General features: G+C 72.4%; 395 protein-coding genes, 1 tRNA gene, 16 pseudogenes and 4 CRISPR repeat arrays. Of the genes and pseudogenes, 198 read left to right on the forward strand and 214 right to left on the reverse strand.

The genetic code is table 11. The features are described 5' to 3' along the window. Window positions 1-1,201: 1,201 nt before the first annotated feature. A complete protein-coding gene (locus BX285_RS36945) occupies window positions 1,202-1,510 on the reverse strand; it encodes a hypothetical protein (protein WP_147465257.1) in 309 nt (102 codons plus the stop codon). Between the two features lie 339 nt (window positions 1,511-1,849). On the opposite strand from BX285_RS36945, the gene BX285_RS31380 reads away from it, so the two are divergent. The 3 genes from BX285_RS31380 to BX285_RS31390 all read left to right on the forward strand — a co-directional run bounded on the left by BX285_RS31380 (window position 1,850) and on the right by BX285_RS31390 (window position 7,699). Further along, window positions 1,850-2,338 carry a helicase associated domain-containing protein gene (locus tag BX285_RS31380; RefSeq protein WP_183107289.1) on the forward strand — a complete coding sequence of 163 codons (489 nt, stop codon included), beginning with the start codon at window positions 1,850-1,852 and terminating at the stop codon, window positions 2,336-2,338. A 318-nt stretch (window positions 2,339-2,656) separates the two neighbouring features. Continuing rightward, the gene (locus tag BX285_RS31385) at window positions 2,657-3,037 is read left to right on the forward strand and encodes an effector-associated constant component EACC1 (RefSeq protein WP_183107290.1); all 381 of its coding nucleotides are present in this window, start codon (window positions 2,657-2,659) and stop codon (window positions 3,035-3,037) included. 6 nt (window positions 3,038-3,043) lie between these two features. After that, window positions 3,044-7,699, forward strand: a complete 4,656-nt coding sequence (locus tag BX285_RS31390) for a caspase, EACC1-associated type (RefSeq protein ID WP_121179107.1) — start codon at window positions 3,044-3,046, stop codon at window positions 7,697-7,699. 985 nt (window positions 7,700-8,684) lie between these two features. Here the strand turns inward: BX285_RS31390 and BX285_RS31395 are convergent. Then, window positions 8,685-10,220, reverse strand: coding sequence for a ricin-type beta-trefoil lectin domain protein (locus BX285_RS31395; protein WP_121179108.1), 1,536 nt, complete (start codon window positions 10,218-10,220; stop codon window positions 8,685-8,687). Between the two features lie 174 nt (window positions 10,221-10,394). Between BX285_RS31395 and BX285_RS37585 the strand changes: the two genes are divergently transcribed. The 3 genes from BX285_RS37585 to BX285_RS31415 all read left to right on the forward strand — a co-directional run bounded on the left by BX285_RS37585 (window position 10,395) and on the right by BX285_RS31415 (window position 13,741). Beyond that, window positions 10,395-11,678 (forward strand): RICIN domain-containing protein, encoded by a 1,284-nt coding sequence (locus BX285_RS37585; RefSeq protein WP_183107291.1) that lies wholly within the window; start codon window positions 10,395-10,397, stop codon window positions 11,676-11,678. A gap of 73 nt (window positions 11,679-11,751) precedes the next feature. After that, window positions 11,752-13,326, forward strand: a complete 1,575-nt coding sequence (locus tag BX285_RS31410) for a phospholipase A2 (RefSeq protein ID WP_121179111.1) — start codon at window positions 11,752-11,754, stop codon at window positions 13,324-13,326. Window positions 13,327-13,462: 136 nt separating this feature from the next. Beyond that, a complete protein-coding gene (locus BX285_RS31415; RefSeq protein ID WP_121179112.1) occupies window positions 13,463-13,741 on the forward strand; it encodes a helicase associated domain-containing protein in 279 nt (92 codons plus the stop codon). A 263-nt stretch (window positions 13,742-14,004) separates the two neighbouring features. Here the strand turns inward: BX285_RS31415 and BX285_RS38800 are convergent, their stop codons facing one another. Both BX285_RS38800 and BX285_RS39595 read right to left on the reverse strand, forming a co-directional pair. Beyond that, entirely contained in the window at window positions 14,005-14,589 is a 585-nt protein-coding gene (locus BX285_RS38800) for a hypothetical protein (protein ID WP_259470905.1), read from the reverse strand. Between the two features lie 319 nt (window positions 14,590-14,908). Beyond that, a pseudogene (locus tag BX285_RS39595) lies at window positions 14,909-15,445 on the reverse strand (replication-relaxation family protein); the annotation flags it as partial. A 648-nt stretch (window positions 15,446-16,093) separates the two neighbouring features. Between BX285_RS39595 and BX285_RS38805 the strand changes: the two are divergent. Then, window positions 16,094-16,219: a hypothetical protein gene (locus tag BX285_RS38805; protein ID WP_259470906.1), complete on the forward strand. Its 126-nt coding sequence runs from the start codon at window positions 16,094-16,096 to the stop codon at window positions 16,217-16,219. Window positions 16,220-16,295: 76 nt separating this feature from the next. Beyond that, window positions 16,296-16,619, forward strand: coding sequence for a hypothetical protein (locus tag BX285_RS31430; protein WP_121179114.1), 324 nt, complete (start codon window positions 16,296-16,298; stop codon window positions 16,617-16,619). A gap of 354 nt (window positions 16,620-16,973) precedes the next feature. Here BX285_RS31430 and BX285_RS31440 read toward each other — a convergent pair whose 3' ends face one another. From BX285_RS31440 to BX285_RS31455, 4 genes are all read right to left on the reverse strand, one after another. After that, entirely contained in the window at window positions 16,974-17,246 is a 273-nt protein-coding gene (locus BX285_RS31440) for a transposase (RefSeq protein ID WP_183107292.1), read from the reverse strand. A gap of 156 nt (window positions 17,247-17,402) precedes the next feature. Further along, window positions 17,403-18,689 carry a PP2C family protein-serine/threonine phosphatase gene (locus BX285_RS31445; RefSeq protein WP_259470908.1) on the reverse strand — a complete coding sequence of 429 codons (1,287 nt, stop codon included), beginning with the start codon at window positions 18,687-18,689 and terminating at the stop codon, window positions 17,403-17,405. Between the two features lie 745 nt (window positions 18,690-19,434). After that, the gene (locus BX285_RS31450) at window positions 19,435-19,716 is read right to left on the reverse strand and encodes a hypothetical protein (RefSeq protein WP_147465259.1); all 282 of its coding nucleotides are present in this window, start codon (window positions 19,714-19,716) and stop codon (window positions 19,435-19,437) included. 1,364 nt (window positions 19,717-21,080) lie between these two features. Next, window positions 21,081-21,563 (reverse strand): ATP-binding protein, encoded by a 483-nt coding sequence (locus tag BX285_RS31455; RefSeq protein ID WP_121179118.1) that lies wholly within the window; start codon window positions 21,561-21,563, stop codon window positions 21,081-21,083. 205 nt (window positions 21,564-21,768) lie between these two features. Between BX285_RS31455 and BX285_RS31460 the strand changes: the two genes are divergently transcribed. The 6 genes from BX285_RS31460 to BX285_RS31485 all read left to right on the forward strand — a co-directional run bounded on the left by BX285_RS31460 (window position 21,769) and on the right by BX285_RS31485 (window position 29,016). Further along, complete coding sequence (locus tag BX285_RS31460; RefSeq protein ID WP_220784002.1) at window positions 21,769-22,956, forward strand: integrase core domain-containing protein; 1,188 nt, start codon at window positions 21,769-21,771, stop codon at window positions 22,954-22,956. A gap of 652 nt (window positions 22,957-23,608) precedes the next feature. Then, entirely contained in the window at window positions 23,609-24,496 is an 888-nt protein-coding gene (locus BX285_RS31465; protein ID WP_121179120.1) for a replication-relaxation family protein, read from the forward strand. Between the two features lie 283 nt (window positions 24,497-24,779). Next, on the forward strand, window positions 24,780-25,736 hold the full coding sequence (locus BX285_RS31470) for a replication-relaxation family protein (RefSeq protein WP_121179121.1): 957 nt from the start codon (window positions 24,780-24,782) through the stop codon (window positions 25,734-25,736). 867 nt (window positions 25,737-26,603) lie between these two features. Continuing rightward, window positions 26,604-27,299, forward strand: a complete 696-nt coding sequence (locus BX285_RS31475) for a DedA family protein (protein ID WP_046386424.1) — start codon at window positions 26,604-26,606, stop codon at window positions 27,297-27,299. After that, complete coding sequence (locus BX285_RS31480; RefSeq protein WP_259470909.1) at window positions 27,296-28,381, forward strand: sensor histidine kinase; 1,086 nt, start codon at window positions 27,296-27,298, stop codon at window positions 28,379-28,381. The genes BX285_RS31475 and BX285_RS31480 overlap by 4 nt, the downstream gene beginning before the upstream one ends. Continuing rightward, window positions 28,381-29,016, forward strand: a complete 636-nt coding sequence (locus BX285_RS31485; protein ID WP_220784024.1) for a response regulator transcription factor — start codon at window positions 28,381-28,383, stop codon at window positions 29,014-29,016. The genes BX285_RS31480 and BX285_RS31485 overlap by 1 nt, the downstream gene beginning before the upstream one ends. 407 nt (window positions 29,017-29,423) lie before the next feature. Here BX285_RS31485 and BX285_RS31490 read toward each other — a convergent pair whose 3' ends face one another. From BX285_RS31490 to BX285_RS31510, 5 genes are all read right to left on the reverse strand, one after another. Next, window positions 29,424-30,278 carry an SLATT domain-containing protein gene (locus tag BX285_RS31490; RefSeq protein WP_259470910.1) on the reverse strand — a complete coding sequence of 285 codons (855 nt, stop codon included), beginning with the start codon at window positions 30,276-30,278 and terminating at the stop codon, window positions 29,424-29,426. 170 nt (window positions 30,279-30,448) lie between these two features. Further along, window positions 30,449-30,889: a hypothetical protein gene (locus BX285_RS31495; RefSeq protein WP_147465260.1), complete on the reverse strand. Its 441-nt coding sequence runs from the start codon at window positions 30,887-30,889 to the stop codon at window positions 30,449-30,451. Window positions 30,890-31,187: 298 nt separating this feature from the next. Continuing rightward, complete coding sequence (locus tag BX285_RS31500; protein WP_121179125.1) at window positions 31,188-31,907, reverse strand: hypothetical protein; 720 nt, start codon at window positions 31,905-31,907, stop codon at window positions 31,188-31,190. Next, window positions 31,904-33,070, reverse strand: a complete 1,167-nt coding sequence (locus tag BX285_RS31505; RefSeq protein WP_121179126.1) for an NAD(P)/FAD-dependent oxidoreductase — start codon at window positions 33,068-33,070, stop codon at window positions 31,904-31,906. The genes BX285_RS31500 and BX285_RS31505 overlap by 4 nt, the downstream gene beginning before the upstream one ends. Continuing rightward, on the reverse strand, window positions 33,070-35,010 hold the full coding sequence (locus BX285_RS31510) for a LodA/GoxA family CTQ-dependent oxidase (protein WP_121179127.1): 1,941 nt from the start codon (window positions 35,008-35,010) through the stop codon (window positions 33,070-33,072). Before BX285_RS31510 ends, BX285_RS31505 begins: the two co-directional genes overlap by 1 nt. Window positions 35,011-35,272: 262 nt before the next feature. Between BX285_RS31510 and BX285_RS38815 the strand changes: the two are divergent. Next, window positions 35,273-35,705: pseudogene (locus BX285_RS38815) on the forward strand (transposase); the annotation flags it as partial. A 114-nt stretch (window positions 35,706-35,819) separates the two neighbouring features. Here BX285_RS38815 and BX285_RS38820 read toward each other — a convergent pair. Both BX285_RS38820 and BX285_RS31520 read right to left on the reverse strand, forming a co-directional pair. Beyond that, the gene (locus BX285_RS38820) at window positions 35,820-36,197 is read right to left on the reverse strand and encodes a hypothetical protein (RefSeq protein ID WP_101948343.1); all 378 of its coding nucleotides are present in this window, start codon (window positions 36,195-36,197) and stop codon (window positions 35,820-35,822) included. 28 nt (window positions 36,198-36,225) lie between these two features. After that, the gene (locus BX285_RS31520) at window positions 36,226-36,621 is read right to left on the reverse strand and encodes a copper chaperone PCu(A)C (protein WP_183107294.1); all 396 of its coding nucleotides are present in this window, start codon (window positions 36,619-36,621) and stop codon (window positions 36,226-36,228) included. 342 nt (window positions 36,622-36,963) lie between these two features. Between BX285_RS31520 and BX285_RS31525 the strand changes: the two genes are divergently transcribed. Further along, window positions 36,964-37,383 (forward strand): hypothetical protein, encoded by a 420-nt coding sequence (locus BX285_RS31525; protein ID WP_097240855.1) that lies wholly within the window; start codon window positions 36,964-36,966, stop codon window positions 37,381-37,383. A gap of 156 nt (window positions 37,384-37,539) precedes the next feature. Here the strand turns inward: BX285_RS31525 and BX285_RS31530 are convergent, their stop codons facing one another. Then, on the reverse strand, window positions 37,540-38,250 hold the full coding sequence (locus tag BX285_RS31530) for a hypothetical protein (protein WP_147465261.1): 711 nt from the start codon (window positions 38,248-38,250) through the stop codon (window positions 37,540-37,542). A gap of 341 nt (window positions 38,251-38,591) precedes the next feature. Here BX285_RS31530 and BX285_RS31540 point away from each other — a divergent pair, with 341 nt between their 5' ends. The 6 genes from BX285_RS31540 (at window position 38,592) to BX285_RS31565 (ending at window position 46,066) form a co-directional block, all read left to right on the forward strand. Beyond that, a complete protein-coding gene (locus BX285_RS31540; protein WP_220784003.1) occupies window positions 38,592-41,297 on the forward strand; it encodes a LuxR family transcriptional regulator in 2,706 nt (901 codons plus the stop codon). A gap of 243 nt (window positions 41,298-41,540) precedes the next feature. Continuing rightward, window positions 41,541-41,996, forward strand: a complete 456-nt coding sequence (locus tag BX285_RS31545) for an SRPBCC family protein (RefSeq protein WP_097240853.1) — start codon at window positions 41,541-41,543, stop codon at window positions 41,994-41,996. A 50-nt stretch (window positions 41,997-42,046) separates the two neighbouring features. Continuing rightward, window positions 42,047-43,507 (forward strand): MFS transporter, encoded by a 1,461-nt coding sequence (locus BX285_RS31550; protein WP_121179132.1) that lies wholly within the window; start codon window positions 42,047-42,049, stop codon window positions 43,505-43,507. A 71-nt stretch (window positions 43,508-43,578) separates the two neighbouring features. After that, the gene (locus BX285_RS31555) at window positions 43,579-44,019 is read left to right on the forward strand and encodes an SRPBCC family protein (RefSeq protein WP_121179133.1); all 441 of its coding nucleotides are present in this window, start codon (window positions 43,579-43,581) and stop codon (window positions 44,017-44,019) included. A 64-nt stretch (window positions 44,020-44,083) separates the two neighbouring features. Further along, window positions 44,084-45,430 carry a carotenoid oxygenase family protein gene (locus BX285_RS31560; protein ID WP_121179134.1) on the forward strand — a complete coding sequence of 449 codons (1,347 nt, stop codon included), beginning with the start codon at window positions 44,084-44,086 and terminating at the stop codon, window positions 45,428-45,430. Window positions 45,431-45,499: 69 nt separating this feature from the next. Next, window positions 45,500-46,066 (forward strand): SRPBCC family protein, encoded by a 567-nt coding sequence (locus tag BX285_RS31565; RefSeq protein ID WP_257033204.1) that lies wholly within the window; start codon window positions 45,500-45,502, stop codon window positions 46,064-46,066. A gap of 202 nt (window positions 46,067-46,268) precedes the next feature. On the opposite strand, the gene BX285_RS31570 is transcribed toward BX285_RS31565, so the two are convergent. The 5 genes from BX285_RS31570 to BX285_RS31590 all read right to left on the reverse strand — a co-directional run bounded on the left by BX285_RS31570 (window position 46,269) and on the right by BX285_RS31590 (window position 50,345). Further along, on the reverse strand, window positions 46,269-46,670 hold the full coding sequence (locus BX285_RS31570) for a DUF3592 domain-containing protein (protein ID WP_121179135.1): 402 nt from the start codon (window positions 46,668-46,670) through the stop codon (window positions 46,269-46,271). Window positions 46,671-46,806: 136 nt separating this feature from the next. Further along, window positions 46,807-46,989: a hypothetical protein gene (locus BX285_RS31575; RefSeq protein ID WP_121179136.1), complete on the reverse strand. Its 183-nt coding sequence runs from the start codon at window positions 46,987-46,989 to the stop codon at window positions 46,807-46,809. A 169-nt stretch (window positions 46,990-47,158) separates the two neighbouring features. After that, window positions 47,159-47,572 carry a hypothetical protein gene (locus BX285_RS31580; protein WP_143685911.1) on the reverse strand — a complete coding sequence of 138 codons (414 nt, stop codon included), beginning with the start codon at window positions 47,570-47,572 and terminating at the stop codon, window positions 47,159-47,161. Window positions 47,573-47,800: 228 nt separating this feature from the next. Beyond that, a complete protein-coding gene (locus tag BX285_RS31585) occupies window positions 47,801-48,973 on the reverse strand; it encodes a hypothetical protein (protein ID WP_121179137.1) in 1,173 nt (390 codons plus the stop codon). A 511-nt stretch (window positions 48,974-49,484) separates the two neighbouring features. Further along, window positions 49,485-50,345, reverse strand: a complete 861-nt coding sequence (locus BX285_RS31590; protein ID WP_121179138.1) for a LysR family transcriptional regulator — start codon at window positions 50,343-50,345, stop codon at window positions 49,485-49,487. Between the two features lie 198 nt (window positions 50,346-50,543). Between BX285_RS31590 and BX285_RS31595 the strand changes: the two genes are divergently transcribed. The 3 genes from BX285_RS31595 (at window position 50,544) to BX285_RS31605 (ending at window position 53,613) form a co-directional block, all read left to right on the forward strand. Next, a complete protein-coding gene (locus BX285_RS31595) occupies window positions 50,544-51,230 on the forward strand; it encodes an isochorismatase family protein (protein ID WP_097240845.1) in 687 nt (228 codons plus the stop codon). A gap of 145 nt (window positions 51,231-51,375) precedes the next feature. After that, window positions 51,376-52,629, forward strand: coding sequence for an MFS transporter (locus tag BX285_RS31600; protein WP_097240844.1), 1,254 nt, complete (start codon window positions 51,376-51,378; stop codon window positions 52,627-52,629). 117 nt (window positions 52,630-52,746) lie between these two features. After that, complete coding sequence (locus tag BX285_RS31605; protein ID WP_121179139.1) at window positions 52,747-53,613, forward strand: Cof-type HAD-IIB family hydrolase; 867 nt, start codon at window positions 52,747-52,749, stop codon at window positions 53,611-53,613. 243 nt (window positions 53,614-53,856) lie between these two features. On the opposite strand, the gene BX285_RS37990 is transcribed toward BX285_RS31605, so the two are convergent. The 3 genes from BX285_RS37990 to BX285_RS31620 form a co-directional block, all read right to left on the reverse strand. Beyond that, window positions 53,857-54,234, reverse strand: coding sequence for a hypothetical protein (locus BX285_RS37990; RefSeq protein WP_218893213.1), 378 nt, complete (start codon window positions 54,232-54,234; stop codon window positions 53,857-53,859). Further along, entirely contained in the window at window positions 54,231-55,001 is a 771-nt protein-coding gene (locus tag BX285_RS37995) for a serine hydrolase (RefSeq protein WP_220784004.1), read from the reverse strand. Before BX285_RS37995 ends, BX285_RS37990 begins: the two co-directional genes overlap by 4 nt. 364 nt (window positions 55,002-55,365) lie before the next feature. Then, the gene (locus BX285_RS31620; protein ID WP_257033203.1) at window positions 55,366-55,680 is read right to left on the reverse strand and encodes a hypothetical protein; all 315 of its coding nucleotides are present in this window, start codon (window positions 55,678-55,680) and stop codon (window positions 55,366-55,368) included. A 377-nt stretch (window positions 55,681-56,057) separates the two neighbouring features. On the opposite strand from BX285_RS31620, the gene BX285_RS31625 reads away from it, so the two are divergent. Then, a complete protein-coding gene (locus BX285_RS31625) occupies window positions 56,058-56,606 on the forward strand; it encodes a 2'-5' RNA ligase family protein (RefSeq protein ID WP_121179140.1) in 549 nt (182 codons plus the stop codon). Between the two features lie 51 nt (window positions 56,607-56,657). Here BX285_RS31625 and BX285_RS39600 read toward each other — a convergent pair whose 3' ends face one another. The 8 genes and pseudogenes from BX285_RS39600 to BX285_RS39610 all read right to left on the reverse strand — a co-directional run bounded on the left by BX285_RS39600 (window position 56,658) and on the right by BX285_RS39610 (window position 62,840). After that, window positions 56,658-57,164 carry an ATP-binding protein gene (locus BX285_RS39600; RefSeq protein ID WP_398901609.1) on the reverse strand — a complete coding sequence of 169 codons (507 nt, stop codon included), beginning with the start codon at window positions 57,162-57,164 and terminating at the stop codon, window positions 56,658-56,660. 58 nt (window positions 57,165-57,222) lie between these two features. After that, window positions 57,223-57,462: pseudogene (locus BX285_RS39605) on the reverse strand (ATP-binding protein); the annotation flags it as partial. Further along, window positions 57,459-57,974 carry a hypothetical protein gene (locus BX285_RS31635; protein ID WP_259470911.1) on the reverse strand — a complete coding sequence of 172 codons (516 nt, stop codon included), beginning with the start codon at window positions 57,972-57,974 and terminating at the stop codon, window positions 57,459-57,461. The pseudogene BX285_RS39605 and the gene BX285_RS31635, both read right to left, overlap by 4 nt. Next, window positions 57,902-58,990 carry a MerR family transcriptional regulator gene (locus BX285_RS31640; protein ID WP_218893218.1) on the reverse strand — a complete coding sequence of 363 codons (1,089 nt, stop codon included), beginning with the start codon at window positions 58,988-58,990 and terminating at the stop codon, window positions 57,902-57,904. Before BX285_RS31640 ends, BX285_RS31635 begins: the two co-directional genes overlap by 73 nt. 331 nt (window positions 58,991-59,321) lie before the next feature. Further along, window positions 59,322-60,011, reverse strand: coding sequence for a nucleoside monophosphate kinase (locus BX285_RS31645; RefSeq protein WP_097240840.1), 690 nt, complete (start codon window positions 60,009-60,011; stop codon window positions 59,322-59,324). Window positions 60,012-60,803: 792 nt separating this feature from the next. Further along, window positions 60,804-61,148 (reverse strand): nuclear transport factor 2 family protein, encoded by a 345-nt coding sequence (locus BX285_RS31655; RefSeq protein WP_121179539.1) that lies wholly within the window; start codon window positions 61,146-61,148, stop codon window positions 60,804-60,806. Window positions 61,149-61,217: 69 nt separating this feature from the next. Then, window positions 61,218-61,484: pseudogene (locus tag BX285_RS31660) on the reverse strand (muconolactone Delta-isomerase family protein); the annotation flags it as partial. Between the two features lie 382 nt (window positions 61,485-61,866). Further along, window positions 61,867-62,840, reverse strand: a pseudogene (locus BX285_RS39610) (phosphotriesterase). A 1,463-nt stretch (window positions 62,841-64,303) separates the two neighbouring features. On the opposite strand from BX285_RS39610, the gene BX285_RS31680 reads away from it, so the two are divergent. The 5 genes from BX285_RS31680 to BX285_RS39615 all read left to right on the forward strand — a co-directional run bounded on the left by BX285_RS31680 (window position 64,304) and on the right by BX285_RS39615 (window position 67,915). Continuing rightward, complete coding sequence (locus BX285_RS31680) at window positions 64,304-64,822, forward strand: MarR family winged helix-turn-helix transcriptional regulator (protein WP_097240834.1); 519 nt, start codon at window positions 64,304-64,306, stop codon at window positions 64,820-64,822. 159 nt (window positions 64,823-64,981) lie between these two features. After that, window positions 64,982-65,446 carry a hypothetical protein gene (locus tag BX285_RS31685; RefSeq protein ID WP_121179142.1) on the forward strand — a complete coding sequence of 155 codons (465 nt, stop codon included), beginning with the start codon at window positions 64,982-64,984 and terminating at the stop codon, window positions 65,444-65,446. 73 nt (window positions 65,447-65,519) lie between these two features. Then, window positions 65,520-66,371, forward strand: coding sequence for an NmrA family NAD(P)-binding protein (locus tag BX285_RS31690; protein WP_310794268.1), 852 nt, complete (start codon window positions 65,520-65,522; stop codon window positions 66,369-66,371). A gap of 169 nt (window positions 66,372-66,540) precedes the next feature. Next, complete coding sequence (locus tag BX285_RS31695) at window positions 66,541-67,065, forward strand: MepB family protein (RefSeq protein ID WP_121179144.1); 525 nt, start codon at window positions 66,541-66,543, stop codon at window positions 67,063-67,065. A 277-nt stretch (window positions 67,066-67,342) separates the two neighbouring features. Beyond that, on the forward strand, window positions 67,343-67,915 hold the full coding sequence (locus tag BX285_RS39615) for a hypothetical protein (protein ID WP_398901614.1): 573 nt from the start codon (window positions 67,343-67,345) through the stop codon (window positions 67,913-67,915). A 575-nt stretch (window positions 67,916-68,490) separates the two neighbouring features. On the opposite strand, the gene BX285_RS36950 is transcribed toward BX285_RS39615, so the two are convergent. After that, window positions 68,491-68,832, reverse strand: coding sequence for a hypothetical protein (locus BX285_RS36950; protein WP_183107295.1), 342 nt, complete (start codon window positions 68,830-68,832; stop codon window positions 68,491-68,493). Between the two features lie 402 nt (window positions 68,833-69,234). Here BX285_RS36950 and BX285_RS31715 point away from each other — a divergent pair, with 402 nt between their 5' ends. After that, window positions 69,235-70,152: a hypothetical protein gene (locus BX285_RS31715; protein ID WP_097240810.1), complete on the forward strand. Its 918-nt coding sequence runs from the start codon at window positions 69,235-69,237 to the stop codon at window positions 70,150-70,152. Window positions 70,153-70,376: 224 nt separating this feature from the next. Here BX285_RS31715 and BX285_RS38000 read toward each other — a convergent pair whose 3' ends face one another. Next, window positions 70,377-72,017: a DUF4157 domain-containing protein gene (locus BX285_RS38000; protein ID WP_220784005.1), complete on the reverse strand. Its 1,641-nt coding sequence runs from the start codon at window positions 72,015-72,017 to the stop codon at window positions 70,377-70,379. Between the two features lie 189 nt (window positions 72,018-72,206). Continuing rightward, the gene (locus tag BX285_RS31725) at window positions 72,207-73,208 is read right to left on the reverse strand and encodes a YafY family protein (RefSeq protein WP_121179147.1); all 1,002 of its coding nucleotides are present in this window, start codon (window positions 73,206-73,208) and stop codon (window positions 72,207-72,209) included. Between the two features lie 269 nt (window positions 73,209-73,477). Here BX285_RS31725 and BX285_RS31730 point away from each other — a divergent pair, with 269 nt between their 5' ends. From BX285_RS31730 to BX285_RS39620, 3 genes and pseudogenes are all read left to right on the forward strand, one after another. After that, a complete protein-coding gene (locus tag BX285_RS31730; RefSeq protein WP_179852681.1) occupies window positions 73,478-74,728 on the forward strand; it encodes an IS701 family transposase in 1,251 nt (416 codons plus the stop codon). A gap of 195 nt (window positions 74,729-74,923) precedes the next feature. Continuing rightward, window positions 74,924-75,322 carry a VOC family protein gene (locus tag BX285_RS31735; RefSeq protein WP_121179148.1) on the forward strand — a complete coding sequence of 133 codons (399 nt, stop codon included), beginning with the start codon at window positions 74,924-74,926 and terminating at the stop codon, window positions 75,320-75,322. Beyond that, window positions 75,323-75,493 (forward strand): annotated as a pseudogene (locus BX285_RS39620) (MBL fold metallo-hydrolase); the annotation flags it as partial. Window positions 75,494-75,909: 416 nt separating this feature from the next. On the opposite strand, the gene BX285_RS31745 reads toward BX285_RS39620, so the two are convergent. Continuing rightward, window positions 75,910-76,593 (reverse strand): TetR/AcrR family transcriptional regulator, encoded by a 684-nt coding sequence (locus BX285_RS31745; protein ID WP_121179149.1) that lies wholly within the window; start codon window positions 76,591-76,593, stop codon window positions 75,910-75,912. Window positions 76,594-76,715: 122 nt separating this feature from the next. On the opposite strand from BX285_RS31745, the gene BX285_RS31750 reads away from it, so the two are divergent. The 4 genes from BX285_RS31750 (at window position 76,716) to BX285_RS31765 (ending at window position 83,992) form a co-directional block, all read left to right on the forward strand. Next, a complete protein-coding gene (locus tag BX285_RS31750) occupies window positions 76,716-77,297 on the forward strand; it encodes an NADPH-dependent FMN reductase (protein WP_121179150.1) in 582 nt (193 codons plus the stop codon). A 28-nt stretch (window positions 77,298-77,325) separates the two neighbouring features. Beyond that, window positions 77,326-78,858: a DHA2 family efflux MFS transporter permease subunit gene (locus BX285_RS31755; protein ID WP_121179151.1), complete on the forward strand. Its 1,533-nt coding sequence runs from the start codon at window positions 77,326-77,328 to the stop codon at window positions 78,856-78,858. 194 nt (window positions 78,859-79,052) lie between these two features. Beyond that, entirely contained in the window at window positions 79,053-82,079 is a 3,027-nt protein-coding gene (locus tag BX285_RS31760; protein WP_121179152.1) for a glycoside hydrolase family 2 TIM barrel-domain containing protein, read from the forward strand. Between the two features lie 389 nt (window positions 82,080-82,468). Beyond that, window positions 82,469-83,992, forward strand: a complete 1,524-nt coding sequence (locus BX285_RS31765; RefSeq protein WP_121179153.1) for an amino acid permease — start codon at window positions 82,469-82,471, stop codon at window positions 83,990-83,992. Here the strand turns inward: BX285_RS31765 and BX285_RS31770 are convergent. The 3 genes from BX285_RS31770 to BX285_RS31780 form a co-directional block, all read right to left on the reverse strand. Continuing rightward, entirely contained in the window at window positions 83,943-84,617 is a 675-nt protein-coding gene (locus BX285_RS31770) for a TetR/AcrR family transcriptional regulator (protein WP_097240802.1), read from the reverse strand. The genes BX285_RS31765 and BX285_RS31770 overlap by 50 nt on opposite strands. 143 nt (window positions 84,618-84,760) lie before the next feature. Then, window positions 84,761-85,912 carry an MFS transporter gene (locus BX285_RS31775; protein WP_121179154.1) on the reverse strand — a complete coding sequence of 384 codons (1,152 nt, stop codon included), beginning with the start codon at window positions 85,910-85,912 and terminating at the stop codon, window positions 84,761-84,763. Beyond that, window positions 85,909-86,838: a pirin family protein gene (locus BX285_RS31780; RefSeq protein ID WP_121179155.1), complete on the reverse strand. Its 930-nt coding sequence runs from the start codon at window positions 86,836-86,838 to the stop codon at window positions 85,909-85,911. The genes BX285_RS31775 and BX285_RS31780 overlap by 4 nt, the downstream gene beginning before the upstream one ends. 196 nt (window positions 86,839-87,034) lie before the next feature. Between BX285_RS31780 and BX285_RS31785 the strand changes: the two genes are divergently transcribed. From BX285_RS31785 to BX285_RS31795, 3 genes are all read left to right on the forward strand, one after another. Continuing rightward, on the forward strand, window positions 87,035-87,604 hold the full coding sequence (locus tag BX285_RS31785; protein WP_097240799.1) for an NADPH-dependent FMN reductase: 570 nt from the start codon (window positions 87,035-87,037) through the stop codon (window positions 87,602-87,604). 169 nt (window positions 87,605-87,773) lie between these two features. Next, entirely contained in the window at window positions 87,774-88,265 is a 492-nt protein-coding gene (locus BX285_RS31790) for a DUF2975 domain-containing protein (protein ID WP_121179156.1), read from the forward strand. Beyond that, a complete protein-coding gene (locus tag BX285_RS31795) occupies window positions 88,265-88,486 on the forward strand; it encodes a helix-turn-helix transcriptional regulator (RefSeq protein ID WP_097240797.1) in 222 nt (73 codons plus the stop codon). The genes BX285_RS31790 and BX285_RS31795 overlap by 1 nt, the downstream gene beginning before the upstream one ends. 95 nt (window positions 88,487-88,581) lie before the next feature. On the opposite strand, the gene BX285_RS31800 is transcribed toward BX285_RS31795, so the two are convergent. From BX285_RS31800 to BX285_RS31810, 3 genes are all read right to left on the reverse strand, one after another. After that, window positions 88,582-89,184 (reverse strand): hypothetical protein, encoded by a 603-nt coding sequence (locus BX285_RS31800; protein WP_097240796.1) that lies wholly within the window; start codon window positions 89,182-89,184, stop codon window positions 88,582-88,584. Window positions 89,185-89,404: 220 nt separating this feature from the next. Continuing rightward, the gene (locus tag BX285_RS31805) at window positions 89,405-90,058 is read right to left on the reverse strand and encodes a hypothetical protein (protein ID WP_121179157.1); all 654 of its coding nucleotides are present in this window, start codon (window positions 90,056-90,058) and stop codon (window positions 89,405-89,407) included. A 108-nt stretch (window positions 90,059-90,166) separates the two neighbouring features. Then, window positions 90,167-90,856: a GntR family transcriptional regulator gene (locus BX285_RS31810; protein WP_097240794.1), complete on the reverse strand. Its 690-nt coding sequence runs from the start codon at window positions 90,854-90,856 to the stop codon at window positions 90,167-90,169. A 188-nt stretch (window positions 90,857-91,044) separates the two neighbouring features. Here BX285_RS31810 and BX285_RS31815 point away from each other — a divergent pair, with 188 nt between their 5' ends. The 5 genes from BX285_RS31815 (at window position 91,045) to BX285_RS31835 (ending at window position 96,190) form a co-directional block, all read left to right on the forward strand. After that, window positions 91,045-91,764 (forward strand): DUF969 domain-containing protein, encoded by a 720-nt coding sequence (locus tag BX285_RS31815; RefSeq protein ID WP_097240793.1) that lies wholly within the window; start codon window positions 91,045-91,047, stop codon window positions 91,762-91,764. Beyond that, the gene (locus BX285_RS31820) at window positions 91,761-92,729 is read left to right on the forward strand and encodes a DUF979 domain-containing protein (RefSeq protein ID WP_121179158.1); all 969 of its coding nucleotides are present in this window, start codon (window positions 91,761-91,763) and stop codon (window positions 92,727-92,729) included. The genes BX285_RS31815 and BX285_RS31820 overlap by 4 nt, the downstream gene beginning before the upstream one ends. A gap of 68 nt (window positions 92,730-92,797) precedes the next feature. Beyond that, complete coding sequence (pcp, locus tag BX285_RS31825) at window positions 92,798-93,439, forward strand: pyroglutamyl-peptidase I (protein WP_121179159.1); 642 nt, start codon at window positions 92,798-92,800, stop codon at window positions 93,437-93,439. A 390-nt stretch (window positions 93,440-93,829) separates the two neighbouring features. Further along, window positions 93,830-94,966, forward strand: a complete 1,137-nt coding sequence (locus BX285_RS31830; protein ID WP_183107296.1) for a nucleotide disphospho-sugar-binding domain-containing protein — start codon at window positions 93,830-93,832, stop codon at window positions 94,964-94,966. 234 nt (window positions 94,967-95,200) lie between these two features. Then, on the forward strand, window positions 95,201-96,190 hold the full coding sequence (locus tag BX285_RS31835) for an aldo/keto reductase (RefSeq protein WP_097240789.1): 990 nt from the start codon (window positions 95,201-95,203) through the stop codon (window positions 96,188-96,190). Window positions 96,191-96,294: 104 nt separating this feature from the next. On the opposite strand, the gene BX285_RS31840 is transcribed toward BX285_RS31835, so the two are convergent. Beyond that, window positions 96,295-99,018 (reverse strand): beta-L-arabinofuranosidase domain-containing protein, encoded by a 2,724-nt coding sequence (locus tag BX285_RS31840; RefSeq protein ID WP_121179161.1) that lies wholly within the window; start codon window positions 99,016-99,018, stop codon window positions 96,295-96,297. Window positions 99,019-99,562: 544 nt separating this feature from the next. On the opposite strand from BX285_RS31840, the gene BX285_RS31845 reads away from it, so the two are divergent. The 6 genes from BX285_RS31845 (at window position 99,563) to rbsD (ending at window position 106,484) form a co-directional block, all read left to right on the forward strand. Further along, window positions 99,563-100,333, forward strand: a complete 771-nt coding sequence (locus BX285_RS31845) for a hypothetical protein (protein ID WP_121179162.1) — start codon at window positions 99,563-99,565, stop codon at window positions 100,331-100,333. 214 nt (window positions 100,334-100,547) lie between these two features. Continuing rightward, window positions 100,548-101,582, forward strand: a complete 1,035-nt coding sequence (locus tag BX285_RS31850; RefSeq protein ID WP_097240786.1) for a LacI family DNA-binding transcriptional regulator — start codon at window positions 100,548-100,550, stop codon at window positions 101,580-101,582. Then, the gene (locus BX285_RS31855) at window positions 101,579-103,099 is read left to right on the forward strand and encodes a sugar ABC transporter ATP-binding protein (RefSeq protein WP_121179163.1); all 1,521 of its coding nucleotides are present in this window, start codon (window positions 101,579-101,581) and stop codon (window positions 103,097-103,099) included. Before BX285_RS31850 ends, BX285_RS31855 begins: the two co-directional genes overlap by 4 nt. Beyond that, complete coding sequence (locus BX285_RS31860) at window positions 103,089-105,035, forward strand: substrate-binding domain-containing protein (RefSeq protein WP_121179164.1); 1,947 nt, start codon at window positions 103,089-103,091, stop codon at window positions 105,033-105,035. The genes BX285_RS31855 and BX285_RS31860 overlap by 11 nt, the downstream gene beginning before the upstream one ends. 97 nt (window positions 105,036-105,132) lie before the next feature. Next, window positions 105,133-106,098 (forward strand): ribokinase, encoded by a 966-nt coding sequence (locus BX285_RS31865; RefSeq protein WP_121179165.1) that lies wholly within the window; start codon window positions 105,133-105,135, stop codon window positions 106,096-106,098. Continuing rightward, on the forward strand, window positions 106,095-106,484 hold the full coding sequence (gene rbsD, locus BX285_RS31870; RefSeq protein WP_121179166.1) for a D-ribose pyranase: 390 nt from the start codon (window positions 106,095-106,097) through the stop codon (window positions 106,482-106,484). Before BX285_RS31865 ends, rbsD begins: the two co-directional genes overlap by 4 nt. Before the next feature lie 265 nt (window positions 106,485-106,749). Here rbsD and BX285_RS31875 read toward each other — a convergent pair whose 3' ends face one another. Together BX285_RS31875 and BX285_RS31880 are read right to left on the reverse strand one after the other, a co-directional pair. Further along, on the reverse strand, window positions 106,750-107,172 hold the full coding sequence (locus BX285_RS31875) for a hypothetical protein (protein ID WP_183107297.1): 423 nt from the start codon (window positions 107,170-107,172) through the stop codon (window positions 106,750-106,752). Beyond that, window positions 107,142-108,059, reverse strand: coding sequence for a protein kinase domain-containing protein (locus tag BX285_RS31880; protein WP_183107298.1), 918 nt, complete (start codon window positions 108,057-108,059; stop codon window positions 107,142-107,144). Before BX285_RS31880 ends, BX285_RS31875 begins: the two co-directional genes overlap by 31 nt. 229 nt (window positions 108,060-108,288) lie before the next feature. Here BX285_RS31880 and BX285_RS31885 point away from each other — a divergent pair, with 229 nt between their 5' ends. Further along, window positions 108,289-108,987 (forward strand): hypothetical protein, encoded by a 699-nt coding sequence (locus BX285_RS31885; RefSeq protein WP_121179169.1) that lies wholly within the window; start codon window positions 108,289-108,291, stop codon window positions 108,985-108,987. 35 nt (window positions 108,988-109,022) lie between these two features. Here the strand turns inward: BX285_RS31885 and BX285_RS31890 are convergent, their stop codons facing one another. Together BX285_RS31890 and BX285_RS31895 are read right to left on the reverse strand one after the other, a co-directional pair. After that, window positions 109,023-109,718 (reverse strand): alpha/beta fold hydrolase, encoded by a 696-nt coding sequence (locus BX285_RS31890; protein ID WP_121179540.1) that lies wholly within the window; start codon window positions 109,716-109,718, stop codon window positions 109,023-109,025. Window positions 109,719-109,849: 131 nt separating this feature from the next. After that, window positions 109,850-110,431: a TetR/AcrR family transcriptional regulator gene (locus BX285_RS31895; protein WP_097240779.1), complete on the reverse strand. Its 582-nt coding sequence runs from the start codon at window positions 110,429-110,431 to the stop codon at window positions 109,850-109,852. 136 nt (window positions 110,432-110,567) lie between these two features. Here BX285_RS31895 and BX285_RS31900 point away from each other — a divergent pair, with 136 nt between their 5' ends. Next, window positions 110,568-111,674, forward strand: a complete 1,107-nt coding sequence (locus tag BX285_RS31900) for an NAD(P)/FAD-dependent oxidoreductase (RefSeq protein ID WP_121179170.1) — start codon at window positions 110,568-110,570, stop codon at window positions 111,672-111,674. Here BX285_RS31900 and BX285_RS31905 read toward each other — a convergent pair. The 3 genes from BX285_RS31905 to BX285_RS39625 all read right to left on the reverse strand — a co-directional run bounded on the left by BX285_RS31905 (window position 111,587) and on the right by BX285_RS39625 (window position 115,629). Beyond that, window positions 111,587-114,103, reverse strand: coding sequence for a helicase C-terminal domain-containing protein (locus BX285_RS31905; RefSeq protein WP_310794270.1), 2,517 nt, complete (start codon window positions 114,101-114,103; stop codon window positions 111,587-111,589). The two genes, BX285_RS31900 and BX285_RS31905, sit on opposite strands and share 88 nt — an antisense overlap. Before the next feature lie 279 nt (window positions 114,104-114,382). Continuing rightward, window positions 114,383-114,940, reverse strand: a complete 558-nt coding sequence (locus BX285_RS31910; RefSeq protein ID WP_259470914.1) for a hypothetical protein — start codon at window positions 114,938-114,940, stop codon at window positions 114,383-114,385. Between the two features lie 173 nt (window positions 114,941-115,113). Then, window positions 115,114-115,629, reverse strand: a complete 516-nt coding sequence (locus BX285_RS39625) for a very short patch repair endonuclease (protein WP_121179173.1) — start codon at window positions 115,627-115,629, stop codon at window positions 115,114-115,116. Window positions 115,630-115,745: 116 nt separating this feature from the next. Between BX285_RS39625 and BX285_RS31920 the strand changes: the two genes are divergently transcribed. Continuing rightward, the gene (locus BX285_RS31920) at window positions 115,746-116,891 is read left to right on the forward strand and encodes a hypothetical protein (protein WP_259470915.1); all 1,146 of its coding nucleotides are present in this window, start codon (window positions 115,746-115,748) and stop codon (window positions 116,889-116,891) included. 50 nt (window positions 116,892-116,941) lie between these two features. Here BX285_RS31920 and BX285_RS31925 read toward each other — a convergent pair. From BX285_RS31925 to BX285_RS31930, 3 genes and pseudogenes are all read right to left on the reverse strand, one after another. Continuing rightward, a pseudogene (locus tag BX285_RS31925) lies at window positions 116,942-117,225 on the reverse strand (NUDIX hydrolase); the annotation flags it as partial. A 146-nt stretch (window positions 117,226-117,371) separates the two neighbouring features. Beyond that, window positions 117,372-117,453 (reverse strand) — tRNA-Ser (locus BX285_RS37595). Between the two features lie 70 nt (window positions 117,454-117,523). After that, window positions 117,524-119,011 (reverse strand): S53 family peptidase, encoded by a 1,488-nt coding sequence (locus BX285_RS31930; protein ID WP_121179175.1) that lies wholly within the window; start codon window positions 119,009-119,011, stop codon window positions 117,524-117,526. Between the two features lie 414 nt (window positions 119,012-119,425). Here BX285_RS31930 and BX285_RS31935 point away from each other — a divergent pair, with 414 nt between their 5' ends. Next, window positions 119,426-119,920, forward strand: a complete 495-nt coding sequence (locus tag BX285_RS31935; protein ID WP_097240766.1) for a hypothetical protein — start codon at window positions 119,426-119,428, stop codon at window positions 119,918-119,920. 77 nt (window positions 119,921-119,997) lie between these two features. On the opposite strand, the gene BX285_RS31940 is transcribed toward BX285_RS31935, so the two are convergent. The 3 genes from BX285_RS31940 to BX285_RS31950 form a co-directional block, all read right to left on the reverse strand. Next, window positions 119,998-120,864, reverse strand: a complete 867-nt coding sequence (locus BX285_RS31940) for an SDR family NAD(P)-dependent oxidoreductase (protein ID WP_121179176.1) — start codon at window positions 120,862-120,864, stop codon at window positions 119,998-120,000. Between the two features lie 116 nt (window positions 120,865-120,980). Beyond that, the gene (locus BX285_RS31945; RefSeq protein WP_147465265.1) at window positions 120,981-121,736 is read right to left on the reverse strand and encodes a hypothetical protein; all 756 of its coding nucleotides are present in this window, start codon (window positions 121,734-121,736) and stop codon (window positions 120,981-120,983) included. Between the two features lie 353 nt (window positions 121,737-122,089). Beyond that, a complete protein-coding gene (locus tag BX285_RS31950) occupies window positions 122,090-122,473 on the reverse strand; it encodes a nuclear transport factor 2 family protein (protein ID WP_097240763.1) in 384 nt (127 codons plus the stop codon). Window positions 122,474-122,577: 104 nt separating this feature from the next. On the opposite strand from BX285_RS31950, the gene BX285_RS31955 reads away from it, so the two are divergent. Further along, the gene (locus tag BX285_RS31955; protein WP_121179178.1) at window positions 122,578-123,525 is read left to right on the forward strand and encodes a helix-turn-helix transcriptional regulator; all 948 of its coding nucleotides are present in this window, start codon (window positions 122,578-122,580) and stop codon (window positions 123,523-123,525) included. A gap of 40 nt (window positions 123,526-123,565) precedes the next feature. On the opposite strand, the gene BX285_RS31960 is transcribed toward BX285_RS31955, so the two are convergent. Continuing rightward, complete coding sequence (locus BX285_RS31960) at window positions 123,566-124,330, reverse strand: trans-aconitate 2-methyltransferase (protein WP_121179179.1); 765 nt, start codon at window positions 124,328-124,330, stop codon at window positions 123,566-123,568. Between the two features lie 240 nt (window positions 124,331-124,570). Between BX285_RS31960 and BX285_RS31965 the strand changes: the two genes are divergently transcribed. Beyond that, window positions 124,571-125,350, forward strand: a complete 780-nt coding sequence (locus BX285_RS31965; protein ID WP_121179541.1) for an SDR family NAD(P)-dependent oxidoreductase — start codon at window positions 124,571-124,573, stop codon at window positions 125,348-125,350. Window positions 125,351-125,437: 87 nt separating this feature from the next. On the opposite strand, the gene BX285_RS31970 is transcribed toward BX285_RS31965, so the two are convergent. Then, window positions 125,438-125,884: a nitroreductase family deazaflavin-dependent oxidoreductase gene (locus BX285_RS31970; RefSeq protein ID WP_121179180.1), complete on the reverse strand. Its 447-nt coding sequence runs from the start codon at window positions 125,882-125,884 to the stop codon at window positions 125,438-125,440. 276 nt (window positions 125,885-126,160) lie between these two features. On the opposite strand from BX285_RS31970, the gene BX285_RS31975 reads away from it, so the two are divergent. Then, a complete protein-coding gene (locus BX285_RS31975) occupies window positions 126,161-126,607 on the forward strand; it encodes a DUF1772 domain-containing protein (RefSeq protein WP_121179181.1) in 447 nt (148 codons plus the stop codon). Between the two features lie 16 nt (window positions 126,608-126,623). Here the strand turns inward: BX285_RS31975 and BX285_RS31980 are convergent, their stop codons facing one another. Further along, the gene (locus tag BX285_RS31980) at window positions 126,624-127,550 is read right to left on the reverse strand and encodes a LysR family transcriptional regulator (protein ID WP_121179182.1); all 927 of its coding nucleotides are present in this window, start codon (window positions 127,548-127,550) and stop codon (window positions 126,624-126,626) included. Window positions 127,551-127,789: 239 nt separating this feature from the next. Between BX285_RS31980 and BX285_RS31985 the strand changes: the two genes are divergently transcribed. Both BX285_RS31985 and BX285_RS31990 read left to right on the forward strand, forming a co-directional pair. Then, the gene (locus tag BX285_RS31985) at window positions 127,790-128,485 is read left to right on the forward strand and encodes a type 1 glutamine amidotransferase domain-containing protein (protein WP_121179183.1); all 696 of its coding nucleotides are present in this window, start codon (window positions 127,790-127,792) and stop codon (window positions 128,483-128,485) included. 5 nt (window positions 128,486-128,490) lie between these two features. Then, window positions 128,491-129,066 (forward strand): TetR/AcrR family transcriptional regulator, encoded by a 576-nt coding sequence (locus tag BX285_RS31990; RefSeq protein ID WP_097240757.1) that lies wholly within the window; start codon window positions 128,491-128,493, stop codon window positions 129,064-129,066. 42 nt (window positions 129,067-129,108) lie between these two features. Here BX285_RS31990 and BX285_RS31995 read toward each other — a convergent pair whose 3' ends face one another. Then, window positions 129,109-129,774 carry a LysE family translocator gene (locus BX285_RS31995; RefSeq protein WP_121179184.1) on the reverse strand — a complete coding sequence of 222 codons (666 nt, stop codon included), beginning with the start codon at window positions 129,772-129,774 and terminating at the stop codon, window positions 129,109-129,111. Window positions 129,775-130,045: 271 nt separating this feature from the next. On the opposite strand from BX285_RS31995, the gene BX285_RS32000 reads away from it, so the two are divergent. Next, entirely contained in the window at window positions 130,046-132,622 is a 2,577-nt protein-coding gene (locus BX285_RS32000) for a tetratricopeptide repeat protein (RefSeq protein ID WP_183107300.1), read from the forward strand. Here BX285_RS32000 and BX285_RS32005 read toward each other — a convergent pair. Further along, window positions 132,619-133,467 (reverse strand): LysR family transcriptional regulator, encoded by an 849-nt coding sequence (locus BX285_RS32005; RefSeq protein ID WP_121179186.1) that lies wholly within the window; start codon window positions 133,465-133,467, stop codon window positions 132,619-132,621. The two genes, BX285_RS32000 and BX285_RS32005, sit on opposite strands and share 4 nt — an antisense overlap. Before the next feature lie 69 nt (window positions 133,468-133,536). Here BX285_RS32005 and BX285_RS32010 point away from each other — a divergent pair, with 69 nt between their 5' ends. Next, window positions 133,537-134,265 carry an SDR family NAD(P)-dependent oxidoreductase gene (locus BX285_RS32010; RefSeq protein ID WP_121179187.1) on the forward strand — a complete coding sequence of 243 codons (729 nt, stop codon included), beginning with the start codon at window positions 133,537-133,539 and terminating at the stop codon, window positions 134,263-134,265. 61 nt (window positions 134,266-134,326) lie between these two features. Here BX285_RS32010 and BX285_RS32015 read toward each other — a convergent pair whose 3' ends face one another. From BX285_RS32015 to BX285_RS32045, 7 genes are read right to left on the reverse strand one after another with little or no spacing between them, the layout of a single operon-like run. After that, window positions 134,327-136,150 carry a hypothetical protein gene (locus BX285_RS32015; RefSeq protein WP_121179188.1) on the reverse strand — a complete coding sequence of 608 codons (1,824 nt, stop codon included), beginning with the start codon at window positions 136,148-136,150 and terminating at the stop codon, window positions 134,327-134,329. After that, on the reverse strand, window positions 136,143-141,404 hold the full coding sequence (locus tag BX285_RS32020) for a hypothetical protein (RefSeq protein ID WP_259470918.1): 5,262 nt from the start codon (window positions 141,402-141,404) through the stop codon (window positions 136,143-136,145). The genes BX285_RS32015 and BX285_RS32020 overlap by 8 nt, the downstream gene beginning before the upstream one ends. Next, entirely contained in the window at window positions 141,401-144,601 is a 3,201-nt protein-coding gene (locus tag BX285_RS32025) for a hypothetical protein (RefSeq protein WP_121179189.1), read from the reverse strand. The genes BX285_RS32020 and BX285_RS32025 overlap by 4 nt, the downstream gene beginning before the upstream one ends. Further along, window positions 144,598-145,773 carry a kelch repeat-containing protein gene (locus tag BX285_RS32030; protein WP_121179190.1) on the reverse strand — a complete coding sequence of 392 codons (1,176 nt, stop codon included), beginning with the start codon at window positions 145,771-145,773 and terminating at the stop codon, window positions 144,598-144,600. The genes BX285_RS32025 and BX285_RS32030 overlap by 4 nt, the downstream gene beginning before the upstream one ends. A gap of 43 nt (window positions 145,774-145,816) precedes the next feature. Next, window positions 145,817-150,400 (reverse strand): DUF6603 domain-containing protein, encoded by a 4,584-nt coding sequence (locus BX285_RS38825; protein WP_259470920.1) that lies wholly within the window; start codon window positions 150,398-150,400, stop codon window positions 145,817-145,819. Further along, window positions 150,397-151,836 (reverse strand): hypothetical protein, encoded by a 1,440-nt coding sequence (locus BX285_RS32040; protein WP_097240749.1) that lies wholly within the window; start codon window positions 151,834-151,836, stop codon window positions 150,397-150,399. The genes BX285_RS38825 and BX285_RS32040 overlap by 4 nt, the downstream gene beginning before the upstream one ends. Further along, the gene (locus BX285_RS32045) at window positions 151,833-153,938 is read right to left on the reverse strand and encodes a hypothetical protein (protein ID WP_121179191.1); all 2,106 of its coding nucleotides are present in this window, start codon (window positions 153,936-153,938) and stop codon (window positions 151,833-151,835) included. Before BX285_RS32045 ends, BX285_RS32040 begins: the two co-directional genes overlap by 4 nt. A 285-nt stretch (window positions 153,939-154,223) precedes the next feature. Between BX285_RS32045 and BX285_RS32050 the strand changes: the two genes are divergently transcribed. The 3 genes from BX285_RS32050 to BX285_RS32060 are packed head-to-tail and all read left to right on the forward strand — an operon-like array spanning window position 154,224 to window position 157,071. After that, on the forward strand, window positions 154,224-154,943 hold the full coding sequence (locus BX285_RS32050) for a (Fe-S)-binding protein (RefSeq protein ID WP_121179192.1): 720 nt from the start codon (window positions 154,224-154,226) through the stop codon (window positions 154,941-154,943). After that, a complete protein-coding gene (locus BX285_RS32055) occupies window positions 154,940-156,388 on the forward strand; it encodes a LutB/LldF family L-lactate oxidation iron-sulfur protein (RefSeq protein WP_121179193.1) in 1,449 nt (482 codons plus the stop codon). Before BX285_RS32050 ends, BX285_RS32055 begins: the two co-directional genes overlap by 4 nt. Next, window positions 156,385-157,071 carry an LUD domain-containing protein gene (locus BX285_RS32060; protein ID WP_121179194.1) on the forward strand — a complete coding sequence of 229 codons (687 nt, stop codon included), beginning with the start codon at window positions 156,385-156,387 and terminating at the stop codon, window positions 157,069-157,071. The genes BX285_RS32055 and BX285_RS32060 overlap by 4 nt, the downstream gene beginning before the upstream one ends. Before the next feature lie 58 nt (window positions 157,072-157,129). Here the strand turns inward: BX285_RS32060 and BX285_RS32065 are convergent, their stop codons facing one another. The 8 genes from BX285_RS32065 to BX285_RS32095 form a co-directional block, all read right to left on the reverse strand. Next, entirely contained in the window at window positions 157,130-157,753 is a 624-nt protein-coding gene (locus BX285_RS32065) for a hypothetical protein (RefSeq protein ID WP_097240744.1), read from the reverse strand. A 219-nt stretch (window positions 157,754-157,972) separates the two neighbouring features. Next, complete coding sequence (locus BX285_RS32070) at window positions 157,973-160,762, reverse strand: Ig-like domain-containing protein (RefSeq protein WP_121179195.1); 2,790 nt, start codon at window positions 160,760-160,762, stop codon at window positions 157,973-157,975. Between the two features lie 159 nt (window positions 160,763-160,921). Then, window positions 160,922-161,638, reverse strand: coding sequence for a hypothetical protein (locus tag BX285_RS37600; RefSeq protein WP_097240742.1), 717 nt, complete (start codon window positions 161,636-161,638; stop codon window positions 160,922-160,924). Then, on the reverse strand, window positions 161,638-162,306 hold the full coding sequence (locus BX285_RS32075) for a SigE family RNA polymerase sigma factor (RefSeq protein WP_121179196.1): 669 nt from the start codon (window positions 162,304-162,306) through the stop codon (window positions 161,638-161,640). Before BX285_RS32075 ends, BX285_RS37600 begins: the two co-directional genes overlap by 1 nt. A 189-nt stretch (window positions 162,307-162,495) precedes the next feature. Then, window positions 162,496-164,403, reverse strand: coding sequence for a DUF5107 domain-containing protein (locus tag BX285_RS32080; RefSeq protein ID WP_121179197.1), 1,908 nt, complete (start codon window positions 164,401-164,403; stop codon window positions 162,496-162,498). Continuing rightward, the gene (locus BX285_RS32085; protein WP_097240739.1) at window positions 164,400-165,245 is read right to left on the reverse strand and encodes a carbohydrate ABC transporter permease; all 846 of its coding nucleotides are present in this window, start codon (window positions 165,243-165,245) and stop codon (window positions 164,400-164,402) included. Before BX285_RS32085 ends, BX285_RS32080 begins: the two co-directional genes overlap by 4 nt. Window positions 165,246-165,260: 15 nt before the next feature. Further along, complete coding sequence (locus tag BX285_RS32090) at window positions 165,261-166,244, reverse strand: carbohydrate ABC transporter permease (protein WP_259470922.1); 984 nt, start codon at window positions 166,242-166,244, stop codon at window positions 165,261-165,263. Between the two features lie 4 nt (window positions 166,245-166,248). Next, on the reverse strand, window positions 166,249-167,568 hold the full coding sequence (locus BX285_RS32095; protein ID WP_143685899.1) for an ABC transporter substrate-binding protein: 1,320 nt from the start codon (window positions 167,566-167,568) through the stop codon (window positions 166,249-166,251). Window positions 167,569-167,849: 281 nt separating this feature from the next. On the opposite strand from BX285_RS32095, the gene BX285_RS32100 reads away from it, so the two are divergent. Further along, the gene (locus BX285_RS32100) at window positions 167,850-168,848 is read left to right on the forward strand and encodes a LacI family DNA-binding transcriptional regulator (RefSeq protein WP_121179198.1); all 999 of its coding nucleotides are present in this window, start codon (window positions 167,850-167,852) and stop codon (window positions 168,846-168,848) included. A gap of 91 nt (window positions 168,849-168,939) precedes the next feature. Here BX285_RS32100 and BX285_RS32105 read toward each other — a convergent pair whose 3' ends face one another. Further along, window positions 168,940-171,681 (reverse strand): glycosyl hydrolase, encoded by a 2,742-nt coding sequence (locus BX285_RS32105; RefSeq protein ID WP_121179199.1) that lies wholly within the window; start codon window positions 171,679-171,681, stop codon window positions 168,940-168,942. A gap of 280 nt (window positions 171,682-171,961) precedes the next feature. Between BX285_RS32105 and BX285_RS36955 the strand changes: the two genes are divergently transcribed. Then, window positions 171,962-172,372, forward strand: a complete 411-nt coding sequence (locus tag BX285_RS36955; protein WP_147465266.1) for a hypothetical protein — start codon at window positions 171,962-171,964, stop codon at window positions 172,370-172,372. A 119-nt stretch (window positions 172,373-172,491) separates the two neighbouring features. On the opposite strand, the gene BX285_RS32110 is transcribed toward BX285_RS36955, so the two are convergent. From BX285_RS32110 to BX285_RS32140, 8 genes are all read right to left on the reverse strand, one after another. After that, entirely contained in the window at window positions 172,492-173,211 is a 720-nt protein-coding gene (locus BX285_RS32110) for a G1 family glutamic endopeptidase (RefSeq protein WP_097240734.1), read from the reverse strand. A gap of 253 nt (window positions 173,212-173,464) precedes the next feature. Beyond that, window positions 173,465-174,493 (reverse strand): alpha/beta fold hydrolase, encoded by a 1,029-nt coding sequence (locus BX285_RS32115; RefSeq protein ID WP_121179200.1) that lies wholly within the window; start codon window positions 174,491-174,493, stop codon window positions 173,465-173,467. Window positions 174,494-174,503: 10 nt separating this feature from the next. Further along, entirely contained in the window at window positions 174,504-175,784 is a 1,281-nt protein-coding gene (locus tag BX285_RS32120; protein ID WP_121179201.1) for a triacylglycerol lipase, read from the reverse strand. A 374-nt stretch (window positions 175,785-176,158) separates the two neighbouring features. Beyond that, on the reverse strand, window positions 176,159-177,712 hold the full coding sequence (locus tag BX285_RS32125; RefSeq protein WP_121179202.1) for a Na+/H+ antiporter: 1,554 nt from the start codon (window positions 177,710-177,712) through the stop codon (window positions 176,159-176,161). 165 nt (window positions 177,713-177,877) lie between these two features. Then, a complete protein-coding gene (locus tag BX285_RS32130; protein ID WP_121179203.1) occupies window positions 177,878-179,245 on the reverse strand; it encodes a hypothetical protein in 1,368 nt (455 codons plus the stop codon). 548 nt (window positions 179,246-179,793) lie between these two features. Next, window positions 179,794-181,623, reverse strand: a complete 1,830-nt coding sequence (locus BX285_RS32135) for an APC family permease (protein ID WP_121179204.1) — start codon at window positions 181,621-181,623, stop codon at window positions 179,794-179,796. A gap of 231 nt (window positions 181,624-181,854) precedes the next feature. Beyond that, on the reverse strand, window positions 181,855-181,929 hold the full coding sequence (locus BX285_RS39630) for a 50S ribosomal protein bL37 (RefSeq protein ID WP_380419867.1): 75 nt from the start codon (window positions 181,927-181,929) through the stop codon (window positions 181,855-181,857). Between the two features lie 39 nt (window positions 181,930-181,968). Then, complete coding sequence (locus tag BX285_RS32140) at window positions 181,969-182,790, reverse strand: SDR family NAD(P)-dependent oxidoreductase (RefSeq protein ID WP_121179205.1); 822 nt, start codon at window positions 182,788-182,790, stop codon at window positions 181,969-181,971. 584 nt (window positions 182,791-183,374) lie between these two features. Between BX285_RS32140 and kdpB the strand changes: the two genes are divergently transcribed. The 3 genes from kdpB to BX285_RS32155 all read left to right on the forward strand — a co-directional run bounded on the left by kdpB (window position 183,375) and on the right by BX285_RS32155 (window position 188,287). Further along, window positions 183,375-185,558: a potassium-transporting ATPase subunit KdpB gene (kdpB, locus tag BX285_RS32145; RefSeq protein WP_097240727.1), complete on the forward strand. Its 2,184-nt coding sequence runs from the start codon at window positions 183,375-183,377 to the stop codon at window positions 185,556-185,558. A 510-nt stretch (window positions 185,559-186,068) separates the two neighbouring features. After that, complete coding sequence (locus BX285_RS32150) at window positions 186,069-187,010, forward strand: RimK family alpha-L-glutamate ligase (RefSeq protein ID WP_179853122.1); 942 nt, start codon at window positions 186,069-186,071, stop codon at window positions 187,008-187,010. Window positions 187,011-187,012: 2 nt separating this feature from the next. Then, a complete protein-coding gene (locus BX285_RS32155; protein WP_097240725.1) occupies window positions 187,013-188,287 on the forward strand; it encodes an MFS transporter in 1,275 nt (424 codons plus the stop codon). 59 nt (window positions 188,288-188,346) lie between these two features. Here BX285_RS32155 and BX285_RS32160 read toward each other — a convergent pair whose 3' ends face one another. Then, the gene (locus BX285_RS32160) at window positions 188,347-188,754 is read right to left on the reverse strand and encodes a hypothetical protein (RefSeq protein ID WP_147465267.1); all 408 of its coding nucleotides are present in this window, start codon (window positions 188,752-188,754) and stop codon (window positions 188,347-188,349) included. Between the two features lie 375 nt (window positions 188,755-189,129). Next, window positions 189,130-189,945 (reverse strand): oxidoreductase, encoded by an 816-nt coding sequence (locus BX285_RS32165; RefSeq protein ID WP_097240723.1) that lies wholly within the window; start codon window positions 189,943-189,945, stop codon window positions 189,130-189,132. Window positions 189,946-190,050: 105 nt separating this feature from the next. Here BX285_RS32165 and BX285_RS32170 point away from each other — a divergent pair, with 105 nt between their 5' ends. Further along, complete coding sequence (locus tag BX285_RS32170; RefSeq protein WP_097240722.1) at window positions 190,051-190,638, forward strand: TetR/AcrR family transcriptional regulator; 588 nt, start codon at window positions 190,051-190,053, stop codon at window positions 190,636-190,638. A gap of 81 nt (window positions 190,639-190,719) precedes the next feature. Here BX285_RS32170 and BX285_RS32175 read toward each other — a convergent pair whose 3' ends face one another. Together BX285_RS32175 and BX285_RS32180 are read right to left on the reverse strand one after the other, a co-directional pair. After that, a complete protein-coding gene (locus BX285_RS32175; protein WP_179853121.1) occupies window positions 190,720-191,370 on the reverse strand; it encodes a pyridoxamine 5'-phosphate oxidase family protein in 651 nt (216 codons plus the stop codon). 27 nt (window positions 191,371-191,397) lie between these two features. Beyond that, on the reverse strand, window positions 191,398-192,441 hold the full coding sequence (locus BX285_RS32180; protein ID WP_121179206.1) for a zinc-dependent alcohol dehydrogenase family protein: 1,044 nt from the start codon (window positions 192,439-192,441) through the stop codon (window positions 191,398-191,400). Window positions 192,442-192,640: 199 nt separating this feature from the next. On the opposite strand from BX285_RS32180, the gene BX285_RS32185 reads away from it, so the two are divergent. Then, window positions 192,641-194,356: a GAF domain-containing protein gene (locus tag BX285_RS32185; protein ID WP_121179207.1), complete on the forward strand. Its 1,716-nt coding sequence runs from the start codon at window positions 192,641-192,643 to the stop codon at window positions 194,354-194,356. Here BX285_RS32185 and BX285_RS32190 read toward each other — a convergent pair. The 7 genes and pseudogenes from BX285_RS32190 to BX285_RS32220 all read right to left on the reverse strand — a co-directional run bounded on the left by BX285_RS32190 (window position 194,353) and on the right by BX285_RS32220 (window position 198,906). Continuing rightward, entirely contained in the window at window positions 194,353-195,327 is a 975-nt protein-coding gene (locus BX285_RS32190; RefSeq protein ID WP_097240718.1) for an Acg family FMN-binding oxidoreductase, read from the reverse strand. The genes BX285_RS32185 and BX285_RS32190 overlap by 4 nt on opposite strands. Before the next feature lie 31 nt (window positions 195,328-195,358). Next, window positions 195,359-195,652, reverse strand: coding sequence for an SHOCT domain-containing protein (locus tag BX285_RS32195; RefSeq protein ID WP_121179208.1), 294 nt, complete (start codon window positions 195,650-195,652; stop codon window positions 195,359-195,361). 514 nt (window positions 195,653-196,166) lie between these two features. Then, window positions 196,167-196,409, reverse strand: a complete 243-nt coding sequence (locus BX285_RS32200) for an acetate--CoA ligase family protein (RefSeq protein ID WP_121179209.1) — start codon at window positions 196,407-196,409, stop codon at window positions 196,167-196,169. Next, window positions 196,355-196,561: pseudogene (locus tag BX285_RS32205) on the reverse strand (hypothetical protein); the annotation flags it as partial. The pseudogene BX285_RS32205 and the gene BX285_RS32200, both read right to left, overlap by 55 nt. Window positions 196,562-196,634: 73 nt before the next feature. Then, window positions 196,635-198,278: a SulP family inorganic anion transporter gene (locus BX285_RS32210; protein ID WP_121179545.1), complete on the reverse strand. Its 1,644-nt coding sequence runs from the start codon at window positions 198,276-198,278 to the stop codon at window positions 196,635-196,637. A gap of 80 nt (window positions 198,279-198,358) precedes the next feature. After that, entirely contained in the window at window positions 198,359-198,715 is a 357-nt protein-coding gene (locus BX285_RS32215) for a helix-turn-helix transcriptional regulator (protein ID WP_121179210.1), read from the reverse strand. Window positions 198,716-198,717: 2 nt separating this feature from the next. Beyond that, complete coding sequence (locus tag BX285_RS32220; protein ID WP_147465268.1) at window positions 198,718-198,906, reverse strand: hypothetical protein; 189 nt, start codon at window positions 198,904-198,906, stop codon at window positions 198,718-198,720. A 354-nt stretch (window positions 198,907-199,260) separates the two neighbouring features. Between BX285_RS32220 and BX285_RS32225 the strand changes: the two genes are divergently transcribed. Next, on the forward strand, window positions 199,261-200,028 hold the full coding sequence (locus tag BX285_RS32225) for a glycosyl hydrolase family 65 protein (protein WP_121179212.1): 768 nt from the start codon (window positions 199,261-199,263) through the stop codon (window positions 200,026-200,028). A gap of 8 nt (window positions 200,029-200,036) precedes the next feature. On the opposite strand, the gene BX285_RS32230 is transcribed toward BX285_RS32225, so the two are convergent. Beyond that, window positions 200,037-200,654 (reverse strand): hypothetical protein, encoded by a 618-nt coding sequence (locus tag BX285_RS32230; RefSeq protein ID WP_121179213.1) that lies wholly within the window; start codon window positions 200,652-200,654, stop codon window positions 200,037-200,039. Window positions 200,655-200,846: 192 nt separating this feature from the next. Here BX285_RS32230 and BX285_RS32235 point away from each other — a divergent pair, with 192 nt between their 5' ends. From BX285_RS32235 to BX285_RS39635, 6 genes and pseudogenes are all read left to right on the forward strand, one after another. Further along, window positions 200,847-201,080, forward strand: coding sequence for a DUF1918 domain-containing protein (locus BX285_RS32235; RefSeq protein ID WP_121179214.1), 234 nt, complete (start codon window positions 200,847-200,849; stop codon window positions 201,078-201,080). A gap of 12 nt (window positions 201,081-201,092) precedes the next feature. Continuing rightward, the gene (locus tag BX285_RS32240) at window positions 201,093-201,605 is read left to right on the forward strand and encodes an NAD(P)/FAD-dependent oxidoreductase (RefSeq protein WP_398901651.1); all 513 of its coding nucleotides are present in this window, start codon (window positions 201,093-201,095) and stop codon (window positions 201,603-201,605) included. A 394-nt stretch (window positions 201,606-201,999) separates the two neighbouring features. Then, window positions 202,000-202,170: pseudogene (locus tag BX285_RS32245) on the forward strand (universal stress protein); the annotation flags it as partial. A gap of 51 nt (window positions 202,171-202,221) precedes the next feature. Further along, the gene (locus tag BX285_RS32250) at window positions 202,222-202,407 is read left to right on the forward strand and encodes a universal stress protein (protein WP_183107302.1); all 186 of its coding nucleotides are present in this window, start codon (window positions 202,222-202,224) and stop codon (window positions 202,405-202,407) included. A gap of 91 nt (window positions 202,408-202,498) precedes the next feature. Continuing rightward, window positions 202,499-203,032 (forward strand): flavodoxin domain-containing protein, encoded by a 534-nt coding sequence (locus BX285_RS32255; protein WP_147465269.1) that lies wholly within the window; start codon window positions 202,499-202,501, stop codon window positions 203,030-203,032. Beyond that, window positions 203,029-203,610 (forward strand): annotated as a pseudogene (locus BX285_RS39635) (cation-transporting P-type ATPase); the annotation flags it as partial. The gene BX285_RS32255 and the pseudogene BX285_RS39635, both read left to right, overlap by 4 nt. 297 nt (window positions 203,611-203,907) lie before the next feature. On the opposite strand, the gene BX285_RS32265 reads toward BX285_RS39635, so the two are convergent. Both BX285_RS32265 and BX285_RS32270 read right to left on the reverse strand, forming a co-directional pair. Further along, window positions 203,908-204,597: a response regulator transcription factor gene (locus tag BX285_RS32265; RefSeq protein ID WP_121179217.1), complete on the reverse strand. Its 690-nt coding sequence runs from the start codon at window positions 204,595-204,597 to the stop codon at window positions 203,908-203,910. Window positions 204,598-204,668: 71 nt separating this feature from the next. Then, window positions 204,669-204,764, reverse strand: a pseudogene (locus tag BX285_RS32270) (hypothetical protein); the annotation flags it as partial. Between the two features lie 274 nt (window positions 204,765-205,038). Here BX285_RS32270 and BX285_RS39360 point away from each other — a divergent pair. Further along, window positions 205,039-205,146: a hypothetical protein gene (locus tag BX285_RS39360; protein ID WP_310794271.1), complete on the forward strand. Its 108-nt coding sequence runs from the start codon at window positions 205,039-205,041 to the stop codon at window positions 205,144-205,146. 10 nt (window positions 205,147-205,156) lie between these two features. Here BX285_RS39360 and BX285_RS32280 read toward each other — a convergent pair whose 3' ends face one another. Then, window positions 205,157-205,552, reverse strand: a complete 396-nt coding sequence (locus BX285_RS32280; RefSeq protein ID WP_121179218.1) for a DUF202 domain-containing protein — start codon at window positions 205,550-205,552, stop codon at window positions 205,157-205,159. 68 nt (window positions 205,553-205,620) lie between these two features. Between BX285_RS32280 and BX285_RS37605 the strand changes: the two genes are divergently transcribed. Further along, window positions 205,621-205,860, forward strand: a complete 240-nt coding sequence (locus BX285_RS37605; protein ID WP_183107303.1) for a hypothetical protein — start codon at window positions 205,621-205,623, stop codon at window positions 205,858-205,860. 76 nt (window positions 205,861-205,936) lie between these two features. On the opposite strand, the gene BX285_RS32290 is transcribed toward BX285_RS37605, so the two are convergent. The 4 genes from BX285_RS32290 to BX285_RS39640 form a co-directional block, all read right to left on the reverse strand. Beyond that, window positions 205,937-207,562 (reverse strand): sulfatase-like hydrolase/transferase, encoded by a 1,626-nt coding sequence (locus BX285_RS32290; protein ID WP_121179219.1) that lies wholly within the window; start codon window positions 207,560-207,562, stop codon window positions 205,937-205,939. A 121-nt stretch (window positions 207,563-207,683) separates the two neighbouring features. Beyond that, window positions 207,684-208,994 (reverse strand): cation:proton antiporter, encoded by a 1,311-nt coding sequence (locus BX285_RS32295; protein ID WP_121179220.1) that lies wholly within the window; start codon window positions 208,992-208,994, stop codon window positions 207,684-207,686. Then, entirely contained in the window at window positions 208,987-209,388 is a 402-nt protein-coding gene (locus tag BX285_RS32300; RefSeq protein ID WP_259470928.1) for a hypothetical protein, read from the reverse strand. The genes BX285_RS32295 and BX285_RS32300 overlap by 8 nt, the downstream gene beginning before the upstream one ends. Before the next feature lie 344 nt (window positions 209,389-209,732). Then, entirely contained in the window at window positions 209,733-210,401 is a 669-nt protein-coding gene (locus BX285_RS39640; protein ID WP_398901657.1) for an STAS domain-containing protein, read from the reverse strand. Here BX285_RS39640 and BX285_RS37615 point away from each other — a divergent pair. Both BX285_RS37615 and BX285_RS32310 read left to right on the forward strand, forming a co-directional pair. Continuing rightward, on the forward strand, window positions 210,391-210,738 hold the full coding sequence (locus BX285_RS37615; protein WP_179853119.1) for a hypothetical protein: 348 nt from the start codon (window positions 210,391-210,393) through the stop codon (window positions 210,736-210,738). The two genes, BX285_RS39640 and BX285_RS37615, sit on opposite strands and share 11 nt — an antisense overlap. Window positions 210,739-210,788: 50 nt before the next feature. After that, on the forward strand, window positions 210,789-212,126 hold the full coding sequence (locus BX285_RS32310) for a DUF2252 domain-containing protein (RefSeq protein WP_121179548.1): 1,338 nt from the start codon (window positions 210,789-210,791) through the stop codon (window positions 212,124-212,126). Between the two features lie 149 nt (window positions 212,127-212,275). Here the strand turns inward: BX285_RS32310 and BX285_RS37620 are convergent, their stop codons facing one another. The 5 genes from BX285_RS37620 to BX285_RS32330 all read right to left on the reverse strand — a co-directional run bounded on the left by BX285_RS37620 (window position 212,276) and on the right by BX285_RS32330 (window position 215,867). Further along, a complete protein-coding gene (locus tag BX285_RS37620; RefSeq protein WP_183107305.1) occupies window positions 212,276-212,485 on the reverse strand; it encodes a hypothetical protein in 210 nt (69 codons plus the stop codon). A gap of 66 nt (window positions 212,486-212,551) precedes the next feature. Next, a complete protein-coding gene (locus BX285_RS32315) occupies window positions 212,552-213,925 on the reverse strand; it encodes a chloride channel protein (protein ID WP_121179222.1) in 1,374 nt (457 codons plus the stop codon). 64 nt (window positions 213,926-213,989) lie between these two features. Further along, window positions 213,990-214,409 (reverse strand): hypothetical protein, encoded by a 420-nt coding sequence (locus tag BX285_RS39645; RefSeq protein WP_398901659.1) that lies wholly within the window; start codon window positions 214,407-214,409, stop codon window positions 213,990-213,992. A 117-nt stretch (window positions 214,410-214,526) separates the two neighbouring features. Continuing rightward, window positions 214,527-215,240, reverse strand: coding sequence for a flavodoxin family protein (locus BX285_RS32325; RefSeq protein ID WP_097240712.1), 714 nt, complete (start codon window positions 215,238-215,240; stop codon window positions 214,527-214,529). Between the two features lie 171 nt (window positions 215,241-215,411). Next, window positions 215,412-215,867: a MarR family winged helix-turn-helix transcriptional regulator gene (locus BX285_RS32330; RefSeq protein WP_121179223.1), complete on the reverse strand. Its 456-nt coding sequence runs from the start codon at window positions 215,865-215,867 to the stop codon at window positions 215,412-215,414. Between the two features lie 115 nt (window positions 215,868-215,982). Here BX285_RS32330 and BX285_RS32335 point away from each other — a divergent pair, with 115 nt between their 5' ends. After that, window positions 215,983-216,375: a nuclear transport factor 2 family protein gene (locus BX285_RS32335; RefSeq protein ID WP_097240710.1), complete on the forward strand. Its 393-nt coding sequence runs from the start codon at window positions 215,983-215,985 to the stop codon at window positions 216,373-216,375. Window positions 216,376-216,563: 188 nt separating this feature from the next. Here the strand turns inward: BX285_RS32335 and BX285_RS32340 are convergent. Further along, window positions 216,564-217,466 (reverse strand): annotated as a pseudogene (locus BX285_RS32340) (alpha/beta fold hydrolase); the annotation flags it as partial. Window positions 217,467-217,588: 122 nt separating this feature from the next. Here BX285_RS32340 and BX285_RS32345 point away from each other — a divergent pair. Further along, window positions 217,589-219,706, forward strand: coding sequence for a BTAD domain-containing putative transcriptional regulator (locus BX285_RS32345; RefSeq protein WP_121179225.1), 2,118 nt, complete (start codon window positions 217,589-217,591; stop codon window positions 219,704-219,706). A gap of 199 nt (window positions 219,707-219,905) precedes the next feature. Here BX285_RS32345 and BX285_RS32350 read toward each other — a convergent pair whose 3' ends face one another. Then, window positions 219,906-222,680: a DUF6493 family protein gene (locus BX285_RS32350; RefSeq protein WP_121179226.1), complete on the reverse strand. Its 2,775-nt coding sequence runs from the start codon at window positions 222,678-222,680 to the stop codon at window positions 219,906-219,908. 253 nt (window positions 222,681-222,933) lie between these two features. Between BX285_RS32350 and BX285_RS32355 the strand changes: the two genes are divergently transcribed. Then, window positions 222,934-223,554, forward strand: a complete 621-nt coding sequence (locus BX285_RS32355) for an L-threonylcarbamoyladenylate synthase (protein WP_097240705.1) — start codon at window positions 222,934-222,936, stop codon at window positions 223,552-223,554. Between the two features lie 191 nt (window positions 223,555-223,745). Continuing rightward, window positions 223,746-224,882 (forward strand): NADH:flavin oxidoreductase, encoded by a 1,137-nt coding sequence (locus tag BX285_RS32360; protein ID WP_097240704.1) that lies wholly within the window; start codon window positions 223,746-223,748, stop codon window positions 224,880-224,882. A gap of 54 nt (window positions 224,883-224,936) precedes the next feature. Here the strand turns inward: BX285_RS32360 and BX285_RS32365 are convergent, their stop codons facing one another. Next, window positions 224,937-226,745, reverse strand: a complete 1,809-nt coding sequence (locus BX285_RS32365; RefSeq protein ID WP_121179227.1) for a sialidase family protein — start codon at window positions 226,743-226,745, stop codon at window positions 224,937-224,939. A 400-nt stretch (window positions 226,746-227,145) separates the two neighbouring features. Here BX285_RS32365 and BX285_RS32370 point away from each other — a divergent pair, with 400 nt between their 5' ends. Further along, window positions 227,146-228,192 (forward strand): alpha/beta hydrolase, encoded by a 1,047-nt coding sequence (locus tag BX285_RS32370; protein WP_259470977.1) that lies wholly within the window; start codon window positions 227,146-227,148, stop codon window positions 228,190-228,192. A gap of 13 nt (window positions 228,193-228,205) precedes the next feature. On the opposite strand, the gene BX285_RS32375 is transcribed toward BX285_RS32370, so the two are convergent. Beyond that, the gene (locus BX285_RS32375; protein ID WP_097240701.1) at window positions 228,206-228,592 is read right to left on the reverse strand and encodes a hypothetical protein; all 387 of its coding nucleotides are present in this window, start codon (window positions 228,590-228,592) and stop codon (window positions 228,206-228,208) included. Window positions 228,593-228,904: 312 nt separating this feature from the next. Here BX285_RS32375 and BX285_RS32380 point away from each other — a divergent pair, with 312 nt between their 5' ends. Together BX285_RS32380 and BX285_RS32385 are read left to right on the forward strand one after the other, a co-directional pair. Beyond that, window positions 228,905-229,702: an NAD(P)-dependent oxidoreductase gene (locus tag BX285_RS32380; protein ID WP_097240883.1), complete on the forward strand. Its 798-nt coding sequence runs from the start codon at window positions 228,905-228,907 to the stop codon at window positions 229,700-229,702. A 91-nt stretch (window positions 229,703-229,793) separates the two neighbouring features. Then, window positions 229,794-231,569, forward strand: a complete 1,776-nt coding sequence (locus tag BX285_RS32385) for a PQQ-binding-like beta-propeller repeat protein (protein WP_121179228.1) — start codon at window positions 229,794-229,796, stop codon at window positions 231,567-231,569. A gap of 23 nt (window positions 231,570-231,592) precedes the next feature. Here BX285_RS32385 and BX285_RS32390 read toward each other — a convergent pair whose 3' ends face one another. The 6 genes from BX285_RS32390 to BX285_RS32415 form a co-directional block, all read right to left on the reverse strand. Next, entirely contained in the window at window positions 231,593-231,964 is a 372-nt protein-coding gene (locus tag BX285_RS32390; RefSeq protein ID WP_121179229.1) for an ASCH domain-containing protein, read from the reverse strand. 151 nt (window positions 231,965-232,115) lie between these two features. Beyond that, a complete protein-coding gene (locus BX285_RS32395; RefSeq protein WP_097240698.1) occupies window positions 232,116-232,577 on the reverse strand; it encodes a hypothetical protein in 462 nt (153 codons plus the stop codon). Window positions 232,578-232,598: 21 nt separating this feature from the next. Further along, a complete protein-coding gene (locus tag BX285_RS32400) occupies window positions 232,599-233,417 on the reverse strand; it encodes a DUF4389 domain-containing protein (RefSeq protein ID WP_097240697.1) in 819 nt (272 codons plus the stop codon). Between the two features lie 132 nt (window positions 233,418-233,549). Further along, window positions 233,550-234,557 (reverse strand): DUF4190 domain-containing protein, encoded by a 1,008-nt coding sequence (locus tag BX285_RS38835; RefSeq protein WP_097240696.1) that lies wholly within the window; start codon window positions 234,555-234,557, stop codon window positions 233,550-233,552. Between the two features lie 247 nt (window positions 234,558-234,804). Then, entirely contained in the window at window positions 234,805-235,575 is a 771-nt protein-coding gene (locus tag BX285_RS32410) for an alpha-ketoglutarate-dependent dioxygenase AlkB (protein WP_097240695.1), read from the reverse strand. After that, on the reverse strand, window positions 235,559-236,824 hold the full coding sequence (locus BX285_RS32415) for a hypothetical protein (protein ID WP_097240694.1): 1,266 nt from the start codon (window positions 236,822-236,824) through the stop codon (window positions 235,559-235,561). The genes BX285_RS32410 and BX285_RS32415 overlap by 17 nt, the downstream gene beginning before the upstream one ends. 435 nt (window positions 236,825-237,259) lie before the next feature. Between BX285_RS32415 and BX285_RS32420 the strand changes: the two genes are divergently transcribed. Then, window positions 237,260-237,853, forward strand: coding sequence for a DUF6461 domain-containing protein (locus BX285_RS32420; protein WP_097240693.1), 594 nt, complete (start codon window positions 237,260-237,262; stop codon window positions 237,851-237,853). Between the two features lie 47 nt (window positions 237,854-237,900). Here the strand turns inward: BX285_RS32420 and BX285_RS32425 are convergent, their stop codons facing one another. Continuing rightward, window positions 237,901-238,827 (reverse strand): phosphotransferase family protein, encoded by a 927-nt coding sequence (locus tag BX285_RS32425; RefSeq protein ID WP_097240692.1) that lies wholly within the window; start codon window positions 238,825-238,827, stop codon window positions 237,901-237,903. A 324-nt stretch (window positions 238,828-239,151) separates the two neighbouring features. On the opposite strand from BX285_RS32425, the gene BX285_RS32430 reads away from it, so the two are divergent. The 3 genes from BX285_RS32430 (at window position 239,152) to BX285_RS32440 (ending at window position 242,136) form a co-directional block, all read left to right on the forward strand. Beyond that, the gene (locus BX285_RS32430; RefSeq protein WP_097240691.1) at window positions 239,152-240,045 is read left to right on the forward strand and encodes a S1 family peptidase; all 894 of its coding nucleotides are present in this window, start codon (window positions 239,152-239,154) and stop codon (window positions 240,043-240,045) included. Between the two features lie 160 nt (window positions 240,046-240,205). Next, the gene (locus tag BX285_RS32435; RefSeq protein ID WP_097240690.1) at window positions 240,206-241,231 is read left to right on the forward strand and encodes an SPFH domain-containing protein; all 1,026 of its coding nucleotides are present in this window, start codon (window positions 240,206-240,208) and stop codon (window positions 241,229-241,231) included. Continuing rightward, window positions 241,228-242,136, forward strand: a complete 909-nt coding sequence (locus BX285_RS32440; RefSeq protein ID WP_097240689.1) for an NAD(+)/NADH kinase — start codon at window positions 241,228-241,230, stop codon at window positions 242,134-242,136. The genes BX285_RS32435 and BX285_RS32440 overlap by 4 nt, the downstream gene beginning before the upstream one ends. 21 nt (window positions 242,137-242,157) lie before the next feature. On the opposite strand, the gene BX285_RS32445 is transcribed toward BX285_RS32440, so the two are convergent. Further along, complete coding sequence (locus tag BX285_RS32445) at window positions 242,158-242,688, reverse strand: EF-hand domain-containing protein (protein ID WP_107474921.1); 531 nt, start codon at window positions 242,686-242,688, stop codon at window positions 242,158-242,160. A gap of 211 nt (window positions 242,689-242,899) precedes the next feature. Between BX285_RS32445 and BX285_RS32450 the strand changes: the two are divergent. After that, a pseudogene (locus BX285_RS32450) lies at window positions 242,900-242,986 on the forward strand (MaoC family dehydratase); the annotation flags it as partial. A 71-nt stretch (window positions 242,987-243,057) separates the two neighbouring features. On the opposite strand, the gene BX285_RS32455 reads toward BX285_RS32450, so the two are convergent. The 7 genes from BX285_RS32455 to BX285_RS32485 all read right to left on the reverse strand — a co-directional run bounded on the left by BX285_RS32455 (window position 243,058) and on the right by BX285_RS32485 (window position 250,254). Further along, complete coding sequence (locus BX285_RS32455; RefSeq protein WP_097240688.1) at window positions 243,058-244,023, reverse strand: Gfo/Idh/MocA family oxidoreductase; 966 nt, start codon at window positions 244,021-244,023, stop codon at window positions 243,058-243,060. 1 nt (window position 244,024) lies between these two features. Continuing rightward, window positions 244,025-245,332, reverse strand: coding sequence for a protocatechuate 4,5-dioxygenase subunit alpha (gene ligA / locus BX285_RS32460; RefSeq protein ID WP_097240687.1), 1,308 nt, complete (start codon window positions 245,330-245,332; stop codon window positions 244,025-244,027). Between the two features lie 45 nt (window positions 245,333-245,377). Continuing rightward, the gene (locus BX285_RS32465; RefSeq protein ID WP_097240686.1) at window positions 245,378-246,310 is read right to left on the reverse strand and encodes an amidohydrolase family protein; all 933 of its coding nucleotides are present in this window, start codon (window positions 246,308-246,310) and stop codon (window positions 245,378-245,380) included. Window positions 246,311-246,313: 3 nt separating this feature from the next. After that, window positions 246,314-247,003, reverse strand: coding sequence for a 4-carboxy-4-hydroxy-2-oxoadipate aldolase/oxaloacetate decarboxylase (ligK, locus tag BX285_RS32470; RefSeq protein ID WP_121179230.1), 690 nt, complete (start codon window positions 247,001-247,003; stop codon window positions 246,314-246,316). Between the two features lie 28 nt (window positions 247,004-247,031). Continuing rightward, window positions 247,032-248,057 (reverse strand): amidohydrolase family protein, encoded by a 1,026-nt coding sequence (locus BX285_RS32475; RefSeq protein ID WP_121179231.1) that lies wholly within the window; start codon window positions 248,055-248,057, stop codon window positions 247,032-247,034. A gap of 120 nt (window positions 248,058-248,177) precedes the next feature. After that, window positions 248,178-249,386 carry a 4-hydroxybenzoate 3-monooxygenase gene (locus BX285_RS32480; RefSeq protein ID WP_097240683.1) on the reverse strand — a complete coding sequence of 403 codons (1,209 nt, stop codon included), beginning with the start codon at window positions 249,384-249,386 and terminating at the stop codon, window positions 248,178-248,180. Between the two features lie 100 nt (window positions 249,387-249,486). After that, window positions 249,487-250,254: an IclR family transcriptional regulator gene (locus BX285_RS32485; RefSeq protein WP_121179232.1), complete on the reverse strand. Its 768-nt coding sequence runs from the start codon at window positions 250,252-250,254 to the stop codon at window positions 249,487-249,489. An 85-nt stretch (window positions 250,255-250,339) separates the two neighbouring features. On the opposite strand from BX285_RS32485, the gene BX285_RS32490 reads away from it, so the two are divergent. After that, window positions 250,340-251,041 carry a substrate-binding domain-containing protein gene (locus BX285_RS32490; protein ID WP_259470935.1) on the forward strand — a complete coding sequence of 234 codons (702 nt, stop codon included), beginning with the start codon at window positions 250,340-250,342 and terminating at the stop codon, window positions 251,039-251,041. A 238-nt stretch (window positions 251,042-251,279) separates the two neighbouring features. Next, the gene (locus BX285_RS32495; protein ID WP_220784007.1) at window positions 251,280-252,728 is read left to right on the forward strand and encodes a condensation domain-containing protein; all 1,449 of its coding nucleotides are present in this window, start codon (window positions 251,280-251,282) and stop codon (window positions 252,726-252,728) included. Here BX285_RS32495 and BX285_RS32500 read toward each other — a convergent pair. Next, window positions 252,656-255,109, reverse strand: coding sequence for a DEAD/DEAH box helicase (locus BX285_RS32500; RefSeq protein WP_121179235.1), 2,454 nt, complete (start codon window positions 255,107-255,109; stop codon window positions 252,656-252,658). The genes BX285_RS32495 and BX285_RS32500 overlap by 73 nt on opposite strands. A 147-nt stretch (window positions 255,110-255,256) precedes the next feature. Between BX285_RS32500 and BX285_RS32505 the strand changes: the two genes are divergently transcribed. Beyond that, entirely contained in the window at window positions 255,257-255,421 is a 165-nt protein-coding gene (locus tag BX285_RS32505; RefSeq protein WP_121179236.1) for a hydrophobic protein, read from the forward strand. An 88-nt stretch (window positions 255,422-255,509) separates the two neighbouring features. On the opposite strand, the gene BX285_RS32510 is transcribed toward BX285_RS32505, so the two are convergent. The 4 genes from BX285_RS32510 to BX285_RS37625 form a co-directional block, all read right to left on the reverse strand. Continuing rightward, window positions 255,510-255,803 (reverse strand): helix-turn-helix domain-containing protein, encoded by a 294-nt coding sequence (locus BX285_RS32510; protein ID WP_097240677.1) that lies wholly within the window; start codon window positions 255,801-255,803, stop codon window positions 255,510-255,512. Window positions 255,804-255,881: 78 nt separating this feature from the next. Further along, a complete protein-coding gene (locus BX285_RS32515) occupies window positions 255,882-256,394 on the reverse strand; it encodes a hemerythrin domain-containing protein (RefSeq protein WP_121179237.1) in 513 nt (170 codons plus the stop codon). Between the two features lie 229 nt (window positions 256,395-256,623). Next, on the reverse strand, window positions 256,624-257,082 hold the full coding sequence (locus tag BX285_RS32520) for an SRPBCC family protein (protein WP_121179238.1): 459 nt from the start codon (window positions 257,080-257,082) through the stop codon (window positions 256,624-256,626). 112 nt (window positions 257,083-257,194) lie between these two features. After that, window positions 257,195-257,371 (reverse strand): hypothetical protein, encoded by a 177-nt coding sequence (locus BX285_RS37625; protein WP_183107306.1) that lies wholly within the window; start codon window positions 257,369-257,371, stop codon window positions 257,195-257,197. A gap of 180 nt (window positions 257,372-257,551) precedes the next feature. Here BX285_RS37625 and BX285_RS32525 point away from each other — a divergent pair, with 180 nt between their 5' ends. Together BX285_RS32525 and BX285_RS32530 are read left to right on the forward strand one after the other, a co-directional pair. Further along, window positions 257,552-258,505, forward strand: a complete 954-nt coding sequence (locus tag BX285_RS32525; RefSeq protein WP_097240673.1) for a TIGR03557 family F420-dependent LLM class oxidoreductase — start codon at window positions 257,552-257,554, stop codon at window positions 258,503-258,505. Between the two features lie 17 nt (window positions 258,506-258,522). Further along, window positions 258,523-260,289: a glycoside hydrolase family 15 protein gene (locus tag BX285_RS32530; RefSeq protein ID WP_121179239.1), complete on the forward strand. Its 1,767-nt coding sequence runs from the start codon at window positions 258,523-258,525 to the stop codon at window positions 260,287-260,289. Window positions 260,290-260,301: 12 nt separating this feature from the next. Here the strand turns inward: BX285_RS32530 and BX285_RS37630 are convergent, their stop codons facing one another. From BX285_RS37630 to BX285_RS32585, 11 genes are all read right to left on the reverse strand, one after another. Beyond that, entirely contained in the window at window positions 260,302-260,742 is a 441-nt protein-coding gene (locus BX285_RS37630) for an ATP-binding protein (protein ID WP_179853115.1), read from the reverse strand. A gap of 97 nt (window positions 260,743-260,839) precedes the next feature. Beyond that, window positions 260,840-261,241: a hypothetical protein gene (locus tag BX285_RS37635; RefSeq protein WP_183107307.1), complete on the reverse strand. Its 402-nt coding sequence runs from the start codon at window positions 261,239-261,241 to the stop codon at window positions 260,840-260,842. Window positions 261,242-261,346: 105 nt separating this feature from the next. Further along, complete coding sequence (locus tag BX285_RS32545; RefSeq protein ID WP_097240670.1) at window positions 261,347-263,680, reverse strand: SpoIIE family protein phosphatase; 2,334 nt, start codon at window positions 263,678-263,680, stop codon at window positions 261,347-261,349. Further along, a complete protein-coding gene (locus BX285_RS32550; RefSeq protein ID WP_121179241.1) occupies window positions 263,677-267,540 on the reverse strand; it encodes a HAMP domain-containing protein in 3,864 nt (1,287 codons plus the stop codon). The genes BX285_RS32545 and BX285_RS32550 overlap by 4 nt, the downstream gene beginning before the upstream one ends. 164 nt (window positions 267,541-267,704) lie before the next feature. Further along, window positions 267,705-268,070 carry an STAS domain-containing protein gene (locus tag BX285_RS32555; protein WP_121179242.1) on the reverse strand — a complete coding sequence of 122 codons (366 nt, stop codon included), beginning with the start codon at window positions 268,068-268,070 and terminating at the stop codon, window positions 267,705-267,707. Between the two features lie 67 nt (window positions 268,071-268,137). Then, window positions 268,138-269,007 carry a ribonuclease BN gene (locus tag BX285_RS32560; protein ID WP_257033187.1) on the reverse strand — a complete coding sequence of 290 codons (870 nt, stop codon included), beginning with the start codon at window positions 269,005-269,007 and terminating at the stop codon, window positions 268,138-268,140. Window positions 269,008-269,160: 153 nt separating this feature from the next. Next, a complete protein-coding gene (locus tag BX285_RS32565; protein ID WP_121179243.1) occupies window positions 269,161-270,288 on the reverse strand; it encodes an enolase C-terminal domain-like protein in 1,128 nt (375 codons plus the stop codon). Further along, window positions 270,285-272,627 (reverse strand): GMC family oxidoreductase, encoded by a 2,343-nt coding sequence (locus BX285_RS32570; protein WP_121179244.1) that lies wholly within the window; start codon window positions 272,625-272,627, stop codon window positions 270,285-270,287. Before BX285_RS32570 ends, BX285_RS32565 begins: the two co-directional genes overlap by 4 nt. Beyond that, window positions 272,620-273,126, reverse strand: a complete 507-nt coding sequence (locus BX285_RS32575; RefSeq protein WP_259470936.1) for a hypothetical protein — start codon at window positions 273,124-273,126, stop codon at window positions 272,620-272,622. The genes BX285_RS32570 and BX285_RS32575 overlap by 8 nt, the downstream gene beginning before the upstream one ends. Continuing rightward, entirely contained in the window at window positions 273,113-274,918 is a 1,806-nt protein-coding gene (locus BX285_RS32580; RefSeq protein WP_121179245.1) for a thiamine pyrophosphate-requiring protein, read from the reverse strand. The genes BX285_RS32575 and BX285_RS32580 overlap by 14 nt, the downstream gene beginning before the upstream one ends. 81 nt (window positions 274,919-274,999) lie before the next feature. After that, window positions 275,000-275,944 carry a SigB/SigF/SigG family RNA polymerase sigma factor gene (locus BX285_RS32585; RefSeq protein ID WP_257033186.1) on the reverse strand — a complete coding sequence of 315 codons (945 nt, stop codon included), beginning with the start codon at window positions 275,942-275,944 and terminating at the stop codon, window positions 275,000-275,002. A 231-nt stretch (window positions 275,945-276,175) separates the two neighbouring features. Between BX285_RS32585 and BX285_RS32590 the strand changes: the two genes are divergently transcribed. Beyond that, window positions 276,176-276,499, forward strand: a complete 324-nt coding sequence (locus BX285_RS32590; protein WP_121179246.1) for a plasmid stabilization protein — start codon at window positions 276,176-276,178, stop codon at window positions 276,497-276,499. 178 nt (window positions 276,500-276,677) lie between these two features. Next, complete coding sequence (locus BX285_RS32595; RefSeq protein WP_121179247.1) at window positions 276,678-278,309, forward strand: ubiquinol-cytochrome c reductase cytochrome b subunit; 1,632 nt, start codon at window positions 276,678-276,680, stop codon at window positions 278,307-278,309. A 10-nt stretch (window positions 278,310-278,319) separates the two neighbouring features. On the opposite strand, the gene BX285_RS32600 is transcribed toward BX285_RS32595, so the two are convergent. After that, window positions 278,320-278,709 carry a cytochrome c oxidase subunit 4 gene (locus tag BX285_RS32600; RefSeq protein WP_097240660.1) on the reverse strand — a complete coding sequence of 130 codons (390 nt, stop codon included), beginning with the start codon at window positions 278,707-278,709 and terminating at the stop codon, window positions 278,320-278,322. After that, complete coding sequence (gene ctaD / locus BX285_RS32605; RefSeq protein ID WP_121179248.1) at window positions 278,706-280,418, reverse strand: cytochrome c oxidase subunit I; 1,713 nt, start codon at window positions 280,416-280,418, stop codon at window positions 278,706-278,708. Before ctaD ends, BX285_RS32600 begins: the two co-directional genes overlap by 4 nt. 223 nt (window positions 280,419-280,641) lie before the next feature. On the opposite strand from ctaD, the gene BX285_RS37640 reads away from it, so the two are divergent. Beyond that, window positions 280,642-280,797 (forward strand): DUF6131 family protein, encoded by a 156-nt coding sequence (locus tag BX285_RS37640; protein WP_097240658.1) that lies wholly within the window; start codon window positions 280,642-280,644, stop codon window positions 280,795-280,797. Between the two features lie 62 nt (window positions 280,798-280,859). After that, on the forward strand, window positions 280,860-281,033 hold the full coding sequence (locus BX285_RS32610; protein ID WP_097240657.1) for a CsbD family protein: 174 nt from the start codon (window positions 280,860-280,862) through the stop codon (window positions 281,031-281,033). Window positions 281,034-281,369: 336 nt separating this feature from the next. Here BX285_RS32610 and BX285_RS32615 read toward each other — a convergent pair whose 3' ends face one another. Both BX285_RS32615 and BX285_RS32620 read right to left on the reverse strand, forming a co-directional pair. After that, window positions 281,370-281,828: an ATP-binding protein gene (locus tag BX285_RS32615; RefSeq protein ID WP_259470937.1), complete on the reverse strand. Its 459-nt coding sequence runs from the start codon at window positions 281,826-281,828 to the stop codon at window positions 281,370-281,372. Between the two features lie 16 nt (window positions 281,829-281,844). Further along, window positions 281,845-282,303 (reverse strand): STAS domain-containing protein, encoded by a 459-nt coding sequence (locus tag BX285_RS32620; protein WP_121179250.1) that lies wholly within the window; start codon window positions 282,301-282,303, stop codon window positions 281,845-281,847. A gap of 198 nt (window positions 282,304-282,501) precedes the next feature. Between BX285_RS32620 and BX285_RS38010 the strand changes: the two genes are divergently transcribed. The 10 genes from BX285_RS38010 to BX285_RS32670 all read left to right on the forward strand — a co-directional run bounded on the left by BX285_RS38010 (window position 282,502) and on the right by BX285_RS32670 (window position 289,024). Further along, window positions 282,502-283,224 carry a DUF6328 family protein gene (locus tag BX285_RS38010; RefSeq protein ID WP_220784008.1) on the forward strand — a complete coding sequence of 241 codons (723 nt, stop codon included), beginning with the start codon at window positions 282,502-282,504 and terminating at the stop codon, window positions 283,222-283,224. 2 nt (window positions 283,225-283,226) lie between these two features. Further along, window positions 283,227-284,288: an SDR family oxidoreductase gene (locus BX285_RS32630; RefSeq protein WP_121179251.1), complete on the forward strand. Its 1,062-nt coding sequence runs from the start codon at window positions 283,227-283,229 to the stop codon at window positions 284,286-284,288. Window positions 284,289-284,401: 113 nt separating this feature from the next. Continuing rightward, window positions 284,402-284,551 (forward strand): hypothetical protein, encoded by a 150-nt coding sequence (locus BX285_RS37645; protein WP_179853112.1) that lies wholly within the window; start codon window positions 284,402-284,404, stop codon window positions 284,549-284,551. A gap of 200 nt (window positions 284,552-284,751) precedes the next feature. Continuing rightward, on the forward strand, window positions 284,752-285,231 hold the full coding sequence (locus tag BX285_RS32640) for a Na+/H+ antiporter subunit E (RefSeq protein ID WP_121179252.1): 480 nt from the start codon (window positions 284,752-284,754) through the stop codon (window positions 285,229-285,231). Next, the gene (locus BX285_RS32645; RefSeq protein ID WP_101948336.1) at window positions 285,228-285,485 is read left to right on the forward strand and encodes a monovalent cation/H+ antiporter complex subunit F; all 258 of its coding nucleotides are present in this window, start codon (window positions 285,228-285,230) and stop codon (window positions 285,483-285,485) included. The genes BX285_RS32640 and BX285_RS32645 overlap by 4 nt, the downstream gene beginning before the upstream one ends. Beyond that, on the forward strand, window positions 285,485-285,784 hold the full coding sequence (locus tag BX285_RS32650; RefSeq protein ID WP_101948334.1) for a monovalent cation/H(+) antiporter subunit G: 300 nt from the start codon (window positions 285,485-285,487) through the stop codon (window positions 285,782-285,784). Before BX285_RS32645 ends, BX285_RS32650 begins: the two co-directional genes overlap by 1 nt. Beyond that, the gene (locus tag BX285_RS32655; protein WP_121179253.1) at window positions 285,781-286,068 is read left to right on the forward strand and encodes a DUF4040 domain-containing protein; all 288 of its coding nucleotides are present in this window, start codon (window positions 285,781-285,783) and stop codon (window positions 286,066-286,068) included. Before BX285_RS32650 ends, BX285_RS32655 begins: the two co-directional genes overlap by 4 nt. Then, window positions 286,065-286,805 (forward strand): MnhB domain-containing protein, encoded by a 741-nt coding sequence (locus BX285_RS32660; RefSeq protein ID WP_097240651.1) that lies wholly within the window; start codon window positions 286,065-286,067, stop codon window positions 286,803-286,805. The genes BX285_RS32655 and BX285_RS32660 overlap by 4 nt, the downstream gene beginning before the upstream one ends. Continuing rightward, window positions 286,802-287,146, forward strand: a complete 345-nt coding sequence (locus BX285_RS32665) for a sodium:proton antiporter (protein ID WP_097240650.1) — start codon at window positions 286,802-286,804, stop codon at window positions 287,144-287,146. The genes BX285_RS32660 and BX285_RS32665 overlap by 4 nt, the downstream gene beginning before the upstream one ends. Window positions 287,147-287,152: 6 nt before the next feature. Continuing rightward, on the forward strand, window positions 287,153-289,024 hold the full coding sequence (locus tag BX285_RS32670; RefSeq protein WP_259470938.1) for a complex I subunit 5 family protein: 1,872 nt from the start codon (window positions 287,153-287,155) through the stop codon (window positions 289,022-289,024). On the opposite strand, the gene BX285_RS37650 is transcribed toward BX285_RS32670, so the two are convergent. From BX285_RS37650 to BX285_RS37655, 3 genes are all read right to left on the reverse strand, one after another. After that, window positions 289,008-289,157: a hypothetical protein gene (locus BX285_RS37650; protein WP_183107357.1), complete on the reverse strand. Its 150-nt coding sequence runs from the start codon at window positions 289,155-289,157 to the stop codon at window positions 289,008-289,010. The two genes, BX285_RS32670 and BX285_RS37650, sit on opposite strands and share 17 nt — an antisense overlap. 163 nt (window positions 289,158-289,320) lie before the next feature. Further along, entirely contained in the window at window positions 289,321-289,587 is a 267-nt protein-coding gene (locus tag BX285_RS32675) for a hypothetical protein (RefSeq protein ID WP_097240649.1), read from the reverse strand. A gap of 76 nt (window positions 289,588-289,663) precedes the next feature. Continuing rightward, window positions 289,664-290,083 carry an SsgA family sporulation/cell division regulator gene (locus BX285_RS37655; protein ID WP_179853111.1) on the reverse strand — a complete coding sequence of 140 codons (420 nt, stop codon included), beginning with the start codon at window positions 290,081-290,083 and terminating at the stop codon, window positions 289,664-289,666. 253 nt (window positions 290,084-290,336) lie between these two features. On the opposite strand from BX285_RS37655, the gene BX285_RS32685 reads away from it, so the two are divergent. From BX285_RS32685 to BX285_RS32715, 7 genes are all read left to right on the forward strand, one after another. After that, window positions 290,337-291,011, forward strand: a complete 675-nt coding sequence (locus tag BX285_RS32685) for a TMEM175 family protein (protein WP_121179254.1) — start codon at window positions 290,337-290,339, stop codon at window positions 291,009-291,011. Between the two features lie 217 nt (window positions 291,012-291,228). Then, window positions 291,229-291,522, forward strand: coding sequence for a hypothetical protein (locus tag BX285_RS32690; protein ID WP_121179255.1), 294 nt, complete (start codon window positions 291,229-291,231; stop codon window positions 291,520-291,522). A gap of 145 nt (window positions 291,523-291,667) precedes the next feature. Continuing rightward, window positions 291,668-292,735, forward strand: a complete 1,068-nt coding sequence (locus tag BX285_RS32695; RefSeq protein ID WP_121179256.1) for a zinc-binding alcohol dehydrogenase family protein — start codon at window positions 291,668-291,670, stop codon at window positions 292,733-292,735. Between the two features lie 79 nt (window positions 292,736-292,814). Further along, the gene (locus tag BX285_RS32700; RefSeq protein ID WP_183107308.1) at window positions 292,815-293,855 is read left to right on the forward strand and encodes a YihY/virulence factor BrkB family protein; all 1,041 of its coding nucleotides are present in this window, start codon (window positions 292,815-292,817) and stop codon (window positions 293,853-293,855) included. A 49-nt stretch (window positions 293,856-293,904) separates the two neighbouring features. Then, window positions 293,905-294,792, forward strand: a complete 888-nt coding sequence (locus BX285_RS32705) for a Rieske (2Fe-2S) protein (protein ID WP_097240643.1) — start codon at window positions 293,905-293,907, stop codon at window positions 294,790-294,792. Window positions 294,793-294,883: 91 nt separating this feature from the next. After that, the gene (locus BX285_RS32710) at window positions 294,884-295,066 is read left to right on the forward strand and encodes a hypothetical protein (protein ID WP_121179258.1); all 183 of its coding nucleotides are present in this window, start codon (window positions 294,884-294,886) and stop codon (window positions 295,064-295,066) included. A 5-nt stretch (window positions 295,067-295,071) separates the two neighbouring features. Then, window positions 295,072-295,794 (forward strand): methyltransferase, encoded by a 723-nt coding sequence (locus BX285_RS32715; protein WP_121179259.1) that lies wholly within the window; start codon window positions 295,072-295,074, stop codon window positions 295,792-295,794. A 110-nt stretch (window positions 295,795-295,904) separates the two neighbouring features. Here the strand turns inward: BX285_RS32715 and BX285_RS32720 are convergent, their stop codons facing one another. Together BX285_RS32720 and BX285_RS32725 are read right to left on the reverse strand one after the other, a co-directional pair. After that, window positions 295,905-296,117 (reverse strand): CDGSH iron-sulfur domain-containing protein, encoded by a 213-nt coding sequence (locus tag BX285_RS32720; protein WP_097240640.1) that lies wholly within the window; start codon window positions 296,115-296,117, stop codon window positions 295,905-295,907. A gap of 170 nt (window positions 296,118-296,287) precedes the next feature. Then, entirely contained in the window at window positions 296,288-297,427 is a 1,140-nt protein-coding gene (locus BX285_RS32725; RefSeq protein WP_121179260.1) for an iron-containing redox enzyme family protein, read from the reverse strand. A gap of 226 nt (window positions 297,428-297,653) precedes the next feature. Here BX285_RS32725 and BX285_RS32730 point away from each other — a divergent pair, with 226 nt between their 5' ends. Beyond that, window positions 297,654-298,994 (forward strand): NADH-quinone oxidoreductase subunit D, encoded by a 1,341-nt coding sequence (locus tag BX285_RS32730; protein WP_097240638.1) that lies wholly within the window; start codon window positions 297,654-297,656, stop codon window positions 298,992-298,994. A gap of 109 nt (window positions 298,995-299,103) precedes the next feature. Here the strand turns inward: BX285_RS32730 and BX285_RS32735 are convergent, their stop codons facing one another. Continuing rightward, window positions 299,104-299,781, reverse strand: coding sequence for an HAD family hydrolase (locus BX285_RS32735; protein WP_097240637.1), 678 nt, complete (start codon window positions 299,779-299,781; stop codon window positions 299,104-299,106). 190 nt (window positions 299,782-299,971) lie between these two features. Here BX285_RS32735 and BX285_RS32740 point away from each other — a divergent pair, with 190 nt between their 5' ends. The 3 genes from BX285_RS32740 to BX285_RS32750 all read left to right on the forward strand — a co-directional run bounded on the left by BX285_RS32740 (window position 299,972) and on the right by BX285_RS32750 (window position 303,032). Next, complete coding sequence (locus BX285_RS32740; RefSeq protein ID WP_121179553.1) at window positions 299,972-300,982, forward strand: PHP domain-containing protein; 1,011 nt, start codon at window positions 299,972-299,974, stop codon at window positions 300,980-300,982. A 170-nt stretch (window positions 300,983-301,152) separates the two neighbouring features. Next, entirely contained in the window at window positions 301,153-301,395 is a 243-nt protein-coding gene (locus tag BX285_RS32745; RefSeq protein WP_097240636.1) for a hypothetical protein, read from the forward strand. A gap of 257 nt (window positions 301,396-301,652) precedes the next feature. Continuing rightward, complete coding sequence (locus BX285_RS32750) at window positions 301,653-303,032, forward strand: FAD-binding oxidoreductase (protein WP_220784009.1); 1,380 nt, start codon at window positions 301,653-301,655, stop codon at window positions 303,030-303,032. Between the two features lie 133 nt (window positions 303,033-303,165). Here the strand turns inward: BX285_RS32750 and BX285_RS32755 are convergent, their stop codons facing one another. Beyond that, window positions 303,166-303,843 carry a TetR/AcrR family transcriptional regulator C-terminal domain-containing protein gene (locus tag BX285_RS32755; RefSeq protein WP_121179554.1) on the reverse strand — a complete coding sequence of 226 codons (678 nt, stop codon included), beginning with the start codon at window positions 303,841-303,843 and terminating at the stop codon, window positions 303,166-303,168. A gap of 196 nt (window positions 303,844-304,039) precedes the next feature. On the opposite strand from BX285_RS32755, the gene BX285_RS32760 reads away from it, so the two are divergent. Then, window positions 304,040-305,116 (forward strand): threonine/serine dehydratase, encoded by a 1,077-nt coding sequence (locus tag BX285_RS32760; protein ID WP_121179262.1) that lies wholly within the window; start codon window positions 304,040-304,042, stop codon window positions 305,114-305,116. A gap of 1,249 nt (window positions 305,117-306,365) precedes the next feature. Here the strand turns inward: BX285_RS32760 and BX285_RS32765 are convergent. Both BX285_RS32765 and BX285_RS32770 read right to left on the reverse strand, forming a co-directional pair. Continuing rightward, entirely contained in the window at window positions 306,366-306,794 is a 429-nt protein-coding gene (locus tag BX285_RS32765; protein WP_121179263.1) for a hypothetical protein, read from the reverse strand. A gap of 65 nt (window positions 306,795-306,859) precedes the next feature. Then, entirely contained in the window at window positions 306,860-308,386 is a 1,527-nt protein-coding gene (locus BX285_RS32770) for an MFS transporter (RefSeq protein WP_121179264.1), read from the reverse strand. A gap of 228 nt (window positions 308,387-308,614) precedes the next feature. On the opposite strand from BX285_RS32770, the gene BX285_RS38840 reads away from it, so the two are divergent. Beyond that, window positions 308,615-309,553 (forward strand): MarR family winged helix-turn-helix transcriptional regulator, encoded by a 939-nt coding sequence (locus BX285_RS38840; protein ID WP_259470939.1) that lies wholly within the window; start codon window positions 308,615-308,617, stop codon window positions 309,551-309,553. A 648-nt stretch (window positions 309,554-310,201) separates the two neighbouring features. On the opposite strand, the gene BX285_RS32790 is transcribed toward BX285_RS38840, so the two are convergent. Beyond that, complete coding sequence (locus tag BX285_RS32790; protein ID WP_121179556.1) at window positions 310,202-311,167, reverse strand: SDR family NAD(P)-dependent oxidoreductase; 966 nt, start codon at window positions 311,165-311,167, stop codon at window positions 310,202-310,204. Between the two features lie 234 nt (window positions 311,168-311,401). Between BX285_RS32790 and BX285_RS32795 the strand changes: the two genes are divergently transcribed. Then, window positions 311,402-311,917, forward strand: coding sequence for a hypothetical protein (locus BX285_RS32795; RefSeq protein WP_259470978.1), 516 nt, complete (start codon window positions 311,402-311,404; stop codon window positions 311,915-311,917). Window positions 311,918-312,168: 251 nt separating this feature from the next. Here the strand turns inward: BX285_RS32795 and BX285_RS32800 are convergent, their stop codons facing one another. The 5 genes from BX285_RS32800 to BX285_RS32820 all read right to left on the reverse strand — a co-directional run bounded on the left by BX285_RS32800 (window position 312,169) and on the right by BX285_RS32820 (window position 317,238). Continuing rightward, window positions 312,169-312,822, reverse strand: coding sequence for a DUF6000 family protein (locus tag BX285_RS32800; protein ID WP_121179267.1), 654 nt, complete (start codon window positions 312,820-312,822; stop codon window positions 312,169-312,171). A gap of 200 nt (window positions 312,823-313,022) precedes the next feature. Beyond that, window positions 313,023-313,724, reverse strand: a complete 702-nt coding sequence (locus BX285_RS32805) for a helix-turn-helix domain containing protein (RefSeq protein WP_121179268.1) — start codon at window positions 313,722-313,724, stop codon at window positions 313,023-313,025. Next, window positions 313,721-315,958, reverse strand: a complete 2,238-nt coding sequence (locus BX285_RS32810; RefSeq protein WP_121179269.1) for a hypothetical protein — start codon at window positions 315,956-315,958, stop codon at window positions 313,721-313,723. The genes BX285_RS32805 and BX285_RS32810 overlap by 4 nt, the downstream gene beginning before the upstream one ends. Before the next feature lie 7 nt (window positions 315,959-315,965). Beyond that, window positions 315,966-316,583, reverse strand: a complete 618-nt coding sequence (locus BX285_RS38845; protein ID WP_257033181.1) for a DNA-binding protein — start codon at window positions 316,581-316,583, stop codon at window positions 315,966-315,968. A gap of 88 nt (window positions 316,584-316,671) precedes the next feature. After that, on the reverse strand, window positions 316,672-317,238 hold the full coding sequence (locus BX285_RS32820; RefSeq protein WP_097240625.1) for a Uma2 family endonuclease: 567 nt from the start codon (window positions 317,236-317,238) through the stop codon (window positions 316,672-316,674). Between the two features lie 347 nt (window positions 317,239-317,585). Between BX285_RS32820 and BX285_RS32825 the strand changes: the two genes are divergently transcribed. After that, window positions 317,586-317,897: a cytoplasmic protein gene (locus BX285_RS32825; protein ID WP_121179270.1), complete on the forward strand. Its 312-nt coding sequence runs from the start codon at window positions 317,586-317,588 to the stop codon at window positions 317,895-317,897. Window positions 317,898-317,930: 33 nt separating this feature from the next. On the opposite strand, the gene BX285_RS32830 is transcribed toward BX285_RS32825, so the two are convergent. Continuing rightward, window positions 317,931-318,893: an AraC family transcriptional regulator gene (locus BX285_RS32830; RefSeq protein WP_121179271.1), complete on the reverse strand. Its 963-nt coding sequence runs from the start codon at window positions 318,891-318,893 to the stop codon at window positions 317,931-317,933. Between the two features lie 93 nt (window positions 318,894-318,986). On the opposite strand from BX285_RS32830, the gene BX285_RS32835 reads away from it, so the two are divergent. Together BX285_RS32835 and BX285_RS32840 are read left to right on the forward strand one after the other, a co-directional pair. Further along, a complete protein-coding gene (locus tag BX285_RS32835; RefSeq protein WP_121179272.1) occupies window positions 318,987-319,772 on the forward strand; it encodes an MBL fold metallo-hydrolase in 786 nt (261 codons plus the stop codon). 138 nt (window positions 319,773-319,910) lie between these two features. After that, the gene (locus tag BX285_RS32840) at window positions 319,911-321,068 is read left to right on the forward strand and encodes an MFS transporter (RefSeq protein WP_259470940.1); all 1,158 of its coding nucleotides are present in this window, start codon (window positions 319,911-319,913) and stop codon (window positions 321,066-321,068) included. Window positions 321,069-321,242: 174 nt separating this feature from the next. On the opposite strand, the gene BX285_RS32845 is transcribed toward BX285_RS32840, so the two are convergent. After that, window positions 321,243-321,845 carry a TetR/AcrR family transcriptional regulator gene (locus tag BX285_RS32845; protein WP_220784010.1) on the reverse strand — a complete coding sequence of 201 codons (603 nt, stop codon included), beginning with the start codon at window positions 321,843-321,845 and terminating at the stop codon, window positions 321,243-321,245. Between the two features lie 80 nt (window positions 321,846-321,925). On the opposite strand from BX285_RS32845, the gene BX285_RS32850 reads away from it, so the two are divergent. From BX285_RS32850 to BX285_RS32865, 4 genes are all read left to right on the forward strand, one after another. After that, window positions 321,926-323,068 (forward strand): acyl-CoA dehydrogenase family protein, encoded by a 1,143-nt coding sequence (locus BX285_RS32850; RefSeq protein WP_121179274.1) that lies wholly within the window; start codon window positions 321,926-321,928, stop codon window positions 323,066-323,068. Between the two features lie 65 nt (window positions 323,069-323,133). Then, complete coding sequence (locus tag BX285_RS32855; RefSeq protein WP_121179275.1) at window positions 323,134-323,895, forward strand: SDR family NAD(P)-dependent oxidoreductase; 762 nt, start codon at window positions 323,134-323,136, stop codon at window positions 323,893-323,895. 188 nt (window positions 323,896-324,083) lie between these two features. Beyond that, window positions 324,084-325,583 carry an MFS transporter gene (locus BX285_RS32860; RefSeq protein ID WP_121179276.1) on the forward strand — a complete coding sequence of 500 codons (1,500 nt, stop codon included), beginning with the start codon at window positions 324,084-324,086 and terminating at the stop codon, window positions 325,581-325,583. Beyond that, window positions 325,580-326,203, forward strand: coding sequence for a TetR/AcrR family transcriptional regulator (locus BX285_RS32865; protein WP_121179277.1), 624 nt, complete (start codon window positions 325,580-325,582; stop codon window positions 326,201-326,203). Before BX285_RS32860 ends, BX285_RS32865 begins: the two co-directional genes overlap by 4 nt. A 72-nt stretch (window positions 326,204-326,275) precedes the next feature. Here BX285_RS32865 and cas3 read toward each other — a convergent pair whose 3' ends face one another. Then, entirely contained in the window at window positions 326,276-329,290 is a 3,015-nt protein-coding gene (cas3, locus tag BX285_RS32870; RefSeq protein ID WP_121179278.1) for a CRISPR-associated helicase Cas3', read from the reverse strand. Between the two features lie 209 nt (window positions 329,291-329,499). Here cas3 and BX285_RS32875 point away from each other — a divergent pair, with 209 nt between their 5' ends. The 5 genes from BX285_RS32875 to cas6e are packed head-to-tail and all read left to right on the forward strand — an operon-like array spanning window position 329,500 to window position 334,533. Continuing rightward, on the forward strand, window positions 329,500-330,981 hold the full coding sequence (locus tag BX285_RS32875; protein ID WP_259470941.1) for a type I-E CRISPR-associated protein Cse1/CasA: 1,482 nt from the start codon (window positions 329,500-329,502) through the stop codon (window positions 330,979-330,981). After that, window positions 330,974-331,570 carry a type I-E CRISPR-associated protein Cse2/CasB gene (gene casB / locus BX285_RS32880; RefSeq protein ID WP_259470942.1) on the forward strand — a complete coding sequence of 199 codons (597 nt, stop codon included), beginning with the start codon at window positions 330,974-330,976 and terminating at the stop codon, window positions 331,568-331,570. The genes BX285_RS32875 and casB overlap by 8 nt, the downstream gene beginning before the upstream one ends. A 4-nt stretch (window positions 331,571-331,574) precedes the next feature. Continuing rightward, window positions 331,575-332,936: a type I-E CRISPR-associated protein Cas7/Cse4/CasC gene (locus tag BX285_RS32885; protein WP_121179279.1), complete on the forward strand. Its 1,362-nt coding sequence runs from the start codon at window positions 331,575-331,577 to the stop codon at window positions 332,934-332,936. After that, the gene (gene cas5e, locus BX285_RS32890; protein ID WP_121179280.1) at window positions 332,933-333,802 is read left to right on the forward strand and encodes a type I-E CRISPR-associated protein Cas5/CasD; all 870 of its coding nucleotides are present in this window, start codon (window positions 332,933-332,935) and stop codon (window positions 333,800-333,802) included. Before BX285_RS32885 ends, cas5e begins: the two co-directional genes overlap by 4 nt. Continuing rightward, the gene (cas6e, locus tag BX285_RS32895; RefSeq protein ID WP_259470943.1) at window positions 333,799-334,533 is read left to right on the forward strand and encodes a type I-E CRISPR-associated protein Cas6/Cse3/CasE; all 735 of its coding nucleotides are present in this window, start codon (window positions 333,799-333,801) and stop codon (window positions 334,531-334,533) included. The genes cas5e and cas6e overlap by 4 nt, the downstream gene beginning before the upstream one ends. A gap of 351 nt (window positions 334,534-334,884) precedes the next feature. Here the strand turns inward: cas6e and BX285_RS32900 are convergent, their stop codons facing one another. Further along, on the reverse strand, window positions 334,885-335,850 hold the full coding sequence (locus BX285_RS32900) for a DUF5937 family protein (RefSeq protein ID WP_121179282.1): 966 nt from the start codon (window positions 335,848-335,850) through the stop codon (window positions 334,885-334,887). A gap of 77 nt (window positions 335,851-335,927) precedes the next feature. On the opposite strand from BX285_RS32900, the gene BX285_RS32905 reads away from it, so the two are divergent. Beyond that, complete coding sequence (locus BX285_RS32905; protein WP_121179283.1) at window positions 335,928-336,782, forward strand: alpha/beta fold hydrolase; 855 nt, start codon at window positions 335,928-335,930, stop codon at window positions 336,780-336,782. A 211-nt stretch (window positions 336,783-336,993) separates the two neighbouring features. Further along, entirely contained in the window at window positions 336,994-337,506 is a 513-nt protein-coding gene (locus tag BX285_RS32910; RefSeq protein WP_183107309.1) for a peptidase inhibitor family I36 protein, read from the forward strand. Between the two features lie 428 nt (window positions 337,507-337,934). On the opposite strand, the gene BX285_RS37660 is transcribed toward BX285_RS32910, so the two are convergent. Next, window positions 337,935-338,213, reverse strand: coding sequence for a hypothetical protein (locus tag BX285_RS37660; protein WP_183107310.1), 279 nt, complete (start codon window positions 338,211-338,213; stop codon window positions 337,935-337,937). Between the two features lie 282 nt (window positions 338,214-338,495). Here BX285_RS37660 and BX285_RS32920 point away from each other — a divergent pair, with 282 nt between their 5' ends. Next, window positions 338,496-338,732, forward strand: a complete 237-nt coding sequence (locus tag BX285_RS32920) for a hypothetical protein (RefSeq protein ID WP_147465270.1) — start codon at window positions 338,496-338,498, stop codon at window positions 338,730-338,732. A 1,030-nt stretch (window positions 338,733-339,762) separates the two neighbouring features. Further along, on the forward strand, window positions 339,763-340,134 hold the full coding sequence (locus tag BX285_RS32930) for a hypothetical protein (RefSeq protein WP_147465271.1): 372 nt from the start codon (window positions 339,763-339,765) through the stop codon (window positions 340,132-340,134). 367 nt (window positions 340,135-340,501) lie between these two features. Here the strand turns inward: BX285_RS32930 and BX285_RS32935 are convergent, their stop codons facing one another. From BX285_RS32935 to BX285_RS37665, 3 genes are all read right to left on the reverse strand, one after another. Continuing rightward, window positions 340,502-341,089 carry a DUF6939 family protein gene (locus BX285_RS32935; RefSeq protein ID WP_097240604.1) on the reverse strand — a complete coding sequence of 196 codons (588 nt, stop codon included), beginning with the start codon at window positions 341,087-341,089 and terminating at the stop codon, window positions 340,502-340,504. Between the two features lie 361 nt (window positions 341,090-341,450). Continuing rightward, complete coding sequence (locus BX285_RS32940; RefSeq protein WP_147465272.1) at window positions 341,451-341,885, reverse strand: hypothetical protein; 435 nt, start codon at window positions 341,883-341,885, stop codon at window positions 341,451-341,453. Between the two features lie 486 nt (window positions 341,886-342,371). Further along, on the reverse strand, window positions 342,372-342,533 hold the full coding sequence (locus BX285_RS37665) for a hypothetical protein (RefSeq protein ID WP_183107311.1): 162 nt from the start codon (window positions 342,531-342,533) through the stop codon (window positions 342,372-342,374). Between the two features lie 1,468 nt (window positions 342,534-344,001). On the opposite strand from BX285_RS37665, the pseudogene BX285_RS32955 reads away from it, so the two are divergent. Continuing rightward, window positions 344,002-344,549: pseudogene (locus tag BX285_RS32955) on the forward strand (hypothetical protein). 35 nt (window positions 344,550-344,584) lie between these two features. Here the strand turns inward: BX285_RS32955 and BX285_RS32960 are convergent. Both BX285_RS32960 and BX285_RS32965 read right to left on the reverse strand, forming a co-directional pair. Continuing rightward, window positions 344,585-345,121 (reverse strand): hypothetical protein, encoded by a 537-nt coding sequence (locus BX285_RS32960; protein WP_121179290.1) that lies wholly within the window; start codon window positions 345,119-345,121, stop codon window positions 344,585-344,587. A gap of 7 nt (window positions 345,122-345,128) precedes the next feature. Next, window positions 345,129-346,274 (reverse strand): toll/interleukin-1 receptor domain-containing protein, encoded by a 1,146-nt coding sequence (locus BX285_RS32965; RefSeq protein WP_183107312.1) that lies wholly within the window; start codon window positions 346,272-346,274, stop codon window positions 345,129-345,131. A gap of 287 nt (window positions 346,275-346,561) precedes the next feature. Between BX285_RS32965 and BX285_RS32970 the strand changes: the two genes are divergently transcribed. Then, window positions 346,562-347,185, forward strand: a complete 624-nt coding sequence (locus tag BX285_RS32970; protein ID WP_147465273.1) for a hypothetical protein — start codon at window positions 346,562-346,564, stop codon at window positions 347,183-347,185. A 122-nt stretch (window positions 347,186-347,307) separates the two neighbouring features. Here the strand turns inward: BX285_RS32970 and BX285_RS32975 are convergent, their stop codons facing one another. The 3 genes from BX285_RS32975 to BX285_RS32985 are packed head-to-tail and all read right to left on the reverse strand — an operon-like array spanning window position 347,308 to window position 350,602. Then, window positions 347,308-347,712, reverse strand: coding sequence for a DUF6009 family protein (locus BX285_RS32975; protein WP_097240598.1), 405 nt, complete (start codon window positions 347,710-347,712; stop codon window positions 347,308-347,310). Then, window positions 347,709-349,502 (reverse strand): phage/plasmid primase, P4 family, encoded by a 1,794-nt coding sequence (locus tag BX285_RS32980; RefSeq protein ID WP_121179293.1) that lies wholly within the window; start codon window positions 349,500-349,502, stop codon window positions 347,709-347,711. The genes BX285_RS32975 and BX285_RS32980 overlap by 4 nt, the downstream gene beginning before the upstream one ends. Beyond that, window positions 349,499-350,602, reverse strand: a complete 1,104-nt coding sequence (locus BX285_RS32985) for a bifunctional DNA primase/polymerase (protein WP_259470944.1) — start codon at window positions 350,600-350,602, stop codon at window positions 349,499-349,501. Before BX285_RS32985 ends, BX285_RS32980 begins: the two co-directional genes overlap by 4 nt. 1,262 nt (window positions 350,603-351,864) lie before the next feature. Here BX285_RS32985 and BX285_RS32990 point away from each other — a divergent pair. Next, on the forward strand, window positions 351,865-354,543 hold the full coding sequence (locus BX285_RS32990; protein WP_121179295.1) for a hypothetical protein: 2,679 nt from the start codon (window positions 351,865-351,867) through the stop codon (window positions 354,541-354,543). A gap of 152 nt (window positions 354,544-354,695) precedes the next feature. Here BX285_RS32990 and BX285_RS37670 read toward each other — a convergent pair whose 3' ends face one another. Together BX285_RS37670 and BX285_RS33000 are read right to left on the reverse strand one after the other, a co-directional pair. Beyond that, window positions 354,696-354,854, reverse strand: coding sequence for a hypothetical protein (locus tag BX285_RS37670; protein ID WP_179853105.1), 159 nt, complete (start codon window positions 354,852-354,854; stop codon window positions 354,696-354,698). A gap of 89 nt (window positions 354,855-354,943) precedes the next feature. Beyond that, window positions 354,944-355,609 carry a CHAP domain-containing protein gene (locus BX285_RS33000; protein WP_121179296.1) on the reverse strand — a complete coding sequence of 222 codons (666 nt, stop codon included), beginning with the start codon at window positions 355,607-355,609 and terminating at the stop codon, window positions 354,944-354,946. A 285-nt stretch (window positions 355,610-355,894) separates the two neighbouring features. Here BX285_RS33000 and BX285_RS37675 point away from each other — a divergent pair, with 285 nt between their 5' ends. The 3 genes from BX285_RS37675 to BX285_RS33025 all read left to right on the forward strand — a co-directional run bounded on the left by BX285_RS37675 (window position 355,895) and on the right by BX285_RS33025 (window position 361,800). Next, window positions 355,895-357,058 (forward strand): helix-turn-helix transcriptional regulator, encoded by a 1,164-nt coding sequence (locus BX285_RS37675; RefSeq protein ID WP_183107313.1) that lies wholly within the window; start codon window positions 355,895-355,897, stop codon window positions 357,056-357,058. Between the two features lie 246 nt (window positions 357,059-357,304). Further along, on the forward strand, window positions 357,305-358,444 hold the full coding sequence (locus tag BX285_RS33020; protein ID WP_183107314.1) for an alpha/beta fold hydrolase: 1,140 nt from the start codon (window positions 357,305-357,307) through the stop codon (window positions 358,442-358,444). 155 nt (window positions 358,445-358,599) lie between these two features. After that, complete coding sequence (locus tag BX285_RS33025; RefSeq protein WP_121179299.1) at window positions 358,600-361,800, forward strand: BTAD domain-containing putative transcriptional regulator; 3,201 nt, start codon at window positions 358,600-358,602, stop codon at window positions 361,798-361,800. A gap of 559 nt (window positions 361,801-362,359) precedes the next feature. Here BX285_RS33025 and BX285_RS33030 read toward each other — a convergent pair. Further along, window positions 362,360-363,382, reverse strand: a complete 1,023-nt coding sequence (locus tag BX285_RS33030; RefSeq protein ID WP_121179561.1) for a LysR family transcriptional regulator — start codon at window positions 363,380-363,382, stop codon at window positions 362,360-362,362. An 89-nt stretch (window positions 363,383-363,471) separates the two neighbouring features. Here BX285_RS33030 and BX285_RS33035 point away from each other — a divergent pair, with 89 nt between their 5' ends. From BX285_RS33035 to BX285_RS33055, 5 genes and pseudogenes are all read left to right on the forward strand, one after another. Next, complete coding sequence (locus BX285_RS33035; protein ID WP_121179300.1) at window positions 363,472-364,392, forward strand: zinc-binding dehydrogenase; 921 nt, start codon at window positions 363,472-363,474, stop codon at window positions 364,390-364,392. Continuing rightward, window positions 364,389-365,050, forward strand: a pseudogene (locus BX285_RS39650) (alpha/beta hydrolase); the annotation flags it as partial. The gene BX285_RS33035 and the pseudogene BX285_RS39650, both read left to right, overlap by 4 nt. Before the next feature lie 276 nt (window positions 365,051-365,326). After that, complete coding sequence (locus tag BX285_RS33045) at window positions 365,327-366,706, forward strand: M14 family metallopeptidase (protein WP_121179301.1); 1,380 nt, start codon at window positions 365,327-365,329, stop codon at window positions 366,704-366,706. A 211-nt stretch (window positions 366,707-366,917) separates the two neighbouring features. Beyond that, on the forward strand, window positions 366,918-367,928 hold the full coding sequence (locus BX285_RS33050; RefSeq protein ID WP_121179302.1) for a quinone oxidoreductase: 1,011 nt from the start codon (window positions 366,918-366,920) through the stop codon (window positions 367,926-367,928). 210 nt (window positions 367,929-368,138) lie between these two features. After that, complete coding sequence (locus tag BX285_RS33055) at window positions 368,139-370,175, forward strand: HEAT repeat domain-containing protein (protein ID WP_121179303.1); 2,037 nt, start codon at window positions 368,139-368,141, stop codon at window positions 370,173-370,175. 38 nt (window positions 370,176-370,213) lie between these two features. On the opposite strand, the gene BX285_RS33060 is transcribed toward BX285_RS33055, so the two are convergent. After that, window positions 370,214-371,203, reverse strand: a complete 990-nt coding sequence (locus BX285_RS33060; RefSeq protein ID WP_121179304.1) for an alpha/beta fold hydrolase — start codon at window positions 371,201-371,203, stop codon at window positions 370,214-370,216. A gap of 187 nt (window positions 371,204-371,390) precedes the next feature. On the opposite strand from BX285_RS33060, the gene BX285_RS33065 reads away from it, so the two are divergent. Then, window positions 371,391-372,023 carry a helix-turn-helix transcriptional regulator gene (locus BX285_RS33065; protein WP_121179562.1) on the forward strand — a complete coding sequence of 211 codons (633 nt, stop codon included), beginning with the start codon at window positions 371,391-371,393 and terminating at the stop codon, window positions 372,021-372,023. 77 nt (window positions 372,024-372,100) lie between these two features. Here BX285_RS33065 and BX285_RS33070 read toward each other — a convergent pair whose 3' ends face one another. Beyond that, a complete protein-coding gene (locus tag BX285_RS33070) occupies window positions 372,101-372,733 on the reverse strand; it encodes a TetR/AcrR family transcriptional regulator (protein ID WP_097240586.1) in 633 nt (210 codons plus the stop codon). Window positions 372,734-372,819: 86 nt separating this feature from the next. On the opposite strand from BX285_RS33070, the gene BX285_RS33075 reads away from it, so the two are divergent. Together BX285_RS33075 and BX285_RS33080 are read left to right on the forward strand one after the other, a co-directional pair. Continuing rightward, on the forward strand, window positions 372,820-373,701 hold the full coding sequence (locus BX285_RS33075; RefSeq protein WP_121179305.1) for an SDR family oxidoreductase: 882 nt from the start codon (window positions 372,820-372,822) through the stop codon (window positions 373,699-373,701). Window positions 373,702-373,750: 49 nt separating this feature from the next. Beyond that, window positions 373,751-374,626, forward strand: coding sequence for an SDR family oxidoreductase (locus BX285_RS33080; RefSeq protein WP_097240584.1), 876 nt, complete (start codon window positions 373,751-373,753; stop codon window positions 374,624-374,626). 2 nt (window positions 374,627-374,628) lie between these two features. Here the strand turns inward: BX285_RS33080 and BX285_RS33085 are convergent, their stop codons facing one another. Continuing rightward, window positions 374,629-375,237 carry a hypothetical protein gene (locus BX285_RS33085; protein WP_121179306.1) on the reverse strand — a complete coding sequence of 203 codons (609 nt, stop codon included), beginning with the start codon at window positions 375,235-375,237 and terminating at the stop codon, window positions 374,629-374,631. Window positions 375,238-375,395: 158 nt separating this feature from the next. Between BX285_RS33085 and BX285_RS33090 the strand changes: the two genes are divergently transcribed. The 3 genes from BX285_RS33090 to BX285_RS33095 all read left to right on the forward strand — a co-directional run bounded on the left by BX285_RS33090 (window position 375,396) and on the right by BX285_RS33095 (window position 377,452). Beyond that, window positions 375,396-375,935 (forward strand): hypothetical protein, encoded by a 540-nt coding sequence (locus BX285_RS33090; protein ID WP_121179307.1) that lies wholly within the window; start codon window positions 375,396-375,398, stop codon window positions 375,933-375,935. A 480-nt stretch (window positions 375,936-376,415) separates the two neighbouring features. After that, on the forward strand, window positions 376,416-376,574 hold the full coding sequence (locus BX285_RS37680) for a hypothetical protein (protein WP_183107315.1): 159 nt from the start codon (window positions 376,416-376,418) through the stop codon (window positions 376,572-376,574). 146 nt (window positions 376,575-376,720) lie between these two features. After that, window positions 376,721-377,452, forward strand: coding sequence for a hypothetical protein (locus BX285_RS33095; RefSeq protein ID WP_097240581.1), 732 nt, complete (start codon window positions 376,721-376,723; stop codon window positions 377,450-377,452). 471 nt (window positions 377,453-377,923) lie between these two features. On the opposite strand, the gene BX285_RS33100 is transcribed toward BX285_RS33095, so the two are convergent. After that, window positions 377,924-378,496, reverse strand: coding sequence for a hypothetical protein (locus BX285_RS33100; protein WP_121179308.1), 573 nt, complete (start codon window positions 378,494-378,496; stop codon window positions 377,924-377,926). A 96-nt stretch (window positions 378,497-378,592) separates the two neighbouring features. Between BX285_RS33100 and BX285_RS33105 the strand changes: the two genes are divergently transcribed. Genes BX285_RS33105 through BX285_RS33115 form a run of 3 tightly spaced genes read left to right on the forward strand, consistent with a single transcriptional unit; the run spans window position 378,593 to window position 381,562 of the window. Further along, the gene (locus BX285_RS33105) at window positions 378,593-379,483 is read left to right on the forward strand and encodes an alpha/beta fold hydrolase (protein ID WP_121179309.1); all 891 of its coding nucleotides are present in this window, start codon (window positions 378,593-378,595) and stop codon (window positions 379,481-379,483) included. A gap of 4 nt (window positions 379,484-379,487) precedes the next feature. Continuing rightward, the gene (locus tag BX285_RS33110; RefSeq protein WP_121179310.1) at window positions 379,488-380,735 is read left to right on the forward strand and encodes a hypothetical protein; all 1,248 of its coding nucleotides are present in this window, start codon (window positions 379,488-379,490) and stop codon (window positions 380,733-380,735) included. Further along, window positions 380,732-381,562 (forward strand): hypothetical protein, encoded by an 831-nt coding sequence (locus tag BX285_RS33115; RefSeq protein ID WP_121179311.1) that lies wholly within the window; start codon window positions 380,732-380,734, stop codon window positions 381,560-381,562. The genes BX285_RS33110 and BX285_RS33115 overlap by 4 nt, the downstream gene beginning before the upstream one ends. A gap of 38 nt (window positions 381,563-381,600) precedes the next feature. Here the strand turns inward: BX285_RS33115 and BX285_RS33120 are convergent, their stop codons facing one another. Next, window positions 381,601-382,176, reverse strand: a complete 576-nt coding sequence (locus BX285_RS33120; RefSeq protein ID WP_121179312.1) for a TetR/AcrR family transcriptional regulator — start codon at window positions 382,174-382,176, stop codon at window positions 381,601-381,603. 63 nt (window positions 382,177-382,239) lie between these two features. Between BX285_RS33120 and BX285_RS33125 the strand changes: the two genes are divergently transcribed. Further along, window positions 382,240-382,878 (forward strand): GNAT family N-acetyltransferase, encoded by a 639-nt coding sequence (locus BX285_RS33125; RefSeq protein ID WP_121179313.1) that lies wholly within the window; start codon window positions 382,240-382,242, stop codon window positions 382,876-382,878. Window positions 382,879-382,925: 47 nt separating this feature from the next. Here the strand turns inward: BX285_RS33125 and BX285_RS33130 are convergent, their stop codons facing one another. Continuing rightward, complete coding sequence (locus BX285_RS33130) at window positions 382,926-383,645, reverse strand: TetR/AcrR family transcriptional regulator (RefSeq protein ID WP_121179314.1); 720 nt, start codon at window positions 383,643-383,645, stop codon at window positions 382,926-382,928. Between the two features lie 110 nt (window positions 383,646-383,755). On the opposite strand from BX285_RS33130, the gene BX285_RS33135 reads away from it, so the two are divergent. The 6 genes from BX285_RS33135 to BX285_RS33160 all read left to right on the forward strand — a co-directional run bounded on the left by BX285_RS33135 (window position 383,756) and on the right by BX285_RS33160 (window position 388,996). Next, window positions 383,756-384,817 (forward strand): medium chain dehydrogenase/reductase family protein, encoded by a 1,062-nt coding sequence (locus tag BX285_RS33135; RefSeq protein WP_097240573.1) that lies wholly within the window; start codon window positions 383,756-383,758, stop codon window positions 384,815-384,817. A gap of 100 nt (window positions 384,818-384,917) precedes the next feature. After that, complete coding sequence (locus BX285_RS33140) at window positions 384,918-385,391, forward strand: hypothetical protein (RefSeq protein ID WP_121179315.1); 474 nt, start codon at window positions 384,918-384,920, stop codon at window positions 385,389-385,391. Window positions 385,392-385,672: 281 nt separating this feature from the next. Next, a complete protein-coding gene (locus BX285_RS37685; RefSeq protein ID WP_183107316.1) occupies window positions 385,673-386,068 on the forward strand; it encodes a hypothetical protein in 396 nt (131 codons plus the stop codon). Then, the gene (locus BX285_RS33150) at window positions 386,068-387,834 is read left to right on the forward strand and encodes an alpha/beta hydrolase (protein WP_183107317.1); all 1,767 of its coding nucleotides are present in this window, start codon (window positions 386,068-386,070) and stop codon (window positions 387,832-387,834) included. Before BX285_RS37685 ends, BX285_RS33150 begins: the two co-directional genes overlap by 1 nt. Further along, a complete protein-coding gene (locus BX285_RS33155; RefSeq protein WP_121179318.1) occupies window positions 387,831-388,463 on the forward strand; it encodes a hypothetical protein in 633 nt (210 codons plus the stop codon). The genes BX285_RS33150 and BX285_RS33155 overlap by 4 nt, the downstream gene beginning before the upstream one ends. 53 nt (window positions 388,464-388,516) lie before the next feature. Next, window positions 388,517-388,996: a hypothetical protein gene (locus BX285_RS33160; protein WP_097240569.1), complete on the forward strand. Its 480-nt coding sequence runs from the start codon at window positions 388,517-388,519 to the stop codon at window positions 388,994-388,996. 305 nt (window positions 388,997-389,301) lie between these two features. Here BX285_RS33160 and BX285_RS33165 read toward each other — a convergent pair whose 3' ends face one another. After that, the gene (locus BX285_RS33165; RefSeq protein ID WP_121179563.1) at window positions 389,302-389,832 is read right to left on the reverse strand and encodes a CbrC family protein; all 531 of its coding nucleotides are present in this window, start codon (window positions 389,830-389,832) and stop codon (window positions 389,302-389,304) included. Between the two features lie 117 nt (window positions 389,833-389,949). Here BX285_RS33165 and BX285_RS33170 point away from each other — a divergent pair, with 117 nt between their 5' ends. Continuing rightward, the gene (locus BX285_RS33170; protein ID WP_121179319.1) at window positions 389,950-391,248 is read left to right on the forward strand and encodes a PQQ-binding-like beta-propeller repeat protein; all 1,299 of its coding nucleotides are present in this window, start codon (window positions 389,950-389,952) and stop codon (window positions 391,246-391,248) included. 36 nt (window positions 391,249-391,284) lie between these two features. On the opposite strand, the gene BX285_RS33175 is transcribed toward BX285_RS33170, so the two are convergent. Further along, window positions 391,285-393,684 carry an ATP-binding SpoIIE family protein phosphatase gene (locus tag BX285_RS33175; RefSeq protein ID WP_259470946.1) on the reverse strand — a complete coding sequence of 800 codons (2,400 nt, stop codon included), beginning with the start codon at window positions 393,682-393,684 and terminating at the stop codon, window positions 391,285-391,287. A 137-nt stretch (window positions 393,685-393,821) separates the two neighbouring features. Between BX285_RS33175 and BX285_RS33180 the strand changes: the two genes are divergently transcribed. After that, window positions 393,822-394,028 (forward strand): hypothetical protein, encoded by a 207-nt coding sequence (locus BX285_RS33180; protein WP_121179320.1) that lies wholly within the window; start codon window positions 393,822-393,824, stop codon window positions 394,026-394,028. 19 nt (window positions 394,029-394,047) lie between these two features. Beyond that, window positions 394,048-396,816: direct repeats of the CRISPR family, unit length 24 nt; unit sequence GGCTGACCCCCGCTGGCGCGGGGA. A 379-nt stretch (window positions 396,817-397,195) separates the two neighbouring features. After that, window positions 397,196-397,858, forward strand: coding sequence for an HAD family hydrolase (locus BX285_RS33185; RefSeq protein ID WP_121179321.1), 663 nt, complete (start codon window positions 397,196-397,198; stop codon window positions 397,856-397,858). 928 nt (window positions 397,859-398,786) lie between these two features. On the opposite strand, the gene BX285_RS33195 is transcribed toward BX285_RS33185, so the two are convergent. Continuing rightward, window positions 398,787-399,548, reverse strand: a complete 762-nt coding sequence (locus tag BX285_RS33195) for a DUF4239 domain-containing protein (RefSeq protein WP_143685894.1) — start codon at window positions 399,546-399,548, stop codon at window positions 398,787-398,789. 307 nt (window positions 399,549-399,855) lie between these two features. On the opposite strand from BX285_RS33195, the gene BX285_RS39365 reads away from it, so the two are divergent. Further along, a complete protein-coding gene (locus tag BX285_RS39365) occupies window positions 399,856-400,533 on the forward strand; it encodes a hypothetical protein (RefSeq protein WP_147465276.1) in 678 nt (225 codons plus the stop codon). A 584-nt stretch (window positions 400,534-401,117) separates the two neighbouring features. Here the strand turns inward: BX285_RS39365 and BX285_RS33220 are convergent. Then, on the reverse strand, window positions 401,118-401,660 hold the full coding sequence (locus BX285_RS33220) for a hypothetical protein (RefSeq protein WP_121179327.1): 543 nt from the start codon (window positions 401,658-401,660) through the stop codon (window positions 401,118-401,120). Between the two features lie 245 nt (window positions 401,661-401,905). On the opposite strand from BX285_RS33220, the gene BX285_RS33225 reads away from it, so the two are divergent. Continuing rightward, complete coding sequence (locus tag BX285_RS33225; protein WP_259470947.1) at window positions 401,906-402,922, forward strand: asparaginase; 1,017 nt, start codon at window positions 401,906-401,908, stop codon at window positions 402,920-402,922. An 84-nt stretch (window positions 402,923-403,006) separates the two neighbouring features. On the opposite strand, the gene BX285_RS33230 is transcribed toward BX285_RS33225, so the two are convergent. From BX285_RS33230 to BX285_RS33240, 3 genes are read right to left on the reverse strand one after another with little or no spacing between them, the layout of a single operon-like run. Then, window positions 403,007-403,540: a hypothetical protein gene (locus BX285_RS33230; RefSeq protein ID WP_121179329.1), complete on the reverse strand. Its 534-nt coding sequence runs from the start codon at window positions 403,538-403,540 to the stop codon at window positions 403,007-403,009. Further along, entirely contained in the window at window positions 403,537-405,240 is a 1,704-nt protein-coding gene (locus BX285_RS33235) for an alpha/beta hydrolase (protein ID WP_097240557.1), read from the reverse strand. Before BX285_RS33235 ends, BX285_RS33230 begins: the two co-directional genes overlap by 4 nt. Before the next feature lie 3 nt (window positions 405,241-405,243). After that, window positions 405,244-405,651 carry a hypothetical protein gene (locus BX285_RS33240; RefSeq protein ID WP_121179330.1) on the reverse strand — a complete coding sequence of 136 codons (408 nt, stop codon included), beginning with the start codon at window positions 405,649-405,651 and terminating at the stop codon, window positions 405,244-405,246. A gap of 492 nt (window positions 405,652-406,143) precedes the next feature. Between BX285_RS33240 and BX285_RS33245 the strand changes: the two genes are divergently transcribed. Further along, on the forward strand, window positions 406,144-407,280 hold the full coding sequence (locus BX285_RS33245; protein ID WP_121179331.1) for a DUF4185 domain-containing protein: 1,137 nt from the start codon (window positions 406,144-406,146) through the stop codon (window positions 407,278-407,280). A 41-nt stretch (window positions 407,281-407,321) separates the two neighbouring features. Here the strand turns inward: BX285_RS33245 and BX285_RS33250 are convergent, their stop codons facing one another. The 3 genes from BX285_RS33250 to BX285_RS33260 form a co-directional block, all read right to left on the reverse strand. Then, window positions 407,322-408,023 (reverse strand): DUF4328 domain-containing protein, encoded by a 702-nt coding sequence (locus BX285_RS33250; protein ID WP_121179332.1) that lies wholly within the window; start codon window positions 408,021-408,023, stop codon window positions 407,322-407,324. A 106-nt stretch (window positions 408,024-408,129) separates the two neighbouring features. Beyond that, a complete protein-coding gene (locus BX285_RS33255; protein WP_220784011.1) occupies window positions 408,130-409,404 on the reverse strand; it encodes a damage-control phosphatase ARMT1 family protein in 1,275 nt (424 codons plus the stop codon). A gap of 114 nt (window positions 409,405-409,518) precedes the next feature. Further along, window positions 409,519-410,091, reverse strand: a complete 573-nt coding sequence (locus tag BX285_RS33260; protein WP_183107318.1) for a TetR/AcrR family transcriptional regulator — start codon at window positions 410,089-410,091, stop codon at window positions 409,519-409,521. A 127-nt stretch (window positions 410,092-410,218) separates the two neighbouring features. On the opposite strand from BX285_RS33260, the gene BX285_RS33265 reads away from it, so the two are divergent. After that, entirely contained in the window at window positions 410,219-410,659 is a 441-nt protein-coding gene (locus BX285_RS33265) for a nuclear transport factor 2 family protein (protein WP_121179335.1), read from the forward strand. A 217-nt stretch (window positions 410,660-410,876) separates the two neighbouring features. Here BX285_RS33265 and BX285_RS33270 read toward each other — a convergent pair whose 3' ends face one another. Beyond that, the gene (locus BX285_RS33270) at window positions 410,877-411,272 is read right to left on the reverse strand and encodes a hypothetical protein (RefSeq protein ID WP_121179336.1); all 396 of its coding nucleotides are present in this window, start codon (window positions 411,270-411,272) and stop codon (window positions 410,877-410,879) included. A gap of 180 nt (window positions 411,273-411,452) precedes the next feature. Between BX285_RS33270 and BX285_RS33275 the strand changes: the two genes are divergently transcribed. Then, a complete protein-coding gene (locus BX285_RS33275; RefSeq protein ID WP_143685891.1) occupies window positions 411,453-412,448 on the forward strand; it encodes a winged helix-turn-helix domain-containing protein in 996 nt (331 codons plus the stop codon). A 526-nt stretch (window positions 412,449-412,974) separates the two neighbouring features. Here BX285_RS33275 and BX285_RS37690 read toward each other — a convergent pair. Further along, window positions 412,975-413,988, reverse strand: coding sequence for a hypothetical protein (locus BX285_RS37690; RefSeq protein WP_183107319.1), 1,014 nt, complete (start codon window positions 413,986-413,988; stop codon window positions 412,975-412,977). A 655-nt stretch (window positions 413,989-414,643) separates the two neighbouring features. Continuing rightward, window positions 414,644-415,822 (reverse strand): hypothetical protein, encoded by a 1,179-nt coding sequence (locus BX285_RS39370; protein WP_183107320.1) that lies wholly within the window; start codon window positions 415,820-415,822, stop codon window positions 414,644-414,646. A gap of 130 nt (window positions 415,823-415,952) precedes the next feature. Here BX285_RS39370 and BX285_RS33295 point away from each other — a divergent pair, with 130 nt between their 5' ends. After that, window positions 415,953-416,678, forward strand: coding sequence for a uridine kinase (locus BX285_RS33295; protein ID WP_097240546.1), 726 nt, complete (start codon window positions 415,953-415,955; stop codon window positions 416,676-416,678). Between the two features lie 442 nt (window positions 416,679-417,120). Next, window positions 417,121-419,570: direct repeats of the CRISPR family, unit length 28 nt; unit sequence GGCTGACCCCCGCTGGCGCGGGGAGAAC. A 799-nt stretch (window positions 419,571-420,369) separates the two neighbouring features. Here the strand turns inward: BX285_RS33295 and BX285_RS33300 are convergent. Further along, on the reverse strand, window positions 420,370-421,134 hold the full coding sequence (locus BX285_RS33300; protein WP_121179339.1) for a D-Ala-D-Ala carboxypeptidase family metallohydrolase: 765 nt from the start codon (window positions 421,132-421,134) through the stop codon (window positions 420,370-420,372). A 94-nt stretch (window positions 421,135-421,228) separates the two neighbouring features. On the opposite strand from BX285_RS33300, the gene BX285_RS33305 reads away from it, so the two are divergent. Next, a complete protein-coding gene (locus tag BX285_RS33305) occupies window positions 421,229-421,438 on the forward strand; it encodes a DUF4265 domain-containing protein (protein WP_121179340.1) in 210 nt (69 codons plus the stop codon). Window positions 421,439-422,010: 572 nt separating this feature from the next. On the opposite strand, the gene BX285_RS33310 is transcribed toward BX285_RS33305, so the two are convergent. Beyond that, window positions 422,011-422,355 (reverse strand): hypothetical protein, encoded by a 345-nt coding sequence (locus tag BX285_RS33310; RefSeq protein ID WP_121179341.1) that lies wholly within the window; start codon window positions 422,353-422,355, stop codon window positions 422,011-422,013. Window positions 422,356-422,376: 21 nt separating this feature from the next. After that, window positions 422,377-423,989: a CRISPR direct-repeat array (repeat unit 29 nt; unit sequence CGGCTGACCCCCGCTGGCGCGGGGAGGAC). 559 nt (window positions 423,990-424,548) lie between these two features. On the opposite strand from BX285_RS33310, the gene BX285_RS39375 reads away from it, so the two are divergent. From BX285_RS39375 to BX285_RS39385, 3 genes and pseudogenes are all read left to right on the forward strand, one after another. Next, on the forward strand, window positions 424,549-424,683 hold the full coding sequence (locus BX285_RS39375; RefSeq protein ID WP_310794273.1) for a hypothetical protein: 135 nt from the start codon (window positions 424,549-424,551) through the stop codon (window positions 424,681-424,683). Window positions 424,684-424,738: 55 nt separating this feature from the next. Continuing rightward, a complete protein-coding gene (locus BX285_RS39380; RefSeq protein WP_310794274.1) occupies window positions 424,739-424,840 on the forward strand; it encodes a hypothetical protein in 102 nt (33 codons plus the stop codon). Further along, window positions 424,821-424,934, forward strand: a pseudogene (locus BX285_RS39385) (YbhB/YbcL family Raf kinase inhibitor-like protein); the annotation flags it as partial. The gene BX285_RS39380 and the pseudogene BX285_RS39385, both read left to right, overlap by 20 nt. Before the next feature lie 272 nt (window positions 424,935-425,206). Here BX285_RS39385 and BX285_RS33320 read toward each other — a convergent pair. The 3 genes from BX285_RS33320 to BX285_RS33330 all read right to left on the reverse strand — a co-directional run bounded on the left by BX285_RS33320 (window position 425,207) and on the right by BX285_RS33330 (window position 427,192). Beyond that, window positions 425,207-425,701, reverse strand: coding sequence for a hypothetical protein (locus tag BX285_RS33320; protein ID WP_121179342.1), 495 nt, complete (start codon window positions 425,699-425,701; stop codon window positions 425,207-425,209). Between the two features lie 288 nt (window positions 425,702-425,989). Beyond that, on the reverse strand, window positions 425,990-426,472 hold the full coding sequence (locus BX285_RS33325; protein WP_097240541.1) for a RidA family protein: 483 nt from the start codon (window positions 426,470-426,472) through the stop codon (window positions 425,990-425,992). Between the two features lie 159 nt (window positions 426,473-426,631). Beyond that, a complete protein-coding gene (locus BX285_RS33330; RefSeq protein ID WP_121179343.1) occupies window positions 426,632-427,192 on the reverse strand; it encodes an NUDIX hydrolase in 561 nt (186 codons plus the stop codon). Between the two features lie 371 nt (window positions 427,193-427,563). Between BX285_RS33330 and BX285_RS33335 the strand changes: the two genes are divergently transcribed. Further along, window positions 427,564-428,001, forward strand: a complete 438-nt coding sequence (locus BX285_RS33335; RefSeq protein ID WP_121179344.1) for a hypothetical protein — start codon at window positions 427,564-427,566, stop codon at window positions 427,999-428,001. Window positions 428,002-428,273: 272 nt separating this feature from the next. Here BX285_RS33335 and BX285_RS33340 read toward each other — a convergent pair whose 3' ends face one another. Next, window positions 428,274-428,879, reverse strand: coding sequence for a TetR/AcrR family transcriptional regulator (locus BX285_RS33340; RefSeq protein WP_121179345.1), 606 nt, complete (start codon window positions 428,877-428,879; stop codon window positions 428,274-428,276). A gap of 73 nt (window positions 428,880-428,952) precedes the next feature. On the opposite strand from BX285_RS33340, the gene BX285_RS33345 reads away from it, so the two are divergent. From BX285_RS33345 to BX285_RS33355, 3 genes are all read left to right on the forward strand, one after another. Then, window positions 428,953-429,858 (forward strand): alpha/beta fold hydrolase, encoded by a 906-nt coding sequence (locus tag BX285_RS33345; RefSeq protein WP_259470948.1) that lies wholly within the window; start codon window positions 428,953-428,955, stop codon window positions 429,856-429,858. Window positions 429,859-430,165: 307 nt separating this feature from the next. After that, window positions 430,166-430,585 carry a CPCC family cysteine-rich protein gene (locus BX285_RS33350; RefSeq protein ID WP_121179566.1) on the forward strand — a complete coding sequence of 140 codons (420 nt, stop codon included), beginning with the start codon at window positions 430,166-430,168 and terminating at the stop codon, window positions 430,583-430,585. Window positions 430,586-430,951: 366 nt separating this feature from the next. After that, window positions 430,952-432,643, forward strand: coding sequence for a rhamnogalacturonan lyase B N-terminal domain-containing protein (locus tag BX285_RS33355; protein WP_121179346.1), 1,692 nt, complete (start codon window positions 430,952-430,954; stop codon window positions 432,641-432,643). A 435-nt stretch (window positions 432,644-433,078) separates the two neighbouring features. Here the strand turns inward: BX285_RS33355 and BX285_RS33360 are convergent, their stop codons facing one another. Both BX285_RS33360 and BX285_RS33365 read right to left on the reverse strand, forming a co-directional pair. Next, on the reverse strand, window positions 433,079-433,777 hold the full coding sequence (locus BX285_RS33360) for a hypothetical protein (protein ID WP_147465277.1): 699 nt from the start codon (window positions 433,775-433,777) through the stop codon (window positions 433,079-433,081). A 133-nt stretch (window positions 433,778-433,910) separates the two neighbouring features. Next, a complete protein-coding gene (locus tag BX285_RS33365) occupies window positions 433,911-438,047 on the reverse strand; it encodes a polymorphic toxin-type HINT domain-containing protein (protein ID WP_183107321.1) in 4,137 nt (1,378 codons plus the stop codon). Between the two features lie 481 nt (window positions 438,048-438,528). On the opposite strand from BX285_RS33365, the gene BX285_RS33370 reads away from it, so the two are divergent. The 4 genes from BX285_RS33370 (at window position 438,529) to BX285_RS33385 (ending at window position 442,071) form a co-directional block, all read left to right on the forward strand. Further along, on the forward strand, window positions 438,529-439,023 hold the full coding sequence (locus BX285_RS33370; protein ID WP_097240532.1) for a hypothetical protein: 495 nt from the start codon (window positions 438,529-438,531) through the stop codon (window positions 439,021-439,023). A 40-nt stretch (window positions 439,024-439,063) separates the two neighbouring features. Then, window positions 439,064-439,582 carry a hypothetical protein gene (locus BX285_RS37700; RefSeq protein WP_183107322.1) on the forward strand — a complete coding sequence of 173 codons (519 nt, stop codon included), beginning with the start codon at window positions 439,064-439,066 and terminating at the stop codon, window positions 439,580-439,582. 43 nt (window positions 439,583-439,625) lie between these two features. Continuing rightward, complete coding sequence (locus tag BX285_RS33380) at window positions 439,626-441,269, forward strand: trypsin-like serine protease (protein ID WP_121179349.1); 1,644 nt, start codon at window positions 439,626-439,628, stop codon at window positions 441,267-441,269. 163 nt (window positions 441,270-441,432) lie between these two features. After that, entirely contained in the window at window positions 441,433-442,071 is a 639-nt protein-coding gene (locus BX285_RS33385; protein WP_121179350.1) for a GPP34 family phosphoprotein, read from the forward strand. 209 nt (window positions 442,072-442,280) lie between these two features. On the opposite strand, the gene BX285_RS33390 is transcribed toward BX285_RS33385, so the two are convergent. Beyond that, on the reverse strand, window positions 442,281-443,786 hold the full coding sequence (locus BX285_RS33390) for an alpha/beta hydrolase family protein (RefSeq protein ID WP_398901848.1): 1,506 nt from the start codon (window positions 443,784-443,786) through the stop codon (window positions 442,281-442,283). 318 nt (window positions 443,787-444,104) lie between these two features. Between BX285_RS33390 and BX285_RS33395 the strand changes: the two genes are divergently transcribed. Both BX285_RS33395 and BX285_RS33400 read left to right on the forward strand, forming a co-directional pair. Then, window positions 444,105-445,319: a sensor histidine kinase gene (locus tag BX285_RS33395; protein ID WP_121179567.1), complete on the forward strand. Its 1,215-nt coding sequence runs from the start codon at window positions 444,105-444,107 to the stop codon at window positions 445,317-445,319. Then, window positions 445,316-445,981: a response regulator transcription factor gene (locus tag BX285_RS33400; RefSeq protein WP_097241154.1), complete on the forward strand. Its 666-nt coding sequence runs from the start codon at window positions 445,316-445,318 to the stop codon at window positions 445,979-445,981. The genes BX285_RS33395 and BX285_RS33400 overlap by 4 nt, the downstream gene beginning before the upstream one ends. 82 nt (window positions 445,982-446,063) lie before the next feature. Continuing rightward, window positions 446,064-446,458: direct repeats of the CRISPR family, unit length 29 nt; unit sequence CGGCTGACCCCCGCGGGTGCGGGGAGGAC. 206 nt (window positions 446,459-446,664) lie between these two features. Here the strand turns inward: BX285_RS33400 and BX285_RS36965 are convergent. From BX285_RS36965 to BX285_RS33425, 4 genes are all read right to left on the reverse strand, one after another. Continuing rightward, window positions 446,665-447,849, reverse strand: coding sequence for a hypothetical protein (locus BX285_RS36965; protein ID WP_147465278.1), 1,185 nt, complete (start codon window positions 447,847-447,849; stop codon window positions 446,665-446,667). Beyond that, window positions 447,849-448,487 carry a ParA family protein gene (locus BX285_RS33415; RefSeq protein WP_218893225.1) on the reverse strand — a complete coding sequence of 213 codons (639 nt, stop codon included), beginning with the start codon at window positions 448,485-448,487 and terminating at the stop codon, window positions 447,849-447,851. The genes BX285_RS36965 and BX285_RS33415 overlap by 1 nt, the downstream gene beginning before the upstream one ends. Window positions 448,488-448,976: 489 nt before the next feature. Next, window positions 448,977-449,417, reverse strand: coding sequence for a hypothetical protein (locus tag BX285_RS33420; RefSeq protein WP_257033242.1), 441 nt, complete (start codon window positions 449,415-449,417; stop codon window positions 448,977-448,979). Window positions 449,418-449,644: 227 nt separating this feature from the next. Beyond that, window positions 449,645-450,064 (reverse strand): MarR family winged helix-turn-helix transcriptional regulator, encoded by a 420-nt coding sequence (locus BX285_RS33425; RefSeq protein WP_097241200.1) that lies wholly within the window; start codon window positions 450,062-450,064, stop codon window positions 449,645-449,647. Window positions 450,065-450,163: 99 nt separating this feature from the next. On the opposite strand from BX285_RS33425, the gene BX285_RS33430 reads away from it, so the two are divergent. After that, the gene (locus BX285_RS33430) at window positions 450,164-450,994 is read left to right on the forward strand and encodes an SDR family oxidoreductase (protein ID WP_097241152.1); all 831 of its coding nucleotides are present in this window, start codon (window positions 450,164-450,166) and stop codon (window positions 450,992-450,994) included. A 104-nt stretch (window positions 450,995-451,098) separates the two neighbouring features. On the opposite strand, the gene BX285_RS33435 is transcribed toward BX285_RS33430, so the two are convergent. Continuing rightward, window positions 451,099-452,145: a polyprenyl synthetase family protein gene (locus tag BX285_RS33435; RefSeq protein ID WP_183107323.1), complete on the reverse strand. Its 1,047-nt coding sequence runs from the start codon at window positions 452,143-452,145 to the stop codon at window positions 451,099-451,101. Between the two features lie 303 nt (window positions 452,146-452,448). Between BX285_RS33435 and BX285_RS33440 the strand changes: the two genes are divergently transcribed. Beyond that, the gene (locus BX285_RS33440; RefSeq protein WP_121179355.1) at window positions 452,449-453,081 is read left to right on the forward strand and encodes an HAD family acid phosphatase; all 633 of its coding nucleotides are present in this window, start codon (window positions 452,449-452,451) and stop codon (window positions 453,079-453,081) included. A gap of 295 nt (window positions 453,082-453,376) precedes the next feature. Here BX285_RS33440 and BX285_RS33445 read toward each other — a convergent pair whose 3' ends face one another. After that, complete coding sequence (locus tag BX285_RS33445) at window positions 453,377-453,802, reverse strand: hypothetical protein (RefSeq protein ID WP_121179356.1); 426 nt, start codon at window positions 453,800-453,802, stop codon at window positions 453,377-453,379. Window positions 453,803-453,902: 100 nt separating this feature from the next. After that, complete coding sequence (locus tag BX285_RS33450) at window positions 453,903-454,406, reverse strand: hypothetical protein (protein ID WP_143685936.1); 504 nt, start codon at window positions 454,404-454,406, stop codon at window positions 453,903-453,905. Between the last annotated feature and the right edge of the window lie 67 nt (window positions 454,407-454,473).

Here is a 454,473-nt window from a genome sequence, read left to right on the forward strand (position 1 = left end):
CCGGAGCCGGCCGGGCAGCCCCAGGGGGCCGGGACAGCCGGGACGGCGGCCAGGACCGGCCACCAGGGCCTCCAGGGCACGGGCTTGGACGGCGCGGCACAGCCCGGCGCAGCGGGACGGCCTGGCGGCCGACCAAGGGGGCGCAGCAGCATGGCGCGGCACAGCACGGGCAGCACGGGCAGCGTGAACCGCCGAGGCCTGCCAACCGGCGCAGCCCGGTGCAACACGCCCACCCGCCCCCGGCCGCATAACGCCTGGTCAGACCCGCAACACGGCCCCGTGTTGCACCTCGGTGCAACACCGCGTTGCACCCCGCGTTGCACCTCGCACCCGCCGCCCGGCCGCCGAGCGCCACCATCAGGACCAGGCCGTCGGGAAGGCCGGCCTTCCCGACGGCCACCGCCGAGCAGCAGCCGCGGCCCCGCCCCGGCACCCTGTCGCACCCACCCTGTCGCGCCCAGACCACACACAGGGGCACAGGGGTATCCGCCCACGTCACACCACACGACAGCACCCCCCGCGACAGGCAACGCGACAGCAGGCGCGACAACCCGCCGACTACTCCCGAGCCGCCACCAAAGCGGCCTCCACGGCGGCCTGACGGCCACCCAGCCGTCCAGCCGGAACGGCGGTGCCCAGCAGCATCCGGACCGACCCGGACGGCGGGACGGCGCGGCCGAGCCGGGCGCAGCGGGACGGCCTGGCGGCCGACCAGGACGACGGCCAAGCCCAGCAGCGGCCGGGCAGGCAGGCGCCGGGGAGGCGGGGAGCCGCCAAGGCCGGCGACCCGCACGGCGGCCACCGAGAAGCACACAGCCCGCCCCCCACCAAACCGAACACCGGTCCCCGCCATCACCCCGGCCACCGCAATTCCGACCCGAAATCACACCACCACCCAGCGGCCAATCCGCCAAAACAACCAGGCGGAATATCCGGCAGAATTCACCCCCGAAAACAGCCCACACCACCGAACCCACCCCCCGACCAGCCCCACCCCACCCCGCCACCACACACAGTCACCAAACCCGGACCATAGCCACCCCGACCCACACCGCCAACAGGTCCGACCAAAGGTCCAGACAATATGGCATCCAAGGCCAAAACACGCCCACCACAACCAACAGGTCACACCCCACGGTGAGGATGAGCTACTTCTCTCCGTGGCTCGCCCGTGCGGCCCGGCGCCGGGCGTCCGCGGCTTCTACGCGGGGCTCTTAACCTGGACCACGGCCGCACGCCGGCCCGCGATCAGGATCCGGTCGCCCAACTCACGCCTGCCGGAAACCTTCTGAGCAAGGGCGGGCACGAACACGAAGTCCGGCAGCCCCCAGGTAGCGGCGGCGTGCGTGGCCATTTCGGCCCCAGGGCCCTGCTCGACATCGGCTGGCAGTGGCAGGGCATCAGGTATTCGACGCATGAACGGACCGCGAGGCGTGTCAACGATCAACGTGAGTTCGGCTCTCCCGTTGACAGGACGCCAGCTGACCTGCGACGACTTCGTCTCTTCCACCCCGGCTATTAGACGCCCTCTGACCGCGAAGATCACCCCCGGTTCAACGAGATCTCAGCCGCCACCTGCCCACAGCCCACACCCGCCAGCAAGCCGCCCGCCTATGGGGCTACCGCCGAACCCGCCACAAGCAAGAAAGCCCTCAAAGGAACAGCACCACTGTCACCACACCCGCGAAACCCACAGCTCACAGACCCGCTAGCCCCACGCCAACGCGATCACACCACCGCCAGACCAGCCCTACCCCACCCGAACACGAGAACCTCTCAACTAACCAGCAAAACCCCAGCCCCGTCACCACCCTGAACCGCCCACCCACCGCTGCCCCATAGCCGGGCAGTGGAAGAGATCGACCCGTGGTGGTGCCCCACCTGGCCCATCACCTGGCAGCGCACCTACGCCGTGGCGAGGTTGTGGTGGCTGGAGGCCGACGGCCAGGTCGACTGGACGCGGCTGCCCGAGGACACCGTGTTCGAGGGCGAGCAGCTCGGCCGGTGGGTGAAGGCGCAGCGCGGCGGCTGGCCCGGCCTGGAGGCCGACCAGCAGGACCTGCTCGCGGCGATCGGCATCGCCGAGGACCCCGAGCTGGTGGCCGCCAAGGCCGCCACGGAGGCGAAGCCGAAGGTCTCGAGGGTGGAGCGGTTCCAGCAGGGCCTGGCCGCGTTCGCAGCGTTCGTCGAGCGGGAGGGGCATACTCGGGTGCCGAGGTCCCACCGCGAGGACGGGACGGCTCTGGGCGCCTGGGTCAACAACCAGAAGGCCCGCCAGGACAAGCTCACCGACGAGCAGCGCGGGCAGCTCGCCGCCCTGGGCGTGGAGTGGGCATAGCGGGCCGCCCCGGCCGGGTTGGTGTCGTTGGCCGGCGGTAGGTTGCCGGGGCCCTGAGAAAGCACTGGGAGGCCGTCACCTGCGGGTGGCGGCCTTCCTGTGTTGGGGGCGTGTGGGGATCCCGGGGCCGCTGAGGGTCAGCGCCGGACGAAGTTCCATCCGCTGTCCCACCCACCCCTGCCTCCCCGTGCGCCACCGCGACGCAGCCTCCCTACCCCGGCCGCTTGACCGGAGCCCTTTACGCCCTGACTCTGGGTCAACGTGCGTCTAAGAGAGGCGACTTGGGGGGGGATGTTGGACGAGAAGGTGCTCATCCGCGTGGACGACGCCGACACCACCGCTGTCGGCTCCCTGCTGGCCTGGCTGCGGGCCGAGCCTGCCCTGCGCGGGCGCGTCGAACCGGTCGGAACGGCTCCGCGTCCCGGGTCGCTGGGCACCCTCGCGGACGTGCTCACTGTCGCCCTCGGTGCCGGTGGGGTCGCTTCCGGCCTGACCAGCGCTCTGATCGCGTGGATCCGCCGGCGAAGCGGCGACATGGTCGTCCACGTGACGCGCTCGGACGGCAGCTCGATCGAGCTGCGGGCGACGGCCGTCCACGGCCTTGATCCGGACGGCCTCGCCGCCCTCGCCCGCGAGGTCGGAGCCTCGCTCGCCGGCCCATCAGAGTCGGCCGCCGCCCCATCGCCCGGCGACGAGTAACGCCCGGTGCCGACGAGTGACACCGGAGGCCCCCGGGCGACGCCGGCCGGCCCCGGCAACCTACCCCTGAGCCTCCCCGGCGCACGGGCCCTGATCATCGGAACCGGCACCCACGTCCCCAGATCCGTCCTGCCCGACGTCCCCGCGGTCGCCGAGACCGTCCGCGCGATCAGCGAGGAGCTCGTCGCCCGCTGCGGCCTCGCCCCCGACCACGTGCGCACCGTGATCGACCCCAAGGACCCGCTCGTCCTCGGCAACGCGCTGACGGCCACCGCCGAAGCAGCCGAATCGGTGCTTCTCGTGTACTACGTCGGCCACGGCCTGGTCGGGCTGGACGGCGAACTCCACCTGGCGACCCGCACTTCCGACCACCTGACCCGCGGCCTGGCCTTCCGGGCCCTGCGGTACTCCGCGCTGCGCGAGGCCCTGTTCTCCTCCCGGGCCCGCTCGATCGTCCTCGTCCTCGACTGCTGCTACTCCGGCCGGGCTGCCCCCGTTGCCGGCGCGGCCGGCCTGTTCGAGGCCTCGTACCCCGGCGGCGGGTTCCTGCTGGCCTCGGCCGCCCCGGAGGAACTCGCACTGGCCCCAGTCGGCTCCCGCTACACCGCCTTCAGCGGCGAACTGCTACGTCTGCTGCGGGAGGGCGACCCGGCCGGCCCGCCGCAGCTGACGCTGGGCCACATCCACCGGCACCTGGCCCGGGCGCTGCCCGGTCGGGGCTTCCCCGAGCCGTACTGCCGCTCCGAAGGCCGGGCTGGCGACCTGGTGCTGACCGCCAACCCGGCCTACACCTCCCCGCCGGAGCCGTCACCGCCGGCCGGACCGGACGAGGAGCCCGGCGCCGCTCCCGAGCTGGACACCTGTCCGTACCGGGGCCTGGCACCGTTCGGCCCGGAGGACGCCCGGTTCTTCTTCGGCCGGGAACGGCTGACCGCCGAACTCGTCGCTCGGGTGTCCGCCAAGCTGTCGCTCGACGGCCCGATCGTGCTCGTCGGCCCCTCCGGCGCCGGCAAGTCCTCCCTGCTGCGCGCCGGCCTGCTGCCCACCCTCGACCGCGGGCTGCCCGGCGCCGAGGATGCCTGGCGCTGGCCCCGCGCGGTAATCACCCCGGGCGAGCACCCGCTCTCCCGGCTCGCCGCCGTCCTCGCCGACCTGCTCCCCGGCGCACCGGGCACTCACCGCGAAGCACTCCTCGACGCCCTGACCGTGCACCCGGAGTCGATCGCCGACCCGCCCGCGGACGGGTCCCGCCTGCTCCTGGTGGTGGACCAGTTCGAGGAACTCTTCACCGCCTGCAAGGACGAGCAGGAACGGGAGGCGTTCATCCGCGCGCTGTCCGCGCTCTGCTCGCGCACCGAGCGGGGCCGCCCCCCGCGGGCCGTGGTCCTGCTCGGGCTGCGCGCCGACTTCTACGGGCACTGCGCGGCCTACCCGGCCCTGCACGCCGCGCTGAAGGCGAGCCAGGTCCTGGTCGGCCCGATGCTCCCGGAGGAACTGCGCGACGCCGTCGAGAAGCCCGCCCGTCTCGCCGGACTGCGCGTGGAACAGGGCCTGGTCGCTCTCCTCCTCCAGGACCTCCGCACCAGGAACGACGAGCGGCGCGACACCGTGACCGCGCTCCCCCTGCTGTCGCACGCCCTGCTGGCTACCTGGCAGAAACGCACCGGCCGAGTCCTCACCCTGGCCGGTTACCAGGCATCGGGCGGCATCTGGCACGCCGTCCGGCAGACCGCCGAGGACACCTACCAAGCCCTCGCTCCCGAGGAGCAGCGGGCCGCCCAGCAGATCCTGCTGCAACTGGTGCACGTCGTCGACGGTGCCGAGGACACCCGTCGACGCGCCCCGCTGGTCGACCTCGGTCTCGACACCGCCCCGGCCGCCCACGCAGCCCTCGACGCGCTCGTCCGGGCCCGGCTGGTCGTCGTGGACGACGGCCATGCCGAACTCGTTCACGAGGCCGTGCTGCGCGCTTGGAAACGGCTGGCCGACTGGATCCGAGAGGATCGCGCCGGCCTGGTGGTCCGCCAACGCCTCCACGACGCCGCGAAGGCATGGGAGCAGGACGGTCGCGACGAGGGAGCGCTCTACCGGGGGGTGCGGCTCGCCGCCGCCCGCCAGTGGATCGAGGAGTCCGCCGAACGGCACGGCACCGTCCCGGTGGCCCGGGAGTTCGTGACGGCGAGCCTGGCCCGGCAGGCCGCCGAACAGCGCGCAGCGCGCCGCCGCACCACCCGCCTGCGCGTGCTGGCCGCCACTCTCGCCGTGCTGCTCATGGTCGCCGTCACCGGCGTGGGCGCGGCCGTCTGGCAGAACCAGGTCGCCGGCGAACAGCGTGACCTCCTGGCCTCCAAAGTCGCTGCCGAGGCGGCCGACCGCCTCCGGATGACCGATCCCACCCTCGCCCTCCAACTCGCCCTCTCCGCACGCCACATCGCCGACACACCGGAGGCGCGCAGCAGCGTCTATAACGCGGCGCTCGCCCCGTACTACACGCCGATCAAGGGACACACCGATACCGTCCGGAAGCTCGCCGTCAACGCCGAACGGCACCTGCTGGTCAGCGCTGGTCGCGATCACACCGTTCGGCTCTGGGACCTCTCGGATTCCCGCCAGCCCCGGCCCGTGGGTCTGATCGACACCCACGACGCCGGGCTCGCGCTGAGCAGCGACGGTCGGCTCCTGGCCACCGTGAACACCGGTGACTCCGTCCAACTGTGGGACGTCTCCGACCCCGCAAACCCCGTTGCCGTCGCCACCTTGGCGAACACCCACGGCTCCTTGGCCTTCAGCCCGGACGGCCACGCGCTGGCAGCCGTCGACCAGGACCGGTCCGAGCTGTGGAACCTCACCGACCCCCGACAGCCGGTCCGGGCGGGTGCCATCCCCCCAGGTACCGGACAGGTCCAGTGCGTCGCGTTCAGCTCGGACGGGCGCCTTCTCGCCTTCGCCGTCAACGCGGCCGACGGCAGCTACGCGGCCGAGCTGTGGAACGTCGCCGACCTCGCCAACCCCGCGCGCACCGCGGTGCTCGGCGACAGCCACGCCCTCTCACTGACCTTCAGCCCGCGCGGGCCGCTGCTCGCGGTCGGTAGCACCAGCCAGGGCGTGCGGCTGTGGGACACCACCGACCCGGCCCGGCCCGACCCGGTCACCACACCGAACTACACCGCGGATCCGCCCTACTCGACCTACCCCGTGGAGATCGCGACCGGTCAGCTCGTGGGGACGGTCGTGTTCTCCCCGGACGGCCGGACCCTGGCCCTCGGGGCCTCTAACGACGACGGCTACCAGCTGGGCCGTGCCGAGACCGTCGATATCGCCGACCCGCACCAGCCGGCCGTCCTGGCCGACTTCCCCACCCCCGGGATGCTCTCCTCGGTCCAGATCGGCGACCGCGGGTCCCTGTTCAGCGCAGGCGCCGAACCGGACATCCGGCACTGGTACCCCCCGATCGACTCCACCCTGCCCAACACCCGCACGGCCGGCGGCTTCTCCCCGGAGGGCCGCGTCCTGGCCTGGGCCACCGACGCCCACATCCACGACGACCATGCGCAGACGTACCGGCTGTGGCGGACCAACGGGCCCTACGAGGTCAGCCCGGCCGGCACGCTGAAGGCTCCGAACGTCCTGATGGTCAACGAGCGCACCCTGCTCTCGTACAACATGGGCGGTCCGGCACAGCTTTGGGACATCACCGACCCCGACCACCCAGTGCCGGGGAGCACGCTCAACGGGATCGCCGAGTACGTCCTCCACAGCGAGGCCCGTGAGGACGCCCACGTCGCCGTGGCGGACGGACTCCTTGCTCTCGACGGAAGCGACGGGCTGATCCACCTGTGGGACGTCGGCGACCCGAACGCCGCGAAGTCGCTGTCCGCCGTGCAGTCCCCGCAGCCGCCCGGCCGTCTCCTCCTCGACAAGCGGAAACTGGTGTCCATCGACCAACGGCTGGACCGCCGGACCATCGACGTCTGGGACCTCAGCGATCCCAGCCGACCCGTCGCCTCGCCCTCACTCCCGATCGGTGACGGCGTCGCGTTCGAGAGCAGCACATCGGACCTGCTCGCCGTCGCCACCGGCAGCACGTCCCGGAACCCGAAGTCCATCGAGCTGTGGAACCTCGACGATCCCGCTCATCCCGACCACGCCGAACTTCTCAACGGCATCGTGAACGACCTGACGCTCAGTCCCAACGGACGGACCCTGGCGGTGACGACCGACAAGACCATCGACCTGTGGGACGTCTCCGACATCCACCACCCCACCAAGACCAACGCACTCACCGTCGAACGGCCGGGCGCGATCGGGTTCAGCCCCGACGGACGTGTGCTCGTCAGCTTCGCCAAGGCGCTGCGGCGCACCGATCCCCTCGTCGGCCAGTTCCACCTGTGGCGGGTGGAGGATCCGCGCACCGCCACCGAGATAGGCGCGCTGACCCTTCCCAGTGTCATCGAAACCGCCGAGTTCAGCCCCGACGGGCAGACTCTCCTCATCGGCAAGGCCAATGACGTCTACAGCGGGGAGAAGGGCCGGGCTTACCTCATCGACCCCGACATCGACCGGGTCACCGCCCGCCTCTGCGACCTGGCCGGCGGCACCATCACCGCCGACCAGTGGCACCGCTACTTCCCCGGCACGCCGTACCGCCCGCCGTGTAGGTGAGCGGTCGGCCCACGGCCTGCGGCTACGCCACCGCGCGACTGGGCGTCGAGGTGGGCGACGGTGCGCGCGCTAGCCGAGCAGGTGCCCCAGCAGCGTCACCAGGAGCGCGCCCGCTCCTTGGACCGCGCCCCCGGCGAAACGACGGCTGAGCCACCGTCGGCGCCCGCGGGTGCGGCGCCACCAGGTCCTGGTCCGCTCGGCCCTGTACCACTGGGGTTTGTTCCCTCTACGATCACGCACGCGCGTGAGCTCCTCCCTCTCTCGGTGTGAGGCCCGCGTGGAGGGGCGATCGCGGTCGGCAGACGCTGGCAGGCATAACAACCGACCGTGATCGTTCCACTCCATTCGGACTTGGCGGGCCGTAGGGTATCTGATGTAACGATCGGACGTTAGGGGCTTCTGATCCGCCGCCAGGTGCCCGCCAGACGCGATCGATCGCGGCGATCCGACGGGGCACTCCACTGTCCTGAGAGGCCGCCCCGTTCCTGCTAGACCCGTTTCCTTCGCTTGCCCTCGGTCTCGGCTTCCTCGGGCTTGCGCTGACCGAACAGACGGAGCTGGTGAGCTCCGACGACGCCCAGGGCCAGGGGCAATCGCCCGCCAGCGGCTCTGCGTCGGCCGCACCTACGCCGGCGAGCTCGTCACCGTCCACGTCGAGGACACTTACGTCCGCGTCACCCTCGACGGCGCCGACCTTGTAGTGCACCTCCGCAAGAACCGAGCACCCCGGTCACCCACTTCAGAGCCAAGATCCATGCACCGAAACTCTGACGCGCTGTCGCCCATCACCTGAGACCGTCAACGATGTCCCGAGGCCAAGCTGTCAACAAAGTCCCGAGACCTCACACGACAACATCCTGGCCGGCCTGCTCGCACGGGTCGGTGGCGGTGCCGTCGGCTGCCACGGTGAGGCGGACCATGGCCGCTGGTCGTCGGTTGGCAGCCGCACGTGTCGGCGCCGCCGATATGTGCGGCTGGCCGATTCTCAGGTGAAGGTCCACCACTGGTCGTCGCCGGGGTCCGGGTGGCAGGGGTAGACGCCCAGGCGCAGGCCGGGGGTGGGGTCGGCGTGTCCGGGGACGTCCAGGCACATCGGCGTGGGTGTGCCGTCGGACTTGACGTTGACGAGCAGGAAGCCGTTGGTGTCGTTCCACTGCAGGCGCCACAGGTGGTTGTCGCCGTCGGTGAGATCGCAGGGGTAGAGGCCGACCTGTGAGGGAGCCGGGGCTCCGTGCTCGGGCGGGTCCACGCACAGCGTGGAGCCCGCCGGGCGGAGCGCGAACCGGCCCGCATTGCCGACGGCGGGCACGAGGTCGAAGTACTGCAGGTGTTCTCCGCCCGCGCCGCACCGCTCCTGGACCACCGGGTGTCCCATGTTCGGTGCGCCGCCCGTCGGGACGTCGACGCACAGGCCCGTCGCCAGGTTGCGGAGCGAGCGGCGGGCCGGTCCGTCGGGCGCCCCCGGGGCAGGGGCAGGCGCGGGCGGTAGAGGTGTGGCGGCTGGCTGGGTGGGGGTGGCGGCCGGGCGGGAGGGAGAGGAGCTGGTGGTCGCGGGGATGCCGGCTGTGGCCGAGGGGGAGGTGGCGGGGGTGGACGCGGCGGGCGCCGGCGGCTCGGGTGCCGGGCTGGTGGGCGGCTGCTCCGGGGTGCTGCTGGGGGCCGCGGAGTCGGGCGGCACGTTCGCAGGTTGGGTTCCCCCGCTGTCGGCGGTGCTGGGCGCCGACGGTTCGGCGGCGGGCTGGCCGCCGGGGCGCTGGGCCTGGTTGGCGATGATGACCGCGGCGAGCAGGGCGGCCAGCAGAGCCCACTGGATCGGGGCGCGCCAGCGGGTCCACCACGATCCGGCGCTGGCGGTTCGCTCGGCGCCGGTTCGCTTGCGGGCGGTGGCGGGGGCCGGGGCCGGGGCCGGGGCCGGAGGCCCGTCGGCGGGGAGGGAGGCCGTGGCCACGGGGTCGGTGCTGAAGGACGGCGGTATCGGGGGCCGCATCGGGGGCTCGGCGGGCTCGGGAGCTCCGGCGTCTTCCGGCCTGGGCGGGACGGCATCAGGAAGCGCTGCGGTCGGTTCGCCCGGGCGCTCCGGGGCGGACGCGACGTCAAAGTTCGAGGTGGTGTCCGTGCTGGTGGGGGGATTGTCCGCCGCTTGTTCGGCGCAGCCTGCCTCGGTCGCCGCAGGTCGCTCGGTCGGGGTGGGGGCGGCGGGTATCGGGGCGGAAGGTGGCGGAGTAAGAAGGGGCTGGGCGGAGGTGGCGGCGGCATGCAGGCGCCGGGCTTTGTTGGTGGCGAGCTGCCGGGCGCGCGGGTCGTGGGCGAAGCGGTGCTCGACCACTTTAGTGAGTCGGTCCCATGGGATGATCTTCTGGCCGGAGCGGTACTCGCTCCACGTGCTCCTGGCCAGGCTGTAGCGCTTCTCCAGGTCGCTGACGGTGCTCTCGGCGGTCAGCTCGCGCAGGAACTGCGCGAGGGCGTTGGCCTGCTCGGTGCGGCCACGCAGCGGACCAGGCGGACGGCCGGCCTTCCCCATCTCTCCCCCTCGGATATCCGGCATGTTCGCCGGTGTTCGCAACCTGCGGCGCGCTGACCTGCGGTCCGGCTGATGCGGTCCGACGGACAATCAGATCAGGTTCCAGCGTGGTGTTCCACCGCTTCCGGCAAGCCCGGCAAGCGGGTTCACCGACGACGGACGGGACCCCACACAATGACCAGACCATGGCACGGCGCGGCGATCGCCGTTCTGGCGCTCGCCGCCGGCCTGAGCGTGCTGCCCGCCCACGCGGACAGCAGCGACCACTCTCAGTGGCCCACCAGCACCGGCACCCTCGGCAAGGGCGCCGCCCCGGGCGGCCCGGTCACCCGCGACCAGGTCCTGGCCCGCGCCCGGCACTGGGCCGAGCAGCGGGTGGGCTACAGCTGGGTGCGCTGGTGGAGCGACAGCGCGACCGGCGGCGGGTACCGGCAGGACTGCTCCGGATTCGTCTCGATGGCCTGGCAGCTGAAGGAGAGCTACGACACCACGGGCCTGTTCTCGGTCGCCGACAGGATCACCTGGGAGCAGCTGCAACCCGGAGACGCGCTCGACATCGGCGGCGTGAAGGGGCACGCGATCCTGTTCGCCGGGTGGACGGACAAGGCCAAGGACACGTTTCGGTACTACTCCGAGAGCAACAGCCGCACGCCGACCTCTGCGGCGACGGCGCGGCGCGGCGACCCGGAGATCGGCGGCCATCCCACGAGCTCGTACGTCCCCCTCAGGTACCGGAAGATCACCGACACCCCCGTTCCCCCGCCGCCCGTACCTCCCGCGCCGTCGGCGCCCGTACCGGTCCCGGTCACACCCGCGCCGGCCCCGGTACCGTCCCTGCCGGCCCCGGCTCAGTCGTCCGCGCCGGCCTCCTCACCCGCACCCGCATCGCCCTCCGCGCCGACGGCCGAACCGGCACCGTCCACCGCCCCTGCGGCACGCGACAACGCCCGCCCCTCCCCCTCCGCCACCGAGCCCGCCCCGGCTCCGGCCGCGCCGCCGCGCCGGACGCTGCGGAACGTGGCGACGGGTCTGTGCGTCGACGTGCCGACGGGCGGTGTGCCGAACATGGGGCACCCGGTGGTCCAGGAGCACTGCGACGCGGGCACCGGGCATCTGCAGCAGGTCGACCTCGTGCCCGGCACCGGCGGCGCGAGCGGGTTCGCCCTCCGTCCGGCCGGCTCCACGCTGTGCGTGGACCCGCCGAACTACGGGGCCCCGGCCAACGCGCAGGTCGGCCTCTACCCCTGCGACTACAGCAGCGCCGACAACCACCTGTGGCTCCAGCGCTGGAACTCCGAACGCACCGCGTTCCTGCTCGTCAACGCCAAGTCCGCCGACACGCCCACGCCGATGTGCCTGGACGTTCCCGGACACGCCGACTCCGCCCCGGGTCTTCGCCTGGGCGTCTACCCCTGCCACCCGGAGCCCGGCGACGACCACTGGTGGACCCTCGCCTGACCCGCCGTCGACACGCCTTCGCCGCAACCCGGCTGACCCGTCCTGCCCGCAACCACGCACCGAGGAGCACAACATGACCCACCCCGACCCCGACTTCACGACTGGTACCGACGGCTCCCTGCCCCGCCCCGGGCGGGGCAGGGCCGTGCGCCTGCTGAGGATGATCGCGCTGATCGTCGCCGCCGTCCTCGCCATCAGCGTGAGCGCCAACGCCGCCACCCGCGGCAAGCCCGCCCGGAAGGACACGGCCACGACCGTGATCATGGGCAAGGCCGTCGCGAGCAGCGACGGCGTCTACGTCCTCCCCAAGGACGGTTCGGGGGTGTACCAGTGGAGCGCGGACCGGGACGGCTGGCGGAAGATCGGCCAGCCCGCGAAGACCATCTACGCCGGCGTGGACACCGTGTACGCCACGAACCCGGCCAGCGGCGACGTGTGGCGCTACAACGGCAAGCCCGATGACTGGACCCGCATCAGCGGCCCCGTCGCCGACCTCGCCGCCACGGACAAGCACCTCTACAAGATTCCGGCGGACCGCTCCGGCGTGTGGCAATACACCGGAAAGAAGGACGAGTGGCGCAAGGTCGGCGGCCCCGCCGCCCACCTCTACACCTACACCGGCAAGACCAAGGCCCTGAAGAACGCCGAGAAGCAGCGGGGCGGCGCACAGGGCCTGCTGACCGACAGCCCGCTGTTCGCCACTGACCGCGACTCCGGCACCATCGCCCACTACCTCGGCAGCCCGAACGAGTGGAGCGTCATCGGCCAGCCCGGTGCCGAGTTCGCCGTGACCGACGAGTCCCTCTTCGGTCTGTCCCCCGACCGCTCCGGTATCTGGAGGTGGAACGGCAGGGACGGCAAGGCCAGTGAGTGGACCAACGTCCGCAACCAGCGAACCGAGTACATCATCGCCGCCGACACCCTCTTCGCCGTCAACCCCGGCACCGGTGACATCGTCAAGCACGACGGCAACGGCAGGTGGAACTGGATCGGCCATCCCGGGACCGGCTTCGCCACCTCCGGAGGCCAGCTCTACGGCATCTCTCCCGACGGAACCGGCCTGTACCGCTACACCTGGGACAGCAAGAACACGTGGAAGCTTCTCGGCGCTCCGGTCGCGGTACCGGCTAACCGTGCGGAGAAGATCGCCCGACTGGACAGTCTCACCCAACTCGGCCCGGAGGCGACCGCAGACTGGAACCGGACACTCGACGCACAGCACAACGTCTTGCCGGACCGGTACGAGTTCCGTTGGACGACCAACGCATGCAACTTCCCCGCCAGGAACACCGTCGACGGCTACGACTTCACAGCCGCATGCATCCGGCACGACTTCGGGTACCGCAACTACCGGGACCTGCACGGTGAGAAGGAGTTCCGCTCCAACCCGAACGGAAAGGCACGCATCGACGAGATCCTTCTCCAGGACGCGAACAACGTCTGCGTTGAGCAGGGACGCCAGCCCACCCTCCGGACGCCCTTCGACTTCACCGCCTGCAAGGCAGCCGCTCAGACCTTCTACTACGGGGTCAAGGTCGGGGAGCCCATCGTCGAGACGATCACCAACCCCGCCAACCCCGCCGATCTCCTCCCCAACCCCAAGGAAGTGGCCAAGGGAATCCTGGGGTGGCCCGGCATTCGCCGCTGAGCTGACCCGCAGCCCCGGCGACGGGCTTCCACCACCCCACGCCCCACCGGTTGGCCGCCACCCCCTTGGGGCTGGCGGCCAACCGCCGTACGCTCCCGGCATCCGCCGCCCACCAAGCCCGGAGAACCCCGAATGAGTGGCCTTCCGCTCGGCGGTCAGCGCCCCTGCAGCGGCCGGCCCCGAGGTGAGCCACGCGGAGAAGGAGCAGCGGAACCTCGCCACCGCCGCCCAGTTCCGGGCACGGGAGGGGCACCTGAACGTCCCCCGCAAGCACAAGGAGACGCTGGCTCTGCCGGACGGCACCACCGTGGAGGTCGGCCTGGGCCTGTTCATCACCAACAGTCGCAGCCACTGCGGCGACATCCCCGCCGCCCGCGCCGCGCGACTCACCGAGCTCGGGATGCGCTGGGCGTAGGGCGGGCGCCGGACCGGCGGTGCCACGCGCCCGCTGCAACGCGGCCCGGCCGCTGCCTGGGTGAGGTGAAGGCCCAGTTCAGGGGTGCAACGCGGAATCTCGCGTTGCACCCCGCGTTGCGCTCGGAGCCTCTCGCGCGCAGCTGTCGCGCCCAGACCACACATGGGGGTAAGCACCCATCCGCGCAGGTCACAGCACACGACAGCACCCCGCGCGACAGGGGGTCGCGACAACCCCCGCGACAGCCTCCGGGGCATCAGCGCTCACGCGGCGCGGTTCTTCACCGGGTAAAGCTCAGCGTGTCGCACCCGATCCTTCCACCACGGATCGGCCGGAGCGGAGACGCGGGCGGCCAACAGCTCGCGCCTGGTCGGGGCGGGCAGCACCAGCGGCCCCAGCTCCTTGTCCTCCCGGTCGCTTTCGCAGTGCGGGCACTCCAACCGGTCCGGCCGGGCCTTCTCCCGCAGCTCCAGCTTCGATCCTTCCTTCCCCCCCCGATCGAGCCCCGGCACGTCCAGCACGGGCGCAGCGCGGCGTTGGCCGTGCGGGCCGGCCTCCAGTTGTTCTTCGGCCTCTCGTTCCAGGCGTTCCTCGCGGTCCTGGTGGCAGGTCCAGCAGCGGCCGCCGGGACGGCGGGTCCACTGGCGGCTGCCGTACACCCAGGTGGTCTCCTCCTCGGGAACGTCGCCGCAGTCGATGCAGACCAGGGAGTCCATCGGCTCCTGGTGTGCCTTGTGCTCCTCGTCCTCGCGGGCGGCTTGGCGCAGGTCGTAGGCGGCCCGGTTGTTCGGGTTCTCCAGCGCCTCGATGAGGGAGTGCCGGCCCGAGCGGCCGAAGCGCCACCGCACCGGGCCGAGCGGCCCGTGGATGGCCAGTAGCTCCAGGGTGGTCGCGACGATGGGCAGCGCGTCGTCGTATTCGCGCCAGCCGTCGCCGTCGTTGTCGTCGCGGACCTCCCTGCACCACCGGCCTCGCCAGCAGTCGGCGGACAGGTCCGCGACGGCCTGCTGCCGGCCTGCCAGCGCGGAGGGGTCCGGTGTCGGTGACGATCAGCGCGACGGGCGGGTACCCGGCGCGGGTTTGGTCGGGCCAGGTGCGGCGCCACCAGTGCACCGTCCGATCGGCCGGCTCCCGGTCGACCAGCGCCAAGTCGTTGTCGCGGACCTTGGTGCGGAACAGCTCGCGGTACCGGGGGAACTTCGCGGCGACGTCGGCCAGGGCCATGGTCGAGCGGTCGGCCTCGACCATCAGGACCGGCACCCCGATCTGAGGGGCCTGCCACACACCGTCCGGGCGCACCTTGCGCCGGCCGCCCGGCAGCCCGAACTCCACCTCGGTCGCCCAGGAGCGCACCGTGCCGACCCCGCCCGCGGCCCCGGGCGCGCTGCCACCCAGAACGAACGCGGTGATCGTCTCGTTCACCGCCATCGCGTGCTGGGCGCCGGAGCGGCCCGCACCCCGGGCCGTCGAGCCTGAACGGCGACACCGGGACGGCGAGACGGCGCAGCGTGGCCGCGAGGCCGCGAGGGCGCGCCGTTCGGCGCCGGTGAAGCCGGTGCCGACGGAGCCGACGAACTGCAGGCGGCCGGTTCGGCTTCGGCGCCGGCCAGGACGGCCCGCAGGGTGTCGCCGCGGGGGCCGCCGGGCAGCCGGCCGCCGACCACGAGGTCGGCGGTGCGGAGGGAGGCCTGTGGGCCTCCGCATTCAGCGGCATGGATCAGACCTTGGAAACGATCCAAGGCAGGTCCCTGGTGACGACCAAGCCGCCGAGGCCAGTTGCTGCACCAGGCACCACCCGCCAGACCACCTGCTCGGCCCGGCGGCGGCTCCGAGCGAACCCCACGGAGGTAACCGGCAACTCCTGCCGCCCCTTACGGTGACTCGGCTGCACCAGGGCCACCGCTCTTCCCTTCAGCGTTCAACTCCAGGCTGGAGCGGTGGCTTTCATGGTGAGGCTATACCTCGATCCCAGTGATTCTTAAGGCTGAGTATCGATTGGCCATGCCATCTTCAGACAGGAACGCCTTTTACCTTGGCGCCAAGGCTCTCTGGGGCTGTCGGCGATGCACGCTCAAGACAGGTGCCCATGAAATCTCCCGAAGAAAAATCCCGACCACCGACCAGGCGGCCACGTCCAGGGGGAAGTTCGATGCCGACCGGGAGCTTCGGGAAGACCCGGTCAACGGGCACTGATTTCCGCGGTCGGGGTGCCGTCAACGAGCGTGTCATGAGCCCCAACTGCGGGTGGTCTTTGGTCTGTTGTGCGCGTTGGTCTGGGTTTGTCCTGCCGTGCGGGGCCATGGGCGCAGCCGGTGGGCGTGGACGAGCTGGTGGAGCACTGGACGGTGCTCGATGATGAGGCGGGACTGCGAGAGCATCCCGTTCAACAACGCCGCGTCGATCCTGGTCGCCGTCGAGGTCTCGGCCCGCGCCCGCGCCGTCACCGCCGAGGGCAGCCGTATCCGCGCCGGCCGCTGACCGATCAACAGCCGGCCGTGCCGACAACCCATGCGGGCGTCGGCACGGCCGTACACCCACGCCCCGAAGGAACACCTTGCGACCCACCACCCGCATAGCCGCCACCCTGGCCATGCTCGCCGCTCTCACCGCCTGTGCCGGCACCGCCACACCCACCACGACGGCCACGGACGACAGCCCCGCCCTGCGGTGGGCCCGCACCCAATTCCTTCTCGCCGACCACGCCACCGGCAACACCCTGTGCCATGCACGCGACATTGACGGCATCGAATCCGCCATCGGCTACGCGATGATCGACGCCCCCAACGACAACATCCCTGACCAGGACCGACGCGACGCGATGCGCCAGGTCATCACCGTCATGTGCCAGTCCCCCACCGCCCCGAAGACGCACCGGTGACCGACAACACCCCGCGCCCTGATCGCGACACACGTCCCGGCATTCCGCCATAGCAGCAGCCACAGCAGTGGGTCTGTCAGAGGTCTGGCCAAGGTGAGGCTGGTAGCCGCCTCACCTTGGCCGGACCCCCATCACGGCCGCTGACAGGCCGTGAGCTCGTTTGGAGCCGGTGCACACGGTCGTTACTGACGTCGGCTCGTCAGGGTGAGGTTGAGGTGTCGAGATTCAGGCCTGTGCCGGCCATGAAGCCGTCGAGGGCGTCGGGTCGGAACTGCAGGCGCTTGAGCCGGTGACGGACGAGGGCTTCGAGCCGGTGACGGACGAGGGCTTCGAGTCGGTCGAGGGCCCAGGTGATCAGACCTCTCGCGTCGGCCCCGGCCTGCAGCTGGGTGAGGCTCCGGCTCCAGGTGCCGTCGCGCTGCCGCGCCGGAAGAGGCCGTAGACGGTCTCCCACTCGCCGTGGTGTGCAGGATCGTCCCGCCAGGGCGCGCCGGTGCGCGTTCGCCGGCGTATGCCGTTGATCAGCCGGCGCTTCGACCGGACTGGAGGCCGCCGCGGCTTCTTGCCCACCGGCAACAACGGCTCCGGCCTGGCCCATTGCTCGCTCGTCAGATCTTCACACGCCACGAGTGGATCATGATAGACCTTGATCCACTGATAAGACAGGCCCAACCCGCAGACGCACCCGGCGAGCCTGGGCTCCTGGACGATGGGACGGTCCTGTGGCCGCTGAGGGACCCGTCGCGCGCGGCTGTGGAATCCGGCAGACGTCGGCTCGGGTCCTCACCTGCCTGCCGGCGGCCGCGGCTGCGGGTGCCACTCGGTGAGCAGGATCGTGGCGTCGTCGCGCAGCTGCTGGTCCTGGTGGCGCAGGATCTGCTGGATGAGGCGGCGTAGGGCTTCCGGCGCGGGCAGCCCGTCGGTCATGGCGCGGACGACGGTGTCGGCCAGGCGGTGCTCGCCGAAGAGTTCGCCGCCGGGCGAGCGGGCCTCGGTGACGCCGTCGGTGAACATCAGCACCCGGTCGCCGGGCTGCAGGCGGGCGGTGTGGACCTGCGGCGGGGGAGCGGCGCTGTCGAGTCCCAGCGGCAGGTGCGGGGGCCGGTCGAGTGCGCCGGTCACGATGCGGCCCTCGCGCAGCAGTAGCGGTGCCGGGTGGCCGCAGTTGATCCAGTCCAGCCGGCCGGTGGCGGTGTCCAGGTCGGCGATCAGGCAGGTCAGCAGCCGGTCGGGGATCCACCGGGCCAGGGTGCGGTCGATTTGCTCGGCGATGTCGACGAGGCTGCCGCCGGCACGGCGGGTGGAGCGGCAGGCGGCGAGAGCCACGGCGCTGCAGCCGCCGGAGGCGAGGTCGTGGCCCATGGCGTCCAGCAGGGTCAGGTGCAGGAGTGTGCCGGCCAGGCTGTGGTCGAAGGCGTCACCGCCGATCTCGTACGCGGGTTCCAGGACGGCGGAGGACGTCACCGCCGTGGTGCCGATCGTCCGCGGCGGCACGAACGCCCAGAGCAGCTCCGCCTGCAGCGTCATCGGCCGGGTGCGTACCGTCTGGATCAGGACGTCGCTGCAGTACTGCTTGGTCGCGAGGATCATGGCCGTCAGGGATGCCAGGGCCTTGCACCGCACCAGCATCGCCGCATCCAGGACCGGGGCGGCCACCTTCAGGACGCCGATGCGTTCAATGCCGTCCACCAGCGGCAGCCAGCCCCGCCCGGTGTCCCTGTCCGCAGCGGTCTGTACGGACTCGGTGCGGTAGGCGCGGCCGGCCAGCGAGGTGTCGACCGCGATGGTCTCCAGCTGGACCGGCCTCCCCTGGACGAGGAGTTCGGCCTGGTCCGGGCCGGGCAGGGCGACCAGTTCGTGTTGCTGCACGTCCGCCACGTAGACACTCGCCTGGGACAGCCCCAGCCGCACAGCGGTTTCCTGGACCAGCCCCGCGATCTCCGACGGAGCGATGCGGTGGGCCGCGGCCAGCACGTCCGCGAGAACCTCGCCCAGAACGGAGTCCTCGACAGCCACCCGTCCGCCCTCGCCGTAGATCGCGCCAGCCGCCGCGGCACTCGTCCTCATCATCGCGCTGCGTTGCCCGGCAGCCCGGTACCGACGCACGGCCCGGCCGGGTGAACGGCGGCCGCGCTGCGCGTCGGCCGGGTGTGACACGGCGCGGCCACGACGGCGAGAACAGCACAGCACCAAACCGTCTCGCTGGACAACGACGACGACGGCCGGCGCCAGTACGACGACGAGCCTTCCTCGCCCACCTGCGCTCCCCGCCGGTGCGCGTGCGCGAGGGCGCCGTCGAGCCGATGGCCGCCCTGTCCGAGGCCGGCCACACCCAGTCACTGCTGTCGCTGTGCCCGCACGACACGCTCGTGCGCGAGGCCCGAGAGGCCGGCATCGGGCACTTCTCCACCCGGATCGAGGGCCGCACCGGGTCCGGCGGCACCAAGGCCGCCCCGCTCGCCGCCCACCTCCACGCCACGGCCTCACCGGCCAGGGCCACCGGGTGCTGCCGGTCGGCGACGCCGTCGACGACACGGATGCCGCCCACGCCAACGACGCTCACGCGGTGCTGCACACCGGCGGGCTGCACCATCCCGGAGGACCGACAACCGGGCGGCGAAGCTGTCCGATGGCACGGTGGCGACCTTCCGGGAGCACGGCGGTGCGCGCGGGCCGTGGACCGCACGCGGCGGCTCCCCGGGGGCAGCGAGCCAACCGACAAGGCCAACCGACAAGGCCGACCGGCCGGAGGGAGCGGCACGGTCCCGTCGTGGTCCGGCCCCGAGCGGGACCACGACGGGACCGGCCTGGCCTGTCAGTACGAGGCACTGGTGGCGCAGCGGCCGGTGTTCCCGTTGCACACGACGACGTACGACGTGCTTCCGGCGTCCAGGAGTTCTGCGGTCCACTGCGTGGCACCCCGGGTCGACGCGCCCGAGTGCCCGCCGTTCGATTGCCGGAGCTCCACGCGGCAGTAGTCGCCCATGGTGGAGGTCACGTAGCCCTGCACGTGGTCGTGCCCGCTGTAGAACGAGACCACCATGCCCCCGGCACAGCCGGGGACGTCGGCCGTGTAGGCGGTGCTGGCCGACGCCATCCCGACGCTGAGGCCCAGACCGGCGGCGGTGGCGGCGACGAGAGCGCCGAGGCGGACGGCGGTGCGCTTCCTGATCCGGGGCCGTGGGGCAGTGTGGCGGCCGGGTGGGTCCTTCGGCGACAGCGGCGCCGCGGCGCACACCGGGCGCCGGGCCCCCACCCGCCGGGCCGCAACCCGCCGGGCCCCAACGCGCGCGCCCCGGGAAGCACCCGGCGGCGGAGGCCGGGCGTGACCGCCGTCCGGACAACGGCGTTCGCGCTGGTGCCGGCGGTGGTGCGCAGCCGCGCGAAGGCGGGGCGCCCGGCGGCGGCCGGTGGTCACCCCGGGTGACTGCCGACGGCGGAACGGGCGCCGGGGGCGGGCGTTCCCCCGCCGGAGCGGATTCCTGCCCCGGAGCTCCGGGGCAGGGATCCGCTCCGGCTCAGTCCGGCGGTTCCGGTGTGCGGGGCTCGCCCGGTTCCGGCGCCGCCGGCTCGGGACGGGGCAGGGCGGGAGCGGGGTGCTCCGGTTCCGGCGGCGGCACGGGCACGCCTGGCGGAGCCGGGGGATCCGGCACCAGCGGGGGGCCGGACGGGTCGGCTGGGGCCGGCGGACGGGGTGTGGCCCCGAAGGGCGGGGCAGGGTCGGTCACCGCGTGCTCCGTATCGTCGTCGGGCCGGACTCTCGGACGAGCCGACCGCTGTGTGCATCCGGGTGCCCCCGATCTGCGGATTCATGCCTTCCGCCCGGGCGTGCTGCCGCTGCCGGAACCACCGATACCCCGGAGGCGCTCGCCGCTCACGTGGTCGAAACCCCCCTCGACGACCCCGGCCCCACGGAAACACCGGCAGGGCCGAAACACCGGGGGCCGCCCGGGATGCCCCGCCTCCCCCGGCTCAGCCCCGTCGCTGACCTGCTAGTATTCCTCTCATCGCGGGAGAGGGTGATCTCCCGTCAGGCGTCAGCGGTGCTACCAGAGCACGCCCTACTTTCAGTAGGGAGAGTCCGTGCGACCCGGGCCTGGCGCTCCACCATCGGATGAGGTCCGGTGCCCGAATCGGGCACCGGACCTCATCCGTGTTCGCTTGCCGGTACCGGCACGTGGTACGTCAACTCGTCGGGCAGTCCGACTCGAGGCCAGTTACGCCGACACTGCAGAGCAACGCAAACCAACCCCGCAGACCAGCAAGAGCCCCGAAGGGGGGATGAGCCAGCCCCGGACCTGACATCACGTCACCCGCACCGGCATCAGCGGCGCCGGCGCTGCCCATCCCGCGGGGCGCATCACGTCGGCAGGCCGGTCGCCTCACGCGACCGGCCTGCTCTTCTGTCTGTTCGAATCCTTGGAGGGAGCCTTTCGAGGGGACTGCCAGCGTGCGGCGTGCTCAGCGGCCCGGGACCAGGCGGTCGACGTCAACCTCGGCCCAGACGGTCTTGCCCTGGCCGTGCCGCTCGGCGCCCCAGCGGTCGGCAACGCGCTCGACGATGAACAGCCCATGACCACCGGGAAGCCCCGGGTGGTGCGGGCGGCGGGGAACGGGCAGGACGGTGGTAGCGTCGCTGACCTCGATCCGCAGCCGCGCCCCAAAGGCATGAAGGACGAGCTCCAGCGGGCCGTCGGCGTGCATCATCGCGTTGGCGATGAGTTCGGCCACGAGCAGCAACACGTCGTCCACGACATCCGGGTCGACACCGGACACGGGTGCAGCCCACGACCAGTCGGCGAGCGTCTGACCGGTGAACTCACGGGCACGGGCGACGGGCCGGGGCAGACCGGCCAGATACAGCCGCCGCCGCTGGCCACCGGGCAGCAGCAACGTGCCAGCGTCGCACCGGCCGCCGTCGAGGGTGCCCCGGCTCGTCGTCATCTGCGGGTACCCCTTCCCTCTCTGCAGTGACGGATCACCCGGACGGCTTCCCACCGGTCCTCGGATTATGTCTCTCCCGCCCGGATCGGTCGCCCCTCCCAGCCGGATCGGTCGCCCTCCCGGCACCCACAGCCATACCAGGCACCGGACACCGAGAGGACGTCATCCCGCAAGAGCAGCACGAACCGACGCGTTCGTGCGGGCCATGCGTGTCCACGGGATTCCGGCCGAGGTCCTCACCGACAACGGCAAGCAGTTCACGGGCCGATACACCAGGCCGAGGCCGGCAGAGGTGCTGTTCGAGCGGGTCTACCGAGAAAACGGCATCAGCACCAAGCTGACCAAGCCCTACTCGCCGACCACCACCGGCAAGATCGAGCGCTGGCACCGGACCCTGCGAAGCGAACTACTTGACGGCTGCGGACCGTTCGCGTCGCTGGCAGCCGCCCAGGCCGCGATCAGCGAGTGGGTCAACACCTACAACCACATTCGTCCGCACCAGGCCCTCGACATGGCCACACCGGCCAGCCTCTTCCGGCCGAACCCGCAGCCCGAACCGATCAAGGTCCTCCCCACCCAGCGTTCGAAGGCCACGCCCGAGGCCACCTCGACCGCCTCGCCCGAGCTCGTACTCGCACCGTCGGCTGGCGCTGTCGAGTTCGACACCGTGATCCCCGCCGGTGGCCAGCTCAGCATCTTCCCGTCCGTCCAGCGCGTCAGCCTCGGAGCCGAACGATCCGGCTGGCTGGCCCGCGTCTGGGCAGACGAACACACCATCCACGTCCTCGTCGACGGCGAGCGGGTGAAGACCGCTCCGTCCAACCTGGACGCCGAGCATCTGCACCAGCTCCGACTCCGGGGCGCTCGTCCTGCCGGACCACCGCCGGCGATGCGCTCCGTCGCGCGGGTGGGCGACATTCCTGCCCACCAGGCACTCGAAGTCGAACGCACCGTCGACCCGAACGGCTGGATCAACCTGGCCGGACGCCGCGTGAGGATCGGCTCGGAGCTCGCCAGCCGGCCAATCACCGTTCGGCTCGACGGGCATCTGCTTCACGCGGTGCACGAGGGCCAGCTCGCCAAGACGCTGCCCTCGCCCTTCGCGGTCGGCGAGCGCCCGCGTCTGCGCGGAGCACGGGTGGCGGCCACCCAACTACCGCCCGCCCCGGCCGCCGTCAGCGTCGAGCGCAAGGTCCCCCGGGACGGCGTCGTCATGGTCGCCCGGCAGCGACTCCGCGTCGGACGCACCTACGCCGGCCGGATCGTCACGATCTACGTCGAGGACACCCACTTCCGCGTCACCTACGAAGGCGCCGAGGTCTCGCTCCATGCCCGCAAGGATCAGCACCCAGTGACACGCTGGAAGGCGAAGATCCACACACCCAGGATCTGAGCCGCCATGTCCAACAACTCCTGAGACTGTCCACGATCTGGTGAGTCGAAAGTGTCAACCAAGTCCAGAGACCTCACACCACACGGCGGGGCGGGTCAGCCGGCGACGGTCTCGGCGTGCCGTGTGAGCGCGTCCAGGAGCGCGGCCTGGTGGTCGGTCAGCTTGCCCTCGCTGCGGGCCTTGTCCTGCTTGCGCAGCCAGGTGCCGGGCCGGAACGCCGGGCCTCCGCGCCCCAGCCCGCCCCGCCCCCGCGAGCGGCCAGCACCAGCCGGACGCGAGAGAAGAAGAGGCCCGCCGCAGGCGCACAAACCCTCAACGCCACCGCCCCACTCAACCAACCAACCACCACCCACAAAGCCAAGGACAGGAAGGGGAAGGAGAGGGTTGTCGGGGTGGTGAGTTTCCCCTTGACGGCCACTCACCACGGCATCTGACCTGCGCATTCGCCCGGAAACCGGGCGCTGCTGGCGGGAGAGGCAGCGACCGGTTGGTGCACCGGTTCTCACCACCGGTTGTCGCACTGGTTGGCGCACCTGTTGTCGGATCGTGACTGTACGGGCCGGTCTTGGAAAGGAATGTGGGGAGAACCGCGGGCTTCCATACGGTGCTCGCCGCCACCGGGGCGGCGGGCACCCGATGTGAGGAGCCCGTGATGGCGATGCCACCCGAGATCGACCACCAGGTCGTGGCCGCGCTGTACCAGTTCCGGATGGCCACGGCCGAGCAGCTGCGCGTCCTGCACACACCCGACAGCCAGCCGGAGCTGATGCGCCGGCGCCTTCGCCGGCTGAAGGACGAGGGCCTGGTCGAGGACGTCATCCTCCCGCAGGCCGGACGCCTGCATGTCTGGTACCTGACGGAGCAGGGCGCGCGGATCGCCGCCCGCTTCCCGGAACTGCGCGGCGTTGCCTCCCCGCCACTGCCGGAGGACAAGACGGAGGCCAGGCTGCAGGTCGGGCACATCCTGGCCGTCACCCGCACCCAGGCCGCCTTCGTGGCCGGCGCCCGCAAGGCGGGGGATGAGTGCGCGCCGCTGGACTTCCTGCCGGAGGTCTACCACCGGAACGGCGAAGGCCGCGATGGCGCCGTCATCCCCGACGGCCTGCTGCACTACACCACGGGCGGGGCCCGCCGGTCGCTCAACCGGGCGTTCGTCGAGGTCGACCGCGGCACCATGGGCAGCGAGAAGCTGGCCTCGAAGCTGATCGGCTACGCCCGCTTCCACGAGCACCACCCCGTCCCGGTGCATCTGCGGCGCACCGTCGGCGCGCAGAGCGTGGGGCCGGCCTGGCAGCAGCACTACACGCGGTTCCCCCGGCTACTGTTCGTCCTGGCCGACACCGGCGAGCAAGCCGCCCAGCACCGGATCCGCGACCTCCAGGCCCTCGCCGGCCTACACCCGATGGTGGAGCAGATGCTGACGACCGTTCGGGCCGGGGCGGCCCGGCTGGACGACCTGGAACGACACGGGCCCGGCGGGGCGGTGTGGCACACCCTCACCGACCCCCAGCGGCCCCTGTGCGGAGTCTGGGAGCTGTAGGACGCAGCGGCCGGTCCGGGGGCATCGAGGTGTTCTGCCCGGCCATCAGGGGATCCCGGTGCCGTCATCAAGGTGTCCGGGGCTCACCAAGGTTGCGGGGGCGGTCCATCAAGGAATCCACCAAGGTTGGTGGCCCATTGCGCGCCAACGTTGGTGGCGGCCGTTACGTGATCGTTGCGGCGGAGGGGTCTGTTCACCAAGAAATCCGCCACGGTTCGCGGGGTTCCCTTCGGCGACCGCGCGGAGCACCCGGCTCCGCGCCCAGTTGAAGGGGAACCCCGCGATGACGAAGGACGACAGCGCCAGGACGAAGGCCAGGGCGACGACCGGGGCGGAGCCGGACAGCGAAGCGCGGGAGGTGGAGATCACCTGGGCCGTCATGGCCGCGCTGTTCCAGTTCCGGATCGCCACCGCCGAGCAGCTGCGCCGGCTGACCGCCCCGGACGCGGGAATCGGGAAGATGCGCGGCCGGCTGCGGCGGCTGCGTGACGAGGGCCTGGCCGAGGAACTGGTGCTGCCCCAGTCCGGGCGGGCCAGGGGCTGGTTCCTGACCGAGCACGGGGCGAGGGTCGCCAGCGCCTTCCCCGAGCTGGCGGACATCCCCGCCCCGAGGACGCCCGGCGACAAGAGCGCCTTCAAGTACACGCTGTGGCACCAGCTCGCCGTCGTGCGGACCCACCTGGTGTTCCTGGCCGACGCCCGGCGCCGGGGTGACTCCTACGGGCCGTTCGACTTCATCCCGGAGATCACCCACCGCTTCGCCGAAGGCCGCGAGGGCACCGTGCGCCCGGACGGCCTGCTCTACTACAGCCGCACCGGCGCGGACGGCGCCCGCGTCACCAACCTGGCGTTCGTCGAAGTCGACCGCGGCACCATGGGCGGGCCCCGACTGGCCGCCAAACTCAACGCCTACGCCCGCTACTGGGCCACCGCACCACTGCCAGCCGGAGTACGGCCCGGCACCATCGAGGCCGAGGGCGGCGGCGTGCCTCTGTGGGAACGCCGCTACGTCCGCTTCCCCAGGCTGCTGTTCGTCCTCACCGGCACCGGCCAGGCCGGCTTCGCCCACCGCGCCGACGACCTGGAACTCATCGCCCGCACCCGCTACGTCGCCAAAATGCTGCGCACCGTCCCGGCCATGGTCGCCAAGCTGGAAGACCTGGAGGACGAAGGGCCCAGCTCCGATGTGTGGCGGTCGATCGCCGACCTCGAGGCCGGGCCGGGCCCCTGGTGGAGCTGACCGCCACCACGTCCTGACCGGCACCGACGCCCATACCTTGTGCCCGTCCCCGAAGTCCTGGGGCGGGCATCAAGGTGTCCATCCCGCTCTCACCAATGCTCTGACCTCAACCCGGTTCCCGCGATCAGCCCTCGGATGCGGTGCCAGGGCTCCGTGAGGTGCTCGCCGACACGCGCCCGGCCTGCCCTCCACGCGCCCGGGCTGCTTGCGGGTCCGTGCTGCTCGGTGCCGGGCTGCTCGCCACCGTTCCGACCGGCTTGGGCGAGGCCTTCGCCGCCGTCCGGTTCCGGGCCTTTGCTCGCCCTCGGCGGCCCGCTACTTGGTCCTCGGTGTCCGGTCTGGGCGCGTGGGGCGATTCGTTCCAGAAATCTGGAACGTGGGGGTGAGGCCCCCCGGGCCGCCGGTCGTCCTGGTCGCGCTGGCCGATGTCCTGGGTTCGCCCGCCGACCTTTCGCCGCCTGCTGCTCGCGGCTGCGTCGACGTCGCCCGGGGATGGCTCGCGCGAGTCATCATGCTGACGTCCGGGCGGCCGCGGTCCTCGCCGGCTGTGCGGGTCGCTTGGGTCGCTGCTCCTGGTCGTGGTCGTCGGCCAGGAGGCGGCCGTCCTCGTGTCCTGCTCGGCGTTCGCCGCGCCGCCGTCCGTGCGCCGTCCGGGTCCCGCCGCCGTCCTCTGACAGCGGCGCGTCCGGCTTGGCAGTCCTCGCAGTCGAGGCGTCGGCGGATGCTGGGACGATCGGCCTGTCGTCCTGCACGCCGACCTCGCCGATAGCCCCGCCCCCGAGCCCACGGTGTCCTGCGGAAAACCGCAGGACGGCCGGGTGGACGACCGCATGGCGGGCCGCACACCCGCTGCCTAGCGTGAACCGCATGATCGCAACGCCGCCCCAAGCCCCGCTGCTCGCCGCCGCCTTCACCGTCTCGGACACCAACACCGCCGAGCCCGCCGGCGGCATCGCCGGATGGGCTGTCGACACCATGGACGCCCTCGGCGCCGCCGGCGCCGGGCTGACCAACCTCGTCGACACCGTCCTGCCGTTCGTCCCCAGCGAGATCGTCCTGCCCGTGGCCGGATTCGCCGCAGGCCAGGGCCGATTGAACCTGGCGGCCGTCATCGTCTGGACCACGGTCGGCTCCGTCGCCGGATCCTGGATCGTCTACGCCGCCGGCGCCCTCCTGGGCCGCGAGCGCACCCGCGCCCTCGCCGCTCGCATCCCCCTCGTAAGCGCGCACGAGATCGACCGCGCCGAGGCGTGGTTCGCCCGCCGCGGGCGCACCGCCGTGCTGCTTGCCCGCATGGTGCCGGTGGTGCGCAGCCTCATCTCGATCCCCGCCGGGATCCAGCGCATGCCCTTCGCCGCCTTCACAGCCCTGACCGCCCTGGGCAGCCTGATCTGGAACACCGCCTTCGTCCTGCTGGGATACTGGCTCGGCGACAACTGGCAGATGGTGGAGGAGTACGGGGGATGGGTGTCCAAGGCGGTCGTGGCGCTCGCACTCCTGGCCGCCGCCCGGTGGTTCGCGGTACGCCTGCGCCGCCGCCCGGGCGCTCGGCACCGGGCGTGAGGGCCGCCCGCGCCGCGGCCGGCATCGCCCTGGGCGCCCTCACAGCGCTCGCCACCCCCGCCCTCCTGGCCACGGCCGCCCTCACCCGCTGCGCCCGCCTGCCGCTGCGCCTGGCCGCACTGGAGCAGCGGCGCGTGTCCGCCCTGCTCGGCGGCCCCGAGCCTGTCCCCGAGGGCGTCGAAGCTCGCCGGGCCGCCGCCTACCTGTGGTGCCGCGTGCCCGTGGGCCTGGCCGGCGGCGGCGCACTGTTCCTGCTCGCGGCGGGCGCCTGGACGGCCGCCTCCGGTCTGGCGCGCTGGCTGGCCGGGCACGACGCCGACGGGATGGGCCCCAGCTGGCCCGTCGCCGGATACCTGCTCACCGCCGGACTGCTGCTGCTCTTCCTCGACCTGGCCGGGCTGGCCGCCGTCGCCGATCTGGAGCGGCGCCTGGCCCACCGCTTCCTCGGCCCCGACGAACTGGCCCTGATGCGCCGCCGGATCGACGAACTCGCCGCCTCCCGCTCGGGGATCGTCGAGGCCGTGGACGCCGAGCGGCGCCGCATCGAACGTGACCTGCACGACGGGCTGCAGCAGCGCCTCATCGTCGTGGCGATGCTCCTGGGCCGCGGACGCCGCAAGAACTCCGAGGAGCTCTACCGCCAGGCGCAGGCCGAGGCGGAACAGGCCCTGGAGGAACTGCGGCAAGTCGCCTGGCGGGCCTACCCCGCCTCGCTGGACCAGCTGGGACTGCGCGAGGCCCTGGCCGTGGACGCCGAACGCTCGCCCATCCCCGTGCACATCAGCGGCGATCTGGCCCGGCGCCCCGCCCCCGCCGTCGAGACCGCCGCCTACTTCGCGGTGCGCGAGGCCCTCACCAACGCGGCCAAGCACGCCGGCGCCACCCGGATCGAGGTGGCGATCGGCCAGGACACCAGCCTGGTACGGGTGTCGGTGCACGACGACGGACGCGGCGGAGCCGACCCCACCGGCCCCGGACTGTCCGGCCTGCAACGCCGCATCGCCGCCCTCGACGGACGCCTGCGCGTGGACAGCCCGCCCGGCGGCCCCACCCACGTCGTCGCGGAGCTGCCGTGCGCCTGATGATCGCCGAGGACTCCGCCCTGCTGCGCGTGGGCCTGGAGCGCCTGCTGCTCGACGAGGGCCACGAGGTCAGCGCCGCGGTCGGCGACGCCGACGCCCTGCTGGCCGCGGTCGCCGCCGGGCCCCCCGACGTCGTTGTCATCGACGTGCGGATGCCGCCGAGCCACACCGACGAAGGCCTGCGGGCCGCGCTGCGGCTGCGCCACGAGCACCCGGCCGTGGGGGTACTGGTGCTGTCCCAGCACGTCGAACAGCGCTACGCCGCCGAACTGCTGGCCGCCGACACCCGCGGCGTGGGGTACCTGCTGAAGGACCGGGTCGCCCGGGTGGAGGAGTTCCTGTCCGCGCTGGAGCGGGTGCACGGCGGCGACACGGTCTTCGACCCGGAGGTGGTGCGCCGCCTGCTGGCCCGCACCCGCCATACCGACGACCTCGAACTGCTGACGGAGCGCGAGCGCACCGTGCTGACCCTGATGGCCCAGGGATGCACCAACGCGGCCATCGCCCAGCAGCTGTTCGTCTCGCGCAGCGCGGTGGAGAAGCACGTCAACGCGGTGTTCGACAAGCTTCGGCTGCCCCGCGACGAAGGCAGCAACCGGAGGGTACTGGCAGTGCTGCGCTTCCTGGGCAGCTGACGCTCAGGCGGCGTAGGCGTGCCGGAACACCTTCACCGCACCGTGTCCGACAACCCCCTGTGTCTGTTCCTCTCCCTGGTGCTGGGTTGGGTGGGTGTGGTTGTGGGTGACAGTCCGGACGGCGCGGGTTTTCACCCTGCGGGGCTGTTGTTCTTGGTGGCGGCCGGCTCCCATCGCACAGTCGGCCACCCGGGGCAAGCAAACTCACCAACTCCCCTGGGCGGAATTCACCACCCGCCTGTGAAACTCCCCACCGCAGGTCAGGGGGTGCAACGCGGAGCGCAACACGCTGTTGCACCCCGGTTTCCCCGGTGGTTCGCGCAGGTCAGGGGTGCAACGCGAAGCCTGCCAGGGCCCGCGCGTTGCATGTGTTGCGACCCCGGAGGCGGTTCGTGGTTCGCCTGCGGCTATGGCAGCGCTGTGGCCGCCTCGTGGTTCTCGGTGGGCTGGTCCAGTTGCTGCTGGCGACGACGCTGTTCCCCGCGCAAGGCCTCCACACGGTCGGTGAGCCTGGACAGGACCTCGGCCTCGCTGCCCAGACCTGCGTAATCGCCCACGTGAAGGACGGCGGCGTTGAGTTCCTGTTCGATGGCGTCGGCCGTCAACTGCAGATAGAAGGAACGCTCGCGGAACTTGAAGTAACCGGTGAAGCCAGCCGCCAGGCCGACCGTGAAACTCACGGCCACTGTGGTCCACCGGTGTGCGGGCAGCGCGTTCGCGAGGGCGGCGATCGTGGTGGTCAGGAGCGAACCAATGATGATCGTGGACTGAGGCCAGTTGTGGCCTCGCCGGTACTTGAGGCTCTCCGCTTGGTATAGCCCGATGAACTCGGAGACGTCCTCGCGGTAGTAGCGGTGGCGAACACTGACCTCTGGGTAGGTGGTCGCGGCGAAGTGACGCAGAGACTCGCGCGCCCGTTCCAGACGGCCTTCCAATACGGACCTGCTCGAGAAGGCCGTGCGGTTGACCCGGACCCGCACGCGCCAGTTCAGGATCCCGCAGACTGCGGCCAGCACGGCACAGGATCCGTCCAGACGCGCCAAGTCGGACCAGCCGACGCGTCCGGCCAAGAAGATGGTCAGACAGAGCGCAGCCGTGCCGGCAAGGACTCCAGCGCTTCCGGTCATCCAAAAAGCGAGGTTGATGAACCGCCGAATCCGTAACTGATCCTCGCCGGTGCGGATCTCTTCCTTCAGCAACAGCAACTGATCCAGCTCTACCGACCGGGAGGTTCCGACAAGCGGCCGCTCTCCGTCCGACACGGTTCCCCCCGGCCCGAATTCCTCTGGGAATTCAGCTGCCCGACAGCTCATGACTTCACGGAGTATGGCACCGCGCCGGTCGGCACGCGGGCGAATCCCACGCATCGCCCCAGCAGACCTCGGACCGGCCGCACGAGACACATCGGCCGCAACAACTGATCGCCCGACTGTTAGAGGTTCTGTAGGTAGGCGGTGTGGACGGTGCGGGCGGCCTGTTCCGGGGTGTCGTGGAGCATCGCTTCCTGGGTGTTGATGTCGCCGATGAAGTAGCCCTCGCGCATCGCCACCCACCGGTCTCCGATGCCGGCCAGGCCGCGCACGACCCAGCCGACCTGGTGGCCCTCGCCCGTCACGAGATAGACGTCCGGGTTGACCGTCCAGCCGGCCAACGCCCAATAGTCACCGAACAGCCGCGCGTCGAGGGCCGCGTGCACGTCGCTCGGCGGAAGGCAGCGGTGCATCGGGTCGGTGGGGACGGGCACCCCGGCGGGCCGGGGCAGCGTGGCCGGAGCGGGCTGAGCAGGTGCGGGCCGGGGTGCGGTCTGCTGCTGGGCGAGGCACTGGTCGACGAGCCCGCGCAGCCGCTCGCCCCCCGGGCGACGGGGTTTCACCCCGGGGAGCAACGGGCGCCGAAGCGGCGGGCTGCGGTACAGGGCCGTGTCCCCCCGGGTCGACGCCGGCTTCACCGCCGTCAAGGTGAACGGCTCCGCGCAGCTGCGCCCAGTTCTGGGGACCGCTTCGAGACATGGCTGCGGATCGGCCAGTTCTCGCGCTGGTCCCGGCCTTCCGGATCGGGTGGTGGTGCCCGATCCGGAAGGCCGGTAGTTCCCACTGTGGAGTAGCCGGTCAGGAGTGGGTGAGCACGTCGAGGAAGCGGGACAGCGGATCGGTGTGCATGGCCCTGCCTCGTCAGGCGTTGAGTGTGGTGATGTTCCACCAGCGTTCGTCACCGAGGTCGAGTGTGATCGGCGTGGGGGCTGCCTTGCCGCGGTGGAGCATGGCCGGGTAGCTGCCGTCGGGCAGCGGCCTGGTGGTCCACGGCTGGCCGTCGTGCCCGTTGTCGGGCACCGAGGGGATGGTGATCTCGACGGCGTTCGCCAGATCGTCGGCCTTGACGCCGTCGGGCACCTGCCGGAGGGTGAAGATCTGCTCGAAGTGGGGGCGCTGGACCAGGCGGTGGGCGATGTGAGCCTCCTTGCCCTGGCCGTAGAGCAGGTAGGTGAGGTGCGCGGGGAAGGGCTCCTCGCTGAACCGGCGGAAGTTCAGCACCCGCTCGACCCGCGCGGTGAAGCCGCCCGAGATGGGCTCCCAGATCCGGTCCTCGCCATTGCCGGTCTGGGTGACCCGGTCGAGGCGGGCCGGGTACTCGGTGACCGAGCCGTCGCCGATCGGGGGCAGCACCATGTCCTCGGTGTTGCGCACCGCGTGCCAGCTGGCCGGGCGGTCCGCCTGGTCCTTGAGGTAGATGTCGACGATGTCGGTGGGCAGGTCGTACTCGACCACGACCTGGTAGCGGTGCTCGGCCATGCCGAACATGGCCAGGTGGTAGCCGAAGACCGTGTCCCGGCCGGACAGGATGAAGGAGTGGACCGAAGGGTCCTCGTGCTCGTGGTCGTGACGGGTGGTCATGCGAACTCCTTTTGGACGCTGCGCTGTGGTGCGGAGGGATGCGGTAGGGACGTGTGCCGGCGCTGCCAGAAGATCCGGTCGCTCCAACGGCTTTCCAGGCTGTACACCGTGTGGTGGTTGCGCCGGTAGGCGGTGAGGATCGCGGCGACCTGGGCGCGGTAGGACTCCAGCGCCTGGCCGTCGCCGTCGAGGTGGGCGGCCAGGGCCGAGGCTCCGGCCATACCGGTGTGCAGGGCGGTGAGGATGCCCTGGGAGGAGATCGGGTCGAAGGCGGTGGCGGCGTCACCGACGGCGATCCAGCCGTCGCCGGTGGGAGTGTCGAGGTGCGAGGAGTGGGCGGGGGCCCGCCGCGGAGTCGCGTCGGTGGGCAGCGGGTGGGCGCCGGCCCGGGCCGCGACGTGCCGGGTCTGCCGCAGCAGCCGGGCGAAGTCCGAGCGGGTGCGCGGTGCGGGCGGGGCGAGGTCGGCGTCGGTGAAGTAGGCCACCAGGCGGCGGCCGGTGGGCAGCAGCGCGGTGTACCACCAGCCGTCCTGGGCGGATTCGACCAGCGAGCAGGTCTCGCCCGCTCGGCCCGTGGGGTCGGGTGCCAGGTCCATACAGGTGGCGACCAGGCCGTCCGTGCGCTGAGCGGCGGCCCGGCCGACGGAGGCTACCGCCCGCCGGCGGCCGCTGGCGTCCACCAGCCAGTTGCACCGGACCATCCGCTGCTCGGCTGGTCCGCGCAGTGCGACTGACCAACATCCGTCTGTGGAGCGAGACTTCGGACGTGCTGTGGTGTGCTCCGCCACTTCGGTGCCGGCCGAGCGGGCCGCTTCGCGCAGGCACCGGTCGAATCGAGCCCGGTCCAGGTGCCAGCCGGGCCCGTTCGGGTCGTTGATGAAGTCCGTGTGACGCAGGGCGGTCGATCCCCAGGCGGAGAGGTTGGCGTAGCAGGTCAGGTGGCCGGCCACGACGGGCCGTTGACCGGCGCCCAGGTCGGCGAGCAGGACCTTGGCCACCGAGGGCAGGGCCTCGCCGAGCTTGGGCGGGCCGTTCCCGGCGTCCGTGAGCAGGACGGTCCGGCCCGCGCGCGCCAGGGTCAGGGCCGCGGCGGCGCCCGCCGGTCCGCCGCCGGCGACCACCACGTCGTAGTGGCGGCCGGCGGCGGTGCGCCGACCGGTCATCAGGCGTTGTCGCGGAAGGGCGCGACCTTGTCGATGAAGCCGGCCGTCACCTCTTCGGCGGTGTAACCGCTGACCGAGATCGCCTGGTTGACCGCCACCGATGCGAGGGCCGGGTCTGCGGCCTGGGGCACGTGCAGCGTCACCAGGTTCTGGGTGAGCGGAACGCCTTCGAGGTCGATGGAGGGCCTGGACTCCACCTGGATCCGGTCGGGGAAGTCCTTGGCGCCCTCGCGCACTTCGACGATGCCGAGCCGGTACCAGTCGTCGATCATCTGGTTGAGCTGGTCGGTGTTCTGCCCGCGCAGTCCGCGCAGCCACACGGCCCGCCGCTCGAACGCCTCGGTGCGTTCGGCCAGCGGCCGGGTCTCGTCCACGACCACCTGGTAGTCGTCCTCGGTGAGGACGTGGTTGGGGACCCGGGCCGGCCAGAACGTCGGCAGGTACGGGTCGTGGCGCGGACCCAGGGACAGCTCGTAGCCGGAACGGCAGCTGGCGGTGTCGCTCTGCCACGGGACGGCCATCCACCGGGAGAGGTCACCCGGCGCCTGGGCGTACAGCGGTCCGTTCACCGACAGCGCGGTCTCGGGGGTGAGGACCGTGCCGTACGAGGGCTCGGGCCGGTCGGCCGGGCGGTGGCGGATCCGGAACGGCGCCATGTACATCGAGGGGTGCCGGATCGGCCAGGTGACTTCGCAGCCGGGGTGGAAGGCGTCGGCGAGGCAGAAGTCCAGTGCGGCTCGGTCGAGCGCGGCCGGCTGCTCGGCGAGGCGCACCTCGGCAAGTGTCCGGGGCGGCGGGGTGGCCCCGAGGGTGCCCCAGTCGTCCTCGAAGTCGCCGTCGGCCCAGTACTGGAACATCCGGTACTGGGTCGGGGAGAACGCCATGTGGTGCAGCGGCGAGCGCGGCGGGATAGCCATCGCATCCCCGTACAGCCAGGGCCAGGGGACGGGCGAGGCGCCGTCGCGCCCGAAGTCGCGCAGCGCGTTGAACACCTGCCGGCGCAGCGCGCGGCGGGTGGGGGCGTTGCTGCTGAGCCGTGCCAGCATCTGCGGGGTGGTGGCCTGGCCGAGGCCGTCGTGTCCGTAGTACCCGGCGAAGCCGTGGTTGACCCACTGATGATCGGTGAAGCGCTGGAGCACCGGTGCGATGTGGCGGGTGAAGGAGACCCTGTCCGGGAACGGCAGCGATCCGTCGCAGACGAACACGTCGTACAGCAGGTCGTAGAGGGTGCGGATGCCCTTCAGCGCGGGGGCGTAGTTGGGCGGGGCGACCAGGACCCAGGCGGGGTCGACCGGCAGAGCGCGGCCGGCGACGGTGACGGTCGCCGTGACCGGGCCGTCGCCGATGTCGTCGTGCCAGCCGTCGTTGTTGGCGTAGGTGGTGATCGGCTTGCCGTTGTAGGAGGCCGACTGGCCGAAGCCGCCGAGCACCAGCAGGTGCCCGTCCTCGTCGGTGCGCAGTTCCCCGAGATAGACCTCCTTCCCCATGAACTTGCCGTCGCGGAAGTGGAAGTCGGGGCCTGAGAGATTTCTCCCGCTGATGCTGATCGGGCCCGGGTCGATGATCAGGTCTTTTCGGAGATCGCCGGTGATCTCCTTGTTACGCAGCTCGGACGCCTTGGCGCCCGCCGCGTCGGGAATGTCGAGAGCGAGCTGGAACTGGTACCAGGCAGCCTTCTTGTTCGCCAGGTGCGCGCTCCAGCGGATATCGGCGTTGTCCGCCGTCAGCTCGGCCACCACCTCGCCCAGGGCGTTGTACCCGTAGACCCGAAAGCGCGCCGCCTCGCGTTTGATCGCGCCGGCGGAGTCCTTGTAGAAGCCCGGGTCCTGCGGCGCGGGGTCGGGCACCTCGGGTGCGGTGTAATACTCCTCCAGTGAGTTTCCGACTCTGGCGATTCCGATGGCGGGGTGGATCGCAGCACGGACGATCTCGTCGGTCATCTGGCTCGGTGCCTCCAATTCCGGGGATCCGGCTACGAGCCGAAGGTTCGTTCGCAAACACTATGGGAGGAGGCTCTGATCCGATTGGAGGGACACGCATGACCACTCGGGAGAGTGAGGCGGGAATCCTGTGCCCTTCGGAAACCGGTCGCTGCTGGTCAGGCCGCGTATCCGTCCTCATTGATGACGCCGCCGAGCACTTGGGTGCGGAGGAGCCGGTGAGCGGTAAGACCGTGCTCACCGTGAGCCGTGTTGGGGCGGGTTTCCGTCGGACCTGACGGATGAACAGTGGGCGCTGGTGGAGCCGTTGCTCTCGCCGCCGCGGGTGGGTCCGGAGGGCGGGCGGCGGGGAGAAGCATCCGCGGCGGCGGATCGTGGACGCGATCTTCTACGTGGTGCGGACCGGGTGCGCCTGGCGACAGCTTCCGAAGGACTTCGCCCCGTGGCCGACGGTGTACTGGCACTTCACGTGGTGGCACCGTGAAGCCGATGGCCGCGACGCAGAGCCGAGTGCGGGCCTGATCGACTCGCAGTCGGTCCGCACCGCCGACACCGTCCCCGCTGCCTGGAGGGGCTTCGACGCGGGCAAGAAGGTCAAGGGCTGCAAGAGGTTCATCGTCACCGACACCCTCGGCCTGCTCCCGGCCGTCCACGTCGTTGCGGCGAGCATCCAGGGCCGCGGCGGCGCGAGACGACCCTGGCGGCAAGCAGGCCAGGCGGGGGCGCAGCGAGGCGGGCAGCCCTTCGCTGACGCGGGCGGGCCCATGGCCTGTGACGGGCCCGCCCTGCGTTGCTGGTGGGGGGGTGGGTTACTTCTCTACGGTGATGTCGGCGAAGGTGATGGCGAAGGCGTCGGGGTCGTCGTCCTCGTCGAGGTGGTAGGTGGCGCTGGCCCAGGCGTCGGCGAGGCGGACGCGGCGGGAGGTGGGGTCGGCGGGGTCGCCGGCGATGAGGACGACGTCCTGGTGGGTGGCGGTGTTCTCGACGTCCTCGACCCATTGAGTGGTGGCGGCGTGGCGGTCGTCGCCGCGGGTGAGGACCACGCTGCCCCACAGCGGCACGGGGGCCCGGTAGTCACCGGAGAGGTAGGTGTCGAGGTCGACGGGGGTGTTGATGAGTTCGAGCTGGGCGACGGAGTCCAGCGGTTCGGTCCGGTTGTCGCCGAGGTCGAGGTGGAAGACGGTCATGTCCGGCTCTCCTGGGTGCGTGGGCGGGTCAGTACAGCTCGGGGGAGGTGCGCACGGGGATGCGGGCCTTGAAGACCTTGCCGTCGCTCAGGAAGAAGACGATCTTGGCGTTGTCGCCGGGCTTGATCAGGCGGGTCGGCTTCTCCAGCATGAGGTGGTGCTCGCCCGGCGTGAAGGCGAAGCCGCCCTTGGCGGACAGGGTGACCTTGTCCAGTTTGACCATCTTCGAGGTCTCGCTCTCGGCGGTGGTCTGGTAGATCGTGATCTTCTGGTAATCGGGGCTCGTGATCTTGGTGATGTCGAGGCGCTGGTCCGAGGAGTTGTCCAGCGTGATGTAGCCGGCCGCCGGCAGGGCGTTGGGCAGCCAGCGGACCCAGGCGGACTTGTCCCGGACCGTGACGTCAGTGCTCACAGGGATCTTCATGAAGTGCAGCTCCTCTTCGGAGGGCGGACAAACCTCGCTGAGACTGATCAACATCCGGTGAGATGGGTCACCGGGACGGATGGCGGTTTGTGCCAGCAAAGGTGGCCACCGCAGGTCAGCAGCATGAGGTAGCGGCAGCCGGAGCGGACGCAGGGTCAGGCGGAGGTCGGCAGGCCCGGGAGGACCTGGCCGCCGATGATCCGCGCGCGAGCGGCGATGGCACAACCAAAGATCCAGACAGCCCGGCCTGCAGGGCCGAACCACCCCCACGCACGCCAACGGGTCACACCCCGGCGGGCTGATCCCATTTCTCCCGAACAGCCCCGCCGATAGGGTCACGCCATGGGCATGTTGAAAGCGGTCGACCGCGTCGTCGACGAGGCGGAACTCCAGCTCACCGACGGAACATGGCAGCTCACCGCCACCGACGCGGCCTTGGCCCGGGAGACGGCCGCAGCTCTCGCGGGCGCCGTCGGCCCCGCGGGCACCCACGAAGCGCTGCCGCGGATCGAGCGGCTCGCCGCGCTGCGCGAGGCCCTCGCCGCCCTCGCCCTGACCGTCGCCCGCACCCACGGCCACCTCGCCTGGTTCCTCGCCGACGCCAGCAGCCACCTCGCACCCGTCCTCCACTGGCGCGCCCTGGACGCCCCCGGCGGCCGCTCCTTCGGGGCCGTCCTGCCCACCGACGCCGAACTCGCCGACGCCGAAGCCGCCATCCGCCTCCTCACCCACGCGCTCACCCGCACCAGCCAACCCGCCTGACCACACCCGCCGGCCCCTCGCCGGACAGAGTTCGGCACTGTTGCCCCCCGCGTTGTACTCGGCGATCAGGACCCACGGAGCAGCGACGGCGGCGCGCAAGAACGATCGTTGGCGCTCTGGGGGGACCTCGGAGATGGAGGACCGGAGCGCGCGGCGTCAGCCGCCGGCGGAACGGTACGACTTCACGGCGGCGGCGAGGACCTCTTGGGTGTCCGTGGACGGCTCATGGCTGGAGGAGTGCTGCACCACGAGGATCACGTCGCCCTGGCGGGCGAAACCGGTGACCTTCTCGAAGGGTTTCGAGGCCCCGGGGAAGGTCGAGGTGAAGTGGATCAGGAGGCTGTCGTCGGCCGGCACCCCGGCCGGCGTGACGGACGCGGTCTCCCGGATCTTCGTGCCGTCCGTGAGTGTGGTGGTGAAGGAGGCGCAGCGCTTCGCGGCACCGCGGATGGCGTCCATGACCTCGGCCGCTCGGCCTGGCGCGTAGCGGTCGAGCAGCTCCCGGCCGAACCAGCCGTCGCCCTCGCCGCCGGTCGGCGTCCGTTCCAGGTCCGCCGCCACGTTCTCCAAGGGTGGGGCGTGCCTCGTCATGAAGGAGTCGACCTCGAGTTCGTCACACCGAAGCGAGGCGATGGGGACGGGCGTGGTCGAAGCGGCGGTCGACGTCGGGTCGGCCTCCACCTTGGTCAGCCGGAACCCCTTGGGCAGCCGCTCCTGGGTCAGCAGGCCCTCGCGCAGGTTCTTGGGCACAGCCACCGGGCCGGAAGTCGCGGCTGCCTCCGGCCCGGCCTTCCGGTCGGCCGCGCAGGCCGACACCCCGAGAACCGCCAGAACGATCCCCACCACCGCGCAGTGACGTGTGCGCACTGATCCCACCCCCCAGGATTCGTGATCGCCACGTACTCTCCCACATAGGCCCTTCCGCGCTCTCACGCCGCCTCCCTCCAGCCGGTGCACGAGGGGCGGTCGATGGAGGCCACCGGCCCGACGTGGGGACGGGCAGTTCGGCGGCCGCGGTCGCCAGTGCCGAGCAGCCGTGGCCGGAGCGAGCCTCCTTCGGCAACGATCCTGTCGCGAAGGCACCACGCCTCCATGAAGGTGGGGCCCTGACGTCCTCGGCCGTCGACCGGTCGGCGGTCGGACGGAAGGCGCGGTTGTCCACGACTCGGCGTATCCGCCGAGTTCAGAGGGCATGACATGATTCCGACGTGGCTCTTGTGACCGGCTCCGAGTACTTCCCGCCCACCGACCGCGTCGCTCTCGCTGAACTGGTCGCCGCCGCACGAGCGGGGCGGGGCGGGGCGGCCGTCGTTCGCGGGGAAGCCGGTATCGGCAAGACCACGTTGCTGCGTCATGTCACCGAAGGGGTCGAGGGCGTACGGCTGCTGTGGGTGAACGGGGCTGAGTTCGAAGCGGAGTTCGCCTACGCGGCGGTGCACCAGCTCACCCACGCGTTGCACGACCGGATCGAGCGGCTGCCCTCCGCGCACCGGGAGGACCTGGCCGTGGCCATGGGGCTGCGGGACGGCGGCACACCGAGCCGCTTCACCGTCGGCCTCGGCCTGCTGGGCCTGCTGTCCGATGCCGCGGCCGAGGCGCCGGTGGTGTGCGTCGTGGACGACGCGCAGTGGTTGGACCGGGCGTCGGCTCAGGTGCTGGCGTTCGTGGCCCGGCGGATCGCGGACGAGCCGGTGGCGATCGTGTTCGGAGTGCGTGACCCGCACACCGTCGCGGAACTCGAAGGGCTGACGGCGCTGACGCTGTCCAGGCTGCCCGACCAGGCGGCCCGGGCCCTGCTGTCCTCCCGCCTCCCGGGCCCGCTGGACGAGCGGGTGCGCGAACGGATCCTCGCGGAGGCCCGCGGAAACCCGCTCGCCCTGTTGGAGCTGCCGCGCCGCCTGGGCCCCGCAGGTCTGGCCGGAGGGTACGGGCTGCCCGCTCCGGTCTCGCCCGCCAACCGCATCGAGCGCAGCTACCAGGAACGCATCTCCCAACTTTCCGACGGCGCGCGCACGCTGCTCCTCGTCGCGGCCGCGGAGCCGACCGGGGATCCGGGCCTGCTGTGGCGGGCCGCCGACGTGCTGGGCGTGGCGCCGGAAGCCGGATCGGAGGCCGAAGCCACGGACCTGATCGAGCTGGGCGGCCAGTCCCGGTTCCGGCACCCGCTGGTGCGCTCCGCGGTGTACACGTCCGCGTCGCCGGCCGAGCGCCGCCGCGTCCACGCGGCACTCGCCGATGCCACCGACCCGCTGACCGCGCCCGACCGGCGGTCCTGGCACCGGGCCCAGGCCGCGCCCCGCCCCGACGAGGACGTCGCGGCCGAGCTGCTGCGCTGCGCGCAGCGCGCGCGGGGCAGGGGCGGTGCCGCCGCCGAGGCGGCCTTCCTCGGACAGGCCGCGGCCCTCACGGCCGATCCGCGCCTGCGTGCCGGACGAAGCCTCGATGCGGCGCGGGCCGCGCTGGAGGCCGGCTCCTTCGAGAACGCGATCACGCTGGTCGAGGCGGCCGAAAGCGGCCCGATCGACGGCACGGGCCGGGTGGAGGCCGAACTCCTGCGCGGCCGGGCGGCGTTCTTCCGCGACGGCGCGGCCGACGCGGTCGGCCACCTCATCAGGGCCGCCGCTCTCGATCCCGCCCGGGGCCGGCTCCACCTGCTCGACGCCCTGCAGGCGGGGCTCGTCGTCGGCCGCGCCTCCGCCGCCGCGCGCCACGCCCTGGAAGCAGCCCGGCGCGCCCCTGCCGCGACGGGGGACCGCACCACGGCCGACGAACTGCTGGACGCGCTCGTCGCCTACCTCGACGACGACCTCGCAGCGGTCCCGAGGCTGCTGCGCTTGCTGTCGGACGTCACCGATCCGCTGTGGACGCGCCGCCTGTCGCTCGCCGCTCTGCTGGCCATCGAGCTGTGGGACGTCGCCCTGGAGGACGAACTCGCCACCCGTGCCGTCGACAGCGCCCGGACCGACGGAACGCTGATGATCCTCCCGGTCGGGCTCTGGATGCAGGCCATGGCAGCCGTCCAGCGCGGCGACCTGCTCACGGCCTCCGCTCTGAACAGCGAAGCCGACGCGATAGCCGACGTGACCGGAGTCCCGCGGCACTGGTACGGCCGACTGTTCGCTGCCGCGCTGCGCGGCGGCGCCGCCGAGGCGGAACCCCTGATCGCCCGGGTCCTGGCCGAGTCCCACGCGCGGCGCAAAGGCATGCTGACGGCGACCGCCCACGCGGCGGCGGCCCTCCACGCCAACGGGACCGCCGACCACCGCACGGCGCTGGCCTCGGCCCGGCTGGCCCTGACCGACGGTGACCTCGGGACCTCCAGCCTCGCCCTGCCCGAACTGGTCGAAGCGGCACTGCGCTGCGGTGAGGACGATACGGCCCGCGAGGCGTTCGCCCGGCTGTCGGACCACGCCCGTGCCGCGAACACCGACTGGGCGCTCGGCGTGCGCGCGCACCTCGCCGCCCTGCTGTCCGACGACCCCGAGCCGCTCCACGCCGAGGCCGTGGCACGGCTGGACGCCGCCGGCCTGCGCCTGTGGCACGGCCGGGCCCTGCTGCAGCAAGGGGCGTGGCTGCGCCGGGACGGCCGTCGCCTGGAGGCGCGCCACGCGCTGCGCGCGGCCCACGGGCTGTTCACCGCGACGGGTGCGGAGGGGTTCGCCGAACGGGCCCGGGTCGAGCTGGTCGCCGCCGGCGAGCAGGTCAGGTCCGCCACGCTCGGGGGGATGGAGGCGTTGACCGGTCAAGAGTTGAACATCGCCAGGCTGGTAGCGACCGGCGCGACCTCCCGGGAGGTCGCCGACCGTTTGTTCCTCAGCCCCCGGACCATCGACGCCCACCTCCGGAGCGTCTTCAAGAAGCTCGATATCACCTCCCGCCGCCAGCTCGCCGCCCTTGTCGGGCAGACGACCTAGGAAGCCCGTCCTGCCGGCCAGGTGACGGCCTGCTGTCCGGGACGCGGCCGTCCCTCGACGCCGCCCCGGGGGGAGCGCGGACGACGTCGGCCGCGCGAGGTTCCGTGCTGTGCCGTCAGCCCGTCGGGTCGTACGGGGCGATACCGCTGCGCGTCTCGGTATCGGTGTCCGGGCGACTTAGGCAGTCGCCTAGGCGACTTTCGCCGATGAGGGCGTGGGGCCTGCCGGACGAGACTCGAGCCCATGAAGAACACGCCCTCGGGCATCGACCGGGCCGCTGCGGTCCTCGCCCGTCGTGAACTGCCGATCAGCGCCCCGGCCCCCGCCGTCTGGGATCTGCTGGCCTCCGTGCCCGACTGGCCGTCGTGGCAGCCGGACATCACCGAGGCCCGGGCGCTGACCCCGTTGACGCCGGGCGCGGTGTTCCACTGGCGGACCGCCGGACTGGACATCACCTCCACCGTGTACGCGGTCGAGGCGCCCCGCCTGATCCTGTGGGGCGGGCAGTCCCAGGGCATCACCGCGATCCATCAGTGGAGGCTCACGCCCTCGGCGGGAGCGACCCTCGTCGCCACGGAGGAGTCCTGGGACGGCGCGCCCGTGCGAGCCGATCCCGCAGGCATCGGGCAGGCGCTCGACCAGTCCCTGCTCCAGTGGCTCCTCCATCTGAGGTCCGCTGCCGAACGCGCCCCGCGCTGAACGCCGCCGGCCGCCCCAGTCCCCCACCCACCGGCCCGTCAGGAGCCCCCATGCGCAAACCGCCTCCCGGCGCCGTCCTCGCGGTACTGGCCGCGGGCCAGTTCACCGTCATGCTCGCCACCTCGATCGTCAACGTCGCGCTGCCGCAGATCCGGGACGGCGTGGGGCTCTCCGACGCCGCCACCACGTGGGTGGTCAACGCCTACGGCCTGGCCTTCGGCGCGCTGCTGCCGGCCGGCGGGCGCGCCGCCGACCTCCTGGGCCGGCGCCGGGTGCTGCTCGTCGGCCTGGGCGCGTTCGGGGCTGCCTCGGCCACCGCCGCACTGGCCGCCTCACCCGGTGTCCTCATCGCCGCCCGCGCCGCGCAGGGCGTCGGCGCGGCGGCGATCGCCCCCGCCGCACTCGCCCTGGCCATGGACCTCCATCCGCCGGGCCCCGGCCGGACCAGGGCGCTCGCGGTCTGGGGCGCGGTGTCCGGTGCGGGAGGTGCGGCGGGAGTGGTACTCGGAGGGGTGCTCACCCGGGCGTGGGGATGGCCGTGGATCTTCCATGCGGTGACGATCGGAACGTTCGCGGTCCTGGTGGCGACGCTCACGTTCGTCCCGTCCACCCCTCCCGCCGACCGAGCCGGCTTCGACCTCGCCGGCACCGCGGCCAGCGCCATGTCCGTGACCGCCCTGGTGTGGGGCCTGACCACGGCCCGCCGCGACGGCTGGACCGACATCCGGGTCCTCGCCGCGTTCGGTGCCGCCACCGCACTCGCGCTGGTCTTCCTCCGGATCGAGCGCCGCGCCGCGGCCCCGCTGGTTCCGCCGCGTCTGTTCGCGGGCGGGAGGGTGGCGGCCGGGAACCTGCTGATGGGCCTGTTCGGCTCGACCTGGATCGCCCTGTTCTACTTCCTCCCGCTCTACCAGCAACAGGTCCTCGGCGAAGACCCGTTGACCACGGGCCTCGGCCAACTCCCGCTCGCCGGTGCCAACATGGCCGGTGCCGCACTCGCCCCCGCCCTCGCCCGCCGGGTCGGCACCCGGGCCGCGCTGGTCGGGGCCCTGCTGGCCGAGGCGGCCGGGATGCTGTGGCTGTCCCGGATCAGTGCCGACGGCGGCTTCCCGACCGACGTCCTCGGCCCCAGCCTCCTCGTCGGAGTCGGTCTGAGCATCGCCTTCGTGCAGCTGACCGCCCTGTCCGTCGAAGGGGTCACCGGCGCGGACGCAGGACTGGCGGGCGGGCTGGTCAACACCACCCGCCAGGTGGGCGGCGCCGTCGGGCTCGCCGTCCTCGCGACCGTCGCGGGAACCGTCACCGCCCACGCCGGCGGCCACCGGCCCGACCCGGAGGCGCTGACCTCCGGCTACCGCAGCGCCTTCGCCGCCTCCGCCGCCGTCCTGGCCGCCACCGCCCTGCTCGCGGCCCGCCTGACCCGGCGCACTCCCACCGGCCCCACCGACTTCACCGACCCCACCGACGCCCCGAACCCCGCTGCCCGGCCCACCGTTCACGGCCCGCACTGACCACCCCCTCCCCCGGCGATTCCCGCCAGCCCCCGGCAATCCGCCACACACCGACCGAGAGGAACCCCGCCATGACCACCATCGACGAGACCGCACCCGTCATCGTCCGCCTGTCCACCGTGATCGACGCCCCGCTGGAGCGGGTGTGGGCCCTGCACACCGGCATCGGCGACTGGCCGGTGTGGAACACCGACATCGACCAGGCCCGCCTGGACGGCCCGCTCGCCGAGGGCAGCTCGTTCACCTGGCGCACCCACGGGCTGGACATCACCTCCACCGTCCACGAGCTGGTGCCCGGCGCCCGGATCGTGTGGGGCGGGCCCGCGCACGGCATCGACGGCGTCCACGTGTGGACCTTCGAGCGCGCCGGCGACCGGGTGCTCGTCCGCACCGAGGAGTCCTGGAGCGGCGCCCCCGTGGAGGCCGCCGCCGACCAGCTAGGCGCCGCCCTGCGCACGTCCCTGGAGGACTGGCTCACCTGCCTGAAGAACCGCTCCGAGCGCCGCTCCTGACGATCCGCCACCGCCACGCTCCGTGACGCCGGTACCACCGCGCCGACCCCCTGAGGAACCGACCATGACCGACAAGCCCTTCCTGACCGGCCACTACACCCCCGCCGCCGACGAACTGACCGCCACCGAACTGACCGTCGAGGGCTCCCTGCCGCCCGAGCTGACCGGCCGCCTGGTCCGCAACAGCCACAACCCGAAGCCCGGTGTCACCCCCACCCACTGGTTCAAGGGCAGCGGCATGGTGCACGGCATCCGGCTGCGCGAGGGCCGCGCCGAGTGGTACCGCAACCGCTGGGTGCGCACACCCGCGCTGGACGGCGCCCCGTACATCACGGAGAACGGCCCGGACCTGACCGCCTCCACCGCCGGCACCCACGTGATCGAGCACGGCGGCCGGCTGCTCGCCCTGTGCGAGGCCAACTTCCCGTTCGAGCTCACCACGGACCTGGAGACGGTCGGCCCGTTCGACTTCGCCGGCAAGCTGCGCAGCGCGATGACCGCCCACCCCAAGAGCGACCCGGTCACCGGCGAACTGCACTTCTTCGGCTCCTCGCCCTTCCCGCCGTTCCTCCTCTACTACGTCGCCGACTCCGACGGGCACATCACCCACAGCGCCGAGATCCCCGGCGCCACCGCCTCGCTGAAGCACGACTTCGCCGTCACCCGCAACCACGTGGTCTTCGTCGAGGGCACCGTCACCTTCGACCCCGCCGAGCACTCGGGCATCCCGTACTCCTGGCAGGACACGCAGCCCGCCCGGATCGGTGTCATGCCGCGCGGGCCGCAGGGCGCCGCCGCGGTCCGCTGGTTCCCGATCGAGCCGGGGAACATGCTGCACGTCGCCAACGCCTACGAGGACGCCGACGGGCGCATCGTGCTGGAGGGCCCGACCGTCGACCGCGAGGGCTTCCGGCTGTCCTGGAACTGGTGGGTCGGCGCCCCCGGCCGCGGCAGCGAGCCCAACGCCCGCTCCTACAACCGGCGCTGGGTCGTCGACCTGGCTGCGGGCCGGGTGGACGAGCGCGTGATCGACGACCTCGCCATCGAGTTCCCCACCCTCAACGAGGACTACCTCGGCCTGGAGAACCGCTACCAGTACGCGGTCTCCTTCCCCGACCAGGACGGCTTCGGCGGGTACGGCGTCGTCAAGTACGACCGTGCCACCGGCGAGCGGCGCATCCACCAGGCCGGCGATGCCCGGCTGCCCAGCGAGGCGGTGTTCGTCCCCGCGGCCGGCGGCACCCGGGAGGACGACGGCTACCTGCTGACCGTGGTCTCCGACCTCAAGCAGGACGCCTCCCGGCTGCTCGTCCTGGACGCCGCCGGCCTCGACCGGATCGCCACCGTCCACCTCCCGCGCCGGGTGACCGCCGGCATCCACGGCTCCTGGATCCCCGACAGCACCCGGTGACGAACGCCCGGGGACGAGCACCGCCCCGGGACGCCCGGTACCCCCCTCTCTCCACGAAAGAGCACAGCCTTGCGCACACTCACCGCAGCCACGACCGCGGCCGTCACGGTGGCACTCCTGCTCACCACCTCCACCGCCGCCTCCGCCCTCACCACCGACCGCCCCACCGCAGCGGCCGAGGCGAACGTGCAGATCGACCAGCAGGCCCCGGTCATCACCCGCACCGACATCCTCATCCACGCCCCGCTGCACACCGTCTGGAAGATCCAGACCGATGTTGAGAACTGGCCCACCTGGCAGCCGAACGTCGAGAGGATGACCAAGGACACGCCCGGACGCCTGCGCCCCGGCTCGGTGTTCCGTTGGAGCACCGAGGGCCTCGACATCACCTCCACCGTCAAGCAGGTCATCCCCTGCAAGCGCCTCGTCTGGGGCGGCCCCGCCCAGGGCATCACCGCCGTCCACGTCTGGACCTTCACCCCCACCCGCGACGGCGTCCTCGTCCACACCGAGGAGTCCTGGACAGGCGAGCCGGTCACCGCCAACCAAGCCGTGCTCCAGGCCGCCCTCGACACCTCCCTCCACCACTGGGTCACCAACCTCAAGCACGAGGCCGAGGCACAGGCCACCCGGTAACCCGGCCCACCTTCCTCGGCCCGGAACCGGCAGCCGCCCGGTCCGGGCCGAGGCGGTGCGGGCGACTCCCGCACTCCGTTGATCCTCGCCGCGAACGGCGTCCGGGCCGATGACCAGCACCACCCGGCAACCCACGACGGCAGCCGGCACAGGGCCCCTGCCCGGCAAGCCGGCACGCTGCAGCCGGCGCTTCTACGGCCTCTCAGCGCCCCTGCAGCACGGGGGGCAGGCCGCCGGAGCCGAGCAGCGATGCGGACACCCAGAGGAACACGCCGCCCACCGCCGTGGCCATGATCGGCAATCCCCAGGGGGCGAGGCCGCCGACCCTGCGGGCGCGCTGCGGCTTCCCGGCCGGATACCCGACCCGGACCGTCTCTCCGACCTGGCCGCGGACGTTCGTCTCGAAGCGTCGGGGAGTACCGGACTCGTCCATGAACTGAACCGTGCAGGAGCTGCCGCCGCGCCCAGCGGCGCTGATGCGCGTGATCATGCCGCTGGTACGGCGCCCCGCGCCGGCCTGCCACTGACGCGCCGCCTGATAGGCGGCGGCCCCCCAGGCAGCGGTCCCGACTGCGCCGGTGAAGAGGGCTCCGGTGTCGACCATGGTTCCGCCTGCTCGGTGCTCGGTGGCCGCAGGCAGGGGTCGCCAACGGCTGGGCGTGCAGCATACGCGGCGCGCTCGGCTTCCTCGGGCCGCGGGTGTGCCACCGGCGCAGGCCCAACGACATCGTGGCCGTGGCTCAGTGCTGCTGGAAGCGGATCAGCGACGGGTGCTCCACGGTCTCGGGGTCCGTCCGCGGGTCGTACCGGTCCGGGCCACCGAGCACCGACCCCTTGACCAAGGCGATGCAGTGGGCCTGCTTGCCGTCGACGGGGAAGCGGGCGGGCGCGCTCTTCCGTTGCCGTGGCCAGGGCTTCGACACCTCATGAGCACCCGGAGGCCCTGTTTGCCTCCGTTCAGCCTTCTGCCGCGAACGGTGAAGCGGCGTTCGTCCGCCTCGGCAGCGCATGCCCGACTCCGACCGGAAACCCGGCGGGGCTCGATGACACCGTTTGACGCTGCCTCGGCCGTCAGCGGGCGTGGGCTCCTCATCAGGGGCGGGGCGGTCGGCGGATGATCCGCAGGCGCGGTGCGGGCAGCAGGAAGGCGGCGCAGCCGATCTGGAACAGCATGCCGATCAGCGCCCACCCGCTGACGAACAGCACGAACATCGGCGGCCCGCACCACAGGACGGTGACGACGGGCCGATGGAGTTCGCTCTCCCGCTTCGACGCGAAGAGGAGGAGCAGCAGCAGCGACGGCACGCCGAACCACCCGAACAGGACCAGCCCCAGCTCGATGAAGCCGGTCAGGAACTCCGGTCCGGAGAACTCACCGGTATGTGCCAGCCAGAGCGCGAAACCACCGGCCGCGGCACTCCATCCACAGCCGAGGGCGAACAGATAGCGGACGGTGGCCCGAACGAACCACGCCAGGGCGCTCTCGGTTCTCAGCACGGCATCCATGGCCACTCGACCTCTTCGGCAGCTCCAGCAGGAGCATCATCCTCGCAGCATATTTGAACGCGTTCAATAGCTTCCCTGGGTCGGCCTCTGTCCGAGTGACGGGGTTGACACATGAGCCACCCCGGCCTTCTGAACCGGCATCAACCCGGACAGGTCCTCCGAACGACGCCGCCCTGGCTTCAGCCCGGGGTCCGGTACCGGCGGCACCGCGGCGACCGGGCGGCGTGATCAGCGGTCGTGGAGGAGGACGACCGCTTCGGCGAAGTCGGCACGCGCGGGTTCGAAGGATCGTGCCGCGACGAAGAACATCGACCGGTCGGTGAGGGCGCGGGCGAGGCGTGCGGGATCGTCGGGAAGGCGGCGGGCGAGCGTCACCCCCTCGTCGAAGTACGGTGTGAACCGCTCCTGGAACAGGTAGGGACGGTCGCCTTCGCGGACGGCCGCGCGGATGCTGATCCTGCGTTGGACGTCGACCAGCTCGGGCAGCCGGTCGGTCTCGCGCAGCCTCGCCGCCTCTGCTTCGAGGCCCGGCAGCATACCGAGGAAACCGTCCCGCACGTCGCGCGACCATCCGAGCCCCGTGCCGAACGGCGGCATCGGGGACTCGGGGCTCGCGGCGGGTTCGGCTGCCCGCCCCGACAGGACGAAGAGCGTCCTCCACCACCCCAGGATGCAACTCCAGTTCTTCGGCTCGCCTGTGGTCGCAAGCTCCTCCAGGACACTCAGGGCCTCTCGCCGAGCGACCGCAGCACCCGCCCCATCCCCGACGGTCTCCCGCATCCGGGAGAAGTGAACCGACTCCCAGGTGAGTATCGCCAGAGCGGTGCGCTGTTCAGTCGCCTCGCGCCGGGTCTCCTCAAGGAGCCTGCGGAAGACGGTCGATGCGGCGTCGTGCAGGCCGGCGCCCTCCAGGTTCGCCGCCCACCGCACCATGTTCCAGAAGGAGTGCTCCGGGATTCCGTTCCGGGCGGCCTCTTCGTCGAGCTCCGCAGCCTCCCTGAAGCACCCCTCCTCGGCCAGAACACTCGCCAGAGGCTTGCTTCGTCCGGCCCTGGCCAGCTCCGCACAGATCGCGCGTCCTTCCACCCTGCGCCCGAGGGCGAACAAGGAAGCCTGGTAGGCGTCCAAGGCCCGGCACAACAGCTCCGCCCGGTCCGGCGCCCCGGCCTCCATCCTGCGAGCGGCCTGGGAAGCCTCGGCGGCCAGCGCGACGTCCACCGTCGGATCCCGGCTCTCGTACCACAACGCGAGCAGGGCATCGACCAACTTCGGCACGTACGCCTTCGGACTCACCTCGGCCAGAACCCGGTACGCGCCGACCAGTTCGGCCCGACTCCGCCGGCCGGAGCCAAGCAGCAGCACGCGGGCCCGAAGCACCGCGTCGTGATCGATCGTCACCATTCCCCCTGTCTCCGGATGACGCACGAAGGAGATTCTGAGAGGCGGGGGACGGACCGGACAAGCCTCGCGAACTGTGGGTTCCGTCCTACGAAAAACGGCGCTGACCTGCCATGATGGACATGCTTTCGTCCTGAATCCACGAGCGGGGAGCCGCACCGAACGCCTCCCGCCCCGCGCACGGCACCCCGGAGGGATCGGGGTTCCTGGTCCTCGTCGGATGCTGTAGCCGACCTTCCGGTCGACGTATGGACGTCAGCGCGCCGGACAGCATCGGCTCGGACGCCGCCTTCACCCCCGGGGTGAATCGCGGCGCCGCGGGCGGGTGCGGCAGGTCGTCACGTCACAGCGTCACAGCGCCGGTTGCGCGGCTTGCGCAAGGATGGTCATCCCGCGCTGCCGGCCGGTCCGTTCCGCGATCACGGGCGCGGGCAACGTCGGCGTCTCCCGAGGAAGCTCGCGGATCCACGGAGACGGGCCCGACGTGTCGGCCTGCCGGGTGCCGTGCCGGCGCCTACTTGATGTGACGCAGCAGGGCGGTGACGGCTGGATGCACCTGCCCTCGGGGGTGTACCACCATCACCTTCCAGGTGGGTGCGTGTGGGGTGAAGTGGTGGGGCGTGAGGTCGGGGAAGCGGGCGGCCAGGGATGCGGGCATGATGCACACGCCGAGGTCCTGGCGGACCAGGTCGGTGGCGGCCAGGATGTCGTTGACCTCGAAGGTGGCGGTGCGGTCGACGAGGGCCGCGCGGAAGGCCCGGTCGACCGAGTGCCGGATGGCCCAGCCGGCGGGGAACTCCACCAGTGGCAGGGCGGCGGCCTCGGCGAGGGTGACCGGTCGCTCGCCTTCCATGGCGCGGCCCGGTGCCGTGATCAGGACCATCTCCTCCTCCTTCAGCACGCGTGTGGCCAGTCCTCGTTGCTGGGGGCGGTCCAGTGCCGCGACGGCCACGTCCGTGGTGCCGTCGCGCAGTGCCTGCAGGATGTCGTCGGCCGGTGCCTGGCGAAGCCTGAGCGTGACCTGTGGGTGCTGGTGGCGGAAGGCGGCCAGCGCCTGGGCGAGGCCCGTGTGGAGGCCCTGCATGACGCCGATCGTGATCTCTCCCGTCAGCTCTCCTTTGACGAGGTCGACGGCGGCGCGGGCCTCCTCGGTTGCCCGCAGTGCGGCGCGGGCGGCCGGGAGGAACGCCTGGCCGGCCGGGGTGAGGGATACCCGGTGGGTGGTCCGGTGGAAGAGCGGTGCGCCCAGCTCGCGCTCAAGGGTGCGCACCGTGGTGGAGACCGCGGACTGCACCACGTGCAGGCGTCGTGCCGCCGCGCTGAAGCCGCCCTCCTCGGCGACCGCGACGACGACCTCCATCTGTCGAAGATCCATTTCGCCTCCGTACCCCCTCCGGGCCCGCTGACTACAGGTTATCTCCGACAGAGATTACCGTCATCTCAAGCCATCTCCTCGACATGGGAAGCGGTGGCGGTGGCACGAGGTTGAAGAGGTCGTCGGCAGCGAGGGAGCTGCCGGTGAACCAAGGCCTCCGGCCCGTTGCCGGATGCCCGCCCCAAGCAAGGAGACGTCATGTCGAACAACGGCCTCATCGACCCCGCCGACGCAGCGGTTCTGCTGGTGGACCACCAGAGCGGTCTGCTGCAGATCGTCAACCACACCAACATCCACGAGCTGCGCAACAACGTGGCTGTTCTGGCCAAGGCCGCCACCCTGGCCGGCGCCCCGGTGATCGCCACCGCGTCCGTCCCCGAGGGCCCGAACGGCCCGCTGATCCCCGAGGTCTTCGACAACGCCCCCCAGGCGACCTACGTCCAGCGTCACGGTGAGATCAACGCCTGGGACGTGGAGGGCTTCCGCAGCGCCGTCGCGCGGACCGGCCGCCGCACCCTCCTCATCGCCGGCATCATGACCAGCGTCTGCGTCGTCGAGCCCGCGCTGGCCGCCCTCGCCGAGGGGTACGACGTGTACGCCGTCATCGACGCCTCCGGCACCTACTCCGACGAGGCACAGCGGATCTCGATCGAGCGCCTGAGCCGTGCGGGCGTCAAGGTCATCGACGTCCTGGGTGTGGCGGCCGAGCTGCAGAAGACCTGGGCCCGCGAGGACTGGGCCGCCTGGGGCGGCATCTACGCGAGCGTCAGCCCCGGCTACGCCGCCGTCATGGAGTCCGTGGCCCGCGCCCAGGCGGAGGCCACCGGGTCCGAGGGCGCCGGCGCCGAGGTCAAGTGGGCCGAGGCCCGCGGCCGGCTGGCCTGAACCCCTTCGCCCGCCCCGGGCCGTCCGGCCCGGGCTGGGCGAACCCGTCCTTCAGCGACTTGAGTTTCACGGCCGGCGTCGGTCCCAGGCGGCGCCGGCCGGCCACCGTCACCACTCGGAGCACTCACGAAAACGGAGCACCCCCATGTCGTCGTCCGCCCCCCGGCTCGTTCGCCGGACACCCGGCCGGCAGATCGCCGCCCGGCACTCGGCCCGCAGACACGGGGCCGGGTTCTGGCTGATCGCCTCGGCGTTCGTCACGGCCATGGCGTTCTCCACCGTCCCGACGCCGCTGTACCCCCTCTACCAGGCACGCGACGGCTTCTCCACCTTCACCGTCACCGTGGTGTTCGCCGTCTACGCCCTCGGCGTCCTGGCCAGCCTGCTGCTGGCCGGGCACATCTCGGACTGGCTCGGCCGACGCAAGGTCCTGATCACGGCACTGACCCTCGAACTGGCCGCCGCCGCACTGTTCCTCACCCAGCCAGCCCTGCCGCTCCTTCTCCTCGCACGGCTGGTCACCGGCCTCGGGGTCGGCATGCTCACCGCGACCGCCACCGCGCACCTGCACGAACTGCACACCGCCCACCGCCCCGACGCCTCGCCGCAGCGCTTCGAGATCGTCTCCACCGCGGCCAACATCGGCGGCCTCGGCTTCGGCCCGCTCATCGCCGGCCTTCTCGCCCAGTACCTCGGCGCCCCCCTGCGCCTGCCCTACCTCGTCTTCGGCGCCCTGCTGCTGATCAGCATCGCCGCGGTCGCGCTCACCCCCGAAACGGTCCAGGCGCAGTCCGTCAGGCCCGCCTACCGGCCGCAGCGCATCAGCACCGACCACGGTGACCCCGCCGGATACCTGGCCGCCGCGGCCGCGGGCTTCGCGTCCTTCGCGGTCTTCGGCCTGTTCACCTCGCTGGCTCCCGGATTCGTCGGCCACACCCTGCACCACCCCTCCCGCGCACTGGCCGGACTGACCGTGTTCGCCGTGTTCGGCGCCTCCGCCGCGGCCCAGACCCTCACCAGCCGCCTCGACGCCGCACTGCGCAGGAACCTCGGCCTGTACGCCCAGGCCGCCGGGACGACCGCGCTCGCCGTCGGCATGCACACCGCCAGCCTCACCCTGTTCCTGGTGGCCGGCATCACGGCCGGCATCGGCGCCGGGGTCCTGTTCAAATCCGCCGTCGGCACCGTCGTCGCCATGGCCACCCCGGCCAAACGCGGCGAAGCCCTCGCCGGCCTCTTCCTCATCTCCTACCTCGGCCTCGCCCTGCCCGCCATCGCCATCGGCATCGCCACCCGCTACACCACCATGACCACCGCGATGACCTGGTTCACCGCGGCCCTGCTCGCCCTGCTCACCACGGCCGGCCTCCTCGCCCGCCGCCCCCGCCACACCGACTGAGCGCATCCTGCGCCACCAGGCCCGAAGACCCATGCGGCGCCCCGTCCAGCCCCGTGCGGCCCGGCGCCCGGCGCCCGGCCCACTCGACCAGCCCTCCCCCGGTCCGGAAGGTGCACCATGACAACGACGCCAACGCCGACTCCAGCCTCCCCGCCGCATCCCCGGCCGAAGCTGGTGGCGACCGACCTCGACGGCACACTCCTGCACAGCGACGGCAGCCTGTCCCAGCGCACCCGGGCCGCCCTGACCGCGGCGAGCAAGGCCGGCATCCGCATCGTCCTCGTCACCGGCCGCCCACCACGGTGCGTTCCCGCCCTGCTGGAGACCATCGGACGGCACTACGTCATCGCCGCCAACGGCGCCGCACTGTACGCGCCGGACGCAACCCCGATCCGCATCTCCCCGATACGGTCCGACCCGGCGACCGAACTCGTGACGCGACTGCGCGCTGCCGTGCCCGGCGTCTCCTTCGCCGTGGAGTACGAGACGGCATACGGCCACGAACCCGACTACCCGCACTGGTCGTACGGCGAAGAGGCCGTCGAGCCGATCGCTCCCGCCGAGGACCTGCTCACGCCGGCGCCGGGCCGCCATGTACTCAAGCTCCTCGCCCACCACCCCACACTGCCCCTCGACGTCTTCCACGAGCAGGCGCGGCGCAGTGCCGGCGGCAGTGCCGAGACGACCCACTCCACGGGTTTGTCACTGGTGGAGTTCAGCGCGCCCGGCGTCACCAAGGCCGCCACGCTCCTCGCGTGGAGCAGCCGGCTCGGCATCACCGCCGACGAGATCGTCGCCTTCGGCGACATGCCCAACGACCTCCCCATGCTCAAGGCGGTCGGCGCGCCCTACGCCATGACCAACGCCCACCCGGAGGTCCTCCGGACCGCGCGCTGTCGTACCGCCTCCAACGACGAGGACGGCGTCGCCCAGGCCCTCGAACGGTTCGTCGCCGCGCCGGCGCACGCCCACCGAGCGCGCTGAACCGCCTCGTGCGGGCCACCGCCGCACTCGCGCGCTGCCCGGTCTGCACCGCGGTCGGCGTTCGGCGTGGGACAAGAACCGGTGCACTGACCGGTGCACTCTTCGTCAGCGCATGCGGAACGGATCGTTCTGGATTCTCCGGCGAGCCGGGAAGCAGGGAGGATTCCACGGGGCCCGGCCGGCGGGAGGCCGGCAGCGCCGAGCCGCGGCGCGGCCGCTCGGAACCGCCCCGACTCGGCTCGATCAGGGTGCGTGCACGACCCGGTTGAAGAGCCGGCCGGCGAGATCGACGCCTATGACCGCGCCGTTGTCGTCGCGGGAGAAGTAGCCGCGTTGCCCCTCGCGACCGCCTTCGGTGACGATGTACTCATCGCGGTCGCCGAGAAGGAAGCCGATGGCTGCGGCCGGGTAGCCGGGCGGCATCTCCTCGTCCGATGCCTCACGGATCTCCGGCTTGATATCGACGGCCAGGGTGAGACGGGTGCCGTCGGTGGCGATGTCGAGGCTCATGGCGTCGATCTCGTAGTGGCCGACGACCTGCCGGGCCCGCTCCTCGTCGTACGGGAGCGGCTCCGCTGCCTGCTCGACGACGCCTAGGTAGTGCTCCAGCGCCCACTTCACGACGGACTGGTTGAAGGGCCGTTCGGCCCGGCGTTGGCCAGGCAGACCACCGCGAAGTTGCGTTCCGGCACGATGAGCAGCTCGGCGAACTGGCCGTTACCCGAGCCGCCGTGCCCGATCCCGAGAATGCCGTCCAGGTCGTTCAGGAACCAGCAGATGCCCAAGCCGTCGCCGAGCGTGCTGGCGCGCAGCGTGACTGTCTGCTCCCGCATGCGATGCAACGCCGAGGCGGGCAACACGCCGTCACCATCGCCGAGTTGGAATCGCGCCCAGCGCAGCAGATCGCTCACCGAGGAGGCGAGGCCGCCACCGGGGTTGTCGGCGCGCGCGCCCTCCTTGAAGGCCCCCCACGGGCGGGCGGGGCGCAGTTCGCCGTCCTCGCCTCGGTTGTAGCCCACCGCGAACTTGCGGACCATCACCTCGGCCAGACCGTACACGGTGTCCGACAGGCCTACCGGCTCCAGGACGAGTGAGGCCATGGCCTGCTCGAAGGGCAGGCCTGTGACCTTCTCGATGACCCGTCCGGCCAGGTCGTATCCGGCCTGGCTGTACGACGCGCGGGCACCGGGCGGTGCGACCAGCGGCAGCTGGGGCAGCTTCGCCACGAGCCCGGCCAGGGAGCGGTCGCCCTTGCCGTCGTCGACCAGGTTCCAGTCCATGCCTGCGGTGTGGTTGAGCAGGTTCAGGACGGTGATCTGCGCTGCGGCCCGCTCATCGGCGAGCTTCAGCTCGGGGACGTAGCGCCGCACCGGGGCATCCAGGTCCACCCTTCCCTCCGCGACCAGGCGCATCAGCGCGGTAGTCGATCTCGCCGGCCTCGGCGCGGCGGATCTGGTCGGCGAGCTGACGCACGTGCAGGGCGTCGCCGGCCCACCCGCAGGACGGCAGGTCCGCGTGGGTCAGGTCGCGGACCGACGGCTGCAGCCTGATCTCGGTCATCGGCGCATCCCTTCGACTCCAACAGCGGCCGTCTCCCATTTCAGCAAGGCAGTCCCCGTGCCGTCCAAGGGGTTTCGGAGCGGCCCCGACGTCAGCTGGAAGGGCTTGCGCTCGCGCTTGGGGCTGGGCGCGGCGAGGTTCGGGGCGGCCGGGGAAGCACGGTGACGCCCGTGGGCGGGGCGCCAGCCCGATTCAACGGTCGGCCCTGGTCAGGTGGGCTGGTGGTGCGGAGTTGCTCGGGCAGTGCAGGGCGAACAAGCCGGCTTCGGGCTCGGCGAGGACGCCGAGGCTGACCAGGCGCTTGAGCTTGTGCCGGGTACTCTCGATGTTCTTCGGCATGATGGCGAGGTCGAGGCGCTCGCATAGGTCGCGGGCGCGCATCGGCCCGGCGGCGTCGGCGAAGACGGTGAGGATCTGCTGGTAGGCCGGGTGGTCCGGCAGGACGGGCGGCTCCTCGGCCGGCTCCGGAGCAATCGGCGGTAGGGCGAGAAGCGTCTTGCGGGTCACCGCCAGGTCTCCATCTCCTCGTCGAGTTCACGCAGGCGCGCGGTGAGCTCGTCGTCTGCGTGCGGAGCTGGTCCACAGTGGTAGCGAGCTCCCGCGCGCGTGCGTCGATCCGCTCGAGGAACGGTGTGATCTGAGCGTCCATGCGATCACCCGCGCCAGGTGGGCGTGGTCTGACTGGCTTCGTTCACTTCAACCGACAGCGTTTGTTCATGGGTTCCGGCAGCGTTCAGTGATCATCTGCACCCTGGATGTTCACGGGAAATGACGGCACCGTTGCCTCCGCGATGGTCTCCTGCTGGCCGGAGCGGAGCCGGCCGTGATCGTTCACTGAAAAAGGAGCCGTGCCGCGTGCGGCAGAGGTGACACCATGCGGTGTCATGGCAGATGACAGCACCAGCACGTTTAAGACGGGCCAAACGGGACTTATCGTTCGGATCCCGGAGGCAGAGCCGTTCGTCGGCGGGTGGCGTGAGCGGTTCGACCCCTCAGCCCAGGCCGGGGTTCCAGCACATGTCACCGTGCTCTTCCCGTTCCTTGACGAGAGTCGAATAGATGCGCTCGTCCATTCTGCGCTCGCAGACGTGCTGGGAAGCCACCCGGCCTTCGACCTGCGGTTCGAGAGATGTGGGCGGTTCCCGGAAGCGCTGTATCTCGTTCCGGACCCCGACACGCCGTTGCGGCAGCTCACGGAGGCGATCACTGATCGTTGGCCTGAGGCTCCGCCATACGAGGGTCGATTCACCGAGATCCTGCCGCACCTGACCATCGCTCAAGGTCAGGAGGAAGCCGTCATAGAGGAGATCGAGGCTGACCTCGCCGGCAAGCTCCAGTTCACTTCTCGCATCTCGTCGGTCGAGCTCATCGTGCACGACGGCACGAAGTGGCAGGAACGTGCGTCGTTCGCACTCGGAATCAACAGGTCATGAGGCTTGCTGGTCCACTGCCCTGTGGGCAGCGGACCAGCGCAGGGGCTCCGGTCAGCCTGTCTTGGCGGGTGCTTCGGCTCGGGCACGGGTGCTGGCGAGGCGGTAGGAGTCGGTGCCGGTCTCGATGATGATGCCGTTGAAGGTGAGGCGGTCGACGATGGCCGCGCAGAGGCGGGGGTCGGTGAAGGTCTTGGTCCAGCCGCCGAACGACTCGTTGGAGGCGATGGCGACGCTGTTCTTCTCCTCGCGTTCGGTGAGGACCTGGAAGAGCAGTTCGGCGCCGCGGCGGTCGAGTTCCATGTAGCCGAGTTCGTCGATGCAGAGCAGGTCGACGCGGCCGTAGCGGGCGATGGTCTTGTTCAGCTGCTTCTCGTCGGCGGCCTCCACCAGCTCGTTCACCAGCTTCGTGGCGAGCGTGTAGCGAACGCGGTAGCCCTGCATGGCGGCCTCGGTGCCCAGGGCGATGAGCATGTGGGACTTGCCGGTGCCGGAGTCGCCGATCAGGCAGAGCGGCTGGCTCTTCTTGATCCACTCGCAGCTGGCGAGGGTGTTGATCACGGCGGGGTCGATGTTGGGGTTGGCGTCGAAGTCGAAGGTCCGCAGCGACTTGTCGCGGGGGGAACCCGGCGGCCTTGATCCACCGCTCCGAACGGCGCCGGCCCCGGTCGTCGCACTCGGCCATCAGCAGCTCGGCGAGGAAGCCGCGGTAGGTCATCTGGTCCTTGACCGCCCGGTCGGCGATCTCGGCGAACTCGCCTCGGATCGATGGCAGCCGCAGCAGCCGGCAGGCCGTGTCGATGGCCGTGGTCGCGGCCTGTTCGGTCAGGTTCCGCTGGCGGGGCAGCATGGCGGTCATGGGGCTTCTCCCTCTCGCAGGTCACCGCCGCCGGCGCGGCGGTGTCGGAGCAACTGGTCGTAGTGGCTGACCGAGGGCAGCGGCCTGGTGTCCTGCGGAAGGTGGTTGAGCCTCCACTCGTGCAGGAACGTCACCGTCCCGGCCCCCGGCCCGGCAACCGGCCTCGGGGCCGGGACCTCGACGGCGGGCTCGTCCTCGACCTGGGCGGCCTTGCGGGCCTCCAGAGCGACCGCGTCCGCGGTCAGTGCCCCCGCCCGCAGTGCGGTGGCCAGGCCAGCAACGATGTGCTCGTGCGTGAGGTGGCGGCCCAGCAGCAGCACCTCGATCAGCGCCCGGGTGCCCTCGGCGTCGCCGTGGGCCCTGACCGCCGCGGCCCACCAGGCGTCGTGGACCGGGGTGAACTTCCCGGCGGAGCGGGCCTGGTCGAGGGCGGTCGCGCTCAGGCGACGAGCAGGCGAAGGCCGAGCTCGGCCGCGTCGAGGGCGACGAGGTCGCGGTTGCGCTCGGCCCACCGGCCCGAGGCGAGGTCGGCGCGGAGCATGTTCACCGCCCGCTGCTCGGCCTCCGGGCCGACTCGGGTCCACACCGACACCGCGCGGCGCACGTGTTCGTCCAGGTACGCCTCGGGCCGACGCCAGTGGGCCTCGAAGAAGCCGTCGGCGCAGTCCCATGGTACGAGCACCGGCTCCGCGCGGCCCCCGATCGCGCGGGTCATGTCGGCCAGTGAGGGCCAGTTGGCGAGAAGGTCAGCGAATTCGGGCAGGTAGTCGCGGGTGAGCCAGAACCGTTGAAGCCAGCCGGTCGTACTGGCGTCGTACGTGAACACCACCACGCGCCGGGCCACCCGCCGCATCTCGCGCAGCCCGGCGATCGGGTCCGGCCAGTGGTGAACGGTGCTGACCGCCATCGCGGCGTCGAAAGACTGGTCAGCGAACGGCAGGCGCTCCGCACTGGCGGCCACGCACGGCGCCGCGCCCGCGGGACGTTGCGCCCGCATCACCGCCGACGGTTCCACCGCCGTGACCTCACGGTCCGGGGGCTCGTAGGAGCCGGTGCCGGCCCCGATGTTCAGTACCGTCCGCGCGTCGCCGAGCGCCTCCCAGATCCTCGCGGCGATCCGCGGCTCGGTGCGCCGGGTCGCCGGGTAGGCGGTCCCGATTGCTTCGTACAACTGCGCGCCGAACACCTTCAGTTGGTCCTCCGGCGTCGCCCTGATCCCCATGGCCCGTTCCTCCAGTTCCTTGTCAATGGCCGCCACGATGACGGCAGTGCGGTCCTGCTGTTCCACCAGCAGGCCGCGCAGCCGGTGCAGGCGCGCAACCGCGTTGGTGGCCGGGTCGTCCACCAGATCCGCGATCTCGCGCAACCCGAAGCCGAGCCGCCGGAAAGCGAGCACCTCCCGCAGGCGCTCCACGTCGCCCGCCGAGTAGGCCCGGTACCCGGCGCTGGTCCGCGCGGACGGCTGGACGAGGCCGATCTCGTCATAGTGGTGCAGGGTGCGAACGCTCACGGCGGCCAACTCGGCCACACGTCCAACGGTCAGGTGCTCGTGCTCTTCCACGTCGGCGACTATGCGGCATCACGCCACGTGAGGGTCAAGCGCTTCGCTCCTGGTACCGCGCGTGGCCGGCCATGAGACCAGGCTCCGCATCCCCCACGCCGCACGCCCCGCGCTGAGGCCTTGAACCGGCCCATCCGGCGCCGACAACGCCAGGCCGTCGGCCGCCACTGCCGCTACCAACGCCGACTGCACACGATCGAGGGGCGACCCATGAAGACCGCCCCTGATGAAGCATCAGCCCACCACACTGCACCACGCAGCCTCTGACCAGGCAAAACGTCGAAGTCCTGCTGGAGTACTAGGACGTCGCCGGCCCCGAGTAGGGCCGGGGGCCGTGCTTCCGGAGCGCTGTGAGCCCGCTCCTGGTTATCTCGTCGAACGTGCCGACAGCCTCGACCGTGACGAGGAGATGCTGCCTGGCGTAGTGCTGGGTGATGGGTTCCAGCATCGCCTCGTGGGACCTGAACCGACCGCGGATGCTGTTTTCGTTGTCGTTCCCGCGTTGATAGAGCTCACCGCCGCAGACGTTGCAGACGTCCTCGACGAGGGGATGATCCAGCGATGGCTCGAAGACGTGGGTCTGGTCGTTGCGGCAGAGGCGGCGGCCCGCCAGGCGACGGACGTGGCGCTCCTTCTCCTCCCCGGGAAGATGCAGGTGCAGAACGTTGTCTAGGGGCTTGTCGAGCTCGCGGAGCAACTCATCCAGTGCGAGCGCCAAGGCGACGCTGTGCGGGTATCCAACGAGGAGGAAACCCGCATCGGTCACCCGGAGCAGGTGGTCCCGGATGATCGCGGTGATGATCTCGTCGGGAAACAGCCTGCCGGAGTTGATGATCTCGGCAGCTCGGATTCCCAGCTCGGTGCCCTGGGAGAGGTGAGCGCGCATGAGATCGCCGAAGTGGACCTGCGGCACTTCCAGGGCCTCAGCCAGCGAAGCGGCCGGAGTCTCCCGCCTGAACACTGGAGGCTGGAAGAGAACGACGCGCATCAGTCCATCACTCCTTGGCTTGGCTCTGATCGCAGATCCACTGGGAAGCCCGCAACTTGGACATGCAGACGCGGACGCCCCTCCCGACCAGGTCGCTAAATCACGTCAGGTTTCGCGAGTTGCGATCCTGCCATGCCGCAACCGCAGCCTGCCAACGTCTTTGACGGGCCGAACCTGAACTCCAACACCGAGGTTCGGCCCGGGCATGGGCGCACCGCCCCAGGCGCCGTCGGCGTCACCCGGGCCGACCTGTGCACCGTCGAACACGAGCGCCGGATCCACCGCCGGGCCCAGCCGTGCCGATGTGGCGCAGCGGCTCGGTATCACCGAGGAGACCTACCGGGTGGTGGAGACCACGGGGTGCCGCGGCACCCGCGTCCGCTACGACCAGGCACGCGACGAGTCGATCGCATGGGAGCGCGGCTTCCAGGTCCAGCCCAAGCGGTGGGCGGTGGAGCGCACTTCTCGTGGCTCACCGCCCTCCGCCGGCGGGTCCACCCTGTACGAGGCGATGACGGACGCCGGCACGTGGCGGGACCCCGTTCGCCGCGGAGGACCTGCCCACCTTCCACGCCGAGCTGCCGCCTGCCGGTGCAACGGCGTACCGGGTCGACTGTCTGCTCGTCCACGTGACCCAGATCGCTGGCCGGTCATCGGAACCGACCGCATCTTCACTGAGCCGGTTGCGATGCCGTCGGGCGGCACGACCTTCCTCTCGGACCACGTGGCGCAGGTGGCCGGGATCGGAATCCCCTGAGAGGGCGAGCGTGGCGGCGGCCTGCCGGGTCACCGTCAACCGAGCTTGGACACCTGGTAGTGGCTGATGTACCAGCGGTCGGCCGCCCGCTTGACCACCAGGCTCAGGTTCACCGTGAGCGTCGGCCGGTCGGTGAACGAGAAGTCGACACTCGTGTAGCCGAGCACCACGCCGTCGACCAGCTGCCTGGTTTCGAGGATCCGGTAGTCGGCGGTCATCCCGAGCGGCTGGGAGCCGTAGTAGTCGGCGATGCCGCGGCGACCGACGGTGTACGGATGGAGGCCCTGGAAGATCGCGTCCTCGGCGAAGCAGGAGGCGGCCCGCTCGGGCTGGTGCGCGTCGACGGCCGCCTTCCACTCGTCGAGGATGCCACGAAGGATCTTCTCGTTGTCCGCTGTGCTGCTCGTCGCAGTCGTGGCGCCGCCGACGTGGCCGGGGTCGCTCGGGTGGGGCGAGAGCGGCGTGACCTCGTCGGTGCGCCAGATGCGCAGCGGCATGGAGGCCAGGACCTCCTCCAGTCGGCCGCCGTCGGGGGCAGCGAAGAGCCCGAGGGTGCGCCACTCGCCCGGTCGAAGGGGAGGGCGCCACAGGCGGAGCAGGTGTCCCTGCGTCGCGAGCTCTCGCGCCCGTGCGGCCTCGCGGGCGCGGATGTCCTCGACAGCCTGCTCCGGGGTCCCGTCCGGGACGTGGGTGGTCATCGTGACGAGGAATTCCATGATCACCTCTTTCGGGTAGCCGGCCGTACGGGAACCCGCCCTGCGGTTGGCCGGCGCGCCTCTTCCCAGTCTGCATCAGCCAGATCGGGCGGTCCTGATGAGCAAGCCCCAGACGGCCTCGTCAGCTCGTCACCCTGCTTCGCGAGTTAATCCCCACCAAACTCAGACCAACACCAGCAACCAACGCGCCAAAACAGCCGAACGGAACACCCGGCAGAATTCACACCCGGAAACCGGCCCCCGAGGGGCCCACCACCCCACCACCACACACAGTCACCAAAAGCGCATTCGGCCTGAGCTGAGCCGATCACCGGAACCGCTCAACTGGCCTGTCCAGATGAGCGGTTCCGGATCGGTGTCGCCGGAGAGGTGGTCGTGTGGGTCAGGCGTGCGGCATGCGGCGGTTGGTCAGTGCCGCGCGCGGGTTGTCGACGAGGATGGTGTCGATCTCCGCGCTGCTGACGCCGGCCGCCATGAGCCGCGGCAGGAGGTCGAACTGGACCCAGCAGCCGCGGCGGGCCAGGGCGTCGTGGTACTCGGTGTCGGCGTAGTGCCCGCAGTGGCCGATGACGACGCGGCCGGGGTCCACGCCCTCCTCCTCCAGCAGGTCGAGCTGGGCGGTGCCGACCCTGCGCTGGGAGGCGTGAGTGGTGATGGTCAGGCCGGTGCGCAGGTGGGCTCGGGCGGCGGCCCGGAAGGACTTCTCCTCCACCGGTGAGACGTAGTGCCGGTCGGTGCCGATCTCCCCGATGATGCCGGACCGTACCCGGTGTTCGCCGACGCCCTCGCGGATCTCGCGCACGATGTCGTCGGCGAGTTCCCGGGCCGTGCGGGTCCACAACTCCTGGTCGTAGTAGGGCTCGCGATACCAGCCGCAGCCCATCACGATGTTGACCCCCTGCGCCGCGCCACCTCGACCAGGCCGTCGGGATCGCGCGCCAGGTTGTGGTTGGTCACCTCCACGACGGTCGCACCGCCGGCCTGCACGAAGGAGGAGAGTTCTCGGACGGCCAGCGGCATTTCGTGCAGGTGGTAGTCGTCGTCGCGCAGGATCCTGGCCCGGTCGATGAAGAGGTGCTCGTGCATGAGTGTCAGTCCAAGCTCGCGGGCATCCACCGGCCCCAGCACCGTCATCACGGCTCTCTCGACACCCTCGTCCACCATGCCTCGCCCTTGTCCCGGCGGCTTTGCGCGAAGGATGCCCAGCGAGGCCGGAAGAGGCCGGTCACGGTGCGACGGACTCGCCGTGTCCCGCGCGATGAGGTGGGTCGGGCAGGAGTGGCGGTACTCGTGCAGCTCCCAGCCGGTGCCCGGCCCGGCGCTGAGGGCCGACTGCCGCGGGCCGGCCGCCGGCATGGGGACGAACCCGGAGCGCCGGCGGCCGACATTGCGGGCGGTCAGTCGCCGGTCTTCAGATAGCCGACCTTGGTGCGACCGTTGAGGTCGGACCAGGCGTAGGCGTTCCGGATTCGGCCCAGCCGGATCTGGACGCTGACCTCGGCGCGGATCACGGTCGGGGCGGTGACCTCGATGACGGCGAGGGTGGTGCCGGTGGGGCCGATGGCGGGGTTTTGATGGTGTCGCGGCGGGGTTGATGGTGTCGCGGCGGTAGATCACCAGCACCTCGGTGTCGCTGACCGGGGCGCCGGCGGTGACGTTGAAGAGGCGTCCGACCATCCACGCGTCGGTCTCCACGCCGGGCGGGATGTCGAACTGTCCGCGGATCGCCCCCGAGCAGCAGGTAGCGGCCGGGGCCGGGCAGAGTGACTTCGGCTCCCTGTACCGACGTCCACCGGTCGGCGGGGACGCCGCTCACGTCGGTGCCCGGCCCCGGCGGGGTCGCCTCGCCGCAGGGGGCGGCCAGGCGGGCGCCGATGGTGACGGCGTTCGGGCAGCCGGGGGCCTCGGTGACGGTGATGTCGACGGCGCGGCCGGTGCCGATGGTGGGGCTGGGGGCGCGGCCGGTGTAGGTGGTGGCGGGGACGAGGAATCCCTGGGGGGTACGGGTCAGGGCGTTGCACGCGCTGGGGTCGATGGCGGGCAGGCAGGGCTCGCAGGGGCCGCAGCCGCCGGAGGTCGGCGGGCACGGCGGGCAGGTGGGAGCCGGCTCGACGCAGACGGTGACGGAGTCGGCGTTGTTGCCCGGGTGCAGGTCGGTCTCGTTGCTGTGGGCGGTGGCGGTGTTTGGTGACCGGCCCGGTCGTGGTGGCCTTGGCCTGGAGTGTGAGCGTCGCGCTGGTCTCCGAGCCGCAGGCACGCTCGCTGATCAACACCAGCCACCAGGTCATCATGATCGGCCCCAGCTACCGGCCCAACAAGCGCCGTCCGGACCGTCGGCCGACTCGCAACCCAGGACCCCGGACCAGAACCGCGCCAGGCCCGACGGCCGGGTCGCATTGAAGCAGATCGCGAACAGTTGACGGCCATGCCCCGTGCATCTCCGATCCACCGACGGTCGATACGGCGCCCCGCCCTCCGTGGCCGGAGCCCAGGGGTGCCGTGCGGCACTCGCATCCGGGTTTGTGCAGGGTGGCAGGCGTCCGGGGTCGACCTGGTCAGCCAGGTACACGAGAGTGTGGCCTCGGGGTCCATGCCGAAGGCGACGGCAACGAGCTCGGGATCCATGGTGTTCACCGGTCACCATCGTCGCCCTGCCGGCCACCCCCGAAGCCGCCCGCCCACCATCCCTCGGATCCCCGGCGACGTTCGCGCGCCCGAAGGCGCTGGGTCGGCCGATCGCTCCAGTGCCTGGGCCAGGTCCCGATTCGCCTGATGATCGTGCCTTGACACTCCAAGTTGTTAGCTGCCATATTACTTGCATGACGAACGGCGGGGTCGACAGCGAGCAGCCCACGCTGGAGCAGGCCGAATGGCAGCTGCGGCACTACGACTTGGACACGGACCCACAGGCGGTACTGGTCGCGGTGCGGCTCATCTCCGCAGGCGCGAGGGTCGGCCGGGCGGCCGAGGCCCACTTCGCCAGGTTCGGACTGTCGACGGGCCGTTACCGCCTGCTCTCGGACCTCGAAGGCACCGGGGGAGAGAAGTCCCCCTCGCAACTGGCGGCCGACCTCGATGTCTCCAGAGCCACGGTCACCGGCCTGCTGGACGGGCTGGAGCGCGAGGGCCTGATCGCCAGGCGTCCGTCCGCCGAGGACGGGCGCGGCACGGTCGCGGTCCTGACCGCGCGCGGCGCGCAGCGCTTGCGCGACATGGCGCCCGAGCATTTCGGGCGACTGGAGGCGATGGTGGGAGGACTCACCGTCGAGGAGCGCACGGTGTTCCTGGACCTGCTCGCCCGCGTCGTGCGCGGCAGTTCGGCCCTGACCGCCGACTGACCCGGCCACAAAGGGAATCCGGGCTCTCATCGCGTGGATGAGAGCCCCTCTTTGCGAAGCAATAATTAGCCAGCTAATTATCTGGTGAGGGCAGGCCGATCGACAGCCCGGCCGAACCCCCTCAGCCTTTCGGAACCCGAACGAGATGAAGAGGCCGAGATGCCTGCAACGAAGGACAGAACCCGCCCGAGCCGAACGGCCGCCCGGCCGTTCGCGCTGTGGCGCGAGGTGCTGACCGCCTACGCCGCCCCCGCGTTGACGGCGGGCACCGCAGGAGTCGTCACCGGACAGGCGGACCTGACAGTGGCGGCCTGCACCTCCATCGCCGGCACCTCCGCCGCGGTGGCGTTCCTGATCGGCACCTGGCTGCAGCACGGCGGGCAGCCGCGGGGCTGGACCACGACCCTGCCGCGCGTCGTCCTGACCGTGCTGCTCGTCATCGCGACCGCCGGCCTGGCGGCGGCGCTGGGATGGTTCGCTGCCGAATGGCTGCTGGCCCGCACCCCCGTCCACGCCGCCCCCTGGCTGCAGCGGCTGCGCATCGACCTGCCGGTCTCCGCCGTCCTCGCCACCACCATCGTCACCCTGCGCTGGCGCAGCACCATCGCCAAGCTCCGGCCGTAACCGAACCCGCCCCGGCGCCACCGGCTGCCGCGGACGACACCAAGCACTGAGGACACATTCGATGATCGTTGTCATGGGAGCCACCGGAACCACCGGGACCGCCCTGCTCCACAGCCTGCGCGCACTCGACGTACCCGTGCGCGCACTCACCCGCAGCCCGCACCGGCCGCTGCCCGCCACCGCCGACCCGCACGAGCGGCCCATCGAGGTCCGCTACGCCGACGCCGGCGACCCCGACTCGCTGCGCACCGCCTTCGAGGGCGCCGACCAGCTCTTCCTCGCCATGGCCAACAGCCCCGCACAGGTCGAACTCGAAACCCGCGTCATCGACATCGCCGCCCACAGCGGCATCGCACACATCGTCAAGCTCTCCGCCCCCGCCGCCGAGCCTGCTGCACCCGTCGCGATATCCCGCGGACACCACGCCGTCGAAGAACACCTGCACGCCAGCGGACTCACCAGCACCGTCCTGCGCCCCTACGCGTTCATGCAGAACCTGCTGCGCCTCGCGCCCACCGTGGCAAAGGGTTTCTTCCTCGGCGCCATGAGGGACGCGCCCTGCAACTACATCGACTGCCGCGACATCAGCGACGTCGCGGCCGCCGTGCTCACCCGGCGCCACCTCGCGGGCGGCACCTACACGCTGACCGGACCGGAACCCGTCTCCCACCCCGACCTCGCCGCCCGGCTGACCGAACTGACCGGCCGCCGGATCCAGTACATCGACCTCGCCCCGGACGAGCTGCGCGACAACCTCATCCACCAGGCCGGCATGCCCGTCTGGCTCGCCGACCACGTCGTGGAGATCCAGCAACTCGCCATCGCCCGGCCCGAATTCCCCACCACCACCGTCACCGGGATCCTCGGCCGCCCGCCCCGCACCCTCGACGCCTTCCTTCACGAACACCGCACCCACTTCGAGTGATCCAGGGAGCTCTGCTGTCCCTGGGCACGCCGGCGAAAGCACGGGGCGCGGCACAAGGCGTCGCCCGTCGAGGTACTCGCTGCGCTTGGGTGCCCAGTCGGACACCTCGCGGCGGGGCCTCGATCTCCTGCCGAAGCAGCGCGAACGGGTGCGATGGCAGGATGACAGCATGGTGACGAATCAGCCGTGGACGAGCCTTCACGGTGACCTGCTGGCAGCAAAGGCATCGGTGTACGACCCGAGCGGTTTCGCCTGCTCGCTGCCCGTGCCCGAACCGGAGAGTGCCGAGTACGCGGCTTGCGCGTTCACGCTCGATGACCGGCCGGTTCGGTTCCGCGTGGCCAAGACCACCCCGACGAAGGTGGGCCAGTTCGTCACCGTGTGGCAGCGGTCGCCGGAGGGGCCGATCCGGCCCTTCGACGCCGACGACGGAGTGGACCTCTTCGTCATCAGCAGCCACGACGACGACGGCTTCGGACAGTTCGTGTTCCCGCGCGAGGTGTTGTGCGAGCGCAACATCGTCTCCCGCAACGGCTCCGGCGGGAAGCGCGGATTCCGCGTCTACCCGCCGTGGGTGACCACGACCAACCGGCAGGCCCGCGGCACGCAGGCATGGCAGGTGCACTACTTCCTCAACCTTGGCCTGGACGGGCTTGCCGACCTGACTCTCGCCCACGCCCTCTACCACCCGTAGGTGCGCGCTGCGCCACGGCGTTCGGCAACCTGGAACAGCACGGCGGCCGCACCGATGATGGCGATCCCTGAAAAACCGGTTCTGGCTGAGATTCCGTGAGAGGTCAATTCACCCGGGCCGCATGCCGGATCTGCGGTGCGGCCATGGCGTCGTGCGCCGCCCCTGGCGAAGCTCCGCGAGGGGCGGTCGAGCCGGTCCGGGTGATCCCGGTGCCCGATTCTCGGCGGCGGAGGAACTGACGGTGGACGCTGTGCAAGCAGTTGGCCGATGCGTTGTGATGACCGTCGCCTGGTTCACCATCGAGGACCTCGGCGCGCTGGTCCGTCGCCACCACGTCGACGACTCCGTCTCGAAGGCGATCACCCGGATCACCCGCACCGATCTGATCATCGTCGATCTATGCCGAGACCGCGACTATGCCGAGAAGGCTGTAGGCAAGCCTGATTGTGGGCTGTGCGGCGGCTGTTCTGCTCGGCATAGTCGACGGCAGGAGGATCTATCCTGCCCAGGGATTCGGACCCTGCTTGAGGACGACGAGCCCGCATGGCTGGTCGGCGGGCCAGAGGTCGATCCGATAGAGGAAGTGATCGCCGGGGCCGCCGTTGGTGTCGACGACCGGTGGGCCAGACGGGATGAAGGAGACCCGGGCTCGCAACAGCCCAGCGGGAACGGTCATGCTCGGCCCGTCCTCCGGGTGGACTCCCGGGCTGGAGAGGGCGAGTTGGCCAGTTGGGGCAGCCAGGTCCACCTCCACGATGTGCTCAGCTGCCGACTCGATCATTGGCGCGGACGTGTGGACGGTGATCAGCGATTCGACCATGTCATCCCGTGCGGTGCCGACGGAGATTGAGTGCGGTTCCACCCCGATGCGGTGAACGTGAACCGCTTCGTCGGTCCAGCCAGCCGGCGGTAGGTCCGGGTCCGTCGCGTGCTCGGCCATCCACGCGTTAGTTCAAAGCGCCCGAGGAGGCGGAACTGCGCCTGTTCACTGCTTCCCCATTGTGCGTGCACAGCACCTCCGCTTGTAGCGTGATCCGATCCGACGACAGGCGGGATTCCGGGCCGGACGTGCACCACGGCCCCTCCACGGCCACGCGCACCCCCCATGCCATGACTTCCGAGACTGCCGAGACTTCCGAGGCGTCAGAGGCGGAAACGCCCGCCGTGCAAGTCCAGGGCTCGTAAGGCCCGGGAGTGACCATGCACACCTCATGTTAAAGAGGCAGTCCGGTGATGGGAGTATGCACTGAGTCTCCGACTCTGTGCTCGGCGTCTCCTCCACCGCCGGCCCCGGCCTCGGCCGGCAGCGGTGTTCGCGCCGGCAGAGGCCGCCGGCGACTTCGAGAAGCCGTTGCCGTACCGATCAAGAGACGTGTCGACCTCCTGGCAGCCGGCCAGCAGCTCCAGGGTGGTCGCGACGGCCGACTACGCCGCGGGCTCGGACGTCGCCGTCGCCGCACGCCAGGTGGCGATGACGTCGGCCGCCTTGGTCTCGAAGTCCGGGTCGCGCCAGGCGCCCGGCATGCCGATCACCGCCGGCAGCTTGAAGTCACCGTGCTCCCGGTGGGTGACCCGCACGACGTCCCCGGAATCGGGGCGGTTGCGGTTCTTCCCGACCTCGACGTTGGTGATGTCCGCCCAGGCGAACCGCTTGCCGGCGCCCAACGCGCCGGTCCACCAGATCTCGCGCTCGTCGAAGCTCACGCTGCTGAAAGCGCCCCTCACCTGGAGGAGTCCACTGATGACCAGGAGAACGCCGACAGCCATGACGGCCGCACTCCGGGCGTTCATCGGGAGGAGCGAACCGCGGTACAGGAGGTAGGCACCACCGGCCAGGAAGAGCGTCGAGAAGATCCACTGGCGGCGTATCTGTGCCGGATGGAGACGATGAGTGACGTGTTTCACCAGCGGATCTTGGCAGGTCGGGCGCATCTGAGGAAGCGTCACGTCGCTCGGTCGGCGGGTAGCGGCCGCCGCGGTCGAGGGCGGTGGAGAGGGACTGGGCTGCGGTGCCGGGCGAGGTGGCGGTAGGCGGCGTCGGTGCTCTGGCGGGCCATCGGGTACGGTCACGGTTTCACGCCGCTCAGTTCCGGTGACGGGCCGTCCGGACCGCCACCGGGGAGCGGTGAGTCCCACACGAACCGTGTGCAACCCCTAGGGAGCTTCCTCGTGCACCAACTCCTGCGCCGGAGCCTTTCGACCCTCGCCGCCCTCGGCATAGCCGTCGGCACTCCGCTGCTCACCGCCGGCACCGCCCAGGCCCAGGCCCAGCATGAGTGCGGCGCCGTCGGCGTCCAGTTCTCCGTCGACGGCGGCAAGAGCTGGATCTCCGACGGCCGGATGTCCCAGCCGCACGGCGTCATCCAGGTGCGCCTGGTCGGCGACGTCGTGGACGGCTGCGACTACCGCGTCTCGCTGGCCTCCTACGACACCGAGGGGCCGACCTGGGCCACCTCGGGCAAGCAGACCTTCCTCGGCTGGGCGACCACGACGCTGCGCAGCGGGAACCGCCAGGCGACCCTGGACGTCTCCGCCCACCTGCCGAAGTGCTACGGCCAGATCGACCTGTACAACGGCGACAAGAAGTTCGACGGCGTCGCCAACCCCGCACCGAGGTACCCGGACGGCGTCTTCCCGGACAACCTGATCTCGGCCTGGAACGGCGGCAAGGCCTGCGTGCCGACCCCGACCGGCACGCCGACCTCCTCGGCGTCGCCCACGGCCACCGCGACCCCGCACCCGACCGGGACTCCCACCGCCACGACGACGCCTTCGGCCACCGCCACCGCGACGGCCACCGCCTCGCCCTCCACCACCGCCAAGCCGTCGGCGCCGGCCACCACCGGGACGCCGTCCAGCGGCCCGTCGACCGCCCCGGCCGTGCCGGCGCCGTCCGCCCCGGCGGACACGACCGGCCCGGTCGGCAAGCCGACCGCCAATCCGGTCTCGACCACGCCGGCCAGCACCCTGGCCAGCACGGGTGGCAACAGCAGCCAGATGATCGTCTACGGCGCCGGCGGGGCCGCGCTGCTCGCCGTCGGCGGGGGCGCGCTGGTGATCGCCCGCCGTCGGGGCGCCCGCCGCTGACGCGGCACCGCTGAGGTACCCAGGACGCCCGCGGTCCCCGGACCGCGGGCGTCCGTCGTCCGTTCACGACCGGTCGGATCGGCCGCCAAGCATCCCCCGTACCACTGACGTCCCGCGTACGCGTCCTGACTGCCCGGCGGTTGCAGCGGCGCGCGGCAGCAGGTGGCCGGGATCTCGCGGGACCGCGTCCGCCGCCCACGAGGGGGCATGGCCGGTCGGGTCGGTCACTCGCCCGCCAGGATGTCGGCGAAGACGATCACGGCCGCGCTCTCGCCGTACTTCGTCGACTTCTCCTGCCGGAAGTCGCCACTGCGCACGAGGATCCGGGTGATGTGGATCTTGGTGCCGATGGGGAAGGTCATCTCCGCCTCGGACTGGTTGTTCCTGCCGAGCGCCCTCCCCCGGTGGCCCTCCGGGAGGCCGAACTCCCAGACGATCTCCTTGCCCGCCACGTACGTGTGGGTCAACGGATCGCCGTACGTCGTCGACAGGATCGCCGGCCACTCGATCGTCTGGTCCACCGAGACGTAACCGCCCTCCGGGTGGCTCTCCTGCTGCTTGAGGATGCCGCCGAACGAGTCGTACATGTGCTTGCTGTCGCCGCGCACCACGTTGCCGTCCGCGTTCGCGGGGGGCGTCGTGAAGTCGTCCCACACGCCGTTGATCCGGGCGAAGATGTCGAAGGTGTCCGCGAGGTGCTTCTCGTCCCACGCCGCCGTGCTCTGCTCGTCCGCGTAACCGCGCGCCATGGCGACACTGCGCCAGGTGTCGAGCACCTCCCTCTCCTTGGACTTGTAGGAGAAGCCGGGGGTGGCGATCTCGCTGGGGGTGAAGCCGACCTGCCCGAGGGCCGCGAGGAGCGGGTTGATCCGGCGGTAGTCGGCACTGAGGTAGTTCTCGCCGAGGTCGAGGTCCTTCTGCTTCTGCTTGGCCGCGAGGACCGCCGGGTCCAACTCCAGGGCGCGAGCCGCCTCGTACTCCGCGCGGGACGTCTCCCGGTCCGCGACCGTCCCCCACGACTTGTCCTTGAGGGACGCCCGGGGCTTCTTGCCGTCCGCGCCCTCGGAGATCAGGTAGGACCCGAAGCCGAAACTGAGGATCGTCTGCCCCTCGACGTCCCCCTCGTCCGTGTGCTTGACGACCTGGGTCCCCTTCGCGAGGCCTGCCGCGAGGGTGCGCTGCAGGGGCGCCTGCGCCACACCGGCCGTCCCGTTCCCGGGGCCGGGCGCACGCTGTACGTCGGAGGACGCCTGCGGGGCCGGGCGGCTCATCACCGCGCGGGCGTTGGCCTCGGCCTCGCGCTCGAAGCGGTCGGTGGGGTCCGAGACCGACAGCCCGTTGCCGTTGTCGGTGCCGCTGACCGGCCCTCGGCGCTGCTGGATGACATGAGTGAGCTCGTGGGCGAGGGTGTGCGCGTCACCCCCTCCCTCGCCGATGACGACGTGGTTGCCGGAGGTGTAGGCACGCGCGCCGACCTCGGCGGCGGAGGCCCTGGCGGCGGCGCCGGTGTGGATGCGCACGTCGGAGAAGTCGGCGCCGAGGCGGGACTCCATGTCCGTACGGATGGCCTGGTCCAGAGGCCGGCCGGGGCCGCGCAGGACCTGGTGGACGGAGGAGCGCTGAACGGCCGGGGCCGCCGCACGCCGGACGGCGGGGCCCTCGTGGCCGCAGCCGTCCCCGTGCCGGTGTCCCTTCTCGTCCGGGCCGTGGCCGGCCCGGCGGAGCATCTGGACGACCGCCGCGTTGCCCACGGTGGCCTGGAGGCCGAGCAGTCCTGACCGTGGATGCCCGGCCTGGGCGGCCGCGTGCCTCGCCTCCCGGCCGGCCTCGGCCCTGGTGGCTTCCTCGTTCTCCCGCTTGCGCATCGGGCTCCGCCCTCCTGGGATCGTCGGCAACCTCCCACTCAACCCGACGGCCACGGCGCTGCGGAAGGTACTTCAGGGCAGAGTCGGGGTCTCCGCGACCGTCTCCCGCGGCACTTCCGTACAGGCGACAGGCACACCGGCAGCAGGAGAAGGAGGCGGTCGGCGGTGCCGGGCGGGGTGGCAGCGGTGTCAGGTCCGGCGGGCGGAGGCGGTGAGCCGGTCGGCGAACGCGATGACGAGGTCTCGCAGTTCGTCCGGTCGCTCGATGACGAACGGCCGGTCGAGCGAGGCGAGGACGGGGGGCAGCCAGTCCAGCCGTTCGGCCCGCACGCCGACGCGGATCCAGCGCTCGGCATGCGGATCCGTGCCGTCCTCCGGCGCGGGCTCCTCCAGGGTCGCGATGCCGGCGGGAAGCCGGGCGCGGATCTGTTCGACCGTCCCGTGGATCCGCAGGGCCACGTCGTGCCGGTAGGCCGCCTCGGCGAGCCCGGACAGGACGCGCTGTGCCGGATCGGAGCCGGCGGGCGGCTCGAACGAGCCGGGCAGGGCCCTCGCGTCCGCGATGCGATCGAGGCGGAAGGTCCGGTCCTGGCCGATCCCCGGATCGGTGCCCGTGACGTACCACCGGCCGGCATGGGTGACGATCCCGTACGGGTGCAGCGTGCGTTCGCTGCGCCGGCCGTCCCGGGTGGTGTACCTGAGGGAGATCGGGCGGCGGTGGCGCACCGCATCGGCCAGGGCGAGCAGGACTCCGGTGGCCGGGGTGGCCCACTCGCCGGGCGGGGCCGTGAAGGCGAGGGATTGCATGACGGCGTCGAGCCGGCGGGCCAGGCGCTCGGGCAGAGCCCGGCGGATCTTGGCCGCTGCCGTCTCACCCGCGGTCACGGTCCCGGTCCCGGCCGCCGTCAGCAGCCCCGTCCTCGGGCCGGCGAGGAGCCCGAGCAGCACGGCGAGCGCCTCGTCGTCGTCGAGCATGAGCGGAGGCAGGCGGTACCCCGGGGCGAGCCGGTAGCCGCCGTAGCGGCCGCGGACCGCCTCGACGGGGATGTCGAGATCGACCAGGTGGTCCACGTACCGGCGCACGGTGCGCCCGTCGACGCCGAGCCGGTCGGCGAGTTCGGCCGCTGTTCTGATGCCGCCCGACTGCAGGAGTTCCAGGAGGGCGAGCACGCGGCCGGTGGGTCGAACCATGCCCAGGAGCCTAGGGCCCGTCTTCAAACCCCCGCCTGCGGGGCGACGCCGGGGCACGCACCTCGCCGCGTTGTCGTCGGTCGCCAATGCGCTGCATTGGGCTCCCTCCTCCGCCTTGCGATGCACGCACCCCAACGCCGCCCCGCCCGCCCTCCGGGCGAACGACGGAGGTTTGAAGACGGGCCCTAGTAGAGCTTGGTCAGGTCGGTGCCGTGGTGGCGTGTCCTGGGGAGTAGGTGGCGCGTTGTTGGTGTGTGACACCTGGGGAGATGGCCGAGGTCCGGGAGGACCTGGAGGCGTTCACGGCGGGGTTGTTCGAAGCGTTCACGCGCGCTGACCAGCGGCGTTGGGGGCAGGCGTACGTGCGTGGGCTGCTCCTGGACGGCAAGCGGAAGTCGGTGGAGCCGATGGCCGCGCGGCTCGGGGAGGACGGAAACCGGCAGGCTCTCGCGCACTTCGTCACGACAAGCCCCTGGGATCCGGCACATGTCCGGGCCCGTTTGTCCTGGAGGATGCAGGACGCCATCGATCCGACCGCGCTGATCATCGACGACACGGGGTTCCTCAAGGACGGCGACGCGTCGGCGTGTGTGTCGCGGCAGTACACCGGAACCGCGGGCAAGGTCACCAACTGCCAAGTGGGCGTCTCGCTCCACTTGGCCCGTGACCACGCCTCGGCGCCGGTCAACTGGCGGCTGTTCCTCCCCGCGTCCTGGGACCCCGAATCGACGAAGGCCGACCCGGACAAGGTCGCCCGGCGAGACCGGTGCGGCATCCCCGCAGGCCTGGGCCACGTGGAGAAGTGGCAGCTGGCCCTGGACATGATCGACGAGACCCGGTGCTGGGGTGTCCACGTCCCGCTCGCCATCGCCGACGCCGGATACGGCGACGCCGCGGCCTTCCGCCTCGGCCTCCAGCAACGCGGCCTGCACTACGTGCTGGGGATCTCCACCACGCCGACCGCGCACCCTGCCGAAGCCCGGCCCGTCACGCCCGCCTACAGCGGCACCGGCCGGCCGCCGGTGGCGAAGTACCCGGACAAGGCCCGCAGTGTGAAGGACCTGGCCATCGCTGCCGGGCCGAAAGCGGCCAGGCCGGTGTCGTGGCGGGAGGGGTCGCGCCCAGGCAAGGCGAAGAGCGGCTTCAAGCGGATGTATTCGCGCTTCGTGGCGCTGCGGATCCGCCCGGCCGGACGCGAGATCCGCGACGCCACCGAGGGCGTGGAGCTGGCCGAGTGCTGGCTGCTGGCCGAATGGCCCGCCAAGGAAGCCGAGCCGGTCCAGTTCTGGCTCTCGAACCTGCCCGCCGACACCCCGCTGACCACTCTGGTGCGAATGGCCAAGCTCCGCTGGCGGATCGAGCACGACTACCGGGAGATGAAACAGGCCCTCGGCCTGGCCCACTTCGAGGGCCGCACGTTCACCGGCTGGCATCACCACGTCACGCTCGTCTCTCTCGCCCACGCGTTCTGCACCCTGCGCAGACTGGCCACCGCCCCAAAAGACGCGGGGCCGGCCTGAGCCTCTACCAAGTCGTCCGCGAGCTCCAGATCCTTCTGGCGACCTGGGCCGGCGCCTGCCCCACCTGCCACCGCGACATACCCACACGAAAACAGACCTGACCAAGCCCTAATAGCACCGATACCGGACCGGTTCTGTCCACTATTTGCTCTAGCGTTCCACGGGCAACAGCGCCACCACCCTGAGGAGAGCACCATGGAATTCGTTTCGATCCGGATCATCACGGGCGACGTCGCGCGCCTGGTCGACTTCTACGAGCGGGCCACCGGCGTGCAAGCCCACTGGTCCACCGAGGACTTCGCCGAACTGCGGACCGCCGGCGCCACCCTCGCCATCGGCCACACCCGCACCGTCGCACTGTTCGCACCCGGCTCCGCCCGTCCGGCCGACAACAACACCGTGATCACCGAATTCCTCGTCACCGACGTGGACGGCGTGCACCGCAACCTGGCCGACTCCGTCACCGACTTCGTGGCCGGGCCCACCACGATGCCCTGGGGCAACCGCTCGCTCCTGCTGCGTGACCCCGACGGCAACCTCGTCAACTTCTTCACCCCCGTCACACCGGCGGCCATCGCGAAGTTCACCCGCTGACCGCTCCCCCTGGACCGGGTCCACCTTCTCGATCCCGGCGAGTCACTCGACGTCGGCGACCGCACGCTCACCGCGTTCCGGCCGCCCCTGTTCGACGATCCCACCGCCGTCGGCTTCTTCGACGACCTCACCGGCGGCTGCTTCAGCTCGGACTGCTTCGGCCCGATGCCCGGCACGGCACGGGTACGTCGGCACCTTCATCCGCCGCGAGGTAGCGCTGAGTAGAGATGACATGTACGCTGCGTGTCGCCGGTTGAACAGCAATCGGGCCCGGCCGCCGCTCCGTGGGGGGAGTCACGCCCAGGCCCGCTCACCGGTCGGGGCTCGGTCGCACTCGTGGGGGAGTCGCGGCCGGGCCCGTAACCGGATGCTGTTCCTATGCCCGCCCGGCAGTTCCGCCAGACATGACAACCGTCCAGCCGGAGAGCCGTTCCAGGCACGTCCGTCCACAACGCCCGGTCAGGGGTGTTCCGTTCAGGCGGGCTGCTCGACGCGGGACCGGCAGCAGTACCACCTCGGCCTCCTTCAGCCCGTAACGGGCGTGCAGGCGACCCTCGGGCGCGGGACGGGCGGGGTGGTGGGTGAGGTCACCGCTTGGAGGGTGCGTAGGCGCGCAGGAAGGCCTGGACGCCGGCGGTGACGATCTCCTCGGTCTCGGCCGCATCCAGGGGGTAGGCGCCCCAGTAGGAGCGCTGGGTGACGTCGGTGGCGGTCAGGAGCACGAAATGGGTGGCCGCGCGCCCCGGGTCGGGCGCCTGCAGCCAGCCCTCCTCGGCCAGTTCCGCGAAGCGCCGGGCCAGGGCGGCGAAGACCCGGCGCGGACCGGCCTCCTGCCAGGCGTCCAGAGCGGCCTTGGGCAGGTGCCGGGCCTCGGCGTTGATCTGGCGCACCAGGCCGAAGTGGTCGGCGAACTCCGTCAGTGGAGCCACCCAGGCCAGCGCGAACGCGGTCAGGTCCGCCTCCAGGTCGGTGACCTTCCCCAGGCGGCGGTCGATGATGTCCAGCTGGGCGTCGCCGACCTGCGTGGCGCTTTCCTGGACGACGGTCTGGAAGAGCAGTTCCTTGCCCGCGAAGTGGTTGTAGATCGTGCGGGTCGACACCCCGGCCTCGGTCGCGATGGCATCGATGCTGGCACGGGTGTAGCCGTCGCGGCCGAACACGGTGCGGGCGGCGCGGGTGATGGCCTGTCGTTTCTCGGCCAGCCCGCGGCGCGGCCGCCCGGCTGTGTCCTGCCGGTCGCCCGTCGTGGGGGTCGTGGGGGTCTGGTGCATTGTCGCCGCCTCCAAGAAAGTTGCAGTCACCGTTGTACTTGTTGCCATACACGTTGTACTTTACCTGACGTGCCGTCCGAACGGGCGGCGCACCAGACCACACCCCACCCCTGGAGACAGCCGTGACCCGGACCCCGCTGCGCCTCGCCGTCATCATCGCCAGCACCCGCCAGGGCCGCTTCGCGCCCACCGTCGCCCACTGGTTCACCCGCACCGCAGAACAGCGCGCCGACCTCGACATCGACGTCATCGACCTGGCCGAGCACCCGCTGGCCCACCTCGGCGAGGAAGCCACCCCCGAACAGGCCCGCCACCACGCCGCCCTGACCCCCCGCCTGGCCGCCGCCGACGCCTTCGTGGTGATCACCCCCGAGTACAACCACAGCTTCCCCGCCGCCCTCAAGAACGCCATCGACCTGCACCGCACCGAATGGCACGCCAAGCCCGTCGGCTTCGTCTCCTACGGCGGCCTCGGCGGCGGACTGCGCGCCGTCGAACAACTGCGGCTGGTCTTCGCCGAACTGCACGCCGCGACCGTCCGCGACACCGTCAGCTTCCACAACGTCTGGAGCCTGTTCGACCAGGACGGCGAACCACTGGACGCGACCATCCAGAACGGCGCCGCCAAGGGCATGCTCGACCAGCTCACCTGGTGGGCCCACGCCCTCAGGAACGCTCGCACCACCCACCCCTACAACGCCTGAAACCACGACACAAAGGGGGGAAACAACCATGACCACGGCCACAACCACCACCGGCACGAAGACGGGCAGCGGGACGGGCGCTGCGGGCCCGCCCGGTCCGCGCACCGCGGCCCTCGCCGCCGTCGTGGTCCTCGGCTCGCTGCTGACCGTCCTCGACACCACGATCGTCAACGTCGCCCTCAACCGCCTCGCCGGGGACTTCGCCGCCCCACTGGCCACCATCCAGTGGGTCACCACCGGCTACACCCTGGCCCTGGCCACCGTCACCCCCGCCACCGCCTGGGCGATCGCACGCTTCGGCACCCGCCGCCTCTACCTGGGCGCGCTCACCCTGTTCGTGCTCGGCTCCGCCCTGGCCGGTGCCGCCTGGGACGCCCCCTCACTGATCGCCTTCCGCGTCCTGCAAGGCCTGGGCGCCGGCATGGTGATGCCCGTCGGCATGACCATCCTGCTGCGCGCCGGCGACCCCGCCCGCACCGGCCGCACCATGAGCACGCTCGGCCTGCCCGTCCTCATCGGCCCCCTCGCCGGCCCCGTCCTCGGCGGCCGCCTCGTCGACGAAGCCTCCTGGCGCTGGCTCTTCCTCCTCAACCTGCCCCTCGGCGCCCTCGCCCTCGTCCTCGCCGCCCACCTGCTGCCCCGCGACGCCCGCACCGCCGCCGCCCGCCCACCCGTGGACCTGCCCGGCCTGCTCATGCTCTCCCCCGGCCTGGCCGCACTCATCTACGGCCTGGGCGCCGAACACGGACACCCCACCGCACCCGCCGCCCTCCTGCCCACCCTGACCGGAGCCGCCCTCGTCACCGCCTTCACCGTCCGGGCACTGACCACACACCGGCCACTGATCGACCTACGCCTGCTGACCCGCCCCGCCTTCGCCGCACCCGCCGCCACCATCGCCCTGTTCGGCCTCGGCTACTTCGGCTCCATGCTCCTGCTCCCCCTCTACTACCAGCTCGTCCGCGGCCAAAGCCCCACCCACGTGGGTCTGCTCGCCATCCCCCAAGCCCTCGCCACCGGCCTCACCATCCAACTCGCCGGCCGCCTGTCCGACCGCTTCTCCTCCCGCCGGATCATGGCCACCGGCACCGCCCTCGCCGCCGCCGGCTTCCTCGCCTTCACCCTCCAACTCACCGCCGACACCCCCTTCCCCCACCTCGTCGCCACCCTCGCCGTCACCGGCACGGGCATCGGCATGACCCTGATGCCGGCCATGGCCGCCGCCACCCGCAGCGTCACCCCCAGCGACGTCCCCGCCGCCACCACCCTCATCACCATCGTCCAACAGGTCTGCGGCGCGGCCGGCACCGCCCTGATGTCCACCCTGCTCACCACCGCCATGACCGACCAACTGCCCACCGCCGCCACCACCACACAAACCGGCGACGCACTCACCGCCGTACAGTCCCTGGACGACGCCGCGCGCACGGCACTCGCCCCCCACCTCGCCCACGCCTTCCAACACACCTACACCTGGGTCACCGCCCTCATCGCCCTCGCCCTGATCCCCGCACTGCTGCCCACCGCCGGCGAACGGGCACGCGTCGAAATCCGGCGCTGATCCCGCGGGCCGGACCCGTTTCCGACACGCAGCGAAGTTGCCGGCCACAGACCGGCGTTCCACCCAGGCCGGAGCTCGCATTCGCATGGCAGGCGCGCCCGTCGAGGCCGCAGCGGCGGGAGCGTCTTCCCGCAACAAGCCTTCGATAGTACGGTCGCGCGCATCACCCCCGAGACCGCCCGGAGGGCTTAGGCATGCCTGCACGCTACTTCGAGGACTTCGTGCCCGGCCGCGGAAGGCCGGCGCCGCGCGCGGTCCTGGACTCCGATGCTCCCCGGATCGACCTCAACGGGCCGTGGGCGTTCCGGTTCTCCCCGGCGCTGCGGGCCGAACCGGACGGGTTCCAGGACCCGGAGTTCGACGACGGCTCCTGGGACGCCCTGCCGGTCCCCTCGCACTGGCAGCTGCGCGGCTACGGCCGGCCCGTCTACCTGAACATCGCCTACCCCATCCCGCTCGACCCGCCGTTCGTCCCGGACGAGAACGAGACCGGTGACTACCGCCGCGTCTTCGACCTGCCGGAGTCCTGGCAGGGCGTGCCCGCGGTGGTGCGTTTCGAGGGGGTGGACTCCTGCGCCCGGGTCTGGCTCAACGGCCGGGAGCTGGGTGTCACCTACGGCAGCCGGCTGGCGGCCGAGTTCGACGTGACCGAGGCGCTGAGGCCCGGCCGCAACGTGCTCGCCGTGCGGGTGCACCAGTTCTCCGCCGGCACCTACCTGGAGGACCAGGACACCTGGCGCCTGTCGGGCATCTTCCGCGACGTGGCACTGCTGGCCCGCCCCGCCGGTGGCATCCGGGACGTCTTCGTCCGCGCCGACTACGACGACGCCACCGGCGAGGGCCGGTTGCGCGTGGACGCGGACGCGGACGCACCCGTGCGGATCAGCGTCCCCGCCCTCGGCGTCCACGACCAGCCGGCCGACGGCGAGCTCCGGTTCCCGGCGGTGCGGCCCTGGAGCGCGGAGGACCCGCACCTGTACGAGGCCCGGCTGGCCACCGGCAGCGAACGCGTGCGCGTCCGCTTCGGCTTCCGCACCGTCGCCGTCGACGGGGACGGCGTCCTGCGGGTCAACGGGCGCCGCGTGGTGCTGCGGGGCGTCAACCGGCACGAGTTCGACCCCGACCACGGCCGCGCCCTCTCCGTGGAGGCCATGCGCCGCGACGTGGAGCTGATGAAGCGTCACAACATCAACGCCGTCCGCACCTCCCACTACCCGCCGCACCCCGCCTTCCTCGACCTGTGCGACGAACTCGGCCTGTACGTCACCCTCGAATGCGACCTGGAGACCCACGGCTTCGAGTACGCCGACGCCACCACGTGGGAGCGCAATCCCTCCGACGACCCGCGCTGGCAGGCCGCCTACCTGGACCGCATCGAGCGCACGATCGAGCGGGACAAGAACCACCCCAGCATCGTCCTGTGGTCCCTGGGCAACGAGGCGGGCGACGGCCGGAACCTGCGCGCGATGGCCGACTGGGCGCGCCGGCGCGACCCCTCCCGTCCGATCCACTACGAGGCCGACCGGCTCGGCGAGTACACCGACGTCCACGGCCAGATGTACCGCCCGCCCGCGGCCGTCGCCCGCATCGGCCGCGGACAGCTGCTCCCGGGCGAGATCCACTACCCCGCGAGAGCCGGCTCCGGCGACCCGGCCGACGATCCGCGCAACCGCATGCCCTTCCTCCTCACCGAGTTCGCCCACGCGATGGGCAACGGACCCGGCGCCCTGGCCGAGTACGCGCGGCTCTTCGACGAGTACCCGCGGGTGCAGGGCGGCTGGGTGTGGGAGTGGATGGACCAGGGGCTGCGCACGCACGACGCAGAGGGCCGCGAATTCTTCGGCTACGGCGGCGACTTCGGCGAGGACCTGCACGACGGCAACTTCATCTGCGACGGCCTGGTCTTCCCCGACGGCACTCCCTCGCCCGGCCTGCTGGAGTACGCCAAGGTCATCGCCCCCGTCCGCATCGGCCCGGGCCCCGAGCCCGGAACGCTGAGCGTCGAGAACCACTACGAAGTCCTGGACCTGTCCCACCTGCGGTTCACCTGGTCGCTCGCGCGCGAGGGCGTCGAAATCGCCGCCGGCACACTGCCCACGCCGCAGCTGCCGGCCGGGGACCACGGTCGACTGCTGCTGCCCGCGCCGGCCTGGCAGGCCGCTGACGAGGACGGCGGTGAACTGTGGCTGACTGTCCGGGCGGAGCTGGCCAAGCCCGCCGACTGGGCGCCCGAGGGCCACGTCATCGCCTGGGGACAACTCCCGCTTTCCGCACCGCGCCGCGACCGCTCGGACGCACCGCTGATGTCCCCGCACGCCGCGGACGGATTCGTCACGCTCGGGCCCGGCCGGTTCGACCCCGCCACCGGCAGCCTCCTCGACCTCGGCGGACTGCCCCTGCAGGGCCCCACCCTGGGCCTGTGGCGCGCACCCACCGACAACGACCGCGGCTGGTCCCAGCGCGACGCCGCCTACTGGAAGGAGCGCGGCCTGGACCGGCTGCGCCACCGCACCGTCTCCGTCACGCCCGACGCCCAGGGCCTGACCGTCGTGGTCCGCAGCGCCGCCGCCGCCGTTGCCTGCGGCTACCTGACGACCTATCGCTGGACCAGCGACGGGACCGGCCTGCGGCTCCACGTGCACGCCGAACCGGTGGGCCACTGGCCCGAGCGGACGGACGACTTCGCCGACACCATGGTCGACCCCGCCCTGCCGCCGGAAGAGCGCCGGGAACTGGTCCGCCGCAACACCTCCCGCTCACTGGCCCGGATCGGCCTCGACTGGCAGCTCCCCGCCGACTGGTCACAGGTCGAGTGGTTCGGCGCCGGCCCCGGCGAGGCCTACCCGGACTCCCGGCAGGCGGTCCGCGTCGGACGCTTCCGCGCCACGGTCGACCGGCTGCAGACGCCCTACGTGCGCCCGCAGGAGAACGGCAACCGGATGGACGTGCGGTGGGCGCGGATCAGCGACGGCTCCGACGCCATCCACGTCCGGGGCGAGGAACCCTTCCACCTGTCCGCCCGTGCCTGGACCGACCGGCAGCTCGCCGCCGCCCGGCACCAGACCGAGCTGACCCCCGGCCCGCTCGTCCACCTGCACACCGACCACGCCGTCCAGGGCCTCGGAAGCGCCGCTTGCGGACCCGGTGTCCTGCCACAGCACCGGCTCGAACTCGGCACCGCCGACTTCACCCTCAGCCTCACACCCTTCCACCGCCCGTGACGTCGGAACCGGTCCGCCCGCGCGGGCGGACCGGTGAAGCGGGCCCCGGACATCCGATCCGGTCGGAACAGGCGCACCTGCTCGCGTGGTCCGGATCTTGAACAGCTCCCAGGGGGTGCGCCTGCCGGCCCGGATCGTACGCACAGTCGCCTGACGATCCTTCACCTCTGGTGCAGCGCACGGGCTTACGTCGGCGGCGCCGTCGTGCCAAGGGCCCCCCGCGTGGCAACGCCGCGGGGCAGGAGACCGGTCCGGAGGTGGCCCGCGGGGCGTCCCGCGCTGTGGTCGGCGGGTGTCCACGCCTCGGTCGGGGCGGCCGGAGGACTTGATCACGACGGGCGGTCGGGGCCAGGATCTCCCCCGGTTGGATCACAACGGGGGGAGTCGTGATGTCCGAGGACCGGTCGGTCAGTCGTGGGCTGAGACAGCGCCACATCGCCATGATCGCGCTGGGCGGTGCGATCGGAGCCGGGCTGTTCGTCGGCTCCGGTGTCGGGATCGCCGCGGCGGGGCCCGGGATCGTGGTGTCGTACGTGGTGGCCGGGGCGCTCACCGTGGTGGTCATGCGGATGCTCGGCGAGATGTCCGCCGCCCACCCCGACTCCGGGTCGTTCGCCGCGCACGCCGCCCGCGCCTGGGGGCCGTGGGCCGGGCTGCTGGCCGGCTGGATGTACTGGGCGCTGCTGGTGGTGAGCGTGGCCGCGGAGGCGATCGGCGCGTCCAGGATCGTGGCGGGATGGCTGCCGCAGGTACCGGCCTGGGTGTGGGTGGCGGCGTTCATGGCGCTGTTCACCGGGACGAACCTGGCGGGTGTGCGGCGCTTCGGCGAGCTGGAGTTCTGGTTCGCCGGGGTGAAGGCGGCCTCGATCTGCGCGTTCATCCTGCTCGGCGCCGCCGCCGTGCTCACCGGCCGGACTCCGGCCGCGGAGAACCTGACCGCGCACGGCGGCCTGCTGCCGCACGGCTGGCACGGGGTCGCGGTGGGCACCATCGCGGCGGTGTTCGCGTACGGCGGGCTGGAGACGGTGACCATCGCCGCCGCCGAGTGCGAGGACCCGGTGGCGGCGGTGCGCCGGGCGGTGCGCACGGTGCTGTGGCGGGTGGCGCTGTTCTACATCGGCTCGATGGCGGTGATCGTCGCCGTGGTGCCGTGGGACGATCCGGCGGTCGCCGGCGGCCCGTACGCGGCCGCGATCGGACGGATCGGGGTGCCGGGCGCGGCGCAGCTGATGGACGCCGTCGTACTGGTGGCCCTGCTGTCGGCGATGAACGCCAACATCTACGGCTCCTCGCGGATGCTGCACGCCCTCGCGGCCCGCGGCGACGCGCCGCGCCTGCTGACCCGGCGCGGCCGGTCGGCGGGCCGCGGCGACGGCGCGGCCGGTACCGGGCGCGCCGTGCTCGCCTCGGCCGCGTTCGGCTTCGTGTCGGTGGTGCTCAGCCTGCGGTGGCCGCGCAGCGTCTTCCCGTTCCTGCTGAACTCCATCGGGACGGCGATCCTGGTGGTCTGGATCCTGATCGCCGCCTCCCACCTGCGGCTGCACGGCCGGCGGCAGCGTCCGGACGGGCCGGGGCAGCAGGGGCGGGAGCAGGAGCGCGGGTCGCGGCAGGCGGGCCCGGTGCGGGGGTTGCCGTACCTGGGCTACGCGGCGCTGGCGGCGATGGCCGGGGTGCTGGTGTTCATGCTGGTGGACCCGGGCAGCCGCAGCCAGGTGCTCTGCACCGGTGCGTGGACGGCGGTGCTGCTGCTGGTGGCCGGGGTGCGGCGGCGCCGTCGCCGGCCGGACGACGCTCCGGCCGCGGCACCCACGGACCCTGCGGAACCCGCGGCGGACCCGGAAGCCGAGCCCGCCGTGGCTGCGCTCACTGCTGCCGCGCGTACCGTGCCAGGAACAGGTCGACCCCGGAGCTGATCATCCGGTGCATCTCGGCCTCGTCCAGTTCGGCTTCCGGACGGAACGTGCGCACCAGCTGCGGCACGCCCACCGTGCAGGCCACCAGCTGCTGCACGGCCAGCACCGGGTCCTCGACGGTGAGCTGGCCTCGGCGGTCCAGCTCGGTGAAGGCCTCGATCAGCGGGCCGTTGTTCATGTCGTAGCTGACCCGGTACCAGAGCTGGCCCAGCTGCGGGAAGCGGTCGATCTCGCCGATCACCAGGCGGCGCAGCGACATGATGTCGGGGCGCAGCAGGATGCGGGTCCAGTCGAGGGTGAGCGTGATCAGTGCGGAGCGCAGGTCGTCGGCCTCGGCGATGGTGGAGTTCCACGGCTTGAGGTCCTCGTAGGTGGTGGGCAGTATGCCGCCGATCACCGCGAGGAAGAGGCGTTCCTTGTTCCCGAAGTGCTTGTAGATGGTCGCCTTGGAGACGCCGGAGCGTGCGGTGATGGCGTCCATCGAGGCGGCGGAGTAGCCCTCCTTGAGGAACTCGACCAGGGCCGCGTCGATGATCGCCTGCCGGCGCCGCTGGGCGGCGTCGACCGGGCTCGGGATGATCGGGATGCCGAACTCGTCGACCGGCTGGGGGCTGTCGGCGGCCATCGGGGTTCTCCTCGGGGTGCTCAGGGGGGAGATGGTACGGGCCAGTATAGGAAACTGAACGGTTCGGTCGGCACGGCTGGCGGGGTGGACCAGGGACGGAGGACCTGGCGTCGCGGGCCCGGCAAGGCTCCGTCCGACACTCCTTACGGGCCCAGCCCGGCGATCCGCCCGCCGAACGCCGCCAGCTGCGGGCCGAGTGCCGCGCCGAGCAGGAACACCAGGTTGAACAGCCCGATCGCCTCCGGCTGGCGCTGCGGGGCCACGGCCCGGGCGGCGGCGCCGGTCAGGACGCCCTGGCCGGCGGCGTTGACGCAGGCGCTGGCCCCGGCGCCCAGCAGCACCAGCGGTGCCCAGGGGGCGAAGGCGGCGAGCGCGAGTGCGGTGCACGAGACGCCGAGCAGCAGGCCGGCGGTCCGCTGCAGGCCCAGCCGGGACGCGGCGCGCACCAGCAGCCAGGAGAGCAGCGCGCCGGACAGGGTGGCGAGCGAGGCGACGGCGCCGGTCTGGACGGCGCTCCAGCCGGTCAGCGCGGCGGCTCGCCGCGGTGCGCCGTAGACCAGGCTGAAGTTGACGGTCGCCAGGACGAGCATCACCGCCGCGACGGTGCGAAAGCGCGGCACCGCCAGGGAGTCCAGGCCGAGGAAGGAGCGGCGCGCCGCCGGGCGATCGCCCGTGCCCTGCGCCGTTTGCGCTGCGGCGCACCCGCGCAGTGCGGCCGGCAGCGCCGCCAGGGCCGGCACCGGCAGCATCAGGCAGGCCCGCCAGCCCAGCCCGGCCGCCACCGCCGCGCCGATGAACAGTCCGGCGGTGCCGCCCGCCGCGCTGCCGATCGCGACGAGGCCCGAGGCGCGTGCGTCCGGTTGACGTGCCGCCAGCTGGAAGGCGGCCACGTTGAAACCGGCCGCACCGACCGCCAGCACAGCGCGCCCGGCCACCAGCGGGCCCAGGGCCGTCCCGGCGGCGAGCGTGACCAGCACGCCGATCAGCAGCGCGCCCGCGGAGGCGAGCAGCAGAGCCCGGGGGCCGCGCCGCCCGGCCGTACCGGTGAGCAGCGGGGTGCCGAGCATCATGCCGAGCCCGTAGCCGCTCATCAGCCAGGCGGCCGGGCCGGGACCGGTGTGCAGGTCCCGTGCGATGGCGGGCAGGACGAGGCTCGGAGCGGAGAGTCCGGCTGCTCCCGGGGCGGCGAGCGCCGCGAGCAGCAGGCCGGCGCGCAGCGTCCCTCCTGCCCCACGGCTGGCGGGCGCCGAGCGCGCGCCCGCGCCCGCCGCCGTGTTCCGCGTTCCCGTGCTCATTCCGGGATCGTTCCGAACTTGCCGTTCGCGAAGTCGAGTTGGGCCTGGCGGAGCTCGGCCGCGGTGTTCATCACGAACGGGCCGCCGCGGGCCACCGGCTCACCGATCGGCTCACCGGCCAGGACCAGCACCTCGGCCTCGCCGTGCGGCGCGGCGACGGCGATCCGCTCGCCGTCGTGCGCCAGCACCGCGAGCCGGCCGTCCGCCAGCTGCGCGTCGGGCAGTTCGACGGCGCCGGAGAGCACGTAGACGGCGGCGTTGTGGCCGGTCGGCACCGTGAACTCGGCCTGTCCTCCGGCGGGCAGCACGGCGTGCGCGAGCAGGACCGGCAGGTGCGTCTCGAACGGCCCGGCCACGCCGTGGCTGCGGCCCGCGATCACCTTGACCCGGCTGCCGTCCTCGGTGTGCACCACCGGGATGGTCTCGGGCCCCTGGTTCTGGCTGCGGGCCGGGAGGTCCTTCAGCCGGGCGGGCAGGTTCACCCAGATCTGGAGCATGTGCTGGCGGCCGCCGCGGGCGAGGAGTTCGGCGGTCGGCTCGTTGGAGTGGACGATGCCCGCACCGGCGGTGAGCCACTCCACCTCGCCCGCGACGCTGGTGCCGCGCCGCCCGGTCGAGTCGGCCCAGTCCATCGAGCCTTCGATGAGGTAGGAGACCGCCTCGAAACCGCGGTGCGGATGGGCAGGAGCGCCCTTGGCCTCGCCGGGGGCGAGCAGCAGCGGACCGGTCTGGTCGACCATCAGGAACGGATCGAGCATCGGGAGCTCGGCCACCGGGAACGGGCGGCGGACGGGGAAGCCCGCACCCTCGAAGGTGTGCACGGGATCGATGACGGTAGCCGTCGATCGGACCGGGGCGGACGCGTGGACGGGAGCGGACGGGCTTACGGGGGCGGCCTGGGCCGCGGCGAGCTGAGTCGTCGTCATGCCGAAAACTGAACTACACCTCCCAGTTCAGAGTCAAGACTGAACTGTCTGGTTGACGCATTGAACTGAACGGTTTAGATTTCTCGGCGTCGGAACGACCGCCGGCCGGAACCGACCTGACGTCGGAACGGCCGCCGCCCCACCCCCGCCCCGCACCGGGCAGACCCGCCCGCACCACACCGCAAGGAGCACCGTCATGAGCGCGTCCAAGGTCTTCGCCATCTCCGGTTCGCTGCGCGCCGACTCGCACAACACCGCCCTGCTGCGCGCCGCCCGGACGCACAACCCCACCGGCATGGACATCGAGATCTACGACGGCCTGCGCGACATCCCGCCGTACGACTACGACCTCGACCACCCCGGCGTGCGCCCGGCCGTCGTCGAGGAGCTGCGCCGCAAGGTGCTCGCCGCGGACGGCCTGCTCATCGCCACCCCCGAGTTCAACTACTCGATCCCCGGCGTGCTCAAGAACGCCCTGGACTGGCTGAGCACCGACTGGACCAAGAACGAGGGCCTGCCGCTGCACCGCAAGCCCACCGCGATCATGGGCGCCGCGCCCACCAACTTCGGCTCCGTCCGCGCCCAGCTGGCGCTGCGCCAGGTCTTCGTCTGGACCGACAGCGACGTGGTGGTCAAGCCCGAGCTGGTCGCCTTCCGCTCGCACGAGCGCTTCGACGGCGAGGGCGAGCTCGCCGACGAGGTCACCATCGGCATCCTGAAGGACCTGCTCACCGCCCTCCAGGGCAAGATCGACGCCCGCGCCTGACCCGCCCCACAGCACACCCGCCCCAACCCGGAACCCACCGCCCCCACGCGGTACCGAGCCCCGCCGAGCACCCGCCCGGCGGGGCTCCGCCGCATCCGCCGACTCCTTCCCTTGCCTAACCTATCGAGATTCGATAGATTCCCATCGCAACTCGATGGGAGGACAGGTCTTGGGAAAGCTGACAGTGCGCGCGCTGCGCGCCGTGCTCGTGGTGGTGCTCACCGGCAGCGTGCTCGTCCAGGTCTTGATGGTGTGGGCGCTGGTCAGCGGGAAGGACCAGGAGGGCGGTTCGCTCCCGTTGACCGCACTGCGCGTGATCACGATCCTGGGCATCGGCACGGCCCAGGTCGCCATGGGCTGCGTCTGGCGGCTGGTGACGATGGTGCGACACGGAACCGTCTTCTCCCACGCCGCCTTCCGCTACGTGGACGGCATCATCGGGGCCATCGTCGCGGCCGCGCTCGCGTGGTTCGCGATCACCGCCGTGAACGCACCCGGCCAGCGCGACGACCCGGGCGTCACCGGCATCATGGCCGGGATCGGCGTGGCCGTCCTCGGCGTCGCCCTCATCGTCCTCGTGCTGCGCAAGCTGCTCGCCCAGGCCGTCGCCCGCGACGTCGAAGCGGCCCGGATGCAGGCCGAGTTGGACGAGGTGATCTGATGCCGATCGCCGTCGACATCGACGTGATGCTGGCCAGACGGAAGATGTCCGTCGGCGAACTCGCGGACCGCGTGGGGATCACGCCCGCCAACCTGGCGGTCCTCAAGAACGGCCGCGCCAAGGCGGTGCGCTTCGCCACCCTCGCCGCGCTCTGCGAGGTGCTCGAATGCCAGCCGGGCGACCTGCTCCGCTGGGAGGCCGACGGCACCGGGAGCGGATGAATCACGGCATACGTGGTCGGATCCGCTCCCGGTCGCCGGCCGGTCCGCCGGGGTGGCACACGTCGTGCGGTGCCCCGGCGGACCGGCCGGTGGGATCAGGCGCGGGAGAGGAAGTAGCCGCCGTGGCCGGTGCAGCCGGCCGCCCAGTAGGCGCCCGCGAGGAAGCCCGGCGGGATCGGCGAGTTGGGGCAGACGAGCAGGCCGGGCTTCGCGATCTGGTGGTACCAGGCGCCGACGTTGTGGCAGCCGGGGACCTGGTAGCCGGTCACCACGTACCCCGGAACGATCGGGGAACCGCCGCAGGTCCAGATCCCGTCCTTGACGAGGCTGTGCTGCCAGGAGCCCATCCCGTTGCAGCCGAAGCTCAGGTAGTCGGTGAGGACGTAGCCCGAGTAGATCGGGGAGCCGCCGCAGCTGTAGAGCCCGTCCGCGTCCGGCTGCTGGAACCACGAGCCCCAGCCGCTGCAGCCGTCCTTGTTGAAGGCGGTGAGGACGTATCCGTTCGGGATGGCGGCGCCGGAGCAGGCCCACTGGCCGCCGCTGCTGACGCCGGCCGGCTGGGCGGCCGCGTTCGACGTGCCGGCGGCGGTGCCCGCGAGGACGAACGAGGCGATGAGCGCGAGCGCGCCCATGGTGGCGCCGAGGCCGCGGCGGACGACCGCGCCGGTGAGGCGCTTCCACAGGTGGCGAGGATGCATGATCGGTTCACTCCAGTCCTGGCGGCGGGCATGCGTGATGCCCGCTGGTCGGGGGGATGGACGAGCGGTGGATCGGGCCTCACCCTAGTGAGGAGATCATGCGTATGTCTGATGTTCGGACTGTGAAGAGCTCAACTTGGCCGGAACACGTTCGAGCGGAACGAAGAGCGGTGGGGCACCTGCGGTGCCCCGCCTGGCCGTTCGGGATGGAGCCCGTGGGTCAGTGGTCGAAGGTGAGCAGGGTCGCCACCGTTTTGCCGTCGGCGTCCAGGCACGCGGTCGTGTTGCACCCGTCCGGGCTGACCAGGATGCCCAGGACGGTGCCGGTGCCGGCTTCGTCCGGGATCATCAGCCAGTCGTTCGCGAAGTCGCCCTCGATCGGGTCCACCGGCCAGTCGGACGGGTCCACCGAGGCGTCCCGGAGGCTCTCGCGGAAGTTCTCCAGCAGCCAGCCGCTGCCTTCGGCGGCGCGCGCGTGCAGCGTGGCCCAGGTGCGTTCGAGCATCCGGGCGGCCGGTTCGATCCGGGTGGTGCTGGGGTCGGCGTGCAGCACGACGAGTCCGGAGGGGGTCGCCAAGCCGTCGCCGCAGTCGTCCATCCGGACCGGGAGGGTCTCGGTGGGGTGCACCAGAGCGGCCACCGGGACCGCGGGTGCGTCCTCGCGGGAGACCAGGTAGACGGGCGTGCCGCCGGGCCGCATCCGGACGTTCATGCCCTCCCACCCCAGCGGGTCGTGGATCGTGCAGTGGTCGGCAGCCCCCTGGATCGGACCGACCCGCTCGATCCGCCAGCCGTCGACGGTCCGCTTCACCTCGGACGGGTCGGCCACGGCCGTGAACAGGGCGGGCAGGTAGTCGTAATCGTCGTAGAACATCCGGTCTCCCCCGAGCTCGTAGGTGATCCGGAGCGTAGACCGTGGCTCTGACACACCGTCCCGCGGCCGGCGCTGCTCGGGCCGGTGACCGTCACGGGCCGGTAACCGTCACGGGCCGGCTTCCGTCATGGCCTGGACGATCACCGTGCGGGCGTCGTCCAGATAGCGCGTCAGCTCGACTTCGGCGTCGTCGATCTCGCCGGATTCCAGCAGGCCGGCGATCGTCTGGTTGCGGCGCAGGAACGGCTCGTGGAATCCGTGGGCCGAGGGGACCGCCGCGAAGGCCAGGCGCAGTTCCGCGACCAGCCTGGCCATGCACTCGTCGATCCGGTCGCTGCCGGCCAGTCCGGCGACGGCCTGGTGGAAGTGCAGGTCGGCGGTGCCCACGGCGACCCAGTCGTCCAGTGCCTCGGCGGACTCCGCGCGCGCGAGCGCGGCCCGCAGCGCGGACAGGTGTTCCGGTTTCGCGCTGCGCAGCGCCCGTACGCCGGCCATCTCCAGGGCGAGACGCAGCGTGTAGATGTCGGCGACGTCCCGGGGGGTGAGGATCCGGACGAAGACGCCGCGGTTCAGCTCGTGGACGACGAGGCGCTGGTCGGCCAGGAGGCGGAAGGCCTCGCGGAGCGTGTTGCGTGAGACGGCGAGTGCTCCGCCCAGGGCTTCCTCCGACAGGCGGGTGCCCGGGGTGAGCCGGCCTTCGGTGATGTGCTCGCGCAGGATGTCGGCCACCCGTTGGGCGATGCCGGTGCGTTCGAGCCGGTTCCGGTCGGCGGCGAGTGTGTCGAAGGTCCCGGTCATGGTCCGGCTCCTCCCCTGGTGTCGTGTCGGCGTCGGAAGGGGATACCGCCCGAAGTCTTGTCGGATTGTTCCACAATCCCCTAGCCTCGCGGCAACCCCCGTACGGTCGCGGCCCGTTGGGCCGTGGCCTTCATCCGCCGGGTGCGGACCGTGTCCGGCGGAGACCCCTCCGAAAGGCGGCCAGGAACATGATCGTTCTTGTCGGCATCCTCGTCGTGGTGGCGGGCTTCGCCACCCGGCGCAATCCGCTCCTCGTCGTCGGTGCGGCCGGCGTCCTCACCGGCCTGCTGGGCGGACTGAGCCCGGTCAAGGTCCTGGAGGCGTTCGGGACGGGCTTCGCCTCCAGCCGCTCGGTGACCCTCTTCGTCGTCACCCTGCCGGTCATCGGCCTCCTGGAGCGCCACGGACTCCAGGAGCAGGCCCGCACCCTGATGAACCGGCTGGCGAAGGTCAGCGCCGGCCGCCTCCTCGCGGTCTACCTGGTGGTCCGCCAACTCGCCGCCGCACTCGGCCTGACCGCACTCGGCGGCCCGGCCCAGGCGGTGCGGCCGATGATCGCGCCGATGGCGGAGGCCGCCGCCGAACGCAGGCACGGCCCGCTGACCGACCGGGCCCGCGAGCGCCTGCGCTCCTTCGCCTCCAGCGCGGACACCGTGGGCCTCTTCTTCGGCGAGGACTGCTTCCTCGCCGTCGGCTCGATCCTCCTGATCACCGGCTTCGTCAACGCGACCTATCACACCGGCCTGGAACCGGTGCAGCTCGCGCTCTGGGCGATTCCCACCGCGATCTGCGCGACCCTCGTCCACGGCGGGCGCCTGCTGCGCCTGGACCGCACCCTCACGCGTGACCTGACCGCCGCCGGTACCACTGCCCCCGCCCCCGCCCGTGTCCGGGAGGGGTCCAAGTGATCAAGGTCGAATGGCTCTACTGGCTCGTCGGGGCCGTCTTCGTCGCGATGGCCGCGCAGATGGCGGTCGACCGCACCAACCCCAAGCGCCTTGGCAGCGCCGCGTTCTGGGGCCTGCTCGGCGTGAGCTTCGGCTACGGCACGTGGGTCGCGGAGAAGAAGGCACCCGCCGCGCCGCTGGGCGTCGCCGTCCTGGCCGTGATCTGCCTGGCCGGCTTCGGGCTCACCGGACGCGGCACCCCGGCGACCACCACCCCCGAGCAGCGCGGCGCCTCCGCCGCCCGGCTCGGCAGCCGGCTCTTCGTCCCCGCGCTCACCCTGCCCCTCGTCGCGCTGCTGTGCGCCACCCTCCTCAAGGGCGTGCACCTCGGCCGCGGCACGCTCCTCCAGCCCGGCAGCGAGACGCTCCTCGGACTGGGCATCGGAGCGCTCGTCGCCCTGGCCGTCGCCCTCCTCCTCACCCGCGAGCGCAACCCCGCCGTCGCCCTGCACTCCGGCCGCGGGCTGCTGGAGGCCATGGGCTGGTCCCTGCTGCTGCCCCAGCTCCTCGCCGTCCTCGGCTCGATCTTCCAGACCGCCGGCGTCGGCACCCAGGTCGGCAAGCTCACCACCCATCTCCTGCCGGACGGCAGCAAGTACACCGCGGTGGCGCTCTACTGCGTCGGCATGGCCGTGTTCACCGTCGTCATGGGCAACGCCTTCGCCGCGTTCCCCGTCATGACCGCCGCCATCGGCTGGCCGGTCCTGGTCGCCCAACTGCACGGCGATCCCGCCGTCGTCCTGGCCGTCGGGATGCTGGCCGGCTTCTGCGGCACCCTGACGACCCCGATGGCCGCGAACTTCAACCTGGTCCCGGCCGCACTGCTCGAACTCAAGGACCAGTACGGCCCGATCAAGGCCCAACTGCCCACGGCAGGCGCCCTGTTGGTGTGCAACATCGCCATCATGTCGCTCTTCGCGTTCTGAGCCGGCCGGCCCTGCGTCCGGATCCCCCGACCGAACCGCGCGATCGACAGGAAAGGCCCTGACCGCCCATGACCCGGGTCCTGCTCACCGGCTTCGAGCCGTTCGACGGCGCCGCCCTCAACCCCGCCTGGGAGGTCGCCCGTCTCGTCGCCGACAACCCGCCCGCGGGACTGCACGTCACCCCCGCCCGGCTCAGCTGCGTCTTCGGACAGGCGGCCGACGAACTGCACACCGCCGTCCGGGAAGCCGAGCCGGACGTGGTGGTCTGCCTCGGCCAGGCCACCGGCAGGCCCGACATCACCGTCGAGCGGATAGCCGTCAACGTCGACGACGCGCGCATCCCCGACAACGCGGGCCGCCGACCCGTCGACCGGCCCGTCGTCCCCGGCGGACCCGCCGCCTACTTCGCCACCCTGCCCGTCAAGGCCTGCGTGGCCGCCGTCCGGGAGGCAGGCCTGCCCGCTTCCCTGTCCCACACCGCCGGGACCTTCGTCTGCAACCACGTCTTCTACGCCCTCATGCACTTCCTCGCCGCCGAGCGCCCCGGCACCCGCGGAGGCTTCGTCCACGTCCCCGCCCTGCCCGAGCAGGTCCTCGACTCCGCCACCCCGTCCCTCCCCGCCGCCACCACCGCCCGCGCCGTGCGCGCGCTGCTGGCCGCCTCGACCCGCCCCACCGACATCCACACCCACGAGGGCACCGTCCACTGAACCCGTCCGCCGGCCTCTCGGAGCGGGCGCGCGGACACGGCGGGCGCGAAGACGCGGCCGTTCAGGACGCGGCCGTTCAGGACACAGACGCGACGGCATGGCAAGGGGAGCGGCCCGATGTCAAGCCCAAGGAAAGCCGGCCGCACCTGAGGTGAACATCTGTCAGAAGATACGAGTGCCTGGTCGGAACGGGCCGTGCCAGGATCGTCCGCACAGTGACCGCCGGGGGGCGGTCACCGGCTCACCAGGGGCGACGTGGCCACAGCCGACATCAAGGCGGACCCGGATGTCCCGGGCGGACGGGCCCTGCCGGCCGGCCGCGGACGGTCCCACTCCCAGCACCGCGAGCACGTCCGACCACGAGCACCCGTCTGCATCAGGAGAACCACCGTGCGAGTCCTGTTCACCGCCCCCGGGGCGGTCGGCCACATCTTCCCCGTGATCCCCACCGCACTGGCCCTGCGGGCGGCCGGCCACGACGTCCTGTTCGCCGGCCAGCCGCCGGTCGCGATCCTGCGCAACACCGGACTGCCCGTCGTCGAGATCGGCGACGGCACCACCCTCAGGGAGGCCTTCGCCCGCGCCCTCCCGAAGGACGTCCGGTTCGCCGACGCGGAGCGGACGGAGGACGAGACGAACGAACTGAGCGCCCTCGGCTTCGCCGAGTTCGGCCGCTCGACCATCGACGACCTGCTGAAAGTCGCGGAGGACTGGCGGCCTGACGTCATCGTGCACGAGTCCTTCCAGGGCGCCGCACCGCTGGTGGCCGCCAGGTTCGGCATCCCCGCGGTGCGGCACAACTTCGGGGTCACCTCGGGCGGGGCGGCGGCCCGCCTGCGCCGACTGCTCGCCGACGACTACCGCGCGCGGGGGGTCGAGGCGAGCGCTGCGTCCACCGTCCTGGACGTCGTGCCGGCCTCGCTCGGCGGCGACGGCGGGGGCTGGCGCGTGCGGTACGTGCCGTACAACGGCGGCGGGACGATCCCCGCCGACCTGATCGGGCGCGGCACCAGGCCGCGGATCGCGGTGACGCTGGGCACGGTGTTCACCGACTGGGAGGGCATCGCGCCCGTCTCCCGCCTGATCGAGCAGGCGGGGGCGCTCGACGCCGAGATCCTGCTCGCCGCCGGCGACGCGGACCTCACGCCGCTCGGCACGCTGCCCGGCAACGTCCGGCCGCTGCCGTGGGTGCCGCTGAGCCAGCTGCTCCAGGCCAGCGACGGCGTCGTCCACCACGGCGGCTCGGGCAGCATGATGACCGCCGCCGCGCTGGGCGTCCCCCAGCTGGTCCTCCCCCAGGGTGCCGACAACTTCGCCAACGCCGCCGCCGGGCAGGCCAACGGCTTCGCGCTGTCCTCCAGCCTGGACGCCGTCGACACCGCCCTGCTCGACCGGCTGCTCACCGACGACGGCCTGCGGAAGTCGGCCGCGGCCATGAAGGCGGAGATCGACGCCCTCCCCTCCCCCGCCGACCTGGTGGCGGAATTCGAAGCCCTGGGCTCCGCCGGGGCGGCACGGGTCGGGTGACGGCCTGATCGCAGGAGGGGAGAGCGAGGCGCCCCGGCGGTCGGGTGGGCGGTCCCAGACCTCAACCGGCGGGCCGGGGAGCCTCGTTGGCCCCCCGGCCGTGCCGTTCCGCCTCCGGACGGCCCCGACACCGTAAGGTCCTCCCCGAGGGGACGAGGCCGGCCGGTCGCCCGGACCGGGGCGTCGGAAGGCGTCGGCCCATGGGAAGAACGAGACGAAGGGCCGGCACGCCACATGCAACAGCGCAGTCTGCGGGACCTCCAGGTGTCCGCCATCGGCCTCGGCTGCATGGGGATGTCCGCCTTCTACGGCACGGCCGACCAGGACGAGGGCGTCGCGACCATCCGCCGCGCCCTGGACCTCGGCATCACGTTCCTCGACACCGCGCAGGTCTACGGACCGCTCACCAACGAGTCCTTGGTCGGCGAAGCCGTCCGCGGGCACCGGGACGAGTACGTGATCGCCACGAAGTTCAACTACCGCATGGACAACGCCGTTCCGGGCGACATGTCGACCGTGGGCCGCCAGGACGGCTCCGCCGAGCACGTGCGCAGCTCCGTCCACGGTTCGCTCGCGCGGCTCGGCACCGACCGCATCGACCTGTACTACCAGCACCGGGTCGACCCGACCGTGCCCATCGAGGAGACCGTCGGCGCGCTCGGCGAACTGGTCGCCGAGGGAAAGGTGCGGTACATCGGGCTGAGCGAGGCGAGCGGCGAGACCATCCGCCGCGCCCACGCCGTCCACCCGGTCACCGCCGTCCAGAGCGAGTACTCGCTCTGGACGCGGGACGTGGAAGCCGAGGTGCTCCCCACCTGCCGGGAGCTCGGAATCGGCTTCGTGCCGTACTCCCCGCTGGGCCGCGGCTTCCTCGCGGGCCGCTTCAGCTCCCCGGACGAGCTCGACAAGGACGACTTCCGCCGCACCAACCCCCGCTTCACCGAGGCCAACCTGGCCGCCAACCTGCGGCTCGCGGAGAAGGTGAAGGAGATCGCCGCGGAGAAGAGCGTCACTCCGGCCCAGTTGGCGATCGCCTGGGTCCTCGCCCGCGGCGAGGACCTCGTGCCGATCCCCGGTACCAAGCGCCGCACCTATCTGGAGCAGAACGCGGGCGCGGTCGACGTCGAGTTGACCGAGGACGACCTGGCCCGGATCGACGCCGAGCTGCCCGAGGTGGCGGGCGAGCGCTACGACGAGGACGGGATGCGGGCGGTGAACCGCTGAACGACCACCGCTGAGCGACCGCCGCTGATCGCAGCCGGATCCGGGCAGCGTCGCTGCGGGATCCGGCTGCGATCACCCCGCGGCGACCGTGATCCGGCGCCGGATCAGATGAACCGCCACAGGTGGTCGCCGGTGCCGTTGTCGTCCCAGAGCACGGCCTGCGCTCCCGAGGCGGTGGAGGCACCGGAGATGCCGAGGACGCGGCCGCTGTCGGCGCACTGGATCCGGAAGGTGTCGCCGCCACCGTGGCGCAGGCGCCACCGGTGGTCGGCGGCGCCGTTGTCGGCCCACTGGACGATCCGGGTGCCGTTGGCGGTGCCGCCGTTCTCCGTGGCGAGGACCTTGCCGCTGTTGGCGTTGCGCAGGCGCAGGTAGCCGCCGGTGTCGAGGGCGGCCGTCCAGAGGTGGTCGGCGGTGCCGTTGTCGTCCCACTGGATGGCCAGGCCGCCGTCGGCGGTGGACATGTCCCGGATGCCGAGCAGCCGCCCGCTGGCGACGTTCTGGATCCGCCGGGCGCCGACGGGGGCGAACTGCCACTGGCCGGCGGCGGAACCGCTGTCGGGCAGCTGGACGGCTGCGGCGCCCTGGGCGGTGGAGCCGCCGGCGATGCCGAGCAGCTTGCCGCTGTTGACGTTCTGGAGCTTGTAGTAGCCGTTGCCGGCGTCGACGACGGTCCACCGGTGGTCGGCGGTGCCCGAGTCGGCCCACTGGAGGATCGGGGCGTTGTCGGCGGTGGACATGTCCTTCACGCCGAGGACCTTGCCGCTGTTGGCGTTGCGCAGCCGCAGTGCGGCGCCGTCGACGACGAGGGCCCAGTTGTGGTCGGCGGTGCCGGTGTCGGGCCACTGCAGGGCGAGGCCGCCGTCGGCGGTGGACATGTTCTGGATGCCGAGGACGAGGCCGCTGGCCGCGTTGACCAGACGGAAGCTCGCGCTGTCGGTCCGCCAGTAGACGGTGTAGTTGAAGCCCTGGGCGTCGTGGAACGGGCCGAGGTCGACCTTCGCTCCGTCGGCGGTGGCCGTGAAGGCGAGGGCGGTGCTGCTGGTCCGGGTGATCGTGGCGGCGTCCAGGGCCGGGAGGGCGGACAGCGCGGTGCTGCCGTAGTTGCCGGCCAGGACGGCGGGGCCGTAGGTGACCGCCGCGACGCCCGGGCTGTCGTTGGCGGCTTGGAGGGCCACCCGCATCGGGAGCTTCACGGTGACGGTGTCGCCGGAGGCCCAGGACCGGGTGAGGGTGGCGTACGTGCCCGGGGTGGCCGCGACGCTCTGCGCGACGCCGTTGACGCTGACGACGGCGCCCGAGGTCCACCCGGGGATGCGGACGCGCAGGGACCACGTCCCGCCGACGCTGCCGGTGACCTTGAGCGTCGTGGTGTCCTCGGCCGGGAACGCGGTGGTCTGGGTGACGGTGATGCCCCGCTGGGTCCAGTCCAGGACGGACGGCAGGAACAGGTTCACCGTGAGGGTGGTGCCGTCGTGGAAGTAGACGGAGTCCATCAGCTTGGTGTTGGACTCGACACCCGTTCCCTGGCAGCACCAGAAGGTGCCGTAGTCGGTGCTCCAGGTGCCGCCGCCCCAGGCCGGGCCCTTGCCCCGGCGGCCACCCGGGTTGAGGGAGCTGAAGTAGGTGATGTGGCCGTGCGGGTCGGCCGGGTTCTGGGCGCCGAGGACGTGGTTGAGCAGCGTCTTCTCGTAGAAGTCGAAGTACGAGGCCTGGTCCGGGTTCAGCTGCCACAGTTCCCGGGTCAGCTTGAGCATGTTGTAGGAGTTGCAGAGTTCGCAGGTGTCGTCGGTGAGGTAGCCGGAGACGGCGTTCGCGGCCCGGAAGTGCTCCGCCTGGCTGTTGCCGCCGATGGCGTAGGTGTGCGAGCCGGTGGTGATCGCCCAGGCGTTGGCGGCGATGTCGCGGTAGCGGGTCGTCCCGGTGGCCTTGTACGCGCGGACGGCTCCGATCCACTTGGGCACCTGCGTGTTGGCGTGCAGGCCGTTGAGCCGGTCCAGGTTCGCGGCGAGCGGGTCGAGGACGGCGGCGTGGTCGAAGCGCTGAGCGGTGGTCAGCCAGCGGGTGTCACCGGTCTGTTGGCACAGATCGGCCAGCACCTCGCTCATTCCGCCGAACTCGGTGCCCAGCACCGACTGCATCGTGCTGTAGCCGAGCGCGGCGGTGCGGCGGTCGACCCAGTCGGCGAGCGCGAGGAGCACGTCGCGGGCCTGGGTGTTGTCCAGGAGGCGCCACACGTCGAGCAGACCGGCCATGGTCTTGTGGACGCAGTAGTACGGGACGTTGCCGTTGCTCAGCCTGCCCGCTTCGAGGCTGGCGAAGTCGGCCTCGGGGAAGCCCGACAGGTAGCCGGCGGAGAAGCCCGCGGCAGCGTTGTTGGCCTGGCACTTGGCGAGTTCGGCCACCATCCGGTCGGCCTTGTCGCGGCAGGTGGTGTCGCCGAGCGCGACGGCGGCCTGGGCCCACGCCGAGAGGAAGTGGCCCTGCACGTGGGTGCGGAAGGGGAACCCCGGGTCGTCCCAACCACCGTTCGCGGCAGCGGCGTTGGTGGAGAGCCGGTGGTTGGCGCGGAAGTTGTACAGCAGGCGGTCGACGTCGACGAAGCGGAGGTAGGCCAGGGTGCGGTTCTGGTTGTCGAGCCATCGGCTGCTGGTGAGCCGGACCTGGCCCAGCTCGAACGGGACCGTCGACACTCCGACGTCGGACCTGACCGGGGGCGTATCCGCCGCGGCGGTGACCGGACCGAGGACGGGGCCGGCGGCTGCGGCCACGGCCGCGGCGCCGGTCGCCTTGAACACGGCACGGCGGCTGAAGGGGTGAGCCGGCATGGCGAACTCCATCGTGCGTAAGAGGAGAAAACGGGGAGTACAGCGGCCGCAGTCCTTCGCATGAGCGCGCGTCGCCGCCCAGGGGGCTTGGTGCGGCGCCCGCCTGTTGCAAGAGTGTTAACGCTCACAATTAGCGTGTCAATACTCTCGCCGGCAGTGCGGGCCAAGCCGTCCCTCGCCCCGTGCGCTCCTGCAGCCGTTGCCGTTCGGAAGCGGTTCGACAGTCCTTCGAGGGCGGTTCGACAGTCGACAGGTGAAAGAGCTGTGTCCTCCTGCGCACGGCCTTGCTGTGCTGAGGCTCCGTCATTACTACTGTCCACGGGCGCAAGCGCTTCGACCCTTCGCACCTGCGTCCGGCAAGCCCGGTGCTCGAAGGTCAGGGGACCGGGCGCCGTTCCCGCAGTTCTTGAGCGCGCCACCTCCGACGGGGCCGAGCCGCGCCGTCCCGAACCCGGATTCGCCGGCGGGCGACACCTGACGGCCGTCAGGTCCCGCCACCGGACCGGGAGTCCGGAACAACCCATCGCCGTCCTTGGAGGGACACATGAGATGGCACACCCGTGAATCCATCCGCGGCAAGAAGTCGGCCGGCTTCGGTCGGCCGGCCCTGATCGCCACCCTGATCGCAGCGTTCCTGAGCATCGCGTCTCCGGCACAGGCCCAGGTGTACTCCACCTGCGACCAGTGGGGTCAGTACACCCAGGGCACCTGGACGGTCTACAACGACGTCTGGGGCCAGAACCACGGACCGCAGTGCCTGACCGTCAACAGCATCAGGTCCTGGTACGTCGACGCCGACCACTCCGGCGGCGGGGTCAAGTCCTACCCGAACACCGGGGTCCGGCCCCGGACGCCGCTGTCGCAGCTGAACTCGGCGGGCTTCTGGTACAACACGTCGTCGGCTCCCGTCGCCGGCGGTGACTGGTGGGACTGGACGAGCGACCTCTGGTCGACCGGCAACCAGGACGAGATCATGGTCTTCACCAGCTGGTCCGGCACGTCGGCAGGCGGCTGGGGACGGCAGATCGCGTCCAACGTGACCATCGGCGGCATCCGGTACGCGTCGGTCTGGCAGGCCGATCCCGGCTGGAACGTCCTGCAGCTCATCCCCGCCCAGCAGACCGACACCGGCACCATCGACGCCTCGGCGGTCTGGCGCTGGGCCGCGTCGCAGAACCTCCTGCGCAACACCACCTTCGACACGATGCAGTTCGGCATCGAGATCACCTCGACCGGCGGCGTGCAGAAGCGGTACTCGCTGAACGCCTACAGCGCCTGGTGGAACAACACCTCCGGCGGCGGATCGAGCATCTAGGGCGGTCCGGCGGTTGACGGGCAAGCCCCGGGCCGGCGGCCCGGGGCTTGCCTCTTGCGCGCCCGATTCCCGCCGCAGGTGGCTGCTTGAGCGGCCGGCGTTCATCACGATCAGGTTTCAGCCATCGGCTCAAGGCTTGCCCTACGGGCATGTAATCGATTCCAATCGGGGGAACGCGTTGATGTAATCGATTCCACGAGGAGGTGGGGCGGCTGTGACGAGCATCAAGGACGTCGCCGCCGAGGCAGGCGTGTCCGTCGCCACTGTCTCGCGTGTCCTGAATGAGCACCCGTCGGTGAGCGAGGGCGCGCGGGCGCGGGTGCTGGCCGCCGTCGCATCGCTCGGGTACCGGCCCAACGCCGTGGCGCGGTCGCTGCGTACCGACCAGACCCACACGCTCGGCCTCGTGATCAGCGACGTGCTGAACCCGTACTTCACCGAGCTCGCACGGTCCGTGGAGGAAGCGGCGCGGGCGCTGGGGTACAGCGTGATCATCGGTAACGCCGACGAGCGGCCGGAACTGCAGGACCACCACGTACGGACGCTGCTGGACCGCCGTATCGACGGGCTGCTGGTCTCGCCCACCGACGGCGGGTCGCCGCTCATGCTGGACGCCGCCCGGGCCGGGACACCGATGGTGTTCGTGGACCGGTGGATCCCCGGCGTCGACGTGCCGGTGGTGCGGGCGGACGGGCGGGGTGCCGTACGGGATCTCGTCGTGCACCTGCACCGGCTGGGGCACCGGCGGCTGGCGATCATCGCCGGGCCGGCGGCCACCACGACCGGGCAGGAGCGCGTGGAGGCGTTCCGCGAGGCGCTGGCGGAGTGCGGCCTCGACCTGCCGGACCAGTACATCGGCCAGGGTGACTTCCAGGCAGCCAGCGGCCGGCGGGAGACCGAGCGGTTCCTCGACCTCGCCGAGCCCCCGCAGGTCGTGTTCGCGGCGGACAACCTGATGGCGCTGGGCGCGCTGGACGCCGTACGCGCCCGTGGCCTGCGGGTGCCGGAGGACATCGCGCTCGCCGCGTTCGACGACATCCCCTGGTTCGTGCACACGGACCCGCCGATCACCGCGATCGCCCAGCCCACGGGCGAGCTGGGCCGGGCCGCCGTGCGCGCGCTCGTGGACCGCATCGAGGGGCGGCCGCCGCGCTCGGTGACGCTCCCCGCCCGTCTCGTCGTTCGCCGCTCGTGCGGCGAGAACCCCGTGACGAACGAGAACCCCGCAACGAACAGGAGCCAGTCGTGAGCAACGCGGACGAGTTGCTGCGCATCGAGGGCATACGGAAGACCTTCCCCGGGGTGGTCGCGCTGGACCGCGTCGACTTCGACCTGCGGCGGGGCGAGGTCCATGTGCTGCTCGGTGAGAACGGCGCGGGGAAGAGCACCCTGATCAAGATGCTCTCCGGTGCCCACACCCCCGACGAGGGCCGCATCCTGGTCGGCGGTGAGGAGGTCCGCATCCATGGTGCGCAGGACTCCGAGCGACTCGGGATCGCCACCATCTACCAGGAGTTCAACCTCGTCCCCGATCTGACGGTCGCCGAGAACATCTTCCTGGGGCGCCAGCCGCGCCGGTTCGGGGTGATCGACCGGAAGAGGATGGAGGCGGACGCCTCGGAGCTGCTGGATCGCGTCGGCGTCAGCGTGTCGCCCCGCGCGCGGGTGCGCGAACTCGGCATCGCACGCCTGCAGATGGTCGAGATCGCCAAGGCGCTGAGCCTGGACGCGCGGGTTCTGATCATGGACGAGCCGACCGCCGTGCTGACCTCCGAGGAGGTCGAGAAGCTGTTCGTGATCGTGCGCAGGCTGCGCGAGGACGGCGTCGGGATCGTCTTCATCACGCACCACCTGGAGGAGATCGCCGCCCTCGGGGACCGGGTCACGGTCATCCGGGACGGCAGGTCGGTCGGGCAGGTGCCCGCCTCCACGCCGGAGGAGGAGCTCGTCCGGCTGATGGTGGGCCGGTCCATCGAGCAGCAGTACCCGCGCGAGCGGGCCGTCCCGGGCACCGCGCTGCTGTCCGTGGAGGGACTGTCCCGGGACGGTGCCTTCCACGACGTCAGCTTCGAGGTGCGGGCCGGCGAGGTCGTCGGCGTCGCGGGGCTGGTCGGGGCGGGGCGCACCGAGGTGGTCCGGGCCGTGTTCGGGGCCGACCCGTACGACCGCGGTACGGTCCGCGTCGCCGGGGCCGACCTGAAGCGGCACGACATCGGCGCCGCCATGACCGCGGGGATCGGGCTGGTGCCCGAGGACCGCAAGGGTCAGGGGCTGGTGCTCGACCAGTCGGTCGAGGAGAACCTCGGACTCGTCACCCTCAAGGCCGCCACCAGGGCCGGAATCGTCGACCTCAGGGGTCAGCACGACGCCGCCGAGCGGATCGCCGGGCAACTCGGCGTACGGATGGCCGGGCTCGGTCAGCAGGTGCGCACGCTGTCCGGCGGCAACCAGCAGAAGGTCGTCATCGGCAAGTGGCTCCTGGCCGACACCAAGGTGCTGATCCTCGACGAGCCCACGCGCGGCATCGACGTCGGCGCCAAGGTCGAGATCTACCAGCTCATCAACGAACTGACGGCGACCGGGGCCGCCGTCCTCATGATCTCCAGCGATCTGCCCGAGGTGCTCGGGATGAGCGACCGGGTGCTGGTGATGGCCCAGGGCCGGATCGCGGGCGAGTTGTCCGCCGACGAGGCCACGCAGGACGCGGTCATGTCGCTGGCCGTGAGCAATCCCACTACCGAACTGGAGGCCCCCCGTGGCCGCTGAAACGCTCAAGGGCGGTACGGGCGCCGGTGGCGCCGCGGCGTTGCGCCGTCTGCTGCTCGACAACGGCGCGCTGACCGCGCTGATCGCCCTCGTCATCGCCATGTCGGCGCTGTCGGGCGACTTCCTCACCACCGACAACCTGCTCAACGTCGGCGTCCAGGCGGCCGTGACCGCCGTCCTCGCCTTCGGCGTCACCTTCGTGATCGTCTCGGCGGGCATCGACCTGTCGGTCGGTTCGGTGGCCGCGCTGTCGGCGACCGTGCTGGCGTGGAGCGCCACGGCGCACGGAGTGCCGGTGGCCGTCGCGGTGCTGCTGGCGCTGGCGACGGGCGTGGCCGCCGGCCTGGTGAACGGCTTCCTGATCTCGTACGGCAAGCTGCCGCCGTTCATCGCGACGCTCGCGATGCTGTCGGTGGGGCGTGGCCTGGCACTGGTGATCTCGGACGGATCGCCGATCGCGTTCCCGGCCTCCGTCTCCCACCTGGGTGACACGCTCGGCGGGTGGCTGCCGGTGCCGGTACTGGTCATGGTGGCCATGGGGCTCGTCACGGCGTTCGTCCTCGGCCGTACGTACATCGGCCGCTCGATGTACGCCATCGGCGGCAACGAGGAGGCGGCCCGGCTCTCGGGTCTGCGGGTGCCCCGGCAGAAGCTCGCGATCTACGCGCTGTCCGGTGTGTTCGCCGCGGTCGCCGGTGTCGTCCTGGCCTCCCGGCTCTCCTCCGCGCAGCCGCAGGCGGCCACCGGGTACGAGCTGGACGCCATCGCCTCCGTCGTCATCGGCGGCGCCTCCCTCGCCGGGGGTACCGGCAAGGCGTCGGGGACGCTGATCGGCGCGCTCATCCTCGCGGTGCTGCGCAACGGGCTGAACCTGCTGAACGTCTCCGCGTTCTGGCAGCAGGTCGTCATCGGTGTCGTCATCGCCCTGGCGGTGCTGCTCGACACGGTGCGGCGCAAGGCCGGGGTCTCTCCCACGGCGATCGGGGCGCCAGGCGGCGGAAGGGGCAGGCAGGCCGCCACGTACGGGATCGCGGCTGTCGTGGCGGTGGCGATCGTGGGTGCGACGTCGTTCCTGCACGGCGATCCGAAGGCCGGCACCCGGAAGATCGGCCTCTCGCTCTCCACGCTCAACAACCCGTTCTTCGTGCAGATCCGGTCGGGTGCGCAGGCCGAGGCGAAGCTGCTGGGGGTGGACCTGACCGTCACCGACGCGCAGAACGACGCCTCGCAGCAGGCCAACCAGCTGCAGAACTTCACCAGTTCGAAGCTCGCGGCGATCGTCGTCAATCCGGTGGACTCCGACGCGGCGAGCAACTCCGTGCAGGCCGCGGGCAAGGCGAGGATCCCGGTCATCGCCGTCGACCGCGGCGTCAACAACGCCGAGGTGAACGCACTGGTCGCCTCCGACAACGTCGCCGGCGGCGAGCAGGCGGCGAAGGCCATCGCCGACAAGCTCGGTGGCAGCGGGAAGATCGTGATCCTCCAGGGGCTGGCCGGTACCTCCGCCGCGCGCGAGCGGGCCGAGGGCTTCGCCAAGGGACTGGAGGCATACCCGGGGATCGAGGTCGTCGCGCAGCAGCCGGCCGACTTCGACCGGACCAAGGGGCTCGACGTCATGTCGAACCTGCTGCAGGCGCACCCGGACGTCCAGGGTGTCATCGCCGCGAACGACGAGATGGCGCTCGGCGCGGTGAAGGCGCTCGGGTCCAAGGCCGGCGAATCCGTGCAGGTCGTCGGTTTCGACGGGACTCCCGACGGGCTGAAGGCGGTCGAGCAGGGGGCGCTGTACGCGTCGGTGGCCCAGCAGCCGTCGCAGCTCGGGAAGATCGCCGTGGACAACACGGTCAAGGCGATCAAGGGGGAGAAGGTCGAGGAGACCATCAAGGTGCCGGTGAAGGTGGTCACGAAGGAGACCGTGGCCGGGTTCAGCGGCTGAGACGGGGAAAGGGGTGGCCGGGGTGCCCGCGGAAGCGGGGCTCCGGCCGCCTCGTTTCGGATTTCCTGCTTTTCGGATTTCCTGATTGGGGAGTTTCATGGGTTTCACGTACGACTACGACGTGCTGGTCGTGGGGTCGGCCAACGTCGATCTCGTGATCGGTGTCGAGCGCAGGCCCGGGGCCGGGGAGACGGTGCTCGGGTCGGACCTCGCCGTCCATCCCGGCGGCAAGGGGGCCAACCAGGCGGTCGCCGCCGCGCGGCTCGGGGCGCGCACGGCGCTGCTCGCGCGGGTCGGGGACGATGCGAACGGGCGACTGCTGCTGGAGTCGCAGCGCAGCGCGGGGGTCCACACGGAGGGCGTCCTGGTGGGCGGGGCCCCGACCGGCGTCGCACTGATCACCGTCGACCCCTCGGGGGACAACAGCATCGTGGTGTCGCCCGGTGCGAACGGGCGGCTCACGCCGGAGGACGTCCGGGCCGCCGGGCCGCTGTTCCGCGCCTCGCGGGTGGTCTCGACGCAGTTGGAGATCCCGTTGGAGTCGGTCGTGGAGGTCGTGCGGCAACTGCCGTCCGGCACGAGGTTCGTGTTGAACCCCTCTCCGCCGCAGGCGCTGCCGGCCGAGGTGCTGGCGGCCTGCGACCCGCTGATCGTCAACGAGCACGAGGCCCGGGTGATCCTGGGCGGCGAGGCCGTCGACGACTCCCGCCCGGCCGGCGACTCCCGCGCCGACGACGACTCCCGCTCGGCCGACGATCCCGCCGCATGGGTGCGGGAGTTGCTTGCGAGCGGGCCCCGGTCGGTCGTGGTCACGCTCGGCTCGGAGGGCGCGTTGGTCGCGTCCGCCGGGGAGGAGGTCGTACGGGTCGCGTCGGTGAAGGTCGACGCCGTCGACACGACGGGTGCCGGCGACTCCTTCACGGCTGCCCTGGCCTGGAAGCTGGGCGCGGGGGCCTCGCTCGCGGAGGCCGCCGGGTACGCCGCCCGGGTGGGCGCCGTCGCCGTGACGCGGCGGGGGGCCCAGGAGTCGTTCCCCACCGCCGAAGAGGTCGAGGCGCTGTGAAGAAGGGCGGGATTCTGAATCGCCATCTCGCCGGAGCCGTCGCCGCGTTGGGGCACGGTGACCAGGTGCTCGTGTGCGACGCGGGGATGCCGGTTCCGGACGGGCCCCGGGTGGTCGACCTCGCCTTCCGGGCGGGGATCCCGTCGTTCGAGGACGTACTGGCCGGGCTCCTCGACGAGTTGGTGATCGAGGGCGCACTCGCGGCGCAGGAGGTACGGGAGGCGAACCCCGCCGCGGACGGGCTGCTGACCGGCTCCTTCGCCGAACTGGCCTACGTGCCGCACGAAACGCTGAAGGAGCTGAGTGCGGGGGCACGCCTGGTGGTGCGGACCGGGGAAGCCCGGCCGTACGCGAACGTGCTGCTGCGGTGCGGGGTGTTCTTCTGATCGACCTTCGAACTTTCGAACTTTCGAACTTTCACCGATGGGCTGCTGACCTGCTAGTATTCCTCTCGTTGCGAGGGAGATGATTCCTCGCCAGGCGTCAGCGGTGCTACCAGAGCACGTCCTACTTTCAGTAGGAAGAGTCCGTGCAACCCGGGCCTGGCGCTCCACTGTCGGGCGGGGTCCGGCACCCACACGGGTGCCGGACCCCGCCCGCTTTGCGGCAGCTCCGTCCGCCCTGCCACGCGAGCCGAACGCGCCCGGAGCCTCAACGTGGCAGAGGGCCACGCCGTTGCACCGACACGGTGCCGTGCAGGACGCGGCCCGCCCTGAGCTCCCGTTCGAACCTCCGGGTGAAGACGTCCAGACGTTCCTCGGGCTCCAGTTCGAGCAGGTCGGGCGGCCAGGTGTCGGGCGGCACGAGGATCAGCACCGCGGTGCCCCGGCCCTCGGCTGCCGCCAGCCAGCCGGGCGACGCCTCGACCCGCGTGTCCGGCTCCCACGTCTGGCGCCCGCCGACCAGCGCCAGGCGCTTCACCCGGCCCTCGCCCACCTCGACGGCTCCGCTCGTGTCCGGGGGCTCACCCGCTGCGAGCGTGAATCCGCTGTCGAGCGCGGCCTCCATCAGGTCCGGGTAGAGGTCCGACCCGACTTCCACGATCAGTTCCGCGAACGAGCGCCCCTGATCCACCTGGTGCACCGCCAGCGCCCACACCATCGGTGCCCGCGCCCCGCCGTTGTCCGTTTCGTCAGCCACACCCGCTCAACGAGCCAGGGCACCGGCCGTACCCGGGTCCGCCCGTACTTCCGACGGACAGTGCGGCGCCGGCCGACCGTAGGGTCCGAGGACGTGGCCGGTACGCCGACCAGGACCCGCCCCGCCGGCAGCCGCTCCGGGCGCTGGTAGACCCAGAACGACTGTGCCCCGACCGGGCCCCGGGGCTGCCGCGCCGGCTCCCGGTCCTCCAGCTCCTCCAGGTCCTGCGCGAGCCGGCGCAGCCGGGCGGCGAACTGCCCGGTCAGGTGTGGGTCCTGCTCGGCCGGTGAGTCGAGCAACTCCGCTACTATCACGCCGAGTTCGCCCAGCGAGCCGGGCAGCACCGGGTGTCCGAGCAGCGCATGCATCGTGGTACCGAGCGCGGACAGGTCGGAGCTCGGCGCCGGGGGGAGCGTGCCGAAGCCGAGGATCTTCACGACTCCGGTCGGGGTGAGCAGCAGCCGGGCGGGCTCGATCCCGCCGTGCGCCATCCCGGCCCGGTGCGCGACCGCCAGGGCCTCCGCGACCTGGGCCCCGAAGTCGGCGACCTCGGCCGCCCGGTACCAGCCGTCCAGCAGGTGGTCCTCCAGCGTGTACCCGTCGAGCCGCTCCATGGCGAGGAACGGCCTGCCCTCGTGCTCGCCCGCCTCCAGCACCGTGACGATCCCCGGGTGCCGCAGCCGGACGGCCGGCCCCGGCGCCTCGGCCGGCACCTTCACCACCACCGGCTGCCCCGACCCGGTGTCCCGCGCGAACCGGACCTTCCCCACCCCGCCGGCCTCGATCCGGTACCGCCCGCCGACCACACTGCCGATCTCCATGCCGCTTTCCATGCCCGCCCCCCGTCGGCCTCTGCCGCCGGGGGATCCGGGCGGGGCCGTGGTGATCAGTGTGCCGCAGCCGGGTGGTCCCGCAGCGGGCGGCCCCGCGGGGTGGTGAGCCGGCTGCGTGTGTCTGAGAATCGGATGATCCGTGAGACGGCCGGCGAACTCCGGTGGGATGCTGTGGCCTTGGTCCGGCCCACCGCATCGACCCCCGGGAGAACCGCCCATGCCGCTGTTCGGCAGTCGCAAGAACGTACCGAAGCCGCTGTGCGACGAGCACGGCCCGTGCAAGGCGCTGGCCGGGATCTCGGTCTTCGAGGTCCGGGACCGGCTGCGGCTCCTGGTCACCCCGACCCGCGGGCTGGGCCCCGACCCGATGGCCCGGCAGATCGACGACGAGCTGTCGGTCGTCCTGTGCGTCAACGGCGGGAAGCGGGGTGGGACGACCGAGGCCCTGTCGATAGCCGAGCACGCCGCCGACCAGTGGAGCGTCAGCCGGGCCGAGCTCTGGGAGCGGGCCTTCGCCAACCTGGCCACCGAGCAACTCAACCGGCAGTCCTTCAATGCGACGAACGGCGACGTCCTCTACGCCGTCAACGGGACGGGGGTGTGGCCCGGCGCGGCCCAGGCCCTGCGGCTGGAGAACGCCCTGGGCGGGGTCGAACTCCCCCACGGCGCCCTGGTCACCCTGCCGACGAGCAACGCGTTCTGCGCGGCGCCGATCCGCAGCAGCTCGTCGCTGAACGCGATCCGCTTCATGATCGACCTGTCGAAGCAGCTCCAGGCCAACGATCCGGCCCCGCTGACCTCGTCGATCTTCTGGTACCGGGACGGCTGGCTGGAGAACCTGAACGTCGGCGACAACGGCATGATGCGACCCTCCGCCCGCTTCCGGGAGCTGGCGAACCGCCTCCCCGCCACCTGACCTCCCGGTCCCGCCGCCCGGCCTTGTCGCTGCCGTCAAAGGCTCAACAGCAGGTCCCGGACCGTGTCCGGCTGGGACAGGAACGGGTGGTGGCCGGAGTCGAGTTCGACCATGCTGCCGGCTCGGCGGGCGAAGTCCCGCTGCAGGTGTGGCGGGGTGCCGCGGTCCCGGGCACAGACGAGGTAGGTCGAGGGCACCTGCTGCCATGCGGCCGCCCCGACCGGCTGCCCGGTCACCCGCACGCTCTGCCGGGCGAGGTGGTGTGCCGCCTGCGTCTGGATCTCGGGGGCGCAGTCCTGCAGGAAGACGTCCACGAGTAGCTCGGGGCGGACCCCGAAGGTTCCGGCGTCGGAGTCGATGTCGAGGAACGGGGCGGGGCTGCTGCCGCCGAAGTCGGACAGACTCTGCCCGACCTCGGGCAGGTAGCTGGAGATCATCACCAGGTGGCGGACCGACCCGACACCCGCGGCGGCTTCCGCGGTGACGACGCCGCCGTAGCTGTGGGCGACCACGACAGTGGGTTCATCGCTGTCGAGCAGCGCCTGCCGCACTGCCGCGACGTCCTCGGAGAGCCCCGGACCGTCGCGGCCCCCGGGACGGCCCGCCTCGCCGCAGCTCGGCAGCGCCGGCGCCACGCTCAGCACCCCTCGCTCCCGCAGTGACTCCGCAGTGCGGTGCCACCACCACGACCCGTCCCGCACACACGCCCCGTGCACGAACACGATCCTCATCGCCGCCTCCACGTCCGCCTCGGCTGCCTCTCGACCAACGATAGGTAGAGAGGTGGCGCCGGCCGTCAAGGATCGGTCTCCGTGCCCTTTGGCACCGCATGCGCGCGTGTCGAGACTCGTCGTTGACCGGGTCAGTTACCCGGATGGGAGGCTGCCCAGCCTTGTTCGAGCAGGGCGAATGCCTCGTCGGCAGCCCGGCGCGGTTCGGGGTGCTGCAGGATCAGGCTGCGGGCCGCCAGGGCGAACCGGGCCAGGGCGGCGCAGCTGACGTCGTCCTCGGGTGCGCCCACGGCCTGCGCGATGGCCTGCGCCAGGGCCGTTTCGTGGCGGGTCCACATCCGTTGGGAGTAGTCGCGCAGCGCGGGGGTGTCCTGTACCAGGCGGGTGAAGTCGGCGAACCGCGGGTCGGCGGCGTGGACGGCGAACCGGGTCTGGTGCAGCAGCAGGTGCTCGCGCAGGGCCTGCGGGATCGACCGGCCCGGGGGCCGCTCGCGCACGGCCGCGACGAGGGCCGCTTCCAGGTCGTCGTCCTGGTCGAAGACCAGTGCCTCCTTGCTGGTGAAGTGCTTGAACAGGGTGGTCACCGAGACGTCTGCGGCGTCGGCGACGTCCTTGACGCCGACCTGGTCGTAGCCGCGTTCGAGGAAGAGTTCGAGTGCGGCGTCGGCCAGGGATTGGCGGGTCTGGGCCTTCTTGCGCTCGCGGCGCCCCATCGCTTCGGTCACTCGACCACCATAGCCCGACGTGCATCCACTCCGAAAGTGTAGTCATTGCACTTATTTAGCGAGTGTGCTTTCTTGGAGATGCCGGGCCGCCCGGCGACCCACCCACCCTCGGAAGGACACACCCATGCCCTCTGCCCGCGACCCTCGCATCGCGATCGTCGGCGCCGGCCTCGGCGGCTTGACCTGCGCCCGGGTCCTGCAGCAACACGGCCGCGCCGTCACGGTGTTCGAACGCGAAGCCGACGCCGACGCCCGCCCGCAGGGCGGCTCCCTCGACATGCACGCCGACACCGGCCAGGCCGCCTTGCGGTCGGCGGGACTGCTCGACCGGTTCCATGCCCTCGCCCGCCCCGAGGGCGACGAGTGGCGGGTGCTCGACCCTGCCACCGGTGCCCTCCTCACGCAGCGAGGGCCGACCGCTGGCGGGGGCCGCCCGGAGATCGACCGCGGCCAACTGCGCGGCCTGCTGCTGGACTCGCTCACCCCGGGCACGGTGCGGTGGGACCGTGCCGTCACCGGGGTCACCCCGCTGGCGGGCGGCACCTGCCGGCTGGTCCTGGGTGACGGTACGGCCGAGGAGTTCGACCTGGTGGTCGGTGCCGACGGTGCCTGGTCACGGGTCCGCCCGGCCCTGTCGCCCGCCGTACCCCACTACACCGGTGTCACCTTCGTCGAGACCGGCTTCGACCAGTGCGATACCCGCCACCCCGAACTCGCCCGGCTGGTCGGCAACGGATCGCTGCTGGCGAAGGGCGTCGGCCGGACCATGGTCGCCCAGCGCAACAGCAACGGTCACATCCGCGGCTACCTCGCGCTGCGCGAGCCGCAGGACTGGCACGCGGCCGCCGGACTCGACCTCGACGACCAAGGGGCCCTGCAGGAGCACCTGTTGGAGATGTTCGACGGCTGGGACGAGGGCCTGCTGCGGATCCTGCGCGACAGCGACCACGGCTTCGTCAACCGGCCCCTGCACGTGCTGCCCGCCCCGCACACCTGGGCGCACGTGCCCGGCGTGACGCTGCTCGGCGATGCCGCGCACCTGATGCCGCCGGTCGGGCTGGGCGCCAACCTCGCCATGCTCGACGGCGCCGACCTCGCCCACGCCCTCGTCACCGAATCCGGCGTCGGCAACGCCGTCCGCGCCTACGAGCGCGTCATGCTGCCGCGCTCGACCGAGGCCGCGACGGGCAGCGCACAGGGCCTCGACCACCTGGTTCCCGCAGCCTGCTGAGCACTCACTCCTTGCGTCGCGGGCCATGAGGGCATCACCCCGTGGATGCGGGAGATGGTGAACACCCGCTCGTCGTTGCGCAGGTGGCACCAGGCGTGGAGGAAGGGGGCATCCAGTTCGAGCCGGCTGAGCGTGCGGACGGTCGTGTTGCCCGAGGTGGCCACGTACTCGATCGTGACGGCCTGACCGCTGTTGACGGCATGGGTCAACTGGCGGACATCGGAGAAGGAGAGGTTGCGCGCGTACCCGGCGATGATCTCCTCGGTGTCGCTGTCGTAGGGGCGGCCGTCGTACGGGTCGGGCTCCGGAAGCTCCGGTGGGGCGCCCAGCAGACGGGTGGCGAGGGCAGGCAGGTCGACGGCGGCCCTGACGGCTTCGGTGCGGTCACCCGTCCGCTGCGGGCGGAACGTGCCACCGGGCAGGCGCGGGGGCGGGACCGGGCTCGCCGCGCGGGGGCGTTGGGCCCGCTCCATCCGGACGGACCCGTCGGGTTTCTCGGCGACGGGCGCGTAGCCCGCGTCGCGCAATGCCACGAGCGTCTTGTCCGGCGGGGTTCGGCTGATAAGCACCGTTGGTGCCAGCTGCCGCAGCCCGAGCCGGGAGAGCTTGCGGTGCGCGGCGAGTTCGGCCAGGAGGGCCGGCTCCTCTCCGTGGATCACACAGGCCGCGGAGACGACGCGCACCCGGCCGTGGCTGCGCGAGGTGTCGTGGATCAGGTAGGAGAGCGGCTGGGGTAGCGGTTCGACGGCGACGTCGGACAGATCGGCCGTCAGGGTGTCCGGGGTCAGGCCCGCGTCGAGGGCACGGCGGACGCTGGCCGGGGTGAACCGCCAGACGGACGCCGTACCGGAGGTCTCCCGGTCCGCCGCGGAGTCCAGCAGCGTGACCAGGGCTGCCGACGGCGTCCCGGTGACCACGGCCGTGAGATCGCTGCCGAAGCGGGCGGTCCCGCTGGCGGCGGGCAGCAGTCGCCGGCAGGCGTCGGTCAGGGCTCCGGAGTCGCCCGAGACCAGGGCGGCCCCGATCGGGGACACGGCCCCGAGAGCGAGTACGCCGAGCAGTTCCGCCTCCCGGATCAAGGTGGCGAACGGCGTGACGTCCTGGGCGAGTTCGTCGGCGAGCGGGCGGAGCCACACCAGCAGCGCCCCCAGGTCCGCGGAGTTCGCCGCGCCTTCGCCGGCCGGGAGCTGCGAGGCGGCCGCGAGCAGCCCGTGCCGGGCCTGCAGGCAGCCTCCGCAGGGCGGTGCTCCGGCGAGCACCGGCAGAGCCTTTCCGTCCTCGTCACGGCTCCCGCCGGGGGTCAGCGGGAGCACCCACCATGCCTGGAGCAGCACGGCGAGTTGGTCGGCCGGTTCCTGCTCGGCCCAGGTGTCGTAGACGGCGGTCGCCGCGACCCGGTCGCCGTCCCGGGCCAGTAGCCCGGCCGCGCTCGCAGTCTCCAGCACGAGGCGTACCAGGATCTCGTCGCACTGCGCCGCCTTGCCGATCCGGGACAGTTCGCGGGCACCGACCCCGCCGGCCTTCAGCCGAGCCAGAGGAGCGGCGGCGCACACCCCCAGGACGGACACGGCATGGGCGGCGAACGCCATCGAGGCGGCCGTGGCTTCCCGTGCGACGTCGGAGACGGTGACGGGCGCCGACCGGACATCGGGCGGGACGGGAGTGAACGGGGCGTGCCAGTCGAAGCCACGCAGTGCGAGTGCCACCTCCGCAGGCATGCGGGCCGACCCCGACCAGAGGCGGTCCCGGACCAGCAGCCCCCGTTCCAGCGCCCATTGTTCGCCGGGCTCGGAGCCGGCTTGCGGAGCCCCGAGCATGATGAAGCCCGGTCGCTCCGGAGTCTCGTGCGCCCGCCGCTCAAGGAGCTTCCGGGTCGCTGCGGGCGCTTTGGCCACCAGCGCGGCGACCCGAGCCGGATCGCTGTGATGCTCGACCAACGCCGCCAGCCGCATCTCCTTCCTGTTCGCGGCCGGTTTGACGTCGAGTTTCGTAAGTACGCGCCCCAGCTCGGCGGAGTTCGAGCTCGCGAGCAGGTGCACGAGCGGCGCGTCGAGCCCCAGGGGCGAACTCCAGGCGTTCCGCAGCGGCGCCGCCACGTGCAGCAGCCCGTCGCCCACCGGCCACACCAGGGCGCGATCGGCCAGCGTCTTCAGGACGGCATCCAGGGCGTGGGCGCGGACACCGCTGGTCGCGTCCAGGATGTCCGCCAAACCGTCCCGCGACACGGCCGCCAGCGCGGCGACGGCCTCCCCCACCTGCAGGCACGGCAGCGCGAGCCGGGGCAGGGCCAGCGCCACCGAAGCCGGGCGCTGGAGCCGGTCCGCCAGTTCCCCGACCGAGCGCGGCTCCGGAGCCGCCACCGCGTCCGGTCGCGCCGCCAGGACCCGCTCCAACCCGGCCACGTCCAGGCCGCCCAGCCAGGTGACCAATGCCGATCCGCTCTTCCTGCTGATGGGGCACCTCACCACGTAGGAGGACATCCATGCCCTGCCGCAGTCGGCCGGGAGCACAAGGATGGCGTACCAACGGGGGCAGGCGCGACGAAGGCCCGGGCCGCGTGACGCAGTCCGGGCCTTCAACTGCTCTACCGGGCAATGGCGGAGGACACGAGAACCCAACTCATGAGGGGTTGCCCCCAACACGCTTTGAGACCAGAACTGAGACCAGTGCGAGTCCTGTCGAAACGACGACGGCGGGTTCGCCGCCGATCAGGCTCCCAGGCTCTTGCGGCGGGCTCGCATGTAGGTTCCGGAGGTGGAACTCCCTCCCCAGCCGCCCGTGGTGGCGATGTCCCACCCCCGCTGCTTGCGCGTCTGGCCGGCGAAGGTGCCGAGGTCCTGGATGGAGCAGCCGCAGTCCAAGTGGACCCGGATCGTGATGTACGAGCCAAGCGGCTTCGTCTCGCTCGGGTCCAGCGTCCAGCGAACGGTGTGCTCGTGATCGGCGAGCCCCGTGCGCTTCTCGTCGTTGACGAGCCCGTGGGCACGGGCGTACTCGTCCAGATCGTCGATGACGAACAGGTGACTGCTCCACTCGCCCGGCCAGACCGCGTAGAGGGTGGACTTCCCCCTCCGTGCCCGCTCGTAGGTTCCGGAGTCGGTGCCGTGAGAGACCGTGCCGTCTTCGGATATCTCGATGTAGCAGGTGGTCCGGCTGGTGTAAGGGAAGTCTGTGCCAGCGGCAGCGGCACTTCTCGGCTGCATCGGTGTTTTCTCCTGTGGGCCGGTTGGAGCAGAAGGCTGGGCGCCGTAGATCGTCAGCCTCATAGGCTCACCAACCAATGCGAGCTGCGCTGAGGTTACGGCCCATTCCCCTGTCGCTTCTACCGGCCCCTCTCGTGGAGCAGGTGGATCGGCCGTCCCCCACAAGCTCAGGCCAGTGTCTTCGCTGCGGCTGCTGGGCTCTCTCTCCTCGCCCGCCGTAGCGCCCTGGAACCACATCAGGCACTCCCCGCTCTTCCGGCCGGCTGCGGGGAGAGGGGCCTGCGGTTCCGTTCCTGGACCTCCTGCGCCCGTGGGTGCCCTTGGTGAGCGAGGCCCTCAACCACCTTGGTCACCGCAGTCTCCACGGCTTCGTGCTCCCATACCCTCAGCGGAAGCCAGCCCAGCCGGACGAGGTACGCGTCGGTGTCCTCGTCTCGGCGGACGTTGTGCTGGAGCTTGTTCCACCACCACTCGGCATTGTGCTTCGGTGCGTGCAGGTGCTGGGGACAGGCGTGCCAGAAGCAGCCCTGGACGAAGACCGCAGTGCTCCAGCGCGTGAACGTGAGGTCCGCGCGGCGTCGTCTCAATCCCGGCAGTGGGAGGTTCACTCGGTACCGGAACCCCAGCGAGTGCAGCGCGCACCGCAGTGCGAGTTCGGGGCGGGTGTTGACACTGCGCTGTGCGATCATCACGCGACGGGCGGCGGCATCGCGGGGCGGCGGCACGTCGGGGCGGTTGGCTCTATCTCCCATGCGCTGAACAACCGGTGCTCAGCGTCCTGGTCACTCCCAGTTGGCGTTCTCCACGGGCTGGCCGTCCAGGAAAACCGTGTGGGACCCGCCAGATCTGCGGCATACAATCCCTTGCCATGGCCGTGTATGACAACCGGAGACGGACGGATCCTGCGCCGAAGCGCGAAACGGAGTCGAGTGCCGAGTTCTTCAACAGGATTGCCGGTCCATTTTGGGATCAAATTCGCGACGTGGTCAACGAGTGGTGGGCGCACTTTCCCGACCATGTGCGGCCCGGCCTGCTGAGTCGACTGGTGGACCGAAACTCGGATTCCAATGTACATTCCGCGCTCTGGGAGCTGTATCTGCATGAGATGCTGATCGGATCCGGTTGCACTGTGCAGATCGAGCAACAGGTAGGCGCACGGGGGAAATATCCCGACTTCTTGGTAACGCGCGGTGAGGTGCAGTTCGTGCTTGAGGCGATCTGGACGGCTCAGCGAGCGGGAGGTGGGGGGCCCGGCCTAATGCCGCCTCAGTTGGTCGATGCCATCGATCGCGTCCCCAGCCCGAACTTCTTCGTCGCCTACCAGCTCATCGCGGCAGGGCCAGCCACACCTCCGCAGAGGAGGCTGAAGGCGGAGCTCGCGAAGTGGCTCGGTGGGTTGGACCCGGACCGGGTCGTCGCTGCGCAGGAGCCAGGGGTTCCACTGCCCCGGCACGTATGGCAAGAGGCCGGTTGGCGCGTCACGTTCGATGCGATTCCTCGCAGTCCTGATCGACGAGGTGATCCAACAGCCAGGGCCATCGGCGTTCACACCTCGGTGTGGCTCGACGAGGATTTGAACCTGGTGCTGGAGGCGGTCAGGAGGAAGGGCGGAAAATATGGGGAAATGAACCTTCCGTTCATCGTCGCGGTCGGAAATGAGGCCGTCTTCCCGGAAGATTCAGAAACCGAGGCTGCGTTGTACGGAACCTTGAATGGAAGGGTTCCCGGTCGCGCTTCAGGAGGCTATTGGAACGTTAGGGAAGGGCACCCTCATAGTCGCGTCAGCGGCGTTCTCGTAGTCGATAACCCGGGGCCTTGGAATTGGGCCAGAAGGACCCCTGTCCTTTGGCGAAGCCCCCACCAGGAATCGATGCTGGCACCTGTCCTTCCGATTTGGGAGGCTGCATCGCTGGTCGGGACGGAGGTCGCCCGCGTGCCTGCGGAGCATCCCGTCAACTCGGCTCTCGGGCTACCCGACCACTGGCCGGTCGGGGCGCCGTTCCCGCGCAGTTAGCCGACTTTCCACGACTGACGAGGCGGTGCATGCGGCGCGGGGCGATTCCGTCAGGACGAGAGTCCGGCGTCCAGGTATGCCTGCACGGGTTCGAACGGGCCGTAGGCAACGAACCGGGGGATCCCGTCGTGCGTCACCCACGCGAGTTCCGCCAGTTCTTCGGTGTCGACCACGGTCGCAGTGCCGCTCACCACTTCGCGGGCGGTGTGCGACATCTGTCGGCCGGTCTTCGGGTACACACCCTCGCCCAAAGCCGTACGGCTTTCGCTACCAGGCCAACCTCCTCGGCGATCTCGCGGACGGCAGCTGCTTCGGGCGTCTCACCTGCCTCAACTCGCGACCTGGCGGACCAGGTGACCTGGAGATCTGGTCTGTCTGTTGCGTTCGGCTACGAGGCACTGCAACCAAAAGTGCAATCACAAGGCAAACGAAGGCCCGGACGGATAAGCGGTCCGGGCCTTCGTTTGCCTGGTTGGGCAACGGCGGAGGACACGAGATTCGAACTCGTGAGGGGTTGCCCCCAACACGCTTTCCAAGCCTGCGCGTACCACCTCGCCCCGTCGGGCCGCGGCTCGACGGGGCGAGGTGGTCAGGCGCCCGGGAGGGTCGGGGTCACCCGGTGTTGGTCGGGGTCATCCGGTGTGGGCGGCGCGGACCAGGTCGGGCAGGAGCTTCGCCGCGTCGGGGGTGCCGAGACCGGTGATCGGGTCCCAGCCGGCGGTGGCGGGGTAGCCGGGTACCGCCGGGTCGGCGGTGTTGTTGCCGAGCGTGACGTCGTGGAAGTCGGCCGCGTACTTCGCCGGGTCGGTGCCCAGCTTGTACAGGGCCGGGTTGATCTGGCCGAGGCCGCCGCCGTTGATCTGGTCCGCGATCGAGACCAGGCCGGCCCACTGCGGGCAGGACAGCGAGGTGCCGCCGATGTCGTACCAGCCCGCGCTGCACGGAGTGCCACCGCAGTTGAGGCCGGCGGAGCCGTCCGGAGGCAGGGAGAGGTAGACCAGCGCGCCGGTGGCGGAGGCGGCCTGCAGGGACACGTCCGGCACGCCGCGCTTGGCGCCGATCGGGGTGGAGCCGGCGGGCAGCGCCGACTGGTAGGCGGGCTTGTCGAAGACCTGGCTGAAGCCGCCGCCCGCGAAGGTCCAACCGACCTCGGCCGCACCGGGGTTGGCCTGACACTTGGACGGGTTGTCGGTGCTGTCCGCGGTCCGGCTGCCGGTCGCGGTGGGGTCGGTGCACAGGTACGTGCCGCCGACGCCGGTCACCAGCGGGTCGGAGGCCGGCCACTCGACCGCCGGGTCCGGGAGGGTGGTACCGCCCTGCTTCACCGGCGTCTTCTTCGAGCCGGTCGAGCCGTCGTCGCCGGAGGAGCCGAGCACCGTGACGCCGTTCAGCGCCGCCGACTTGAAGGCGTGCCGCAGGGGCTCGATCGACTGGGCGCTGCCGAACGCGCCCTCGGCGGAGGCGAAGGACTGCGAGATGACGTTCGCCAGGTGGTGGTCGACCACGTACTGCTCGGCGTCCATCATGACGGGGAAGCCCTGGACGCCGAGCGTCTCCGCGGTGGGAGTGGCGACCAGCAGGATGTTGGCGCCGGGCGCGATCGCGTGCGCGGTCTCGACGTCGAGCGCGACCTCCAGCGCCCAGGCGGCCTTGTCCTCCTGGCCGGTGCCATGGCTGGTGGACGGCGGCGCGGTGGTGCCCGGCGCGCCCTGGACGTGCAGGGTGCTGAAGGTCGGCATGCCCGGCTGGCAGGTCACGCCCTCCTCGCCGCACATCGCCTGGATGCCGAAGGCCTGGTCGAAGACGTGCAGGTCGTGCGCCATGGTGTCGCTGCCGTACGAGTCGACGATGGCGATCGTCTGTCCGCGGCCGTCATGGCCGTCGGCGTACAGCGGGCCGAGGTTGTAGGCGGCCCGGATCGCCTGCGGGGTGAAGCAGCGGCGTCCCGCCGTCGCGCACTGTGCCTGGGTGGGGGGCGTCGTGCCGGTCGACACCTGGGTGTAGTCGGCCACCGCGGGGTGCACCACCGGGTATCCGGCGGCCACGGCACTGCCGACGGTGGGGACGGCGAACGCGCCGGAGGCCGCGAGGGCCAGGGTGCTCACGCCGGTCAGGAGCATCCGGCGTATGGATGGTGCCTTCAAATCGTCCTCCATGAGGGTTGGTTGGGGGACATCGGCCGGTAGCCCGGGTCGGATCGGACGACACCGGGCACGTGGGGCCACCGGGACACGCGGTCACGGACGGGCGCGAGTGTAGGGGCGCGAGCAGCCCGCCCTCAATGGCCCGTCGGGCAAAAGTTCCCCCACCCGTCCCCTTCCCTCCCCCGCGCGATCCGGCGCCCGTTCCGGCGCTCGGTCCGGCGCTGTCGACCGTGCCGACCGTGGAGGTCAAGGCCAGGCAAAGTGCGGGAATTGTGCGGGGATCCTCCGTTGTGCCGATCCGCGGATCGAGGGGGTTCGTCGCCTGACTATTCTTCGGTGATCACCGTTCAGGTGGTCATTCGCATTCGCCAGCCACGGGGGTCACCGCTCATGTCCGCACCGCCGCCCTACCCGCACCAGCCCTACGGTCAGCCGCCGGCCCCGCAGCCCTACGCCGGCCAGCCACCCGCGCCCGGGCCGCGCCCGCCGGCCGGGCCGTCGGGACCGCGGCGGCGCAGTCCGCTGCACTCGCTGCTGTCCGTCGGCATCGTGCTGGCGGTCTTCGGTGGCGGCGCCTGGTACGTGTGGGACTACAACACCAGCCCCACCGGCGGCAAGGCCAAGGCGGAGGCGACGCGGTCCGCGCAGGCCGCGGAGGCCAAGACGCACGACCCGAACATCGGTGACTGCGTCAAGATCGCCGACCCGGAGGGGGATCCGCAGCCGACCATCGTGGACTGCACCTCCCCCGAGGCCCAGTACAAGACGGCGGACCGGCTGATCGGCGCGGACAAGCACTGCGGCAAGGAGTTCGACTACGGCATCCGGTACTCCTCCCGCCGCAGCACCGACTTCACGCTCTGCTTCACCAAGGTCCGCCGCTGAGCCTGCTCCTGAGGGTCGACCGGGTGGCGTACCCGGCCGCCGGCGGGTGCCGACGGCCGGGAGCAGGGGCCGTGGGGTCAGCCCGCGGAGTCACGCGGGTCGATGCGGTAGGCGAAGGGCAGGGTTCCCGGGTCCAGGGCGGTGGCGCCGCCGTCGACGGTGAGGGTCGCGCCGTTGACGAAGGAGGCGGCCGGGGACAGCAGCCAGGCGATGGCCTCGGCGACCTCGCGCGGGTCGGCGGGGCGGCCCGCCGGGATCAGCCGGGTGGCTTCGGCGTAAGCCGCGTCCGTACCGCTGCCCGTGCCGCCGTCGCGGCCACCGTCGCCGTCGCCGTCGCCGTCGCCGCCGCCCAGCTGCGCCTCCTCGGCGAAGCGGGCCATCCGGCGGTCGGCCATCTCGGTGCGCACCCAGCTGGGGCACACCGTGTTGGCCCGCAGCCCGCTCGCGCCGTAGTCGACCGCGAGTGAGCTGCACAGCTGCAGCAGGGCCGCCTTGGACGCGGCGTAGGCGGCGTTGCGCATGCCGTTGCGCAACGCCGAGACGGAGGCGACGGCGACGACGGCTCCGCGGGCCCGCAGCAGGTGCGGCAGGGCCGCTCGCATCGTGAGGAACGGGCCGGTGAGATTGGTGCGCAGCACCAGGTCCCAGTCCTCGTCGGAGGTCTCGCCGACGCCGCCGCCGCGGCCGACCCCCGCGTTGACCACCAGTCCGTCGATGCGCCCGTAGCGGGCGACGGTGCTCTGCACGAGGTCGCGTACGGCGTCGGGGTCGGTCGTGTCGGCCGGGTGCGCCACTGCGCCGGTCTGCCGGGCGATGCGCTCCAGCGGCTCGCTCCGCCGCCCGGAGACGACGACCTGGTGGCCGCTCTCCCGCAACAACCCGGCGGTGGCCGCGCCGATGCCCGTGCCACCCCCGGTCACGATCACAACTCGCTGCCCCGTCATGCGACTTCCCCTCCGATCGACCACCAACTGTCCGTGCTGCCCCAGCTGTACCACAGGCGGTACGACGGCGGGCGAGCGGCCCGTGCGGGTGATCGTGAAATCGGCCTGCCAGCGGGCTACTGCGGACGGTGGCCGGTGAGCTGTTCCCACCTGTCGAATGCCGCGTCCAGTTCCTGACGGGCACGAGGGATGCGCTTGTCCGACTTCTGACCGGCCTCCACCTCGGCCATCCGGTCCCGTGCCCGGTCCTGGCCGGCCGTGTCGGCTTCCGCCGCACGCAGCTCGGCCTCGGCCTGCGGCACGCGCGCCTGCCGCTCGGCCCTGGCGATCTTCTCGTCGGCGGAGGCGTTGAACACCTCGACGACGAACCTGCGCACCTCGGCCTCCGGCACCTCCTCCAGGGAGACGGACACCATCTCCCGGCGGCCGTCCGGAAGCGCCACATACACGTGACCGATTCCGTCCGAGTACTCGTCACGGACCGAGACCTCGGGCAGCGGGCACTCGATCTCGCGGCCGTCCACCTCCACCACCAGCACGTGCTCGTACAGCCACAGCACACGTCCGACCGACGACCGAAGCATGCCCCGTCCGGGTGACCGGAGCCGGGCCAGGTGCGTCTCGGCCTGGGCGATACGGCTCCGGCGGGCGCGCTCGGCGGCGTCGACTCCTGCGCGGGCCGCAGCGAGGGCGCGTTCCGCTTCGCGGCGCAGCTCCCGCAGTCTGCCTCGGGCCGCGTCCAGGTCGCGCCGCTGCCCGGCGTACTCCGTGCTCAGGGCGTAGCGCCAGCCGCCGGGGTAGCGCTGCCGCAGCCAGAGCGCCACGCCGCCGACCACCAACACGGCCAGCACCATCCAGCCCACGGACGCCATCAGCCCGCCCCCTTGCTCCAGTGGCCGGCCGTTCGGCCGGTCCCGGACCGGATCGTACGAACCGTCGCCGGCCCGCACACGAGAATCCGCGAATCAGGCCCAGGACCAGCGCGGATACCCGCACAGTCGTACGAACGCGCCACTCGGATTCGGCGAGCCGTCGTGGTGGAGACGGCAGGGATGGTGTCAGTGGTGCCCGTGGTGCCTGTGGTGCCCGTGGTGCCCGTGGTGTCAGTCGAGGTCCGGCGGCCCGCCGGGTGGTCGGCAAACCGGCCGCCTGTGCCCACCCGCCCCGGCGCGGGTGGGCACTGGCGGGGCCCTGGGGCCCGGCGGGGCCGGGGGGGTGTGGCCGGTCAGGCGGTGCCGAGGGGGTTCAGGAGGGCGAAGTGCCAGTGGCCGTCGGTGTTCTGGCGGGCGATGTTGGCGGTGGTGCCGGTCGGGGCGATCCGGTCGCCGGACGGGGTGTCGATCTCCAGGGTCCAGTCGGTGACCAGCAGTGCGGTGCCCGCGCCGACGAGGGTGTGCCGCTGGACGTTCGTCAGCCTGCCGCGCGCGGCGACGGTGCCGCCGATCTCCGCGCGCAGCGCCTCGGTGCCGGTGATGTGCTCGCCGGTCACCGTGCGCATGGCCGCGCCCGGCGCGAACAGGGCCAGGACGGCGTCGACGTCGCCGGCGTTCAGGGCCTCCTCGAAAGCCTTGGGCAGCTGCACGGGGTCGGTGATGACGGGGGACGACATGGTGGAAGGTCCTCGCTTCTCGATGGGGTCGGCGGCCCTCGGCTGCCGTGCCTCCACGATCCCGCCCAGGCTGCCCGGGCGGCGAGGTAGGGTCGGGACTCACCATGGTCGAAAATGGACAGCGCGACGTCGTCGACATCGCCTACGACAACCCGGACCGACGGCACACCGGCATCGAGGTCCTGAGCTTCGATGCGCTGAAGGCGCGTCTGAAAAGCTCGGTGGCCCGGCGGCCCAGCCGTCTCGACTTCCACCAGCTCGTGCTCGTGCGCGACGGCGAGGGCACGGCGATGGTCGATTTCGTCCGGTACCCGTGCGCCCGCGGCACGCTGCTGCACCTGCGCCCGGGCCAGGTGCAGCGCCTGCCGTCCGACGCGAGCGGCCGACCGGCGGACCTCGACGCCTCGCTGCTCCTGTTCACACCGGACTTCCCGCCGCCCCTGCCCGCGGCCCACCGGGTGCTCGACGGCTTCGGGCCCGTCGCGTGGCAGCTGCCGCCCACCGACTTCGGCGCGTTCGACCGGGCCACGGCCGAGCTGGAAGCGGAGTACGCCGCGCTACAGGCCGCGCAGGCCACGGAGGCCGCTCAGGCCACGGAGGTCGCTCAGGCCACGGAGGCCGCGGAGGCCGCCACCGACCTGACGGGTGCTCTCCTGCGCCAGCTCCTCGGCGCGTTCCTCATCCGCATCGCACGGATCCCGGGCCCGGACCCGGCCGCAGGCCCGGCAGCCGGCCCCGACGTCCATCTCGCCTTCCGGCGCGAGCTGGAACGATCCTTCGCCGCCACCCGCTCCGTCGAGGACTACGCCGCCCGTCTCGGCTACTCCCCCCGCACCCTCACCCGCGCCTGTCTGGCCGCCACCGGCCGCACCGCCAAGCAGCTCGCCGACGGCCGCGTGGCCCTCCAGGCGCAGCGCCTCCTCGCCCACACCGATCTGCCGGTCGCCGCGATCGGCCGCACCCTCGGCTTCAGCGAGCCGACCAACTTCGGCAAGTTCTTCCTCCGCGAAACCGGCCTCACCCCGGGCGACTTCCGCCGCGCCCAGCGCTGACTGCGCGCCTCGCGCGTCCCGACACGCGGGAATGCCACCCCTATGCGGGGCGCCGGCGTGCGAGGTGGACGGTGATGTCGGCGGCGATCTCGACCGTCCCCGGCAGGACGCGGGTGATCGCTTCGAACGCCTGCAGGCGTGTCGGTAGGGGCAGTTGGAGGTACGCGGAGATGGTCGACAGGTGGCCGACGTAGTCGGGGGCGCTCATCGTCAGGCGCCGCTCGATGACGTGCTGCCGGACGTCGTGGAACAGCGGGGACCGTTGCAGTTCCGTACCCGGCCACTGCATCTGCTCGTCCGGTGCCGTCCCGTCGGGGGACGGGATCTCGTCGCTGTCCAGGAACGGCGCCCGCGCGGCGCGTACGGACTCCTCGACGGCCGGGTCTGCGAGCTGCACCGGGCCGCCGAACGAGGCGAACACGCCCTCCGGCTCCAGCAGCGCTGCCACCTTCGACCACCGGCCCTCGGGGCGTGTCCAGTGCAGGGCCGCCGCCGCGTAGACCAATCCGTGGGTTCCGCCCGGCCGCAGGTCCTCGAAGGAGGCCCGCACGGGCGTCACGTTCGCGGGCACGGCCCGGTTCAGCTCGGCGAGCATGGCGGCGTCGGGCTCCGTCGCCGTGACCGCGACCCCGTGCCCGGCGAACAGGCGGGTCGCCTTGCCCGTCCCCGCGCCGATCTCCAGGGCCGTCCGAACCGGCCGACCCGCGTACGTCATCACCACCTCGAAGAGCTCCTCGGGATACCCCGGCCGGAACCTTTCGTAGGCTTCCGCGACCGCGCCGAAGCTCAGAGCACGAGCAGACATGCCGAGCATCCTGGCACGAACGGACGGACGGCGCGGGGCCTTTTTTCGGCAGCCCGAAGGGGCGGCGACCTTGGCTTCACCGTTCCTCGGGGCGGCGGTGGTTCCGCGCTTCGTCTCCGGGCATGGATGAGTGGGTGCCCGGCATCGGGCCGTGACGGGAATCGGATCCGGATCCGCTTCGGCAAAGGCAAAGGCAGAGGCCGAGGCCGAGGCCGGGACGACGGGAGGGGAGCGGTGATCGTGGGGGAACTGGACGGCAGGACGGCGCTGGTGACCGGCGGCTCGCGCGGGATCGGGCGGGCGATCGCGCTGCGGCTGGCCGCCGACGGGGTGCTGGTCGCGGTGCACTACGGCAGCAACGAGGGATCGGCCGCGGAGACCGTGGAGCTGATCGCGAAGGCTGGCGGCCGGGCGTTCGCGGTGCGGGCGCGGTTCGGCGAGAACGGCGCGCTGGACGAGTTGTCGGAGGGGCTGACGGCCGGGCTGGCCGAACACGGCGAGGACGGCCTGGACGTCCTGGTCAACAACGCCGGCATCCACCTGACCGGTTCGATCGGGCAGATCACCGAGGAGGAGTTCGACCGGGTGATGGCGATCAACGTGCGCACGCCCGTCTTCGTGATCCAGCGGGTGCTGCCGTTGCTGCGCGACGGCGGGCGGATCGTGAACGTGGCCTCGGCGGCGACCCGGATCGGCTCGCCCCTCCAGGTCGGCTACACCGTGAGCAAGGCCGCGCTGGCGGCTCTCGCCGCACCGCTCGCCAACGACCTCGGCCGGCGCGGGATCACCGTGAACACCGTCAACCCGGGCGTGGTCCTCACCGACATGACGTCCTCGTGGACGAGCGCCCCCGCGGCGATGGCCGGGCTGGAGTCGATCACAGCTCTGGGCCGGATCGGCCGGACCGAGGACGTCGCGGACGTCGTGGGCTTCCTGGCGGGACCGCAGGGCCGCTGGGTGACCGGCCAGACCATCGACGCCTCCGGCGGCACGTACCTCGGGCCGATCCCGCCGGCGTGACGGCGTGACGGCGTGACGGCATGACGGCATGACGGCATGACAGGAACGCCGGGGGGTGCCCGCCGATGGCGGGCACCCTTCACCGCCCTACCCGCGCACGGGCTCCAGCACGAAGACGGGGATCACCCGGTCCGTCTTCTCCTGGTACTCGGCGTACGGCGGGTACGCGGCGACCGCGCGCTCCCACCACTCGGCCTTCTCGTCCCCGGTGACCTCACGGGCCGTCATGTCCCGCCGTACGGGCCCGTCCTGGAGCTCCACGTGCGGGTCGGACGTGACGTTGAAGTACCAGACCGGGTGGCGCGGGAAGCCGCCCTTCGAGGCCACGGCCGCGTACCGCCCCTCGTGCTCCACGCGCATCAACGGGGTCTTGCGGATCTTGCCGCTCTTCGCGCCGCGCGTCGTGAGGATGATGACCGGCAGGCCCGTGTCCCGGAGCGTCGTTCCCCGGGTGCCGCCCGAACTCTCGTACAGCTCGACCTGATCGCGCACCCACTGTGCCGGACTCGGCTCGTACTCGCCCTCAAGAGGCATCGCATGCACCCCATCGTCGCGTCATGAAGTGTGGTGTCCGACAGATGTCCGAGCCCGCTTCGGCCGGAAGCACCTCCCAGGCGGGGAAGCATATCGGGTGCCGCCTTCGTGTTCCCGGCAAACGCGGTGGCCGTTCGACGGGCACAAGGCAGGCATCGGGCATCAGCCGGACACGATTCGACCCTAGCGCCGCTAGACAATCAAGCGGCAGCAGTACTAGCGTTGCCTCATCGCCTAGCGGCACTAGATTCACACTGGATTCCAGGAGGGACAGCCATGCTCGACGCACTCGAAATCCTCACCACCGTGCTCGTCGGCCTGATGGTGGGCGTGGAGTTCTCCGTCGCCTTCGTCATGAACCCGATCTTCAACGCCCTCCCCGACGACAGCAACCAGCGCGCCCGCAGCCACGGCGGCCGGATGCTCGGCGCCGTCATGCCGGTCTGGTACATCGGCTCACTCCTCCTCGTCGTGATCTGGGCCGTCGCCGGCTGGCACCACCCCGGCGCCGGACTCGTCGTCACCTCCGGCGCGCTGCTGGTCCTCAGCGTGGTCATGTCGCTCCTGCTGCTCGTCCCGATCAACAACCGGGGCAAGACGTGGACCGCCGAGAACCGGCCCGACGACTGGAAGGAGCAGATGAACCGCTGGGACCGCTACCACTACGCCCGCGTCGCCGTCATCGTCGCCGCCTTCACCCTGATCGTCACCGCCCTCACCTGAGACTGCGGGCCCACGATCACCGGTGTGATGACCCCTGGACGGAGCGCAGCAGGTGGTCGCGCACCACCGCGACATGGGGATTCGTGGACGACCCCGGGCGCTGGACCAGGAAGCCGGTGTTGATCGGCGGGTCGTCCGGATCATTGAGGAGGGCCAGGGCGCCTGAGGCCAGGTCGTCGGCGCACAGGTAGCGCGGCAGCACGCTGAACCCGGCGCCGCCGACGACGGCTTCTCTGACGGCCCTCAGGTCGGGCACGGTGACGGTCGGACTGCAGGTCAACCGCCTGCCGAAGACATGGCGCCAGTAGCGGCGGACGATCGGCAGGTCCTCGGCGTACGACACGAGCGGCACTCCGTGCAGCGCTGCCGGTCCCTCGGTGGCAAGGCGCGAGCCGATCCGTTCGGCCCATGAAGGTGCGGCGACCAGGACGAATTCCTCGTCGGCCAGCGGTACGGAGGCGAGCGCGCGGCCGCGTGGGCGCAGGGTGGCCACCACCAGGTCGTGCCGGCCGGCGCGCAGTCCGTCGAGCAGATCGTCGGTGAGGCCGAAGGCGACGCGCAGGCGCACCCCCTTGTCGACGAGCGGGGCGAGCGTCGGCATGACGCAGTGCGTGAGGTACTCGGCGGGCCCCGCCAGGTGCACGGGCTCCGCGTCGCTCTCGCCGAAGAGGGCGCCGCCGCCGACCGGGCCGAGGGCGTCCAGCGGCTCCATGACCCGCGCGGCCAGCTCGTCGGCGAACGGGGTCGGGGCGACACCGCGGGACAGCCGCTCGAACAGCTCCCGGCCCAGCTGGCTCTCCAGCGAGCGGATCTGCGTCGTCACCGTCGGTTGTGAAAGGCCCAGCACGCGGGCGCCCGCGGTGAAGGTGCCGGCGCGGTACACGGCGAGGAACGTGCGCAGCAGGTTCAGATCGAGAAGGCCGCTGCCTTGCGGCGACGGCATTCCCGACTGTCCATTGGAATCCCTATCTCTCACATGCACGAGCCTATTGGATTCCGATGGGGTAGACGTTCTACCTTCGAGGACGTCGCCACACTGACGAACCGAGTGCGAAGTGTCAGTGCTTCGGAAACGTCAGCAGCGGCGGCGACGCGCCGTCCCCGATCCCTACGGATCGGCGACGCACCGCGTTCCCGATCCCTACGGCCCGTACGGGCTCCGCACCCTCGGAGAACCACCTCATGTCGAAGATCCTCTTCGTCGTCACCGGCGCCGACCACTGGACGCTGGCCGATGGCACCAAGTACCCCACCGGCTTCTGGGCCGAGGAGGCCGTCGCTCCGTACGAGGCCTTCAAGGCGGCCGGTCACGAGATCGTGGTCGCCACGCCCGGCGGTGTCGTTCCCGCCGTCGACAAGGGCAGCCTCGCCCCTGAGGTCAACGGTGGCCAGGAGAACGCCGACCGCATCGCCGACGCCCTGGCCGGCTTCGACGAGCTGCAGTCGCCGATCAAGGTCGCGGACGTGGACCTCGACGACTACGCGGCCGTCTTCTACCCCGGTGGCCACGGCCCCATGGAGGACCTTGCGGTCAACGCCGACTCCGGCCGCCTCCTCACCCTCGCCCTGGAGTCCGGCAAGCCGCTCGGGGTGGTCTGCCACGCCCCGGCCGCGTTGCTGGCGGCCGTCAGGGCCGACGGCACCAACGTCTTCGCCGGCTACGACGTCGCCGCCTTCACCAACGCCGAGGAGACCCAGGCGGGCTTCGCGGACAAGGCGAAGTGGCTGCTCCAGGACCGCCTCACCGAGGCCGGCGTGAACGTCCGGGTCGGCGAGCCGTGGGCGCCGAACGTGATCGTCGACCGCAACCTGGTCACCGGCCAGAACCCGGCCTCCTCCGCCCCGCTCGCTGCCGAGCTGCTCAAGAAGCTGGCCTGACCCCGATGGGCACCGACCGGCTCGACGAGGTCCTCGACGCCACGTACGACTGCCTGACCAGGTACGGCGTGCGGCGCACCACGATGGACGACATCGCCACCACCATGGGCGTGTCCCGGTCCGCGGTCTACCAGTACGTCCGCAGCAAGGACGACGCCTTCCGGCGGCTCGCCGAGCGCCTGCACGCGCAGGCGCTCGCGCGGGCCCGCCGGGCAGCGGCCGACAGCGCGGTACCGTACGCCGCCCGCGTCCGGGGCGTCCTCGCCGCCAAGCTCGAACTCGTCCTCGCCCTGTCCGAGGACTCCCCGCACACGGCCGAACTCCTCGACGACAAGGCCCGCCTCTTCGGCGGGATATGTTCCGCCTTCACCGCCGAGCTGCGCCACCTGCTCACCGGCCTCTTCGCCGTGGCGGGCACCGTCGAAGGGGTCGGGCCCGCCGAGGCGGCGGACGTCTGCATCGCGCTCGTGGTCGGCCTGGAGAACGCGACGGACGCGCACCGCCTGCTGCCCGTGGGATCCGATGCCCTCGTGGCCGGCCTGCTGGGCCAGCCCGTCTCCACCGTGACCGCGGGCAGCTGAGGCTCGGCCGGAGGATCGTACGGTGGCCGCAGGCCGTTGTGGTCAGTCCGCCGCGAGAGCCAGCTTGATGCCGAAGGCGACGAGGACCGTGCCGGTGATCGCGTCGATGGCGCGCTGGACCGAGGCGCGGTTGAGCCAGCGGCGGACGAGGTGGGTGCCGAAGATCAGGGCGCTGAACCAGACCAGCCCCTCCAGGTCGTGGACGGCCGCCAGGACGACGCCCATCGGCAGGTGCGGGGCGCCGCTGGGGATGAACTGGGGCAGCATCGCCATGTAGAAGACGCCGTTCTTGGGGTTCAGCAGGCTGGTGCCCAGGCCGCGTGCCCAGGACCGCGCCCAGGTCGCCTCCGCGGTCGTGGCCTCCTGCGCTCCGTCCGCCGTGCCGGCCGTCTCCCCCGACACGGGGCGGCCGCGCTGCTTGAGCGTCCGGCGGAGCATGCCGATGCCCAGCCACGCCAGGTACCCGGCGCCGGCCACGCGCAGCGCGTCGTACAGCAGGTGGGAGGCGGTGAGCACCGCGGTGGCGCCGACCGCGGCGGCCACGCCCCAGACGAGGACGCCGCAGAGGATCCCCAGCGCCGTCGCGAAGGCCCGGCGCCGGCCCAGGGTGATGGCGGAGCGCAGCACCAGGGCGGTGTCGAGTCCCGGCATGATGGTCAGCATGCCGGCGACCACGGCGAAGGAGGCGATGGCAGAGGAAACGGTCATTCGGCCATCCTGGCGCCGCGGTCGCGATCCCGTCCAACGCGCTCTGCTTCAGCGCGCATCAGAAGGGCTGATGCCGCCGCTCGCGGTCCGGCATGATGGGGCGGTCCCTGGGGTGTTTCGTCCTCGGGGAGTTCCGGGAGGGCTTGTGGCCGGCGTCGACGGTCGGGTGACCAATGTGATCAACGGTGGCACGTTCACCGGGCCCGTGGTCCAGGGGGGTCGGGTCACGGTGTCCGCGGCGGAGCCGCCCTGGCCGTTACAGGTCGGAGTGATGCCCGCCATCGCGGATGCGTTCCAGGACCGGGGCCTGACGGAGACGGTGGCGGACGCCGCGGGTGGCGGTGGGCCGGTGGTGCTGTGCCAGGTGCTCGCGGGGATGGGCGGGGTGGGGAAGACGCAGCTGGCCGCCCATCATGCGCACTCCCTGCTGGAGGCCGGCTCGCTGGATCTGCTGCTGTGGGTGACCGCGAGCAGCCGCCAGGCGGTGCGGCAGGCGTACACGCAGGCGGCGGCGCAGGTGGCCGGCGGCGATCCGGCGGACTTCGACGCGGCGCCGGAGCTGTTCCTGGCCTGGTTGAGCACCACGTCGAAGCGATGGCTGGTCGTGTTGGACGACGTCCAGGACGCCGGCGACCTGGCCCGGCTGTGGCCGCCGAGACGGGCGTCGGGGCAGGTGGTCGTGACGACCCGGCGGCGGGATCCGCTGTGGTTCGCCGACGGGAGGACCCAGATCGAGGTCGGGCTGTTCAGCCCGGCCGAGACCCTGGCGTACCTGCGGCGGCGCCTCCGACGGTGGTGCCCGGCCGAGGGGGACGACGAGCTGGCGGCGTTGGGGGAGGACCTCGGCCGGCTGCCGCTGGCTCTCGCCCAGGCCGCGTCGTACCTGATCGACTCGGCCCGTTCCGGGATGACGAGCAGCCACTACCGGGAGATGGTGCGCTCCCGGCGGCCGCTCGCCGAGCTGGCGCCGAACCAGCTGCCGGACGACCAGACGTCGACGCTCGCCGCCGTCCTCGCGCTGAGCCTGGAGCGCGCGGACCTGCACTCGCTCGGCCAGGCGACGCCGGTCCTGCAGTTGGCGTCGTGGCTCGACCCGCACGGCATACCGGACAGGATTCTCACGGCTCCCTCCGCTCGGGCCTTCATCGCACGGCAGGCCCGGCGGGCGGAGGCCGCGGAGGCTGCCGACGCCGCGGGGGCGTCCGCGCCCGGGGCTACCGGGAGGCGACTCCTCCGGTTCCGCAAAGCCCGTAAAACCCGCGGTGCCCACAGCGCCCGCAGCGCCCGCAAAGCCCCTCCCCTGCCGACCCCGGACGTCAGCGCCCACCGGGTGGCGCTCGTGCTGGAGATCCTCCACCGGCTCAGCCTCGCCGATCACCTCCCGGCCGGCCCGGACCGGTCGTTCGGGCTGCTGCGCGTCCACGCCCTGGTCCAGCACGCAGCCCATGACACGCTCGGCACGGGCCTGCTCACCTCCCTCGCACGCACCACCGCCTTCGCCGTCCGGGAGGCGTGGCCTGCCGTCGAAACCAGCCAGGCGCTCGCCCAGGCCCTGCGCGCCTGCACGGCCGCACTGCACCGCAAGGCGGGCCCGCACCTGTGGGCGGACCCCACCGGCAAGGCCGCCGGTGCGCTTCTGCGCGCCGGTGTCAGTCTCGCCGACAGCGGCCAGAGCGCAGCCGCCCTCCAGTACTTCGAACAGCTGGGCTCGGAGGCCGGTACGCACATCGGCTTCCAGCACCCCACGCTGCTGACCATCCGCCTGGAACTGGCCCGCTGCCTCGGTTCGATGGGCGACGACCCGGCGGCGATCCGGGGCCTCGAAGACGTCCTGACGGACATGCGCCGGGTCCACGGGCCGGACCACCCTTCCACCCTGGCCGCGCAGGCGGCCCTGGCGGAGCAGTACGGCAAGGCCGGGGACTTCGCCACGGCGACCCGGGTCTACGACGTCGTGGCGAGCCACCTGTCCCACACCAGCCCGAGTGGGCACGACACCATCACCTCGCTGGCGAAGCTGGCGCACTGGCAGGGCGAGTCGGGACGGCCCGAGGCAGCCGCGCGGGCGCTGCGCAGGCTGGCCGGGTTCAGTACGGCCGCCCTCGGCGAGGACGCTCCGCAGACCCTCGCCGTCTCCGCGCGGGCAGCCCACTGGCTGGGCCACGCCGGCAACCCGCTGTCCGCCGTGCACACCTTGGGCTCGCTGCTCGTCACCAGCCGCCTGAGACTGGGCGAGCAGCACCCGTACACCCTGGCCCTCCGCCTCGACCATGCGCACTGGATGGGGGTCGTCGGTGAGGTCGGCTGGGCGATCGCGGAGCTTGAGGCCCTGCTCCCGGACATGCGGCGGGTGCTGGGAGACGATCACCCCGACACCGTCCGCGTCCAGTTCGAGCACGCGCACTGGCTGCTGGGTTCGGGCCATGACGCCGACGGAGCGCGGATGCTCAGCGTGCTCGCGACCGAGCTGACCGCCGCGCTGGGTGCGCGGCATCCGCATGCCTTCGAGGCTCGCCGGCACAGCGCGCACGCCGTCGGCGTGAGCGGTGACCCGCGCGGTGCTGCCGCCGCGTTCCGGGAGCTCCACCTGGAGTGGTCGACCGCGCTGGGTGAGGACCATCCGCGGGCACTCGCCCTGTGGCAGCAGTTCCTGAGGTGGCAGGGAGAGGAGAGCGGCCTGGTCGATGCGGTCGCCGACCACCTGGCGCACTACGCGAGGGTCCGCCGAGTGCTCGGCATGGGCCACCCTCTGACTACGGCCGCGCACACGGCGCTGAGGGACTGCCAGGCCCGGCTCAACGACGAGACGAAGTTCGTCGTCCTCGTCGTCGGCCGGAAGGCGGACTAACGTGCCGGTCCCGGTGCCCGTCCCGGTCCCGGTGCCGGGCTGCGCAGGGCCGTCGTGGCGGTGGCGAGGAACTGCCGTACGGGGTCGGCGCATTCGCCCTCGGGGACGGCCAGGCAGGTCTCGACGGGCCGGGAGTCGGTGACGGGCAGGTAGCGCAGGTCGGGGCGGGAGTAGGAGCGGGTGATGCTCAGCGGGACCAGGGCGATGCCCTGGCCGGAGGCGACGAGTTCGAACTTCTCGTCGAGCGAGGAGGTTCGCCGTGCGCGGGCGGCGTCGAGGACCGGCTCGCCGTCGAGGTCGGCGGTGGTGAGGCTGGGGCGGTCGGCCAGCGGGTGGGTCACCGGCAGGCAGGCGACCTTGGTCTCGCGGCCGATGGGCACGGTGCGCAGGCCCGTGGTGTCGAAGGGGTGGCGCAGGTAGCCGACGTGGGCGCGGCCGTCGCGCAGTGGTGCGTCCTGTTCCCACCAGCGCAGCGGGAGGACGTCGATGGCGACGTCCGGGCGGTCGGCGCTGAACGCCCGGATCGCGTGGGACACGTGCAGGCCCGGGGAGAAGGCGACGACGAGCCGCTGTTCGCCCCGTGCGGCCTCCCGGACGCGGTCCAGGACACTGTCCACGACCGCGGTGATGCGCCGGGCCTCCTCGTACAACTTCCGGCCCGCTGCGGTGAGTTCGACACTGCGGGTGGTACGGGTGAACAGCTCGCAGCCCAACTCCTGCTCGAAAGCCCGGATCTGTCGGCTGAGGACCGGCTGGGTGATGAACAACTCCTGTGCCGCCCGGCCGAATTGCCCGTGCTCGGCCACCGCGGTGAAGTACCGGAGTTTGCGCAGGTCCAGATCCATGCCCGCACGGTATCAATGCGGCCGCAAGAGCATTGGACCGCCGCCGTCGCCGCCCCGCAGACTCGGGCCATGACCGACAACCGCAACACCGCCCTCGTCATCGGCGCCTCCCGCACCCTGGGCCTCGGGCTCGCCACCGAGCTCCTGCGCCGCGGCTGGGACGTCATCGGCACCGTCCGCGGACACCGGCGCACCGGCCTGCACGAGCTGGCCGAGCTGGCCGACGCACACCCGGGGCGGCTGACCGTCGAGTCCCTGGAGATGACCGACCCGGAGCAGCTGACGGCGCTGCGCGACCGGCTGGCCGGCACAGGCAACGGGAACGGGAACGGCCGCACCCTCGACCTGCTCTTCGTCAACGCCGCGATCACCCGTGGCGACCTTCCCATCGGGGAGGTCCCGACGGACATGTTCACCGAGGTCATGGTGACCAACGCGCTCAGCCCGATGCGCGCCGTGGAGACCCTCGGCCCGCTGGTCGCCCCGGCCGGGACGATCGGCGTGATGTCCTCCTCCCAGGGCAGCATCACCCTCAACACCTTCGGCGGCCAGGACCTGTACCGGGCCAGCAAGTCCGCCCTCAACCAGCTGATGCGCTGCTACGCGGCCCGCGACACCGCCGGAGACCGGACCCTGCTCCTGCTGGACCCGGGCTGGGTCCGTACCGAACTCGGCGGCCCCGGTGCCGAGTTGAGCGTCGAGGAGAGCGTCCCCGGCGTTGCCGACACGATCGAGCGCCACCGGGGCAAGCCGGGCCTGCACTTCGTCGACCACCAGGGGCAGGTCGTGCCCTGGTAGCCGCCCGGGCAGCCGCCCGCTCGCAGGACGGTCCACCCCGGGGTCGACGCCGACCGACGTCTCAGGGGTGGGCGGTGTCGACCAGGGTGTCGAAGACCAGCCCGCTGGAGCCCTCGCCCCGGCCGACACCGCGCTGGGCGCCGAGCCAGACGGAGACGCGCCCGTTGTACCAGCGGGTGCGACGGTAGGCGAGGGCGAGGGTGGTTCCGGTCGGAGGCACTTCCTCCTCGTTGACGAAGTAGGGGTTTCCGGCGTCGATGCCCTCCCTGAGCAGGCTCGTGTGCGGCCGGACCGGTTTGCCGTCGATCACGCTGAGCATAGCGGCGCGCTGCAACCGGATGGCCCGGTCACTGTCGGGGACGTGGACCGCGACGAAGGGCACCCAGTTCTCCGGGACGACGCTCATCGCCTGGTACGCGATCGGCGCGCGGGGAGCGTCGGGTGCCGGGGTGGGCACGAAGCGCCGGCGGTGCGCGAGGATCTCCGCCACGACCTCGCTGCCCCGTCGGCCCTCGCCGGTGGGCAGCGGGACGGTCTTCTCCACGCCCCAGACCATGTTGGCGTTCTCGTCGCGGATCAGCGCGATCTCCTCCAGCGGCGCGCCCTCGGCCACCTTCGGCACGGTCGGGGGGAGGAAGAAGCTCAGGTCGGCGGGGACGTCGGCGGTGCCGATCGTGTCCAGGGTGTACATCGACCAGCGCTGCCAGTCCTCGTCCTGGCCGGACCCCGCCGGGCTGATCCACTGCCGCTGCCCGAACACGTCGGTGACCGCGAGTCCCTGGATCGACGCGAGCACTCCGGCCGGAAGATCACAGGGCAGCTGGTACCAGTCGTTGCTGTAGACGAGCGCGAATTCGAGGAAGACGAGCTTCGCCAGGTCGGTGCTGTCCGGTCGGACCCCGGCGAAGTTGGTGCGTCCGTCCTCCACCGCCCACCAACGGGGCAGGGGCATGCCCGAGTACCGCACCGGTGCCGGGAACACGGTCCGGTTGAGGGGCGCGGGAGGCGGAGTGGTCCCGCCGAGCGGGGTGCCCGGGTCGACGGAGAACGCGTGCCAGTCCAGGTGGCCTCCGGGGAACTCCTGTGCGGTCAGGACCTTCTCGGTACCGGTCGGGGCGGCGGCGATCGAGAACCGGTGTTCGAGCCGGGTGGCGTCCCAGGTCGCGTCCCCGCCGGGCTGGTCGAACAGGTCGTCGAACCAGGCGACGAGACGGGCACCCAGGCCGTCGAGCTGCGCACGCGCCGGCCCCGAGACGGAGATGCCGTCCGAGGCCTTGCCGTTGTCCGCCTTGATGTGCCGGTAGAGCGCGTACCCGTCCATCCGGCGGTCGGCGAACGCCTGCAGGGTGGACCAGACCTGCTGGTCGGCCGTGCGCGGGGTGTCGGCGTCCACGGCCGGCTCGGGCAGGGCGATCCGGTACTTTTCGATGAACGTCGGGCGCAGGTGCTTCAGGCCGAGTTGCGGGCCGAGGAGCTTCAGCCACCGCCGTCCGATGATCAGCCGCAGGTCGTAGGAGACCGGATCCGGGCCGAACGCGAACGGCAGGGCCCGTCGCTCGGCCACCGCCTCCAGCGGCCTGTCGGCCGGCAGGGCTTCGGTCGGCAGGGTTCCGGCCGCACCGGATCCCGGCCGGAACCTGGACGGCACGGAGGTGGCCACCGAGTAGGTCGCGGTGACGGGCGAACCCGCGTCGGTGCCCCGGAACTCGCCGAGCTGCCACTGGCGGGTGAGCATCCAGAGCGGGTCGCGGACCTCGGCACGCAGCGCACGCTCGAACGACGTGGTGCGCGGGCGGCCCTCCAGCCGGTTCCAGAGTCCCACGGTGGGGAACAGCCGCTGGTCGAGCGCGGCACGGAGGTCCTCGATACGGGTCGGCTCAGGCATCGGCTTTTCCTCGCAGGTTGGCGGTTGCGAGATCGGTGCTGATGGTGATCGGGCGCCGGGTCGCCGACATCACCGTCGCGGGCAGGAGTTGGGCGTAGGGGGTGGTGTCCAGGTGCGCGGGCTCGACGGCGCGGATCTTCGCCAGATCGAGCGTTTCGCCGACGGCGTGGAGCAGGTCGTCGGCGCTCCAGTTGCCGGTCTGCTGCGGCGGGACGACGAGGAGCATGGCCTGCGGCGGCTCCGCGTCCGGGCCGTTGTAGTGGAACGCGATCCCGGTGGTCTCCTGCCGTGCGGGGACGACTTCCGTCCATTCGTCGAGCAGGAGCCCGCAGTGCCGGTTGACGCCCAGCATCGGCTCGGGAGCGTAGTGCGCCGTGAAGAGCACCCGGTCCTCCTTGATCTCGGTGCCCGCCGCGAACTCCATGCCCAGCCAGTGGTCGTTCGGGCGGTACGGCAGTTGGACGGGCACCAGCTCCGGCTCCTCCCATCCGGGGAGGTCGCCGAGCAGGCCGCCCGGACCGCGCAGGGCGTCGGCGACGAGGACGGCCTGTTCCCACAGCCGTGGCTTCTCGCGCACGCGGGCGATGCCGTGCACCCAGTCGTCGACCGGGAAGTCGCGGTGGAAGTCGTGGACCAGATGGCTCAGCAGCTGGTCCTTGTCGATACGGGCCTTCTTCCAGTCCGTCTGGAGCTGGTCCGGCACGGTGAATTCGGGCACGACGAGGAAGTCGGGGCCGAGCATCGCCTGCAGCGCGTCGGTCGCGGCCTGCACCTGGTCGGCGGCGGTCAGGGCCTGGTCGTACGCGGCCAGGGCCTTGTCGGCGGCGGCGAGCCGTCCGGTCACCTCGGTGAGCAGGGAGCGGGCCCGGTCGAGCAGGTCGCGGGCGAAGGCGACGACCCGGTCCCGGAAGGGGGTCAGGTCGAGCCCGGCCGGGTCGAAGGTGCTCAGCGGCAGGAGCGCGGCCACGTCCGCGAGCAGCGCGCTGAGCGTCGTGTCCGCGGTTCTGGCGATGGCGCGCAGGGCCAGCAGACGCGTGTTGAAGGCCGAGCGCTCCGAGCCGACGATCGTGCGCAGCTGCGCGGGCTGGGCCGGGCGGGGGCTGGTGGGTTTGGTGGTGAGCCGCCATTCCGCCTGTTGGAGCAGCCGGAACCGATCGTCCGCCGTGGCCGAGGAGGGAAGCCGGTCGTAGGCGGCGATCAGGGCGTCGGCGGCCGAGAGCGATGCGGCCATCCGGTCGGCGGTGGCGGCGACGGCCGTCAGCACGTCGCCGAAGACGGCTCCGCGCCACAGGGCCGCCTCGCCCCAGCCGCTGCGCGCCATGCCGAAGCCTCCTGCCGTCCGGGCCAGGTCGGCGTAGCCGGCCAGGAAGGTGTCGATGCCGGTGACGAGGGCGGCCCGGTCGGGCTGGGCGGGCGGGTCGGGGAGGAGGGGCGCCAGCGAGGCGAGGTAGGCGGCGGTGTCCTGGCGCAGTCGGTCGAGGGAGGTGCGGACCGCCGCCGGCCGGCGGCGGTCCACGGTGACGGCGTCGTCCATGGTCCGGTCGACCGGCTGGCCGCTGCCGCCCGGGACCAGGTCCGTCGGTCGCAGCGGACGTGAGCGGATCAGGAGCGAGCGCAGCGCGCGGACGAGGGGCAGCGTCTCGAAGAAGGTCAGCTTGTCGTGAATCCTCAGGGTGTGCCTGATCGTCAGTTTCGTGTCGGGCCGCGGTTTCTCCTGGGCGACGACGAAGGCGACGATCCGGTCGTCCAGGTCGGTGAGCGTCGCGTCGTCCGACGGTACGCCCCACAGCATGTCGAGGGGTTGGAGCTGGAGATCGGCCTGGGTGACCACCCGGCTCCGAGGGGCCCCGGTGACCGGGTCCTGCCACTCCACGGTGGTGGCCACGTTCGCCGGGGGCGGCAGCAGCGTGGGCAGCCAGGCGTTGACCGCCGGCTCTCCCTGGGCTCGTGGACCGCTGCCGGGGTTCGTCGCCGCACCGAACCCGGGGCCCAGGCCGGGGGTGAACATCAGACCCAGCCGGTGGGTGAGCGTGACCCCGCTGCGGGGGGTGCGGACCACGTCCGGATCGGGCGGGAAGCCCTCCTTGGCGTACGCGTCGAGGGTCGCCGACGCCCGTTCGGGGTTCCCGCGCAGGGTCTGGTGGGTGGCTTCGGCGACGGCGAGGTCGGACAGCGCGTCATGGAGGGCGAGCAGGTGCTGCACCTCGGCGTTCATCGCCTTCTGCTCGGCGTCGGTCGCGGTGGGCAGGTCGGCGACGCCGAAGGGGTATTCGGGGTGGGCGGGTTCCCGGGTCGCCTTGCGGACGAGTGCCAGTCCGTCGACGACGTTGCGGGCCTCGACCAGTTCGACCGGGGTGCCCGGTGCGGCGTTGGAGAGCTTTCCGGAGCGCAGCGGGAACGCCCCGCGCAGCGCCGGCAGGAACTTGTCCAGTTCGACCCCGGGGTGCCCCTCGTGCAGGCCGCGTTCGAACCGGTAGCCCAGCATGGCGCCCAGCGACTGGCCCTGCCGGAGTCCGTCCAGCAGGGTGAGGGCGGTCCGGACGCGGTCGGAGCTGAGGTTGACGGCGAAGCTGCCGGGGTTCTCGCGGGAGCCGTTGGCGAGGTATCCGGCCCTCAGGACGGCCGCGGTGGTGGCCTGGGCGGGCGACGGGGCGTGGATGTAGCCGCCGTTCCCGGGGTCCTTCAGCAGCGGCTGGGAACCGCTCGGGGTGAACAGCGCACCGAGGCTGCCCGTCAGGTGGACGGGGGTGTGTGTTCCGGGGCCGGGCCTGACGTCCTCCAGCCATCCGTAGGCGCCGAGGTGCAGCCCGCGGCGGGCCGGGGACGTGCCGTCGGCGCCGTAGCGCAGGCCGGCCAGGCGTTCGTTGGCCAGGCCGAGCCGCCAGGCGTCCAGGCGGTAGGTCGCGCAGTCCAGGTGCTCGGCCAGGACGCGTTCCAGCCGGGCGGTGGGCAGGTCGGCGAGCAGCCGGAGGGCGGCGATCTGCTCGGCGAGTTGCCGGGCGGCGGGATGGGTGGACAGCACGTCCGGGATGAAGTCGACGACGAGCCGCGACGGGTCGTGGGTGATGGCGGGGTCGGGGGCGTAGAGCTTCCGGTACCGGCTCTCGCTGGGCAGCGGCGGCTGGGTGGTGCGGATGTGGATGAACAGCGGGTCCGCGGCCGATACCGTCTCGCCCGCCGCGGCGGCCAGTGCGCGCGCGGTCTGCTCCCAGCCGAGCAGCACCGCGTGCCGCAGGAGCAGGTAGAGCACGGCCGCGGGGGGACGGTCGTCGGTGAAGCCCTTCTCCAGACGGACGCTCTCCAGGTCGCGGGCCGCGTTGTCGGCGAGCCACTGCAGGTAGTTGCGTCCGTCGGGGAGGTAGGACCGGACCTTCCTGCTCTCCGAGAGCGGTTGGTCGTCGACGAGGGGGCCGAGCAGCGGGTACTGCTCCTCGGTGAACAGACGGCGGATGATGGCCGGGTCGACGGCGGGCTGTCCTGGCGGGGCGAGCCGGTGCAGCAGGGCGCGGATCGGCTGCGGCATGCCGAGCAGGTCCTCCAGCGCCGGCAGCACCTTCGGGCCGTTGCTGCTGAAGTTCTCGCGGTTGTAGATGTCCTCGACGCTCTGTGCGTAGCGCTGGTGGTACTCGGCCGAGGTGGGGTGCAGGGCGAGGATGTCCAGCAGCTGCTGGTGCGGATCGGCCGGCGCCGTCCCGGACGGGGTGGGCTTGCCCAGGTACGTCACCTGGCCGGCGGCGGTCCTCCAGTCCTCGGCGGCTGCCGACAGCAGGGCCCCCAGGGCCCGCCGGCGGGTGGAGGTGTCGGGCCAGGTGAGGCGGGAGAAGGCCGTCGTCGGCAGGATGCCGTACGGCTGACGTCCGATCCTGACCGCGGGGACCGGGCCGCGTCCGGAGACGTACCGGACGAAGAAGTCCCGGGTGTCGCTGACGGTCCCGTCCGGGACCGTCGGGTGCAGCATGGTCTGCAGGTAGGAACCCCAGGTGGCGGGCCACAGCGCGAGGTTCGCGGCCCGGGCCTCGCGCTGGTCGGTGCCGTCGGCGCCCGCCACCCCCGTCATGGTGGCGGGGTCGATGCCGAGGAGGTCGGCGAACCACTGGCCGTCCGTCCTGGTCGTCCAGTCGTCGGCCGCCGCCGTGGCCGTGGGGGCGGACGCGGACCGCAGCACCGCGGCGGACACGGCGCGCTGGTCCTGTCCTGCGGGTGTCTCCTCGCTGTTGTTGGTGGGGGTGCCCTGCGGCAGCAGGGTGAGGCCGGCCTGGCTGCGCAGCTGGCGGGTGAGCAGGTCGGCGAGGTCGGCGGCCGTCCGGTCGGCGGTGCTGCTCTGCCGCAGGCCGAGGACGACGATCCGGTCGACGCCGCCCCGGAAGCTGTCCTGCAGCGGTACCCGCACCGCCATGCCGACCGAGATCGCCGCTTCGAAGTCGGTCAGCCAGCGCAGCGCGGCGGGGACGAACAGCTCCCCGGTCTGCTCGTTGACCTTGGGCTTCTCGGCGGAGCCGGGGTCCGGTCCGACGTCCAGCGCGGCCGGCACGGGCGCACCGGGGACGGAGAACACCTGGGCGGTGCCGACGTACCCGGTCACGGTGAACCGGTCGGGCAGTAGCCGGGCCCGGGGTGCCTGTGTCCAGGACCGCGACGACACGTCCGTGGCAGCGGGCGGCGGAAGCACGAGGAACGCCACCAGGACGTTGTTCCCGGTCACCGTCGCCGCACTGTCGATCCCGACCGGTCGGCTCCTGCGGATGGCGTCGGCTCGGGCGGCTCCCACCGCCGCCAGCAGGGCCGCGTCGGCCGCGGCGAGTTTCGCCCGGTCTCCGTGGGTCTGCCACACGGCGGTCCAGTACGTGACGGTGGGCTGGCGGTCGGCCGCTGCCACGGCCTGCGGGGTGACGACCACGAGGACGGTGGTTCCGGGGTCCACGCCGGAGGGCTGGTCCGTCGGGTCGGCGGGGCGCCGGTTCTGCACCAGCCAGCTCGCCCGCCCCGCCGGCACCCTCGCCGTCAGCTCCTGCCACGCGGACTGTTCGGCGGGCGCGTTGCCCCCGGCTCGCCACAGCGCGGTCCAGTAGGCGTCGACCGCGCCGATCTCCGCCTGGCTGGGAAGGGGCTCGAACGACTCCACCGACCATTCGTCGGGGAAGATCCGCACGAGCAGTTCGTCGGCGGTGAAGCGGGTCTCGACGCGGACCGGTCCGAGCAGGACCGGGAAGTCGTCGCTGAGCGGCAGGGCCGCGGTCGAGTGAGGGGTGGTCACGGCAGCATCTCCTGTGCGTGGACGGCCATCAGCACCGGTGCCCGGAAGAGGATGTAGGCGACGTCGGCGGAGCTCAGTCCCGCGTGCCACAGCGGCAGGGACAGGTCCTCGATGTGCTGGTCGTGTTTCTCGACGTCGTCCTCCGGCTGGTCGAACTCGCGCAGGACGACGGGTGTGGTGTTCTCGTCGAGCTTGACGAACCCGGTCTTTGCGGGGTCGATGTCCGGCCAGGAGAGGTCGTTCCAGACCTCGACCCGGGGCGGGTTCGCGTCGGGTTCGACGTCCGCGCCGAACCGGGGCTCCCCCGGTCGTTCCTTGATGACGAAGAACCAGCCCGCGCTGCCCGGCGGTTCCGTTCCCTTGGCCTCCGGGGATGTGAGGTCGAAGCCGAGCAGGTAGATGTCCGGCTCGACCTTCGCCTCGTAGAGCGGAAGCCGGATCTCGTCGTGCGAGGGGTTCGCCTCGTCGACGAGGTCGACGGGTACGCGTTCCTTGTCGGGGTCGGGCTGTCCGTCGGTGAGCTGCCAGGCGGCCCGGTGGGCGTAGATCGCCGCGTTGGGGTACTTCTTCAGCAGCTCGCCGCGGATGACCAGCACCAGCTCGTTCTTCTGGACGCTCTCGCGGTTGTTGTGCCCTCCCAGCTTGGACTGCCGGGTCCAGGTGGCGATCGGCGGGATGTCGTACAGCCGTTCGCGCCGTTCCCCGGCGCTCTCGCCGGGCAGGGCGGGCACCGAGCGGACGTCCCAGAACTGGCGGAAGGGGGTGCCCCGCTGGTCGGTGGGGTATTCGCGCCACAGCAGCTCACAGGCCATCTCGTGGTTGAGCCCGACCAGGTACGCCTCGATGAACTCCTGGTCCGTCTCCAGCAGGCTGATCGAGTTGGGCGGGACGCGGTTGATGTTCGGCATGAACAGGTCCACCGACAGGTCGAGCAGCGCCTGGTACACGGGCAGGTCCAGGACCGGGTAGGCCATGGCTTCGAGGAACTGCTCGGCGAAGGGTGCCAGTCGCTCGGGCAGCCGCAGGGAGCTGAGCAGGCTCCGGGGCACGGTGCCGTCCGGTCGCAGTCCGGCCAGCGTCGCCGCCGTGGTGCCGGGGACGTCCAGGGGGCGGCGTCCGTCGCTGCGGCCGCCCAGTGCGGCGTCCGCGTAGCCCTGGTAGATCTCGTGCAGCGCCTGCTTGAAGGACTGCGCCTCGGGGCTGTCCGCACCGCCCGGAGAGGGGACGAAGGTGTCCCCGGGGAGCGTCAGGACGAAGTCGTGGCTGGTGGGCAGCTGGTCGACCGGGTCGGTCCCGGTGGCCGTGGCGGTGGCGGTGGCGGCCGGAGTCGGGTGGAGCACCTGGTCGAGCCGGGTGGGCGTGATCACGGAAGCCGGTCGCACCTTGGGGGGTGCGGCCGTGACCCCTGCGGTGTCCGCGTCCATCTTGGGGATCAGGGCCTCCGGCGGCTGGTCCGCGGTGAACTTCAGTCCGCGCATGAGCCGTGAACCGGGCCGGGTGAGGCGGCGCATCGGCGCGGACGCCGGGGCGGCGGCGACCCTGCTCCCCGACAGGTGGAAGCCGACGGCGACCTGTTCGGCGCTTCCCGCCGACCGTCCGTTCGCCGTTCCCGGGTCCTGCGTGGTCGTGACGACGCGGGAATGGGACGGCGCGGTCAGGGTGAGCGCCCGCCCCGACGCGGGGGTCCGCGCCAGGGCCGCGGCCGGCGGTTCCAGATGCTTGTTCTGCAGGACGGTGCTCACTTCGCGGGCCAGCTGCGCGGCCCGGATGCGCGCGTTGGCGGCCAGCACCTCGCCGACCTGGGCCCAGGCGGCCTGCATGAACTCCTCCTGCCGCTTCTGCACCACCTGGGCCCCGAGGCCGGCCGCCACCCGGAACCTCGGGTCGAGGTTGAGCCGGTGCACCCAGTTGCGCTGGTCGGCGACGGGGCTGCCGTCGCGTTCGGTCAGCAGGCGCGAGGCCGGTGCGTGCCAGCGTCCGTACAGCGGCGGGCTGATCACCGGGTCGCCGGCGCCGACGCTTGCGGCGGCGAGCGTGGTCGCCAGGTTGTGGTGGGCGGTGGCCGGAGTCTGGGTGAGGTAGTCGTCGGCCAGGTTGATCAGACCGGCCAGAGCCTGCTGGAACGGGTGCGGGTAGTGGAATCCGAGCCGCTGGAGGTCGTCCCAGTTGTCGTAGTCGTCGCTCGGACGCTCCGGCTGCTGCAGCGCCCCACCGAGCTTGAGGATGCCTGCGAGCGCCGTGGGCACGGTGATGCCGGGCAGTCCGGGCCCCGCCTGCCGGTGCACGTCGAGGTCCCGTCGGCCGACGCTGGGGTCCAGTTTGGGCACCGGGTCCAGCAGCCGGACCAGGTACTCGAAGTCGCCCGCACTGCCGGTGGAGAAGAACCAGCGGTGGTAGTACGGCAGTTGCCCCACGGCCTGCTGACCGTTGTACGCCTTCCCCCAGCTGGGGTGGAGGGCGCCCGGCGCGGCGGCCGGGTCCAGCCCAAGGCCGGCGAGGCGTCCGGTCTCGAAGGCGGGTACGAGGAAGGCGTGGTAGGCGGTGTCCGGGTTCAGTCGACGCGGGCACAGCAGCCGGGCGCACGCGTGGTCGGCGTTGCTGCGCAGCACCTGGGCGAGTGCGGGCAGCACGCTGCCCATGTCCTCGGAGACCACGGGTGAGTCGAGCGCTCCGTTGACGTGGACGTGTGACCAGGCGCCCAGCTGCTCGGGCGGCGGCAGCACGCTCTGGTTGCTCACGGCGATGTACGGCAGTGGCCGGCCGGCGGCCCTGCCGTCGGTGAACTCGGCGCCGTCGGTGGAGCGGGAGTCGGGCCCTGCCGCGAGCACGACCAGTGCCAGCCAGGGCTTGAGCCGCCGGGTGGTGGCGTCGGGGGCGGCGGGGCTGTAGCGCCAGGGGAAGTCCTCGTCCTGGAACTCGATGTGGGCGAGGTAGTTGGGTTCCATGTTGGTGATCCAGGACCGCGGCTCGGTGCGCGAGACGGCGCGCGGATCGATGCCGATGACGTCGCCGGGGCCGTAGATCTGCACGGTGCGTTGCACGTCGCGGCTGAGCGGCCCCGCACCGGCGCCGTCCTCCGCGGTGACCCGCAGCGCGACCGGGACGCTCGCCCGTACAGCGGTCCCCGGGTCGGTGGTGATCCTGGTGGCGATGCCCGACCGGAGCCAGGGCAGGAACGTGTAGCCGTTGGCCGTCACGCGGTGGCCGCCGCGGCCAGGTCGAAGAACTCCGCCTTGACGGTCAGTTCCTGGGGGTCGGGGCCGGCCGCGGCCTGACCGGAGCGTACGACGCCGCCGGCGACCAGCACCAGTTTGTCCGTCAGGGGTGCGGCGGCGAACGCGAACCGGCCGATGGTGAGCCCTGCCGCCGTGCTCCAGCTGCGCGTCGTGGCGTCGAAGAGGGCCGCGCTCGCGAAGCCGACGTCGTCTCCCCCGCCGTCGCCGCCTCCCACGACCAGGACCTGCGTCGCACCGAGGGGGACGGCGCGGTGCAGGGCGCGACCGCCGGGCATGTCCGGTACGGCCGTCCACGTCCCGGTGTCCTGGCTGTACAGCTCCGCCCCGGCCCGGCTGAACGGGTCGAAGGTGCCGTCGCCGGGGCCGCCCGGCGCTCGTCCGCCGGTGACGAGCACCGCGGCTCCGGCGGAGAGCGCGGTGGCCTGGTGGTCGGCGCGGGGGGCGAGGAGGGCGCCGGTCGGGCTCCAGGTGCCGGCGGTGGGGTCGAAGAGTTCGCAGTACGCCAGTGCGGTGTCCTCGTCGCGGGCCGTGGGCAGGGTGCCGCCGACGACCAGCACCCGGCCGTTGGCCAGCACGACCGCCGGGTGCCCGCTGCGGGCGTCGGTCATCGGTGCCGCGTCCGTCCAGGTGCCGGTGGCCGGGTCGAACAGCTCGGCGGAGTTCAGGGCCTTGACCGACTGGGCGGACCGGATCGTCGTCCCGCCCGCGACGAGGACCTTGGTGCCGACGAGGACGGCGCTGTGTCCCCACCGCGCGGTGCGCATGCTCCCGGTGCTGGTCCAGGTGCCCGTCGTCGGGTCGTAGATCTCCGCCGCGGCCAGGCCGGGGGCCGGGAACTGGGCGGTTCCGCTGATGCCGCCGGCGACCAGGACCCTGCCGTCGGACAGCCGGGTCGCGCTGTGCAGCCGGCGGGGTGTCTGCAGGCTGCCGGTGGCGGTCCAGGCCTTGGTGGTGTGGTCGTAGACGGCGGCGCGGGCGAGGGCTGCGGCCGATCCGTCGGAGCCGCCCACGACGAGGACCTTGGTGCCGGTCAGCACGATCGCGTTGTCGTGCCGGCCGTACCAGCCGGCGCCTGCGGGCAGGTCGCCGGTTGCCGTCCACTTCCCGGTCGCCGCCACGAGGGTACTGGTCATGGGCGCGAAACCCTTCGTCGTCGATGCATACCTGTCGATGCGTTCACGGGGTGAAGATCTCGGCGGTGTCCGTCAGGACGTCCACGCCTGCGGGTGCCGCCGTGCCGGCCGTGACGCGGCCGCCGGTGGCAATGACCCGTCCGTCGGAGAGCACCAGGGCGGTGAAGTCCCAGCGGCCGGTGGCCAGTCCACCGCTCGGGGACCAGGTGTCCGCGGCGGGGTCGTAGGCGACCGTGCTGCGGTACCCCGCGTGGTCGCCCGGTGCGCCGGTCCCTCCGAGGACGAGGACCCTGCCGGTGGACAGCAGCACGGCCCGGTGCCGGCTGCGCCCGCCGGGCAGCGCGGCGGCCGGGGTCCACTGACCGGTGGTGGGGTCGTAGAGTTCGGCGGTGGCCAGGCTGCCGGCGCGGTACCTGCCGCGGGGACGGCCGGTGGCAGCGTCACCGCCGGTGACCAGGACGCGGCCGTCGGGCAGGAGGGTCGCCTGGTGGCCGGCGCGTGCCGTGGTGAGACTGCCGGTGGGCGTCCAGGTGTCGGTGCCGGGGTCGTACAGCTCGCAGTAGGCGAGGGCCGCGGGGCCGCGGCCGGTGGACACCGTGCCTCCGACGACCAGGACGGAGCCGTTCTTCAGCGCCACCGCCTGGTGCCCCGTGCGGGCGTCCGTCATCGGCCTGGCGGCGCTCCAGGTGCCGGTGGCGGGGTCGAACAGCTCGGCGGAGGCCAGGGCGACGGGGTCCTGTCCGCGGGTGCCGGTGCCGCCCGCGACGAGGACGTGCCGGGAGGCGAGGAGCGTGACGGAGTGCCCGTACCGGGCGGTCTTCATGGCCCCGGGGAGCGTCGACCAGGTCCCGGCGACGGGGTCGTAGGTCTCGGCGGACTTCAGGGCCGTGCCGTCCGCGCCGAGCCCGCCGACGGCCAGGACGGCGCCGCTGCCGAGCCTGACCAGGCCGTGCCGGGTGCGGCCGGTGCGCAGCCGGTCCGCCTGGGTCCAGGTGCCGGTGACCGGGTCGAACAGGAGGCTGTCGGTCCGTGCGCCTCCGGTCCCGTCGGTGCCGCCGGCCAGCAGGACCCGGCCCGTGGTCAGCAGGACGGCGGTGTCGGTGGCCGTGTCGGCCGCGAGGGCTGCCGGGAGGTTCGCCGCGCCCGTCCATCCGCCGGAAGCGGCCGGTGTGCCCACCGTCTCCGACTCGGGGATGACGTGCAGGGTGCCCTGCCGGCGCGGGTCGGCGTCCTCCATCGCGGCGAGCGCGTCGGCCGCGGCGGCCTGGCTGAGGTACCCGGCCGGGGCGTCGGCGAAGGCGAGTGTGCCGGAGGAGAACGCCCTCCGGTTGTTGCGCCGGTACGCGACGACGTAGCGCGGCCCGGTCACCCGCAGGGTGTCGTCGGCGAACGGCCGGCGCAGGGTCGCCTCGTGCTGGGAGAGCGAGGACCGGCCGGTGCTGCTGCCGCCGAGCAGCTGCTGGAACACGGCCGGGCTGACGGCGTACAGCCGCTTGGCCGCCGCCGGCGCGGGCGGGCCCGGGATGCGTGCCCGGCCTTCGGCCCTGAGGGTTGCGGGGCGGCGCCTGCTGTCGATCACGATCATCTCGTACCGGGCGCTGCGCCGGGCGGCGCGGGCGGAGGCGAGCGCCCCCTGGACGGGGGCCAGCTCCAGCCCGGCGTCCTGGTCCTCGTAGGCGGGGCGGCTCAGTTTCGCCGCGTCGTCCATGTCCTGGAACTGGGCCATGGCGAACCGCTCGGTGGTGAGCGAGGCCTGCACCAGGCCGCTGTCCGGGGCCGGGGCGACGGCGAAGCGGTGTCCGGCGAGCGGCCGCTGGGCGCCGACCCGGTCCAGGCGCACGTTCAGCGGGATCACCCGCTGGCGGATGAACAGCGTGCCGAGCGGGTGCAGGACCAGGGTGTCCGTGGCGGGCAGGGTGCGCAGGTTGACCAGGGCCTGGGTGCCGCCGGTGGGCAGCTCGGTCCGCCAGCCCTCCACCTTGCCGAGCTCGTCGCCGAGCAGGGCGAGGGCATCGACCGGAGGCAGCGTGGGGTTGTGGCTGTCGCCCCAGGTCAGGTCGAAGTTCGCGGAGATCTCGAAGAAGAGCAGCGAGATCGATCCGCGGCCGTGGGCCCGCCAGGGCGCGGGGCCCTCCAGCTGGAGCTGGAGGTGGACGCCGAAGACGCCGACGCCGAAGGCCTTCAGGGTGAAGTCGGCGGCGATGGCGATGGTGAAGGCGAACGGGGAGAACCGGAACAGGGCGTCGAAGGCCAGGTGTCCCTGGAGGCCGAAGTCGTCGAAGCCCAGGACGAGTTCGGCCTGGGCGCCGAACTGCACGGTGTTGCTGGTGACCGCGAAGTAGCCGCTGACCCGGATGCGGGCGAAGGGCTGGTTGATGATGTCGACCGAGATCCGCGGCGGGACCGGGAAGGGCAGCGGCGGCGGGCGGAACGACGGATGGAAGCCGCCGACGGACAGGACGAGGTCTCCCCCGCCCCAGCCGACGAGCAGGCCCATCCCGCCCTCGATGGTCATCATCAGGATCCGCGACTCGAACAACTGGGCGTAGAACCAGAGCCGTTGCTTGTCGAACTCGATCGCGCCGACGAACTCGACCTGGAGGACCAGCAGGGGCAGCTCCTCGGCGGGCAGGACGCACCGCAGGACGCCGAGGATGGCGATGTTCCCGGGGATCTCGACGATGACGCCGAGGGAGACGCTGATCAGGGTGGGGGTGCCCCAGCCGATCTTCGCCATCGGACCGACCAGGAACGTCCCCTCGCGCGGGGGGAAGAAGGCGCGCAGGTCGCTGAGGATGCGCGGCGCGTTGGCCACCACGTCCTTGGGGAACATCACCGACTCGATGGCGCCGGTGCGGACGCCTTCCGTCAGGGCGGTCAGGTTCATGGCCCGGTTGAGGCCGAGCAGCCCGCCGACCGCGAGCAGGGTGAACCCGTATCCGAGTTGCAGGCCGATCCCGCCGAACTCGGCCGTCAGCACCAGTAGCAGGGAGAAGCCCGTGGTTCCGTCGGGCATCCGGGTCGAGATGAGTCCGATCGCCTTGACGTCGATGAATCCGGCCAGGCGCAGGGCCAGGGCCCCGGCGTACTCGCCGCGGGCCGGGTCGTAGCTCAGGAAGCCGCCGCCGCTGACGAACTGGAGGTCGAGGGCGAGGCCGGCGCCGGTCGGGGGCCGGAAGTCCGGGCGGACGTCGACCGGCCCGAGATTGCCCTTGCCCAGCGGGGCGAGGACGAGGGGGATGTCGGTGCCCAGGCCCTGGACGACCGCCGTGACGGGGCCGAGGCTCCCCTTGACGTCGGCGGTCAGGCCGAGGGCGAAGGTGCTGTCCTTGATGCCCACGGTCAGGGTGAGCGCGCTGAGGTCGACGGGGCCCAGCCCGACGTGGGAGGCCAGTTGCACCTCCAGGCCGCCGCTGCCCTCGAAGCGCAGGCCGTCGGCCACCGTGAACCGGGCGCCCAGCTCGAAGCCGCTCTCGATGCGCACGTCCTTCAGCAGGGTCGCGAGGAAGCCGTCGCTGTCGCCGCCGAGGGTGATGAGGACCTTGCCGCGCTGGAGCCGGAGGCCGAGTCCGATGTCGAGGCTGCCGTCCGGCCGGGCCTGCAGGCGCACGGTGGAGTCGACCTGCTCGACCGACACCCTGCTGCCGCCGGGGAGCGACAGCAGCAGCAGCGGGTCGTCCGGTGTGCGGCGGTAGCTGTGGGCGACCTCCGCCGTCGCCGAGACGGTCGCCCCCGGCGGGGGCTCGACCTTGGACGAACCGGGCCGCAGGACGAGCGTGGTTCCGGCCGGCACGTCCGCGTCCAGGCTCACCGTGAGCGTCCAGGCCGCGTCGGACTGCTCCTGCGTGCCCTTGGCCAGACCCGTCGGCAGTGCGAGGGCGATGCCGTGCGCCGGGAGGTCGGTGCGCGGTGCGAGGACCGCGAACACCAGGTCGAGGGTGGGGGGCGTGGTGGTGGTGTCCAGGAGTGAGGGCAGCCCGGCGTGGGCGGCCAGCCGGTCGAGCACGGTGAGGATCTTCAGGCCGTCGAAGCCCGGTGTGCCCCAGTCGTACAGGGCGCCCAGCTGCGCCGGCGGATTCTGCAGCCACCCGCCGATGCGCTCCAGGTGCAGGGTGTTCTCGGTGAAGAACGGCTTCTGCGGGTCGAACAGGCCGGTGTTGTGGTCCGTGCGCACCAGGACACCGGAGAATTCGAGGAGTTCGTCGACGCCCTGGTCACCGCCGAGGTGTTTGACGAGCAGCAGGTTGAACAGTCGTTCCGGCAGGTTCGGGAGGATCTGGTCGGCGCCCGGCAGGTTCAGCGCGGCCAGCGCGGTCCTGAGCCCGTCGAATCCGGAGACGACCGTGTTGATCTGCCCGCCGATCTGCACGAGCTGCCGCAGGACGTCGCCCCACTGTTCCGCGGTGATCGCGGCTTGCAGGGTGTCGAGCAGTTCGGTCAGGAATCCGACGGCGCCGGTGGTGGTGCTCAGGGTCGGAGCGAGCGTCGCCGCCTGGGCGTCGGTCAGCGGCAGACCGACCTCGGCGAGGAACTGCCGGGCGCCCTGCTGGCTCAGGCCGGTCAGCGGGGACAGCAGCGTGCAGAGCTGGCCGGCCAGGGCCTCCAGCGTGCCGCGCCGGCTCGTCATGACCCGCTCCGCCGGCCGGCGAGTGCCCCGGGCACGTCGTGCAGGGTGTCCACCGACAGCAGCGCGTCGATGATCCGCCGTCCGTAGCGTTCCAGGTCCCGGCGCAGCGGCGGGCTGGCGTGCTGGATGATCAACGACAGTATTCCGTCGGCCAGTTGGGCACGGCTGACGCCGTTGATGCGGTCCGGGATCGGATGCCCGGGCAGCTCGGCGCCCCGCACGCAGTGGTGAAAGAAGGCCGGCCCCTGCAGGGCGTGCCAGGTCGCGGTCACCTGGCGAACGGAGGTCAACAGCCGCCGCACCTCCTTCTGGTGCTGCGGGATCTTGCCCAGCAGGAGTCGGCCGAGCACGCTGGTGCGCAGGTGCGTCCGCAGGTCCTCCGCGGTGCGCCGCCGGGCCTGGTCGGCAACTGCCCCGGGCCCCCGCAGCAGGACGGGGGACGGACTTCCGGCGCTGGGGACGGTGCCCGACCAGCCCTGGTCGGCCGCGGGGATCGACAGCTTGAGGTGGCTGAGCACCTTGGCGATGGGGGTGGCGATCGCGATGTTTCCGATGCTGGCGAACTCGATGGCGCTGCGGTCGATCTTGACGAACAGGTCGATCGGGGCGACGCGGATGATCATGGCGATGATCATGTTGTCCTGGTTGATCACCATGCTGCCCGAGTCGCCTTCCTCGAAGGCCAGTTCCTCGCCGTTGCGATAACTGTCGTTCAGCGACTGGCCGGGGACGGGGCTCGGCCTGGGCAGGATCATGAACTGGTTCACGTTCGGCTTGATCCCTGCCTTGTGGTCGGTCTTGGGATCGAAGATCGTGTTCGTGAAGATGAGCGGACTGGCGCCGGTGGCGTCCGGGTTTCTGACCATCGTGCCGAACCTCAGCCGGCCGTTGACGGCGTTGTAGGTCCGGACGTACTGCTGGCTGCTCGGCAGCGTGCCCAGTGGGGGCCCCGGGACGATGCCGTCCCCTTGGGTGACGGCTCCCTTGAGGGGGATGGTGGTCGTCGAGCCGCCGAGGTCGACCTGCCAGGCGTTGTGGAACTTCACTCCGGGGTTCAGTCTCGCCATGGCACAGTCGACCTCGCTGGCCTGCACCGCCGGAATCCAGTTGAAGCCGCCGGTCCACGTGCCGTCGTGGTAGCCGCCCACCCACTCGTTGTTGCCTGTGGATTGGGCCTTGACGGTCCGGTCGAAGACGGGCGTGCCGATCCGCACGCCGTTGGAACAGCATCTGCTGAATTTCGGTGTGTAGACGGTGAGGTCGTCGATGATCCGGAAGGCCGGGAACAGGACGTGGGAGCAGCTCAGCAGGACGGTCCTGCCGCTGCTGTCCTGCGCGAAGCAGCCGAGGGAGCCCTCGCCTTTGTTGTGGTTGGTCTCGATGCTGGCGCCGGCCATGACGAAGGGCGCGTCGGCGGTCTGGGGCGCGGACGTCATACGGACTCCTCCGGTCGCGGTGCGTCCTGGGCGGCGGCGCCGGTTCGCAACGCCCCCACGGCATCGACGCCGAGGTGGTGCAGCAGGGGCTCCGCCGGGCAGGCGACGCCGTCACCAGCCGCAGTGGCGCCCCACAGCAGGCCGAGCAGGTGCCCCCGGTCGTCCAGGAGCGGGGCGCCCGAGTCGCCCGGCGCCGAGAAGGCCCGGCCCGGGTCCCGGGACGCGACCAGCAGCTGACCCGGGGCGGTCCATTCGCGCCCGTCGATGAAGGGCCGGTCCGGGTAGGCGACATCGAGCACGGTGCCCTGCGTCAGGCCGGTGGCTGCGCCCCTCTTGTGCACCGCGGTGCCGGGCTCAGCCCGCCCGGCCGCGGTGGGCCAGGCGCCCGCGAGCGTGTCGCGCAACCATGCGGGCTGCTCCGCGACGAGGTCCAGTTCGATGAGCGCGCCGTCCACGAAGCAGTCCCGCCCGGCGGACTCCACCAGTCCCAGGTGCCCGCGCCGGGCGCGGCCGAGCAGGGCCGGCTCGGCGCGGTCGACAGGGTCGACGAGGTCGGCCGAGGGAGGCAGGGCCCACACCGGGTCGCCCTCCTCCGCTCCGGCTCCGAAGACGACGTGATGGCTTGCCAGGAGGTACGTGACGCCCCGTGGGTCGCGGACCAGAGCGCCGGCCACGCCGGGCACCCCGCGCGAGTTCACGATGCGTACGGCCGCCGGGGGCGTGGCCGGCGCCGGTTCCAGGAGGAGGTCGAGGATGGACGTGGTGCGTCCGGCGAGGTCGAGCACCCGCTCCTGGTGTTCGGCGATGTCGGCGCGCAGGGAGGCGCTGCCCTCGGCGAGGAGCACGTCCCTCATCGCGTGCAGCGCCTGGAGCGGAGTGACGCCGTCGACCTCGGCGGGCAGCGGCCACCGCGGCTGGTCGGCGGTGTTCAGGGCGATGTTGACGAAGGCGGGCCCCTTGCAGCGGTGCCAGGTCACCATCACCCGGCGGTTGTGGTGCACCAGGTGGCGCACCTCGTGCATGTGGCGGCGGACCAGCGCTCCCAGCCGGGCGCCGAGTTCGCTGCCCTCCACCGCCGCCCAGGCGGTCCTGACGGCCGACCAGTCCACGGGCCGGGTACGGGTGATGGGCATGCCGGGTACCGCGACGGGGCGGCCCGCGGAACTCAGCGCGGGCGGCAGCAGTTCCACCTGCAGGAACCTGAACACCGGGTCGAGGAAGAGGACGTGGGACTGGCCGGTCAGGATTTCGACGGCGTCGTGCTGCCCGACCACGAAGATGTCCTGCCGGACACCGCTGGTGAGGATGCCGACGACCTTGCCGTCGCCGTCGACGACCGGTGCGCCCGAGTCGCCCGGCTGGGAGAACTGCGCGCCCTTGACCACGAGCGTGGGACTGTCGGCGGAACCCCCGAGCGTGACGGTCAGTCCCGAACCGGCGAACCGCGCGGCGATGCTGTTCGGGGTGCTGGTGGGGTCCTCGGCCAGATGCCGCGCCATGTCCAGCATGTACTCGTGGACCGACTGTTGGCCCGCCGACGCCACCACCTGGACCTCGAACAGCCACGCCTGCCCGGTGATCTGGCCGTTGCCGGACTCCTCCTTGATCGGCACCTCCCGCAGCGCCATGATCTTGCCCGTGGTGAGGCCGGTCTTCGCGCCGTACTTCCGCACCGCGATCTGGCGTTCCGGCGGCAGGTCCCCCGCGGTCGGTTGGGCGCTGGAGAGTGACCACTCGGAGATGAGGTCGCGCACACGGGAGATCCTCCCGATCTTCGGCACATCGTTCGTCGCCTCGGTCTTGGGGTCCAGCTCGACGAGCGCGGCGTCCACGGCGAAGTTGACCTGGCCGATCTTGATCATGTTCTGGATGGAATCGCTCTTGACTTTCGGCAGCGTCCCGGGCACGACGCTCCCGATCGGGTTGCTGCACTCGTAGCCACAGCATTTGCTCAACTCGGGCGAGTACACCAGGTTGAACTCCGCCGACGTACCGTCCGGCGGTGACTTGCCGAGGACGTGGCCGCAGGTGAGGACGTACCGGCCCTGGCCCCCGGTCTTGCGGACGATCAGCCCGGCGGAGCCCGTGCCGAATCGGCCCACCTTGCCCCGTGTCAGCTGCTCGCCCGCATGAACGTCGGGTTTGCTGGAATGCGGCACGACGCGTTCGCCCGTCCGGCCGTCCAGGGGGGTGCACCTGGACGGGGGCGCCCATGGGATCATCAACGCCCTCGCAGAGTGCCGGATCGATCACAGTTGGTAACCGCACCATTTCACGGCCAACCGCTTCGGCACACAAGCCCCTGTCCGAGTGAAGACGCCCGCAGAGCGCGGTGACCATCGTATGGTCAGACCAAGCTACGACCCTGGGTGGAAGGGACAGCCGCCGTGCGGATCGCACTCTTCGTCACGTGCGTCAACGACGCCGTGTACCCGGACACCGGCCGGGCGGTGGTGCGGCTGCTGGAACGGCTCGGTGTCGAGGTCGACTTCCCGCAGGCCCAGACCTGTTGCGGGCAGCCCCAGTTCAACACCGGCTACCGGCGCGAGGCCGAGCCCTTGGCCCGCCGCACCGCCGCCGCCTTCGCCGGCTACGACCACGTCGTCACCCCGTCCGGCTCCTGCGCGGCGATGATCCGGGACAACTACCCCAAGCTCGGCCTGCCCGAGACCGAGTCGCTGCCCGGCCGGGTGTACGAGCTGACCGAGTTCCTGGTCGACGTGCTCGGCGTCACCGACGTCGGCGCGTACTACCCGCACACCGTCACCTACCACCCCTCCTGCCACGGCCTGCGGATGCTCGGCCTGGGCGACCGGCCGCTACGGCTGCTGCGAGCGGTCCGCGGGCTCACGCTGGTGGAGCTGCCGGGCGCCGAGGAGTGCTGCGGCTTCGGCGGCACCTTCGCGGTCAAGAACCCGGCCGTGTCCGCCGCGATGGGCGCGGACAAGATCCGCAACGCCCTCGGCACCGGCGCCGACGTGCTCTGCGGCGCCGACAACTCCTGCCTGATGCACCTCGGCGCCACCCTGCGCCGCCAGGACGCGCCGCTGCGCACCGTCCACCTCGCCGAGATCCTCGCCTCCACCGAGACGGAGCCCCTGGCATGACCGGCACCTACCTCGGCATGCCCGCCTTCCCGAAGGCCGCCGCCGTCTCGACCCGCAACGCGCAGCTGCGCGCCAACCTCACCCACGCCACCCACACCATCCGCGACAAGCGCGCCAGGGCGGTCAGCGAACTCGCCGACTGGGCACAACTGCGCCAAGCCGGCAAGGAGATCAAGGACCGTACGCTGCACCGGCTCGACCACTACCTGCTGCAGGCGGAGGCCGCCGTCACCGCCGCCGGCGGCACCGTCCACTGGGCGGCGGACGCGGCCGAGGCCAACCGGATCGTCGCCGAGCTGGTCAAGGCCACCGGCGAGCGCGAGGTGGTCAAGGTCAAGTCGATGGCGACCCAGGAGATCGGCCTGAACGAGGCGCTGGCCGCCGAGGGCATCACCGCGTACGAGACCGACCTGGCCGAGCTGATCGTGCAGTTGGGCGACGACCTGCCCTCGCACATCCTGGTCCCCGCGATCCACCGCAACCGCGGCGAGATCCGCGACATCTTCCGGGAGGCGATGGGCCGTTGGGGCCGGCCCGCGCCCGAAGGCCTGACCGACTCGCCCGCCGAACTGGCCGAGGCCGCCCGGCTGCACCTGCGCGAGAAGTTCCTGCGCGCGAAGGTCGCCGTCTCCGGCGCCAACTTCATCGTCGCGGAGACCGGCAGCCTGGTGGTGGTGGAGTCCGAGGGCAACGGGCGGATGTGCCTGACCCTGCCCGAGACGCTGATCTCCGTCGTCGGCATCGAGAAGGTGATCCCCACCTGGCAGGACCTGGAGGTCTTCCTCCAACTGCTGCCCCGCTCCTCCACCGCCGAGCGGATGAACCCGTACACCTCGATCTGGACCGGCACCACGGACGGCGACGGGCCGCGCGACTTCCACCTCGTCCTGCTCGACAACGGCCGCACCGACACCCTCGCCGACGAGATCGGCCGGCAGGCGCTGCGCTGCATCCGCTGCTCCGCCTGCCTCAACGTCTGCCCGGTGTACGAGCGGGCCGGCGGCCACGCCTACGGCTCCCCCTACCCGGGGCCGATCGGCGCCATCCTCACGCCCCAACTGCGCGGCCTGACCAGCGAGGTGGACGCCTCACTGCCGTACGCCTCCACCCTCTGCGGGGCGTGCTACGAGGTCTGCCCGGTCGCCATCGACATCCCCGAGGTACTGGTCCACCTGCGCGAACAGGTCGCCGAGCACGGGGCCGGCCGCCGGGCCCACCGCGCCGAGCGGGCCGCCGTACGGGCCGCGACCTGGCTGCTCGACCACCCGGCGGCCTACCGCACGGCGCTGCGCGCGGCCGCCCGCACCCGCCGCCTCCAGCCCCGCCGGCTGCCGCTGCCCGGCCCGGCCAAGGCCTGGAGCGACACCCGCGACCTGCCGAAGCTGCCCGAACGGTCCTTCCGCGACTGGTGGACACAGAACCGAGGACAGGAGAACACCCCGTGACGAACGACTCCCGCGCACGGGTCCTCGCCCGCATCCGCACCGCCCTCGCCGACGTCCCCGCGGGCGCCGACTCCCCCGCCGCGGAGGACCCGCCGCTGCGCCGCCCGTACCTCCCGGCGCACCTGCCCGAGGACCGTCCGACCCTGCTCGCCGCGCTGGCCGAGAACCTGGCCGACTACCGGGCCCACGTCCACCGCGCCACCACCCGCGAGCTCCCCGAGGTGATCGGCCGCCTGCTGCGCGAACACGGCACCCGCTCGCTGGCCGTCCCCGCCGACCTGCCCGCCGGCTGGCTGTCGGCCGTCGGCGACGTTCGCCTGCACACCGACAGAACCGACGGGACCGACGGGTCGGCGCTCACGGCCGAAGTGCTGGACCGCATCGACAGCGCACTGACCGGCTGCACCCTCGCCGTCGCCGAGACCGGCACCATCGTCCTGGACGCCGGCCCCGGCCAGGGCCGGCGCATCCTCAGCCTCGTCCCGGACCACCACGTCTGCGTGGTCCGCGCCGAGCAGGTCGTCGCCTCCCTGCCCCGCGCCCTCCCCCGGCTCGACCCCGCCCGCCCGCAGACCTGGATCTCCGGGCCCTCCGCCACCAGCGACATCGAACTCGACCGGGTGGAAGGCGTCCACGGCCCCCGCCGCCTCGACGTCGTCCTGGTCGCGGACCCGCCGGCCTGACGGCCCGGGCGGCGCGCGGGGCCGGTCGGTCGGTTGGCCGCCCAGGTCAACCGTGGGGTCAGCTGTAGAAGTCCGCGCCGTCGAAGTGGGACAGCAGGCGGCGGACGCCGTCCTCGTCGAGGCCGAGGGCGGCCGCGGCCCGCTCGCGGCTGACCTCGCGCCGGACCGCGCAGGCGGGCCAGTAGCCGGCCTGTTTGGCCGTCACCTCCAGCTGGTGGGCCGCCCGCAGGGCCGCCAGCGGGGAGCTGTCCCCCAGGGTCTCGATCTCCTCGCCCAGCCGGCGCAGGAGTTCGGTGACCGCCTCGGGAAGGGGCACCGTCGACCGCTCCACCTCGGCGATGTGCTCGTCCCATTCGTCCTGGCAGGCGTCGGCCGCGTCGTAGGCCTGGTCGCCGAACTCCGCCTTGCCGTCCTCGCCCTCCTCGTCGGGCTCGGGCCAGTCGACCCGGTGCTCGGGTCCGGTCCACCCGCAGGAGCAGACCGGGCGCAGCGCGTGCGCCCTGGGGGCGAGGCCGAAGCGGTCTCCGGTGTAGGCCGTCCAGTACGACGTACTCGATCCGCCGCCGCCGCTCGCCGTCGGGTAGGTGACCGGGCGTGGGGTGGTGCCGTCGGCCAGGAGCACGCCGACCCTGCCTTCGTGCGAGGTTCCGAACTCGTCCGTCGTCCACGTCTGCTGCACCACGGCACCCCTTTCGGCGTCGACCTGACGCTGCCCGCCCGGTTGGGCGTCGTTGACCGACGATCCCTCAGCGGCCGGCCGGGCGCCACCGAAACCGGGAAACTCCGGCTGATCGACAGATTCCGGGCGGGTACGGGGGCGGGCATGCCGAGGGGCCCGGCGCGCGGCGCCGGACCCCTCGGGTCGACTCGGATCGACTTACCGGTTCACCGGTTCACCGGTTCACAGATTGGCGCACTGCCCGGTGCGCGTGCCGTGGACGGTGTTGGGGTGACCGCCGTTGGTCGGCGGCGGGTTGTTGCCGGTGCAGTGGAGCGAGCCACCGATCGTGTTGCCCTCGATCTCGGCCTGGGTGTCCTCGGGGAACGGACCGGTGCCGGTCGTGCCGTTGACCTCGACCGAGCCGCCGATCCGGTTGGCGATCAGCTCGGCGCCCGCGTGGTTGTCGATGAGGTGGACGGAGCCGTTGACCCGGTTGCCGGTGCAGCGGTCGTCACCCGGGTCGCCGACGAGGACGAACCCGCTCGCACCACCCACCTCCACCGTGCCGGTGGAGGTGGAGCCGCACATGGCGAAGAGCGTGCCGTGCTCGGAGTGCACATCGCCGAAGACGGTGGAGTGGCCGATGAACAGGGCCCCGCCGGCCGCGCCGTGGACCGACCCGTGCACGGTGGCGTCGATGACGCAGGTGCTCGGCGCGGTCGCGTCCACGCCGCCGCGGACGTCACCGGTGATGACGTTGGCGCAGGTCACCATCTCGGTGAGGGTTTCCGGCCCGCCCGCCAGGAAGTTGCCGTCACCGCTGTACTGCGCGGTGATCGTGTGGCTGCCGGGGAGCAGGTCGGCGAAGGTCACCTGGGTCTGACCGCAGTGGGCGCCGCCACCGGGGGCGAGGGTACCGGTGCCGAGCACGGTGGAGCCGTCCCGGAACGTCACCGTCCCGGAGGGCGGCAGGGCCGGGTCGGTGCTCGGGGGCGCCGGGCAGACCGTGTCGGTGAAGGTGACGGGCTGTCCGAAGGCCGCCTGGCCGCCGTCCGAGGAGGCGAGCGTGGTGGTGACGGAGGCCTGGGTGACGGTCTGGGTCAGGCTCATGGCCGTGTTGCCCTGGAAGTCGAGGTCACCGCTGTAGGTGGCCTCGACGGTGTGGTCGCCGACGGTCAGCGAGGAGATGGCGGCCGAGGTGGCCTTCCCGGTCGTGGTGTCGACCGGCACCGGGCTGCCGAGTTGGGTGCCGTCGACCTTGAACGTGACCGTTCCGCCGTCCGGGGTCGGTACGACGGTGGCGGTGAAGGTCACCGGCTGCCCGTAGACGGACGGGTCGGCGGAGGAGGTGAGCGTCGAGCTGGTCGCCGTCTTCGGGACGCTGAAGAAGATCGTGTCGGTCGGCTGGGCCGTGGTCTGGCCGGTGCCGTTGAGGTTGCCGACGAACGCGCCGTAGAAGGTGGTGCCGACCGCCTTGAGCTGCTCGTAGTCACCGAACAGCCGCTCGGTGGGGAATCCGGCGGTGCCCACCGGCGTGGTGTAGGAGCGCAGCTGGAAGTCGGTGAAGGTGGCGCCGTGGTCGAAGCTCCGGGCGAGGTGCGCGGTGAAGATCGGGAAGCCGTTGGTGTTGTTGCCGTCGGAGGTCAGGTAGAGGACCCCGACGGTGCCGTCGCTGAGCACCGCGACGGACGGCAGCGCCGCGTTCGTCGAGGTGGAGACGTTCACCTCGGAGCCGATGGTGAGGTCGTTCGCGCCGTTGTCGGTGAGCCGGCGCAGCCGGATCTGGTTGGTGCCCGAGACGTCGACGCCGTACGCGACGAACACGTCGCCGCTGGTCGGGTCGACGGCGGCGTGGTGGATGCCGCCGATCAGCGCGTTGACCCCGCCGAACTTGAAGCCCTGGTTGCCCTGGTCGCTGCTGACCGAGGCGACGGTGACGCCGTCCGTGGCCGTGGTCGGGGGTGTGCTGGGGGAGCGGGGGTTGCCCAGGTCCCACGTCCGGCCGCCGTCGGTGGACCGGTTGATCCTGATGGTGACGGGCTGGGGCTGGCTGACCGTGTTGCTGCCGCCCTGCTGGTAGAGGGCGTACACGGCGCCGTTGCGCGGGTCGCCGGCCAGCCGGAGGCCGCCGTTGATGCCGTCGTTCAGGGCCCCCGATCCGACCCCCACGTCGTTGGCGGCGGGGAAGTCGACCGGGCTGGCGTGGTTGCGGGCGACGTTCACCCGGTCGTGCGGACTGGCCGTGGTGCCGGTGGCGTTGAAGTCCTGGTAGCCGACGTAGACGTTGTCCTGGGTCGGGGTGGCGGTGTCGGGGTTGGTGATCAGCCAGGGCTGGTCGTTGAACGGGTGCGTGCCGGTGGTGAGCTGGGTGGTGGTGGGCGTGGGGTTGTTCCACGCCCACGACGAGGCCTTGGTGGGGTCGGTGGTCGAGCCGGTAACCACCACGTTGGCGCCGGTGTTGCAGGTGAGGAAGGTGCCGTAGAGGGTGCCGTTGCGGCCGTAGTCGATCGTCTGGTCGCACGGCCCGCCGGAGGTGCCGGGGACGCCCGGCGGGACCGGGATGGCCGACTCGGGGGTCCAGCTGGTGCCGCCGTTGGTGGAGTAGAGCAGCTGGGCGGCGTTGTTCCAGCGCGATCCCGGGATGGGGCCGAAGCGGGTGATGGCGATCTGCTGGGGGTTGGCGGGGTTGATCGCGATCGACGGCTCGCCGAAGGTCGGGGTGGAGCTGGCGGAGGCGTCCGCGTCGATGATGGTCAGCCCCGGCACCCGCTGCAGCGGCCTGACCAGCCGGGGCGCCTCCGGTCCCGGGCGGTCCGTCCGGTCCGGCGGCTGGTCGGTGGCGCCGCCGGACCTCGCGGTGGTGGTCGGGTTCGGCGGCGGCGCGGCGCTCTCGCCGGCCCAGGCCTGTACGGACAGCAGCAGCGGTCCGGCGGCCAGCGAGAGCGCGAGGGCCGCGCCGAGCGGGCGCCTGAGGGAGGGTCTGCGGGGGCGTCCGGGAGGGATCGGTCTCCGTCGGTGTGCGGGTGCCACAGGTCGGTCCTTTCGATCACGTGACATGGCCGTCACATTGTGTGATCGAGAAGGACGACTGGTGCTCCGGCACCCCCGACATGGACACGTTCGCTCACGGAAGTACCGCAGACGGCCGAGCAGCGGTACCGGCGGTACCGGCAGTACTGGCGGTACCGGTCAGGATGTCAGGATCTTGGTCGCCAGGACCCCGCCCTGGGCGTCGTACGCGGTGATCCTGACGCCCTCGGCCGGGTAGATCTTCGGGTCGCCGGTCGCCCTGAGACTGGGCGCCCAGGCGTAGCCGGTGGCGTAGCCCGGGGTGCCGGGGAGCGTGACGACGGCGGCCCAGTAGGCCCGGCCGCCCAGCTCCACGGTCATCCGGGCCACCGGGCCGGGCCCGTGGTAGACGAGGTTGTACAGACCCTCCTCGCCCTGCGGCAGGTTCGCGAGGTACTGCATGGCCATCCCGGTCGAACCCGCCGCCCAGGAGTATCCGCCGCAGCCCGGCCCGGTCTTGTACGAGGGGGCGTCGTGGATGCAGATCTCCTGGTCCTTCAGCTGCATCCACCAGTCCTGGCGGCCCAACGGCAGCTGCTGACCGGGCTCCAGCACCACCGGCTCGGGCGCCGGCTCCGCCGGTACCAGCGGGGCCTGCGCCGCCGGCCCGACGGCCCGGGGCCCGTGCTGCGCGGACAGCACCGCGCCCGTACCGGCCACCACCGCGAGCGCGGCCACCACGGCCGACACGCCCGTCACCACCCGGCGCCCGCGCCGCTGCCGGCGGACGTGCTCCCGGAGGGGCCCGACGGTCCACTCCCCCACCGCGAGGCCGTCCGCCTCGTCCCGCAGCGCTCCGCGCAGCATGTCCTCGGTGTCCATGTGCTGGGTGTCCATCACCTGTCGCCTCCGTTCGTGCGGTCGGTCGTGCTGCCGGTCGTCGGACCGGTGCTGTCGCTGTCCGTTGCCTCCGTTGCCTCCGTTGCGTACGAGGCCAGGGCCGGATGGCCGCGCAGCTTCGAAAGGCCGCGGCTGGCCTGGCTCTTCACATTGCCCAGCGAGCAGCCGAGCACCTCGGCGACCTGCTGCTCGCCCATGTCCTCCCAGTACCGCAGGACGACCACGGCCCGCTGGCGGGGCGGCAGTTCCGCCAGCGCCTGGAGCAGCACCGAGCGCTCCTCGACGGCCCCGTGGCCGCCGCCCGCGGTGTGCGCCCGGTCGGGGAGGACGGGCACGAGCAACTGCCTGACCCGGCGCCGCCGGTGACGGCTCAGGTTGTTGTTCACCAGGGCCCGGTGGACGTAGGCGTCCGGCTCGTCCAGGCGACTGATCCGGGACCAGCTCCGGAAGACCTTCGCGAAGGTCGCCTGCACCACGTCCTCGGCCTCGTGGTGGTCGCCGGTGAGCAGGTAGGCGGTGCGCACCAGCCGCCGCCAGCGGGTGGCGGCGAACTCCTCGAAGTCGAGCCCCCAACGGTCGGTGCCGGTCACGGCAGCCAGTGCCGCTGCCTCGACGGGCCGGGGAGGTTCCTCCTCCACCGGGATGTGCAATGCGCTCAGGGTCATCCGCTTCCTCTTCCGTCCGCACGACGACCCTGCCGGACCGTCGCTCTGCCCTACTCACCGCCGCGACAGCGGAAAGGTTGCACACCCGTCGCGAGGTTGTGAGGTCATGCCTCCGGAGTGACCGCTTCGACAGACACCTTCGTCGACCTTGGCGCCGACCTGGCGCCGACGAACGCCGACCGACCGGGTTCAGCCCTGAGACATCCGGAAGTCGTAGTGCGGCGGGACCGGCCGGTCCGGGTGGACGGCCAGCCAGAGGGTGTCGAGGGAGACCTCGCCCTCGCGCATGTTGTCGACGCGGATCCCCTCGGCCAGCAACCGTCGGACGTGGTCGTGGTCGCCGAGGGCGTGCGCGGCCTCCGCCTCGGCCAGGCGGATCCGGCCGTGGCCGCGGGCGGCGGCGGGCAGGGCCCGGATGGCGGCGAGGGCGTCCTTCGCGCGGTCGGCCCGCAGCAGGGCGTCCAGCACCTCGGTGGTCAACTCCCTCAGGTCGGGGCGCAGTCGGTGTGCCTCGGCCATCAGGTCCGCGGCTTCGTCCGGCGTGGCGGCCAGGAAGGCCAGCGCCCGCAGGGCCCACGGCGACCGCCGCTCGGCGAGCGAACGCTGCCACGCCCGGCGGGCCGCGTCGGGTTCGCCGTCGGCGAGCCGGACCAGGCCGAGGTGGTAGAGGGCGTGCCAGTCGTTCGCGCCCTCCTCCAGCAGTGCGCGCCAGCGTGCTCCGGTGACGGGGGCGGCCGGCGGGTCGCTGATCGGCAGGGTGCCGGTCGCCAACAGGTGCCGCCAGGGCTGCTGTTGGGCGCCGGGCACGCCGAAGGGCAGCAGGGGTGACGGGGCGAAGCTGCCCGCCTCGATCTCCAGGGCGGCCCAGCCGTCGCCCTGCGCCAGGACCTCCTGCGGCTCGCCGAACTGGCCGGCCAGGGCGAGCGCCCGCTCCAGCCCTTCGGCCGGGACGAGCAGGTCGAGGGCGTCGGCGGCGGCCGACCGGGCCTGCTCCCAGGGCCCGTGCACGGCCGAGGGGTCGGTTTCGAGCATCCCGTACGCCTCGACCCAGGACCAGGTCGCGCCGGCGGGCATCGGCAGGTGCTCCAGCTGGGTGCGGGCGAGTCCGGCCTGGATCTCCAGGTACGCGGAGCCGGGCCCGGACAGCCACTCCTGCCAGTGCCTGCCGCCGGTGCCCGTGCCCCAGCAGAAGAGCTTGCGGCCGCGCAGCCGCTCGGTGGAGGTCTGGACCAGGCCTGCTCCGGTCCCGTCCAGGGCCGCGATCCAGCGGCGTTCGCCGGCAGGGAGGTCGAGGAAGTAGTCAGCGGCGGCACCGGCCCGGCCGGGGTAGCTGTGGTCCCTATTGTGGTCCCTGCTGTGCTCCCCGCCCGTGACGGCCGGGAACGGCACGCGCCTGAGCTCGCTGACGTAGTCGCAGTGGAAGGCGTGGTCGGCCGGGGCGAGCACCCGTACGTCCGCGGCCTGCGGGACGGCGATGTTCGACCACCAGTAGACCGGGGCCTCCTCGGTGGACGGGTTGTGCACGGCGACGTGGACGAACAGGACCGGCGAGCCGGCCGGAAGCCAGGTGTCCATCCGCAGGATCAGGCCGCGCAGCCGCTCGTAGGCGAACATCCGCAGCACCGGGGTGCCGTCCGGCGCGCTCGCGCGGACCGCGTGCAGCGGCTCGCAGGTCAGCGGCCAGTGGCCGGTGGTGCCGAGGTTCCACTCCACGCCGCCGGCCGGCCAGGCGTCCCGCAGCGCGAGGTTGGCCGGCTGCAGGATCGGGTTGCGGTGGAGCAGTTCGCGGCCGCTCGGCCGGTGGACCAGCGACCAGAGGCGGCCGCCGTAGCCGGGCAGGAAGGTGGCGGTGAGGACGTCGTTCTCCAGCACCACGGTGGGCAGTTCGCGCTCGGTGCGGGTGCGGTCGTAGCCGTCCTGCCGGGTGTAGGGCAGCAGCGAGTGCGGTGCTCCGTAGGCGAGGTTGCGGCGCATCTCGGCGTCGATGCCGACGCCGTCGGCGACCCGGGACGGGATTCCGTGCAGGATGGGGAGGGTGCCGACCGGGTCTCCGGCCCCCTCGATCCGCAGGACGTCGGTGCGCAGGGTCGAGGTCATTTGCCGATTCCCATGGTCATGCCCTGGATGATCCGCGTTCCCAGCCAGGAGAAGAGCGCGATCATCGGGGCGAGGATGATGCAGACTCCGGCGAACATCGTGCCGTAGTCCATGCCGTTGAGCTGCGCGGCGGCGACGAACTGGGAGAGCGCCACCGGCAGGGTGATCCGGTCCTGGCTGTGCGTCAGGACGAGGGCGAACAGCGTCTCGTTCCAGGAGCTGATGAACTGCAGCAGGAACGCGGTGATCAGGCCGCCGCGGGCGACCGGGATCACGACCTGCACGAAGGTGCGCAGCGGCCCGGCGCCGTCCAGGGCGGCGGCCTCCTCCAGCACGGTCGGGATCCCGCTGAAGAACCCCGTCAGGACGAACACGGTGAAGGGCATGGCCAGGCCGACGTAGACCAGGATCAGGCCGAACCGGCTGTCCAGCAGGTTCACCTGGGCCAGGCCGACGAACAGCGGCACCACCAGCACCTGGCCGGGCACGCCGAGGCCCATCGCGAAGGACACCGTGAGTGCGGAGGAGACCCGCGAGCGGCGGCGTGCCAGCGCGTAGGCGCAGGGTGCGGCGATGACGACGGCGAGGACGGAGGAGACCACCGCGGCGATGACGCTGTTGAACGCCGCGGGCCCGAAGCCGCCGTCCTGGAAGGCCCTGGCGTAGTTGTCGAAGCGGGGCGGCGCCGGCAGTGCGAAGGCCTGCCGGAGGATGTCGGAGCTGCCGCGCAGCGAGGTCAGCGCGATCCAGGCGATCAGCAGGAGGTCCGCCGCCACCACGCACCAGACGAGCGCCGTGGCGATCGGTCTGACCGGGCCGCTCGACCGGCGTTGGGTTTGCACGGGCTGTGACCTTTCTCAGTACTCGACGGGATCGCGGCGCATCAGCCGGCGCAGGACCAGCGTCACCACGGTGACCATGAGCAGGCTGACGATCGCCGCTGCCGTGGCCGTCCCGAGCCTCGGCGTCGTGGCCTGGGGGAACGCCTCCGCGTACACGTACATGGCGGTGTTCCAGCTGTCGGCCGGCGGGTAGGCGCTGCTGGTGCCGCCGAACAGCAGGATCAGCTCGAAGATCTTCACCGAGCTGACCGTCCACAGCACCGCGCACACCGAGACGACGTCCCAGGCGCAGGGCAGGGTCACGTGGCGGAAGCGCTGGAAGGCGTTCGCGCCGTCGAGTTCGGCCGCCTCGTAGAGGTACTGCGGGATCTGGTCGACGGCGGCCATGATGATGGAGGTGTAGTAGCCGGTCGCCGTCCAGATCAGTGTGGACAGGATCATCGGCAGCAGGTTGTCCGTCGACAGCCACTTCGGCGGCGTGGTGACCCCGAGGACGTGCAGCACCTGGTCGACCGGGCCGGTCGGCGAGAACAGGAAGCCCGCCGCGATGCCGAAGACCATGCCGTTGACCAGGCACGGGAAGAACAGCACGGACCTGGCGAACAGTCTGGCCCGCATCTCGCGCAGCACCAGGGTCAGCGCGAAGCTGATGGCGAAGGTGACCGTGCCGCCGACGAACATCAGCTTCAGGGTGTTGACCAGGGCGGTACGGAAGTACGGGTCCTGGAACAGGAGTTGGTAGTTGCGCAGGCCACGCCACTGCATCGTTCCCATGCCGTCCCACTTGTGGAGGCTGGTCCAGACCGCGTACCCGACCGGGGCGAGGAACAGCACCCCGTAGGTGAGCAGGGCGGGGGCGGTGAACGGCCAGAACGTCCGGCGCTGCCGGGCCTGCAGCGGGCCGGCGCCGCGGCGGGCCGAGGCCGGTGGGGCCTGCCGGGCCGGCCCGCTCCGGGGCCGGGGGCTGTCACGGAGGCTGGCACGGAGCAGGGTGGGCACCGGCTCAGCCCTGGGTCTTCCAGTACGAGGCCTGGTCGGCCTTGCACTTGGCGACGAACTGTTCCGCACCGGTCTTGCCGTGCCACAGGTCCAGGTAGTTCTTGTCGAGGACCTTCGGCAACCAGTCGCCGGCCACGCCGTCGAAGGCCAGCCGGACCGTCGAACCGCTCAACGCCTTCTGAGCGTCGGCGAGTTCGGCCGGGGCCGGGATGTCCTCGCGCGGGGTGATGTTGAGCGCGGTGGTCGAGATCCCGGCGATCTGCTTCTTCTGCAGGAAGAAGGCGATGAACTGCTCGGCCGCCTCCGCGTGCCTGGCCTTCTTCGGGACCGAGAAGCCGAACAGTGCGGCGTCCGGGCTCTTCACGCCGGGCGGCAGGATCGAGCCGAACGTCCAGCCGGCCGGGACCTGCTTGGCGACCTCGGCGGTGACCCAGCTGCCGTTCATGTAGAGCGCCGCCTTGCCGGCCGTCCAATTGGTCTCCTGCGCCGGGTACTTGGTCGCGTCGTAGCCCGGGATGAGGTACCCGCCCTTGACCAGTTGCTCGACCTGCTGCGCCGCCTTCAGCACGGCGGGGGCGTCCCAGGCCGCGCCGGACCTGTCGGCGGCGAGCTTGCTGACGTCGACGCCGCCCGCGTTCAGCAGGTAGTCGAGGTAGAGGCCGTTGGTCCAGGGGTCCTCGCCCTCGGAGGCGATGCAGGGCCTGTTCCTGGCCTTGAGCGCGTCGCAGGCCTTCAGTAGGCCCGCCCAGTCGGCGGGGGCGGCGGGCAGGGCGGCGGCGATGTCCGGGTCGGCCGCGTTGTAGTAGAGGCCGGTGGTGGCGACCTCGTAGGGGATGACGTAGTGGTTGGACCCGGCCGGGTCCTTCGGCAGCATGTCGAAGTACTTGGCCGGGATCACCTGGGAGACCGGGACGTTCTCGCCGGGGACCTGCATGGCCAGCACGGCGGACAGGTCGCGGGCCTGGCCGGCCGAGGCGACGGCGCCGAAGATCGCGTCGTTGGCCTGGTCCCACAGGTCGGGCGCCTGGTTGGCGGCGATCGCCGGGCCGATCTTCTTCGAGACGTCGCGGCCGGCCCAGTTGACGTCGACCTTGATGCCGGTCGCGGCGGTGAAGTCCGCGATCGAGGCCTTCAGCACCTGGGCCTGCGGCTCCTCGGCCCGCCACATCGACCAGTAGGTGAAGCTCGACCCGGCCTTGGCCTCGCCGCCGGAGCCGGAGTCCGAGCCGGAGCCGGAACCGCATGCGCCGACCCCGAGGGCGAGTGCCGAGGCGAGTGCGGCTCCCAGGACGCGGCTGGTGGCGGGCATGGTTGATCTACGCATGGGGTGTCCTCTCGGAGGCACGACGGCCGCGCGGGCCCGGGCAGGCAGACGTCGGGGGCAGGGAGGCGGCAGACCCGGCCCCGCTGGATGGTTGGGAACCGTATAGCTCACTTGACCGGTAAAACAAGAGACCCGGCAATATTGGCCGGACCGGCCCGAGCGGTCGTACGCGCTCCGCTTCCGTCGCCCAGTTCACGGCCTGTCAGGACGGCTTGACTCCTCCTCAACCCTGGTCCTACGGTCGAGTCATCAGGATTGACCGGTCAAATCGTGGGGCGCTCATGGTGACGATGCAGGACGTGGCCCGACGGGCCGGCGTCACGAAGCAGACGGTCTCGAACGTCATCAGCGGCCGGGTCGCCGTACGGCCCGCGACCGCAGCCCGGGTCCGGGCCGCGATCGACGAACTCGGGTACACCCCCAACCTGGTGGCCCGCTCACTGGCCACCGGCAGCACCAGGACCGTGGGGCTGTTCGTGCCCACCGTCGCCGGGGCGTTCTACTCCGCCGTCGTCGAAGCCGTCGAGGACGTCCTGGAGGAGCACGGCTACCACCTGCTGCTGTGCACCACCCGCCTGGACGGCGAGCGCGCCCGCCGCCACCTCGCCGGCCTCACCAGCCGCTCGGTGGACGCCCTGCTGATCGCCGGGGACCGCGACCTGATCGGCCACCTGCCGCTGCTGGCCGACGCCCGGTTCCCGGTCGCACTGTGCGCCTGGGAGAGCGACGTGCCGGACACCTTCCCGGTCGTCACCATCGACTACGAGCACGCGGGCTACCTGGCCGGACGCCACCTGCGGGCCCTCGGACACGAGCGGGTGGCCGTCCTGGCCAGTCCCGACCACGCCCCCCGCGTGGCCGGATTCCGGCGGGCCTTCGCCGCCGACGGCCTCACCGTCCCCGACCGCGCCGTCCACACCGCAGCCGAACCCACCGTCGCGGGCGGCTTCGCCGCGGCCGACGCGGCCCTCGCCGCCGACCCCGCCCTGACCGCGGTCTTCGCCACCCACGACGTCCTCGCCCTCGGCGCCCTGGAGGCCGCCAGGTTCGCCGGGCGTTCCGTGCCGGGCGACCTGTCCGTCGTCGGCCACGACGACAACCCCGAAGTCCGCCTTGCCCGGCCCGCCCTCACCAGCGTCGCCGTCCCCAAGCAGGAGATGGCCCGCCTGGCGATCGAACTGCTGCTGCGCGCCGTCGCCAAGTCCGGCACGGTGGTCAACTCACTGCAACTCCTGCGGCCCGAACTGGTCGTCCGCGACAGCACCTGTCCCCCGGGATGAAGAACCGCCGGTGTGCGGACCGGTCGGATGCCCGGTCCGCACACCGGCGGTGTCGCTCGGCGAAACGGATCAGAAAGGGATCAGAAACGGATCAGTCGTCCGTCTCGTCGTAACGGCCGTGGCCGAGACGGCGCAGGTCGAAGGACCACACGCCGCGGCCGAAGGTGGCGGCGTAGAGCTTGCCGTCCGGGCCGATCTTCAGCTGCTGCACCGAGGTGGTGGGCAGGCCCTTGCCGAGGACCCTGAAGTCGCTGGTGCCGGGCGCGCGGTAGAAGGCGGCGAGGTCGGTGCCGAGGGCGAGGCCGCCGTTCGGCAGCAGCTTGATCGAGGTGGCCGGGACGTCGGGCAGGTTGGCCGAGACGTCGGTCCAGCTCGTGCCGCCGTCGTGGGTCTCGAAGAGGTGGCCGATGCCGGCGCCCGGGCCCTCGGTCCAGCTGCGGGAGAAGCCGCTGAAGGAGACGAAGACGTGCTGGGCGTCGTTCTCGTCGACCGCGAAGGAGGAGACGTAGCGGTTGGGCAGGGTGGCGTCGACGGGCAGGTTGAGCTGGTGCCAGCCGGTGCCGTCGGTCTTGCCGACGGCGATGCCCCGGCTGAAGCCGACGTTGTTGCACGGGCCGCACCAGCCCGCGTAGACGGTGCCGTTGACGGTGGCGACAGCGGTGGCGACGTGGCCCTCGCCGAGGTCGTACGCCGGGGTCCACTCGCTGCCGCTGCGGATCGCGTAGCCCTTGTGCTGCACCCAGACGTGCCGGCCGCCGGCGATCCAGGTGTCGCCGTTCTTCGGGTCGGCGGTGATCGGGGCGATGAAGCGGGCCCCGGCGCCGCCGAGGTCCTTGTCGGGCGGGGCGACCTCGTAGGAGGTGGCCTTGCTCGGGTCCTTCGTCCAACTGCCGTCGTTGACCGCGCAGTTCTGGGTGACCCACATGTCGAGGTAGACGTACTCCTCGGCGATGTTGCAGCCGTTGGCGGGGTCGACGATCGTGTCGGCGCCGTCGCCGCCGAAGTCGGAGCCCATCACCTTGTCGTGGGCGCGCAGGATGGACTCGCCGTTGTCCTGCAGACCGCCGCTGACGATCACGCCCTTGCCGGAGCGGTCCGCCGGGTCCTTGCCGACGCCGACCGAGTAGTACTGCAGGGTGTCGATCGTGCCGTCGTTGAGGGACTTCCAGTCCTTGGCGTGGCCGCCCGCGTCCAGCTGACCGTTGACCGGACGGGTGTAGATGCCGCCGTCGTTGCCCACGTACACCGAGGCCTGGCCGTGGCTGCTGCCGACGGCGACGGCGTGCTGGTCGGAGTGCGTGGTCGGCGAGCAGTCACCGGTCTGCTTGGCCGGGTCGATGCTCCAGCACGGGAACGGGTTGTTCCAGTACGGGGCGATGGTGGCCCACTTGGCGCCGCCGTCGGTGGTCTCGAAGACCTCCTCCAGGCCCGCCCAGACGTGGTCCGGGTTCGCCGGGTCGACCTGGAGGAACTGGTTGTACCAGGACTGGATGCCGGGCTGGTAGCCGTCGTCCTGCAGCGCGGAGCCGGAGCCCTTGAGCTTGTCCTTGTCCGCGATCAGCGTCCACGGGCCGGACGGGGAGCCGGACGTGGAGACGTAGATGCCCTTGAGGCCGGTGTCGGGGTCGTGCGCCATGACGTCCGGGGACTGGTCGATGGCGTAGTAGCGCGAGCCGTCCGCCGAGCGGGCGAAGGTCACGTTGCCGACGTTCGCGGCGTCGGTCGGCAGGTCGCCGAGCGAGGCGACGCGCTGCCAGCTGCCGTCCGCGGCCTTGCCGTAGAAGCCGTTGTAGGTGTCGCCGCCGCGCCAGCCGACCGCCAGGATCACCTTGGACGGGTCCTTGGGGTCGATCGCGACGTCGTTGGCGATGTTCTTGTACGGCGCGCTCGGGTCGCCCGCCTTCGAACCGCCCGGCAGGTAGTCGGGGTTGGGCGCGAACTCCAGCGTCCACGGGCCCGAGAGCGTGGTGGTGGAGTGGCTCCACACGCCACGGTTGGTGGCCGCCCACACCCTGTCCCCGGCGAAGCGCAGCTGGTGGATCGTGGTGGACTCCAGCTCGGCGCCGCCGACCCGGTTGCCCGGCTGGAACTCGCCGTGCTTGGGGTCCGCGAGGACGTACACGCCGGTGCCGACGTACGAGGTCGCGCCGGTGTTGGACTCGCCGGTGGCGTACCAGAGCCGGCCGCCGCCGTCGAGGTTCAGGGTGCCGGTGGACAGCGTGGGCAGCCTGTCGGCGATCGCCTCCCAGTGCCCGCCGCCGGTGCGGGAGCGGAACACCCCGCCGTTGGCGCCGCCCGCGTAGACGTACCCGTCGCTGTCGGCCGCGAGGCCGGTGATCCGGCCGGTGACGAAGCCGGCACCACCGCTGGAGTTGGAGTTGACGTCCCGGTAGCGCGGGTCGTCGCCGTTGTACGGCTTGTTCGTCACGTGGTCCCAGGAGCCGCCGGTGTGCGGCAGCGACTGCAGCTGCGCCCAGGCCGCGCCGTAGGCACCGGGAGCGACCACGCCGGGGGCGGTGCGCGCCTCGGTGTACTGCGCGGTGCCCTCGGCGGAGTTCTCCGCCTCGTCGCCCTCGTCCCCGCCGGACTCGGCCTTGGCGGAGAACGCCTTGGCGGAGACGGCCTGGCCGGCTGCCGACTTGCCCTTGACCTTATGGGCGTGCTTCTGACCGATCTCGGTCAGGTGCTGCACCGGGACCGGCTGGGCTGCGGACGGTGCGGCGGGTGCGGCGAGGGCCTGAGTGGTGGTCAGGCCGAGAGCGGTGAGCGTGACGGCGCTCATGAGCAGCCGTCGTCGTTGCCTGTTCGGCACGGGTGCGTCCTCCCTGGGCATCCGGGGTGCGCGATCGCGCACCCCGACTTGAGCAGATCGAAGCCTGGCCGGTGAAATGGCACGCTGGGAAGGGAATTGGCATAACGAGTGATTAAAACCAATTCTGTGAAATCAGTTCAGGCCAACGGAATGCCGACCGGCCGCACCCGGTCGAGGCAGCGCCGATCGGGGAGGGTCGGGGCCAGGCCCGGGAAGGGTCGGGGCCAGGCCCGGGGAACCGGTTCCGCCCGGATCCCGTCCCATGGCCACACCGTCCGCCACAACCGGGAGATCCCACCGCATGCACCGACACAGAGCCGCGGGGATCGCCGTCCTCGTCCTCACCGCGCTCGGTACCGCCTCGGCCTGCGACCCGGGCAAGGGCGGCAACCAGCCTCCCGGCCCGCCCGCGGCCCCCACCAGCACCGTCACGGCACCGCCTTCGACGGCAGCCCCGACGACGGCCCCGACGACGGCCGGCACCGGACCGGCCACCACGACGGCACCTTCGCCGGCTCTTCCGGCAGCCCCGGGCACGGCCGCCCCCGCACCGCCCCGGACGGCCCCGGCCGCCACGGCGCCGTCCCGCACCGCGACTCCACCTCCCGTGGCTGCCACGCCGGCGCCCGCGCCGACGCCGTCCCTCGACGTCGAGAACCCGACCGACCGGGTCCACGGCTCCGCCGCCGCACCCCCGGGCCCGGCGCGCTGAAGCGGCGGCCGACCCACCCCTACGGTGGGCCGGCCGCCGTCGGTCTCGCCCGACCCGGCGAAGGGGGGCGGTGCCGGGGCGGGCGGGTGGCAATCCGCCCGCCCCGGCACCCAGGGTCGCTACTCCTGGAGGAACGTTTCGGTGAAGCTGGTGCCGCTGGAGCCCAGGCCGCCGGTGGTGGCCTCGTAGGCGCCGTTGGAGCTGGGGTCGAGGGCGACCGGCCCGGCGGAGCCGAGGGACCTGCCGTTGACGGTGGCCGAAGTGAAGGTCAGCGTCCCGAAGTCGGGGTAGGCGCCGGTCGGCGACTCGATGATGACCTCGGCGCTGGTCCGCTGGGCGCTGGTGGACTTGGTGGTGGTGTAGGTCCAGCCCCGTGAGGAGTCGGTCAGCTTGAGGGTGTACCGGTTGCTTCCGACGTAGGTCACCGAGGCGGTGATGTGGTCGCCGGCCGACACCGGGTACGAACTCTGGCTCAGGTAGACCGGGCTCGCCGGGTACATCTCGTACCAGGCCTGGTCGACGGGGCTGCCGCTGGAGCAGTCGGTGGCCACCCCGGTCTGCTCCACGCTGGAGGAGCCGTACCCGTCGATGCCGACCCACGGGGCGTAGAGGTCGTTGGTGGAGTTGCAGGTCGCATTTGGCTCGGTCCAGGACGCCGAGACCGAACTGAAGCCACTGCCGGTCGCTGCGTAGCCGCCCCAGTTGTAGCCGTTGGTGTTGTACTGCAGCGGGCGGAACGCGAGCCCCTGGGCGGCCGCCGCGGCGGTCGGGGCGGCGGGGGCGGCCAGTGTGGTGGCCGCGGAGGCAAGAATGGCGAGGCGGATCACGAATCTGCGCATGCTGGGCTCCTTCGTGAGGGGACGATCAGGAGCGCACACGCCAACGAAGGCCGTGGGGGCGGCCGTTGACGGGTGGCAGTTCAGGATGAGCCGCCTGTCATGGCTTGGGCAAGAGGATCAGGGACAAGGTTGGCCAAGCCATTGCACTGTCGAGCACACCACTTGACGATCCGTCCGGTTCGGCGGGCTCACACGACCCGCCGCCCCCGGAACGACGCCGCCGACGGCGCCGACACCGCCGACGTCAAGGTGCTCACGTCCCGCCCAGCGTCTCCACCAGCGCCGCCAGGAACTCCTTCGGGCGCTCCAACTGCACGCTGTGCCCGGCACCTTCGACCGCGACCTCGCGCACCCGGCCGCCCGCGGCGGCGTAGCGGTCCAGCACGGCGCGGGTCTGCGCCACCATCGGCTGCGCCGGGCACGTGTCCGCGCCGGGCCAGCCCGGAACCGCACCGATGGCCCCCAGGTGGGCCAGGTCGAAGAGCGAGGCGTCGGAGACGATCACGTCGGCCGTGCCGCGGATCCACAGGATCGGCGGCTTCGGCTCGACCACTTCCAGGTCGTCGATCCGGAAGTGGGTCGGCGCCATCGAGTTGAGCACCCCGCGTTCGCCGGGTCCGAAGCCCGGCCAGGCCTCGCTGGTACGGCTGTCGCCCGGGTAGTGGTCCTCGCCGGTCCGGGTGGTCAGCATCGCCGCCACATAGCGGTCCGGCTCCGCGAGCGGCTCGCTGACGTAGGCGGTGTCCAGCACCGAGCGCGGCGCGAACGGCGACCCGGCGCCCGGCTCGCCCTCGCGCAGCAACCGGACGAACTCGGGGGCCGCACCGCCGGCGCCGGAGCCCGCTCCGTCGGGCGAGTTGAGCCGTCCGTCCACCCCGTGGGTGCCGCCGAAGCCGTACGGGGAGACCGGGTTGACCAGGGTGAGCGAGCGGACCAGCTCCGGCCGGTCGCGCAGCAGTTGCAGCACCACGCCGCCGCCCATGCTCCAGCCGACCAGGTGCACCGGGCCGAGTGCCAGTTCCGCCACGAAGGAAAGCAGGTCCTCGCTGTGGTCGCGCAGACCCCGGGTGGCGTCCACCGGCAGCGGCTCGCTGCCGCCGAAGCCGCGCAGGTCGGGCGCCAACGGCCGGTAGCGCGGCGGGAGTTCGGCCATCGTCGAGTGCCAGAAGACGCCGGAGGAGACGTTGCCGTGCACCAGGACCACGGGCTCCCCGGTCCGGCCCTCGACCTCGGCGTAGTTCACGGTCAGCCGGTCGGTGGCTACCAGTCGATCGGTGATCATCCGGATCTCCTCAGTTCAGCCAGCCGGCGACCTGCGCGCTCGCCGCGCTGTCCCAGCCGAGTTCCAGGTGGTTGGCCGAGGCGATCAGCGTGGTGCCGCCGACGGTGCCGAAACCGGTGGTGTCCAGCGCACTGGCCACGAAGACCACGCCGTCGCTCGGGCCACGGTCCTCGTTGAAGATCCCGAGGACGTTGGGCGTGCCGCCGGCCAGCAGGTACGCCGTGACCGAGGAGGGCACCCCGGCCTGGTGCAGCGGGGCGATCAGCGAGCCGGCGTCGATCGCGGCCTGGATGCCGCCGCCGTCGGTGTAGAAGCCCTGCCCGCCGTAGTAGGTCGTGTACCAGTCCTGCTGAGTCTGGTCGACGCCGAAGGCCGAGTCCCAGCGGGCCAGCATCTGCCGCTGCCCCGGGTAGTCGTCGTAGCCGCTCGTCGGTGTGAAGGAGAACTCCGGGTGCGCGGTGTAGGTGCCGTAGCAGGTCATGTGCAGGTGCGGGGAGGGGGCGTTGACCGCACCACCGCACTGCGGCCAGATCGAGAAGTCGTGCGCCCAGCCGTGCGCGAAGGGATAGTCGTAGCCACCGTTCGGACCGCCGAGAGTGATCAGCTTGCGCACGTCGCCCGCGTACGGGCGGCCCCAGGCGGGCTTGACCGAGGAAACGTAGGCCCGGGCCGACATCTCGCCCTTGCTCCAGCCCACCACGTCCACCCGCGGGACACCGAGCTTGGCGCGGATCAACGCGACCGCGTCGCCGACCTCCTGGGCCTGCATCAGGTTGTCGCCCTGCTTGTGCGCGAAGCCGATCGCGAAGACCCGGTAGCCCTGCCCGGCCAGCGTTTGCATCAGCCCGGTGCCCGGGCAGGAGGCGGCGCCGCAGCCGTAGCCGCCGGACTCGCCGGGGTTGGCCCAGGCCCGGTCCGGATTGTCGTTGGCACCGTGCACCAGCAGCACCGGGACCTGGCGCGCTCCGGTGTTCCAGCCCGGCGCGGAGTAGAGCAGGAAACGGCCGGAGAAGGGCTGCTTGACGCCGCCGAAGAAGGTGAGCCGCTGGCCGTCCTGGTTGCCGCGGCCGTCCGGCGGATACTGCTCCTGGCGGAAGCCGGGGGTGGTGTCGAGGTAGCGCTCGACGCGGTCCCAGCCGTTGGCGACACGGCTGTAGGTCGCCTCCAGCGTCAGGTTGGACGGCACCGCCGCCGAGGCCGACCCCGCCGGAACGGCCGCACCGATCAGCGCCAGTACGCTCGCGAGCAGCCAGCCCAGACGTCTCCGCCCACCACGTCCGTTCCTCCGCATGCGGTCACTCCTCCTCGTTCGGCTCCAGTGCGCGACACGCTACGGAGGACGAAGTGCCATCTCTATGGCGGCGACACATACCTCGGGCGTCACGGTGTGGGCGTCTGCCACCTGGCCCGTGGCATTCGCGTGAGTCCGCGCATTCCCCCGTCCACTCCCTACGGCTTCTCAACCCGAAGCCGGCCACCGCGGCCCCCGTCACCCGGGCGAGCACCCCGGCGACGGCCGCCTCCGCACACTGAGGCAGGCCGGTCCACTGCCACGACGCCGGAGGCCGGCCGGGCGCCCCAGGTGGAGCGGGGCCCGCCGAACGGCTCCTCCGGGCCGTCACCGCTGAGTCCCCTGCCCGGTGTGCCCGGTCGACCCCGGCGGTGTCACGGGGTACCGAGGGCGGCTTCCTCCCGGTCGAGGTCGTGCTGGAGCCGGCGGCGGGTGGTGTCGCTGATCCGGTGCTCGTCGTAGAGGCGGTGCAGTTCGGTGCTCTGGACGGCGATGACCTCGTGGCGCAGCTGGCGGTAGGCGGCGTCGGCGGTGGTGCCGTCGGGGGCTTCGGGGGTTCGGTCGAGGCGGGCGGTGAGGGCGCGGCGTACGCGGTCGAGGGCGGTGTCGGGGACGGCCTCCAGTTCGGCGAGGTTCTCGACGTGGTGGAGTGCGGCGCGGTTGAGGGCGTCGCGGGTGTCGTCCTCCTCGCGGGCGGTGTGTTCGGGTTCGAGGGCGAGGCCGGAGCGGTTGACGACGGCTGCGAGGGTCAAGCCCTGGACGACGAGGGTGAACACGACGACGGCGGTGGTCAGCACCAGGACCAGGGGCCGTCCGGTGAGCTTGGTGCCGTCGTCGGCGAGCAGCGGGATGGACAGGGCCGCGGCGAGGGGCATGACGCCGCGGGTGCCGGCCCAGGTGACCACCCCGGCGACCCGCCAGGAGAGCCGCCCGCGGCCCTGGCTGGGTTTGACGGCGCGGGTCAGCGGCAGGGTGGAGAGGACCCGCACCGCGATCAGGACGGCGGCCAGCGCGAGCGCCTGCAGCGGCCACCAGCCGGTGCCCGGGGGCAGCTCCCTGACCAGGGTGGGCAGTTCCAGGCCGACGATGGAGAAGACGACGCTCTCCAGCAGGAACACCACCACCGCGTACACGGCGTGCAGCTGCAGCCGGATGTGCGCGTCGGTGAGCCGGTGCCCGGAGCGCCCGAGCAGCACCCCGGCGACCACGACCGAGGTGACGCCGGAAGTGTGCGCGGACTCCGCGAGGACGTACGCCGCGTACGGGGTGACCAGCGCGATCACCGTCTCCAGCACCGGGTCGGCGGTGCGGCGGCGCACCAGCCACACCAGGCCCGCGACGGCGGCGCCGACCACGCTGCCGCCCCCGCCGAGCAGCAGGAACTCCCCGCCCGCCGCCGGCACGCTCACCGAGGCGCCGACGGCCACCGCGATCCCGACGGCCACCTTGAACAGGACGAGCGAGGTGGCGTCGTTGAACAGGCTCTCCGCCTGCACCAGCACCTGGAGCCGTCCCGGCAGGGCCAGTCGGCGGCCGAGCGCGGTGACGGCCACCGGGTCGGTGCTGGAGAGCACGGCGCCGAGCACGAAGGCCATCGCGGGCGGCAGTCCGGCGACGGCGACGGCCGCGAAACCGACGGCGGCGGCGGAGGCGAAGACGAGACCGAAGGAGAGGATCGTCACCGGCCGCCACACCGTGCGCAGGTCCCGCAGCGACAGCTCCTCGGCGGAGGCGTACAGCAGCGGCGGCAGGACGACCATGCCGATCACCTGCGGCGGGATGTGCAGGGCGGGGACGCCGGGTATCAGCGCCACCCCGATGCCCGCCAGGACCAGCAGCGACGGCGCGGGCACCCGCAGGCGCCCGGCGAAGGTGGCCACGGTCGTGGCCAGGACCACCAGGACGAGAACGATCGCCACAACGTGCATCAGCGGAAATGACCCCATCGCAAGGACCGGGGTCACCGCCGCCGATCGCCGCAGTCATCCCCCGCGCCGACCAGGCTTCCCGGCACACCTGCGGTCATCTTATCGGAGCATTAGCGGGGAGTGGCAGGGCAGAATCACTGGGCACAAGCCCGCGCCACACTGTGGTCAGGCGAACTCGCGCAGGCGCGGCCGCACGCCCAGCGCGGTCAGCGCGAGCACCGCCGCCAACACGGCCGCACCCAGGCCCGCGGTGGTGGTGTCGAGGTCGTCGTCGCCGTCGGCGACCGCTCCCTCGAAGGCACCCTGGTTGATCGCCTGGTTGTCCTCCAGTGCGGCGCTGAGCACGCCGAAGTCCGCATTGGACTGGCCAGGGTTGAGGCCCGTGTTGAAGGTGACGGCCTCCTTGAGCTTGCCCTGGGCGTTCAGTTCGCGGATCTTACGGTCGTCGCGCTGGTACTGCTGGAAGGCGGCCAGCACCCGCTCCGCCGCGTCCTGCTCCCCTGCGAAAGTGATGTTGCGCAGTTCGTCGCCGAGGTAACCGCCGAAGCCGACCTGGCCGGTGTCGGCCCGGTGCTTGTCGGCCAGTGCGGCGAGCCGGTCGTTGTACGTGGCGAGCGTGGCGCCGTCGATCCGGGCGAGGGACTGGGTCTTGTCGAGGAAGCTCTGCTCGTAGGCGGCGGCCCGGGCGGGGTCGGTCAGGTAGCGGCTCTCGTCGGCGTTGAGGTCGTACGCGACCGCGCGCGCCCGGCTGAGGGCGATCACCGAGTCGAAGGAGTTGCTCTTGGCGACCACCAGGTGGTGGTCCGCACGGGAGGCCAGCGTCAGCGCGGTGGCCAGGCCGACCGCGGTGAGCACCGTGGTGACGGCAAGGGGCACGTTCACCAGCCGCCGGAACCGCACAGCCAGCAGCCGCTGCAGCAGCCCGAGCCCGGCCAGGGCGAGCAGACCGGTGAGCAGGATCCACCACCAGCCGCCGGCCAGGGCGTCGCGCTGGTCGGTGTAGTTGCGTTCCACGACGGCCGTGTTGGCCTTGGTCACGTCGTCGACGGCGGGCAGCAGGTGCTGGCGCAGCAGGTCGGTGGCCTGCCGGTAGGCCGCGAGGGCGTCCGCCGAGGGGCGGCCGGCCGGAGCATGGGCCTGGTCCTCCAGTAGCTGGGCGCGGGCCACCAGGGCCTCGTAGCGGCCGAGTTCGCCGATGACGGTCTGCACGGCCCGCTGCCCGCCCTGGTCGCCGGCCACCGCTTCCGTGACGCGCTGGAGGTCGGTGTCGGCCTGGGCGCGCCGCTGTTCGTAGCTGTCCAGGGTCTCCTTGCGCAGCGCCGTGTAGTCCGGGTCGGCGCCGAACAGCAGCAGGTTGGCAGCCTGGGCGTCCATGTCGTTGAGTGCGAAGTACAGGTCCGCCGAGCGCACCACCTGCGGGGCGGCCTGGTGGCCGATGACGTCCGTGCCGTCCCGGGCCCCGCCCAGGACGCCGGCGGTCACCGTGCCGGCGGCGATCAGCGCCCCGAGGCAGAGGCCGGTGAGTCCGCGCACCAGGCGCGGCGTGTTCCACCAGTCCCGGCTGCGCCAGGAGCTTCCGGGCCGGAGCCGGGGGGCGCGCGGTGCGGGAGGTGGTGCGGCTGGCTCTTGTCGCGCCGTGTCCGACGCGACCGTTTTCCCCATGACAGCCGTACCGCCCGACGTTCCCGTTGGCATCGCCGCGCGCCCCCTCCCCCTGTTTTTCACTGGCCGCCGAACCTTCCCCGGAGGAACCCGCCGGGAGTCGGGGTTCGGCAAACGGTCCGCCGCCAGGCCCCACGCCCGGGCAGCGAACCGTTTCCTCGCAGCTCACACTAGGTGCGGCCGAACACCCGTCCGCCTACCCTGACGGTTCCTTGACGCGGCTGACGGCCGTCTTGACGCAGCCTTGGCACCACCTCAGCGGGAGACCGTCCACTGCTGCCCGGCGGAGCCGTCGAAGGTCCGCACGCCAAGCGTCCTCTGGTCCTCGTGGTCGGTCAGGCAGGTCCTGGTCGCCGATCCTGGCCCGGAAGCGGCCCCCGACGGCTTCGATGAGGCCTGCCGGCGCAGCTCTCACCTGCTCACATCCGCATCCGCAGCCGGCAGACCACCGCGTCGGTGTGCCGGCGCAGCGCGCGGTCGATCACGGCGCCGCGCCGGTTCTGCAGCGCCCGCTGCCACCAGCGGGCGGGCTCCACCTCGGGGATCAGCACGGTCAGCCGGTCGTAGGCGTGCTCCGACCCGAGCTCGTTGACGAAGTCGGCGATCGGCCGCCCCAGGCGCCGGTGGTCGTCCGGGATCTCCACCAGCGGGACGCCCGGCTGCCACAGCTCCCAGTCCCGACGCAGCGCCTCGGCCGCGGTCGGCTCGTGCACCACGGTGACCGCCATGACCTCGTCGCCGAGCGAGAGCGCCGCAGACAGGCCGTCCCGGGTGAGCCGGGTGATCGCCGTCACCGGGACGACGACCAGGCTCCGCTGACGGGTCACCGGGCCGGGCACCCGGCCCAGCTCCAGCCGCTCGCCGATCCGCCCGTAGCTGCGGTGGACCGCCTCGAACAACACCACCAGCAGGGGCAGGGCGATCATGATGCCCCAGGCGCCCTCGGTGAACTTGGTGCCGGTGACGACCAGGGTGGCGACACCGGTGAGCATGGCGCCGAAGCCGTTCAGCGCGGCCTTCCACCGCCAGCCGTCCGGCCGGTGCAGGAACCAGTGCCGGACCATGCCGACCTGACAGATGGTGAACCCGACGAAGACGCCGATCGAGAACAGCGGTACCAGGCTGTTGACGTCCCCGCCGGAGCCGACCAGCAGCGCCGCCGACACCGCGGCCAGGAACAGCACGCCGTACCGGTACACCTGGCGGTCGGCGCGCAGCGCGAACACGTGCGGGAGGTGGTTGTCCCGGGCGAGCAGGTCGAGCAGCACCGGCAGGCCGCCGAAGGAGGTGTTGGCGGCCAGGCCGAGCAGGACCACGGTGGCGAACTGGACGACGTAGAAGCCGGCGCCGTGGCCGAGCGAGGCGTCGGCGAGCTGGGCGAGCACCGTGACGCCCTCGACCGGCTGCAGGTGGAAGCGCCCGATCAGCACGGCCAGCCCGATCAACATCACGCCGAGCAGCGCACCGAGCGCGACCTCGGTGTGCTGGGCGCGCTTGACCCGCGGGGTACGGAAGGAGGGGACGGCGTTGGCCACCGCCTCCACGCCGGTCAGCGCGGAGCAGCCGGCCGCGAAGGACTTGAGCAGCAGCAGCGCGCCCACGGTGGTGGCGTTCTCGGCGAGCGACGAGGCGTGCCCGGCGGCCGCCGCGGTGCTGGCCGGACCGTCCCGGAACAGGCCGACCACGATGATCGCCAGGATCGACAGCACGAAGACCGCCGTCGGTGCCATGAACCAGCGCGCCGACTCGGCTATCCCGCGCATGTTCACCAGGGTCACCAGCGCGAGCACGCCCAGGCAGAGCCAGACCCGCTGGTCGTAGAGGCCCGGCACGGCCGAGGTGAGCGCGGCCACGCCGGCCGTGACCGAGACCGCGACGTTCAGCACGTAGTCGATCACCAGCGAGGCGGCCGCGGTCAGCGCCGTCCGACGGCCCAGGTGCGCCTTGGCGACCGCGTAGGAGCCGCCGCCGTCCGGGAACGCCGCGATCACCTGCCGGTAGGAGGCCACCAGCACCGCTAGCAGCACGGCGATCGCCACGGTCACCGGCAGCGTGAAGCCCAGCCCGTACCCGCCGGCCGCGGCCAGCACCAGGACGATGGACTCCGGCCCGTACGCGACCGAGGCCATCGCGTCCAGCGAGAGCGCCGCCAGCCCGCCGAGCGCACTGAGCCGGTGCCGCTCGTCGCCCACGCCGGTGTCCGGCGGCTCGGGCTCGGCCGCTACGGTCGGAACAGTGGTCTCTGGCATTCCTGGCTCCTCGATCGTGATACTGACGATCGTGGAGCCCCCCGGGGCACCGTCCTCCGCTTCCTACACACCCTTGATGTCGGCAGCATCGACCTTGATGCGATCTTGACGCCCCGTACAACGACTCGGCCCCCGAGGCGCCGCCGGTCCGCACAGCCGGACGGCGGGCCTCAGAGGCCGAAGGTGTGCACCCGGTGCCGGTGGCACGCGGCACCGGGTGGGTCTGTCGGGTTACTGCCCGGGCTTGCGGCCGTGGTTCGCCTTCTTCTTACGCCGGGCCTTCTTCTTACGGGCGCGCTTGGACATCGTGCTCTTTCTCTCGGAACGCGGGAGGTTCGGGACGGTTCAGGCCGCCTGGCCGACCAGCTGGTCGGCGAGCCTGGCCAGCCGCTTCAGCGAGCGCTCCTCCTGAGCGACGGCCGCGGTCGGTGCGATGACGCCACCGTCGAAGTAGGCACCGTTCGCGACGGCCGTCTCCGGCAGGCAGAGCCGCACCACGGCCGCCGCGCCCTCGGCGGCCGGCGCGCCGACCCGCCCGTACAGCGGCAGCAGCGCGGTGTCGCACAGGCCCGGGTTGACGCTGACGGCGGTGATGCCGGAGCCGGCCGGGGCCATGTCCGCGGTCGCCATGGTCAGCGCGAGCTGCGACTGCGCGTACGCGGCGACCCGCGAGTACCTCTTCACCCGGTGCGGATCCGACCAGTTCATCGAGGCGGTGCGGTGCAGGGAGGAGGAGACGTTGACGATCCGGGCGTCGCCGGCCGCCGACAGCGGGGCGCGCAGCAGCTTCGCCAGCAGGTGCGCGGCCAGGAAGTTGACCTGCAGCGAGACCTCGTTGCCGTCGTCGGTGAGGGTGCAGCGTTCGGGTGCCATCGCGGCGGCGTTGTTCACCAGCAGGTCCAGTGCCGGGTAGTGCTTGACGACCGTGCCGGCCAGCACCGCGGCCTCGGACAGCTTGGTGAAGTCGGCTGCCAGCTCGACGAGTTGGTCTCGCCGGGCACCCGCGGCGACCAGGCGCTCCACGGCGTCCTCCGCCTCCGCGGTGGTGCGGGCGTGCACGAGCACGGTCGCGCCGTGCCCGGCGAGCAGCCGGGCGGTCTCCCAGCCGATCCCCGACGAGGCGCCGGTGACGAGGGCGGTGCGGGCGGAAAGAACAGCGTCGGACATGACCCATCCAAGGGTGAAAAGGCATCGACGGGGTGCGGGGGCGACGCGGCACGAAGCCGCTCGCCACCGGGGCCGCCGATGCGAGAGGGGTGTGTTGCGAGGGAAGGCTCGTCCGTCCCCTGGCCCCCGGAGCCGGTCGGGACAGGGGACGGACGGCGGTGATCGGCACGGGCCGGACGAACGGAACCCGGACCATGCCCGCGGCCGGCGGCGAGCGGGGTAGTGGCTCGGTCCTACCGGCCGGCGGCGACGACCGCGACAGCGACGATCCGCGGCCGGCTATGCGGCGGGCGGTCGTGGTGGCGTGTCGAGCGGTGCATGCCCTCCATCAAAGCCGTCCTCGCCACCCCGGGGCAAGCCGGATCACTTTCCCTGACGAAGCTCTGACGGGCCCGGCCGGCACACATTGACGAACACGTGTCCGACGGGGCGTCATGGAGCTGTCAAGGAAGCGGCAGCGCACGCCAATTCGCCGTCAAGGCGGCATGCCGTGTGAGGATCCGGTGCTTCGCTGTCCGGCGTTCCCCCGTCGTTCCCCGAACCGCCGCCCCTCTCCCGGGCGGCCCGGAAGGTCCCCCGAGACGATGCGCCGTTCGGCCCTCACCCCACCGGACACCACCCCCGACCAGCAGAACTGGTTCCGCCGCCCGGACCCCGTACCCGAGGAGCCACCGCAGCACCCGAGCCACCGGCCCACCGGCCCGAAGGGGCGCCGTCGGCTCATCACCCGCCAGCAGCTGTCCGAGGCCCTGCCCGCCGCCGTCCGCAAGCTCCACCCGCGCATGATGATGCGCAACCCGGTGATGCTGGTGGTCGAGACCGGCTCGGCGCTCACCACCATCAGCGCCGTCATCCACCCCAGCGTGTTCGCCTGGGTCATCAGCTTCTGGCTCTGGCTGACCGTGCTGTTCGCCAACCTCGCCGAGGCCGTCGCCGAGGCACGCGGCAAGGCCCAGGCCGACTCGCTGCGCCGTGCCCAGGCCGGGACGACGGCCCGGCGGCTGCTGCACTGGCGGGTCGGCACCCGCGACCTGCGCCACGAGGTCATCCCCGCCGAGCAGTTGCTGCTGCACGACATCGTGCTGGTGTCGGCCGGCGAGGTGATCCCGCAGGACGGCGAGGTGGTCGAGGGCGTGGCGACCGTGGACGAGTCGGCGATCACCGGGGAGTCCGCACCCGTCATCCGGGAGTCCGGCGGCGACCGCACCGGCGTCACCGGCGGCACCAAGGTCCTCTCCGACCACCTGGTCGTGCGGGTCACCTCCCGGCCCGGGCAGAGCTTCGTCGACCGGATGATCGCCCTGGTCGAGGGCGCGAACCGGCAGAAGACGCCGAACGAGATCGCGCTCAACATCCTGCTCGCCTCGCTGACCATCGTCTTCCTGCTCTCCGTGGTCTCGCTCCAGCCGATGGCCATCTACGCGAACGCACCCCAGACCACCATCGTGCTGGTCGCGTTGATGGTCGCACTCATCCCGACCACCATCGGCGCCCTGCTCTCCGCGATCGGCATCGCCGGCATGGACCGCCTCGTCCAGCGCAACGTCGTCGCCCTGTCCGGCCGCGCCGTCGAGGCCGCCGGGGACGTCGACGTCCTGCTGCTCGACAAGACCGGCACCATCACCCACGGCAACCGCCGCGCCGTCGCCCTGCACCCGCTGCCCGGCGCGACCACCGAACAGCTTGCCGAGGCAGCCCAGTTGGCCTCCCTCGCCGACGAGACCCCGGAAGGACGCTCACTGGTCGAACTGACGAACCGTCAGTACTGGGTGCCACCACGCTCCCCGGGTGAACTGGGCGAGCAGCAGCCCGTCCCGTTCACCGCCCACAGCCGGATGAGCGGCGTCGACCTCACCTGGCCCGACGGCACCACCTGCCTCATCCGCAAGGGCGCCGCGAACGCCGTCGCCCGCTGGGTCGTCGACTCCGGCGGACGGCTCCCGATGGAGGCCAAGCCGCTCGTCGACCGCATCGCCGAAGCAGGCGGCACCCCGCTGCTGGTCGCCGTCCGCGACCGGCACGGCGCCCGCGCACTCGGCGTGGTCGAACTCAAGGACGTCGTCAAGGAGGGCATCGCCGAACGCTTCGCCGAACTGCGCCGGATGGGCATCCGCACCGTCATGGTCACCGGCGACAACCCGCTGACCGCCAAGGCCATCGCCGAGGAGGCCGGGGTGGACGACTTCCTCGCCGAGGCCACCCCGGAGGACAAGCTCGCCCACCTCAAGCGCGAACAGGCCGCCGGGAACATGGTCGCGATGACCGGCGACGGCACCAACGACGCCCCCGCCCTCGCCCAGGCCGACGTCGGCGTCGCCATGAACTCCGGCACCCCCGCCGCCAAGGAAGCCGGCAACATGGTCGACCTCGACTCCAACCCGGCCAAGCTCATCGACATCATCCGGGTCGGCAAACAACTCCTCATCACCCGCGGCGCGTTGACCACCTTCTCGATCACCAACGACGTCGCCAAGTTCTTCGCGATCATCCCCGCGATGTTCGCGAACGCCTACCCCGGACTGCACCACCTCAACATCATGGAACTGCACAGCCCCACCTCGGCCATCGCCTCCGCGATCATCTTCAACGCCCTGATCATCATCGCCCTGATCCCGCTCGCCCTGCGCGGCGTCCGCTACCAGCCCGCCTCCGCCACCGATCTGCTCCGGCGCAACCTGCGGGTCTACGGCCTCGGCGGGCTCATCCTGCCCTTCCTCGGCATCAAGGCGATCGACCTGCTGATCCAGTTCGTCCCCGGCCTCGGATAGCAGCACCAGCCCGCCGCCCCCGGAACAGCACCGAGGCGGCGGGCAGGGGTCGGGCACTGCTACGACGCGGCGAGCTACCCAAGGAGTGAGAGCTCACCCTCCCGATCAGCCCTCCCCTGGCAGGTCGACCGCCAGAAGGCCGATGAAGATCTTGCTGAGAGCTGTCCGGCCGCAGGCCGGGCGGCCTCTCGGCTAGGGCCCGTCTTCAAACCCCCGTCGTTCGCCCGGAGGGCGGGCGGGGCGGCGTTGGGGTGCGTGCATCGCAAGGCGGAGGAGGGAGCCCAATGCAGCGCATTGGCGACCGACGACAACGCGGCGAGGTGCGTGCCCTGGGGGTACCTCCCGGCCGAAGGCTGGGGGAGCGTCGGCCCCCAGGCGGGGGTTTGAAGACGGGCCCTGGACCCGATTGTCGGCGTGGCGCGCCGCTGCCCGGGCCAATGCCCGGCCCTGCCGGGCGTCGGGTGTGAGCATCGCAGGGTTGCCGGTTGGGCCAGGGGAGGAGTTGTTGTGGTGACGGTGAGTGATGCCTCGGAGCGGCGACGGCTCGGCGGCCGGACAGGTGCCCAGTGCTGGCTGCTGACCGGGCCCGGGCTGCTGGACAACGGCGTCGTCGCCGGCCTCACCACGGCTCTTGAGGACGCGCTGCCCGGCCGGTTCGCCGTGTGGCGCACCGATGAGCTGCTGCTCGGGATCGAGGGCGGCAAGCTGACGCTGCGGGATCTGGACGGCTGCCTGCTGGAGGCGCCGGGTGTGGTCTACGCCCGGCTGGCGTCCCCGAGCCTGAGCACCGACCGGGAGGGCACGCTGCTGCGTCATCTGGTGGCGATGGGCACGGTGCTGCTCAACCCGTTGGAGGCGGTGCTGGCGGGGGCGAACAAGTTCTGGCAGCTGCAACAGCTGGCCCTGGCGGGTCTTCCCGTTCCCGACACCCGCAGCTACACGCACGCGGAGCTGGAGGATGTGATCGCGGCGGGGGTTTCCGTGCCGTCGGTGGTGAAGTCGGTGCGCGGCCAGCGCGGCGGGCAGGTGTTCCTGGCCCCCGACACCCAGATGCTGCGGGAGGTCCACGGCAGCCTCAAAGCGGAGTCCCCCTACCTGTTCCAGCGGTACGTCTCCCACTCGCACGGCCGTGACCTGCGGGTGGTGGTGGTCGACGGCCGGGCCGTCGCGGCCCAGGTCCGCTCCGCCACCGACGGCGGAATGAGGTCGAACGTGGCGCTCGGCGCAACCTCCGTGCTCTGCCCCGGCCTGCACCCCGAGGGCGAGGCACTGGCCGTCCGTGCCGCCCAGGCACTCGGCCTGGCGGTGGCGGGCGTGGACCTGCTCTTCGAAGCGGACGGCGGGTTCACGATCTGCGAGGTCAACGCCAACGTCGGCTGGCGCGAGCACATGAGCGAGGTCACCCCGGCCGTCGTGGCCGCCTGCGTGGCCAGACTGACCGCCCGGGTGTAGCGATGGCCCACCCCCGCGCACCCGCCGCACCGACCCCACCCGCGCGCACATCGGCCCTCGCACCGCTGCGCCACCGCAACTACCGCCTCCTCGCGATCGGCCAGGCGGTCTCCAACACCGGCACCTGGATGCAGAACATCGCCCAGGGCTGGCTCGTCCTGCAGCTGTCCCACGGCGACGGCACACAGCTGGGCATCACCACCGCCCTGCAACTGCTGCCGATACTGCTGTTCGGCGCCTGCGGCGGATCACTCGCCGACCGCTTCCCCAAACGCCGACTGCTGCTGCTCACCCAGACCCTCCACGGCACGCTCGCCCTCGCCGCGGCCCTGCTCACCGCCACCGGCTCCGCCACCCTGGGCGCCGTCTACGCGCTCTGCCTCGCACTGGGCCTGACCATGGTCGTCGACAAGCCCACCCTGCAAGCCTTCATCGCCGAGGCCGTCGAGCCCGACGACCTGCCGAGCGCGCTGGCGCTGAACAGCGCGGTGCTCAACCTCGCCCGAGTGGCCGGCCCCGCCCTGGCCGGCCCCGTCATCGCCGCCTTCGGCGTCGCCCCGGCCTTCGCCCTCAACTCCCTCTCCTACGCCGTGGTCCTGGCCACCCTGCTGCGCATGGACACCCGCGCCCTGCACCCGGCACCGGCTCCCGCAGGCGCGGGGCGGCAGGTACGGGCCGGACTGCGCTACGTGCGCCAGCGCCCCGAGCTGGGCCTGACACTCGTGCTGGTGGCCCTCGTCGCCGCCTTCGGGATGAACTTCCAGATCACCACCGCGCTGATGGCCGCCCAGGTCTTCCACAGCCCGGACGCCGCCTTCGGCATCGGCTCCGCCGCGCTCGCCGTGGGCGCGGTGACCGGCTCACTGCTCGCGGCCCGCGCGCGCCCCCGCGGCCGGCGGCACACGGCCGGTTACGCGCTCGCCTTCGGGACGCTGGAGGCCGCGAGCGGTCTGATGCCCGACTTCCGCACCTTCGCCCTGACGCTGGTGCCGACCGGAGCGGCGCTCCTGCTCTTCATGACGGCCGCCAAGGCCCGACTGCAGCTCGCCGTCGCCCCCGCGCTGCGCGGCCGGGTCATGGGCCTCTACATGCTCGCCTCACTGGGCACCACCCCGCTGGCCGCGCCCGGCATCGGCTGGCTCTGCCAGGCGGCGGGCCCACGCTACGGACTCCTGCTCGGCGGCACCGTGTCGGCGCTCTCCGCCGTCGGGACGGGCGCACTGCTCGGCCGACGCCCCAAGACCCGGCCCACCACGACGGCGGCCCTGCCGGCGTGACCGGCTCCGAGGAGCCGCACGCCGGCAGGGCCGGTCCCGGACGCGTCAGCGTCCCGGGGTCAGGTACGGGAAGCGGTGAAGTCGAGCTTTCCCTCGACCCCGGCAGTGGAGACCTTCCCCGTGATCTTGGTGACCCGGGTGCCGACGGGGCAGAGCGTCCCGGTGGTGACGCCGCTCTCCCCCGCGTAGGTCGGGAAGGTGATCTGCCCGCGCCCGAGGCTGTTGATACGCAGGACGAAGTTCCCCACCGCCGCACGCGACTCCTCGGCCGACGCCGTCACCTCCGTCCTCACCAGCGTGCTCCCCAGCGCCTGCGGCGCGATCGAGATGGCCCGCGTCGACCCACCCGGCAAGGTCACACTCCCCTCGAACGCCGTGTCGAGTTCGCCCTCGCCGACCCAGTCCGAGACCGCACCACCGCACGTGTTACCGGTGGCCGCCCCCGCCGGCACTGCCAGCACCGCCACACCCAACGCCCCGGCAAGAGCAAGAGCACAAGCAGAACGAGCACCAAGAGACACCGGTCGCATCGAAGATCCAATCATCAGCACACCCCTATAGCTACCGTTCGCACTCACACAAGCACGCTCCGCAGCCACCAGCCACCGGAGCCGCCCACAGCTACGCCATGTGCCGCCGAAACGCCGCCCGCAGTGTCAGCAAGATCTTCATTGGCCTTCCAGGCCGTGTTTTAGAACTGGTGCAGGATGGGGTCAACGGCGTGCCCTCAGGAAGAAGCTCTCGTGGTTGACCCCACCCCCAAGGCCGCCCTGGTCCACCTTCGCGCCGTGAAGTCGCAGCGGCCGACCGATGCGAAGCTTGCCGGGGGATGGGGGTGCCGGTCAGGCGGGCAGCTGGTTCAGCTTGCGGATCTGCCGGTCGAAGGCACGAGCGGGGACGAGGCGGCGCAGGGTGCTGACGCGTCCGGCGGTCGGTCCGGCGGGGTAGCGCAGCTTCGGCTTCGGGTCGGTCGCCGCGGCGACGATCGCCCTGGCGACGGTGGCAGGGTCGTCGCCGTCCTTCATCGCCGCGGCCATCACGCGCTCGAAGACCTGGCGCTGCTGCTCGTAGACCGGCAGAGGCGTGGCGGGTTTCGGGGAGTTGGCCTCGAACGCGGTCCTGGTCTGGGCGGGCTCGACGAGCAGGACGCGGACACCGTGCTGGCGGACCTCGTGGTCCAAGGACTCGGAGTAGCCCTCGACGGCGTGCTTGGACGCGGCATAGGCGGCCATGTAGGGCGCGGGGACGAACCCGAGAACGGACGAGATGTTGATGATCCGGCCGCCGCCCTGAGCGCGCATGTGCGGCAGGACGGCTTTGGTCATGCGGATCAGTCCGAAGACGTTGATGTCGAACAGCTGTTGGTCCTGGATGAGGGAGCGTTCCTCTCCGGCGCCCGCAGAGCCGATGCCGGCGTTGTTGACCAGGACGTCGATCCGACCGAACTGCTCGATCACGCGGTCGACCAGGCCGGCGACCGAGGTGTCGCTGGCCACGTCGAGGTCGAGGAACGTCACGCCCTCGCGGCGGTCGTCCGCTGAGGCTCGGCGGCTCGTGCCGACGACCTCGAATCCCGCATCGGCGAGCGCGGAGGCGGCCGCCTTGCCGATGCCTGACGATGCTCCGGTCACGAGTGCTACCGGCCGGCTCGTGGTCATGATGGGCCTCCCCATGGATTGGATTATGACCGTAATGCAATTACTCTAGGACGGGAGACGGAGAGCGGCAAGCGGCCTCTCCACCGGGGCTACGAGGAGGAGCGCGTGGCGCGCTACGCGAAGGACCACAAGCAGGCGACGCGCCAGCGGATCATCGAGGCCGCCGGCCGCCGGTTCAAGAAGGACGGCATCGACGGCTCAGGGGTCTCCGCGCTGATGTCGGACGCGGGGCTGACCAACGGAGCCTTCTACGCCCACTTCGCCTCCAAGGAGGACCTCGTCGCGAACGCCGTCGCCGACCAGCTGGGCGCGCAGAACGCGAGCCTTGAAGCACTCGCGCCGGGCCGCGCCGGACTCGAACAGTTCGTCCGCGCCTACCTGTCCGCCGAGCACCGTGACGACCCCGAGAACGGCTGCCCCACGGCCGCTCTCCTCGACGAGATCGGGCGCTGCACGGACGCGACCAAGCAGGCGTTCACCGACGGCCTGCTGGCCGTCATCGACGACATCGCTGCCCGCCTGGCACCCGACAACCCGCCCTCGGCACGCGCACAGGCGCTCGGCGTCTTCGCCATGATGGTCGGGACGCTCCAACTCGCGCGCGCCCTGGCCGATCCCAAGCTCGCCGACGACGTCCTCGACCACGGCGTCCACAACGCCCTCGCGCTGCTGGACGCCGGACCTGTCCGGTAGGGCCGCGTCCGACGCCCCTCTGCGGCCTCGCGCCGGCCGACACCCTGGCCGCCGATGCGGCCCGCGACGACGGCGGAGCGCTCACCCCGTGCCGATCCTGCGGCCGGTGACCTCGGCGGGCCGGATGCGGACCCACAGCGGGCGGGCGCCGCCGGCCCACGGTGTGGCGCCCGGTAGCGCCGCGAGCCGCTGTTGCTCCTGCGGGTCGTCGATGTGGTGGGCCTCGCCGAGGATCAGGACGCTCCAGCCGTCACCGCGGTGGTCGTCGATGCGGTCGACCTGGAACGAGGCGGGCGAGCCCTCGGCCGGGGCGGCGGTGCCCCTGGGGGCGGTGCGGTAGACGATCGTGCGGCCGTCCACCGCGTAGTTGACCGGGAGGACGACGGGTGCCGGCCCGAGGGGCAGGCCGACCCGGCCCACGCCGTGGCTGCCGATGAGTTCCCAGCACTGCGGCTCGGTCAGGTGGAACAGTGGGCGCGGGTCGGCGTCGGCCTGTCCCGGCGGTGCGTCGGGGCGGTGGCCGGACAGCAGCTCCGGCCAGCTCGTCCCGAGCGCGGTGGCGATCCGGACGAAGGAAGGCGGGTCGAACTGGGGGCCGGTCCTGAGGAGTTGGCGCAGGTACGCCGGTGCCATGTTCGCCCGGTAGGCCAGTGTTGCTTCGCTCAGGCCGAGTTGGTCGCGGCGCTGGACGATCCGGTGGGCGATGGCGACGGGGTCGGGGCCTTCGGTCATGGTGGCGGTTCCTCCGTCCATGGCGGGTCACGTCCGGAAGAGCGCGACCTTGAGCGCGCCGGTGTCGGCCGCGTCGGCGAAGACGTCGTAGGCGTCCTGCATCTCGTCGAGCCCGAAGCGGTGCGTGACCAGCCCGCCGATGTCCAGTCGGCCGACGGCCAGCATGTCGAGCAGCAGCGGGGTGCTGTGGGTGTCGACCAGGCCGGTGGTGATGGTGATGTCGCGGATCCAGAGGTCCTCCAGGTGGAGCACCGCCGGCTTGCCGTGCACGCCCACGTTGGCGACCCGGCCGCCGGGGCGCACCAGGCGGGTGCAGAGTTCGAAGGATTCGGGGACGCCGACGGCCTCGATGGCGACGTCGACGCCGAGTCCGTCCCGGGTGAGCGCCCGCACGGCCTCCGGGGTGGCTTCGGCGACGGTGAGGGTGGTGTCGGCGCCGAAGCGTTCGGCGGCGTCGAGGCGGCTCTGGGCGAGGTCGATCGCGATGGTGCGGGAGGGGCTGTAGAGCCGGGCGGTGAGGACGGCGGCGAGGCCGATCGGTCCGGCGCCGACGATCGCGACGGTGTCGCCCGGGCCGAGACGGCCGTTGCGGACGCCGACCTCGTAGGAGGTGGGCAGGATGTCGGCCAGCAGCAGGGCGTCCTCGTCGCGGACGGCGTCGGGCAGTTTGTGCAGGGAGGTGTCGGCGAAGGGGGTGCGGACGTACTCGGCCTGGCAGCCGTCGATCAGGTGGCCGAGGATCCATCCGCCGCCTCCGGTGCACTGGCCGTAGCTCGCGGCCCGGCAGTAGGTGCAGCGGCCGCAGGCGGAGATGCAGGAGACCAGGACGCGGTCGCCAGCGGTGACGGTGCGCACGCCCGGTCCGGTCTCGGTGACGGTGCCGACGGCCTCGTGGCCGAGGACGCGGCCTTCGATGACCTCGGGGACGTCGCCCTTGAGGATGTGCAGGTCGGTGCCGCAGATGGTGACGGCGTCCACCCGGACGACGGCGTCCTCGGGGTCTCGGACGGTCGGGTCGGGGGCGTCGCCCCAGGTGCGGCGGCCGGGTCCGTCGTAGGCGAGCGCTTTCATGGCTGTGGTGGCTCCTCTCGGACGGCGGAGCCGGGACGATTCCGTCCGCCCTTCCAGCGTTCTGCGCGGCGGGGCCCGTCGCCATGGGTCCGGCGGATCCTCCGGGTGGGCCGTTGGACCCCCTCTCGCACCCGCCACACCGTGACGAGCGTGCCTACCCTGGTGAGTGGGCCATTGGGGGCGAGCCAGGGAGGACCCCTTGGGCAGCGCGTCGGAAGGTTCCGCACCCGTTCCGAAGCTGCAGCTGGACGAGCTGCTGGACGAGCTGCAGGCCAGGTTGGACGCCGCTCGCGGGACCCGTGACAGGGTGCACAACCTGCTGGAGGCGGTGCTGGCGGTCGGGCGTGATCTGGAGCTGTCCCAGGCCCTCCAGCACATCGTGGAGGCGGCGGTCACCCTGGTGGACGCGGAGTACGGCGCGCTCGGGGTGATCGGTGAGGACCAGCGGCTGTCCCAGTTCATCCCGGTCGGGGTCACCGACGACCAGGTCAAGCTGATCGGCGACCTTCCGTCCGGCCACGGCATCCTGGGGGAACTGATCCGCCGCCCGGAGCCGTTGCGGCTCAGCCGGATCTCCGACCACCCGGCCTCCTACGGCTTCCCGGCCAACCACCCGCCGATGCGCAGCTTCCTGGGGGTGCCGATCCGGATCCGCGGCAAGGTGTTCGGCAACCTGTACCTGACCGAGAGGCGGGGCGGGGGCGACTTCGACGCCGAGGACGAGTCCGTCCTCGCCACCCTGGCCGTCGCCGCCGGGGTGGCCATCGACAACGCCCGGCTCTACGCCCGGGCCCGGCAGCGACAGCGCTGGCTGCAGGCGAGCGCCGAGATCACCAGCAGCCTGCTGTCGGGCAGCGCGGAGCAGGAGGTGCTGGACCTGCTGCTCGCCCGCGCGACCGAGATCGCCGGTGCGGACCTCGCGGTCGTCGCCATGCCGCTGCCCGGCGCCGGCGAGTTGGAGGTGCGGATCGCCGTCGGCCTCGGCGAGGACGAGCACCGGGGTCTCGTGCTGCCGGTCGACGGCTCGTTCATGGGGACGGCCTTGCGCACCGGCGGGCTCGTAGTGAGCCCCGATGTCCAGCACGATCCCCGGATCACGGCCGGGCCACCACGCTGGCGCGGCCTCGGCCCGGCGCTCGCGGTCCCGGTCGGTACCGCCGAGCGCGGCATCCGCGGCGTTCTCCTCCTGGCCAGGGCCGCCGGTGCGCCACTGTTCGAGGAAGACGAGTCCGTTCCGCTGCTCGGCTTCGCCGGCCAGGCGGCGGTGGCCATGGAGCTGGCCGAGCGGCGCCGCGACTCCGAGCAGATCGCACTGTTGCAGGAACGCGACCGGATCGCCCGCGACCTGCACGACCTGGCCATCCAACGCCTCTTCGCCACCGGCATGACCCTCCAGGGTGCGACCCGCTTCATCGAGCACCCGGAGGCGACCGACCGCGTGCTGCGGGCGATCGACGACCTCGACGAGACCGCCAAGACCATCCGCGCCACGATCTTCGGCCTGCGCCTGCGCGAGAAGGGCCCGGCAGCGGCCGGCCTGCGTTCCCGCGTCGTCGAGGTGCTCGAACGCGCCGCCCGTGCGCTCGGCTTCGCCCCGGCCCTGCGGATGAGCGGCCTGCTCGACGTCACCGTGCCTCCCGAGGTCGCCGACGCGGTGGTCGCCGTCTTGGAGGAGGCGCTGTCCAACGCCGCCCGTCACGCGCGGGCCTCGACCGTGGACGTCACCGTGACGGCCGGCGAGGAGCTGACCGTGACGGTCAGCGACGACGGAGTCGGCCTGCCCGAGGGCGGCCGCCGCAGTGGCCTGGCCAACCTCGCGGACCGCGCCACCGCCCTGGGCGGCACCTTCGCCGAACGTGCGCGCCAGGAGGGCGGCACCGAACTGGTGTGGCGCGTCCCGCTGCCAGGCGTCTAGGACAGCACGTCGCCGGGTGCCAGGCGGGGAGTGGGCGCGCCCTCGGGGCCGTAGCCGAGGCGGATCAGCATCTGGACGTGGCCGGGGCCGCGGTGCGGGTCGCGGGCCTCCCAGCGCAGGTACGGCCACTCCATCGCCTGGTGCAGCAGCGAGGCGCGGACGCCGTGGACGGTGGCCGCGAGCAGGACGTGTTCCAGGGCGAGGCCGGCGCGCAGCCAGTCCTGCGGGGTGTCGTGCTCGGTGGCGAGGACGGCGATGCGGGGTTCCCTCTCGAAAGGGGCGGGCGCCTGGTGCTCGGCGGCGTGGATGGCGGAGTAGTCGCGCATGGGCAGGTGGCCGGCGGCGTCCTGGGGTCCGAGCGCGTCGACCGGGATGCCGTAGGGCGGTGCCTCCCCGGTGCGGATCCAGGTGCGACTCTCGGTGCGTTGGGCCTCGTCGGTGGTGTTGCGGCGTTCGGCCTCGGCGGTGAGGTGCAGGAGTCGGTCGGTCTCCTCGTGGTCGGGCAGGTGGAGCAGGGCTTCCTCGGACCGGGCGGCGGTGGCGAGTTCGTCGAGGACGGCTTGCGGAACCGGCTTGCCGGTGAAGGGCGTCCGGGTGGAGTGCCGGTGCCAGATCGCCTCGTACAGCTTGTCGATGCCCCGGGTGCGTGCGGCGGCCGGGGCGTCCAGCCGGACGGTGGCGAACAGCTCCGGTTCGCCCGGGTCGGGCAGCAGGCGGACCTCGGGTGCCCAGCCGAGGTGTCGGGCGGCGATCCGCAGGTTGAGGACGGCCGTACCGACGGAGATGTGCAGTGCCCGGCCCCGGGGATCTGCAGCCGGGACGGCCCGACTGCGGTCGGCCCACACCTCCAGGGTGGAGGTGTCCGGCTGGAGCCGGAAGCGCCAGGGCTGGCTGTTGTGGATCGAGGGAGCCGCGACCGCCGCGGAGACGAGCTTCTCCAGGGTCAGGGCGTCGAGGGCGAGGGTGGGCATGACCGCCTCCAGGGTGCGTGGTCGGTCGGAGTCAGCCGGAGACGGGCGGCTCACCGCCGCCGCGCAGGATGTCCGGACGGGTCCGGTACTCGTCAGGGTCGGTCTCGCCCCTGGCGAGGCGTTCGGCGAGCAGTTGTTCCGCGGGGTTCCGCTGGGGAGGCGCCACCGGACGTACCGGGGCCGACGGGCTGTGCAGAGCCGTCCGGCCCAGATGCCGTACCAGCGCGACCACGCCGAAGATCACGAGCGCCCAGAAGAGCAGCATGCTCACGGTCATCAGGCCGATGCCCCAGCCGTTCATGCCGCCGTCGTTCCAGTACAGCATCGCCGTCTCCTCAGCCGTGACGGGAGGTCGAACACCTCCACCGTGCGACGGGGGGACGGCGTACCGCTTGGGCCGTTCGGCACCACCTCCGGGCCCACTCGGGCCCGGCTGCTCAGCGCGGGCCGGTCAGTGCGGGCGCTGCTGGTGCTGCGGATCGGGTTCGGCGTGCGCGGCGAGGACGGCCGCCTGGAGTCGACGCTCCACGCCCAGCTTGGCGAGCAGCCGCGAGACGTGGTTCGAGACACAGGGCGGCGGAATCGCCGCGCGCGGGTGCGGCTGGTCACCGAGACCAGGCCGCGTTCGCAGCGGACGTGCAACGTGCCGGGAACGACTCCGCTGCCCGGTGTGAGGGTGATGCCGAGCGGCGACGGTGGCGAAATCGGTGCCGGGGGCGACCGCGATGCCGGGGCGCTCCTGCAGTCGCGGACGAGCATGCGACCCGGCGACGGTGCGGGGTCGGCGGACGGGAATGTGCCGGCAGCCGTGCCGTCGAGGATGCTGTGCTTCACGGTGGTCACATTCCTTCGGCGGCGGAAGGGCGCCGTAGCCGTCGCAGGTAGGGGTCGAAGGACGGGCGGCGTTCGAGGCGCACCCGGGCGTCCACGCACACGGCGCCGTCGGGACGGACGATGACCGGGTCGAGATCGGTCTCGACGAGCTCCGGGAAGTCCTCGGCGAGCCGGGACAGCCGGGCGAGGACGGCAAGGACTCCAGGTGGAGGAGCGCGAGGTCGGTGCGTCCGTCCGCTTCCCACCACTGGAGGAGGTCGTTGCCGCTGACGTCGTACTTGTCGCCGAGCGAGACGAAGCTCGACACCCCGACGCCCAGCCAGGCCAGGCGCTCCAGCAGTGCGATTCCCACGCCGCCGCTCTGCACGGCCACACCGGCGGTGCCGGGCCGGGGGAAGGCGCCGCCGAACTCGGCGTCCAGTCGGTTCCGGCGCCCCCGGCGGCGCTTCACCGCCGGGGCTCGCGGGATGCGGTCATCGGTCGGCTCCGTTCCATGCCGGGGCGTCCGCCAGGACGCCGGCGGTGTGCAGTCGGGTCCGGGCGTAGGCGATGGCCTCGGGGGTGTGGCCGAAGACCCGTCCCGCCGCCCGCAGTCCGTCCAGGACCCCGAGGGCGTCGAAGGTGCGCCGGTGGCCGTCCTTGAGGCCGGAGACCAGGACGAGGACGCCGCGCCGCTCCAGCTTGGTGATCGCGTCGCCGAGGACGAGGGCGCCGGTGGAGTCGATGGCGGTGACCTGGGACAGGCGCAGGATGACGGCCTTGACGTCGGTGGTCTCGGCGAGTTGGAGCAGGAAGCGATGGGCGGCCGCGAAGAACACCGGGCCGTCGATCCGGTAGGCGGCGATGTGCTCGGCGAGCAGCGCCTGTTCCTCCTCGTGGTGGTCGGCCGGAGCCAGGCCGTCGTGCAGCGGCACCCGCTGGAGCCGTGCGGAGCGGGCGACCTGGCGCAGGGCCAGGACCCCGGCCACGGCCAGGCCGGCGATGACGGCGGTGACCAGGTCGAAGGCGAGGGTGGCGGCGGCGGTGAGCGCCAGGACGGCGGCCTCGCCCCGTCCGCTGCGGGCGAGCGCCCGGAGCGAGGCGACCTCGACCATCCGTACGGCGGTGGCGATCAGGACGCCGGCGAGGGCGGCGAGCGGTACGGACTCGACGAGGGGTGCGGCGGCGAAGACCACCGCGGCGAGCACGACGGCATGTGTCAGGGCGGCGAGCCGGGAGGCCGCGCCGGAGCGGACGTTGACGGCGGTCCGGGCGATCGCGCCGGTGGCGGCGACACCGCCGAACAGCGGGGCGACCACGTTGGCCACGCCCTGGCCGAACAACTCCCGGTCGCTGTCGTGGCGTTCGGAGACGCTCATCGCGTCGGCGGCGGTCGCCGACATCAGCGACTCCAGCGCCGCCAGGGCCGCGACGGCGAGGGCGGCGGTCAGCACGTGCGGGACGGCGCCGAGGTCGAGGAAGCCCAGGGACGGCAGCGGCAGCCCGGCCGGGAGGTGGCCGATGGTCGCCACGTCCGCGTGCGCGAGGCCGGCCGCCAGGGTCGCGGCGGCAACGGCGATCAGCGAGAACGGGACGCCGGGACGCACCCGGGCACCGACCAGCATCACGGCGGCGACGCCGAGGGCCATCGCGAGCGCCGCCGGGTGCGGGTGGCGGGCGTACTCGGTGACGGCCCGGGCCGCGACGACCACGACGTTCTCCGCGTCGCCCTTCGTGACGCCGAGCGCGGCGGGCACCTGCTGGAGCCCGATCACCCCGGCGATGCCGAGCGTGAAGCCCTCCACCACCGGGGCAGGCACGTAGGCCATGAAGCGGCCGGCCCCGCCGAGGGCGAGGACGATCAGCAGCAGGCCGGCGATCAGGCCGACGGTCAGCACACCGGAGGTGCCGTACCGGTGGACGATCGGGACCAGGACGACGGTCATCGCCCCGGTGGGCCCGCTGACCTGGAGGTTGGAGCCGCCGAACACCGCGGCCAGCGCCCCGGCGACCACGGCGGTGGCCAGCCCCGCCTCGGCACCCGCGCCGGAGGCGACGCCGAAGCCCAATGCGAGCGGCAGGGCCACGATCGCCACCGTCAGGCCCGCCATCAGGTCCTTGCGGGGCGAACGGCCCATGGTGGCGAGGACCGCCCGGTTCGGCAGCACGGCCCGGACGCGTCCGGCTGCGCGGTTCAGGAGGGTCGGCTGTATCACGCTCACGCGGTCTTCTCCCGGGCATCCTGTACGGCGGCTTGACGCAGTTCGGCGAGCAGCGCCCCCTGGTCGGTGATCATCTCGGTGAGGATGCGGCGCGCGGCCCGCAACAGGTCGGCGACGTCCGGGGTGCTCAGCGCGTAGACCACCGTGTTGCCCTCACGGGTGGCCGTGACCAGGTTGCTGCGGCGCAGCACGGCGAGCTGCTGGGAGAGGCTGCTCGGCTCGATCTCCATCGCGGCGAGCAGCTCGCGCACCGGAAGCGGCCCGTCCTGGAGCAGTTCCAGCACGCGGATGCGCGCCGGGTGGCCGAGGGTGCGGAAGAACTCCGCCTTGGCCTGGTAGAGCGGGACGGCCATCCTCAGTCTTCCTGTTCCTCGACGACGGGCTCGACCTCGATGCCGTACTGGCCGGCGATCCGCAGGAGCTGCGTGACGCGCCCGCCGTACGCCTGGGCGCCGTCCTCGTCCCCGGCCGCAAGCGCGCTCGCCCGTTGCCGACGGGCGTCGGCGAGCTGACCGCGAAGCTCCTGATCGAAGGCGTCGCTCATGTGCCCCTCCTCGCCGCGGGCGCTCATGTCCCTGGCCGCACTTCTGCCGGATCACCTCTAGCGGATTACCGACAGCATCATCTGTGAACTTGAAGAATTCTTCAAGTCGCGACCATTGCGGACCGCCGATCAGCCGGTTCCGGGCGGTTCCCGCAGCGAGGCGAGGACGACCGAGGACCCTCAGGTCGGCACGCGGGATGCCTGGTCAGGCGGGGGTGGTGAGGCGGAGTTCGACGTCGACGACGCCGGGGACGGAGCGGACCAGGTGTTCAAGGATGCCGGCGGAGAGAGGGTCGGGCAGGGCGCCGGTCAGGGTGATCCGGCCGTTCTCGGAGCATCGTCTCCGCCTCCGGCATGGCCACCGGCGGCCGCGTCGTGCACCACACGACCGAGTGCCGCGAGGGCTGGGCGGCCCACCTCCTCATCCTGGACGCCGAACCGGGCCGGTCCGTCACCGTCACGAAGACGGTCGCCGTGCACACCTCCCGCGACCGGGCGATCGGGACCCCGCTGCTCGCCTCCCGCCGGCTCGCCGCCGAGGCCGGCGACTTCGGGCAGCTGCTCGCCGAACACGCCCTGCGGTGGGCGGAGTTGTGGCGCCGCTGCGGGATCGATGCCGAGTTCGACGGCGCCGGCCCACTGCACCTGGACCTGTTCCATCTGCTGCAGGCCTACTCGGAGCACTCCGTTGACCTCGACGTCGGCATTCCCGCCCGGGGACTGCACGGCGAGGCGTACCGAGGGCACGTCTTCTGGGACGAGCTGTTCGTCCTCCGGCTGCTCAACCTGCGTTTCCCCGAACTGGCCCAGGCCGTGCTGCGCTACCGCCACCGCCGCCTCGACGCCGCCCGCCACGAGGCCGCGGTGGACCTCCTCCAGCGCTGCTACACCGGCCTGGAGGTCCGCGAGGACACCCTCTGGCTCGACCCGCACCTGCCCTCCGCCCTCGGCCGGCTCGACCTGGACCTGCGCTACCGGGGCCACTGGGGCCTGGGAACCGCCGTCGACCGCCGTACGGTCACGGTGAGTCTGCGCGAGGACCGCCAGGTACCGGTCCGCATCCGCCTGCGCGGCACCGAGGCGACGATCCGGCCGGGCGAGACCCGGCGCTTCCACCTGTAGCCAGGACCTCACCGCCGCCCGGACCACCCGGGTTCCACCTGCTCCCACGCGGACTCCCAGTCCGCCTCCGCCCGCCGGTCCAGCCGACGGCGGCGCAGGGCGATCCAGCCCTCCGTACCGAATCCGAGCGCGGTGACCGCGCCGACACCCACCAGGACGGCGTCCGAGACGAGCAGCCCGTTCGACCGGGGGGCGCCGACCGGCTGCCCGGCGTCGTTCAGCCCGACCGGGAGCGCCGCGCCGGTCGTCGTGCCGTCCGGCACAGGGATGCTGCCCGCACCGGGCCCGACCGGGTACGTCCACCGCGCCGGGGCGTGCTCCCGCGTGCTGCCCGCTCGGGGGTCGTCCGACTGCGCGGGGCCCGTCGTGACGGCGGTGACGACATGCCGGTGGCGGGCAGCGTGCGCCGCGTCGTGCGCCTCCGAGCGGTACACCAGGAGGGCAGCGACCGCAGCCAGGACCAACGTGACGAGCACCATCAGCGCCACCCCGGTCACCAGGCGGCTGTACGCCCGGTCGAGCGGACGGCAGAGCGGGTTGTGGTCCCGGCCGGCGGCCCGCCGGAGATGCCCGCGCAGGGACGTGTGGGAGGCGGGGCGCCTGTGCGTGGCGGCTGCGGCGAACATGGCGCGCCTCCTCGGTGTCGGGCGGCTTCTGTTCTCACGGATCAGTCTGGCGAGCCCGCCACGGTTGCCCGAGGGTCTGACGGGCCCGGGATCAGGGACCGACCGGCCCCAGCCCCGGCCCGGCGCCCGGTGGTGCGATAGGAGGTGGACGGCGGCCACGCCCCGGCCCCGCACCGAGTCAGGGAGGACGCCATGAGAGCCGCCGTCGGAGACCGCATCATCGTCCAGGGCACCCGGCCGGGCGCCGCGCGCAGGGACGGCGAGATCGTCGGCCTGCGCCATCCGGACGGCAGCCCGCCGTACGACGTGCGCTGGTCGGAGGACGGCCGGGTGACGGAGTACTTCCCCGGTCCGGACGCCCGGATCCACCACTACCGGGACGAGGACGAGGCCGCCCCGCCCCATCCGCATCTCTTTGCCGATTGACTGGCCACCGCCGTGACAGTCGCCGCCCACGCCCCCGCGGGCGGACTCACCGGTACCGAGGCCGCGAATCTGCGAGGCCAGACCTACCCGCTCCCGGACCGGCTTCCGGACCCCGGTGTCGTGCGGGACATGGGGAAGGATCTGGCCAACCGGTTCCCGTCACTGTCCGACGTGGCCGTCGAGCGGGCCTGGGGCGGTTGGATCGGCGTCAGCCCGGACTGGCTGGCCGTCGCCGGGCAGGTGGGCGACAACGTCTTCTACTCGATGGCCTGCAACGGCCACGGCCTCTGTCAGGTGCCGTACGTGGCCCACCAGCTCGCCGACTACATCGTCGACGGTGAAATGCCGGAGGACCTCGCCGGCATCTGGTCGGACGCTTCGAAGTACTCACCGTCGATGTCGCTGCTGTTGCAGCCGTTCGTCCTCCGAGCCGTCTGGAGGCTGGACCGGTTCAACGACTTCTTCAACGGCAGCAGGACGCTGGCCCGCCGGGTGCTCCGTCGTGGCAGGCGCGGGGACTCCTGAAGGCCCGGGCGACGCCTGATCTGTGACGGCGTGGCGTGAGATCGCCACGCGCTTCGACGGTCCGGCCTCTGCCCGGCGCGGGTGCGTGGCCAACCGCTCCGACGGCCGACGGGCCGCGCGGCGCGGCCTCGTTCAGTCGTTCGTCGTGCGGCCCGACTCATCATGCAAGGCCCGCGTCGGCGGACGGCCTCCGCCCAGGCCGGCTTGGCGTCGGCCGTGCCGATCTGCGCCGGCGGCGGATCGGCAGTCGGAAGAGGCGGACGGGCGGCGCTCGGCTCAGTAGGGCAGCCGGCGCCCGGACGGCGTCCGCAGGTCGAGCGGCGGGGGCCCCCGGCGCTGTGCCGCGAGTCCCGTCACGCCGCGCTCGTCGTGCTCGGCTCCCGCCGCACAGCGCCGGGGCCACCCGGTCGAGGAGTTGGCGAAGGCCTCCGAGCACGCCCTCGCCGTCGTCGTCGGCCGCCGGGGCAGCGGCGGCTTCACCGGTATGCGGCTCGGATCCGTTCCGCACGGACTGCTGCACCGCGCCCACTGCCCGGTCATCACCGTGCCCGCCTCCCGGCACTGAGACCGGCCGGTCCGCCCGGTGTCGATCACCGGCCAACCCGGGGTGAACGTCGTGAACGATCCCGTCGTCGCCGGATTCGACGGCTCGCCGGAACTCACCGCGGCCGCGCAGACGGCCCGGCTGCTCGTCCTGGACCGCCGGATCCGGGGGATGCCGCTCGGCGCCCACCTCGGTCCGGTGGCCCACGCCGCGATCCACCACGTCGACCGCCCGGTCGCGATCGTCCCGCACGGCTGACGGGACCGTCCGGCGATCGGATCGGGCCCGGACGGCCCCTGTCCGCCGGCGATCTCCAGCGTGAGGCTGGAGGTGACGAAAGGTGGAGACCATGCACACCGTGATCGTGTACGAGAGCATGTACGGCAACACCCGCGAGATCGCCGAAGCGGTCGCCGAAGGTGTCCACCGAGCCGACCCCGGGGCGGCCGTGGACTGCCTCCCGGTGGCCGAGGCCGACGCCGATCTCACCCGCTCCGCGGACCTGCTGGTGGTCGGCGGCCCCACCCACATGCACGGCATGTCCTCCGGGCTCAGCCGCCGGATGGCCGCCATGGCCGAGGCGCACGAGGAAGGTCGCGAGGAGGCCGCCGCCGAGGCACGGGAGGCCGCCGAAGGCCCGGGCCTGCGCGCCTGGTTCCACGACCTGCCGCAGACCGGAGCCGGCATCCACGCCGCCGCGTTCGACACCCGGGTCGACATGCCCCGGGCGGGCGGTGCCGCCAACGGAATCGCCCACCGGCTCTCCCACCGCCACTTCGACCTCGTCGCCGAACCCGAGGGCTTCATCGTGGAGCGCAACGACGGGCCGCTGCGCGACGGCGAAATCGACCGCGCCCGCGCCTGGGGCGCGAAGCTGGTCTGACCACCGGTGCGCCCGAATCGACCGGTCGAGCCGACCGTGGCCGACAACGTCCGGGCCGCGTTCCCGGCTGCCCCGCCGCCCGCCGCCCGCCGCCCGCCGACGAGGCGACCCCGGAGCCCCGTGAGCCGCTCGCCCTTCTCTTCCGCGACCTGCGGACCTCGCCCGACGGCCTGAGCGAGCGGGAGGCTTCCCGCCGGCTGACGGTGTACGGGTCCAATGCGCTGGTACGCCGGGAGGGTCGGCGCTGGCCGCGGGAACTGGCACGCCAGTTCATCCACCCGCTCGCCCTGTTGCTGGCCTGTGCCGCTGCGCTGGCCGCGATCAGCGGTGCCCCGAACCTGACGGGCGCGATCCTCGCGGTGGTCGGGTTGAACGCCCTGCTCGCCTTCGTGCAGGAGCGGCAGGCCGAGCGCGCGGTGGAGGCCCTGGCCGGGTTCCTGCCCGACGACGCCACGGTGGTCCGCGAGTGCCGGCGGCGGTCGGTGCCGGCGACCGAACTGGTAACGGGTGACGTCCCAGCGGTGGAGGAGGGTGACCGGGTCTCGGCGGACTCGCGGCTGCTCTCGGGCGGGGTGGAGGTCGAAGCCTCACCCTCTGCCTCTGACGCCTCGCCACGGCGACTGGTAGCTCCTCGTGGTGGTTCCGTCCCGTCTCCGGGACGGAACCACCACGAGCCCGATCCATGGCCGGCTCACGGTGATCGGGGCCGCCGGGCTGTACAGCACGCCGACGAGGCGGGCGCCAGCCCCGCCCGGCCGGCCAGGAAGCGGCCGATCGTCGTCAGCACCGCCTGCTGGAGGTGCGGATCGCGGTCGGATGCCCCAGCCGCTCATGCCGTTGTTCCAGTTCGGCTCAACGTCCGGGGCCGTACGGGCTCAGCGCGGGTGAGGCTGCTGGCGCTGGTGTTGCTCGGCCTCGGTCTCGGCGTGCGCGGCGAGGACGGCCGCCTGGAGGCGCCGTTCGACGCCGAGTTTGGCGAGCAACCGGGATACGTGGTTCTTCACCGTCTTCTCGGCGAGGTAGAGCTCCTGGCCGATCTGCCGGTTCGTCTTGCCCTCCCCGACCAGGGCGAGGATCTCCCGTTCGCGGGGAGTGAGCCCGGCGAGGGCGGCGTCGGTCGCGCTCTCCTCGTGGTGGCGCAGGCTCTCCATCAGCTTGTGCGTGGTGGCCGGGTCCAGCATGGACTGCCCGGAGGCCACCGTACGCACCGCGCTGACCAGGTCGGCGCCCTTGACCTGCTTCAGGACGTAGCCGGCGGCCCCGGCCATGATCGCGTCGAGCAGGGCGTCGTCGTCGTCGAAGGAGGTGAGCATCAGGCAGACGAGTTCGGGCATCTTGTCGCGCAGGTCCCGGCAGACGGTCACCCCGTCGCCGTCCGGGAGCCGCACGTCGAGGACGGCGACGTCCGGGCGCAGGGCCGGCACCCGGGCCAGGGCCTGGGCGCAGCTGGCGGCCTCGCCGACGACCTCGATGTCCGGTTCGGCCTCCAGGAGGTCGCGGACGCCTCGGCGGACCACCTCGTGGTCGTCCAGCAGGAACACCCGTACGGGCCGGGGCATGTCCATGGCCTGCTCCCTGGGGTGCGCGGGCGGTGACACCACCGATTCTGCGCGTCCGCGCCGTTCGGCGCACCGGGTCAGCCGCGCGGGACGACGGCGATCGGGCACCAGGCGCGGTGGATCACCGCTCGCGCGACCGGACCGAGGTGGAGCCCGATCCGGCCCAGGACGAGGAGGTCGGCAGAGCTGTTCGGTGATCGGGATCAGGCTGCGGCGACGCCCGTACCCGCGCGCGGCGGGCCCGTTCCGCGGGCCGGGCGGGCCGGTGGGCGGAGGCGGCCATGACCACGGAAGCCCCCACGCCCCGACCGGGCCTGCTGACCTTCCTCGGCGGCGTGGGCACGGTCACCGGCAGCAGGTTCCCGGTCGAGACCGACCACGCCCGCCTGATGATCGACTGCGGCCTGTTCCAGGGCCTGGCCGAGCTGCGCCGCCTGAACCGGCCTCGTGCACGGCGAGCCGGAGGGCTCGGAGGCCCTGCGCGACCGCATCGACCGCGAACTCGGCTGGACGGCCGTCGTCCCCCGCTCGGGGGAGCGGGTCCTGATCCGGTGAACCGGCGCCTTCAGCGACCACCGGGGGCCAGGGCGATCACCGCGCCGACCACCGCGGTGAGCAGGAGGAACGCGGCGGTCAGCACGGCCTGCACCGCCGCGTGCCCGAGGGGGCGCCCCATCCGCATGCGCTCCTGGCGGATGCGCCACTGGGCGTAGCCCACCACGGTCGTGGCCAGTGAGAGCGCGGCCAGCAGGCATGACAGCGCCAGCCGCAGCGCCCCGGGTACCCCGGTGACCAGCTGAAGGACGGCCAGGGAGCTCGCCAGCAGAGCCAGGGCCGTCCGGCTCCACGCCAGGAAGGTGCGTTCGTTGGCCAGTGTCGCTCGGTAGTCGGGCTCCCGTCCCCTCGCCCACCAGGCGCCGGTCCTCCCGTTCCCGTCGGGTTCGTTCGGTTCCTCGGCCACAGGTACCTCCGCCTTCGTCCGCCTCGGGGTGGTCGGCCTCTCGGTGCTGGATCTCGCTGGTCTACTCCGTGCTGTTCCTGGTGGTGCAGTGGGCTGCCGACGCCACCGTCGTGCTGCGCGTCGCGGTCGGCGCCACGGTGTACCCGGGCGACCCGGTCGCCGAGCTGCGCGGCGGCGACCTGCCACCGCAGGAGGTGACACGGACGCTCATCGGCGGGCGTGAGCGGAGCTTCCACCAGGACCGGTCTACCCCGCGCGTGCTCGCCGACATCGGCCTGCGGGCGCGCAGGTGGTCCAGAGGATGGTGAGCACGGGGTAGTCGGCCGCGAGGCTTGCGGGCGTGTGCATGGGCGTGTCCTGTTCATGAGTCGGAGGGATCCGCGGTCAGTGGCCGGCCGCGGCGCCGGCGGGCGCGGGCCGGTCGGTGTCGCCGTGCCAGGTGGGCCAGCCGAGGAGCCGGGGGCGTTCGGTGACCCAGGCGCGGGTGTCGGTGCCGATCTCGGCGCTGATGAGGTCCTCCAGCCGACTACTGCAGCGGGCGACGAGGTCGCGGTTGGCGGGGTCGGCGGCGAGGTTGCGCATCTCGTGGGGGTCCTCCACCCGGTCGTAGAGCACCACGTCGTTCTGTTCGTGGAGCTCTTCCACGGAGGTGGGGCGGTTGGGGTTCAACGGAGAGAAGTAGCGGCCGAAGGTGTACCGCTGGTCCAGGTACCCGCGCAGGAAGCCGCGCTTGCTCCAGTCCGGGCGGAGCGCACCGGACTGGATCCGCTCGGGGGCCTGCGGGTCGGCGAACTCGAACCAGAAACCGGCGTCCAGCGTGGTGATCGACTCGACGGCGGTGAGCACTCCCTCGCGGACCGTCCTGCCCTCCAGCACGGGTGCGAGGGAGTGGCCGTGCAGGGCGGGGAACCGGTCGGCGGTCGCCGCCCGGTCGAGCCCGGCGAACTCCAGGAGGGTGGGCGCGAGGTCGACGGCGGAGGCGAGCGCCTCGGTGCGGCCGCCGCCGGCGACGTCGGGGTGGCAGAGCAGGAACGGGACGTGGAAGTTCTCGTCGTAGACCAGGTTGCCCTTCTGGCGCAGGCTGTGGCTCCCGGCCATCTCGCCGTGGTCCGAGGTGAAGACGACCACGGTCCGGTCGGCCTGGCCCGAGGCCTCCAGCGCGTCGAGGACGAGTTCGATGCTGCGGTCGACGTCCCGGATGGCGTTGAGGTAGAAGTTGAGGCCGTCGTACCAGTGCCGGTCGTCGGCGACGGGACCGAAGACGGTGTCGAGCATCCGGGCGTACTCGCAGACCGCCGGTGCCGCGGCGGACAGGTCGTCGCGCAGGCTCGCGGGCAGGTCGAATTCCCAACGACGCTGGTAGAGCGGGATGTCGGCGGCCGCGCGCGCCACCACGGCGTGCGCGAGTCCGAAGGGCAGTCGGACCTGGGGGGAGCCCCCGTAGTCGAAGCTCATGACGTCGTGCGGGTTGACGAAGTTGACGGCCATGAACCAGGGCTGGTCGGGTGCCACGACCGGCGCGCGGTTGCGCAGCCATTTGACGGCCTGGCCGGCGATCACCGGGTCGATCTTGAGTCCGGCCCAGGCGCCGCCGTCGATGTCACCCCAGTCGTTGAACTCGCTGAACCCGTAGGGTTCCAGGGCGTCGGTGGTCGGGCCGGGGTTCTGCGGCGTGACGTAGGCGTTCGACAGGTGCCACTTGCCCTGGTAGGTGCAGTAGTAGCCGGCCTGGCGCAGCATCGTGCCGAGGGTGCCCAGCTCCGGATCGAGCGGGCGGATGTAGGGCATGTTGTCGTTGTCGTAGATCTCGGTCAGCGGCAGGTGCTGCCCGGTGTAGATCACGGACCGCGCGGAGCTGCACATGGCCGAGGCGGTGTAGTACCGCTCGAAGGTGTGGCCGCGTTCGGCGAGCCGCTCCCTGGCGGGGAGAGTGAAGCCCGGCGGACGCGGGATCGCGGCCCGCTCCTCGTCGGTGACGATCAGCAGGATGTTCGGACGGGTCATGGCCATCCATGCCTTTCCACGTGGGTTGCGTCGGTCATTCGTTGAGGTCGACGGCCCAGGTCACCGGCTGGGCGTGGACGCGGTCGGCTGGACCAACCGGGTGGGACGAGCCTCCGGACGGCGGCTCTCACCGCCCGGGCGGACCGGTGAGGTCGAACCTGCGGCGCCGGCGGACGGCCGGCGCACCGCTGCCCTCCCTCAGTCCCGGCTCCCGGGCGACGGCCCGCTCGTACCACCGCCCGTACCGGTCGGAGAGCGTCACGGCGGTCACCCCGTGCAGAAGGACGCTCAGGCCGACGGTGACCGCGACCACCCGTCCGATCAGCTCCACCCCCGGAACGTGCTGCTCGACGACCAGCAGCCCGAGCACGATCGAGGCGAGCCCGCGCGGCCCGAACCACCCGATGTAGGCCACGGTGGGCAGCCTCAGCCCGCTCCCGGCGAGAGAGAGGGCGACCGGGACCATCCGGACCACGGTGAGACTGAGCACGGCGTAGAGGACGATGCGCCAGTCGAGCTGCTCCAGCGTGGGACCGAGGATCACGGCGCCGAAGACCAGGAGGCTGAGCAGGGCCAGCAGGCTTCCCAGGTACTCGGCGAGGTCGGCGCTCCGGTCGTCCTCCGGTACCGGTGCCGCGGCGACACTGCGTTCGGCGGCCGCGAAGGCGAACCCCGCCACCCAGGCCGCGATGAAGCCGCTCCCCTGGGTGGCTACCGCAAGACCGTAGGACGCCGCGGCGACCGCCAGGACGTGGAGACTCCGCCACTCCCCCGTGATCCAGCCCCGTCCGCTCGACCATCGCAGGAGTCTGCCGCCGCCCCCTCCGACCGCCAGACCGAGGGCGGTGCTGAGCAGCAGGGCCCGCCAGAACGTCCCGGCCTCGCCCTCCTCGGCGTACGACGTGCCGGGGATGGCCGCCAGGAACAGGACGAAGAACGGCAGCACCATGCCGTCGTTCAGGCCGCTCTCCACGTTCAGCCCTTGACGGACCAGGGCCGGCACCCGTGGGTTGGCGATGGCGCTGGTGCCGAGCGCCGCGTCGGTCGGCGCCAGGACGGCGCCCACCAGCGCGAGCTCCCAGACGGTGAGCCCGGGCAATAGGGGCCAGGCCAGCAGCCAGCCCAGCGCGATGCTGAGTACCAGGCCGAACCCGAGCAGCCGACCCGGCAGGGCGGCGCCGGTGCGGAGTTCTCGGGGACGCACGGCCATGGCGTCGGTGAAGAGCACCAGCGTCAGTGCGGCTTCCAGGAGCGTGAGGAGCGGCCCGCCCACGGTGTCCAGGCTGATCAGGTCGAGGCAGAGGGGGCCGAGCAGGACGCCGGCCGCGGTGAACACGATGGCGCCGGACACCGGGGTGCTCGCCAGGCGTCGCGAGGCGAGCGCGTACGCGCCGGTGACGCCGGCCACCGCCACCCCCGCCCAGGTGGCGTCACTCACCGGGGCCCGGCCTACCCGGCACGGGAGGCTCCCCCGTGGTGGCGGCCCGTCCGGAGGCGGCGAGCAGCGCGAGGACGGCCAGCACGGCGAGGAGCACCAGGACGAGCAGCAGGACCGTCAGCACGGTCGGGTGGTTCCAGAGGGCGAACACCGGGACCACGACCAGCAGCGCCGCGAGGGCGAGCCAGCGGCGGTGGGCCTGGGTCCAGGTTCCGGCCCGCCCCGTGCGCACGCCGTGGGCGGCGCCCCAGCGGGCCGCGGAGTCCGCGGCGGCGTCCGCCCCGCCGCGGACGGCACGGGGGGAACCGTCCCGCCCCGGACAGGTACGCGCCGAGCGCCACCACCACGCCGAGGACGATCGCGGCGTGATCAGCACCGCCGAGACGGTGCTCATGGCGATCCGCCCGGCCCCGGCGCGGCGCCTGGCCCCGGACGGCGAGCCGCCGTTGCCCGCCCCGCCCGTCCCCCGCGCGCGTGGAGGCCCCGGCGGCTCGTTCATCGGGTCTCCCAGCGCTCCACGCGGCCGTGGCGCCGCTGAGCACCATTGCCCCGTAGAGCCCGGCGACCGGCACCCCGGGGTGGTCCGTCCGGACGAGGCTCCGGCCTGTTTCGCCGAACGGCAGGCCGTCCGAGGTGCCGTACGCCGTCCCGTCTCCCAGGCTTGGACGGAATCCGGAGCGCTTGAACTGATGAGTCGTGGCGGACCTGTGTGGGGGACGGGGACACGGGAGCTCGGGTTCAGAGGGGCTCCGGGGAGACGGCGGCCCTCGGGATCCCGTGCGGCGACGCTTGACCCGCCAGGAGATCGGCGACGCGGAGCATGGCGAGGATCCGGTGGAACCGCGGCCGGACACCGGTGAGACGGAACTCCGTCCCGTGGGCTCGGCAGACCCGGCGGGCCTGGAGGAGCGCTCGCACACCGGCGGCGTCGCAGAAACCGAGGGCCGCGACATCGAGATCCAGGTGCTGCGGGTGGTCCCGCACGGACCGGCCGACGGCGGTCAGCAGAAGCGGTGCCGTCGCGATGTCGAGCTCGCCTTCCAGTGACAGCGATGCGGTGTCCTGGGACACCATGGTCCTGGTGCGGAACAGGTCTTCGTCTTTCATGGCGGCCGCCCGGGAACTCGGCTGGCGGAAGGACCTCGGAACGGAAGCCCTACGTCCACCGTAGGAGCGGGTTCCGCAGCCGGTCCTGGGCCGCACGGACCGCGTCGATGGTCCGTACGGCCCCGCCCTGCGGCCCCGACCCCGCACGGGAGTGCTCTCGTGACGCACGGTCCTCTCGTCGACCGGCCCCCGAAGTGTGGGCCGGACGGCCCATGCCGCCGTGGCCGTGCTCTGTGAATGTCGGAAGGGAGGGAAAGTCCCACCGCATCGACCGAGGGAGATGAGACGGATGTCCGGCATCCACCTCCAGGTGTCACGACCCGCCGTCGGGCCCGGACCCCACGAGCTCGGACGTGTCGACTGGCTCGTGCTGGGTTCCGCGGCGCTCGTCGCCGGCGCGGCCGTACACGCGCTGTCGGGGGTCGTGGCGATCACCAAGGACCTGGTGCACGCCGCGCCCGCACCCGATGCGGAGCTCCCCGCGCCCGCCGCCAAGCTCACCGTGGACGAGCGGGACGGGTGGATCCTCATCACCGCCCTGTTCGTCGTGACCGGCGCGGTGGCACACTCCGTCGCACGCATCGTGGAGAGCGCCAGGACGCTCGTGCACCCGGCGCACCTGCTGGTGCGGCCATGACCACCCAGAGCGCCCGACCAGCACGCGGCGACACCGGCCGGGTCCGGCCGATGGCCGGCGAGTCCGTGGCGGCGGGGCGGCAGGCCCGCAAGCGCGTACCGCGCTCGGCCCACGGGAACTGGGCCCCCGCGCCGGACCGGCCCGACCCCGTCGACGTCCTGGAGCGGCAGGCCGCCTCCCGCGTCCCGGAGCTGGTCCCGATCCGGTACGGCCGCATGGCCGCGTCCCGGTTCGCCTTCCTGCGCGGGGCGCCCGCGGTCATGGCCGCCGACCTCGCCGCCGTCCCGAGCACCGGGCTGACCGTCCAGCTCTGCGGGGACGCGCACCTGTGCAACTTCGGTCTCTTCGCCTCGCCCGAGCGCGCCCTGCTGTTCGACCTCAACGACTTCGACGAGACCCTCCCGGGCCCGTTCGAATGGGACGTCAAACGCCTGGCCGCCAGTGTCGCCGTGGCGGCGCGCCAGAACGACGAGCCGGAGGCGTCCGCGTGGGCCGCCGCGCTGGCGTCCGCGCGGGCCTACCGGGTCGCCGTACGACGGCTCGCCGGCCTCGGCGAACTCGACGTCTGGTACGAGCGGGTCGACACCGCCGACCTCCTGCCACAGGTGCGGGAGCCGAAGTACCGAAAGCGCGTCGAGGGCGCCCTGGCGAAGGCGCGCGGGCGGACCAGCCTCCAGGCCCTGGGCAAACTCACCGAGCCGGGCGCCGACGGCGAGCGCCGCATCGTCCACGACCCACCGCTGCTCGAACCGGTGGCCCCGCAGGACGTGCCCCGCCTCCAGCAGATCCTCAAGGACTACCGCGCCACCCTCCCCGAGGAACGCGCGGCGCTGCTGGACCGCTTCGAACTGGTCGACGCCGCCCGCAAGGTCGTCGGCGTGGGCAGCGTGGGCACCCGCTGCTACATCGGCCTCTTCCTGGGGCGCCTCACCGGTGAGCCGCTCTTCCTCCAGGTGAAGGAGGCGGAGCGGTCGGTGCTGGAGCCCTACCTCCCGCCCAGCAGCCACCGGCACCAGGGGCAGCGGGTCGTGGTCGGACAGCGAAGGCTGCAGGCAGCGAGCGACATCTTCCTGGGCTGGGCCACCGGCCCGGCGGGCCGTGACTTCTACTGGCGCCAGCTGCGGGACATGAAGGGCTCCGCCGTCATCGACGGCATGCCCCGATCCCTCCTGGAGCAGTACGCCGACCTGTGCGGCCGCGCACTCGCACGCGGCCACACACGCTCCGGGGACCGCGTCGCCATCGCCGCCTACCTGGGTGCCGGTGACGCCTTCGAACGAGCCGTGGCCGACTTCGCGCTCGCGTACGCCGAACAGACGGTCGCCGACCACACCGCGCTCACCGCGGCGATCTCCGACGGCCGGATCACCGCCAGGGCGGACGTGTGAACGGGCCCCACTCCCACGAACCGGCCGCCCGGCCCCCCGGCCCCCCGCAGGCGTGGCAGGTCGGTGGAAGACGCTCTACGTCCTCGGCTCGGCGCAGTTCCTCATGGGGCTGGACGCCTCGGTGATGAACGTGTCGATCAGCCGGCTGGTCAGCGGCTTCCACACCGCTGCTGCAATGCCGAGGCGGCGGCGATGCCGCCCATGAGGAAGAACACCGAGGCCGCGCCGGTGACGGCGTTGCTCGTGGCGCTCGACGAGGCGAACAGGCTGCCGACGTCGGCGGACGCCTGCCGGTCGAGCCCCAGGTGCCGGACCAGCGCGGTCACCGTCGAGCGGCCGGCCACAGGGCCTCGACCCACGACCCGGCGTACCGTTGCGCGCCCCACTCCGCAATCCGTTTCACCTGCCGCACGACCCGGCGATCGTCAAACCCCATGCGTCGCCGCTCCTCCGGCCGGACCCGCGGGAGCCGTCCGGCCCCCACCGCGCGGACCGAGTCGCAGGGTCAGGACGTAGGCGACCACGACCGAGACGATCACCAGCGGCATGACCGTGAGACCGGCTCCGCCCAGCAACAGGGTCGCGAGGAGCACGGAGGTCATCGGGAGCCGCAACAGGGCGACGGACATACCGCCGATGCCCATGGCGAACGCGGCTGTGAGGGGCAGGCCGGGCAGGTGGGAGAGCGCCATCCCCCCGGCCGCCCCCACGAACATCGCCGGGAAGATCGGGCCGCCCCGGAAGGCGCCGAGCGAGGCGCAGTATGCCAGCGCCTTGCACGCGACGAGGAGGACCAGAGCGCCGACCGAGTAGCCGGCGTGACCGGTCAGCAGCGGATCCATCGCGTTCTGTCCGGAGTAGAGCACCTCGGTCGCACCCTTGCCGGTGGCCTCGGAGTACGCGATGGCGAGCCCGGCGACGGCCAGGCCCAGGACGACGGTCGCGGGCATCCGGTGCCGCTCGACCCGTGCGCGCAGCAGCAGGGCGAGCCAGCGGATGCCCGCGCCGAGAAGCGCCGCCGCGATCCCGATGACCAGGGCCCAGCCGAACTCGGCGACCTCCGGACGGTCCGCGTGCGGCACGTCCGTCAGGGCCAGGGAGTACGTGCCGAGGCCGGTCCAGCTGCCGAGGCCGAGGAAGACGAGGGAACCGATGCCGGCCGCGAGCAGGCCGGGCACCAGGACCGCCCCCAGCAGGGGGCCCGCGAGCCCGGACGCCTCCATGAGCAGGAAGGCGCCCAGCAAGGGCGAACCCAGCAGGGCGCTCACGGCCGCGAAGCTCCCGACCGCCCCGACGACGGCGACGGCCTGCGGGGCGACGTTCCGCCCCGGCCGCTGGACGGCGAGCACCGCCAGCCCGCTGCCGAGCGCGATCAGCGGCGCCTCCGGCCCGAGGACCGCGCCCAGGGCGAGGGTCGCCAGCGCTGCGAGGAAGACACCCGGGAGTTCGCCCGCACGCGGGGGCCCTGCGGCCGCGAACCCCTCCGTCGGTTCGTGACCGCCGTTGCCCGGGAGGTACCGGACGGTCGCGCCGACCAGCAATCCGGCGACGCCGAGCAGCGGCAACGGCCACCACGCCGGCGTCCCGTGGAAGCCGAGACCCTTCGGCAGGTCCGTGTAGGTCATCGACTGGAGCTCGGAGACGAGGGCGAGGAAGCCGTAGGCCGCGGCGGAGACCAGTACTCCGAGGACGGCCGCCAGCGCCAGGAGCTTCAGGTAGCCGGAGGTGCGGACGAGGCCCGCCGGGTCCGGCTGCGCGGCCCCTCGCTCCGGGGACCGACCGTCGGCCGACAAGCGCATCGCCTCCTGGACACACGTCTGCGCGGGGAAACGTAGCGGCGAACGCCGCTCGCCTGACGTCCTATCACGAAGGGCCCGGGAGCAGTGGGGTCCGCCGGGCGCAGCCGATCGGTGGTGCGGGGACCCTCATCCGGTCGGACCACGCCCGTCCTACGCCGCCGCGTCGCGCGGCCGCCGAACCGGCCTCGGCGCCGCACCCGATCAGGGATTCGGCGTCCGGGAGTTCGGGCCGTACCAACCCGGCGTCGGCGCAGACGTCCGCGGCCAGGATGCCGATGGCGCCCGCGTTGGACCCCACGGCGACCGCGCCGCGCGGTGCGGGCAGCGGCTGGGCGTGCAACAGGGCTGCAGCTTCGACGAGTTCCTCGATGCTGAGGGTGGCCGTGATGCCCGCCTGCCGGAACAGCGCTTCCCGGGTGACGGTCGGGGTGGCGGCGGCACCCGGGGCGTCATGCCGCTGGCCGATGGCCGCTGCCCTGTCCATGCAATCCGAACGGGCCTGTGCAATATGGTCAGTTGACCGCCCGATGACGTTCCACCACATGACCATCGGCCAGGCTCGCCGGAAGGCTTCGGACCCTGTTTCACCGAGGTCACCGGTTCAGCGGTGTTCGGGGTTCTCGAAGTCGAAGCGGCAGCCGGCGTCCCACTCGGAGCGCTGGTTGCCGTGGGCCGGGATACCGCCGGCGTCCTTGAGCATGCGGGCGAGGTGGAGCTGGTTCCAGGTCATGAAGGTGGCGTTCCGGTTGGTGAAGTCGTTCTCCGGGCCGCCCGAACCAGGGTCGAGGTAGGACGGCCCGGGGCCTGCCTCGCCCACCCAGCCGGCATCGGCCTGCGGCGGGATCGTGTAGCCCAGGTGCTGGAGGCTGTACAGGACGTTCATCGCGCAGTGCTTCGCGCCGTCCTCGTTCCCGGTGATCAGGCAGCCGCCGACGCGGCCGTAGTAGGCGTACTGGCCGGCCGAGTTGAGGATCGACGAGCAGGCGTAGAGCCGTTCGATGACCTTCTTCATGACGGAGGAGTTGTCGCCCAGCCACACGGGTCCAGCCAGCGTGAGGATGTCGGCGGCCATCACCTTCGAGTAGATCACGGGCCACTCGTCGGTCTCCCAGCCGTGCTCCGTCATGTCCGGCCAGACGCCCGTCGCGATGTCGATGTCCACCGCGCGCAGGACTTCGACCTCGACGCCCTGGCGTTCCAGGATGCCGGTGCTGACGTCGATCAGGCCTTGGGTGTGGCTGCGCTCCGGGGAGCGCTTCAGCGTGCAGTTGATCACCAGGGCTCGCAGGTCGGCGTACGACGTCGGATCCGGCACGGATTCCTCCTCCGGGAACTGTGGGAGAGCGGTCAGACTGCGGGGATCCCCGCACAGCTGACCAGTCCCGCCTGGTGAGCGCTCGCCGGACTGCACCGATTGCCTGACGGCGCACCGGTCGGTCGACCGACCGGATCCGCGTACTCGCGTTCGATCGTCGGGCCTCGGGTCTCAGTCCTCGCCGGCGGCGAAGGGGCCCTCGTCGACGAAGCGGCGCAGGAGGCGGGCGAAGGTCTCGGCGTCGGACCGGGGCCAGGTGGCGAGTGAGTCCTCGATGGCGGCGGCGAGTTGTCGGCGGGTGGCCGCGATGACGGCGTGGCCGGCGTCGGTGAGGGTGAGCAGGGTGGCGCGGCCGTCGGCCGGGTCGGGGCGGCGCTGGAGCAGGCCGGCCTGTTCGAGGCGGTCGGCGCGGCGGGTGACGGTGGTGCGGTCCAGTCCGATCTCGCGGCCGAGGTCGGCCGCGCTGGCCGGGCCGGTGCGGGCCAGACCGCTGATGACCGGGTAGGTGAGGTCGTCGACCGCCTCCTCCAGTCCCTCGGTGAGGCGGCCGTAGAGGCGGGCGCGGGTGCTGCGCCGCAGGAGCAGCCCGAGGGCATCGGCGATGTCACGTCCTGTCGAGTTCTTCACCCCTCCAGATTAGCGTGCGCGGAACACGCTTTTCCTGTACGGTCAGAAGCGTGCTTAAGGCACGCATCTCCGATCGATCCAGCGCGGGCGCTCCCGCACGACCGAAGGAATTCCGATGACCTGCACCGACGTCCGCACCGCCCTCACCGACCTGCTCCTCACCCCGGGCCTCAGCCTGGACGAGGCCGCCGACCGGCACTTCGCCCCCGACTACCGCCAGCGCACCGACGGCAGCTGGGCCGACCGCGCCGAATTCCTCGCCCACATCGCCCACCTGCGCACGGTCGTCGCCGGCGGCTCCGTCGAGGTCCACGACGAACTCTCCGTGGGCAACCGCTACGCCGACCGTCACACCATGACCGTCGTCAAGACCGACGGCTCCACCGTCCGCATGGAGGTCTACCTCTTCGCCGAGTTCGCCCCCGACGGCCGCTTCCGCCGCCTGGAGGAGACCACCCTCCTGCTCGAAGGCACCGACGGCGACCGGGACCTCGGCAGCGCCCGCTGACCGCGCACCGGCAGGGGCGGCCCCATGAGGACGCTCGTTGAGAACCCTCATGAGGACCGCCCCTGCCCGGGCGCCCGACCGCCACCGCAGGCCGGCCCCGGCGGAGGCCCGCGTCAGCTCGTGGTGACGGTCTTGCCCCGGATGAAGCCCTGGTAGCCGTAGTGCTCCGGGTCAACGCCGACGGCTCCACGACGCAGCAGGGCCCGGATGGCCGTCGTGATCTCCTCGGGGGCCTCTTCGGCCATGAAGTGGCCCGCTCGGGTCAGCCGGTGGTCCAGGTCCGGTGCCCACGCCCGCCACACCGCGGCGGCGTCGTAGCCCAGTCGGGCGCCCCAGTCCTGCTGGACGACCGTCACGGGCATGGCCAGCTGCGAGCCGGCGGCCAGGTCCGCCTGGTCGTGCAGGACGTCGATCCCGGCCGAGGCCCGGTAGTCCGCGACGATCGACGGCACCGCCGCGGCGCTCGCCCGCAGGTAGGTGGCGCGCACGTCCTGCGGGATGGCGGTCGCGTCGCCGGCCCAGGTGTCGAGGAAGGAGCCGAAGAACGCGTCCGCGCTGTTGGCGATCATCGTCTCCGGCAGGCCCGGCGGCTGCGCCATCAGGTAGAGGTGGTAGCCGACCGCCGCCGAGGTGCCGTGCAGGACGTTCCACATGTCGAGCGTGGGCACGATGTCGAGGATGCCCAGGTGCGTGACGGTCTCGGGGTGGTCCAGGCCCGCGCGGAAGGCGACCAGGGCGCCCCGGTCGTGGCCGACGAGGGCGAAGCGCTCGTGGCCGAGCGCCGCCGCCAGGCGCACGACGTCGGCGGCCATGGTGCGCTTGGCGTACACCTCGGGGTCGGTGGCCGCCGGCTTGTCGCTGGCGCCGTAGCCCCGCAGGTCGGGGCAGATCACCGTGTGCTCCGCGGCGAGCCGCTGGGCGACGTGCCGCCACATCAGGTGGGTCTGGGGGAAGCCGTGCAGCAGCACGACCGGGCTGCCGCTGCCGCCGACGGCGGCGGCCAGCCGCACACCGTCCGTGCCGGGCAGGCGGACGTGGTCGAAGCCGGGGATGGTGGGCGCGGGGGCGGGGGTGGGGGTCGTGGGCGGCATGAGGGGATGTCCTTTCGGGTCGGGACTGACGGACGGACTGACCTGGTCAGCCTGGACGACGGCGATCAGCAACCGATCAGTGCGGTTGGGCGCGGCCGACCACCGGCGCGGAGGATGGGGGCATGCGAATCGACGTGCTCGGTGCCGTACGGGCCCTCCGTGACGACGGCAGCCCGGTCGACCTGGGCGGCCCCCGGCATCGCGAGGTGCTGGCACGGCTCGTCGCCGCCGAAGGCCGGATGGTGACCACCGACACCCTCGTCGACGACCTGTGGACCGATCCGCCGGCGCGCGCCGTGGGGGCCTTGCGGACCTTCGTCGCTGCACTGCGCCGCGCCCTGGAACCGGACCGGCCGCCCCGCACTCCGCCGCGCGTCATCGTCACCGAAGGTCCTGGGTACGTGCTGCGGCTGCCGCGGGAGGACGTGGACGTCCACCGGTTCCAGGACACCCTGGCCCGTGCCCGGCGCGACGCCGGCGCGGTGCCGGCCTCCATGCCGGGCGCAGTGCCGGGCGCAGTGCCGGGCGCCGGCGCGGTGGCCGAGCTCGACGCGGCGCTCGCGGACTGGCGCGGGCCCGCCTACGCGGATGTGACCGGCTCCGCGTGGGCGCAGCGCGAGCGGACCCGGCTGGAGGAACTGCGGCTGGAGGGGGTGGAACTGCGCGCCCGCATCCTGCTGGACGCCGGGGACGGGGCCGAGCTCGCGGCCGAGCTGGGTGCCCATGTCGCGGAGCATCCGTGGCGTGAGCCGGCCTGGGGGCTGCTGGCCCGGGCGCTGTACCGCGCGGGGCGGCAGGCGGACGCGCTGGCCGTGCTCCGCCGGGCCCGTGCGATGCTCGTCGATCAGCTCGGGCTCGATCCCGGTGCCGAACTCCGGCGTCTGGAGGCGGACATCCTCGACGGGGCCGCGTTCCTGGGTGGTTCTGCGGGCGCCGACGGGGTCGCGGGCGTCGGCGGGACCGCGACCTGCGACGGGACCGCGACCGCCGACGGCGCACGCGCCGGGTGGAGCGGCCGCGGCCCCGGTGTCCGGTTCGGGCCGCGCACCATCGTGGATCTGGCCCGTACCCTCGCTCTGGCGGGTGGCGACGCCCTCGTCCACTCGCGGCGCGAGCGCCTGCGCGCGATCCGGGCGGCGGAACGCACGGGCGACACCCACCTGACCGCCCGGATCATCGGCGCCTACGACGTACCCGCCCTGTGGAGCAGGGCCGACGACCCCGAACAGTCCCGCGCCGTCGTCGCTGCCGCCGAGCGTACGCTCACCGCTCTCGGCCCCGACGGCCCCGCCGACCTGTCCACCCGCCTGCTGGCCACGATCGCCGTCGAGAGCCGCAGCGCCGACCTGTCCGCCGGCGGCCAGTCCGATGGCGGCCGGTCCGGCCGGTCCAGGGCCGACCTGGAGCGCGCACAACAGGCGGCGCGGCAGGCCGAGGCGCTGGCCCGGGGCCTGGCCGACCCCGCCCTGCTGGCCTTCGCCCTCAACGGGGTGTTCCTGCAGTCCTTCACCCGTCCCGGGCTCGCGGCGGAACGGGACGCGATCGGCGCCGAACTCCTCGACCTGGCCACCCCGCACCAGCTCCCGAACTTCGCCGTCCTGGGCCGACTCGTCCGCCTCCAGTCCGCCTCGGCCCTCGGCGACCTCGACGCCGCGGCCGCGCACGCCGAGGCCGCCGAACGGATCGCCGCCACCACCGAGGCGCCGCTCGTCCCCGTCCTCACCGGGTGGTTCCGGGCCCGGGCCGCAGCCGACCGCAGCACCGAACCCGGCGGACCGACCGCCGCCACGGCCGCGGCGCAGTACCGCGCCGCCGAGAACGCCCTGCGGACGGCCGGAATGCCGGGGCTGCACCGCGGCCTGTTCCCGCTCGCCGTCCTGGGGCTGCGCCTGCTGCACGACCGGCCGGCGCCCACCGATCCGCAGCTCGACTGGGGCCCGTACCGGCCCTGGGCGTTCCCGCTCGTGCTGCTCGCCCAGGACCGGGTCGCCGAGGCCCGTACGGCCCTCGCCGCGACGCCCGACCCCCCGCTCGACCACCTGCAGGAGGCCCTGTGGTGCCTGACCGCCCGCGCCGCCGTACGCCTCGGCGAGCGCGCGGTCGCCGCCCGCGCCGCGGCGGCCCTGCGCCCGGCCGGTGCCGAACACGCGGGCGCGGCCAGCGGACTGCTGACCCTGGGCCCGGTCGCGCGCTACCTGGCCGAGGCCCAGGCGTGCGCGGCGGCGGGCGCGGCGGGGTAGGCGGGCGCAACAGGCCCAGCGGAGGGTGGCGCAGTCGTGATGGCCGCGGCCGTCGTCACCGGGGCGGCCCTGCGTGAGCTGTTCATCCGTTCCTCGGCGGCACCGACATCCTGGGCCGGCTGCCGAACTCCAGGCAGGTGGCAGTGCCGCTCTCCACGAGCCTCCGGTGAGCGTCAGGTGGCCGACCCGGCCCGGCTCGTCACCTCGTGAGGATGCCGGCCAGGCGGGCTGCCTCGGTTCGGACGCGGCGGGGTATGGACGGTATGGACGGTATGGCTGGTACGGCAGGTACGACCAGGGCGTCGAGGGCGGGCAGGGTGGTGCGGATGCCTTCGGCTGCCGCGCACTCGGCGGCGAGGACGAGGACGTCCGCCAGTCCGCGCCGGCCCGGGTCGGCGGCGAGGTCGGTGATCAGGGCCGCGAGCACCGCCCACACCGTCCGGCCCGCGCCGCTGCGGGCGGCGTCCGCCAGGACGGGCAGGACCCGGTTCGGCTTGGCGACGGACAGGCACCACAGGGCTGCGAGCCATGCGCCCAGAGCCTCCGGCCGCAGCCGGCCCCTGGCGGCCGCAGCCAGCAGGGCGTCCAGCGCGGCTGTGCGGTTCTCCGCGCGGGCGGCGGTCAGGCCGTACGCGAGCAGCAGGTGGCTCACCGGCCCGAACTCGCCCGGGGCTTCGGCGAGTCGGGGCAGCAGGGGGTTGTTCTCGTGGTGGCTGGCCGTGTCCGCCTGGCGCACCGCGCGGGGGAGGCCGTGGGCGGCGATGGTCTCCGGGTGCCAGGGCGCCAGCCAGGGCAGCTGGGCGAGGTCGGCGGCCGACAGCGACGGCGTGCCCGTGAACCGGTCGATCTCGGTGGGGTCGGGCAGCGTGTGGAGCAGCCCGGTGATTCCTCCGGATGCGGACACGGGGGTGTCGACGAGCGGTGCGATGCGCGGGAGTACGGGCGGGGCCCAGCCGTAGCCGCCGACCCGCTCCGGCAGGTCCGGCGTCTGGGTGTGGAAGCGGCGCGGTGCCGGGGGCGCGGTGTCGGGGGGCAGGTCGCAGCCGAGTCCGGCGGCAGCGGCACGGAGGCCCGGCAGCGCGTGCGGGGGGACGCGGAGCAGCGCCTGGGCCAGGTCCATGGGCCAGGGGCGGGCTCCGGACGCGCGGTGGGCCGCGAGCCGCTCCGTGAGCACGGCCGGGTCGATCGTGCCGTCCCCGGCGGTGGGGGTGGCGAGCAGGAGCGGCACCGGTGCGGCGGCGACCCGGCCCGCCGCCTCGTGGATGCGCAGTACGGGGATCACGGCGGGAGTGCGCAGGTGCGCCGGCCAGTCGAGCAGTTCGGCCGCGTGCCGGTCGGACTCCTGCGGTCGGCCGGTGAGGGCGTCGAGGAGGCAGCCGAGCGCTCCCCCGAGGCTGCGGGCCTCCCAGAACGACGCCGGGCCTTCGCCGCGCCGTGCGGTGAGCGGGGCGAGCGCCGTCCGCAGGGCGGACGCGTCGCGGCGGTGCTCCGCGACCAGGGCGGCGAGCACCACCTCGAACTCCCCGGGATCGGGCACGCGGTCGGCCAGCAGGGCGCCCAGCCGCTCGGCGAGATCGACCGGCCCGGCGGGTGCGGCCGGCATCGCGGCAGAGCCCGTAGGTGATGCCTCGACCTGCGGGGGCTCCTGCCACTCGCCGGATGGGGTCGGGATGGCCAGCAGGCGGTGGGCGTCGGCCTGCAGGGCGGGGCTGAGGGCGCTCGCGGCAGCGCGCACGGCCTCGGCCGCGGCGGCGGCCGTGTGGGGCAGGTGGCGGGCGGTGAGGCCCAGGGCACGTTCCTGGACCGTGGGCGCCGGATGGGCGAAGGCCACGGCGACAGCGGGCAGCAGCCGGTCGGCCTGCGCCGGGTCGCGGCGCAACGCGGCCCCGGCCCAGCCGAGTTGGGCGGTGGCGAGGGCCTTCTCGGGGCGGGCCAGGACGGCGGCCGTGAGTTCGGCGAACAGCTCGGCGGGCAGCCGGGTGTCCACGGCTCGCAGCGCCGCCTGGGCGGTCTTGGCGGCGGTCGGGGCGCCGTCGGCGGCCAGCCGGACGTGGTCGCGGGCCCGGGCCAGGACCTCCTCGGCGTCGGGGGCCAGTTCCGCGTACAGCTGGAGGAATCCGCGCAGGTTGCCGGGCCGGTCGCCGCGCAGCAGCCGGCCGAGGCACAGGTCGATCAGTTCGGCGCGGTCGAGCAGGCCCTCGCCCGCCAGGGCGGTGAGGACCTTGGGCCACTCGTTGTCCGGCCCGGAACGGGCGGCGTGCGGGTCGGCGAACTCGCTTCCGACGTCCGGGACTTCGAAGAGCCGGCGGACGAACTCGGCGAGCCGGGGCTGAACCCGCAGCCAGGACCGCAGCGTGCCGTGGTGCGGCACCGGCCCGCGCAGGCCCTCGGCGGCGAACCACTCGCCGATCTCCCGGTGGTGGTGCCGCATCATGCCGCCCTCGCGCACCCAGCCGATCACGTAGCCGTCGGTGGTGGGGAGTTCGGCACCGGACCAGACCGCGAGGCCGTGCGCGATCAGCCACCGGGCGCCGTCGCCCCGCGCGGGCAGCCACTCGGCGAGGCGGACCGCCAGCTCCCGGTGGAAGGCCGCGTCACGGTGCGGCCCGAGCAGGGCCCGCAGCAGGGCGTGGTGGTCGGGATTGGTGGAACCGCCGCCGGGCCGCGGCCAGGTGAGGTCGAGCAGCCGCCGGGCCGTCAGCCACTCCAGGGCCTCCGCCGGAGTCGCCGCGGCGAACACCCCGGCGAACTGCAGCGCGGCGAGCTGGTCGTACGCGGCGCCGTACCGGCCCATGTCACCCGAGGAGAGCTCCCTCCCGAGCTCACTCCGGAGCTTGCGCAGCGGCCCCCGCAGGTGCCGAAGCTCGGCGGCGGGCACCGGCGAAAGCCGCTCGATCACCCCCTGCGGAACCCGGGCGGCGATGAGCGCGCGCACCTCTTCCCAACTGATCGTCTCGATCGTACGGTCGGTCACAACGCCCCCCATCCGGTCCGGCTGATGATCGCGAACGTAGCGCACGGCACTGACATTCACGTCGACAGCCCAGTCGACAACCCAGTCGACAACCCAGTCGACGGCCGGACGGACGGACGGGCGGGGGCGTAGGAGATGCCGACGATCAGGCCGTCCGTGGTGAGGAGCTCGGTCACGGTCTGGCTCCGTGTCACCCGGTCGGGTCAGACTCGGCGACGGGTCGACCGGGCTGCGGATCGCATAGGGTCGGCCAATGGCGAAGTACTTCGACGTGCACCCGCAGACCCCTCAGGCCCGCACCATCGGCACCGTGGCCGACAGCCTCCGCTCGGGGGCCCTCATCGCGTATCCGACCGACTCCTGTTTCGCCCTGGGCTGCCGCATGGGCAACCAGGACGGCCTCGAACGGATCCGGACGATCCGGCGGCTCGACGACCGGCACCACTTCACCCTGATGTGCCAGGACTTCGCGCAGCTGGGGCAGTTCGTCCACATCGACAATGCGGTCTTCCGGGCCGTCAAGGCGGCGACGCCGGGCAGCTACACCTTCATCCTGCCCGCCACCAAGGAGGTCCCGCGCCGGCTGATGCACCCGAAGAAGAAGACGGTGGGCGTCCGGATCCCCGACCACGTCGTCACCCAGGCCCTGCTCGCCGAGCTCGGCGAACCCCTCGTCTCCAGCACCCTGGTCCTGCCCGGCGAGGACGAGCCGATGACCCAGGGGTGGGAGATCAAGGAGCGGCTGGACCACGTGCTGGACGCCGTGGTGGACTCCGGCGACTGCGGGACCGAGCCGACGACGGTCGTCGACTTCTCCGGCGGCACGGCGGAGATCGTCCGACGCGGGGCCGGCGACCCCGCGCGCTTCGAGTGACGGCACCGCCCGGGCGCGGTACCCGGGTGCGGTTCCCGGGCGCTGCGCCCCGCACGAAGGGCGCCGGCCGGCAGTGGCACGGATCACAGCAGCGTTCGCTCCGGCGGCGAAATGCGGGGGCCGTCGAGGTGGTTGGCAGGGGCAACCGTATTCGTTCCGGCGCACGCCACCGGTATCCGCGAGGGATCCCCATGACCATCACCGAGCCCACCGACCACGCCGCATCCCGGGCGGCCGGGATCCTGTCCCGGCCCGTCACGATCAACGGGCTGACCGTGCCCAACCGGATCGTGATGGCGCCGATGACGCGCCAGTTCTCCCCCGGCGGCGTGCCCGGCGAGGACGTGCGCTCGTACTACGCCCGCCGCGCCGCCGCGGGCGTCGGCCTGATCGTCACCGAGGGCACGTACGTCGGGCACGAGTCGGCCGGGCAGAGCGACAGCATCCCGCGCTTCCACGGCGAGGAGCAGCTGGCCGGGTGGGCCCGCGTCGCCGAGGACGTCCACGCGGCGGGTGGCACCATCGTGCCGCAGCTGTGGCACATCGGCATGGTGCGCAAGCAGGGCGACCCGCCGTACGCCGACGCCCCCGCCATCGGCCCGTCCGGGATCCGGCTGGACGGCACCGAGGGGACGGGGCGGGCGATGACCCGCACCGACCTGGACGCCGTCATCGGCGCGTTCGCCGAGGCCGCCGCGGCCGCCGAGCGGATCGGCTTCGACGGCGTCGAGCTGCACGGCGCCCACGGCTACCTGCTCGACCAGTTCCTGTGGGCGGGCACCAACCGCCGCACCGACGCCTACGGCGGCGACCCGGTCGCCCGGACGAAGTTCACGGCCGAGCTCGTCGCCGCGGTGCGCGAGGCCGTCTCGCCCGAGTTCCCGGTGATCTTCCGCTACTCGCAGTGGAAGTCGGAGAACTACGACGCCCGGCTCGCCGAGACCCCCGAGGAGCTGGAGGCGATCCTCACCCCGCTCGCCGAGGCCGGCGTCGACGCCTTCCACGCCTCGACCCGCCGCTACTGGGTGCCCGAGTTCGACGGCTCGGACCTCAACCTGGCCGGCTGGACCAGGAAGCTCACCGGCCGCCCCACCATCACCGTCGGCTCGGTCGGCCTCGACGGCGACTTCATCCGCGCCTTCGCCGGCGAGGGCGCACCGGTCCAGGGCATCGACGACCTGCTCGACCGGCTGGAGCGCGACGAGTTCGACCTGGTCGCCGTCGGCCGCGCCCTGCTCCAGGACCCGCAGTGGGCCGCCAAGGTGCTCGCCGGCCGTTTCGCCGACCTGAGCCCGTACGACGCCGCCGCGCTGCGCACGCTGAGCTGACCGGCGCGTCCCGGTGCCCGGGCGGGTCACCCGTCCCGCCCGGGCACCCGGGGGTCAGTGGCGCGGCACCGCGACCGCCGTCACCTGTTGCTGCTGCAGGTGGCCCGGGTTGGTGCCGTCGTCGTAGGTGGTCACCGAGGTGGTGTACGCGGTGCCGCCGCCGATCGTGTTGCCGAAGTAGTCCCCGATGAAGGTGTCGGAGCCCTCGACCGGCGCATCGAGCTGCGGGTCGAAGGAGTGCGCGCTGAGCCGGATGTTGTGGCCGAGCGGGTCGAGCGTCGGGCCGTAGAACTGGGCGCTGGTGTTCACGCAGTAGTCGGCGGCACCGTAGGGCGCGCCGGGGTGCTTGGGGTTGGCGGTGTCCAGGGCGAGCCCGGCGGCCCGGGCCTCGGCGGTGCCGGCGGCGGGGCAGGCCAGGCGCCGGTCGTAGAAGGCGACGCTGACGGTGCCGTCCTCGCCGGTGGTCAGGTTGGGCTGGAACTCGTCGACGGGCGCCGTGTTGTCGTTGACCCGGACGGGCGCGCTCCAGGTGGCGCCGCCGTCGTAGGAGGCGGTCAGCAGGACGTTGACGACGCCGGTGGCGTAGTCCTCGTACGCGACGTACAGCGGGTAGTGGCCGTTCACCGGCCGGCTGCCGAGGGTGAAGGTGTCCTCGATGCCGTCGCGGAAGGTGGTGTTGGCGTACTCGCCCGGGGGCGGGGTGATGGTGCCCGGCAGCGTCGAGACGGTGGACCAGGTCCGGCCGCCGTCGTGCGAGGCGTCCAGGAAGATCGCGTCGCAGCAGAACCGGTGCGCCGGGTCGGAGTTGGTGAGCGTGGTGTACACCGTGCCGTCCGGCGCGACGTGGGGCAGCAGGTAGGTGGCGCCCTGCGGGGTGCCGGGCGGTTCGGGGAGCACCTGCGGGGTCGACCAGTCGGTGTGGGTGCCGTCCGGGCGGGCGTCGGCGTACGCGAGGTAGGGCACGGCGGTCCTGCTGTGGAAGTCCACCCACATCGCGTAGATGCGGTTCGGGTGCGGGCTGCCGGGGTTGGTGTCGATCGCGATCCACTGCTTGTCGGGACCGTTGCCGACGCTGTCGTAGCTCGCCACGTAGTCCGGGTGCCCGGCGTGGGTGCTGACCCACTGGGTGGCGGTGGTGGCGCCGTGCGGGCGGACCGCGACCGAGATGACCTGGGACGGGACGGCGGGGTTCGGCTCCTGCGCGGCGCCGGGGGCGAAGTCGTGGCTGCCGTCGGGGTCGTAGGAGAACTGGTAGGGCAGCAGCAGCGAGTAGTAGTTGCCCCAGCTGTCGAAGGCGCCGACCGGGTCGGTGTTGTCGGTCCACCCCTCGTAGCCGGGGATGTGGCCCTGCACCGGCCAGCTGTGCCCGCCGTCGAAGGACTCGAAGAAGCCGAGCAGGTGGTTGTAACCCTCGGCGCTCGCAACCCACTTGGAGGAGCCGATCAGGTGGGCGGGGTTGGTCGGGTCGATCCGCAGGTCCGACTCCGAGTGTCCCTTGACCAGCATCGGCGTCGCCGCCGGGTAGCCCGGGTTGCTGCCGGCCTGGCTCGGGTACGGTCCGGCTGTACCGGGGTCCTCACCGGTGGTGGGGCCCGACGCCGGGCAAGGCGTCATGCCGCTGTAGCCCTCGGCCGGGCCGCTGTCGACGCCGTACGGCACCTCCGGGCGGTAGCAGCTGAGGACGCCCGAGGTGGCCTGCACGTTGCTGACGGCGTTCGCGGCACGGCTCGCGGCGTAGGCGTCGTCGCTCTGGGTGCCCTGCGGCAGCGCCGGACCGGCGGCGGCCGAGGAGGAGGAAGGGGAGAAGAGGGAGAGGCCGAGCAGGGCCGGGCCGACCAGCTGGGCGATTCTTCGAAGGCGCACGGCGGATCCTCCTGGAGGGTGTGCGACAGCCTCGGGGGCGGTGTCGGCCCCGGGTCGCGGCGCGGTGACGGGCCATCAGGTGATCGAAGCCCGATGACCGTAGTGAGGGCGGGGCCACGTCAACAAGTGCACGGGAGGGAAGTTGACGTGCCGTTTGCTCGCGCGCGGGGAGTGCTTTCCCTGCGGCCGCCCGTTGTCGGCCCCTCGCCGCCCGGCCGGGACGCCGCTCGACCTGCCGGGGCGGCCGACCGGACGATCGGGCGGTACGGACCAACGGGAGGCGTCGGCGTTGGAGCGCCGGGGTCCGGGGGGCGCCGGTGGCCGGTGCGGACGGGGCTGGCAGGCTGGGGTGGTCGGGGCGCTGCCGGGCGCCCCTCGGCGAGGGGGGGTCCTGGTGACGGTGCCGGACGCATCGGTGGCGCGGGGCGTGCCACCCCTGGATCCGCAGGTGGGGGCCGCCGTGGCGGCCGCCGGGGAGCGGGCGCGGGCGGTGCTCACCCCGGAAGGCCTGACGGCGTGGCAGGAGCGGGATGCCGCCGCGCGGCCACGCCCGACGCTGGAACGGCTGCGTGACGGCGGCCGGTTCGAGGTGACGGAGCTGCACGTGCCGCGGGCGGACGGCGTGGCCGACGGAGCGAGCGTGGTCGGCGACGGCGATGCCGGGGGCTCGGCCGACAGCGGCGAGGTCACGCTCGTCAGTGCCCGGCCCGCCGGGGTCCGCGAGCCCCTGCCCCTGCTGTACTACCTGCACGGCGGCGGGATGGTGACGGGCAACGCGTGGTCCGTCCTGCCCCGGCTGCTGCGCACCTGGGCGCTGCCGCTGGGGCTGGCGGTCGTCTCCGTCGAGTACCGGCTGGCGCCGCGCACCCGGTTCCCCGGGGCCGTCGAGGACTGCTACGCCGGGCTCTCCTGGGTCTTCGAGCACGCGGACGCGCTGGGCGTGGACGCGCGGCGCGTGGTCGTCGGCGGCAAGAGCGCCGGCGGCGGGCTCGCCGCGGCCCTGGCCCTGCTGGTCCGCGACCGCGGCGGCCCTGCGCCGGCCGGCCAGCTGCTGCTGAGCCCGATGCTCGACGACCGCGGGGACACCTTCTCCAGCCACCAGCTGGCGGGCCACGACACCTGGGACCGCACCTCCAACGCCACCGCCTGGCAGGCCCTGCTCGGCGACCGCTACGGCGCCGCCGACCTGTCGCCGTACGCCGCCCCGGCCCGCGCCACCGACCTGTCCGGGCTGCCCGCGGCGTACGTCGAGGTGGGCTCCGCCGAAACGTTTCGGGACGAGGCCGTCGCCTACGCCGACGCGATCTGGCGGGCGGGCGGCGACGCCGAGCTGCACGTGTGGCCCGGCGCCTGCCACGGCTTCGACACCCTCGCCCCGGACGCGGCCCTCAGCCAGGACGCCCAGGAGGCGCGCACCCGCTGGCTGCGGCGCGTCCTCCACCGGTGACCTCGTCAAGGCTTCAGGCCGGGTGGTCAGCCGGGTGGTCGGGAGTCTGCGGGAGCAGGGCCTCGATCTCCTCCAGGATCGGCCGGTAGGCCGCCTCGGCCCTGCGCATGAAGGCCTCGCACTCCGCGAACAGCCGCCGGGAGCGGGCCCTGCGCCAGGGCAGCAGGCCGTAGCGGCGCAGCCGCACCGAGCGGAGGTCCACCATGAAGCCGGGCTTGCAGCGCACGCCGTGGGCGTAGCGCACCTCCTCCTCGGCGTGGCGCAGCAGGCCCTGGTAGGCCTCGTGGGCCGTCCGCCAGCGGGCGGCGTCCTGCTCGGTGGCGGGCACCTCGACGCCGCCCGCCTGGACGACCTCGTACAGGGTGAAGGCGAGTCCATCGGGCACCCGGGCCCAGGACATGGCTCTCCACGGCCACGGAATCAGGGTGTAGCTGCGTTGCCGTACGCGTATCACGCGGTCCCCCCGGGGTCGGTGCGTGCTGGGCTCGGCGCCCGGCGCCAGCGTAGAGGCAGCCGCCCGCACACGGCGAGCGGCGGGGGCGGCGGGGCGGGACGGTGACGCGAACTCCGGTCGGCACAGCAGACCTTGGTGTCCCATCAGGTATCGTCGCACGTCACCCGAATCCACTCACACGTTCGACCCGTCCGTTCGATCCCCCTGCGACGAACCGAGGAACCGAGGAACCGAGGAGCCATGGAGACGCAACCGACCGTGAACCAGCCCCGCCACGTCCTGATCACCGGTGCCGCCGGCCGCATGGGCAGCTGCCTGCGGGAGCTGCTGCCCGCCCACGGCTACCGGCTGCGCAGCTTCGACCGCCTCCCGGTGCCCGGCGAGCCCGAGGCCGTCGTCGCCGACCTGCGGGACACCGAGGCGCTGGCCGCGGCGATGGACGGCGTCGACGCCGTGGTCCACCTGGCCGGGATCCCGGGGGAGGCGCCGTTCGCCGACATCCTGGCCGCCAACATCGACGGCACCTACCGGCTCTACGAGGCCGCGCGGGCAGCAGGTGTCCGGCGGGTCGTCTACGCCAGCAGCAACCACGCGACCGGCTTCACCGAGCGGCCCGCCGACGGCAGCAGCGTGCCGGTGGACGCGCCGGCGCGGCCCGACACCTACTACGGGGTCTCCAAGTGCTTCGGCGAGAGCCTCGCCTCGCTGTACGCCGACCGGCACGGCATCGAGACGGTCTCGCTGCGCATCGGCTCCTTCACCCCCGAACCCCGCAGCGTCCGGATGCTCTCCACCTGGCTCAGCCCGGCCGACTGGGCCCGGCTGGCGCACGCCGCGCTCACCGGCCCGGTGGCCGGCGGCCACACCGTGGTCTACGGCATCTCCGCCAACACCCGGGCCTGGTGGGACCTCTCGTCGGCGCGGGCGCTCGGCTACCGGCCGCAGGACGATGCCGAGGCCTACGCCCCCGAGCTGATCGCCAAGTTCGGCGAACTGCCCGCCGACGACCCGGAGTTCCGCTACCTCGGCGGCAGCTTCACCCAGTCCGGGCGCTGACCGGGCGCTGACCGCCGACCGGCATGGACTGCGGGTGCTCCGTGTCCGACCCGCACGATACGGTTCGTCATCTCACAACCGGAGGTGGAACATGGCTCGTTGGGGAATCGGAACCGGGCAGGCCGGGCTGCGCCGACGCCGGGCCGAGCGGCAGCTCCTGGCGGCCGAACAGGGCTGGGACTTCCACGAGGAGAGCCCGGAGCTCGCCGCGCGCTGGCACGAAGCCGTGCCCGTCGGCGCAGGTGGCCGCGACGCCGCGTCCCACGCCCGCTTCGCGGCCACCGGCATGCTCGACGGCCACCGGGTCACCGTCTTCGACCTGGTCGGCGGCGGGCCCGACGGCGACATACGCACCGTTCACCTGGTCGAACTCCCCTGCCCGCTGCCCCTGGTGGCGGTCGCCCGCCACACGCTGGCCCTCGACACCCTGCTGCCGCTGCTGCGCCGCCGCGTCCTGGAGACCCCCGGCCGCCACCTGTACGAGAGCGGCGACCCCGAGTACGACGCCGTCCACCTGGTCGAGACCACCGACCCCGGCCTGGCCGCCCGCCTGCTCACCCCCGCCGTCCGGGAGTACGCCGACGACCGCCGCTGGCTGGAATGGCGGGTGGACGACCGCTGGCTCTGTTACGCCGGGAACCCGGGGCCTGCGGCGGCGGGCGAGAACCCGCCGGCCGTCCTGCGTTCCCTGGCCCGGCTGGTGGACCTCGCCGACCCGGCACTCTGGGGCGACCAGTCCCTCACGCGGAAGCCTGTCGCACCCGCTGCCGCGCCGCCCCGACCCGCCGGCACCAGCACCGGCCCGAGCACGGCCCGCGGCGGCCCCGGCCACGCCGGCTTCCACCCCTGGAGCACCCGCCTGCCCGAACGCCCCGGCTCCGCCCCCGCCGTCCGCGCCGGAACCCTCTACCAGGCCGCCGGCCCGCACTGCTACGCCCTGGACGCGCTCACCGGCCGACTCCGCTGGCGCCACCAGGCCCAGGACCGGCTGACCACCACCCCCGCCGTCGCGGGCGACACCGTCTACCTCACCGGCGAGGACGGCCTGCTGCGCGCGCTCGACGCCACCGACGGCGCCGAGCGCTGGAGCACCCGCGTCGGCACCTGCGCCGCGCCCACCGTCGCCGACGGCGTGGTCTACACCGTGACCACATCGGAGTTCCGGCTGCAGCACGTCCGCTCCAGCACCCTGACCGCGACCGACGCGCGCACCGGCCGGACGCGCTGGCAGCAGCACCTCCCCGACGGCTCCTGCTCCGCGGCGACCGTGGCCGGTGGCCTGGTCCATGTGACGGGCGTCAAAGGGCAGTTGGGCGCCTACCGGACGGAGGACGGCGAGCGGGTCTGGTACGACGACAATGCCGAACGCTACCTCGCCCTGTGCGCGCCGAGCGTCGCCGACGGCACCGTCTACCTCGGCACCGGCGGCGGCCTGGCCCACGCCTTCGACGCGGCCACCGGCAGGCAGCGCTGGGGCGCCGAGGCCGGCGGCACCGCGATCGACCACAGCCCGGCCGTGACCCACGACCTCATCCTCGTCGCCGACTTCGGCACCGGCGTCCACGCCCTCGACCGCACCACCGGCATGCGCCGCTGGCACCTGCCCGGCCCCCACGGGGCTTCCGCCGTCACCGTCAGCGGCTCCGACGCCTGGGTGGTCACCGGGCCCCGCCGCCGCGTGCTGCTGCGGCTCGACCCCACCACCGGCACGGTGCACTGGCGCCGCACCCTCGACGCCCCCGGCAGCCGCCCCGTCCACGCGGACGGCGTGGTGTACGCGACCACCGCCAAGGGCACGGTCCTGGCCCTCGACGCCCTCACCGGCCGCCGCCCCGCCCTACGGCAGCGCGGGCAGCGCATCCCCTGATGGCCCCGGGCGCTCCTGCACGGTCACTGTCGGCGCGCGACATCGCCTTCGGTGGCAGGGGCGAGCTGCAGGTGGATCGCGAGGACGCCGAGCGCTTCCTTCTCCGGCGGGTAGATCTCGCTGCAGGCGGCGAGGAGTTCGGCCCGGTCCATGCCCTCGCTGCCGATCGCCTCGTTGTCCTCGGCGTCGAGCATCGCCTCGAAGGTCGGGTACTCGGCGACCTTCACGACCTGGGTGCGGCAGCGGGCCCCGCCGGACTCGAAGACCAGGGCCTGGCCGGGGTGGATCCGGCGCATGCTCGGGTAGCCGACGCGGACTTCGATCGTCTTGGTGCCGTCGGCGATCAGGTCGAGGTAGGGGCGGCGGATCTGGATGACGCGGTCCTGCTCGGGCATGGGGATCTCTTCCTACGCCGGGATGGACAGGGTGGTCAGACGCTCGCGCAGTTCACCAGCAGCGCCGTGGCCGGGTGGAAGGTGAGGGCGTAGTCGGCGAGCGACAGTGGGCCCAGGCCGAAGCAGTGGGCCATCCGGACGGGCCACGTGTCTACCGCCCCAGGCGGTCGGCCAGGGACTCGATGGTGCGCCGGCGCAGGGTGTAGGCCGAGACGGCCGAGCCGTCGGCGAAGTGGAGGCGGAAGCGGGCCATCGCCTGGAACCTCGGGCGGCGTTCGATCCGGGTGACCAGGTGGCGCGGGACGTGCCACAGCACCTCGCCCGCCCGCCGGATGTCGGCCGCCGAGACGAACGCGACCCGCCGGTCGGTGACCATGAGCAGTTTGTGGATCGCCGTGCCGGCGCCGGTGGGGAAGCCGTGCGCCAGGCTGCCCGTCTCGCCCGAGACCGCGCCGATGCGCCCCAGCTTGTTGCCGATCTTGGCGCCCGCGCCGTCCCCCAGGCCCTTGGCCCCCGCCACCGGAATGACGGTCGCCACGTCCTGCAACTGCTCGCCCGGCACCAGGAGCGGTTCCACGGCCTGGCGGTAACGGTTCACCAGCTTGTCTGTCACCCGGTCAGCGTAGCGAAGCCGTCAGCCGAGCTCCGCAGGGCCCGGGACGAGGGGCCCGACGACGTGCTGGGTCGGGTTGGTGACGTCGTCGTTGTCGTCGTCGTCCGAGTTCACCGAGGTGGTGACCGAGCTCGTCACCCAGGACACCACGCCGAGCAGGATGAAGAGGACGAGCAGTCCGCGCCCGGCGCCGCCCAGCACCAGCGGTCGGGTGGCCGACACCGGGCCGCCCGGCTCGCTGCCCGGCTCCTCGCCGAACAGGCGCTTGGGGTAGGCGGAGGAGAGCATCGTCAGGTACGCGGCGTAGCGCATCCGGTAGCGCAGGATCGCGGTCGTCGCCTCGTACAGCGGCTGCGGCATCCGGCCGAGGACCAGCACCACGAGCCAGCTGACGAAGCCGACCGTCCACCACCCCGCGTACACCAGGCCCTGCACGATCGAGGCCGGGATGACGAGGACGATGCGGAACAGGACGGCGAGCCGGTTCAGCTCCCCCGGCCGCAGCTCGACCTGCACCGGGTGGTCGGGGGCGTGGAAGCGGAACGGCGGGTAGCGGTCCACGGTGAGCATCAGGTACCCGGTGACGCGGGTTTCGTACGGGACGAACGCGGTCAGGTAGTCCGCGGCGAAGCCGGGCAGCCGGCCGAGCACCAGCGCGCCGAACCAGCCGATGACCGTGACGAAGAACGCCACCACCGACAGCACCCACACCACCACGAACTGGGGGATCAGCAACAGCGCGCGCAGCAGCACCGTCCAGCGGTTCTGCGGGCCGGGCGCCGGCATGTCCAGCACCGGGAGCCATTCACGGCTGACGGGAGCGGGGGGTGCCTGCCACATCCGGGCCTCCACGGTCTCGGGACGACGGGCCCGGGCCGCCGTGTGCGCCACCGGGTGCCCTCCGAAGATCGCAGCCACCCGCCCGGCCCGCGCGCCGCGCTGCGCCGGACGGGTCGGGCCCGTCGTTCCGGATCAGTGGGAGGGGCCGGACCAGAGGACGTTCTTGCGCTGCAGCCCGTTGCCGTAGCTGAACTCGACGGAGAACCGGTCGGCCGCGCCGGCCGGCAGGGCGTAGGCGGACAGGCCGGTGGCCTCCTGGCCGGGGGCGAGCGAGCCGGCGAGGACCTTCATCCGGCCGCTGCCGTCGATCAGCGAGAAGACGGGGGCGCCGTTGGCGTCCTTGACGATGGGCGAGCCGGATCCGTAGAGCGAGACCTGCTCGGAGCCGGTGTTCACGACGGTGATCTTCACCTGGACGATCGTGGCGTTCTCGGGGAGGTCGTAGACGGTCCCGCGCGGGACGTACGGCTCCGGCTCGGCCATCGTGACCTTCAGCCCGTCACCGTACGTGTAGGACTGGCCGAACGGCAGGCGCCGGGCCCGCTCGTCCGCGGCCGCCTTCTCCTGCTCGGCCTCGGCCTTCTTCCGCTGGGCGTCGGCCAGCTCCTTCTCCTTCACCGCCCGCTGCCGGGCGGCCTCGATCGCGGCGTCGGCACGGGCCCGGGCGGCGTCCGCCTCCGCCCGCCGCTCGTCGTGCACCGCCTGGATTCGGGCCACCACGAACACCCCGGCGCCGACCGAGACCAGCAGCCCGGAGATGCCCAGGACCACGCCCGCGATCGCCATGCCCCGGTTCGTCGCCACGCCCCTGCGCGCATGACCGACGCCGATGACCCCGAAGACCAGGGCAAGCAGGGCCGGTATCCAGGACACCCAGAACAGGAACACCGCCAGGCTCAGGACCACCCCGACGATCCCCAGCACCATGGCCGCGGTCCCCAGCCCGTTGCGGGGCACCGGCGCCGCCACCGGGTACGGCGGCCAGTACGGTGCGCCGTGGGCGGGGGCGGCGGCGGGAGCGGCCGAGGGAGCCGGTGCGGCGGCAAGGGCCGGGGCGGCACCGGCCGGCGCCGCCCACGGGTCGCTGCCGGACGGCTCCTCAGCGGGCCGCGGACTCTCGGGCGGGACGGAATCGGTCATGGGAATCCTTCGACGACAGACGACAGACGACAGACGGACGGTGAGCGGCTGTTCGGCTCTGGGTCGAGGTCTTTCCCGCCCCCCGGCGACAGCATCCGGCCCCCGCGGGGAGGCCGACGGCCGGGCCGGACTCCACGCGTCCCCACACCCCGGGACGGGAACCCGACAGGCCCGGCACGCGATCAAGATACAGGTGCCGGGCGACGGCCTCGGCCATGACCTGCTCACGCACGCCGGTAGCGGGCCGTCACACGGGCGGCATCAGATCGCTCTCGCTGACGGTGTACGTCAGCGGTGGGTAGGTGAAGTCCGTTTCCCGGTTCTCACGGCGTCGGAGCCGGTAGAACTCGCGGCTCTGCTCGTCGTCGGCCGACACCAGGCGCGCGCCCTGCGGGAGGTGTGCCTGTCCGTCGCGAAAGCGAACCAGGGTCTTCGACGTCCGAAAGGTCACGCCCAGCCACTGGTTGTCCGCCGCCCGGTCGGGCCCGTCCAGGACGATCCTGTGCCGCAGTCGCCGATTGGTGTCGACGGAGAACGCGACGACACCGTGGTGGGTGAGGGGGATCTCGAACTTCTCGCCGTCGGACTCCTTCGGTTCGAAGATCAGCTTCCTCGGCGGGCCCGCTTCGGGATTCCGGTAGCAGGAGAAGACGGCGATGAACGAGTCGTCGGCCAGGTCGAGGGCCTGGTCGGAATGGGCGCCCATGGTGGTGTAGGCGTTCGTGTAGGTCTCGATGAGGGCGTTGTTGAAGCCGACCGAGAGCCCCGCGTGTTCCTGGATCCGCTGTGCGAGCCGTTCGTGGACCGCCCGGAAACGCTGGGCCGGGCTGCCGTACCGCGTGGTGGTACGGACGAGGGGCACCCCGTCCGACTCGTCGGCCCTGGTGAGTACGGCGCCTCGCCGGCCCTTTCCCACGTCCTCCCAGTGGACCGACGCGGACAGCTCCGCGAAGATGTCCGCTTCGGCCGGCAGGGCGTACGAACGGACTTCGTCCGAGATCCTAGGCGCGGGGGGCAACGTAGTCTCCGGCGTTCATGCTGAAGAGGAATTCGTCGCCGTAGTCGACGAAGGACGAGGACCTGTTCTCCTCGGCGTACCGCCGGCGCAGCTCGTCCATCCCGCCCTGCGTGGGCGGCTCCAGCTCCACCAGCCCTCCGGCGCTCTTGAGGAACGTCCGGCCGTCCTTGTGCACGGCTTCGGTGTTCGAACAGCGCACCACGTACCCCAGCCGGGTCGGCAGCAACTCGGCGTCCAGCGCCGAGGGCCGGATCTCGTGGGTGTAGAGGCGGTTGGTGGACAGCGGCATGAAGAACACGGAGCCGGGGTGGAGGGTCACGGTGAACTGCGCGGGGAGTACGCCGCCGTCGTGTCCCTCGATCTCCTCGGCCGAATCCTTGAGACGGAACCGGAGCCTGGTCAGCCCGCTGACGCCCTTCACGCCGTGGTCGAAGGCGTCTCCGGCCAGGGGCTGCAGCCTGTCGAGCCCGTCGTAGAAGGTGCAGAAGGCCATGATGCCGTTGACGGGCATGTCCTTGGTCTTGTCGGCGTGGGCCGAGATCCTGGCCTTGGACTGCTTGCGCTCGGTCGTGGCACGGGTGTTGTGGTAGGTCTGGGCGAGGACGTGGTTCAGCGGCGCGTGGTTCCGGAAGACCGCGGCGGCCTCGCGGTTCAGGTCCTCGACGATGCTCGTGTCGGTCGGGCCGAAGTTCTCGGTCGGCCCCGAGAGGTTCGTGGAGCACCGCAGCAGGCGGAAGTGCAGTTCGTCACCGTCCTGTGTGACGGGCGTCAGGTAGATTCCGCTGCGGTGGGCCGTCCCGGGCTTGGTGGACTCCGTCAGGGACTGGAACTCGTGCTCCGCGCGGATCCGTCCGAAGAAATCGCCGTCGAGCCCGAAGAAGCGGTGGTAGTACACGCCGACACCGTGCACCCGGACCGGAACCCGGCCGAGGTCGACCACGGTCCAGGGATCGCCGGCGTCCTCGCGGTAGCCGTGCGAGAGCTCCCGGACGACGAACACCCGGGCAGCCGCCGGCAGTCGGCGACGGTCGATCCCGGAGATGTCGCCGCACAGGTAGACGGTCTTCTGCGCGAGGTCGGGCGAAGGCGAACCGGAGGCAAGCTCCTCGGGCGTGATGACGGACCCGAAGAAGTCCCGGACCACGTCGGCGTCCTGAAGCGCCGAGGGCGCGACCAGGATGGTGCTCGCATCCTCGATGCGGGCTTCTGTCAGCTCCGGCGTGTCCGTCGAACGGTGCGTACCTGCCATTCGGCGATGCTCTCACGGGGCTCGAACAGCGGACAACGGGGTTTTGTCGGCGACGGTTTCAGTAGTTCTGGTTCTCGCTCTCCGTCGTCAGCCACTGGATGTGCTCGTGGAACTGCCGTCCCGCGGTCCGGAACAGGTTGTACTCGCCCCGCTGCCCCTCCGGGCAACTGGCGCCGGAGGCGTCACGGCGTCACGGCCGGTCGTACCGGCATCGCCCACGACCAGCCCCCTGCCCCGACCGAAAGCGAGAAACGGACATCATGTTGGTCCCGCCCTCTGAGATCCGCTCTCATGCGCCGGGTCGGGGAAGCCGTTCGCTGATCGGGCGCGGCGAGGTTTCACGTCGCGCTCGCCTTCACCGCACGTCCAGGCCGGCAGTCCGGATGCGCGGGTACTGTGGCCTGCGTGCGCAGGGAGCAGGGAGGGAGCCGAGTCATGGGGGACGGGCTTCGGTGGCTGGTCGAGGGTGAGGAGTGGTATTTCGGCGTCGTGTTCGCCCGTGGTGTCACGCCGGGGGAGCTCGCGGTGCGGATGGGCGGCGTGGCCGGGTCCGTGCCGTCGCCGGTGACGGGGGCGCAGGCGTGGGGCGTCGTCATGGACGACGGAACGGATGACGAGTCCGTGGTGCGGGTCGGGGCCTACCAGGGGTGGTCGTTCGCCCTGGAGTACGGCATACCCGGCGGGGTGGAGCGGCTGGCCGAGGTCTCGCGGGGCGGGGTGGAGGCCGTCCGGCTGGACCCTCAGCCGGACCATCCGCCGCGGCAGTTCGCCTACGCCAGGGACGGGGTGGCCGTCTGTTCCTTCGGCCTCGGCGAGGAGGTGTGGCGGTGGGGCTCGCAGCCGGACTTCCTGCTGGAGGAGCTGGTCCGGGCCGGCGTGCTCCGCCCGGACGGCGAGTCCGCCCGCCCGGAGGGGGAGGACGGCGAGGACGCCGAACGGGCCACCCTGGCGGTGATCGAGGCCCGGTTCGGCCTCGGCCTGCCCCGCGATGTCGAGGAGGCGGCCCTTCCGGCGTTCGTGATCAGGTGATCGGGTGCTCCGGTGATTCGTTCCGCCCACATGCACACGGGTGGCTGTCACAGGAGCAGCGCCTCAAGTTCCGGGAGCCGGCCGTACAGGTCGGGGAGGCCGCGCACGCCGTTGCGCGCGGACTCGTGCGACAGGGCGAGGTCGGGGCCGGTGCTCGCCTCGACTCCGGCGAGGCACCGGAGGATGTTCCACCTCGTGTGCCCCAGCCAGCCGCCGACCATGTACACGAACCAGCTCGGACCTGACGGCGGCAGCGCTCCGCCGCCCGCGACGTAGCCGTCGAGGACCGAACGGAAGACGGCGGGCCTGATGTCGTCGAAGCCAGGCCCTTTCGCGAGGCTCAGCGCGGTCGAGCCGAGCTCGCCGGACAGGTCGAGCATCCCGGAGAGCTCCCAGTCGAGCACCACCGGCCGGCCCTCGCGAGCGAGCAGGTTCCACGGTTGGACGTCCCGGTGGGTCAGCACCACGGGGCCCGGCCGTTCGCAGGTGTCGACCAAGCGGGCGATCGCGAGGAACGTCTCGACGTGGGAGGCGAGTTCGTCGGCCCACGGCTGTCCGGTCGCCACCGCCCGCGCGGCGAGCTCGGGCCAGTCCCGTGGCGTTTCCGGTTCCTCGACCGGCGCACCGGTCCACGCGACGTCGAGCGCGTGGAGGCGCGCCAGGATCTCACCGATCTCGAACGCGTACGCCGCCGACACCGGTGCCTCCGGCACCTTCTCGCCCTCGACCCACCGGTGAACGAGCGTGTCGTGGCTCGCCGAGATCGGCTCCGGCATCGGGATGCCGGCGGCGAAGGCCGCCCGCTCGAACCTGAACACGTCCTCGGCCCGATACGGCCGGCGGCGGTCGGCGAGGTTCAACTCCTTCACCGCGAACGACCCTTGGTCGGTGTCGAGCCGGTACATCCGGTTGGCGAACCCGCCGTGGACGCGAACCATCGGCCCGAGCGGCGCGCCGAGATGCGAGAGGTCCATCCACGCATGCTAGGGCCCGCACTTCCTCGCCGCACCGGAGTTTCCCGCGGCGCTGCCTGCTCACCGGGTCGGCCCGGGTCGCGCCCCCGGGTCGGCCGCAACGGAGCCGGGCGCCCCGGGCCTGACGGATTGTCGAGATGGTGTGCAGGCCCGTTCCCGAGGGCTTGTGCGGGCTCGACGGCCCTGCCCATACTTCCCGTCAGCGCCTGTCAGGGGCAGATCATCCGCGTGGCTCCCGTGAGCTGCGGCGGGTGCCCGCGCACGCCCTGACCGCGCCTCACCGGCCCCCACCCTCAGGGGCCTCTCACTCCCAGGAGGAGATCAGTGAGGACCACGCGCACCACCCCCCACACCGGCACCGCGCGGACCACTCGTCTGCTCGCCGCCGCCGTCGGCCTGCTGTCCGCGACCGCGGTCGCCGTGCCGAGCGCCGTCGCCGCTCCCGCCTCGTCCGCCGCTCCCGCCGCCCCCACGCGGCTGGCGGCGGTCAGCGACGCGGTGCAGCGCAGTGACGTCAACGGCATCGCCTGGTACACCGACCAGGCGTCCGGCCGGGTCGTCGTCACGGCGGACAGCTCCGTCTCCCCGGACGGGATCGCCAGGATCAGGCAGGCCGCCGGCGCCGACGCGGCGACCCTGCGGATCCAGCGCTCCCCCGGGACCTTCCGCCCGCTGCTCTCGGCGGGCAACGCCATCTACGGTGGCCAGTACCGCTGTTCGCTCGGCTTCAACGTGGTGAGCGGCAGCACGTACTACTTCCTCACCGCAGGGCACTGCGGGAACGTCGCGAGCACCTGGTACACCAACTCGGGCCACACCACGCTGATCGGCGCGACCGTCAACTCCAGCTTCCCGGGCAACGACTACGCGCTGGTCCGGTACGACAACAGTGCGCTGAGCCACCCTGGCGGGTACTCCTCCGCCCCGAACGCGTTCGTCGGCGAGTCGGTCAAGCGCACCGGCTCGACCAGCGGCACGCACGGCGGCACGGTCACCGCGCTCAACGCCACCGTGCGCTACTCCGACGGCGGCACCGTACGCGGCATGATCCAGACCAACGTCTGCGCCGAGCCCGGGGATTCGGGCGGCCCGCTGTACGACGGGACCAAGGCCCTCGGCATCACCTCCGGCGGCAGCGGCGACTGCAGCACCGGCGGCACGACCTTCTTCCAACCGGTGAACGAGGCGCTCGCCGCCTACGGGGTCAACATCTACTGACCGACCCCGGCCGTCGTTCCCCGACCCCGATCCCGACCCCGGCCGCCCGGCCGCCCCTGCTGCGTGCGGCAGCGGGGGCGGCCGGGCGGCCCCTTTTCGTCGTCTTGACGAAAACCAGCACGGACCCATATCGTCGCCATGACGAAAAGGGGTTCCACCGATGGCCGACATCACCAGACGATTCGGGCTGCGCCACCTGCGCGCCGTCCCCACCGCCCACGTCCGCCACCTGCGGCGCGGCCGGGTCGCCCACGAGGGCACCGGACTGGCGTTCTGGTTCCGACCGCTGACCGCGGCGATCTCCGAAGTCCCCGTGGACGACCGGGAACTCGCCATGCTCTTCCACGCCCGCACCTCGGACTTCCAGGACGTCACCGTCCAGGCGACGCTCACCTACCGGATCACCGACCCGGCCACCGCCGCCACCCGCGTCGACTTCGGCATCGACCCGGACACCGGTGCCTGGCGCACCGCCCCGCTCGACCAGCTCGCCACCCTGCTCACCGAGACCGCCCAGCAGCACGCGCTCGGCCTGCTCGCCCGCACCCCGCTCGCCGCCGCCCTCGCCGACGGGGTGAGCGCGGTGCGCGAGCGGATGGCCGACGGCCTCGCCGGCGAGCCCCGGATCGCCGAGACCGGGCTCGCCGTGATCGCCGTCCGGGTGGTGGCGCTGCGGCCCGAGCCGGAGGTCGAGCGGGCGCTGCGCACCCCCGCCCGCGAGCTGGTGCAGCAGGAAGCCGACCGGGCGACCTTCGAGCGCCGCGCGGTGGCCGTCGAGCACGAGCGCGGCATCGCCGAGAACGAACTCGCCAACCGCATCGAACTCGCCCGCCGCGAGGAGCAGTTGCTCGCCCAGCAGGGTGCCAACCAGCGGCTCCAGGCCGAGGAGGAGGCCGTCGCCGACCGGGTCCGCACCGACGCCGAGGCCCAGCGCCGCACCCGGCTCGCCGCCGCCGAGGCCCAGGCCGCCCGCGACCTCGGCGACGCCCGGGCCGCGGCGGAGGCCGCCTGGCTGACCGCCCACCAGCAGGCCGACCCGGCGGTGCTGCGGGCGCTGGCGCTGATGCGGCTGGCCGAGCACCTGCCGCGGATCGACAGCGTGACGCTCACCCCGGACGTGCTCACCGGCCTGCTCGCCCGCCTCGGCGCCCCCGGCGCCCCCGGAGCTCCCGGCGCGCAGCGGTGACCCTCGCCCCGCGGGTGGTCCTGGTGCACCGGCGCACCGAGTACGAGGAACTGGTGGCCCGTCACGGCACCCCCGGGCAGGCGGCGTTCTTCCTCGCCTCCCGGGGCCGCTCGGCGGCGGAGGTCGAGCAGCGCCACCGCCGGCAGGCGGCGGCGCTCGCCGCGGCGGCGGCGGCCGTACCGCTGGACTGGCGGCGTACCCGGGTCGAGCGGGCGGACCTGCCGCGCTTCCTCTTCGAACCCGGGGACGTGGTCGCCGTGGTGGGCCAGGACGGCCTGGTGGCCAACGTCGCCAAGTACCTGGACGGCCAGCCGGTCATCGGCGTGGACGCCGACCCCGGCCGCAACCCCGGTGTGCTGGTGCGCCACCGGGTGGACGCCCTGCCGGCCCTGCTACGGGCGGCGGCGGACGGCCGGGGGCCGCTGGAGGAGCGGACCATGGTCGAGGCGGTCGCGGACGACGGCCAGCGGCTGCTCGCCCTGAACGAGGTGTACGTCGGCCAGCCCGGCCACCAGACGGCCCGCTACCGCCTGGGCACCGACGACCCTGTGCTTTCCGAAATCCCCGCCGAGGCCCAGGCCTCCTCGGGCGTCCTGATCGGCACCGGCACGGGCGCCACCGGCTGGTGCCGCTCGGCCTGGCTGGAACGCGGCAGCCCGCTCCCCCTGCCCGCCCCGCACGCACCGGCCCTGGCCTGGTTCGTCCGCGAGGCCTGGCCCTCCCCCACCACCGGCACCAGCCAGGTCCACGGCCTGCTGGACGCCGGACGGCGCCTGGTGCTCACCGTCGAGTCCGAGCACCTGGTCGCCTTCGGCGACGGGATCGAGGCGGACGCCCTGGACCTCACCTGGGGCCAGACCGTCCGCGTCGGCGTCTCCACCACCCGCCTGCGCCTCCTGGGCTGAGCCCGGGCCCCGACCGGACCGTCAGCGGGCCGACAGCTCCCGCGGCTCCGGGCTCCCGTCACCGTAGGCGTCGGCCATCGGGGAGGCTCCGCTGGTGACGAAGTCCCGGATCGCCAGCAGGTAGGCGGCGCGGTCCACGGTGCCGTCACCGTCGGTGTCCAGGGCGGCGAACGCGGCAGCGGCTCCGTCGGTCGTGTTCCCGGTCGCCGCGCGAAGGCGGGTGAACTCCTGGCGGGTCAGCCGGCCGTCGCCGTCGGAGTCGGCGAGGTCGAACAGGGAGCCGAGGGCGGGCCGGCAGGACTGCTCGAAGGCGTCGTGCCCGGCCCAGTCACGGTATTCCTCGAAGGTGACGCCGCCGTCCCCGTCGCCGTCCATCTGCCGGAACACCTCCCGGTGGGCCGCCCTGGCCGCCTCGACCAGGGGGTCCTGCGGCTCGCGCCCGCACGCCGAGGCCGCCCGCTCCACCCGCGCAAGGTACTCGGCCCGGGTGATCACCCCGTCCCCGTCCGCGTCCAACATCGCGAAGATGCGCCGCTTCGCCTGGTCCGACATTCCGTCACCATCCCTTTCTCCCATCCGACTTGCTCCGCCGGACGCTATCGCCTCCACCGGCCGGACCGGAGCAGACACGACGGCCGCCACCCGGGCGTGGCCGGAATCGGACCGAGACCGGCATCGCGGTGTCCCCAGGGGAGCGGGTCAGGGGGCGCGGGTCGGGGGCCTCGAGTGCGCCGTCATCGGCGTGCCCGACGCGAAGTGGGGCGAGATCACCGTCGACGGCACCGTGGAGATCGAGGGCGAGCCGAAGCCGGCCGCGGTCCTGCAGAGCGTCTCGCGCTTCTACGCCTGAGTCACGACACCGCCGGGTACCGAAAAGGTCCCCGTCTCCAGGAGGAGACGGGGCCCTTTCGGGCTACCCGGTCACGGTGTGGTCAGCTGCTCCTCAAGGGCAGCCAGCGTCCGGTAGCAGTTCAGCACCTGGGCGATGGACGCGTTCGGCTCGCGGCCCTCGCGGACGGCGGCGACGAACTCGCGGTCCTGCAGCTCGATGCCGTCCATCGAGACGTCGACCGCGCTCACGTCGATCGGCTCGTCCTTCCCGGTCACCAGGTCGTCGTAGCGCGCGAGGTAGGTGCCGGTGTCGCCGATGTAGCGGAAGAAGGTGCCGAGCGGCCCGTCGTTGTTGAACGACAGCGACAGGGTGCAGATGGCACCGTTCTCCGCGCGCAGCTGGACGGACATGTCCATCGCGATCCCGAGCTCGGGGTGGATCGGTCCCTGGATCGCGTTGGCCTGCACGATCGGCGACCCGGTCTGGTACGCGAACAGGTCGACGGTGTGCGCGGCGTGGTGCCACAGCAGGTGGTCGGTCCAGGAGCGCGGCCGGCCGAGTGCGTTGAGGTTCTCGCGGCGGAGGAAGTAGGTCTGCACGTCCATCTGCTGGATCCGGTAGTCCCCGGCCTGGATCCGCTGCCGGACCCACTGGTGGCTGGGGTTGAAGCGCCGTGTGTGCCCCACCATGGCGACCAGGCCGGTGCGCTGCTGCGCAGCGTGGCACGCCTCGGCGTCCTCCAGCGATGCGGCCAACGGGATCTCGACCTGGACGTGTTTGCCGGCCTCCAGGCAGGCGAGCGTCTGCGCGGCGTGCACCGGGGTGGGCGTGGCGAGGATGACGGCGTCGACGTCGTCGGCCGCCAGCGCCTCCTCAAGGCTCGCGACGGCGCGGCCCGTGCCCTGCTCCTCGGCGAAGCGCCGGGCGCGTTCGAGCGTGCTGCTCACGACGGCGGTCACCTCGACGCCCTCGATCCGCCGCAGCGCGGCCGCGTGCTTGGCGCCGAAGGCGCCGCCACCGACCAGGGCGATCCGGACGGTCTTCTCGTCGGTCATGTCACTCCTTCATGCCGGGCGTCTCGCCCTGCGGGTGGTTCTCGATGATCAGGTGGCCGACGGCGGTGTTGGACGCCGGCACGTGGTAGAAGCGGTGCTTGACCTCGGTCCTGCCGGATCCGTCGATGTCGCTCATCGCCCCCCGGGCGATCAGCCACATGACCAGCTCGATGCCCTCCGAGCCGGCCTCCTCGACGTACTCCAGGTGCGGCACCCGGGACAGGCCCTCCGGGTCCGCGACCAGCCGGTCCAGGAATGCGTTGTCCCACTCCCGGTTGATCAGGCCGGCGCGCGGGCCCTGCAACTGGTGGCTCATCCCGCCGGTGCCCCACACCTGCACCTTCAGGGGCCGGTCGTAGGACTCGATCGCCCTGCGCAGCGCCCGGCCGAGCGCGAAGCACCGCGCGCCCGAAGGCACCGGGTACTGCACCACGTTGACGTGGAACGGGATCACCTTGCACGGCCACCGCTCGACGTCGCCGAACATCAGCGACAGCGGGACGGTCAGGCCGTGGTCGACGGTCATCTCGTTGGCGAGGGTGAGGTCGAAGTCGTCCTGGATCAGCGCGTGCGCGATGTGCGCGGCCAGCTCCGGATCGCCCTCGATGCCGGGGACCGGCCGGGGCCCGTAGCCCTCGTCCGCGATGGGGTAGGCCGCACCGGTGCCGAGCACGAAGGTCGGGATCAGCGACAGGTCGAAGGCGGAGGCGTGGTCGTTGTAGACCAGGACGATCACGTCGGGGACGTTCTCCCGCTGCCACCGCCTGGAGAACTCGTAGCCCTCGAAGACCGGCCGCCAGTAGGGCTCGTCGGTCTTGTGGTGGTCGATGGCCGCGCCGATCGCGGGCACGTGCGAGGTGAACACCGCGCCGGTGATGCTGGCCCCTGCCTTCGGCGGACGTCGGTCGGCGTGCGCCGCTTCGAGGACGGCGTGGTCGATCCGGTTGCCGGCGACGGGGCGTCCGCCGCCGGCCATCATGTCGCGGTAGTCCTGCTCGGTCATGCCGGTCATCGACCCGGCCATCTGCTGGAAGGACAGTCCGAGCGTCGCTCCCCACTTGGCCAGGAAGTAGATGTTGCCGCCCTCGCGGATCGCGGCGTTGAGGTCGCGGTCGAGCAGCGCCTGCTTCTGTTCCTCCCGCAGCGGCCACGCGTCCAGGTAGGCGCGCTCGTCGGCGAGGTAGCTCTGCCGGTTCTCCGCCGTCATCAACGACATGCAGAACTGGTTGAGGTGGTAGCCCTTGGCGGACTGCTCGGCGTCGAAGACGGTCGTCCCCGGGACCAGTTTGTAGCTCTTGTCGAGCGGCACGGGGGGTGCCTCCTCTCGTAGGGCGGTCGGGGCGGTCGGGGCGGCTCAGTCGGCGTCCGGCCAGTACAGGCGCATGGGGTTGTCGACCAGGAGCGCCTGCCGGAGCGCGGGCGTCGGCGCGATGTGCGGGATGAAGTCGACGAGCAGGCCGTCGTCGGGCATGTGGTCGGTGAGGTTCGGGTGCGGCCAGTCGGTGCCCCACAGCACCCGGTCGGGGAACTCCTCGACCACCCGCCGGGCGAACGGGACGACGTCCCGGTAGGCCCGCCGCTCGCCGTCCAGGGCCGCGGGGCCGCTCAGTGACAGCCGCTCCGGGCAGCTCACCTTGCACCAGATGTCGTCCCTGGCCCGCATGAAGTCGAGGAACGCCTCGAACTCCGGGCCCTCCGGGTCCTTGCCGACGTCGGGCCTGCCCAGGTGGTCGACGACCAGCGGCACCGGGACCGACAGGAGGAACTCGCGCAGGCCGGCGAGGTCGCCGGCCTCGAAGTAGACGACGACGTGCCAGCCGAACGGCCTGATCCGCTCGACGACGTCCCACAGGTCCTGCTGCGGGGCCGCGTCGACGAGCCGCTTGACGAAGTTGAACCGCACACCGCGGACACCCGCTTCGTGCAGGTCCCGCAGCTCCGCTGCGGAGGTGCCGGGGCGTACGGTCGCCACGCCGCGGGCCAGGCCCCCCGAAGCCCGCAGGGCGTCGACCATGGCACTGTTGTCGGCTCCGTGGCAGGTCGCCTGGACCACCACGTTCCGGGCGAAGCCCAGGTGGTCGCGCAGGGCGAAGAGCTGGTCCTTGGAGGCGTCACAGGGGGTGTACTTGCGCTCGGGCGCGTACGGGAACTCCGCCCCGGGGCCGAAGACGTGGCAGTGCGCGTCGACGGCGCCCTCGGGCAGCCGGAACTGCGGGCGGCTCGGGCCCGCGTACCAGTCCAGCCAGCCGGGGGTCTTCTCGAACTCGGTGGTCGGGTCGGTGTCCATGTCTCAGTCCTCGTACCGCAGTCCGAGCTCGGCCAGCGGGCCGCGCATGCCGTAGATGTCCAGACCGAGCTCGCCCGCGCGGAACCGCGCGCGCTTGCCCTCCTCGCCCGCCTCCCGCCGGGCCGCGGCCTCGGCGACCTCGGCGGCCCGTTCACGCGGTACCACGACGACGCCGTCGACGTCGGCCACGACCACGTCGCCCGGGCGCACCAGGGCGTTGCCGCAGACCACCGGAACGTTGACCGAGCCGAGCGTGGCCTTGACCGTGCCCTTGGCGTTGACCGCCCGGGAGAAGACCGGGAAGTCCATCCCCTCCAGGTCGGCCACGTCGCGCACGCCGCCGTCGATGACCAGTCCGTGGCAGCCGCGGGCCCGGAAGGAGGTGGCCAGCAGCTCGCCGAAGAAGCCGTCCTCGCTCTCGGTCGTGCAGGCCGCGACGACCACGTCGCCCGGGCGGATCTGCTCCGCGGCGACGTGGAGCATCCAGTTGTCTCCGGGTTGCAGCAGCACCGTCACGGCCGTACCGCACAGGCGCGCCTTCGGGTAGACCGGGCGCAGGTAGGGGCGCATCAGGCCGGTCCGGCCCATGGCCTCGTGGACGGTCGCCACGCCGAACGCCGACAGGGCGGCGACGGCGTCGGGGTCGGCGCGGGTGACCGCCGTGTGGACGACGCCGATCTCGGTGTGTTCCATGCCTTCTTCTCCTCGGGTCAGCGGCCGGTCAGCGGCCGGCGGCGGCGAGTCGTGCGGCGAGTCGGGGGTAGGCGCGAAGGGCGTTGCCGGCGTACACGTCGGCCCGCTCCCGGTCGGAGAGGTTCGCGGTCGCGTCCACGTACCGCTTCGTGTCGTCGAAGTGGTGGCCGGTGCGGGGGTCGACGTCGCGCACCGCGCCGATCATCTCGCTGGCGAACAGGAGGGACCTGCTGGGGATCACCCGGGTCAGCAGGTCGATGCCCGCCTGGTGGTACACGCAGGTGTCGAAGAGGACGTTGTCCAGCAGCGCCTCGGGATCGGGCCTTCCCAGTGCCATCGCCAGGCCGCGGAAGCGGCCCCAGTGGTAGGGCACCGCCCCGCCGCCGTGCGGGATCACGAACCGCAGCGTCGGGAAGTCGGCGAACAGGTCGCCCTGGACCAGCTGCATGAACGCCGTCGTGTCGGCGTTGAGGTAGTGGGCGCCGGTGGTGTGGAACGCCGGGTTGCAGGACGTGCTGACGTGGATCATGGCGGGGATGTCGTACTCGACCATCGCCTCGTAGAGCGGGTACCAGCTGCGGTCGGTCAGCGGCGGCGCGGTCCACCGGCCGCCGGACGGATCGGGGTTGAGGTTGACCGCCACCGCGCCCAGCTCCTCCACCGCACGGCGCAGTTCGGGCAGGCAGGTCGCGGGGTCGACGCCCGGCGACTGCGGCAGCATCGCGCCCACCGCGAAGCGGTCGGGGTAGAGCGCGCCGACCCGGTGGACCAGGTCGTTGCAGATCCGCGCCCACACCGAGGAGACCTCGAAGTCGCCGATGTGGTGCGCCATGAAGCTGGCGCGCGGCGAGAAGACCGTCAGGTCGCTGCCGCGCTCGTCCATGAGCCTCAGCTGGTTGCCCTCGATCGCCTGGCGCAGGTCGTCGTCGGTGATGACCAGCCGGTCGGGGTCGGGCGCGTTGTCGGGGTCGCCGACGCTCGCGACCTGCCGGTCCCGCCACTGCGCCAACTGCGCGGGTGCGGTGGTGAAGTGACCGTGGCAGTCGATGATCATGCGTTCTCTCCTGGTGACCGTCTGGTGGTGACCGTCCGGGGCCTGTCCGCGGCCTGTCCGGGGCCTGTCCGGGGCTTGTCCGGGGCCTGTCCGGCAAAGGTCCGCCGACCGGCCCTGAGGTCAGTGCCGGGCGCTGGTGGGCCAGCCGGTGTACTGCTCGGCGAGATAGGTGCGTCCGGCGCGGGTGCCCACCACGTTGTCCAGCTCGCCGAGTTGACGCCGAAGGTCGTACGCCGTGCCGCCGGGCGCGGTGTGCAGCAGCTGGGTCATCCAGGAGGAGAAGTTCTGCGCCCGCCACACCCGCCGCAGGGCGCGCGGCTGGTAGTCGTCCAGGGCGGTGTCCCCTTCGGGGCCGAGGGCCCGTCGCAGGACGTCGGCGAGGACCTTCACGTCGTGGAGCGCGAGGTTGAGGCCGCGTGCCCCGGTCGGCGGGACGGTGTGCGCGGCGTCTCCCGCGAGCGCCAGCGAGCCCCAGCGCATCGGCTCCTGCACGAAGGAGCGGAACCGCAGCACCGTCTTCTCCAGGACGGCGCCCTCCTTCAGGCGGAAGCCGTCCCGACCGGCCACCCTGGCCTGCAGGGTCTCCCAGATGCGGTCGTCCGGCCAGGCGCCGACGGACTCGTCCGGACCGCACTGGAAGTACATCCGCTGCACGGTCTCGGTGCGCCGGCTGATCAGGGCGAACCCGTGCTCGGAGTGGGCGTAGATCAGCTCGGGGGCGCTCATCGGGGCCTCGGCCAGGATGCCGAACCAGGCGAAGGGGTACTCCTTGCCGTAGCGCACGCGCCGGTGCTCGGGCACCAGGTCGCGGCACATGCTGCGTGACCCGTCGGCGCCGACGACGTACCGGGCCCGGATCTCGTGGCGGGTCCCGTCGGCCGCCGTGCAACGGACCCTCGGCGCCTCGGTGGTGACATCGAGGACCTCGGTGTCACCGACGCCGAAGAGGACCGTTCCGCCGTCCCGGTCGCGTGCGTCGGCCAGGTCGACGAACACCTCGGTCTGCGGGTACAACCAGACCGACGCGCCGACGAGCTCCTTGAAGTCGATCCGGTGCGCCCCGCCGGCGAACCGCAGCTCCACGCCCTCGTGCTCGTCCCCCTCGCGCAGGATCCGGCCGGAAACCCCGGTGTCGACCAGGTCCCGGGCCACGTCGGCTTCCAGGATGCCGGCGCGCTGCGTCGTCTCGATCTCGTGCCGGGTACGGGTGTCGACCACAACCGTCTCGATCCCGGCGCGTCCGAGCAGGTGAGCGAGCATCAGGCCGGCGGGGCCGGCCCCCACGACCGCGACGGGTACCGAAGTGACGGTGTCGATGGCATCGGCCATGGCGTCTCCTGAACGACTGCGGTCTCGGACACCCCGAACGCTGGCATCCGGGGCCGCGAGCAGTCAGCAGGGTTTCCGCCAGGCGGAAGCGCTCTCGGCGTCAGGCCGTCGTACGGGTCCGCCGTCCGAGCTCCTCGGAGATGCCGGACGCGGCCCGCAGCAGCGGTTCGCGCAGCCCGCGGGCGCGGCCCGCGCCGCGCGCCGCGATGACGATCCCCAACGCGGCACTCACCGGCCCGGTCCGGCCGATCCGCACCGGCGCGGCCACCGCGACCGTGGTCTCGGAGAGCTGCCGGTCACTGACGACGACCTGCTCGCGGCGGATGCGGTCCAGCTGCGCCCGCAGCGCCTTCGGATCGGTCAGGGTGTGTGCGGTCCAGGCCTGCAACGGTGCTTCGAGAACGGCCTCCTGGATGTCCCGCGGTGCGTGCGCCAGCAGCACGCGGCCCATCCCGGTGGCGCTGACGGGGAAACGCGCACCGACCATCGTCACCAGCTCGACCGATCGGTGCCCGGCGATCCGTTCCACGAAGACGAGCTCGGTGCCCTCGCGCACGGCGAGCTGGACGTTCTCGTGCGTGGCCTCGTAGAGGTCCTGCATGAAGGGCAGCGCCACGTCGCGCAGGATCTGGGTGCGGGGGCACCCCGACGCGATCTCCCACAGCCACAGCCCGACGTGCCAGGAGCCGTCCTCCGCCCGTTCGAGCGCGCCCCAGTCGGCCAGCTCCCGCACCACGCGGTGCGTGGTGCTCAGGGCCAGACCGGTGCGCCGAGCGATCTCCGACAGGGTCTGTGACCGGTGCTCACGATCGAAGGTCGACAGGACCTGGAGAACCTTTCCGGCCGCGGTACCAGGAGTTGCGCTCATCCGCTCAGTCTCGCAGACCGGTCGGGTGCCCCTGTCGGACTGCCCACTCGTGGGCCGTAGCATCGGCCGGACACAAGGAGGCGACGTGCACCGAGAGATTTCCGGACTGTCCTCGATGGCGACCCGGGCGGTCCTGGCCGAACTTTCCGAACACATCCGACGGGTCCACGGGATCCCGGTCCGCTTCGAGTCGGCCGGCGGGGTCGACATCGCACGGCGGGTCCGCGCCGGCGCCGAGGCCGACGTCCTCGTGCTCGCCGACGACGCCATGGCCGCCCTCGCCACCGAGGGCCACCTCCTCGACCGCACGCTGCGACCGTTGTGGATCTCCCAGGTCGTCGCCGCCGTACCCGAGGGAGCACCGGCCCCGGCGCTCGCCTCGGAGGCCGACCTGCGGGAGGTCCTGCTGACCGCGAAGCGGGTCGCCCACTCCACCGGCCCGAGCGGGAAGGCCGTCGTCGACCTGATCGACCGGCTCGGCCTCGCCGAAGCGGTGCGAGGCCGGCTCGTCCAGGCACCGCCCGGGACGCCGGTCGGCAGCATGCTCGCCTCCGGCGACGCCGACCTCGCGTTCCAACAGCACAGCGAACTGATGGACCTGCCGGGCGTCACCGTCCTCGGGCCGTTGCCGGGCAGCACCGCGATCAGTTCGACCTTCACCGGCGCCGTGCCGGCGACGTCCTCCGCACCGGACCGCGCCACCGCGGTCCTCGACCTCCTCGGCTCCGACACCGCCACGAAGGCCGCCCACGCCAAGGGCATGCGGGCCGCCGGCGACCACAACTGACGGATCTGCAGGTCAGGACAGGATGCTGCCGGGCCTGGGCCGGGCGGGCCGAGGACGGCGGTACGACGAATTCCGTCCGGCCGTATCCATCCGGGCGGTTGGCTCGTTGGGCGACCGGGTGATCGCAGGAGGCTGCTGACGGCAACGCTGGTGCCCGCGAACTGCCCGGCCGGGGCCGTGCCTCGGCCGCGGCGGAGTTGCACTGCAGGTAGCAGCGGGAGGAGTCATCGTGTTGCAGATGCCCGTCGGAGACGTGGAGATCGAACCCGGAAGCATTCTCGAATGGCGGATGGCCGCCACGACGTCGGGCGGCTCCGGCGAGCCCGGGCAGCAGCGGGAAAGCACGACGTACAACCAGGTGAAACATTTCGCCGCGGCGCAGAGCGCCCGCATCGCGAACGACACGATCTCCACCTACGTGGCCGGCACCTTCGAGATCCCCGGCGCGGTGGACCGGTCGGCGCTGGAGTCGGCGCTCCTGCACTTCGTGCGGCGGCACGAGGTGCTGCGCTGCACCTTCCAGCAGCTCGCCGGCGACCTGTCCTGCGACGTCCTCGAACCGGACGACGTCAAACTGGAGGCCGTCGACCGGGGGCGCGTCGACTCCCGCACCGAACTCCGCGAATTCCTGGGCGAGTTCTTCCAGAGCGTCGACACCCTGTCCTGGCCGCTCATCCTGATGGGCGCAGTGCTCAGGGAGGAGTCCACCACGGTGTTCTTCGCCTGCGACCACATCGTCACCGACGGACTGTCGACCCCCATCGCCATCAACGACATCGCCACCGCCTACGCGGCGTTCGCGCGGGATCGTCGACCGGAGCTTCCCGAGACGGGGAGCTACCTGGCCTACAGCCGCGAACAGCGCCGCCGCAACGAGTCGATGGACGTCGAGGACGGCAGGCTGGACCACTGGAAGGCGTTCGTCGCGCGCAGCGGCACCTTCTTCCCGCGGTTCCCCCTGGACCTCGGCGTCGAGCCGGGCCGCATGTACCCGACGGTCAACGAGACGGGGATGCTGCTCGCGAGCGGTGAGGTGGAAGCGCTCGAAGCCCGTTGCCGGGCCGTGGAGGGACGACTGTTCATGGGCCTGCTGGCCGCCGTGGGGGTGTCCCTCAGGAAGGAGGGCGGGCCGGAGGTCTACCGGGGGTTCATGCCGGTCAGCGAGCGCGATCGCGGCCCTTACGCCCACACCATGGGCTGGTTCGTCAACACGATGCCCATCGAGTTCTCGGTCGCGGAGGTCGCGGAGGGAACGGAGGTCGCGGAGGGAACGGAGGGCACGGAGACCCAGGGGGGCAGGGCCTTCACGAAGGTCCTCGACAACGTGCGGTTCGCCGCCACCGAGATGCGACGGAACACCACCGATGTGCCCTTCGTGAAGGCCTGGCATCTGCTGGCCCCCGCGGAGCACGCCGACCTCCGCCACTGGCCGTACGCCGTGAACTTCTTCTCCTACCTCGACTTCAGGAAGTCGCCGGGCTCGCAGCACCACGCCGCGCGGAAGGCCACGACACACGTCTGGGCCTCGCGCAGCAACGGCATCTCCTTCTGGTTCCACCGCAACGACGCCGGACTGTACGTGAACTCCATCTCCGTGGACACGCCCCAGGCGCGTCACACCAGGTCCGCACTCCGGCGCACGCTGACGCGGACGCTGGAGAGCATGGCGCGATCCGGAACGTTCTGACCGGCCCGCCGAACGGAGGCCTGCGGGCCGTGCGTCGCATCCGGGACGGGCACGGCGTGCAGGGCGTCCAGGAGGGCAGCCTGACGCTCCGTCAGTTTTCCTGCGGTGCGGGCGGCGGCCTGTTTGCGCAGCCAGGCGCCGGGGCGGAAGGCCGGGTCCTCGCCGAGGCCGGTGCGGTTGACGGGGCCGGTGAGGGTGCCGCCGGCCTCCAGGTAGGCGAGCAGGCGGCGGTAGGAGCGGTTCCAGTCCGGTTCCAGGCGCCACAGTTCGTCGAGCGCGTCCAGCTTGGCGGTCTGCTCGGCGGTGAGGTGTTCGGCCCGGCGCTGGCGGCGCATCCAGGCGCCCACCGCGTAGTCGTCCAGCTTCGCCGTGGCGGGGATCGCCAGGTGGCCGTGGGTGCGGTGGAAGGCGGTGGCGTAGGCGTGGCCGCGTTCCCAGGCGTTGGCGTTCTTCGACCAGATCATGCCGAGCGCGTCCAGTTCGCCGACCCGGGCGGGGTCGAGCAGGCCCTGGCCGTGCAGGTGGCGCTGGCGGGCGAGCCAGGAGATCAGGCCCGGGTGCGTCGCCTTGTCGGTGGGGTCGAGGTGGCCGTGCTCGATGTGGAAGACCGCGGCGACGGCGTGCATGCGCTGCCACTCGCTCGCCCGCGGGTTGAAGGCGCGCAGTTTGACGGTCTGCAGGATCTGCGCGGTGTGCCGGCGGGCGTCGATCCGCAGCCAGTCGGCCGGTGACTCCTGCGGGGGCGCGGGCTGCTGTTCGGCGTCGGCGGCCGGTGCCGGGGCGGTGGGCTGGGGCTGGGCGCGGTGGGTGCGCAGTTCGGTGATCCGGCCGACCACCCGGGCGTCGTGCGCGGCCAGCGCCCGCAGGACCCGCCAGATGGTGCGGAAGGAGGAGGCCTCGATCTCGGCGTCCGCCTCCGCCTTGACCGCCTCCCCGGCGTCGCGGACCTCGGCCGGGTCGGCGGCCGCCGTCTCGTCGCCGGCGCCGTCGTCACCGACCGCGGGGGCGGGCAGGTGGACCGGGATGATGATCCAGCTGACCTTGCCCTGCCGGTAGGACTGGCGCAGCGCCCGCCCCACCGCCTGCACGATGTCGATGACGCTCGACTTGGGGTCGGCGAAGCAGACCGCGTCCACGGCCGCGATGTCGATGCCCTCGGACAGCAGCCGGGAGTTGGCGAGGATGCCGCACTCCTCGCCCTCCTCGCCGGGGCGTTCGCCGGTGTGGGCCCTGAACTCGGCGAAGGCGGCCCGGCGTTCGCGCAGCCGATCGGTGCCGGCCACCGCCTTCGCCCAGATCCGCTCCGGGCGGTCCTGCTCGTCCAGCAGGTCGGCCGCCGCCGGCAGGGTGGCGGCGAACTCGCGGGCGGCGGCGACCCGGGAGTGGAAGGTGATGACCCGGCGCAGCCGGAGGTCGGCGACCGCGCGCAGCACGGCGATCTGCAGGGCCAGGCGCAGCAGTTCCTCGTTGCTGCGCTGGGTGCGCAGGTCGGCGACGGCGGGGAGGTTGAGCAGGTCGCGCAGGTCCTCGTCCGTCACCACCGGGACCAGGACGCGGTAGTCGGCGAGGTAGCCGTGCTCGATGCCCTGGCCGAGAGTCCAGGTGGAGACGGTGGGGCCGAAGATCCGCTCGTCGTCCATCGAGCACAGCTCGGGCAGGGCGCCCCCGGTGAGGTCGGCCAGGTCGGCCAGGCCGTCCTGCGCCCGCCGGTCGTCCGCGATCCGCGGGGTCGCCGTGAAGTAGAGCCGCCGTACGGCCGGGACCTGGTCGTCGGCGTGCACGGCGGCCCACGCCTTGCCCTGCGCCCCGGCCGTACGGTGCGCCTCGTCGACCACGACCAGGTCCCACGCCGGGAGGCCGTACAGCAGGTGGGCCTGGACGATCCGCTCCAGCGAGGCGTACGTCGCGTACACGGTGACCGGCTCGCCGGGCCCGGCCGCCCGCACCAGGTCGGCGATCCGTACGGCCTGCGTGGACACCTCGGCCCGTACCCGGCCGCCCGCCTCGGCGCTCTCCAGTGCCTCCTCGCGCGAACACGCCGCCACCGCCAGCCCCTTGCGCCCGCCCTTCAGCGCCCATGCCTCGGCCGTCTGCTCCAGCAGCTCGATCGTCGGCACCAGCACCAGCACCCGCCCCCGGGCGGCCAGCCGCCGGGCGCAGCCCGCCGCGATCAGCGTCTTGCCGGAGCCGGTCGCCGCCACCACCGTCGCCCGCCCGCCGTCCTTCACCGCGCGCACCGCGGCTGCCACCGCGTCCTTCTGGAACCCGTGCAGCGGCAGCGGGTTGAGGATGCGGCCCGGCTGCGCCAGGACCGGCGGCCCCGCGTCGGGGCGGGTCGGCGCCGGCCCGTCCTGCGCGGCGGTGGTGCTCGTGCTCTCCACGGCGGTGGCTCTCCTTCAACAGGTCCCTCCGGCACCCGCATCGAACCACATCGACGGAGGCTGCCCGCCCGCGCATGGACCACCCCGGACCGGGCACACGCGTGTCCGAACATCCGCACCGCACGAACAACGAAAGGGACGATCCCCATGCTTGCTCTCGTCCTCGTTCTCCTGCTCGTCCTGGTCCTGGGCGGGGCCGGCTTCGCCCTCCACGTGCTGTGGTGGGTCGCGCTGGCCGCCCTGGTGCTCTGGCTTCTCGGCTTCGCGTTCTCGGGCGGCCGTGGCGGTGGCCGACGGTGGTACCGCTGGTGACGCTCGCAGCGGGCCCGGGCCGGTCGCGCGCCCGGGCCCGTGGGCGCACCCATGACTCAATGCAGCACGGACTCAGTGCAGCACGGACTCAGTGCAGCAGGACCGCAAGCAGCTCCGCCAGCGTCGGGCCCGCGTCGGCCGGGTGGCGGAGCTGCTTGCTCGCGATCACGTGGTAGTGGTTGGCGCGGCCCCGGCGCTCGTGGCTCAGGTACCCGGCCTGTTCGAGGTCGGCGATGATCCGCTGCACGGCCCGTTCGGTGAGCAGGCAGCGCGCCGCGATGTCGCGGACCCTGACGCCCGGATCCCGGGCGATCTGCACCAGCACCCGGGCGTGGTTGGTCAGGAAGGTCCACTGCCGGGTGGCCGTCGGGCGGTCGTCCATGACCTCAGGATATGGCCGCCGCTTCAGCGGGTCTCCGTCGTCGTTCACAAGTGGCGTCCTTCCCCTGCCTGGCCCGGCTCAGCCCTCCAGGGCGTTCGCGATCCGGTGCAGCACGCCGCCGCCGGGCGGGTGGCGCGGCGCCGTCTCGCGCACGGCCTGCATCCGCTCGCCGAGCTCGACGAGCTCCTTGCGGCCGAGGGCGGCCCGGATCGGCGGGAACCAGTCGCCCTCCTCCTGTTCCATGTGCCGCCCGACGGCGTCGATCAGCACGACGGTCTTGGCGTCGTAGCCCCCGTCGTCGGGGGTCATCCGGCTCAGCTCCTCGCACAGCATGTCGGCGACGTGGTGCTCCTCCTTGGCGCGGTCCATGTCCTCGGCGAGGTCGGGGATCTCCTGGCGGACCCTGGGGTAGAACAGCTCGTTCTCCAGGTAGGTGTGGACGGTCAGCGCCTCGACGATCTGTTCGACCGTCTCGCGCCGTGCCTGGACACCACCCTGCCCGTCGCCTTCGGCGAGCCCCTGGTAGGCGCGGAACAGGCGGCGGATCTCCTTGTGGTCCTCCCGCAGCAGGACGATGGCGTCGTGGGACATCGTGCGTCTCCTCCGTGACGAACCCCCGCGTGACGAATCCCCGCCCGTCCCGGCGTGTCCCCGACCGGCCCCGGCCCAAACGCCGGGGGCGGCTTCCCGGCGCAATCGTCCACCGGTCCCCACGCTCCCGGCCAGGACCCGCGGCACACGGCTCCGGCCCCCGCGTGACGTGGGGGCCGGAGCCGTGTGCCGGGCTCGTCCAGGTGGGGCGGGTGACGGGTGGCAGGGCTCAACCGGGGGTGATCCGACCGCGCCAGCCGCCTTCCTCGCGGCCCCGCTCCTCCATGAAGTCCTTGAAGCGCCGCAGGTCGCCCTTCACCCGACGGTCGATGACGCCCATCATGTCGCCGGCCTTCTCGGCCATGCCCTCGGGCCGGAAGTCGATCGCCATGTTGATGCGGGTGCGCCGGTCGTCGAGGCGCTGGAAGGTGACGACGCCCTTCTGCTCCACGTCGCCGTCCGTGGTGCGCCAGGCGATCCGCTCGTCGGGCAGCTGGTCGACGATCTCGGTGTCGAACTCGCGGGTGACGCCGCCGATCGTGGTCCGCCAGTGGTTGTGACGGTCGTCCAGCTGGGTCACCGAGTCGACACCCTCCATGAACCGCGGGAACTCCTCGAACTGCGTCCACTGGTTGTACGCGGAGTGCAGCGGGACGTCGACGTCGACGGATTCCTTCACGGTGCTCATCTGGGGTCTCCTCTCCGGTTGCGGCCGGGTCGCTCCCGGCCGACCGCGCGTCTGCCCGTCCGGTGGCGCCGTAACCATCCGCACACCATCCGATCGGGGCCGGGCGGCCGCGTCACGGTGCCTGGACGTCCGCCGCCGGCGGCTCCGGCTCCTCGTCGTCGCCGTCCTGCGGGTCCTCGGCCTTGGCCCGGACGTCCGCCGGGGTGGGCGCGGTGATCTCCCGCACCTCTGCGGACCGTTCCCGCGCCTGCTCGTCGCCTCGTAGCGCGTCCTCGTCGGGGGTCTTCATCTCATCGTCCTCTCACGGGGTGCGCCTCCTCCCTGAGCGGAGGAGCCACGGGGCGGCTGCCCCGCTCCGCTGCTTCCACACACCACCCGGCCCGGGCCCGCCCCCGCGCGGCGAGGTTTCGCCGCGCGCCACCCGGTTAGCCGCTCCGGCGGGGGATCCGTCGAGGAACCGAGGCTTGCCATGACCGCGTTCGGCTACTTCCTGTCCTGCGAGGAGTTCACCCCCGCCCAGCTGGTCGAGCAGGCCCGCATGGCGCAGCAGGCCGGCTTCACCCGGCTGGCGATCTCCGACCACTTCCACCCGTGGAACGACGCCCAGGGCAGCAGCCCGTTCGTGTGGGGCGTGATCGGTGCGCTGTCACAGGTGACCGACCTGCCGGTGACCACGCTGGTGACGTGTCCGACCGTACGGCTCCACCCGGCCGTCACCGCCCAGGCGGCGGCCACCGCGGACGTGCAGCTGGAGGGCGGACTGCGGCTGGGGGTGGGCACCGGCGAGGCGCTCAACGAGCACGTGCTGGGCGACCGCTGGCCGCCGTTCGACGTGCGGGCGGACATGCTGGAGGAGGCCGTCGCGGTGATGCGCGAGCTGTTCACCGGCGGGCTGGTCAACCACGGGGGCGCGCACTACACGGTCGAGAACGCCCGGCTCTACACGCCGCCGAAGCGGGGGCGCCTGCCCGTGTACGTCTCGGCGTTCGGCCCGAAGGCGGCCGAGCGGGCGGCGGGGTTCGCCGACGGGCTGGTCACCATGAGTCCGGACACCGAGCTGATCGGGCGCTACCGGGCGGCGGGCGGCGGCGGGCCGGTGCTGGGCGGGGTGAAGGTCTGCTGGTCGCCGGACCGCGAGCGGGCGGTCAAGACCGTCGACCGGCTGTGGCCGAGCGAGCTGCTGCCCGGCGAGCTCGCCCAGGTACTGCCCACGCCGCGGCACTTCGAGCAGGCGACCGCGCTGGTCACGGAGGAGATGGTGGCGCAGGCGGTCACCTGCGGGGACGACCCGCAGCAGCACGCCGACCGGCTGCGCAGCTACGTCGGGGCGGGCTTCGACGAGGTGTACGTGGGCCAGATCGGCCAGGAGCAGGAGGGGTTCTTCGACTTCTACCGCGAGCAGATCCTGCCGCAGATGGCCTGACCGCAAGGGAGCCCGGCATGACCGCCTTCCCCCCGTGGAGCCTGCGCGAGTACGCCCTCCTCGCCGACGGCGAGCGCGGCGCGCTGGTGGGCCCGTGCGGCGAGGTCGCCTGGCTGTGCGCGCCGCGCTGGGACGACGAGCCGCTGTTCGCCGGGCTGATCGGCGGCAGCGGGGTGTACGCGGTCACACCGGTGGGCCGGTTCGTGCCCGGCGGCGCGTACGAGGAGGGCGGGCTGGTGCGGCGCAGCCGGTGGGTCACCGGGAGCGGTGTGGTGGAGTGCCGGGAGGCGCTGGCCCTGCCCGCGGATCCGCACCGGCTGGTGCTGCTGCGGCGGTTGACCGCCGACTACGGGCCGGCCCGGCTGCGGGTGGTCCTGGAGCCGGGGACGGGCTTCGGGCCGGGCCGCGTCCGTGCTCCCCGCCGGACGGCGCACGGCTGGACGCTGCGCGCCGGCCGGCTGCGGCTGCGCTGGACGGGCGCCGACACCGCCCGCCCGGGCCCGGCCGCCGGGCGGCTGGCGGCGGAGGTCGTCCTGGAGCCGGGCGAGCGCCTGGACCTCGTCCTGGAGGTGTCCGACCGGCGCCCGGACGGGCCGCCGCCGGACCCGGAGCGCTGCTGGCGCGCGACCGAGCGCGCCTGGCGGGAGGCCGTGCCGGAGCTCGGGCACACCCTGGACGGGCGCGACGCCCGGTTCTCCTACGCGGTGCTGCGCGGGCTCACCTCGCCCGCCACCGGGGGCATGGTCGCCGCGGCGACCACCAGCCTGCCCGAGCGGGCCGAGGCCGGGCGCAACTACGACTACCGCTACGTCTGGATCCGCGACCAGTGCCTGGCCGGGCAGGGCGTCGCCGCGTGCGGGCCGTACCCGCTCCTCGACGAGGCCGTACGGTTCACCACCGCCCGGCTCACCGAGCACGGCCCGCAGCTCTCCCCCGCCTACACGGTGAGCGGCGGGCGGGTACCGGACCAGCACACCGTCGACCTGCCCGGCTACCCGGGCGGGCATGACCAGGTCGGCAACCGGATCTCCCGACAGTTCCAACTGGACGTCTTCGGCGAGGCGTTGCTGCTGTTCGCGGCGGCCGCCCGGCACGACCGCCTGGACCCGGACGCCCGGGCCGCCGTGCGCACCGCCGCCGACGCGATCGCCCGGCGGTGGCGCCGGCCGGACGCCGGCATCTGGGAGCTGGAGGACCGGGCGTGGACGCACAGCCGCCTGGTCTGCGCCGCCGGGCTGCGCGCGATCGCCCGGCCACGGGCGGCCGGCCCGGCCGACGTGCCGGACGGTCTGGCGGCGGACTGGAGCGCGCTGGCCGACCGCCTGTTGGCCCACACCTCCCGGCACGCCCTGCACCCCTCCGGCCGGTGGCAGCGCTCCCCCACCGACCCGGCACCCGACCTGGCCCTGCTGCTCCCCCCGGTCCGCGGTTTCCCGGCCCCCGACGACCCCCGTACGGTCGCCACCCTGCGCGCCTGCCGCGAGCAGCTGACGGTCGGCCATGTCGCCTACCGCTTCCGCCACGACGAGCGCCCCCTGGCCGAGGCCGAGGGCGCGTTCGTCCTGTGCGGCTTCCTGCTGGCCCTGGCCGAACACCAGCAGGGCCACGCCGTCGAGGCCGCCCGCTGGTTCGAGACCACCCGCGGCCTGTGCGGCTCGGCCGGCCTCTTCTCGGAGGAGTACGACCTGGCCCAGCGCCAGCAACGCGGCAACCTGCCCCAGGCGTTCGTGCACGCCGTGTTGCTGGAGTGCGCAGCCCGCCTGGCCACCCCGGCGCCCGGTTGAGCGGGCTTGCGGTCAACTGAGCGGCCTGGCCCGGCGGTTGACGCGCCTGCGGTCAGTCGACGGGCACCGGAGGTCGCACCAGACCGTCTTGCCGCGGGCCAGGGGGTACCAGCCCCAGTGCTGGGCGAGACGGGTGAGCAGGAAGAGGCCCAGGCCGCCGGCTTCCTGCACGTCGTGGGGCGGACGGGGTCGCGGGGGGCGGGGGCTGGTGTCGGTGACCTCGATGCGCAGGTGGCCGGTTTCGCGGAGCAGCAGCAGGGCGCCCGGGCCGTGGGTGTGGCGTACGGCGTTGCCGACGAGTTCGGAGACGAGCAGGACGGCGTCGGCGACCACCAGGGGGTCGCCGACGTCGGCGAGGAAGTCGGCGGTGAGGGCGCGTGCCTCGGCGACGGCACCAGGCCTGGCGGAGAACGGCAGCCACCGCGCCAACGGGCCCCGGGGCGGCGGACGCACGGAGGACGTTCTCGTCCCGTTCACGTGCTCGCACCTCCCTGGTGGCCTCGTCGGCCTCGGTGGCTTTGGTGACTTCGGTGGCTTCGCCTCAGCACCCTCAGTGGCCGAACAGGTGCAGGTGCCGGCGCCGAGTGGGCCTGGTGGGCTCGACGGGGGCGCCGACGTCGCGGTCGCCCTGTTCGGCGGCCCGCTCCTGCGGCGGGGCGAGCACCTGCTCGTCCTGCGGCTCGACGGCTGCCGCCCGGCGGGCGCGCCCGGCGGGCCGGACAGGACGGGCGAGGTACCGGGTGCGGCGGCCCCTCGCCAGCATGGCCAGGCCCAGGCAGAAGACCAGGGCGAGGCCCACGCCGGACAGGAAGATGCCCAGGGTGTCCATCGTCGCCAGGTCGTTGCCCAGGACCGTCACCTGGTAGTCGGGCCCGCCGGAGAGGTTGTCCGCGATCAGCAGCCCGGTGAAGGCACCGGACGCCGTCAAAAGCAAGAGTCCCAGCAGCAACATGAGGTTCCCTTCCGTCCCGTGTTCGTCCTCCCGCCCCCGTCGGATCGCGCCTACCCGGGCCGGGCCGGCCCTAACGGCCGTATCGGCCCCGACAGCCCGACGGCCTCAGTCGACCTGGACGGCGATCAGGCAGGTGTCGTCCTCGGTGTCGGCGGGGCTGAGTTCCAGGAGCCGGTCGAGGTAGTCCTCCAGGTCGGGGCCGGGTGCTCCGGCGGCGCGGATGAGCTGGTCGACGGAGTCCTCGACGGGGCGGTCCCGGCGTTCGACCAGGCCGTCGGTGTAGAGGAGCAGGACGTCGCCGGGGGCGAGGTGGGCGGTGTGCTCCTCGTAGCGGGCGTCCTCCAGGGCGCCGAGGAGGACGCCGTGCGGCATCGGCAGCACTTCGGCGCTCCCGGCGGCGAGGCGGATCGGCGGGAGGTGGCCGGCCCGGGCCCAGCGCAGTGCGCCGCCGGCCGGGTCGAGCAGGACGCAGACGGCGGTGGCGGTGACCTGGCCGGGTTCGCGCAGGGCGACCGTGTTGGCCCATTCCAGCAGCCGGCCCGGGCCGGCGCCGGTGACGGCGAGGCCGCGCAGCGCGTGCCGCAGCGCGACCATGCCGGTGGCCGCGCCGACACCGTGTCCGGCCACGTCCCCGACCGCGAGCAGGACCCGCTTGTCGGGCAGGAGCAGAACGTCGTACCAGTCGCCGCCGACCCGGTCGCGCTTGGCGGCGGGTCGGTAGCGGGCGGCGGCGTGCAGGCCGGTGGCGCCGAGCGGGGGTGGCGCGGTGGGCAGGATGGCCTGCTGGAGCCGCAGCGCCAGCCGCTCGCTCTCGGCGGTCTCCTGTTCGCTGTCGGCGAGCCGTTCCCGGGTGGCACCGAGGGCGACCTCCGTCCAGTGCTGGGCGGACACGTCGTGGTAGGCGCCGCGCACGGCGATGAGCCGGCCGTGGGTGTCGAGGACGGGTTCGGCGATCACCCGGGTGTAGCGGTGGGTGCCGTCCGGCCGGGCCAGCCGGAAGACGGCGGAGGCGGTCCGGTGCCGGTGGCGGACGGTGTCCAGCAGGCGCCGGATCGCGGGTTCGTCGTCGGGGTGGGTGTGCCGGGCGAGCCGGTCCAGTGGGACGGGCGCCGCGTCGGGCGCCAGCCCGTACAGCTCGTGCAGGCCCTCGCTCCAGCGGATCCGGCCGTCGGCGAGCTGTTCCTCGAACCCGGCGACCCGGGCTAGCCGCTGCGCCTGGCGCAACAGGGTGCTCTGCTCGTCGCCTCTGGCCATGAGGCTCTCCGGCTGCCAGCTGACCAGCAGCCGGCCGCCGAGCGGCGCGACGGCGAGCAGGACGGTGTCGGGGCCGGCGAATTCGCCGTCCTTGAAGACCAGCCGCACGTGCTCGCCGACGAGTGGGATCCCGGTCGTGTGCACCCGCAGCAGCCGGTCGAGGAGGCCGGTGGCGCAGGCGACGGGGTAGGTCTCCAGCAGCGAGGCGCCTTCCAGGGCTTCCCGGGGGCGGCCGCGCGGGTCGCGGAACCGCGCGTTGACCCGCAGCAGCGTGAAGTCGGCGACCCGTCCTTCGCGCAGGACGGGCTCCAGCAGCAGGGCGGGGGTGAGCAGCGCGTCCACCAGGGCGGCGGCCTCGTCGGCCGACGCGGGCGGCGGCGTCGAGGCCTGGCCGTGGGGGTGGCTGTCGGCGAGGAGGGTCGCGCAGAGGTCGGCGACGGCGCCCAACCGGCGGCGCTCGGGCCCGCCCAGGTCGGGGCCTGGTGCGGGCCACAGGATCTCCAGGGCGCCCCGGCAGCGGCCGTCGCCGAGCAGCGGGAGGACGGCCCGGGCCGATCCGGTGCCGACCGAGGGGCCGACCGTCCGCGGGTCGCCGGGCCACAGGTCCGTCCCGTCCTCGACGGCCCGCTGCGCCGGGGTGGCGACGCCGGGCGGGACGCGGCTCCAGGCCGCGGCCTCGGCGGCGGACAGCCCGATGTGGGCGGCGAGGGCCAGCGCCCCGCCCGGCAGGCGCTGCCAGACCGCGACGGCGTGGGCGCCGTGGGCCGGCCCCGCCTGGTCGAAGACGGTGTCGACGGCGTGCTGCAGGTCCTCGACGGCGGCGAGCGCGGGAGTCACGGCCGGTGTCACGTCCTGTGTCACGGCCGGTGCCGGCTCCTGCGCAGCGTCCGGCGGCGCACCCGGTACGGGCGGTGGCGCGGCGGACTGCCCGGCGATGTCGGCGGCCAGCGCGGCCACCGGCACGCCGGCCTCCCGGGCGAGCCGGGCGAGGCGGGCGGCGGCCTCGGCGGGCAGCAGGCCGAGGCGTTCGGCCAGGATGCCGGTGGCGAGGTCGACGACGGCGCGGGTACGGGCCTCGGCGTGCTGCTGCGCGGCCGCGCGCTGCAGGCGGCGGACGGTGTCCGCCAGGGCCCGCGCGGTCGCGTCCGGGGGCTCGTGCGCGGCGCCCTCGTGCGCTCCGCTCATGGCGCGTCCAGCCAGTGCCGCACCCGGTCGAGCAGGAGCGGGACGTCGACCGGCTTGGTGACGTGGTCGTCGGCGCCGGCCGCGAGGCTCTTGTCGCGGTCGCCGGGCATCGCCTGGGCGGTGACGACGACCACCGGCAGGTGGGCGAAGCGCTCGTCGGCGCGGATGGCGGCGATCGCGGCGTGACCGTCGAGGCCGGGCATCATGACGTCCATCAGGACGAGGTCGGTCTCGGGGCGGGTGCGGAGCAGGTCGAGCCCGGCGCGGCCGTCGGCCGCGTGCAGGACGGTGAGGCCGCGCTCTTCGAGGGCCGCGGCCAGTGCGAAGACGTTGCGGGCGTCGTCGTCGATGATCAGCACGGTGCGCCCGGCGAGGGCGGGGTCGACGGGCACGGCAGGCATGACGGCGGGCACGGCGGGCGCTACGGTCGGCACGAGCGGCCGCGCCCCGTCCAGCGGCAGGTAGAGCGTGAAGCGGCTGCCCTGCCCGGTGGTGGAGCTGACGGTGATGGTGCCGCCGAGCAACCGGGCGAGTTCACGGCTGATCGACAGCCCGAGGCCGGTGCCGCCGTAGCGGCGGCTGGTGGTGCCGTCGGCCTGCTGGAAGGCGCCGAAGATGGTGTCGAGGTGGGCGAGGTCGATGCCGATGCCGGTGTCCTCGATGTGGAAGGCGACCGCCGCGGGCGTCCGGCCGAGTTCGGGCGGCAGGTCCGGGGCTTCGACACGCTGGACCCGCAGTTCGACGCGCCCGGTGTCGGTGAACTTGACGGCGTTGGAGAGCAGGTTGCGCAGTACCTGGCGCAGCCGTGCCTGGTCGGTGACGAGCTCCTCCGGTACGGCCCGGTCGACGACGATCTCGAAGGTGAGGCCCTTCTGGTCGGCGAGCGGTTCGAAGGCCGACTCGACGTAGTCGAGCAGGTCGCGGGTGGCGAAGGGTTCGGGGGTGAGCTCCATCTTCCCGGCCTCGACCTTGGAGAGGTCGAGGATGTCGTTGATCAGCTGGAGCAGGTCGGCTCCGGCGGAGTGGATGACGCCCGCGTACTCGACCTGTTTGGGGGTGAGGTTGCCGGTGCCGTTCTCGGCGAGCAGCCGGGCGAGGATGAGCAGGCTGTTGAGCGGGGTGCGCAGTTCGTGGCTCATGTTGGCCAGGAACTCGGACTTGTACATCGAGGTGAGGCTCAACTGCCGGGCGCGTTCCTCCAGTTCCTGGCGGGCCTGTTCGATCTCCAGGTTCTTCGCCTCGATGTCCCGGTTGCGGTCGGCCAACAGGGCCGCCTTCTCCTCCAGTTCGGCGTTGGAGCGCCGCAGCTCCTCCTGCCCGGCCTGCAACTCCTCGGAGCGGGACTGGAGTTCGGCGGTGAGGCGCTGGGACTCGCCGAGCAGTTCGTCGGTGCGGGCGTTGGCGAGCAGGGTGCCGATGTTGACGCCGCATGCTTCGGTGAACTGTTCCAGGAAGTCGCGGTGGACCTGGGTGAAGGGGTGTACGGAGGCGAACTCCATGACGCCGAGCAGCCATTCCTCCAGGGCGATCGGCAGGATCACCAGCGAGCGGGCGTCGGTGGAGCCCGTCCCGGAGGCGATGGTGGCGTAGCCGGGCGGCAGGTCGTCGACGGCGATGGTCCGTCGGGTGCGGGCGGCCTGGCCGACCAGGGTCTCCCCCGTCCGCAGCCGCCGGCGCTCCCCCGCCGAACCCGAAGGCCCGGCCGACCCCGGCGCCCCCACCGACCCGGCCTCCCCCGCCGACCCGGCCGGGCGGCCGTAGGCGCTGATCAGCGCAAGCTCCGTACCGCCGCTCTCGCCCTCCTCGGCGAGGAAGAACGCGCCGTACTGGGCGCCGACCAGCGGTGTCAGCTCGTCGGTGATCATCTCGGCGACGGCCCGGATGTCCCGGCGGCCCTGGATGGCGGCGGAGAAGTGGGCGAGGTTGGTCTTCAGCCAGTCCTGTTCCTGGTTGGCGAGGGTGGTGTCGCGCAGGGAGCCGACCATGGCGTTGATGTTGTCCTTGAGGTCGGCGACCTCCCCGGAGGCGTCGACGGTGATCGAGCGGGTCAGGTCTCCGGCGGCGACGGCGCTGGTGACCTCGGCGATCGCGCGGACCTGCCGGGTGAGGTTGCCGGCGAGCTCGTTGACGTTCTCGGTGAGCCGCTTCCAGGTGCCGGAGACACCCTCGACCCGGGCCTGTCCGCCGAGGCGCCCCTCGCTGCCGACCTCCCGGGCCACCCGGGTGACCTCGGCGGCGAACGAACTCAGCTGCTCCACCATGGTGTTGACGGTGGTCTTCAGCTCCAGGATCTCCCCGCGCGCGTCCACGTCGATCTTGCGGCTGAGGTCGCCCTCGGCGACGGCCGTGGTGACCTGGGCGATGTTGCGGACCTGGCTGGTGAGGTTGTGCGCCATGAAGTTGACGTTGTCGGTGAGGTCCTTCCACGTCCCGGCGACGTTGGGCACCCGGGCCTGGCCGCCGAGGATGCCCTCGGTGCCGACCTCCCGGGCGACCCGGGTCACCTCGTCGGCGAAGACCGACAGGGTGTCCACCATGGTGTTGATCGCCGCCGCGAGGGCGGCCACCTCGCCCTTGGCCTCCACCGTGATCTTCCGGGACAGGTCGCCGCGGGCGACCGCGGTGGCCACCTCGGACATCGAGCGGACCTGGCCGGTGAGGTTGTCCGCCATCACGTTGACGTTGTCGGTGAGGTCCTTCCACGTCCCGGACACGCCCCGGACGGTGGCCTGGCCGCCCAGGTTCCCGGCCGTGCCGACCTCCCGGGCCACCCGGGTCACCTCGTCGGCGAACGCGGACAGCTGGTCGACCATCGTGTTGATGGTCTCCTTGAGCTCCAGGATCTCCCCGCGCGCGTCCACCCGGATCTTCTGGGTGAGGTCGCCCTCCGCGACGGCGGTGGTCACCTCGGCGATCGCGCGGACCTGCCGGGTGAGGTTGTCCGCCATGACGTTGACGGACTCGGTGAGGTCGCGCCAGGTGCCGGAGACGTCCCGGACGTCCGCCTGCCCGCCGAGCCGACCGTCGGTGCCGACCTCCCGGGCCACCCTGGTCACCTCGGCCGCGAAGGAGCCGAGCTGGTCGACCATGGTGTTGATGGTCGTCTTGAGCTCCAGGATCTCGCCGCGCGCGGTGACCGAGACCTTCTGGGTGAGGTCGCCCCCGGCGACCGCCGTGGCGACCTCGGCGATGGCGCGGACCTGGGCGGTGAGGTTGCCCGCCATGAAGTTCACCGAGTCGGTGAGGTCCCGCCAGGTGCCGGCCACGGCGGGGACGCGGGCCTGGCCGCCCAGGCGGCCCTCGGTGCCGACCTCCCGGGCCACCCTGGTCACCTCGTCGGCGAACGCGGACAGCTGGTCGACCATCGTGTTCACGGTGTTCTTGAGCTCCAGGATCTCGCCGCGGGCGTCCACCTCGATCTTCTGGGTGAGGTCCCCCTTGGCGACGGCCGTGGTCACCTGGGCGATGTTGCGCACCTGCCAGGTCAGGTTGCCCGCCATCGCGTTCACCGAGTCGGTCAGCTCCAGCCAGGTCCCGGCCGCGTCCGGCACCTGGGCCTGGCCGCCCAGGCGTCCGTCGGTGCCGACCTCCCGGGCCACCCGCGTCACCTCGGAGGTGACCCGCGCCAGCTGGTCGGCCATGCCGTTGAAGACCGTGGCGATCTCGCCGTGCAGGCCGGGCCGGTCGGCGGTGAGCCGGGTACGGAAGTCGCCGTCGCGCACCGCCGTCAGCCCGGCGAGCAGCTGCCGCAGCGCCTGCTCGGCCGGGTCCGCCTGGTGCGCCTCGTCCGCCTGGTGCGCCCGGTCCCGCTGCTCCGACGGGCCTGCCGGCTGCACACCGGACACCGGGTGCTCGTCCATGCGTCTCACCGTCCGGATCGGCCGCACGGTCGGAGTGTGCCGACGGGCCACCCCGGCCCGAGGGCGGCGGGGACCGCCCTGCTCCTACTGTGCCACCGCCGCGTGAAGGACGACAGACTTAGCAGGTGTCGGCCGACCCTCGCGACGGCCCCGTACACCCGCCCTCAGCCCGGCACCGCCTCCCGGATCGGGAACGCGTCCGTCGCGCCGGTGAGTTCGAGCATGCGCAGGACCAGCGGCCGGGGCCGGGCCAGCTCGATGCGGCTGCCGTCGGCCGCCGCGCGCGCCTGGGCCCGGAGGATGGCGTTGAGACCGCTGGAGTCGCAGAACTCCAGCCCCGCGCAGTCGAGCACGACCACCACGCCGGGGCCGGTCAGGGCCGCGTCGACGGCGGCGCGCAGTCCGCCGGCCGCGTCGAAGTCGAGTTCGCCGGACAGGGTGAGGACGGTGCCGCGGGCCCACGGCCGGGGCCGCGCGGTGAAGGCGCCCGGGCCCCGGTCGGGCTGGATGGGGGGTGATCGGCGGGTCATGGTCTCGGTTCCTTCCGTTTCCGGGCCCGGCGGCGTCGGGGCCGCCCGGCGGGCCGCAGGCGGGCGTTCAGGGGGCGGAACCCTCCTGGCCCCGGCGGGCGCGGACGAGGACCCGGCCGGTCATGGCACCCCCGTACACCGTGTACCCGACGCCGATCAGCCAGGACTGGACGATCAGGACGGTTCCCACCGTCCCGTAGGACACCGCGTTGGACACCAGCAGCGGCGCGAACACCAGGCGGGAGAAGAGATGGAGCCCCGCCAGCGCGAGGACGGTCGCGACCGCCCCCGGGAACAGGTCACGGGCCGGAACGTGACCGGCCAGCAGCAGGTGCTGGAGCCACCAGAAGAGCAGGAGACCGGCGAGGACGGTGACGCCGATCCGGAACGTCGGCTGGGCGCCCGAGCCGTGCCAGGGGGAGCCGCTCCAGGCGGCCAGCACGATGTAGCCGACGAGCGCGGCCAGACCGATGGTCTGGCGCCAGACCGCGTGCCACGCACCCCGGTCCGTCCGCCAGATCCGCTGGTAGACGCCCTGCACGGACCCCATCAGGGAGACGCCGAAGACCGCCAGGGCGGCCAGGCCGACCCCCGTGGTGGTGCTGAGGATCTGACCCCGCGAGGCGAACAGCCGGTGGACGGCGACCGAGCCGCGGCCGCGCACGCCGAGGGCGTCGATGATCCACTGCGCGATGCCGGTGCTGCGCGCGGGAAACGCTGCGGCGATGACGATCAGCAGCGGCACCAGGGTGACGAAGAACAGCGCTGCGAACGCCAGCGAGCGTTGCAGGATCTCGATCCTGCAGCCCTCGTCCCACAGGTCCTCCGCCCGCCCCCTCAGGCCCCGCCACGAGGTGCGCAGCACGCCGCCGAACCGGCCCTTGGCCCCGGCCCCGGTCCCGGCGTCGCGGCGCGAGCCCGCCGCTCTGGTGGACATGGGCCGTCCTCCTTCCGATCCGGTGCCTGCCCTGACCAGGCGCCTGCCCGGGGCGTCCCCGGACAAACGGCCGGTCCTGCGCCTGCCGCGCCCCGGAATCCTCCGGTGATCCGGCTTCGGGCCCAAGGGCTCAAGGGCTCAAGGGCTCGGGCGTCATGCGGTCCGGTACCCGGCGGCCCGGGCGGGCGCCAGGCGCAGCCCGTGGCCGGGGGCGCCGTCGGCGCCGGGGGTGACGGTGCCGCCGGTGGGGTCGAGGGTGCCGTCGAAGAGCAGCCGCTCGATCCGGACGTGGTCGTGGAACCACTCCAGGTGGCGGCAGTTGGGGACGGCTGCGGCGGCATGGGCGTGCAGGTGGGGGGCGCAGTGGGCGGAGACGTCCAGGCCGTGCGCCTGGGCGAGGGCGGCGGTGCGCAGCCAGCCGGTGAGGCCGCCGCAGCGGGTGGCGTCGGCCTGGAGGCAGTCGACGGCGGGCAGCATGCGGGCGAAGTAGGCGAGGTCGTAGCCGTACTCCCCGGCGGTGACGTCGGGGGTGACGGCGTCGCGCACGGCGCGCAGGCCGGTGAGGTCGTCGGAGGAGACGGGCTCCTCGAACCAGGTGACGCCCTGGTCGGCGAGGGCGGCGCCGATCCGGACGGCCTGTTTGCGGCGGTAGCCGCCGTTGGCGTCGGTGTAGAGCTCGGCGCGGTCGCCGACGGCGGCGCGGGCGGCCCGTACCCGCTTGAGGTCGCGCCGTTCGCGGGTGCCCCAGGACTCGCCGATCTTGATCTTGACGCGGGGGATGCCCTGGTCCTCGGTCCAGTGGCGCAGCTGCCGTTCCTGGCGCCGGGCGGAGTAGGTGGTGAAGCCGCCGCTGCCGTACACGGGGACGGGCCGGGCGGCGCCGCCGAGCAGCCGGGCGAGCGGCAGGTCGAGCAGGTGGCCGCGCAGGTCCCACAGGGCGAGGTCGACGGCGGAGAGGGCGCCGGCGACCAAGCCGGGGCGGCCGGTGTTGCGCACTGCCCGGTTCATGGCCTCGTGGGCGCCGCCGGTGTCGTGCGGGTCGCGGCCGGTGACCAGCGGGGCGAGCTCGTCGCGGATGACGGCGGCGGTGGCGGGTGCGCCGTAGGTCCAGCCGAGGCCGGTGTGCGGGCCGCTGGCGGCCTCGGCCAGGATCAGGGTGGTGTGGTCCCAGGCGAGGGTGCCGTCCGCCTCGGGGGCGTCGGTGGGGACGGTGTAGACCTGCACGCCGATCCGGTCGACGCGGCGCTCGGCGGCGCCCGCAGTGTCGACGCGGCGGCTCACGGCGGTGCCCGCAGTCCCGAGCGGGCGCCGGCCGCGAGGAGGCCGGCGGCCCGGTCGACCAGCGCCATGATGGTGAGCGCGGGGTTGGCGCTGCCCTGGGTGGGGAGCACGCTGCCGTCGGTGATCAGCAGGTTGGGCACGGCGAAGGTGCGCAGCCGGTGGTCGACGACGCCGCCGAAGCGGTCGGCGGCCATCCGGCAGCCGCCGACCAGGTGGGCGTAGCGGTCGATGGTGATGACCTCCTGGGCGCCCGCGGCGCGCAGGACGGACTCCATCACCTCGCGGGCGGCCCGGATCAGCCGGCGGTCGTTCTCGCACTGGGAGAAGGAGAACTCGGCGACGGGCAGCCCGTACCGGTCGGTCTCGGCGGCGAGGGTGACCCGGTTGTCGGGCTGGGGCAGCAGTTCGGCCATCGCGCCGAGGGTGGCCCAGTGGACGTAGTCGCGGAGGTAGGCGCGCAGGTCGGCGCCCCAGTGGCCCTGGGCGACGACGTGCTCGGCCCAGGTGACGGGCAGCGGGGAGATGTTCTGGATGGTGAAGCCGCGCTTGTACGGGCGGTCGGGGCCGGTCTCGTAGTACTGCTCGGTGGAGACCTCGGGCGGCGGGGCCTTGTAGGCGCGGACCTCCTCCTCGAAGCGGCCGGAGGTCTGCGGCGCGCCCTGCACCATGACGTAGCGGCCGACCAGGTCGTGCTCGTTGCACAGGCCGTCGGGGAAGCGGCGGCAGGCGGAGTTGAGCAGCAGGCGCGGGGTCTCGATGGCGTAGCCGGCGAGGGCGACGGTGCGGGCGCGCTGGAGGTGTTCGCGGCCGTGGTGGTGGTAGCGCACGCCGCGGGCGAGGCCGTCGGGGCCGAGTTCGACGGCGGTGACCATCGAGTCGGCGCGGATCTCGGCGCCGTGCGCGAGCGCGTCGGGGACGTGGGTGATCAGCGGGGAGGCCTTGGCGTTGACCTTGCAGCCCTGCAGGCAGAAACCGCGGTAGATGCAGTGCGGGCGGCGGCCGAAGCGGCCGTTGGTGATGGCGACGGGGCCGACCCTGGCCTGGATGCCGAGCGCGGCGGCGCCGCGCAGGAAGATCTCGCCGTTGCCGCCGACGGGGTGCGGCGGGTGCGGGTAGGGGTGCGGCTCGCCCCAGGGCCAGTACTGGCCGGCGACGGGGAGTTCGTGTTCCAGGCGGCGGTAGGAGTCGCGCAGGTCGGCGTAGGCGATCGGCCAGTCGGCGCCGACGCCGTCGAGGCTGTGGGTGCGGAAGTCGGAGGGGTGGAAGCGGGGCGCGTAGCCGGCGAAGTGGACCATCGAACCGCCTACGCCTCGGCCGGAGTTGTTGGAGCCCAGCGGCACCGGGTCGGTGCCGGAGACGACCCGCGGTTCGGTCCAGTACAGGTGGTGGGAGCCGGCCTCGTCGCTGACCCAGTCGGTGAGCGGGTCCCAGAACGGCCCGGCCTCCAGGACGACGACGCTCCAGCCGTGCCGGGCCATCCGCTGGGCGAGGGTGGCGCCGCCGGCGCCGCAGCCGACGATCAACAGGTCGACCTCGTCGCTGTCGCGGTAGCGGCGCATGTCGCGCAGCAGGGCGTGGTCGAAGCCGCGGCCGTCGCGCGGCAGCAGCCAGGCGGAGGCGTTGGTGCGGCGGATCTCGCGCTCGGCGGCGGCGGTCCCGGCCCGTACGGTCTCGACGGCGGCGCGCAGTCGGGAGTGCCGCCCGGGGTCGGTGGCGGGAGGCGGGGAGTGGGCGGGCCGGTGGTCGGGGGGCCGGGGCGGGTCGGGGTGGGCGTCGGCGACCTCCCAGGGTTCGCGCAGGCCCACGCCGAGGCGCAGGTAGCCGCGGGGGTGGGCGGGGCCGCCGAAGCCGATCTCGTTCCAGGCGGCGGGGTGGGCGTAGTAGGCGGTGCAGGCGTAGCGGGTCCACAGGCTCCAGACGTGCCGGGCGGGCAGGCCGTGCCAGCGCTCGCCGTGCAGGTCCCGCACCCGGCCGACGAGGGCGCGCTGCTGTACGGCGGTGAGCGCGGCGAACGGGCCGTCGGCGTCCTCGTCCAGGGCCCGCAGGGTGCGGCGCCAGGCTTCGTCGTCCTGGGGCATGTCGGCGTAGCGCCAGCCGTCGGTCTCGCGTTCGGCGAGCCGGGCGTCGATCATGGCGAGCAGCGGGGGCTCCGGGTGGTCGAGCAGCAGGTCGAGCAGGGCACGGGCGGTGGACTCCTCGGCCGGGGTGAAGAAGCGCAGCGGCGGCTGCGGGCCGCTGGTGCGGGCGAGGACGACGGCGGCCGTCTCGCGGTCCCAGTGGCGGGACTGGGAGAGCACGTCGTAGCCGGGGAAGCGGGCCTCGGGCCGGGCCTCAGGCATCGCGCGACTCCCGGCGCAGGACGGCGGCCAGCAGGCCCATCCCGCCGACCAGGCTCATCAGCAGCGGGGCGAACAGCGGCGGGCCCATCTCGACGTTGTAGCGGGCCATCGCCCAGCCGCCGGGCTTCTCGGCGATGCCGCGCACGTGCAGGTAGGTGCCCTGGAGGCCGTTGGCGGTGATGGCGGCGGAGGCGACCGGGAGCAGGGTGTGGGCGGCGCGCGGGCTGAGCGCGCCGGCGACGCCGGCCGCCGCGCCGACGGGGCCGAGCCACACCGGCCACCACATGACGCGGTTGCCGAAGCCGGCCCGGTCGTGCTCCAGGTAGATCTCGGCGGCGGTGATCACCGAGCCGGCGGCGGTGGCGAGGGCGAGCGAGCGCTGGAAGCGGCCGCTGCGGAGATTGCGCACCGCGAGGCCGGTGAGGCCGGTGATACCGGTGAGGCCGGTGATACCGGTGGCGCCGACGGCGGGGCCGGTGGTGCCGTCAGTGGTGCCCATGCCGGCCTCCGAAGGAGGGCAGGAGCTCCTGGAGCTTGGCCCGGAAGCCCTGGCGGACCATCGCGGCGCGGTCGGCGTCCCCGCGCAGGACGGCGGCGGTGGCGGCCTGGATCTGGTCCCAGGTGGCGTGCGGCGGGATGGGCGGCACGGCCGGGTCGGTGCGCAGCTCCAGCACGTACGGGCGGTCGGCGGCCAGGGCGCGCTCCCAGCCCTCGGGGACGTCGCCGGGCTCGTTGGCGCGGGCGGCGGCGAGGCCGAGCGTGCGGGCGAAGCCGGCGTAGTCGACGTCGGGGAGCTCCTGCGAGGGCAGGAAGGAGGGGGCGCCCTGCATGGCGCGCATCTCCCAGGTGACCTGGTTGAGGTCGCGGTTGTTGAGCACGGCCACGACCAGGCGCGGGTCGTCCCACTGCTGCCAGTACTTGGCGACGGTGATCAGCTCGGCGAGGCCGTTCATCTGCATGGCGCCGTCGCCGACGATGGCGATGGCGGGCCGGTCGGGGTGCGCGAACTTGGCGCCGATCGCGTACGGCACGCCCGGGCCCATGGTGGCCAGGGTGCCGGAGAGGGTGCCGCGCATCCGGCCGCGCATCCGCAGGTGGCGGGCGTACCAGTTGGCGGCGGAGCCGGAGTCGGCGGTGATCATGGCGTCGTCGGGCAGCAGGTGGTCGAGGGCGTGGATCGCGTACTCGGGGTTGATCGGGTCGGCCTCGACCTCGGCCCGGCGCTCCATCACCTCCCACCACCGTTCGGTGTTGTCGCAGACGGTGCGCTGCCAGTCGCGGTCCTCCTTGCGGATCAGCAGCGGCAGCAGCGCGTCCAGGGTGGCGGCGGAGTCGCCGACCAGGTTGACCTCGTACGGGTAGCGCAGGCCGACCATGAACGGGTCGAGGTCGATCTGCACGCCCCTGGCCTGGTCGAACTCCGGCAGGAACTGGGTGTACGGGAAGGAGGAGCCGATGGTGAGCAGGGTGTCGCAGTCGCGCATCAGCTCGTAGGAGGGGCGGGTGCCGAGCAAGCCGATCGACCCGGTGACGTAGGGCAGGACGTCGGGGAGGGCGTCCTTGCCGAGCAGCGCCTTGGCGACGCCGGCGCCGAGCAGTTCGGCGGTCTCCTGGACCTGCCGGCGGGCGTGCCGGGCGCCCTGGCCGACCAGCATCGCGACCTTGCGGCCGGCGTTGAGCACCTGCGCGGCGCGCAGCAGCTCGTCCTGCTCGGGGACGACCGTCCAACGCGGGTTGCCCAGGCTGGAGGGCACCATCTTGAAGGCGTGCTCCGGCGGGCTGTAGTCCAGTTCCTGGACGTCGGCGGGGACGATGACGGCGGTCACGGTGCGACGGGCGGCGGCGGTGCGCAGCGCCCGGTCCAGGACGTTGGGCAGCTGCTCGGGGACGGTCACCATCTGGCAGTACTCGGCGGCGACGTCCTTGAACAGGGTGAGCAGGTCCACCTCCTGCTGGTAGGAGCCGCCCATGGCGCTGCGGTCGGTCTGGCCGACGACGGCGACCACCGGGACGTGGTCGAGCTTGGCGTCGTAGAGCCCGTTGAGCAGGTGGATCGCCCCCGGCCCCGAGGTCGCCACGCACACTCCGGTGCGGCCGGAGAACTTGGCGTAACCGACGGCTTCGAACGCGGCCATCTCCTCGTGCCGGGCCTGGACGAAGACCGGGTGGTTGTCGGCCCGGCCCCAGGCGGAGAGCAGGCCGTTGATGCCGTCGCCGGGGTAGCCGAAGACGTGGTCGACGTCCCAGTCCCGCAGCCGTTCCAGGATGTGGTCGGAAACCTTCGAGGTCACGGTGCTCCTCCTTCACCGGGCGGCCCCCCGCCCTGCGGCTATCCGCTGCGGGGGGACGGAAACGCCCGGCGGGAGGGGAAATCAGGACGGGTCCTGGGCGAGCTCCGCGGGCTCCGCCGACGCGACCGACTCAGGTGCTCCGTCGGCCCAGCCGGGGGCGTCGCGGTCCTCCAGCTGCTCGCGCAGCCGGGCCAGGGTGGCGCTGAGCAGCCGCGAGACGTGCATCTGGGAGACGCCGATCCGCCCGGCGATCTCGGACTGGGTGCAGCCGTCCCAGAACCGCAGCTTGAGGACGGTCTGCTCGCGCCGGGGCAGGTCGGCGAGCAGCGGGCGCACGGCGGTGCGGAACTCCGCGAGTTCGACGCCCGGGTCGCAGTCGCCGAGCCGGTCGAGTATGGCGCTGCCGCTCTCGTCGGCGTCCTGGTCGCGCAGCGCGTCCAGGGAGTTGGGCCGGTGGACGCGGCCGGCGATCAGCCCGTCGAGCACCTGCTCCTCGGTGAGGTGGAGGTCCTCGGCGATCTCGTCGGGGTGCGGGAGCCGGCCGAGTTGCTGTTCCAGCCGGTCGGAGCCGCGGGCGACGGCCAGGTACAGCTCCTGCATGCTGCGCGGGACGCGGACCGGCCAGGAGGTGTCGCGGAAGAACCGTTTGACCTCTCCGGCGATGGTGGGGATGGCGTAGGTGACGAACTCGACGCCGCGGTGCGGGTCGTAGCCGTCGACGGCCTTGATCAGGCCGATCGTGCCGACCTGGAGGATGTCGTCCATCTCCTCGGCGCGGTGCCGGAAGCGGGCGGCGATGAAGCGCACCAGCGGCATGTTGAGTTCGATGATCGTGCCGCGGACGTAGCTGTAGGCGTGGCTCTCGCGGGGGAGGCCGGCCAGGCGCTCGAACAGCGCGTCGCTGAGCTCGCGGGCCTCGGACTTGCCCATCGTCCGCAACTCGGCCGGGCTCGGCCGCTGCGGCACCCCGGCGGGCGGGCCGCTCGGCGCGCCGGCACGGGGGACAGTTTCCGGAAGTGTGGACACGTGGTTCTCCTGGGGCAGCGGAAAGGAGCGGCGGAGGGGGCCCCGGGTATCGCAGACGGACTCGCAGTCGCTCGCTGCGGGCCCTCGGATCCCCCCGCGGCCGCCGCACGACTCCTTCTACCCGATATACGACATAGAATTCATGTTTCGGCTGATTCCTTCCGATTTCTCCGGGTACACGCCGGGTCACACCAGCCTCGGCCACCAAGGACCACGAGAGGAGGGGCCGCCATGCCCCGAGGATCCAGTCCCAAGCGGGAGCGTCAGTACGAGCACATCAAGGAGAGCGCCCTCGACCGGGGCGAGAGCGAGAAGCGGGCCGAGGAGATCGCCGGCCGGACGGTCAACAAGGAACGCGCCCGGCACGGCGAGTCCAAGACCGCCAGCCGCTCCTCCATCCACGACGTCTCCTCCGGCCACCGCGGCGGCAAGCGCTCGCACAGCGGCGCCCAGGGACCGACCTACGACCAGCTGTACAACGAGGCCAAGCACCGCAACATCCACGGCCGCTCGAAGATGAACAAGCGCCAGCTGGCCGACGCCCTGGGCCGCTGACCGACCACTGCTGACCGACCGCCGCTGACCGACCACGGACCCGGCCGCCGACCCCACCGCGGCGGCGGCCCGGCCGTTCGGGTGAAGCCCGCGAGCGCGGGCGAGCCCCGTCCGGCCGAGCCGCCTCCGCACGGTATGGCTATCCGGAACACAGACCGGAGCGGACGGGAGGAGCGGCGTGCCGCTGTCGAGATGGCGGGAACGGGCCGGGCAGCGGGCCGGGCGGGCGGCCGAGGACGCGGCGGTCGCACTGGACCGCCGGCTGCCGCTGTTCGACGGCGCCAAGGGCCTGCTGCGCAAGGTCTTCCCCGACCACTGGTCGTTCCTGCTCGGCGAGTTGGCGCTCTACACCTTCGTGCTGCTGCTGTTGACCGGCGTGTTCCTGACCCTGTTCTTCACCCCGTCCATGACCGAGACCGTCTACGCCGGGACGTACCCGCCGCTGCGCGGGGTGCGGGTGTCCCAGGCGTACGCCTCGACGCTGGCGATCAGTTTCGACGTGCGCGGCGGCCTGCTGATCCGCCAGATCCACCACTGGGCGGCACTGGTCTTCACCGCCGCGATCTGCGCGCACCTGCTGCGGATCTTCTTCACCGGCGCGTTCCGCCGCCCCCGCGAGGTCAATTGGCTGGTGGGGCTGACCCTGTTCCAACTCGCCCTGCTGGAGGGCTTCGCAGGCTACTCGCTGCCCGACGACCTGCTGTCCGGCACCGGGCTGCGCACCGCCCAGGGCTTCATCCTGTCGATCCCGCTGGTCGGCAGCTACCTGAGCTTCTTCCTCTTCGGCGGGGAGCCGCCCGGACACGACATCGTCCCGCGGCTGTACAGCGCGCACATCCTGCTGTTGCCGGGCCTGCTGGTGGCCCTGGTCACGGCGCACCTGATCCTGGTCTTCCACCTCAAGCACACCCAGTGGGCCGGCCCCGGGCGCACCAACCGCAACGTCGTCGGCAAGCCGATGTTCCCGCACTTCTCCGCCCAGACCGCGGGCCTGATGGCGATGGTCTTCGGGGTCATCGCCCTGGCCGGGGCCCTCGCCCAGGTCAACCCGATCTGGCTGTACGGGCCCTACCGCCCCGACCAGGACTCCACCGACGCGCAGCCGGACTGGTACATGGGGTTCATCGAGGGCGCACTGCGGCTGATGCCCGGCGCCGAGACCCGGCTGTGGGGCCACTCCATCCCCTGGAACCCGCTGATCCCGGCCGTGCTGTTCCCCGGCCTCTTCTTCGCCGTCCTGTACGGCTACCCGTTCTTCGAGCGCTGGATCACCCCGGGGACGGGCGAGCAGCACCTGTGCGACCGCCCGCGCAACCGGCAGACCCGGACGGCGCTGGGGGTCGCGGGGGTGTGCTTCTACGTCGTGCTGCTGGTCGCCGGCGGGCAGGACGTCGTCGCCCGCGCCCTGGACGTGCCGGTGGAGGGCCTGAACCTGGTCCTGCGGGTGAGCCTGTTCGTCCTCCCGGTCGCGGCGTTCTGGGTCACCCGGCGGCTCTGCCTGGCCCTGCAGGAGCGGGACGGCGAGCGGGTGGCGCGGGGCGAGGAGACCGGGTACGTCCGCGAGGCCGTGGAGGGCGCCTTCCACGGCGAACACCGGCCGCTGCCCGCCGGCCTGCGCCACACCCTGGCCCGGCGCGACGCCCCGCCCCCGCTGCCCGCCCCGGGCCCCGGCGCCTCCCGCCCCGCCCGGCTGCGGGCCGGGCTGAGCTCCTGGTACTACCGGGACACCGTGGAACCGCCGCCTTCGCCTCGCACGCCGGAACCGGAGCCCGAACCCGATCCGGGTCCGGAGCCGGCCGAGCTCCCCTGACCGGCCGGCCTCACTGCCCGCGCTGGGCGTACTGGAAGACGAAGCCCAGGACGCCCGCGCCGGTCACCCCCATGCCGATGACGAACAGCCACAGGGCGTACACCAGACCGAGCCCGGCGAGTGCCACGCCCGCGGCGGTGAGCAGCGGGTAGTAGCTGCGGGGCGCGAAGAACTCCAGCGGTCCGGCGCCGGTGACGACCTCGGCGTCGGTGGTGTCCTGCGGCCGGACGCCGCGGCGGGAGTACTGGGTGCGGAAGAAGAACGCGACGAGTGCGGACATCAGGAAGGCCACGACCAGCGCGGCCTTGCCGGCCGGCTCGCGCGCGAACCAGCCGTAGACCGAGGCGGCCGCGGCGAAGAACAGCGCGACCCCGGCGAACAGGTAGGACTCGGTCTTCACGACGGATTCTCCTCGGCTCGTCCTGCGTTGCGTGCTTCGAGCGCGTCCATCGCCATGCGCGAGTGCTCCGGGTGGTGCAGGTCGAAGGCCGGGCCCTCGGAGCGGATCCGGGGCAGGGCGTGGAAGTTGTGCCGCGGCGGCGGGCAGGAGGTCGCCCACTCCAGCGAGCGGCCGTAGCCCCACGGGTCGTCCTCCTCGACCTTCACCCCGTGCCGGGCGGTGTGCCAGACGTTGTACAGGAAGGGCAGGGTCGACAGGCCCAGCAGGAACGCCCCGATCGAGGAGACGGTGTTCAGCGCGGTGAAGCCGTCCGAGGGCAGGTAGTCGGCGTAGCGGCGCGGCATGCCCTGGGCGCCGAGCCAGTGCTGGACGAGGAAGGTGATCTGGAAGGCGGGCAGCAGCATCCAGAAGTGGATCCTGCCGAGCCGTTCGTCCAGCATCCGGCCGGTGATCTTGGGCCACCAGAAGTAGAAGCCGGCGAACATCGCGAACACCACCGTCCCGAACAGGACGTAGTGCAGGTGGGCGACCACGAAGTAGCTGTCGGTGACGTGGAAGTCGATCGGGGGCGCGGCCAGCAGAACACCGGTCAGCCCGCCGAGGAGGAAGGTCACCAGGAACCCGAGGGCGAACAGCATCGGCGTCTCGAAGGAGAGCGAGCCGTTCCACATGGTGCCGACCCAGTTGAAGAACTTCACCCCGGTCGGCACCGCGATGAGCAGCGAGGCCAGGGAGAAGAACGGCAGCAGCACCTGGCCGGTGGCGAACATGTGGTGGGCCCAGACGACCGCGGACAGCGCGGTGATCGCGATGGTCGCACCGATCAGCCCGCGGTAGCCGAAGATCGGCTTGCGGCTGAAGACCGGCAGGACCTCCGAGATGATCCCGAAGAAGGGCAGCGCCACGATGTACACCTCGGGGTGGCCGAAGAACCAGAACAGGTGCTGCCACAGCAGCGCCCCGCCGTTGGCCGGGTCGAAGACGTGGGTACCGAGCTTGCGGTCCGCCTCCAGCGCGAACAGGGCCGCCGTGAGCGGGGGGAAGGCGAGCAGCGCGAGGATCGAGGTGAACAGCACGTTCCAGGTGAAGACCGGCATCCGGAACAGCGTCATCCCGGGGGCGCGCAGGCAGACGATGGTGGTGATGAAGTTGACGGCCCCCAGGATGGTGCTCAGGCCCGCCACGATCAGGCCGACGGCCCACAGGTCGGCGCCCGTCCCCGGGCTGCGGATCGGCCCGTTCAGCGGGGCGTAGGCGAACCAGCCGAACGACGCCGCGCCGCTGTTCGTCAGGAACCCGCCGACCACCATCAGGCCGCCGAACAGGTACACCCAGTACGTGAAGGCGTTCAGCCGGGGGAAGGCCACGTCGGGCGACCCGATCTGCAGGGGCATCACGGCGTTCGCGAAACCGGCGAAGGTCGGCGTGGCGAACAGCAGCATCATGATCGTGCCGTGGATGGTGAACAGCTGGTTGTACTGCTCGTTGCTCACCAGCTGCAGCCCCGGCCGCATCAGCTCCGCGCGCATCAGCATCGCCAGCAGCCCGGCGAACAGGAAGAAGCAGAACGCCGTCGTCAGGTACAGGTTGCCGATGGCCTTGTGGTCCGTCGTGCTCAGCCACCGCAGCAGCGTCGAGCCCTGACGCCGGCGCCGGCGCGGCCCGCCGGACGCTCGACGGGCCGCGGACCGCTGCAGGGTCTCCGCCATCGGTCTCCTCCTCCTGTCCTCGCTGCCGGACCGCGCGCACCCCACCGGGCACGGGCTGCGACCATGCAACCACCTGTGGTCACGGGGGTGCCGAAACGGCCGGGCCGGGCGCGCCGCGCGCCGACCTGCCGATGCGATCGGGGTGATTACGCGGCGGAAGTCCGGGCAGACGCCGGGGCGACGGAAGACACCGCCGAGGAACGCACAGCGGAGGAGGCCACCCATGATCATCCTCGGAGTGATCCTGCTGATCATCGGTTTCGTCACCGGAATCAGCATCCTGTGGTCCATCGGGATCGTCCTCGTCCTCATCGGGCTCGTCCTGTGGATCCTCGGGGCCGTGGGCCACGCCGTGGGGGGCCGATCCCACTACTGGTGATGACGTCTGCCGACCGGACGTCCTCACAACGAGACGTCCCCGCAACCGGAGGAGTGCACCCGATGGGTACCGACGACAAGCTGCGCAACGCCGCCGAGAAGGCCAAGGGCAAGGTCAAGGAGACCGCCGGGCGGGCCACAGGGGACCGCACGTTGGAGGCGAAGGGCCGCGCCGAGAAGATGAAGGGCGACCTGAAGCAGGCCGGCGAGAAGATCAAGGACGTGGGCAAGGACTGATCCGGCGCCCGCCGATCGACCACGCCGATCGACCACGCCGATCGACCACGAGAACACGAGAACACGAACAGCCACCGCGGCCCGGTGCCCTGCACCGGGCCGCCGAGGAGGCGGTCACGTTGACCATCCCGACGCCCCCGAACCCCGACACCGAGCCCTTCCCCCACCCCCACCCCGATCCGGCCCCCAACCCCGACCCGGCGCCGCCGCCGGTTCCCCCGTTCCCGGCGCCGGAGCCCTTCCCGGACCCCGATCCGGCACCGCCTCCGCAGCCGCACCCCGGCCGGGCGTGAGCGGGCAGCCGTCAAGCCGGATACCGTCAACGCCCGGAGACGGTCAACGGGAGTGGTGGTCCAGCGGGGCCGACACTTCCAGCCAGACCCGCTTGCCGCCGCCCTCGGGCACACAGCCCCAGGCACGGGAGAGCCGGTCCACCACCCGCAGGCCGTATCCGCCCGGCCGCCCCGGTTCGGCGGCCCGCAGCAGCCTCGGCGGGACCGGGCTGTCGTCCGCGACCTCCACCCGCAGCCGGCTGCCGTCCCAGTCCAGCCGCAGCTCACTCGGGCCGCCGGCAGCGTGCAGACACGCGTTGGTGACCAGCTCCGAGACCATCAGCAGGACGTCCTCCGCGACGGCCTGCTGCTCCTCGTCGGCGGCCGGCAGCCAGTGCCAGTCCGCCAGCGCCTCGCGGCTGAACTCACGGCTGCGCTGCACGGCTCCCCGGCTGCCCGCGAGCGCGAGCAGCCTGGTCCGGTCGGCGTCCCGCACCTGCCGCCCGTTCCCGGGTTGGTTCATCCGGGCCTCCTCACGCTCACGCCGGGCCGTCGTCACGAGGGCGCGAACTGTCGTCACGGGGGCGCGCGGCCGGGCCGGGCGCCGTCAACGCCGTTTCGAGATCGGGATGGATCCGCAGCACGCTGTCGGCGCCGGTGATGGCGAAGAGCCGGGCCACGGCAGGGCGCAGGCCCGCGAGTTCCAGCCGCAGCCCCGCCGTCTCGGCCGCCAGACGGGCGCGCAGCAGGAGGTTGAGGCCGGTCGAGTCGCAGAAGCGCAGGTCCCGCAGGTCGATCAGGATCCGCTCCAGGCCGTCGACCGCGGGCCGCGCAAGAGCCTCGCGCAGCCCGTCGGCCGTGTCGTGGTCCAGTTCCCCGGCGACGGTGACGATCCGCACCGCCCCCTCGTGGTCCACGGCGACGCTCAGCCCTGTGGGCTCCGGGCCTGCGGGCTCGTGCTCGTCGCCCCCGGGTCGGTCCTCGACTGGCCGTGACATGGCGGGCTCCCGGTCGGGTCGGGTCGGGACGGCGCGGTGCCGTACCGGTCATTGTGCCGCGCGATCGTCGTGCCGCGCACGGACCGCCGGACGGACGGAGCCAGGCGCGGTGCAGGGCCCACCGGCCGCGCACCGGGCGTTTGTCCGGTCCGGCGGCGGCTACACGCTCTGCCGAGGAGGAAGCGGAGGCGATTCACCATGGCGACGCCGGAGACCCGCCCGGACAGCGGCTCGTACCACGCCCCGGACAGCAGCCCGAACAACGGCGCCCACCGCCCCCGGCCCCGGACCGGCCGCCGGGAGTCGCCGGAGGAGCGGGCCGACCGGCGGTGGGGCGACCTGCTCCAGGAGGTGCGGGTCGCCCAGACCGGCTCCCAGGTGCTGTTCGGCTTCCTGCTGAGCGTGGTCTTCATGCCGCGCTTCGCCGAGCTCGGCGGCTTCGACCGCGGCCTGTACGTGGTCACGGTCGTCCTCGGCGCCCTCGCCACCGGTGCGCTGACCGCCCCGGTCGCGTACCACCGGATCCTCGCCGGGCGCCGGCTCAAGCCCCAGCTGGTGGACGCCGCGGCGCGGCTGGTGGGCGGGGGCCTGGCGCTGCTGGCGCTGACCATCGGCTCGGCCCTGCTGCTCCTGCTCCGGGTCGCGGCGGGGCCGGTGATCGCGGGCTGGATCGCCGGGGCGGTGATGCTCTGGTTCGTGGCGTGCTGGCTGGCCCTGCCGGTCCAGCACCTGCGCCGGCACAACGGCCACTGCACCCGGCCGCCCACCGACCCCGATCTCGGCGAGCCCACCGAGATCGACCCGGGCACCGGTACCGGTACCGGCACGGGCACGGGCACGGGCACGGGCCGGAAACCACCCGGGCCGGGACGGCCGTCGTGGCGTTTCGGCGACGCCCCCCGGGAAAGGCGCGCGCCATGACGATGCGTACGCCTTCACGCCCCCGCACCGTGGTCGTCACCGGCGCCACCGCCGGCGTCGGCCGGGCCTGCGTCCGGGCCTTCGCCACCTCCGGCAACCGCCTGGTGCTGGTCGCCCGCGGCGCGGCCGGGCTGCGCGCCGCCGCGGCCGAGGCCGAGGCAGCGGGTTCACCGGTGTGCACGGTCCCGGCGGACGTCGCCGATCCACGGGCCTGCGAGGCGGTGGCGGCCCGGGCCGAGGAGGAGTTCGGACCCATCGACGTCTGGGTCAACGACGCCTTCGCGTCGGTGTTCGCGCCGTTCACCGAGATCAGCCCGGAGGAGTTCCGCCGCGTCACCGAGGTCACCTACCTGGGCTACGTCAACGCCACCCGCGCCGCGCTGCGCCGGATGCTGCCGCGCGACCACGGCACGATCGTGCAGGTCGGCTCGGCGATCGCCTACCGCGGCATCCCGCTGCAGACCGCCTACAGCGGCGCCAAGCACGCCCTGCAGGGCTGGCACGAGGCGCTGCGCTGCGAGCTGCTGGCGGGCGGTTCGAGCGTGCGGGTGACGATGGTGCAGCTGCCCGCCGTCAACACCCCGCAGTTCGACTGGGTGCTGAACCGGCTGCCCGGCCGGGCCCGGCCCGTCCCCCCGGTCCACCAGCCCGAACTCGCCGCCCGCGCCGTCCGCTACGCCGCCGACCACCCCGGACGGCGGGAGTACTGGGTGGGCGCCAGCACCGCCGCCACCCTGATCGCCAACGCGGTCGCCCCCGGACTGCTGGACCGCTACCTCGCCCGCACGGGCCTCGACGCCCAGCAGGAGGGGCCGGAGGACGAGCGGCCGTCGGAGGAGCGGCCGTCGGAGGAGCGGACGACCGGTGCCGGGGACCAGGCCAACCTCTGGACCCCGGTCGATGCGGCGCAGGACCACGGCGCCCACGGCCGCTTCGACGCCGAGTCCCGCGACCGCAGCGCCCAGCTGTGGGCCTCCCAGCACCACGGCCTGCTCGCCGCCGGCGGCGCGGCCCTGCTCGGCGCGACGGCCGGCGCCCTCGCCCGGGGAAGGAAGCTCCCCTGACCCCGTTCCCGACCACTCGTTCCCGACCACCCGCCGTCCCCGAGGAGTTGAGACGCATGCGCGACCAGGACCACCCAGTCCCGAAGGAACCGACCACACCGAAGGAGCCGCCGGTGTCCGTGGAGACTCCGGAGTCCAGGATGACCGGCGAGGGCGCGCCACCGCCCGGGCACGAGGAGGAGAAGGGCCCGCAGGACGGCCCGGAGTACGAGGTGACCGAGCCGGCCGCCGAACCGGCGGCGACCCAGGAACCGCCCGACTGAGCCCGCCCGGAGGACGCCCCTCCCCACCCAGCCGATGATCGGACCGCCCGTTCCCGCGCTGCGGCGAACGGGTGGTCCGCCACGACGATCCCGCACGCGGCGGCGTTGCGCGCGGGACGCGCTCCCCGGCCGGACGGTACACCTGGGGGCCGCCCGCCAAGACGGCGGAGGGCCGGTACGGCCGGAACGGGGGTCGTGCGATGCGAACGGTGACCGAACTCCTGCTCTGGTGGGGCCTGTTGCTGCTGCTGAACACCGTGCTGATCAGCTCGGTCACGCCGTTGGAGGTGGCGGTCGGCGGCGGCATCGCGCTCCTCGGGGCGCTGGGCGCCCTCGCGGTGCGGCGCGCCTCCGGGGCCACCCCGGGCGGCCCGGCCCGACTCGCCCACGCACTCCGGGCGTTCCCGTGGACCCTGCTCGCCGACACCGGCCGGCTGGCGCTCGCCGTCCTGTCGCCCGCACACCGGCGCGGCAGCGGCTTCCGCACCCTCCGCCTCGCGCCCGGCACCGGGCGCGCCTGGGCGGCCGCCCTGTTCTCGGCAACACCCGGCGGGTACGTCGTCGCAACCGAGGACGGCACCCTGACCGTGCACGCACTCGGCCGTGAAGTCTCCTCGCTGGAACGCGCGTTGACGGACACCACAGCGACGGGCGGCGCATCGACGGGCGGCGCGCGGTGAACGCCTGGCTGCTGGCGGCGGCCTTCCTGGGCGCCGGCGGCGTCGCCCCCTGCCTGCTGCTCGGGCTGCGCGGAGAGCCGCCGCAGCGCCTGGCCGGACTCAACCTCGCCGCGACCCTGACCTCCGTCCTCCTGCTGCTGCTCGCCCAGGGCTTCAGCCGCAGCTCCTACACCGACCTCGCCCTCGACCTGGCCGTCCTCGCCCCCGCCGGCACCCTGGTGTTCACCCGCTTCCTGGCCGGCGAGGAGCATTGATGGACCGCCACGTCCTCGCCCTGGTGCTGCTCTGCGCCGGTACGGCCGCCCTGCTGCTCGGGGCCCTCGGGCTCGTCCTGCTCCCCGGCCCGTACCTGCGGCTGCACGCCCTCTCCCCCGCGGCCACGCTCGGCGCTCCGCTCGTCGCCCTCGCGCTCGCCGTGGACACCGGCCCGGGAAGGGCGGCCGTCAAGCTGCTGGTGATCGGGGTACTGCTGGCGGCCGGCGGCACCGTCACCACGATGGCCATCGCCCGGGCGACCGTCCGCGCCGAAGCCGGGCGGGAGGCGAACCGGTGACCGACACCCTGATCGTGATCGCCCTGCTGCTCACCGCCGTCACCGCGACCGCCGCCGCGCTCACCCGCGACCCGGTCCGCCAGGCCGCCGTGCTCGCCCTGCTCGGGCTCTGCCTCGCCGCCCTGTTCACCGTGCTCCAGGCCCCCGACGTCGCGCTCTCCCAACTCGGCGTCGGCAGCGCGATCACCCCGCTGCTGATCCTGCTCACCGTCCGCCGGGTGCGCCGCGAGGAGCACCCCGGCGAGCGCGGGAAACGCCCCGACCGTACGGACCGGCCCGAGTGAGCCGCACCGCCCGGCTGCGGCTGTTCCTGACCGCCGCCGCCGTCCTCGCCGCCGGCCTGATCGCCGCCGCCGGCCGGCTGCCCGGCTTCGGCGGCGCCCGACACCCGTACGGCGAACGGGCGGTGGCGGCCGGACTGGCCAGGAGCACCGCCAACATCGTGTCCGCCGTCAACTTCGACCAGCGCGCCTTCGACACCCTCGGCGAGGAGTCCATCCTCTTCGGCTCCGTCCTCGGCGCGGGCATGCTGCTGCGCCTGGCCCGGGACGAGCACAAGCGCCGTCCGGCCGCCGAACCGGTCCTGCCGACCACCCGGCTGTTCGGTGCCACACTGCTACCCGTCACCCTGCTGACCGGCGGATACCTCGTGGCGCACGGCCAGTTGAGCCCCGGCGGCGGATTCCAGGGCGGCGTCGCCCTGGCCACCGCGCTGCACCTGGCGTACGTCGCCGCCGACTACCGCGTGCTCAAACGGATCCGCCCGCTGGCCGTGCTCGACGTGGCGGACGCGCTGGCCGCCGGGACGTTCGCCGCCCTCGGCCTGATCGGCCTGGCGGAGGGCGCCGGCTACCTCGCCAACACCCTGCCGCTCGGCACCTTCAACACGCTCTCCTCCAGCGGACTGGTGGCGGTGGTCAACGCCGTCGTCGGCGTGGAGGTCGCCTCCGGCGTGGTGGTGCTGCTCGCCCACTTCCTGGACCAGGCGGTCGAGGTCGTCCCCCGCGGAAGCAGTCGATGAGCGTCTTCCCCTACCTCGCCGCCGGGTGGATCCTGCTCGCCGGTCTGTACGGGCTGGTCACCAGCCGCGACCTGGTCCAGGCCGTCGGCTGCCTGGCCGTCGCCCAGTCCTCCACCTACGTCCTGCTGCTCGCGGTCGGCTACCGCCGCGGCGCCACCGCCCCCGTCTTCTCCGACCTGCCGACCGATGCCCCGGTGGTGGACCCGGTCGTCCAGGCCCTCGCGCTCACCGACGTCGTCGTCGGCGCGACCGTCACCGCCCTGCTGCTCTCCCTGGTCGTCCAACTGCGCAAGCGACACGGCACGGTGGACCCGGAGGACCTGACCGGGCTGCGGGGGTGACGGCCCTTGCACACCGCCGATCCCTTGCACACCGCCGACCTGCTGCCACTGGCCGTCGCGATCCCCCTGCTGGGAGCGGCCGTCCTCGCCGTCGCGGGCCGCCGGCTGCCCCGCCTGGGCCGCGACGCGCTCGCCACCGCCCTCGCCGCCGCCGACGTCCTCTGCCTCGCCCTGCTGTGGGCCCGCACCAGCCCGGACGGCCGGGCGGTGTCCTGGCTGGGCGGCTGGAACCCGAGCGGCGGGCACAGCGTCGGCATCGTCCTGGTCGCCGACCGCCTCGGCAGCGGGCTGGCCCTGCTCGCCGCCGCCCTGATCCTGGCCGTGCTCTGCTACGCCTGGCGCTACTTCGAGGAGCCCTCCGGCCGGGAGGGCGGCCTCTTCCCCGCGCTGCTGCTGCTCTTCGAGGCCGGCCTGTGCGGGTTCGCGCTCACCGGCGACCTCTTCGATGCCTTCGTCTTCTTCGAGCTGATGGGCGCCGTCGCCTACGCGCTCACCGGCTACCGCATCGAGGACCCGCGCCCGCTGCAGGGCGCCCTCGCCTTCGGGCTCGTCAACTCGGCCGCCGCCTACCTCTCCCTGCTCGGCATCGGCCTGCTCTACGCCCGCACCGGCGAGCTCGGCCTCGCCCAGATCGGCGCCGAGCTCGACCGGCTCGCCACGCCCGGCCACGGCCCGGACGCCCTGCTGGTCGTCGCCTTCGTCCTGGTCCTGGCCGGCCCGCTGGTCAAGGCCGCGGCGGTGCCCTTCCACTTCTGGCTGCCGGACGCGCACGCCGTCGCCCCGAGCCCGGTCTGCATGCTGCTCTCCGGGATCATGGTCGAACTCGGCGTCTACGGCACCGCCCGCATCCACCGGGTGGTGTTCGCCGGCCCCGGCGGCCTGCCGGACGCCGTCGTACGCGACACCCTGCTCGCCTTCGGCGTGCTGACCGCCCTGGTCGGCGCCGTCATGTGCTGGCAACAGCGGCACCTCAAGCGGATGCTGGCGTTCTCCACCGTCGGACACGTCGGCCTGTTCCTGGTCGGCGCCGCCCTGCTCACCCCGGCCGGACTGGCCGGCACGGCCGTGTACGTCGCCGCCCACGCGGGCGCCAAGGCCGCGCTGTTCGGCCTCACCGGCGTCCTGCTGGACCGGTACGGCTCGGTCGACGAACACGGGCTGCACGGCCGCGCCCGCGAACTGCGCCTGCCCGGGCTGCTGTTCGGCCTGGGCGCGCTGGCCCTGGCCGGACTGCCGCCGTTCGGCACCGGCCTCGGCAAGGCCGTGGCCGAAGAAGCCGCCGGGCACGAACTGGCCTGGCTGCCCGCCCTGTTCGTGCTGGTGTCGGCCGTGACCGGCGGCGCGGTGCTGCGGGCCGGCCTGCGGGTCTTCGGCGGCGTCGGCGCCCCGCCCGAGGAACACCCCGAGACGGCCGCGACCAGCGGCGAGGGCGAGGAGCCCGAGATCCGCACCCCGGGCCGCCGACCGCCCGCGTCGATGCTGCTCGTGCCCGGACTGCTGCTGGCCGGCTGCCTGGCCGTCGGCGTGCTGCCCGGCGTGGGGCGGGCACTCGCGGCGGGCGCCGCCGCCTTCACCGACCGCGACGGCTACCTCGCCGACACCCTGGCCCACCCGGGCGTCGTCCCGCCCGGGCCCGGGCCCGCCCCCGACGCCTGGTGGACGGGCGCCGGGATCGGCCTCGGCCTGTTCTCCGCCCTGCTGGCTGTCGGCCTGGCCACCGCCGCCGTCCGCCGCGACCCCAGGCGCGGCACCGGCGGGCTCCACCGGGTCACCGTCCTGCCGCTGCGCCGCCTCCACTCCGGACTCCTCGGCGACTACGTGGCGTGGCTGACGGTCGGGCTGGCGGCCCTGCTGGTCGCGCTCACCGCGCAACTTTGAACGAGGTGCCGTCCGGGCGGGAGAGGAGGTCCGCGAGCAGCCCGCGGGCGGTGAAGGACAACCGCCGGTTCTGGAGCACCGCGTTGGGAAGTACGGCGAAGTCCCGCTCAGAGACGCTACGATGAATCTGCATCCGGAGTTGCTGCTCCAGTGCCGGGCCCCGGGGTGTTCCACCACCGCCGGGGTCGACTCGTTGGGTTGACGCACGAAACCTCACACAACCCCCTGGCGCACAAAGCGAGTTCGTGATAGCGGGCTAATCACATTGAAGGCCTGCCGGTGAGTTGGTCGTCCGCTCACAGCGTGCGCAGGGCGCGCTCGCACTCCTGGCAGCGCTGATCGGCGAGCGCGGCCGGGTACCAGGGCTCGCCGGGCCTGGCCGCCCGGTAGTGGCTGTGCTCCATCGGGCCCGTCTCCAGCCCGCACAGCGTGTACGGCTGCGGGTCCTCGGGCACCTCGGGATCGGCCCCGGCGGCGTGCACCGCGATCACGGCGGGTTCGACACCCTCCGCGCCGATGGCCGCCTCGGGCTCCAGCTCGAAGAGCACGATGATCGATGCCATGCTCCGAGCCTCGGGCACCGCCGCCGGACGCACACCCGGGGTGGGCCGTTCGAGGCGGCCGCTCCTGCCCACCGGGTCAGTCGTCGGCGCACAACCGGGCGAGCGCCGCGTCGACGTCCAGGTGGTCGGCCTCCGACCCTGCGGGCACCAGGGTGAAGGAGTCCACGAGGAAGGCGGTGACGACGTCCTCCGGTGCGCTGAGCACCGACTGGCCGTCGGGGCTCCGCAGGGTGATCAGGACCTCGCCGGCGGGCCCGGGCCTGACCTTGACGTCCCCGCAGCCGGCCGGGGCATGGCGGCCCTCGTTCAACAGGTCGCGGCTGAAGTACCAGCAGAGCTCGCCCCCACCCGGGCAGCCGTTGAGCGCGAAGGGGAACGCCAGGCACGCCGCGTGCGGGAGCGCGGCGTCGAAGCGGAGTTCCGCATCGATCGGGACGTCGGGCGCGGCGCTGTCGGGAAACGTGACGGGCATCGGGCGGACAGCGGATTTCTGCATCTGATCACCTTCCTGGTGTGCGCCGGCCGCGGGCGCGGCAGCTCCTGGCCCACGGCGCCTACCCCGGCTTCCACCCACCAGTCGGCAGACTCGATATCTGCACAACTCCAGTACGTCACACGCACGTTGACCGTCCGTCAAGCCGATCACCGGCACGGTGAGGCCGGAGAGGCCGGAGCGGCCGATCCGAACCGGTAGCCTTCTCGCCTCCGACGGGCCCCGCACTGCCCGTCCACGCCCCTGGAGAGCCGACATGACGCCCGCCGACGAGCCCCACGAGACCGGCGCCTCCCCGGTGGCCCCCCGGACGGGCTTCAGCACCGCCCGCCTCGAAGCCTTCAGCGACGGCGTCCTCGCCATCGCCATCACCCTGCTCGTGCTCGACCTCCAGGTGCCCGAGCCCGACACCCTGCACGGCGAAACCCTCCTGCACGCCCTCGGCCGCCAGTGGCCCGGCTACTTCGCGTACCTGGTCAGCTTCCTGGTCATCGGCATCATCTGGATCAACCACCACGCCATGTGCGCCCTCGCCCGCCGGGTCGACCGACGCACCCTGTTCGCCAACCTCTTCCTGCTGCTCACCGTCTCCGTCATCCCCTACCCCACCCGCCTGCTCGCCACCTACCTCACCGCGGGCCACGACGACGCCAGTACGGCCGCCGCGCTCTACGCCGCGACGATGGTCTCCATGGGCATCGCCTTCTCGCTGCTCTTCCTCTCCTTCACCCGCGACGCCCGCGCCCTGCACACCCCCGTGCCCCCCGAGGCCCGCCGCGCCGCCCTGCGCCGCTTCGGCATCGGCGGCGTGGCCTACCTCGCCACCGTCGGCCTCGCCTACCTCAGCCCGGTCGCCATGCTCGCCACCCACGCCCTCATCGCCGTCTACTACTGCTACGACCAACTCGCCCCGGCCCGCCGGACCTCCTGACCGCGCCCCGCAGCACGTCGCGCCGGAGACACCAACCACGGGCCTTCTCAGGGATGTTCGGCTCCTGACCCGGCCCCGGCGCCCGCTCCGGGCCGCAGAGGTCCGACCGGCCCGGCCGCCGGCCGGCGTTGCGGCCCGAGCCCGCGGAGGGACACGCTGGTGGCAGGACCACCCACCTCCCGACCGCCCACCCGCGGTCCTCGCCACGGAGCCCGCGATGCCGACCGCGATCGCCCGACGGCGCGACGACTGGCACACCGGGCTGCTGCGTGCCTCGGCACGCTGGTCCGGGCGCGCCGACCGCTGCGCCGGCTGGACCCGCCGGGGCGTCTCGCGGTGCCGCCGCTGGGCGCGCGAGGGTGCCCGGCGGCCCGGCGAGCTGGCACCCCCGTCCTGGTTCGCCATCGCCCTGCCGTTCGGCATCGGGTGGTACCTGGCCCTGGGCGGCACGGCCCGAGGATGGTGCCGGCTCGCCCGCTGGTCCTGCCGGGTCCTCGCCCACGCCCTGTGAGGCGGTGGACGACGGGCCGCCACCCGTGCCGAGCGCCCGGTATCGCCGTACCCCCCGTACCGCCGGTCTGCGGTGCTGCCGCTCCCGGCGCAGGCTGGAAACGGGTCGCGTGGGAACGGGTGACGGGCCTGGGAAGGAGGCGGCGATGACCACGGCGGCACCGTTGCCGGCGGAATCCGAGGCGTGGGTGGTGGACCACCCCGGGCCGGTCGCCGGGCCGGTCCGCGGGACGGCACCGGGCGGGACGGCACCGGGCCCGCTGGTGCGGGTGCGGCGGCCACCGGACGCGCCGGGGCCGCAGGAGATCCTGGTGGAGGTGGAGGCCTGCGGGGTGTGCCGTACCGACCTGCACCTCGCGGAGGGCGACCTGGCCCCCCGGACGGCCAGGTGCACGCCCGGGCACGAGGCGGTCGGGCACGTACGGGCGGCCGGCACCGCGGTCCGGGAGTTCGCGGTCGGGGACCGGGCCGGGGTGGCCTGGCTGGCCGGGACCTGCGGCAGCTGCGCCTACTGCCGCAGCGGGCGGGAGAACCTCTGCCCCGGTTCGCGCTACACCGGCTGGGACCGGCACGGCGGCTACGCCCGGTACCTCACCGCCGACGCCCGCTTCGCCTACCGGCTGCCCGAGGGCCCGCCCGCCGAGGAGCTCGCCCCGCTGCTGTGCGCCGGGATCATCGGCTACCGGGCCCTCGAACGGGCAGAACTGCCCGAAGGCGGGCTGCTGGGCCTCTACGGCTTCGGCGCGTCCGCGCACCTGACCGCCCAACTCGCCCTCACCCGCGGCGCACGGGTGCACGTGTTCACCCGCGGCGCGAACGCCCGCCGGCTGGCCCTGGAGCTCGGCGCCGACTTCGCCGGAGACTCCTACGCCCCGCCCCCGCAGCGGCTGGACGCCGCCATCCTCTTCGCCCCGGCCGGCGAACTGGTACCGGTCGCCCTCGCCGCACTCGACCGCGGCGGCACGCTCGCCGTGGCCGGCATCCACCTCACGGACATCCCCGCGCTGGACTACCAGCGCCACCTCTTCCAGGAGCGCACGCTGCGCAGCGTCACCGCCAACACCCGGGCCGACGGCCTGGCCTACCTCACGGAAGCCGCCCGAACCCGCCCGTCGGTCCACCTCACCCGCTACCCCCTGCGCCAGGCCGACACCGCGCTCGCGGACCTCGCCGGGGACCGCGTGACGGGCGTCGCGGTGCTCATGACTGAGTAGCCGGGCAGCCGGGCAGCCGGATGGTCCGAACGCTCCGGGCAGTGGGTGTCGGGACGGCACGGTCGGGCAGACGCGCCGTGTGAACCCGATCGAGCGGGCCCTGCGGGGTGTGGACGGCTTCCAGCAGCGCCACCGGCCATCCGCCGTGGTGGTCGGTGTGGTGCGCAAGTACGGGGACGACCGGGGCGGGCTGCTGGCCGCGCTGATCACCTACTACGGCTTCGTCGCGCTGATCCCGCTGCTGCTCCTGCTCAGCACCGTCCTCGGGTTCGTCCTGCACGGCCATCCCGGCGCCCAGCGCTCGGTGCTGGACTCCGCGCTCGCCGACTTCCCGATCATCGGCGACCAACTGCGCCAGAACGTCCACTCCCTGCAGGGCAGCGGCCTGGCCCTGCTCATCGGCGCGCTCGGGATGCTGTACGGCGCGCTCGGCATCGCCCAGGTCCTGCAGCACGCGATGGCCGAGGTCTGGAACGTGCCCGGGGTCCAGCGGCCCGGCTACTGGCCGCGGCTGGCGCGCAGCCTGCTGCTGTTCGCCGTCCTGGGCACCGGGCTGCTGCTGGGCACGGCGGCCGCCGCCCTGGTCGCCACCGCCCTGGGCGGGGTGCCCGCCCGGATCGGGGGCCTGGCCGTCTCGGCACTGGTGAACACCGCCCTGTGCCTGGCCTGCTTCCGGGTGCTCACCCCGCGCGAGATCCCCACCCGCTCGCTGTGGCCGGGCTGCGCGCTCGCCGGACCGCTGTTCACCGCCCTCCAGGCCGGCGGCTCGCTCCTGGTCACCCACGAGCTGCGCCACGCGAGCCAGGTCTACGGCTTCTTCGCGACCGTCATCGGCCTGCTCTTCTGGCTCTACCTCACCGCGCAGATCACCGTCTACGCGGCCGAGACCAACGTCGTGCTCGCCCGACGCCTGTGGCCGCGCAGCCTGCTGCAGCCGCCGCTCACGGCCGCCGACGAAGCCGTCCTGTCCTCCGTCGCACGTCAGGAGGAACGTCGGCCCGAGCAGCACGTGGACGTGTCGTTCCAGGACGAGGAGCAGGACGACGAGGCGCACGGCGGGGAGGAAGAGCCCGGGGAGGCGCAGACCGACGACCGCCCCTCGGACACCGACCGCCCGTGAGGATCCCGTGCCCGGGTTTGACCGGCCGCCGCCCGGCTAGCCGCTCGGTATGAACACCTCACCCCTGCACACCCGCCCCTGGTCCCGCCGGCTGCGCCACGCCCTGGAGGCGCCGGAGCACTGGGACGTCCTCGACACCCCGGCCGGGCCGCTCGCCGACGCGGTGGAAGCCCTCCCGCTCGGCCCGTACCGCGACGCGCTGCACGGCGTCTGGCTCGGCCATCCGCTCCACCCGGCGCTGGTCCAGCTGCCGCTCGGCTGCTGGACGTCGGCCGGCCTGCTGGACTTCACCCCCGGCGGCCGCAGGTCGGCCGACGCCCTGGTGGCGGCGGGCCTGCTGGCCGCCGGCCCGGCCGCGCTGGCGGGCTGGGTGGACTGGGCCCGGCTCGATCCGCCGCGCCGCCGCACCGGCCTGGTGCACGCGCTCTCCAACACCGCCGGGGTGCTGCTGTACGCCGGGTCCCTGCTGGCCCGCTGCCGCGGCCGCCACGCCCGGGGCCGACTGCTCGGCCTGGCCGGCCTGACCGCCGTCTCCGCCGGTGCCGCCCTCGGCGGCCACCTCGCCTACCGGCTGGCCGCCGGGCCGGACCGGGCCGCCGCCGTCCACCGGCTGGCCCCGGCCGACTGGGTCGGCCTCGGCGCGCTGGAGGACTTCCCGCCCGGGAAGCCCGTCCGACGGACGGCCGGTGAGCTGCCCGTGGTCGTCGTCCGCGACGGCGAGCAGTGCCACGTACTGGCCGAACGCTGCGCCCACCTGTCCGGGCCGCTCTCCGAGGGCACCGTCGCCGACGGCTGCCTGCGCTGCCCGTGGCACGGCAGCGAGTTCCGGCTGCGTGACGGCCAGGTGGTGCACGGGCCCGCCACCGCGCCCCAGCCGGTGCTGGAGACCCGCGTGCTCTCGGACCACCTGGAGGTCCGCCTGCCCGGCGCGGGCTGACCACCACCCTGCTGCCCCGCAGCGCCGGGCCGGCCGCGTTTCGTCCCAGGGGCCCGGGGCAGCCGCCCGGGAGCACCCCCACGGAGGAACCATGACCGCCGTCGTCCCCGCGCTCCCGCCCCGCGCCGCCGCACCGGAGCACCGGTACCGCACCGCGGTCCAGCAGCGCACCGGGATGGGGTACCGCACCGGGATCCGGGTGGCGGCCGTCCCCGCCGGGCACGTCACCGCGCTGACCCTCCACGACCCGGTGCAGCACCTCCCGGGAAACTGATCGCCATGTTGCTGCTCCGACCCCCCGGGGTCTACCGACCGCAGGGGGACACCCGGCTGCTGGCCTCCTGCGTGCGCCGCGAGCGCCTGGACGCCTCCGGGCGGGTGCTCGACCTGTGCACCGGGACGGGCGCCGTCGCGCTCGTGGCCGCACAGGCGGGTGCGCAGGTCACGGCAGTGGACCTGTCCGCCCGAGCCGTCGCCACCGCCTGGCTGAACAGCCGGCTGCACGGTAGCCGGATCCGGCTGCGCCGGGGCGACCTGGCGGATCCGGTGGTGGGCCGCCGGTTCGACCTGATCACCGCCAATCCCCCGTACGTCCCCGTCGATCCCACCGCGGGAGCCGCAGGTGCCGCGGGAGCCGCGGGAGCCGCGGGACGCACACGCGGGCGCAGAAACGGCCGGCGCACCGCCGCCCACGGCGCCGCCCTCGCCTGGGACGCCGGACCGGACGGGCGGCTCGTCCTGGACCGGATCTGCCGGACGGCCCCTGACCTGCTCGCCGCCCACGGCGTGCTGCTCCTCGTGCAGTCCTCGCTCGCCGACGTCCCCGCCACCCTCGCGCAGCTGCGCGCGGCCGGGCTGCGCACGGAGGTGGCGGCCCGGCGGCGGCAGCCCTTCGGGCCGGTGATGAGCGCGCGGGCCGCCCTGTTCGAGCGGCGCGGACTGATCGGGCCGGGCGAACGCGAGGAGGAGCTGGTGGTGGTGCGCGGTGTCCGCGAACGCTGACCGGGCGGCGACCCGGGTGGTAGGTGACGACGGTGCGTGAGGGGACGACGGTGCGTGCTGGTCAGTCGCCGGTCGGCTCTGCCTCGTCAGGGCGCGTCGAGGCTGCCCGCTCAGTCGTCTGCTGCGCCCTTCCTGTTGCGGTGACTGGTGTCGCAGAACGGGTAGCGGCGACTGCGGCGGCACGTACACAGCGCTACCACCGGGCGGTCGGCCCGCACGCTCCGGCCGTCGGGGAGCACGATCTCCACAGGGCCGTCGACGAGCACCGGGCCGCTCCCGGTCAGCCGCAACCGCGTGACCGGGCCCTCGTCACGGCCGGACACCGCGCACCACCACCAAGGTGTCCGCCCGCTCGCCGGGGGCGGCCACGCTGCCGGTACCGAGGTCCGGAAATGGGTGGAGGAAAAGCATGCCGTGTCACCTGCCCAGTTCGTCTGCTGTGATCCTTGAGCTTCAGGACTGATCCTTGAGCCTCAGGACTCTTCCGTGAGCCTCAGGACTTCGCCTGCGGCGCGAGCGCGGTCAGGGGGGTGCGGAGTGAGCTTCGGCCGTCGCGCCAGCAGCCGACCACGTGGGCGCCGAACCGTGCCTCCACGGCAGTGGTGGCGGCGATGCCGAAGGCGATGTCGGGGCCGAGCGAGGGGTCGTCCTCGACCAGGGGCGTGATCACGGTGCGGCGGACGAGCTGCTCGTGGACGGCGTCGGCCACCACGTGCTCGCGGTAGAACAGGGTGCCCGCCGGCGATGCGCCCAGGCGCTCCAGCGCCGCCGCCAGCCGCGCGGCGCCGGGCGGAGAGGTGATCTCCACCGTGGCGAACTGGCCGATCAGCGCGCCGCGCAGGGAGCGGTGCAGGCCGAACAGCGACATCAGGTTGACCACCGCCAGCGCGGGCGCGGGGACGGCGTCGAGGTAGTGCCCGTAGCTCGGATCCAGGTCGAGGTCCGCCATCATCTCGGCGAACAACTGCGCGTGGGCCCGTTCGGGGCGGCCTGCGCCGTACTCGTCGTACTGCACGGTGACCAGCGCGGCCTTGGCCGGGTTCGGCAGGCGGGGCACCACCCACATCTGCGGGTCCGCTTCCTTGAGGTGGTAGAGCGAGCGGTGCGCCACGTATTCGCGCGCCTGCCAGCGCTCCCCGTGGTCGAGCAGGTGGTGGGAGGGGCCGGTGCCGCCCGTGTCGTCGGCCAGCAGGCCGGCCAGGGCCCGGGCCAGCGGTGGCGGTTCGCCGGTCGCCGCCCGTACGGCGGCAAGGAACGCCTGCTCCAGCGCGGACCGCAGGGCCAGCTGCCAGGGGTGCCACTCCCAGTCGGGGTCGACGTCGGCGAAACCCTGGTAGTGCAGCTCGTAACAGGTGTAGAGGGCCAGTTGGAGGTCCTCGCCCCACGGATCGCCCGGGTCACCCGGGTCACCCGGGTCGCTCAGAGCGACGGGCGCGAACGTCGCGGCCGGGTCCGCAGCGGCACGCAGGGCGGCCAGGAGTCCGGCGCTGACCGGTCCGCGCGGGCCGGGCAGGGCCGGCGCCGCACTGCGGGAAGCCGGCTCCGCGGCCGTACGGGACGGCGCGGTCACGCCTGCCCCTCGTCCGGCAGCCGAGCGGCTGTCGGCCGGTGTCCCGCCGACGGCGATGGTCATCGAGCCTCCTCCGTTGTCAGGGCGACGCCCCGGGCCAGGACCACCGCTGCGCGGGACCTGCCCGTGTGGGCGTGTGCCCTGAGGCGCGGGTGGGAAACAGCGGTACGCGATGTCGGCCGGCTCCGGGTGGCGGAGGCCGGCGGTCCACCAGTGGCCCCGTCCCGCGCCGGGGAGGCAGGATCGAAGGACGGACGCGACCGGCGCCCGGGCGGAGGTCTTACGGCTGATGAGCGGCATCGAGCACGAGTCGGCAGAAGCGCGGGACACGACCGAAGGCCGCGTCTACACCGTCACCGGCGGCGACTGGGACGAGGTCGCCGATGCGGTGCAACGACGAGAACGGGCGGACGACGAGCGGATCATCGTCAACATGGGCCCCCAGCACCCGTCCACCCACGGCGTGCTGCGCCTGGTCCTGGAGATCGACGGCGAGACGGTGAAGGAGGCCCGCTGCGGCATCGGCTACCTGCACACCGGCATCGAGAAGAACATGGAGTTCCGCAACTGGGTCCAGGGCACGACCTTCGTGACCCGGATGGACTACCTGGCCCCGCTGTTCAACGAGACCGCCTACTGCCTGGCGGTCGAGAAGCTGCTCGGCATCACCGATGACGTCCCGGAGCGGGCGAGCGTGATCCGGGTGCTGCTGATGGAGCTCAACCGGATCTCCTCGCACCTGGTGGCGCTGGCAGCCGGCGGGATGGAGATCGGCTCCACCACGCTGATGGTCTACGGCTTCCGGGACCGCGAGGTCATCCTCGACATCTTCGAGCTGGTGACGGGCCTGCGCATGAACCACGGCTACGTCCGGCCGGGCGGCCTGGCGCAGGACCTGCCCCCGGGTGCCGTGGACCAGATCCACGAGGGCGTGAAGCTGCTGCGCTCGCGGATGCACGAGTACGACAAGCTGGCCACCAAGAACCCGGCCTTCAGGGCCCGCCTGGTCGACGTCGGCTTCCTGGACCTGCCCGGCTGCCTGGCCCTCGGCGCCACCGGCCCGATCCTGCGCGCCACCGGCCTGCCGCACGACCTGCGCAAGACCGACCCGTACTGCGGGTACGAGGACTACGACTTCGAGGTCGCGATCGCCGACAGCGCCGACTCCTACGGCCGCTTCCTGATCCGCCTGGAGGAGATGAAGCAGTCCCTGCGGATCGTCGAGCAGTGCCTGGACCGGCTGCGCCCGGGCCCGGTCATGGTGGCGGACAAGAAGATCGCCTGGCCCGCCCAACTGGCCGTCGGCCCGGACGGGTTGGGCAACTCGCTGGACCACATCCGCAAGATCATGGGCGAGTCCATGGAGGCGCTGATCCACCACTTCAAGCTGGTGACGGAGGGCTTCCGCGTCCCGCCGGGGCAGGCCTACGTCGCGGTCGAGTCCGCCAGGGGCGAGCTGGGCGTGCACGTCGTCTCCGACGGCGGCACGCGGCCGTACCGGGTGCACTTCCGCGACCCGAGCTTCACCAACCTGCAGGCGGTGGCCGCGATGTGCGAGGGCGGACAGGTCGCGGACGTCATCGTCGCGGTGGCGAGCATCGACCCGGTGATGGGCGGCGTCGACCGCTGAGAGCCCGGCTGGTCGGCGGCTGGTCCTTGCGCGGTGGCGGTACGGGCTCCGCCTCCCCCGGCGGCAGTACGGGGTCCGCCTCCGCCCGTACGTCGGCGAGGAACGGCCGTCAGGCGGCAGGGCGCTGCGCGAGCAGGCTGCGGTCGAGGTCGGCCAGCACGCCGGCCGTGTCGCGGTGGACCTCGGCGGCGCCCGCGGCGAGGAGTTCCTGCGCGGAGAAGCCGCCGCTCTCCACGGCGACGCAGGGAACCCCCGCGCGGCCTGCGGCCACGACGTCCCAGACCGTGTCCCCAACGAACACGCTGTCCGCCGGGGCCGTGTCCGCCCGGTCCAGGGCGGCGCGGACGAGGTCCGGCGCGGGCTTGGTGGCGGACACGTCGTCGGCGGTGGTGGCGGCGTCGATCACGTCGTCGGCGTCCAGCACGCGGCGCAGCGCGGTCAGTTCCCGTTCCGACGCGGAGCTGGCGAGGACGATCCGCCGGCCCCGGGCGGCGCAGGCGCGCAGGAGGTCGGCGGCGCCGGGCAGCGGCGCGATGACCGGCCAGTAGGCGGCGTAGAGCGCGTCGTGGGCGGCGGCGATCGCCTCGTCGTCGTCCCGGTCGCGGTCGCGGCCGAGCAGGTGGTCGAACAGTTGGTCGGCGCCCATCCCGATCGCCCGGTGGACCCGGGCCGCCGGTACCGTGCGGTCGTACTGCCGCAGCGCCTCCCACCAGGCGAGGGCGTGGAAATAGGTCGTGTCGAGCAGGGTGCCGTCGACGTCGAAGAGCGCCGCCGTGGTCGTGGTCACAGGTCCTCCTTCGGTCGGCCCCACGCCGCGCCTGCCCGGTCCGGCCACGTCCACACGTGGCTCCGCGACCGCCGCCCCCGGCCCCCCGGCCCCCGGCCCGACCTACGAGTCCTACCGGACGGCGTTTCGACGCCTGCAGCACGGCAAGACGCCCGCCATGCAGACCCCCGCGCCCGAAGCCGCCGCGGCCATGTCCCCTGCGCGGGCACTGCGGCGGATCGCCTTCCTCCTGGAGTGGAACGGCGCCTCCCCCTACCGCGTCCGGGCCTTCCACACGGCCGCCGACGCCGTCGCCGACCTGCCGCCCGGCCCGGTGGACGCCGCCCGGGCGCGGCAGCTGCCGGGCGTCGGGCCGGTCACCTCCGAGGTGATCGCACAGGCCTCGGCCGGCACGACACCCTCGTACCTCGCCCGCCTCCTGGCCGAGGCCGGTCCGGCCGCGGCGGACGCCTGGCAGCTCGCGGCCGCCGCCCAGGGCGACTGCCACCTGCACTCCGACTGGTCCGACGGCGGCCACCCGATCGAGGCCATGGCCCGGGCCGCCCGCACACTCGGCCATCAGTGGGCCGTGCTCACCGACCACTCCCCCCGGCTGACCATCGCCCACGGCCTCAGCCCCGAACGGCTGCGGCGCCAACTCGACGTCGTCGCGGCCTGGAACGGGGCCGCCGCCGAGCACGGCCCGTTCCGGCTGCTCACCGGAATCGAGTGCGACATCCTGGAGGACGGCTCCCTCGACCAGGAACCGGAGTTGCTCGCCCGACTCGACCTCGTCGTGGCCTCCGTCCACTCCAAACTGCGCGCCGACCCGGAACCGATGACCGCCCGGCTGCTGGCCGCGGTCCGCAACCCGCGCACCGACGTCCTCGGCCACTGCACCGGCCGGATCGTCACCGGACGCGGCAGACCACCCTCCCGCTTCGACGCCGAGGCCGTCTTCACCGCCTGCGCCGAGTCCGGCACGGCCGTGGAGATCAACTGCCGCCCCGAACGCCGCGATCCCCCCGACGACCTGCTACGCCTGGCCGCCGACGCGGGCTGCCTCTTCGCCGTCGACACCGACGCCCACGCCCCCGACCAACTCCACTGGTACACCTCCGGCTACGCCCGCGCCGCCCACCTCGCCCTCACCCCCGCCCGCCTGATCACCACCTGGCCCTACCCCCGCCTCCTCGCCTGGACATCCCGCCCCAACTCCTGACGCCCCGGCAACGCCCCACCACCCACTCACTGTCGGGGTCCGCGGTGGAGATCGGACAGCGGTGGCCTGGACCGGGACCAGGGTGCCGGCAGCGACCGCCTGGAAGGAAACGCGCTGAGCCCCGCTGCCTCCGTGGATCTGATCAGCGCCGCAATCAAGGAACTGTGAGTATGGAAAAGCAAGAGCTGTACGACGTGACCCCCTCCATCGACGAGCGCTTCAAGTCGCCCCTCAGCCAGACGAACGGCTCCTGCGCCACGTTCGCGCCGATCAACGACGCGAACGGCCAGCTGGTCGGCGTCTACCAAGGCGACAGTCAGAACCCCGACATCCTCGGCGTCCGGTACACGATCGCGGAATTCGTCGCCATGGCCGATGGGATGGACGCCATCCGCAAGCGGCTCGGCCTGTAGTGACCTCTTCTCCGCCAGCTGCCGGTGCCCCTGTCTCCAGCGGAGACGGGGGCACCGTCGGCGGCCGGCATGCACGCCGGGCTGTTCACCACGCCGCAGGCATGCGCACGACGCCTCACCTCCCTCGGCCGCCTCTCGCGTTGCCGGATCGCTCCGAACCGAAACACAGCGAATAGTTGTGCCGGGCGTCTGCGCGGCGCCCCCGGATGGGTGAGCTCCCCGCGCCCGGGCGGGGTGGGCGGCCGATGCTGGGACGCATGGCTGGCAATGCGGCAGCGGCGCTCGGGGAGGGGTTCCGGGGGCAGGTGATCGTGCCCGGTGATCTGGCGTACGACGAGGCCCGGGCCGTGTGGAACGGTGCGATCGACCGGCATCCGGCCGTGATCGCCCGCTGTACCGGGACCGCCGACGTGCTGCGTGCCGTCGCCGTGGCCCGGGAACACGGCCTGCTGGTCGCGGTCCGCGGCGGCGGCCACAACATCGCCGGGCTGGCGGTCTGCGACGGCGGCATGGTGATCGACCTGTCGCAGCTGACGGGCGTCCGGGTCGACCGTGAGCGGCGGATCGCCCGCGCCCAGCCAGGCGTCACCTGGGCCGGCTTCGACCACGAGACCCAGGCGTTCGGCCTGGCGACCCCCGGCGGCCTGATGTCATCCACCGGCATCGCCGGGTTCACCCTCGGCGGCGGCTTCGGCTGGCTCAGCCGGGCGCTCGGCCTGGCCTGCGACAATCTGCTGGAGGCCGACGTCGTCACGGCCGACGGGCGGCTGCTGACGGCGGACGATGCCGAGCATCCGGATCTGCTCTGGGGCCTGCGCGGGGCCGGCGGCAACTTCGGCATCGTCACCAGCTTCAGCTACCGGCTGCACAAGGTCGGCCCGCAGGTGCTCTGCGGAGCGGTGTTCGTCCCGGCGGAGCGGTTGACCGAGACGCTCCTCGCGGTCCGCGACCACATGCTGGAAGCGCCGGACCAGCTGATGCTGGCCTGCACCCTCCTCCCGGCGCCGTCCGCGCCGTTCCTGCCCGAGGCGGTGCGGGGCAAGCCGGTGGCCCGGGTCGGCATGTGCTGGGCCGGGGACCCGAACCGGGGGCTGGCCGTCGTGGCGCCGCTGCGAGCACTGCCGGGCGCAGTGGCGGACACCGTGAGCATGAGGCCGTACGTGCAGTGGCAGCAGATGCTCGACCCCGGCTGGGGCCCGGGCGTGCCCAACTACTGGAAGGCCGAGTACCTGGCCGTGCTGGACGAAGCGGCGGCGTCGACCATCGCCGAGCACTTCGCGGCGATCAGCTCGCCGCACTCCGACATCAAGCTGGCCTTCCTCGGCGGCGCGATTGCCCGGACCGGGCCGGCGGACACCGCGTACACGCACCGGGCGGCGCCGTACCTCCTCAACATCAACAGCCGCTGGGAGCACGGCGATTCCGCGCCGCACATCGTCTGGACCCGGGAGTTCTGGAGTGCGATGCGGCCCTTCTCGGCGGGCGGGGTGTACGTCAACTTCCTCGGCCAGGAGGGACAGGAGCGGGTCGTCGAGGCGTACGGCAGGCCCATGTTCGAGCGGCTCACCGCGCTCAAGGACCGCTACGACCCGGAGAACTTCTTCCGTGTCAACCAGAACATCCCGCCTCCCACCTGACCGGCCATCGGTTCGTACCCCCGCGCTATCAGGAGGCCGCTGTAGTGGGGCAGCGAGCCCGGCGGGCTGCTCCTGCTGTCCGCCGGTTCCCACCTGACCGCGCCGTCGCCGGAGTTGCCGCCACCCGATGCGCCTACCTCCCCTCGACCGCCTGTCCGGCAGCGGTGACTGCCCGCGCCGGGTCGGCGGCGCCGATCAGTTGGCGGAGGGCGCCGAAGTAGACCTCGTGGTCGACCACCGCACGCAGGACCTGGGCCAGGTGCCCGGTCAGCGCCGGGAACTCGTCCGGGTCGAGGGCGGCCAGGGCCCGGCGGGTGGCGGCCTGGGCGGCCTTGGGGTCGCGATGGTCGACGAAGCTCGCGCTGCCCAGGGTCAGCAGGTAGAGCCGCCGGTAGGTGCCGACCGCCTCCTGTGGGCTCATGCCGGCCGCGATCGACTCGGCGAGCTGCGGCTCCACCAGGCGCTTGAGCAGGTGCGGGCCGAGCCAGGGTCGGCCGCCGCGCAGGGCGACCAGGCCCGGATGGGCCGTCAGCAGCTCGTACAGCGCGGTGAACCGCCGCTCGGTCGCCGCGGCCCAGTCGGTGCCGGGCTCGATCTCCGGCAGCTGGGCGGCGAGGTGGTCGGTGACCAGGTCGAGCAGTCCGGCCAGATCGGTGCAGCGGCGTTGGAGGGAGGCGACGGAGATGTCCAGCGCGGCGGCCAGGGTGCGGAAACTGAGCGCCGCGTGCCCGTCCCGATCCACGATCAACAGGGCTTGCTCGGCGATCCGTTCGGGAGTCGCGCGGTTCAGGGAAGTGGATTGCCCGGGCATGCGAGCCAGCGTACGGTACACCGTATCGCCAGGGTAGGTCCCTGACTCCTCACGGAGGCGCACGAAGGCGGCACGCCCCGCACCACGGCACTCGACCCGCTGTCCACCCGGCCCGCTCTTGGCGTTCTTCCTCGGCCTGACCACCACCGGCCGGCTCATCGCCCGGTCGTGAACCTCTCATCGCAGGAGCAACGACGTGCACCAGCTCACGTACGGCGACATCCAGGCCGCCACTGACCGCATCGCCGGACGCGTCCGCCCCGTCGCCCTGTCCTGGGTCGATCCGGGCGCGATCCGCACCGCCCGCCGCGACCCCCTCGACGACCGCGAGGTCGAGCCGTGCGAGGTGTGGCTGGCCATGGAGTTCATGCAGCACACCGGCTCCTTCAAGGCCCGCGGCGCGCAGAACTTCATCCAGGCCCACCGCGACGCGAGCACCCTGCCCGACGCCGGGGTGACCATCGCGTCGGGCGGCAACGCCGGGCTGGCGTGCGCCTGGGCCGCCCAGCAGCAGGGCGTGCGCGCCACCGTCTTCCTGCCCGAGACCGCTCTGGCGGTGAAGGTGGCCAAGCTGCGCGGCTACGGCGCCGATGTCCGCCTGGTCGGCTCCGAGTACGCCGAAGCGCTGGCCGCGTGCGGGGAGTTCGCCGCCGCCACCGGCGCGCTCGCCTCGCACGCCTACGACAACCCGCTGATCGCCGCAGGGGCCGGCACCCTGCTGGAGGAGATCCACGCCCGGATCCCCGGCCTGGACACCGTGGTCGTCGCGGTCGGCGGCGGCGGCCTGTTCGCCGGTGTCGCCACCGCCGCCCGGCACCACGGCATCCGCACGGTGGCGGTGGAGCCGGAGAACTGCCGGGCGCTGAACGCCGCGATCGAGGCCGGCCGCCCGGTCGACGTCTCCGTGGACTCGATCGCCGCCGACTCCCTGGGCGCCCGCCGCACCTCCACCATGGCCCTGCACGCCGCCCGACAGGACGGCGTGCGCTCCGTGCTGGTGGCGGACGCCGAGATCGCCCGCGCCCGGCAGGCGCTGTGGGGCCACCGCCGGGTCGCCGTCGAGCACGGTGCCGCCACCGCCCTGGCGGCCCTGACCAGTCCGGATCAGCACACGCCGAACCGGGACCTGCCGACCCTCGATCTGCCGAGCCGGCCGGACCTGCCGAGCCGGCCGGACGCGCTCAGCCGCAGCTACCGGCCGGCGAGTGGCGAGAAGGTCTGCGTGGTGCTCTGCGGAGCCAGCACCGACCCCTCCGACCTGGCGACGAGCTGACGGGTTGCCCGACGGGGGCAGCCGAGCGGTTCGTCAGCTCGGCTGCCCCCGTCGCTGTGTGTTCAGCACGCGGGCGACAAGGTCCCCTGGTGTGACGGCCCCGAGGCAACGTGAACGTCCGCGGGGAATCACCCGATGGGCTGACCGCCTCTCGCATTGCCGGAGCTCTCCGCCCCGAGCTGGTGTCCTGTCCCCGGTGTCATCGTGCGGTGATCATCAGGAGGGGGCGCCATGACTGACACGTCGCCACAGGCCGTTGCCGGCAGCGCATCGGCCGTCCGTCCGCCGCTTCCCGGGCCACGTCCTGGAAGCCGCGGCGCCGCCGAGAGGGTGCCCTAGGCCTACGCGCCCCGGATCTCGCGGATCCGGGGCGCGGTAGCGGCGGGAGAGTTCGCCCTGGCTGGGCGGCTCGCTGCCGAACTGCACCAGCGGATCGCGTCCGCACGCGGTGACCTGCACCCGGAGGCACTGCGGGCGCAGGAGGTGCACGCACACGTCGCCGCCCTCGGCGGCGACTTCGTACAGGCGGCCGACATCTACACGGCGGCCGCAGCCGGGTGGGCGAGCCGGGGCGCCGCTGCGGAGCGGTGGACGGCCTCGCGCAATGCGGCGGCCTGTCGGCAGCGGGCAGCCTCGACCGTCCGGAGCCGATCCGACTGGCTGCTCTGGACGGGCGTTTCGGGGCGCAGGGCCGTGATCGCGAGCGTCCTCGTGGCGGCGCTGTTCTCCGCGGCGACGTCCAGCAGTCCGCCGACGCGCCTCGCCGCAGCGCAACGACCTGCGGCGGATGGTCGGCCGGTCGCCCCCGACCCTGCACCCACCCCGCCGTCGACCCCGAGCCCGACGGTCGCGGCGCCGCGTGAACTGCCCCCGGCCGCCAGCGTTTCCGGCCCGACGGCGGAGCTCGAACCCACAGCGCAGCCGACCACGTCGGCAGACGAACCAGCCGGGTACCGTGTCCGGCCGGGGAAGGCCCGGACAGGGGGCCGGACGCCCGGGCCGAGCGCGGCACCGCGACAGGAGCGGACTGCGCCCGACCCCCGGCCTGCGCCGGGGCCCGCGCCCGACACGGCCGCCGGGTCCGGGACGGATCCGTGCGCCGCCGCCCGCCAGTTCGGCCGGCTGCCCGACTCGCTGGTGGCGTTGTGCCACCGTGCGGCCGGGGCAGCGGGCCGACGGTCGGCTCCCCCGGCCGCACGGTCTGGGAGGTCAGGGCAGGACAGCTGACCGAACGGAGGACAAAGGACGGTCAGGGGCGGTCGAGGAGGTCGGTGATCTTGTCGGCCATGGCTGCCTGGGCGGGGTTGGCGCCGGGGCGGGCCTGTCGGGCGGCGTGGACGGCGGTGGTGAGGGTGGCGCGGAAGTTGTCGGTCTCCTCGGGGGCTTCGGCGGCGAGCAGGACGAGGGAGCGGAGGATGGCGTCGAAGACCTGGTCGGCGATGTCGGCGGTCGACTTCCCGTTGAACTTCAGGCCCTTGGGCTTCTCCGCGAGGACGCGGCCGACCAGGCCGGTCGCGGCGGTGAGCGCCTTGCCGGCGGCCATACCGGCCTTGGTGGAGGAGATCGCGCCGGGGTCGGAGGCGGCCATCAGGACGGCGACGCCGTGGGCGGCGGTCTGCAGGGTCAGCTTGTCGTCGGCGGTCAGGGTCGGGATGCCGGTGGTGGTCTGCTTGGACATGGTGGTCTGCTTCCTGTGCGTGGCTGGGGCGTTGGTGGGCGGGTCCGGTCAGTGGGCGGGTCCGGTCAGTGGGCGGCGGGCTGTACGGCGGCGGCCGTCTCCTCGTCCTCCTCCTGCGGGATCTCGTGCTGGGCCAGGCGGCTGGCGGGCAGGAACAGGCCCGCGACGGCGGCCAGCAGGTAGCCGGCGGCACAGACCAGGGCGCCCACGAGCAGGGCGGTCTTCATCACCGACGGCTCGTAGCCGTCGTGGGTCCGGCCGAAGAACACGACGCCGGTGACCGCGACGCCCAGCGCTGCGCCGAACTGCTGGAAGGTGCTGTAGACGCCGGAGGCGGCACCGGCGTCGCGGACGTCCACGGTGGCCAGGGCCAGGTCCACCAGCGGCACGACGAGGAAGCCGAGGCCGAGGCCGGCCAGGGCGAGCGGCCAGAGCAGGTCCCAGCCGGACAGGCCCGCGCCCTGGGCGTCGATGACGTGACGGGCCCAGAGGATGCCGCCGGTCTGCATCAGCGCACCGGCGATCACCAGTGGCTTGCCCGCCCTGGGGGCCAGCGGCACGGAGGCGGCGGAGCCGAGGAAGGCGCCTGCGGTGAAGGGCAGCAGCGTCAGCCCGGAGGCGATGGCGGAGAAGTGCAGGCCGATCTGCAGGTAGAGGGCGAGGATCAGGAAGAACCCGGCCATGGCGCCGGAGAAGCAGAGTTGGACGATGCTGCCGGAGGTGAAGCCGCGGTCGGCGAACAGGTGCATCGGCGCCAGCGGCGAGCCGTCCCGGCGCATGCGGCGCCGCTGATTGACCACGAAGGCGGCGAGGACGAGCGGGGAGGCCGCGAGCATCGCCCGGATCCAGCCGGGCCAGCCCGCCTCACGGCCCTCGACCAGCGGGAAGACGAGCAGGAACAGGCCGGCGGAGGCGAGCAGCAGGCCGGGGATGTCCAGGCGCAGCGGGTGGGCGGAGCGGGTGTCGGGTACGAGGCGCCAGGCGGCGGCGAGCAGGGCGAGGCCGATCGGGAGGTTGATGACGAAGATGCTGCGCCAGCCGATGGAGAAGGCGTCGACGGAGACGAGCCAGCCACCGAGCAGCGGGCCGGCGACGGCGGCCAGGCCGGAGACGGCGCCGATGATGCCGAGGACCGCGGCGCGTTCCCTGGGCTTGTAGAGGGCCTGCACGGAGGCCAGGACCTGGGGGACCATGAGGGCGGCGAAGGCGCCCTGGACGACGCGGGCGGCCACCAGGGTGTCGCCGTTGTGGGCGAGGGACGCGCCGAGCGAGGCGAGGGTGAAACCGGCCACGCCGGTGAGGAACACGGTCCTGCGGCCGACGATGTCGCCCAGGCGTCCGCCGGTGATCAGGACGACGGCGAAGGCGAGGGTGTAGCCGCCGACGACCCATTCGAGGTGGCCGGGGGTCGCGTGGATGTCCTTCTGGATGGCGGGGAGGCCGACGTTGACGATGGTGGTGTCCAGCAGGTCCATGAAGGACGCGACGATCAGGACGACCATCGCGAGGGCGCGGCGGCGGTGGACGGGGATTCCGGCGGGCTCGGCGGGCGCGGGGGGTACTGCGGGTACGGGCGTGCGGTGCTCGGGCATGGGTCTTGGGTCCTCTTCGATGCGTGAGGGTGAACGACGGTGACGGGCCGAGTCGGGGCTCTGGGGATCGCGGCTGCCGAAGGGCCCCGGCGGCGGGAAATCGCATGGCGTGGCTGGATGGCGCGAGTGGCATGGCATGACCATGGCTACGCCGCGAACTATTTCGTTCGGACGAAAGAAGCATAGCAACTGCTTCGGTGCAGCGAAACAGTTTGCTAACCTGAGGCCATGACCCGCGCCGGCAAGCCCTCCGACCAGCCCTCCGATCAGCCCTCGCGCGAGGAGCTGATGGCCCGGCTGCACACGGCCGGACGGGAGCTCAGCACGGCCGCCGTCATGTTCCACGCGGCGCTCGCGCAGCTGAACGGCCTGAGCGCCACCGAGGAGAAGGCCATCGACCTGCTCCTGCGCCACGGCCCCTTGACCGCACGCGAGTTGGGCGAGCACTCGGGGCTGGCCCCGGCCTCGGTCACCGGGCTGGTCGACCGGCTCCAGCGCAAGGGCTTCGCCCGCCGGGTGCCGAACCCGCTGGACGGCCGGAGCGTCCTCATCGAGGCCGCGGAAGCCCCCAGCGAGGCCCTGGCACCGCACTTCACGCAGTGGACGGGTGCCCTGGACGCGCTCTGCGAGCGCTACAGCGACACCGAACTGGCCGCCATCGGCGACTTCCTGGGCTCCGCCGCCGTCCTCCAGCGCGAGGCGACCGCCCGTATGACCACGTCGCGCCCCACCACCCCCGGAACCGGGGCGACCCTCGAAGCCGGAACGGCCCTCGGCCGCGGCGAGAAGCTGACCCTGCAGACCGCCGCCCACGGCGTCGTCGCCCTGATGGCGGGCGCCGACCCCGGGGCGTTCTCCTCCGCCAGGGCCGGCATGGCCGGCGGCAAGGCGCTGTCCGCCGCCACCGGACTGGTCGGCCGCGTGCTCGCCGAGAAGCCCAAGGGCATGAAGCTCGGCGGGAAGTCGACCGCCGACCTGGCCGACCAGGTCTTCCCCGCCCTCGCGGCCTCCCTCGCCCTCCTCCGGGACGTCGACCCCGGCGAGGCCGACAACTTCCGCTCCGTCATCCGGACCGCCGTCGAGGCCGCGCTCAAGACCCGCCACGGCGGGAGCCCGGCCATGACCGCCATGGCCGCCAAGATCAGCACAACGCTCGACAACGCCTGACGCCCGGGGCACCTACACCCGGGCCAGGTTTCGGTCCGTCAGGATGAAGAACCCGCGCAACCCCTCCACCCACCCCGCCGGATCGCCGATAGCGGAGTAGCGCATCGGCACCGGAGAGGAACCCAGCGAAATGACGAGTGCGGACGACCTGACGGGCGCCCAGATGAAGGCCTTCGAGGAGAACGCGGCAGCCCTCGACCAGGTAGCGCAGCAGCTCCGATCGGTCCGGGAGCAGGCCCGCGCACGGTTGACGGCCGTCGGCATCATCGGCGAGGGTGATGGCGGCGGGGACGGCGATGACGACCGGTGCTTCCTCTGCACGTGTCAGGCGTTCGTCCCGACACCGCCCCACCCGAAGGCCCCGTGTGCGCGCCCGGGATGCGGGCACCCGCTCATCCCGGCCCACCGAGGGTGATCGAACTCCCCTACCGACTCACCATGCGTCGCGGGACCACGCCGCGCCGCTCGTACTCCATGACCGACTCGACGCGGGCGGCGACGGCTGCCCCGCACTCGCGGGTGACCATCGGTGACGGTGACTCCGCGTCCGTACGAGGTTCCGCAGGACGTCCGGGTCGTTGCTCAGCCCGCCACCGCCGCCCGCCGTGTCGGGCCCTGTCAGGCCCCGGCCCCGACCTGGTGTCACCGCTACAGGAGGCCCAGGTGGAGCTCGACGCCGGCGCCGTCGCAGCTGGCGTCCCACAGGCGTCCCGCGACGGCAGGATCGGTCATGTGCGCCCGGGCGGGCTCCAACCGGGGTGTGCCGCGCAGGCCGAAGGCCCTGGGGCCCCACAGCTGCCCTCCCTGCACGTACGGGTCCAGGACGGCCCGGACGATCGGCCAGGCCCCGCGGTCCTTGCCCTGGAGCAGCAGCCCGGCGGGCAGACCGCGCAGCCGTGTGCCGCGGCTTGCCGCGTGCACCCCCGCCCGCGGCGGGGTCAGGGAATCGAGGGCGCCGCCGGGGTGGGCCACCACGCTGAGCACGGTGCTGCCGGCGGCGCGCAGGCGGCGGTCGAGCTCGAAGGCGAAGGACATCTGCGCCAGCTTCGACCGGCCGTAGGCGCGTCCGGGGCGGTAGTCCCGGCCCGACTGGAGGTCGTCCGGGTCCAGCCGCTCGGAGCGTGCCGCGAAGCTGCCCACCGTCACGATCCGGGCGGCGGGCGCCGCTGACAGCACGGGTGCCAGCGCTCGGGTCAGCGCGACGTGCCCCAGGTGGTTGACGCCGAACATCAGCTCGTGACCGTCCTTCGTCGTGCGCCGCGGTGGATCGTCGAGCGCGACACCGGCGTTGTGGACCACCGCGTCGAGGCGGTCGCCGAGCCCGTCCGCGACGGTCCGCACGGACGCCAGGTCGGCGAGGTCCAGCGGGATGGCGCGCAGTCGGGCTCCGGGGACACGTGAGCGGATCGAGGCCATGGCGGCGGCGGCCTTCTCCCGGTCCCGGCTCCCGAGCACCACGAGGGCCCCGGTCCCGGCGAGTTGCTCCGCCACGAAGTAGCCGATCCCGGCATTGCCCCCGGTGATCAGGAAGGACCTGCCGACGGCGGACGGCAGCCGGTGAACGTCCCACGGCCGGCTCGGCGGTACGGAAGACCTCGGCGGTACGGAAGACATCGTGAACGGCTCCTTCAGCTCGGGGGACACGGCGCACTTTCCTACGCCGACCCGGCCCATGACACGACGTGCGCCCCACAGACCGCTGACAGATCGCCGTCACCACCGACAGACCTCCGACACCGTCCCGCCTCACCCCACCCGAGGAACGCCTCCTCGGTGTCAAGACCTGTGGGATCGGCGACCCGGCGGGAAGACTGAGGTTGAGTCTCCCGTAGGGGGAGGGGCGTGAGAGTGCGGGTATGGACGGCGACACGCTCTTCACGATCGGTCGTCGCCTTCCTCGACGAGCACGAGGGGGCTCTCGTTCACCCGGATGTCGTTGGCTTCGAACGGAAGGAACCGCGGATGGCCGGGACGGTGGAGGTGGCCTTGCGATGGCGCCACTCCCGAGAGCAGCGGGTCCGGAGCTTCGCCAACTGCCGACCCACTCTCGGCGGCGGAACGCACGAGATGGGCTTCCGCGACGGGGTGACGGCAGCAGTCAACGCGTATGCACGTGAACGGCGCCTGCTGGCAGCAGCGGACCCCGATCTCAGCACCGACCGGATCTGCGATGGCCTGACGGCGGTCGTGTCGGTGAGGCTGGACCATCCCGAGTTCGAGGGCGCCATCCGTGACCGGCTGGGCAACGTCGCAGTCCGCGCCTGCGTCGGACAAGCCGTCCGAGAACACCTCGGCAGGTCGCCGTTCCAGGGGTCAGCGGAGGACTGCTCGCCAAGTCGTTGTGCCTCTTTGATCAGATCGTGATGGGGACTTGGGCTGTCGGCGTGGAGAACCATAGGTATCCGTCGAACTCGCCCGAGCCGAATCGCTCTGCCAGCTCCTTGAAGTCGATTGGAAGAGCAGTGCCGAGCTGTGACTCCACCGAGGGCCAGTCGATCGTCCTGGTTGGCGTGCTCTCCCAGCCGGTGATAGCTGTGAGTTTCTCACTCCACCGTCGCCATTGTGTCCACGCCGATGAATAAGCCGCAGGGTGCCGACAACGGCGGCAGCAGGCGTCAGCCGAAGCTGCCGCTGTCTCCGGGTTCGGCGGTGAGCGGGGCGTCCGGCCACGGCCACTCACACCAGGCGTCCAGGCCGTGTCGCTGAGCATCTGCCGTCCATGCGGGATTGCCGCGTAGGTGCGGCAGGGCCTCTACCCACCGATCCCAAGGACCGTCGACAGCAGTGAAGCGTTGCGCGTAGTCGGTGCCCAGCAGGCTGTCCAGCCGGAGCAGGGCGCCCAAGGCAAGTGGCTGGTCGTAGCGAAGGTCGAGCTGCGGCAGATACCGGGCGAGGTACTCCGTGAGGATCTGGGCATCCTCGGTTGTGCCGAACCGGGCCAGCGCGAAGCAGTAGCCCTGACCGGCGTACGTCAGCTCGCTGGCCAGGAGGAGTTGCCCGATCAAGCTCCGCCACTCGGTCCGCCTGGCCACCCCGGCCAGCCAGGAGCCAGTCAACCGTGAGCGCCATTCGTAGCCGAGGAGCGCGCTCAGCTCTTCGGCATTCACCGAAGCGGCATCCGAGGCGAGGGCCTCAGCGAAGTTCGACCGCTCTGGCTCGTCCAGCCTGAAGAAGTTGCCGCCCAGCAGCTCCAAGTACCGTTGGCCGGGCGTGACATAGCGCTCCAGCACATGTTCCTGGCCGACCTCGCGCGGATGCCTCATGCTCATCAGGCCATCCTCTCGAAGCGCTCGCGCCTTCCGCCGAGCAGGGCACACCCTGCTCGGTACCTTGCAGAGGGAGTCCGCTGCCACAAAAGAGCTCCCGAAAGGTCCACATCACTCAGAACCGTTTCGAGGATGTCGCTGCCGTAGCTCGTCACGTACAGCGGCCCCACAGACGTCATACAACCTCCGCAGCGGCGGCGGGGTCAGGAGGGCGGGATCCAGGCGCGGACTTCGAGGTACTGGATGTCGGCGTCGGGGACGGCGCGGCCGGTGTCCACGAGCCAGGTGCGCATGGCCTCGGTGACGTCGCCGTGGTGGGCGGCGACGCGGCGGGACCATTCGGCGGCGTCGAAGCCGCCGGTGGAGGCGGAGCCGTAGGTGCGTTCCTCGGTGCCGTCGGCGCGGGGGACGAAGCCGCGGCGCAGGCCGCCGGAGTCGCGGTCGGAGCCGGCGGAGTAGACGTACTGGTCGGCGCGCATGCGGACGGTGAAGGCGAGGCGGCCGCCGGCCCGGCCGGTGGCGTGGACGACCGGGGCGAGGTGGGAGGCGCCGGAGCGGATGGCCTGGCGTCCGGCGCGCCCGGCCATCGACTCGCCGGGCGTGCCGACCACGTCCTTGCCGCGGACCCGCGCCTTCTGGCCGGTCCTGGTGCGGCGGCGCACCACGTTCTCGCCCGCGATCCCGGCTAGTGCCTCGGTGTCGCGCTCGCCGCCGCGCACCGCCCGGACGACCTGGCGCAGCGCGTCCACGAAGGCCGCGCCCTTGCCCTTGGTGAAGAACTGGGAGACGAGTGAGGCGTCGCGGCCCAGCATTGCGGCGACCTGGCGTTTGGTGAAGCCCTGGTCGAGCAGTTGCTGGGTCAGGCGGGCGGCCTCGTTGGGGTTGTTCGGGTCGGCGGGGCTCACCGGTCACCTGCCGTCCGGGCGAGTTCGGCGCGGCCCTGGGTGCGCAGCGCCAGGTACTGCTCCTGGCTGGTGGGGTGCGGGACGGGGCCGGTGAGATGGCCCTTGAGGAGGTAGTCACCGGGTTCGCCCCGGTAGGGCCACGGCTGGCGCTCGGTCAGGGCGATGCCGTCCGTGCCGAAGTACACGACGGTGCCGGGCCTGGCGTGCAGGGCACCCGCGACGCCGACGACCTCCCTGCCCTGGCGGTACTTCATGTCGAGCAGCGCCGCCCGCGCCCCCGACCACACGTAGGCCGCCCATTCGGGGTGGGCGTACGGGTCGCGGGAGAAGCCCGCCTGCCGCTGCCAGGTGACGACCGCCGCGTCCTGGCCGAGGATCTCCACGCCCGGCGGCAGCGCCTCGCCGACGGGCGTGGTGCCGGAGACCAGGCGCGGGCGCTGCGCGAAGCCGCCGAGGCCGAACAGCAGGACGGCGCGCACGGCGCGGGAGGCGAGGTAGGCGGCGGTGCGCTGTCGCTCGTCGGCGTGCGCCGTCGACAGGTGGGTCAGGTCCGCCCACGCGGCCTTGAGTCGCTTGCCCCACTCGTCCAGCGGCTTGCCGTCCTCCCACACCAGGCCGCCGAGGACTTCGATCCGCCACGGCGCCACGTGGTTGGCGAGGGCCAGGTGGACCTCGGCGCCGCCCGCCCAGGTGGTGAAGGTGGCACCGGGCTCGGAGGGGTAGACCCAGGCGCGGTCCCCGGTGACGGGGGCGGGCAGCAGGCCGACGTGGTTCCAGCCGGCCGGGACGGTGACCCGCACGTTCCAGTGCGAGCAGGACATCAGGGCCTTGGTCTGCTCCTGCTCGGTCATCGCGGCGAAGCGGGCCGCGGTGATGCGCTGCGGGGTGCCGACCGGGGACTTCCACAGGTGCTTGGCGTAGGCGAAGGTGCGGTCGTACTCCACCAGCGCGGGCAGCTCGGCCGGGACGCGCGGGGGCAGGATCAGCTCGGTACGGCCCTGGCCACCGGTGGCGTGCAGCAGGCCGCGCAGCTCCTCGGACAGCACCGGGTAGCCGCCGGCGAAGCGGCCCTTGACCGGGACGGTGCGCGACCATAGGTCGCGGCCGGTCTGCGACGGCGAGCCCATCAGCACCGCGTCGTCCCAGTGCCGACGCAGCGCCTGCCAGAGCAGCCGGAACGCCTCCCGGCAGGTGACGACGTCGGCGCCGTCCGGGTCGAACCACTCGCCGATGCTGCGGAGCTCGGTGGCGCCGCTGTCGGGCGCGGCCGACGGGGCGTAGCGGCCGACCGGCTGGCGCTGGTGGACGAAGTGCCCGGCCAGCTTGTCGCGGCCGCTGCCGACGGCGGTGGTCCAGCGCTCGGACGGGGTGTTCAGCCAGGCCGCGACCGCGTCCTTGAGGGTGGCGTAGCGCTCGGCGCCGTCGTGCCAGGGGGCACCGGCGGTGAGGTAGATCCGCTCGGTGCCGGGCGCGTCGGCGAGGACGGCGTCCAGGATCTCGCCGGGCGTACGGGCGCCGAGGTCGACGCGCACGACGCGGTCGCGCACCGCGAGCTCGCCGGTCGCGGCGTCCAGGAAGACCGTGGCGCGGGCCTGTTGGGTGAAGTTGGGGCGCTTGGAGACCAGCCCGGTCGTTACGGCCTCGAAGCGGGCGCCCGCCGCGCCGTCCGGGACGGTGGGCAGCTCGCGCGGGGCGGCTTCGGGCACCGGGTGCGGCGGCGGGTACGGGGGCTGCGGCGGCTCGGCGGCGACGACCGGAGCGACTGTAGCGACCGAAGCGACCGAGACTGCGGATTCGGCTGACATGTCGGCTGACGTGTCGGCTGACGTGTCGGCGGCGGGCTCGGATGGGGGCTCGGCGGCCTTTACGGCGGGGGCGATCGGCTGAGCCGCAGACTGCTCCTCGACCTCGACCTCGACCTCGACCTCGACCTCGACCTCGACCTCGGCCTCGGCCTCAACCGCTGCCGCTGCCGCCGCCCGCACCGAGGCCGGGGTCGGGTCCAGCACCGGCGCGAGCCGCACCACGTCGGCCACCGACAGCCCGCCCGCCTTCGCGATCGCGTCCGCCTTCGCCCCCTCGTACCCGGCGAGGCCGGTCACCCGGCGGGCGCGCTGCGCGGTGAGCTTGTCCAGTTCCTTCTGCGCGGCGGCGACGGCCTTCTCGGCGGCGGTGATCCCGGCGCGCAGCTCCCGCAGGCCGGCGAGTTCGGCGGTGTACGTCTTGCGGTCCATCGGCAGGTCACTCCCCTTCGGCGGCAGGACGGCCTGCGGTGACGTAGGCGATCGGCCCGCCGGAGACGGACGGGAGCCGGGTGCCGAGCAGGACGGCGGCCAGGCGGGCGTCCTCGGCGTCGGTCGGGGCGGCGGCGTTGGCGGGGGCGGTGAGGTCGTTCAGGTAGCCGACCAGCCTGGCGTGCGGGAAGCGGTAGCGGGCCGCGGTCCCGGTGGCGCCGTCGGACTCCCAGCCGGTCAGGCCGGTCAGCACGGCGACGACGAAGGAGGCCACCGTCACCGGCAGCGCCCCGCCCGCAGCCACGCGGGCCGGGTCGCACCGCCACCAGCCCGACAGCGAGGCCAGCAGCTGCGCCTGGTCGAGTGCCGTGCCGAAGCCGATCCACTCCCGGCCCGGCTCGTCCACCCGCTGCGGGGCGTCCGCGCGCAGCACGGCGAGCTCCGCCGCACCGGTGACGGCGAGGTCCGCGTCCGGCCGGGCCTGCAGCGCCTGCAGTCCGGCCAGCGGGAACACCTGCCGGCCCGCGTCGCGCACACCGGGGACCAGCCCGGTGGCCATCAGCTTCTTCACCGTCGGGATCGAACACCCGAGCGCCGCCCCGGCCTGCCCGGTCGTCACGAACACCCCCACGGTCTCCACGCCTCTCCAGTCAACTCGAAATGCGACGGACCCCGACTCTACGCCTCCCGAGCGACGTCGCCGTGCGGCCGGCTCAGAAGCCCGCCGTGTCGAGTTCGACGTCCAGCGGGGCCGGGAGCCGGAGCGGGGTGCCGAAGGGGTGCGGGCCTTCCACGCGGGTGTAGCCGAGCCGGCCCGGCTGGGAGAACAGGGTGCAGGTGCGTTCCTGCCGGTCGACCAGGAGGTACACGGGCGCGCCGAACTGGGCGTAGCGACGGCGCTTGGCGGTCCGGTCGGTGTCGCCGTTCGACGGCGAGGTGACCTCGACGACGAGCACGGTCTGGTCCGGCAGGAGGGCGCCCTCCGTCCTCGCCAGCTCGGCGGGCACGACGGCGAGGTCGGGGACGTAGAAGTTCTCCGTGCCCGGCAGGTCGAGGTTCCCGGAGCCGGCGCGCAGGCCGAGCTCGCGCATGCGGGGCCCGATCTGTTCGCGAATCAGGTCGACGGCGGTCTCGTGGGCCCAGGACGGTGACACGGGCGTGATGACTCCCTCGACGATCTCGACGCGGTCGCCCGCGATGTGCTGGATCGCGTACTTCAGGGCCTGCTCCGGATTCGGCACCCGGCTGTAGTCGCCCGGGCCGGCGTGCGCTGTGCTCACGTGCTGCTCTCCTGTCCGGATCTCAGTCCTCGGGGTCCTCGGGACCGGCGACGGCCGGAGGTGACGGTCGGGGTGACGGTCGGGGGAGACAGTCTCTGAGGTGACGACCGGGCCGGCGGGAGCCGAGGCGCCTGGAAAACGATACTGGCCGCGGAGACCGTCGACCGTCGGATGGCTGTGCCGGCCCGGCAGGCCCGTCGCCCCCGCCGGTCACCGCAGTTGACGGATCGCGCCCGCGGGGCAGGATCACCGGACTGGCGGTCCCACCGTGCACGGCCGTGCGCCGCGTGGCTACCGTCGACAGGAGGCCGACGACGCCTCCCCCTCCCCCCGACCAGGAGATCCTCATGGCAGCCGACGCTGTGCAGGTGGCGCCCGATGCGTACAAGGTCCTCTTCGAGAACGATCGGGTGCGGCTGCTCGAAGCCCGGCTCCAGCCCGGTGCCACGACAGCCATGCACCACCACCACGACAACCTCGTCTACAACCTCGCGGACGGGCAGGCGGCCTTCACCGACGAGTCCGGTGCGACCGTCGAGGTCTCGCTCGTGGCCGGCTCGACGATGTGGTCCCCGGCCGTGGACCACTCCACGCACAACACCGGAAGCACCGAGGTCCGCTCGCTCATCTTCGAGCTGAAGCGGCCGGCTTCGAACTGACGCAGCGGCCCGGGGCGGGCCTGACCGACGTCGCTACCGAGCGTGGGTGGCCCGGTAGCGGGTGGGCGGGGTGCCGCGGTGGCGGGTGAAGGCGCGGGAGAAGGCGAACTCGGAGGTGTAGCCGACGGTGTTGGCGATGCAGGTCACCGATTCGCTGGTCTCTCGGAGCCTTCGTGCGGCGATCTCCAGGCGCCAGCGGGTGAGGTAGGCCAGCGGGGGTTCGCCGACGAGGCGGGTGAAGCGGCGGGACAGGGTGGCGCGGGAGACTCCGACCTCCCGCGCCAGGCTCTCCACGGTCCAGGTCCGCCCGGGTTCCTCGTGGATGAGGGAGATCGCGGCGGCGACTTCGGGGTCGCGCAGGGCCGCCCACCAGGCGGCGCCGTGGTCCGGAGAGCCCGGCAGGGCCGCCCACTGCCGCAGGATGTGGACGAAGAGGACGTCGACCAGGCGGTCGGTGATGGTCTGTGAGCCCGGTGCCGGATCGGCCAGTTCGGCGGTCAGCATGCGCAGCGTCTCGGTGAGGTCGTGCCGGCGCGCCGAGGGGTCGGCGGGCAGCAGCAGCACGGGCGGAAGAGCCAGCAGCGGGTGGGAGGCATGGGTGTCGAAGCGGTAGCCGCCGCAGACGACGCGGGTCTGCGGTCCGGTGCCGGGGAAGTCGATGGGCGTGCCCGGCCCACCCGGCCCACCCGGCACGCCGGGCTCGCCCGGCCCGCTGCGGGGCGCCCGCGTGACGTCCTCGAACCGGACTGCCGGGGCCGTCGGGTCGCCGGCCATCACATGGCCGGTGCCGGCCGGGAGCAGGACGAGGTCACCCGCCGTCAGGGGAAGCGGCTCGGCGCCCGGGCGGCGCAGCCAGCAGCTGCCCTGGGTGACGTGGTGGAAGACCGCCGAGGGCAGGTGCGGGAACTCGATCCCCCACGGCCCGGCGGCGCGCACCCTGGCGGTGACCGTACCGCCGATCTTCGTGGCGGACAGCACATCGGCGAGGACATCCATGCCCGGACCCTACACGCGATGAGACGAACGGACAGGAATCCGCACCGGACAATCATGGAACGGCTCATACGGGCACCCCATAGCGTCAGAGCCATGGCACACACCACAGTCATCCCGGTACCGGTGCTGGGCAAGCGCAACGTCAACGCCCATCTCCTCCTCGGCCGTCGGGCGGTCCTGGTCGACACCGGCATCCCGGGCAGCGGCGCGAAGATCCTGGCCCGCATCGCCGAGCACGGCGTCGAGCCCCGCGACGTCTCGGCGATCGTCATCACCCACGCCCACATCGATCACTTCGGCTCCGCCGCGGAACTGCGCCGGGCAACGGGGGCACCGGTGGTCGCCCACGTCGCGGATCTCGGGCCCTACACGACGGGCCGGATCCGGGAGCCGTACCTCCCCACCGGACGGTTCGGCCGCTTCCTGGACCGGCTGGACGCCTTTCACGAACACGCCGAACCGTTCCGGCCTGACCTGCTGGTCGACGGTCCGGGCACGCTGGACGAGTACGGCGTCGACGCCCGGATCATGCCCACCCCGGGACACACCGCCGGTTCGATCTCGGTCCTCACGGACGAGGGCGACCTCGTCGCGGGCGATCTGGTCGCCACCTCGTTCCTCGGCCTCGCCCACCGGAAGCCGGCCAACCCGCCCTTCCACGACGACCCGCTCGGCAACCTGGCCAGCCTGCGTGCCATGCTCGCGCTGAAGCCGACCAGGCTGCACGTCGGCCACGGCGGACCGCTGGACCCGGCACGAGTGGCGACGTGGGCGGCCGGGGAACAGCGCCGGCTGGACCGGCTCGCCGCCCGCGGCCGGCTCCGCACCCGGGCGCAGGCCGACGGCCCCGCGGGGAAGCCGACGAGCGACGGGCGATGAGCCGGACGCGGCCGCGGCGGTGAGCCGGACGCGGCCGCGGCGGTGAACCGGACGCTGTCGGCCGGGCCCTGCTGCCGGGCCGTCCGGCAGTCGGACGTGTCCTGTCGGATTCCCGCGGTATCTGCTGAGCTGCCGGGTGTGAACGACGAGGGCGAAGGACAGGACGACCGGCGGCGGTGGCTGGTACTGGCCGTCGGGATGGCGGCGATGACGGCCGGCTGCGCGTTCCAGTTCGGGCTGCCGTACCTGATACCCGCGCTGCGGGCGGACGGCCTCTCGCTGGGCCGGGCGGGGCTGCTCGCGGCCTGTCCGACCATCGGGCTGGTGCTGACGCTCACCGCGTGGGGCGCGGCGGCGGACCGGTGGGGTGAGCGGTGGGTGCTGGCGGCCGGGCTCGGGCTGGGCGGGCTGGTGCTGGTCGGCGCGGCGGCGGTGCACGGGCCGGTCGGGCTGGGCGTCTGCTTCCTGCTCGCAGGCGCGGCCGGGGCGTCGGCGCACGCGTCGAGCGGGCGGCTGATCCTGGGGTGGTTCCCGGCGCGGGAACGGGGGCTTGCCATGGGGCTGCGGCAGACCGCTCTGCCGCTGGGCGTCGCGGTGGCCGCGCTGCTGCTGCCGCCGTTGGCCGTGCACGGACGGGCCTTCGCGCTGCTGGTGCTGGGTGGCTTGAGCGTGGGTGCCGCGCTGCTGGTGGTCGGGGCCGTCCGGGATCCCGCCCGCCCGGCCGGCGGGCATGGCGCCCGGGCCGCGAGCCCGTACCGGACGCCGGTGCTGTGGCGGCTGCACGGCGCGGCCACCCTGCTGGTCGTACCGCAGTTCACGGTGTCGGTGTTCGCGCTGGTCTTCCTGGTGGACGAGCGCGGCTGGGCGCCGTCGACGGCCGGACCACTGCTGGCCTGCGTCCAGCTCGCCGGGGCGGGCGCGCGTCTCGCGGCCGGGCGCTGGTCGGACCTGACGGGCAGCCGGACGGGCCCGATGCGGCGGCTGGCACTCACCGCGGCCGGAGTACTGGCGGTACTGGCCGCGGGGGTGCTGACCGATTCGGCGGTGGCGGTGGCGGCACTGGCGGCGGCGGGCGTGGTGACGGTGTCGACGAACGGTCTCTCCTTCACCGCCGTGGCCGAGTACGCGGGTTCGGCGTGGGCGGGCCGGGCCCTGGGCGTCCACACCACCGTGCAGAACGCCGCCGCGGCGTGCGTGGGCCCGACGGTGGGCGCACTGATCGGCGGTTTCGGGTACGGCTGGGCGTACGCGCTGGTGGTGGCCTTCCCGCTGGTGGCCGCCGCGGTGGTGCCGTAGCGGCGCCGTAGCCCCGCCGCAGTGGCGCCGTACGGACGCCGCTAGAGCGCGGCAGGGACGCCGTAAGGACGCCGCGGCCGGGCTGGGGCCGGGGGCCGGGGCGGGGGCCGGGGCCGCAGGCAGCGGGCCCTGAGGACCCTGAGGACCCTGCGCGGTTATCGGGCCGCGGATCGCTCAGCGGACGAGCCCGTGCAGGAGGAGTTCGGCGAGGTGGCCGTAGGCCTCGGCGTCGGCCAGGCCGGTGGCGGCGGCCACCTGGCGCTGCTGGATGCGGACCATCACCGAGGTGATCACCTCGGCGGCGAAGGCGACCTGGACGTCGCGGAACGCGCCGGCCGCCACGCCCTCCGCGATCAGCTGCTGCACCCGGGCGGCCGCCGCCCGGGTGTTGCGCTCGTACACCTCGGCGGCGGGCCCGAAGGCAGCCACGTCGTCGAAGAACTGCGGTGACACCGGGGCCAGTTCGGCCGCGACCGCACGCAGGTAGGCGGCCAGCCGGTCGACGGGGTCGGACTCGGCGGCCAGCGCGGCCTCCACATGGCCGGTGGCGCGCCGGAAGAAGTGCACCACGACGGCGCGGACCAGTTGCTCCTTGCTGCCCGCCAGCCCGTACAGCGTGCGCTTGGAACAGCGCAGTCGGGCGGCCAGGTCGTCCAGGGTGAAGCGGGCGAAGCCCTCGCCGATCAGCAAGGTGACCAGTTCCTCGAACAGCTCCCACCGGCGCGCGGCACCGCGTCCGGTCAGCTTCGGGGCGCCTGTTCCTGAGGTCTCCATCACCGGAGCAGTATTTCAGGGCCCGCTCATCCTCTACTCTATCCGGTACTGACGTACCGCTTTGAGTACCGCTTGGAGCCACCATGGCCGTCGACCGCCTGCTCCCCACCGAGGAAGCCGAGGACCTGATCGCCCTCGTCCGCGACCTCGCCGACCGGGAACTCACCTCCCGGGTCGAGCAGCACGAGAGCAGCGAGAGCTACCCCGAGGGACTGTTCGCCATCCTCGGCAAGGCGGGGCTGCTCGGCTTGCCCTACCCGGAGGAGTACGGCGGCGGGGGCCAGCCGTACGAGGTCTACCTCCAGGTGCTGGAGGAGCTGGCCGCACGCTGGGCGGCGGTCGCCGTGGCGACCAGCGTGCACACGCTGGCCTGCCATCCGCTGAACGGCTTCGGCACCGCCCAGCAGAAGGAGCGGTGGCTGCCGGCCATGCTGGCCGGGGAGACCGTCGGCGGCTACAGCCTCTCCGAGCCGCAGGCCGGCTCGGACGCCGCCGCGCTGGCCTGCAAGGCGGACCGGACCGAGGACGGCGCCTACCGGATCACCGGCACCAAGTCCTGGATCACCCACGGCGGCAAGGCCGGGTTCTACGCGCTCTTCGCCCGCACCGCCCCCGGCAACCGCGGCGTCTCCTGCTTCCTGGCGCCCGGGGCCGTCGCCGGCCTCACCTTCGGCGCGCCCGAGAAGAAGATGGGCCTCCAGGGCATCCCGACCGCCGCCGCCTACTGGGACGGTGCCCGGCTGGACGAGGCGCGGCTGATCGGCGAGGAGGGCCAGGGCCTGCAGATCGCCTTCAGCGCCCTCGACTCCGGGCGCCTGGGCATCGCCGCCTGCGCCACCGGCCTCGCCCAGGCCGCCCTGGACGCCGCCGTGGCCTACGCGAACGAGCGGACCACCTTCGGCCGGAAGATCATCGACCACCAGGGCCTGGGCTTCCTGCTCGCCGACATGGCCGCCGCCGTCGACTCCGCCCGCGCCACCTACCTGGACGCCGCCCGCCGCCGCGACGCAGGGCGCCCGTTCGGCCGGCAGGCCAGCGTCGCCAAGCTGGTCGCCACCGACGCCGCCATGAAGGTCACCACCGACGCCGTGCAGGTGCTCGGCGGCTACGGCTACACCCGCGACTTCCCGGTCGAGCGCTACATGCGCGAGGCGAAGATCATGCAGATCTTCGAGGGGACCAACCAGATCCAGCGGCTCGTGATCAGCCGCGGGCTCACCCCCTGACCTGCCGCTGCCACTGCCGTTTCTTCCCGCCCCGCTTCCGCTTCCGCCACCACGAGGAGTTCTTCATGGACATCAACGGTTCCGCCGCCCTGGTCACCGGTGCCGCCTCCGGCCTGGGTGCGGCCACCGCCGCCGCCCTCGCCGCGCGCGGCGCCACCGTCTACGGCCTGGACCTGGACAAGGCCGTCGCCGCCGCCGGCCCGCAGCCGGACGGGGTCACCCTGCTGGCCGCCGACGTCACCGAGGAGGAGCCGGTCCGCGAGGCCCTGGCCCGGATCGACGCCGACGGCGCCGAGCTGCGCCTCGCGGTCAACTGCGCCGGCATCGCCCCCTCGGCCCGCGTCCTGGGCCGCAAGGGCCCGCACGACCTGGACCTCTTCCGCACCGTGCTGAACGTCAACCTGCTCGGCACCTTCAACGTGATGCGCCTGGCCGCCGAGGCGATCGCCCGCCACGAGCCGGACGCCCACGGCCAGCGCGGCCTCGTCGTCAACACCGCGTCAATCGCCGCCTTCGAGGGCCAGGTCGGCCAGATCGCCTACGCCGCCTCCAAGGCGGGCGTGGCCGGCATGACCATCACCGCCGCCCGTGACCTCGCCCAGTACGGGATCCGGGTGGTCACCATCGCCCCCGGCATCGTGGACACCCCGATGATGGCCGGCTTCGGCGACGAGGTCCGCGCCGGCCTCGCCGCCGGCGTCACCTTCCCCCAGCGGCTCGCCCAGCCCGCCGAGTACGCCCGCCTGGTCACCATGATCACCGAGCACGACTACCTCAACGGCGAGACCATCCGGATGGACGGCGCCCTGCGGATGTCCGCCCGGTAGCCCGACGCCGTAACCCCGTCCCGCACCCCGCCCGCCACACCCGGAGCCCGCCCGATCACCCCGACCGGGCGGGCTCCGCTTGTGCACCCACCCCGTTGATGCGGGTCTCGGCACCGCGGCCCGGCTATGTCATCATGTGATGACATCGAACGATGACATCACATGATGACACCGAGGAGCACACGTCCATGGAGCCGCTGCCGACGCGACGTGAGCGGGCGCTGGTGCCCGTCCTGGCCTTCCTCAGTGCAGTGGTGGCGGTGATCAGCAGTCTCGGTGCGCCGATGATCCCCACCATCGCGGCCGTCGACCACGTCTCGCTCTCCGAGGCCCAGTGGTCCCTGACCATCACCATGCTGGTCGGAGCGGTCGCCACCCCGGTGCTCGGCCGCCTGGGCGACGGACCGCACCGCCGTACCGTCACCCTCGCCGCCGCCGCGGTGGTCGTGCTCGGCAGCGTGCTGGCCGCGCTGCCACTCGGCTTCGGCTGGCTGGTCACGGGGCGCGCACTGCAAGGCGTCGGACTCGGACTGACCCCGCTCGCCATCGCCACCGCACGGGACAGCCTTCCCCCCGCGGCCTCCCGCTCGACGGTCGCACTCCTGTCCGTCACCACCGTCGCCGGCGTCGGCCTCGGCTACCCGATCACCGGCCTGATCGCCGAGTCCTTCGGCATCCACGCGGGCTTCTGGTTCGGCGCCGTGATCAGCGCCCTGGCGCTGGTCCTGGCCTCCTTGGTCCTGCCCCCGACCACGGACCGCGAGCGGCGCCCGCTGGACGCGCCGGGCGCGGTACTGCTCGGCCTGGCCCTGGTCGGACTGCTGCTGGTGCTGAGCGAGGGCGAGACCTGGGGCTGGGGCAGCGCCATGCTGTGCACGGTGGCGGCCCTCTCCCTGGTGCTGCTGGTCGGCTGGGTGTGGCACGAGCTGCGCACCGCTCACCCGCTGGTCGACCTGCGCTCGCTGCGCAACCCCGTCGTCCTGACCGCGGACGTGGCCGGCCTGGTCGCGGGCGTCGGGATGTACCTGCTGATGTCCCTGGTGATCCGCTACGTCCAGACCCCGACCGGCACCGGCTACGGGCTCGGTGCCTCGGTCGTGGTGGCCGGCCTCGTCCTGGTGCCGTTCTCGGCGGCCAGCCTGCTGTCCAGCAAGGTGGTCCCCGGCCTCGCCCGGCGCACCTCCTCCGCCGTGGTGCTCCCGCTGGGCTGCACCGTCTCGCTGGCCTCGATGCTGCTCTTCCTGTCCGCCCGCGACCACCTCTGGGAACTCCTGGTGGTGATGGCCGTCGCCGGACTCGGCGTCGGCTGCACCTTCGCCGTGATGCCCGGACTGATCGTCGATGCGGTGCCCGCCCACGAGGTCGGCAGCGCGGTCAGCTTCAACCAGGTGCTGCGCTACATCGGCTACTCAAGCGGCAGCGCGCTGTGCGGCGCCCTGCTCCAGGCGCACACCGAACCGGGACGCCGGCTGCCCACCGACAGCGGCTACCGGGACGCGGCCCTGATCGGCTGCGCGGTGTGGGTGGTGATCGGCCTGGCTACGATCGTCCTGCCGCGGCTCGGTGCCGCGACCGCCCTCCGGAGGGGTGCGCGCGTGGACGAGGGGTTGATCGTGGCAGAGGACATCGACGAGGTGGTCGCCGGCGAGAGCACGGCACCCGTCCTACGCGCCGGGACCGAACGGTGACCGACACAACCCCCGAGGCCGGCGGATCCGCCCCCGAGGGCGGCAGCCGTCCGGAGCCGTCCCCCGCACCCCGGCGCCGGGACGCGGCCCGCAGCCGGGAACTCCTGATCCGGGCAGCGACGGAACTCTTCGCCGAGCGCGGATTCGACCGCACCACCATCCGGGAGATCGGCGAACGGGCCGGCGTCGACCCGGCCCTGATCGCCCGGTACTTCGGCGGCAAGACGCAGCTCTACCTGGCCACCGTCCGGCTGGAGCTGGGCGACACCGCACCGGCCGACCTCCTGGAGGAGGACCGCCTGCGCACCCTGCTGGAGCGCCTCGCCCAGCGCGGCCCCGGCCCGAGCTTCCAGGCCGCGGTCCTGCCCGGCGACAACACCGAGGTGCAGCAGGCCGCCCGCTCCTTCCTCCACGAGCGCCTGGTGCAACCGCTCCACGACCGCTTCACCGCCGAACAGGCCGACCGGCCCCGGCTGCGCGCCGAACTGGCGACGGCCGCCTTCGCCGGAATCGTCCTGGCCCGCGCCGGCGGCGCGTTCGACGAACTCACCGCGGCCACCCCCGAGGACCTGCTCCCCCTCCTCCACGACCTCCTCGCCGCCGCCCGCCCCGCCCGGTAGGACGGGACACCCGCCTCCGTCGAACCCACGTCGAGCGCGCGGCAAGAGCCGCGCTACCGCCCTCCGTGCCCTTCACCGCCGGAAGGCGAGGTGCAGGCCCCTGTCCGGGTCGTAGCGGAGCCGCTTGAGCGCGCTCCACTCCGGGCTCGTGCCGTCCGGTTTCAGGATGATGACGTGCCGGTGGCGCAGCACTCCGATGTCCGGGTTCTCCCAGTATTCGGCGGGCGGGAGGTGTTCGAACCAGTGGTGCGGGACGGACACGGTGTTGAGGAGCAGGTTCCGCTGCTGGGCCCGCCGGGCGGCACGCTCGGTGGCGCGGCGACTGTACCGCTTGAGGTCCGCCCTGATGCGGCCTTGCGGGTCGTAGCTGTAGTGGTTGCTGGGGTGTTCCTCCGCCGAGGGGTGGTGGTACAGCAGGACCGCTTCGACGGAGCGCTCCGCGAGGCGTGAGCGGGCTGCCAGGCCCGGAGCACCGTCCGTGCCGTGACCGTTCGCGCCGCCGCTCTCCAGGAGGTGGATGTCGACGGGGGTGCCGTCGTCGGGGTGGTAGGGCTGCAGGGCGTAGGCTTTCGCGGCGTTCGTGTGCTTCGCGAGGTCGGCGCTCCAGCTCTCCCAGGTCGCCGACAGCAGGCGGCCCGTGGAGGTCCGGGGAAAGGGCCGCGGGTCGTAGACGGATTCGATCAGGGACTCGTTGTCGCGCGGGGTGGACAGGCAGGCGATGCGGGAGCCCGGATCGGCCCGCCGGGCGTCCTCGCACTGCGGGCAGGCGTCCTCGGTGGTGCGCTCGGTGAGTTGGTGCCAGGTCGCGGCGAGCGCGTAGGGCGCGTACACGAGGGCGTCGCGGTTGCCCGGGGTGCGGCGCTCCGGGGGCTGGACGAGTGGCAGGTGCTCCTGGTCCGGCTGCCACAGGACGGTCATCCGGGGCGTGCGCATGGCGGCCGGGCGCGTACCGGCGCTGTCGTTGACGGCGTGCCGGTGGAGGCGCCCGCGGCGCTGGATGAGCAGGTCGACGGGGGCCAGGTCGGTGTAGAGGCGGTCGCTGTCCAGGTCCAGCGACTGTTCGATCACCTGGGTGGAGATGACGAGCAGCCGGGCCGGGCGCCGGGGGTTGGGCGCGTCCCGCTTCTCCCCCGGGCCGATGAGCCGGCGGATCCGGGCTTCCCTCGGCAGCCGGTCGCGGGGGGCGAGCCTTCCGTGCAGGAGCAGGATCTCGTCACGGGACCAGCCGTGGCTCTCGGCCCGGTCGAGGGCGTGCACGTAGAGGTCGTGGGCGGCGCCGACCCGGTTGCGGATGACGGTGGTGATGCCTCCGCCGGAGGCTTCGCTCAGGAGGCGGTCGGCGAGGGCCGCAGCACCCGGGTCGGGGAGCAGGTCGAGCTGGGTGTGGAGTTCGGCCGGCGGTTCGTCGGGGGCGGTGCGGGTGATGCGGCCGTACTGGTCGACGAACGTGATGGGGCCTTGGGCGTCGGTGGGCTCGGCGGTGGTGCGGTGGCCACGGCACCACGCGGTGATCAGCGCCTCGCGTGCGGCGGCGGGGAGCGTCGCGGAGAGGACCACTACGGAGGCTCCCGCGTCGGCGAGCCAGGAGACGGCCGCGGCGAGCAGCCGTTCCTGGAACAGCTGGTACGCGTGGGCCTCGTCGATGACGACGGTCTTGTTGGCAAGGCCGAAGAGGCGCAGGAACCAGTGCGCGGAGCGCTGCGAGGCGAGGGTGACCTGGTCGACGGTGCCGACGCCGAAGGTGGAGACCAGGCCGAGGCAGCGGCGGAGGTACCAGGGGTCGAGGACCACCGCGGTGCCCGCTTCCCGGTCGTGGCGGTCGCAGATGGTCGATTCCACGAACGGCGTGAGGTCGGTGAGGTCGTCCGGCGGGGTGCTGGCCTCGCCGGTGTCGAGGAGCCGGTGCACGGTGTCCGTCGCTTCGGCGGCCCCGTGGACGATGGCGAGGTTGGCTTCGGCGGGGCGGCCGAAGGCTCGGGTGAGGAAGTCGATGTGCTCCACGGCGGCCTGGTCGGTGGCGGCACGCGTGGGCATCGCCGTGTAGAGGCCGTGGTAGCCGTTGGTGCGGGCGAGGTGGTGAGCGAGCCAGAGGGCCAGGGCGGTCTTTCCCGCTCCGGTGCCGGCTTCGATGACGGCCAGGGCCGGGCCCTCTGCCGGTGCGGCGTTCATGGCCGCGGTCTGGAACGGGCGGGGGCCGGGGGTGTCGGGAAAGAGTTGTGCCCAGGGCGCGGGCTTCGGTTCCCAGGCGCGGAGCCGCAGTTCGCGCACCGCGGTGCGCGCCTGCTCCTTCGCGTCCTGCCACCACTGCCGGATGCTCCCCCCGGCGCGGTAGTCGAAGCGGTTGTCGTCGGAGGCGATCCAGTCGGCGGTGACGACCAGCCCGGCGAAGAGCGGAAGGGCTGCCGGACGGGACAGGGAGGTCTGTTCCGGCAGGCGGTCCAGGTCGACGTCCAGCAGCCGCGCCAGGGCGGTGAGGAGGAAGCGGTGGATGTCGTCCCAGTCCTCGGCGGGGGCTGCCGTCGGCGCCCGTTCGAGGAGGTCAGGGCCGGGGATGTGACCGTGGTGGCCGCCGAGGAGCAGGGCGACCCGGTGGAGGCCGAGGTGCGGGACGCCCGTGCCGCCGCAGTCCCCGCAGGCGCAGCCGAGCAGCCTGGGCAGACAGAAGGCGGTGACGAGCTCGTGCCGCAACCTGCGGGCCGCGCGGAGGTCCGCGGGGAGCGGGAGCCGGTGCTCGCGGGCCTTCACGAGCCACTCCTTCGCCGCTTTGCGAACGTGTCCCCGATCGGTGTCGAAGAACCGGAGCTGGAAGCCCGCCGAGGCCTTCCCCAGGTCGTGCAGTGCCGCGTAGAACATCGTGTTCCGTCGGGCGAGGTCGGCGCTGCCGGAGCCCAGCGCTTCGGTGAGACGGTCGCGGACGGGTGTCGCGAGGTAGTGGTCCCACAGCTCTCCGGTGCAGGCGGCGACGTCGAGCATGTGGGCGAGGAGCGGGTTCCAGGCCGGACCGCCGCGCTTCTCACTGACCTTGAAGAGGTCGGTCTTTCCCCAGACCGTAACCCCCGCACGGGTGATGTCCCCAGGATCCGTCACGTGGCCGCTCCCGTACCAGTAGGGTCCGCTCTGTGACGAACCGTCAATTTATAGGATCTTCCCGGGATTTCTCGGATTCCCGGGGCGCGCTGCCGAGTTGGGACCCGCGGACGGAAGCATGCCAGCCGGTACTGACACGTCCCGGGGCCCGCCGACGGTCGGCGGAGGAGGACCCGACTCTATGCCCGGCCAAGGTCCGGCGGGCGGGGTTGGTCGAACTCCTGAGGAGCGCCGACGACTTCACTGCGCTGGTCAGCTCGACTCCCGGCGAGGAGGTCGCCGTCCTCGAATACCTGATGGCGATCATGTACGCGTCCGCGTGCGTTCCGGCCACGCCCGGCGCATGGCACCGGTGGGTGCAGGAGGGGCAGTCGCTGGAGAAGGCGGCCGAGTGGCTGGAGGGCGAGCCGGCCGACCACTGGGACCTGTTCCACCCGGAGCGCCCGTTGGGCCAGAACGCGCTGCTGGCCCCGTTCATGGCCGGGCACGGGGTCGGTTCGGCCCAGCTCGTCATCGAACGCACCGGTGACTACAACCAGTTCTTCGACAAGGTGCACCTGCACGACCCCGAGCCGATGCCGCCGGACGCGGCGTTCCGGGCCATGCTGACCCAGCACGCGTACGGCCTCGGCGGACGGGCCATGGCCAAGGCCGACTGGCTGGGCCCGCAGCTGACCTACCAGGCCGTGGGCCGCCTCGGCACCCGGATCCGCGTGCTGGCCAGGGGAAGGACGCTGGGCGACACGCTGCGGCTGAACATCACGCCGTGCGCGCCCGGGGACGTCGGCACGTTCAACTACTCCTGGACCGACGGCCGCCCCGGCAGCCGCCGTGCCTTCCGCGGCCGGAAGGTGTCGCGGCTGCCGGACGGGCCGGCCGACCTCCACTCCTTCCTCGGCCGGTCGATCCTCCTGAGGCCCGCCCTGGTCGACGGCAGGCTGGTGGTCGACCGGGTCCTCAGGGCGGCCGGGGAGCTGCTCGACCCGCTGGCGCCCGTCCATCTCCAGGACGCGGTCCTGGTGCCGGGCAGGAAGGACGGCGGGCCGGAGGCCCTGCGGCCGAGCGAGGACCGCGCGCTCTGGCGGGAGTCACACGCGGTGTACGCGGCCACGTTCAAGGCCGATCCGGAGCTGGCCAAGGGGACCGATCTGTACGACCGCCTCGCCCGCGTGCGCGATCGGCGGGTGGACCTGACCGCGGTGGGCCTGATCTCCCGACAGGCGACCGCCACGGCCTGGGTGTCGGACACCTTCCCCTACGTTCCCGGCCGGGAGAAGCAGCTCAAGTGGGCCGCCGACGAGGGCTCGCTGATCTGCGAGTTCGCCGCCAAGGCCCTGTACGCGGCCGCGGCCGTCGCCCGTGACGAGGCCTACCCCAATCCCAAGCCGTCCGACAAGGCGTCGCTGCTCAGGCGCTTCCACGCCGAACCGGAGCTGTGGGCCGGCGCCGCCGACCACTTCTCCGTGCTGATCGCCGAGGTGAGCGACGGCATCGATGCCGGCGAGGGCCCCCTGGCCGACTTCGGCCGGGAGATCCACGAACTGACCTGGAGGGTCCTCAGGGCCCGTCTGACGTCGCTGCCGCCCGGCGGGCGGGGCATGAACGCCCGGGCCAAGGCGGAGTCGCAGTTGAAGAGGAAGCTGGCGAGCTCGGCCTGCCCGCCGTACCTGAAGGAGCCCCCGCGTGATTGACGAGCAGTTGTCGCTGGACCTGACCGAGATCCTGAAGCCCAGCACAGGTGCCGAAGCCGGTCCCGACGGTGGCCCCGAGGCCGAGCGGCCCCCCGAGCAGCGCCTCACCAACTGGCTGTGCAGCCTGGTGTGGTCCCACGACTACGGCCGCCTGGCCGACCTGCGCCGGCCCGAGGCGCTGTCGGAATCCAGGCTGCGGGCGGCCTCCTTCAGCCCCGAGGAGGCCCACCGGCCGGTCTTCGAGAAGGTCGCCTTCCTCTTCGCCCGCTACCACGCCGGCAGGAGCGCCCCCCAGGCCGGCTACGGCTCGATGGGCGACGCCCTGCGCCGCATCGGCTCCCCCGCCGGCCGGGGCCCCAACGACCCGGGTGCCAGGCGCCTCCTCGACCGCCTGGTGGCCTCCCGCGAGCTTCCGGTCCGCCACCTGCAGCACGCCGTCGAACGCGCGCGGGCCTGCGAGGTCGCACCGCCGTCCTGGGCCCGGCTCGCCGTGGACCTGTCCGCGTGGAAGGCACCCCGCCGGGCGACCCCGTACAGCTGGGCCCGCGCTTTCTACACCCCCGAATACTCCGCGAAGAAGAACGGCTGACGATATGACGATCATCCGGACCAACGCCGTGTCCGACCGACTCGACGGCCACCAGTTCCTGTCCCTGCACGCCCTGGAGAGCCTGGTCGCCGTCCTGCCGGTCCGCGACGAGAACGGCATGGCGAAGATCATCCCGTTCGGCGGCGAGACCCGTAACCTGATCACCTCCCAGGCCCGCCGCCGGGCCGAGCGCACCCTCAGCCGCGAGAAGGCCAACTCCGGAGAAGGAGCCCTGGCCGGCTACACCATGGGCATCCGCACCCGCGAGTGGGCCCTGCTCACCGCGGAAGCCCTGCGCGGCCTGGGCTGGGAGGAACCCGACGCCCTGCCCGTCGCCAAGGCCGTCCTGGAGGGCGTGGGCCTCAAGTTCGGCGACAAGGAGCGCACCCGCAACCTCACCAAGGTCCTGCTCTTCGCCCCCGAGGACGCCGGCACCAAGCTGGCGGAGTTCGTCCACGCCCACCGGAACGAAGTCCTCTCCTGGGTCGGCGAGTTCGAGGAGGCCCGCAAAGCCGCCGAGGCCGCCAAGGCCAAGAGCAGGAAGCGCACGGCGAAGTCCGACGAGGACGTGCTGCCCGTCGATGTCGAGGAGGCCCCCGCGGAGACCGGCATCCCGGCACTGCCCAGGACCGTCCGTGCGGCCGTCCTGGCGGCCCTCGCCCCCCGCGACGCCATCGACATCGCCCTCTACGGCCGCTTCCTCGCCGAGATCGCCGACTCCCCGAACGTCGACGGCGCCGTGATGACGGGCCCCGCCTTCACCGTGCACGCAGCAGCCCAGATCGACGACTTCTACAGCGCCGCCGACGACTCCAAGATCCGCCGCAAGGCCAACGCCCTGGACTACCTGGACGCCGCGGACGACGCCGGCGCCGGCATGACCGGCTACCAGTCCCTCATCTCCGGCACCTTCTACCGGCACGCCGCCCTCGACCGCGTCCAGCTGCGCGTCAACCTGATGGCCGGCGGCATGGGCGCGGAGGAGGCGGACCGGGCCGCCGTCGCCGCCGAGCGCCAGTTCGTCGACGCCTTCATCGACGCCGTGCCGGCCGCCAAGAAGAACACCACCGCCGCCACCGGCTCCCTGCCCAAACTGGTCCTCGCCTTCGACGGCAAGCGCCCCTTCAACTACTCCGCCGTCTTCGAGGAGCCCATCGACGAGCAAGCCGACGGCGGCGCCAGCCGCGCCGCGGCCAGGAAGCTCCTGGCGCACCACCGCCTCGTCACCCGCAAGCGCTCCGACATCGCCGACGGCCGCGTCCTCACCTACGACCTCGGCATCCAGGACCTCCTGGCCGAACTCGCCGCCACAGGCGCCCTGTCCGCGATCGAGGCCGACACCGCCGAGGAGCTGACCGCCCCGTGAGCCGGCCGTACGTGCTCCTGGCCCGGCTCGCCGGGCCCCTCCAGGCCTGGGGCCTCGTCTCCCGCTTCGACCGGCGCGACACCCACCTCAGGCCGACCAAGTCCGGCTTCATCGGCATGCTCGCGGCCGCCGCCGGCCTTTCCCGCGACGAACCGGCGGACCCGGCGCACCCGGACAGGCCGCTGAAGCCGCTCGACGAACTCCGTTTCGCCGTCCGCGCCGACCGGCCCGGAACCCCCGTCCGCGACTACCACACCGTCGGCGGCGGCCGGTACCCGCTGCGCCCGCGCGACCTGATCACCGACCACCGGCGCGCCCAACGGGCTGCCACCGCCCTGGACACGGCCACCGGCCCCACCTTCGGCGCCCTGACGGCCCGGGCCGTCACCGACTGGTACGGAGCCCCCAAGGGGATCGCCCCCGATCCGGAGGGCGGCCCGCTGCTGGCCCGCAAGGTCGGCCGCGACCCGATGATCACCAGCCGCAGCTACCTGGCGGACGCCAAGTTCGTCGCCGCCGTCGAGCACCCGGACAAGGACCTGCTGGAGGAGCTGGCCGACGCCCTCGAACAGCCCAAGCGCCTGCTGTGGCTCGGGCGCAAGAACTGCCCGCCCGCCGGTGAGATCTCCGGCGGCGTCCACCCCGGCCGCATCGAGGACGTCCTCGCGGCCACCAGACTGCTCTCGGAGGACTCCACGCCCGTCCCCTGGACCTGGATCGAGGTGCCCCCCGACACCGGCGGGGCCTCCTCGGTCACCGACCACCCCATCACCTTCCACACCGTGCACCGGGCCTACGCGCCCCGCTGGGAGAAGCGCGTCCGCATCGAACCCGGCGCATCCATCGGATGGGACCACCTGCTGTGACCACTGCCTCCACCGACACCGCCCGCTTCGTGGCCTGCCACAGCATCCTGCACCTGGACGCGACGCACGCCCTGGCACAGAAGGCGATCCTCGACCCGCACGTCATGCACCGGCTGGTCATGTCCGGCTTCTACGGCTGGACCGAACCCGGCGAGCCCGACCCGCGCGCCCAGATGGGCATCCTCAACACCTGGACGCTGGACCTGAAGAACAACAGCCTGGTCCTGATCGTCCAGTCGCGCGTCCAGCCCGACTGGTCCTCCATCCCCCGCGCGGCGCTGGCCGACAGGATCGCCCTCCTCCAGGTCGACACCACGGTGCGCACGGGCGCCACCTACGGCTTCCGAATCATCGTGAACCCGACCCGGGACCGCCAGACCCCCACCGGCGACGGCACGCTCGTCCGCAAGCGGCTCTCCGACACCACACCGCGCCACGTCAAGGAGTGGTTCGCCGCCCGGCTCCAGCCCGTCGGCACCGAACGCGTCGGCCCGGCCGGCGTGCGCCGCATCGGCGCCGACGGCGACCCGGAGACCATGGCGATCCGCATCCTGCCCAAGCTCGGCCTGGCCGCCAAACACCAGGGCACCAAGATCGGCCGCGCCGAGATCAAGGGCACCCTCACCGTCACCGACCCGCACGCCTTCGCCGACGCCCTCGCCACCGGCATCGGCCGCGCCCGCTCCTACAGCGCGGGCCTGCTGCTCGTACGGCCCAGCACGGGGCCATAACGGCGGCACTCCCCCGGTTCCTCCGGGCCCTGCCACGTCGCGGAGCCGGAGGAGCCGGGGCCGCGCCCGCCTGCTCTCCCCAACCTCATGGCCGCCCGCACCTCACCGCTGACCCCGCGCCTGGTCGAGTAGGCAGCCGCTACCGCCCGTACGAGGCCAGCCCTCCGCTCTCTCCAGCGAGAACACCGAGGCACACGAGTTGTTCGACTTCGTTGGGGTCGTGGCGCTGCCCGTTCTCGGGCTCTGGCTCAACTTCTGCGGAGCTGCCTGCGCCGTGCGCGCTCGGCGCTGCCTCAGAGCAATTCTCTGATGTGGCTGGTGGCGAGGGGTCGGAGCGCCGTCCGACCCGGGTCAGCGCGCCGGCTTGGCCACGAGCGCCGTGCCTGTCCGGGTGCGCAGGTGTACGGCGGTGCGGCCCGTGCGGCGGGTCGTCACCAGCCCCGCACCGCGCAGGGCGCCGAGGTGCTGGGAGACGGCGCTGGCGGTGACACCCAGGCGGGCGGCGAGGTCGGGGGTGCTCAGCGGTTCGCCGAGCTCGGCGAGCAGTGCGGCGCGGGTGCGGCCGAGGACGGCGGTGAGGCCGGCGGAGGTCGGGCGGGGCTGTTCCCAGAGCAGTCCGACGCCGGACGCCGGGTAGCGGATGGAGGCGGCGGTGCGCGGGGAGTAGTCGACGATCACGTCCGGCCAGCCGAAGACGGACGGCATCAGCACCAGCCCGTGCCCGCCCGCCTCGACCGTCCACACCGCACCCGGGCGGCGGCGCCCGTGCACCACCAACTCGCCCTCGCGCCACACCACATCACCGTGCAACTGGGCGAAGAGCCCCTCCACTCCGCCGTCCACCAGCGCCACCGCGCGCCGGCCCAGGTCCGCCTCCAGCACGGCCCGCATCCGTCCCCAGTGCGGGGCCACCAGTCGGGCGTGGCAGCGCGTCAGCGCATCGGCGACCCGTTCCAACAGCACCGTCGGCCCCGGCAGCTTCGCGGCCCGGGCACCCAGCGCGGCGGCGCACTCCGCCACGACGTATGCCGGGTCCGTCGCCCGCAAGCCCGCCAACTCGGCCTCGAACGCCGGCAAGCGCTCCTGCGGCACCGGAAACAGGAACGACGGCAGGCAGCCTTCGAGCAGTGTCCGCAGCAACGGCAACTCCGACTCCCCAGCCAGCACCGGCTGCGCCTCGCGCACCCACGGCAGGTGCACCTCGTGCCCGCCGACACCGAGCGCCGCCCGCACTCCGAGCACCGTCTCGGCCAGCGGCGACACCGCGAGCCGTACCCGTGCCACCTCGGCCGCCGAGAGCCGGATCTCCACCGCCATGTCCGCCCCGCCCTCTGATCGTTTAGCCGTGGCTGAACGATAGCCGGATCCGGCCGCCGGCCCACAGGCTGTCCGCCATGGAGTTCTTCACCTCGTACGACGGAACCACGCTCGCCTTCCGTACCCTCGGCGACGGCCCGCCACTGATCTGCCTCCCCGGCGGCCCCGGCCGCGCAGCCGACTACCTCGGCGACCTGGGCGGCCTGTCCGCCCACCGCACCCTGATCCTGCCCGACACGCGCGGCACCGGCGGCTCGGCGATGCCCGCCGACCTGGCCACCTGCCGAGTCGACCGCCTGGTAGCCGACGTCGAGGCGCTGCGCCACCACCTCGGCCTGGACCGCGTGGACCTGCTCGGCCACTCCGCCGGCGGCAGCCTGGCCATGCTCTACGCCGCCGCCCACCCCGACCGGCTCACCAGCCTGACCCTGGTCACCCCCTCGTTCGCCGCCGTCGGGCTGCCCTCCGACACCGGCGTGGATGAGGTGATCGCCGCCCGCGCGGCCGAGCCCTGGCACGCGGAGGCCGTGACGGCACACCGGCACATGAAGACCGCGAACACCTTCGCCGAGGCCGCTCCGTACCGATTCGCGTTCGAGCCGCTGATGTACGGCCGCTGGGACGACGCCGCCCGCGCCCACGCCGCCGCCGACCCCGCCCAGCGTTCGCTCCCCGTCAGCGAGCACTACTACAAGGACTACACGCCCGACAGCCAGGAACTCCGGCGCCGCCTGGGCGCTCTGCCCAGCCCGGTGCTGCTCCTCGCGGGCGAGGTGGACCTGTGGCCCACCGCCAAGTCCGCCGCCGATGCCGCGTCACTCTTCCCCGAGGCGAAGCTCGCCATCCAGCCGGGCGCCGGCCACTACCCGTGGCTGGACGACCCACAGGCGTTCACAGCGAAGGTAGAGGGCTTCCTTTCCGAAGTCAGCTGACAGCTCGCGCCGACCAGCGCGCTGCCACCGCGGCGCAACTTGTGTGATCACGCCGAGTCATGAATCTGACGGCGCAGCGGTTGGCCGAACCCTGCTGCTGCGCCAGGTGAAACGTTGATCTTCGACTGCGACCCGGTGGCGGCCTGGTGGGGCCTGACCTATGCGCCGTGACCATTCGTCAGCCTGCGCGTTGGGACCGAGGAGGATCTCCATGGCAGAAGGAAGGATCACTGTGCTGAGGCGCATGAGCCGGGTCGTGGTGGCGGTCGGGGTGCTGCTTGCGCTGGCCCCCGCAGGCCACGCAAGTGCAGCGGATGAGCAGAGGTTGCCCGACTTCTTCTGGAAGAACGGCGCGGAGGCCGCAGGCCCCGATACGTGCCCGAAGGGCTACTTCTGCCTGTATGCCGACCCCGACTTCAACTACACGACGAACGAGTGGGGCGGCTATGAGAAGCCGACGGGCGGCAACATGTTCGCCACTCGGGTGGCGGTTGCCAACCTCGGACAGGGCATGAACGATCGGGCCTCCTCCCTGGTCAACAACACCGGCAGACCCATGCGGATCTATGAGGACGCGGACTACCGCGGTCACGAGCACCGAATCGGAACTGTCCGCAGCCACTTCCGCACACTGCGACCGGCTCCGTCCCACACCAGTAGCGAGCGGTACGGACCCGAGGTGGGCTTCGACTGGAACGACAAGATCAGTTCCGTGCGGGCCTGAAGCGCCCGGCACTGGCAGCATTCGGCACGTGAGCCCTGCCGGCTTCCGTTCAGGGAGCGGTCGCCGTCACCCTTCCCGAACGCCTAGGCACTCAGCGGTCCCGGACTCCCCGGCCTCCCCGCTCTGGCCGGACTCCCGATCTAGGACGTACCCGGCCGCGCTACCCCGGCCCGGACCAGGACCGTGGACCGGCCCTGGTCTGGGCCGGGGCGGTGTACCAGCCCCGATGTGCCCGCAGGTCGTTGACTTAGCGTGATCACACGACTTGTGCCAGAGCCCGATCTCGTGAACAAAGCCACACGCTCATCCCACGCCCGTGGGGGCAGCTGGTCTTACATCCGATGCGTCCTCAGGGCGAGTGCTCCTCCCCGTATCCCGCAGGGAACCGCAGGTGGCGGTCTCTGCCCGGGCCGCCACCGAGGGGCGGGTCAGTGGTGGACGGTGAGGTTGTCTGCGGGTGGGGGCGTGGTGGCGGTGTGGTCCTCGCCGGTGCTCAAACAGCCCAGCGGCGAGCCGGAGCAGCCGAGGACGGTTGCTGCGCTGGCGCCTCCGGCTCCGGCTCCGGCTCCGGCTCCGGCTCCGGCTCCGGCTCCGGCTCCGGCTCCGGCTCCGGCTCCGGCTCCGGCTCCGGCGACCAGGATCGTCCCGGTCAGTGCCGCGCCCGCGAGCATCAGCGCGGACAGCTTCCTCAACGTTTGAACAGCCATGGTCAACTCCTTGTCAGGTTGTCCGAACCCATCGGTCGGCTTGGTCGTTGGACTAGACCTTTCCCGAGCGATCTCCTGGAAAACGTTCGACACTCTCAAGGACCGGCCATCCCAACCCGCTACCCCTGCGATGTCTTCAGCGCGTTTATCTTGTCTTTTATGTTCTCGGCCTTGGGTGCAAGAAGACGTGCAACGACATTTCAGGACGGTACGAGCCGGTGGCGCTCCCCCAGGTCCGTGAAATCCCGTCACCCGCACAAGCCGGCCTGACCGCATGTCCGGATGACTGGAGAGGTGCACGACCACAACGAGGGCTCGCCCGAGTACCTGATCCAGGCGGGGACCATCCGTGACATCTACCTGGGCGGTGCCTCGCGCTCCTGCCGGCGTGGGCGCTCTGCTTCCCGCGATGCCGAGAGCGACGTGTTGGACGGGCTGGCTCGTCAGGTCCTGGATCAGTGGCGTGACGAGGCCAATGTCCGCGGGCTGTGGGACCGGGCACCGCTGGCGGTCCCGTGAGAGCTGGAGCAGGGTGAGCGGATCGGGCTGGAGGAGTTGGTCGCAAGGTCCGGTCGGCTCGGTGCTCCCGGCGCCCCTCATGGACGGGCTCGCGGCAGCCGTGTACGGGACGAAGGGGTCCGATCCTCAGGAGCTGCTCGATGAGGAACGGCTGCCTACGGAGTCCCACATCAAGGGCCACCTCCTGGACGGGCTCATTACGGCGTTCTACTCCCGGGGGCCGTGGCCGTCCTACCTGCCCGGGGACGGGGGCCGCTGGACGTACGAGAACGCGGACAGGTACTGGCGAGCTTCCCGGTCGCAAAGCTGATCGCGGCTCTCGGCTCGTCTCCCGCTCTGCCCAGACTCGGTGTCCTCGGGAGCGTCCAGGTGCTCAGCGCAGTCGCGTCCATGGCCGTCATCGCGTCCGCCCTCGGGAGGGTCCTCACGAGGCACCTGTTCAGCGGCTTCGGCGAACGCCGTCGGAGGCAGTTCGCCGGTGTCCGGGGCAGCATGCTCCTGGCACTGGGGGCCATGGCGACGGCAGTTGTCGGCGTGGCCGTGCCTGGCAGCACATCGGCGACGGTGCGTGTCTTCGTCCTCCCCGTGCTCTCCGGCGTGCTCCTGACGCGACCGGCGGAATCCGACGCGGGGATCAGGGCGAGACTGCTGCTGAGTGGCGAGCGGAGGATCGCTCTGATCGAGGCCGCCGTGGTTGCACCGGTCATCGCCGTCACCTCGCTGGCGTTCTTCCACTGGCTCGACGGCGACCCTTGGCTCATCGCCGGCAGCCTCGTCATCGCCGACTGCTGCTCGGCCGCCCTCCTGCTGGCCCTCAGCCGTTGGGGGCGCTGGACTGCCACACGTTTGCGTCTGGCTGTCCGCTCCTGTCTGCCGTGGGACGTCCTCGGTTTCCTTGAGGACGCCCGTCAGCTTGGGCGTGCTGCGGCAGGTCGGCGGGGCCTACCAGTCGTGGTCTCACCGATGTCCTCGCGAGGGGCTCCGGGCCGACTGGCACCAGTCCTGGATGCTCTTGCTGAATCGGTGGCCCATGGCGTTCGGTGTGCTCGGTGTGGTCGGTCTGGATGCGCTCGCCCTAAGGGCGGTGGCGACGCGGCTGCGTATCGGCGCCGAGGCCGTCGAGCTGAACGAGGGCCGCAGGTTGCGGCTGCGGTGGGAGGACACAGCCGCGGTGCAGGTGCGCCGGATCCGTCCGCGTCACGCCAAGTGCCACTCCCCCGGGCTGAGCATTTCGTACTGCCTGGCGGTGAGTCCGAAGCCCGGCCGGGCGACGCCCGCGTTCCTGACGGACCAGGACGGCTGGGTGTGTGTCTGGGATCTGGGGCCCATCGAGGTGGTGCCGCTGGAGCTGGAGGAAGCGTTGTCGAAGTTCGCCAGCGACCTCTGGCGTCGCAAAAGCTGAGGCCGCGGAGCCGTTCCGGGCGGGTGATGGTGCGTCGGGCCGCCGCGGTCTGGCGGGGTGCTCGGAATTTTCCGCGGAAAATTCCGAGCACCCCGAGCCCAGTCTTGCTCATGACCGGGTCCTCGTGGGCACTCCCCCACCGACCCACATGCGGACGGGCTCGCCGAGCACCGCGGCTCCTCGCGAGCCATTGCAGGAATTTTCCGCAGAAAATTCAAGGCTGTCAGCAGGCATCACAGGCTCTCGGGAGCACTCCCCCGCGTTCGACTGGCGGGCGCGCCGGTACCCGTGTGGAGGTCGGATCGAGGGCGAAGGCCCTCCGGAATTTTCTGCGGAAAATCGACGGATCGGCCGCTCCCCCGGCCCCTTACGGCATCTGACCATCGGCCATGTCGGCAGCGGCTGTGCCGTCCTCCTCCGGCCAGCGGCCCTCGATGTGGAGTTGGATGAGCGCAGCGTGGGAGAGCGGACTGGACGGGTCGGCGACGTCCCCGTTGGTGGTGTAGTCCAGGAGGACGACGTCCTCCTTGCTCCGCAGCAGCTCGACCAGGTCAGCGACACGGTGCTCAAGGATCCAGCGGTAAGCCGGCAGGTAGATCCGGCGTCGGGCCGTTTCGTAGGGCAGAAGCCGATCGCCGTGCAGCCCGGCGCGGTGGCCGAGGACGGGGCCGTATCGGCGCACCGTCCGCTTCAGGCCCACCATCGTGGTGACCGTGAGCTTCGCGGGGTCGACGTCGGAGTCCTGGAAGACCTTGAGGGCCTGCCAGATCCCCTCCACGGACTCGCTGCTCACTCCGTCGCTGTAGGGGACCGGGATACCGCCGTGCGGATAGAACGGGCTCAACCGGACCCACGGATCCGGGGCCTTCGAGGTCACGTCGATGATCTCCGCGCCGGGGAACGCGGCGGTCAGTGACGCCGGTGAACGGCGACGGCTGGCGATGCGGATCGACATGTGACGGCCCCCTGTGTGCGATGACGTGAGGCGCTGATCATCTCCGATGCCACTGACAATCCCTCGCGAGCGAAGTGGTTCCAACGGCTCAGCCGACGTGGGGTTTGGCAACAGGCCTGCCGACATCCCCCCGGCTGGCTCGGCCCTCGGGTGAGATCTGCCGCCGCCTCGGGCGCGGCTCGTAGCCACGCTCGGGGGTGACTCCACGCGCCGGGCTGGGGCAGGGGTCCGGAATTTTCCGCGGAAAATTCGCGCCGACGCTACTCGTGCGGTCGGTCCGGAGGTTGCCCTGTGCCCAGCTCCCAGTTCAGGCTCACGGAGACCGGGCGACCGATGGCTGCCGCGGATCGGCGTTCCTGGATCAATCGCCGGTGCTGCCCCAGAAGCACAGCTCCACTGGTCGGCCGTCGTCGCCGTGGACGATCGTGCAGCAGCCGGAACCGCGGCCGAACGGCGGGAACCACCCGTCACCGGCGCGTTCGACGGCCTGCCTGACGACCTCCCGCGAGGGCGTGGCCGTCCCGAACAGCTCGATGACCTCCGGTCCTTCGACCACCCTGACGTCGCCGTGTTCCTCCGTGTCGGAGTCGCAGCGGACCACGCGGTCGACATCGAGCACCGAGTGTGCAGCCTCCTCCTCCAGCCAGCCGCTCTCCATCAATGCGCCCAAGGTCCCGACGCCTTCGTCCCGGTAGTACTCGGCATCGCGCGAGAAGACCTCCTCACGCAGACCGTCCAGCGCGGCCTGCTCGCTCGGTTGAAAGGGCGTGAAGTACAGCCAGCCACTTGCTCCCATGCGGGTGACCATATCGAGGGCCTACGACAAGAGCCGGGGTCCGCAGCCACTCCCATGCGGCCCCCCTACGACGGGCTGGTGGGTGTCGGGGGCGGGCCGAGGCACCTGGCGTACCTCGCGGCCCCGGCCCGGGTCCGGCCGTGGGAGTGGTGCGAATCGCGCAGAGAATTTTCTGCGGAAAATTCGGAGGCAGCCGGATATGGGACCTGCGGCCGGGTCACTGCTTCAGGGGGTCATCGATGGGGGAGAGCAGGTCGGTACGACCGCCGATGGCCGACGTGCGTGAGGTAGATCGACCGTCGCCATGGCGTCGCGAGGCCCCGGATATTCCGCAGAAAATTCGGAGCCCCCGGCAGTCGTCTTCACGAGATGGCTGCGAGGGCCGTACTGGCCTCCGTTCGACCCGAGTCAATGAGGGATCACCGGCTCTCCAGGCGCGGAATTTTCTGCGGAAAATCCGGGACCCTTCGGTGCGCCCCGATGGGATCAGCGGTGCAAGGCGTCCACCGTGTCCGCGCCGACTCGGTGATCCTGAACCAGGACATGGCCAGGCCCTGGCGGCACGACGCAGTCCGGGTCATGCAGGTCCAGGTTCGCGAGGTGGTCCTTGCCGATAGCGGACAGGATGTCCGGCGCCAGGCTCGCCAAGCTCTGTTCCCCCGGGACTGCCGCAAAGAACTTCCGCGGATGTCGGCGGAGCTTGCGCCGAAGTCCGGACGGTCGATCGTGAGCTTGTCGTACGGGTGTTCCACCATGACCCCGACGCTAATGCGGTGGCCTGACTCTCGAACCGGAAACGGTGACACTTCCCGCCGGCCGTCTGAGGGCACGGCTGCGTACGGAGCGGTGGAGGAGGCGGTCGGCGCCACTGCGCCGGACGAGGTCTAACTGGACTCACCAGGCTGGTCTGCCGTGGTCGCAGCGACTGCCCGGTTGGCGCAGGTCCGGCCCTCACCTCTCGTACGTCAAGAATTTTCCGCGGAAAATCGATGACTCGGCGGCCGGTACAGCCAACGGTTCCGGCTCCCCCAGCTGCTCCCCCAGCTGCTGGAGGATATCCAGCGAAAGGTAGCGCGACCGACCTGCGCGAGGTCGAGTACCGAAAGGCTGGCCAGATCTCCGAGCAAGCAGTGCGCCCGAGCAAGCTCTTGAGCGAGGGCGAGGTCCGTTTGTTGCGACGGGCCCTCGGCGAATGGGACGGGCCGGCGCGGTGCAGCGACCAGCTCGCCATCGGCATGGGGTTCGCGGACGCTGAGAACTTGCGCGATCAGTGCCACGTCCTGCGGACGCTCTGGGCGACGATGTTCCGCTCAAGCCGGTCGATTGGGCGCGGACCCTTCTGGCCACGAAGATCGTCTTCGTCAGCGACCTCGCCGGCTCGGGCGTGGAATGGCCCACGACGACAGGAATCAGTGATGAGGCGACTCTCCGGATCCCGAGGGAGATCCAACGAAAGCTGGCCAGGACCGTGAGCCCCTACTACGGAAAGCATCCGAGCGCATAGCCGAGGCCGTCCGTCACCTCGACCCGACAGCCGTGCCGGCAGCAGTCCGGCTGTCGTCCGTGGGCCATCACTGACGATCCAGGCGATACCGGCGGGGCCCAGCGACACCGACCATGGCAGCCTGGGGCCTCCGAGCTGACGTGCCGGTGGTGGGGGAGTCGGTCAGGAAGGGCTCCGGAATTTTCCGCGGAAAATCGTGTCGAGCCACGGCGGCCGGGGGAGTGGGTGTGGCACGGCTGATGCCGCCGAGCAGTGACCCCTTTCCGTCTCGGACGACGCCCTCGTAGTGACCGCGAATCGGCTTCGGATTTTCCGCGGAAAATCCGGAGCCCGTGGAAGCCGTCTTCGAGGACTGGTCTCAGGCGGCCGTACCGCCCGCCCTCCGGCCCATGGGTCCGAGCGTTCCACGGCTCTCCGAGGCTCGGAATTTTCTGCGGAAAATCCTCGGGTCGGAGCCTCGGGGCGGCGGCAGCAGGTGGTGGGGGAGTGGGCCGGGGCAGCCCCTGGAGCGGGGGCAGCGCCCACCCGAGGCGCCCAGGGAAATCCGCTGGGCCTGCCGTGGGGCGGCCAGTACCGTACGGGCCTACGGGGACGAGCTCTGGGGGTGACGTGATGCGGCCGGTGTTGCTGGTGGATGTGGACGGCCGCTGAATCCGTATGCGGCGAAGCCGCACCGGCGGCCCGAGGGGTATGTGACGCACCGGCTGATGACGCCGCGGTGGGAGGCGGCTGAGCGGAGTCGGCTCGCTGCGTGGGGTCTTCCCCACAAGGCGCCGAAGGCTCTGCGGGTCTGGCTCAATCCGGCGCACGGGCCCGCGCTCGCCGCGCTGCCGTTCGACCTGGTGTGGGCGACGACGTGGGAGGAGGAGACCGATGCCTTCCTCGCGCCGCTCCTGGGGCTGCCCACGATGCCGTTCATCGCCTGGTCCGATCCGCGGCCCGAGCCCCGGGGCGGCGTGTTCTGGAAGACGCCGGAGATCGTGGCCTGGGCGCAGGGCCGCCCGTTCGCCTGGGTGGACGACCACATCACGGAGGCGGACCGCAGCTGGGTGCAGGCCCACCACGGTGGCCCGGCGCTTCTTCACCATGTCGATCCGAAGGCCGGGCTGACGGCGGAGGACTTCGCTGTTCTGGCGGACTGGGCGCGCTGGCCGGCCTGACCCCGCCGGACCGAGGCACCCCGGAGAACCGCCCCCTACTGGACCGGGCCGGCCACCGTTTCGATGGGCAGGAGCGGCCATTTCGGCTCCGGCCGGGTGAGGCTCGCCAGCTCCTCCGACGCTTCGGCACCGTCCCGGACGGCCGCGACGTAGGCCTTCGCGTCCGCCAGGGTCAGCTTCGGGGCCTGCTTGCGCACGTGGTTCATCGCGGCCACGACTCCGGCGGAACGGACGAGCTCACGAGCGGCGGCGGCCAGTGGGTCGGGCAGCCTGATGCCCTTGACCTCCAGGAGGTACTGCTCCTCCCAGCCCTCGTTCTCGAACCAGACGGCAGGCACGTAGTGGATGCTCCCGTCGTACAGGTCGACCAGGTAGTGGCCGCCGACGAAGCTTCCGCGGACGTGACGGGCGCGGGCCTGCTCCGCCGAGCGCCAGAAGACGAGCCAGCCGACCGTCCGCTCCTCCAGGTGGTAGATCTCCGGCGTGGGGGGAGACCCCGCCCATCGCCAGGTCGGCAGCTCTCTGGCCAGGTAGGACTCGACGAGTTCGACGGCGCGTTCCTTGGAGATCACGGCCTCATCATTCACCACCGGTCAACCGGTTTCGCGGGTGTTCCGCTTCCTCCCGGGCGCCGAGGAGGAGGGAGCCGCGGCGCCAGTCGCTGGGTGCCTGGCGGGGCCGGGCGCGGATGGCTTCGGGGACGTCCCGGCAGCCCTCGCTGCTGAGCTGCGAGGGGTGCTGCGCGCCGAACTCCCGGGCGTACTTGCCGCAGCAGGGGAAGCGGTAGATGTCGGCATAGCCGTCCCGGGCGCCTGTCGCCTGGACGTGTGCGGCGCGCTGGGGGTGCCACTTCTTGGCCTCGATCCGCAGCAGGGACCTCAGGTAGTCGGTCATCTGCCGGAACTCCTCGCGGTGGAACGGATGGACGGAGGCCTCGTGCTGCTCCCTGAGCCTGATCTCCGCAAGCAGGTACGGTTCGACGATCTCGCGCAGTTCGTCCAGCCTGGCGCGTTGGATCTCGGCGACCAGGCGGACCTCCTCCTCCTGCTCCCGGCCGGCGCGCAGGAAGGAGAGCACGACGTCGGGCAGGCGGCCTGCCTCGGCGGGCCTGCGCGCCGCCCACTCCTCGGCCTCCTGCAGGGCGCTGCCGCGCAGCAGGTGGCCGGCGGGTCGGCCCGCCGTGTGCCAGCGCCGGGCCGCGGCGGTCACCTGGGTGGCCATTCGGTACCAGCGGACGTCGTGCCGGAGGGCGTCCATCAGTAGCTGTAACGCGGCGGCTTCGTGCTGGGAGGCGGCTTCGTGCTGAGCGATCGCGTCGTGCTCGGCGACCGCTTCCGCTTCGGCGAAGCTGACCTTCACGTTGAGCGCCGCGAGCCGGGGTGGGATCTTCCGGTAGTCGACAGGCCGGAAGAGCACGGGGATCAGTCGCTTCCCGATGGCCTGGGTGAAGGCGATCTCCTCCTCGCAGACCCGGGAGCGCGCGGAGTCGGGGGAGACGACGAAGACGACGACATCCGCTGCGGTGATCATCTCTTCGACGCGGGTCCACCAGGCGTCCTCCGCCGAGATGCCCGTGTCGACGCCCAGTCGGTCGTCGGTCGACAGGTCGTAGTCGACGAGGAAGCCCTGTTCCTTCAAGCAGTCGGCGAGCCAGGAGACGAAGCGGGAGTCCCGGCGGGAGTAGGACACGAACACCCGGGTCTGCTGCCCGGAATCTCGTCGCACCAGGGGACCTCGCTCTCTCAGTCGCTGTCATCAGTCGCTGTGATCGGTCGCTGTGATCGGTCGCTGTGTCATCAGTCGCTGTGCGCTGCGGCGGCATCGATGACGCCGTATCCATGACATGGATCGCGGAAAGCGGCGGGCCTGTCAACAGGGCCCAGGGCAGGGCTCAGGGGTGGACCGACGGCCGGCCTGGTGGACGGTCTCGGGCGTGGGTGGGCCCCCGGTTAGGCTGAAGCCGCACGTCAATGGCCGTGGGCGGCCGGGGAGGGTTCTGGACGGTGGAGAAGATGGGCGAGCTGGACGACCTGCGGGCGCGGCTGGCGGCGCTGGAGGCGGAGGTCGGTCGCCTGCGCGAGGAGTCCGCGTCGACGCGCGCAGGGGCGAGGGCGACGACGCCGGCAGTGACGGCAACAGCGACTGAAGCGACCGAAGCGCAGACAACAGCGGCCAAGAGGAGCAGGGCGAGCAAAGCGGCCAGACCGACGGCCAAAACGGCGGTCGAAACGGCGGTCGATCGGCGCAGTACGGGGGCGGTCCCGGACGCCGGCGACCGTACCCGGGTGCCGGCCGCCGCCCCCGCGGACCGGGTCGAGCAGCCTCAGTCGCTGACCCACCTCGCCGATGCCATCGGGGTCATGGTCTCCGGACGCCAGGTCGGCCAGGTCGGCCAGATCGACCAGGTCAGCCACGTCGGCCAGGTCCGCCGGGCCAACCAGAGCGACCGAAGCGACCGGAGCGACCGAAGCGACCCAACCCAGCAAGCCGAGCAGACCCAGGTGCTGCGAATCCCCGCCCGGGCCCTGGAGGCCCGGACCATCAGCACGCCCGTCGCCGGGCACGGCCAGTTCCTGGAAAGCCTGCTGTCAGGTCAGGCCGTCCTCCCGGGGGAGCCGCACCGAGAGGGCCGGTAGGCACGCAACGCACTACGGCGGTGGGGTGCAGTCCGGGTTCGGACTGCACCCCACCGCCGTGCAGAGGCCCGACAGAGGCCCAGCAGAAGCCTTGAAGAAAGCCCGACGAAGGACGAAGGCCCTCAGGCCTTGGGAAGCGTTATTCCCAGTTCGAGCATCGCCGGCGAGGCCGGGCCGCCCTCGGAGCGTTCGGTCTTGTAGCCCTTGACGCCCGGGGCGACGGTGCGCGGGTCGACGGCCTCGGAGGGGGCGCCGGTGGAGTAGAGGCCTTCGGGGTCCTGGTCGCGGTCGTGGGGGAGCAGCCAGAAGACGCGGCGGCGGAAGGTGCCGGAGGCGCGGGAGGACTTGGCGTCCGGTCCGAGGATGGCGTAGCCGACCATCCGGCCGTCCCGGTGGTAGGCGGGGCGGCCGCGGCGGGTGGTGAGGCGGTCCAGCGACTGACGGACGTAGTCGAGGTCGGAGGTGTCCTCCAGCCAGACGAGGTCGGTTTCGTGGGCGAGCTCGGCCGGGTCGATCAGCGCGCTCACGCGTTCTGCTCCTCTGTGTCGTCGGTGATCAGGCCGATGCCCGGGTAGTACTTGCGGCTGTTGGACAGGACCATCTCCTTGGGAGACGTCATACCCAGTGTCTCGCGGACTCGTGCGGCGAAGGCACGCCCGGAAACGGGATTGGCTCCCTCGAAGCCGCACCAACGGGTGTAAGCGCCGAAGAGCTGGGACTGTTCGGCACGCATGCCCTCGCCCGTGACGCAGGCCTCCTTGAGGAAGCGACCGACGTGGTCCTCGGTCTCCGCGTAGGCGGTGGTGGCGACCTGGACGCGCTGGGGGCCGGCGAGGTCCTTCTCACCGGCGAAGTAGCGGCGGGCTCCGTCGATGAGCCAGGCGAGGATACCGGGGCCCTCCTCGGCGACGAGGACGTGGGCCAGGTTGTCGATCTTGCGTTCCTCGGGGACGACCCGTTCGAACGGGATCAGGCGCATGCGGCGCCAGAAGGCGAAGCCGCCGGTGCCGACCTCGGGGCGGTGGTTGCCGAGCAGCCAGAGCTTGTGGGTGGGCTCGAAGGAGAAGAAGTCCTGGCGCATCCGGCGGGCCTTGATCTTGTCGCCGCCGGTGAGCAGCTTGACCCGGGCCTCGTCGAAGCGGTCGCCGGGCTTGAGCTCGGAGCAGACGATGATGCGCCGGCCGTGGAGTTCGGCGAGGTCGGTGGGGTGGCCGTCGAAGGTCTTGGCCATGAGGAAGCCGGGCGGGGCCGCGTCGGCGTAGTCGCCCAGGAGCTGGATCATGACGTCGAGGAGGACGGACTTGCCGTTCTTGCCCTGGCCGTAGAGGAAGGGCATGACCTGGGCGCCGACGTCGCCGCTGATCGAGTAGCCGAGCAGCAGGTGGAGGAAGTCGCGGGTCTGCCGGCCTTCCTTGTCGTCGCCGAAGGTGTCGGTGAGGAAGCGGTCCCAGCGGGGGGTACGCATCCGGGCCGGGGCGAGGGTGGTGGAGCGTGAGTGGTGGTGGACCTTCGGGTCGGGCGGGACGATGGCGCCGGTGCGCAGGTCGACGACGCCGCCGGGGGTGCACAGGGCGTAGGCGTCGGCGTCGAGGAGGGAGGCGTTGAGGACCATGCCGGGGGCGGACTTGGCCTGGGCCAGCATGGCGTTCATGCCGGAGGTGGACAGGGCTCGGCGGCGGTGCCGGCGCAGGTCGGTGTTGGTGTAGACGCCGCGGGGGTCGTGGTTGGCGATGCTCTCGGCCATCTCGCCGGCGGCCCACAGGACGGTGTCGTCCTCGTCTAGCTGCCAGCGGTGGGTGGACCAGCGGTACCAGCCGATGCCGGGGACGTGGCGGTAGTCGCGGCCGTAGAGGTGGACGAAGAGCTTGGCGTTGCCGCGGTCGGAGAGGGAGTCGGGCAGCAGGCCGTGCGGGCTGGCCTGCGGGTCCGCTTCACGGCCTGCCTCACGGCCCGCCCGCGGCTCGGCCGACGTTCGGGAGGAGGCCCGGGCGGGGGCCTTGGCAGGCGCGCTCGGGGCGCTCGGCGCACTCGGGGGGCTCTGAGGGCTCGGGGGGCTCTGAGGGCTCGATGGGGTTGCCAACGCTCCCGGGTCACTGTGGAAGGGCTGCACGGGCGCCTGGGGCGGCGCCTCGGGAGCCTCGGGAGTGTCGGGAGTGTCGGGAGTGTCGGCCTCGGCCCCGGAGTCGAGCAGGCTCTCCTGGACGGCGCTGCCGTGCCAGGGGGCCTGGGACGGGCCGGGAACCGGTGGGTACTCCAGGATCTGCTGGGCTGCGGCCACGGGGTCGAAGACCGTCCTCTTGCGGGTGCTGTCGGTCATCCGCGGGCCTTCCCGATGTGCAGGGGCTGCCGGGCGCCGGCGGCGAGGCCGGAACGGATGACGGCGGAGCTGTGTCGGTCCTGGGTGGGGCGGGCGGTGCGGGCGGCGTCGAGGAGGAGCTGTTCGGCGTCGCCGTGGGTCAGGTGTCCGGCGGAGACGAGGCCTCCGACGGTGTACGCGGCACGGTTGAGCTTGCCGGTGAAGCCGGCTCCCTCCGGCGTGGTGGCGCAGTCGGTCACGTCCTGCAGGACGGTGTCGAGGATGCGTTCGGCTCCGCGCTTGCCGCCGCCGGCTGCCACGACGGCCTGCCGGGCACGGTCGGGCACGGGGGGCTGGGCGGTGGGTCGGGTCTCCGGCCTGTCCTTGAGGTGTCCGGTGCGAACGAGTTCCTCGCTGAGCCAGCGGGGGAGCGGGGCGGGCATCCAGGCGCCGGGGAGAGCGGTGTAGGTGCCCGCGCTGGTGGTGGTTCCCGGGGCGACGATGTAGCCGCCGTGGGCACGGACGTCGACCTGCCAGGCGAGGGCCCGACCGGTGGAGGACCCCGTGGAGCAGGTGAAACGGAGGTCGGCGTCGTCGCGGTACCAGACGTGCATGCCACCGGAGGGCGTACGGATGCGAAGCGTGGAGGTGTCCTGGGCCGGGTCGGGGGAGCTGCGGAGAGCAGCCAGCAGGGCGAGCGTGTGGTAGCCGTTCTCCAGGCCGTCGAGGTTGACGTGCTCGTGGATCGGGATGCCGGGCAGGAGCCGGTCCCGGGCGGGGACGTCGCCGGGGTGGCTGTCGATGTCGATCACGACCAGGCCTGCCGGACCACAGGCGACGCCCGTACCGAAGTCGGGGTTGACGGTCCACCAGGCATTGATCACGTCCTGGTCGACGGTGGCGGCGTGGAAACCGTGGCACCAGCGACCGACCCGGGTGCACGGGCACTCGGCGGGGGAGTGCGGGGACTCCTGGCAGGCCTGGCAGTTCGCGGGTGGTGTCTTGCGCCCAGGGGCCAGCGGGTGGACCGGCCATCCCTGGGCAGCGCACCAGCGGGCGACGGCCGGCATGTCCGGCTGGCGGCTCGTTCGGTCGCTCCCCACGGCCTGCGGCGCCGTCACGCTCGTCCCTCCCCCTTGGTTCAGTAGCTCGTTCAGTAGCTGCTTCGGCTGTCCCCAGCCGCTTTCGGTCGCTTCAGTCGCTCGGTAGCTGTTCAGTCTTGGGTCGCTCGTTCGGTAGCTGAGCGCAAAAAGCCTGGTCACGGCACTGGTGTGTGCCGGATCAGCGACTGAAGCGACCGAAGTCCAGAAGATAGCTCACACAGACTATCGGAGCGAGGACGTACGGACCGGGAGTGACGAACCTTGCCGCGAAACTCAGCTACCGAACCGCGGGGGAGCTACCGAACCACTTCGGTCGCTGCTTTCGGTCCGGAGACGTTTTCGCAGGTCAAAGCGAGTTTTCCAACCAAACAGCGACTGAAGCGACTGAAGCCCGGGTCTATAACGCGCACACGCACACGGGAATGTCGTCATATACCCGAACTTGAGTCGCTTCGGTCGCTGAGAAGGCCGGTGAAACGCCTCTGACCTGGGGTTTTGTCCAGCGACTGAAGCTCAGCGACCAACAGCGACTGAGTCTCTCGGGCACTGACCCTCGGCGTGTCGCGCGTGTCAGGACTGCCGAGGAACTGCTTCCGTTCCCTGAATCCGGTCGCTTGGGTCGCTTCGGTAGCTCCCATGGCTCCGGTCGCCGCCCGGCTGGGATGGTTTTGATCCGTTATGAACAGTTCTGGCTGGCGCGCCGCCTGCCGAGGGTCGCCTTTTCGTTCAGGAGTTCCTGCCGTGGGTCGCTTGGGTCGCTTCGATCGCTGAGTCGCTGCCGTGGGGGTACGGCGCCGTCGCCCAGGTGACGCCCCAACCGCGGCAGCTACCCAGCTACCCAGCGACCGAAGATCCGGGCCAGCCCCTCTCCTGGACCGCGGACCCCGAGCTACCGACGGACCCGAGCGACCGAAGCGACCCAAGCGACTCTGGGACCGACATGCTGCTGCAACCCTCGGTCGTCCCCGCGAGGTCGTCCGTGTCCTGGCCCGAGGAGGGATCCCGTGCCCCCGGCGAGGTGGGCAGCGACCGACGGCTCCGAGCGCGGATTACCGCGCTGACCAGTGGAGTTGACCTTCCGGGATATCCCGGTTGTTGGCTGTCGTAGGGGGTCTGTAGTCTGACGCGGCCATCAGGCGATCATCGGACTTTAAGACCATGGGGGGTTGGTGTCCCACCGCCGTCTCATCGCGACCGCAGTGTCCGTCGCTGCCGGAATCGCGTTTCTGCCGGGCCAGGCGTTCGCCGCCGGTCCGGCCCAGCCGGATGTACCGCGCGCCGTGGAGGCTCCGACCCTGATCGGGTCCGAGCCGGCCGCGCCCAAGATCTTCACCAGCCCGGCGGAGAAGTCGTACCGGGTGCAGAACCAGGCCGCCCCGCAGGCCGCCACCACCGGTACCGCCGCCCCGAAGAACGCGACGGCCCCGAAGAACGCCGCCGCCCCGTCGGCCGAGGCGGCCCCGCAGTCCACCGGCAAGACGATCTACGCCATCACCGCCTCGACCTGCACCGCCGACACCGGCACCGGTGCGCAGGCCACGCCGTTCTGCAGCCTGCAGCACGCCGTCGACGCGGCCACGCCCGGTGACACCATCCAGGTGGCGGGCAAGATCGAGGGCGGGAACCCGGCGCGCTCGCCGGAATCGGTGGTCATCCGGACCTCCGGACTCACCATCGTCGGCGGCGACAACATCCCGCAGGTGTCCTCGGTGGGCGACAAGCCCACGCTGACCCTGGACGGCGTCAGCGACGTGACGGTCAGCCACCTCTACCTGGACGCGTACACCGGGTCGGGCACCATCGCGGTCAAGGGCTCCAGCCGGATCACCCTCGACTCCAACCACCTCTGGGCCGGCAACGACAAGAGCATCGGCGTCACCATCGACGGCGCCTCCAGCGATGTCGCGGTGACCCGGACGCACGTCTCCCCGGCCCCGACGGTGTCCAACACGGCCATCACCGTCGCCGCCGGCGCGAAGAACGTCACGCTGGCCGGCAACCTGCTGGCCGCCTCGGGCATCGCCGCCACCGGGGTGCAGGGCCTGAACGTCACCGGCAACACCATCCAGCGCGGCTGCCTCCCGGCGGTCGCCGTGGACGGTGCCGCCACGGCGGTGTCGGTCCAGAACAACCTCCTGGTGGAGTCCACCGACGCGGCCGCCTGCGACTCCGGCGCGCCGGCCGTGACGGTGTCCGCCGACGCGGCCGCGGGGACCACCTCCGACTACAACGACTTCTACTCCGCCGTCGCCAACGGCGCCGGACCCTACCGCTGGGCCGGCACCGCGTACCCGACGCTCGCCGCGTTCAAGGCCGCCCAGGCGCAGGCGGCCAAGCCCCAGGGAGCCCACGACACGGTGGAGGCGGTGGCGCCGCAGGTCGTCGGCAACGGCTACGACTTCGGCGTGGCGTACGCCCTGCAGCCCGGAGCCACCGCGATCGGCGCGGCCAACCCGAGCGCCCCCGGCGCGCTGACCACCGACTACTTCGGCAGCGGCCCGATGACCGACCGGGGCGCGGTCAAGTTCCAGAGCACCAACCCCGGCTTCGCCATGGCCCTGACGGCGAAGAACACCAGCGCGTACGGCATCTCGCTGGCCGTGGACGTGACCACCAAGCCCGTCGCCCAGGACCTGTACGTCAACTGGGGCGACGGCAGCACCGACATCGTGAACTTCGCCGGCGACAAGCCGGTGCAGTCGACGCTGAACCACGTCTACAAGACGCTGGGCAGCTACACCGTCACCGCCACCGACTACGACCACAGCGGCAACACCGTCCGCAACACGGTCGACGTCACCACCGTCGGCTCGCAGTACACCGCCTACGGGCCCAAGCGGCTGCTGGACACCCGCGACGGCACCGGCGCGGCCCAGGCCGCCCAGGTCCCGGCGTACGGCACCGTGCGGGTGAAGGTCGGCGGCAACGGCGGCATCCCCACCGGCGTCACCGCCGTGGTCCTGAACGTGACCGTCACCAACCCGGTGACGCCGGGCCACATCGACGCCTACCCGGACGGCGGCGCCCAGCCGACCACCTCCAACGTCAACTACCAGGCCGGGCAGACCGTCCCGAACCTGGTGACCGTGCCGGTCGGCGCGAACGGCTACGTCGACCTGTACAACGGCGGCTGGGGCGCGGTCGACGTGATCGCCGACGTCACCGGTTACTTCACCCAGTCCAACGCCGCCGGCTACAACCCGGTCGGGCCGACCCGCCTGGTCGACACCCGTACCGGTATCGGTGCGCCGGCCGGCCAGGTCGGCGCCTACAGCGCCGTCCCGGTGCAGATCGCCAACGCCGCCCCGGGGATTCCCGGCGCCGGCATCTCCGCGGTCGCCCTCAACGTCACCGTGACCAACCCGCGCAGCGACGGCCACCTGACCGTCTACCCGAGCGGCCAGCCGCTGCCCACCGCCTCGAACGTGAACTTCACCGCCGGGCAGACCGTCGCCAACGCGGTCATCGTCCCGGTCGGCGCGGACGGCCGGATCCAGGTGTTCAACGGCGCCTGGGCCGCCGCCGACGTGATCGTCGACGTGGTCGGCTACTACTACGCGGGCTCCGGCGCCGCCTACATGCCGGTCATCCCGGAGCGCCTGGTCGACACCCGCGACGCCAGCTGGGGCGGTTCGCTGCCGGGCCGCAACTACCTGCCCCTGCACATGACGAACCGCACGGACATCCCGGCGTTCGTCTTCAACACCACCGTCACCAACACCGCCGATGCCGGCCACCTGTCGGTCGCCCCGGACCCCAACACCTGGGACGCCTACCAGAACGGCTACGCCCAGCCCGCGGCGGCACCGAACGTCTCCACCCTGAACTGGCGCCGCGGCGACACCGTCCCCAACCTGGCCCAGGCCACCCCGGGCAACGGCATCGTCGACCTCTTCAACGAGAGCGACGGTTCGACCGACCTGATCGTGGACATCTTCGGCTACTACCAGCTCGGCTGACCCCACGTCAGGAAACCTGCTGAACCGAGGTCCCCGGAGCGATCACCGCCCCGGGGACCTCGTCGTTCACCGCACGCACCGCCACGGCGGGCGGCGGCGCTCAGCGCTCAGCACACAGCACGCAGCGAATTTTCCGCGGAAAATCGGCCGCGTCACCAGCCGAAGGTGTGGCCGTCGCCCTTGCAGCCGGTGCAGACGCCGTCGCCGCCGCAGGTGTCGCACTTACGGGGGGCGGCGAAGCCGTCGCGTTCGCCGGTTCCGTGGCAGGCGCGGCACTCGCCGTCGCCGTCGCAGGACTTGCACATGGGCATGGGGTGGGTCCTTCCTACCAGTGGGGTGGTTCTGCCGGTCGGGGCCGCCGTCGTCCGTGCGGCGGCGGCCCCGGGGTGTGGGGTCGGGGTCAGGCGCCGGGCGGGCTGACGAAGCCGCTGACGTCCTTGTGGTTGACCACGACCTCGGAGGGCTTGAGGTCTTCGCGGAGCGTGACCTTGTCGCTGTAGTTGCCGTCGACGGTGTCGACGGTGCCGTTCGGGTGGACGGCCACGACGACGCCCACGTGGCCCGGGGTGTGGCCGTCGGGCTCGCCGTAGATCATGAGGTCGCCCGGCTTGGGGGTGTAGCCGCCGAGGCGGTGGAACAGGCCCCGCTCGACGCCCCACTTGCCGATGCCGCGCGCCGCCAGGGTGTCGTCCGGCACGCCCTTGACGCCGGCCTTGTGCCACACCCACTCGGCGAAGGCCGCGCACCAGGACGTCTCCTGGCAGGAGCCGTGGCCGACCTTGGTGTACTCGAAGTACTTGTTGCAGGCGTGGCTGTCCTCAGGCTCGCCGCCCTTGCGGGTGACCTCGCCGCGGGCCACGGAGACGATCTTGTTGCGCAGCGCCGAGGAGGCCTGGGCGGAGGAGGCCGGCGCGACGGCCTCCTCCAGCGGCTGCGCCGCCACCTGCCCGGCGGCGGTGCTGCGGGTGTCCGCGTGGGCACTGGCGCCGGTGGCGCCGGTGGCGGCGGAGGTGAGCGCGGTGGCGGCGAGCAGGGCGGCCACCAGGGTGCGGCGGGAGAGTTTCACGGAAGATCACTCCTTTGTGTTCCAGGTCACCCCGCGGTCGTTCGCTTCGATACAGTCGGCGGGCATGCCAGAGCTGCGGGCGAGCAGGCCGGGGCGGGGCGAAGGCTGGGAGTCGACGGGCCGGATCGGCGCCGTGGTCTCATCGTGCCGAGCGCTGACGGTGCGTCACCAGGGTTGTCGGCAGGGCAAACGTCCCACCGGTCTCCCACCGCCGTCCCACCACCCGCCCAAGCCTCTGACCTGCGGGAACGGCTGGGCGGTGGGAGAGCGGTGGGAGAAGACGGCGTGCACGACGAGCCGGACGGCGCGGGACCGGACGGGGCGGAGGAGTCAGAGGACCCGAGGAGGCTGCTCGTCCGGGCGCTGAACGACAGGTTCAAGGAGTCCAGCCTGTCGATGGAGCGGGTCGCGGCGAAGCTGAAGGACAGCCTCGGGCGCTCCGGGGTGGAGGGGCTGAGCAAGTCGTCCGTCAGTCGCTATCTGCACCTCGAACGCACCGACCTGCCCGACCTCAGCGTCCTGGCGGAGCTCGCCCGGATCTTCGGCGCGGACGCGGAGGAGCTGGCGCGGTGGCAGGCGTGGCGTCAACAGGCGAAGCTCGCCGCCGAGCGGGCGGTGCAGCAGAGGCGCGCCGAGCGGAGGGTGGGCGGGGAGGCTCCGGCTGTGGGGGAGCTGGTCCTGTACGCGCCGGCGGTACGGGCGGGGGCGGAGGCTCCGGAGGTGCAGGCCGGGGCGGACGAGGTGGCCGGGGGGCGTCCACGATCCCGCTGGCGGTACCTTGCGGCCTCGGTGGCCGTGCTCGGGGTGGTGGCGTTGGGTGCGGTGTGGGCGGGCCACCGTATTCCTCCTGCCTCCAACGGTTCTGATGCGGCGTCGGCCCCGGCCGTCGTCCCGCCGCCGCCCGAGCGCACTGCGTCGGCCACCGCGTCGGCCACCGCGTCGGCCACCGCGTCGGCCACTGCGTCGGCCGCCACGGCGACCGCCCCGGCCGCGCGCAGCACCGGCGGCTCGGCGAGCGGGGTGGAGGTGGGCCCGCTGGGGGAGGACAGCCGGTGTTCGGCGCCCATGGCCGGCCCATCGGGTGTACGGCTGCGGGCGTGCGCGATGGTCGAGCCGCACCGGGTGGTGTTCGCGCTCAAGGTGGACAACCCCACGGCATCGTCCGTGGAAGTCACCGTCAAGGTCGCCGCCTTCTGGACCTCGGCGCACCATGCCTGCGAACCCGGCCCGGCCGTCACCCACACCGTCGTCGCCGCCCGTACGGCGTTCACGACCGATCCGGCGCACTGCGTGACGGCGCGTCAGGAGGTGCCGGTGGCGTACCAGGGCGAGGCGTTCATCGCCGCCGGGGACGGGGAGGAGTGGGTCGGCCACCTGTACTCCCCGCGCGCCAACGTCTACCCGGGCGGGGAGACCCTGTGGAGGTGCGCCGGCGACGTGCCGTGCTGAGCCGCTGCGGGCAAGCGGCCGGGGTCGGCGGCCGCGCACCCTGAGCCACGGCAGCGCCGGCCGCTCCGGCATCCGTCCCGTGCGTTCAGTCCGTCCAGTCCGTCCAGTCCGTCCAGTCCGTCCCGTGCGTCCAGTCCGTCCTGTGCGTCGGACGGCGGCACTGCTGTGGCGCGGGCCAGCCGCCTCGCCGACTGTGGGCTGCGGACGGACCACCGTCCCCCGACCTCGCCGGCAAGGAGCCCGCCCATGGCCATCGTCACGACCGACCACCAGGTCCCGCACTTCTCGACCATCCCCGCAACGGCGGGCCAGAAGGTCGAGCTCTTCGTGCGGGAGCACGACGGCACGCCTCCCGGTCCGCCCGCGAACCGCAAGGTCGTCCTCATGCTGCACGGCAGGAGCATTCCGACGCTGGCGGCCTACGACCTGCAGCACACCTCGTACGGGTGGGCCGAAGCGCTCGCCCGGGCCGGGTACGACGTGTTCATGATGGACCTCCAGGGTTCGGGCCGGTCGCCGCGTCCCCGGATGGAGGACCCGTGCAACGTCGGCCCCAATGAGCAGGCTGCGGTCAACCCTCCGCTGTCGGGCCCGCGCACCGCGAGCTACCCCTTCGTGCTCACCAACTCCCAGAGCGACCAGGACGAGCTCGGCACCGTCGTCGACTTCATCCTCACCAACCGCAACGTGTCGACGGTCTCCTTCGTCGGCTGGTCGGCGGCCGCGTTCGCGATGGGGCCGTACGCGGTGAAGAACCCGGGGAAGGTGGAGAGCCTGTTCCTGCTCGCCCCGATCTTTCCGCCGGGGGGCCCGTCGAACCCGCCGACCCTGCCGGTGCCGGGCTTCCCCACCCACGTCCTCACCCTGAAGGGCTTCGACCAGGGCTGGATCAACGAGGTGCACTGTCCGGACCAGCGTGAGCCCGGCATCGTCGACGTCGTGTGGAGCGCCCTGATGGACATCGACTCCATCGGTCGCACCTGGGGACCGGTCGACCCGGCCACCGGGAAGCCCGTGGGCGTCAGCCGCTTCCGGAACTTCGTCTCCTGGGGCTGGAACAACACCACGGCGGGGCAGGGTGGCATCCTCGGCGGAAGCGTGCCCGTGCTGATCGTGCACGGCGAGTTCGACAAGACGGCCAACACGACACCGTCCAACCCCAACCCGGCGCTCGACTTCCACGTCCCCGCGCTCTACGACGCCATCACGGGGCCCCACAAGATCCTGGTCACGGCGAAGTGCGCCAGTCACCAGATGCCCTGGGAGGTGCAGCACAAGAACCTGCACAACCTCTCCAAGCACTGGCTCGACCAGGGCAAGGTCGACGGGCAGACGTCGGGCCGTTTCGTGATGGACGAGGACGGCAACATCACCCCGGCGCCGTGACACCGGGTGCCGTGACACCGGGCGACGGGCCCTTGCGGTGCCGCCGGGCTCCTGCGGTGCCGGGCCCTTGCGGTGCCGGGTCCTCTCTCGGCCGAGCAGGTCCGTACTAGGGTCGTGGCCTGGTGACGGGTTCTGCAGGGAGGGGGCTGGAGCGGATGACGACGATGGCGTTCGGGCTGCTCGGCCCCCTGACGGTTGCCGTTGACGGCGAGCCGCAGCCGCTGCCGCGGGCCACCGTGCTGCGCGGGCTGCTCGGGGCGCTGCTGCTGGCGGAGGGGGAGCGGTTGCCGGTCGGGCGGCTGCTGGAGCTGGTGTGGGCGGAGCAGGCGGACCGGATCGGCCGGGGCGCCGTGCACACCGGTATGTCGCGGTTGCGGGCCTGGCTCGCAGGGTTCGGGGATCCGGCGGTGGTGCTGGACTCGGACGTGCAGGGGTACCGGCTGCTGACCGGGCCGGAGGCGGTGGACCTCGGACGGTTCCGCCGGCTCGCCGCCGAGGGGGACCGGGCTGCGGCGGTCGCGCTGCGGCGCGGCCCGGTGCTGGCCGGGCTGGAGCGGTTGCACCGCGAGGACCCGCTGGTGACCTCCGTGGAGGGCGCGGTGCGCGGCGCGGCGTTGGCCCTGGCCCGGGACGCCCTGGCGGCCGACGCCCTGTCGGCCGGGGCGTCAGGAGGGACCGGAACGGCCACGGCCACGGCCTCGCGCACGGCTGCCGTTCCCGCGCTGGCGGCGCTCGCCGAGGACCACCCGTACGACGAGCCCGTGCACGCCGCCCTGCTGCAGCTGCTGGCGGCGGACGGCCGGGCGGCCGAGGCGCTGCGCCGCTTCCAGTCGCTGCGTCGCCGGCTCTCCGAGGAGCTCGGGATCGAGCCGGGGGAGCAGGTGCAGAGCGTCTTCCTCTCGCTGCTGGCCCACGACCGCGTCCGCGTCCGCGACCGCGACCGCGACCGCGACCGCGAGGGCGTCCGCGACCGCGAAGGCGTCCGCGCCGACCTCGGGCAGTTCCGGGTGCCCTCCCAACTCCCGCCGGACGTGCCGGACTTCACCGGTCGCGACGAGCAGGTACGGCTGATCCAGGAAGCCCTGACGGCAGGCCGGGTGCCGGTGATCGCCGGCATGGGCGGCATCGGGAAGACGGCGCTGGCCGTCCACACCGCCCACCGCGCCGCCGCCGACTACCCGGACGGCCGGCTGTACGCGGACCTGCGCGGGGTGGACGAGTCGCCCGCCGACCCGGCCCGCGTCCTGGCCGCCTTCCTGCGCGCCCTCGGCGCCGACCCCCGGGAGATCCCGGCCTCCCTGGACGAGCGCACCGCGCTGTACCGCACGCTGCTCGCCGGCCGTCGCACGCTCGTCCTGCTCGACAACGCCGCCGACGAACAGCAGCTCGGCCCGCTGCTCCCGGGCACTCCCTCCGACGGGGACCGCCGCCCCGCCGTCCTCGTCACCAGCCGCACCCCGCTCACCGCCCTGCCCGGCACCGCCCTCGTCGACCTGCACGAACTCGGCGCCGCCGACGCCCGCACCCTGCTGCGCCGCATCCTCGGCGACCACCGCGTCGCCGCCGAACCCATCGCCGCCGCCCGGATCGTGGAGCTGTGCGGCGGCATGCCGCTGGCCGTGCGCATCGCCGGGGCCCGCCTGGCCGCCCGGCCGCGCTGGACGCTGGCCCGGCTCGCGAACCTGCTGCACGACGAACGGCGGCGCCTCGACGAACTGGCAGCCGGGAACCTGGCCGTACGGGCCGGCTTCGCCGTCGGCTACAACCGGCTGTCCGAGCCGACCCGCCGCACGTTCCGGCTGCTCGGCCTGCTCGACGCCCCCGACTTCGCGCCGTGGGCCGCGGCGGCGATCGCCGACATCCCCCTGCAACAGGCCGAACGCCAACTGGAGGAACTGCTCGACGCCCAACTCCTCCAGGAGTCCGGCACCGAGCCGCACCTGCGTTACCGCTTCCACGACCTCGTCCGGCTGTACGCACGCGAGCACGCCGAGGCCGCCGACGAACCGGCCGTACGCACCGCAGCCCTCGAACGGGCCTTCGGCGCCTGGCTCCGGCTGGCCGAGCAGGCGGCCGACCAGGTGCCCGGCCCCTGCTTCGCGCCGATCCACGGCGACGCACCGCGCCACCCGCTGCCGTCCGCCGTCACGGCGGCGCTGCTGGACGACCCGATGGCCTGGTTCGACGCCGAGCAGCCGGCCCTGAACGCGAGCGCCCGACAGGCCGCCGCGCTGCGCATGGTGCCCCTGGCCTGGGAACTCGCCGCCGCCCAGGAGAAGTACTGCGACGCGCGCGGCCTGTACGACGACTGGCGCACCACGCACCTGACCGTCCTCCAGGCCTGCCGGGCGGCCGGCGACGCGCTGGGTGCGGCCGTCCTCACCCGCGGCCTCATCGAGGTGACGACCTGGACCACGCCGGTCGATGACCTCCATGAGAACGTCGACGACCTCCGGGAGAAGCGCGAGTCCCATCAGACCGCAGACCCGGTGGACGGCAGCCAGACGATGGTCGCCCTGGAGGGCCGCGCGCGGCACCTGCAACGCCAGTTCGAGCAGGTACGGGAACCGCGCGGCACCGCCGACGCCCTCGTCCTGACCGCCTGGAGCCTGGTCGCCCAGGGCCGGGAGCAGGAAGCGCTGGACGCGGCGCACCGCGCCCTGGACCTCGCCACCGTCCACGACCACCCGGGCGGCCAGGCCCGGGCGCACCAGATCATCGCCGTCGCCTACGGCGAGACCGACCTCGACCGCACCATCGAGCACCTGACCGAGACCCTGCGGCTGGCCCGGCTCATCGGCAACACCCGCTTCGAGGCGACCGCGATCCAGTTCCTGGGCGCCGCCCACGGCCGGGCCGGCCAGCCGCAGCGGGCGGACGAACTGCTCACCCGCTCCCTCGCCATGGCCCGCTGCCTCGACGACCGCTACGTGGAAGCGTTCTCGCTGCTCTACCTGGCCACCCTGTACGCGGCCACCGGGGACGGCCGCGCCCGCGAGACGGCCGAAGCCGCGCTCGTCATCGCCCGGCGCTTCGACCTCGGCCACCACCTCGCCCAGGCCCTCGGCATCCTCGGCGAGCTGGACCTGGCGGCGGGCGACCACGCCTCGGCCCTCGCCCACCTGGAGGAGTCCGTCCTGGTGTGGCGCGCGCGTGGGTGGCGCTCCTTCCTCGCCGGGGCGCTGCGCGCGCTCGGCCGGGCGTACGAGGCCGCCGGCCTGCCGGAGTCGGCGGCGCGCGTCCTCGCGGAGGCGGGCGAGCTGGGCGACAGCGCCGTCAGCGGGCCGGGCTCCGGTTCAGGTTCAGGTTCCGGCTCAGGCACCGGTACCGGTGATGCGCCGCCGTACGGCAGCTGACGGTGGCACCCCCACCCCTGATACGAGCCTCACCGCCCACCGCCCGTTCGGTAAGAGTTCGGTAAGCGATCGGTAAGACGCCCCTGCCTAGGCTCGCCCCCACGGCACAGGACAGGCGCACCCGACCCCCTAGCCGGTCGACCCGCGCCCCGTCCACACCCGCCCCACCCGGGGGCTACCGGTCGGGTCCGCGCAGGGGACGGACCCGGCCGGAGCTGTGGGGGAATTCCGGGTGAGTCCGGCCCAACCCGGCCAAGCGCGGGAGTTCATCGCCCATCAGGCCGGTGGAGTGGTCTACAAGCCGCTGTGGAACACCCCGTACGAGGTGGACGGCCAGGCGCAACAGGTGTGGGTGCGGGCGGATGAGGCCCCGAAGCGTGAACCGGCCCGCCACCCGACCATCGGCGGTAACCAGATGAGCCGGCCAGAAGCAGGTGAGCCTTGGCAAGGCCCACCGGGTCTACGCCGGCCGCGCCGGCCGCATCACGGCCGTTCACAGGCCGTGAGCTCGTTCGGGGCTGGTGACACGGTCGTCAACGGCACCCGCTGTGCCCGGCTGCTACCGCGGGCCCGGGTCGCCACCGCTGGTGGGCGGTTCGGGCAGCCAGTCGCGGGTCGGGTCGTACTCCAGCCAGCGGCTTCGCCCCGCTTCCTCGGCGCAGGCGGCGGCGAGGTCGGTCAGCCCCGGGTGCCCGTTCCCGGAGCGCCACAGCAGTGACCAGGCGTACAGCGGCGTGGGTTCGACCAGGGGGACGGAACGCAGTCCGGGGACCGGCGGCAGTGGCACGTCGGCCGGCACCAGGGAGAAGCGTCGCGGCTCCTCCGCCACCTCGGCGAGGAAGTGGGAGAGCCCCAGGTTGACGCCGGTGGCCCGGTTGCGGATGCCGAAGCGGTCGGCGAACCGGTGGAGGAAGTCGAGCCGGTCCAGCGGACCGGGCGCCCAGAGCACGCTGTCGCACAACTGGTCCGGCCGCAGGGCCGGTTCGGCGGCGAGCGGGTGGTCCGCACTCAGGACGGCGTCCACCGGTTCGAGGCGGACCAGGCGGTGGGTCAGCCCGGCGGGCAGCGGAGGGTGGACCCGGCCGAAGGCCGCGTCGATGTCGCCACGCAGCAGTGCCGTCGTCACCGACGGCAGATCGCGCCCGTGGCCCAGCACCAACTCGCCTGCTCGTCCCGCGACTTGGGCCAGCGTCCGCATCGGCGCATAGAGGTGCCCCCAGACGTCCGCGCGCAGCGGGCGCCGCTGCCCGGACATCGCCGCCACTGCCGCGACCGCCGCGTCGGCGGCGGCCACGGTCTGCCGGGCCGGCGGGAGGAAGCGCTGCCCGGCCTCGGTGAGGTGCACCCCGGTGCGGGTGCCGCTGTCGCCGTTCCCGCCGCTGCTGCCGTTCCCGCTGCTGCCGCCGTTGCCTTTGCCGCCGCTGCCGCGGTGGAACAGCTCGGTGCCGAGCAGGGACTCCAGTCGGGCGATCCGCTTGGACAGCGCCTGCTGGGTGATGCCGAGGGTGTCCGCCGCTCGCCCGAAGTGCAGCTCCTCGGCAGTGCGCACGAAGGCACGTACCTGCGCCACGTCGAGATCCATGGCCGCCACCATAGTTGACAACCGATGGTTGTCGGTCTTGCTCGTCCGTTGTTGGATCACCTGGGCAGCCGCGGAGTTGCATGCTCCCCATGCAAAGACTGATTCCCACGGGGGACGCCGCCCGCCCGGTCGCCTTCGTCGAGGCCCCCCAGCCCGTGCCGGAGCCCGGCGAGGCACTGGTCAAGGTCGAGGCCTTCGCCCCGAACCGGGGCGAAACGTTCCTGCTCGAAACCCCCCGGCCGGGGCTGCTGCCCGGCAAGGACATCGCGGGCCTCGTCGTCCAGGCGGCAGCCGACGGAACCGGCCCGGGCATCGGCACCCGCGTGGTCGGGCATCCGGCGCTGGGCGGCTGGGCCGAGTACGCGGCCGTGCCCACGCACTCGCTCGCGGTGCTCCCGGACAGCGTCGACACCGTACGGGCCGCGTCCCTGCCGCTGGCCGGGATCACCGCCCTGCGGCTGCTGCGTACGGCCGGTTCCCTGGCAGGGCGACGGGTGCTGCTGACCGGCGCCTCGGGCGGTGTCGGCCATTTCGTCACCGAGCTGGCCGTGGGCGCCGGCGCCGAACTGACCGCGGTCACGGCCACGGCGGCGCGCGGCGTCCGGCTCGCGGAGCTGGGCGCGACGGTGGTGCACGAGGTCGCGGCGGCCGAGGGGCCGTTCGACGTCGTGCTGGAGTCCACGGGTGGGCCGAACCTGCCGGTCGCCCTGGCGAAGCTGCGCCCGGGCGGCCTGCTCGTCTGGTTCGGACAGGCCAGCCGCACCCCGGTGTCCCTCGACTTCTTCGACATCCTCGGCGGGCCCGAGCGCGCCACGATCCAGCACTTCCACTACGCCGGCGCCCCGTACGGCTCCGACCTCGCGGCCCTGGTGAGCCTCGTGGAACAGGGCCGGCTCCACCCGGAGATCGGCCGCACCACCCACTGGGCGGAGACCGCCGACACCCTGGTCGACCTGCGGGAGCGCCGGATCCGCGGCAAGGCCGTCCTGCTGACGGGAGAAGCACGTTGACCACCACCGAGTTCCCTGCTGCTGACTTCGCCGCAGCCCAGTGGACCCGCGCCACCGGCGCCGGCGTGGACCCGCACGAGTACCGGCGCGTCACCGACGGCCTCGCGAGCGTCGCCGACTGGGGCCGTCCCTCCACCGCACCGCACAGGACCACCTCCGGCGCGCGGAGGACGCGGGGTCACCCCGCTCGGCCCTCACCCTGCTGGAGCCCGGTGCGCGGCGGGTGAGCGGCGAGGGTTTCACCGGCCGGCTGCGCGGCCCCGCCGACGCGCCGGCGACCGTGGTCGTCGTCCCCGGCCTGGACTCGGCCAAGGAGGAGTTCCTCGACCTGACGTCCGCACTGCTGGCCAGGGGGCTGGCGGTGTTCGCGATGGATGGCCCCGAGCAGGGCGTGCTCGCGGCCACCTCGACCTTCGTGCCGGACTACGAGCGCGTCGTGGGACGGGTCGTCGACGCCCTCGGCGTCGCCCGCATCGGGCTCGTCGGCATGAGCCTGGGCGGCTACTTCGCGGCCAGGGCCGCGGCGCTGGAGCCGCGCGTGGCGGCGGCCGCCACCGTCAGCGGGCCCTTCCGCCTCGACTGGGAGCAACTGCCCCCGCCGGTACGCGACATCATGGCCCGCCGCACCGGAGGAACCGACGCCGCCCGCGCGTTCGCCCCGCCTCGTTGTGCTGTCGTGCCGCGGCAGGTTCAAGCCGCCAGCGCCGCCTGGTCGTCGCACCTGACGACGCCCCGTCGGCTGCCGGCGTGGAGGCCCCGCGCCCGCTCGTGCCCGCTCGTGCGCCGGGTGCGGGCCTGCGGCTGCTGCTTTGCCGCTCCTTGGGATTCGCCCCCGACGTCTTGACGAACCCATGACACTGACGGACCATCATGCTGGCGCGCGCCTCACCTCCTCCACTGCTCCGCCCCCACGGACCCCCACAGGAGGACAGTCATGCGACTGCCCCGCCGAGGGAAGCCCGCTGCGGCCACGGCCGTCCTGCTGGCTCTCGCCCTCGCCACGCCGATCACCGCCCGGGCCGCCTCCCCTGACCGTCAGTCGGCGCCTGCCCCCGCATCCGCCGCCGCATCCGCCGCCGACAGTGCGCAGCAGTACCGGCTCGACGGCCCCCGTACCGTTGCCGAGCGCACCGCCGTCGCCGCCACCGGCGCCTCCGTCGACGCCGTGCTGCCCGACGCGGTGGTGGTCACCGCCACCCCCGCCGAGGCCGCCCGGCTGCGGGCGCTCGGCTGGTCGCCGGTCGCGCTGCCCGGGCCGACGTACGGTGCCCAGGCCGGCGAACAGGCGGACGCCCAGGGCGTCGGAGCGGCGGTGGACGACTTCCCGCAGGCCGACTCCGGCTACCACAACTACGCCGAGGCCAGCGCCGACATCGACGCCGTGGTCGCCGCGCATCCGGACATCATGAGCAAGCGCGTCATCGGCACCTCCTACGAGGGCCGGCCGATCGTCGCCGTGAAGATCAGCGACAACGTCAACACGGACGAGGACGAGCCGGAGGTGCTGTTCACCGCCCACCAGCACGCCCGGGAGCACCTCACCGTCGAGATGGCGCTCTACCTGCTGCACGAGTTCGGCGACAAGTACGCCACCGACTCCCGCATCGCCAACGCCGTCAACAGCCGCGAGATCTGGGTGATCCCCGACCTCAACCCGGACGGCGGCGAATACGACATCGCCACCGGCCGCTACCGCAGCTGGCGCAAGGACCGCCAGCCGAACCCCGGCAGCAGGAACGTCGGCACCGACCTCAACCGCAACTGGAACTACAAGTGGGGCTGCTGCGGCGGCTCCTCCGGTTCCACCTCCAGCGAGACCTACCGGGGCAGCGCCCCGGAGTCCGCCAAGGAGACCAAGGTCGTCGCCGACTTCGTCCGCAGCCGGGTCGTCGGCGGCAAGCAGCAGATCACCGCCGCCATCGACTTCCACACCTACAGCGAACTGGTGCTCTGGCCGTTCGGCTGGACCACCTCCGAGACCGCCCCCGGCATGACCGCCGACGAGTACAACACCTTCGCCACCCTCGGCCGCAGCATGGCCGCCACCAACGGCTACACCCCCGAGCAGTCCAGCGAGCTCTACATCACCGACGGCGCGATCGACGACTGGCTGTGGGGCTCCCAGCGCGTCTTCGCCTACACCTTCGAGATGTACCCCGGCCCGAACGGCAGTGACGGCTTCTACCCGCCCGACGAGGTGATCGGCCGCGAGACCAGCCGCAACCGCGAAGCGGTGCTGCGCCTGGTGGAGACGGCCGACTGCGTCTACCGGGCGATCGGCAAGCAGCAGCAGTACTGCGGCATCCCGGCCTGACCACGTCCCCGTCAGGCCGGTTCGAGCAGGCCGGTTCGAGCAGGCCGCTTCGAGCAGGCTGGTTCGTCGACCCTTCACGGCCTCGGTCTCCCATGCCCGGATGCACAGCAGGCGTCTCAGCTCTCGGCGGGGCGGCCGGCCGGTCTGCTTGTCGGGAATCGGATCGCCACCAACGGGGTTGGTGGGGGCTGAGCCGTTTATCGGAGGGGTCATGCGAGCGATTCAGGTGTACGAAGTGGGCGGTCCCGAGGTGCTGCAGGAGGCCGAGGTGGACCAGCCGCGGCCGGGTCCGGGCGAGGCGGTCGTGGAGGTCGCCGCATCCGGGGTCAACTTCCTCGACGTCTACCACCGCGAAGGCCGGTACAGCCTCCCGCTGCCCTTCACCCCGGGCGCTGAGGGCGCCGGCACGGTCGTCGAAGTCGGACCCGGCGTCACTGACGTCGCAGTCGGGGACCGGGTCGGTTGGGTGGAGATTCCCGGCACGTATGCCGAGCGGGCCGTCGTGGACTCCTCCCGGCTGGTGCCGCTGCCCGACGACATCGGCTTCGAGACAGCCGCCGCCGTGCTCCTCCAAGGCATGACCGCGCACTATCTCGTCAAGGACGCCTACCCGGTTCAGGGGGGCGACACGGTGCTCGTGCATGCGGCTGCTGGTGGCATGGGGCTGCTTTTGACCCAGCTCATCACCCATCTCGGCGGCAGGGTGATCGGCACGACGTCCACCCCGGCGAAGGCCGAGCTGGCGAAGCGTGCCGGGGCCGCCGAGGTGATCCTTTCCTCCGCAGTCGACGATCTCGCAGCCGAGGTGAGGCGGCTCAACGGCGGTCAGGGACTGCCGGTTGTCTTCGACGGCGTCGGCGCGCACACCTTCGATGCGAGCCTCGCCAGCCTGCGAACCCGCGGCCATCTCGTGCTCTTCGGCGCGGCAAGTGGTGCCGTGCCGCCGTTCGATCCGATTCGGCTCGCCCACGGCGGTTCGCTGACCCTGATCCGGCCCAGCCTCGGGGACTTCATCGCCGATCGGTCCGAACTGCTCCGACGGGCCGCCGATGTGTTCGAGTGGGTGCGCTCCAAGGCGCTTGAGGTCACCGTAACGGGCCGCTACGCATTGTCCGAGGCAGCCCAGGCCCACAGCGATCTGCAGGCTCGGCGTACCACCGGCAAGCTGCTCGTCGTACCCGATGCGGCCGCTATCGGACGCCGCGAGGAGACGCAGAGCTGATCGCGGGTGACGAGGTCGGGGATCTTGGAGACCGAGATGTCGAGGGCATGGCTGACCGTCATCGCCAAGATCCCCGACTGTGAGGATGGGGCGGCACCGCTCGAAGCCCAGCGGAGGACCTTCCTGCCGGTGTAGCCCGAAGCACGGCGGTTCCTGGAGGATGGCGGTCAGGACGGTCGGCACGGCCCGGCGGGGGAGTGGGGAACGGGGATGACGGTGGCGGGGATGCCGTTGGAGGCGCTGGACGCGGTGGCGTGGGACACGCTCACGACCGCGCATCCGGTTCACCCGACCGGGGACATCCCGCGCACCCTGCGCCGGATCACCCTGGCGGGTGCGGAGGCGACGGCGGAGGACTGCTACCCGCTCTACGCCCTCGCCACGCCGGACGGCGGCCCGACGCCGTCGGCAGCGGCGGCCGCCCTTCCGTTCGTCATCGCCCTCGCCGCCGACCCGGCCATGGGTGCTCGCCTCGAACTCGTCGAACTCCTGACGGCCATCCAGGCGCCGGCCCTGTCGGAGGAGGACTGGAGCGGAGCGCGGGCGCTGCTCGCGGACCCGGACCCGGCGGTGCGGCGGGCCGCGCTCCCGCTCGCGCAGCCCCTCGCGGACGGGATCGCGGGCCTGCTGCAGCGATGGCGGGCGGAGACGGACCCGACGGTGCGGCCCGCGCTGCTGCTCGCCCTCGGCGAGGCGGCGGCCGCGGGGTCCGGCCGGGAGGACGACGCCACCGCCGTACGCGCCGTACTCGCCGAGGTACTGGACGGCGATGACCCGGTGCTGTGGGTCGCGGCCGTCCACGCCTCGGCGGCACTCGACCGGGACCTCCCGGTCCGCCGGCTGGACCGGCTGATCGAGGTGTTCGCCGACCCCGCCGTACGGCCGCGGTTCGAAGCGGTTTGGTACACCCCGGCCGTCGACGGCCCGTGGACCCGCGAGGACGTGGTCCGCTCCACCGGGTGGCTCCTCGCGCACGATCACGACGCCGAACTCCGCTTCGCCGTAAGGCTGATCGAGACGGCCGAGGCGATCGAGACGGCCGAGGCGATCGAGGCGGCCGAGGCGGCCGGGCGCACCGGCGACGCCGCGCTGTGCCAGGAGGCGCTGGACCTGGGGTGGCGCCTGCTCACCGCGCGGCGCTCGACCGACGTGGAAGGCACCCTGCTCCCGCTCGCCGGCGGGCTGCTGACCGACCCGGACGCCGGCGTGCGGCTGCGCGCCGCGAACATCCTCGCGGTGCTCGGCCCGGCGGCAGCCCCGTACGCCGACCGACTCGCCGACCTGCTGGACGACGAAGGCACCGACGCGTACCTCGACGGAACGGTCGGTGCGATCGCCCGCTGGGCACTGACCCGGATCGGCGACCCGCGCGCCCTGCCGGGCCTGGTCGAGCAGCTGCGCGCGCAGGAGGAGGAGCAGGGCCGCGGCTACAGCGTCGGCGACCCGAGGCGGCCGGAGGTCAAGGAGGTGCTGATCCCCCTGCGGGCGCACGCCGACGCCCTGCTGCCCGCCGTACGGGAGGCGATCCGGCAGGGCGGGCCCCGGGGCAGTGTCACCCGCACCTTCCTCGAAGTGCTGCAGGCCTGGGGCGAGGACGCGTTGCCGGCCCTGCCCGAACTCCTGCCGCTGCTCGCCGACCCGTGGACCTCGCTCCACGCGCTCGACGTGCTGCAGGCGATGGGCCCCGCCGCTGCCGCTGCGGCCGAACCGGCCCTGCGCACCTGCCGGGTACCGGAGGGCCACCAGTACGCGCTCGACGCGACCGCCGTGCGCCTCGGTGCGGACCGCGCGACGGCCCTGCGGTTCTTCGGCGACGCCGTCCTCGCGGCGGAGGCACCCGGGTACGGGCCGATCGGTGCCCTGGCCGACTTCGGCCTGGACGCGGCGCCCTACGCGGACCGGGTGCGTTCCGCGATGGAGAGCAGCACCAACTGGCCCCGGCTCACGGCCGCGATCACGCTGTGGGCGATCACGGGCCGCGCCGAACCGAGCATGCGGGTGCTGGAGGAGTTCATCCTTCCGATCGCCGACGACGGCGACCGCTTCGACTTCTTCCGCGAAGCGCTGCACGCCGTCGTACGGATGGGCGAGTTCGGTCCGGCGATCCGGGCCGCGCTGCTGACGATCCGACAGTCCGACCGCCGCCTGTCCGCGGACGGCGGCTACCCGATGGTCCTCCACGACCAGGAGCTGCGGGCGCTGGTCGACCAGGCGCTCGCCGCCGAGGCGCCCACCGGGGAGGGGTGAGCACCCGGAGGCTCGCCGGCGGCACACCCCCCGCCGGTTCAGTCATGGAGGGAGGCGAGCCAGGCGGTCAGCAGGCGGTTGACCTCCTCGGGACGCTCCTGCTGGATCCAGTGCCCGCAGCCGTCCAGGATGTGGCTGGCGGCCAGGGCGGGGAGGGTTGCCGGGTAGGCGTCGATCGCGTCGGCCATCCAGGTCGTGGAAGCGTCCAGGGCGCCGCCGATGAACAGGGAGGGCTGCGTGATCGGGGCACCGTCGTACCGGGCGAGGTCCTCCCAGTCGCGGTCCATGTTGCGGTAGCGGTTGAGGGCCCCGGTCATGCCGGTGCGCTCGAACTCCCCGGCGTACACGTCGAGGTCGTCCTCGGTCAGCCAGGCGGGCAGCTTGCCGGCGGGGAAGCGGTCGCGCAGCCGGCCGCCGGTGCGGGCCACGAAGTGCGGGTCGGGCTCGCCCTGGGCGGGCATGGTGTCGGCGGACATGGCCGCGTAGAAGCCCGCGAGCCAGCCCCGGAGGTCGGGCTCCATCTCTGCTTCGGCCCGGCCGGGCTCCTGGAAGTACGAGACGTAGAACTCCTGGTCGCCGCCCATCTGCGCGAAGACGTCGCTGGGGCGGGGGCCGCCGGGCGGCGCGTAGGGGACGCTCAGCAGTCCGACGGCGCGGAAGACCTCGGGGTGGAGCAGGGCGGAGGCCGCCGCGATGCCGGAGCCCCAGTCGTGCCCGACGACCACCGCCTCCTCCTCGCCCAGGGCGCGCACCAGGGCGACGTTGTCCTCCACCAGGTCGAGCATCCGGTAGGCCTCCGTCGCGGCCGGCTTGGAGGAGCGGCCGTAACCGCGCACATCGAGCGCCACGGCCCGGTACCCCGCCGCCGCGAGGGCGGGGAGTTGGCGGCGCCAGGAGTACCAGGACTCGGGGAAGCCGTGGACGAGCAGGACGAGCGGTCCGGTGCCCTGCTCGACCAGGTGCAGGCGCCCGGCGGGTGCCTCGATGGTGCGGTGGCGCAGGTCGGCGGACGGCGCGGGCTGGTGCATCGCTGCTCCTCGGTTCACGGGCGGCCGTGGTTACCCGCCGATCATGCGGCGCGGCGGCCGCTCGATGCGAACACCCTTGCCATCCTGGCAAACTGGCAGGACAGGGCGGTGCCAGGGCGGTGGACGCAGCCCGGCCGGAGGGAGCGGGGCGACGGTGACAGAGACGGTGAGGGTGACGGACGACGGCATGGCCGCCACGCTGGCGGCCATGGGCCCCCGGCTGCGAACGGCGCGCGAGCAGCACGGCGCCACACTCACCGGCGTCAGCCGCGCGACCGGCATCTCGCCGAGCACGCTGTCGCGGATCGAGACCGGCCGGCGCAAGCCGACCCTGGAGGTGCTGCTGCAGCTCGCGAAGGCGTACGGCGTCTCCCTGGACGAGCTGGCCGGCACCGCACCCGCCGCGCCGGCCGGCATCGCGCCCGCCGGCATCGCGCCCGCCGCGAAGGCCGGACCGCGCACCTCGGTGTCGCAGCGTTCCGGCAGCGACAAGGCGGTGCTGCCGCTGACCCGGTACGTCGGGGGCCTGCACGCCCACAAGCACGTCCTGCCCGCCGTCGACGCGCCGCCGGCACGCCCGCGGCAGGTCTCCCATGACGGCTACGAATGGCTGTGCGTCCTGTACGGGCGGCTGTGGCTGGCGCTCGGCGAGCAGGACCTCGTGCTGAGCGCCGGGGACGTGGCCGAGTTCGACACCCGCACCGCCCACGGAGTCGCGAACGCCGGACCCGGCGGACCGGTCGAATACCTGGTCATGTTCGGGCCGCAGGGGGAGCGCCTACGACCGTGCACCCCGGCCCCCGACCGCAGGGCCCGGTAGCGCGGAGCGCGGCGTCCGGGCCCCGGCGACGGTCCTTCTCGTCCACCGCACCGGCGCTGGATGGTGCTCGGGTCCGGTCAGCCCAGCGATGCGCTCGCCGCACGCAGTTCGTCCAGCGCTGCCAGGGTGTACCCGGCGAGCCCGTCCTCGGCGTCACGGTCGTCGCCGGCGCCACGCTCGTTCTCGGCGTCACGGTCAGCCTCGGTGCCTCGGTCGGCCTCGGCCCATTCGGCGTACCCCCGTTTGAAAGCGAGGACGCCCAGCTCGCCCGCGAGGGCCGCCGTCGGATCGGGTACGCCGCGGGCGACCAGAGCGGTCGTCATCGCGGCCGCGAGACTGACGGTCTTGAGGGCGTCACGCTCCTGGAGCTCGGCGCTGGCGGCGACGGCCGCCTTCAGGCGGGGGGCGAGTTCGCGGCTCCCGGGGCCCATCGCGGCCGACGCGCGCGCCAGACCGGCAGCGACTGCCTCCAGCGGGCTGGCGTCACCGGGCGCGTCGGCGATCCCCTCGGTCAGCAGCCGGCTCAGCGTCTCCTGCCCGGCGACCAGCAGCTCGCGCTTGTCGGGGAAGTGCCGGAAGAAGGTGCTCTTGGTGACCCCGGCACGCTCGGCGATCTGCGCGACGGTCGTGGCGTCGTACCCCTGCTCCGTGAACAGGTCGACCGCAGCCACGACGAGGCGTTCACGCGCCCCTGGTTCCCATCTACCCATGGGTTCAGCATATGTGATGGGACTCTTGTCCCATCACCCTGCTAGAGTGATGGGACAAGAGTCCCATCACTTCCGGGAGGGTTCCCATGCGCGTCTTCGTCACCGGCGGCACCGGTCTCATCGGTTCCGCCGTCGTCACCGAACTCCTCGGCAAGGGCCACACCGTCCTCGCGCTGGCCCGCTCCGACGCCTCCGCACAGGCCGCCGAGGCAGCCGGCGCCGAGCCGCTGCGGGGAGGCCTGGCCGACCTGGACGTCCTGCGCTCCGGCGCGGCCCGGGCCGACGGGGTGATCCACCTGGCCTTCGGCAACGACTTCAGCAGCCCCGAGGCCCTCGCCCGGAACGTTGCCGAGGAGACTGCCGCCCTCACCGCCCTCGGCGAGGAGCTCGTCGGCAGCGACCGTCCCCTGGTCACCGTCTCGGGTACGCCCTGGGTGCCGGGCCGTGCCTCCACCGAGGCCGACCCGGTGCCGACCGACGGGCCGGTCGGCGGCCGCGGTCGCACGGTCACGGCGATCCTCGGCCTGGCCTCGCGCGGGGTCCGGAGCACGTCCGTACGCCTGCCGCGCACGGTTCACCAGCAGGGCACGGGCGGGTTCGCCGGTCTGCTGACCGACATCGCACGCCGGAGCGGGGTCTCCGGCTACCCCGGCGACGGCACTCAGCGCTGGCCCGCCGTCCACGCGCTCGACGCGGCCGTCCTCTTCCGGCTCGCCCTGGAGCAGGCGGAGGCCGGTACCGTCTGGCACGCCGTGGCCGACGAGGGGGATCGGGTACGGGACATCGCGGCCGTCATCGGCCGACGGCTGGGCCTGCCGGTCGCGTCGGTGCCGGAGGAGACCTACGGCCCGCTCGGCCCGATCTTCAGGGCCGACCAGCCTTCGTCCAGCACCCGCACCCGGCAGGCGCTCGGCTGGGAGCCGAAGCACCCCGGCCTCCTGGAGGACCTGGAGAACATCCGGCCCTGATCGGCGACGACCGGCAGTCCACGTCCACGACAAGCAGGAGGTTCCATCCATGGTGGCAGTCGTCTTCGGCGCCCGCGGCAACGTCGGTCGTCATGTGGCCGATGGCCTGCTGGCCGCCGGTGAGCAGGTCAGAGCAGTCAACAGGCCGTCGGCCAGGACCCCCGCCAGGACTCCGGCCGCGGGCCTGGCGCCCGGGTGCGAGGCAGTCGTCGCCGACCTGGCGCGTCCCGAGACGCTGCCCGCAGCGCTCGACGGTGCCGACAAGGTGTTCCTGTACGGGATGCTCGACCCCCAGAAGCCCTACGACATCGAGAAGGTCACTGCGGCGGCCGCAACTGCGGGGATCCGGCAGGTGGTTCTGCTCTCCTCGGTGTCGGTCGTCCTGGACCCCGACGCCGACCACCCGGTCACCCGCCTGAACCGCACGATCGAGCAGGCCGTCCAACGGTCCGGCATGGACTGGACGTTCCTCAGGCCGGGGACGTTCGCGGCCAACACCCGCACCTGGTGGGCCGAATCGATCCGCACGGACAACGTCGTCCGGCTTCCCCGTCCGCTCGCACAGTCGGCACCGGTGCACGAGAAGGACATCGCGGCACTGGCGGTGACCGCCATGACCGAACCGGGCCACTCGCACCAGGCCTACACCATCCACGGGGCCGAGTCCCTGACGCTGCAACGCCAGGTCGAGCACATCGGCGAGGCCATCGGTCGTCGGATCCGGGTCGCACACATATCCGACGAGCAAGCTCGTGCGGAAATCGCCAGAACGATGCACCCGGTCGTGGCCGAGGCGATCGTGAGCCAGTGGGCCGCCGCCGACGGCGTCGTGGCCATGACCTCCGTCATCGCCGAAAAGATCACCGGCGCTCCGGCGCACACCTACGCCCAGTGGGCCGTCGACCACGCCGACGACTTCCGCTGAGATCAGTCCTGGTCGTCCGGTCCGTCCGGTCCGTCCGGTCCGTCCAGGCTGTCCAGCTCGTCCAGCTCGTCCAGCTCGTCCAGCTCGGACAGGGCGTCGGCGATCAGGCGGGTGGCGAAGCTGTTGTCGTTCTTGCCGGAAATCCGATTGACGTGCTCCGCGACCATGACGGCCAGCGCCTCCAACGGATTCAGCTCCTCCTTGGTCCACGGCCCGTACTGCGCGCGCCACAGCGACGGGCTGAGGCCGGTGCCCGCGGCGAACAGCAGGCCGGCCATGATGGGGACGACCTCGGGACGGAAGGTCCTGGGCATCATCCGCATCGTGGCCACCAGGTCGGGCACCACGTACTCGACCACGTCCTCCTCGTGGCGCTCCAGCGACCTGCGCAGCCAGTTCATGTACAGGTAGACGAGCGTGCAGGTGCCGTCGACCAGGTCCTTGAACCCGCCGGCACCCAGGGACGCGGCGAACTGCTCGACCATCTGCTCGTGTTCGGGCCCCAACCCGCTCCTGCCGTCGTAGATGGCCTTGAGCTTGGAGTCGACCACCATGAGCGCGGCGCTCACGTCGCCGGCGGGAGCGAATGCGGGGTCGCAGGGCGATGACACGGGGGACTCCTCTTCCTGCCTTCTCCTACGGCAATGACTGCGTGACGACCACTACGGTGCGTAGCGTGACACGTCCGCAGAGTAGTGCGTCGATCACCCCTTGGTCAGACGAATCCCGAGGAACGTCCGCCCACCCGGCGGGAGATAGGGTCCGAGGCATGGATGAAGACGCCGCCCTCTGGTACCGGATAGCCGATCTCCTGCCGGAGCCCGCCTCGAAGGAGGTGAAGGAATGCTGGGACATCGGGGAACAGGAGTGCGGACTCGGCCTCCTGGTGGAGGGCCTGCTCGGCCGCCAGATCCCGATCAGCGGCACGGACCGGGCACGGATCTCCGTCCTCGCCGAGCAGTGGGGCGAACGCGAGATGCTCACGCCCGGCCTCCTGCGCTGCCCGGGCGACGGCGCGCCCGCCCCGGTCCGGTTGCTCGACGGCGAGGGCGGTGACGACCTCGACGTGGTGACCGGCCGCAGCGAGCCGGAACTCACCGACCTGGTGCTCGTCCCGTGGATCGGCTGCACCCGCTGCGGCCACGTCCTGCTGCGCGCCCACACCTGGGAACCCTGGGACGACCTCTCCTACCTCGCCGAGCACTACGTGATCACCACCGCGGACCACACCACGGCCCTGCGCATCCTCCCCGGCGACTCCGCCGCCGAGGCCTTCGCCGACCTCCTCCACGGCTGCCCGCAACCGTAAGGGTCAGAGGGATGACCTCTCCGGCGGGTGGGGGGAGGACAAGGGGCACCTGTGTCAGCGGCCGGTCCCGAGCCCCCGCTCGCCACCACCTGATGGGTAATCATCCGGGGCCGGTTCCCCTTGCGCTCTGCCAGCGGAGCTCGTGCCACCGTGACTCCGAGCGGGCTGCGCCAGCTCCGTGGGTGGGATCCACCTGAACAAGGTGCACACGCCCGCGAAACGAGGAGGGCCTTCAAGCAGGGGAGGGTCGGCTGACCCCCGCGGGTGCGGGGAGGAGCCGCCTTGATCCACCGCGAACGATTCGAGTAGCGGCTGACCCCCGCGGGTGCGGGGAGGAGGCTTCGTGACCTGGGGCGATGCAGCGGTTTTGCTACTTCTTTGCATGGCTTGGTGGGCTGCTGTCCGAAGGTCCTGATGTTGCAGGCGCTGTTGAGGTGTCAAAGGGCTTGAAAAGCATCCCATGTGCGTGCGATGCGCGGGGTGGTCGCGAACATTGTGGTGCGTAGAACTCGGGGGAGCTTCCGGGCTCGTAGCGGTTCCTACTGGCTCGGGGTGAAGCTCGGGCTCAAGAACGTGAACGAGCAGCGCATCATCAGCGGGGACTCCGTCTCGCCCGTCTTCACCGTCACCGTGCGCTGACCGGCGGCAGGGCCGCCGTCCCGCCCTGGGGTGGAGGGGAGGGGCAGGTCGGTCGCCGCCTCCCCTCCACCCCATCCGAGGTCCGGGCGGCGATCGGTCAAGAATTCGGTGTCGCCGATCAGTTCGGGACTGATAGCGTCCCGGACGTGGCAAAGCTGAACCAGATCATCGCCGTTGAAAAGGGCGTCAAGTCCAAGTCCTTCCAGGAGCTGACGCAGGCCCACCAGGACCTGCAGAAGCCCGCGCTGCTGGCCGGGATCTCCCGCACCTACCAGCCAAAGGACGAGGAGGGTGAGCAGCTGCCGCCGGAGTCGACCCGGGTGCAGCTGAAGGCCGAGGACATCCTGCGGTCCACCGCGAGCACCCTCACCCGGCTCTTCGACGTGACGGCCACCAAGGACTGGGCCAACATCGGCGCCAGCGCCGACGTGGTGGTGGACGGCCAGGTGCTCCTCGCGCAGGTGCCGGTGCCGTACCTGCTGTTCCTGGAGAAGCAGCTCACCGACCTCTCCACCTTCGTGAAGAAGCTCCCGGTGCTGGACGCCTCCGAGTCGTGGAACCTCGACCCGTCCACCGACTCCTGGAAGACCGAGCCGGTGCGCACCATCCGGACCAAGAAGGTGCCGCGCAACCACGTCAAGGCCGAGGCCACCGAGAAGCACCCGGCCCAGGTCGAGGTGTACTACGAGGACGTCGCGGTCGGCTACTGGACCACGGTCAAGTTCTCCGGCGCCCTGCCGGCCCGGCGGGTGAACGAGCTCGCCGAGCGGGTGGAGAAGCTGCAGCAGGCGGTCAAGTTCGCCCGCGAGGAGGCCAACTCGGTTGAGGTCACCGACCGGCGGGTGGGTGACGCCGTCTTCGGCTACCTGTTCCGGTAGCCCCATGATCGCCCGCCCGGGGAGCCGGGCGGGTGCACCGGGCGCGTCAACGCCCTGGTCCCGGGAAGCCGGGCGGGGGTGCGTTGCGCGGCGCGGTGCGAAAAGCTGACACTGATGTTGAAGCTGACCAGGGGTCGCAGTGGAGGTTCGAATCCTCCCCCCGGCACAACCGGCCGGGGTAGCCCAAGCCAGGCAGAGGCGGGCCCCGTGAATCTCAGACTCTCGCTCCAGTCTCAGCATTCGCCGCCGAACACCGGATCGACCGGGTGTGGACGAATATCGACGAATGCAGGTTCAAGTCCTGTCTGTGCCGCTCCGTGGCACGGTAGTTCAAAGGCAGAACGCGTCGATTTCAATCTGATCCGCGACCCTTAAACGTGCCGGTGTGCGCAATTGGGCGGCAAACAGGGGCCCGGGAGCAGGCTACGCTCCCGGGTCCTCTAGCTTTTCCGACCGGCCGACGGCCGGGTCTCAGCCGACGGTGAGGGTGGTCGGTCCGCTCGCTCCGGTGACGCCTGTGGTGCTGCACTCCAGGGCGCCCGGCTGCGGGAGGGTGATGACTTCGACCGCCTTGGCCCCCTGGAGGTAGCCCTCCACGATGGTGCCGGTGATGGTGGTGATCACCTGTCCGGCCACCGCGTTGCTGCTGCCGGTGGCCTCGATGACGCTGGTGGTGCCGTTCTGCCAGCGGAAGGTCCGCCTCGTGGTGAACCCCTCCAGGAGGTCGTCGCAGCTGGCCCCCGCGATGGTGAACCGCTCGGCGTACGATCCGCTGGTCACCTGGGCCCCGCTGTCGGCGCAGGAGCTGAAGCTGCCGTTGATGGTGACGGTGACGGGCTTCCGCTGGAAGGTCAGCGCCGGGTCGTAGCCGACGGTCTCGACTCCCTGGCACTGCAGCAGATGAGCGGATTCCGTACGGGTGGAGGCCGTACGGGCGGAGCCGGCGGCCGGACCGGCGGTGCCGAGCGCGGCGACGGCGGCCAGGGCCGCCGCCAGGGTGACGGGTCGCAACCGGGTTCGGCCGAACGCCGTGAGCGGTTTCAAGGGGTCTCCTCCACGAGTGATGGCGGACGAACTGTGGCTGTGCGTATTGTGATGGTCACTCTCCGATATCCGCAACAGCTCACGTCCTGGAGTGTGATGAACGCACTGAACCGCGGCGAGCTGGTGATACCGGGTGCCACGCTGTACTTCGAGGTGCGCGGGTCCGGCGAGCCCTTGCTGCTCATCCCGGGCAGTGCCTCCGACGCGGTCGTCTTCGAGCCCCTGGCCGAGGTCCTCGCCGCAGACCACCGCGTCATCTGCTACGACCCGCGCGGCATCTCGCGCAGCCCGTTGGACGGACCCCCGGTGGACCAGCGAGTCGAGGTGCACACCGAGGACGCCCGCCGCCTGCTGGACCGGCTCACCGAGCCGGACGAGCCGGTGAGGGTGTTCGGAAGCTGCGGGGGCGGTCTGGTCGCGATGGAACTGGCAGTGCGCCACCCGGAACTGATCCGTACGGCCGTGGCGCACGAGCCTCCTGCCACGGGCCTGTTGCCGGAGGCCGAGCAGTACCGGGCGTTCTTCGACCGGGTCCACGAGGTGTTCCGGCGTGACGGCGTCGCGTCGGCGCTCCGGGCGCTGCAACCGCTCTTCGGCGGCCGGCCCGCCCCGCCGCTGCCCGAGTTCCGGGACAACTTCCCCTACTTCCTGGCCCACTTGATGCTCCCCTTCACCCGCTTCCTCCCCGACCTTGACGCGCTTGCCACGGTGGCGGACCGGATCGTGGTGGCCGGCGGGCGCGATTCACGCGGCTATCCGGTACACCGCCCGGCGGGGGTCCTCGCGGCGCGGCTCGGCCGCCGACCGGTGGAGTTCCCCGGCGGCCACGTCGGCTACGCGAAGGATCCGGACGCCTTCGCGGCGCGTCTGGTCGAGGTGTTCGCCGCCGCTCCCGAGCCGAGGGCGCTCCCGAACCGCGGGTGCTGCTCGCGGGCCGACGGCGCCCGGGCCGAGGGCGCGCCCGAGCCGACAGAGCTGAGGAGTTGACGCGGTGCGCATCCTGATGGGCGCCCAGAACTGCGGCTTCGGCCCGGCCGCCGAGCTCGTGGCAGTCTCCCGGCTGCTCCCCGGTCACCAGCGGGTCTTCGTGGGCGACGGCGTGGCGGCGATCTTCGCGCGCCGCCACCCGGACGCCTTCGACGAGATCCATGAGGATCCCGCGGCGATCGACCGACTGCTGGCGGGCTGCGACCAGGTGGTCTCGGTGATGGACGCCGACCTGGTGCTGCGGGCCGTGGTGGCGGGACGGCGAGTGACCATGGTGGACAGCCTGTTCGGTTTCTGGCAGCTCACCCGCCCGCTGCCCCGGATCCGCGACCTCTGCGCCGACCTGCCCCGCACCTCCTTCGCCGCCGCCACCCACCACCTGGGCGGACTCACGCCGCACGAGCGCGTCATTGCGGCCCACCTGCTCGCGACGCACTGTCTGGTGCAGAGCTTCCCCGGCGTGGCCGAGCGGATGGCCGCGTTCACCGCGCTCGGCGACGCCGGCCCGAAGCTGCACCTGACCGGCTCGCTGGTCGACCTCGAAGGCCTGCGGAAGGCCCCGCGCGACGCCGAGCCCGACTGCGATCTGCTGATCAACATCGGCGGGTTCCAGAACTTCCTGCTGGACTTCGAGACCAACAACGACTACCTGCACCTGCTCCGCCGCTGGTTGCCGGACCTGCTGCGCGACTGGCCGCGGTTCCCGCGCGTCCTGCTCTGTGGCGGCCCCTTCGCCGGGCACCGTGAGCGCACCGTCACCGCCGCCGGACGACAGGTCGTCTGCCGGTTCCTACCCCAGCGCGAACTGCTGCGGAAGGTGGCGGCCACCCCGCACTATTTGCTCACCCCGGGTCTGACCGCGCTCCACGAGTCGCTGGCCCTCGGACGGATGCCGCTCGCCCTCCACGAGCAGCACTACGCCCACCTGTTCACCGTGCGTCAGCTCGACGGCACCCTCTTCGGCCGGACGGCAGGGCGGTTCGCCGACGTCCTGCCGGACCACCCGGTGCCCGAGGACGACTTCGCGGGGACGCAGGCCCTGATGGAGATCGCCGGGCGGATCCGCGAGGACGACGCCCTGTACGCGAGGTTCCGGCGGAGCATCAACGGGCGGATCGAGCAGTACGTGTCGCTCACCCCGGCGCAACACCGGGGCGGGGTCGGGGAGTTGCGGACCTTGTTGGACGGCGATCCGCTCCCCGAGGTGCTGGCCAGAACCATCCCGCGTTCCCACGGGAGGCACCTTTCGTGAGTTCCGCCTACTTCGCGCTCCGCGAGCGGCTGCTCGGGCCGTTGGGAGATCAGCTGCTCACCACCGACCAGCTGTGCGAGGCCGGTCGGGTCATCTGCGGTTGCCCCGAGAGCCTGTCGCTCTACGGCGTCCCCGCCCCCGAGCTGACCGCCCGGGGGCTTCGCGTGTTGGGACGGACTGCGGTCGAGTGCAGCAAGGACCCGCACCCCTCGGTCGTCGCCGAGCTGATTGCCGAGCTGACGGCCGGGCTGACGGCTGAGCCGACGGCCGAGCTGACGGCGGAGCCGGCTGCTGAGTTCCGGCGCCCGTTGGGCCGGCGCCCGATGGTGGTCGACCTGTTCTGCGGGTCGGGGAACCTCGGTCACCACCTCGGACGGCGCCTGGGCCACCCCGTGTACGCCGCCGAACTCGACCCGCTGGTGTACGCCACCGCCAGCCACAACCTCGACCGCGTCGGCTCGTCCGTCGTCCTCCGCCTTGCCGACTACCGTGAGGTGCTCGCCGCGCTCCCTGCCCGCAGCGAGTGCGACACCTACGTCGTCGAGCCGCCGTGGGGCGCGGCCTTCACCCCGGACGGTCTGGATCTGACCCGGACCGAGCCACCGGTCCCGCAGATCCTCGACGACGTCCGCCGATCCCGCGACGGCCTGCCCTGTCTGGTCGTGATCAAGACCAATGACCGGATCGTCAACGGTTCGCTGGACGGTTCGTTCGAGGGCGGCGTCCACCTGCGGTCCTTCGTTCCGGAGCCGGTGCTGCCGACGGGCCTCAATGCGGAGTTCCACATCTACCGTCTCGGTGAGCGGCCGCCGGGTCCGTCACGGTGACCTGCGGGCGAGGGAGGTCGGTTGGGCGTCAGCGTCAGTCAGGGGAGGGCGGCGTCGAGGAAGGCGTGCCAGGCGGTGTGGACGCGTTCGGTGTGGATGCCCTCTTCGGTGTCGTCGGCGAGGAGGTCGAGGAGGAGGCCGCGGAGGACGGCGAGGACCACGGTGGGGTTCGCTCCGGTGCCGGTGAGGACCCGTCGCAGGGCTGGCAGCCACTCGTCCAGGGAGGTTGTGCCGAAGTCCTGCCAGGGGCCGGAGTGGCCGAGAGCACGGACGTAGCCCTCGAAGAACAGGCGCAGTGCGCCGCGGCGTTCGGGCTTGGTCAGCCACGTCCAGAGGAGTTCGAGGGTTTCGCGGGCGTTGCCGCCCTCGGCCTCGGACTGTTCCAGCAGCGCCAGTTGTTCGGCCCGGCCGACCGCCAGGACCTCCCGGACCAGTTGCTCCTTCGATCCGAACAGGTAGAGCAGCACGCGGGGGCTGGAGCCGATCTCGGCGGCCAGCGGGCGCAGGGAGAGGTCGGAGACGTTGTGCTCGGCGACGTAGCGGACGGTCGCGGCGAGGATTTCCTCGCGGCGTGGCGAGGACGGGCGGGTGGGTGCATTGGCGAGGGCGGTCACGTGGTCTATCGTTCCACTGAAACGAGTGTTTCAGTGAGCGTTCCAGTGAGAGGGGATGCCACCATGGCTGACACCGCATCCGGAGCCGAAGCCGAAGCCGGAGCCGAAGCCGGAGCCGGGGCCGAAGCCGGGGCCGAAGCCGGAGCCGGAGCCGGGGCTCGAGCCGAAGCCGGAGCCGGGGCCGAAGCCGGGGCCCGAGTCGACGTCGCCGGTATTCGCGAAGCGCTCAGGCCCGGCGACCTCGGCGCCGTCGCCGCCCTGCACGGCGTCCTCTACACCCGTGAGTACGGCATGGACGAGACCATGGAGGCCTACGTCGCCGCCGGCATGGCCGAGCTGGTCCTCGCCCGGGCCCGTGAGGGCGGCGCCGGGCCCGGCCGGCTCTGGGTCGCCGAGCTCGACGGCCGGGTGGTCGGCGCCGCCGGTCTGGTCCGGGCGGAGGAGCGTCCGGGCTGGGGTCAGCTGCGGTGGGTGCTCCTCGACCCGGACGCCCGGGGCCGGGGTCTGGGCGGGCGGCTGCTGGCGACGGCCCTGGACGAGGCGCGCGCCCGCTCGTACGAGGGCGTGCTGCTGTGGACCGTCGCCGGGCTCGACGCCGCCCACCACCTCTACTCCAAGGCCGGCTTCGAGCTCACCGTCTCCCGGCCCGCCCGCAGGTTCGGCCTCGACACGGTCGAGCAGCGGATGGACCTGCGGTTCTGACGACCGGTTCGGACGACTGGTTGCGCCGACCGGTTCTGACAAGCGGTTCAGGCGTCCTTCAGGTGGGCGAGTGCTGAGACGAGGCGGTCGGCGATGTCCGGCGGCCAGGGGAAGGCGCGGGTGACGGCGCGCTGGTGGGCGAGGCCGTGCAGGCCCAGCCACAGGGCGACGGCGTCGCTGGACGGGTCGGTGCTGGTGGCCTGACCTGCGGCGACGCAGTCGCTGATGGCGGTGGCGATGACCTCCAGGGCTTCCGCACCGAGGGCGGTGAGGTCCGCCTCGGTGATGGAGCTGTCGCCGAGGGTCGGAGTCCAGAGGCCGCCGAACATGGTGCGGTAGCGCCCGGGGTGGGTGCGGGCGTAGTCCAGGTACGCGTCGCAGATCGCGCGCAGCCGGCGGCGGGGGTCGTCCTCACCGGTGTCCTGCCCGCCCGCTGCGGAGTGGGCGGAGCGCAGGTGGCGTTCCAGCTCGGCGAACTCCCGCTGGACGACGGCCAGGACGATGGCCGGCTGGTCGGGGAAGTGCGGGTAGATGGACGGGGCGGCGATCCCGACCCGGCGGGCGACGGAGCGCAGGGTGATGGCGCGTTCGTCGCCGCTCTCGTCGAGGAGTTCCACGGCGGCGGTGATGATCTCTTCGCGCAGGCGCCCGCCCTCGCCGCGGCGGTTGCGTGTGCGGGTCGGCTTCCCTGCGGCGGCTCCCGGTACGGAGTCTTCCGATGCGGCGGCTTCCGGTGGGGCCGTTTCCGTTGTGCTGGTTTCCTTCACGCTCGTCACCTTACGCCGTGAAGCTTACGGGCGTGAAGCCTTGCGGGCGTAGCCTTACACCTGTAGCTTTACGGATGTAAGCACGTCGGTCCGCACCGAGGAGTCCTGCCATGACCGGTCCCACCACCGCCCGCGCCGCTGCCACCACCGTCGCCACCGAGATCGTCCTGCCCGGCCCGGTCGAACCGAGCGGCCTGGAGGTCCGCACCCGCCCGCTGCCGGCCCCCGCCGCCGGCCAGGTCCTCCTGCGGATGGACGCGACCGGCGTCTCCTTCGCCGAACAGCAGATGCGCCGCGGCAAGTACTACGACCAGCCGCCGTTCCCCTTCGTCCCCGGCTACGACATCGTCGGCACGGTCACCGCCACCGGCCCCGGCGTGGACACCGCGCTGACCGGCCGTCGGTTCGCCGCCGTCACCAAGACCGGCGCCTGGGCCAGTCACCTGCTGATCGACGCCGCGGACCTGGTGCCCGTGCCGGACGGCGTGGACGCGGCCGCGGCCGAGACCGTCGTCGTCAACGGCATCACCGCCTGGCAGATGCTGCACCGCCTCGCCGCCGTCCGCCCCGGAGGCACCGTCGTCGTCCTCGGCGCCAACGGCGGCGTCGGCTCCACCCTCGTCCAACTGGCCCGGCACGCCGGGATCACCGTGATCGGCACGGCCTCCACGCGCCACCACGAGGCCGTACGCGCCCTCGGCGCCACCCCGGTCGACTACCGCGACCCGCACCTGTACGACCGGATCCGGCAGCTCGCGCCCGACGGCGTCGACGCGGTGTTCGACCACGTCGGCGGCCCCGGCCTGGTGGACTCCTGGCAGCTGCTGCGCCGCGGTGGCACGCTCGTGTCCTACGGCACCGCCGCGACCAAGGACGAGACGGGCAACTCGCGACTGCCCGTCCTGAAGCTGTTCGCCCGCCTCCTGCTCTGGAACGGCCTCCCCAACGGCAGGAGCGCGCACTTCTACAACATCTGGGCGGGCCGGCGCCGCCCCGAGGCCTTCCGGCGCCGCCTGGGCGCGGACCTCACCCAGGTGCTGCGTCTGCTGGCCGACGGCGTCCTCACCCCGCAGATCGCCGCCCGGATCCCGCTGGGCGAGGCGGCCGCGGCGCTGGAGCTGGCCGAGTCCCGTACGGTCGCGGGCAAGGTCGTCATCGTCCCGAGCGCGTGACGGGCCGTCGGCGCCCCTGCGTCCAGCAGCTCGCTCCTGTCTATGGGCTGTCTGCTGTTGTTATTTGTGTTCGGCGCTCCGGACTGGAAGGCTGCCCGCCATGAAGATCACGATCACCGTGGAGGACCCGACCCCCGAGGTCCTGGAGAAGCTGCTCGCCCTCGCCGCCGTGCCGGCAGCCGTCGTGACCGCGGTGCCTGACGACCGCTGGACGCCGGAGCGGGCCCGCTCGTACTACGACCGACTGCCGCCCCGGGCGCAGCAGATCCTGCTCCAGGTCATCGAGGGCGACGGCGAGTGCGGCGCCGAGGAGTTGAAGGCGAACGGCCGCAGCCTGCGGGGATCCACCGGCGCGTTCCGCCGGGTGCTCTCCGAGGGCAAGCGAACCGGGATCTGGCCGGAAGGCCTGCCCGTACCCGTGGTGTCCCACGTCGTCGGCGGGCAGCTCAAGAAGATCGAGATGCCGGGCCGCGGCACGGAGCAGTACGTACTCCCGGAGTTCGAGGAAGGCCTGGGCGATCTGCGAAGCGGCGGCGGCGGCAGCGGCGGCGGCAGCGGCAGCGGCAGCGACTGACTGACCGGCCGTCAGGGATCGCCCGGTGATGCCGCGGGGCTGTCGCATGCCGGCGGGCTTGGGGGCGAGTGAGTGGGTGTGAGTCGTGCCCTGGTCGATGCGGCGAGGCGGTGCGACCGATCGGCGGCTGCGTCCCGGCTGCCGCCGGGGGTGAGCCGAGTCTGCTACCTTCCCCGTGCGCGAAACGATCATTCGTGCGAATCATGCGAAAATGCATCGCACGTGCGACCGGGGCGTTCCGGAGAAGCACCGAAGGTTGACTGACGGGGGGACGGACATCCATGAACGCGTACGCAGGTACGGGCGGGCCGGGCGGGTTCTACGCGCCGCCGACGGCCCCGGGCGCGCCGGTGCTCGGGCCGACCTTCGGGGTCAATCCGGCGGACCTGGACCTGGCGGCCAAGGCCGCGAAGGAGAGCGGTGAGGCGATGCCCGCCGAGCTCAAGGCGATCCACCAGCCCTCCGACACGGCGGCCGCTGCGCTGTCGGGCTGGCAGGTCGGTGCCGCGCTGCACAACTGCACCGCGGCATGGGAGGACCTGCTGAACAAGCTCGCCTCAGAGGTCGACGGCGTCGCCCTGAAGCTGAGCCAGACCGCCACCGACTACCGCAACGCGGACAAGAACGGCGCCACGGGTCTGAAGCCCTCCGGGCTGTTCCCGCAGGGGGCGAGCTGATGGTCTCCCTCGCCCAGCTGCGCGACAGCGACCTGTCCGGCCTGCTGCCGGCGGCCACCGCCTACGACACCCTCGCCACCAACTTCGGCAAGCATGTCCAGACCATGCAGCACGAAGTCCTCAAGCACGTCCTCAATGCGAACTGGGTCGGCAACGCCGCCGGTGCCGCCAACGCCTCCCTGCAGCGCACCAGCAACCGCCTGGACGCCGCTCACACCGAGATGTCAGCGGTCTCCGCGCTGCTGCGCGAGGCCTCCGAGAGCTTCCTGCTCGCCCAGTCCAAGCTGAAGGCGGCACTGCAGGAGGCACAGAACCTGGGGCTCACCGTCGCCGAGGACGGGACGGTGTCCTGGCCCGCCCCGTCCAAGGCCGAGAGGAACGACCCGGAGTACGACGTCCCCCAGCAGGCGAGGGCGCTGGCGAACCGGATATCCGGGGCCGTTACGGAGGCCGGCAATGCCGACCAGAAGATCGCGGGGCTCCTGAACTCCCTGACCGAACGCGCGCGCAACGGCACCGGGCTGGACACCGACAAGGCCGCCGCCGACCTGAAGGCCGTCACGCAGCAGGGCGTCGACCTGATGGCTGCGGGCTTCCCGCCCGCCGGCGCCTCGCCCACCGAGGTCAACAGCTGGTGGAAGGGCCTGACGCCCGACGAGCAGCAGCGGCTCATCGAGGCCCACCCTGACCTGCTGGGCATGCGCGACGGCATCCCGGCAGCGGCCCGTGACCAAGCAAACCGGCTGAACCTTGCCCACCTCATCACCAAGTACCAGCAGAAGCCGAACCTGACGGACGACGAGAAGCAGAAACTGGAAGGCTTCCTCGCGATCAGCAAGCGCCTGGAAGCGGACAAGGACAAGCAACCCCCTCGTTTCCTGCTGGGCGTCAGCGAGGAGGGCCAGGGCCGGGGCATCCTGTCCTTCGGGAACCCGGACACGGCGAAGAACGTCAGCGCGTACGTGCCAGGGCTGGGCACCACGCTCGGCGCCGTCGGCGGCAAGGACGGCGACCGTGCCCTGAACGTGTGGAACGCCGCGCACAACGCCGATCCCAACGCCGAGGTCGCGTCGATGGTCTGGCTCGGATACGACCCGCCGCCGGGCCTGGAGAAGCTCGCGGACGGCGACACCCGGCCCCTGGAGGTGATGGACGCCGACCGCGCAGCCAAGGGCGGGGCCGCCTACGACAAGTTCATGGCAGGCCTGCGCGCCACCCACGACGGCTCGCCCGCACACCTCGTCGCCCTCGCGCACAGCTACGGTTCCACCACCGTCGGCCTGGGCGCGCAGATGAGCAGTGGCACCGGAGCCGATGACGTCATCCTCGTCGGCTCCCCCGGCACCGGCGCCGCCAAGGCCTCGCAACTCCACATCGACCCCGGCCACGTGTGGGTCGGCGACGCGGAGAACGACCCGGTCAGCCACCTGCCGTCGAAGGGCCGCGTGGCCAATGACATCCAGGGCGCAACGGGAGGTTTCCTCGCGGGCCCGGTCGGGAGCCTCGTCGGCGGCTATGTCGCCGACAAGATGTACGACTGGTTCGGCCCCGAGGACCAGCTCTGGTTCGGTCAGGACCCGGCAAGCAAGGGCTTCGGCGCCAACCGCTTCGCCGTGGCCGACGGGCCGGAGCTCTCCTTCGACTCCCACTCCGACTACATGACCGACCCCAACGACTCGACGTCGAAGACCCTGGAATCGGTCAACAACATCGGCCAGATCGTGGCCGGGAAGTACGACCACGTCACGAGGCAGGACCACCGATGAACGACCGTCCGAGCCTGAGTCACCGTCCGGGCACCGCCCTGCGCTTGTCGGCAGCCCTCGCATTCCTCGCCGTCGGTGCCACCGCCTGCGTCGGCGGCGCCGGAACGGGCGCCGACCGGGGCGAGGGGGAGAGTCCGGGCCCCCTCATCCCGCCGGCCCAGGCCCTGCAGACACTCGACTCCCTGCTGGAACAGACCACCGCGGGCGTGCAGCCGGCGCTGCAGTACTGGGACGCCTGGCCGCAGGCCACCGTGCAGTACTCCAAAGGCCTCGACGAACACTCCCTCGGCTACGCCAAGGCCTCCCGCCAACGCCACGTCAAGACGAAGGTCGCCCCCGGCAAGTACGGCGCCCTGCTGGACGCGGTGCGCAGCACCTGGCAGGCCAAGGGCTACCGGGTCGAGACGGGGCCCGCCAACCTGCAGGCCCTGTTCGCCACCACGCCCGAGGGCAACGGTGTGAGCATCACCATCCACCCCGCCGGGAACATCGACATCGGGGCCACCGTCAGCCCCGTCCCGGTGCCCGACGGCCGGGACCTGTTCGGCACCCCCACTCCCGACCCGGTCATGGCCAACGGCAACCCGGACGTCGTGCCCACGTACGAGGACCCGTACTGGTCCTCCTGATCACCGCGCCCTTCCAAGGCCGCCGTTCGCCCCATCGTTCCGAAAGCTTCCGTATGACCCCCGAACAGGCCGTCCAGGTACTCGACGCGCTCCTCGACGAGGCGATGTCCGCCATCCGTCCGCCGCTGCGGTACTGGGACGGCTGGCCCCGTTCCACCGAGCAGACCGCAGGCCCGGACAACCACTCCCTGGGCCACGCCGTCGCCACCCGCGACCGGTACGTCATGACCAGGGTCGCTCCGTCCAAGTACGGCGCGCTGCTGGGCGTCACCGAACGCGGCTGGCAGGCCCTGGGGTACCGGATCACCGCCGTCAACCCCCGCCAGCCCGCCATGTTCGCCGCCACGCCCGCCGGGTACGGCGTGTGCGTGCTCATCGGCGCCGCGGGCAACATCACCTTCCAGGCCACCGTCGGCCCCATCCCCGTCATCCGCGACCGAGACCCCTTCGGCCCCTACGTGCCCGAGCCGACCCTGCCCAACGGCAACCTCGACATCATTCCCCGCTACGAGGATCCGTTCTGGTCGCACTGAATGCCCGCACCGGCTGCCCGAAGGTACGGTTGGCCGCTGATCAGCCGTGGCGGGGACTCCAGCGGTCAGTCACTCCATCGACAACCCGGGTCGCGCAGTGCCCAGCCGTCGAGCAGCAGCAGGCCGGGCGCCTCGGCTTCACCCCCATCGGCGAGACCGAGCGCTCCTTCCCCGAGGCCGACACCACCATGCGCCTGGTGACCCTGGAAGTCCTCGCAGCCACCTGGCGCGCCATGCCGGTCCCGCCCGGCCCGGGCTCGGTGGGGGATGGGTGGGACATCGTCCGTCCCACCTCCCGCACGGCCTTATGTGGCGTCCGAGTAGGCGAGGTGGCTGCCGCAGGAGCGGCACCGGAAGAGGTAGGCCGTCGGCTGGCCGGTCCTGGTCAGCGCCCTGAGGTGCTGCTCGGCTTGGAGCGAGGGCCCGGGGTCGTGCCTGAGTTCTTCGCGGAGTGCGGCCAAGGCATCGGGGTGGTCGGCGAGTTCAGCGGCTCCGGCGGTGCCGAGGAACGCCGCGCCGTCCCCGCAGTGGACCAGCCAGCGCTCCTGCTGCCACCCGCTGAATCCCGGTGTGCGCTGGGTGATCGCGACGAGCCGATCCATCGGGACGTCGTCGAGGACGTCGGTGAACAGGGCCTCGAAGCGGTCGGCAGCACTGCCGTCCGCGATGCACCAGGGGCACAGCCGACCGCGGAGGTTCTCCAGCGCGTAGACGGGTCCGGTGTAGACGTAGCCGCGGGCCCGGTTGCAGCAGCTGCACTCCGCGTCGGACCGGACGACGGCGCCGGTGGCCACCGGGTCGGGGTGGTACGGGAACACAGGAAGCGGCTCTGTCACGGGCAGCGACCGTACCACCGCCCGCTGAGTCGTTCGGGAGCGGCGGGCTCGGGGTGGCCACGTAAGATCGTTTTCGGCGCTGCTGCGTCGACGAACGCATGGGGGGCGACGTACATCATGGGGATCTCGGATCGACCTGCCGCCGAGGACGCTGAGGCCGCAGGGACCGCTGGTGGCGCGGGCGTCCCGCCTCGCCGGCCCGGGCGGCGGGCCCTGCTCGCCGGCGGCATCGCGCTCGCGGTGGCCGGCGGCGCGGGGTTGGCGCTGTCCCGGCGGGACGGCGGGCCGTCGCAGGCCGCCCCCGCCGCGGCCGACTCGCCGTCGACCACGCCGCTGCGGGAGTCGCCGACGCCGATGGCCCCCCGGGCGGACTCCGGTGCGCCCGAACCGCTGTGGACGTTCACCTCGGACGCCGACCTGGTGCCCGCCTCGACGCTGGTCGCCAACGGCACGCTCTTCACGCTGAGTTCCCACCTGACCGCGATCGACACCGCGACCGGCTCGGTGAAGTGGGCCGGCAAGGGCGTCAACACGCTGTACACGGCCGCCGGCGCCGGGCTCGTCTTCGTCGGCTCCTTCCAGGGCGCGACCGGCTACGACGCGGCCACCGGCGCGGAGACGTGGCTCAACGTCAACCGTCAGGCCAACGCCGACGACCTCTCCAACGTCTCCGTGCTCCGCGCCGACGACAAGGTGCTGTACGCGGTCGCCCGGGTCAGGCCCGTCGGGGCCACCACGTCGCCGAAGCTCGACCTGCTGGCCTTCTCGATCGACACGCACGAGAAGCTGTGGTCCCTGCCGGTGGAGGTGGGGGCCGGGCCGCAGTACCTCCACCACGCGGTCGCGGACGGCAACCTGTACTACACCGACGGCAGGTGCAACCTGGTCGCCCGCAACGGCCAGGACGGCCGACAGCTGTGGCTGGTCGAGACCGGCGCCACCAGCTCGATCACGCCCGCTGTCGCCGACGGCCGCGCCTACTGCCGCACGGGCAGCAACGGCCTGCGGGCGGTGAACCTGGCCGACGGCAGGCGGCTGTGGGAGATCAGCACCGCCGACGGCGGCACCAAGGCGTTCCCACCGGTGACGGCCGCCGGCGGCACGGTCTACGGCGGCAACGGTACGGCGGCGGCCTGCGCCTGGGACTCCCGCACCGGGCAGCAGCTCTGGACCAGCCCGATGCCCTTCCGGCCGACCATGACCGAGCCCGTGCTCGTCCAGGACACCCTCTTCGTGGCGGGCCTGGCCGGCGACGGCGTGCACGCGGTCGACGTGAGGACGGGCCGACCGCGGTGGACCTTCACCGTGGACGCGATCTCGCCGGCCGCCCAGAACCAGCCGTGGGGCCTGGCCACCGACGGGCAGCGGCTGCTCGCCAAGCTGGGCTCGACGGTCTTCGCCCTGCCGGCGGCCTGACGCCGGTCCGGCGCCGGACCGGGGCCCGCTCGCCGCCTACGTCCGGGGCAGCGGCAACTCGAAGAAGACGACCTTCCCGACCGCCTTGCGGGCCGTACCCCAGCGCTCGGCGAGCTTGGAGACCACGACGAGGCCGCGGCCGCCCTCCTCCAGCTGCCCGCCGGGCTCCATCGACGGCAGGTTGTGGTTGTCGTCGCTGACCTCGACCAGCAGCCTGTCCGTCCGGATCAGCTGCACCTGCACACCGTCCCGCGCCACCCGGATCGCATTGGTCACCAGCTCGGACACCAGCAACTCGGTGGTGTCCATGAGTGCTTCGAGGCCCCAGGCCTCCAACTGCTCCAGGACCAGCCACCGTACGCGCCGCACCACCGCCGTCTCGGGTTCGAGCTGCCAGGTGGCCACGTCGGCCGACGGGATCCCGACGAGGCGCGCCACCAGCAGGGCGATGTCGTCGGTGCGGTCGTCCGGCCGGAAGTGGGCGAGAACGGTGTCACAGACCTGGTCGGGGCTCTGCTGCGGGTCGATCAGGCCGCTGCAGAGCGCGGCCAGACCCTCTCCCAGGCCGCCGTCGCGGAACTCGACCAGTCCGTCCGTGAAGAGCACCAGCATCGACCCGTCCGGGACGTCGACGGCGGCGGTGACGAACGGCACCCCGCCGACGCCGATCGGCGCGCCCGAGGGGATCTCCAGCAGCTCGCCGACGCCATCCGCGTGCACCAGCACCGGTGGGACGTGACCGGCGCTGGCCAGCTCGCAGGTGCGGTTGATCGGGTCGTAGACCGCGTACAGGCAGGTGGCGAGCTGTTCGGGCCCGAGCATGTGGGCCAGGTTGTCCAGGTGGCGCAACAGCTGACCCGGCGGCAGGTCCAGGCCGGCCAGCGCGTGGATCGCGGCGCGCAGCCGCGCCATCGTCTGGGCCGCGTGCAGGCCCTGGCCCATCACGTCGCCGACCACCAGGGCCACCCGGCTGCCGGGCAGCTGGATCGCGTCGAACCAGTCACCCCCGACGCCGCCCCTGCGCTCACCGGGCAGGTAGCGGTGGCCGAGCCGCACGCCGGCCATCGCGTCCGGGAGCGTCGGGAGCATCGACTTCTGCAGCGTGGCCGCCATCCTCAGCTCCGCGCCGTGCAGGCGCGCGATGTCCATCGACAGGGCCGCGCGGACGACCAGGTCCTGCAGGTGGTCCGCGTCGCCGTGCCCGAACGGCCCGCGGCCGGCCAGCCGGACCAGCCTGACCACGCCGAAGACCGTGCCGCGGACGGACAAGGGCAACGCCAGGACGGAACTCCCCACCGCCTCGGACAGGAACGGCGCGCCCGGGGGAAGCGCCGGATCGACGACCGCATCGACGGCCGCCTCGGAGCCGGTCACCGGCACGAGCACCGGGGCGTTCTGCTGCAGCGCCCGGCCCTGCGGGGTGGAACCGGGCGCCGTCAACAGGTCGCCCTCGACGGGCTCGCGGCCCCAGCGGTCGGAGAGGCCCGGCGTACAGGCGAGCGAGACCCGGCGCAGTAGCGTACGGTCACCGGGCCGTTCCGAGGGCAGCGCGGAATCGTCCGTCAGACCGGCGACCAGGTCCACCGAGGCGAAATCGGCCACCCGGCGCACCAGCAGCGCGCACAGCTCGCCGGCGACCGTCCCCAGATCCAGCGAACGCTCCACCCGCTGCCCGAACTCCCTGCTCAGAGCCATCCGTACGGACTCCAACTCGGTGTGCGGTGCCTGGAGCCGCCCTGCCGTCCGCTCCGCGTCGAGCGTCGCCTCCGCGGCCAGCAGCCGGGCCTCCAGCCGCACACAGCGCTCCTCCGCCGCGTGCTTGAGCGACTGCGCACGCGCGAGCTCCGCGCGCAGGGCCTCCAACTCCACCTTGAGGCCCAGCAGTTCGTCCCTGACCCCGCTCGCCCCGTCCGGCTCCCCGTACAACTCCAGCGCACCCACCGCACCCGACGCGTACTGGGCGGTGGCCCAGTCCGACTCCAACTGCCGGTAGCGCTGCTCGGCCTGATGCGCCTGAGCCTCCGTCGCCTCCAGGGCGCGCAACAGGTGCCGCTCGCGCACACTCGCCAGATGCAACTCCCGCTCGGCCGACCCGAGCTTGTCCCGCAACTGCTCCACCTCGTGGCGCGAAGCGTTGCGCACCCGCAACGCCTCCATCCGCAACCGGTGCGCCTCCTCCTGGACCTCGGCCGTCACCGGCTTGCCGCCGAGCTCCCCGACGTGGCGCAACAACTCGTCCACGAAGTCCTTCGGGGCGATCCGCTGACCCCGGAAGTACCGCGAGACGGAGCCCTTGTCACGGCTGCAGCGGGCCGCGTACCTGGTCAGCGTGGTGCCCAGCACGGCGAACAGCCGCCCGATGAACTCGACGAACGCCCGCACCTCCGGCTCCGGCGGCTCGTAAGGCTCCGGAACCTCCCCGCGTCGCTCCAACACCCGCAACCCCTCCGGCCTTCTCCGCCACCGCCGCGTTCCGTTGCCGCCGATCGGCAACACGTTGCCCCTGGCGCAACGCCGCCACCGGACGAAAGCGTAGGCGCCGAGCCCAAGTCCCCGCAGCCGAAGGACAATTGATGATCACCGCCATCGCCCGCCAGCTGGTCGCCTGCCAGCGCACCCTCATCGTCGCCCTGGCCCTCATCCCCCTGATCCTGGCCCTCACCGCCTCCCTCCCCGCCCTCGCCCTCCTCCCCGCCCTCCCCCACGGCACGGCCCGCTCCGCCGCCCTGATCACCCACTTCCGGCGCTGGACGGAAACGGTCCTCACCACGAGCCGCTGACCCGGCCGCACGCCGTAGGCGGCTGCCCCCGCTGGCGCGGGGAGGAGGTGTAGTAGCCGCCCATCGTCGGGACGTTCATCGGCTGACCCCCGCTGGCGCGGGGATGAGTTGATGCCCTGCTCGGTCATCAGCGCCGTGTACGGCTGACCCCCGCTGGCGCGGGGACGAGCCGCCAGCTATGCGAAGGGCGGCTTCGAAGTCTGGCTGACCCCCGCTGGCGCGGGGACGAGATCCTCGCCTCGGACGCCGACGTGCCGAAGGACGGCTGATGCCCGCTGTAGCGGGGACGAGTTCCCCCGCTACAGCGACACCAAGCGCAACGGCGGCTGACCGCTGGCGCGGGGACGAGCATGCTCTCTATGTTGGTCAAGCCACCACCACCGGCTGACCCCCGCTGGCGCGGGGACGAGCCGACGAACGTAAGGCGCGGGTCCATCGGCGACGGCTGACCCCCGCTGGCCCGGGGACGAGTAGTCGAAGATCTGAGCCGCCGTCATGCCGAACGGCTGACCCCCGCTGGCGCGGGGACGAGGTCGGTAGGCTGGCTCATGGCCTGCCTCCTTCCGGCTGACCCCGGCTGGCGCGGGGACGAGCACGACGGCAGTCTCCTCGTGCTGGGGGAGGACGGCTGACCCCCGCTGGCACGGGGACGAGTCGGCGGTGCGGGCCACTCGCTCGACCGCGTCCGGCTGACCCCCGCTGGCACGGGGACGAGCTCGGCATCTTCGGGCCCGTCCTCCTCGGGATCGCTGACCCCCGCTGGCGCGGGGACGAGACCCCCTCCGGCCACGGGCCCGGGACCGGCAACGGCTGACCCCCGCTGGCGCGGGGACGAGGAGCTGGCGATGTACCGGTCACACAGGACGACCGGCTGACCCCCGCTGGCGCGGGGACGAGTTCATCGACATCGCCACCGGCAACCCGGTGTACGGCTGACCCCCGCTGGCGCGGGGACGAGTCCGAGCCCACGCACCGATGCGTGACCTGCTACGGCTGACCCCCGCTGGCGCGGGGACGAGCCCCGCTGGCTCCTCCTGCCGGCGAAGGTCCACGGCTGACCCCTGCTGGCGCGGGGACGAGGCGGCCGCGCTCCGCCAGGCATCGGCCCGGCTCGGCTGACCCCCGCTGGCGCGGGGACGAGCGGGGCACCGGCACGACCGTGGCTGCGGCGGTCGGCTGACCCCCGCTGGCGCGGGGACGAGAGCCTGATCGACGCAACCCGAACGGCTGGCTGCGGCTGACCCCCGCTGGCGCGGGGACGAGGATGTTCGCCGGATCGACAAAGAACATCTCACCGGCTGACCCCCGCTGGCGCGGGGACGAGGAGCTGAGTGAGCTTGTTGACCATCACGCCCCCGGCTGACCCCCGCTGGCGCGGGGACGAGGGGTTACGGATTCTGGTGACCGGCCGGGGTTCCGGCTGACCCCCGCTGGCGCGGGGACGAGCGGACCCGGGCGCGACACTTCCGCGCGCAGGCCGGCTGACCCCCGCTGGCGCGGGGACGAGCCCATGCCGCGGCCAATCCCCGCTGGCACGCGCGGCTGACCCCCGCTGACGCGGGGACGAGAGAATCTGAAACAGCCCAGCGGCCCCGGAAGACGGCTGACCCCCGCTGGCGCGGGGACGAGGCGCCGATGGTCGGCAACGGCCAGCGGTTGCGCGGCTGACCCCCGCTGGCGCGGGGACGAGAAGTTGGGGCAGTTCCGACACAAGATCGAACACGGCTGACCCCCGCTGGCGCGGGGACGAGCCGCTCCCGGCGCTGGTGGCCGCCGCCCAGACCGGCTGACCCCCGCTGGCGCGGGGACGAGGTACCAGGGAGGTGCCGGCGAGGATCGAGTTGCGGCTGACCCCCGCTGGCGCGGGGACGAGCCCAGGCACAGCGCTTCTCGTCTCAGGTGCTGCGGCTGACCCCCGCTGGCGCGGGGACGAGTGCTCGTGCAGCTGGTGACGGACGGCCTGCGCCGGCTGACCCCCGCTGGCGCGGGGACGAGGCCACGGCCGTGATGACCTCGTGGCCGTGCCCCGGCTGACCCCCGCTGGCGCGGGGACGAGGGTGGTGGTGCGGATCATGCGGCGTCCACGAGCGGCTGACCCCCGCTGGCGCGGGGACGAGCCCACGATCCCGGCCGCCGTCCACATCGCGTGCGGCTGACCCCCGCTGGCGCGGGGACGAGGCGCACGGTGGTGGTGATGCTGACGTCGGCGGCGGCTGACCCCCGCTGGCGCGGGGACGAGTTTGATCATGGAATCGGCAGCGTCGGAGGGTGCGGCTGACCCCCGCTGGCGCGGGGACGAGAAGAGCTGCTCCACCTGCCGCTATACCACCGACGGCTGACCCCCGCTGGCGCGGGGACGAGCCGGCCTGCCCGATCCGCTGGACACGCTGGTTCGGCTGACCCCCGCTGGCGCGGGGACGAGGACAGATACCGGGTCGGCACGGACACCCACTACGGCTGACCCCCGCTGGCGCGGGGACGAGGCGCGGTCTGACCTGCCGGAACGTCCAACTGGCGGCTGACCCCCGCTGGCGCGGGGACGAGTGGACCACGCCAGCCTCGTCCACGACCGCCGCCGGCTGACCCCCGCTGGCGCGGGGACGAGCCCGAAACAGGGTGTGGGTCGCCTTCCGACGCCGGCTGACCCCCGCTGGCGCGGGGACGAGCACGTCCGGGCCCTGGCTGCGTACGACGCCGGCGGCTGACCCCCGCTGGCGCGGGGACGAGCGGGTCGGCTCCTCGTCGGCGGCCTTCCGCGCCGGCTGACCCCCGCTGGCGCGGGGACGAGGCTTTCTGACCTGCAACGTAGCGTCGTCCTTTGCTATTTCTTTGCCATGATCGACGGTCGCCGAGGCGCTGGGCTTCGGTGAGTTGTTGTGGTGTCAAAGAGCGTGTAGCCCATCGTGCCATGTCTCCCGATGGTGGCGTGGGCGACAGTACGGGAGTTCCACCGCCTCACGGTTTGGCAGGAGCGGGGCCAAGGGGACAGGGCCCCAGGGATGGGACGAGGGCATCCACGATGGCGCCTCAGGCGTTTGCGGAGCCCCGACGACCCGCCACGATGCCCCAGGCCCAGCCCTGCTGGTTGTCGCGAGGCTAAGTCGCGGTGCCGGGCGTCGAGAGAACGGCCCCCAAACAGAACATCCCGTCGTCGTTAGGCTGCGGCCATGACGATCACGGCTGTGGTGTTCGATGTCGGGGAGTGCTTGGTCGACGAGACTCGGGAGTACGGCACCTGGGCGGACTGGCTGGGTGTGCCGAGGCACACGTTCGTCGCCCAGTTCGGTGCAGTGATCGCGCAGGGACGGGACTATCGGGAGACGTTCCAGGTGTTCCGCCCCGGCTTCGATCTGTACGAGGAGCGGGAGCGCCGCCTTGCCGCCGGTCAGCCGGAGACCTTCGGCGAGGAGGACCTCTACCCGGACGTACGCCCCGCCCTCGCCGACCTCCGCGCGGCCGGTCTCTGGTTGGCTATCGCAGGCAACCAGACAGTGCGCGCCGGCACAATCCTCCGCTCGCTGTTCACCGGTGACGTCGACCTGATCGGCACCTCCGACGACTGGGGCGCTGCCAAGCCGGACCTCGCCTTCTTCGAGCGCGTCGCCGAAGCAGTGCCCGCCGAGCCCGGCCAGATCCTCTACGTCGGAGACCGGCTCGACAACGACGTGCTCCCCGCCGCGAAGGCGGGGATGCGGACGGCGCTGATCCGACGCGGCCCGTGGGGCTGGATCCATCAGCACGACCCGGCCGCCGAGCAGGCGACGGTCCGGATCGACTCGCTGACGGAACTGCCGGAACTGATCGCCGAGTTCAACGCTGCAGCGAACTGAGCGTCGCCGACCAGGAGTAGAGGCGCGGTCCACGTGCTGGATGGCCGCCGATTCCTGCCACGGGGCGAGCGCTCGCCGGGCCTTGCGCACGCGCTCCATGCCAGGGGCGTACCACGTGACGGCCGACTGATCGAGCGCCTGCTCAGCAGCGCGCACGCGGTGCGATCGGCCAGGGCCTGGTGGTCCCAGAACAGGCGCCACATCGACAGCGCGAGCCCGCGCGAGATGCGTGCCAGGCGGCCATGAATGCGCATGGCCTCGCCCAACTGAGCTTCCGAGATCGTCTCGCGGCGGAGGCCCGCTTGCTTCGCCAAATCCACCTGCGGGCTGACCCCCGCTGATGCGAGGACGAGGTACGGGAAGGTCCGCCGAGTGGCGTACAGCGCGCGGCTGACCCCTGCTGGCGCGGGGACGGAGCACGAGGGCGGGATCGGGACCGGTCTCAAGCCTGGCTGATCCCGCTGATGCGGGGATAAGGCGGAGAACGCCGACCGGCCGACCGACACCCCCGGTTGACCCATGCGGGGATGACGCGTTCGACTGGGGTGCGGCCGGACAGCTGCCTGGCTGACCCCCGCTGGCGCGGAGGTGAGACCACGCTGGTCGCCTTGCGGGACGCCTGAGGGCTCCGCACTGCCTCGACGTGGGGACGACGGGGGGTGCGCTCCACCCAGGAACAGCGCACCCAGCCCATCGTCAGCCTCCCCGGCCGCTGCGCCGAGCCGAGCTGGACACGGCCTGATCGCGCCCGGCCCCCGGCCCGTCACTCTCACAACCCAACCAGCGCGACACACTCGACGTGTCCCACAGCCCGACAACCGACCCGCAGAGAGCGCGACGCGACCAGACGCCGCGGCTCATGAGACACCTCCTGCCCGTGGCCGAGCAGGACCCGCGAGACCCGTCCGCGGGCAGGGCGCCGCCGGTGTCAGCCGCCGGCACCCACATCGGCGAAGGACGCCGGACTCAGGCCGAGCGGGCCTCCGAAGGGGGAGTTCAAGGCGTAGATGAGGACGAGCATGAAGGCGATGAGACTGGTGAAGCCCATGGCCAGCACCAGGTGGGTCCCGTTGCGCTCGACCCCGAAGAGGAACATCAGGCCCAGGGTGAGAGCACCACCGGCGAGCAGGCCGAACCACATTACGCCCGACATGCCCCGGCCCCCGGCCACCTCACGACCGTGGCGTGCCTGGTAGGCGTCGGAGATCCGCCCGATCGCCAGCTGGCCGACCAGCTGTTGCTCGTTGGTCGTGGGCTCGAAGGACGTCCACGCGTTCTGCACCTCGTGCAGGAGAGTCCAGCCCCGCGTGCCCAGCGGCTTGTTCTGCTCCATCAGGGGCCACTCCTCGGTCCGGACATAGGTGGCGTAGGCGTCCGCCGCCTGATGGACCTGCTGAGCGGCGGTCGGCGGCAGCCCGTCGGCGAGCAGATACGTCTGGTGCAGGGCCCCCACCTCGGCGCTGATGTTCGTGTAGGCGTCGTCCTTGGCCTCCCACACCCAGACCAGCGCGACGCCCAGCACCAAGGCGTACAAGACGCCGACCATCATCGTCAGGTACTCGGCAGTGTTGTCGCGCGCTTCTGCGGCCGGCGCCGACCGCCTGGCCCTGCGGGCGTTGAGCAGGACGGCGCCCCCGGCGATGACGACGAATCCGGCGACGATGGCGAGCACTCCGATTACGTGTCCCACGGGCCCCTCGCCCTTCGGTCGGTCGGGCGGCGCCTACCGCGACGCCACGCGATGGCCGCGGCGGCGATCGCGGGAACGAACAGGAACAGGAAGAACAGGACGATGGCGCTGCGCGGCAGCGAGGCGATGCCGTGGTCGAAGGGGCCGGAGCGCAGGAGGGGTTTCGGCCCCTGCCCCCCGCCTGGCGTTCCCGGGGAGGCGGAGGGCTTCGGCGACGCGGTACCGGACGCGCTCGGCGAGGCACTAGGCGAGGCGCTCGGCGAGCTCTTCACCGGGTTTCGCCCGTTCCCGACCGCCCCGGTGCCGGATGACCCCGCTCCAGGCACTCTGGCTGCACCCGCGGATCCCCCGCCAGCGGATCCCCCGGCGGCGGGAACCCCGGCGGCGGGAACTCCGGCGGACGGCGCACCGGCCGCCAGGGCACCGGCACCGGCGCCGGTTCCCGAAGCACCGGCTGCGGGTGCCCCGGCGGCAGCGGCACCAGCAGCAGCACCACCTCCGACCCCCGGAGCACCAGCCGCAGATCCGCCGGTGGCAGGCGCGCCACCACCCCCGGGTCCACCGGCGGCAACCGCACCACCGGCGCCGGCACCGGCAGCTCCGGATCCCGAAGCACCGGCTGCAGGTCCGCCGGCAGCAGGGACACCGGCACCCGCCCCCGGAGCACCGGCTACGGGAGCACCGACAGCTCCGGCACCGCCAACAGCCGCGCCCCCACCCGCAGGAGCACCGGGTACCCTCGCGCCGCCTGCGGGAGCGTCAGGCCCAGGAGCGCCGGGCGCAGCCCCCGGCACAGGAACGCCAGGCCCAAGCACCCCAGGCCCGGGAGCACCGGCCCCAGGCGCCTCAGATCCAGGCACCCCTGGCGCAGGAGAGCCGGGCCCGGGAGCACCTGGTGCAGGAGAGCCGGGCCCGGGAGCACCTGGCGCAGGAGAGCCGGGCCCGGGACCACCAGGTGTCGGACCACCAGGCCCGGGGACACTGACTCCGCACGCAGGTGCTCCGGAAGCTGCCGAAGGGGACGATCCGCCCGTCCCCGGCCCGTCGGAGAGCACGGCGACCGACCCGACCGAAGGCAGACCCGCGGCCGAGCCGGCCAGCACCAGGCCGGCGGCAGCCGCAGAGAGGGACAGTTTCCAGCCGGGCATATGATCTAGTTACCGCCAGGAGGGCGGCCTGCGTGCCGCCGACACGCCTTCCCTCAGGCATTGAGCCGCGCCGGTCACACCAACAGGGGTAACGGCAGCGAGACCGCTGTGAGGCCTACGACTCGGGAGGCTGCGCACCGTCGGGACCGGCGTCGGCGGTGCCGGCGGCGATCTGCCGGGCGCTGTTCGGCGATGCTGCCGTAGTGGTCGGTGACCTCGATGCCCACGGCCGGTGGGGTCTGCCCGGCGGGCGGGAAGCCCGCAGACGCCGACGAGGGCGGCGGACGGGTGGCGGTCGGAGCAAACCTTGCGCACGGATCGACCGGCTGCGCATCGTCAACGGACCGGACGAGAACCGCGAGCTCGGCGCGGCTCATCCGGACTACGTGCGGTACGGGCTGGGCCGTTGAGGGCGTCAGCGTCAGTCCCGGTCCAGGCCGGAGAGGACTTCGGCGATCAGGCGGGTGGCGAAGCTGTTGTCGTCGTTGCCGGAGATCCGGTTGATGTGTTCCGCGAGCAGGACGGCCGTGGCTTCCAGGGGGTTCATCTCGGCGTCGGTCCAGGGGCCGTACTGGGCGCGCCAGAGGTTGGGGCTCAGGCCGGTGCCTGCGGCGACGAGCAGGGCGGCCATGGTGGGGACGACTTCGGGGCGGAAGGTCCTGGGCATCATGCGCATGGTGCCCACCAGGGCGGGCACCACGTACTCGACGACGTCCTCGTCGTGGTGTTCGAGCGTCCCCCGCAGCCAGTTCATGTACATGTAGATGAGGGTGCAGGTGCCGTCCAGGAGCGACTTGAGCCCTGTGGGGCCCATGGACGCGGCGAACTGGTTGACCATCCGCTGGTGTTCGGGGTCCGTCCCGTTCTTGCCGTCGTACACGGCCTTGAGCCGCGAGTCGACCACCATGAGTGCGGCGCTCACATCGCCGGCGGGAGCGTGTTGCGGGTCGCAGGACGATGACATGGGGCTCCTTCTCGTACGGATACGGCACGTAGCGCTGCGTGTTCGCAGGGTAGACCTCTGATCGGCCCGGGATTCGGGGAAATCCGATGGAGGGGCCTTTGGTGATCACGTGCGGAAGGATGTGGGCCTTTTCAGGACTCTGATTGCTCATTCGTGACGGTAGATTGCCCCGAGGCCAGTCGGCCACCGCCACACCGCTGCGGGGGCTGCGCGGACGGCGGCACCCGGACAAGGAGGCAACGGCGTTGGCTACGAGGACAGTTGCGATCTTCTCCCTGGGCGGCACGATCGCCATGACCACCGATCCGGCCACCGGCGGGGTCGTGCCCGCGCTCTCCGCCCACGACCTCCTCGCCGCCGTCCCGGCGCTGCAGGAGCTCGACGTCGAGCTGCGCGTCCACGACTTCCGGCGCCTGCCCGGGGCGTCTCTCGCCTTCGGTGACCTCCGCGCGCTCTCGGAGGCCGTCGCCGACGCCTTCCGGAGCGGCTGTGACGGGGTGGTGGTCACCCAGGGCACGGACACCATCGAGGAGACCGCCTACCTGCTGGACCTCTGGCACCCCGGCGAGCAGCCGATCGTCGTCACCGGGGCGATGCGCAACCCCACCCTGCCCGGTGCGGACGGCCCGGCGAACATCCATGCGGCCGTCATCGCCGCCGCGGCGGCGGAGCTGCGGGGCGCCGGGGCGGTGGTCGTCCTCGGCGACGAGATCCACGCCGCCCGCACCGTCCGCAAGTCCCACAGCACCAGCCCGGCCGCGTTCACCTCCCCGGCGACCGGGCCGCTCGGGCGCCTCTACGAGGGGCGGGTCCACCTCCACGGCCCGCTCGCCCCGCGGACGACCTTCCCGCGGCCGGCGACCGGGCCGGCCGCCGGCTCGACGGTCGGCGACGCCGTACGCATCGGCCTGTACGGCGCGACGCTCGGCGACGACGGCGCCCTGCTGGCCGCGATGGCCGAGGCCTGCGACGGGCTCGTCATCGCCGCGTTCGGCGTCGGCCACGTGCCCGAGGCCTACGTGGGCATCCTGGAGCGGGCCGCGGCGCGGATCCCCGTCGTCCTCGCCAGCCGGATCGGCAACGGGCCCGTCTTGGAGGGGACGTACGGTTTCCCCGGCTCGGAGAAGGACCTGCTGGCGCGCGGACTGATCCGGGGCGGTCACCTCGACGCCTACAAGGCCCGCCTGCTCCTGCACGTCCTGGTGGAGCAGGGGCGGAAGACCGACGAGATCGCCGCCGCCTTCGCCGCCGCGGCCCACTGACACCCTTCGCCGCCGCGGCCCACTGACACCCTTCACCGGGACGGGGCCTCACCCCCGCCCCGGTGAAGGGTGTCAGTCACCCCGTCACGCCGGCGGCGTCCCCTTCGGCCAGACGCAGGGCGAGCCCACCCGCAGCGTGAGGTCGTGACTGGTCTCGGCGACCCCGTCCAGGGTGGCGAGGAACTGGTCCTTCGGGTTCCTCAGCTTGATCCAGTCGTTGTGGAAGTTGGGCGGGTCCTGGACCGGCTGGAAGCCCTGCCCGGTCAGGAACGTGCGGTAGGCCGTCACCGCCTCCGCCTTGGCCGCGGCCGGCACGTCACCGAAGTCGTACCCCCGACCGGTCTGCGTCCTGCCGTGCGGGCCGACGTCGTTGGCCTCGCACTCCAGGTCGCTGAAGTCGCCCAGGCTGTTCTTCGGCTTGACGGGCAGTGCGGCCAGTACGGCGGCGAGGTAGTCGTCGACCTGCTTCCTGGCCTGTTCCAGCGTGATCGTGGGCTTGGACCGCTCGTTCACCGTGCTCGCGCCGCAGGCGTTCAGGGCCAGCACGGCGACCGCCAGTACGGCCCCGGCGGTGACCCGCTTCCTCAGGCGAACGGACCCTCCGGCCTTGGCACTCACGAGACCTGCTTTCCGGCGATGATCTGCCCCATGGAGGTCAGGGTGGGCGACCCGTCGTTCCAGTAGTCGGAGTGTCCGGCCTCCGGGTCGGTGGGCAGGACGTGCGCGCCGAACTGGGGGACGGTGGTCTGCCGGCCGTGGATCAGGTGGTGGTCGCCGTCGCCCATGCCCCACGAGGTGGAGACGTTGTCGACGATGTTGTCCCACATCCCGCCCGGGTCGACGGCGGCGGCCCAGCCGATCGCGTCGGCGGGGCTCTGCGCCGCGTACACGTGGGACGGGTCGATGCGCAGCTCCTTGGCGTTCTCGACGCCGCAGCCGGGGCTGGCGATGAGGACGGCGTTGTCGACCGGGAGGCCCTTGTCCCGCATGGCGTATCCCACGGTCGTGGTGCCGTAGCTGTGGGCGAGGACGGTGTTGTTGGCGATCTTCCCGTCGTGCGTGGCGTGCAGCCCGAGCTCGAAGTTGCGCAGCTTGTCCTCCGCGTTCTTCGCGTACGTGTCGTCCGCGGCCTCGGGGACGATGTTCTGCGGCGCGTCGTAACCGACCCAGGTGATCGACGAGTTGGTGCTCTTGTCGCCGGCCTTGCGGTTGGCCTCGTCGGCCGACTGGACCATCAGGTCGGAGCGGTTGATGTCGCTGCCGATGCTGCCGAGCCGCGCGCCGGTCCCGGGCACGTACGTGGAGACGTTGTCGGCGGTGTCGGGGTTGTTGACCGCGATGATCGCATGGCCCTTGCCGTTGGTGTCGAAGCCGAGCAGGAAGGTGGGCGGGTGCGAGGCGTCGACCGGCTTGTTCAGCCGGTCCTCGATGGCCGTCACACCGTGCATCTTGTCCTGGAGGTCGTCGCGGGTGGACTTCCACTTGGTGTACTCGGGGTTCTCGATGCGGTCCTTGCCGAACCCGATGAAGTGCGACGGCTCCGGGCCGAGGCCGTCGAGCTGACGCTGGAGGTCCTGCTTGCCGCGCTGCAGGTTGATCCGGTTGGCCTGGTCGCGGGCGGCGGCGGGGACGCCGTCGAGGTTGCCGACCTGGTCGGGGTGGTTGAGGATCATCCGGTGCTGCTGCTCGTCGGTCAGGCTGTTCCACCAGGCCTTGACGTTGTTCGGGTCGGTGCCGGCGGCCGGCACCTCCTCCAGCTTCTTCGCCGCGTCCGTGTCGGCCTTGACCGTGGCGGCGTCGAGCCCGGTGCCGTTGCTCGCGTTGGTGGCGAGGTGGGCGAGCCGGGCGTTGATGGTCTGGTCGGCGTGGTCGGCCTCGGTGAGCGCGGCGGTGATGCGCCGACTGATCTCCTGGGCCTGTGCCTCGGCGTCCTTGCCCGCGAAGTTCGCCGAGGCGGGGTCGTTGTCCCAGGTGATCCGCCCGTCGGGGGCGACGTTCAGCTTCTTCGCCTTCGCGTCGTCCAGGGCGTTGACCAGGTGCGCCTGCGCCGCCGCGAAGCCCTCGGAGGCGTCCCGCAGGGCGGTGCTGACTAGCCCGAGCTCCTGCTTGGCGGCCTGGAGCTCGTTCTCCAGCAGCTGGATCCGCGCCTTGGCGTGATCGGAGGCGGTGCCCGTCCACTGCGAGTTGTTCAGCCGCTTGACGACCTCCAGCTGCCACGACTCGACGTGCTGGCCGAAGGCGGTGGAGAGGGTGTCGAAGGCGGTCTTCGCACTGGTGAGGTAGATGAAGTCGGCGTCGTAGAGGGTCTTGATGTCCATCGCTTACTGGGCCGCCTTCGCGCTGGTGCCGGCGGGCTTCACGGGGCCCGGGACGAAGGTCGTGTTGAACGGGTCGGGCTCGCTCGGGGTCGGCGCGGACGGGTTCTTCATGCTCCCGTGGATGTCCTGCTCGACCTGACGGTAGTAGGCGGCCGAGGAGGCCAGCTTGGTGCCGACGTCCCCCATGTCCCCGCCGAGCTTGTCCAGCAGCGTCTTCCAGTTCGTCCCGCAGTTCTGGATGGCGGTCGCCGTGAGCCAGCCCTTCAGCCCGCCGGCAGCCTGGTTGCACGGCTCGGTGATCTTCCCGGTCTCGCCCGGTATGAGCCCTCCGATGTGCTGGGCGCTCTGCCCGCAGCCATCCAACTCGGCCGGGTTGACCTTGAACGCCAAGGCCATGTCCGGATCGGCCATCTCTTTCCCCCGTTGTTCCGTGTTCCGTCCGGCCCCGGGCGTCGCCGCCCGTGGCCGTGTTCCATCGACAAGATCGTTGAGGGGGGATGGTAGCCGGTCGCATTTCGGCCGGGATAGTCGGGTTCGGGCACGCCTGCGGAGTTCATGCGGAATCGATCCCACGGGCGGTACGGCGCACGACAGTTGGGGTGGGGGCGGTCGGTCGCCCCGGCGGTGACCGGCGACGCCGCAGGCGTCCGACGATGCGGGCCGACATCGATCACGGCTGCCCCCGCGGGTGCGGGGACAGGTCGAGCGGCACACCACCCTCGGTCGGTCGGAGCGACCCGTATTCCGATTGTGAACTTCCCTGGCGCATAGCTCATTTGAGTGAAGGTTCGTTCACCGATGGACCGAGCGGCGGCGGAGCGCCGTAGCCTCGGTGGCGGCCCGTCGCCACCGAGGCTACGGCGCTCCCATCCGTCGACTCGGAAGGTCAAGGTCATCGACGACATGACGCATTCATCGGGCGGGAACGACGCGACCACCGGCGGGCCGTCCCGCCGCAGGCTGCTCAGGATCGGCGTCGGCGTCGCGGCGGGGCTCGGGGCCGGGGCGGGAGTCCTCGGTTCCGGCGCCCGGGCGGCGTTCGCCGGCGGCCCGAACGACCCGGCCGGTCCGACGATCGCGACCAAGCTGAAGAACCTCAGCGGTCCCGGCGAGACCGGGTCGCTCGGCGCGCCGTGGACCGACCTCGGCATCCCCGTACGGTGTCCGGACGGCACCATGCTCTTCGTCTGCGGCGACACCTTCGACGGCGACCGGGTCGGCGACGGCAACTGGTACGCCCCGGTGGGCCTGCGCTCCGGCAGCGCGGACCTGGACAACCTGCGGATCGACGGCGTCGTGGGTGGGGGCCACGCCAGGAGCCTCGTCGACGAGCCGCACACCCCGGTCGGCGACGACAAGGCCACGACGGCGATCCCCTCCGACGTGTTCGTGGTCGACGGCGTGATGTACATGCACCTCATGCGCGGCGTCATCTTCGACACCCACCACACCGACTTCTGGCGCTCCACCGACAACGGTGAGACCTGGGAGTACCTGTGCCAGTGGCCCGGCGACCTGTACGGCGGCCAGTTCCAGCAGAAGACGTACGCCGTCGCCGACGACGGCTACTGCTACGTCCTGTCCACGGTCTTCAACCGCGACGTGGAGTCGGGGATGCTGCTGCACCGGGTGCGGAAGGAGAGCCTCGGCAACCCGGACGCCTACGAGCCCTGGGGCTACGACGGCGGCTGGCGGTGGAACGCGCCCGCCCCGACGACGGTCTTCGGCACCCGCAGGTGGGGCGAGATGTGCTTCCGCGCCATGGACGGCAAGTACGTCCTCACCTGGCTGAACATGAACCCGCTGTCGATCAGGGCGATGGTCTTCCCGCTCCCGACCTCGGACCTGACCACCACTCTGGAACAGGCCATGATCCTGCCCTGCGACCCGGGCCAGGAGATCGGCAACCTCGTCGCCGCCCCGTACGGCGGCTTCGTCATCCCGGGTTCGACGTTCGGCAACTTCCACATCGTCGTCAGCCAGTGGTACGACCCGACGAACTACCGGATCATGCAGTACCGGATCAACATGCTCTCCTGACCCTGCGTGCCGCACTCCGCCGGCGTGACCCGTCGGCTGGTTCAGCTGCGGGCGGTCGAGGAGGCCACCCCGTACGCCCGGGCCGCGGACTCGGCGAAGCGCTGCTCCTGCATGGCCGTCACCTTGCGGACCACCAGGACGGCGAAGACCGCCGCGGCCAGTTTGAGCAGGTCGGAGGCGACCAGCCACAGGACGGACTGCTGGTAGGTGTCCGCGTACTCCGCCTTCGCGTTGTACTGGGCACCGATCCGGCCGAGCACGGCGGCCGCGAGGAAGGTGCCCCACCAGAGGTTGAGCAGCGTCTGGGGGAGCGGCGGGCGCACCCCGAGCTCATCCGGGCGAGCGCCCGCCTGCCAGATGTCGCCGGCGATCTGGCGGGGGAACCAGAGCGCGACCACGGGCGTGAACCATCCGCCGATCGCCCAACCCCGCTTGTACCGGTGCCCGTGCGGGTGGAGCACTTCGGCGTTCACCCGCACCAGGTAGAACCAGGTGATGAACGCAGCCGCCGTGGCCACCATGACCAGCGTGTTGATCAGGCTCGCGTTGGAGCGGAGCTGGTCCACGTCGCCGATCGCGGCGGAACCGGCCAGTTCGGCGTTGGTGAGGAGGTCGCCGGCGACCTCGTACATGCGGAAGTCGGCGACGAGTGAGAACAGCGTCGCGGCACCGCTTGCGGCGAGCAGGGCCGTGGCGGCGATCGAGGCGACTCGCGGCGAGCTGTAGGCGGCGGGGGAAGACATCGGCGAAGGGCTCCAGGTCCGGACCGGATTGACGAAGCGCCACCCTAGGGGTGGAACACTCGTTCGCACCAGGCCATTTCGCGGATCGATCTCCCCGTGTGCCCGGCTACCGCCGCGTGTCGACCTGGACGACCGCGTGGCGCCCGTTGGTGCGCCACGGGGTGCCGGTGGCGTCGAGCCGGGCGACGGTGGCGGCGTCGACGCCGACGATCACCTCCGACTTCAGCGTCCGCAGGGCGGCGACGGCCGACGGGAAGTACCCCGTCGTGTCGGCGAACGGCGTGGTGGGCGGCCGGAGCCGGTCGCCGACGAGGCGGCGGTAGTTGAGGTCCCCCTTGAAGACCGTCAGCGCCGCGTCCGCGAACTCGGCCCGGAGGTCGGCGGGCAGGTCGTGGAACGGCAGCGGCGCGCAGAAGAACGGGTGCGTACGGACGGCGAGCGCGCCGCTGCCCATTGCCTGCCACAGCCGTTGGCCGACCGCCGCGGCAGCCTGCGGGGGAGGCGTGGGCGACGCGGGCGACGCGGGCGACGCGGGCGACGCGGGCCGCGCGGCCTGCGCGTTGCGAAGGCGGTCGAGGGCGGCGAGGACGTCGGTCATCGTCGCGTCCGACACGTAGTACGGCTGCGGCTTGACGTACAGGACGACCTGCGCCGCCAGGCCGTGGGTCAGGAGGTGGTCGATCAGCACGAGGTCGGGCAGCAGCTCCCGCCCCGCGTTGTCCGCGACGACGCAGACCCGCCCCTCGCCCCCGGCCCGCTCCAGCGTGGCCCACAGCAGCGCGCTGTCGTCGGCGACCAGGTCGGAGACGGCCGGCCCACCGGGCTCCGCGGTGATCCGGAAGCTGAGGTCCGCCCGGTTGCCCCACAGCGCGGAGGACAGCAGCACCTCCGCCCGCCGGGCTTGCGGCAGCCCGTCGATCCCGTCCAGCGCGGCCAGCTCGTCGTCGACGGCCGACCCGGCCAACTCGGCGGCCTTGAAGGGCGCGAACGGGTCGACGCCCTGCCACGCGCCGGGCCGGAAGTACCCGGTGGCGTCCAGCAGCCGGCGGTAGAAGTAGCTCTCCGCCCACAGGAACGGCGCCTCGCCCCACGGCCGGCCCCACAGGCCCTCACCCCACCGCGCCCACCGGGCGGCGTCCGCGGCGTCCGGCCCGTCCACGACGGCGTCCGCGGCGTCCGTGGAGTCTGCGAGGCGGGGGCGCAGCGGTTCCAGGACGCCGGTGGTGCTCTCCACGAGCAGCCGCTCGACCGCCGCCCGCTCGGCGGGCCCGTACGGAAGGGCGTCGAGGACCTGCCGCACGAGCGCGGGGTGGCGCTCGTGGAAGACGCCCCAGGCGAAGGACCCGGGGACGTCACTGCGGATCACGGGCGCTTCGGCCATGAAAGGCTCCGTCTCTCTCACCATCATCATCGTCGGTCGGCCAGTCGGTCGGGCGGCCAGTCGGTCAGGCAGGCAGTCGGTCAGGCGGGCGACCAGGGGTCCGTACAGCCGTGATCACTGCGGCCGCAGCCCGGCGAACACCACCTCGAAGACCCGTTCCCGCCCCGCCGGGTCGCCCGCGAGCTGTTCGACCGCCGTACCGACGCCGACGAGCAGCGCGATCAGCTCCGGCAGCCCCACCTCGGAGCGTACGGCCCCGACCCGCTGCGCCCCGGCCAGCAGCTCGGCCAGCTGCGCGCGCATCACCGTGCTCGACTCCCGCAGGGAGGCGTGCACGTCCACCCCGGCATCGGCGAGGGCGCGGGTGAACTCCTGCTTGCCCGCGGACTGTTCGACCACCAGCCGGAAGCCGGCGAAGAAGGCGTCGGCGGGTTCGGCCTCGGCGGCCAGCTGCGCGGTGCGGGCGGTGATCGTTTCCAGCCTGCGGACCACGACGGCTTCCAGCAGCGCCTCCTTGGTGGGGAAGTGCCGGAAGAGGGTGCCCACGCCGACCCCGGCGGCGCGGGCGATCTCCTCGGTGGGCACACCGACCCCGCGGGTGGTGAACACCCGGGTGGCCGCGTCGAGCACCTTGGCCCGGTTGCGGGCCGCGTCCGCGCGCAGCGGGCGTTGCGACGTGTCGCTCATCAGACTTCTCTCCCTCCTGCGCCGCACCGGTCCCCGATTCCACCCTGGACAACCGGAGTGGCCAGTCCGTATCGTTCTAAGCGGAGTCGCTGGTCCGATTCTAGCGACGCGATCCCGGGGGTTGATCATGTCCGAAACGCTGTCTCCGCGCGAGGTCTTCCTCAAGCTGCTGGAAGGCATCACCACCGGCCGGTTCACCGAACTGGCCCAGCTCTACGCCGAGGACGCCGTGGTCGAGACCGTCTTCCAGCCGGTCGGGCCACGCCGCTTCGAAGGGCGGGCCGTACTCGCCGAACGCTTCCACGAGGTCGGTGTGCAGACGCCGCTGGAACTGCGGGCGTCGAACGTGGTCGTCCGGGAGACCGACGACCCCGAGGTCGTCGTCGCCGAGTTCGACTACCACGTGCTCCACCGGACCACCGGGCGCAGCTTCGAGTCCGCGAACGTCCAGATCCTCCGGGTCCGCGACGGCCTGATCGTGCACAGCCGCGACTACCACGACCACCTGGCCCTCGCCGTCGCCGGCGGCAACCTGCCCCAACTCGTGGCGGCGCTGGAAGACAAGTGACACCGGCACGGAGGCGGCTGGCGCAGGCCGGAACCCCGCCGGCCGGCCCGACCCCGTGGTGCGCGACTTCCTGGAACGCAACGCCGTACTGACCGCGGAGGAGCGCGGGACCGTCGACCGGCTGTCCGCCGGACGGACCCGGGGGTACAGCCGGGCTCAGAGCGCCGGTGCCCGGCCATCGGGTGTGGGGGACGATGGCCGGGCACGCGGGGCTGACTCAGTTGATCGGACCGCAGGTGTGACTCAGGCGGGTGCCGTTGTACCAGCGCTCGACGCACGCCTGCATGTTGTGCCCGGGGCCGTCGGCCCACCAGCCGGACCCGGCGCCGGTCGAGTGCCAGACCTCGGTGCCGTTGTCGATCAGGCTGAAACGGCACCAGTACGGGTCCGTGGCCGAGGCCTGGATCGGGTTGTTCTCCATGAAGTCGTGCAACCCGGTGCTGGTCGACTGCAGCTGGATCTCCTCGATGGCCACACAGGAGCCGCTGCCCACCGTGAAGTTGCCCTCCTGCGCGAACGCCGGGCTGGCGCCCAGCGCAAGCATCGCGGCCGCGCCGAACGTGACGGCCAGACCGATCCTGGCCTTCCTGCCGATGCCGATGTCCATGCCCATGCTTGTTCCCCTCCGTGGTTTATCCATGGATTTCCATCGATCTCCGTGGTTTCTGTCGGTGGAACCATGGAAGCGGCGGTGCTGGAGGCCGGTAAAGTCTTGTCGATTTCCTCGAATGTGCTTGCGGCAGCGGCCTAGTGTGTGCGCGCCAAGGCGGTGGCGTACCGGGGGAGGGCAGCCGTGATCAGAATCGGCATGGGGGCGCAGGGCTGGGCGAACACACGGTTCGTGATCTCGCCGCTGCACACGCTGATCGACGGGCTGATGTTCGCGTACTGCCCCGTACAGCCGCAGGCCCGGGAGTTGAGCGCGCGGCTCCGGGACACCCTGCGGCAGCGGCGGCTGACGGTGCTGAGCGGGCTGTTCGCCGGGCACTGGAACTACATCCCGGACTTCACGCTGCCCCGTCCGGCGGTCGCGCAGGGATCGCTGGACGGAGAACTGCACGCCGTCGCCACCACGAACCCGGCCCGGCTGACCCGGGAACTCGACTTCATGCTGCACCAACCCGCCACGCGGCGCACCCAACTCGCAACCACACCACGGGAATTGCTCAAAGCGCTGGACCGCGGCGAGGCATCGTTCGCCGAGCGGGCCGCCGGCGAAATGGCGCGGCTGTGGGACGGCGCGATCGCCCGGCAGTGGTCCGCCCTGCAGGCCCGGATCGAATGCGACATCGCACGCCGCGCCCGCACCATGTCACGTCAGGGCCTCGCGGCCGTCTTCCCCGGCCTCGACCCACGGATCGGCTGGCACGGCGACCACCTGAGCATCGACATGCCGTTCGACGCCGACGTGCCGCAAGCCGACGTGCTGCTCCTCGCGCCCTCGGTCTTCAACGGCTCACTGTCGGTGGCCCTGGACCCGCTCCCCGAAGCCGGCCCGCAGCACCCGGTGATCTCCTACCCCGCCCACCCCACCGCCGCCGACCACCGCGACGCAGGCAAACCCGCCGCCGATCAGCTGGCAGGCACCCGAGGCCGCATCCTGCGCGACCTGGCCACCCCACGCACCACCACCGAACTGGCCCACCGCCACTGGCTCACCCCCAGCGCCGTCTCCCACCACCTCACCGCCCTCCACCGGGCCGGCTTCCTCCTGAAGACCCGGGAACAGCACCGCGTCTACTACCAACTGAGCGACCGCGGCCACAACCTGGCCGCCCTCTACCACTGACCACGTCGCCCGAGGCCGGCGGCGATCCCCTACACGCCCACCCCACCCAAACCCTCGATCCGCCAGGATCATCGGATCCACCAGGTGGAACCCCCGCTGCCGCAGGGAGCACCCGACCTTCAACGGGTACGACCTGGAGCTGCACGGCCGACCCCCGCTGACCGGGGAGGACGCGTTCTCCACCTCGTGAAGAACCTCCGCGAGCGGCTGACCCCCGCTGGCGCGGGGAAGACGTGTTCGAGATCTTTCAGTACTGGGGTAGATGGTGCGGGCGAGCCTCGGCTACGCCACTTAGCCGAGCTGTGGTGCCGCAGAGTGCTCCAGGGCGGGCCACGCGAACCTGTCGCGCAAGCATGGTCTTCTGGCTGTGGGGTCGGACCGGTCTCGTGGGCCCTGGCAGGGTGCCGATCCGGCGGGAGACCCGCCCGGGTCACACCATGTCTGTCTGCGTCGGCAGGTCGGGCGCGATGTACCGGGCCTGCCGCCTGGGCCGGCTGGTCAGCCGGCCCGGAGGGGGCCCATGCTCTCAGTAGGTCAGTACGAGGCAGCCACTCTGGCCGGCCTTACCGTCCTCACCCGGCTTGGGGTAGAAGTTGTCATAGTTCCGGTTCCAGTCCCCTGCGTCCCCGCCGCGTCCGCCGTCGCCGCCCTTCCCGCGCGCGTTCTCGGGGCAGGGCGCCATGCTCGGCAGCGGGACAATCGCGCCCCAGGGCGTCTCCACACCGGCGTCCCCGCCGCGTCCGCCGTCACCTCCGCGGCCGTCTCCCCGCTCGTGGCTGCCGTCCTCCCCGTTCCGACCGGGATCCCCGTGCTTGCCGCCCCTGGCCTGCGCATCGTTGGCGCATTTGGGGCCGCGGGTGTCCCAGGTCCCGCCACCGACCCTGTCGTTGGACGGGCCGCCCTTGCCGCCCTTACCGCTCAGATCGCGGGTGGTTTGCGAGCTCCCCTTCGCCGACTCGCCTCCCCCTCCGCCCCACGCGCCCAGGCCGCCCCTGGCCCTGATGGAGTTGTTCGTCGTCTTGTCCCACACCCACGAATCGTCGCCGTAGTCGCCGCCCTGTCCGGCTTCGCCGTTGTAGCGGTTGTCGGGGTCCCAGCTGTGGCTGCCGCGGCCGCCGGGGTAGCCCTTCCCCACGGCGAGGTGCATCACCTGTCCGGGCTTGACCGGGAAGACGCACTCGACGGCCCCGCCGCCGTTGCCGCCGGCGCCTCCACCGCCGCCGCCACCGAACTGGAACTGGTTCCCGTTGCCGCCGGAGCCTCCACCGCCTCCGCTGCCGCCGGCGCCGACCGCCGTGGCCCTCAGCTGGGTGACGCCCTTCGGGATGGTGAACTCGTAGGTGCCCGGTGTCGCGTACACCTTCGTCACCGGTGCCGCCGCAGCGGCATCACGGGCAGGCGCCTGCGCCCGCGCCTGCGCGGGCATCGCCGAACCGCTCAGCACCGCCGCGACCACCAGCACGGCTGCCTGCCCAGCCCGGCTGCTGCTGCGGCCCTTGCCCAGATTCCCACCGATATACAGACCAGATCGTCCGGCCATGCCGTTGTCCTCTCGCTCGCACCTGGACCAGGCCTCAGGACGCCGAAGCGTCCAGGCCCGGGGAAGACGGAAGCCGAGCCACACCACGGCGCTCCGGGCCACCACGACCGGGGCACCGCACAGCTCGGCTGTTCAACCTGCTTCAACGACCCGGGTACACGCCAGTCACCGCCCGGCCCCCCGGAACACTTGGCTGATTCGGCGGCAGCCGGATGGCCGGGCCGGTTTCCCCATGCCGCTGCAGAACCGGGCGACGTGCGCCTTCAGGACGATCCGTCTGATCGGGCCCCGCCCCCGAGCCGGCCTGAGACGGCGTCGCTCGAACAAGGTGCCAACAGTGTGAGCGGCTGGCCTCGATCCTCCGATACAGAAGCCGTTCACGAGTTCACAATTGGCTCTCGAACTCGTGCCCAGGTGGCTCCCGTTCTACCTGTCGAAAACAACACCGGCCTCCGTCTGACCCCGCTGGCGCGGGGAGACCGCCGCAGCCCTGGAACCGGCCACCCGCTCGGGGCTGACCCCCGCTGGCACGGGGAGAACTGGGGTACGTACCCGCTCCTGCACACCAAGGACGGCTGATCCCCGCTGGCGCGGGGAGAACAACCCGGGCCCCATGAACCAGAAGCTCAACACCGGCTGACCCCCGTGTCCGGTCTCACTGATCATGGCGGACGCGACTGTGTCGAGCTGCGGATTGCCAGGTTTGGTGAGACGGATCGGGGATGCCAAGCTCAGGGATCATGGCGCTTCTTAGTTGGCGCCATCGGTGACGCCCGCGCGTCAGCCGGACCTGGTCGACGTGGTTCCAGATCGCATCAGCGGACGTGCGGGGGGCACTGCATGGCCACTGGCAAGCAGCGGGTGCGAGGGGTGTCAGCCCGAGTACTGCTCTCGTCCGGTCGATCAGCGCGCGGATCTCCTCCTTGTTCTCCGCGTAGAAGAACTCGGTCGGGGCGACGGTCAAGGGCGCCAGGAAGGCGGCCAGGGTCGCGACTTCAGGGTGCGAGATGATCGCGCCGGCCTCGCTGTTCTGCGTGATCGTCTCCGCTTCGGTGGGCCAGTTCAGTTTGCGTGCGCGTTTCTGCCAGCGTTGCACCATCGCTGGTTCCGCCCATCGGTCTGCGGCCCACCTCTCGGCGATCGAGCGGGCGTCGCGAACGCTCATGACCAGAACGTCGGGGCCGTAGCGGCGGAGGACCTGGGCCAGTCGTCTCTGAGCTGCGACCATGCCTGCGAGGGGGCTCAGATCGACCGGTGGCGGGAACGGCGGCCGTTCGGTCACATTCGTCCACGATCCGCTGATGGTGACGCTCTGCCAGCGCTGGTGGCGGGTGCAGATGACCCGGGTGATGGGCAGATGGACGCGGGGCGGGGCGATGTTGCGCCGGCTCGCACAGTGAGGGCATGCCCGGCGGGTGTAGCCCATGGCGGCTTGGAACCGGACGGCCGGGATCTTCTTCTCCATGAGGTCCGGCGCGTGCTGGCGGGCCCAGCCCAGGGCCGGGAGCGCCGCTGACAGCCGCCCCAGGGGCAGGCCGCTGATCACTGCCAAGCGTTCGGCGGCCGGCGGGTTGAGCGGCTGCGACGCGAAGCCGGTGACCTGCTGGTCGAAGTCCAGCAGCATCGCGTGGTCGCGCTCGGGCCATGATTCGTAGCCGACGTGCCGGGCAGACGTCGAAGACCACCACAGCCCGGGATAGTTGCGCTGCCCTCGCCAGGAGGGAAACGACCGTACCGGCCGTCCGTCCTCGAACCGCACCCCGGCAGCGTCAGCCAACGCCGCGCGGTGTTCGCCGCCGTCCCGGTCGACATACGCGACCTCGAACCCCCGCACTACAGCCGGCGCTCCACCGGCAACACTCCGAGCGACCGTCACGCCACCACGATGATCAGACGCATAGGCCCCTGTCCCCCAACTTCGTCAACTTCACCGAGACGAGTGGCGCGCGAGATAGGTTCTCCTCATGGGACTGCAGCGGGCGGGCGTGCATCATTCGGTTTCGACTTGGCAGCAGCCGTGTCCTCCGACGACCTCTCACGAACGCACTGCGCTGGTCGAACGGATCGCGAAGCGGATCCTGGCCCTCGGCCAGGGCCGTCTGATGGTAGGGATCGACGGTTTCACCGCTGCGGGCAAGACGAGTTTCGGACACGAATTGGCTGAGCGGATCAGTACTGCGGGACGGCCCGTGCTCCGGGCAACCCTTGATGACTTCAAGAAGCCGTGGAAGGACCGGCACCTGTATGACCGGGAGTCAGGTGAGGGGTACTACCGCAACGCGTACGACTATGACGCGGTCAAGCGGCTGCTGCTTGGGCCCTGCCGGTCGCCGGAGGCAACGTCGTGCGTGCTGTGCAGCATCGACCCGCTGACGCAGAAGGATCATTCCTCACACCGGACGCCCCTTGCTTCGGATGCGGTGCTGATCGTGGATGGCGTCTTCGCCTTCCGGCCGGAGATCAACAAGTACTGGGACTTCCGTGTCTGGCTGCAGGTAGATGCGGAACTGTCCGTTCAGCGAGGCGCCGACCGTGATCAGGACTGGGCCGGGAGCGATGCGGAGTCGATTCACCGCAACCGGTATCTGGTGGCAGAGCGCATCTATCTTCAGGAAGTCGACCCGATCCCGATGATGGACGTCGTCATCGACAACTCGGCGTTCGCCAGCCCGCGCGTCGTGGAGTCGTGACCTCTGGAGGGATCTGCGGCTGCTGGTAGCGGGCTCGGTTCAAAGTGCCTGCCGGTCGTCTTTCCCGGTGGGGAGGCTGATGTGGCGATAGACCGTTCCGCGCGAGACCTTGAAGGTCTGGGCGAGTCGCGGGACTGACGGGTGCCCGTGCCGTGGAACTGCAAGAGTTCGTCGATCCGAGAGTGCGTGCGTCCTGTCAATGGGACGACCATCACGGGTCCAGTGAGACCAGCCGGATCAGATGAGACTCAATCCACCTTGAAAGGTGAAAACCGGGCACGGCCAGCCGCGCGCGCCGCGAATCGGCCGACTACCGCCTGGGATGAGTGAGACACCACCAGGCCCGATGAGACCGGACTCATCTGCCATCCTCGCCAACTTCACCGAGACGAACGAGGCCGAACTCGCCACGATCGCCGAGACTCCGCCACGCTCACCGAGACAGGACACCCCGCTGGCGCGGGGAGAACCCCACCGGCTCCAACACCGTGACGTTCGCCCACGGCTGACCCCCGCTGGCGCGGGGAGAACCCGCGCAGGATGCCCGAGATCACCGACGACAGCGGCTGACCCCCGCTGGCGCGGGGAGAACACCACGCCTGCCGTCACTCCAAGCTCGATGAGCGGCTGACCCCCGCTGGCGCGGGGAGAACGGCATGGACGCCCAGCACGAAACCGAGATCACCGGCTGACCCCCGCTGGCGCGGGGAGAACCCCAACTCCCTCCTCAGACCTGGTTGTCAGGATGGCTGACCCCCGCTGGCGCGGGGAGAACGTCATCCTCGCGGGCGTCAACTCCGCGATCACCGGCTGACCCCCGCTGGCGCGGGGAGAACTTCCGGGTGCAGAAGAGCGTGTTGTGCTCGGGCGGCTGACCCCGGCTGGCGCGGGGAGAACCCGGGTGCAGACTCTGCCCTTCCGGCATCGGCCGGCTGACCCCCGCTGGCGCGGGGAGAACTGACCAGCGCGAACGACTCGCGCCAGATCCGGCGGCTGACCCCCGCTGGCGCGGGGAGAACACCGGCGCCATCACCATGGCGAACCAGAGCATCGGCTGACCCCCGCTGGCGCGGGGAGAACACGTGGCCGCGGCGTCTGAGATCGGCTGACCCCCGCTGGCGCGGGGAGAACCGGGCGGCCCCGGCGGCGGAGGGGCGCCGGGGCGGCTGACCCCCGCTGGCGCGGGGAGAACGAAGGAGTGGAACCGATGGAACTGCCCGGCGACGGCTGACCCCCGCTGGCGCGGGGAGAACTCGTATTCGGCCAGGCAGAACCGCAGGTCTCCCGGCTGACCCCCGCTGGCGCGGGGAGAACCGGTCCGCGTGCAGGCCGATCACCAGCAGCGCCGGCTGACCCCCGCTGGCGCGGGGAGAACAGGTCCTGGTAGCGCTCGCCGTCGGCGGCCAGCGGCTGACCCCCGCCGGCGCGGGGAGAACTCCAACGGCAGACACACCGTCAGAAGGTCGGTCGGCTGACCCCCGCTGGCGCGGGGAGAACTGCTCACCGGCCTCCGCGACGCGATCGACTGGCGGCTGACCCCCGCTGGCGCGGGGAGAACGCCGTGGTGATCCTCGCTGCGCTCCGGAAGTACGGCTGACCCCCGCTGGCGCGGGGAGAACCCACTCGACGCGCTGCAGCGGGCTGATCTCGTCGGCTGACCCCCGCTGGCGCGGGGAGAACCGACCAGGCCCGGGTGGGTCGGCCGCTCGCGCTGGCTGACTCCCGCTGGCGCGGGGAGAACTGGACGGCGGCGGCCAACTGCTGCTCGAACAACGGCTGACCCCCGCTGGCGCGGGGAGAACGCAACCAGACCCCGGACGAGCTGAGGGCCCGGCGGCTGACCCCCGCTGGCGCGGGGAGAACCACATCCCGATCGGCGCCACGCTGCCCGGAGACGGCTGACCCCCGCTGGCGCGGGGAGAACGTGGGAACTGACATCGTGCAGATCTCCGACACCGGCTGACCCCCGCTGGCGCGGGGAGAACTTCGGCGAGCTGGCGATCATCGATCATGGCCGCGGCTGACCCCCGCTGGCGCGGGGAGAACTCCGCGATGGAGGCGGCCACGGCGTCAAGGATCGGCTGACCCCCGCTGGCGCGGGGAGAACGGCTGCTGCGGCTGCGGCTGCGGGTCCGGTGGCGGCTGACCCCCGCTGGCGCGGGGAGAACACCGGCATCCACCACGTGACGACCATGTTCGACGGCTGACCCCCGCTGGCGCGGGGAGAACTTGGTGGGGCGGGTTCGGGCATGGGTGTGGTTCGGCTGACCCCCGCTGGCGCGGGGAGAACCGATTCAGTTTCACCGGAACGTGCCCCTGGGGCGGCTGACCCCCGCTGGCGCGGGGAGAACAGACCAACCGGCAGAGGGCCGCCGCCGGCCGGCTGACCCCCGCTGGCGCGGGGAGAACCGATTCAGTTTCACCGGAACGTGCCCCTGGGGCGGCTGACCCCCGCTGGCGCGGGGAGAACCACACGCCGACCTTGGAATGCATCCAGAGCGTCGGCTGACCCCCGCTGGCGCGGGGAGAACGCATCCCCGCGTGCCGAGGCCGACCGCGGCTGACCCCCGCTGGCGCGGGGAGACCGCGAACGTCCAGGCGTTCGTGCTCCAGTCCGGCGGCTGACCCCCGCTGGCGCGGGGAGAACCCGAAGTCCAGCGAGATCGACATCGTGCAGGCCGGCTGACCCCCGCTAGCGCGGGGAGAACCGGCTACCAGGTCGTGATGCGGCACTACACCGGTGGCTGACCCCCGCTGGCGCGGGGAGAACCCGCCGGTGAGTACCCGGCCGACGAATCGCCCCGGCTGACCCCCGCTGGCGCGGGGAGAACGCCCGGGCAAGGGCGAAACTGACGCCGGAGTTCGGCTGACCCCCGCTGGCGCGGGGAGAACCCCTTTCTGACCTTGGGCGATGCGGCGGCTTTGCTGTTTCTTTGCCAAATGTGGCGTGGTGCAAGTGAGCTTGTGCAGCAGCCGGTCTGTTGAGGTGTCAAAGAGCCTGGGACATCGTGCCACGGGCCGGTGACGCTGTGACGAGGCAATAGCTGCCCCCAGAGGAACTGAGCCCGCCGTTCCGGCAGAGCCCCGGCCCGTTCCCGCGGCACCGGTGGGGCGGAGCCACCTACAGGAGAGCCGGTCCCCGCTGCTCAGTTCCTCCGCCCGCCACCCGGAAATCCGCCCGTCTGCTGACCGGCGCACGAACGGTCGTGTGCCGCAAGGCCGATGCAAAGAGGTGTGCCCCCGCCCCCGGCACTGCCGCCATCGTCAGCCGTCATCCGGCGCGCTCGCGCGTCGTCGAGCCAGGAGCCAAAAGCCCCGATGGGGCCCTCCCTGACGCCTCCGACTGAAACTCGGCAACCGAGATCCCGACGCGGACGCGGGCCACAACCTTCAAGTCACCGATTCCCGGCGCCACCTTCAAGGAGACGTTCGACTGGACCGAGCAGGCGCCGATCAGTGAACCCGTCCACCTGGGTGGCTGACCTCGCGGCATGGCTGAAGCCGCCGGGGAGGCGGGCAACCAGCCCGCCTCCCCTTCCCAGAGCTTTCTCATCTCTCCAGCCCAGCCCAGCCCAGCGGACGCGGGACGGAGCCGACGTGCACGCTGCCTTCCGCTCACGCCCGCCACTGCCACCGATGCGGCCGAACACCTCCCGGTTCGGCCGCACGCCCGGCCGGGCCCGGGGCGCCGCTACGCGACGCCGTCCTGCCACCACCAGAAGCCCGAGCCGTAGTTGCCGTGCTCGACCCGGCTGTCCACGTGCTGCCACGAGACGGTGTAGGTCTCCAGGCCGGAGAAGCCGCAGGTCTCGGCGATCCGGTAGACGGAGAGCGTGGACAGGCCGGAGACCGCGATGTCGGCAGCGACCCCGTAGGTGTGCATGGAGTTCGACGCACCGCCGACCTGGGCGTTGTACGCGGTGCTGCGGAAGCCGGAGTTGATGGTGATCGCGCGGCCGCCCGCCTTCTTCCGCAGCGCCTCCAGCTTGTACATGGTGCGGCGTACGTTCTCCCGCACCTCGCCGGAGCCCACGTTGCCGCCGCCGAAGCCCGAGCCGTCGTGGCTGGTGAACTCCGACCAGTCGAAGTGGGAGGTGGAACCGTCCGACTTCTCCAGGGAGTTGAGCACGCCGAAGGTCTGCGGTCCGGCAACGCCGTCGGCGCTCAGGCCGTACGCAGCCTGGAACCGGCGTACCGCGGCGGCGGTGCCGGGCCCGAAGGAGCCGTCCACGGCCACGTACGTCTGGGACGCGGCGTCGGCGGCCCACCCCGCGACGCGGATCTGCAGCTCGGCGACGGCGGCACCGGAGGAGCCCTGGCCGAGCGAGCCGGGCCACCCGTAGGCCGCCGCGGGCCGGGCGAGGCCGACCTCGGCGACGGCGGCGAGCCCGGCCGCGGCCACGACGCCGGTGCCGTAGCGCAGGAGTGAACGGCGGTCGAGGGAAGATCTGTTCATGTCCTGATCCTTCGAGGAGTTCGAACGGGTCGGGTACGGTGCATGATCAGCGGTGCCGGGTCAACGGTGCCTGTTCTGCAGTCCACGGTCAACGGTGCTCGGCCACCGGAGTGCGGTCGGCGGCGCGCTCGGCGACCTTGTGGTGCAGGGCTCGGTCTTCAGTGACGATCTCCCGCTGGTGGCGTTCAACGTGCCGGTGAGTTGGGACCTCGCAGGCATAAAGTCGCTGCTGGTTCATGGAGTAGCCGATGGCTGGTGGCACTTCGAGACTGCGTGCGTCACCGACGATTGGATCAACGCCTAGCGTCCTTCCCTACTGGGCGAAGTGTTCATCAGCGCTCCCGGGGATGATCGGCATACCGAGGTCGACCGAGGCACGGGGCCGGTTTCGGGCCAGGCGGTCGAGCGCGGCGAGCGTGTTGCGGGCGGCCTCGGCGCGCTCGCTGACGGTCAGGCCGCGTTCGGCGAGTTCTCGGTGGAGGCGGGTCGGCGCTGGTGCAGCCCTCGTTGAAGCGTGCGATCAGGTAGGCGGCGTGGCCGTCCAGGCTGCTCTGGCAGCCGGCGAGGCGATCGCCGATCAACCCGTCGGCCGTGGCGGCCCTCATGAACGTCCGCACGGTCTTCGGTCGGGTTCAGAACCAGCTCGGCGACGATCTGGCTCGGCGCCATGCCCTTGCCCATCAGCGCGTGGACCGCGGAGTGACGCTCGCGGGTGCGCCGAGCCCGCAGTCCGTCGGGCAGTACCACCCGCCCCTTCTCTGGCATGGGCGGGACCCACAGCGGGCACGGGCGGGCGACCAGCCGTTCGGCCGTCTCGCCGAGGTTCTGCCAGAGGTGAAGCCTGTGCGCGACCTGCGTCGCCGTGCCGGCGCCCGGTCAGCCCCATCTGCGTAGTAGCGGGCCGGTCGCGGCAGAGCATGTCGACGCCGGGATGCTCGGTGAGCCGCTCCGCCAGGGCATCGGCGCACCGCTCGGGCAGGACCTCGACGGGACGGCGGCCTCGATGTCGACCAGGACCGTGCCGTAGTCGTGGCCCTTGCGAAGGGCGAAATCGTCGACGCCGAGCACCCGGACCCGTCCGGTGAGCGGGTCCGGCAGCGAGCGGATCAGGCGTATCTGGATGTCCCGGCCGGTCCCGACCGCCAGGTGCTCGGCGAGCCGGGTACCGGCCCGGCCACCCAGCGCCAGGGCGACGGCCTCGCGAACCGTCCCTAGCTCCACGGCCGGGGATGATGTTCTCCGGCGGCTTACCCCTCGCTGGCGGGGAGGACTGACGATCCAAGGGAGGATCACGCATTTCCGACGACTGACCCCGCTGGCGCGGGGAGGACTCGAAGTCGTCGCACTCGACCAGGTCAGGGCGCGGCTGACCGCGCTGGCGCGGGGGAGGACGCCTCTCCGCAGGCTCCGCGCAGCTCGCGCGGCGGCTGACCCCCGCTGGCGCGGGGAGGACTCCTGGCCCTTGCCCTGCACCAGGCCCAGGCGCGGCTGACCCCCGCTGGCGCGGGGAGGACCACAAGTCTCACAGCCCGGACGGGCCGGGCCGCGGCTGACCCCCGCTGGCGCGGGGAGGACGAGGACGCCGAGATCGGCCGCGAGATCGAGGGCGGCTGACCCCCGCTGGCGCGGGGAGGACTACATCACCGTGCCGCCCGCCAGCGCCCGCGCCGGCTGACCCCCGCTGGCGCGGGGAGGACGAGCGCCGGGGACGTCTGGGGGGTGCAGGACGTGGCTGACCCCCGCTGGCGCGGGGAGGACCGAGTCGGCCCGCGGCCCACCGCGCGTTCCAACGGCTGACCCCCGCTGGCGCGGGGAGGACTGGGCGATCTGGACGAGGTGGATGCGGTCGTCCGGCTGACCCCCGCTGGCGCGGGGAGGACCGTCCGGGGTACTGGAACGGGTGAGCCATGTCCGGCTGACCCCCGCTGGCGCGGGGAGGACTCCACCGAAACATGCGGCAGGGCACGCTGTTGCGACTGACCCCCGCTGGCGCGGGGAGGACCTGCTCTCCACGTCGAAGTGGCGGGTGTACGTCGGCTGACCCCCGCTGGCGCGGGGAGGACGTAACTGTCCGGCATACCCACGACACGTGTCACGGCTGACCCCCGCTGGCGCGGGGAGGACCGACCCCTCGGGGTGCCGTGGCAGCTCGGAAGCGGCTGACCCCCGCTGGCGCGGGGAGGACTTGCGCGCGGGGCCAGCACCGTCCGGGGCATTCGGCTGACCCCCGCTGGCGCGGGGAGGACGTCATTCGAGACTCCGAGTACGCGAAGAAGGTCGGCTGACCCCCGCTGGCGCGGGGAGGACAGGCGTTCACGGATGTCCTTCGGGATCTGAAGCGGCTGACCCCCGCTGGCGCGGGGAGGACAAGATCGTCGTCACATCGAACCGGTTGGTGAACGGCTGACCCTCGCTGGCGCGGGGAGGACGCATTCCAGCAACGTACCCTCACCAAGACGGTCGGCTGACCCCCGCTGGCGCGGGGAGGACCTGGACGCCGGCGCCCCGGACGCCTCGGCCCTCGGCTGACCCCCGCTGGCGCGGGGAGGACGCACTGCACGTCGTCGGCAATGAACTCGGCTGCGGCTGACCCCCGCTGGCGCGGGGAGGACATCGTCGGCGTCGCCCTGGCCGTCGCCGTCCTCGGCTGACCCCCCCTGGCGCGGGGAGGACCTCGGCGCAACCCGGAACGAATCCGCGATCGCCGGCTGACCCCCGCTGGCGCGGGGAGGACGCCACCCTCCGCGCCCGCGGCTACACCATCTACGGCTGACCCCCGCTGGCGCGGGGAGGACGTCTGGAAACCCGAGCCCAGGTTGATCGTGGTGGCTGACCCCCGCTGGCGCGGGGAGGACCCTTTCTGACCTTGGGCGATGCGGTGACTTTGCTGTTTCTTTGCCAAATCTGGCGTGATGCCAAGCGAGCGTGTGCAGCAGCCGGTCTGTTGAGGTGTCAAAGAGCCGGGGACATCGTCCCATGTGCCGGTGACGTTGCGACGGGACGTAGCCTCCCGCTTGCCAGAGCCCAGGTCGATCTGTGCGGCAGCCGGCCATTGCTGCGGAGTCACACGTGGGAAAGTCAATTCCCGCTGCTCGGCACTTCCGTCCGCTGTCCGGAAGACTCGGCTGCCTGCTGATCTGCACACACGTGACGGCCGGGTGCCGCAACGTCAATGCAGGGGGGCGCCCCCGGGGAGGATCCCGGTGCTCTCCCGTCGTCGATCGCCGTCAGGCGCGGTGACGTCGTCGCTGAGCCAGGAGCCTTGATCGGGCCCTCCCTGTTGCGCCACGGGTGCGTCCGGAACTGAATGGGGCTCGTGCGCGACGGGGAGTAGCGAGCCGACGTACAGCCATCACCCGTCAGCCGCCAGCCAGTTCCCAGTCCCGTGACCGTTGAGTGGGCATGGAGTCAGGAATGTCCGCCAACCCGTACGCCCTGCTCGACCCGCAGATGGCGTCGTTCACGCTGACCAGTGCGGACTCCCGCGACGGCACGCCGTACCGCCGACGAGCACTACAGCGGCATCCTCAGGGCTCCCGGCGGCCATGACGCCTCGCCGTAGCTGTCCTGGTCCGGTGCGCCGGCCGGCACGAAGAGCTTCGCGGTGACGATCACCGACCCGGACGCGCCGACCCCGAGTGGCTTCTGGCCCTGGGGCTGTCGACGTTCCCGCGGACGTCACCGACCTGCCGCCCCGCTCTGGTGATCCGGACGCGACGCTGCCGGGCGCGGCGTTCCAGCTGAAGAATGACGCCGGTACCGTCGGGTACATCGGAGCGGCCCCGGCCCCGGCCCCGGCCGCGGGCACCGGGCTGCACCACTACTACACCGCCGTACACGCGCTGGACGTGGAGTCGGTGCGGACCTGGGTGTGGACGACGACTCCACGATCGCCCTGCCTCAACTCGTCATCCGCGGCCACGTCCTGGCCCGGGCGGTCACGGCGCCGACCGGCGAGCCCGGCGCACGCATAGGCCCCTGACGTACGCGCCTCGATGCTCGACTCGTCCCCTCTCCTCCCCGCGGCCGGACCACATCCTGCGGGTCGGCCCCAGACGGGACGGATCGCGACTTACGGCCGCTGGCCGCAGTCGCCGCCGCTGCCACAACTGCCGCAGCCGCCTCCGCAGCCTCCGCAGTCACCGCAGTCACCGTGGTGAGATGGCCACAGGCTCAGGTCCGGCTCGAATCCCGCGGCCCGGATGGCGTCCAGCGCGTAGCGGTGCCCCTGCGTGGGGACCGGCCTGGTTCCGGGCTCGTCCGGGTAGTGGTCCACGAACCGGCCCGCGGAGCTGCACAGCGCACGGTACAGAGACGTGTGCAGGAGGAGCGCGTGCCACCCCATGTCCCCGGCCCTGGACGGGCGCATCAGGCGCCCGGGATGCGTGGCCGCCGCCACGACGAACTTGATGGCCTCGTCGGCGATCCGTACGGCGTGTGGCTCGTCGATGCCGTGGTTGTCGCGCTGGATCAGACGTACGACGCTGGCGAACTCTTCCTCCGGCAGCAGGTGTCGGCTGCTGCTCGTGCGCTCCGCCGTCGGCTCGGTCCGGTGTGCCGTGGTCAACTGACGTCCTTCCTCGGGAGCCGAGAGCGCCGCGTAGTGCCGGTCTCCACGACTCCGCCAACCCGCGACTGTCAGAACTGTCACTCCCCGGACTGCGCCCGCACACCCCCATTTCCGGTCACTTCGTGAGCCTCCGGCCGGATCCCCGAACAGCGAACCGGCCAGCCGACCTACCGGCCAGCCGACCTACCGGCCAGCCGACCCACCGGCTGGTCGACCCACCGGCCGGTCAACCCACCGACCCACCGTCCGACCCACCCCGGCAGCCGCCATCCCCCTCCCGCGCGCTCAGCCAGCGATCTCGACCTCGGCCGCGATGATGACCGGCAGGTCGAGCGGCAGGGCGTTCACGCCGATCGCGGTGCGGGCGTGGGCGCCGGCTTCGGGGCCGAAGAGGGACAGCACCAGGTCGGAGCACGGGTTGAGGACGCGGGTGGTTCCCGGAAAACCCGGATCGGCGTTCACGAAGCCGCTGATGCTGAGCCAGGCGGTGATCCGGCCCAGGTCGCCCAGGGCCCGGCGGAGGTCGCCGAGCAGGGACAGGGTCGCCAGGCGGGCCGACTCCTGGGCCTCCTCAAGCGTGACCTGGCTCGGCACCCGCCCGTACGGGCCGGCCGGCGTCCCGTCGGGCCCGAGGGCACCGTGTCCGGAGGCGTAGGCACGGTTGCCGTGGACACGGACCCATACGAAGGGCAGCTCCAGCCCTGGGGGTGCCTGCGCCGCCGGGGGAAGCGTCAGGCCTGACTCTGCCAGCAACCGTTCGACGGACATGGCGCGCTCCGCTCCGAGCTCGGGATTCCGAGTCTGCCGCCGGTCGGGCGGCAGCACAGCCGACGCGCGGGCGAGCTGACCCTTTCGGCCTTCGTCGTCGATCTCGGCTGACCTGGCCCCCGCAGGTGCGGGGAGCGCGGCAGGGACGCCGCCCCCGGGTCAGCCCAGCTCCGTGCCCCGGCGGCCGGCGAGCCGGTGCGGTCCCAGGTAGTAGGAGAGCGCGGCGTGCGACGGGCCGTCCGCTACGTCACCGTTCACGAGGAGCTTGACCACCTCGGCCTCCGGGATCCATTCGACCCGGGTCGCCTCGGAGGTGTCCTCCGGAGGGCCCACCCGGGTGCAGCCGGTGACGTGGTAGCAGCGGAAGTGGGCGTCCGAGATGCCGGCCATGGCGTCGTACTCGGTCAGCAGCTCGACGCGGCCGGGCCGCCAGCCGGTCTCCTCCTCGACCTCGCGGGTGATCGCGGCCGCCGGCTCCTCGCCGGGCTCGGCCCAGCCGGCCGGCACCTCCCAGCCCCAGCGGCCGGTGATGAACCGGTGGCGGTGGAGGAGGAGGAACCGGCCCTGGTCGTCGGTGACGACGGCGCTGGTCGACGCACGCGGGTAGCGGACGACGTGGTGGTCGATCCGGCCGATACCGGGCACCTCGACGTCCTCCAGCCACACCTCGACCCAAGGGCTGCCGTAGACCTTCCGCCGGCCGAACGTCTCCCACTCCACGGCAGTCTCCTCACGCGCGTACGAGTTGCGCTCCCGACCCTCTCACGCGACCGACCGGCTCGAACCTGGCCGGACCGCACGAGGTTCATCAGCGCGAACGCGGCCTTCAGGTCGCCACGGGGCGCAGTGATGCGGCGCAGCCGGATCTTCCTGCCGCCCTTGGCGACGAACTCCAGGCCCTTGCCACTGTGTTCGCGGTCAGCGTGGGCCTTGATCGCGGCGAGGTCCAAGGTGGCCGCGGTCCAACGCCCCACAAGGTGATTCGTTGTGCATCAGGTGATCCTCGGGTCACATCACCACAACACAGGATCGGAGTGCTGACGTCACGTCAACTACGTTGTAGTGCCGGAACAAAAAGGTGAGGGCGTTCAGTGGGGACAACGCAGCGTCGACTCAGCAAAGTTCTCATTCTGTTCAGCGGTGCCCAGCCTGACGGCGACGACATGATGGGGCTCTTCCGGCTTGCGTGCGAGGAGCACGACGCCGTGCTCACGCCCGGCAGAGGCGCCCTGGATTCGGAGGGCCCCTTCAAGGATCTGAACATGCAACGTGCCTACACCGTCGTCTCCGAGCGCGAAGGCAAGGGCCTTCCCCACGGCGCTTTGGGACGGTCTCTGTTCACCGAATACCGACACGCGAACAACGGCGACAGGTACATCGTGTGCTTGGTGCAGGAGGCCGACGACTCGACCCCTGGCTTCCTGGAGCCGGCCGTCGGCTCGCCCCTGTGGCACGCCCGCAACTCAACCGCCACCGAGCAGCGGCAGAAGAAGAAGTGGTCCTTGAAGGGGCTTATGGGGAGGGAGTGACGGGCCCGGCGGTGAGGTCGAGGTCCTCGCCGAAGCCGGCCGCACCAAGCCGTCGCTCGCGGCTCCACCCGCTTGAACCGGCCCGCGGTCCGGGCCATGGCCTGGTCGAACATCGCCGGCCGGCGAGCGGTGTCCGTGTTGTGAGCCGCAGCTACCACGCGATCTTCATGAGTCCACACCACTTGATGATCACGCGGTGGCCATGGCCGCTGGTGCGGACGCCGACCAGTGGAGGGCTGGCGTCCTGAATCAGCCCTCGTGGGTGATGGGGCTCACGAGGCGGGAAAGAGCCGGCCGAGGTGGTAGTGCAGGACGGTAGTCGCGTCATCTGCCGTGCGCTGGCCGAGCAGAACGCTCAGGCCGAGGCCGGCAGAGACAGCCAGGAGGACGACGGCCTCCTGTCCGGCGTCCAGGCGCGGATCGGCGTCCCCGGCCAGCTGGGCGGCTTCGAGCTGGCTGACGAGGAATCCTTCCATCTCGTTGGGTGCCGCGAGGAACGGCCGGCCACCGAGGGCGGTGTCGGTGACGGAAAGCACCGCGTACTCGGTGTAGACGAGGTGGAAGATCCGGCTCTCCTCGTCGGACGGGACGGCTTCGAGCAGGACCGCCTCGACGATGTCGCGCGGAGTCGGCGAGGAGCCGGCCGTCCTCACCCGGTCGCGGACTCGCTCTCCCATGCGTTCCGTCAGGCGGCGGAGTGCGGCGAGCAGCAGCTGCTCCTTGGTGTCGAAGTAGTACTGCACGAGCCGCACCGAGATGCCCGCCTCGATGGCCACGGACCGCATGGTGACGGCGTGCAGCCCGGTGTCCGCCGCCGCGCGGAGCAAGGCGTCGATGATCTGCGCCCGTCGCTCGTCATGGTCCACCAGCTTCGGCATTCGGTTCCCTCCACACTCTTTTATGGTACAAACATACCATCAAGTCCTGCAGTTTCGCGTGCCGGGAGGGACCATGACCAGAACGAGTGTCGGACGCTTCGTCAGCGAGGAAGCCCGCGGGAAGTTCCTGGAGGCGTACGACCGCGCCATGGAGCTGTGGCCGAGCCCGCGCGAGGAACTGGACATCGAAACCGGCTACGGCACCGTCCATGTCCACCGCTACGGGGCCCGGAGCGGCGAGCCGATCGTCCTCCTGCACGGCCACGCCGGACACGCTTCCAACTGGTATCCGCAGGTCGCCGCCCTCGGTGAGAATCACCCGGTCTACGCCATCGACACGCTGGACGACCCCGGCCGCAGCGTGCAACGCGCCATCGCGGCCGACTCCAAGGACAACGCGGCCTGGCTCGGCGAGGTCCTCGCCGGACTCGGGCTGGAGCGCGTCCACCTGGTCGGCCTGTCCTACGGCGGATGGCTGGCCCTCAACCAGGCCATTCACGCACCCGAACGCCTCGCCTCGATCATCCCGCTGGACCCCGGCGGGATCGAGAAGGTCCCCGCACGGTTCTACGCGCACATGATCGGCGGGCTGTTCGGAATGCTCGCCCCACGCCCGCTTCGCCCCGCCCTTGGGTGCCTGCTCGCCAACCCCGCCCTGAGCTCACCGCCCGAGATGATCGCTCCGCTGATGCTGGGCATGCGGACCTACAAGCCGAACACGCGCCCTGGGGCCAGACCGTTCACCAACGAGGAACTGAGCTCGATCCAGCTGCCCACCCTCGTCCTGCTCGGACGCCGCAGTGCCCTGCTCCGACCCCATCAGGTGCTGAAGCGGGTCACCGCTCTGATCCCGAACGTTCAGGCCGAGATCGTGCAGCGGGCCGGCCACGGCCTCAACCTGGAGCGTCCCGAGCTGGTCAACGAACGCCTCCTGCAGTTCATGGCCGCGCTCCAGGCCGAGCCCACCCGGAGCGAGTAACGCCACCCGCCACTGCCCGTAGTGACGGGAATCGCACCCAGTGCCGGCAGCCTGCGCAGTCACAATCCGGAACGAGATCACGAAGTGACACTGGAGTACCAGGGTGCCGGCCATGCAGGAACTGTTCCGGCGTCCGGCCGCACCTGGATCAACGGCTTGGGGCCAGGCCGCGCGGCGGGGCTGCCGCGGGTGAGCCGGCTCCTGCGCCGCAGGGCCAGCCATGGTGTTCAAGCGGAACGCCCCTCATGTGCAGGTCTCGCCGGTAACCCTGGGAAACCAGTTGGGCCTCCCGGTGAGATGGGCCAGGATGACGGGCGTGACCCTGAAGTACCCCTGCGTGTGCTGTGGCCGTCTGACCATGGACGGGCCGCCGGGCTCGTACGAGATCTGCCCGGTCTGCTTCTGGGAGGACGACGCGATCCAGCTTCGCTGGCCGGACTACTCCGGCGGAGCAAACCGACCTTCGCTGATCGAGGCCCAGGAGAACTACCGGGCCTTCGGGGCTTGCGAGGAACGGTCTGTGGAGCATGTCCGCCTGCCTGAGGACGACGAGCCGATGGACCCGAGCTGGCGCCCGATCGACCCCGGGCGCGACCGCTTCGAGCCCAGAGGGGTTCCGCTGGCCGAGTGGCCGGACGATCGCACTGCCCTGTACTGGTGGCGCTATCGGGACACGGGGTTCTGGCGTCGCGCGACGCCGGCCGGACGGAGTCGACGGCCTTCCTGATCGACCGTCACGACACGTCGTGCGGGGACGCGATCTCCCGCAGCTTCATGCCGCCCCGGTGGTCGCGCAAGGTCGCACCGAATCGCACCGAATCGCGCCGGGTCGCGCCGGGTCGCGCCGGGTCGCGCCGGATCGCGACGTACAGCTCGCCCGTTGCCTGACGCCCGTCTCGCCAAGGGAATCGCCAAGGGAAATCGCCAGGATCCAGGGCGTGGTCGGGCTCGGACGCGGCTCGGAAAACTTTCCGACGCGGGCAACCTTTCACGGCCGGGCGGCCACCAACAGGCAGAGCGCGACGCCGCGTTCCGGGTGGCCCTGCCCTGGTTGGGCCGCCCACCGGTCCCGTCGAAAAGGAAGCACCGCAGCATGAGCAAGCATCGTCCAAGCCGCCGCCGGTTCCTGTTCCGGGCCGGGGCGGCGAGCATCGCCCTGGGCGGGGCGGCGCTCGGCGCCGGCCCGTCCGGCGCACAGGCCGCCACCACGGCGAGCAGCACGGCGAGCGGCACGTTCGGCTACACCGACGACGGCCGCGAGTACACCGTGCACACCGGCGCCGACCTGATCTTCCGGGTCAGCAGGAGCACCGGCGACCTGACCTCCCTGGTCTACCGAGGCGTCGAGTACCAGGGCTACAACGGGCAGAACTCCCAGGTCGAATCCGGCCTCGGCCCGTCCGCGGTGAGCATCGCCCGACTCGACCGGACCATCCTGATCAGCGTGGTCCACGGCACCCTGCGCCACTACTACGCCGCACGCCAGGGCGAGAACAACGTCTATCTGTGGACCGACAAGCCGGACGACTCGATCACCGTCACCCGCTACATCGTGCGGGTCCGCCCCGGCCTCTTCCCCAATGACAACCCCGACTCCTGGGACGCCACCCGGGACGTCCTCATCGAGGCCCAGGACGTGCGCCGCCGACCCGACGGCACCACCCGGTCCAAGCACTACTCCAACCAACGGGTCGTCGACTACCGGTACGTGGGCTGGAGCAAGCCCGGCGTCGGCCTGTGGATGGTGCGCAGCAACCACGAGAAAGCGTCCGGCGGACCGTTCTACCGCTCCCTGATGCGCCACTCGTACGACAACGGCGCGGGCCTGTACGAGATCCTCTACTACGGCGAGAACCAGACCGAGCCGATGCGCTTCGGCCTCCAGGGGCCGTACGTGCTCGCCTTCACCGACGGCGGCGCACCCTCATCGGAGCTGTGGCACGACCGCATCGACACCTCGTGGGTGGACGGGCTCGGCCTGGACGGCTGGGTCGGCGACGGCGACCGCGGAGCCGTGGCCGGGGTGGGCATCTCGGGTCGCAACCCGGCGCTCGCCTACACCGTCGGGTTCGCCAACGACGACGCGCAGTACTGGGCGACCGCCGAACCGGGCCGCGGCGCGTACATCGCCCGCCGGATGCTGCCCGGCGACTACACCTGGACGGTCTACCGGGGCGAACTCGCCGTCCGCACCGGCTCCGTGACGGTCGAGCCCGGCAGCACCACCGCCCTGCACACCATCGGCCTCACCCCCGCCGACGACCCGGGCCGGGCTCCGGCGATCTGGCGCATCGGCCGCTGGGACGGCACCCCGGCGGGCTTCCGCAATGCCGACCTGGTCACCCACGCACACCCCTCGGACGTGCGCGCCGAGCCGTGGACCGGCGACTTCACCGTGGGCCGGTCCAGGGACGCCGACTTCCCCGCCTATCAGTGGCGGGACGTCAACGACGGCAGGAGGGTCACCTTCGACCTGACGGCAGAGCAGGCCGCCCAACCGCGCACCCTCAACATCGGCGTCACCACCGCCTTCCTCAACGCCCGCCCCCGGATCCGGCTCAACGACTGGACCTCACCCGTCCCCCAGCCCCACCCCGAACCGAGCACCCGCTCGCTCACGGTCGGCTCCTACCGCGGCAGCAACCACACCTACTCCTTCACCGTCCCCGCCTCCGCCCTTCGGCCCGGCACCAACACGCTCACCATCACCGTCGTCTCCGGCAGCAGCGGCTCGCAGTTCCTCAGCCCCGGTTTCGCCTACGACTGCGTCGAACTGCTCACCTGAGCCCGGCACACCAGGCGGAGCCGCCCCAGCCACGGGCGGCTCCACGGACTGCCTCCGCCCCCCGGGATGCGTCCCCCTTCGAGCTGGATCAGGGGGCGGGTCGGGTGGGTGTCCTGACGACGGACGGTCATGCGGTGGTCAAGGACGGCGGTCTCGCCGGCGCCTGGACCGACCCGGCCGGCGGCGTGCAGCAGCTCGGCCTCACCAGCTTCTGACGCCCGCCCCCGCGAGCCGCGCCGCCGCATCGCCCCACCCCGGGCGAGCGGCGGCGCGGCTCAGGTGTTCTGGAAGCAATCGCCGCGACCGATGCGATCCGCCGGGACGACGCGACGTACCTGCTGGACGACCTCGGGCTGCGCCGCATCCACTGGGAGCAGCCCTGGGGGGAACACGGATACGGCCTCCGCCCGTGAGGCGGAGGCCGTATCCGGTGGCTCAGAGGGTGTTCCGCAGGGCGGCTGCGGCGGCGACCAGGTCGTCGAGCCGGCGGAACTCCCGCTGGTCCTCCTCGGTTTCCGAAGAGGACCACAGGAGGTAGGAGCCGTCGTCCTGTTGCCGGATCAGCAGTTCGCCCGGCTCTTCGCGGTAGGCGTCCTTCGCCAGCCGCAGCGTCCACATCGAGAAGAACGGGAACATCCGCGCGAGCTGCGGCTCGGCGCGCAGTGCGATGAGGAGGTCCCGGTACTCCTCGAACTTCGGGTCGCCGATTTGTAGATCCCACATCACGGCTTCCGGATTCCCGTCCTCGTACCCCTGGCTAAGCCTGGTGTACGTCATGAACGGGAATCGCTCGGAAAGCTCGGTGAGGGTCGCGCCGTGCTTCCATGCCGCGAGCACCCCGGCGGCCTCGGCGATGTCCGGGGTCGCGCCTTCGGCCCAGGGGTGTCCTCCGCGGCTGTTGCCCAGCTTGATGCTGAACCCGCGTTCTTCGAGCCACAGGTTTACCCACATCGTTCCTCGCGGCGAGTCGAACTGTGCGGCCGTCGGCGTCCAGTCGGGCTCGGGAGCACGCAACTCGTCGCCGAGGTCGATGCCGTGCTCGGCCGCGGTCGCGAGGAACGCGGCCGTGAGACCCCCGTAGCGGGCGAGCTCCGGATAGTAATCGGAGAAGCCCGACGGGAGGCCGCCGATCACGTCGTTCATAGAAGAGTTGGTCCTTTCCACCTGTACTCGCACACGAAATGACCGGCCGGTGGGGCGGCCGCCGTGGAAAGCGGCAGCCCCACCGGCCGCGGGGGAGTCGGCCCGAGGGCCGGTCAGCCCGGGGTCAGGCCCACTCGAAGATCCAGGCCTTCTGCCATTTGGCTTCCTGCCACTTCGGTTCCGGGACGCTGATCAACTTTCCGTCCTTGTCGTAGAACTTGAACTTACTCCACGGCACCCTCTCGCCGATCACGGCCCGGGCGATCCACGACATCTCCTCCTGGGTGGCCTTGGCCCCCGCTGCCGAGCCCCCGAGGCCGGTCACGGCCATCTGCTCGAAGTCGCCCTCGAATTCCTTCATGTTGACGTGGATGTCGATCTTGGGGTCGTCGATGGCGCTCTTGACGTATCCCCGCCAGGTCTTCTCGAACTCCGGCTTCATGAAGTGGGTGAACCCGAGACCCTCAGCCCACTTGGCGGTACCGGCCGCCTGGTAGCCGAGGGCGACCGCTGTGACGGCGCAGTTGTTGTTGTGGACGAGGACCGGGGTGTCGCCCGCCAGCACGTAGTACGTGTGCAGGTCGGCGACGGTGAGGTTGTAGGCGGCCTGCAGGCCCTCCCACTGCCGGGTCGCACTGATCGTCGCCTGCTGCCCGGAGGGGGTCAGCAGGGAATCCCCGGCCCGCAGACGCGAGGCGTCGGCCCAGGCTCGCTCGGAGGCGTTCCAGAAGCGGTGGCTGCTGGTGGAGGTGAGCGAACCGCCGTCGGCCAGGGTCACGTCCGTGAACTGGCGGTCGTCGGGGGTGTAGATGGTGGCGTCGACCTTTTGGCCCGCGCTCTGCCCCGTGAGCGGGTCAGTGGCCAGGACGGTGTCGCCGACCCTGATGGTCTCGATGGGCTTGTGGCTGCCGTCGCCCATGAGGACCGGGGTGCCGGCCGGGAAGCTGTTCGGCGAGGGGCAGCTCGGAGGGATCCGAGTGACCAGCTTCTTGATGAACGTGACGGCCTTCTCGCCCCAGGAGCCGAACTTCTTGGCCCACTGGGCGAGCTTGGCGACGGCCGCGCCGTCACCGATGAAGGGGATCGCGCCGATGCAGGAGGTGATGGCGTCGGCGGTGCGGCCTTCGACGGCGTAGTAGGCGCAGTTGATCAGGTCGGCGATGTCGGCGAGGCCGGGGGCGATGACTCCGCCGGCGCCTCCGATGATGTCGAGGGTGAGGTGGATGCTCTCGGAGAACAGGTGGTAGATGGCGCTGACGGTCTCGCTGTCCTCCTTCTCCTTCTTGATCTCCTCCTCGATCGCCGAGACCTGGGAGTCCTTCTCCTTGGCCTTCTGCTCGTCGGCGGCCTTCTGATCGGCGGCTTCCTGCTTGCGCAGTCGGTCCGCTTCCGCGCGTGCCGCTTCCATGGCCTCGCGCTTGGCCTTCTCCTCGGCTTCGTGCCTGGCCTCGTAGGTGCCGAACGCGTCGTCGGCGGCGGCCTGGGCGGCCGTGGCGTCCTTGCCCGCGGCTTCGGCCGAAGCCCGTGCCGACGCAGCGGAACTGTACGCATCGGACGCGGAGCGTCGGGCCGCGCTCGCCGACTGTGCCGCCCGCTGGGCCGAGTAGGTGGCCAGAGCGGCGTCGTGCCGGGCTGAGCCGGCGGCGGCGTTGGCGCTCTTCGCGGACTGGGCGGCGTTGGTGGCGCTGGTCTGGGCGGCGTCGGCGGCGGCCTGGGCCTTGGTGACCTGGTCTGCGGCCGTGTTCGCGGACTGCTGGGCGTTGCCGGCGTAGCCGGCGGCCTCGGCTGCGGCGCCGCGGGCGAGGGCGGCGACGCGCTGGGCTTCGGCCGCGTTCTTCTGGGCGGTGGCGGCGGCCGCGCTGGCCTGGGCGATCAGGCCGGTGACGTCCGCGACGTGGACGGCGGTGAGGCGGTCCTTCTGCTGGGCGGTGTACTGGCCCTGCGCCACGAACGAGCGCAGTTTGACGGCGGGGCCTTCGAGGGCGATCCGTGCGGCGGCCTTGAGTTCGGGTTCGGTGTCGGGGGCGTCGGCGAGCCGGGTCGCGGTGAGGCGGTCGTCGGCGGCCTGGGCGTCGCTGAGGCCCTTGTCGAGGAAGTCGCGCAGCGCTTCGGGGGTGTTGGTGCGCAGCGCGGTGTCGCCGGCGGTCTTGACGGCGGGGCCGGCCTTGTCGAGGAGGCGGGTGATCGTCAGCCGGTTGTTGGGCGCCGCGGCCTCGTACTGGCCGCTGTTCAGGAACGCGCCGATCTTCGCCGCGTCACCTTGGAGGGCGGTGTAGGCCGCCGTGCGAACGGCCGGGTTCTCGTCGTCCTGGTAGATCTGGGTGGCGCGATCCTGTGCGTCGTGCTCCTCGGCGGCCTGGCGGCCGGTTTTGAGGTAGGCGAAGACGGCGGTGTCGTTGCCGGTGAGGGCGGCTTCGGCGGCTGCTTCTCCCCAGGATCCGGAGATCTTGCGGGAGAGGAGGGCGAGTTTGCGGCCGTCGGTGGCGACCTGCTGGGGAGTGGTGCCGGGCTGGTTGACGGCCTGGGCGAGGCGGTCGGCCTCGGCGCGGGCGTTCTGGACCTGCTGGCGGGCCTGTTCGGTCTCGGCCTGCTTGTCGCTCTCGTCGGCGCGGGCCTTGCGCGCGGTCTCGATCGCGGCCCCGCTCCGGTTGGCCAGGTCCTCTGCCTCGGTGCGGCGGGCCAGGTCCTGGACGGCACCGGCCTTGTCGACGGCGGTCTGCGCGTCCCCGGCGAAGCCGGAGGCGGCGTTGGCGTGGTCGGTGGACTCCTGCGCGGCGTTGGCGCTCTGCCCCGCGTGGTCCGCCGCGTCCCGCGCGGCCTGCGCGGCCGCACTGGCGTGTGCGGCCGCCGAGACCAGCAGCGTCCTCGCGGCATCGGCCTGACCGGCGGCCTCCTCGGCCAGCTTCTGCGACGCGGTGGCGGCACGTCCGGCCTCCGCGGCCTGACGACGCGTCGCCTCCGCCGCCCGCTTGGCCCTCACGGACTGACCGCCCGCACTGTCCGCATACGCCCCGGCCTGATCGGCCGAACCCGCCGCCGCATCCGCATTGCCCCTGGCACTGAGCGCAGCCCCGGCGGCATCCTTGCTGCTCGCCGCAGCCTTGTTCGCCTCCACCAGCGTGGCCTGCGCATCCGCAGCGATCTTCGCCGCCGCATCCGCCGCATCCGCCGCCACCCGCGCCTCATGCGCCTTGCCCGCATCACCGGCGGCAGCTGCCGCGGCGGTGCGGGCGTTGGCGGCAGCCCGCTGCGCACCGGCTGCGGCGGCGGCCGCGTTGGAGGCCGCGTAGGCGGCGGCGCGGGCGGAGGCGTTGGCCGAACGCGCCGCGGTGATCGCGGTCTGCGCGGCCTGCCCGGCCCGCTCCGCCGCCGTGGCCGCGTTGTTGGCGGCCGCGGTGGCCTTGGCGGTGTCACTGCCCGCGGCCTGCGTCTCGGCCGCCGCCCGCGCGGCATCGTCCTTCGCCAGCTGCGAGTTCGCAACGGCCTTGTCCTTGGCCTCCACCGCCGCAGCCGTCTCGGCGGCGGCCTGCGCGCCCGCGTCCTTGGCCTGCTGGGCCAGCTGCGCGATGCTCGCGCGTTCCATGTCGCGGTTCTGCGCGATGTACTGTCCGACCGTCAGGAAGTCCCGGACGTCCTCGATCGAGCCGTTCAACGCCGCCCGCGCCGCGGCCTGCGTGTTCGCACCACCCGCACTCAGGACCTGGACCAGCTTCACCCGGTCGTCCGCGTCCTTCGCCGCGAACTGCCCCTCCGTCAGGAACCGCTGAAGGTCGTCACTGCTGCCACGCAACGCCGTATCGGCCGCCGCCTGCACACCCCGACCCGCACCCAGCGCAGGATCCGCGATCCGCGTGATCCACAGCCGGCGATCGGCATCCAGCGGCAACTGCCAGCCGCTCTGCAGGAAGGTCTGCAGTTCGGCCGCGGTGCCGTCGAGCGCGTTGCCCGCCGCCTCACGGACCTTCGGACCACCCAGACTCGCGATCTGGGTGGCAGCCAGCAGATCATCCGCATGCTGCGCACCGGCCAGATCACTGTCCAGGAACCGCTTCACGTCCTGGTCGGACCCGGCCAGCGCCGCCTCCGCCAGCGTGTGCACGCTCGGCCCGCCCTTGAGCCACGCCTGCAGCGCCCGCTCGCGGTCGCTCGGCTGCTGCACCTGCCCGCCGGTCGGCTCGGCAGCGACGGCGTTCGGCAGCCCCGTCCCCACCAGACCCGTCACCAGCGCGAGCGGCAACAGGCCCAGGGAAAGCCTGCCCAACAGCGGCGGCCTTCCCCTCCCCCCTCGCCGGCGTGAACGGGATATCGGATGACGCACCAGGAACCTCCACTGTCGATGTCGGCCGAATAAGGCCGCAGCGGAGCTTACCGGCAGATCACGCCACAACAGAAAGCGTACGAAGTCACGAGGTTGGGGAGTAAAGGAAGAGAAATGAACAACAGTTCTCGGCGCATAGTCAGTAAATTCCGACGCATCGTCAGCAAGCGCCCAGGCTGTTCGAAAACGTGACATAGTGCCTGCTCAGAACCGGGTCGGAAGTTGGCGTAATGTCAGGCTGTCTGGTTCGATGGCCCGGATTCCGTTGTGATCGCCGGGGGTGGCGAAGCGATCGTTCCGAGGTGTCCTCCGCCCCCCTTGACGCGCCGTCCCAGCGAGTCGGTCCGCCTGCCGTCCAGGTCGGTTCACCGCATTCCGAGGACCCGCCCAACGGGCAACACGAGATGAACGAAGAGGAATAGTCATGGCAAAGCACGTGTCCCGGTGGATCGCCGCCGGCGCCGTCGCGGTGGCGACCACGCTCGGCGCCACCGCGCTCGCCTCGGCCGAGGGCACCCCCGCGGACAACTCCACCGCACCGCCCGCGGTCGAGGACTTCACCTACCCCGGCCCGGCCCCCTACAGCAACGTCAAGCTGCTGCGCGGCGACGGCCACATCCTGCTGTCGGACTGCGCCGTCGACGACCAGATCAAGGTCCTGAGCATGGACCTGCCCAACGAGAGCGGCAACCAGATCTGCTTCCGCGCCACCACCAACACCGGCTACCTCGCCCTGGAAGTGCCGAACGTCATCCGGATCCGCACGGACGACTACGCAGTCAGCGCCAAACTCACCAGCGAAGGCGTCTCCCAGACCATCGACATCGCCAAGGGCCCCGGCGGCGCCAGCGTCGGGATCGGCAGCGGCACCGGCACCGGCAAGCCCGCAGCCCTCCTCGAACTGCGGATCATCGGCTGACCACCGCCGGCACCCGCTCACCCTCCCCCCAGGAGCCCAGGTGACCCACAACCCCCCGCGCACGGCGAAGACGACCGGCCGCACCACCGCCCGCCGATGGACGGCCGCCCTCGCCGCGACCACCGCAGCCCTCCTCGGCGCGACCGCACTCGCCGCGGCCGACACCACACCGCCCGCCGACAACTCCGCCGCACCCCCCGCCGTCGAAGACTTCGGCTACCCCGGCGCCACAACCATCACCCGCGTCAAACTCATACGCGGCGACGGACACATCCTGCTCGGCGACTGCGCCAAGCCCACCCAGATCCAGATCTGGACCCGCGCCCCGGGCAACCTGGACAACAAGATCTGCTTCACCGCCGACGGCACCACAGGCTCACTCACCCTGCAACTGCCCGACGTATTCGCCCTCCAGACCACCGGCCGCGCTATCCGGGCCGGACTCACCGCCGGCACCGCCACCCAGACCCTCGACATCCCCAAGGACGGCTTCAAGGGCACCGGCGAAGGCACCGGCAGCGCCCCGACCAGCCTCGTCGAACTCACCGTCACCGGCTGACACCGCTCCCCGCACCCCTCTCTCACCCCCGGGAACCCAACCCATGCCTCGCAACTCCTCGCCCCGCCGCCGGGCCGGCGCACTGACCGCCGCTCTCGCGACCGGCGCACTGGCCACCTTCGCCACCTCCCCGGCCGGCGCCGTGGCCGGTGACGCCGCCACCGACGGCTCCTACGCCGCAACCGCCCGGCTGGTGATCGGCGACAACCTGCGAGGCTGCACCGGTGCGCTGGTCGACCAGTACTGGGTGCTCACCGCCGCGTCCTGCTTCGCCGACGACCCGGCGCAGCCGCAGGCACTGGCCGCCGGTGCGCCGAAGTGGAAGACCACCGCCACCGTCGGTAGCACGTCGGCTCAGGTGGTGGAGCTGGCGCCGCGTCAGGACCGGGACCTGGTGATGGCCCGTCTGGCCACGCCGGTCGACGGCATCACCCCGCTGACGATCGCCACCACCGCACCGACCGCCGGGCAGACGCTGCGCGTTCCCGGGTACGGGCGCACCAAGGACGAGTGGACGCCGCTCAAGCTCCACACCGGCGCCTTCACCCTCGACACCGTGAGCACCGCCGGCATCGGTACCACCGGCACCGGCGGCGCGGCGATCTGCAAGGGCGACACCGGCGCCCCCGTGATCCGCGAGACGGGCGGCAAGGCCGAACTCCTCGCCGTGGCCTCCCGCTCCTGGCAGGGCGGCTGCCTGGGCACCCCGGCCACCGAAACCCGCACCGGCGCCTACAACACCCGCGTCGACAACGTCGCCGGCTGGATCCAGCAGACCCGGGCGAAGGCCGCCGGCTGGAAGACCCAGGCCCTGGTGCGCAGCGACGCCAACCTGTACTTCGCCAGCCGTCTCTACGACGGGTCCTGGACGCCGTACGAGGACGTCCAGGCCGCGGCCGGGAACATCGGCGGTGTGCGCGCCGTCGCGACTGCCGGCATCGACACCTCCACCCACATCATCGCCCTCGGCGGTGACGGGCACCTTCACTACGCGATCCGCAAGGGCGACGGCAGCTGGGCCCAGCGCTTCGTCGACCTCAACATCGCCCTCAACGACCTCGGCAACATCACCCAGGTCTCCATCTCCTCCATCGGCAACGACCTGCACGTGGTCGTCGTCGCCGACGACATCCTCTTCCACACCGTCCGCAACGGCGCCGGCGAGTGGAGCGCCTTCGGCGTGGTCACCGACGTCGCCGGGCCGCTCAAGGGCATCACCTCCATATCCGCTGCAGGAGCCGCCGGCGGCGAACTGCACATCGCCGCCGTGTCGGGCGGGAAGATCTACCACACCCTGCGCAACGCCGGCGGAAAGTGGGGCGCCTGGGGATCGGTCGCCAACGCCGCCGGTGCCACCGCACCCGTGACGGCCGTCGCCATCTCCCGCCAGAACAGCGACCTCAACCTCGCCCTCATCGCCAGCGACGGCCAGTACCACACCCTGCGCTTCGCCAACGGCGACTGGCAGCCGATGGCCTCCCTCGGCGGAGTCGTCGGGAACGTCACGGGCACCAGCATCAGCGCCGCCCCCGTCGACACCGACGCCCGGTTCGCCATCGCCACCACCGACAACAAGGTCCTGCTCACCGCCCGCCACGCCGACGGCACGTGGGCCACCCCCGAAAGCCTCGACGTCAGCACGATTCCCGGCAGCCACACCGGAACCGTCATCACCGGCACCCTCTGACCGACAGATCGTCACACGCCTCGGTGCGGGAGAGACCTCTCTCCCGCACCGAGGCGTTCTCAGGATCCGACAGCGGGGAGAGCGCCGCGGGGGCGCCGACGAGGCAGACTGGCAGCAGCCACCGCTCACCGCCGCCGCCGAGCCTCCGAAGGTCGGGCCACCGATGGACACCACACCGCAGGACCTGCTGGTCGTCGCCCTGGAGGCAGGGACCGGCCCTCCCCCGGAACAGGGCGACCTGTCACTCGCGCTCGCCGGCGCCGAGCTGATCGATCTGCTCGACGCCGGGGCAGTCCGACTGGACGGCACCCGGATCCTGCCCGCCGGCCCGGCGCCCGCCACGGAGGCGCTGCTGGCCGAGGCTGCAGCAACGGTCCTCCGGCAGCCGCCGTTCGAATCGGTCGAGGACTGGCTGTGGCGCCGGGGCCGAGGGCTCGCGGCCGCCTACGCGAGCGCGCTCGGCACGCCGCCCGGCACCCGCGGCCCCCGTCTCCACCCGCACCTTCGCCTCCACCGGACGGCATCGCGGGCGAAGCCCGGTGACCCCGCACCGCCCGAGTCTGCCGGACGCCGTGCGGCGATCGACCGCTGGATGTCGCGCGAGCCCGTGCTCACCGCCCTGGCAGCGGCCGCCGGCATCGCGGCGCGGTCGCCGGGCGAGCAGCCCGACATCACCGACGACGACCTGGCGGCAGTCCTCGCCACGGTCAACGACGCGGTCCGGGAACTGGACGCCGTGCGGCGGCGTCGCGCCGTCGAGGACGCAGCGTTCGACAACATCTGGCGTGGCGGGGTCGGCTGAACACGACCGGCAGGGTCGGCCGCCGGCGCTCCCGACCACCCGCGCGCCGGGGAAGACTGCCGGGGCAGCGACGAAGGCCACCGCCTGATCGACGCCAACCGCGCCCGCTTCGACGCAGGCCGCTGACCTCAGGCCGCGAACACGGCGCGCTGTCGTCCTCCTGTGCCACCGTTCCGGCACCCCGCGTGGGCCGGTGGCGGCGCGGCAGGTCAGCGGGGCGTGTCCGGGCGGTGGACGCTGAGGCTGCCGTAGGCCGACAGCGGGCCGGCCAGGTCGCCGTGCGCGTCGCCGGCCGGATCGCCGGGCGCGTGCCGCAGCGTGGCGTCCAGGAAGGCGAGCGTGGTTGCAGCGACGACGCGGGGGCTCCCGGTGCGGCCCAGGGAGCCGACGATCGAGGGCACGGGCGGCAGGTACAGCGGGCCGTCCATGAAGCTGAGGTGGGCGGCGCCGGGGACGGTGAGCCGGTAGCTCGTCGCGGTGTCGGACGCGAGGGCCTCGGTCAGGCGCGGCAGGTATCGCGGGTCGGTGCTCGGGGTGATGGCCTGGGTGAGCGCGAGCACCGGCTGGTGGAGGGCCGGGGATGCGGGACCGTGGGGGTAGCCGTCCAGGTCGATGACGGCGGCGAACCGGGGGTCCTGCCGGGCCGCCTGCAGGGCGGCGGCACCGCCCATGGAGTGGCCGGTCACCGCGGCCCGGCCGGTGTCCAGACGTCCGGCCAGCGGGTCGCGTCCGGTCAGCGGGTCACTCCCCACCACCGGGTCGGCGATCGCGCCGCGGTCCAGGCCCTCCAGCCGCGTGAGCACGAAGCCGAGATCGGCGGCCCTGACGGCCGTCCAGCCGGCCGCGAGCTCCTCGTCCGCGTCCCGGTCGCCGGTGGAGGCGGTCGCGGCGCGGATGGTCCGGCCGTCGTCCAGGACGACCGCCGCGGAGTCGTACGGGTGGTCGAGGGCGGCCACCACGTAGCCGTGGCTGGCCAGTTCCTCCGCCCAGGCGGTGTTCTGGGTGCGCACCCCGCCCGCTCCGGGGGAGAACAGCACGACGGGGAACCGTTCGCCCCCACCGGCCACCGGGGCGTTGAAGACCGCATGCGTACGGGCCCGCGGTACGCCGTCGACCAGGAAGCCGGGCAGCCCGACAGCACCGGCCAGGGCATTGGAGACGGTGCGCGCCTCCTGCTCCGTACGTCCGAGGTACTGGGCCCGCTGCGCGCCCGCGGGGCTCTTCTGCGCGGGGTACCAGAGCTGGACCAGGACCGTGCGCCGGTCGTCCGGATCGGCGGTGAAGGTCTCGGGGCGGTTCGGGTCGGTCCATTGCATCACCCGGGTGCCGACGGCGAAGGAGCCCGACGGCTCGGGGAACACGGGCACGGGAAACGCCCAGGCGGCCACCGGCCCGGCGGCGATCAGGCCGAGGCAGGCCATCGACCCCGGCAACGCCAGCCACCACCGCGCCCGCCACGCTCGCCGGCCGTCCCGGCCGGGGCGGCGCCGGAGCGTTCGGAGCAGCGGGGAGAGAGCGAACGGCAGCGCGACGGCACCACCTGCCAGCACCGGCAGCACCTGCCAGCGGATCCCCACCACACCCAGCACGATCACGGACAGCACGAACGCCGCCCCCGCCGCGATCGTGACGCGCGGACGGGCGCCAGGGGGAAGCCAGCGGGCCACCACCAGCGCGACGGCGCCCAGCACGGCAAGGAACTCCGGAAGGGACATGGACAGTCCCGGGATCGTCTCGGTCACCCCGCCATCCTCGAAGCAGCGCACACGGCGGCACATCGGCCCGCGGTCTCCGGCACATGCCACCCCGGTCGCCAACGGACACCCCGAAAAGGGCGGCCGCGGTGCGACCGCAGGAGGTACCCGCGCTCCTCCTGCGGTCGTACTCCGGCGCGGTGTCCTCCGACGGCGGGCGCATGTGCGCCGCCGCCCCCGCCACCTACCGTGGCGGGACGGGGCACGGCGGCGACGCGGGGCCGGGCCGCCAAGGTGCCGTATCGGCAAGGGACAGACAGGGACGACAGGGACGTGCTGATGACGGAGGCTGCCGCAGGGCACGACACCGCCCACCCGGTACGCCACCGGAACCGTGCACAGCGACCGACGACAACCGGGCTGCCGCCCACGAAGCCCACGCCGCTCCTGCTGCTGCTCCTGCTCCTGCTCCATGTCGCGGCCACGCGCGCACCGCACGAGCTCCCGGCAGCCGCGGCCCTCACCGTCGCCCTCACGCTGCCCCTGTTGTGGCGGCAGCGTGCCCCACGCGCGGTGTTCGGCGCCGTCGCAGCCGCAGCCTTCGTCCAGTGGCTGGCGAACGTCCAACTGCCCTCGGACGCCGCGCTGTTGGTGGCTCTGTACACGGTGGCCGCGCACGTGGGCGGACGCGCGGCACTCGTCGCCGGCGCCGTCGTCGAGGGTGGGGCCCTGCTGGCGTGCCTGCGCTGGGCGACGGAAGGAGCATTCCTGGCCCCCTTCCTCGCACTGACCGCGACCGTCGTCGCCACCGTCGCCCTGGGCATGAACGCGCGGACCGCGCGCGCCTACCTCGCCGCCCTGGAGGAACGGGCCGCACGCCTGGAGCAACACCAGGACCAGCAGGCACGACTGGCCGTCGCCGAGGAACGCACCCGCATCGCCCGGGAGATGCACGACATCGTCACCCACAACCTGTCCGTCATGGTCGCCCTCACCGACGCCGCCGTCCAGACGCAGCACCGCTCACCCGACCGGACGACCACCGCGATGCTCCAGGTCTCCGAGACCGGCCGGCAGGCCCTGACCGACATGCGGCGCTCGCTCGGCATCCTGCGGACCGACGAACCCGACGCGCAGCGCCACCCCCTGCCCGGCATCGCCCAACTCGACACCCTCGCCGACCGGATGCGCGCCACCGGGCTGCCGACCCGCCTCGACATCCTCGGCAGCCACTCCCACGTGCCTGCCACCGCCCAACTGACCGTCTACCGCCTGGTACAGGAAGCCTTGACCAACACCCTCCAACACACCCCCGCCGGCACCCGCGCCGACGTCCGGATCCAGTGCTCCGCCGCAACCCTCACCGTGGACATCACCGACAACGGCCCCCACCTCCCCGGCTCGTCCACCTCGTCCGCTCCGTCCGGCCAGGGCATCCCCGGCATGCGCGAGCGCTCGGCCGCCTACGGCGGGACACTGCGCGCCGGACCGCTCCCGGGCGGCGGCTGGAACGTCCACACCCGCCTCCACCTCGACGGAGCAGCTCCCGCATGACGATCCGCATCCTGATCGCCGACGACGAAGCGCTGCTCCGGATGGCCTTCAGCACGATCCTGGACGCCCAGCCCGACATGACACCCGTCGGCGAGGCCGCGGACGGCGCCGAGGCCGTACGCCTCACCCGGGAACTGCGCCCCGACGTCGTCCTGATGGACGTCCGGATGCCCGGGACCGACGGCATCGAGGCGACCCACCGGCTCACCCAGATCTCCCCGAGGAGCAAGGTACTGATCCTCACCACCTTCGACCTCGACGAATACGCCTTCGCCGGACTCGCCGCCGGCGCCTCCGGCTTCCTGCTGAAGAACGCCAGGCCCGAGGAACTCCTCACCGCGATACGCAACGTGGCCGCGGGCGACGCCGCTCTCGCCCCGAGGATCACCCGCCGCCTGCTCGACGACCTCCGGCCGTACCTCCCCCACGGGAGCCGCACCGACCACCACGACGAACGACTCAGCCGGCTCAGCACGCGCGAACGCGACGTCCTCGTCAAGGTGGGTAGCGGCCTGTCCAACGCCGAGATCGCGGCCGCCCTGCACCTCGCCGAGGCGACCGTGAAGGCCCACCTCGGGCGGATCCTGCAGAAACTCGGACTCCGCGACCGGATCCAGGCCGTCGTCTTCGCCTACGACAGCCGCCTCGTCCACCCGGCCTGACACCACCGTCAGGCCGTGGCAACACCAGGAAGGCCCCGGCGACGGAAACTCCCATCGGACACCTCCGGACCATCCGTACGAACGGCAGACCCCCGCGGTGCGGGGAGGACCTGATTCCGCCGATCTCCGCGATCCTCGGGTTCGGCTGACCCCCGCGGGTGCGGGGAGGACGGCCCGGGCCCCCAGTTCACCGAGGCGGACCGCGGCTGACCCCCGCGGGTGCGGGGAGGACGGCTACCAGGTCGCCATGCGGCACTTCACCAACGGCTGACCCCCGCGGGTGCGGGGAGGACAGTACACGCTTACGGGCTCCGACCTGCTAAGTCGGCTGACCCCCGCGGGTGCGGGGAGGACGGCCGCATGCCATGCCGACACGGCTATTTTCGCGGCTGACCCCCGCGGGTGCGGGGAGGACGCCGATGGGCGGCTGGTGCGTCGGCCGGACCGCGGCTGACCCCCGCGGGTGCGGGGAGGACGCTTTCTGACCTGCGGTGTAGTGGCGGCTTTGCTGTTTCTTGACTGAGGGGGCGTCGGCTTCGGGGTGCTTGTCGATGTGGTGGGCTGTTGAGGAGTCAAGGAGCTCCGGACATCGTGTCACCTGTGTCTGACAGTGTGTCGGCCTCGACGCGTTGTGGTGTCCCGCCCCCCACCCACTGGGCGGGGGGCGGGACACCAGGGGGTTGTCAGCTGCTGGTGGTCAGCAGGCGGTTGGCGAGGGCGTCGGCGAGGCGGTAGGCCTCGTCGGCGGAGAGGGTGCGGCAGATGGCGTCTGCCAGTTCCTCGACGTCATGCCAGTCGACGTTGCCGAGGCCTGTGGTCTGCGGGGTGGTGGTCGCCGGCTGTTCGTCGGTCGACGGGGCCACGGCGCGCTGCTCGGGCATCGGGAGGGGGTCGGAATTTTCCGCGGAAAATCGGTCGGGGTCCGCAGCGGAGACGGGTTCGGGCTTGGGCTCGGTGCTCGGCACCGGTGCAGCGGGAGCTGACGGCTTGGTCACCGGCTTTGCGGCCGCAGGTGCCGGTGCCGGTGCCGGTGCCGGTGCCGGTGCCGGCGCAGGCGCAACCGCCGCCGGCACGTCGGCGGGGGCAGCGGCAGGGGCTGCCTTGACCGCCGCCTTCGCCTCCTGCCGCGCCGCCCGCTTGGCGAGCACCGCGTCGGCGTCGGCCTGGAGCAGCTGTTCCAGCTGTTCCGTCTGCTGGGCCTGGGACATGTCCTCGATGCCCTTCACCGATCCCAGCCGCCGCGCGACGTTGATGGAGATGCCCTCCTCGCCGCGCGCCTTGGCCCGCACCTGCCGCTGGAGTTCCGGGTGGAGCTTCAGCAGGTTCTTGCGGTGGGAGATCCAGCTCTGGGACCAGCCTTCCGCTTCGGCGGCTTCCTTGGCGGTCGGGTACTGCGCCACGATGAGCAGGACCGCGTTGGCCTCCTCGATCGGGTCGAAGTCCTTGCGCGCCATGTTCTCGTCCAGCGCGGCTCGCAGCAGGGTCGCCTTGGACTCGGCGACCGAGTCGTCGACGACGACGAGCAGCTGTTCTCGCCCGTACAGCGCGGCCGCGGCGCGGCGGCGGTTGCCGTTGATGACGATGACGTCCTGCGGGCCCGCGCCGAGGGTCTGCCGGTCCTCCGGCCACAGCCGCAGGTAGGCGGCGGGGGTGACGGCGAGGCAGCTCTGGAGCTGGCGGTCCTTGATGCTCGCCAGGTCGGAGAGGTCGCCCAGTTCGTCGCGGGGGTTGCGCGGGTTGGGGAGGCAGTTGGCGGTGGGGATCCACCGGGCGGGGGTGTCGGCGGCGCTCTTGGCGCTGTCCACACCGGGGGCGTCGACCACCGGGTCGGTGGCCATCGAGGCGAAGGAGACGCGACGGCCTGCCATCAGCGACCCCCGTAACCGAGTTCGAGGGAGAGGCGGAAGAAGTCCTCGCGGGCCCGGTAGGCGGTGCCGCTCTCCTTGTACTGGGTGACGACGGTGCCTTCGGCGACCGCGCGCGAGTGGATCTTGTAGCGGCGCAGGACGGTCTTGGCGCGGGGCCAACCCCTCGCCGCGATGTACGCCTCGGTGTCTTCGAGGTCGGCGCGGCCGTCCCGCGGGTCCCAGTTGTTGACGACGATCCGGAAGGGGATGTCCATCGGCTCGATGACCTTCTGGATGGTCCGGGCCGTCGGGTCGAAGCACAGCGGCTCGGTGATCATCGGGACGAGGACGTCGTCCGCGATCTCCAGGGCGTTGCGCAGGATCTGCTCGTCCGCCAGGGTGCCCGGCGTGTCGATGAAGATGTGCTGGTACTCGTCCTTCTCGCCGAGGACGTCGAAGGTGCACGCCGCGAGGTTGACCGTGGTGGTGGTCTTGCCCACGCCGCCCTTCTGGTTGGCGATGACGTGGATCTTCGCGCCGGTCTTCTTGAGGTGGACGAGCTGTTCGGCCTGGTCGTGCGCCGCCATGAAGTCGAACGGCAGGTTGTCCCCGACCCGCTCGGCCCAGACGACGGCGGACCCCTGGGGGTCGGTGGACACGACAAGCACTGATGGCTTCATGATGTTCCGTTCTCTCCGTGGGCTTCCCGGGTGGTGTTGCCCGGTACTTCGGAATGCCCGCCGCTCAGAGCCATTGGACGGCGGACGGGGAACAGCATTCCAGATGATCAACTGAGAGCTCGACACGACCCGCGTGCGTTTGCGCACAATGATCGGTTTCGTGGGCCGGTTACGGGGGCCGATTCCGTGTCGGAAGCCGTGTCGGAAGCCGTGTCCGGAGCCGCGTTGGAAGCTGAGTCCCGTCCCGCCCGAGTGCTCGGCCGTGCACGCACGGCGGAGGGGGGAGGAAACACGGAAAGGCGGTGTGAATGGGGTGGTCGTGACCGGCGGGTGGGGCGTGCGAATAATGCCTGCCGTGACTTCCGGCATGGGCGGGCTGTTCCCGGGGCGACGGCGCCGTCGAAAGGGGGGAGCCCGGGCTCGGTGTCTTCGTCGGGCCCGGGCTCCTGTGGGGTCGGCCGGTCCCCGTCAGACCTTGATGGTGAGCCAGGCGCCGAGGCCGCTGCAGCCGCGGGCGTCGTAGGAGGTGCTGCGGTAGCCGGCGGGGATCGGGGAGTACGGGCAGGTCCAGATGCCGTTGCGGACCAGTTCGTGGAACCAGGCGCCGACGCCGCTGCAGCCGCGGGAGTCGTAGTTCGTCAGGACGTAGCCGGAGACGATCGGTGAGCCGGAGCAGGTCCAGAGGCGGTTCTGGGCGGGCTGCTGGAACCAGGCGCCGTGGTTGTTGCAGCCACTGGCGTCGTACATGGTGATGACGTAGCCGGCCGGAACGGGCGCTCCGGAGCAGCTCCAGCCGCCGGTGGCGGAGGCGGTGCCGGCCGTCGTGCCGGTGAGGGCGGCCGCGAGGACGGCGACCGTGGCGGCCGCCCTTGCGGCCCGGGTGGTCAGCTGACGGAGGATCCTGGTCACGGTGACACCGTTCCGTTCGGTCTGCTCCCCTGCTGCGGGTACGGCCGCGGGGGAGGGCGTAACAACGGGGACGGGCCGCACCCTAGCGACGGGTGATCGGTTGCGGATAGGTCTGGATCGAAGGATCGGCGCACCTGACCGAAAACGATCGGGTCGGCGGGTGCGGGGGGCCTTGCGGGTGTGCAGGACGGCGGCGCCCGGGATCCCGGGTGGGTGGCACGGCGCCGTCAGGCCTCCAGGACCAGGTGCAGCAGTGCGCGCAGGTCCTCGCGCTGGCCCGTGCTGAGCCTGGCCAGGGGGTCGGCGGCGAAGGGCATCCGGGTGCGCAGGTCGGCGGCGACGCTGCGCCCCGCTTCGGTGGCGGCGACGCGCTTGACCCGGCGGTCGCCCGGGTCGACGCTGCGCTCCACCAGGCCCCGGGACTCCAGTCGGTCGATGATCACCGTCACGTTGGACGGCTCGGCGTGCAGCCGCTCCGCGATCCGGCGGGTCGGGACCGGCTCCTCGGCGGCGAGCAGCGCCTTGGCCTGCAGCGACGTGAGGTCGTGGGTCGCCGCGGCGGCCTCGAACTCCTTGGCGTAGCGGCGGGTGACGGCCGCGATGAGGCCGACGATCTCCCGGGTGAGCTCATCCGGTGGCTGGGACATGCCGTCCAGCATACCGAGGTACTTGACAGGCTGAACTATCGGGGAGCATAGTTATGACCCATATTGGTTATGGAGCATAAGTAAGAGGGAGTTCCCGCCATGACTACGGCGACCACCAAGACCGTCCTGATCACCGGCACCTCCTCCGGCATCGGCCTGGCCACCGCCGTCGCCGCCGCACGCAGCGGCTGGCACGTGATCGCCACCATGCGCGACACCACCAAGGCGGACGCGCTGCTGGCGGCGGCAGCGGAAGCCGGGGTCACCGTGGACGTCCGGGCCCTGGACGTGACCGACCCGGCCTCCGTCGAGGCCTGCCTGTCCGGCCTCGACCGGCTGGACGCGCTGGTCAACAACGCCGGCGCGGGCCACGTCGGCACCCTGGAGCAGGAGAGCGTCGAGGACGTCCGCGCCGTGATGGAGGTCAACTTCTTCGGCGTCCTGCACGTCACCAAGGCCGCCCTGCCCCTGCTGCGGGCGAGCAAGGGCCGGCTGCTGACCGTCACCAGCGTCGGCGGCGTGGTCGGCCAGCCCTTCAACGAGGCCTACTGCGCCGCCAAGTTCGCCGTCGAGGGCTACATGGAATCCCTCGCGCCGGTCGCCGCCACCGCCGGCGTGTCCGTCAGCGTGGTCGAACCGGGCGCGGTGGCCAGCGAGTTCGTCAGCAACGTGCGCCTCGCCGAGGACCCGCTGGAGCAGGCCGGACCGTACGCACCGGCGCTGGCCGCCTACCTGGAGCGCACCCGCGGCGCCTTCGCCAACGCCCAGACCTCGCAGGACGTCGCCGCCCGGATCACCGACCTGCTCGCCGCCGAGCAGCCGCCCTTCCGCCTGCTCACCTCCGACGCCGCGCGCGCCTTCGCCGCCACCAAGCTCAAGGACCTCGACGGCTCGGCCGTCCAGACCCTGACGAGCGCCTGGGTCGCCTGAGGACGGACGGACCGTCGGTACGTCGACGAAGCCGGCGAGTTGGCGCGTCGCCGGCCCGGTCGTCGCCGCCACTCCGGCACTGCTCCGTCGCTGCTTGGGCGCCGCTATCGGCCGCTGCCGAGCACGTCGTCGGCGAGGAGGGTGAGGCGGGTGCGGCTGCCGGTGGCGGGGAGGGCGGTGAGTGCGGCACGGGCCCGGTGGAGGTGGCGTTGGGCGATGCGGTGGGCCGCGGCCATGGCGCCGGTGCGGTGGACGACCTCGTGGATCCGGCGGTGTGCGGTGTGCGTGTCCAGGCGGCCGGCGAGCATCTGCTCGATGGTGTCGCGGTCGCCGGGGCTTGCCGTCCGGTGGGCCAGCAGGATCGGGAGGGTGGGGCGGCGGTTGCGCAGGTCGCTGATGGCCGGCTTGCCGGTGGGGGAACGGTCGTGGTCGTAGGGCAGCAGGTCGTCCTGGATCTGGAACGCGGTGCCGAGTTCGTCCCCGTAGACGCCGAGCGCGTGGACCTCCTCGGGGGTGCCGCCGCCCAGGACCGCCCCGATCTGGCAGGCGCCCCGGATCCCCGCCGCGGTCTTGAGCCGGGTCATGGCGAGGTAGTCCTCCACGGTGCAGGAGGGGTCTCCGCCCAGCGCCAGTTCGACCGTCGCGCCGCGGCACAGGTCGGCGCCCATGTCGGCGAAGACGCGCAGGGCCTGGACGATCCGCTCGGTGGGGACGCCGCGGTCCTGGCATTCGGCCAGCCCCTGGAACATCGAGAAGATCATCCTGTCGCCGGCCAGGATCGCGCGGTCGATCCCGAACCGGTGCTGCACGGCGGGGCGTCCGCGCCGGGTGTCGTCCCCGTCGATGATGTCGTCGTGGATCAGGCTCGCCACGTGGCCGGCTTCGATTCCGAGCGCGGCCGGCAGCACCTGGGCCGCCGTGCCGCCGACCGCGGCCGTCGACTCCAGGCAGAGCAGCGGGCGTACGAGCTTGCCCGCCGGGAGCAGCGCGTGGCGGCAGATCGTCTCCGGCTCCTGCTGTTCGGCGCCCCAGCGCCGCTCGACCTCGGCCCGGAGCTCGTCGCGGTAGGCCGAGAGCGTGCGCCGGTACCCGGCGCGCTGGTCCGGGGTCTCGGGCTGCCGGAGGGCGGCGGATTGCAGCGGGTGGGGCATGACGATCCTCTGATCTGCTCGTGGGGACCGCCGAGTGCTCGGCAGCGGCTTCCTTGACATCCCTGATGCCCAGCGCGCCCGCACGATATGGGCAGCCAGGTCACTCGAACGGGTGGGAATGGTGCGGCGCGGGCCCGCCGAACGGCTGGGTGGGCCCCCCGCCGTTCGGCCGGAGCCGGCGCCGGGGCCGCCGATCGTCAGCAAGTTGCCACCGGATCGGCTTGATTGACGCTTCGACGGGTTCGTAGGTTGCTTACATACCGATTGTCTGATCATCAATCAGAAGAAAGCCGAGTTCCTGATATGAGCATCAAGGCCAAGCTCGTCGCCACCGTGGCCCTGACGGCGGCGATCACCGCCGGCCTCGCCGCCCCCGCGGTCGCCGCCCCGGCCGCCCCGGCCCCGGCTGTTTCCGCCGCTGCTCCTGCCGTCGCGGCCGGCAGCTCGGTGAGCGAGCAGCAGTGGCTGGCCGACGTCACCGCGGCGATCGCGCCCGCCCGCGCCTACATCGAGCAGCGCACGGCCACCCCGAAGGCGGGCGAGAAGCCCGCGATCGTCTTCGACATCGACAACACCACCCTGGCGACGCACTTCCACCCGTTCACGATGCCGGGCATAGCGCCGGTGGTGGAGCTGGCGCAGTACGCCCACGCGCGCGGGGTCACGATCATCTTCGTCACTGCGCGCCCGGGCTTCATCGAATCCGTCACCCGGTACAGCCTGCAGAAGGCCGGCTACACCGTGGACGAGCTGCGCGGACGCGACCTGGGCGACCTGACCAAGCCGGTGCAGCAGTACAAGACGGAGGAGCGGATCAAGGTCGAGAACGAGGGCTACACGATCGTCGCCAGCGTCGGCAACAACTGGACGGACCTGAACGGCGGCCACGCCGAGAAGACCTTCAAGCTGCCGGACTACGACGGCCTGCTCTCCTGACCGTTCCCGCAGTGACGCAGTGACGCAGTGACGCAGTGACGCGTCCGGGGCCCGGCCGTGGTGCCGGGCCCCGGACGATGCCTCGCCGCTACGGCGGTGGGGGAAGGCTGGTGCTCCGACCGGAAGGTTCGCCGGGTTGGTGGTTGGGGCGGTGGGCGGGGGGCTGTCCGGCGCGGGCGACGGGGCCGCCCCGGAGGCCCGATTCGGTCGGGCAGAGGGACGCCTCGAAGCCGCCCGAGGCGCAGTGGACCCAGGCGTCGCCGACGTTCATGCCGTTGTCGGTATCGAACACCTCTCAGGCCGAGGCGGTGGGGCCGCTGTAGTTGCCGGACTCGGTCGGGTAGAGCTCGATCTCGACCCCGCCGATGATGCCCATGCCGCAGCCGATGCTCGCACCGCCGTTGTTCCGGGCGCTCTGCGACCAGTCGTTCCAGTCGGTCCAGATGTTCTGGTCGGTGCAGTTGCTGACGACCTTGAGGTGGAAACGCTCGTCGGTCTTCGAGTAGCTGGTGTTCACCGACCAGGAGACCGTGGCGTGGGTCGGGTCGTTGTAGGTGAGGCAGACCCGGTACTCGGTGGCGTAGTTGCTCCACAGGTAGTCGGAGCAGTTGGTGCCGGCGTGGGCGGTGCCCGCGCCGAGCGCGATGACGCCGCCGGTCGCGAGCGCCAGCGCGGTCGCGGAGCGGGTGAGTGCGCGGAGTGCGCGGAGTGCGCGTTTCATCGTTCCCCCAAGTGAGTAGTCTCTGGTGTTCGCGAGATGGGCTGTGAGCCGTGGGCTGTGGGCGATGGGCCGGGGGCGTGGGCCGTGGGCGACGACCCGGTCAGCACCGGTAGCTTCCCCAGGTGTTCGGGGACGGCGTTCCGGTGTGGAAGTCCCACCAGGCGGAGCCCTGGTCGATCGAGCACGTGTTGTAGACCCAGCCCAGGAAGGCGGTGAACTGCATGCTCGGGTACCCGTCGATGGAGGCCGGCGGCGTCGTGTAGTCCGAGAAGGACGAGTTGCCGCTGGAGACGTTCCTGACGACGGCGGGCGCGGCCTTGTTGTTGTAGAGCGAGAGGTCCACGTTCCAGCCCGAGTGGTGGGACGTGAAGGTGGAGTCGACGTGGAAGTGCGCCTCGACGCTGCGGCAGGCCGGGGCGTAGAGGAGTTCCACGAAGCCGACGTACTCGCCCTGCGAGGTGCGGATGTCCTGCGTCCCGTAGCGGCCGGTGTAGGAGCACGAGGCCGCGGCGGCCGGGCTCGCCGCCGCGGTGTCCGCGATCCCGGCGAGGAGGGAGGCGCCGATCAGCGCCCCGATCATGAGCTTCCTGCGTATGGCGGGCATGACGGCCTTTCCGGGGGTGGGTGGGTTCGGCGGGGTCGGCACCAGGACGGCACCAGGACGGCACCGT

It is taken from the genome of Streptomyces sp. 1114.5 (assembly GCF_003635085.1).
In the GTDB taxonomy this organism is placed as follows: Bacteria; Actinomycetota; Actinomycetes; order Streptomycetales; family Streptomycetaceae; genus Kitasatospora.

What these genes read in the sequence shown, in the direction of transcription:
- BX285_RS31735 (WP_121179148.1), top strand. Translation starts at nt 74,924, where the DNA reads ATGGAATTCGTTTCGATCCGGATCATCACGGGCGACGTCGCGCGCCTG.
- BX285_RS32830 (WP_121179271.1), bottom strand. Translation starts at nt 318,893, where the DNA reads ATGGATGTCCTCGCCGATGTGCTGTCCGCCACGAAGATCGGCGGTACG.
- BX285_RS31805 (WP_121179157.1), bottom strand. Translation starts at nt 90,058, where the DNA reads ATGTTCTACGACGATTACGACTACCTGCCCGCCCTGTTCACGGCCGTG.
- BX285_RS31890 (WP_121179540.1), bottom strand. Translation starts at nt 109,718, where the DNA reads ATGAGGATCGTGTTCGTGCACGGGGCGTGTGTGCGGGACGGGTCGTGG.
- BX285_RS31765 (WP_121179153.1), top strand. Translation starts at nt 82,469, where the DNA reads ATGTCCGAGGACCGGTCGGTCAGTCGTGGGCTGAGACAGCGCCACATC.
- BX285_RS33050 (WP_121179302.1), top strand. Translation starts at nt 366,918, where the DNA reads ATGCGAGCGATTCAGGTGTACGAAGTGGGCGGTCCCGAGGTGCTGCAG.
- BX285_RS39375 (WP_310794273.1), top strand. Translation starts at nt 424,549, where the DNA reads ATGTCCGCCAACCCGTACGCCCTGCTCGACCCGCAGATGGCGTCGTTC.
- BX285_RS37655 (WP_179853111.1), bottom strand. Translation starts at nt 290,083, where the DNA reads ATGCAGAAATCCGCTGTCCGCCCGATGCCCGTCACGTTTCCCGACAGC.
- BX285_RS32750 (WP_220784009.1), top strand. Translation starts at nt 301,653, where the DNA reads ATGGCTGGCAATGCGGCAGCGGCGCTCGGGGAGGGGTTCCGGGGGCAG.
- BX285_RS37615 (WP_179853119.1), top strand. Translation starts at nt 210,391, where the DNA reads ATGTCCGGCATCCACCTCCAGGTGTCACGACCCGCCGTCGGGCCCGGA.
- ctaD (WP_121179248.1), bottom strand. Translation starts at nt 280,418, where the DNA reads ATGGCGGAGACCCTGCAGCGGTCCGCGGCCCGTCGAGCGTCCGGCGGG.
- BX285_RS38825 (WP_259470920.1), bottom strand. Translation starts at nt 150,400, where the DNA reads ATGACGAGCCGGCGCGGCACGCTGGAGGCCCTGGCCGGCCAGCTCTGC.
- BX285_RS33135 (WP_097240573.1), top strand. Translation starts at nt 383,756, where the DNA reads ATGACCGGTCCCACCACCGCCCGCGCCGCTGCCACCACCGTCGCCACC.
- BX285_RS33080 (WP_097240584.1), top strand. Translation starts at nt 373,751, where the DNA reads ATGGTGGCAGTCGTCTTCGGCGCCCGCGGCAACGTCGGTCGTCATGTG.
- BX285_RS39645 (WP_398901659.1), bottom strand. Translation starts at nt 214,409, where the DNA reads ATGGACAGGGCAGCGGCCATCGGCCAGCGGCATGACGCCCCGGGTGCC.
- BX285_RS32480 (WP_097240683.1), bottom strand. Translation starts at nt 249,386, where the DNA reads ATGGCCGATGCCATCGACACCGTCACTTCGGTACCCGTCGCGGTCGTG.
- BX285_RS33140 (WP_121179315.1), top strand. Translation starts at nt 384,918, where the DNA reads ATGAAGATCACGATCACCGTGGAGGACCCGACCCCCGAGGTCCTGGAG.
- BX285_RS38010 (WP_220784008.1), top strand. Translation starts at nt 282,502, where the DNA reads ATGGCGACGCCGGAGACCCGCCCGGACAGCGGCTCGTACCACGCCCCG.
- BX285_RS31985 (WP_121179183.1), top strand. Translation starts at nt 127,790, where the DNA reads ATGTCGAAGATCCTCTTCGTCGTCACCGGCGCCGACCACTGGACGCTG.
- BX285_RS32005 (WP_121179186.1), bottom strand. Translation starts at nt 133,467, where the DNA reads ATGGATCTGGACCTGCGCAAACTCCGGTACTTCACCGCGGTGGCCGAG.
- BX285_RS32265 (WP_121179217.1), bottom strand. Translation starts at nt 204,597, where the DNA reads ATGGACATGCCCCGGCCCGTACGGGTGTTCCTGCTGGACGACCACGAG.
- BX285_RS36955 (WP_147465266.1), top strand. Translation starts at nt 171,962, where the DNA reads ATGCACCGACACAGAGCCGCGGGGATCGCCGTCCTCGTCCTCACCGCG.
- BX285_RS32105 (WP_121179199.1), bottom strand. Translation starts at nt 171,681, where the DNA reads ATGCCCAGGGAGGACGCACCCGTGCCGAACAGGCAACGACGACGGCTG.
- BX285_RS32935 (WP_097240604.1), bottom strand. Translation starts at nt 341,089, where the DNA reads ATGTCGATCCGCATCGCCAGCCGTCGCCGTTCACCGGCGTCACTGACC.
- BX285_RS32640 (WP_121179252.1), top strand. Translation starts at nt 284,752, where the DNA reads ATGCGAACGGTGACCGAACTCCTGCTCTGGTGGGGCCTGTTGCTGCTG.
- BX285_RS31475 (WP_046386424.1), top strand. Translation starts at nt 26,604, where the DNA reads ATGATCGCAACGCCGCCCCAAGCCCCGCTGCTCGCCGCCGCCTTCACC.
- BX285_RS37640 (WP_097240658.1), top strand. Translation starts at nt 280,642, where the DNA reads ATGATCATCCTCGGAGTGATCCTGCTGATCATCGGTTTCGTCACCGGA.
- BX285_RS33385 (WP_121179350.1), top strand. Translation starts at nt 441,433, where the DNA reads ATGGACACCACACCGCAGGACCTGCTGGTCGTCGCCCTGGAGGCAGGG.
- BX285_RS37650 (WP_183107357.1), bottom strand. Translation starts at nt 289,157, where the DNA reads ATGCAGATTCATCGTAGCGTCTCTGAGCGGGACTTCGCCGTACTTCCC.
- BX285_RS31685 (WP_121179142.1), top strand. Translation starts at nt 64,982, where the DNA reads ATGCCTGCAACGAAGGACAGAACCCGCCCGAGCCGAACGGCCGCCCGG.
- BX285_RS31995 (WP_121179184.1), bottom strand. Translation starts at nt 129,774, where the DNA reads ATGACCGTTTCCTCTGCCATCGCCTCCTTCGCCGTGGTCGCCGGCATG.
- BX285_RS32225 (WP_121179212.1), top strand. Translation starts at nt 199,261, where the DNA reads ATGGCCACCGGCGGCCGCGTCGTGCACCACACGACCGAGTGCCGCGAG.
- BX285_RS32765 (WP_121179263.1), bottom strand. Translation starts at nt 306,794, where the DNA reads ATGTCCAAGCAGACCACCACCGGCATCCCGACCCTGACCGCCGACGAC.
- BX285_RS31835 (WP_097240789.1), top strand. Translation starts at nt 95,201, where the DNA reads ATGCAACAGCGCAGTCTGCGGGACCTCCAGGTGTCCGCCATCGGCCTC.
- BX285_RS33370 (WP_097240532.1), top strand. Translation starts at nt 438,529, where the DNA reads ATGGCAAAGCACGTGTCCCGGTGGATCGCCGCCGGCGCCGTCGCGGTG.
- BX285_RS33090 (WP_121179307.1), top strand. Translation starts at nt 375,396, where the DNA reads ATGGATGAAGACGCCGCCCTCTGGTACCGGATAGCCGATCTCCTGCCG.
- BX285_RS31645 (WP_097240840.1), bottom strand. Translation starts at nt 60,011, where the DNA reads ATGCGCGTCGTTCTCTTCCAGCCTCCAGTGTTCAGGCGGGAGACTCCG.
- BX285_RS31815 (WP_097240793.1), top strand. Translation starts at nt 91,045, where the DNA reads ATGATCGTTCTTGTCGGCATCCTCGTCGTGGTGGCGGGCTTCGCCACC.
- BX285_RS32195 (WP_121179208.1), bottom strand. Translation starts at nt 195,652, where the DNA reads ATGCTGTACTGGAACGACGGCGGCATGAACGGCTGGGGCATCGGCCTG.
- BX285_RS32650 (WP_101948334.1), top strand. Translation starts at nt 285,485, where the DNA reads ATGGACCGCCACGTCCTCGCCCTGGTGCTGCTCTGCGCCGGTACGGCC.
- BX285_RS32010 (WP_121179187.1), top strand. Translation starts at nt 133,537, where the DNA reads ATGACCGACAACCGCAACACCGCCCTCGTCATCGGCGCCTCCCGCACC.
- BX285_RS32385 (WP_121179228.1), top strand. Translation starts at nt 229,794, where the DNA reads ATGGCTCGTTGGGGAATCGGAACCGGGCAGGCCGGGCTGCGCCGACGC.
- BX285_RS31560 (WP_121179134.1), top strand. Translation starts at nt 44,084, where the DNA reads ATGACCGACAAGCCCTTCCTGACCGGCCACTACACCCCCGCCGCCGAC.
- BX285_RS33185 (WP_121179321.1), top strand. Translation starts at nt 397,196, where the DNA reads ATGACGATCACGGCTGTGGTGTTCGATGTCGGGGAGTGCTTGGTCGAC.
- BX285_RS39625 (WP_121179173.1), bottom strand. Translation starts at nt 115,629, where the DNA reads ATGGGAGATAGAGCCAACCGCCCCGACGTGCCGCCGCCCCGCGATGCC.
- BX285_RS32855 (WP_121179275.1), top strand. Translation starts at nt 323,134, where the DNA reads ATGGACATCAACGGTTCCGCCGCCCTGGTCACCGGTGCCGCCTCCGGC.
- BX285_RS31760 (WP_121179152.1), top strand. Translation starts at nt 79,053, where the DNA reads ATGCCTGCACGCTACTTCGAGGACTTCGTGCCCGGCCGCGGAAGGCCG.
- BX285_RS31930 (WP_121179175.1), bottom strand. Translation starts at nt 119,011, where the DNA reads ATGCTCCTGACCGGCGTGAGCACCCTGGCCCTCGCGGCCTCCGGCGCG.
- BX285_RS32095 (WP_143685899.1), bottom strand. Translation starts at nt 167,568, where the DNA reads ATGCGTAGATCAACCATGCCCGCCACCAGCCGCGTCCTGGGAGCCGCA.
- BX285_RS31945 (WP_147465265.1), bottom strand. Translation starts at nt 121,736, where the DNA reads ATGGCGTCCGTGGGCTGGATGGTGCTGGCCGTGTTGGTGGTCGGCGGC.
- BX285_RS37600 (WP_097240742.1), bottom strand. Translation starts at nt 161,638, where the DNA reads ATGGACACCCAGCACATGGACACCGAGGACATGCTGCGCGGAGCGCTG.
- BX285_RS32710 (WP_121179258.1), top strand. Translation starts at nt 294,884, where the DNA reads ATGACCGCCGTCGTCCCCGCGCTCCCGCCCCGCGCCGCCGCACCGGAG.
- BX285_RS33060 (WP_121179304.1), bottom strand. Translation starts at nt 371,203, where the DNA reads ATGCACCAGCCCGCGCCGTCCGCCGACCTGCGCCACCGCACCATCGAG.
- BX285_RS33045 (WP_121179301.1), top strand. Translation starts at nt 365,327, where the DNA reads ATGCGACTGCCCCGCCGAGGGAAGCCCGCTGCGGCCACGGCCGTCCTG.
- BX285_RS32715 (WP_121179259.1), top strand. Translation starts at nt 295,072, where the DNA reads ATGTTGCTGCTCCGACCCCCCGGGGTCTACCGACCGCAGGGGGACACC.
- BX285_RS31730 (WP_179852681.1), top strand. Translation starts at nt 73,478, where the DNA reads ATGGCCGAGGTCCGGGAGGACCTGGAGGCGTTCACGGCGGGGTTGTTC.
- BX285_RS39365 (WP_147465276.1), top strand. Translation starts at nt 399,856, where the DNA reads ATGACCCCGCTCCAGGCACTCTGGCTGCACCCGCGGATCCCCCGCCAG.
- BX285_RS33300 (WP_121179339.1), bottom strand. Translation starts at nt 421,134, where the DNA reads ATGAACAGATCTTCCCTCGACCGCCGTTCACTCCTGCGCTACGGCACC.
- BX285_RS33450 (WP_143685936.1), bottom strand. Translation starts at nt 454,406, where the DNA reads ATGCCCGCCATACGCAGGAAGCTCATGATCGGGGCGCTGATCGGCGCC.
- BX285_RS32800 (WP_121179267.1), bottom strand. Translation starts at nt 312,822, where the DNA reads ATGAGCATGAGGCATCCGCGCGAGGTCGGCCAGGAACATGTGCTGGAG.
- kdpB (WP_097240727.1), top strand. Translation starts at nt 183,375, where the DNA reads ATGCGCCGTTCGGCCCTCACCCCACCGGACACCACCCCCGACCAGCAG.
- BX285_RS32755 (WP_121179554.1), bottom strand. Translation starts at nt 303,843, where the DNA reads ATGCCCGGGCAATCCACTTCCCTGAACCGCGCGACTCCCGAACGGATC.
- BX285_RS31745 (WP_121179149.1), bottom strand. Translation starts at nt 76,593, where the DNA reads ATGCACCAGACCCCCACGACCCCCACGACGGGCGACCGGCAGGACACA.
- BX285_RS36965 (WP_147465278.1), bottom strand. Translation starts at nt 447,849, where the DNA reads ATGGCAGGCCGTCGCGTCTCCTTCGCCTCGATGGCCACCGACCCGGTG.
- BX285_RS32920 (WP_147465270.1), top strand. Translation starts at nt 338,496, where the DNA reads ATGACTGGAGAGGTGCACGACCACAACGAGGGCTCGCCCGAGTACCTG.
- BX285_RS32810 (WP_121179269.1), bottom strand. Translation starts at nt 315,958, where the DNA reads ATGGACCGCAAGACGTACACCGCCGAACTCGCCGGCCTGCGGGAGCTG.
- BX285_RS32675 (WP_097240649.1), bottom strand. Translation starts at nt 289,587, where the DNA reads ATGGCATCGATCATCGTGCTCTTCGAGCTGGAGCCCGAGGCGGCCATC.
- BX285_RS31410 (WP_121179111.1), top strand. Translation starts at nt 11,752, where the DNA reads ATGACCCACCCCGACCCCGACTTCACGACTGGTACCGACGGCTCCCTG.
- BX285_RS33020 (WP_183107314.1), top strand. Translation starts at nt 357,305, where the DNA reads ATGGCCATCGTCACGACCGACCACCAGGTCCCGCACTTCTCGACCATC.
- BX285_RS32125 (WP_121179202.1), bottom strand. Translation starts at nt 177,712, where the DNA reads ATGCACGTTGTGGCGATCGTTCTCGTCCTGGTGGTCCTGGCCACGACC.
- BX285_RS32910 (WP_183107309.1), top strand. Translation starts at nt 336,994, where the DNA reads ATGGCAGAAGGAAGGATCACTGTGCTGAGGCGCATGAGCCGGGTCGTG.
- BX285_RS32400 (WP_097240697.1), bottom strand. Translation starts at nt 233,417, where the DNA reads ATGTGGCAGGCACCCCCCGCTCCCGTCAGCCGTGAATGGCTCCCGGTG.
- BX285_RS32620 (WP_121179250.1), bottom strand. Translation starts at nt 282,303, where the DNA reads ATGTCACGGCCAGTCGAGGACCGACCCGGGGGCGACGAGCACGAGCCC.
- BX285_RS33265 (WP_121179335.1), top strand. Translation starts at nt 410,219, where the DNA reads ATGTCCGAAACGCTGTCTCCGCGCGAGGTCTTCCTCAAGCTGCTGGAA.
- BX285_RS32825 (WP_121179270.1), top strand. Translation starts at nt 317,586, where the DNA reads ATGGCAGCCGACGCTGTGCAGGTGGCGCCCGATGCGTACAAGGTCCTC.
- BX285_RS32355 (WP_097240705.1), top strand. Translation starts at nt 222,934, where the DNA reads ATGGCGAAGTACTTCGACGTGCACCCGCAGACCCCTCAGGCCCGCACC.
- BX285_RS33030 (WP_121179561.1), bottom strand. Translation starts at nt 363,382, where the DNA reads ATGGATCTCGACGTGGCGCAGGTACGTGCCTTCGTGCGCACTGCCGAG.
- BX285_RS31625 (WP_121179140.1), top strand. Translation starts at nt 56,058, where the DNA reads ATGGCAGATGACAGCACCAGCACGTTTAAGACGGGCCAAACGGGACTT.
- BX285_RS32300 (WP_259470928.1), bottom strand. Translation starts at nt 209,388, where the DNA reads ATGAGCACCGTCTCGGCGGTGCTGATCACGCCGCGATCGTCCTCGGCG.
- BX285_RS32220 (WP_147465268.1), bottom strand. Translation starts at nt 198,906, where the DNA reads ATGAGCGACGCCTTCGATCAGGAGCTTCGCGGTCAGCTCGCCGACGCC.
- BX285_RS31455 (WP_121179118.1), bottom strand. Translation starts at nt 21,563, where the DNA reads ATGACGACGAGCCGGGGCACCCTCGACGGCGGCCGGTGCGACGCTGGC.
- BX285_RS32055 (WP_121179193.1), top strand. Translation starts at nt 154,940, where the DNA reads ATGACCGGCACCTACCTCGGCATGCCCGCCTTCCCGAAGGCCGCCGCC.
- BX285_RS31775 (WP_121179154.1), bottom strand. Translation starts at nt 85,912, where the DNA reads ATGAGCACGGGAACGCGGAACACGGCGGCGGGCGCGGGCGCGCGCTCG.
- BX285_RS33150 (WP_183107317.1), top strand. Translation starts at nt 386,068, where the DNA reads ATGGTCTCCCTCGCCCAGCTGCGCGACAGCGACCTGTCCGGCCTGCTG.
- BX285_RS32510 (WP_097240677.1), bottom strand. Translation starts at nt 255,803, where the DNA reads ATGGACGACCGCCCGACGGCCACCCGGCAGTGGACCTTCCTGACCAAC.
- BX285_RS31690 (WP_310794268.1), top strand. Translation starts at nt 65,520, where the DNA reads ATGGGAGCCACCGGAACCACCGGGACCGCCCTGCTCCACAGCCTGCGC.
- BX285_RS32560 (WP_257033187.1), bottom strand. Translation starts at nt 269,007, where the DNA reads ATGTCCACCAGAGCGGCGGGCTCGCGCCGCGACGCCGGGACCGGGGCC.
- BX285_RS32790 (WP_121179556.1), bottom strand. Translation starts at nt 311,167, where the DNA reads ATGTCTTCCGTACCGCCGAGGTCTTCCGTACCGCCGAGCCGGCCGTGG.
- BX285_RS32390 (WP_121179229.1), bottom strand. Translation starts at nt 231,964, where the DNA reads ATGCCCGAGCAGGACCGCGTCATCCAGATCCGCCGCCCCTACCTCGAC.
- BX285_RS31950 (WP_097240763.1), bottom strand. Translation starts at nt 122,473, where the DNA reads ATGTCGTCCCCCGTCATCACCGACCCCGTGCAGCTGCCCAAGGCTTTC.
- BX285_RS31460 (WP_220784002.1), top strand. Translation starts at nt 21,769, where the DNA reads ATGCGTGTCCACGGGATTCCGGCCGAGGTCCTCACCGACAACGGCAAG.
- BX285_RS31525 (WP_097240855.1), top strand. Translation starts at nt 36,964, where the DNA reads ATGGGCATGTTGAAAGCGGTCGACCGCGTCGTCGACGAGGCGGAACTC.
- BX285_RS36950 (WP_183107295.1), bottom strand. Translation starts at nt 68,832, where the DNA reads ATGGCTGTCGGCGTTCTCCTGGTCATCAGTGGACTCCTCCAGGTGAGG.
- BX285_RS38000 (WP_220784005.1), bottom strand. Translation starts at nt 72,017, where the DNA reads ATGCGCAAGCGGGAGAACGAGGAAGCCACCAGGGCCGAGGCCGGCCGG.
- BX285_RS31970 (WP_121179180.1), bottom strand. Translation starts at nt 125,884, where the DNA reads ATGCCTCTTGAGGGCGAGTACGAGCCGAGTCCGGCACAGTGGGTGCGC.
- BX285_RS39615 (WP_398901614.1), top strand. Translation starts at nt 67,343, where the DNA reads ATGACCGTCGCCTGGTTCACCATCGAGGACCTCGGCGCGCTGGTCCGT.
- BX285_RS32235 (WP_121179214.1), top strand. Translation starts at nt 200,847, where the DNA reads ATGAGAGCCGCCGTCGGAGACCGCATCATCGTCCAGGGCACCCGGCCG.
- BX285_RS38835 (WP_097240696.1), bottom strand. Translation starts at nt 234,557, where the DNA reads ATGACCGATTCCGTCCCGCCCGAGAGTCCGCGGCCCGCTGAGGAGCCG.
- BX285_RS31555 (WP_121179133.1), top strand. Translation starts at nt 43,579, where the DNA reads ATGACCACCATCGACGAGACCGCACCCGTCATCGTCCGCCTGTCCACC.
- BX285_RS37685 (WP_183107316.1), top strand. Translation starts at nt 385,673, where the DNA reads ATGAACGCGTACGCAGGTACGGGCGGGCCGGGCGGGTTCTACGCGCCG.
- BX285_RS32360 (WP_097240704.1), top strand. Translation starts at nt 223,746, where the DNA reads ATGACCATCACCGAGCCCACCGACCACGCCGCATCCCGGGCGGCCGGG.
- BX285_RS32770 (WP_121179264.1), bottom strand. Translation starts at nt 308,386, where the DNA reads ATGCCCGAGCACCGCACGCCCGTACCCGCAGTACCCCCCGCGCCCGCC.
- BX285_RS37690 (WP_183107319.1), bottom strand. Translation starts at nt 413,988, where the DNA reads ATGGCCGGACGATCTGGTCTGTATATCGGTGGGAATCTGGGCAAGGGC.
- BX285_RS32575 (WP_259470936.1), bottom strand. Translation starts at nt 273,126, where the DNA reads ATGGGCACCACTGACGGCACCACCGGCCCCGCCGTCGGCGCCACCGGT.
- BX285_RS32100 (WP_121179198.1), top strand. Translation starts at nt 167,850, where the DNA reads ATGGTGACGATGCAGGACGTGGCCCGACGGGCCGGCGTCACGAAGCAG.
- BX285_RS31865 (WP_121179165.1), top strand. Translation starts at nt 105,133, where the DNA reads ATGGGTTTCACGTACGACTACGACGTGCTGGTCGTGGGGTCGGCCAAC.
- BX285_RS32015 (WP_121179188.1), bottom strand. Translation starts at nt 136,150, where the DNA reads ATGCCTGAGCCGACCCGTATCGAGGACCTCCGTGCCGCGCTCGACCAG.
- BX285_RS32425 (WP_097240692.1), bottom strand. Translation starts at nt 238,827, where the DNA reads ATGGACCTCTCGCATCTCGGCGCGCCGCTCGGGCCGATGGTTCGCGTC.
- BX285_RS31795 (WP_097240797.1), top strand. Translation starts at nt 88,265, where the DNA reads ATGCCGATCGCCGTCGACATCGACGTGATGCTGGCCAGACGGAAGATG.
- BX285_RS33430 (WP_097241152.1), top strand. Translation starts at nt 450,164, where the DNA reads ATGACTACGGCGACCACCAAGACCGTCCTGATCACCGGCACCTCCTCC.
- BX285_RS33105 (WP_121179309.1), top strand. Translation starts at nt 378,593, where the DNA reads ATGAACGCACTGAACCGCGGCGAGCTGGTGATACCGGGTGCCACGCTG.
- BX285_RS32335 (WP_097240710.1), top strand. Translation starts at nt 215,983, where the DNA reads ATGACCTGCACCGACGTCCGCACCGCCCTCACCGACCTGCTCCTCACC.
- BX285_RS37585 (WP_183107291.1), top strand. Translation starts at nt 10,395, where the DNA reads ATGACCAGACCATGGCACGGCGCGGCGATCGCCGTTCTGGCGCTCGCC.
- BX285_RS32180 (WP_121179206.1), bottom strand. Translation starts at nt 192,441, where the DNA reads ATGAAAGCGCTCGCCTACGACGGACCCGGCCGCCGCACCTGGGGCGAC.
- BX285_RS37670 (WP_179853105.1), bottom strand. Translation starts at nt 354,854, where the DNA reads ATGCCCATGTGCAAGTCCTGCGACGGCGACGGCGAGTGCCGCGCCTGC.
- BX285_RS31845 (WP_121179162.1), top strand. Translation starts at nt 99,563, where the DNA reads ATGAGATGGCACACCCGTGAATCCATCCGCGGCAAGAAGTCGGCCGGC.
- BX285_RS31465 (WP_121179120.1), top strand. Translation starts at nt 23,609, where the DNA reads ATGGCGATGCCACCCGAGATCGACCACCAGGTCGTGGCCGCGCTGTAC.
- pcp (WP_121179159.1), top strand. Translation starts at nt 92,798, where the DNA reads ATGACCCGGGTCCTGCTCACCGGCTTCGAGCCGTTCGACGGCGCCGCC.
- ligK (WP_121179230.1), bottom strand. Translation starts at nt 247,003, where the DNA reads ATGGAACACACCGAGATCGGCGTCGTCCACACGGCGGTCACCCGCGCC.
- BX285_RS31445 (WP_259470908.1), bottom strand. Translation starts at nt 18,689, where the DNA reads ATGATGAGGACGAGTGCCGCGGCGGCTGGCGCGATCTACGGCGAGGGC.
- BX285_RS33075 (WP_121179305.1), top strand. Translation starts at nt 372,820, where the DNA reads ATGCGCGTCTTCGTCACCGGCGGCACCGGTCTCATCGGTTCCGCCGTC.
- BX285_RS31990 (WP_097240757.1), top strand. Translation starts at nt 128,491, where the DNA reads ATGGGCACCGACCGGCTCGACGAGGTCCTCGACGCCACGTACGACTGC.
- BX285_RS31485 (WP_220784024.1), top strand. Translation starts at nt 28,381, where the DNA reads ATGATCGCCGAGGACTCCGCCCTGCTGCGCGTGGGCCTGGAGCGCCTG.
- BX285_RS32345 (WP_121179225.1), top strand. Translation starts at nt 217,589, where the DNA reads ATGCGAATCGACGTGCTCGGTGCCGTACGGGCCCTCCGTGACGACGGC.
- BX285_RS31680 (WP_097240834.1), top strand. Translation starts at nt 64,304, where the DNA reads ATGACGAACGGCGGGGTCGACAGCGAGCAGCCCACGCTGGAGCAGGCC.
- BX285_RS32615 (WP_259470937.1), bottom strand. Translation starts at nt 281,828, where the DNA reads ATGAACCAACCCGGGAACGGGCGGCAGGTGCGGGACGCCGACCGGACC.
- BX285_RS33125 (WP_121179313.1), top strand. Translation starts at nt 382,240, where the DNA reads ATGGCTGACACCGCATCCGGAGCCGAAGCCGAAGCCGGAGCCGAAGCC.
- BX285_RS32290 (WP_121179219.1), bottom strand. Translation starts at nt 207,562, where the DNA reads ATGGCCATGACCCGTCCGAACATCCTGCTGATCGTCACCGACGAGGAG.
- BX285_RS32980 (WP_121179293.1), bottom strand. Translation starts at nt 349,502, where the DNA reads ATGACCGACAGCACCCGCAAGAGGACGGTCTTCGACCCCGTGGCCGCA.
- BX285_RS32485 (WP_121179232.1), bottom strand. Translation starts at nt 250,254, where the DNA reads ATGAGCGCAACTCCTGGTACCGCGGCCGGAAAGGTTCTCCAGGTCCTG.
- BX285_RS33325 (WP_097240541.1), bottom strand. Translation starts at nt 426,472, where the DNA reads ATGTCCGTCGAACGGTTGCTGGCAGAGTCAGGCCTGACGCTTCCCCCG.
- BX285_RS31880 (WP_183107298.1), bottom strand. Translation starts at nt 108,059, where the DNA reads ATGGAGATCGGCAGTGTGGTCGGCGGGCGGTACCGGATCGAGGCCGGC.
- BX285_RS32930 (WP_147465271.1), top strand. Translation starts at nt 339,763, where the DNA reads ATGGCGTTCGGTGTGCTCGGTGTGGTCGGTCTGGATGCGCTCGCCCTA.
- BX285_RS32155 (WP_097240725.1), top strand. Translation starts at nt 187,013, where the DNA reads ATGGCCCACCCCCGCGCACCCGCCGCACCGACCCCACCCGCGCGCACA.
- BX285_RS31510 (WP_121179127.1), bottom strand. Translation starts at nt 35,010, where the DNA reads ATGACCGACGAGATCGTCCGTGCTGCGATCCACCCCGCCATCGGAATC.
- BX285_RS32515 (WP_121179237.1), bottom strand. Translation starts at nt 256,394, where the DNA reads ATGTCCCACGACGCCATCGTCCTGCTGCGGGAGGACCACAAGGAGATC.
- BX285_RS31545 (WP_097240853.1), top strand. Translation starts at nt 41,541, where the DNA reads ATGAAGAACACGCCCTCGGGCATCGACCGGGCCGCTGCGGTCCTCGCC.
- BX285_RS33400 (WP_097241154.1), top strand. Translation starts at nt 445,316, where the DNA reads ATGACGATCCGCATCCTGATCGCCGACGACGAAGCGCTGCTCCGGATG.
- BX285_RS38805 (WP_259470906.1), top strand. Translation starts at nt 16,094, where the DNA reads ATGATGAGGCGGGACTGCGAGAGCATCCCGTTCAACAACGCCGCGTCG.
- BX285_RS31590 (WP_121179138.1), bottom strand. Translation starts at nt 50,345, where the DNA reads ATGGATCTTCGACAGATGGAGGTCGTCGTCGCGGTCGCCGAGGAGGGC.
- BX285_RS31895 (WP_097240779.1), bottom strand. Translation starts at nt 110,431, where the DNA reads ATGGGGCGCCGCGAGCGCAAGAAGGCCCAGACCCGCCAATCCCTGGCC.
- BX285_RS31910 (WP_259470914.1), bottom strand. Translation starts at nt 114,940, where the DNA reads ATGAGGCTGACGATCTACGGCGCCCAGCCTTCTGCTCCAACCGGCCCA.
- BX285_RS33035 (WP_121179300.1), top strand. Translation starts at nt 363,472, where the DNA reads ATGCAAAGACTGATTCCCACGGGGGACGCCGCCCGCCCGGTCGCCTTC.
- BX285_RS32970 (WP_147465273.1), top strand. Translation starts at nt 346,562, where the DNA reads ATGGGCGAGCTGGACGACCTGCGGGCGCGGCTGGCGGCGCTGGAGGCG.
- BX285_RS38840 (WP_259470939.1), top strand. Translation starts at nt 308,615, where the DNA reads ATGACCCGCGCCGGCAAGCCCTCCGACCAGCCCTCCGATCAGCCCTCG.
- BX285_RS32850 (WP_121179274.1), top strand. Translation starts at nt 321,926, where the DNA reads ATGGCCGTCGACCGCCTGCTCCCCACCGAGGAAGCCGAGGACCTGATC.
- BX285_RS31500 (WP_121179125.1), bottom strand. Translation starts at nt 31,907, where the DNA reads ATGACCACCCGTCACGACCACGAGCACGAGGACCCTTCGGTCCACTCC.
- BX285_RS31770 (WP_097240802.1), bottom strand. Translation starts at nt 84,617, where the DNA reads ATGGCCGCCGACAGCCCCCAGCCGGTCGACGAGTTCGGCATCCCGATC.
- BX285_RS32115 (WP_121179200.1), bottom strand. Translation starts at nt 174,493, where the DNA reads ATGATCACCGATCGACTGGTAGCCACCGACCGGCTGACCGTGAACTAC.
- BX285_RS33440 (WP_121179355.1), top strand. Translation starts at nt 452,449, where the DNA reads ATGAGCATCAAGGCCAAGCTCGTCGCCACCGTGGCCCTGACGGCGGCG.
- BX285_RS33055 (WP_121179303.1), top strand. Translation starts at nt 368,139, where the DNA reads ATGACGGTGGCGGGGATGCCGTTGGAGGCGCTGGACGCGGTGGCGTGG.
- BX285_RS31595 (WP_097240845.1), top strand. Translation starts at nt 50,544, where the DNA reads ATGTCGAACAACGGCCTCATCGACCCCGCCGACGCAGCGGTTCTGCTG.
- BX285_RS33170 (WP_121179319.1), top strand. Translation starts at nt 389,950, where the DNA reads ATGGGGATCTCGGATCGACCTGCCGCCGAGGACGCTGAGGCCGCAGGG.
- BX285_RS31395 (WP_121179108.1), bottom strand. Translation starts at nt 10,220, where the DNA reads ATGGGGAAGGCCGGCCGTCCGCCTGGTCCGCTGCGTGGCCGCACCGAG.
- BX285_RS32030 (WP_121179190.1), bottom strand. Translation starts at nt 145,773, where the DNA reads ATGACCAGTACCCTCGTGGCGGCGACCGGGAAGTGGACGGCAACCGGC.
- BX285_RS32415 (WP_097240694.1), bottom strand. Translation starts at nt 236,824, where the DNA reads ATGGCAGGTACGCACCGTTCGACGGACACGCCGGAGCTGACAGAAGCC.
- BX285_RS32135 (WP_121179204.1), bottom strand. Translation starts at nt 181,623, where the DNA reads ATGCCAGAGACCACTGTTCCGACCGTAGCGGCCGAGCCCGAGCCGCCG.
- BX285_RS31570 (WP_121179135.1), bottom strand. Translation starts at nt 46,670, where the DNA reads ATGGTCGACACCGGAGCCCTCTTCACCGGCGCAGTCGGGACCGCTGCC.
- BX285_RS32420 (WP_097240693.1), top strand. Translation starts at nt 237,260, where the DNA reads ATGGGGGACGGGCTTCGGTGGCTGGTCGAGGGTGAGGAGTGGTATTTC.
- BX285_RS32520 (WP_121179238.1), bottom strand. Translation starts at nt 257,082, where the DNA reads ATGAGCACCGTGAAGGAATCCGTCGACGTCGACGTCCCGCTGCACTCC.
- BX285_RS33240 (WP_121179330.1), bottom strand. Translation starts at nt 405,651, where the DNA reads ATGGCCGATCCGGACATGGCCTTGGCGTTCAAGGTCAACCCGGCCGAG.
- BX285_RS32905 (WP_121179283.1), top strand. Translation starts at nt 335,928, where the DNA reads ATGGAGTTCTTCACCTCGTACGACGGAACCACGCTCGCCTTCCGTACC.
- BX285_RS33380 (WP_121179349.1), top strand. Translation starts at nt 439,626, where the DNA reads ATGCCTCGCAACTCCTCGCCCCGCCGCCGGGCCGGCGCACTGACCGCC.
- BX285_RS39640 (WP_398901657.1), bottom strand. Translation starts at nt 210,401, where the DNA reads ATGCCGGACATCCGTCTCATCTCCCTCGGTCGATGCGGTGGGACTTTC.
- BX285_RS31605 (WP_121179139.1), top strand. Translation starts at nt 52,747, where the DNA reads ATGACAACGACGCCAACGCCGACTCCAGCCTCCCCGCCGCATCCCCGG.
- BX285_RS31470 (WP_121179121.1), top strand. Translation starts at nt 24,780, where the DNA reads ATGACGAAGGACGACAGCGCCAGGACGAAGGCCAGGGCGACGACCGGG.
- BX285_RS33245 (WP_121179331.1), top strand. Translation starts at nt 406,144, where the DNA reads ATGACGCATTCATCGGGCGGGAACGACGCGACCACCGGCGGGCCGTCC.
- BX285_RS32725 (WP_121179260.1), bottom strand. Translation starts at nt 297,427, where the DNA reads ATGACCATCGCCGTCGGCGGGACACCGGCCGACAGCCGCTCGGCTGCC.
- BX285_RS32445 (WP_107474921.1), bottom strand. Translation starts at nt 242,688, where the DNA reads ATGTCGGACCAGGCGAAGCGGCGCATCTTCGCGATGTTGGACGCGGAC.
- BX285_RS33260 (WP_183107318.1), bottom strand. Translation starts at nt 410,091, where the DNA reads ATGAGCGACACGTCGCAACGCCCGCTGCGCGCGGACGCGGCCCGCAAC.
- BX285_RS33435 (WP_183107323.1), bottom strand. Translation starts at nt 452,145, where the DNA reads ATGCCCCACCCGCTGCAATCCGCCGCCCTCCGGCAGCCCGAGACCCCG.
- BX285_RS32165 (WP_097240723.1), bottom strand. Translation starts at nt 189,945, where the DNA reads ATGACCACGAGCCGGCCGGTAGCACTCGTGACCGGAGCATCGTCAGGC.
- BX285_RS32570 (WP_121179244.1), bottom strand. Translation starts at nt 272,627, where the DNA reads ATGCCTGAGGCCCGGCCCGAGGCCCGCTTCCCCGGCTACGACGTGCTC.
- BX285_RS37625 (WP_183107306.1), bottom strand. Translation starts at nt 257,371, where the DNA reads ATGAAGACCCCCGACGAGGACGCGCTACGAGGCGACGAGCAGGCGCGG.
- BX285_RS31725 (WP_121179147.1), bottom strand. Translation starts at nt 73,208, where the DNA reads ATGGTTCGACCCACCGGCCGCGTGCTCGCCCTCCTGGAACTCCTGCAG.
- BX285_RS32545 (WP_097240670.1), bottom strand. Translation starts at nt 263,680, where the DNA reads ATGAGCGGAGCGCACGAGGGCGCCGCGCACGAGCCCCCGGACGCGACC.
- BX285_RS31810 (WP_097240794.1), bottom strand. Translation starts at nt 90,856, where the DNA reads ATGACCGGGACCTTCGACACACTCGCCGCCGACCGGAACCGGCTCGAA.
- BX285_RS32835 (WP_121179272.1), top strand. Translation starts at nt 318,987, where the DNA reads ATGGCACACACCACAGTCATCCCGGTACCGGTGCTGGGCAAGCGCAAC.
- BX285_RS31755 (WP_121179151.1), top strand. Translation starts at nt 77,326, where the DNA reads ATGACCACGGCCACAACCACCACCGGCACGAAGACGGGCAGCGGGACG.
- BX285_RS32080 (WP_121179197.1), bottom strand. Translation starts at nt 164,403, where the DNA reads ATGACCTCGACCCTGCGCACCGACGTCCTGCGGATCGAGGGGGCCGGA.
- BX285_RS33255 (WP_220784011.1), bottom strand. Translation starts at nt 409,404, where the DNA reads ATGGCCGAAGCGCCCGTGATCCGCAGTGACGTCCCCGGGTCCTTCGCC.
- BX285_RS33390 (WP_398901848.1), bottom strand. Translation starts at nt 443,786, where the DNA reads ATGTCCCTTCCGGAGTTCCTTGCCGTGCTGGGCGCCGTCGCGCTGGTG.
- BX285_RS31780 (WP_121179155.1), bottom strand. Translation starts at nt 86,838, where the DNA reads ATGACGACGACTCAGCTCGCCGCGGCCCAGGCCGCCCCCGTAAGCCCG.
- BX285_RS31920 (WP_259470915.1), top strand. Translation starts at nt 115,746, where the DNA reads ATGGCCGTGTATGACAACCGGAGACGGACGGATCCTGCGCCGAAGCGC.
- BX285_RS33235 (WP_097240557.1), bottom strand. Translation starts at nt 405,240, where the DNA reads ATGGACATCAAGACCCTCTACGACGCCGACTTCATCTACCTCACCAGT.
- BX285_RS32110 (WP_097240734.1), bottom strand. Translation starts at nt 173,211, where the DNA reads ATGCGCAGATTCGTGATCCGCCTCGCCATTCTTGCCTCCGCGGCCACC.
- BX285_RS37635 (WP_183107307.1), bottom strand. Translation starts at nt 261,241, where the DNA reads ATGTTGCTGCTGGGACTCTTGCTTTTGACGGCGTCCGGTGCCTTCACC.
- BX285_RS32215 (WP_121179210.1), bottom strand. Translation starts at nt 198,715, where the DNA reads ATGGCCGTCCCGCTCTACCAGGCCAAGGCGGAGTTCTTCCGCACCCTC.
- BX285_RS32705 (WP_097240643.1), top strand. Translation starts at nt 293,905, where the DNA reads ATGAACACCTCACCCCTGCACACCCGCCCCTGGTCCCGCCGGCTGCGC.
- BX285_RS32455 (WP_097240688.1), bottom strand. Translation starts at nt 244,023, where the DNA reads ATGACCGACGAGAAGACCGTCCGGATCGCCCTGGTCGGTGGCGGCGCC.
- BX285_RS37660 (WP_183107310.1), bottom strand. Translation starts at nt 338,213, where the DNA reads ATGGCTGTTCAAACGTTGAGGAAGCTGTCCGCGCTGATGCTCGCGGGC.
- BX285_RS32475 (WP_121179231.1), bottom strand. Translation starts at nt 248,057, where the DNA reads ATGATCATCGACTGCCACGGTCACTTCACCACCGCACCCGCGCAGTTG.
- BX285_RS31840 (WP_121179161.1), bottom strand. Translation starts at nt 99,018, where the DNA reads ATGCCGGCTCACCCCTTCAGCCGCCGTGCCGTGTTCAAGGCGACCGGC.
- BX285_RS32000 (WP_183107300.1), top strand. Translation starts at nt 130,046, where the DNA reads ATGCCCGCCATCGCGGATGCGTTCCAGGACCGGGGCCTGACGGAGACG.
- BX285_RS32730 (WP_097240638.1), top strand. Translation starts at nt 297,654, where the DNA reads ATGAGCGGCATCGAGCACGAGTCGGCAGAAGCGCGGGACACGACCGAA.
- BX285_RS32310 (WP_121179548.1), top strand. Translation starts at nt 210,789, where the DNA reads ATGGCCGGCGAGTCCGTGGCGGCGGGGCGGCAGGCCCGCAAGCGCGTA.
- BX285_RS32695 (WP_121179256.1), top strand. Translation starts at nt 291,668, where the DNA reads ATGACCACGGCGGCACCGTTGCCGGCGGAATCCGAGGCGTGGGTGGTG.
- BX285_RS31975 (WP_121179181.1), top strand. Translation starts at nt 126,161, where the DNA reads ATGCTCGACGCACTCGAAATCCTCACCACCGTGCTCGTCGGCCTGATG.
- BX285_RS32040 (WP_097240749.1), bottom strand. Translation starts at nt 151,836, where the DNA reads ATGACGTCCGCGCCCCAGACCGCCGACGCGCCCTTCGTCATGGCCGGC.
- BX285_RS32940 (WP_147465272.1), bottom strand. Translation starts at nt 341,885, where the DNA reads ATGGGAGCAAGTGGCTGGCTGTACTTCACGCCCTTTCAACCGAGCGAG.
- BX285_RS32140 (WP_121179205.1), bottom strand. Translation starts at nt 182,790, where the DNA reads ATGTCCGACGCTGTTCTTTCCGCCCGCACCGCCCTCGTCACCGGCGCC.
- BX285_RS32690 (WP_121179255.1), top strand. Translation starts at nt 291,229, where the DNA reads ATGCCGACCGCGATCGCCCGACGGCGCGACGACTGGCACACCGGGCTG.
- BX285_RS32210 (WP_121179545.1), bottom strand. Translation starts at nt 198,278, where the DNA reads ATGGGCCGTTCGCCCCGCAAGGACCTGATGGCGGGCCTGACGGTGGCG.
- BX285_RS32745 (WP_097240636.1), top strand. Translation starts at nt 301,153, where the DNA reads ATGGAAAAGCAAGAGCTGTACGACGTGACCCCCTCCATCGACGAGCGC.
- BX285_RS33270 (WP_121179336.1), bottom strand. Translation starts at nt 411,272, where the DNA reads ATGGGCATGGACATCGGCATCGGCAGGAAGGCCAGGATCGGTCTGGCC.
- BX285_RS32530 (WP_121179239.1), top strand. Translation starts at nt 258,523, where the DNA reads ATGACCGCCTTCCCCCCGTGGAGCCTGCGCGAGTACGCCCTCCTCGCC.
- BX285_RS31600 (WP_097240844.1), top strand. Translation starts at nt 51,376, where the DNA reads ATGTCGTCGTCCGCCCCCCGGCTCGTTCGCCGGACACCCGGCCGGCAG.
- BX285_RS33395 (WP_121179567.1), top strand. Translation starts at nt 444,105, where the DNA reads ATGACGGAGGCTGCCGCAGGGCACGACACCGCCCACCCGGTACGCCAC.
- BX285_RS32900 (WP_121179282.1), bottom strand. Translation starts at nt 335,850, where the DNA reads ATGGCGGTGGAGATCCGGCTCTCGGCGGCCGAGGTGGCACGGGTACGG.
- BX285_RS32230 (WP_121179213.1), bottom strand. Translation starts at nt 200,654, where the DNA reads ATGTTCGCCGCAGCCGCCACGCACAGGCGCCCCGCCTCCCACACGTCC.
- BX285_RS32075 (WP_121179196.1), bottom strand. Translation starts at nt 162,306, where the DNA reads ATGACCCTGAGCGCATTGCACATCCCGGTGGAGGAGGAACCTCCCCGG.
- BX285_RS33350 (WP_121179566.1), top strand. Translation starts at nt 430,166, where the DNA reads ATGACGGGCGTGACCCTGAAGTACCCCTGCGTGTGCTGTGGCCGTCTG.
- BX285_RS31955 (WP_121179178.1), top strand. Translation starts at nt 122,578, where the DNA reads ATGGTCGAAAATGGACAGCGCGACGTCGTCGACATCGCCTACGACAAC.
- BX285_RS32120 (WP_121179201.1), bottom strand. Translation starts at nt 175,784, where the DNA reads ATGCGGAGGAACGGACGTGGTGGGCGGAGACGTCTGGGCTGGCTGCTC.
- BX285_RS32175 (WP_179853121.1), bottom strand. Translation starts at nt 191,370, where the DNA reads ATGACCGAAGGCCCCGACCCCGTCGCCATCGCCCACCGGATCGTCCAG.
- BX285_RS32610 (WP_097240657.1), top strand. Translation starts at nt 280,860, where the DNA reads ATGGGTACCGACGACAAGCTGCGCAACGCCGCCGAGAAGGCCAAGGGC.
- BX285_RS33065 (WP_121179562.1), top strand. Translation starts at nt 371,391, where the DNA reads ATGGCCGCCACGCTGGCGGCCATGGGCCCCCGGCTGCGAACGGCGCGC.
- BX285_RS32555 (WP_121179242.1), bottom strand. Translation starts at nt 268,070, where the DNA reads ATGACCCGCCGATCACCCCCCATCCAGCCCGACCGGGGCCCGGGCGCC.
- BX285_RS32435 (WP_097240690.1), top strand. Translation starts at nt 240,206, where the DNA reads ATGGCCGACATCACCAGACGATTCGGGCTGCGCCACCTGCGCGCCGTC.
- BX285_RS33220 (WP_121179327.1), bottom strand. Translation starts at nt 401,660, where the DNA reads ATGTCATCGTCCTGCGACCCGCAACACGCTCCCGCCGGCGATGTGAGC.
- BX285_RS32885 (WP_121179279.1), top strand. Translation starts at nt 331,575, where the DNA reads ATGACGATCATCCGGACCAACGCCGTGTCCGACCGACTCGACGGCCAC.
- BX285_RS33160 (WP_097240569.1), top strand. Translation starts at nt 388,517, where the DNA reads ATGACCCCCGAACAGGCCGTCCAGGTACTCGACGCGCTCCTCGACGAG.
- BX285_RS31940 (WP_121179176.1), bottom strand. Translation starts at nt 120,864, where the DNA reads ATGACGGGGCAGCGAGTTGTGATCGTGACCGGGGGTGGCACGGGCATC.
- BX285_RS31800 (WP_097240796.1), bottom strand. Translation starts at nt 89,184, where the DNA reads ATGCATCCTCGCCACCTGTGGAAGCGCCTCACCGGCGCGGTCGTCCGC.
- BX285_RS33155 (WP_121179318.1), top strand. Translation starts at nt 387,831, where the DNA reads ATGAACGACCGTCCGAGCCTGAGTCACCGTCCGGGCACCGCCCTGCGC.
- BX285_RS31785 (WP_097240799.1), top strand. Translation starts at nt 87,035, where the DNA reads ATGAGCGCGTCCAAGGTCTTCGCCATCTCCGGTTCGCTGCGCGCCGAC.
- BX285_RS31550 (WP_121179132.1), top strand. Translation starts at nt 42,047, where the DNA reads ATGCGCAAACCGCCTCCCGGCGCCGTCCTCGCGGTACTGGCCGCGGGC.
- BX285_RS33295 (WP_097240546.1), top strand. Translation starts at nt 415,953, where the DNA reads ATGGGACTGCAGCGGGCGGGCGTGCATCATTCGGTTTCGACTTGGCAG.
- BX285_RS33070 (WP_097240586.1), bottom strand. Translation starts at nt 372,733, where the DNA reads ATGGGTAGATGGGAACCAGGGGCGCGTGAACGCCTCGTCGTGGCTGCG.
- BX285_RS33180 (WP_121179320.1), top strand. Translation starts at nt 393,822, where the DNA reads ATGATCACCGCCATCGCCCGCCAGCTGGTCGCCTGCCAGCGCACCCTC.
- BX285_RS33250 (WP_121179332.1), bottom strand. Translation starts at nt 408,023, where the DNA reads ATGTCTTCCCCCGCCGCCTACAGCTCGCCGCGAGTCGCCTCGATCGCC.
- BX285_RS32315 (WP_121179222.1), bottom strand. Translation starts at nt 213,925, where the DNA reads ATGCGCTTGTCGGCCGACGGTCGGTCCCCGGAGCGAGGGGCCGCGCAG.
- BX285_RS31505 (WP_121179126.1), bottom strand. Translation starts at nt 33,070, where the DNA reads ATGACCGGTCGGCGCACCGCCGCCGGCCGCCACTACGACGTGGTGGTC.
- BX285_RS31450 (WP_147465259.1), bottom strand. Translation starts at nt 19,716, where the DNA reads ATGGCGTCGGCCAGCACCGCCTACACGGCCGACGTCCCCGGCTGTGCC.
- BX285_RS31585 (WP_121179137.1), bottom strand. Translation starts at nt 48,973, where the DNA reads ATGGTGACGATCGATCACGACGCGGTGCTTCGGGCCCGCGTGCTGCTG.
- BX285_RS32685 (WP_121179254.1), top strand. Translation starts at nt 290,337, where the DNA reads ATGACGCCCGCCGACGAGCCCCACGAGACCGGCGCCTCCCCGGTGGCC.
- BX285_RS32630 (WP_121179251.1), top strand. Translation starts at nt 283,227, where the DNA reads ATGCGTACGCCTTCACGCCCCCGCACCGTGGTCGTCACCGGCGCCACC.
- BX285_RS31885 (WP_121179169.1), top strand. Translation starts at nt 108,289, where the DNA reads ATGCCGCTGTTCGGCAGTCGCAAGAACGTACCGAAGCCGCTGTGCGAC.
- BX285_RS33445 (WP_121179356.1), bottom strand. Translation starts at nt 453,802, where the DNA reads ATGAAACGCGCACTCCGCGCACTCCGCGCACTCACCCGCTCCGCGACC.
- BX285_RS32495 (WP_220784007.1), top strand. Translation starts at nt 251,280, where the DNA reads ATGCCCGTCGGAGACGTGGAGATCGAACCCGGAAGCATTCTCGAATGG.
- BX285_RS31980 (WP_121179182.1), bottom strand. Translation starts at nt 127,550, where the DNA reads ATGCCGTCGCCGCAAGGCAGCGGCCTTCTCGATCTGAACCTGCTGCGC.
- BX285_RS31520 (WP_183107294.1), bottom strand. Translation starts at nt 36,621, where the DNA reads ATGAAGATCCCTGTGAGCACTGACGTCACGGTCCGGGACAAGTCCGCC.
- BX285_RS32465 (WP_097240686.1), bottom strand. Translation starts at nt 246,310, where the DNA reads ATGGACACCGACCCGACCACCGAGTTCGAGAAGACCCCCGGCTGGCTG.
- BX285_RS32550 (WP_121179241.1), bottom strand. Translation starts at nt 267,540, where the DNA reads ATGGACGAGCACCCGGTGTCCGGTGTGCAGCCGGCAGGCCCGTCGGAG.
- BX285_RS32505 (WP_121179236.1), top strand. Translation starts at nt 255,257, where the DNA reads ATGCTTGCTCTCGTCCTCGTTCTCCTGCTCGTCCTGGTCCTGGGCGGG.
- BX285_RS38820 (WP_101948343.1), bottom strand. Translation starts at nt 36,197, where the DNA reads ATGACCGTCTTCCACCTCGACCTCGGCGACAACCGGACCGAACCGCTG.
- BX285_RS33345 (WP_259470948.1), top strand. Translation starts at nt 428,953, where the DNA reads ATGACCAGAACGAGTGTCGGACGCTTCGTCAGCGAGGAAGCCCGCGGG.
- BX285_RS32590 (WP_121179246.1), top strand. Translation starts at nt 276,176, where the DNA reads ATGCCCCGAGGATCCAGTCCCAAGCGGGAGCGTCAGTACGAGCACATC.
- BX285_RS32740 (WP_121179553.1), top strand. Translation starts at nt 299,972, where the DNA reads ATGTCCCCTGCGCGGGCACTGCGGCGGATCGCCTTCCTCCTGGAGTGG.
- BX285_RS32665 (WP_097240650.1), top strand. Translation starts at nt 286,802, where the DNA reads ATGAGCGTCTTCCCCTACCTCGCCGCCGGGTGGATCCTGCTCGCCGGT.
- BX285_RS31695 (WP_121179144.1), top strand. Translation starts at nt 66,541, where the DNA reads ATGGTGACGAATCAGCCGTGGACGAGCCTTCACGGTGACCTGCTGGCA.
- BX285_RS32190 (WP_097240718.1), bottom strand. Translation starts at nt 195,327, where the DNA reads ATGCCCACCCTCGCCCTCGACGCCCTGACCCTGGAGAAGCTCGTCTCC.
- BX285_RS31960 (WP_121179179.1), bottom strand. Translation starts at nt 124,330, where the DNA reads ATGTCTGCTCGTGCTCTGAGCTTCGGCGCGGTCGCGGAAGCCTACGAA.
- BX285_RS31900 (WP_121179170.1), top strand. Translation starts at nt 110,568, where the DNA reads ATGCCCTCTGCCCGCGACCCTCGCATCGCGATCGTCGGCGCCGGCCTC.
- BX285_RS32375 (WP_097240701.1), bottom strand. Translation starts at nt 228,592, where the DNA reads ATGTCCTGGGCCCGGGTGCCCGATGGACTCGCCTTCACCCTGTACGAG.
- BX285_RS32255 (WP_147465269.1), top strand. Translation starts at nt 202,499, where the DNA reads ATGCACACCGTGATCGTGTACGAGAGCATGTACGGCAACACCCGCGAG.
- BX285_RS33425 (WP_097241200.1), bottom strand. Translation starts at nt 450,064, where the DNA reads ATGTCCCAGCCACCGGATGAGCTCACCCGGGAGATCGTCGGCCTCATC.
- BX285_RS32860 (WP_121179276.1), top strand. Translation starts at nt 324,084, where the DNA reads ATGGAGCCGCTGCCGACGCGACGTGAGCGGGCGCTGGTGCCCGTCCTG.
- BX285_RS32525 (WP_097240673.1), top strand. Translation starts at nt 257,552, where the DNA reads ATGACCGCGTTCGGCTACTTCCTGTCCTGCGAGGAGTTCACCCCCGCC.
- BX285_RS33355 (WP_121179346.1), top strand. Translation starts at nt 430,952, where the DNA reads ATGAGCAAGCATCGTCCAAGCCGCCGCCGGTTCCTGTTCCGGGCCGGG.
- BX285_RS33025 (WP_121179299.1), top strand. Translation starts at nt 358,600, where the DNA reads ATGACGACGATGGCGTTCGGGCTGCTCGGCCCCCTGACGGTTGCCGTT.
- BX285_RS31580 (WP_143685911.1), bottom strand. Translation starts at nt 47,572, where the DNA reads ATGGATGCCGTGCTGAGAACCGAGAGCGCCCTGGCGTGGTTCGTTCGG.
- BX285_RS31935 (WP_097240766.1), top strand. Translation starts at nt 119,426, where the DNA reads ATGTCCGCACCGCCGCCCTACCCGCACCAGCCCTACGGTCAGCCGCCG.
- BX285_RS33340 (WP_121179345.1), bottom strand. Translation starts at nt 428,879, where the DNA reads ATGCCGAAGCTGGTGGACCATGACGAGCGACGGGCGCAGATCATCGAC.